Genomic DNA, 403,688 nt, shown 5'->3' on the forward strand with positions numbered 1-403,688 from the left:
AGGACCCCGACCTGTTCACCCCGCTTGGCTTCTACGACGCGCCGCCGGACCCCGACCCCGACCCCGACTCCGTACCCGACGTTTCGACCCTCCGCAGCGTCTGCGGCAGCTACGACTTCACCGTCCGCGTGCGCGGCGAGTGGCGGTCGATGCCCGGCGTCTCCGCCGTCGCCTCCCCGCCGGAGGGGCGCCGACAGGGAACCGTCGGCGCCATGCTCGATGCCCTCCTGACCCGCTACCGGGAGGAAGGGGCGGCGTTCTCGACGCTGTGGCCGTTCGAGTATCCGTTCTACCGCCGACTGGGCTGGGCGACCTGCTGTAACCACGCGGAGGCGACGCTCCCGCCCGGGCAACTCGCCGACGTCGTCCCCGACCCGCGCGGGGAGTTCCGTCGGCTGACCCTCGACGAGGACCTTTCGGCGGTGCGCGCGGTTCACGAGGCGTGGGCGACGGAGTCGCTGGCGGTCCGCCGGACCGAGGGCTGGTGGCGCGAGCGCGTTTTCCGCGGGTGGCAAACGGACCCCTACGTCTTCGGCTGGTTCGACGGGGAGGAGTCGCTCCGGGGCTATCTCGTCTACACCATCGACGAGGACGACGGCGACGGGCGGACGATGCGCGTGTGGGAACGCGCCGCCGCCGACGACGAGGCGCGCGGCCACCTGCTGCGGTTCTGCCGCGACCACGACTCGCAGGTCGAATCGGTGACGTTCCGCACCCTCCCCGAGTGGGCGCGCCCCATCGACGAACTGCCCGACCCGCGGGCGGCGACGCTGGAGGTGAAACCCGGACCGATGGTCCGCGTCGTTGACGTTGCGGAGGCGCTCTCGACGCTGTCGTACGACGCGCGCGAGTCCGTCGTCCTCGACGTCGACGACGACCGCTGCGCGTGGAACGACGGGACGTTCGAACTCCGCGTGGACGCCGCGGGCGCGCACGTGCGTCGCCTCGACGGCGGCGCGGCCGAGGCGCCGGACGCCGAACTCGACATCGGCGCGCTCTCGCAGTTGACTGTCGGGGCGCGCGACGCCGCCGAACTCGAACGGGCCGGTGACCTGACCGTCGCGGACGCGTCGGTTCGGGCGACGCTGGACGCGTTGTTCCCGCGCGAACGGGCGTTCCTCAGAGAAGGGTTCTGAACGATGGCGGTCACGACGTTCACGTTGGCGCTGTACCTCGGGGCCGCCGTCGTCGGCGCGGGACTCGCGTTCCGGGGCGGCGAACTGCTGGTCGAGGCGGCCGACAGCCTCGGCGCGTACTACCGGCTTCCGCCCGTCGTGCAGGGGGCCGTCGTCGCGGCCGTCGGGTCGAGTTTCCCCGAACTGTCGAGCACGGTCATCGCCGCCGCGCGGTACGGCGCGTTCGACATCGGCGTCGGCGCAGTCGTCGGGTCGGCGGTGTTCAACATCCTCGTCATCCCGGCCGTCTCCGCGCTGGCGGGCGAGGGGTCGCTCGCGTCGAACCGCGACCTGGTGTTCAAGGAGGCGCAGTTCTACCTGCTCTCCGTCGCGGTGGTGTTTCTGGTGTTCACGCTGGCGGTCCTCTACGACGGGACGCCCGACGGCGACCCGTTCACCGGGACGATGACGCCCGCCCTCGGCGCCGTCCCCCTCGTTCTGTACGGCCTCTATCTCTTCATCCAGTACACCGACACCGTCGAACACCGACTGGACTCGCCGTTCAACGTCGACCCGGACGCCGTGAACGTCGGACGCGAGTGGATGCGATTGCTCGCCTCCCTCGCGGTCATCGTCGTCTCCGCGGAGTTGCTCGTCCGCGCCGCCATCGGCTTCGGGAACGCCTTTGGCACGTCGACGTTCCTGTGGGGACTCACCGTCGTCGCCGCCGGGACGAGCCTTCCCGACACGTTCGTCAGCGTCGTCGCCGCGCGCCGCGGCAACGCCGACGTGAGCCTCGCGAACGTCCTCGGCAGCAACATCTTCGCGCTGTTGGTCGTCCTCCCCGCCGGCGTCTTCGCCGCCGGGCGGGCGACGGTGTCGCTCTCGGAGGTGGTGCCCATGATGGGCTTTCTCGTCGCCGCGTCGGTGGCGTTCTTCGCCGTCCTCCGGACGGACATGCGTCTCTCCCACCGCGAGGCGTACCTCCTCGTCGGCCTCTACGGCGTGTTCCTCGTCTGGTTGGTCGCCGAGAGCCTCGGCGTCACCTCGTTCATCGGATAAGGGAGGCAGAATCGAAAAAACAGCTCGAACGTCCGTCGGCATCGGTCGCCGCGGACCGCTCTAGGTCTGCACGTCGTAGCCCATCTCGCGGAGGATGTCGCCGATACGGCCGGTGTGGTCGCCCTGCAACTCGACCGAGTCGTCCTCGACGGTTCCGCCGCACGCGAGTTTGCTCTTCAACCGCGAGGCCACGTCCCGCAGGTCTTCCTTCGAGAGGTCGAAGCCGCTGACGACGGTGACGGCTTTCCCGTAGCGGCGGGTGTCGACGTGGACCGAGAGCTGCTGTTGGGATTTCGAGAGGTCCTGGTCGATACCGAGCTCCTCGGGGAGTCCGGCGATGGATGACAGGTCGTCGTTGTTTGCCACGCTCTCCCTACGCGCCGCGCGGATATACCCGTTCGCCCGCCGTGCGCGCGACGCGAACGACCGCGGTCGGGTCGTTTCAGTCGCCCGGGTGGTTGCCGCGGCCGTACCGCGCGACCATCTTCCACATCGCCTTGTCGAGGTCGCCGCCCTCCGCCTCGGAGACGGAGACGAGCTGTCTGTACAGGCTGTCTGAGACGCGTATCTCGGGCATCGACCCGTGTACGACGTTCTCACACATAATACTACTGTGATACGGAACAGAGTAAATAACGAGGTTCGGTCGGCTGCGTCCGAGTCGTTCGCGCGTGGAACCGACAGACGGAGCCGAGGTACGGACGGTCGGCGAACGAGTGGATGCCTCCGGGAAGCCCCGGATGGAGCATTCGGCTTATCAAGAGGCGGTTCTGTTTCACGAGACCCCCCCCCTCAAATGACAAATTTTACCCCTCCTAATCGGCGTTATCATAGTTAGAATAATACGGTCAAACCCTCTGAACATTGTATAGTGAACTACAGAAGTGTGGCCGAGTTGAACAGAGGGGCGCGCCGACTCTCGCACGGGGTTCCGCGTGGGGTGGACCTCGTCGTCGGCATTCCGCGGAGCGGTCTGCTCGCCGCGAACCTGCTCTGTTTGAATCTCGACGTGCCGATGACCGACGTAGAGGGGTTGTGCGAGGAGCGTGTACTCCAGACCGGCCACCGACACGAGGGCGAGGTGTCGTTCGACGACGTAGAGCGGGTGCTCGTCGTCGACGACTCGGTGGACTCGGGGCGGCAGATGCGGGAGACGAAGGCGCAGTTGGCCGAGAAGAACCTCGACTTCGACATCGAGTACGCCGCGGTGTACATCTCCTCGAAGGGACACCAGTTCGTCGACTACTGGGTCGAGGTGGTCGACAAGCCGCGCGTGTTCGAGTGGAACGTGATGCATCACCCCGACCTGAAACACTCCTGCGTCGACATCGACGGGATTCTCTGCCGCGACCCGACGCGCGAGGAGAACGACGACGGGTCGCGCTACCGCGAGTTCCTGCGGACCGTCGAACCGCGCGTCGTTCCCACAGAGACCATCGGGTGGCTGGTGACGTGCCGGTTGGAGAAGTACCGCGAGGAGACGGAGGCGTGGCTGAACGAACACGGCGTCGAGTACGAGAACCTGGTGATGATGGATCACCCCTCGAAGGAGGCCCGACAGCGGGCGGGGAACCACGCCGAGTACAAGGCGGACGTCTACCGGAACACGGATACGAAGCTGTTCATCGAGAGTTCGCCGAGACAGGCGGGCGTCATCTGCGAGCGCTCGAAACAGCCCGTGCTCTGCTACGAGACGAACGAACTGATGAAACCGGGCTGCGTCGACCGCATTCAGAACAAGAGCACCGACTACGTCACGCAGTTCAGCGAGGACCCGGTCGCCTTCTCGCTGAAAGCGAGTAAGTATGTGCTCTCGGAGAGCTACTACACGGCGAGTCGGATGATGCAGACGCACCTGCGGAAGTAGTCGCGGCTTCGGGGCGGCCGGCGCTCTCCGCGGACCGTCCCGGCGTGGGGAACCCACACACTTCTGCGCGCGTCTCTCGACGTTCCGCTACCCGAAGGGACGCCGTGTCGCCGGAGCGTCGCGTCGAGGCACGATGAGAGAGACGCGAGCGTGTTCACTCCTCACCAGTTCGCATCGGCGCCGGGCCTCTCTCCTCGTCCGGCACCTCGAACGGGAGCGTCGACGCGAGTCGCGCCGCGACGTCGGAACTGAGAACGCCGGCCATCTGCATCGCCTCGTCCTCGTAGTCGTCCAGTTCGAGGACGCTCCGAAAGAACCACGAGAGCGTCACGTACGTCTCGTGGAGATCCGCCGCAACGTCCCGACCGCGCCCCGTGAGTTCGACTCCCTCGTACGGTTCGTAGTCGACCAGCCCCTCCTCGTCGAAGCGGTGGAACGCCTCGATGGCCGTCGCCGACGTGCGGCCGACGAGTTCGGCGACCCGACCGGGGGCGACGGGCGGTCGTCGCCGGTGTTCGACGATATATAGCGCGAGGAGGTACTGCGAGCGTTCGCTCATCCGCGACCCGTCAGCACCTCCCGATCCGCGCTCGCTCTCGCCATACGTTTAGGGATACCTAAAACATAATAGATGCTTCGGTTTTTAGGTACACCGAAATCAGCCGCTACATCGCGGTCGAGAGGTCGGTACACCGCTTTTGCGGGTCAGAGCAGTTCGAAGAGTAGAGTACGGCGGCGTCGCTCGCTGTTACGGAACCGCTATCCGAAGAAGAGACTGGTATCTCGTCGGTGTGAGTACAACGAAGTTAGGTGGCTGGGGAGTTCTCAGCCCCTAACGCGGGACGGCCAAAGACCGTCCGCGCAGTGGATGGGCCAACGCGGATTTGAACCGCGGACCTCCCGGTTATCAGCCGAGCGCTCAACCTGACTGAGCTATTGGCCCAGGTGAGCGCATTCAGTCGTTGTTCGAGGATTCGTTTAAGAGTTTCTTTTCGAGACGGCTCCGTCGAGTGATAGACACCGGCAAATCGCCGCGGGAAGCCGCGGACGCCGTCGATGTGTGGATTCCGTCGGAGAGCAGAATGTGGAGGAGCCGGTAGAACAGTTTTCGGCTCGTGCAGTACTATTTGAGTGTATCTCGGGCATATACGAGGTCAGTACAGAGGATAAAGACCTATAAGTAGGGTAAATAGTTTTGGAACAATTTAAATAATACCATAGTAGATATAGTATATCTACTCACCATTCTTTTCGAGATATACTCGTCAAACTAGGGTGAGAAGCCTCGTACATAGATGCGCTTCCCGACGTCGCCTCGAGAGCGCGCCGGTCGCGACGCCGTTACTAGTCATATAATAAGATAGTATGCCCATAGATACTCTCCATACTTATTTGTCGTACAGCGGAGAATGGACCACCGATGACAGACGACGTGTTCGAGTTGACGGGCTTTCAGCGAGACGTCCTCACCGTAATCGCGGGACTGGAGAAACCATCCGGCCAGACCGTCAAAGAGGAGATCGAAAAGGAGATCGACGAGGTGAACCACGGCCGTCTCTATCCGAACCTCGACGCACTCGTCGAGAACGGACTGGTGGAGAAGGGACAACTCGACCGGCGGACCAACTACTACGCGCTCTCGGAAACCGGTCGTGAGGCCCTCGAAAACCGCCGCCAGTGGGAGAACGAAACCGTCCCCGGTCTCACCGAGGACTGAGAAGGCTTCGGCCACCGACCGGTCCCCGGTGGCGCACTTCGTTCTCACGAACACTACATTCTTTCAACTAGAATATTAGTCGGATATATATGTTCGTCGCGAGAAGAGATGCTCGATGACGAACGAGATGTTCGAGTTGACCGGGTTCCAGCGGGACCTGCTGACGGTAATCGCGGGACTGGAGAAGCCGTCGGGCCAGACCGTCAAAGAGGAGATCGAAAAGGAGATCGACGAGGTGAACCACGGCCGTCTCTATCCAAACCTCGACGTGGTCGTCGAGAACGGACTGGTGGAGAAGGGACAACTCGACCGGCGGACCAACTACTACGCGCTCTCGGAAACCGGTCGTGAGGCCCTCGAAAACCGCCGTCGGTGGGAGAACGAAACCGTCCCGACGCTCGCCGACCAGTAGGTCACGCCGCGTCCGGTGGGACCGGCGTGCAATGAGACTCTATACGTCGTCGAACGGTCTCGGCCGGTACCTGTGAGGGGCCCAGTCACTCGTGAGCGACCCAGTTACAGACATATATCCGTAATGGGAACGGTTGGCACGCCGTCGAGGATCGTCGCGCCGGACGAACGCACATCGCGTTCGACCGAGAGAATATCCGATATCAGACCACTCTGTCTCTCGACGTCGTTCGATTACCGCTGTTCGATCTCATCGGTGAGGCCCCGTCACTCTATACGAAGAGATACCGTCAATCTAGCAAAATATGTAGATTTTATTGGCTGTTATACGCGTTAGAATTGCGGAGGGTAGATTCGAATCTTCTAATACACTCGTGAGAGGCTCACCTGAATGTTCAAGCCGCTCGAAATAGAACCATCTGCGGAGAGAACGGAAACGAAATTACGTCGAGCGTCAGGAGTTGTCGTCGTCCGGCCGGCCGTAGTTCTCGGGGTCGAGGTTGACGACGTCGTCGTCGGGGAACCCGCCGACCCAGACGTCGCCCGAGAAGAACCCCCCGGTCTGTTTTTCGAGGTACGGACGGACGACGAAGCGTTTCAGCGCCTCGCGGAGCGGGTAGCGCGTCACCGGGAGCGCTAAGACGAACCCGAGGAGGTCGGTGACCACGCCGGGCGTGAGGAGAAACGCACCCGCGGCGATGAGCAGGCCGCCGTCCAGCAGTTCGTTCGTCGGTAACGCGCCCGTCGCGACCTTCTGCTGGAGTTTCGAGAGGGTGTGACGGCCCTCGGCGCGAACGAGGAGCATCCCGACGAGACCGGTCAGAACGACCAGAAGCACCGTCGATGTGAACCCGATGAACCCGGACAGCGGAATCAACAGCAGCGTGTCCAAGAGCGGAATCGCGAGGAGTGCCGCGATGACCCAGCGCGTCTGCATACCCTCCTCTTTTCGGTCGTCGTTCATAGCCCTTGTGTCCTGCGAGGGTCGTCAGCCCCGGGAGTCCGGCGTCCCGCGCCGCCCGTTTCGGTGGCGCGGTCAGTCGAAGTCTTCGGGGCGAGCTAACTCGAGATACGGGAGGAAGCGACCGACCGCGTCGGTCGCCGTTATCTCTCGCGCCTCGCGGTCGTACGAGAGGATGCCGCTGTCTTCGAGTCGTGGGAGGTGCGCGTGGTCGAGCGAGACGGTGACCCGTGCGATTTCGTCGCTCGGAACGTCGCCGATGTCCTCGTCTCGCTCCCACGTCGCGATGCGCCTCGCTAACTCCTCGCGCCCGACGGGGTCGTCCACCTCCACGAGGAAGTAGAGGACGAAGCGGCGACGGCGGTTACTGAGTATCTGAAAGACGGTGTCGAGCGAGGGCTCGCCGCCGTCCGTCTGGACGTGGTTCGGATTCCGGATTCGAGTCTCTCTGTAGAGTTCTGGTCTCATGTTCGAAAGGGCAACGGGACACCCGACTACCCGGACGTAGCACGGGGTGCCTAAAACATCTTCTGACGGGCGACCCGTCGTTCTGCCGAGAGGACGCTCCTCCGCGGCGGTGAAAGCGACGGCGACGGCGGCCGGCCGGTCAGGACGACCGGCGCTCGAACGTCACCTCTCCGGCGACGACGGTCACTCGACAGCCGCCGAGCGGAAACGTCAACGGCCCGGCCGAGACGTCCTCGCTGACGCTCGCGCGCACCAGCGTCTCGAAGGCGTCCCCGTCGATAGTCCGGTAGGCCGGGTCGATGCCGTCGGTCGTCGCGCCCTCGATATCCGCGACGGCGAGGACGATGTCCACGAGGAGTTCGTGCGCGGACTCGGCGTCGTATCTCGCTCGGTGCATCCCCATCTGCTCGTCGTATCGGAAGTCGTCGATCGTTCTGAACGGAATCGACGACCCGTTTCCATCCCCAGTGTCGGCTGACATGCTTCTTCGTGCGTCGTAATGGACGAACACACAAATATACGTCGGGACACCGGACAAAATTTGCACGTTTGTTCAGTTCAGAAAAAGATTCGACCGGTGAGAGCCATTTCATAGCTGTGAATAGTGACCGGGCTGGTCACGACCTGCCGCACGGAACGACCGTCAGAAGACGGTGGCGAACTCCGCGTCGGATTTGTACCGCTCGAACAGGTCTTCGGCCCACTCGTAGAGGTCGGGGTTCGACGACTCGACGAACGGCGTCCGCTCGCCGCCGGCACCGTGTGCGGTCATCGCTACGCAGTCGTCGAAGACGAACAGTTCGAACGGGCAGTCGTCACAGATGAGCACCTCCAAGTCGCCGTTCCGTATCGCCTCGCGCGCTTCCGAACCGTAGTCGTCGAACAGGATGTCGACGACGCGCCTGTCGAAGACCGCTTCGACGCTCGCGCCCCGCCGCGCCTGCCGACAGCAGATATCGACGTACACCGGGGAGACGACGGCCGAGAAGGTGCGGAGCGACTCGGATTCTCTCATCAGGTCGGAGACGCGCTTGACGGCGAAATGCGTCTGTCCGCGGTTCGGCGAAGTGACTGCGGCGTCCGAGAGGGCGCCGATGGGAAACGCCACGTCGGCCGCATCGGAGTCGACGGCGTTGAGAAACGGCGAGAGGCGGTCGGCGATGTCGAGGTCGCGTCGGCACTCGGACAGACAGCGGACCGCGACGCGGCCGAACGAGGTCAGCTCGAACTCGCCGGCGCGCTTGCGGATCATCCCCAGCGACGCGAGGGCGTTCGTGGCCCGGTGGACGGTGGACCGCGAGAAGGAGAGCCGTTCCTCCAGACTCCCCGCGCTCTGTGACCCGTCTCGGAGGGCTTCGAGGATGGGGAGGCGCTTGACTACCTCGACGAAGTCGTCGTCGTCCATGTGGGAGGTGTGGGTTCGGAGTCGCGGTCGGACACGCGGCGCACCGAGAGCGCGCGCATCAGACGTGTTCGATCTCCGCTTCGATAGTATCGCCGTCGAGAGAGATGTCGTGCGTGAACCGCGCATGTTCTTGGACCAGGTGGACGACCTCCTCGTCGCTGTCGGCGCGGATCATGAAGCTACACCCGTCTTGGAAGCACTCGAACTGAGAGGGCATGTTCGCCGTACAGTATCACTCGCCTTGTCTTAAAACACACCGCAACGGGAACTAACGCTCCGGCGCGACTGTTCCGTTTCGGACTGTATCTCCGTCGCGGAGCGACCCTGCGGCCTCGCATCGCGTACCGCGCGGTATTGTGCTCCGAACCGAGTGACACCTCGAAGGGCTTACCCCCGGCCGCCGCCCACGTGGAGACATGACGGACGACGAGACGCGCGTCGAGTGGCGCGAGTGGGGCCCGGAGGCGTTCGAGGAGGCCGAGGCGGCCGAAAAGCCGCTGTTGCTCTCGCTCACGGCGACGTGGTGTGACGGCTGTCACGAGATGGACGTCGAAACGTACGGCGAACCGCGCATCGCCGCGAACGTGAACGACGACTTCGTCCCCGTCCGCGTCGACGTGGACCGCCACCCGCGCGTCCGGGAGCGCTACAACATGGGCGGGTTCCCCTCGACGGTGTTCTGCACGCCCGCGGGCGAACTCATCACCGGCGCGATGTACCTCGGTCCCGACGGGATGCGGCAGGTGCTGAACCGCGTGCGGCAGACGTGGACCGAGAAGGGCGTCGAGGCGGGACGTATCCCCCGCGCCCTCGCCGGCGACCCGACTCCCTCGGGACCGGTCGACACCCACATCGAAGAGCACCTCGCGGGCCAACTCGACGAGAAGTACGACGACCGGTTCGCCGGGTGGGGCGACGGGGCGAAGTTCCCGATGCCGCGGACGATAGAGTTCGCCCTCAAGCGCTCGAACCGGCAGGCCGTCGAGACGCTCCGGACGATAGGTGAGACGCTGTTCGACGACGTGGCCGGCGGGTTCTTCCGCTACGCCGACGGCCGCGACTGGTCGGAGCCTCACCGCGAGAAACTGCTCGACGCGAACGCCGCCCTCGTCCGCGCGTTCGCCAACGGCTACCTCTACACCGGCGACGACGCCCTCCTCGACCCGGCGGAGCGAACCCGCGGGTTCCTCGTGGACCGACTCTGGAACGGCGCCGCGTTCGGCGGGAGCGTCGGCCCCGGCGACGACGACTACCACGACGGCGACGCCGCCGAACGCGCCGAAGAGGCCGGCCCGCGCCGCGACCTGACCGCCTACGCGGGCGCGAACGCCCTCGCCGCCGACGCGCTCCTGACGCTCACGGCGTACACCGACGACGAGGACGCCCGCGACTACGCGGCGCGGACGCTGGATTACCTCGCGGACCGCCTCGTCGACGACGGCGTCGTGACGCACTTCGAGGCGAGCGAGGAGTCGGGCGAAACGCTCCTCTTAGAGGACCACGCGCGGGCCGTCGCCGCGTTCGTCCGCGCCCGACAGGTGCTCGGCGACGAACGGTACCTCGACCGGGCGCGCGACGTCGCGGACGCGGCCGTCGACGAACTGCGGTCGGACGACGGCGCGTTCCGCGACGGCCCGGCGTCCGGACTCGGCCTCCTCGACCGGCCGCTCCGCCCCCTCGACGCGAACGTCGAGATGGCGGACGCCTTAGTCGACCTCTCGGCGGCCACCGGCGAAGGGGGGTACGAGGAGGCGGCCCGCGGGGCTATCGGCGCCTTCGCGGGCGCGTGGGACCGCATCGGCGTGCAAATCGCCGGTTACGGGTCGGTCGCCGCTCGGTTGACGCGCCCGACGCTGACCCTCGCCGTCGGCGCGCCCGCGGGGTCGGACCTCCACCGCGCCGCCCTCCGGGTCGCCGACCACGAAAAGGTCGTCCTCCCCGGCGCCGACGGCGTCTCGCCCGACGAGGCCGTCGTCCGCGTCGGAGAGCGAGAACGGGCGGCGACCACGCCGGAGCAGTTGATGGCTGCCGTCTCCGACCTCACCGACGACGTCTGAACCGTCGGAAGCGCGGACTGCGGGTGAACTACGGACCGGTGTAAACCTCCGATTTGTTTTTACCGGTGGAGAGTGTGTGAGGGGTATGGCCAGCCTCCGGGACCTCGGATTGTCGGAGTACGAGGCGCGCGCGTATCGCTCGCTGCTGCGGACGGGTGCGACAACGGCAAAAGAGTTGTCGCGCGCTAGCGACGTGCCGATGGGCCGCATCTACGACGTCCTGAACAGCCTCGAACAGCACAGCCTCGTGCGAAGTCAGGCCGCCAGTCGGCCCAAGAAGTACGTCGCCGTCGAACCGGACACGGCGTTGGACCGCCTGCTGGAAACGAAGCGGCGGGAGTTGGCCGAGAAGGCCGAACAGTACGAGTCGGTCGTCGACGACCTGACGAACGAACTGGAAACCGCAGAGCCGGTTCAGGGGCAGTTTTGGACCGCCGCGGTCGGCATGGACGAGTCGGTGGACCTGCTCCTCGAACGCCTCTCGGCGGCCGACGAGTCGCTCGTCATCGTCGCCGGGGCGCTCTCGCCGCAGTTCGACCTCGGACGCGTCGGCGAACTCGTCACCGGCGAGTTGGAGGCCGCCTTGGACCGCGGCGTCGAGGTGTCGGTGCTGATGTCGCCCGAGATGGTCTCCTCGCTCCCGCGGAGCGTCGGCCAGCGCTACGTGGAACGACTCGAAGACCACCCCCGGTTCGAGGTACGGACGACCGAACAGCTTCCGGGGACGTTCAACCTCATCGACGACGTGGAGGTGTGCATCGAGGTTCCCAACCCGCTGGACCCCGGCGAGGCATTCGCGATGATCGACCTGAAGGACGCCGACTTCGCCACCGACATCCGGGAGATGTTCGACCCGCGCTGGGCGGACGCCGACGTGCTGTCGCTCTCGACGGTCGACGCCGACGACTGACGCCGATGCTGGGGACTTAACGAACTGCTAAGCGGACCCTATCGGCGGCTAAATCGCCCGTCCTCGGTCCGCTCGCTCCCGTACTTCGAGTCTCAGAATCAATAGTTTCGACCTCGTGTGCTACTCCGTCACACTACAACGTTTAGATGAAGATATTTTGATATAGTCAGTCCATGACAATATGGGCGGGTGTCGTGGGAATCAAACACATACTATCTATGAGTTCAAACTTGGGAGTGGGCAACGGGGAATCGTCCGTCCCGCGGGCGATGATTCACAAGAAGATCCTGGACGCCGCCGAGTCGCAACCGAGCGCGTCGGTCGAGCAGGTCGCCGCCGCCGTCAACGGAGCGTCCGCCGACCTCGTCGAACGCGTCTTCGAGGAGTACGGCGATCCCGCCGAGAGCGAGGGGACGACCGGCGGTTCGGATCACGACGCGACCGAGGAGCGAGCGCAGATGGACCGCGCAGAAACGAACGGGGACGCGAGCGAAGTCGACAGACAGGGCGCCGACGAACCGAACGACCCGCCGACGCTGACGATGAAGCAACGGGAGGCGCTCCGAGCGATCCGAGTCTCGCCCGAGGCGACGCAGAGCGAACTCGCCGAGCAGTTCGGGGTGACCCAGTCTACGATCAACAACCGCCTCAACACCATCGAGGGGTTCGACTGGAAGCGCCGACGAGCGTTCGCGGAGGCCGCACTCGGCGACGAGACGGGACCCGAGGGCGAGGCGGCGCGCGAACGGACCGACGGCGCGGGCGCCGGAAGCGGAAACGGAGTCGGAGACGAAGGCGGAAACGCGGAGAGAACCGACGGGGACGTCGCGATGGACCCGAGCGTCGATGGGACCGGAGCGACGGAGACGGAGGCGAGGGGTGCGGAGAGAGAACCCGACGACGGGGTCGAATCGGATGCGGGGTCGGAGGCCGTCGACGACCTCGACCCGAGACGGGAGGTGCTGACCCGCCTCGACGACCTCGCCGCGCAGGTGGCTGCCCTGGAGCGGCGACTCGACGACGCCCCGTCCGCGGGCGGTCGCGACGGCGAATCGTCGGTGTTCGACGAACCGGACCTCGCCTGTAAGGTCGTCCGCGCCTGCTTCGACGCGCCGGACATCACGGAGACCGAAGAGGATAGAATACTGCGGGCGGTCATCGCGTCCGGCGGGCGGGCGTAGCGGGACGGCCCGCCGGCGCGGAGCGAAACTACGAGCGGTCGGCGGTCGCTACTTCGTCGCGGAGTTCGCCGAGGGGGGTAACGCGCTCCGCGTGGGCGTTGTGCTGGTGGATGGACTCGTCGTTCGACTGCTTCATGTGAACCACGGCGTCGTCGGCGAGGTGGTCGAACTCCTCGACGACCTGTTCGGCCATCGAGCGAACGCAGTCCTCGACGAACTTCGCGTCGGCGTGGGCGTGGTAGGTCATGTGGTCTTCGTCGGGGCGCTTGGCGAGGTTGTAGATGCGCGCGGACATCGAATCGCGGGCGACGTCGACGAGGTCGATGAGGTCGACGTCGGGCGACCCGTTGGTCTCGATGGTTAGCGTCGCGTGTCCCCGCTGTGAGTGTCCCGGTTGCGGAACCTGTTCTAAGAACTCCTCGACGGTGTCGTCGTCGACGTCCAGGTCGCGGAGCACGTCGCGGGCGCGGGAGGCGGACATCCCCTGCGAGCACGGACAGACCGTCATGCCGACGACTTCCGCGCCGATCTCCTCGCGGGTGCCCTCGTCGGTGGCGACGGCGCTGGCGATGATGTTTGTCGTGCTCTGCGTCGGGAGATTCGACGCCGGCGTCTCCTCTTTGAGGACGAGTTCGGCGGTCATCCGCACCTCGGCCTTCGAGGTGTAGTCGTGTTTGGCGAGGAGTCGTTCGGCCGCGTCGCCGCACATGTCCTCGACGCGGTAGGTCGGTTCGGCGACGGCCGCTTCGAGCACCTCGTCGATGACCTGCATGTTGCGGCTCATGTCGATTCCCTTCCGACCGCTCGGCAGGTCGACGAACACCTCGAACTCCGCCATCAGAATCAGCGGTCGCTTCCCGTCGCGGGCGATTTTGACGAGTTTGTCGACGCCCGTCACTCCCACCTGACTCAGTCCGACGGTGACGTCGGGTTGGCTTGCCTGAACGTCAGGCAACTGGTGACTCATCGTACCAACGGTAGGTACCGCCTCGATTAACGCTTTCGCTACGGGAACTCCTCTCACACGAGAATTCGACCGATAGGAGGCGTCTCCGCGGCGTCGGGTTCAGGGCCAGTCGTCCCGCGTCTCCGACTCGAAGGGGTCGTCTTCCTCCTCGTCGCCGGCCAGCGCCCAGTCGGCCGCCTCGGAAGCCTGTTCGAGCGGAAGGTACTCCCACTCCATCTCCTCGGCCAGCGCGCGGTCCTCCTCGGAGGTACCGACGAACACGTGCCGGTCGGTGTCGAACTGGCGCTTCACGTTCTCCAGGCTCTCCTTGACGCCGCGAGGCCCCGAGAAGAAGTCCTGACGGACGCGGTGTTTCCGGGTGAAGTTCGTGACGACGTAGGTGGGCTTCTCGCTCACCACGCCGACGTACTCCGTCCACTGTCGTGCGTCGTTGAATACGGCGGTCGGGTCGGCGAGCGCCTTCAGCGCCTCCAACTCGAACGCCAGCGTCATGTCTGTCGAGCCGCCTCCGTCCATGGAGGAACGTGGTCGCGTGGGACGCAAAACCGCTTCGATTCCGCCCACGCCGTCGAACGATCCGCGAGGAATCCGAGTCGGGGGGTAGTCGACCGTGTCCGTGCGAGCGACGAACCGCGAGAACGGAGAGAGTCGGTCGGCGTCAGCGGACGACGTAGTAGTCGGTGAAGCGGACGACGTCGCCGGGCGCGAGGTCGGGCACCCGAACGGTGGAATCCAGTCCGGCGGCGGCCTCGGCGACGGCCCGTCGCCCGCGTTCCGAGAGTTGGTCGTAGTGTCGGACCGTCGCGTCCGCGTCGATGTCCGCGGGATTCGTTCGGACGACGTTCACGCCGTCGGTTGACGCCTCCCCCTGCGCGCCGCGTGCGGTTCGTGACATGGGGTAACAAACAACACGATGTCTGATAAAGATTGGGGAACCAGCGAGAGACTCAGGTCGGGGCTGAACGGAAACGGGGCGTTCAGGCGTGCTCTCCGTCGAGCGCGACGAACGGTCGAGAAAGCGGGGACGGGGCCGTACCGCCGGGTCGGGACGAGTCCGACCGAATCGAACCGCGAGGGGGGGTCGGCGTTACTCGGCGGTCGCCTCTTCGAGGTCGAGGTCCTCGATGTCGAACTCCTCCTGCATCAGCACGTCCTTCTGGTCGGCGACGACGCGCTCTTCGCGCATGAGCTTCTTGTACTTCGACTGCGGCGCGAGGTCCCCGATGAGGACGCCGCCGCATATCTTCCCGTCCTTGAACGCGAGGCGCCGCCACTCGGTGTCGGAGTGTTTCGCCTCCGCCTCGTCGTCGCCCAGCGTCGGATGGCCGAACGAGAGGAACGGGAAGTCGAAGTGCGTGATGGAGTACGAGGAGACCCAGCGGAACTCCTCGGACTCGTAGTCGACCATGTTCTTCGCGGCGATGGTGCCCTGTTCCTTCGCGGAGCCCCACGCGCCGTTCTGCGCGCGTTCGCCGAGGATGACGTCGTGGAACTGCGTGATGTCGCCGGCGGCGAACACGTCGTCGTGGTTCGTCCGCATGTACTCGTCGACGACGATGCCGTCGTCGACTTCGATGTCGGTACCCTGCAGAATCTCGGTGTTGAAGTCGAGGCCGATGGCGATGCCGACGAAGTCGGCGTCGTACTCGTCGCCGTTCGGGTCGACGGCCGTCGTCACGTTGTTGTCTTCGTCCACCTCGAAGTGGTCGACGCCGGAGTCGAAGACGGGTTCGACGTTACGCTCCCGGAGCGCGTCGTGGATTATCTCACCGCCCTCCCGCGAGAGCGCGTAGCGCCACCAGCAGTTCCCGCGCATGAGGTACTTGCCCTCGACGTCCTGCGCGGCGGTGATGGCCGCGAGGTCGATGCCGAGTAGCCCGGCGCCGACGATGACGGAACTATCGGCTTCCTCCATGTGCGAGCGGATCTTGCGGGCGTCCTGGAACGTCCAGAAGTGGTGGACGCCCTCGGCGTCCGAGTTGTCGACGGGCAACTGCGTCGGCGTGCCCCCCACGGAGACGAGCAGTTTGTCCCACGAGAGCGTCTCGCCTTCGTGCGTCTCGATGGTGTGGCCCTCGGGGTCCACGTCGGTGACGAGCGTGTTCATCTTCAGTTCGATGTCGCGTTCGTCGTACCACTCGGGGTCGTGGATGGAGATGGGCGCCTCGGGGAGTTTGCCCTTGGCGAACTCCTTGATGAGGATGCGGTTGTACAGGGCCTCGCCCTCGTCGGTCACGACGGTGATGTCGGCGTCTGGTTCCTCCTCGCGGAGGGTTTCGGCGGCGGAACTCCCCGCGATACCGTCGCCGATGATGACGTACGACTGAGTCATACGCGGAAGCTTCGACGCCGGGGTTAATGTGAATTGCTATCCACATCATCCATCGTGTGCCTTGGGGGAGGGACAATTCACGTTCGCGCGCGCCCGTCGGGTTCGCGTTCGTCCACCGTCCGCTTCGCTCGCCGTTCGAGGAACCGCAGCGTCGGTCGGACCGAGCGAGGTTGTACGCGCCGGCCGCCTCCGGTACGCGCACCCTTGAAGTCCGTCCGGTCCCAATCGACGGACAGATGAAGCTCAGACAGAACATCCGTCACTTCGCCGCGAAGAAGGCGCTGACGATGCCCGTCGTCGGCGACATCGCCACGGAGAAACTGGTCGACCTGCACGTGCGGGTGTTCGGCGAGAAGGCGGACCCCGCACACCGCGAGGAGCGCGAACCGCACCTGGAGGCGTTCTTCGACTGCACGTTCGACACCTACGTCGCCGCCCTCGAGGAGGGATACACCGAGGCGGAGGCGCGGGAGATAACCCACGTGCAGGCCAACTTCGACTTCTACAACCACGGCTGGACGGAGATGATGGAGTTCCCGGCCGACGAACTCGAAGCCCACTACGAGCGCTACGAGAAGTTCTTCCGCCGCTACGGTATCGACATCGCGAACCCGCTCGGCGACTTCCGCACGCGCGAGGTGCCGGAGGCACCGTCGACGCCCGAGCGACTGGAGGACCCCGAACACCCCCACGCGGAGGGCGGGTTCGCCGACGACGTGTACGTCGAGGACGAGGACGGCGAGGTGCGCGTCGGCGGGCAGGAGGAACCCCGCGACGTGGACGTGAACGCCGCGCCGGGAATGCGCGACGCCGACGCCGACGCGGACGAGAGCGAAGCGTAGAGGCGGCCGGGAGTCGCCGAACGGTCCAACGAAATCGAGTCGGACGGGGAGCGCTCAGCCGAGCGTCCACGGGAGAAACAGACCGACGACGGCCGCAGTCCCCGCCGAGAGGAGGAACTGTCGGTCTGCGCGAACGCGACCAATCCGACGAAGGCGACGACTCCCAGTATCGACACCCATCCGAGAGCCGAGGGGTCGTGTCTCGTCTCCGGGTCGTCTTCCGGAATCTCGGGTTCCGTCATCGTCTGAGCGCGTACCTCGTCCCCACGGCGTCTTTACTGTTGTGTGACTGTCAGAAAATCGCTCCGGGAACGGAGGGGGACGAACGACGCGAAGTCGACCCCCGGCGACCCGCCGGCGTCAGTCGCCCGTCGCAGGTGCCGCACGCGTCCGGTCGACGACGCCCTCTTGCCACGTCCCGCGCGTGAACCAGAGGCCGGCGAGGACGGTGCCGGCGACGGTGAAGCCGCCGCCGATGGATATCGTCGAGAAGACGATGGGAACGGAGAGCACGAGGAGGGTTTCAACATCCCGCCCTCGGTGAGGGTCACGTCGCGCGAACTCACTCCGTTTCGCCCCCCTCGTCCGACTCCGTCGACTCGTCCGCCCTGGCGAGCAGCGACGAGAGCACGAACTCGTCCAGCGCGGCCGCCACCTCCGCGGGCGCCTCGTCGGCGCCGACGGTCACGCGTTCGCTCCGCGCGCCGTCGAGGGCGTCGAAGATCAGTCGCGCGGTTCGGTCGGGGTCCACCTCGCGGAAGACCCCTTCCTCGATGCCGTCCCGGACGACGTCCGCGAGACGGGAACGGATGACCGCCTCGTTCGTCCGCAACTGCTCGCGGTAGGCGTCCTCGTACGGCGCCTGCATTCGGAGTTCCATGATGGCGAGGCCGAACCGGTCGTAGTCGTCCTCGCCGTCCTCGTCCGGCACCATCCGCGAGACGAAATCGCGAAGTCGCTCTTCGGGGTCCTTGTTCTCGGTGTCCTCGAAGCGCTCTTCGAACCGCGCGATGAGGTAGCGGAGGAACGCGACCAAGAGGTCTTGCTTCGTGTCGTAGTGGTAGTGCAGGAGCGACGTGCTCTTGTCCGCCTCATCGGCGATATCCTGCATCGTCAGCGAGGCGAAACCGTTGGCGCAGAGCGCCCGGTAGGTCGCTTCCATCATCGTCTCGTGTACGTCGGCGGGCACCGACGATTCGACTCGTTCGCTCACTAACTGATTGGTCAGTCAGTATCGGTGAAAGGGGTTTCGGTTCCCACAGATGACGAGGCTCTCGTGAAAGAGCCGAGAGGTGAGCCTCCGTCGTCAGTCGTCGGCGACGGCCGAGGGAGCGTCCGCGTCCGTGCGGTCGGCGATGCGGTCGGCACACTCGTAGCCGGCGACGATGCCGCCGTTGAGCGAGCGTTCGGGGTACTGCGACGCGGAGGCCATGCCCGCGTAGTAGACGCCGTCGGCCACGTCTTCGGCGAGGTCGTACGGGACGACCATGTCGAGGTAGCCGCGTTCGTAGATGGGGCCGGCGCGCGGGTTGCGCGAGATGCGGAACTGCTCGACGGCCGAGTCGGCGTCGAATCCGGGAAACATCGACTCTATCTCGTCGAACCAGAGCTCTTCGACCTCCTCGTCGCTCATCTGCCAGAGCTCCTCTTCCGGCCCTTGGACGTAGCTCGCGACGTACATGAGGTGTTGCCCACCGTAGCGCTCCTTCGGGACGAAGTTCGTGTGCTCGATGAGAGAGCCAAAGGGGGCGTCGTGGGCGACGTTGAGCCAGTAGGTGTCCATCACCGACTCGTTCATCGTGGCGAGGCCGCACACCGCGCCCTGGAACTCGATGTCGCACTCGTAGCCGGTAAGGTCCTCCAGCACGTTCGGCATCGCCGCGACGACCACCGAGTCGACGTCGTGCTGTTCGGTCCCCGACTCGGTCTCGACGGTCATCGACCCGACGGACTCCCCGTCGGTCTCCAGTTCGGTGACGCGCGCGCCCGTCGTGATGTTCTCGCGGCCCACCGCGTCGACGAGGGCGTCGAGGAGGGGGCGGAACCCGCCGTCGAAGTAGCCCAGAATCTCGCCGCGCAGCAGGTCGCGTTCGCCGCGGAAGCGGACGCGTCCGAGGAACCACGCCGCGGAGACGTCGTGCTTTCGCTCGCCGAATTTGCCATCCAGAAGGGGGTCGACGAAGTTCTCGTAGACGCCCTTCGTCGTGTGCTCGACGACGAAATCGCGGATGGAGACGTTCTCGTACTCCGAGAGGTCGTCGTAGGCGTCGAAGTCGGGAACGCCGCCGCGCACGTCGATACCCTGGGTGAGCATCCCGAGGCGGAACTTGTCGTAGACGCTCATGTGCGGGTAGGCGGCTATCTGCCACGCCGTGTCGAGGGGGTGCACGACCCCGTTCACGTAGTAGGCGTTCTTGCCGACGCGCCACTGCAGTTTGTCGCCGAGGCCGAGTTCCTCGGCGAGTTCGACGATGGTCTCCTCGGACTTCGAGAGGTGGTGGTAGAACTTCTCGATGTCGTCGCCGGCCGTCTCGTAGACGGCGGCGAGGCCGCCCACGTCCTCGGTGGCCTCGAACACCTGTACGTCGTAGCCGCGCTGTCGCAACCGATACGCTGCGGCGAGTCCCGCGATTCCGCCGCCGACGACACCTATCATGCACTCGGCTACGCGACCCCGCGGAAAATCCCTTCCGTTCGGCCGCGCCCCGTCGCGTCGGTCGCGGGCGAACCGCTCGCAGAACGCGTATTTCCCCGCTTCGCTACCTTTTTACCCGCAGTTGGGAAAGAAACGGTCCATGCGAACGGTCCGGGCACCGGCGACGAGTGCGAACCTCGGGAGCGGCTTCGACGTCTTCGGCGTCGCCCTCGACCGACCTGCGGACGTGATTCGGGTCGAACGCGCCCCGCACACGACTATCGACGTGACCGGCGTCGGCAGTCAGTACATCCCGACCGACCCCGAGAAGAACGTCGTCGGCGCCGTCGCCGACGCCCTCAACGCCCCCGCGCACATCGAGATAGACAAGGGCGTCAGACCCTCCTCGGGGCTCGGGTCGTCGGCCGCCAGCGCCGCCGGCGCCGCCCTCGCGCTGAACGCCCTCTACGAACGGGGCCACTCGCGCGAGGAACTCGTCCCCGTCGCCGCCGAGGGCGAGGCCGTCGTCTCCGGGGAGGCGCACGTCGACAACGTCGCCCCCGCCCTCCTCGGCGGGTTCACCGTCGCCCGCGAGGACGAGGTGACCACCGTGGAGACGGACATCTCTCTGGTCGCCTGCCTCCCCGAGATAGCCGTCTCCACGCGCGACGCCCGCCGCGTCGTCCCCGACCGGGCGGATATGAAAGACGTGGTCCACACCATCGGGTCGGCGGCGACGCTGACCGTCGGGATGTGCCGGTCGGACCCCGAACTCGTCGGCACGGGGATGGACGAGCGACTCGTCACCCCCGCGCGCTCGGAACTCATCACCGGCTACGCCGGCGTCCGGGAGGCGGCGCTGGACACGGGCGCGACGGGCGTCACCGTCTCGGGCGCGGGCCCGTCCGTGCTCGCCGTCTGCGACTCCGAGAAACGGGGGCGCGTCGCGGCCGCGATGCTCGACGGTTTCGAGGACGCCGGCGTCGAGGCGCGGGCGTACAAGACGCGCGTCGGCGGCGGCGCGGACCTGTTCTGACCGGTCTCCCGACCCCGCACGCACCGCCGAGTGTCGCGTCGGTCAGCCGCCGTGTTCACCGCTCCCGTGCGCTCCGGCAACACGTATTCGAGTAGGTATTTCACGACGTCCGACGTACGTTCGGGTATGAACCACGCACTCGTCGTCGTGACGCCCGGCGAACGCGGCCGCCGCCTCCTCCGCGAGGCAGGCGCGTACGCCGCCGGCACCGGCGCGGAACTCGTTCTCCTGACCGTCGTCCCCGAACGGGAGTTCGAGGAGAAGCGCCGCGCCGTCGCCGATATCGGCTCCGCGGACGCCGTCTACACCCTCGAACAGGCCGAGGAGTCGGCCGAACGCGGCGCGATGACGCTGGCCGACGAGGAACTGGCGGGCGTCGACGTCGCCTACCGACCCGTGGGGACCGTCGGCCGCGAGGCGGACGCCATCCTCGACGTGGCCCGCACGGAGGGCGTCGACCACGTCTTCCTCGGCGGACGGAAACGCTCGCCGACGGGGAAGGCCCTGTTCGGCGACGTGGCGCAGACGGTGCTGCTCAGCTTCGACGGCCCCGTCACCGTCGTGATTGGCGAGGACGCGGTGGAATCCGGCGCCTCGGACGCGAACTCCGTCGCGTAGGCGCCGCTGGACGGTCGGCGACGAACCGAAAGAGAGACTGAAAGCTGATTTCGACGCTTAGACGCCGCGGCCCTGGAGTTTCTCCTCGTCGGGGAGCGTGGCGTTCGCCTCGCCCTTCATGCCCGACCCGATGTTCGAGGAGATGTCGGCGAGTCGCTCGGGGTCGTCCCAGTTGTTGACCGCCTCGACGACGGCCTGCCCCATCGATTCGGGGTCCTCGGCGCCGAAGATACCGGAACCGACGAAGATGCCGTCGCAGCCGTGATGCATCATCAGGGCGGCGTCGGCGGGCGTGGCGATGCCGCCGGCGGCGAAGTTGACGACCGGGAGCCGACCCATCTCGGCCGTCTCGTGGACGAGTTCGGCGGGCGCCTCGTGCTCGCGGGCCCACTTCTCGCGCTCCTCGTGCGTCTGGCCTTCGAGTTCGCGGATGGCCCCCTTGATGTTGCGCTGGTGGTGGACGGCCTGGTTCACGTCGCCCGTGCCGGCCTCGCCCTTCGTGCGAATCATCGCCGCGCCCTCGTCGATGCGGCGGAGCGCCTCCCCGAGGTTGCGCGCGCCGCAGACGAACGGCGCGGTGAAGTCGCGCTTGTCGATGTGGTACCGGTCGTCGGCGGGCGTCAGCACCTCGCTCTCGTCGACCATGTCCACCCCGATGGACTCCAGAATCTGCGCCTCCTTCGTGTGGCCGATTCGGGACTTGCCCATCACGGGGATGGAGACGGAGTCAATTATCTCCTTCACGTCGGCGGGGTCGGCCATGCGGGCCACGCCGCCGCGCTTACGGATGTCGGCGGGGACCGCTTCGAGCGCCATGACCGCCACCGCGCCCGCTTCTTCTGCGATCCGCGCCTGTTCGGCGTCGACGACGTCCATGATGACGCCGCCCTTCTGCATCTGCGCGAAGCCGCGCTTGACGAGTTCCGTCCCGCGACGGAGCTCTTCCAAATCGGTCTCTTCGGGCATACTCGGAGGTTACGGGTCGACCTACTTAAGACCAACCAGTGCGGCCGACGGCGGGGGAGACGGGGGTGGCGCGCGGGACGGCGTCGGACCCGTCCGACCCGGCGGACCGAGTCGGGCGGTGGACCGCGAATCGCCGAACGGCGACTCGCCGAACCGCCATCGCTTTGTAGCGTTCGTCCCTGCCCGACGTATGGCCGCGTCCACCGGGCTCCGTCGCCTGTTCGACGGCGACGGACTCCCGCCCGCCGACCGACTCCCGCGGTGGCTCGCACCCCTGCCCGAACGGGTGGAGAACGCGGGGCTCTCTCTCGTCTGGGTCGTCGTCGCCACGAACCTCCTCGGCACCGCGTTCGGCTTCTGGTACTACGGCTTCCACCCCCTCCCGCTGTCGGACCCGCTCATCACGTGGCAGTTGGCGAACGAACCGGTCGTGATGTGGCCGTTCGTCCCGGACAGTCCGGTCGGAACGCTGTTCGTCGCGGGCGCGTTCGCCCTCTGGAAACTCGGCCGCACGAACGAGTACCTGAACGCTCTCGCCTTCTTCGGCTGTCTGAAACTGGGTCTGTGGACGCCGTTCGTCCTCCTGACGTTCTCCGAGGCGTTCCTCGCGGGAACGGTGCTCCCGATGTACCTCTTTCTCGTGTTCAGCCACCTCGCGATGGCCGTCGAGGCGTTCGTCCTGCACCGCATCTCCGACTTTCCGGTCCGCGCCGTCGCCGTCGCCGTCGTCTGGTACGGCCTCAACGACGTGGTCGATTACTTCGTCCCCGTCGTCGGCGACCCGCACCACACGTCGCTGCCGCTGGCCGACGCCGCCCCGTTCGCGGGGACGACCGTTCTTCAGGTCGCCGCCGCCGGGGCGGTCACGCTGACGCTGGCCGCGACGTTCCTCACGCTCTCGACGCGCATCAAGAAGTTGGAGCTTCGGTCGGGTCGAGCCTGAAGCGACCGGAACCGACGCCGGACGCGGACGCGACGGCGACCGTCACCCGCGGGTCGGGACTCAACGGTCGTTCCCGACCCGCGACAGCAGCGCCCGACGGAGGACGGCGTCGGCCGCCCGCCGGACCCGTTCGGAGGCCGCCTGCTGGCTGATTCCGAGTCGGTCGGCCACCTCCGACAGCGTCACTTGCCGCGGCACCTCGAAATACCCCGACTCGACCGCCAGCGAGAGCGCCTCCGACTGCTTGGGCGTGAGGTCGAACCCGTACTCGGAGGCGCACTCGGCGTCGAGCGTGGCGACCCGTTCGACGCGCAGGTCGACGCCGCGCGCCCGGCAGTCCTCGTGGAACGCCGCGAGTCCGTGGTGGTCCGGAAAGCGGACGCGGAACGACCACGTCCGACCGCCGGCGGCTTCGAGGACGGTGGCGTCGCGCGCGGCGATGGCCGCCGTCAGACTCGGCGTCGTCTCCATCCAGCGGACGCGGTAGAGCGCCCGGCCGTCGACGTGCGCGAGCGCTCGTAGCTCCTCGACCCCGTCGCTCCGCCGCACCGAGCGCTCGAACGCTTCGAACTCCGTCCCGAACGCCCAGAAGAACGGCATCGCGCGTCCGGTCGTCGGAACGACGCGTTCGAGTTCGACGTGCATCTCGGGGCCGCCCTGCGTCACCCGCCCGAGGACGAAGTCGCCGGCGTCGACGAGGAAGTGGACGATGACTACCATCGACCCGAAAACACCCCGGATGTACTTGAATAGCATGACTGCACAAGCACCGGTCTGAAAGTAGTAAGAATAGATGATTGTAACGATAGACGGACGGTATGCGGGGGTGCCGCCGTCTCGGCTCCGAACGGGGTGAGAGCACGAATGTCGGGAGCAGACGACGAGAAACCGGAACGCGACTCCGAGCGAGTCGACGAGCGATTCGAGGCGTTGTCGAACGCCTCGCGGAGACGAATCCTCCTCGAACTCCTCGACCGGGAGTCGCTCGGAATCGACGCGGACCTCATCGACGACGACGACCCGGCGGGTCGTCCGACGGAGTTGTACCACGTCCACCTGCCGAAACTCCACGCGGCGGCGTTCGTCGAGTGGGACAGGGAGGCGGGCGTCCTCCGACGCGGCGCGCGCTTCGATGACCTCGTTCCCGTGTTGCGGTTCATCCGCGAGGACGCGGACGACCGCTCGGGGCAGTGACGGAACGTCGCGGAGACGACCCGCCGGGACCTCGCGGGCGCGTAATATACAAGGCGAAAAGTGAATACATGAACCTCCCTCTACGAGGGTAGATTGTCTCTTTTGAACTACGGGAGAGCGGCCGACGGCGTCTCTGCGGAGTTCTCTGCCGGGCGGCAGCGACGAGGACGACGGCGAGAAGCACGGGACACCGACGGCGCGCGGGGGGACGCGAACGAGGACCGATGAGCGACCTCTACGAGGCCGTCTCCGGACTGCCACTGCGCATCGTCGACACGGCGCGGACGCGACGCGGACGCGACACGTCGAGCGGGTTCCGCCGCGCGACGACGACGTTTCACCTGCGTGGCGATGGCGTCTCCGGCCGCGGCGAGGACGTCACGTACGACACCGAGGACCACAAGGCGTTGGAGAGCGCCCCGGCGTTCGACCTTCGGGGACGCTATGCGTCGTTCGCCGCCTTCTCGGAGTACCTCGACGACGTCGACCTGTTCCCGCGCGCGCGGCCGACGCAAGAGGCGGCCCGTCACTACCGTCGGTGGGCGCTCGAATCCGCGGCGCTGGACCTCGCATTAAAACAGAACGACCGCTCGCTCGGGGAGGCCGTCGGGCGGACGCCGAGTCCGCTCCGGTTCGTCGTCTCGACCCGACTGGGCGACCCACCGACGACCGACCGGGTGGAGGAACTGCTCGGCGCCGACCCCGGCGCGGAGTTCAAACTCGACCCGACGACCGACTGGACCGACGAACTCGTCGACTCGCTCGCCGGGACGGACGCCGTCCGCATCGTCGACCTGAAGGGCCACTACGAGGGCACCGACGTGGACCAGGCGCCCGACCCCGACCTGTACGAGCGAGTACTGCGGGGCTTTCCGGACGCGGTGGTCGAGGACCCGGCGCTCACCGAGACGACGCGCCCCCTGTTCGACGGCGAGGAGGCGCGCGTCTCGTGGGACGCGCCCGTCACCGGGGTGGACTCGGTGCGGGAACTCCCCTTCGAGCCCTCGTGGCTGAACGTCAAACCCTCGCGGTTCGGGACGGTGGAGTCGCTGTTCGAGACCATCGAGTACGCCGAATCGCGCGGCATCTCGCTGTACGGCGGCGGCCAGTTCGAACTCGACGTGGGGCGCGACCACATCCAACTGCTCGCGTCGCTGTTCTATCCGGAGGGGCCGAACGACGTGGCGCCGGGCGCGTACAACGACCCGACGCTGTCCGACGGCCTCCCGACGAGTCCGCTCGACGCCCCGACGAACCCGGCGGGTCTCGACTGGGATTAAAACTCCCCGCCGGTCCGGGAGAGTTCGTCGGCGTCGGCGCCGGCGTGCGACCGGACCCACAACTCGCCGATGCGCGAGAGGCGTGTACGGTAGGACTTCCCGTGCTCCTCCTGTTCGATGTAGCCCTTCCCGCCGGGACCGAGTCGGTCGACGTTGTAGATGACCTTCGAGCGGAAGGAGTCGGTGTACTCCTCATTCATGTCGCGAGCGAGCGTCTCCGCCAACTCGGAGACGGACTCGAACTCGCCGTACTCGCCCAACTCGAACAGGATAATCTCCTCGAAGGGCTTGACGTTCGAGAAGGAGGCGACGGGCAACTCGACGATGTGCTCCTCGCCGATGCGCTTGGCGCCGATGGTCGTCCCGCGTTCGTCGAACTCCTCTAAGAGGTCCGAAGCCGTCTCGAACCGCTCGCGGACCCGGTCGTCGTCCAACTCCTCGCCGTCCAACAGGTCGCCGAGCAGGTCCCGCGCCTCGCGGACCTCTTCGGCGAGTTCGGTCTCCAGATACTTCTCGGGGGCCGTGTAGTACGTGTGGATGCGCTCTCTGTCCTCCTGTCGCTCGACCATCACCGAGTGGGCCGCGGTGGCGAACGCGAAGGAGACGGGCCGCGGCATCGACGAGACGTTCACCCACACCTCGGCGTCCTCTCCCCTATCGAGTTCGGTGTTGATGAGATCGTACGCCTGCTCGAAGGCCGTGTCGTAGTCGTAGACGTCGTCGATGACGACGCGTTCGGTGTCGGCGCCGAGGAGATTCCGGAAGTCCTGCTCCAACTTCTGTGAGAGGTTCTGGGAGTACTCCACGTTTGCCTCGCTCCCCACCGCCCCCTCCAAGAGGATGACGCGGTCGACGTCCAACTGGTCGCGTATCAGAGGCGCGATGAGTCGGTCGTAGTCGAACCCGACCGGGACGATGTGCGTCTGCATGAGTGGAAGGTCGCCCTCGCGGCTATAAAAGACACCAGATGGCGTCTCGGGGGACGAAACGGCGAGGCGTTGGGTCGTCGGGTCGTCGGGTCGTCAGGGAATCGCGTTCCCGCCCACCGTCACGTTCAGTTTCTCGACGGTCGAAGAGTTGACCGAGTCGCTGGCGACGACCGTCGCGTTCGACTGCGCCGGGAGGGAGACGACGACTCTCGTCTGCCCCGGGTGGACGGTCGTCGTGAGGAACGTCCGACCGGACTCGTCGACGACGGAGATAGTCGTCACGTCCTCGACGGCCGGGGTCGACTTCAGGGTGATAGCCGTCCGGACGCCCGTCCCGGACCACGACTCGGTGGCCGAGACGCGGTCGAAGACGGCCGACCCGCCCGTGTCCGCCTCGACGGTCGGACCGACGGTGAGACACCCGCCGAACGCGAGCGTCGACACCACGAGCAACGCGACGAGCGAGCGGCGGATGCGGGTCACACGGACCACCTCGTCGGCGACGGGAAAAAGCGTTCTCGCCGGACGCCGCGGGACCGGCGCGAGCGAGAAGTGCGGCGGGTGCCCACGGGGTTAACTGACCGCGGTGGGTGAACTTCGGGTATGGCGACCGACCAACCGTCCGAGTGGGAGTACAGGGCCATCGAACCGCCGAAGGGACTGACCAAACGGGAGTCCGTCAACCCGACCGCGCGACTCAACGAACTCGGGTCGGAGGGCTGGGAGTTCACGGGCACCATCGAGTACGACAAGGGCGGGACGAAGTTCATCGTGTTCAAGCGCCCGGTCCGCGATGAGTGACGACGGCGACGACCTCTCGACGGAGAACACGCTCCGCGAGCGGACCGGCGTGAACGAGTATCTGTTCTGGGTGCTCCTCGGCGTGGACCGCCGGGTCATCGTCGGCGCGTTGGCCCTCGTCGTCTTCGTCGCGTTCGTGGGGTCGGGGGTCCTCAAACCGGTGTCGCTGCGGGTGACGATGGAACGGAGCGACATGGTCGAGACGCTGTTCTCGGGACTCGTCGGTGCGATAATCACCAGCACGACGCTCGTCGTCTCGATCAACCAACTCGTGCTCTCCCAAGAGATCGGGTCGCTCGGCACCCAGCGCAACCGGATGGACGTGACGATGGACTTCTACCAGAACACGGACGACCTGCTCGGGAAGACGACGCCGTCGGACCCGGCGGTGCTCTTGGCGGAGGTCATCGAGGTGTGCGTGGGCCGGGCGCGTGCGCTCCGCGACGCCGTCGCCGGCAACGACAGCGACGAACTCCGCGGGAAGGTCGAGACGTACGTCGAGGACCTCGAAGAGAACGCCGACACGGCGATGTCCGAACTCGAAGACTCGGATTTCGGGACGTTCAACGTCGTCTCGCCCGCTCTCGATTTCAACTACGCCCGCAAGATGTACGACGCGCGGCGTCTCGGCGAGCAGTACGAGGGAGAGATAGGCGACGACGAGCGGAGCGCGCTCAGAGATGTGCTGGAGGCGGTCACGATGTACGGTCCCATCCGGGAGTACGTGAAGGTGCTGTACCTCCAGTGGGCGCTGGTGAAGCTCTCGCGGGCGATTCTGTACGCCTCCGTTCCGGCCTTGGTCGTCGCCGGCGCCATCGTCGTCTTCGTCGACCCGAACACGTTCACCGGGACGATACTGGGACTGGAGACGATTCTCTGGGTCGTCAGCGTCGGGTTCACGATATCGGTGCTGCCGTTCTTGGTGTTCATCGCCTACGTGCTCCGGTTGGCGACGCTGGCGAAGCAGACGCTCACGGTCGGGTCGCTCATCCTGAGTTAGAGCGACTCGGTCTCGCCTTCGACGGTCTCGGTCACTCGAAGACGCTCACGTCGAGATGCGTCCCGCCGCGGAGGTAGTCCGCGCCGATGAACAGCAGCGGAAGCCCCGCGAGACCGGTGGCGACCGCCAAAAACAGGTCCTCCCCGGTCCCCCCGGCGGCCATCCGCGCCGCGTTCACGAGCATCGAGGCGGCGAGCGCGACGTCCGCGACGCCCGCGAAGACATACCACGGGAGCGCCCGACCGCCGAGCGACAGCGACGGGACGAGTCCGGCGACGGCGAAGCCGCACCCCGCGACGAACAGACAGCCGACGACGAGGGCGACCAGAAGCGTGTGCGGCGGCGCGACGGCGACGAACAGGAGCGACCCGGGGAGAAAGAGGAGCGCGGGGAGGAGGAACAGGCGACGGCGCTTCGTACCGGTCGGTCGGTTGAGAGGAACCTAAACGCACCGACCTCGCGGAAACGCCGCGATATCGGCGCCGGTTACAACCCCGACAGCACTTCGTCGGTCGTCCGCACGTCCGCGAACTCCCGGTAGAGGTGCGCAAGCGCGGTCCGGTGCATCTCTTCGGCGCCGTAGCGTTCACCGTCCGGTCCCTCGCGTTCGTGCGCCGCGGTGGCGTCGGAGACGACGGTGGCGTCGAACCCCAGGTTCTCCGCCATTCTCGTGGTAGTGGAGACGCAGTGGTCGGTGGTGAGGCCGACGACGACCACCGACTCGTGACCCCCCTCACGCAGCCACGACTCCAACTCGGTGCCGACGAACGCCGAGTTGACCTCCTTCGTGAACACCGGTTCCCCCTCCCGCGGTTCGGTCTCCGGTTTCCACGCGAATCCCGGCCGCTCCGGGCGGAGCGGGGAGTCCGGTTCGGTCGAACCGTGCCGGACGTGGACGAGGGGGAGGCCGTTCTCGCGCCACGCCGAGAGCAGGCGGGCGGCGTTCGCCTCGGCGTCCGGGGTGCTGCGCTCGCCGTGCACCGGGTCGTCGAGACCCGTCTGGAGGTCGACGAGGAGGAGGACGGGGGGAGCGTCGGCCTCAGTCATCGGCGGCCCCGGCGTTCGGCGCGGGAGTCAGGTTCGGCGGCGCGGCCTTCGGGTGCTCTCTGGTGACGACGATGGGACAGTCGTCCGGCGACTCGGCGGCGTCCTCGCGGAAGAGGTACTGCGGCCACTCCCGGTCGCCGTCGACGCCCCAGTCGCCGAGGTCGGCGTGCGGGCAGACGCCGTCGTACTCCTCCATGCGGGACTGGATGGTCTCGCGTGCCTGCCGTCCGGCCTCGGTGTCGGCCGTGATACCGTCGAACAGCGACCGGGGCTGGAACGTGATTTCGAGGCCGACCGGACAGTACCGGCTCCGTCGCTCCTCGTAGAACGGCGCGCGGCAGGTGGGGAACATCGGTTCGCCGCCGAAGCAGAACTCCCACTCGGGGTCGTCGGGGTCGGTTGGGATGTCCGCGGGCCACGGTTCGGGGTCGTGGACGTGGAGGAACTGCAGCAGATGCCACAGCGCCTCGTGGTAGTCGCCCTCCGAGAACTCCCGGTCCGGCGGGCGGAAGAACGTCACGAACGACGTCTGCCCCGGCAGGTCGCGGTAGACGTCCAGATACTCCAGCAGGGCGTCGCGGAAGGCGAGGAGCGCCTCTTTCTCCGTCAGCGAGGGGACGGCGGTGTACAGCGGTTCGCCGTCGCGGACGGAGTTCGCGCCGAAGTAGCAGGGGAAGGGCGTTCCCTCGTGGTCGCCGAGGAGGGCGTCGGTGAACGTCTCGAAGTGCCGGACGGCCCAGTCGGGTAGCTCCCCCGCCTCGACGCGGGCGGCCATCGTCTCCTGGTCGACGAGTGCTTGTACGCCCGGTTCGTTCATGGTCGAGGGTTCGTCCGGACGAACATGAGCGCTTCGGAAGTGAGAGAATCGGTACGCGACGGTGCGCGCGCCGACCGAACGGAAATTGTGAGCGGCGGTCGGTGCGGGTTTCGGAAGATTGGATGTTCAGTCGGCGCGGCTGCCGACAGCGAACGTCCCGGCGTCCTCCTCGGCCGTCGCGGGCGTCAGGAGCGAGACGCTGACGGTGAGAGCGAAGGAGAGCGCCATCCCCCAGAGCGCGAAGTCCCACCCGAGGTAGGTCGGGGCGAACAGCGTCGCGCCGCCGACGGTCACGGGCGGGAGGAAGACGTGCAGGAGGTAGAACACCTGCGCTCCGACGATGCCGGCGTACATCCCGCGCTTCGTCGTCCGGGGCCAGTACAGCGCCACCATCACCGGCAGCGCCAACTGCGCGAATCCGCCGAAGGCGGTGTCGCCAACCTCGACGAGCGTCCCCGGTCGGAACAGACTGGCGACGAACGTGAGGACGGCGAACGCCGCGACGCCGACGCGGGCGACCCACCCCTCGCGTTCGTCGGACGCCGCCGGGTTGACGAACGGTCGGTACAGGTCGCGGGTGAGGTACGACGACCCCGACAGCAGCATCGAGTCCGAGGAGGACATCATCGCGGCCATCGCGCCGGCGACGACGAGAGCGGCGAACCAGACGGGCGTGTACTCGTTCAAGAGAGCGGGGATGACGTTCGACCCCTCGGCCACCTCGACGCCCAGTCCGGCCGCCCACGCCCCGAGGAGGAACGCGGGGACGAACAGGAGGACGACGAGGACGGGCCAGAGCGCGAACGACCGCTTCAGCACGCGCGCGTCCTTCGCCATGAAGAATCGCTGGTTTATCTGCGGGAACATCACGACGCCGAAGGCGATGGTGACCGCCGTCGAGATGACGTACTGGGGCGTGTAGAGGCCGCCGCCGAGGGCGAGCGCTTCGGGGGTGTTCTCGGCCATGCCCGCGGAGATGGTCGAGAGGCCGCCGGCCGCGGAGACGACCCACGCGACGGCCACCCAGACGATAGAGAGCATGAACAACCCCTGTATCGTGTCGGTCCACGCGACGCCGCGGAGGCCCGCGAGGCCGACGTACAGTATCATGAACAGGGTGATGAGGGCCGCGCCCGCCCAGTAGGGCACGGCACCCTCGGTGAGGCCGACGATGGCCTCGCCGGCGCCCATCTGTTGGAGCATCACGTAGGGGAACAGCCAGAAGAGGCTGAAGACGGCGACGAGGGCGCGGAGACGTTTCGACCCGAAGCGGTCCCCGAGCATCTCGCCGAGCGTGACGTACCCCCGTGCGCGCCCGATGAGCCACTGGCGGTAGCCGACGACGTACCACAGGAGGGCGAAGAGGATGCCGTCCATCAGACCCATCACGAGAATCCACTCGGGGCCGGCCGAGTAGGCGACGTTGGGGCCGCCGAAGAACGTGAACGCCGACAGCAGCGTCGCGAACGTCGTGAACAGGAGGACGACGGTGCCCAGCGACCGACTGGCGAGGTAGTAGTCCTCGGCGTCCCGACTCGTCAGGCGGTAGGCGACGAAGCCGACGAGAAGCGAGACGACGAGGTAGGCGCCGACGACGCCCATCTGGACGAGGAGGTCGGAGGCGACCATCTTACGCCTCCCTCCCGACGTCCATGCCGCGGTCCCACGCGCCGCGCGTGAACAGGTAGAACGCGCCGGAGGCGAGCGCCATCCACCCGACGTGCCACCACAGCCACACGGGCAGTCCGACCCACGTCGTCGCGTCGCGCCACAGGAACCACGGGACGGCGAAGGTCACCAAGACGGCGAACACGCCGACCCACAGATAATCCGTCTTCGGTCGCGTCATCGGTGTAAGATAGTCAGTCATCTTACGTAAGTATTGTTGTTTCCGATTCGTTTCCCGGCTCCGAAGAGAAATTTCCTTCATAGCTGCGGAGCGGCGGCGGGGGAGAATCGAGGGTCGAACCGAACGCCGAGGGGGAGTCGCGAGCGTCGTCGTCGCGGCGGCGAGGACGCCGGTGACGACGACGAACGTCGAACCGGACGACCGGTACGATAGTTATTTGCCCGTAGCGACCCTTATATAAGGCCGTCACCGAGTCGGTCGTGACACCATCACCGTCATCATCTCAGCACCCAGGAGGGGTGTCTCATCATGGACGATACAGCAAAATACCTCATTCACGCCGCGATTACCACGGACGGCGTCGTCGAACGCTCCGACGTTGTCGGCGCCATCTTCGGGCAGACGGAAGGTCTGCTCGGGGAGGAGTTGGATCTCCGCGACCTCCAACAATCGTCGAAAGTCGGCCGCATAGACGTACAGATAGAGAGCGAGAACGGGCAGTCGTTCGGGTCGGTCACCATCGCCAGCAGTCTGGACAAGGTGAAGACGGCCATCCTCGCCGCCTCGCTCGAAACCATCACCCGCGTGGGGCCGTGTCAGTCCGACGTTCGCGTCACCGACATCGAGGACGTGCGCGAGGCCAAGCGCCGCGAAGTCGTCGACCGGGCGAAAGAACTGCTCTCCACATCGTTCGACGACAGCGTCATGACCTCCACGGAGATTCTCGACGAAGTCAAAGAGAGCGTCCGCGTCGAGGACATCACCGAGTTCGAGGGCCTCCCCGCGGGGCCGCGCGTCCTCGACTCCGACGCCATCGTCGTCGTCGAGGGGCGGGCGGACGTGCTGACGCTCCTCCGGTACGGCGTGAAGAACGCCGTCGGCGTCGAGGGGACGAACGTCCCCGAGGCCGTCGCGGAGTTGACATACGACCGCACGGTCACGGCCTTCCTGGACGGCGACCGGGGCGGCGAACTCATCCTGCGCGAACTCTCGCAGGTGGGCGACGTGGACTACGTGGCGTTCGCCCCCGACGGGCAGTCCGTCGAGGACCTCCAGCGCCACGAAGTGATGTCGGCCCTCCGCAACAAGGTCGCCTTCGAGATGCTGCCCGCCGAGGGCGACGTCCGGGAGGCGGCGACCGACGGTCCGGTTTCCGAGGGGGACGCCGCGGACCCTCCTCGGGAGTCGCAGACGACTGAGTCTGCGGCTCCGACCTCCGAGACGGGGTCCGAGGACGCGTCCGCCGACGGGCAGGCGGGCGTCACCGTCGAACGACTCGACGAGGAAACGCCCGGCGAATCGACGTCGGCGGACGCTCCGTCCGCCTCGGACGCGCAACCGACGTCTCGGGACGCCGCGTCCGCCAACGGCGCGACCAGCGTGGTCGCCGAGGCGTCCGAGAGCGACGCCGATGCCGACGTCGAATCCGAAGCTGAAACGGCCGTGACGGCCGCAGAGAGCGACGCTGCAACGAACGGGACGGCCGAGGAGACGGCGTCCGAGGCGACGTCCGCGGACGCCGCCGAGTCGGATTCCCGCCCGCAGTCGCTCCGCGAGCACGTTCGGGAAGTCGTCGAGGCGGGGTCGGGGACCGTTCGCTTTCTCGACGAGGACCTCGCGACCGTCGACGAACACGACGCCGCGGACGCGTTCGACGCCATCCGCGACGCGTCGACGACGCCGCACACGGTCGTCCTCGACGGCGTGTTCGACCAACGCCTCGCCGACGTGTCGGCCCAACGCGGCGTCGAACACGCCGTCGCGGCCGCGACCGGCGAGTTCGTGAAGAAACCGGTGAGCGTCCGCGTCCTCACCGCCGAGCAGTTGCTCGACGGCGGCGAGTAGACGGGACCCGTCGACGCTCGCGGCTCAGACCGTCAGTTCGTACGCCACCGCGTCACCAGATTCGAAGTAGTCCGGGGAGCGGCCCGCCTCCTCGAAGCCGACCGACTCGTAGAGCGACCGCGCCGCGTCGTTCCCGGCAGCGACGGTAACCGTGACGACGGACCCGGCGGGGCGCGCCTCGACCGCCGCGGTCAGCAGGTCGCGGGCGCGACCCTCGCGCCGGCGGTCGGGGGCGACGACCAGTTCGGCGACGTGGCAGGCCTCCCTGTCCTCGACGGCGAGGAGGTAGCCCGTCGGCCGGTCGTCGGCGTCGACGGAGACGAGAACGGTGCCGACGACGTCGGCGGCCGCGAGCAGTTCGGGCGACGGCTCCGCGAGGTGCGACTGGAGGCGCGAGAGCGTCGGACGGTCGTCGGGACGGGCGCGGCGGACGGGCGGACGCACGTCAGAGAACGAGGAAAGCGACGCCCGTGCTGACGACGGCGCCGACGAGCGTCGCCGTGAAGTTGACCGCCTCGTTGCCGATTCGCGCCCCCTCGACGGTGGCGCCGAGGACGCTGTCGGCGGTCATCCCCGCGAGGCCGCCGAGGAGAACTATCGTGCCGCCGACGGGCGCGGTGACGGCCGAGAGGAGGAGCGCCGCGACGACGGCGACGATGGTCGCGCCGAGGAGCCCAGACAGTTCCCCTTGCCACGTCACGCCGCCGTCGGTGCCGGGGTCGACCCGTTCGAGCGTCGTGATGAGCCGGGTGTTATCGTAGAGGCCGCCGACCTCCGAGGAGAGGGTGTCGCTCAACGCGGCGGCCATCGACCCCGCGAAGGCGAACTGGAAGAGCGTCCCGTCGACCGGAACCCGCGCGCTGGCGGCGAACCCGACGACTGCGACGAGGGCGACGGCGGCGTTACCGAGGACGTTACCGGTGCCGCGGGCGCCGTCGTTCTCCTCGGCGACCCCCCGGTCGCGCTTCTCCTCGTAGCGGAACTTCGTCGACAGCGCGCCGATGGCGAAGAAGGCCATCAGGACGGCGAACCAGCCGAAGCCGCCGAAGACGATGACGAGCAGGCTGAACAGGACGCCCGAGAGCATCCCGGCGACGGAGGCGGCTTCGAGCGCGTAGGAGACGTACCCGAGCGCGATGGTGAGAGCGAGGGCGCCGACGATTTCGACGGCGCCGACCGGCCCCGCGAGCGCGTCGAACAGCCACAGCAGGAGCCCCGTCGACAGCATCACCAGCGGGTCGTCGCGTTCGAACAGCATCTCGCGGAAGAGCGCGGCGACTATCGCCGCCGCCGAGGCGAGGAAGACGAACAGCGGAAGCGACGGCCACAGCGAGACGAGCGGCGGAGCGCTCTCCCGGACGAGGCGGCCGCCGAACTGCCCGGCGAGTCCGCCGAGAAAGCCCCCGACGACGAACCCGGAGGTGCCGAGGAAGGGGTCGTCGGAGACGGCCGCGACCGCCTGCTTGCCGAGGTTGCCGTAGGAGATGACCAAGACGGTGGCGACGAACAGCGCGACGGGCATGTCCATCGCCGCGACGAGGATGGCGAGGCCGGCGGCGGCGAGCGCGAACCCCGCGAGGCCGTTCAGGCGACCGTCTTGGTGGTCGCCCGGCCGGGCGAACACCTCGAACAGGGGGCCGTCGTCCACGACGAACGCCGCGAGGAGGGCGACGGCCGCGAACGGGGCGAACGCCGCCGCCTCCAGCACCGGTGCGGCGAGCGCTAGCGTCCCCACAGCGGCGAAGCCGCCCGCCCGCCGGAGCGTCGATTGCACATAGTCGGGTATCTCCGACGCGCACTTAACCCTCCCGACATGGCCCATCCGGCCGCGAGGGCGTGCGACGACCTGCCGGCGGCGCTCCGAGGCGGAACGCCCGAACCGGTGGGATTTAGCGACGGGAGAACGCATCGGTTGTCGTGGGACTGTACGACGGTTACCTCGCCTACCGACTCCGGCGGCACGACGCCGACCCCCCGTCGCACGTCGCCGTCGTCATCACCGAACGCGACCTGCTCGAACAGGGGGCCTACGAGACGCTGTCACAGTTCCTCGAATGGGCGTTCGACTTCGGCGCCGAACGCGTCACCGTCTCGGTGAGCGTCCTCGACGAGGCCGTCGTCGAGACGCTGGAACGCGAACTCCGCGAGGTGGAGTCCCCCCGCCCGGTCGCCGTCCGCGGTCCGGGCGACAGGGAACGCGCCGAGGAACCCGTGCAGGTGAGCATCGGCCTCGGCGGCAAGCGCGAGTTCGCCGACGCGGTGCGCGACATCGCCGAGGACGTCGAGGCCGGCGACATCTCGCCGGAGGACGTCGGCGCCGACCACGTCGAGGAGCGACTCGTGTTCCCGGACGAACCCGACCTGCTCATCAAGACGGGCGCCGAACGCCTCTCGGATTTCATGATCTGGCAGTCCGTCTACTCAGAACTGTACTTCACCGACGTGAACTGGCGGGACTTCAGAAAACGCGACTATCTGCGGGCCGTCTTGGACTATCAGAACCGACAGCGGCGATTTGGCCGGTAGGCCAAATCTCGTCAGATTGCTCCGACGGCGGTTCGGCCGGTAGGCCGAACGTCGTCGCGAACGAAGTGAGCGGCGGAAATTTGGCCGATAGGCCGAACACCGTCACGAGCGGGTTCCCTCCCGACGGAGCCGAGCGGTCAGTCTCCGCCTTCGCCGAACAGGCTACTGAGGGTCCGCACGAGGTCGAGGACCGCTTCGAGGAACCGGTCGAGACCCCGGACGAGTTCCGTCAGCCGGTCGAGTACTCCGAGAGGTTGGAGGGGGACCGGCGAACCGAGCGTCGTGAGAGCGCTCGCGTCGCCGACGGCGACGAGGAGGACCAAGGCGATACCCGCTGCGAACGCTCCGAAACGTATTCTCATCGATACCTCGCCGTAGCGCGGCCAGCCGTTTGTATCGTCCGGCAGGCGGACCCGAACGAGGGGGCGCAGAGGGAAGACTCGTAGACGCTACTCGCGGGCGACTCGGTCGGAGAGCCTCCTAGAGACCGCGGCGCGGAGTCCGTCGACGGTTCAGTCCGCGAACTCGACCGTCTCGCTCGTGCGCTCCACGTCGCTTCCGTCGTCCTGTCGCTCCAACTCGGCGAGGACTTTCTCGGCGCCCGCGGACGGGAGTTGTTCGCGCAGGCGGCCGGCGACGGTTTTCGCCTCCGCCAACTCGGTTTCGGCCGCCGAGCGGACGAGGGCGACGGCCCGTTCGGTCCGCGTGCGCTGCCAGGACTTCTCGCGGGACTCGTACGTCCGGAGGCCGCGGAGGAAGTCCACCTTCGAGAACTCCGGCCAGTAGGGCGCACAGAAGTAGACGGCCGCCTCGTTGCCGTTGGCGTGCCACGGCAGGAAGTTCGAGGTTCGCTCGTCGCCGCCCGTCCGGATGATGAGGTCCACGTCGCGGGCGGGGCGGCGGCAGAGCCGTTCGTCCACCGCGTCGAGGGAGACGTCCGACGCCGAGAGGTCGCCCGTCTGCACGTCGCGGGCCACGTCGCGGGCGGCGCCGAGTAGTTCGGCCCGACCGCCGTAGGCGAGGGCGATGTTGAGGCGGAAGCCGTCGTAGTGACCGGTCTCCCCCTCGGCGTAGTCGATGGCCTCGCGGAGGCGGTCCGGGAGGCGTTCGGTCTGGCCGATGGCGCAGATGCGTACCTCGGAATCGTGGACGCGGTCGGCGTCGGCGAACTCGTAGAGCTTCGATTCGATGAGGTCGAACAGCGGTTCGAGTTCGTCGTCGGGGCGGTCGAAGTTCTCCGTCGAGAAGGCGTACAGCGTCAGTTCCTCGACCCCGGCCTCGTCGCACCAATCGAGGACACGCTCGGTCGTCTTCGCGCCCGCCTTGTGCCCGTCGGGCGCGTCGTCGCCGTGGCTCCGGGCGTACCGGCGGTTGCCGTCCTGGATGATGGCGACGTGCGCGGGGCCGTTTCCGAGTTCACGGCTGAGGGTCCGCTCGTAGGCGCCGTTGAACTGTCGACGAAGCCACTGTCTCATTGGAGGGGAAACCCTTCCGAGACGTATGTTTCTTTTCGTTCTCCCGCCACGTTCAGTTTATACCTACTATACTACTATCTGATAACTGTTGTGGGCGTTCGGCGGTCCCCTTCGGGATTCCGACGTTCGGTAGGTACCGCATCCGGCGCGCCGCGGACGAACCGCCACCCGTTTATCCCCCGTCGCCTATCCTCTCGTATGAGCGAAACCGTCGACGACGACCTCTACAAACGCACGCTGGCGCTCTTGGAACCCGGCGACATCGAACTCCTCGGCGCCGTCGTCCACACCGACCTCGAGAGCGACGAGGACCTGGAAATGCAGGAACTCACCGTCGACATCAACGAAGTCATCGCGGGACGCGCCGAGAAGGGCGAGACGTACATCTACGCCGGCAACGACGACACCGACTTCTCCTCGAACCAGTTTCAGGGGCTCACCCTCGACGACGAGGAGTTCGTCTGGGAGTGCCAGCAACTCCTCCGCGACGGCACCTTCGACCTCGTGTTCTACTACGAGGCGAACGTCGACCAGGACGGACTCGTCTCGGACCTCGAATCCCTCGACCGCGTCGACCGCGTGACGCCGGTCCCCTGACGAGGCGACGCCGACGACGGGAGACGAGTCGAGAGCGGCGCCGGGTTCGTCCATAGCTAACCGCGGCTTTTCGGTGCCGAATCCCCTGAGAGGAGGTAGTGAACCGACCACGCCGGGCGGACGGACGGTCCGTCCCGAGACGCTTATCCTCGCGGACTTCCGAGGGTCGACCATGAGCAGGGCCGACGTCGACAGAGCCGAGTTGACGGACCTCGACCGCGCCGTCGTCAACGCCTTCCAGGGAGGGTTTCCCGTAGTCGAGCGCCCGTTCGAACCGGCGGCGGCGGCGCTCCGGGAACGCGGCGTCGACGTGAGCGCCGAGGAACTCCTCGACCGCGTCCGCGCCCTCGACGAGGCGGGCGTGCTGACGCGCTTCGGCGCCCTCGTCAACGCCGAGGAGATCGGCGGCACGGCGACGCTGGTCGCCATGCACGCCCCCGAGGAGCGTTTCGAGGAGGTAGCGGAACTGGTGAACGCCCACCGCGAAGTCGCGCACAACTACGAGCGCGAACACCCGCACCTCAACATGTGGTTCGTCGTGAGCGTCGCCGAGGAGGACCGCGTCGCGGAAGTCCTCGCCGAGATAGAGGAGGAGACGGGGCAGCGAACGTACAACCTCCCGAAAGAGGACGAGTTCCGCGTCGAGGCGAAGTTCATGCTCGACGGGCCGATTTCGGCGGGCGACGTGGACCTCTCGCATCTCGGCCCCGAGGTCGAACCGGAGGACCGCCGGACGCTGACGCCGGCCGAACGCGACCTCGTGTTGGAGATTCAGGGCGGACTCCCCGTGACCGAGACGCCGTACGCCGACGTGGCGGCCGCCCTCGGTGCGGAAACCGACTGGGTCGTCCGGACGATAAAGCGGTTCGAACTCGAAGGGAAGGTCCGGCGTGTGGGCGTCATCCCGAACCACTACGCTCTCGGCTACACGGAGAACGGGATGACCGTCTGGGACGTGCCCGACGACGTGGTCGACGACGTCGGCCCCGCCGTCGCTTCCCTCGATTTCGTGACGCACTGCTACCGTCGGCCCCGCCACGAGGGCGTCTGGCCGTACAACTTCTTCGCGATGACGCACGGACGTTCCGAGGCGGAGAGCGAGGAGCGCATCGAACGGGTCCGCGAGGTGATGGCCGAGCACTGGGACGTGGGGCCGCGAACCACGGACGAAGAGCAGGGCGACTGGGACACGCTGTTCTCGACGCGCATCCTCAAGAAGACGGGAATCAGGATGGACGAACGGGCGGACGCGAACACGGAATAACCATCAGTGATACCGCTGTACCACGACTTCACGGAGGAATCGGTGCTCGTCTTCGGCGGCGGCGCCGTCGGCGCGCGGAAAGCGCGGCGCTTCGCCGAGGAGGCGGACGTGACCGTCGTCGCGCCGTCGTTCGAGTGCGAAGCGGACGACTACGGCGGCGCCGAACTGGTCGAGGCAGCGCCAGCGCCCGCGTCGGTGGCCGACTGGGTCGCCCGGTACGACCCCGCGTTGGTCGTCGCCGCGACGGACGACGAAGCGGTGAACGACGCCGCCGAACGCGCCGCCCGAGAGGCCGGCGCCATGGTGAACCGCGCGGACGCGAGCGGCGACGAGGAACGGGACGCGCGGAGCGTCGTCGTCCCCGCCACCGTCGAGGACGGCGACGTCCGGGTCGCGATTTCGACCGGCGGGGCGAGTCCCGCCCTCGCGAAGCACCTTCGCGAGCGCATCGAAACCGAAATCGAGGGCGCCGGCGCGATGGCCGACCTGACGGGACGGCTTCGCACGGAACTACGAGAGAGCGACCGAACCCCCCGCGAACGGCGGGACGCGGTGCGCGCCGTCGTGCGGTCGGAACCGGTTTGGAAGGCTTTACGTACGGGGAAATCAAAGGCCCGCCAAGAGGCAGACCGCGTGATACGTAACACTAGAGGGGGTGAGCGATGAGGAGCGCAGGAGTCATCTCCGGCGTTCGCGTCTCCCACGAACGGGCGACCGTCGACGAGATAGAGTCCGCGTCCAGCGAGGACGTGCGCTCCGCCGTCGACGCCCTCCTCACACACGAGGACGTCTCCGAGGCGTTCGCTCTGCAGACGTGCAACCGAGCCGAAGCATACGTCGTCACGGACGCGCAGGCCGACGGCCGCCGCGCGCTCTCCGAGTTCGCTCCCGACGTGCGCGACGGCGTCGTCGTCCAGATGGGCCACGAAGAGAGCCTCCGCCACCTGATGCGGGTCGCGGCGGGGCTCGAATCGCTCGTCTTGGGCGAGGACCAGATACTCGGCCAACTCAAGCGCGCCTTCGAGGACGCCCGCGGCGCGGGCGGTATCGGTCGGGTGCTCGACGACGCGGTGACGAAAGCCGTCCACGTCGGCGAACGCGCCCGGACGGAGACCGAGATTAACGAGGGCGCCGTCTCCCTCGGGTCGGCGGCGGTCCGCCTGGCCGAGTCGGAGACGGGGCTGGCCGGGTCGACGGCGCTGGTCGTCGGCGCGGGCGAGATGGGCACGCTGGCGGCGAAGTCGCTGGCCGACGCCGGCGTCGACGAACTGATCGTCGCCAACCGCACCGTCCCGCACGCCGAGCACGTGGCCGCCGAGGTGGACGTACCGGGGCGGGCGATTCCGCTCGCGGCCGTCGACGAGGCGATTGCCACCGCCGACGTGGTCATCTCGGCCACGGGAAGCCCCGACTACGTTCTCTCGCATGCCCACGTCGAGACGGGCGGTGAGACGACGCTCATCGACATCGCCCAACCGCGCGACGTCGACCCCGACGTCGGCGGGGTGACGGGCGTGGTCGTCCACGACATCGACGGGCTGGAGGCGGTCACCGACGAGACGCGCGAGCGCCGCCGCGAGGCCGCGGAACGCGTCGAGTCGATGATCGACGAGGAGTTCGACCGACTGCTCGAATCCTTCAAACGCAAGCGTGCCGACCAGGCCATCAGCGGGATGTACGAGGCCGCAGAGCGGGTGAAGGGCCGCGAACTGGAGACCGCGCTGTCGAAACTGGAGGCGCAGGGCGAGTTGACCGACGAGCAGCGCGAGACGGTGTCGGCGCTCGCGGACGCCCTCGTCGGCCAACTGCTGTCGGCGCCGACGAAGAGCCTCCGCGAGGCCGCCGTCGAGGACGACTGGGACACCATCCAGACGGCGATGACGCTGTTCGACCCCGATTTCGGCGGCGAGGAGCCGTCGTTCGGCGGTCCCTCGGGACCGCGAGGGGGACTCGCGGAGAGCGCCCCCGAGGACGTCCCCGACGACGCCGATATCCCGCCACACGTCTTAGAGAGCCTCTCTGACGACTGACCGAGGAGGCCCCGACGAAACGGGGAGAAACGTTATTCGGCCGGCGTCCGACGCACCACCATGGCCGAACTACTCGAAGACGACGAGATACAGAACCGCCTGCCCGACGGCTGGGAACGCGACGGCGACGAGATAACGAAGACCTACGAGTTCGACGACTATCTGAAAGGTATCGAGTTCACTACGCAGGTGGGCGAAGTGGCCGAAGAGGAGGTCCACCACCCGGAGATAATCGTCCGCTACGAAGAGGTCGAAGTCCGCCTCACGAGCCACGAGGAGGGCGGCATCACGGAGAAGGACATCCGACTCGCGGACCTCTTCGACGACGAGCGATAGCGCCGTGGACGCCGCGTACGTCTTCCGGGTACGGTTCCGCCTCGACGCCGAGACGGGCGTCCGCACCGACCCGCGAACGTTCGAGACGGTGGTCGAGGTGACCGCCGACGACCCGGGCGAGGGCGAGTGGCTGTTCTTCCGCGACGCCCTCTGGCGGGGCGAAGTGAACGACGAACGCTACGCCCGCGAACTCGCGGAGGAGTGGCTGTCGGTGCCCGTCGACGCGGTGACGTTCCGGGAACTGCGCGCCGACGAGGCGTACATGGACGCCCTACGGACCGAAATCGAGGCGGACCCAACGCCGTTCAACGCGGATTCGGCGCGCGAGACGCTGCACAAGTACCTCGGGTCGAGTATCCGGGTCACCAACGACTAACCGGTCGGGTAGGACGACAGTAACGGCGAAAAGCATAAAGCGAGAGAATGCCTACCACAGTCTCCTGATGGTTTCCGACGCATACGACTTCTGGCTGTTCGACCTCGACGGAACGCTCGTCGACGCGGACTGGTCGTACACCCGCGAGGTGTTCGACCGGGTCGGCGAGAGTCTCGGCCGGGAGTTCACCGACCGCGAGGCAGAGGTCATCTGGCACGGCCTCGGCGGCGCCCGCGACCCGCAACTGCGCGCGTGGGACATCGACCCCGCCGAGTTCTGGCCGGCGTTCCACGCCGTCGAGGACCCGCAGGCCCGCGCGGAGGCGACGTACCTCCACGAGGACGCCGCCCGCCTCCTCCGCGACGTCGTCGAAACCCGACCGGTCGGCGTCGTCACGCACTGCCAGCAGTTCCTCGCCGACCCGGTCATCGACCACCTGGACCTGCGCGACTGGTTCGATACGGTGGTCTGCTGCACCGAGGAACTGGGCTGGAAACCCGACCCCGCACCGGTTCGTCACGCGATTCGCGCGATGGGCGTCGACCCGGCGGAGGGGCGCGGCGTCCTGGCCGGCGACGGGTCCAGTGACATCGGCGCCGCCTGGAACGCCGGCCTCGACGGTCTGCACGTCGAGCGTCACCCGCCCGAGCGCCGCGGTCGCTGCGTCCTCGCGGACGTCCGAGTGGATTCGTTCGACGACCTGCGGAACCGTCGCGTCGCCACGGACGGCGGGTTCGCCCCCGAGTAACTACTCGTAGCCCGTCTCCGGGAGTTCGCGGACGGCGACGAACCCCTCGCTGGAGACGGACACCTCGTACCGCCCGTACGGGAACCGGACGTAGATGTCGTAGCGGGGCACTCCGTCGCTCCGCGGTTCGAGCATCGACTGCAGTGCCTCGGTGTCGAGCGAGGAGAACAGGGGTTCCGATTCGAGGGCGTCGACGCCGGTGTGCGCTTCGAGCACCTGCGCGATGGTCGTCCCGAGTTCGTCGTCGACGTCCCAGTCGTGCACGCCGATGATCGTCCACGGACCGCCCTGGATTTCTGCCGGGAACGTCCCGACGGCCTCCTCGATGGACTCGCACGGTCGCCCCTCGAACAGTTGCGCCTCGGTCACGGTCGGAACGCGGCTCTCGTCGGCGAGCGTGCGGGCGCGTTCGACGACGGCGCCGATGCCGTCGGCGTCCGCCTTCCTGACGTACTCGGAGACGTCCGCCTCCAGGGCGTCGAGGGCGACGTCGTCCCACTCCTTGGCCGTGTAGAAGATGATGGGGACGTCGTCGCGCCGCCGCCGCGCGGCGACGATGAAGGCGGTGTCGTCGGCGAGACACAGCGAGTCGCTGATGATACAGTCGACGGCGTGGGAGTCGAGGAGGGAGAGGCCCTCCTCGGCGTCGGCCGCCGTCAGCATTTCGACCTCGTCGCCGTGGGCACGACGGAACGAGAGCGCGGAGAGTTCGAGCATGTCGGGGTCGTCGTCGACGTGCAGGACGGTCGGTGCGGAGGACATACCCCGTCGATTAGTCTCATGCCACAAAAAGACTCTTGCTGAGTGACTTATTTGCGGAGACGGAATCAATTAGTTTCGTAGCCGCCGAGTCGGTCGAACAGGTCGTCGGCCGAGTCGAGCACCGACGCGAACGCCTCGACGCTCGGCTTCTTCGTGCGGTCGGGGTTGGCGAGCACGCGCACGGGTTCGCGGCCGACGGGGACGAAGCCCATTCCGAGGCGTTCGGCGGTGACCCGGAGGCCGAGGCCGGCGTCGGCCTTTCCGCGCAGGACGGTCCGCGCGGGGCTCTCCGCGGCCTTCGTCGTCAGTTCGTAGCCCGAAATCGCGTCCGCGAGGTCCCGGCGCTCGGTCCCCCGTTCCTCGGCGAGGTCCGCGAGGGCGGATTCGAGCGAGGAGCGAAGCCCCGAGTCCGTCCCGCGGTTGACGAAGCGTAAGTCGCCGTCGAGGAGGTCCGCGAGGCCGGTCACGTTCTGTGGATTATCGGCGGGGACGACGAGTCCCCACTCGCGGGTCCACCGACCCAGTTCGGCGCCGTCGACGTCCCGGTCGAGGGGGCCGGCGGCGACGGCCACGTCCGGCACGCCGCCCCGGAGGCGGCGGAGGCCCTCGCGGGTGCCGACCGGAAGGAAGCGCGGCGCGTCGAGGCGGTCAAGGAGGCGCGAGAGCGCCGGGTCGTCCTCGCCGGCGGCGAGGAGCGTCGGGGCGCGCACGTCCGGCGAGAACAGGCGCACGTCGACGGACTCCCCCTCGGCGAGGTACTCGGTGTCCGGGTGAATCTCCACCACGCCGTCGGCTTCGACCAAGGAGGTGGTCGCGCCGCTCCCCTTGTCGACGGGGTAGACGAGCGTCTCGCCGTCCTCGTCCTCGATGAGGCCGACGGGCATGAGGCGCATCCGACCCTCGCCGTAGCGCTCGCGGACCGCCATCGACCCCGAGACGGTCGCCGTCCGCGGTTCGGGTAGGCCGGCGGCGCGGCGAATCGCGGGCGCGACGAACGTCCGGAAGATGGTCAGCGCCGAGACGGGGTAGCCCGGCAGGCCGACGTAGGCGGAGGGCGACTCGCCCTCCCCGAGCGTTCCGACGAGCATCGGCTTGCCCGGCTTGACCGAGACGCCGTGCAGGAGTAGGTCGCCGCGTTCCTCGATGACGCGGTAGATGACGTCGACGGCGGAGGCCGAGGTGGACCCCGAGGAGAGCACGAGGTCGCACTCCTCGGCCGCCTCCACGAGGAGGCGCTCCATCTCCGCGAAGTCGTCGCCGGCGTGGGGGTAGGTCCGAACCTCGCCGCCGGCCTCCTCGACGCCGGTGGCGACGGTGTAGCTGTTCACGTCGTATATCTGCCCGGCGTCGCTGTTCAGCGATTCCCCGGGCCGGACGAGTTCGTCGCCGGTGGAGATGATGCCCACGGTGGGCTTCCCGCGGACGGGCACCTCGTCGACGCCGAGCGCCGAGAGGAGTCCGATTTCGCGCGGCGTGAGGAGCGTCCCCGGGCCGAGTGCGCGCGCGCCGGCGGCGACGTCCGCGCCCGCGAGCATCACGCTGTCGCCGGGCGCGACGGCGTCGCGGACGACCACGTTCCCGCCGCGCTCCTCGGTTCGCTCCACGATGACGACGGCGTCGGCGCCGTCGGGCATCACCGCTCCCGTCGAGATTTCGGCCGCCTCGCCGTCCCCGACGGTCACGTCGGGTTCGACGCCGGCGTGCACCTCCCCGACGAGTTCGAGTTCGACGGGAGAGCCCTCGCCGGCCCCGAAGGTGTCCTCGGCGCGGACGGCGTAGCCGTCCATGCTCGCCCGGTCGAACCCGGGCACGTCCATCTCGGCGTCGATTCGCTCCGCGAGGACGCGGCCTCTGGACTCTCGAAGCGGGACCGTCTCCGCTCCGGGGGCCAAATCGAGGCCCGCGATGGCCTCGTGGGCCTCGACGGGGTCCGCGAGGTCGCGGAACTCCTTTCGGCTCACGCGAACCTCCTCGCGGTGAGGGTGAGGTCGTCGGTCGCACGTTCGGCCGCGACGCGGCCGAGAAGCCGTCCGACGGAAGTCACGCGGACCACTCCCAGCCCTCGACGGTCACCGTCTCGCCCTCGGCGTAGCCCTCTCGCTCCTCCGGGACGGCGACCCACCCGTCCGCGAGGGCAACCGAGGAGAGCACCCCCGACCCGTTCGCGCGCGTCGGTTCGGCGGTCCGTTCGGCGCCGGTGCCGTCGCCGTCGGTGTCGACGGGTCCGCCGTCGTCGCCTCCGCCGCTCCCTCCGTCGTCGAGTCGCACGCGGGCGAACGTCCGAATCCCGGGTTCGCTCGGAATCTTCCGCCGCAGGCGGGCCTCGACCGTCGGAAACGGGCGCTCGGGGAGGTGCCCGACGCGCTTGAGGAGGGGCCGGAGGAACTGGACGGCGTTGACGATGCAGGCGACCGGGTAACCCGGCAGCATCACGACGGGCGTGTCCTCGACGACTCCGAGGGCGACGGGGTGGCCCGGTTTGAGGGCGACGCCGTGGACGAGCACCTCGCCGAGTTCGGAGACCACTTCCGGGATGAGGTCGCGTTCGCCCACCGAGGACCCGCCCGTCGTCACGACGACGTCCTTCGTCAGGTCGCGTTGGACGGCGGCGCGGAGGGCCGCCTCGTCGTCGGTCACGACGTTCCGGTACGTCGCCACGCCGCCCCAGCGTTCGACCAGGCGCGAGACGGTGAGGCCGTTCGTCTCGATTATCTCGCCGGGGTCGGGGTCTCGCTGGACGAGTTCCTCGCCGGTCGGAATCACGCCGACCGTCGGGTAGTCGTACACCGACACCTCGTCCAACCCGACCGACTTCAGGAGGCCGAGGTCGGAGGGGCGCAGTTGGTGGCCGGGGTCGAACAGTCGCTGCCCGTCGGCCACGTCCTCGCCCGTCTTGCCGACGTTCTCCCCGGCGGTGACGGCGTCGAACACCTCCAACTCCCCGCCGACGGCGTCGGCGCGTTCGACCATCACCACGGCGTCCGCGCCCGCCGGGAGTTCGCTGCCCGTGTGGACGCGGACGGCCGACTCGGGGTCGACCGCGGCGTCCGCCGCCTCGACGTCGCCGTCGGCGAGGCGGAGCACCGCGGGGGACCGACCGGACGCGCCGAACGTATCCTCGGCGCGGACGGCCCACCCGTCCATCGCCGCGCGGTCGTAGTTCGGCACCGGGTTCGGCGCCGTCACCGCCTCCGCGATGGGCCGCCCGTCGGTCCGTTCGAGGGGAAGCGTCTCGGTCCGTTCGTGGGGCGTCGCGGCCGACAGGAGCGCCTCGCGCGCCTCGGCGACCCGCGTGCGCTCTTTGAACCCGGCTGTCTGCCGGTCGTGCGCGTTCGTCATACCGGGTCGTTGCGGGCCGACGGTAAAAGGCTCCGCGGGGCGGCGGGGCGGGAAGGGACGACGCCCCGACGCTTCGACCCGCCAGCCAACGCTTATTGTACCGCAACTTTCATTCGAGATATGGCGAGACTGACCGACGGCGACCGGGAACGACTCCGAGCGGCGTTCGACCGTCAGTTGGACGTCGGACTGCACCACGGCGGGCAGTTGGCCGTCTACGTCGACGGGGAACTCGCGGCGGACTTCGCGGGCGGGACGACCGGTCCGGGCGGCGGGGAGACCACCCCGGAGACGCGGCACCTGCTGTTCTCGTGTACGAAACCGTACGCGGGCGTCGGACTTCACCAACTCGTCGAACGCGGGGCGGCCGACTACGACGACGCCGTCGTCGACCACTGGCCCGAGTTCGCCGACGAGGGGTCGACGAAGGCCGAGATAACGCTCCGGCAGGTGCTCAGTCACACCGCCGGCGTGCCGTACGGCGAGTTCGACGACGCGGCCGAGGAGTGGGGCGACTGGGACGCCGTCGTGCGGGCGATGGAGGAGATAGAACCGGTGTTCGACCCCGGCGAGACGCCCGCGTACCACACCTTCAACTACGGGTGGCTGGTCGGCGAACTCGTCCGCCGCCTCTCCGGTCAGCGCGTCGACGAGTTCGTCGCCGAGAACGTGTTCGAACCGCTGGGGATGGAGGACACCAGCATCGGTCTGGGTCCCGACGAGGAGGACGATGTGGCAACCCTCGCGGGGTTCGAGGCGTACGACCGGTGCCGCGACCCCGGCGAGGGACTCGGTATCCCGGCGTCCGAGTCGGCCGAGGCGTTCAACGCCGAGGCCGTCCGGCGGGCGGTGATTCCGGCGGCGAACGGCGTCGGAACGGCCGCCGACATGGCTCGCTTCTACGCTTGTATGGCGAACGGCGGCCAACTCGACGGGACCCGCCTGCTCAACTCGGAGACGGTGGCGGAGGCGACGCGCACCCACGCCGAGACGGACTCCGACGGTACGCTCTCGCGGCCCGCGCGGTACGGTCTCGGCTTCTGGACCGGCGGCCTCGCGAACGACATGTTCGGGTCGTTCAGCCGCGAGCGGATGTTCGGCCACGCCGGACTCGGGAGCGTCTTCGGCTGGGGCGACCCCGAACTGAACGTCGGGTTCGCCTACGTCACCAACGGCATCCGCGAGGAGTCCTGGGAGCACGCCGCCCGAGTCGCCGGACTGTCCGACGCCGTCAGACTTGCGCTCGCGGAGTGAGCGCCGTCGCGGTGGCCGCCGAGTCGAAATCGCTCCATCGCTCCCGACGGGGGCCACAACACTTAGCAGCGTCGAACTCCCCGACCGCGGGCTTTTTCGACCCGGACTCCTTAGCACAGAGTATGTCTGCACTGCGGGACGCGCTGCAGGAACTGCCGGACGCCGTGTTCGCCGACCTCCTGGAGTCCGACGACGCGTACCTCATCGTCTTGGACCTCCCCGGCGTGACGCCCGACACCGCGGAACTCCGCGTCGACAAGGGCCGCCTCATCATTGAGGCGCGCCGCGATAAGGAGCTTCCGCGCGAGTTCCGCTACGTCCGCGAGGACCGCTCGTTGTTCCTCGACGCCGAACTCCCCCTCCCCCCGGATGCGGCCGGCGCCGGCGCCGACGGCGAGATGGACCGCGGCGTCCTCACCATCCGCCTGCCGAAGCGCGAGTCCGCTCCGGAACGGACCATCCCCATCGCCGGCGCCGACGACGCGGATGCGTGACCGCGCGGTGAGGTGGTGACGCTGGTCAATCTCCGCTCGTACTGGCGGTTCCTCGTCGTCGTCTACCAGTTCTCCCCGCTGATAGTCGCGTACGCGAGGGACCGCCGGAGGTTCGTGCTCTTCGGCGGGTCGCGGAGCGTCACGACCGAGATGCAGGAGCGACGGGCGACGATTCTGCTCGACTCCCTCTTGACGCTCGGCCCAACGTTCATCAAACTCGGACAGTTGCTGTCGACACGACCGGACATCCTCCCGCCCGCGTACATCGAGGTGCTGTCGAGCCTCCAGGACGACGTGCCGCCCGCGCCGTGGGCGGAGTCGAAGGAGGTGCTCGAAGCCGAACTCGGACCGGTCGGGGAGGCGTTCGAGTCGTTCGACGAGGACCCGATAAGCGGCGCCAGCCTCGGGCAGGTGTACACCGCGCGCCACGACGGCGAGGACGTCGCGGTGAAGGTCCGCCGCCCCGGTATCGAGTCGCTCGTCGAGGCCGACCTGCGGGTCGTCAAGTGGTCGCTCCCCCTCCTGATGCGCTTCATCGGGGAGGGGCGGGCGTTCTCGCTCGAAAACCTCGCCGACGAGTTCGCCAAGACCATCAGACAGGAGATGGACTACAGCCGCGAACGCCGCATCCTCGACCAGATACAGTCGAACTTCGAGGGCGACGAGGACATCCGTATCCCCGAACCCGTCGAGGAGCGTTCGGGACCGCGCGTGCTGACGATGGAGTATCTCCCCGGGACGAAAATAAACGACATCGAGACGCTGGACGCGATGGGCGTCGACCGGACGGAGTTGGCGACGCGCCTCCAGCGCATCTACCTGCAGATGATAATCGACGACGGCGTCTTCCACGCCGACCCCCACCCCGGCAACCTCGCCGTCGACGAGGACGGCGCCATCATCTTCTACGACTTCGGGATGTCCGGGCGGGTGGACCCGTTCGTCCAGGACAAAATCGTCGACTTCTACGTCGCCGTCGCCAACCAGGACATCGACGGTATCCTCGACGCCCTCATCGAGATGGGGACGCTCTCCCCCGAAGCGGACCGGCGGGTGATGGGCGACGTGATGGAACTCGCCATCGCCGACGCCCGCGGCGAGGACATCGAGCAGTACCGCGTCCAGCAGATCATCGAGCAGGTGGAGTCGACCATCTACGAGTTCCCGCTCCGTCTCCCCCGAAATCTCGCGTTGGTGCTCCGCGTGGCGACGGTGGTGGAGGGCGTCTGTGTCACCCTCGACCCCGAGTTCGACTTCATCTCGGTCGCCACCGACTACCTCCGGGACGAGGGGTACTACGAGGAGACGGCGAAGGAACTCGTCCGCGACGCGGGCCAGCAGATGCAGCGGACGACGGAGGCGCTGTTCACCGTGCCGCCGAAACTCGACCGGGTGCTCGACACCGTCGAACGGGAGGACCTCACCGTCAACGTCCAGTTGGAGGACAAGGAGGGCGTGCTGGACAAACTCGCGCGGCGCATCGTCTACGGCATCCTGCTCGCGGTCGGCGCCCTCTCGACGGCCGTCCTCTACGCGTTCGACCAGACGAGCGTCCTCCCCGCCGCCGTCGCCGCGGCGCTGACGCTGCCCATCATCGTCCAACTCTACCGCTCGTTCCGCTCGAAGCGCGGAATTCGGGCGAAACCCCAGTTCACGCGGCAGAGCATGCGACAGCGACGCGGCGAGGAGTGATACGTTATCAAACGTGAGTTTCGGAGGCGGACGTTTATCTGGAGGGACGACCGACCCTACCGGCAATGACTCGGTGGCGGGCCGTCGTCGCTGGATTCGCCCTCGCGGCGTGCAGCGAGGCGCTCGTCTTCTTTCTCACGGGGCGGGTGACGCTCGTCGGCGGCCTCGCCGGGAGCGCCGTCGCGGGCTACCTCGTCGGTCCGGACCCGGCCGACGGCGCGTGGCACGGCCTGCTGTCGGCGCTGTCGTGGGGCATCGTCCTCATCCCCGGACTGGTCGCGCTGGCCGTCGTCGGCGACGGTCCGCTCCCCTTTCCCTTCGAGTACCTCCTCCCGCTGTTCGACACGCCCGGGGAGGCGACGACGAGCATCCTCGTCGCCGTCACGCTTCCGAACGCGGCGGCGGGCGCGCTCGGAAGCCTCTCGCGCAGACGCGACGAGGAGCGCGACGCCCGACTCGGTACGGACCTCGACGAGGTCTGAGCGCGCCGGTCGACGAACCGGAAACGCCCGCCGCGACGTTCGTGAGTCCATCACGCGGGCGAACACCGTCGCCCGTTTCCAAACCGTTTATACGGACCTGACGATAACGCGGAGATATGCCCAGAGAACAGAAGCAGGTCCGCGAACTTCAGGAAGGCAGCTACGTGATGATGGAAGAGTCCCCGTGTAAGATCAACGCTTACAGCACCGCCAAACCGGGCAAGCACGGCAGTGCAAAGGCGCGCATCGAGGGCAAGGGCGTCTTCGACAGCAAGAAGCGCTCGCTCAGCCAACCCGTCGACGCGAAGGTGTGGGTGCCCATCATCGAGCGAAAGCAGGGTCAGGTCGTCTCCGTGACGGGCGAGGACGCGCAGATCATGGACCTTGACACCTACGAGACGTTCACGATGCGCATCCCCGACGACGAGGACCTCAACCCCGACGACGACATCGAGTACCTCGAGTACGAGGGCCAGCGGAAGATCGTCTGATCGGGATGTTTCCCGGGGCAACCGCGTCGCGAGACGACGCCGCGTACGTCGTCGTGGGCGCCCCGCTGGATATCTCGACCACGTTCCGACCCGGGACCCGGTTCGGTCCCGAGAGAATCCGGCGGTTCGCCCGGACGTTCGACGACTACGACCGGCGGACCGACCTGCGCTTTTCCGACTGTCTCGTCCACGACGAGGGCGACGTCCGCCCGTGGGACGACGCCGCCGAGTACGTCGAGTGGGTCGCGGGGACGCTCCGCGACGCCGTCGACGACGGCGCCGTCCCCCTCCTCCTCGGCGGCGAGCACACCGTCACCCGCGCGGGCGTCGACGCCGTCGAACCGGACGTGTTCGTCTGTCTCGACGCCCACCTCGATTTGAGAGACGAGTACGACGGCAACCCGTGGAGCCACGCCACCGTCACCCGCCGCGTCCTCGACTCGCTGGGCGCCGAGGAGGCGATTATCCTCGGCGCGCGCACGGGGTCGCCCGAGGAGTGGAAGCGGGCCGACGAGGACGACGTGACCGTCGTCCCGCCCGAGGATGTGGGGGAGTTCGCGTTCGGCGACCGATTCGACGACCGGTCGGTCTACCTCAGCGTGGACGTCGACGGCGCCGACCCCGGGTTCGCTCCGGGGACGGGGACGCCCGAACCGTTCGGACTGGCCCCGAGGGAGATGCGCGACGTCGTCCGCGCCGTCGCCCCGCACGCCGACGGCTTCGACACCGTCGAGGTGAACGACCGGGACGACGGGCAGGCCGCGTCGCTGGCGGGGAAACTGCTCAGGGAGTTCGTGTTCTCGCACGCCGCGGCGACCGGGAACGGAAACGGGAGCGGCGACGGCGGCGCCGGCGCTGACGGCGGATAAGTTCTCGAAAAGAACGAACGGGCGTGTTACCGCTTTCCGCTTCGGAACAGTCGTCGCACCTTGCTCGTGATACTCCGCTTCGTTCCGCGCGGGAGACGTCGCCACGCGCGCATTGCTTTCTTGAATTTGCCCATGGCAATCACTCGCGGCAGAGCCGCGTCGTTCGCTTTCCCGTCGTCGGACGACGGGTACTCACGCTTGCGGTCGGCAGTACAAAGGTATCGTGGCCGCCGGCTGATTCGAAGACAGCGGACCGGTTCGACCCACCGGCGACCAACGGGATACAAACGGCCGGCGGCCGTCCGTCGAGTCATGAGCATGAACCGCGCGGAAGTGGTCGCACGGTACGACGAGGAACTGGACACCGAGGCGTACGCGGACGTGGACGCCAGCGCCAACGGTCTGCAGGTCGGCTCCGAGGAGGGGGAGGTAGAACACGTCGCCTTCGCCGTCGACGCCGCCGAGGCGACCATCGAGGCGGCGGCCGACGCGAACGCCGACCTCCTCGTCGTCCATCACGGTCTCGTGTGGGGCGGGCTGGACCGCGTGACCGGTCGCGCGTACGACCGCATCGCGCCACTCGTCGAGAACGACATCGGCCTCTACGTCTCGCATCTCCCCCTCGACGGCCACCAGTCGCGCGGCAACGCCGCGGGCGTCGCCGACCGCCTCGAACTCGAATCGCGCGAACCGTTCGGCGAACTCGGCCCCGTCCACATCGGCCAGCGCGGCCGGGCCTCCCGGACGTACACCGTCGAAGAACTCCGCGAGGCGCTGGCGGAGTTGGACAACGGCGGGGAGTCGGTGCAGGTGCTCGACTTCGGACCCGACGAGATATCGCAGATAGCCGTCGTCACCGGGTCCGGCGCGGACTGGCTCTCGGAGGCCGAAGCCGTCGGCGCGGACGCCCTCGTCACGGGAGAAGGGAAACAGCAGGTCTACCACGAGGCGCGCGAGGCGGGGCTGAACGTCTTCCTGGCCGGACACTACGCGACGGAGACGTTCGGCGTGCGCAACCTCGCCGCCCTCGCGCAGGGGTGGGGACTGGAGGCGACGTACCTCGACTTCCCGACGGGGCTGTGAGTCGGGTCGGACCGCGACCACTAAACCGACCGGCCCCACACCGGGAGGTATGAGCGACGACGGTCACGAGCACGACGGCAGCGAGGACGGCGACAGCGGAGACGGCGACGGGTATCATCCGCCGCACCGCGAGGAGTTCCGCGAGAATCCCATCGGACACGCGCGGGTCCGCGGCGGGATGACCGTCGGCGAACTCACCGGCGAGTACGGCAAGGCCGGCATCGGCGCGGCGAAACTACAGCGCGCGGTCGACGTGTACGCCGAGATGATCGGCAGAGACGACGTGACGAACCTGTTCGGCCTCGCCGGCGCGATGGTTCCCGCGGGGATGCGTCAGATCGTCGTCGACCTCATCGAGGAGGGCCACATCGACGCCCTCGTCACGACGGGCGCGAACCTGACGCACGACGCCATCGAGGCCATCGGCGGCAAACACCACCACGGGCGGGCGGAACCGCACGACCCGCACCCCTCCGACGAGGAGGCGCGGCCGACGGGCGAGACGATGCGCGACCACGACGAGCACCTGCGCGACGAGCAGGTCGACCGCATCTACAACGTTTATCTGCCCCAGGAGCACTTCGCGCTGTTCGAGGGACACCTCCGCGAGAACGTCTTTCCCGAGGTCGAGCGCACGGTGTCGATTCAGGAGTTCACCGCCGAACTCGGGCGGGCGAACCTCGAACGGAATCGCGAGGAGGGAATCGAGGAGGACGCCGGCGTCGCCGCCGCGGCGTACGACAACGACGTGCCGATATACTGCCCGGCGATTCAGGACTCGGTACTGGGGATTCAGGCGTGGATATACTCGCAGACCTCCGAGTTCTCGCTCGACGCGCTGAAGGACATGACGCACCTCTCGGACCTCGCGTTCGAGGCCGAGAAGGCGGGGGCGATGGTCGTCGGCGGCGGCGTGCCGAAGAACTACGTCCTCCAGACGATGCTCACCATCCCCGACGCGTACGACTACGCCGTCCAGTTGACGATGGACCCCGACCACACGGGCGGCCTCTCGGGGGCGACGCTGGACGAGGCCCGGTCGTGGGGGAAATTAGAGAAGTCCGCGAAGAACGCCACCGTCGTCGGCGACGCCACCATCACGCTGCCGTTCGTCGCCGCCGCGGCGCGCGAACGCGCCGACGAGCGGTTCTGATTCGGACCGGGGAGGTCGGCGTGAGCGGACGCGACGCTGCCCGGGCCGACGCGGTGACCCATTACGTCACCTCGCGTCCGACAGACATATGCGGGCTCCGGCATCGACTGCACGACGATGGGCCTCCGCGACCGAACCGCTTCGATATCGTTCCTCCTGCTGTTGGCCTCGGGGACCGTCTCGCTCGTCCTCGCCGGATACGCGGCGCTCGTCCTGTGGGGCGGGCTGGTGGAGGGAGCGCTCGTCGACGCGATACTTCGGCTCGCGTTCCCCGTGCTCCCGTTGTTCGTCCTCTCGGCCGTCGTCGCCGTCCTCTCGACCGTCGGCGTCGTCTACGGGCTCGCGCGGAAGGCGAGGCTCCCGCGCGGCGGACGGGCCGAGTCCGTCGCGCGGCGGGCGGAGAAGGAGTACCCCGCCCTCCGGACGCTGGGCGTCGCGGACGCCCTCTCCGAACCGGAGCCGACGCCCGAGGAGCGCCGCGCGGACGCCCTCGACGAACTGAAGCGGCGGTACGTCGCCGGCGACGTCGGCGAGGCGGAGTTCGAGCGGAAACTCGACCGACTCGTGGCGAACGACACCGTCGACGACGCCCGCGCCGAACGCGAGCGTCGGGCCGTCGTCGAGGACGAGGGTCGAAGCCGGTACTGAGGGACCGCGCGCCGGACGCCGCGGACCGAGCGGGCGCGGACCGGGACGGAACCGGAGATTTTGGACTATCGAACGTACACTTTTCTCGCGACTGCGCGAAGGCGACGTATGGAGTACACCACATTCGGGTCGACGGGCGTCACCGTCTCGGAACTCTGTCTTGGCTGTATGAGTTTCGGGACGGACTGGGACGGTTGGACCCTCGACAGAGAGGAGAGCCGCGAACTCATCGAGCGCGCAATCGACCTCGGAATCAACTTCTTCGACACGGCGAACGTCTACTCCTACGGGGAGAGCGAGGAGATTCTCGGGGACGTGCTGGCGGAGTACGACCGCGACGAGTTCGTCGTCGCCACGAAGGTGTACGGCCAGATGGACGAGGAGGACCCGAACTCCGGCGGACTCTCGCGGAAGACCATCGAGCAGGAGTTGGACAACTCGCTGGACCGACTCGGCATGGATACCGTCGACCTCTATCAGATTCACCGCTGGGACTACGACACGCCCATCGAGGGGACGATGCGAGCGCTGGACGACGCCGTGCGGCGGGGCAAGGTGCGCTCGCTCGGCGCGAGTTCGATGTGGGCCCACCAGTTCGCCGAGGCGTTACACACCGCCGACCGACTGGGGCTGGACCGCTTCGTCTCGATGCAGAACCTCTACAACCTCGCCTATCGGGAAGAAGAGCGAGAGATGTTGCCGCTCTGCGAGAAGGAAGATATCGCCGTCATGCCGTGGTCGCCGCTGGGCGCCGGCTTCCTCACCCGGCCGCACGAGGAGTTCGACGCGACGACGCGCGGCGAACACGAATCGGAGCACGACCGCGGGTACACGCGGGGCGGCGGCCCGGAGATAAACGAGCGCGTGGAGGAACTCGCGACGGAGAAGGGCGTGAAGATGGCGCAGATTGCGATGGCGTGGCAGTTCGAGAAGTTGTGGGTGACGACGCCCATCCTCGGCACCTCCAGCGTCGAACACCTCGAAGACGCCGTCGAAGCGCTGGACATCGACCTCTCGGACTCGGACGTGGAGTACCTCGAAGAGCCGTACGAACCCGTCCCCGTGAGCGGCCACGAGTAGGGCGGCGAACGGGTTCGTCCCGTCCGTGCATCTCCTGAGAGCCGGTCCACCACGGGACACGGAACGGCTTTAGGTCCGGGTCCACTCCGACCGGTATGGACTACGCAGATTCTCTCGACAGAGCGTTCGACACGCTTCCGGAGCGGAACTACGAGGAGTCGCGTCTCAACGTCCCCGACCCGGAGGGCGAGACGGACGGCGCGTTCACCCGACTGACCAACCTCGGGAACATCGCCGACGCCCTCGGGCGTGAGGCCCAGCACCTCCACCGAAACATCCAGCGCGAACTGGGGACGAACGGCCAGTTCGACGGCGACCGCGCGCGCTACAACGGGTCGTTCACCGTCGCCGACTTCGAGGCGGCCATCGACGAGTACGTCGCCGAGTACGTCACCTGTACGGAGTGCGGTCTGCCCGACACGCGCCTCGTCACCGAGGACGGCGTGGACATGCTCCGCTGTGAGGCCTGCGGTGCGTTCCGCCCCGTCCAGAAACGCGCGGCGCAGACGCAGACGAACACGGGCCCCGCCATCGAGGAGGGCGGGACGTACGAACTCGAAATCACCGGCACCGGTCGCAAGGGCGACGGCGTCGCCGAGAAGGGCAAGTACACCATCTTCGTCACCGGCGCGCGCGAGGGCGATACCGTCCGCGCGCTCATCGAACGGACCAGCGGCACGCTGGCGTTCGCCCGGAAGGTCTGAGCGGCGACGAAGCCGGTCGCCCGAACGTCGACGCGAACGCCGAGTCCGTCGAGAGCGACTCTTCGGTCGAATCTGCGGACGCACAGCTTTTTGCGCGCTCACGACCCTCTCTTCGGGTATGACGGGTCGAGTATGACGAACGAGGAGGCAGGGGTGAGAGTACGTCTGGACATCTGGCACCCCGACTGCTGGACGCTGGAGGTGACCGAAAAGGCGAACGGCGGCCTCCTCGGCCACGGCGTCCACGAGATAGACGGGTTGGCGAACGGGCGGTTCACCGCCTACGCCGATTCGACCGAGGAACTCGACGAACTGGTCGACGCCGTCCGCAGTTCCCCGCTGACCGAGTCGGTGTGGGAGACGGGCGAGTTCGACGACGAGGCGGTGCCGGGAAGCGCGACGCGCGGCATCGTCGTCCGGTACGACCTGAACAACTCCATCAACGACGCCCTCGTCTCTCGGGGGTTCATCCCCGACGAACCGGTGCGGATGCAGGACGGCCGCGAGCAGTGGACGGTGCTCGTCCACGAGTCGCGCAACACGGTCCACGAGCGGTTGGAGGCGATTCGAGCCGAGAAGGGCGCCGACGTCCGCGTCGAACTCATCACCGCGCCGAAGGGCGGTACCGGGCTGTTCCGGACGGACGCCCTCTCCGAGCGCCAACGCGAGGTGTACGAGTTGGCCCGCCGGCGGGGCTACTACGCGTGGCCCAGAGAGACCAGCGCGGCCGAACTCGCCGCGGAGGTCGGCGTCTCGAAGGCGACGCTGCTCGAACACCTGCGGAAGGCCGAGTCGAAACTGCTCGGCGGCGACTGACTCGGGTCGCGGAGGGACCCTCTCATGAGAGGGAGGGGGCATTTACCGGGTGAGAGTCCCATGCGAACATATGTCATCGGTGGACGTAAACGACGGGCGGAGCCTCTCGCGCGACATCGGTCTGTTGGGGGCCGTGAGCACGGTCGTCGCGGGAACGCTCGGCGCGGGACTGTTCGTCACGCTGGGGACGGCGAGTTCGACGACGGGGCCGAGTGTCATCCTCGTCGTCGTCGCCTCCGGCCTGCTCGCGATGTGCATCGCGCTGAACTACGGCTGGATGGCGACGATATTCCCGGCGGCCGCCGGGTCGTACGCCTACGTCTCGCGAACGTTCGACAGCCGCCTCCCCGGCTTTCTCGTCACGTGGTCGAAGTGGCTGGGGTACATGGCCGCCGACGCCGTGTTGGCGCTCGGGTTCGGGAGCTACTTGCAGGTGTTCTACCCCTCCGTCGACCCAGCCCTCGCCGGATTCGGGCTGCTGACGGTGCTCTTTCTCGTGAACCTCGTCGGCTCGAAGGGGTACAGCGTCTCGCAGAACATCATCTTCGGGTTCCTCATCCTCTCCATCCTCGTCCTCGTCGTCCCCGGACTGGCGAACGTCGATACGGCCAACTACCGGCCGTTCTTCACCGGGGGCTTCGACGGCTTCATCGCCGCGGCGGTACCCCTGTTCTACGCCTACATCGGCATCGCCGTCGCCGGGCAGATGGGCGCGGAGGTGAAGAACCCCTCGCGCAACCTCCCCCTCGCGATGGCCGGCGGGACGGCCATCCTCATCGTCCTGTACGTGCTGACCTCGGTGGTCATCTACGGCGTCGTCTCCGACTACACCGTGCTCGCGGACTCGGCCCGCCCCCTCGCCACTGCGGCGGAGGCGTTCCTCGGCGACACCGGCACGACCATCGTCGCTATCGGTGGTCTGCTGGCCACCGCCTCCTCCGTCCACGCGGTGATGGCGGCTGGCATCAAGATGCCCTACTCGTGGGCGTGGGACGAGGTGTTCCCCAAGAAGTTCTCGGAGGTGTCCGACCGCTTCGGCACGCCCCACTGGTCGCTTCTCACCCTCTACCTCGTCGCCTCCGGGCTGACGTTCTGGAGTACCGGTCTGAGTCAAGCCATCGGTATCGCCACGTTCAGCTACCTCATCGCCTATGCCGCCGTCTCGGTGACGGTGCTGTACGTCCTCTTCACGGGGTCGTCGCTCGCGGACGAGGCGGGGTTCACCCGCCCCGTCCTCCTCGGCGCCACGGGCCTCGTCGGCGCCCTCGGCGCGGGCGGCCTCCTCACGCAGGCGTATCAGGGGTCGCTGTCCATCTACGTCCCCTGGATTCTGGTCGGCATCGTCATCTTCGCCGTCTACTGGTACCGCGGACAGCAAAAGGAGGTGGACGTGGAGGCCATCCTCGCGACGCTTCCGGGCGTGCCGTCCGACGAGTACGACCCGGCGATTCGGAGGACCGGCGATGACTGACTCGAACGCCGGGAACGACCCCGCGCCGACGGTCGACCCCGACGAGACAATCGACCTGCTACAGGAACTCGTGCGCATCCCGAGCCCCTACTTCGAGGAGGCCGAGATAACGGAGTTCGTCTACGACTGGTTGGCCGAACGCGGCCACGGCCCCGAGTACCACCACGTCTCCGAACCGGACATCACCGAGTACGAGGGCGACAACGTCCTCGCGCGTCTGGAGGGGTCGGACCCGGAGGCGCCGACGCTCCTCCTCAACGCTCACGTGGACACGGTGAAACTCGTCGAAGACTGGGAGGAGGACCCCTGCTCGGGGCGCGTCGAGGATGGCAAACTGTACGGGCAGGGCGCCTGCGACATGAAGGGCGGCCTCGCGGCGGTGATGACGGCGTTCGACGCCCTCTCCAAACGCGAACTCGCGGGCGACGTGCTCCTCACCGCCGTCGTCGACGAGGAGGGGCCGTACGGCCTCGGCACGGACAGACTGATTCGGGACGGCTACACCGACGACTGCGACGCCGCCGTCGTCACCGAACCCGGCCCCATCCTCGCGCAGTCGGAGATAGAGAACCCCGCGCTCCTCCTCGGCGCGCGCGGGCGGGTGTTCTACGACATCGAGGTTCGCGGGAAAGCGGCCCACGGCTCTCAACCCGAGAAGGGCGTCAACGCCGTCGTCGACGCCGGGCGACTCGCCGCCGCCTTAGACGACTTGGAGACGGGCGACCACCCGAAACTCGGGTCGGGGTCGGTCTGTCCGCTGAAAATCGAGGGCGGGAGCCAGACGCTGTCGGTGCCCGAGCGCGCCCGCCTGATGGTCGACCGACACGTCGTCGTCGGGGAGACGAAGGAGACGGCCCGCGCGGACGCCGAACGCGTCGTCGACGAACTGGAGTTAGAGAGCGAGGTGGGTATCGGATTCAGAGAGGCGCCCGACCCGGGTATCGTCTACGGGCCGTACGTCACCGACGAGGACCACCCGCTGGTGACCTCGCTGTCGGAGGCGGCGCGGTCCGTCTGCGGCGTCGACCCCGCCTACGGCTACTTCTCCAGCGTCGGCGACTTCAACTACCTCGGGGACCGCGCGGACCTGCCGACCGTCATTCTCGGCCCCGACGGCGAGAACATCCACGGGGCGGGCGAGTTCGTCTACACCGACGAGGTGGTCGAAGTGGCCGACATCGTGGCCGATGCGGCGGTTCGGTTCTGCGGCTGAACGGTCGGAGGCGGCCGCTCAGTCCTCGTCCTCGTTCAGCGGGTCCGCTAACGCTTCTTCGATGTCGACGTCGCCGGAGAGCATCTCGAAGGTGACGCCGTGGGTGGCCTCCTCTTCGAGGGCGGCGAGGAGCGTCCGCGCCACGTCGACGCGGGGCACGTCGCCGTCCCGCCGGTCGATGCTCTCGCCCGTCCGAATCCGGCCGGTTCCCTCCTCGTTGGTCAGGGCGCCCGGCCGGACGATGGTATACGTCAGGTCGCTCTCGCGGAGGCGTTCGTCCGCCTCGGCCTTCGCCCGCAGGTACTCTCTGAGCGCCTCCGGGGAGTCCTCGGGCGCGTCGGCGTTCATCGCGCTGAGCATGACGAACCGGTCGACGCCGGCCGACTCGCACGCCTCCATCAGGTTCACCGCGCCGTCGCGGTCGACGCCCCACACGTCGTCGCCGCCGGACCCCGCAGCGAAGATAACGGCGTCGACGCCTTCGACGGCGCGGGAGACGTCTTCGGGGTCGGTGAGGTCCGCGTGGGCCGCTTCGATACCGAGGTCCTCGATGTCGGACATCTGGTCCTCCGCGCGAACCATCCCGACGCCGTTGTGGTCGCTCTCGCCGAGGAGTTCCGAGGCGTGCTGTCCGACCTGCCCGTGAGCACCGGCTAGGAGTACGTGCATCGTGTTCGGCCACGTTCGGTCGGCGCGGGCAAGACGCTGTCGCCCCCGAAAGCGCGGGACCGCCCGCCGGGGGACCAGTACCGTTCGCTGAAAAACATCTATTTGGTGTGACGCGAAACATCCGAGTGCCATGTCAACAAGAAACGCACTAAGGGCGGAGGTGCTGGGCAGAGACGTGTCGTTCGACTACTCCGAGGGATGGGTCGCCTACTCCATCCTCACGCTTCGGTTGGCGATGGGGTGGGTGCTGTTCCAGGGCGGTATCGTGAAGGTGCTCGACCCCTCGTGGACCGCCGCCGGATTCCTGTTGAACGGCGTCCCCGAGGGGAACCCGCTCGGCGGGTTCTGGGCGATGTTGGCGAACCAGTACATCGGCGTCATCGACCCGCTGAACGCGTGGGGACTGACGCTGACGGGACTGGCGCTGATGCTGGGCGCCGCCGTCAGGTGGTCGGCGTTCTGGGGCGCGGTGATGATGCTGTTCTACTGGGCCGCCGCGCTGACCGGCGGGCCGATGCAGGGACTGCCCGTCGCACACGGGTGGGTCGTCGACGACCACCTCGTCTACGCCCTCCTGTTGTTCGGCCTCGGCGCGTGGGGTGCGGGTCGCATCCTCGGCGTCGACGCCTTCCTCGAACGGACCGAGTTCGTGCAGAACAACCGCTGGCTCAGGTACGTTCTCGGGTGAGGGCGCCGGGGGCGACCGAAACTATACGTTCCCGGTCGTTCGCTGAACGCGTATGCGAGTAGCGCGCATCCGAACGGCCGACGGGAGCATCGAGACGGGCGAGTACGAGGACGGCGTCGTCACCGTCGACGGCGACACGTATTCCGTCGACTACGAGGCGAACGGAGACCGCGAGAGAACGGGAGAGACCGCTGCCGAGGCGACGCTGCTCGCGCCCTGCGAGCCGTCGGCGTTCTACTGCGTCGGCCGGAACTACGCGGCGACGGTCGACCAGATGAACTACGAGGTGCCCGACGAACCCGACTGGTTCATCAAACCGCCGACATCGCTTCTCGACCCCGGCGCCGACGTCGTCTACCCCTCGTGGTGCGACCGACTGACGTACGCCGGCGAGTTGGCCGCCGTCGTGGACGAGACGTGTCACGACCTGTCGGTCGGGGAGGTAGACGAGGCGGTCCGCGGCTACACGATACTGAACGACCTCGACGCCATCGACCAACCGAAGCGGACGGCCAGAAAGGCGTTCGACGGGTCCGCACCGCTCGGGCCGTGGATAGAGACGGACGTCGACCCGACCGACCTCGACATGACGACGCACGTCGGCGGGGAACTGCGGCAGGAGGCGAACACGGGCGAGATGCTGTTCGGCCCGCGCGAAATCGTCTCGTTTCTCTCCGAGCGGTACACGTTCCGCCCGGGCGACGTGATAGCCTTCGGGAGTCCGGCGAACCCCGGCGACGTGGAACCCGGCGACGACGTAGAGATGTGGTACGAGGGAATCGGGACGCTCCGAAACCGGGTGGTCACACCGGAGTGAACGTCCCGCGCAGCGGAACCGCGCGAACGTACTTCACGAACTTTTATTATCTATCCCGAAGAGATGAGAGGTAACTCATGTCGGTCGTACCCGTACGCGCGTAACTCTCCTCGAAGGGCGAACAGACGGACGACCGACCCGCGACACCTCCCGAACACGTGAGCACGAACACCCGCACGACGACCGAATCGCAGACGACCGCCACCCGACCGACGCCGACGGACGCCCGTTCGGCCGACCCCGCGTCCGCCGACGCGACGCCGGAGACGACCGACGACGCCGCCTCGTGGGTCGCCCGCTGTCAACGGCAGTTCGACGGGAGCGACAGGGACCGCCTCCGCAACCTCGCGGACGCGGAGAACGAGGCGATGCCGTAGCCGTCTGGTTCCCCACGCACCGACGGCCTCTCGGAACGCTCTTGCCGGTGGGTCCGATATCGCCGCACGGCCGATGACGAGGCCACCGTTCCGAGTCGGGGTGGCACCCGACGGTGACGAACCCTATGAGTGCCGAGGCCGACTTTCCGTGCGGAGGCCCTTGTTGAATCCTCTGCTGGTCACAGTTTGTCAAGAGCGTGCTGAATACAGAGCGCGAGTCGGCCTGGACGCGAGTCCATCTGACGAGTTCCGTGGCTCACCCGTGAATCTCGATGACTCGTCGACCGTGAGCCACCGCTGTAGGAGACGACCTGTTCTGGAGACATAACGTCCGATACCGCGCCACAGAACGCACAGGAACTCGTCTCCAGACCAGTCGAACGTTCGGACGACAATCTTCATACTGTCTGCTACCTTTTAAATCGATTATGGAAATAGACGACTTCGTTGGCCTTACCCGGCGGTGGCCGGTTCTCGACGGGTTGCGAGACGGCCCACTCGACAGGCGAGAGCTTCAGGAAGCAGTCGGCGTTTCGCGGCCAACGATCCACCGCCAGCTTCGAGCACTCAGGGACAGTGGGCTGGTGGCGAAACAGAACGGAACCTTCAGCCTCACGCCAGTCGGTGAGCTCGCAGCTGCCGAGTTCGCCCGGACGTTCGATGCTATGGATACGGTCTCGGCACTGAGCCACGTCACCCCGTGGCTTCCACTCGCGGAGTTCGGCTTCGAGTTCGACAGGCTCGGAGACGCAGAAATAGCGCTACCACGTCCGAACGACCCGTTCGCGCCGACCAGACGGATGTTACAGACCATCCACGGGGCCGACCACATCCGTATGCTCACGTACACGTTCCTGCCCGAGGGCGACCCGGCTGCCAGACAGTGCTTCGTTGACGAGGGACAGCACTTCGAGGGAGTCTTGGATTCGACACTCGTCCGCTCGCTCCTCAACGACCCGGCATCGAGGACTCACCTTCGAGACCTCCTCACCCGAGGGGCCCGCATCGCCATTGCCTCCCAACCCGTACCCCTCATCTTGACCATCGCCGACGAGTGGGTCATCATCGGAGCCGTCGACGAGAGTGGGAGTCCCCGGGGGCTGATTGTGACCGACAACGACGTGGTTCGGACGTGGGCCGAAGAGACAGTCACCGCCTACCACGCCGGAGCCGAGCAGCTCACACCGAGCGCTATCGACATCGGAACGGTGGCGACCGATGGTGGTGAGTGACCAGCGAACCACCCGAACTCATGCCACCCGCTCGGGAAGTGGACCCAGAAACTCGAAGCCGTATCGCTCGCCGATAGCGAACACCGACTGGAGTATCTCCTCTGTGGGCTCGACGGGTTCGGGGAGCGACCGGTCCTCGGTCGGTTGCCCGACCTCCCTGAAGAAGTCCTCTGCACCGCCGGGTGTCATGACGGCGATGACACGACAGACTTCGTCGCCCTCGTTGGCGAAGCCGTGGACCTCGCCGCCGGGGACGTAGCCGGACGCTCCCGGGCCGAGCATCCGGTCGCGCCCATCGACGTGGAGTCGCGCCTCGCCCTCGATGACGTGGAAGACTTCGCTCGGTTCGTGGGTGTGAAGCCCGTTCTCGAACATCGGCGGGACCAGCATGTCGAGCACGAGGTACTCACCGTTCGTTGTCTCGGCGTCCGCGGTGATGGACAGGGTCGCACCGAGGACGTGGTAGTGTTCTGATTCGGTTCGGCTATCGGGTTCGGGAGTGTAGTTCGACATCGTATTCTCTGACGAGGGGGAACGCAGGGGCCGCGTTAGGACGGTGTACCCGCCCGCTTCGTCGACTGTACCGAGACTCCGAGGTGAATTGTAGTTACCCGCTGAGACTCTCTCACCCGACGAGACACAGCCTTCCTATCGACGCAAAGTTACTCCCACGAGCGGTAACCTGTAATGAGCAGCGCAGTCACGTTCGGTCCAGAAGCGAGCCGATACCGCTGTGTCCGTCTGCTGAATACACGCTCTGTACTCAGCACGCGTTTCTGTCACGACTCAAGGATTTCGACAGAGCTTGTGCGGACGTACTCGCGACCGGACCGAGACCCCGAAATCGACTCCGACGGTCAGTCGTCGGTCGTCGCCGGCGACTGACGACCGGACCCGGCCGTCCCCTCGTTCCGCCCGCCGAGGAGCGTCGTCGCGAACAGGACGAGCGGCGAGAGGAACGCGAAGAAGTAGTACGGGGCGTACGCGAGCGTTCCCACGCCGAAGACGGCGGACATGTAGACGGCGCCGGCGTGCCACGGGAAGAGCGCGCCCGTCGGGGTGCCCGCGGACTCGATGGCCCGCGAGAGGTCCTCGCCCGCCAGTCCGTACTCGTCGTAGAGGTTCCGGAGGGTGAGTCCGGGAACGACGATGCTCATGTACTGCTGGGCGGAGAACGCGTTGACGAGGATGGCCGAGGCGCCGGTCCCGATGACCAGACTGCGCGGACCGCGGACGGCCGACGCGAACGAGTGAGCGAGCACCGCGAGGACGCCGGTCCGTTCGAGGAGTCCGCCGAGCGCAAGCGCCGCGACGACAATGGAGATGGTCCAGGCCGACCCGGAGAGACCGCCGCTGGCCAGCAGGTCGTTCACGAGCGTCACGCCCGTTTCGGGGGCCGTCCCGTCAAGGAAGACCCCCCAGGCGGCGGTGAACGAGCGACCCTGGACGAGAATCGTCGCGAAGGTGCCGGCGAAGACGCCGGCGACGAGCGTCGGGAGCGCGGAGACGCCGTAGAGCGCCAGTCCGAAGGTGACGACGAGCGGAAGGAGGACCAGCGCAGAGAGGTCGTAGGTGCCGGCCAGCGCGCCCTGAATCTCGGCGACGCGGCCGGCGGGAATCGCGCCGCCGGAGCGCAGCCCCAGAACCGCGTAGAGCAGGACCGAGAGGCCGAAGGCCAGAACCGTCCCGTTGCGCATCGCGCGGATGTGGTCGTAGAGGTCGACGTTCGTCACGGCTGCCGCGAGGTTCGTCGTGTCCGACAGCGGCGACTGCTTGTCGCCCGCGTAGGCGCCCGAGAGGACGGCGCCGGCGGTCATCGGTTCGGGGACGCCGAGACCCGCGCCGATGCCGATGAACGCGACGCCGAGCGTTCCGGCCGTCGTCCACGACGACCCGATGGCGAAAGCCACGGCCATCGCGAGCAGCGCCGTCGCCGGCAGGAAGACGTCCGGCGTCAACACCGCGAGCCCGTAGTACATGAGTCCGGGAATCGTCCCGGCGCTAATCCAGGTGGCGATGAGCGCGTAGATGACGAACAGGATGAGGATGGCCTGCAAGCCCATCAACAGGCTGTCCGCGAGGCCCTCGTAGAGGTCGTCCCACGAGTAGCCGAGCCAGTACGTCCCCACCGCACCGGTCAAAACGATACTCCAGAGCAGCGGGCCGTGCGGGGCCAACTTCAGGTATCCGGACCCGACGCCGAGGAACAGAACGATTCCGAGGACGGGAACCAGCGCCTGCAGGAGGCTCGGCCGCCGGTCCGCCGGGATGTCCTCGTACGTCAGCGGTTCGAGGTTCAAGGAAGGCACGTGTGCCCCACGGTAATAACTGCGGAGTATTAAGTTAGGCTATTTTATTCCCGTAGGGTATCAGAATTGGTACCGTTACTCGCGGTAACAATAAACGGAGACCGTTTCGGCGAGGTCCGTTCGGACGAGAGCGAGTCGCGAGCGCCGCAGTCAGAACCGAGTACGAACGCAATCGGAACGGCCTACTCGTCGTCGGTCTTGCCGGGCCACGTCACCGACCCCAGGAACGAGACGCCGGTCCGCTCCGCCGCCCGGGAGATCATGTGTGCGCCGGTCGGCACCGTCAGGAACAGGAAGACGATACCGACCAGCGACGAGAGGCCGGCGCCCCCGGGACCGAAGTACGCGAACCCGGCCAGAAAGATCGCGACCGTTCCGATAGTCGCTGGCTTGCTCGTCGCGTGCATCCGATTGTACACGTTCGGAAGCCGCAGCAGGCCGATCGTTCCGACCGTGAGGAAGAACGACCCGACGACGACCAAAGCGACGACCGCCCACATCTGTACCGTCTCCAGTGCGACCATCAGCGGTCACCTCCGGCGACCTGCTGGCTCGTCGGGACGATTCCGTCGGGTCGATGTCGGTGAGTCATGTCGTGTTCACTCCTGTGTGACGATGATGTCGCCTTCGGTGACGAACTTCGCGACCGCGACCGTCGAGAGGAACGCGATGATGGCGAGGACGAGGCTGACGGTCACGAAGAGACCCCGTCCGGTCTTGATGGCGAACAGGACGGCGATGGCGACGATGTTCGTCGCGATGGCGTCCAGCGCGACCACGCGGTCGGGGACCGTCGGCCCCCGGACCGCGCGGTAGCCGCAGAACAGGTTCAAAAGCGACACGAGGACGATGGCGGCGTCGACGACCGGCACGATCGCTCCCTCAGCGGTCATCGTTCTCACCTCCCGCGTCTCCCTCGGTCGACGGGTCGGGTTCCGCCTCGACCCCCTCGTGGGCCTCGGAGACGGCCTGTTCGAGCACGGGGTGCGTCTGGTCGGGCGGGTAGACGGCGAAGTCCGGTGCGGGGTCGCCCGCCGAGAGCTCCTCGTCGAAGATGGAGAGCGCGTAGTCCTCCCAGTCGCGGATCGGTTCGACGATCTCTTCGGGAGACCGCCCGTCGATGACGTGGATGTACAGCGCGTTCTCCGTCGAATCGTAGTCGAGCGTGAGCGAGCCGGGTGTCATCGTGATGCTGTTCGCGATCGTGGTCACGCCGAGTTCGGTCTGGACTCGCAGCGGGATGAGAATCACTTCCGGTTCGATGGGGTTGGAGGGGGCGAGCACGCGGTACGTGACGTCGAGGCTGGCGACGACCGCCTCCCTGATGAACGCCAGAAGGTACAGCACCGCGTACGGGACGCCGCGAGCCGACCGACGGAGGTCGACCGTGTCCGCGTACAGGCGCCGGAAGACGTAGGCCATGGGAAGTCCGACGGCGAGGCCGACCAGCAGCGCTCCGAGGAGGGGGGCGGGGGCGATCGGCGGCCCCTGGACGAACACCCACAGGACGCCGAAGAAGGTGCCGATGACCGGCCAACTGCGGGTCATTCGCCGCCACCCCCGCCGAGACCCACGGCGTCGACGTAGGCCTCGCTGTCGACGGCGGCGTTCGCCGCCGTCTCGGCGAACCGGTACACCGGGTCGAACCCCACGCCGACGAGGACGACGACCGCCGCGAGTGCGACGACGATCGCGATCTGTCCCGAGTCGGCGGCGGCGACCTCGACGGCCGGCGTCTTGGGGCCCCAGAAGCCGCCGACCCACACCCGCGTCGTGTATAGGATGGTGAGCACGGCGCCGACGAGCGACGCGACCAACGCGAGCGCGGACAGCGCGCCGGGACCGAAGCCGAGCCCCCGAACCGCCGCGTCGAAGGTGAGGAACTTTCCGAAGAATCCGATCAGCGGCGGGATGCCGACCAACGAGAGGAGGCCGACGAGGACGGCCCCCGCGAGCATCGGCGAACGACTCGCGAGGCCGCCGAGGTTTCGCAGGTCGTCCGTTCCGACCGCGTCCTTGACCACGGCCGCCGAGAGGAAGAGGAGCCCCTTCGTGAGCGCGTGGTGGAACGCGTACACCAACGCGGCCGCGATGGCGACCCGGCGGAGCGTCCCCGTGGGGCCGGCGGCCGCGGCGACGGCGATGGGGAGGGCGATGAAGCCGACCTGACCGATGCTCGAGTACGCGAACACGCCCTCCAGTCGGTTCTGACCGACGGCGCCGAACGCGCCGACGGCGATGCTCGCTATCGCCATCGCCCCCAGCACCGGCGCGAGGAAGGCGAGCGGCGACGCGCCGGGGATACCGGGCACGTCGGCCGAGACGGAGCCGGCGGCGAAGACGGTGAAGTACAGTCGGAGCACCGCGTACATGCCCACCTTCTTCGTGACCCCGGCGAACATCGCCGTGATGGGCGGCGGGGCGGTGGTGTACGCGGCCGGCACCCAGAACTGGAAGGGGACGAGCCCCGCCTTCAGCGCGAACACCGCGAGCAGCAGGGCCGACAGGCCGACGACCGGCGCGGGGTCGACGCCGTACGCGGCGGGGTCGGCCAGCCGCCGGGCCATATCGGCCATGTTGAGCGTCCCCGTCGCGGCGTACAGGCCGCCGACGGCCACGAGCATGAGCGCGCTTCCGAAGACGTTCATCGTCAGGTAGCGGAACGACGCCGCGGTGGCGAGTTCGGTGCCGTAGAAGGCGACGAACACGTAGCTGACGATCAGCATCACCTCGAACCAGACGAACAGGTTGAACAGGTCGCCCGTGAGGAACGCGCCGGACACCCCCACCAAGAGCAGGTGGAAGAGGGGGTGGTAGTAGACGCGCTGGTTCTCGGCGATCATGTACCGAATCGAGAACAGCATCGACACGAGTCCGAGGCTCGCGGCGATAATCAGCATGAACGCCGAGAGCCCGTCGAGGACGAGCGTGATTCCGAACGGCGCGGGCCAGTTGCCCACCTGATAGACCGCGACGCCGGGGGCCGCCGGTCCGAGGACGACCGTCCAGACGGAGCCGGCGACCGCCGCGACGTACCCGACGACGCCGGCGACGCTCGCCGCGACCTGAACCCGGGGCCACGCGCGGAGCACGAGCGTGAGCACGGTGGTCACGAGCGCGGCCAACAGCGGCGCGATGACGTGCCAACTCATCCTGTCCACTCCGTGACGTCCATGGTTTCGTTCTCCTCGTAGGCGCGGTACGACAGGACGAGCGCCAGCGCGGTCGTCCCGAAGCTGATGACGATGGCGGTCAGGACGAGCGCCTGCACCACCGGGTCCGCGACCTCGGGGACCTCTCCGCCGTGGTGGCCGAGAACCGGCACGAGGTCGCCGGTCCCCTCCTCGACGCCCCCCATCGCGATCAGGTAGACGAACGTGCCCTGAGAGAGGGCGGCGATTCCCAGAACGACCCGTATCAGGTCCCGCCGCAACAGCAGGAACGTCCCGACGGCGAACAACCCGCCGACCACGACGGCCAAGGCGACGCTCATCGGTCGTCACCCCCGCGTCGGACGCGGACGGACGGCGCCCCGCTTGTCCGAATCATTCGGCGCTCACCACCGAGACGACCGTCAGGACGCTGCCGACGACGACGAGGTACACGCCTAAGTCGAACACGAGTGCGCTGGCGAGTTCGATGTCGTGATAGATGGGGATGCCGCCGAGGTGGACGTACGTCTGCGTCAGGAACGGGTCGCCGACGACGATTCCGGCGACGCCGCTCCCGAGGACGACCGCCAGACCCAGGATCAACGCGCGGCGGTAGGCGGTGACCGTGCGGTGGTCGTACACGCTGGCTCCGGGGTCGACCTCCCTGTCGAGCACCTCCGACTCCAGGTACTCGAGGTCGTAGGCGACGTAGATGAGCACGAACGCCGTCGTGGTGAGGACGCCGCCGATGAACCCACCGCCGGGGAGGTTGTGGCCCTGGAGGAACAGCCATATCGAGAGGACGAGCACGATGGGGACGGTCACGCGGGCCGTCGTCTGCATGATTCTCGTCGTCACGACGAATCGTCCCCCTCGAAGACCGGGTCGGCGTCGCGGTCGGCCACGGACTCCCCGCGCGCTCGCATCATCACGAGCACGAGGATGGCGATGGCGGCGGTCGCGACGACCATCAGTTCGCCCAGCGTGTCGAACGCCCGGAAGTCCACGAGAATGACGTTGACGATGTTCGCGCCGCCGCCGCCCGGCACCGCCTGTTCCGTGTAGTACGTGGCGAGGTCCGTCGGGTCGGCGCCGGGGGCGGGGGCGGTCAGGAGGACGGACGCGAACGCCATCGCCCCCACTAGAACTGACACGCCCGCGTCGCGGGCGAGTACGAACCGGCGGACGTCCGAGTAGAAGGACGGCAACCGCTGGAGGACGAGCAGGAATATCAGGAGTACGAGCGTCTCGACGACCAGTTGCGTGAGCGCGAGGTCCGGCGCGCTCGCGAGGATGAAGAAAATCGAAATCATGAATCCGAGGATGGACAGCGTGAGAACGCCGACGAGGTGGGAGGGGGCGGCAGGAACCGCCAGGGCGGCGAGGAGGGCCGTCACCAACACGACGGCGACCGCCGTCGGCACGCCGAGCCCGTCGATTCCGAGCGCCGCTCCGGTCGTGGCGAAGCCGGCCAGCGCGAGCAGACTCCCGGTCGCCGCCACCCACGTCAGGTACGTCCGCAGGACGCCCGTGTGGACGAGCGGACCGAACCGGGCGCTCGTCGCCTCCGCCGTCGAGACGGCCCAGTCGTACCAGCCGCGGGGGCGCACGGGGACCGGAGCGTCGACACCGCGTTCGATGACCGCTCCGAGGCGCCCCTCGAACGGGTACGCGGCGGCCCCGCCCAGGATGGCGACGGCGGACATCGCGACCGGGGGCGTGAGATGGGTCGGCAGCCCGATTTTGAGGTCCGCCTCGCCGACCGCGGTGGCGTCGATGGCTCCTTGGACGATGACGTCGACCGCCAACTGCGGCGAGACGCTGACGACGGCCGCTGCGGCGGCCAACACGGCGGGCGGCGCCACCAGCGCGACGGGGGGCCGGTGAATCTCCGCCTTCGGTGCCCGGCGCTCGCCAACGAACATCGCGAGGAACTTCAGCGAGTAGACGACGGTGAACACGCTCGCGACCGTCGCCACGGCGGGGTACAGCCAGGCGAGACCCCCGGCTTCGTGGGCCACTTCGTACGCCGCCTCGAACAGCAGCTCCTTCGAGTAGAATCCGTTGAACGGGGGGATTCCGGCCATACTTAGCGCGGCGATTCCGGCGACGACGGCCGTCACCGGGAGGTCCCGCCAGAGTCCCCCGAGGTCGTCAAGGTCGCGGCTGCCGGCCTCGTGGGCGACGATGCCCGCGACGAGGAACAGCGGCGCCTTGAACAGCGCGTGGTTGAGCAGGTGGAACGCGCCCGCCTCGCCGCCGTAGACGACGTCGAACCCGAAGCCGGCGACCATCAGCCCCAGGTGGCTCGCCGTCGAGTAGGCGAGAAGCTCCTTGATGTCGGTCGAGATTACCGCCAACAGCGCCCCGACCGTCATCGTCAGAAGCCCGAGCGTCGCGACGAGAAGCACCCACTCGGGGCTCATCAGTAGGGGGCGCAGGCGGCCGACGAAGTAGACGCCCACCTTGACCATCGTCGCCGAGTGGAGGAAGGCCGAAACGGGCGTCGGCGCGACCATCGCGTTCGGGAGCCAGAAGTGCAGCGGAACCTGCGCGGACTTGGCGGCCGCGGCGACGACGACGAGGACGAGCGCCGGAACGAACAGCCCCGACTCGCGCAGGGCGGCGCGCATCGCCTCCTCGTTCGCGAGCATCGCGGTCAGGTCGAAGGTCACGCCGCCGAGTGCGCCCCGCGCCGCCACCGAAAGCGCGAGCAGACCGGCGAGCAGACACAGGCCGCCGCCGACGGTCACGAGCATGGCCATCCGCGCCGAGTACCGCGACTCGGCGTCGTCGGTGTGGTGACCGATGAGCAGGAACGAGCAGACGCTCGTCAGCTCCCAGAACAGGAATATCAACACGAGGTCGGATGCGAGCGCGACGCCGAGTATCGACCCCATGAACGCGAGCAGGGCCGCGTAGTAGCGCGCCAGACCCTCCTCGCCGCGCATGTACCGCGCCGAGTAGACGAACACGAGAACGCCGATACCGCTGGCCAGGAGCGCGAACAGCAATCCCCAGCCGTCGACGGTGAACTGGATACCCACGTCGAGGGCGGGAATCCACGACGCCCTGACGGTGCCGTAGCTGTCGGCCTGCGTCAGCAGAAGCCCGAAACTCGCCGCCGCGACGAGGGCTCCCGCGTAGCCGGTCCGTTCACCGAGGGCGCGGTGGAGAAGCGGTGAGAGGACCGCGGCGACGAAGGGAAGCGTGACGATAGCCGTAACGACTGTGAGATCTGGTGCCATCGATGTTCGTCGGTATCGGCCGAAACTCGACTTGCGGCACGCCTCAGTGTCGGCCTCTACGAGACCATCGAATCCTGTTGCAAAGTACCTGTTGACCGTCGCCGAGTTCGGAGGCCCGTCACGAGTTACCGTCCCGCAGTCACGCCATCTGTCCGAACGCGGAACCGTGTCCGGGGGACCGGTTCGCTCCGCGGCGCCGCGCGCGGAGACCGTCCGCGGCCGTCGGCGCTCACTGCACCGTGTCGGGAATCTTCTCGATGATGTCCGTCGTCACGATGCCGTTCCCGCGTTCGACCGTCGCGAGTTCGCCCGCCTTGCCGACGATCCACGCCCCGAGTTCGGCGGCGTCGCGCCGGTCGAGCCCCTGTACCGACAGCGCGGCGATGACGCCCGCCATCGTGTCGCCCGTCCCGACGACGGTCATCACCGGCGACCCGGTGTCGTTCGTCGTCCGTTCGCCGTCGGCGACGATGACGTCCACGTCGCTCTTGGCGACGGCTACGGCGCCCGTGGCGGCGGTGAACTCCTCTAAGGACTCGTGTTCCTCCTCGATTCGGTCGACCTCGTTGTCGTCGGGTGTGACGACGGCCCCCGAGAGGTCGGCGTGCAGCAGGGGGTCGATGGCGTCGGCGTCGACGACGACGGGGACGTCCGCCTCGTCGACCGTCCGTCTGATGGCGTCGGGGTCGGCGTCGACGAGACCCGGCCCGACGACGAGCGACTCGACCCACTCGGCGAGTTCGAGGGCGGACTCGACCGCCCGGTCGTCGTACCGCTCGCCCGGATAGCGGTCGACGACGAGGTCCGGCGAGTGACTCGCGACGACCGAGTATATCTCCTCGGAGACGAGCGCCTTCGAGACGTCGCTCCCCGCGCGGAGGGCGGCGAGCGCCGTCAGCGACGGCTGACCGGGGAACCCGACGCTGCCGCCGATGACGCCGACGCGTCCGGAGTCGCCGACGGTTCCGCCGCGCGCGTCCGGAAGCGACTGGAGCAGTTGACTCATGTCCTCTCCCCTTCGTCGGTCCGCGGTTTACGTACTGGGGCCGGATTCGGAACCCGAGGAGACGCCGTCGGGCGGTGCGGTCGCGGGCCTCGGCGCCGGCGAGAGCGGACGGGGCGCGGGCGCCGGCAGGCCTTAGTGCCGGGCGGCCGACCACCGACCGTGACAGTAACCTTCACCGACGACGACGAGGGCAAGGAAGTCGTCGACGCCAGCGGCAACACGCTCGGTCTCGTCACGGAGATAGACGGCGACACGGCGTACGTCGACCCCGAACCGAGCCTCGCGGACACCGTCAAGGCCGACATGGGGTGGGGCGACGCCGACACCGACGACTACACCGTCGACAACACCGCGGTCGAGACGAAAGGCTCGGAGAAACTCCACCTGCGCGGCAACCTGTAGACCGAACGCCGACGGTCCGCGCCGTCCGTCCCGCCCCGCCGGACCGAAACCCCCATCGCTCTCTGCGGAGTGACGGACCTATGGCCGGCGACTTCCCGCCGACGGCGGGACACACCGACGACCACGGAACGCTTCTCTCGGAACTCGACTCCCACGACCTCGCGTTCGACGCGCGCGTCGACGAGGCGGCCGGCGACGACCCCTTCGCGTTCGACCCCGACGCCGACCCGGACGGGACGTTCCCGCAGTCCGTCGCCAGCGGCGGCCCGACGCCGGAGGGCGTCGTCCTCTGGACGCGCGTCGCCCCCGACGCCTACGACCCGGACTCCCCCCTCGCGGTTCGCGTCGCGGCCGACGAGGCGTTCGACGAGGTGGTCTTCCAGGGCATCGTGACCGACGAGACGCCGGTCCGCGCGCACGACCACACGGTGCGAATCGACCTCGACGGCGAACTCGAACCGGACTCGACGTACCACTACCGCTTCGTCCACCGGGACGCCTCCTCGCGCGTCGGTCGGTGCCGAACCCTGCCTGCCCCCGACGCCTCGCCCGACTCCGTCCGGTTCGCGGTGCTGGCGTGTCAGGACTACCAGAACGGCTACTACCCCGCCTACCACCGCGTCGCCGAGGCGGATGTGGACTTTCTCGTCCACGTCGGCGACTTCGTCTACGAATCCAGCGCCGGCGATTTCAAAGGGTTCGGGTCGTACGAGTATGAGGGCCGTGAACTCTCCTTTCCGAGCGGCCACGACCGCGTGCAGTCGCTGGCGGACTACCGCCACCTCTACCGGACGTATCGGAAGGACCGGTTCCTCCAGGAGGCGCTGGAGTCGCACACGCTCGTCGTCGGCTGGGACGACCACGAACTCGTCAACGACGTCTACTGGGACCGGCGGACGGGCGCGCCGTCGGGCGACCACCCGCGCGCCGACGACCCGGAGTTCATGACCGAGTTGGTGGCCGACGCGATGCACGCGTGGTGGGAGTACCTGCCCGCCCGGGTGTCCTACGACCCCGAGGGGGAGTCGCTGCAGGAGCGGTTTCGGCTGTGGCGCTCCTTCGAGTTCGGCGAGTTGGTCACGCTGGCGATGACCGACGAGCGACTGTACCGCGACCCGCCGCGGGAGGCCATCCCGACGCCGGACAACGTCGGCCCACAGTACGAACCGCCGGGGCGGACGATGCTGGGCGAAGAACAGCGGGACTGGCTGATAGACACCGTCTCCGATTCCGAATCGACGTGGACCGTCTGGGCCGACGAGGTGCTCACGGTGCCGTTCCGCCTCGGGTCGGGACCGCTCTCCGTGTTCCCGGTGCAGGGGGGCTGGGACGGCTACACGCGCGAACGGCAGCGCATCACGGAGTCCATCGGCGCGGCCGGCGTCGACAACTTCGTGACGCTCACCGGCGACATGCACTGCTACGTCGCCGCCTACCAGCAGACCTCCTACCCCGGGCGCGTCTCCGGCGGCGAGGGCGTCGCGCAGGGCGAGCGCATCGGCGTGGAGTTCATGACGCCCGCGATAACGTCGGTGAACGTCGCCGAGGCGCTCCACCTCACCCGCGGTCTGCGCGGCCGCCTCACCGAACCGCTGCTCACGACGCTCGTCACGGCGATGAACCCCCACATCGAGTTCTTCGACAGCCACAACTGGGGCTACTCGGTCGTCGAGTTCACGCCCGAGGCGTGCACTTACGTCGGGTACGCCGTCGACAAGACGGAGAACTCCCCGGACGCCGACCGGCACGTCGTCGCCGCCTACCGCGTTCCCGAGGGCGAGGTCGAACTGGAGGACGTGACCGACGAGTTCGTGGGATGAGCGCCGTTCGGCGCGACCGCCACCTGAAAAACCCATCTACCGTGGGTTCCAACGTCCGACGATGACCGACCACGCGGCGCGGGTGCCGGAGGGGTTTCGAGAGCGGGTGCGCTTCTACCTGCTCGACCACCGGACGCCGGCGGGCAGGACCATCGACGTCGCGCTGTTGGCGCTGAACGTGGTGTTCGTCGGCGTCTTCGTCGCGCAGACGTACTCCCTCTCGGCGACGGCCCGGTCGCTGCTCTGGGACGCGGAGGTCGTCATCGCGGCCGTGTTCCTCGTCGAGTACGTCCTCAGACTGTACGGCGCCCGCGACCGCTTCGGAGAGTTCACCGATCCGTACGCGGCGGTCGACCTCCTGTCGATACTCCCCACGCTGGCGGTTCTCCTCCTCCCCATCCCGGCCATCGTCACGGTCACGGGCTTTCTCCGGGCCGTCCGCATCGTCCGCGTGCTGCGGTTCTACCGGTTCACGCAGGACGAGGAGTTCTTCTTCGGCACCGTCTCCGTCCAGTCGCTCCGGGTGACGAAACTCCTCCTGACCGTCTTGGTTCTGTTCTTCGTCTCGGCGGGACTGTTCTACGGCGTCGAGGTCCGGACGAACCCGGATATCGAGAACTTCGGCGACGCGTTCTACTACGTCGTCATCGCTCTCACGACCGTCGGCTTCGGCGACATCACTCCGGTCACGCGGGCGGGACGGTGGGTCACCGTCGCCGCCGTCCTCACCGCCATCATCCTCGTTCCGTGGCAGGCGAGCAAAATCGTCCGCGAGTGGACGCGCAGGGAGACGGTCGACGTGACCTGCCCCGACTGCGGCCTCACCGGCCACGACCCCGACGCTTCCCACTGCAAGGCCTGCGGCCACGTCATCTATCAGGAGTTCGACTCGCACGAGCAGTAGTCCGTCGTCAAGGGGACCCGCGCGCCGCGAGCGGGGCGCTCTCGCGTTCGAGACGTGTTTCAGGGCGACGGCCGGGGAATCCCGCCCGGCGCGCGCTTCGAGTTCTCCGGCGTCGAAGTCGCCGACGTCGGCGCCGAGGCGACTGTCGCCTGAGCGGTCGTTCGGTGCGAGCGAAACCGAAGGGGGGACTGCGTGTCAGCGGCCGACGTCAAGTTCGCGCCGGATTCCGTCCGCGAGGGCGGCGACGCCGACGAGGACGAGTCCGACGCCCGCCGCCCACGCGAGCGACTGGGTCTCGGAGAGCGTGACCGTCCAGAGTCCCGCGACCAGCACCGCGCCGCCGACGACGACGTACCGGACGAACCGTTCCATGGACGTTCGTCGCGCCGGCGACAGGAAGGTCCACCGCTCCGCGGGAGGGGCGTCCGTTACGCGCCGGGAGATACAGACGTTTCCCTCTGCGGCCCCAACTCCCGCGCGTGACACGACCGACCCTCGTCTACGACGACGACTGCGGCTTCTGTACGTGGTGCGCCGAGTGGCTCGACGACAACGCGAACGTGCGCATCGTCGGCTTCTCCGAACTCGACGACTCGCTGCGCGAGCGACTGCCGCCGTCGTACGAGAACTGCGCGCACCTCCTCGTCGGCGAGGAGCGATACTCCTGCGGCGCCTCGATAGAGGAGTCGCTGCTCCGGACCGAGTACGGGCGGTTCGCGCGTCCCCTCGTCTCGAAGCTCCGGGAGTACGGCGCCTACCGGAACGCCCGCGAGTGGGCGTACCGCCGCGGCGCGGACAACCGCGACGTCCTCGGCAAGTTCCTCTCGAAGCCGACGCGGGCGTAGCTTCGACTTCGACCCCGGCCAGAGCGACTCACTGAACCGCCCTCGACCCCCGAATGGCCCGTCTCTCCTCGCGCTCGAACGCCTCACCGGAGACGGGGGCGACGTAGGTGCCGAGGCGTTCGCGGCGCCACCACTCGCCCGTCTCGGCGCGCTCCTCGGGCGTGGTGAACCGATAGCGGTAGCGGAGCACGCGAACCCGCTCGGGCGGGTCGCCGTCGAACGGATTCTCCCCCACGAGCGACAGCGTCGCCTCGTCGCCGTTGAGAAGGCCGGCGAGGAACGGGGCGACCCAGCGCTGGCGAGGGCCGGGACGGGGGCGCATCGCGGCGAACCAGAGCTGCCAGTCCAGTCGGAGGTGGTACGGCGCCCACTGCGGCGGTCGCTCGTCCGTCCGCACGGGCTGTCCCGCGAACTCGTAGGCGGTCCAGTCGCCCTCCGCCGGGTCCGCGGCGTTCGTTCCCTCGACGACGAGTTGGTAGCGCTCCCTGGTGACCGAGCCGAACGCGCCGTAGGTGTTGACGAGGCTGAGCGGGTCGAACGACGTGTTCATCGCCTGCGACTCCGAGAGGAGGTTCTTCACCGGCTTGACGCTCAGTGCGAGGACGACGAGGGCGACGAGCCACGCCGCGATTCGGAGGGGAAGCGGGGCGGGCGCGACCGTCGGCGCCGCGAGGGAGACGCCGGGGAGGAGCGAGGCGGCACCCGTCAGCACGCCGTCGCTGAACGTCGCTATCGCCTGCACCGCCGAGAGCGCGTTCAGCCACGAGAAGTTGCCCGAGACCATCAGCCACAGTTGAAAGGCGATGGTGGCGACGCCGCCTATCGCCGCGTAGGGTTGCGGCGCGAAGAAGAGAAACGGGACGGCGAGTTCGACGACGTGGTTGCCGAGCGCTTCGAGGCGGTGGAACCGCTCGGGGAGGTGGTGGACGTACCAGCTTCCGGGGTTCGGCATCGGCTGGGTCTCGTAGTGGTAGTCGAGGCAGGTCAACTCGCGCCAGCAGTTGTCGCCGCGTATCTTGATGAGTCCCGCGCCGAACATGTTGCGGAACAGCACCCACTTCAGAAGCCACATCACGACGACGGGCGGACCGCTCGGCCCCGCGCCGAGGAAGACGGCGAGAAAGCCCGTCTCCAACAGCATCGACTCCCAGCCGTAGCCGTAGAACACCCGGCCGGCGTTGACAAAGGAGAGGTACAGCGCCCACATCGCACCCCAAAGCAGCATCGACGCGGGGACGGCGTACGGGTCGGGGAGCCAGTAGGGGACGCCGAGGAGGGCGCAGACGGCGAGGGCGACGCCCGTCCACGCCGCCGCGCCGACGACCCGGTCGTCGGGAAAAAGATGAAAGAGACTCGGTCGCTCGCGGAACGCCGTTCGGTCGACGTACTCGTCGAGGGGGAGCAGGCCCTCCTCGCCCGCCAGCGCCCGGAACTGCCGCGCCGCGACGAGGAAGGCGACGACGTAGACGACGGCGAGCGCTCGCTGGAAGACGAGGCGCACCAGCCAGTAGCTCTCGGTCCACGCGAACGCGTCCGGCACGTCGGGGCGTGCGCGGGGCGGCGGCTAATGGTTGGCGGCGGACGGGAAAGGGCGCGGGGCGACGACCGGTCCGACGGTCTCGCCGCGGCCCGTTCACTTTACCCGCGGGCGGCCGTCCGTCCCCCCATGAGCGAACGCGAGGAACCCATGGAGTTCGAGGAGGTCAAAGAACAGGCGGCCGCGGCCGTCCGCGACAGCGACGCCGAGTCGGTGTACGTCGGCCTCGTCGGCGACGACGTGGACGACGAGTACTACTTCGCCAACGACGTGGACGAAGACGAGTTACAGGAGATGGCCACCCGCCAACTCGGTATGCTGGCGCGCGTGCTCTCCGAGCAGTCGGGCGCGAGCATCGACCAGGTGGCGCAGCACGCCGCCGAGACGGCGAAGAAGATGAACCTGCGGTAGCGCGACGCGACTGGAGGACGAGCGGAGACTACCGGGCGAACCCGCCGCCGACCGTCGCCGCTTCGCGCGCGGCGGGCGTCCACGGCGTCTCCGCGGACGCCGTCGGACCGAGCGACCGCGCGGCGAGGGACTCGCGGTCGGCCGCCGTCCCGGTCGTCGCGTTTCCGGCGTCAGAGGAGTTCGACGCGTTCGACTCCTGCAGGACGTAGCGCTGGCCGACCATCGGGTCGAGCAGGCTATCGACGGGCGCCCTGTCGTCGCGGAGGAGGGGTACGTCGTCGGTCGGCGGCGCCTCGCGGTAGTTCCGTATCTCGCTCGATAGGTCGATTCCTATCTCGCGCTCCGCGTTCCGCGCGAGCAGTTCCTCCTCGGTCAGTCGGGCGTCGTTTTTCGTCGCCACGACTTCGATGTTCTGCACGACGGTGCCGCCGGCCGTCGGGAAACTGTACACCCGCGGGAACGCCCGCGATATCGTCTTGTACTCCGCTCGGTAGAACTGCGAGGCCGGCCCGGAGGGCGCCGAGATGAGGTTCGCGAAGAGCACGCCGTCCTCGTCGAGTCTGCTGTTCGTCAGTTCCATGAACTCCACCGTCGTCAACTCGAACGGCACCTTGTCCTTCTGGTAGGCGTCGAGGACGATGAGGTCGTACGTCCGGTTCGTCTCCCGAAGGTACTGTCTGCCGCCCTGCGTGTAGATGTTCAGCCGCTCGGACTCCTCGACCGAGAAGTACCGCTTGGCCGTCGAGACGACCTCCGGGTCTATCTCGACCACGTCGACGGTGACGTTCGGATAGTCGTGGACGAACCGCTTCGGGCCGGTGAACCCGCCGCCGCCGACGAACAGCACGCGGTCCACGTCGTCGGTCATCAGGAGGGGGAGGTGGAAGTAGCGCGTGTAGTCGAAGACGTGGCGGTAGGGTTCTTCGAGGTCCATCGCGCTGTGCCGCTGACCGTCGAGGTAGAGCGTTCGCACCTCGCCGCTGTCGACCACCCGAAGCTCCTGATACGGCGTCTGCGTTTCGTAGACGACCTGTCCCTCGGCGGTGAGGCCGGCCGCGCCGCTTCCGGCGGCCGCGAGGAGCATCAGGGCCACGAGCGCGCTAGCGACGGCGTGGTCGCCGTCGGCGCTCGGACGGACGAGGACGAGCGCCGTCCCCACCGACAGCAGGCCGAACACGAGCGCTATCTGGTTTATCCCCAGCGACGGGACGAGAAAGTACGTCGTCGCGAACGCGCCGACGATGCTCCCGACGGTGCCGAGGGCGTACACGTGTCCCGACGCCTCCCCGAGACCCTCCTTCGCGGACAACTGCGCGGCGTAGGGGCTGACGTAGCCGAGGAGGAAGGTGGGCGGACCGAACAGCAGCGTGATGGCCGGCAGCGAGGCGAACCGACTCGGGAGCGGGAAGCCGGCCGCCGACCGGAGGAGGAGGTCGCCGAGGAAGATGAGACCGGCGACGTACGCCCCCGTCAGGAGGAACACGCGAGCCATCCGAGCGTTCGTCGCCCGTTCGGCCGCGAGTTTGCCGCCGCGGTGGTAGCCGTAACTCAGCGCCGCGAGGAAGACGCCGATGATGCTGCCCCACGTGTAGATACTGCTGCCGAACTGCGGGGCGATCATCCGACCGGCGAGAATCTCCAGCCCCATGCTGGCGACGCCGGAGACGAACACCGCGAGTTCCGGCTTCGTCAGTCGGAGGGCGTCGAGAGAGCGGATCGCACTCATTGGGGGGTTCGAAGGGCCGCAGGGGGTTAACTGTTGGACGCCGTCGGCGCGCGAACACTTTTTCGTCCGTCGCGCGCAGGGAGACCATGAGCACCGAGTACGCCGTCGGCGTGCAGACCGTCGTCTTCCAACACCGGACGCTCGACGAACTCCTGTCGGACCTCGCGGAGACGGGCATCGACACCGTCGACCTCTGGGACGGCCACCTCTCGGTCGACGACGACGAGGCGACGGTCGCGGCCGCAGAGGACGCCCTCGAATCGGCCGGCGTCTCCGTCTGCGGGTACGGCGTCGTCGACGTCGAGGACCCCGAGTCGGTCCGCGACCACGTCGCGTTCGCGGACCGACTCGGCGCGTCGTACCTCGCGGTCAACTACCCGCCGGACCGCGACGACGTGACGGAGGCGCTCGTCGAGGCGGCCGAGGAGTTCGGCGTCGACGTGGCCATCCACAACTACTCGTCGGTCCACCACGACGACCTCTCGACGGTCTTCTCCTCCATCGACGACGTGCGGGCGGTGTTGGACCGCTACGACGACCCGCGACTCGGCGTCTGCGTCGACACCGGCCACTTCCTCGTCGAGGACGTCGACCCCGAGAGCGTGATTCGAGAACTCGGCGACCGCATCGTCGCGGTCCACCTGAAGGACACCACCGAGGCGGAGATAGAAGACGTACCGGGGGCGGGACGGTTGGACCTCCCCTCGCTCGTCGCGCTACTGGACGAGCACGCCGACCTGACCGCGCCGCTCGTCATCGAGTACGAACTGCCCGAAGACCGGGCGGTTGCGGCGCTCCGGGAGGCCGAGGCGAACGTCAGAGCGGCGATGCGGTGAGAGGGCCGGGGCGGCGGACGGTGCGAGAGAGACGCACGGAAGCGCACCCGCGCGCAGGTACGAGCGTTTAATACAGACAGTCGACATATACCCGTCCGAAATGGGGACACAGCGGGGACGGTACAACGGGAGTCTTGACGTGTTGCACGGGCGCGCGGTGGTGACGCCGCTCCCGGACGAGGACGCCGAGCGGGAGTTCCACCGAAACATGATGCGAATCGCGGACGCCCAAGAGCGGAAGGCCGCGATGCTCGCCGACCCGGACGTACCGCTCTTGGTGGCGTACGAACGCGAGATGGAGGGCATCGCCGACACCTATCGGAATCGGCTGCGGAGCGTCGTCGGCGACGACTACGAGTCGGTCGCCTTCGCCTACGCGCGCGGCGAACGCGACGACGCCGTCGCGGCCATCGCGGCCTACTACACCGAAGCCATCTGGCGGATGCAACAGCGGATCACCGTCTCGGACGCGCTGTTCTTTCCGATCATCCTCCGCTACCCGGACTGTTTCACGGTCAACGTTCGGTTCGCCAGCGACCACCGGACGACGCGTTCGGTGCTGTACGAGTCCCCCGAGCATCTGACCGAGGGGTTGGAGGCGAAACACGCCGCGACGTACGTCGAGGAGAGCCTGCACACCCAGCGCGAGGCCGCGAAACTCATCGAGGAGACGGCCGACATCATCCGCGAGGAGTTCCCCGACCCCGACGAAGTGCCGTTCGAGGAGCGGAAGTACGGCGGCATCGTCTCCGCCGGCGGGCGAAAGGGGACGGTGTTCTCCTCGATGCTCGAACGGGTCGAACCCAACCCGGACCGCTTCCCGACGGCGCCGACCGAACCCGGTCTCGTCGAGGCGGGGCCGGAGGCCGCGCGGACCGAACGGGAGTTGCTCCCCGAGGACGCGTTCGTCCTCTGAGGGGTCGAGCGGTCGCTCGCCGGACGAGCGCTCACTCGCCGCCGTCGCTCTCCAGCGCCGCCCGCCGCGCGACGGCCGCCTCGAAGAACGACTCGGGCAGCGAGTCGATGTCGCCGGCCTGCACGCGCCAGAGGTTGGCGTAGAGGCCGTCCTCGGCGAGCAGTTCCCCGTGGGTTCCGCGCTCGACGATTCGCCCGGCTTCGAGGACGAGAATCTCGTCGGCGTCCTTCACCGTCGAGAGGCGGTGCGCGATGGCGACGGTGGTCCGGTCGGCCCCGAACTTGTCGAGACTGCGGCGGATGAGCGCCTCCGTCTCGGTGTCGACGTGGCTCGTCGCCTCGTCCAACACGAGGATAGCGGGCTCTTTCAGGAACGTCCGCGCGAGGGCGATTCGCTGGCGCTGGCCGCCCGAGAGCTTCACGCCCCGTTCGCCGACCAGCGTGTCGTAACCGTCGGGCAGGTTCTCGACGAACTCGCGGGCCGCCGCTCGGTCGGCCGCCCGGGCGACGTCTTCGTCGGTGGCGTCGAACGTCCCGTAGGCGATGTTCTCGCGGACGGTGCCGTAGAACAGGAACGGCTCCTGGGAGACGTAGCCGACCGCCCGGCGCAGACTCGACAGCGTCGCGTCGCGCACGTCCCGGCCGTCGACCCGGACGACGCCCTCGTCGGGGTCGTACAGGCGGACGAGCAGTTTCACGAGCGTCGATTTCCCGCTACCCGTCGGGCCGACGACGCCGACGGTGTGGCCCGGTTCGACCGAGAAGGAGACGTCGCGGAGGACCGGCGCCGGGGGGTTCGGATTCGAGTCCGGCGTCGCGTCCGCGTCCCCCGCGTTCTCCGCGTCCGCTGCGGCCACCGCCTCCTCGTCGTACCCCGTCTCGTAGCCGAACGTCACGCCCTCGTAGTCGATGCGGCCCGCGATGCCGTCAAAGACGACGGCGTCCGGTCGCTCCGTCACCGCACGCTCGGCGTGGAGCAGGCCGTACACGCGGTCGCTCGACGCCTTCGCGCGCTGGTAGTTGTTGACTATCTGCCCGAACTGCGCGAGCGGCCAGATGAACTGCTGGGTGTACAGCATGAACGTGACGAACTCGCCGGGCGAGAGGGTGCCCGAGAGGAACGCCGGCGGCCCGTTGAGCACCCACAGCGCGCCGACGGCGAAGGTCAGCGCGAAACTCAGCCCCGAGACGACCGTGAGGCCGGGGAAGAACGTGATGCGCGTCTTGATGGCGTCCCAGTTGGCGTCGTAGTACGAACGGGACGCCTCGCGGACGCGGTCGAGTTCGTACCCCTCGGTGTGCTCGGTCTTTATCACCTCGATACCGCCGACGTTGTTCTCCAGTCGGGCGTTCAACTCGCCCACGCTCCGCCGCATCCGGGCGTACTTCGGCTGAACTCGCCGGACGAACAGGAGCGTGAAGACGGCCAGGAGCGGCACCGCAGCCATCGACACCAGCGCCAGCCACGGGTTCAGGGCGGCCAACACGAGGCCGACGCCGACGACGAGGGCGACGAGTCGGAGCGCCGAACTCACGCCGTCGGTCAGAAACGACTCCAGTTGGTTCACGTCGTTGTTCAGCACCGACAGCAGTTCGCCGGTCCGCGAGTGGTCGAAGAACGCGCGGTCCTGCAGTTGCAGTCGCTCGTAGGCGTCGACGCGGAGGGCGTGCTGGATGTTCTGCGCGAACCGGTTCCAGCCGTAGTTCTGGAGCCACGACGCCGCGCCGCCGAGGAGCGTCGCCGCCAGGAGCACGCCGACGGTGAACCACACCTGTCCGTCGGGCACCGTCGGGAGCCGCGAGTCGGGGACCAGGGGGAACCCGAACGGGCGCGTCCCCAGCAGGATGGCGTCGATAGCCAGCCCCAAGACGAGCGGCGGGACGAGCCCCGTCGCTCGGGCGAACAGCGTCATCACCGCGCCGATGACCGCGTTTTCGACGTTGTCGCGGCCGTACTCGGCGTACAACCGCCACATCGACCCGCCGTCGAGGGCGGGTGCGGAGGGAGCGGCGTCCGCCTCGTCCGTCACGTCAGTCCTCACCGCCTGCGCCGCGCGTCGGTCTCACGTTCGAACCGAGTCGCCCGAGCTATATAGCGCGCTCGTCGGTGCCGCGCTCGGCCGACCCGGCGACGCCCGCGGACCGGGGCAAACGGTTTGTCCGCGGTGTGCGAGGAGCCAACGATGTCGCTCACCGGCGCGCCCGCCGTCAGACGCAACGCCGCGGCGGGGGCGGTCTGTGCGACCCTTCTCGTCGCCGTCGCCGAGTTCCTCGTTCCCCTCGTCTTCGACGGCGCGGCGGACGCGACGGCCCGGTACGCGCTGGCCCTGCTGGCGTTCGCGTTGTGGATGACGTGGTTCGTCCTCACCGGCGTCGCGGTGCTGGCCGACGACGAGTCGGCGGAGTAGCCGGGTGACCGAAGATCCTCAGACCGGTCCCGTCCGCTCGACGGCCGCCTCGAACGCGTCGAGGAACGTCGGGTCGTACGACTCCTCGACGTGCTCGACGTTCCAGAGCCCCGAGGTGCGAATCTTCGCGCTCCGCGCGTAGTCGCCGAGCCAGTCGCTCCGCCGCGGGTCGATTGGGGAACGGTCGTATAGTGGCGTTCGCAACCGATTACTCACCCGACCGCACGACGTCGTGCGGTCGGTGAGCGAAGACTTGCGAACGCTACTATAGTTGCTCAGCAGCGCAATGAGGTTCCGTTCGAGATACGCCCGGTCGCTGTCGGGTCCCGGTTCGTCGTCCACGTCGACCCAGAGAAACGGCTGGTCGCGGAGGAACGCGCTGACCCGCCGTTCCAGCGGGTACTCCTCGTCGCGCACGTCGCTCCGCTCGCGCCCCTCGGGAATTCGTGGGGTTCCCCAGTCGGGATACCTGTCGTGGAGGGCGTACCGCTCGACGAACGCCTCGCCGACGCGGCGGCGGTAGACGGACCCGCGGTGGTTGCCGCCGTGCGGGTGTGCCGAACTGCGCGCGCCGGTGCCGTAGTGCTGTTTCACCCGGTCCCACATCGTCGTCGAACTCCCCGCGGAGACGGCGTGCGTGCCGACCCGCGTCACGCGGCGCGCGCCGCTTCCCGCCCGCGTCTCGCCCGGCGCGAGGAAGAGGTACACCCCGCGAGCGGGCCAGTCCATCCGGCCCGTGCAGTCGCCGAGGCGACGCGCGCCGCCGACCCGTTCGTCGAGTCGAGCGAGGAGGGCGTACAACCGGTCGAGGTCCGCGCGCCTGTCCTTCGTCACGAGCGGATCTATTCACCGCATCTGATAAAAACGTTCGTCGGAGCACCCGCCCAGTCGCTCAGTCGTACGTGCTGTGCGTCGCGGTTCCGACGTCGACGCGGACGAGGACGTTCTCCGACCACGCGTCCTCCTCGGCGCCGTACTTCCGATTTATCTCCCGCGTCGCCGTTCGCGTCTCGGCCTCGTCCTCGACTATCTCGGCGGTCCCGAGGAGCGTCACCGCCCACCGGGCGCGTCCGCCCTCGTCCTTCTGTACCGACAGGGAGACGCGAGGATTCTCACGAAGGTTCCGCAGTTTCGTCCCCGTGGTGACGAGTTCCACGACGCCGTCCTCGTAGCGGAACCAAACGGGCGCGACGTGGGGTCGGCCGTCGCGGCACGTCGCCAGGTGCGCCATCAGGGGTTCGCTCGTCAGCAGTTCCTCCACCTCGTCGGGCACGTCGTCGGTCATACCCCGTGTAGACGGACGCGGACGGGAAAGCCCTCCCGCCGCAGGGCGTTTACCGGTCGGCGTCCTATCCACGTCCGATATGGGAGACGACGAGGAGGCCGAATCCGGGATGTACGCCGTCACGAGGTCCGGTCTGACGGTCGGCTGTGAGAACTTCAAAGCGATAGACGGAGGCGTCCTCCTCTTCGCGGACGTCAAGCGAAAGCGCGTCTCGGGGTTCGTCCCGCGCGAGGAACTGAAGTACGTCCTCTCCGCCGACGCGACGACGCGGACGGGCGAGAGCGTCTGGGACGCCGGAGGTCGGGAGGACTCGGAGGTGCGGTCGGTGTCGCCGTCGTCCGCAGAGTCGGGGTCGGCCGACGAGGACGAGAGCGGGGACGAGGACGGCTTCCGGAGCGAACTGACCGTGCTCGGCGGTCTCGGAGATACGTACGCCGAGCGACTCCACGGAGGGGGTATCGACTCGCTGTCGGCGATGCGCGGCGCCGACGCCGCGCGCGTGGCGGCCGCGGCGGGCGTCTCCGAGAGCAGGGCGAACCGATGGATAGACGCCGCGAACGAACGGGACGAGGGGGCGAGTTCGGAGCGACAGGCCAACGCGGAGACGTCGGCGGAGGACGAGGCCGACACCGCCTGAACCCGAATCAGGCCCGTTCGGCGTCGAACGCCGCGACGAACTCGTCGGTCGACTCGCGCCACGCCGTCGCGAGTCGGTCCTCGAACTCCCGTTCTCCGAGGGCGTCGACCTCGTCGCGTTCGTCCAACCACTCGACCGTCCGCTTCGCGCCCGTTCGGAAATCGACGGTGTACTCGAATTCGAGGTCGCGTTTCGCCTTCGCGTTGTCGAAGACGGTGCTGTAGCGGAAGTGGTCGCGGAGCATCTCGGTGCGGTCGGGCGCGACGACCCGGAGCACGTTCGTCGGGACGTGGACGAGGTCCGGGTCGGGCGCGTCGAGGGCCTCGGCCACGCGCCGGTGGTACTGGTTCCACGTCATCGTCTCCTCGCTGGTGACGTTGTACGCCTCGCCGGCCACCGTCCCGGCGTCGGCCTCGACGGCCCCGACGAACGCGCGGGCCACGTCGTCGCGGTGGCACATCCCCCACAGCGAGGTGCCGTCGCCGTGGACGACGATGGGTCGCCCCTCGCGGATTCTGGAGACGTACGAGGAGTCGGTCCCGAACGTGTGCAGGAGCGTCCCGCCCTCGCCGTAGGTGCTCCACGGTCGGAGAACCGTCGCGTCGAAGGCGTCGCCGTCGGCCGCGAAGAACACGTCCTCGGCGGCTATCTTTTCGGCGGCGTAGTCGCTGACGGGCGGGTTCCGCGGCGCCGTCTCGTCGACGGGGTTCGACGGCGGCGGCCGGTGGTAGACGTCGATGGTCGAACAGAAGACGAAGCGGTCGACCCGCCCCTCGAACGCGCGGACGGCGCTCTCGGCGTCGGCCTCCGAGAAGCAGACCATGTCGATGACCGCGTCGGGCGCGGGGTCGAGGTCGCGCATCCGGCGCTCGAACGCCTCGTAGTCCGTTCGGTCCGCGTGAATCTCCCGGACCTCGTCCGGAATCTCGGCGTCCGTCTCGCCGCGGGTAACCGTCGTCACGTCGTGACCCGACGCGACGAGTTGTCGCGTGATTCCCGTGCTGATGAGACCGGTGCCGCCGACGAGAAGTACGTCCATACCGCGAGTGCTCGCGGCGGGGACAAAAGTGGGTCGTCCGTTGGGGTCAGGACCGGCCGCGCGCGAGAACGAGTATCTCGCCGAGGAACACCCACGTCAACCCGACCAAGACGAGTCCGGCGCCGACGACGACGGGCCGCCCGTCGAACGTCGGCCCCGAGGAGACGAGCGCCCACGCCGTTGTCTCCGAGAGGAGCGCCTCGGCGGGGTAGAGCACGCCGGCCGTGACGACGAGGAACCCGAAGAACACGAGTCCGTACGCCGAGAGGGAGAGCGCCCGTCCGGGGGTGCCGGGAGTCATTGGGAACCTACTCGCCGGGGGAGTATTCAGTACGAACTCGGTAGCCCGGTCGAATCGAGTCGTTACGGCGCGTTACGAGCGCTGTAACGCGGACGCTCCGGATGAGGTCGGGACGACAGTTCGGTCGCCGGACGGAAGCGAGCGTCCGGGGCGCGGCTTAACGACCGGTTCGGAGCGTCACTCCTCGGGGTCGAAGTCGAGGGCGACGGAGTTGATGCAGTAGCGCTTGCCGGTCGGGTCGGGGCCGTCGTCGAAGACGTGGCCGAGGTGGCCGTCGCAGTTCTTGCAGGTGACCTCGATGCGGCGCATCCCGTGACGGGTGTCCGTCTCCGTCTCGACGGCGTCGTCGTTCGCGGCGAAGAAGGCGGGCCACCCGCACCCGGAGTCGTACTTCGTCTCGGCCTCGAACAGTTCGGCGCCGCACCCCGCACAGCGGTAGACGCCGTCCTCGTCGCGGTCGAGGTGCTCGCCGCTGAATTTGGGTTCCGTCCCGCGTTCGCGGAGAATCTCGTACTCCTCGTCGGTGAGTCGCTCGCGCCACTCGTCGTCGCTCGTCGGAGCGTCCGAACCCTGGTGAGACATACTCGACCGTAGGCGTCCGACACCGAAGAATCCACGGTTCGGTCGGGTTCGCGCACCGACGCCGGTCCGCGCTCAGTCCTCGCGTCGGAGGAACTTCGGCAGTCTGAGCCGTTCGAGGTCGTCGACGTCGAGTTCGAGCATCGACGCCCGGCCGATGGCGTTCGGGAGGCGCCGCCCGGGGTCGTCGACGTCGGTATCCTCGTCCTCGGGGTCGACCGCGATGCCTTTCGCCTCGATGAGCGCCTCCCACGTCTCCGCGTCGGAGTCGTACTCCTCGCGGTGGTCTCGGACGGCGTTGCGCCCCTCCGCGTACGCCAGGTCGAGCACGCTCCGCTGGTACGCCGTGGCGGCTATCCGAAGGATGCGCGCGCGTTCGGTCTCGTGCTCGTGGCCCAACTCCGCGGCGGTCCCCAACGCGTACATCCGGCGGAGGGCCTCCTCGGCGTCGAGCGAGTCCCACTCCAGGTCGAAGGCGCGTTCGTACATGGCTCAGAAGTCCACGTGGTCCATCGGGTCCACGCTCAACCCCTCGTCCGTGAACGTCAGCGACCGGATGTCGCAGTCGATGTTGGTTCCGCGCATCTTCACCACCTGAATCCCCCGCGTCATCCCCGTCGCTTCGAGGTAGTTGTGGAAGAAGATGACGCCGTGCGCGAGGAAGTGCTCGTCGGAGTAGGAACTCGGGTCGGTCATCTCGGAGATGAGAAGCGTCGTCGCGTCCCCCTGTTTCAGCGCGGTCAGAAACCGCGTCATCTCCTGGTCGTCCCCGGTGAACAGCAGTTGGAGCAACATCGTCGAGTCGATGACGAGGCGGTCGACCTTCCGCGAGTTCACGAACGCGACGATTTTGTCCGTCAGGCTCTGCACGCCCGAGGTATTCCCGCTCCCGGAGAACTGATTCAGGATGTGCTTTCCCTTCTGACTGGCGAGATTGATGAACCGGAACTGGTCCGACGAGGTGAGCGTCTCGAAGCCGAAGTCGTAGCTCGACATGTCGCTGACGAGTTCCTCGCGCGTCTCGTGCATCGTGATATACATACAGTTCTCTCCATTACGTAGCCCCTCGGCGACGAACTGGGCCGTGAACGTCGTCTTCCCACTTCCCGGAGGACCCGACAGCACGTAGAGTCGACCGGGGAGGAACCCCCCCTGGATGAGGTGATCGAAACCGCTGACCCCACTCGGAATCCGCATACCTTATTCACTATATTATGACTTATAACCGTTCCGGGGAATACGGTGTCACTCCGGAAACAGCTCTCGCTCGCGGTCGATACCGTCGATTCGGACCACGTCTTCGTCGTCGAGTTCGAGCGTCGTCGCCGCCGCGAGGTTGGCGCGGAGGTGCGACTCCGAACTCGCCTTCGGGACGACGGCGCACCCCTTCGCACGCGCCCACGCCAACGAGACGGCGTGGGGCGTGGTGTCGTGTTTTTCGGCGACCGCGACCACCTCCTCCACCTCCGAGACGAGACCGCCGGCCAGCGGCGAGTAGGCGACGACCGCTTCGCCGTGGTCTCGCGCGTCGTCGAGCAGTTCCGGTCGGGCGAACAGCGGGTGATACTCCGTCTGGTGGGCGGCTATCGGCGCGTCGAGGTGGTCGCGCGCCGTCGCGAGTTCCTCGACGGTGAAGTTGCTCACGCCGACGTTGCGAATCAGTCCCTCCTCGCGCAGGCGGTCGAACGCCGCGAGCGTCGTCTCGGGGTCGTAGGCGTCGATGGGGCGGTGGACGTACAGCAGGTCGACGTACTCCGTGCCCAGTCGCTCCAGACTCTCCCGCGCGCTGGAGAGCACGTCGTCGTGCGCGAGTTCGTCGGCCCACACCTTCGTCGCGAGGAAGACGTCCTCGCGCGGTACGTCCCCGGCGGCCACGGCGTCGCCGACGACCGCTTCGTTCCCGTATATCTGCGCGGTGTCGACGTGGCGGTAGCCCATCTCCAGCGCCGTCGTGACCGCGCGGGCCTCCGCGGCGGTGTCGAGACCCATCGTCCCGAGTCCGACGGCGGGGACGGCGGCGTCCCCCACTCTGTCGACGTCGTCGACCGTTCGGCGTTCGTCCATACGCGGGTCCGCGTCGGCACGGGTAATAGCCCTGTCCGATTCGCGCGAAACGCGGGGGAGGCCTACGGGCGCTACTATAAAGCGGGGAGGGTCCTAAGCCGCGTTCGTGTGCGACAGGACGACACCGGACGACGGCGAGGCGAAGCGATGACCACCCGCGTCGGCATCGTCGGCGCGGGCGCCGCGGGCGCCGGGGCGGCGTACGCCCTCCGCGGGGCGGACGCCGAAGTGACGATACTGGAGAAGAGCCGCGGCGTCGGCGGGCGCGCGGCGACGCGGAGAAAGAACGACTGCCGCTACGACCACGGCGCCAACTACGTCAAAGACGGCGACGAGCGAACCGACTCGCTGCTCCGCGAACTCGGCGACGAGGGGTTAGTCGACGTCGAAAAGCCGGTCTGGATATTCGAGGGCGACGGCGAGATACGCGAGGGCGACGACGACGAGGCCCACAAGTGGACGTGGACCGAGGGAATCACCCAGTTGGCCAAGCGCCTCCTCGCCCGGACGGACGCCGAGGTGCGAAAGGGGACGCGCGTCGAGCGAATCGCCCGCGAGGGAGCGGGAGACGGGACTGACTCGGAGACGTGGACCGTCACCGACACCGACGGGGAGACGCACGGCCCGTTCGACGTCCTCCTCCTGACGCCGCCCGCGCCGCAGACGACCGCCCTCCTGGAGGCGACAGAGTGGGACGACGAGCGACTCGGGACGCTGACCGACGCCGTCGCCGAGGTGGAGTACCGCACCATCCGCACGTTCGTGCTGGACTACGACTTCCGCGAGTCGTACCCGTGGTACGGCGCCGTCAACGTCGACGACGACCACGAGGTGGGGTGGCTCTCCCGCGAGGAGTGCAAGGACGGACACGTCCCCGACGGGGAGAGCCTGCTGGTCGCACAGATGGCGCCCGACTGGTCGGCCGAGCGCTACGACGACCCCCTCGACGAGGCGGGCGCGGACGCCGCGGAACTGGTCGCGGACCTCCTGGGCGACGAACGGTACGCCGACCCCGAGTGGGTCGACGACCAGGGCTGGCGCTACGCCCTCCCGGAGGGCGGCGTCGACGATGACGCGGTCCGGAGCGCCGAGGGCGCCGGCCTCTTCTTCGCCGGCGACTGGACAGTCGGCGAGGGCCGCGTCCACCGGGCGCTCTGGAACAGTCACGACGTCGGCGAGCGAATCGGGGAGGGCGCCGGCGGCGCGGACGAGAACTGACTACTCGGTCTCCCCGCCACCCCCGCCGTCGACGTGGAGTTTCTCGCCACGCTGTAATCGCGCGGCGATAGTGAACGTCTGCTCGCGTTCCCGGCGCGTCGGGAAGTGCGCGCCGAGGTAGCGCGCGACGGCGACGAGGAGCGTTCTGACCTGTTCGGGGTCCTCCCGGAGGTCCGCCTGGGCGAATCCGGCTTCGAGCGCCTGGTAGGTGTGGAAGTCGGCGTCCTCCCGGAGCAGCGCCTCACCGAGTCGCTCGCGGAGGACGGCGACGTCGCCGCCGCAGTCGAGGAAGTGCGCGGCGCGTGCGCCGGCCTCGTTCACCTCGCCTTCCGCGTCGAACGTCCCGAGGAGTGCGTCGAGGTGGGTCTCGGGGTCGGCGTCCCGGTCGGACGCCGGGTCGGGGAGCGGCGCGGGCGGCGTGTTGAGGAAGCGGTCGAGGTAGACGTTGACGGCGGCGTCGAACACCCCGCGGTAGAGGTCGGTCGACCCCGTTCTTCGAGCTAGCTGGTGGACGGCGTTCGCGTAGGTGAACGTGTGGTGGACCGTGTTCCAGTCGGAGAACTCGTTGACGGTGGCGAACCGCGCGACGCGCGTCGCCGCCGCGAACGCGACTTCCGACGCCAGTTCCTCGACGGACGCCCCGGCGCGAATCGCGTCTTCGAGCGCCGAGATGACGACGTCGGGGTCCTCGGAGAGCAGCGTCTCGGTGAAGTCGTCGGGGGGTGACCAGTGCGACTCCGAACCCTCCGCGACCAGCGAGTCGAGGTCCGCGAACGTCTCCTCCAGCGTCGCCGCGAGGTCGACCGGTTGCCGCCACGAGGACGTCTCCTCGGCGCGCGTCGCCGTCGCCAGTCCGTCGACCAGACTCGGCAGGACCGCCTCGGCGTGCTCCCAGCCGATGCGGTCCAGCGCCTCGCACGCTTTGTTCACGAAGTCGAGCGTGTGCCCCGTGTCGAGATAGCGGTGGTCCGTCGCGGCCGCGGCCAGCATCTCCGCGAGGCGGGCGTCGTCGGCGCCGTTCTCGATTGCCGTTCGGAGCACCCGCTCCGCGCCGTCCGAGTCGCGCACCTCGACGTTCTCGCGGAACCATCCCTTCAGGCGGGCGAACGGAACGTCGTCGGTGTCGAACGGTTCCTGGTCGAACCGCGGCGGTTCGCCCGCGCAGTCGTCGCCGACGTGGACGAGCCCCTGATACAGCGCCCGCTTGCAGTCCTCGTCTCCCAAGTCGGGGAGGACGTTCCGCATCGCCGCGAGGATGGTGAGCCCCGGTCCCCACCCGCTCTCGCGGTAGCGCGCGCCGAAGCGCACCCCCTGCTCCGTTATCTCGTCGGCGGAGACGCCGGCGTCGACGAGGCCGATGGCGGACTTGGCGACGACGAGGCGGAGGTTCTGCTCCATCCCGTCCTCCAGTCGCGCGGCCCAGTGCTCGGCGGGCGGGTCGTCCGGTTCGGGGTGGGGGTCGACGTAGACGCTCCCGTCGCGCACCTCGACTGGGAACGTCCGCACGTCGTCTGCCCACGGGTCGAACGTATCGCCGCACGACAGTTCGAAGCGGGCGTGGTGCCAGTGGCAGGTGAGGACGCCGTCCTCGACGCTCCCCTCCGACAGCGGGAATCCCATGTGGGGACAGCGGTTGTCGACGACGCGCACCTCCCCCTCGTGGTGGAAGAGGGCGAGCGAACGGCCGTCCACGGTGGTCTGTACCCGTCCCTCGCGTTCGAGTTCGGCTACGGGGACGACTTCGCGGAATCGGTCTGTCGAACTCATGGGAGGAGGTAGCACGCACCTCGGGGTAAACGTTCGCTGAAGACCGTTATAGTAATTAATCTGATACTGAGGAACTTGAATGAACTAGTTGCCCCTCGTGGAGAACCGTCTTATCGACAGTCTGACGCGTTCTCCCGCCTCTCTGACTCGTGCTACCGTACGCTCCGACGGGTTTTTGTCCGAGAACACGAATGTTCTCGTGTGTCCCTCACCGTCCGTATCGACCCCCACGTCCACTCGGAAGCGTCGTACGACGCGGACGACCCCGTGGAGCTGATACTGGAGCAGGCCGCCGAAATCGGCCTCGACGCCGTGGTCATCACCGACCACGACGTCGTCCACGAGTCGGTCCGCGCGGCCGAGTTGGCCCCCATGTACGGCCTCGTCGGCATCCCCGGCGTCGAAGTCTCCACCGCGGACGGCCACCTTCTCTGTCTCGGCGTCCGGGAGATGCCGCCGCGGCGCGCGCCGATGAAGGAGACGGTCGAGTGGGTGCGCGACCGCGGCGGCGTCGCCATCGTCCCGCACCCGTTCCAGCGGAGTCGCCACGGTGTTCGGAAGAAGCACCTGCGCGGCGTCGACCCCGACGCCATCGAGGTGTACAACTCGTGGCTGTTCACGGGGTGGAAGAACCGCCGCGCGCGCCGGTTCGCGAAGGGTCGCGGCTACCCCGGCGTCGCCGGGAGCGACGCGCACAAGGTGGGGTACGTCGGGCGCGCCTACACCGAGATAGACATCCCGGACGCCACCCGCACCGGTCTCTCCGAGGACGTCATCCTCGACGCCATCCGCGGCGGGTCCACCCGCGTCGAGGGACGTCGGACGCCCATCCCGACCAGCGCGCGCCACTACGCCGGTGCGGGCGTCCGTAAGAGCGGCTACTTCGCCAAGCGGGGCGCGCTCAAGAGCGGGTCGCTCGCGAAGACGGGCGCCGCGCAGATGGCGCGGACGCTCTACCGCGTCTCGCCGTTCACCCGGTAGTCCGACCGCCGCTCGCCGACGCTGCCGAAGCTACTTGTTCTGTTAGTCTGTAGACAGAATCGGTGCCCTCCAATACGACGAGCGGAAGCCGGGACTTCAGCCCGGAGAACCGCCCGGTGTTCAACCTCCTGATGGCGGGACTCGTCACGGTGAGTATCGGAACGGGCCTGTACGGGACGGGCGACGCCTCCCCCGCGCTGGCCGTCGCCGGATTCGCGGCGACGGGCGTCGGCCTCGGACCGGTTTCGTCGAGTGCGTTCGGACGGCGAGTCGGGGAGTGGTTCGAGGCCATCGGTGGCGCGGCCCGCGTCGGAGTCATGCTCGTGGTCGCGACGGGCGTCGTCACCGCCACTCTCGCTCTCGACGTGCCCGTCGTGTGGACGCAGAGCGCTCTCTTCGGGTCGATGCTCGCGCTGAACTGCTACGTCGTCTACAGAATCGCCAGTCACCGTCTGCAGCGGTGAGCGTCGGTCGGACCGCGGAACGGAGAGCGGAAGCGAACGAGCGAAGCCGCGCGCTACTTCCCGTTCCCGACCAGTTTCTCGTACTGCGCGCCCGTCTGCTTCAGCGTCTCCGTCGAGTACAGGCGCTCGTGGTCGAACGGGAGATACTCCGAGGCGAGTTCGTCTATCTTCTCGTCCACCGCCTCCGCCTCGCGGCCGTGAATCATCGTGAAGAGGCTGTACGGCCAGTTCTGCTCGGGGCGGCGCGGCCGGTGATAGCAGAGCGTGACGTACGGGAGTCGGCCCACCGCTTCTCCTCTCCCGTCGAGTTCGTCGTCGGGCACGTCCCAGACGACCATGCAGTTGGCGTCGAAGCCGGTGACGACGTGGTTGACGACGCAGCCGACGCGCTTGATACAGCCGTCGTCGAGCAGTCGCCGGACGGCGGCGAGCACGTCCTCCACGCTCGCGTCGACGCCGGCGGAGGCGAGCCGTTCGGCGACGTCCCGGTACGGCGTCGCCGTCAGCGGGAACCCGTCCTGAATCTCGACCAAGAGGGCGGCGTCGAGGGCCGAGAGGTCCCCCGCCGCCTCCTCGGAGATGCGGGTGGCGTTCACCGCCGTCGCCGCGAGGCTCTCGCGGGCGAAGCGGTCGTCGTTGACGACCGGAAATTCGAGGTCGATGTAGTAGTCGGTCAGCATCGGGAGGTTCAGAACCTCCAAGCCGGTTCGCTCCTCGATGTCGGCCAGGATTTCGTCGCGCTCCTCTCGGGAGGCGGCGGTGACGACGAACCACATGTTCCACTCGTGGTCTCGCCGGTAGTTGTGGTTCACCTGCCGGTGGTCGTTGATTATCGCCGCCACCTCGGCGAAGCGGTCCTCGGGCGCCGAGACGGCCGCCAGCGTCGAACTACCGATGACGGGGGGGTTCAACACCGCGCCGAACCGCCGGAAGATACCCCGTTCGGAGAGGGTTCGGACGCGCGCGAGCGCCTCGTCCTCGGAGACGCCGAGTTCCTCGCCGACGGCGCGAAACGGACGTTCGACGACCGGGAAGTCGCTCTGGTACTCGTCGACGAGGCGCGCGTCGACGGCGTCGAGGTCCGAGCGCCAGTCGTCGGTCAGTGCGCTCATCGTCGACTATGAGGACTCGGTGAACGTACCTATTTCGGGTTCGAGCGGCGATTCAGCTCACGCTAACGTACGACTTTTCACGCGCGCTGTCCAACGTCAGACCATGTCACAGGTACCGGAGCGACGGGAGTTCGGGGAGTGGCCGCTGAAGCGACTCATGACCGAAGTAGTCGGAACGGGGACGAAGTCCGCCGAGGACATGAACCGCGAGCAGGCGACCGAGGCGATGCGGCGCATCCTCGCCGACGAACCGGACCACACGACGCTGGGGGCGTTCTGGCTGGCGAACCGCTGGAAGCACAACGTCGCGGAGGAACTCGCCGCCTACGCGGACGTGATGTGCGAACACGTCGAGTACGCCGAACCCGACGCCGACCCGGTCGACTGCGGCGCGAACTACGACGGGAAGGGTGATACCGCCATCCTCGGCGCCGCCGCGGGCATCGTCGCCGCCGCCGCCGGGACGCCCGTCGTCGCCCACTCCGGGGACCGAGTGCCGACGCAGAAGCAGGACGCCTACAAGCACGTCCTCGACGAACTCGGGATTCGGACGGAACTCTCCCCCGAAGAGAGCGCCGACCAGGTGGACGAAACGGGGTTCGGCTTCTACTACCAACCGGCGTTCAACCCCGCGATTCACGACTTGTTCGACCGCCGCGACCAGATGGGCGTGCGCACGTTCGTCAACACCGTCGAGACCATCGCCAACCCGGCGAACGCCGACGTCCACCTCGGAAGCTTCTACCACCTCTCGTTCGCCAAGAAAATCGTCGACACGTTCGAACGGTCCGAGAACCTCGGCCCGCGCCGCGTCGTCATGTTCCAGGGCATGGAGGGGTACGACGACATCCGACCGGGCTACACGAAGGTCGGCGAATCCACCGACGGCGTGTTCACCGACTTCGAGATAGAGACCGCGGAGTACGGGATGGACTTCGAGACGGAGGACCTCGAAGTCGACCCCGACGACGTGGCGGGCGACTCCGCCGAGATTACGGAGTCGGTGATAGCGGGCGACCGAACCGACCACTTCGCCGACGCCGTCGAACTCAACGCGGCGTTCCGCATCTACGCCCGCGAGGACGCCGAGTCGCTGTCCGAGGGGCTGGAGATGGCCCGCGAGAGCCTCGACTCCGGCGCCGCAGAGGCCGTCCTCGAAGACCTGCGGGCGTTCTGAGATTCCGGGGTCCGACCCGTCTTCACCGCTTTCCGCGCGTTTTTTTGTCCGGACGGCGAGCGACGGGTATGACCTCGTTCGCCGACCTGACGCTCCGGGAGATCCGCCGCGACCTCCACCGCCACCCCGAGGCGGGGTGGAAGGAGTTCCGAACGACCGCGCTCGTCGCCGAGGAACTGGACGCCCTCGGCTTCGACCTCTCGCTCGGCCCCGATGCCGTGAACGTCGCCGAACGACTCGGCGTTCCCGACGACGACGACATCGCCGCCGCCCGCGAACGCGCGAAGCGCGAGGGCGCCCCGGAGGAGTACTTGGAGTACATGGACGACGTGACCGGTCTCGTCGCCGAGAAGCGCTACGGCGACGGGCCGACGGTGGGGGTTCGCGTCGACATCGACGCGCTCGAACGGTCGGAGGCGATGGACGACGACCACCGCCCCGCCCGCGAGGGGTTCGCCAGCACGCACCCCGGTGAGATGCACGCCTGCGGTCACGACGGCCACACCGCCATCGGCGTCGGCGTCGCCCGCGCGTTCGACGAGGAGGGCTTCGACGGCACGCTGAAACTGTTCTTCCAACCCGCCGAAGAGGGCGGCCGCGGCGGCAAGCCGATGAGCGAGACCGACCACCTGGACGACGTGGACGCCCTGTTCGCCCTCCACCTCGGCCTCGACGAGGAGACGGGCACTATCGTCGGCGGTTACGACCGCCCGCTGTCGAACGCGAAGATAGACGTGACGTTCGAGGGCGAACCCGCCCACGCCGGCGGCGCGCCGCAAGAGGGGAGAAACGCCCTGCAGGCGATGAGCACGGCGATACAAAACCTCTACGCCATCCCGCGGCACGCCGACGGGATGACTCGAATCAACGTGGGCCGGGTCAGCGCCGACAACGCCCAGAACGTTATCTGCGAGGAGGCGCGGATGCGCGTGGAGGTACGCGGCGGCGACGCCGACCTGAACGACTACATGATGGCGAAGGCCGAACGCGTGCTGAAGCACGCCGCCGACATGCACGAGGTGGACTACGAGACGAGTCTGTACGGCATGACGACGACGTTCGAGAACGACCAGTCGATGGTGGACGCGGTGATGGCCGCCGCCGAAGAGGTCGACGACGTGAATCAGGTCTGCGGCCGAAGCCCGTTCGGCGGGAGCGAGGACGCCTCGTTCTTGATTCGGAAAGTCCAGGAGAACGGCGGTGTGGCATCGTACATCGGCGTCGGAGCGAGCAATCCCGCCGGCCACCACACGGCGTACTTCGACGTCGAGGAGGAGTCGCTCGACATCGCCGTCGACGTGGTGACCGAGTCGATTCGGCGGGTGGCGGGCGACCTGCGCTGACTTATTCCGAGTCCGGCACCAGCACCGACCGGAACCGAACTTCGTTCTCCATCATCGCCGCGTAGGCCTCCTCCGCCTCGTCCAAGGAGAACGTCTCGACTTTCGGCGTCACGTCGCGCAGGGCGCTGAAGTCGAGGGTGTCCTCCGAGGCGTGCGGCGTGCCCGAGGGCCACCCGCCGACGCTCCGCCGCCCGGTGACGAGGGGTTGCACGTCGACCGAGAGCGGTTCGCCCGGCACGGCGATGGTGAGGAGTTTGCCGTCGACGCCGACGCCGTCGGCGATGGAGGACATCGCGTCGGCGCTGGGCGCGGTGGCGAGAACGACCTTCGCGCCGCCCATCGACTGGAGTTCCTCGCCGGCGTCGGCCTCGCTGGCGTCGATGAAGTGGTCGGCGCCGAGTTCGTACGCGAGGTCCTCCTTCTCGGGCGACGTGGAGACGGCGACCGTTTCGAACCCGGCCTCGTAGGCGTACTGGATGCCGAGGTGGCCGAGGCCGCCGACGCCCTGGACGGCCACGAGGTCACCCGGCCGGGCGTCGGAGTTTCTGAGGGAGTTGAACGTCGTGATGCCGGCGCACAGGAGGGGCGCGGCGTCGACGGCGTCCAGTTCGTCGGGGACCTTCGCCAGCGCCTCGCGCGGGGCGGTCAGGTACTCGGCGTAGCCGCCGTCGTAGTCGAAGCCGGTCACCTGCGCGTTCTCGCAGGCGATGAAGTCGCCGCGGCGGCAGGCCTCGCAGGTGAAACAGTGGCCGCCGTGCCACCCGACGCCGACTCGCTCCCCCTCCTCCCACTCGGTTACGTCCTCGCCGACCGCATCCACGCGGCCGGCCACCTCGTGGCCGGGGACGCGCGGGTACTCCACGCCGGGCCACTGGCCCTCCTTGACGAACGCGTCGCTGTGGCAGATGCCGCAGGCCTCGACGGCGACTCTGACTTCGTTCGCTTCGGGTTCTGGCACGTCTCGGTCGACGACTTCGAACTCCGCTCCGGGTTCCGGAATCTGGACAGCTTTCATCGAGTCGAAGTAGGGAAGGAACGACCGTAGGCGGTTTGGGCGGTTCGCTTACCAGTTCGATACCGTAGGGGTTCGCTACGCCCCGTCCAGCGGCATCGCCACGCCGACGAGCGTCTGGCCGGCCGTCACCGTCGCCTCGCGGCAGACGGAGTAGACGACGCCGGCGCGGTCGGCCGTCGCCTCCTGTAGCACCTCGTACGTCGTCGGGTCGTAAACACGCCCGAGGTGGTCGCCCTCCGCCACCTCGCGGCCGAGTTCGGCGTCCGGAGCGGCGTGGAAGAGTCCGGAGTCGGCGGCGGTGACGCGCCCGAGGTGGTTCCGGGCCGTCGTCTGCTCGGCCGGGAGTTCGGGGTCGCTCGGAAGCATATCGAGTTCGCGCAGGACGTTGAACACGCCGCGGACGCCCGTCTCGATGGCGGGTTCGACCAACTGCTTGTTGTGCGCGAGTTCGGGCGTGATGGAAGGGATGCCCCGGCGCGTGGCGGCGACGCGGAGTTTCCCGCCGAAGTTGCGCTCGGACCACTCCACGTCGGCGTCGTCACCAGAGCCCGGCGAGTTCTGGTTGGCTCGCAAATCGTCCGATTTGCGATCGTCGCCCGCCGCCTCCGCGAGGAGGAGGTCGGTTCCGAACGCCTCCGCGAGGCGACGGCTCTCGGTATCGCCCTGCAGGTACACCGTGTGGGTCAGCATCTCGGGGCTACCGGTGTGCAGGTCGACGATGTAGTCGACCTCGCCCGCGTACTCCCACAGTGCCGCGGCCATGCGCTCGTGCAACGACCCCTCGGCGTCGCCGGGCCAGACGCGGTTCATGTTCGAGTGGACCGAGTCGAGCGACTCGGGCGTCGTGTAGGAACTGCGGTCGAACGTCAGCGGGTCCGCGACGGGGACGGCGACGAGTGTGCCCGATAGCTCCTCAGAATCGAGTCGCTCGTGGACGCGGCGGAGCGTCTCGGTGCCGTTTATCTCGCGGCCGTGCTGGGCCGCTTGGACGTAGACGGTGGGGCCGTCGTCGTCGCCCGAGCCGTAGGTGTGAACCGTCGTCTCCACGTCGATTCCCGAGGGGAGGCGCGCGAGGGTGACCGTCTCGGCGGTGTGCATGTCCGGTGGTTCGCGAGGCGGGGCTTTGTAGCTACGGAAAGCGGGGCGGTCGGCGCTCGCGCTAACGCTGACTGTCGCGGAGGACGAACGGGCCGATAGAGAGCGTCCGCTTGGCGACGGTGGCGATGCGGAGCACGTACGACAGGAGGAGGAGGAACGGGAGAATCGAGACGGAGAAGGCGAACATCGTCACCCAGACGATGTTGTCGACGGCGAGGAACGACCCCGTGAACGTCGTGTAGTCGACGAACGCCAGCATGCCGACGGAGACGAGCAGCGCCGGGATGGCGGCGTAGGCGACGAGTTGGGAGAGGCTGGTCAGCGCCCACTGGAAGTACAGCGTCTTCACGTGCTCGCGGGCGGGGCCGAACATGACGAGCGCATCCCGCAGGTCGTTCAGCGCCGTCCGCGTCCGCTCGTCGATAGCGTCGTTGTGCCGGGCGAGGAGTCGGTCCACCTCGAACACCTTCCGACCGTAGTTGAAATCCAGCGCCGCCGAGAGGAGGTCGAACGTTCCGAACGTCGCGCCGTGCAGTCTGTCGAGCACCACGTCGGCGTTCTCGGAGGTGCTGTCGCAGAACTCGGCCAGTTCGTCGGTGGCGTCCTCGTCGTCGATTCGCTCCGTCGCGTCCTTCACGTTCGTAGCCTGAACTTGCGCCGCCGCGACGAGCGCCGAGAGGAGCGCCGAGGGGTCCGCCGGTGCGGAGTTCAAACCGGTGAGTTCGCGGATGTACTCGCGGGTGTCCATCGCGCCGCTCATCCGCGAGCGCTGGTCGCCGAACGGGCCGAGTTCCTGGGAGATGACCACCTGCGTGATGGTGACGACGAGGGTGACGCCGGTGATGGTGGCGCTGGCCATCGTCGCGAAGATGGAGTCCAGCACGTCGCCGGACCTGACGGTCGTCAGGAACGGCGGGTCGAGCGAGATGCCGCCGATGACGAGGAGAACGAAGAAGACGGTTGCGAGCACCCCCGTGGCGACGAGGCGGTTGGCTTCGAGGAGGATCCACAGTTTCAGTCGGGACTCGCCGGCCCGTTCCCGCATCGTGTTCGCCGACCCGACCGTCGCGTCGTCGTCCTCGCTCGGGTCGTACGTCCGGTCGAGGATTTCCGAGCGTTCGGTGCCGTCAGTCATGACGTTCCGCATCGTCGTCCGCTTTCGGCCGTTTGAGGACGAGGTACTTCGTTCCCCCCTCCACGTAGTCGACGCCGCAGACCAGTTCCCAGCCGTCGTCGCCGAGGTCGTTCAGTTCCTCGACGGGGTCTGACGCCTCCGCTCTCGCCGACCCGCGGGGCGGCCGGAGGGTGTGGTACTCCCAGCGCGTCGTCTCTTCGGACATACTGTGTACACCGGGATGCAACTGGTATGGCGTTACCGGCCGACGGAGCAACTCACCAACGTTTTCACCCCGCACCGCGTCCGGAGTGACATGAGCAACCCGACTGCGACGCTCCACACGACCCGAGGCGACATCGTCGTCGAACTGTTCGAAGAGCGCGCGCCGCGGACGGTGGAGAACTTCATCGGTCTCGCGACGGGCGAGAAGGAGTGGAAGGACCCCGAGACCGGCGAGGAGCGGACGGACTCGCTGTACGAGGGAACCGTCTTCCACCGCGTCATCAGCGACTTCATGATTCAGGGCGGGGACCCCGAGGGGACCGGCCGCGGCGGCCCCGGCTACCAGTTCGACGACGAGTTCCACGACGAACTGCGCCACGACGGGGCGGGTAAACTGTCGATGGCCAACAGCGGTCCGAACACGAACGGCTCGCAGTTCTTCATCACCCTCGACGCCCAACCGCACCTCGACGACCGCCACGCCGTCTTCGGCGAGGTCATCGAGGGGATGGACGTGGTCGAGGAGATCGGCTCGCTCCCGACGGATCGCAACGACAAGCCGATGAAGGACGTCGAAATCGAGTCCGTCGACGTCGACCGGTAGCTCTCTTCCCGTCTTCTCGATTCGGCACGCGGCGTGCGACAACCGGGCACCGGCACCCGACAACCGACAGCGCAAAGTCCGCCTCCCCGCTAGGTGCCTCCATGAGCGACTCCGAGGACGCCGACGGGCCACTCCGCCCGAGCGACGTGGGCGACGAGGCGAACGCGCCGCCGATAGACGAGAAGCCCTACAAGATAATCTTCGAGGCGAACAAATGCTTCGGGGCGGGCCGGTGCGCCGAAGTCGCCGACAACTGGGAGATGGACATGGCGTCGGGGCTCGCGCGGCCGAAGTCCTACTTTATCGGCGAAGAGGAGTTAGAGGAGAACGTCCGCGCCGCCGAGGTGTGCCCGGCGAAGAAGGACCGCGGCGTCATCCACGTCATCGACCGACGGACGGACGAGGAGATAGCCCCGGACCCGAACGGCGACGGGTCGCTGAGCGTCGACTGGTAACCGCTACTCGTCCAGCGTAACCGTCCCGAGGGGGCCGGCCATGCGCGGGTTGATGCCGGAGATGGTGTGCGGGCGGAAGCCCTGCACCTCGCTCCGGACGCCGAAGCTGTTCTTGAGGTTGTACGCCGGGAGGTGCGGGCGGTCCTCCAGAATCGTCGTGATGGCGTCGGTGTACAACTGTTTGCGCTCCTCGCGGTTCGGGGACTCGCGGGCCTGGTCGAGTTGCGTCATCACCTCGTCGTTCTCGTAGTAACAGCCGTTGGTCGACCCCGCCTCGGACTCGTGGAACATGTAGTAGAGGTAGCCGTCCGGGTCGACTTCGTCCACCCAGCCGAGGGTGTACATGTTGTAGTCGTCCTCGTTGCCCGTCGCGTACTTGTCGAGGAACGCCCCCCAGTCGAGACGCTGGACGGAGGCGTTCGAGAAGCCCATGCTGTTGAGGGCGTTCGAGACGGTGATACCGATCTGTTCGCGCTTGTCGTCCGGCGGGACGATGATGGTCCAGTCGTAGTCCTTGTCGACGCCGGCCTCCTCCATCAACTGCTCGGCCTTGGTCTGGTCCTTCTCGTGGGGTATCTGCTGCCACTCCTCGATGGGGAAGTCCCACGACTCGATGAGGCTCTGCGGCAGGGGACTGGTCATGCGGACCCCCGCGGGTTCGACGTAGTTCGAGACGGCCTCGTCCATCGAGATGGCGTAGTCGATGGCCTCGCGCACCTTCTTGTCGGCCGTCGGCCCCTCGTTGCAGTTGAAGGAGAGGTAGTAGTAGCCGAGGCCGCCGCGTTCGGCGACGTCGGCCTCCTGAATCCCGTTCACCGTGGAGTACAGTTTCGGCGGCACCGTCTGGATGATGTGGTTCTCGCCGTTGCGGAGCGTCGTGACTCGCGTCGTCGGTTCCGAAATCGGTCTGAACTCCAGTGACGCTATCTCCGGCATGGGTTCGCCCCAGTAGTCGTCGTATCGCTGCATGCGGACGTAGCTGCCTTCCTGCCACTCGACGAACTCGTAGGGGCCGCTGCCGACGGGGTCAGAGGTGTTGAACGCCTGCTTGTTCTCCTCTCGGACGGACTTCGGCACAGGGTACCACGAGAGTTTGTGCCGGAACGGCCCGAACGGGTACTTCAGGTCGAACTGCACCGTCGCCTCGTCGACGGTGGTGATGGAGTCTATCATCGTGAACTCCGACCCGTTCTCCGTCTCCTCGCGACCCGGCGCGAGGAACGAGTACTTCACGTCCTCGGCGGTGATGGGGTCGCCGTTGTGGAACGTGATTCCGTCCTTCAGCGAGACGACGTACCGCGTTCCCTCCCTGCTCACCTCGGGTTCGCCGTCCGCGAGTTGCGGGGTCAGCGTCGTCCCCTCCTCGTAGGTGTACAGTCCGTCGAAGACCTGCTCGACCACCTGCAGCGACGGGATGTCGTTGGCCTTCATCGGGTCGAGGTCCAGCGGCGACTTCGTCTGCGCGAAGTTGAGCGTCGGGCCGTCCCCGCCCGCCGACGTCGCCGTCTCCTCCGTCCCGGTGGCTCCGGCGCCTTCCGTCGACGTCGCGGTGCCCGCCCCGGTCCCCTCGCTCTCGCCGCCGTCGCCGCCCGCACAGCCGGCGAGACCGGTGATTCCGGCCGCACCGATTCCTTGCAGCACTCTCCGCCTCGAACGATTTTCGCTCTCCTCGGTCATTCTCTCGCGGATTAACGGATGCTGGGTAAAAAACTTGGTGCAGGACGCGTCGGTTTCCGCCATCTCGGTCGGCGACGGCGCGGAAAGTAGACGAACGTCGCGGCGAGGCGGAAGAAGACGGACGACCCGACGGCGCCGAACCGCCCGACGCCGCCCGTTCGCGGCGGCGAAGCGAAACCATATTGGTGACGGCAGGAAAGCCAAGAAACGAGCGGGGGTGGCTGAGCTAGGCCAAAGGCGGCGGACTTAAGATCCGCTCTCGTAGGAGTTCATGGGTTCGAATCCCATCCCCCGCATAGTCGTCTGCGAGCGAAGCGAGCGGAGCGACCGTGTCGATGGTTGAGCCTCGTACGCTCCCGTCAGTCGGTACTCGCCGACGCGGTTATCTCCTCTTCGACCCAACCTATAGGAATGACTACCAGTAACGACCGGCCGCACCGGTACTCCGACGGACAGGGGTTCGGCGACCCCTACGAGGGGTTCGACCTCGGCGCCGACGGCCCGGTGGCCGACGTCGACCCGGCGGACGACTACGTCCTCGCGGACGTCGTCGAGGAGTCGCAGGTGCACCCCGACGGCGTGGACGTCTCGACGCTGATAGACGTCGGACTGGAGTACCTCGCCATCGAACAGTACGAACAAGCCATCGACTCGTTTACGCGGGCGGCGTTCTACGCGCCCGAGGAGTCGGCGGCGGCGGCCGAAGCGTGGGTGAACAAGGGCATCGCGCACGGCGAGTTGGACGAGTGGGACGAGGCGGCGAGTTCGCACCGCGAGGCGATGCGAATCGACGCCGACGACGCCCTCTCGGCCGCGGCGGAGACGAACTTCGCGGCGGCGCTGTGGGAGTCCGGCGAGAGCACGGCGCCGTTGGAACACGCCGAGGCGGCCGTCGAACGCGACCCGCGGTTGGCCGAGGCGTGGTACAACCGGGGCTACCTCCTGAACGAACGCGGCCAGTACGAAGAGGCGCTCCGGTGTCTCGACGCGGCCGCCTCGCTCGGCCTGCGGACGGCGTGGGTCGCCGACGAGCGACGCCGGGCGCTGGAGGCCCTGGGCGAGTACGACCGCGCCGCCGAAATCGAAGAACGGGCGCGGAGCGGTCTGGAGACGCGCTCGTTGAACCGTCTCCGCGAGGAGTGACCCGCGCCGCAACTTATTCCCCGCTGGCCCTAATTATATCTCATTACACCATGTCGGTGATGCCCGCCAACGAGCCCACGCGATTCGACTACCTCCTCGCGGTGATGGGAGTCAGTCTCGCCTGCGCCGCCGTGCTGGGCGTCCTCTCGTCGATTCCCGTCTACCTCGCGGCCAGCGCCGGGTCCATCCTCGCCGCGGGCGTCCTCGTCGGCGGCACCCTCGGAGAGTATCTGTAGTCCGGGAGCTCTCCGCTCGACGTCGTTTCTCGACCGTCCGCAGAAGACTTTCGCGAGCGCCGTCGCTGTGAATTTCGCGTATCGCGTCCGACGGACGGCACGCTCAGAATGTGAGTATCGTGGGAAAAGGTAGCGCCCGTTCGGGAACAGCCCGAACGGACGCTGCCGCCCTGAATTGGTCCCCGCTGACGCTTCGGCCCTCCAAAGCGAAGCGTCACTTACGTCCAAGCCGGGGAACCACTTAAGCGTGCCGCACGCTCGCAAACTCTCCGGTTGTGTGCCCGCTGTCGGGAATGAGGGGGGCCGAACGCGAGGGGCTTTTGTCCCGCGAACGCCTCTCCCGTCCTATGAGCGAACTACCCGACAGGGCGCGGCGCGCCCTCAGCGACCACGACTCCTTCGAGAAGCGAGACGGGTCCACGTACGAGTGGACCGCGACGGCGTTCGACGGCCGGGTCGACGTCGGCGAAAACGAGGGAGAGATCACGTTCGACGTGACCGTCCGCGTGCCGATGCTCGACGACGTCACGGAGGACGAGGTGGCGCCCGTCGTCGAGGACGGTTGGTACGAGACGTTCGCGTTGCGCGTCGAGGACGTGGGCGGCGTGACGAAGAAGGAACGCGACCTCGACGTGGACGTGACCCGCGAGGTGACGTCGGCCGTCGTCAGGACGTCGTTCTCGGACATCAACGAACGGCGGGGCGTCGAGGACGCCGGTGCCGTCGTCGACTACGTGGAGGGAACGTACGTGCAGGGAGTCATCCCCGGCTACGAGTACACCGACCCCGTCGCGGGCCTCATCAACCGCGCGACCGACGCGGCGAACAGCGAAGGAACGCCGCTCTGACCCGGGCACCCCCGATTCAGTCCATCGCGATGTACGTCTGGGTGTCCTCGATGCCGGACATCTCGTGGATGGACGCGGCTATCTCTTTGACCTGCGCGGTGTCGTCCACGCTCGTTTTGACGATGAAGTCCACGTCGCCGGCGACGATGCTGACGCTCTCGACGCCGTCGTGGAGGTCCAGCATGGAGCGTTTCAGTCCGTCGACGTCGCCCGTCGACGCCTTCACCATCACGTAGGCGGTCACCATCTCAGGCACCCCCCGCGGCGGCGGCGACGCCGCTTTCGCCGACGATCAACTGTCTGACCTCCCCGAGTACCTCGAAGTCGGCGAGGATGGCCAACCGGTCGCCCGTCTCCAAGGAGTCGTCGGTCATCGGAATGCCCATCGGCTGGTCGGCCTTGCCGAACGCGATAACGCGCGCGTGCGCCGGGAGCGCCACCTCCTCGATGGAGTACCCGTGCATCGGGGAGTCGTCGCTGACGGTCATGAGGACGACCTGGAGGTTCTGTGCGATGTCCGCGATGGCCCGGACCGAGCCGCCGAGTAGGGCGTTCTTCGCGCCGATGGCGCCCAGTCGCTCCGGGTAGACCACCTGGTCGACCTGGTCGGCGTACTTCTGGTACACCTCCTCGCGATAGTCCTCGTCGACCCGGAGCACCGTCCGGAGCCCGTGGTGTTTGGCGATGGAGCAGGCCGCGAAGTTGACGTTCAAGTCGCTCGTGAGCGCTCCGAGAGCGTCGGCGTCGCCGACGCCCGCACGTTCGAGCACGTCCTCGCGGGAGCCGTCGCCTTCGACTATCTCGAAGCCCGCTTCGCGAGCGCGTTCGGCTCTGTCGTCGTCGATTTCGACGAGCGTCACCTCGTGGCCTTCGTCTCTGAGAACACGGGCCGTTCGAAGCCCCACACGTCCTGACCCAATGATAACGAATCGCATGGGAAAGCAGTACGCTGTCTGAGATGAATAAGCTTCCCCCGTTGGACCGGTCGGCGCAAACGCTATGTCGCGTGCCGTGCACCACCATACCATGGTACACGCCTACATCATGGTGAAGACGGGGGCGGGCGTCTCCGAGACGCTCCTCGCGCCGATTCGGGAGTTAGAGACGGTGACGGAGGCGCACGTCGTCGCGGGCGCGTACGACATCATCGCGGAGGTGACGTCCGACGAGGTGTATCAGGTCCTTCAGACGGCCTCCAGCGGGATTCAGGGGCTCGACGGCGTCACCGATACGAAGACGTACATCTCGATGGAAGACTGAGTCGGTCGGTCGGCGCACGACGGTCAGGGGTCGGCGGTCCGCGCGTCCGCGACCTCAGCGCTCCAGTTCGTTCGGGTCGTGCCGGGTCAGGAACTCGCGCATCCCCTCTCGCTGCGCCCGTAGGTCCGGCGGCAGCGACTCGTAGGCGTGTTCGAACACGTCGTCGGGGTCGGGTTCCGGCAGGTCCTCCACCGCCTCGACGGCCTCGCGGAGTTCCTCGTCGGCCGCTTCGTACGTCGACTCCACGAACTCGTCGTCTATCGCTCCCTCCCCGCGCAGGAACTCCTCGGTCCGTTCGAGGGGGTCGCGGACGCGCCACTCGGGGAGGTCCGGGTTGTCGTCGCGGTAGGCGCTCGGGTCGTCGGCCGTCGTGTGCGGCCCTCGCCGGTACGTGAGGCTCTCGACGAGGACGGGGCTGCCGTCGCGCGCGTCCGCCAGCGCCTCCGTGACCGTCTCGCGGACGGCGAACGGGTCGTTGCCGTCCACCTGCACGCCCTCGAAACCGTACGCCTCGGCCTTGACGGCGATGGAGTCGCTGGCGGTCTGGCGCTCCCGCGGCAGCGAGATGGCCCAGTCGTTGTTCTCACAGAAGAAGACGACGGGGGCGTCGAACACGCCCGCGAAGTTCAGCCCCTCGTGGAAGTCGCCCTCCGAGGTGGCGCCGTCGCCGAAGCAGACGAGTATCGCGTGCGACTGTTCGAGGTACGTCGCCGCCATCCCCGCGCCCGTCGCCAGCGGAATCTGCGTGGCGATGGGGACGGCTTGCGGGAAGACGGGCACGTCGTGGCCCGAGGTGAACTCCGGGTGGCCGCGGCGGAAGGCGAACACGTCGCTCATCGGCACGCCGCGGGCTATCTGGAGGGCGTTCGAGCGGTACGTCGGAAAGAGCACGTCGTCCTCGCGCATCGCGTGCGCGGCGCCCACCTGCGAGGCCTCCTGCCCGTGGAACGGCGGATAGCCGCTCATCCACCCGCGCCGCTGAAGCGCGAGCGCGCGTTCGTCGAAGCGCCGCGTCCGGACCATATCGCGGAACGCGGCGCGCGCGTCCCCCTCGTCGAGCCACGAGTCGGCGAGCGAACGCTCGCCGATGAGTCGATGCATGTCGGCCATCTCGCCGGGGTCCGTGATAAACGCCCGCGATTCGCGCCCCCGACCGGCCGCTCCGACCCGAGGGTGTAAAGTTCGCAGGCCCCCTACCTCGGGTATGGTCTCGGTCCTCAACCTCGTGCTGTTCGGTGTGGTGCTGGCCGGCCACACCCTCCTCGCGGCGGTGATGACGCGGTTCTTCCGCATCCGACTGAACACGCAGTGGGGATACGTCGTCTACTCGTTGACGCTCATCCCCGTCGCCCTGTTCGTCACGACGCTCGTGTTCACGGGCGTCCTCGGCATCGGGCCGAACCTGGGGAGTCCAGTGGCGGCGCTGGCCGTGATGGTCGGGATGCCGCTGGCGCTCGGATTCACCGTCGACACGCTGTACGTCCCGCCGCCGGAGGAGTACGACCTGCCGGAGACGGGAAACTGAGGGTTAGCCCCGACGCCCGTCGTCACCGTCCTCGCGGACGAGTCGCTCGACGCTCCGCTCGACCATCTCGACCACGTCTTCGGGAGACTGCGTCGCGTCGACGCGGACGAAGCGGTGCGGTTCGGCGTCGATGAGTCGCTCGTAGTTCTCTCGTACCCGCGCCAAGTAGGAGGCGCGCTCGAACTTGTTCGTCGCGCCGGCGCGGGCGGCGGCCGTCTCGGGGTCGACGTCGAGGTAGATTGTCGCGTCGGGGGGTCGGGAGAATGCCGCGTGGATGCCCCGGATGAACTCTAGCGGGCGGCGCAGGTCCGAGTCTTCGAGCGACGCCGCTTGGTACGCGAAGCGCGAGTCCGAGTACCGGTCGGAGATGACGAGGTCGTCCTCCGCGAGAGCGGGGCGAATCACCCGCGAGAGGTGGTCGGCGTGGTCCGCCGTGAAGAGGAACAGTTCCGCGAGGGAGTCGGCGTCCTCGTCGGCCATCGAGCGGTAGACGGCGTCGCCGTACCACGACTCGGTGGGCTCGCGGGTGAACACTGCGTCGGGGTAGACGTCCCGTAGCGCCTCCCAGACGGTGGTCTTCCCGCTCCCGTCCAACCCCTCCAGCGTGATGAGCATGCTTCGGGGTGGACGGCGGGGCGATTAAAACCGCACGAGTCGCGGCGGCGGACTCGGTGGACGCGTCGAGTCGGCCGCGAAACCGAGGGACGACGGGGCCGACGGGGGTACATTTACGTCGCTTCCGCGACAACTATAGGCGATGAAAGTTCTCGTCGTCGGCGGCAGCGGCTTCATCGGGACGAACCTGTGTCGCGAACTCAAATCGCGGGGTCACGAGGTGACGGCCCTCTCGCGGAGTCCGAGCAGCGAGGACCTCCCGGCGGGTGTGAACAAGGCGATGGGGAACGTCACGGCGTACGACTCCATCAAGGAGGCGTTCGAGGGGATGGACGCCGTCTACAACCTCGTCGCGCTCTCGCCGCTGTTCAAGCCCAGCGGGGGCAACGAGATGCACGACAAGATTCACCGCCAGGGGACGGAGAACGTCGTGCGCGCCGCCGAGAAGCACGAGGTGGACCACCTCGTCCACATGAGCGCGCTGGGCGCCGACCCGGACGGTCCGACCGCCTACATCCGGGCGAAGGGACGAGCCGAGGAGATCGTCACCGAGTCCGTCCTTGATTGGACCGTGTTCCGGCCCTCAGTGGTGTTCGGCGACGGCGGCGAGTTCGTCTCGTTCACGAAGATGCTCGCGCCCCCGTACGTGAGCATGCTCCCCGGCGGCGGGAAGACGCGCTTCCAACCCATCTGGGTGGGGGACCTCGTGCCGATGATGAGCGACGCCCTCGAGGACGAGAAGCACGTCGGGCAGGTGTACGAGGTCGGCGGTCCGGACAAGATGACGCTGGCCGAGATAGCGAAACTAATCCACGAGTCGGACGGCCGGTCGACGACGGTCGTCTCCGTCCCGATGGGACTGGCGAAGATAGGACTCACCGTCGCCGGGTCGGTCCCGGGGTTCCCCATGGGCGCCGACCAGTACCGCTCGCTCAAGTTCGACAACGTCACCGACGACAACGACATCGGCGCCTTCGACTACTCCACCGGCGAACTGACGACGCTCAAAGCGTACCTCAACGACCGCCGCGAACGGTAGCGTCGGTCGCCGCGCGCGACCGGAAAACCGGTCCGTTGGGGGCGTTAACGACACCGAAATGTCGAGCTGGCGGCAGACGTGCTCGCCCGTTAAGCTAGCTTGTTTGGGAGAGATACCGTGTGTCGTAGCGGTCCTGTCCGTCGTTTCCGGAGTTATTGTAACATTTTCCAGACATTAATGCAGCGCAAGGTTTATGTTCGTGTTCGTATACCTGACAGTCAATGGTGAGGGGAACGAAGAAACGATGAAGCTCGCAATGATCGGATTCGGGCAGGCCGGGGGAAAGATCGTCGACAAGTTCGTCGAGTACGACAAGCGGCACGGGTCCGGTATCGTCCGGGCGGCCGTCGCCGTCAACTCGGCGAAAGCCGACCTGATGGGTCTCGAACACATCCCGCAGGACCAGCGCGTACTGATCGGGCAGTCCCGCGTGAAGGGCCACGGCGTCGGCGCCGACAACGAACTCGGCGCGGAAATCGCCGAGGAGGATATCGACGAGGTGCAGGGTGCCGTCGACAGCATCCCCGTCCACGAGGTGGACGCCTTCCTCGTCGTCTCCGGTCTCGGCGGCGGCACCGGAAGCGGCGGCGCGCCGGTGCTGGCGAAACACCTGAAGCGCATCTACACGGAACCCGTCTACGGAATCGGCGTCCTGCCGGGCGGGGACGAGGGCGGTATCTACACTCTCAACGCCGCGCGGTCGTTCCAGACGTTCGTCCGCGAGGTGGACAACCTGATGGTGTTCGACAACGACTCCTGGCGGAAGACCGGAGAGTCGGTTCAGGGCGGGTACGACGAGATCAACGAGGAGATAGTGACGCGCTTCGGCGTGCTCTTCGGAGCCGGCGAGGTCGAACAGGGGGGCGAGGTCGCAGAGAGCGTTGTCGACTCCTCGGAGATTATCAACACCCTCGCGGGCGGCGGCGTCTCCACGGTCGGGTACGCCTCCGAGACCGTCGAGGAGAAGAGTTCGGGCGGCGGCCTCCTCTCGCGCATCACGGGCGGGGGCGAGGACGAGCAGATAGACACCGCTCACACGACCAACCGCATCACGTCGCTGGTCCGCAAGGCCGCGCTCGGTCGCCTCACGCTCCCCTGCGAGATAGAGGGCACAGAGCGCGCGCTGTTAGTGATGGCCGGCCCGCCGGAGCACCTCAATCGGAAAGGCATAGAGCGCGGTCGGAAGTGGATCGAAGAGCAGACCGGCAGCATGGAGGTTCGCGGCGGGGACTACCCCATCCGCAACTCCGGCAAAGTCGCGTCGGTCATCCTGCTGTCGGGCGTCACGAACGTGCCCCGCATCAAGGAACTCCAGCAGGTCGCCATCGAGGCGCAGGAGAACATCGACGATATCAGACAGGAGAGCGATCAAAACTTGGAGAATTTAGTCAACGATGGCGAAGACGAGTTGGAGTCGCTGTTCTAAACTCGTCCTCGCGGCGCTCGTCGTCCTCGTGACCGCGGCGGCCCCGGCGGCCGCCGTCTCGGTCGGCGGAGACGACGTGCCCGAGGAGGCGCAGGTGGACTCGAAAGTCACCGCGTCGGTAACGCTCGACGAACTGTACAAGAACCCGCAGTTGGAGTCGTGGACGCTCGCCGGGTCGACCGAGTTGGAGGACGTGACGTGGACCGTCACCTACTACGACCAGACCGGCGCGAAGGTCGGACAGGAGTCCTTCGACGGGCAGAACTTCAGCGGCGCGAGCGTCGTCGCCGACGACGGCACGAGCGAGGTCGAAGTGAGCGTCTCGGGCACCGCGCCCGAGGTGGAGTCGTACGTCTACGACCCCGCCCAGTCGTTCACCGTGCTGAGCCTCGAACAGACCCGCGCAGGCGGGTCGACGAACGATATCGACTCGTGGTCGGCGCACCACTTCACCGAGGAGAGCGGCGACGCGCGGGGCGCACTCGACGAGGCGCGGGCCGCCGTCGACGCGTCCGGGTCGGACGAAGCGCAGAGCACGTTCGAGAAGGCCGTCTCGGCGTTCGAGAGCGGCAACAGCTTCGACCTCGCGACCGAACTGGCGTCCGACGCCGAGTCGCAGGCCCAGCAGGCCGAGCAGTCGAGTCAGACGAGACAGATGGCCATCTACGCCGGCGGCGGACTTCTCGCCCTCGGCGCCGTGGTCGGCGGTGTCTTCTACTGGCGCTCCCAGCAGACCGGCTACGACAAACTGGGCTGACTCGCGACTCGCGAACGGACCGTTCTGTTCTTTATTCCGGACGACGCGGATGCATCTATGCAGGTCGTCGTCCCGTACGCGGCGCGTGACCCGAAGAGCCGCCTCGCCGACGTTCTCGACGCCGACGAGCGGCGGGCGTTCGCCCGAGCGATGCGCGCGGACGTAGTCGACGCCGTCCGCGCCGCCGGCGGGACGCCGACCCTCCTGACGACCGCCCCGCCGGAGTCGAGCGAGGACCCCGCGCTCGACGGCGTCGCCGTCGCCGTCGACGACAGACCGCTCACGGACGCCGTCGACGACGCGCTTCCGGAGGGGCCGGGCGAGACGGTGGCCGTCGTCATGGCCGACCTCGCGCTGGCGACGCCCGAGTCGCTGACCAGACTGTTCGAGACGACCGGCGACGTGGCGATAGCGCCGGGTCGCGGCGGCGGGACGAACGCGCTGGTCGTCCGCCACCCCGACTTCCGGGTCGACTACCACGGCGCGTCGTACCGCGACCACCGCCGAATCGCGGCCGACGCCAGCCTCTCGGTGGGCGTCGTCGACTCGATGCGACTGGCGACGGACGTCGACGAACCCGTCGACTTTGCGGAGGTCCTCCTCCACGGCGAGAGGCGGGCGCGCGACTGGCTTGCGGACGCCGGCTTCGAGGTGGTCGTCCGGGAGGGGCGCGTCGGCGTCCGCCGGTCGGAGTAGCGACGGAACCGGGCGACGGGCGCGACGACGCCGAGGCGGCGCGCCTGCCCGGAAGTGAACCCTTTTGTCCGTTCGCTGCGCACGCGGAGTCGTGTTCCCCGCGGCCGAGACGTACGGCATCGAACTCGAACCCGACGACGCCGACGTCGAACGACTGCTCGCCGTGACGCCCGCGGACGCCTCCCCGGCGTCCGAACTCACGTTCTCGCGGAACGTCTTCCTCCCGCTGACGACGGCCTGTCGGTACACCTGCACCTACTGCACCTACTACGACGTGCCCGGCGAGGCGGCGCTCATGTCCCCCGAGGACGTGCGCGAGACGCTTCGACTCGGCGCCGACGCCGGATGCACGGAGGCGCTGTTCACGTTCGGCGACGAACCCGACGAGCGCTACACGGCGGTTCACGACCAGTTGGCCGAGTGGGGGTACGAGGACATGCTCGACTACCTCCGCGACTGCTGCGAGATGGCGATGGAGGAGGGTCTGCTGGCGCACTCGAACCCCGGCGACCTCTCCGAGGAACAGTTCGAACGCCTCGCGCCCATCAACGCGAGCATGGGCGTCATGCTGGAGACGACGGCCGACGTGAAAGCCCACTCGGGCGGCCGGCGGAAGACGCCCGGCCAACGTCTTAACACCCTCCGCGCGGCGGGGAGAGTCGGCGTTCCGTTCACGACCGGCCTTTTAATTGGAATTGGCGAGACGTGGCGCGACCGCGCGGAGAGCCTCCTCGCGATACGTGAACTGCACGAGCGCTACGACCACGTCCAAGAGGTCATCGTCCAGAACGTCGTGCCGAACGAGCGCTCGGACTTCGAACGGCCCTCGCTGGAGACCATGCGCCGCGTCGTCGCCATGGCGCGGGTCGCCCTCCCGGAGGAGGTATCCGTGCAGGTTCCGCCGAACCTCTCGCCGACGCGCGACCTCTTGGACTGCGGCGTCGACGACCTGGGCGGCGTCTCTCCGGTCACCGACGACTACGTCAACCCGGACTACGCCTGGCCCGCGCTGGACGAACTCCGCGATATCGCCGACGGCGCCGACGTTCCGCTGTACGAGCGACTACCCGTCTACGAGCGGTACCTCCCGGAACGCCACCGTCGTCCCGGCTTCGACGGCGTCGAGACGGACCGCTCGTGGCTCTCCGACCGGGTCGCGCGCGCGATGGACGCCGACGACGTGCACGGCGAACGCTACCGCGGCGTCGCCCGCCGGGACGGACCGCTGGCGGTCGGGTCGGCCGACTGAGCCGAAGGCGTAACCGTTCAGTGACCGCTCAGTGACCGCTCAGATGCCGAGAATGTCGGGGACGCGTCGACGGAAGAGCGTGTACGCCGCAGCGACGAGGAGTCCCGCCCCGACGACGATGCGGACGGGACCGTCGAAGAGGTACGCGACCGGTAGCGAGAAGACGAGCGTGAGCAGGAAATCCTCCGGCGCGCCGTCGTACCGGACGACGTGACGGGGTTCTAACCAGCGTTTCGCCGGGTGGAGATACACCGCGCGGAGGGACGTACGCTCCCACGGCCGGAGTTCGTCACTGGCGCCGAACCAGTCGGAGGCGGCGTGCAGGCCCGCACCGAGGAGGAACGTCGCCGCGGCGACGGTCAGGGGGGAGGGTGCGAAAGCGGCGACGACGGCGGCTCCCAGTCCCGCGAGCGAGGCGTAGACGGGGAAGTGCAGCGTCTTGCGGTGCGTCCCGACGAACAGGTCGATGTCGGGCGCGATGCCGCCGAGAAGCGCCCCGGCGAGGGCCGGCAGGGCGAACTGCGGCGCGAGGAGGGACGCGGGCGCGCCGAAGAAGAGGAGCGCGGCGGCCGCGTGAGTCGTCACCATCATGGGGAGAGAGGAGGGGCGGCGCGTACTTCAGACTGCGCCCGCCGGCGCCGCTCGCCGGTGTGCGAGCGAGTCAGTCGTCCGCGGGAGCGGGAGCGCCGTCGTCCCCGTCTCCGGAACCGGAGTCGGAGTCGGCGTCCGAGAGCATGGGCGTCCCGTCCGCGCGCGGGCCGAGCGTCGGGCCGTGCGGGCCGTCGTCGGGGTCGAGCGGACGCGTCTGTCGGTAGTCCGTCGAGCGTTCCACCGGCGGGCGGCCGATGGCCGACACCATGTCGACGTAGTCGTCGAACGAGCGGTACTCGCCGTAGCCGCCGCCCGCGCGCTTCGTTATCTCCTCGGAGAGGATGGTGCCCATGAAGTCGTTGGCGCCGCAGTTGAGCAGTTTCAGCCCCTTCGCGTTGCCGTACTTCACCCACGAGGACTGCACGTTGTCCACGTTGTCGAGAAAGAGGCGCGCGACGGCGACCATCAGTTCGTCCTCTGCGTCGGAGGCCCCCTCCGTGACGAGTCCCCGGTCGTACAGCGGCGTGTTCTGGTGGACGAAGGAGAGGGGGACGAACTCCGTGATGCCGCCGGTGCGGTCCTGCAGGTCTCGGATGACCTTCAGGTGCATCACGCGGTGGGCGGCGTTCTCGACGTGCCCGTACATGATGGTCGCCGTCACGTCGAGACCGGCGGCCATCGCGCCCTCCATCCCTTCGACCCACTCCTCGGTCGAAATCTTCCCCGGGCAGATGACTTCGCGCACCTCGGGGACGAGAATCTCCGCGGCGGTACCCGGTGCGGACGAGAGACCCGCGGCCTTCAGTTCTCGGTACACCTTCTCGTAGGACCAGTCGGTGCCGCGGCGGGCGTGGTAGGCCTCCTCGGGCGTCATCGAGTGGAGGTGGGCGCCGCCGACGGACATCGCGCGCATCTGGTCGACGTAGGTCCCGGGGTCTTTGTCGTACGCCGCCGGCGGCTTGTAGTCCACCTCGGCGTAGGGGTTCTCGTAGCCCGCCAGAATCTCGCGGTGCTCCTCGTTCAGGACGAACGCGGGGTGGAGGCCCGAGACGGAGGTCACCTCGTAGATGCCGGTATCGAGGGCGTCCTCGACGATTTCGCGCGACTCCGCGGGCGTCTTCGTGAACCCGGTGTGTTCGCCCTCGTGGTCGGACTCGAACTGGTGGGCGGTGTTCTTGAAGTTACAGAACAGACAGCCGGTGTTGCAGGCCGTCGTGACGTTGTTGTTCAGGTTCGCCACGAAGGTGACGTCGTCGCCGACCACCTCGGCGCGGCGGCGGTCCGCGGCCTCCAGCACCTGCTCTTTGCGTCGGAGGTCGATCCCCGACCGGTCCGTCCCCGTCGTCATCAGTTCGATGCCGTCGGCGACGGCGAGTCGGTCGCCGGCGCGCGCCTTCGCGAGGGCGTTCTCGAACGACTGGTCGGTGTCGGGCACGTGGTCGAACTCGACCTCCTCCTCGCTCGGTACCGGCGCGTCGGTCATACGCACGACCACCGCGCCGGCGCACAAAAGTGAGGCGGTCGCGGTCACCCGCGGAACTCGGAAAACCCCAGCGGAATCGGTCCCTCGCCGTCACCGCCGGTCCGCCGACGGGTGCTGTCACCCCTCGCTCGCGGTTTATCTCCTCGGCGCGCGTCTAGAGGAGCATGTACGATGAGTCAGTCGTCGGTGCGGAACGGGACGGAACGGGCTTTTGGGTCAGCGCCCTCCTCGGCGCGGTGGTGAGCGTGGTCACCTCCTTCGTTCCCTTCTCCCCCGTCATCGGGGGCGGAGTGGCGGGATACCTCCACGCCGGGTCGCGCGAGGACGGCCTCCGCGTCGGTGCCGCCTCGGGCGCCATCGCCGCGATTCCCGTCGTCCTCCTCGTCGCCCTCGTCTTCGGCGGCTTCGGGTTCTTCACCATCGTGGAGAACGCGTTCGGCGCGACGGCGTTCTTCGCCGGCCTCCTGCTGGTCGTCGCGCTGCTCGTCGTGACGCTCTCGGCCGGGTTGTCCGCCGTGGGCGGTTACCTCGGCGTCTACGTCCGCGAAGAGACCCGGAACGGGGACGGCGCCCGCCGCCGCGGCGAGAGCGTCGACGTCGACGCCGACTCCTCCCTCTGAACGCGTGACCGTCGCGTCCGAGTCGACCCGTCCGGTTTCGTTCGTTCTTACGTTTCGTCGTTCTTACCTGACCCGCCTTCCCTCCCGCGTGGGATGTGCCTCCTCCATCCCGGTCATCCGCGACTGTACCGCCTCGACGAGGGCCGGGAGCGTCTCCGCGGCGTCGCCGCGAACGACGTAGTCCGCGAGGCCGTCGTTGACCGTCTCGGCGGCGTCGAAGACGGCGAGTTCCCCGCGCTCGGCCGCCTCGACGGGAAGCGACGCCGCGGGTTCGACCGTCATCGACGACCCGACGACGAGGAACACGTCGCTCTCCCAGGCGAGTCGGCGCGCCGACCCGTAAGCCGCCTCCGAGAGGTCCTCGCCGTAGAGGACCACGTCGGGTCTGAGGTGACCCTCGCAGCCGAACTCGGGGCACGAGGGCGGGGCGTCGCCGGCGCGGACCTCGTCCAGCGACGTTTCGGTCGGTACGGACTCCCCGCACGCCGCACAGACCGACCGCGACGCGTCGCCGTGCAGTTCGACGAGTCGCTGCGTCCCCGCGTCGCGGTGGAGTCCGTCGGTGTTCTGCGTCACGACGGCGTCGACGACGCCCAGTTCCTCCAGCCACACGAGCGCGCGGTGGGCCTCGTTCGGTCCGGAGGCGTCCCCGAACAGTCGGTCGTGCAGTTCGAGGCGGTCCTCCCAGAACCCCCGCGGGTCGCGTTCGAATCGTTCGAGCGTGAACTTCTCGACGTCGAACTCGGTTCCCCAGATTCCCCCGTCGCCGCGGAACGTCGGTACGCCGGACGCGGCGCTCGCGCCCGCACCGGTCAGCACGGTTACCCCGTCGGCCGCGACCAGCGTCTCCGCCAGGTCGGCCACCTGTTCATCCATGAACATTCATCGTAGCCGAAGTGTAAAAGCTTCACGCTAGACATTAATTCGTCTCTAGAACACTTTAACGATACAGGTTCGTGAGTATATCCGGCAATGAGTCGCCGAGAGTAGGCACGGGAGTGGAAGGATTCTTGTGAGAGGCCGACCCCACCTCTCGCATGACCAGCGTGAAGGAGTTCCGCGTGGAGGCGGAGCCGACGGCGACGGAACCGGGCCGCGGCCGGTTCGTGTTCACCGACCAGTACTCGGTGTTCGATTGGGGGGAGATGCCCGACCACGTCCCGGGGAAGGGGGCGTCGCTCTGCACGATGGGAGCGTTCAACTTCGAGCTTCTGGACCTCAACCACATCCCGACGCACTACGTCGGCGTGAGCGAGGGCGGCGAGGTGAAAGACCTCGGCGACTGCGAGTCGCCGCCGACGGAGATGGTCATCGAACTCACGCAGGTGCCGGACCTGCCGTATCTCTCCGAGGAGAACGCCTACGACTACGACGCCTACCACGCCGAGGCCGGCGAGAACTACCTGATTCCGCTCGAAATCGTCTTCCGAAACACCGTCCCCGTCGGCTCCAGCCTCCGCGGTCGGGGGTCCCCGCGCGACTACGGACTGGACGCCGACGTGTGGCCCGAGGGCGTCGTCGACCTGCCGGAACCGGTCGTCGAGTTCTCCACGAAGTACGAGGAACAGGACCGTTACCTCGACCGCGCCGAGGCCGAATCGATAGCCGGGGCCGCCGAGTTAGATCAATTAGAGGAACTCGCCCTCGCGGTCAATCACATCCTGAACGAACGTGCCGAGCGCGCCGGGTTCGCTCACGAGGACGGGAAGATAGAGTGTCTGTACCACGACGGCGCGATAAAAGTCGCGGACGTGGTGGGGACGTTCGACGAGAACCGATTCTCCTACGACGGCCAGGAGGTCTCCAAGGAGGTCGTCCGCCAGTACTACAAGAAGACCGACCCCGAGTGGGTGGCCGCCGTCGCCGACGCGAAGGAACGGGCCGTCGAGGAGGGCGTCGCGGACTGGCGCTCGCTCTGCGAGGCGTCGCCGGACCCCCTCCCGGCCGCCGTCGTCACCGCCGTCTCGGAACTGTACGCCGCGGGGACGAACGCCTACACCGGGTCGGAGTGGTTCGACGCGCCGCCGGTCGCGGACGCGGTCGACCGCGTACGAAACCTGTAGCGTCGCCGTATCTCTCCGACTGCGAGAGCGACATAAGGAGAGAGCGGCCGCGCTAGTCGTCGGACGGGCCGGGCGTCGTCTCGGCTTCGTCCTCGGCGTCGACGTCTTCGGCTTCGTCTACACCGCCGAGCGCGCTCGTCAGTCCGTCTATCGGCCGGTCCGGGTTCGCCTCGACGGCCTCGTCGGTCGCACCGAGTTGATACTTCGAGGCGTCGGCGTCCTCGCGGAGACTGGTTCGGCCGCGGTGGACGCTCACCGCGTTGTCGAGATGGAGGTTGACCGCCTCGACCAGGGCGTCGGCCTCGAGCGGTTGGCCGAGCGACTTTATTTCCTCGATGGAGGCGTCGTCGGGCACGTCGAACGCCCGTTGGGTGATGATGGGCCCTTGGTCGAGGTCCGTCGTCACGTAGTGTGCGGTGACGCCGGCGATGCGGACGCCCTCCTCCTTCGCCTGTCGATAGGCGGCCGCGCCGGGGAACGCCGGGAGCAGCGACGGATGGATGTTGATGATGCGGTCCTCGTAGCGGAAGACCACGTTCGGCCCGAGGATGCGCATGTAGCGCGCGAGGACGACGAGGTCCGCGTCGTACTCGTCCAAGCGCTCTAAGAGTTCGTCCTCGTCGGGCGACCCCTTCTCGTCGCCGACGTCGTGGAACGGCACGTCGTAGTGTTCGGCGAGGGGCCGTAGGTCGTCGCGGTTGGCGATGACGACAGAGATGTCCGCGCCGAGGTCGTCGTTCGCCCACGCCTCGAACAGCGCTTCGAGGCAGTGGCTCTCGCGGGTGGCGAGAACGGCGATCTGTTTGGTCCCCCGATCGGCGGGAAAGCGGACCTGTACGTCGACTCCGAGGTCCTCCCCGAGGTCCTGGAGGGCCTCCCGGAGGGTATCCTCCGTGCAGACCATCTCGGAGGTGTCCGCGTTCAGCGTCATCCGGAAGACGCCATCGCGGACGGCCTGGTCGAGGTCCTCGACGTTGATTCCGCGCTCGAACAGCAGGGTGGTGAAGTTGGCGATGAGTCCGGTTTCGTCCCCCCCGATGACCGTAATCTCGGTGAGTTCTGTCATCGGTCCCACCTCCGACTGCCGTACTGCGGAGTCATCGGCGGAAGAAGACGGTGAGCGGTGAAAAGCATGCCCATCCGCACAGCGGGCCTCCGTCCGTACTGCGGAACCGACTCCGGCCGGGTCAGTTGCACGTTCGTGTACACCAAACGCAGTCCAAAACTGCTTTTACGCACGACCGCGCACCACGAACCGATGACGACCTACACCGCCACGGTGACGGTCCGCCTGAAGCGGGGAGTCCTCGACCCGGAAGCCGAGACGACCAAGCGCGCGCTCGAACGCCTCGGGTTCGAGTTGGAGGCGCTCCGCTCGGCCGACCAGTTCGAGGTCGACGTGGACGCGGCGTCGGCGTCGGACGCCGAGGACCGGGCCGACGAGATGGCCCAGCGCCTCCTCGCCAATCCGACGATTCACGACTACGACGTCGACGTGACGGAGGCGTAGATGGCCGTCGCACCTGCGACGACTTCCGTCGAGGCTCCGCACGGAGGTGCGTCCCGATGACAGTCGCCGTCTTCACCCCGCCCGTCGAGACTGCACACGGAGGTGCAGTCTGATGACGGTCGCGGTGATCCAGTTCGGCGGGTCGAACTGCGACCGCGACGCCGTCCGTGCCCTCGACCACCTCGGTATCGACGCCGAACGCGTCTGGCACGAGGACGGTCTGCCCGAGGGCGTCACCGGCATCATGCTCCCCGGCGGCTTCTCCTACGGCGACTACCTGCGCGCGGGCGCGATGGCCGCGCGGTCGCCGGTCATGCGCGAAGTCCGTGACGCGGCGAGCGAGGGGACGCCCGTCCTCGGCGTCTGCAACGGCGCGCAGGTCGGCTGCGAGTCCGGTCTCACCGAGGGCGCCTTCACCACGAACGAGAGCGCCCGCTTCCAGTGCGAGCGCGTCCATCTGCGCGTGGAGAACGCCGAGACGCCGTGGACGGCGGCCTACGAGGAGGGTGAGGTCATCGAACTCCCCATCGCGCACGGCGAAGGACGCTTCGAGGTGAGCGAGGACCGGTACGAGACGCTGGTCGAGGAGGACCGCGTCCTCTTTCGCTACTGCGACGCCGAGGGGAACGTCACGTCCGAGGCGAACCCGAACGGGTCGCGCGGCAACGTGGCGGGCATCCGCGGGGAGGCCGAGAACGTCGGCGTGCTGATGCCGCACCCCGAGCGCGCGTCGCTTCCGGACCTGAACGGCAGCACCGACGGCGCGGGCGTGCTCCGCGGGTTCGAGAGCGTCTGAAGCGGTCGCTCGGCGAGTAGCTTCCCGAAAATCGAGGCGCCGCGACGACGCATCGCGTCACCGTCGAACCCGCGGTCCGCGGACCCGTCTCCGACCCCATGAGCGAAACAAACCGTTCTATCGGCGTGAATCAGGTCGGTTACCGGTCGACCGCGCACGGGTCGCTCGTGGCTATCCACCCGTCAGGGTTGTCTCCCTCGCGGATTTCGAGCCACCCGTCGGCGTAGTACACCGTCTTGTACGTTGTTGTCATAGTGAGGTACGACGCCGCTCGGGCGCGCGGGAACGCTTCCGATGCGTGCGCCGCACCTACTTCTCCGAAGGGCGGACACCACCCTTACTACCCGCAGCCTTCGCGGGGCGTAACCGGCGGTTAGGAACGGTATGGTGCCGTATAGAACGGGTTGTCGGCAACCTAACGAAGGGGAAAGAGCGCTCTCAGCGAGCCAGCGGCATCGAGTAGGACGTCTCCTCGTCCATCACGACGTCCCACGTCCCTTCGCACTCGCAGGACACCTGCGAGAACACGGAGGGGTCCTGCCGCAGGTCGAAGTCCTTGATGGCCTTCTGCACCAAGTCGTCGCAGTCGCCGCAGTTGTGCGCGCCGCGGTCGGAGCCGTGACCGACGGGGTCGGAGACGACGATGGCGTCGACGTCGGCGGTCGATTCGAGCACCTCGGCGACCGACCAGAGCCACGGCGGGCGGTAGCCGCCCTGGAAGTAGAGTTCGTCCACCATCGTGTACCGCTGGACGTTCGTTGGGTTCATCGAGACGGTGTGGCAGTAGTCGACCTCGGCGCACCGACGGATGGAGGACTTCATGTCCTCGACGGCTTCGGACTCCGAGAGGAACGGCGGCTTCATCAGGAGGTACGCCTTCACGCCCGCGTCGACGGCGCCCGCCTCCGCGCAGGCGTCCTCAAAGTCCGAGAAGTCGAAGTACTTGTTCACGCAGTCGTGTCGGACGCGGTCGGTCGCCGTTTCCAACCCCACCGCGACGTCGGTTTCGAGTCCCTGCGAGGTGAAGTCCTTCAGTTTCTCGCGTTCGACGAAGTCGGGGAGCGACTCGACGACGATTCGCTCGCGGTCGCCGAACGTCTCGGCGATGGCGCGGCGCGTCTCCGCGCCGACCTCTCGCTCGTCGAGGAAGCTCCCGGAGGTGTATATCTTGATGAGTTCGGCCTCTTCGTCCGAGTTCTCCTCCTCGTGGTCCAGGCACACCTGAATCTGGTCCATCAGCGCCTCGTGGGCGACGCTGCCGCCCTCGACGGACTCGGCGACGTAGCCGCACATCGTACATCCGCCGGCGCGCGCCCACCGACAGCCGCCGGTGTTGAGGATGATGGTGAGCGACTGCTTCACGCCGTCCGGCGTGTTGTCCTCGTCCATCCAGACGCGCGTCGGTTCGTGGGGGTCGTACGTGCGGTCCTTGCGCGAGCGAATCTCGCGCATCACTTCGTTGTGGGCGTCCATGCCCTTCCCCCGTTCGTACACTTCGGGACTCGGCTGACTCATTACCGGTGGTATCCGACGTGCGCGTAAATCCGCTTCGCCTGCCGGCGCGAGAAAGCGTCTTGTCGCTCCGTTCCGAACCCCTCGTATGCCAACTCGTCGCAGGATTCTCGCCGCACTCGCCGCCGTCGGGAGCGCCGGCGTCGCCGGATGTGACGGCCTCGGAGACGGCCGAGCGACGACGCGACGGACGACGGCCGAACCGGGCGACGGAGGCGTCGAAACCGGACCGGAAACCGGCGGGCCGTCGGTCGACGCGGTCCCCGACGAGGAGTCGTCGCTCCCCTACCGCGCGGGCGACGACGGCGAGAACGTCGAGCGACCCCTCGGCCTCGTCGTGCGGAACGTCGGGTCCGAAACGCGGTTCGCCACCGTCGTCGTGAGTCGGGGCGAGGAGACGCTGTTCGTCGACAGCGCCGAGTACGCCCCCGAGGGAACTGACCGCACGCGGCGCTACCCGAGTTTGGTCGCCCGGCGCGGCGTCTACGACGTGTTCGCCGAGACGGACGACGGCGCGACGGGAAGTGGGACGCTCCGCGTCGACGGCGTGCACGCCGACGCGACGGTGGAACTCGACGGCGACGTGCGCGTCCGGCAGGCCGTCCGCTGCGCCCCCGACTGCGGACCGGTCTCCGTCGGCGGCGACGCCCGCCCGTTCGGCAACCCGCGGTGGCCGGAGGTCGACGCGTGGGCGGGGTACGGCGTCACCGTCGCCAACGCGGGCGCCGACCGCCGCGAGGTCCGGGTCGAGTTCGAGATAGACGACCGGACGGCATTGGACTACCGTTACCGCCCGCCGCCCGGCAGCGTCCTCACCTTCCCCACGGTGCCGCCGCTCAGACGCCTCCGCGTGACCGTCGAGACGGCGGGCGACCGGTGGAGCGGGCGGTTGGACGAGGACCGAAGCGTCGCCCTCCCCCTCGCCGTCGACGCCGACGGCGTGCGCATCGACGCGTGGCCCGACGCCGGCGCTGACCTCCGCTTTCGGAACGAGGGCGAACGGCGGGTCGCCGGCATCGTTCTCCGGAGGGACGGCGAACGCGCGGCCGCCTGGTCGTCGGAACTGTCGCCCGGAGAGACGGCGACGGTGGCGGAGTTCGTCCCCGGACCCGGTCTCTACCGCGCCGAGATGTCGGTCAGCGGGGACGGGGAGACGCTGGCGAAGACGCGGACGCTCGTCGTCACCCGGCGAAATACCCTGCTGGTGCGCGCCCGCGAGGGCGTCGACGCCTTCCTCGTGCGGTAGCGCGTCGACGGGTTCTCCGCCTCCGTCCGCGATGCGCTTTTCTCCGTACCGCCGAACTCCCGGATATGCGCACGCCCACCAGACGCGCCCTCGTCGGGACGCTCGCGACGCTCGGAGCGGCGGGGTTGGCGGGGTGCAACGCGCTGTTCGACGACGAGAACGAGGGCGCGGGCGACGAGACGCGGCGCGGGGACGGGAGGTGGAACGGGCGCGGCGGGACCGAAAGCCGGGCGACGGAAGCGTCCGAGGGGACGACGACCGCGCCGGCGTTCGAGCAGACCGTCTCGGTCGGCAACCCGAACGCGACGGCGGGGTACGTCACCGTCGTCGTCGAGTCTCCCGACGGGGAGACGGCGTTCGTCGAGAGCCTCGAACTGACGTCGGGCGAACGCCGCCCCGTCGTCGCGCGACTGCCCGGACCGGGGACGTACCGCGTCGTCGCGGAGGCCGTCGACGGGGGACGGGGCGCGTTCGAGTGGGTCGCAGACGACCGACTCGACGGGTTCTCGCTGACGCTGCTGAGAGAAAAATTCGAGTTCTGGCGGACCGCCGTCTGCCGCGACGCCTGCCGCCTCGTCTCGGAGGGAGAGAACGGCTCGCCGCTGACGGGAAACGGGGTCGGGCGGTGGTACGCGCCGGCCGGCGTCGTTCTCCGGAACCCCGCGTCGTCAGCGCGGACGGCCCACGTCGACGTCGAACTCGACGACCGCACGGTCCTCGCGGCGGCCTACGACGCGCCGGCGCGGACGCAAGTGGAGATTCCCGTCACCTACCGGACCGGAGAGTACCGGGTCCGCGTCCGCGTCGGGTCCGGCGACGAGGCGGTGACGGCGGCGTGGTCCGTTCCGGACCAACCGAGCCTGTTCGTCGACCTCGAAGAGCGGACGACCGGGTGCGGCCTCGCGAACTCCGAACTCGGCGTCCTGAACGCCGACGACGAACCTCACGCGGTGAGCGTCGCCGTCGAGTCCGACGGCGAGGAGGTGTTCGCGCGGCGGTGGAACCTCGCTCCCGACGAACGGGTCGACGTCGTCCCCGTCGACGCCTCCGGCCGGTACGGCCTGCGCGTGCGCGTGGACGACCGCGACCCCCTCTACTCGTCGTGGTGGTCGTGCCCGCCGCGCGGTCCGGCCGCAGTCGTCGTCGACGCCACGGGGGACGCGTCGGTGAGTCAGTCGCGGCTGTAAGTAGCTACCGGCAGAACCCACAACCGCGTCGGCGCTCGAACTGACCGTATGAGCTATCGCACGACCCTCGGTTGGTCACTCATCACGTCCGGTATCGTCACCCTCCTTCTCGCGGTGCTCCCGGGGAGTTCGCTCTTCTGGGGCATCCTGCTCTTAGTCGTCGGCATCGCCGTGTTCTTCGTCCGCCGGTAAGCGCGGGTTGCCGCTACCGGCCACCTTCGGGTCAGACGACGAAGCGGAGAAACCACAGCGTCAGCATGCCGGCGGCGATGGTGGCGAAGACGTCCTCCGTGACCCACGCGGCGCCCGCCGCGACGAGGCCCGCGAGGAGCCGTTCGTTACCGACCGCGACGGAGACTCCCTCCGAGGCGGAGGCGGAGACGGCGACCGGAACGAGGTCGGCCGACCCGTCGACCACGACCAGCGAGGGGACGACGAGCGCGGCGAACACCGCGGGCGGGACGAACCGAAGCGCGCGCGTCACCCGCGGCGGCACCGTCTCGATGCGGCCGAACAGGTAGACGAACGACCCGCGGACCGCGAACGTGGCGAGGCCGACGACGGCGGCGACGCCCCAGATGGCGACCGGCCCGTAGTCGGTGGGCATCAGTCGCTCACCCCCTCGGGCGTCCCCGGTTCCCCGTCGTCGCCCTCCGTCCCGTCGCTCGACGCGGAGACGGCGACGCCGGCGAGGATGCCGGCGACGGCGCCGACGACGAGCGAGAGGTTGTACGGGAGGCCGGTGCTGCCGCCCACCACGACCACGTCGCCCGCGACGGCCACGCCGCCGCCGACGACGGCCGCCGCGAGGGTCGGTCGGGTCGAGACGGCCGGAACGAGGAGACCCAAGAACACGAGTGGGACGGCGAACTCCAGGCCCCACGACGCCGGCACGTTTGCGCCCGCGACTACCCCGGCGACCAGCGACGCCTGCCAGACCACCCACAGCGACCCCCCGGCGGCGACGAAGTACCGGAATCGCGCCGTCGAGTCGGGGTCAGCCTCGCGGTACCACGAGACGGCGAGCGCGTAGGCCTGGTCGGTGAGGAGGTACGAGGAGAGCGTCTTCCGGCGCGAGCCGAACGGTCGGAAGTACGGCGCGATGGACGCCGAGAACATCAGGAGTCGGAGGTTGATGACGACGCCCGTGAGAACGGCCACGGCGAGCGCCGCGTTCCGACCCAGGAGGTCGACGACGGCCAACTGCGAGGCGCCCGCGAAGGCGAGAACGGAGAACCCGACCGCCTGCGCCGGCGAGAGCCCCGCTTCCACGGAGGCGACGCCCGTGACCAGTCCGAACGGAACGATACCGACTGCGACGGGCGTCGCGTCGCGGACGCCGCGTCGAACCGCGGGCGGGACGTGAGAGACGGGCACGGCTACCCCTCGTCGCCGTCCGACCAAACCGCTACCGCTTCCGGCACGGCCGGCGCTCGGAGCGCGGGTCCCTTCGGCGACGGGGGTTGCCGCGCGCAACAGCGTTCTACGCCTCACGAGGGACGAGTCGGTCGACTGTGACGTTCGCTCGCTCTTCGGCCAGAATGAGCACGTCGCCGTCCGAGGGGAGGGACTCTATCATCGCTGTCGGGCGTCCCGCGCCTCTCCCCGCGCGCTAATCGGACCGAGCCGTCTCCAGTTGGGTCGCCACCAGCGCGTCGAAATCCACGTCGTCGGTTCGGTACTGGTCGCGTTGTGAAAGGACGACGCGCCCCTTCTCGGTGATGGCGTACAGCCCGGAGTTCCGTGCGGGACCGATGCGCTCGACGAGGCCGTAGTCGGCCAGCACCGGCAGTCGGGTGTTGATGTACGAGCGGTCCCGGTCGAGGATGTGAGAGAGGTTCACCGCCGTGTTTCGCTTTCCGTCGGAGAGGGCTCGCAGGATGTCGAAATCTGTGGGGACTGCCAGTTTCATGCCTCAGTTTCGTGTTCGGTTACGGAGGTGAATACTAACTGCCTCTCAGCCACTGGACCGCTCATATCTCCCGTTTTAGACCCGATACTACCATAAAAGACGGTGCTCGTATATTCATGTCTTCGGCAATCGGCTGAGATTACGGAACGGAAACGTCCCCGAGACGGCGAAAGGACTCAACAGGCCTCGGGCGCTACGCACACCCAATGACTGGTCGCCAAGACGACGGATTCGTCGCGTTCTTCCGGCGGTACACGAAGACGTCGCTGCACACCGTCTCGACGGCGGCGCTCACCGCGTTCGGGACGCTGACGTTCGTCAACCGCGCGTTCGCCGCCGTCGCCATCGCGGCGTACGTCCTCCCGCCGGTCGTCCAGTACCTCAGGGACCCGACGTGGCCGCACGACGAGGCCGACGGGGACGGAGAGGCGGACGCCGCGGACGAAGAGACGGTGAGCGGCGAGACGGCGAGCGATAGGGAGGCCGCCGGAGGCGCGGGAGCCGAATCTGCGGAATCTACCGAATCTACCGAACCTGCCGAATCCGCCGAACCGTCCGGTGCGGCCGCCGCCGCCTCTTCCGGTACCGGGTCGGAGAGCGAGAGGGTCGACTCCGAGGACGGAACGAGGGGCGCGCGGAGCGACGAGGACGGAGACGAGACGAGCGAGTCCGGCGACCCGTCCGAGGAAGACCCGACGGAGGAGTCTCCGGAACCCGAGTGGGTCGTCGCGGACGCGCCGACGGACGGAGAGTTGTTCGACGCCGCCGTGACGGAGACGGGGGCGTACGCCGTCGGAGAGGACGGCGTCGTCGTCGCCGAGGGCGAATCCGAGTGGACCGTCGTCCTCTCGGACGGCCCCGGCGCGGCCGCAAACGACCTCACCGGCGTCGACGCCGTCGCGGGCGGCGGCGTCTGGGTCGCCGGCGAGAGCGGCGCAGTCGGTCGAATCGATCCGGAGTCGGGGCGGCACGCCGACTTCTCCGCGCCCGACGACGATACGAACGACGTCGCGGCCGTCGCCGCGGCCGGGTCCGGCGGGACGGAGACGGTGCTCCTCGCGGACGGGTCCGGACAGGTCCGCCGCGGCCGGTACCGCGACGGCGACGTAGCGTGGGAGGAGGCGGTGAAGCCGGGAAGCGGGTCGAGCATCGTCGGCGTCGAACTCCGCGGCGACGAGGGGTACGTCTGCGACAGCAACGACGCCGTGTTCCGGACGACGGACGCCGGGCGGACGTTCGAGTCGCTCGACTTCGAGGGGGCGAACGGCACGCTGACGGACGTGACCGCCGGCGGCGAGGCCCCCCTCCTCAGCGACGACGACGGCGCCCTCCACCGGTACGACGGGTCGCGGTGGACGCCCGAACGCCTTTCGGAGGACCCGGTGCTGGCGGTGGCCGCCGCGGACGCGGACGGCGTCGCCGTCGGCGAAGACGCGGTGTACGAACGGTTCGGCGCCGGATGGGAACGGGCGTCGCCGCCCGCCGTCGAGTCGCTGTCCGGCGTCGCGTTCGACGGGGCGACGGCCGTCGCCGTCGGCGAGGCGGGGACGGTGCTCGAACGGCGGACGGGCGCGGGCGAGTAGCGGGCGGGTCGCGAACCGGTCGGCTACTTCTCTTCGACGTGACGCACCTCGACGGCCACACCGCGGGTGCTCTCGGCCATTTCGGCGCCGAACATCTCCGCGCGGCCGACGGCGAACGCCTTCGGCCCCTCGACGACGACTTCGTCGCCGACGCGGATGTCGTCGTCCGCGTCCACGACGCCCGGCGCGAGGACGCTACCGTGCGGCGCGAAGTTGTCGATTTCGACGCGCTTGGTGGGCGCGTCCGACTCGCTCCAGACGCGCGCACCTTCGAGCGTGAAGGAGAGGACGCCGTACTGCGGCACCATCGTCGCCAACTGTTCGCCCCCTTCGTTCCAGACCTGCAGTTTGGGGTAGCGGCTGTTCATCTCTATGTCCGCGTCGGCGAACAGGTCGTCGCCCGCCCCGTCGCCGAACTGGAAGTCGGCGATGGCGCTCACGGTGTTGTGCTCTCGCTCCCGCTTCGAGTACTTCAGTTCGCCCTGGAGGGTGGACATGAGGTTCGCCAAGGAATCGGTCGTCGTCGGGTGGTCCTCGACGGTGTACTCGAACGGCACGCCCACCTGTTCTTCGACTCGCTCGCAGATATCCCGGTAGCCGTCTCCGGGGACGTGCGCGATGACGCGGGGGTAGTCGTTGCGTTCGAGATACCGTCGAAGAACGGTGGCGACGAAGCCCTTCTCGTCCTCGGACCACCGGCCCGTCACCACCGAGTCGTAGTGCTGGGCGGGGTAGGTGAGTTCGAGTTCCGAGGGAACGACGCCGATGGGCGAGGTCATGGAGGCGACGTGCGCGCGGAACTGGACGGCGTCGTGGAACTGCGAGTGACTCTGGGACTCGCTGTACGGTTTCGTCGCCGAACAGGGGACGAGGACGAGGGGGTTGTCGAAGCGGTTTCGATAGCGCGTCGTCACGCGTTCGGCGAAGCGCTGAATCTCGGCGCGGCGAATCGTGTCCGAGGAGGCCGCCGATATCTCGGCGTTGCGGACCACGGGCGTCCGTGCTTCGAGGTAGCCGTACTGCTGGTCGAACTCCCGGAAGGCGGCCGTGAGCCACTGGTCGTGGCGGGCCTGCCCCTCGATGTAGTCTCGCAGGCGGCCGTCCCGAATCCGCCGGCGAACGGTGGCGAGTTCCGCTTCGAGGACGTTCGCGTTGTGGGCCGCGCAGTCCTCGCGTGCGAACTCCTCGCGGGGGACGCGGCACGCCTCGCAGGCGCAGGGCAGTTCCTCCAAGTCCTCGAGGAAGTACTCGCTCTCGGTGGTGAGATACATCCCCTGCCGGCCCTTCACGCGGGCGAGTTTGGCGTCCACGAGGTCCACGCCGGCGTACGCCAGCGTCGAGACGTTACGCGGGGTGGCGACGCCCGAGAGGTAGAGTGCGGTGTCGGCCGGGAGCGCCCCCTTGGCCTCGATAATCGCCTCGCGGAACGCCGCGCCGTGGCCGACGAACCCGCCCGCGTCCGACAGAATGTAGGCGTCCGCGCCGGTGTCGGCGGCCGTCTCCGAGGAGACGACCGACGCGCTCGGATACTCGACGTCCGGCGGGTCGACGGCGAACGACTCCTGGACGCGTTCGTCGGTACCGGCGGGGAACGACCGGTGCGGCAACACCGTGAGCACGTCCTCGGACCCCTCGGGGAGGGTTCGCTCGGCGGTCCAGAGACTGCCCGCGTCCGCGGTCACCTCGTCGGCGAGGGCGGGCGTCGTCACGGACTCCGCGAGGCGGAGTTCGCCGAGTCGGGCGGCCCCGTCGCGCCCGTGAATCTCGAAGTAGTCGGTCATACCTCGCGTTCGGCAACGGAGGGTGAACTATCTTCCCTTCTCCGAACGGGAACCGTGGCCGCCCTCGTTTCGGCGCGGCGCGTTCCCGGGTTCGGGCGTCCGACGCTCGTTCGGTGCTACCGTGCGCCGAACTAGCATTTGTTACCCGCACGTGCGTGTACGATTCCGTTCATCGCTCGCCACGCATGAGCGTCCGAGGTCGCGTCTGTTCATCACGATTCCGCACCGAGGCGCCGCGCCGACCCCCTCCCTTTTGCGAGTTCCGGACGAATCGGTTCCCATGAGACGCACCGGTCCGTGGTCGGCCGACGAGGCGGCGACGTTTCTCGAATCCGCGACCGTCCCGATTCGACTGGCGTGTCGGACGCCGGACGGCGGCCTGTGGATGCTGTCGCTGTGGTACGTGTGGGTCGGGGGCGAGGAACCGGAACTGTGCTGCGCGACGGGCGCGGACGCCGACGTGGTCCGCTACCTCCGCGCGAACGACGAGGTGGCCTTCGAGGTGTCGACGAACGACCCGCCGTACCGCGGCGTCCGCGGGCGCGGGACGGCGACCGTCGAACCCGACGAGGGGAAGGCGCTGCTTCGGAGCCTCTTAGAGCGATACCTCGGCGGCGCCGACAACGAACTCGGCGCGTTCCTGTTGGACGAGGGGAGAGAGGAGGTGCGAATCCGAATCTCGCCCGAGCGCCTGCACTCGTGGGACTTCACCGACCGAATGCGGGACGTGACCGCCGAGGCGGACGCGCCGACGCCGAGTCGACTGCGCGGCCCGGACTGACGGCGAAGTCGGGACCGAGTCCGCGGCGCGGAGGAACGCGGCCCCGAGAGCGGCGTCGCCGCTCGGCGGGTGACGGTCAAAAAATCGGAGGTCGGAGTCTCGCGTCGCACTCAGTCGCGCCGGACCGCGAGGAGGGCCGCCGCGAGGAGGGCGACGACGGCGACGGCGACGCCGAACCCGGGCGTGCTGCCGTCGGTGCTCGTCGCCTCGCCGCCGTTCGTCTCGGTGGCCGCCTCCATGCCCATCTCCTGCTCCGTCTCGGTCATCTCGGACATCTCGGTGCCCGTGCCCATCTCCGTCCCGGTTTCGGTCGTCTCGCCGGAGAGGGAGACCTCCGCCGTGGCGACGACCGGACCGCCGCGGGCGACGTACGGCCCGTCGGCCTCGCCCTCGCTGGTGACGAAGTCGTAGGCCTCGTTGCCGTTCGTGTCCATGTGCGCCATCGGGACGATGGTCGTCGTCTCGTTCAGGGGCGCGGAGAGTTCGACGGTGACGTTCTCGTGGGTGCCGGGCGCGAGGTACTCGGAGGTGCCGCGGACGCTGTCGAAGACGGCGCCTTCGGTGACGCTCGCGTCGTGCACCGTCACGAATCCGCCGTCCGCCAGCGTCACGGAGTCTATCGTCACGCTCCGCCCGTCGGTCGTCTGGTTCGAGACGGCGACGACGGCGTTCACGGAGACGCGCGCGGTGTCGACGACGGCCTCACCGTCGGCCGTGTACGGGCCGTCGGCCTCGGGGAACGTGTACTCCTCGTCGCCGTCGGTGTCCATGTGCGCCATCGGAACCAGCGTCTGCGAGGCGCGGATTGGTTCCTCGAACGTTACGGTGACGTTCTCGTGGACGCCGGGGGCGAGGTACTCCGAGGTGCCGAGTATGCTGCCCTCGACCTCGCCGGCGAACAGCGAGGCGTCGTGGACGGTGACGAACCCGCCCTCCGAGAGTTCGACGCGGTCCACGACGACGCCGTGCCCGTCGGAGGCCTGCGACATCATGTGGACGTCGGCGGAGACGTTCACCGCGGCCTGCGCAACGACGGGTTCACCGTCGGCCGTGTACGGACCGTCCGCCTCACCCTCGCTCTCAGGGAAGGTGTACTCCATGTCGCCGTCGGAGTCCACGTGCGCCATCGGAACCAGCGTCGTCGACTCGTTCACGGGCGCGTCCAAGGAGACGCGGACGTCCCGGTGCAGACCGGGCGCGAGGTACGCGGAGGTGCCGCGGATGCTCTCGAAGACGGCTCCCTCCGTCACGCTCGCGTCGTGAACCGTTACGAACCCGCCCTCGGGCAGGAAGGCGCTATCGACGACGACGGACCGCCCGCCGGTCGACTGCGCGGTAAACGTCACGTTCGCCGTCTCCGAGAGCGTCACCTCGGCGGTGTCGACGACGGGGTTACCGTCGACCGTGTACGGACCGTCCGTCTGGCCTTCGCTCTCGGGGAAGGTGTACTCCTCGTCGCCGTCCGAGTCCACGTGCGCCATCGGAACCAGCGTCGTCGACTCGTTCACGGGCGCGTCCAGCGCGATACGGACGTTCTCGTGGACGCCGGGAGCGAGATACTCGGAGGTGCCGCGGATGCTCTCGAAGACGGCGCCTTCCGTGACCGAGGCGTCGTGAACCGTCACGAACCCGCCCTCGGAGAGTTCCACGCGGTCCACGACGACCGAGGCGCCGTCGGTGGGTTGCTCGCTCATCGATACCGTCGCGGCGACGGTGACGTTCGCCTGCGAGACGACGGCCGACCCGTCGGCGGTGTACGGACCGTCCGTCTCGCCGTTGTCGGCGACGAAGTCGTAGACGCGGTCGCCGTCGGTGTCGAGGTGCGGCATGGCGACGAACGCGCCCGACTCGGTCGGGGGTTCGTCGAGGTGGACGGTGACGTTCTCGTGCGTCCCCGCCTCGAGGTACGCGGAGGTGCCGACGACGCTCCCGAGGACGTTCCCTTCGGTGACGCTCGCGTCGTGAATCGTCACGAACCCGCCCTCCGAGAGTTCGACGCTCTCGACGACGACGGTGTGTCCGCCCGAGGGTTGGGCGGCGAACGATACTGTCGCCTCCGGCGACGACTGTTGTGCGGCCGCACCCGCCGGGATGCCCCCGACGAGAACGACCAGCGCTGCGAACACTGTTAGTGCGCGTTGCATACCTCAACCGGCGGACGATATTTAAAAGAAGATTTTCCGGACTGCGACCCAAATCTCTCCCCCTTCCGACCGTTTTCCGGCGTCTGAAGGACCGATGGAGCGTCTCCGCGGTCGAGAATCGTCGAGAGGAACGCGGCGCTCGGCGGACAGAGAGAGCGGAGGAACGGGGAGACGGAAGAAGCGAAAGGAGCGCGTCAGTCGAACGTGATCCAGGCGAGGAAGGCGAGTCCGGCCGTCTCGAAGACGTGCAGGAGCATCATCAGCCGCCAGACGATGACGGGGACGGCGGTGTTGAACCACCCCGACAGCGTCGGGTCGACGAGGTACATGTACAGCGCCAGGGCGTTCTGCGCGATGAGGAACGAGGCGAAGATGAGCAGACCCAGCGGGTGCTTAGACCGGAATTGGAGGTAGTTGCGGCCCCAGACGGACGCGAGCGCCAGCAGTAGCAGGATGTTGACTGCTGAGGCGACCCGCGCGACGTCAACCCAGATACTCATTCGTTCTCCCTAGCCGGTTGCCGTTTAAATACACTTTCCCAAATCTGACCATGTTCACTCCATCCCCTCTAGAATCTCCTCTATCGTCTCCCAGTTCGACTGCGCTCGCGGGGAGGGCAGATAGACAGCGCCGTAGTCGTCGCCGCTCCGCTGAACGACGTCGTTGTCCATCAGCACGTCGAGGTGATGTCTGACCGTCTTGTAGTCCAACTCTAACTCCTCGGCGAGTTGGTTCGCGTTGCGAGGCCGCTCATCGAGCGTCCGAAGGATACGCGCGCGGTTCGCTCCGCCGCGCGTTCCGGTCAGCACGTACCACAGGACGGCCTCCATTGTCCCTCATAACTCGCGCACACCACCTAAGCCCACCGAAGATGTCGGAGAGTGAGATTCTCTCTCCCAAAACGAGGATTCAGACCGTCTCGTCGGCGTCGTCGGGCGATACGCCGTCCGGAGACACTCCGTCGAGCGGTTCCAGTTCGACGCCGTCGGGGACGCGGGCGAGGGCCGTCTCGGGCCACCCGTCGTGCGCGAGAACGAACGACGCGTCCGGGTTCGACTCGACCAGTCGCGCGACGCCCGCCGCGGCCGCCTCGGAGGCGGCGCGGTCGGTCCGGTCGGGGACCTGCGCGGTGAGCGGGTACGTCTCCGAGAGGGCGCGCGGGAACGGTCCGAACGGCGGGAGGACGCGCCACGCCGCGTCGAAGCGGTCACCCGTCGGTGTCCCGGCCTGCGTGAGCAGCACCGTCCCGGAAACGTCCAACCGGTCGAGTCTGTCGTGGTGACGGCGCACCTCCGGCCGGCGGGCGCTCTCCGCGGAGACGGAGAAGAACGACCCCTTCGAGACGGGGTCCTCGCGTTCGAGTTGGTCGGCGTGGTCGAGGAGGGTGCGGTAGCCGTCGAGCATCGCGGGGTGCGACCGGGCGCGCTCTTCGACCAGTTCGAGGAGGTTGCCCGACCGAATCGCCTGCTTCACGCGTCGGAGTTCCTCGAAGGAGACGTGGAGGTTGTGCTCGGCGAGGAGTCGCTCCTGTTCTTCGCCCTCCGCCGCGCGCAAGTCGTCCGGGGAGTGCTCGGCGCAGATGGGACACGAACAGGGCAGGTAGTCGAGGTCCTCGAGGTGTTCGGTGCCGCGGACGGTGAGGTAGCGTCCGTCGCGGGCGTACAGGGCGTAGGCGGCCGAGTCGAACAGGTCACAACCCATCGCTACCGCGAGGGCGAACATCATCGGGTGGCCGGCGCCGAACAGGTGGACGGGCGCGTCGCGGCCGAGTCCGCGTTTGGCGCCCGCCACCGCGTCGACCATGTCGTCGTAGCGGTAGGCGTTCATCAGGGGGACGACGGCGCCGACGGGGAACACGTCCAACTCCGTCGCGTACGCCGCCCGGCCCGCCTCCTCGCGCAGGTCGGGGTACGTCGACCCCTGCACGGGCGCGTTGACGAGCATCTCGCCGGTATCGACGTCCTCGGCGTCGCGCAGAGCCTTCGCGGTGACCGCGAGTTCCTCTTCGGCCTGCTCCCGGGGGACGTCCGGCGGCGTCGGGATGTCGACGGGCGTGCCGATATCGGTCCCAACGTCGTACTGGAACTCCAGAATCTCGCGGGTCGTCACGGATATCTCGCCGTACTCGGCGAGTTGGAACGACCCCGAGTCGGTCACGATGGCGCCGTCGAAGCCGAGCATCTCGTGGAGGCCCGATTCTAAGGCCTCCTCGCGCAGGTCGTCGTTCTTGTGGATGATGTAGGAGTTCGTGATGAGTATCTGGGCCCCGAACTCGCGTTCGAGGCGCGCGGGCGACACCGTGATGATGTTGGGGTTGACGACCGGCATCAGGGCCGGCGTCTCCACCGTCACGCCCGCGCGGGGGACGTCGAGTTCGCCGATTCTGCCGGCGGCGTCCCCGTCGCGTATCTCGAAGTGGTCGCGCATGGTCGGGGTTTCCCGCCGGCGTTGCTAAGGGTTGCGTTCGGCCGGCAGTTCCGCCGGGCGAAGGGTTGCGTTCGGCCGGCCGTCACCGCCGGGCGCTTCGACCTCCGATAGTCGCGGTCTCGAACCGACGCTCGGGTCGGACCGGTGTCGAGGTCGACTAGGGGAGGAAGGCGGGTTGCTGCATCTGTCCGCCGTACTTCACGAAGAGGTAGAGCCCCGAGAACAGCGTCGCGTTGTACGCGCCGTGGGTCAGCGCGGGGACGACGATGTTGTCCGAGAGTTCGTAGACGGCGCCGAAGACGAGCGTCGGGAGCACGAGCACCGCGATGCTGATGAGGCGCGCGGAGGGGGCGCCCGACAGCGAGAAGTAGTGGATAGACGCGAAGATGAGGCTCGCGACGGGAATCGCCACCACGGCCGGGAACCGCTCGCGGATGCGGTTCTGGACGACGCCGCGGTAGAGCAGTTCCTCGCCGGGACCGATGAGCAGGATGGACGCCGGGATGAGCAGCAACAGCACCTCGGGGTTCTCCATGCCGATCTGCGCGGCGTTGTTCGTCCCGCCCTCGGCGCCGACCGAGGAGATGACGACCGCCGCCGAGAACGCCAATCCGAGCGCGAGGACGTAGCCGCCGACCACGTAGGCGAACTCGCGGAGCGACGGCACGCGGACGCCGACGTAGGAGATGTCGAAGTCGCGGTACCAGAGGTAGAGAACGGCGACGCCGCCGAACCCGACGCCGGTCGCCAGCGCCAAGGAGATGACGATGCTCAGGACGGGCGTTATCGGCACGCCGGCGAGGCTCAGGGCGACGCCGGCGGCGAGTACGAGGACCGAACCGACGGCGATACCCAGACCGGCCAACAGGACGGCGACGAGGAGCGCCCGGAGGCGGGCGCGAAGCGAGCGTGCGTCCGAGTCCGGCGAGACCGAAGACCCGGACGAGGACGTTCGTGGGTCAGTAGACACACCGGGCGTAGGGTTCCCGCCGTCAAAACGATTCGTGCTCCGGTGACGGTCTCACGACTCAGTCAGCGCCAGCGCTCGGCGAGTTCGTATCTGAGGACGCCGACGAGCGTGCGTCCGTCGCGCAGGTCGCCGTCCAGCGCCGCCGCGAGCAGGTCGTCGTACGCCTCGACGGCGACTCGGATACTCTCGTTGAAATCGAGGTTCCGCTCGCCCGTCGGTTCGCAGTCGCGCGCGACGAAGTGGTGGTGGACGGAGTTCAGGAGGCCGTTGGAGGGTTCGACCGCGCCGAGAGACTCCATCTCCCCGGCCTCGTACCCCGTCTCCTCTTCGAGTTCGCGACGCGCGGCCGTCTCGACGTCGTCGTCGTCGGATTCGAGCGACCCCGCGGGCAGGCCGCGGTTCACCCGACCGACCGCCTGTCGCCACTCCTCGACGAGCACCACGTCGCCGTCGGGCGTAAAGGGGAGAATCACGGCCGCAGCCGGTTCGTCCACGTAGTGAAAGTCCGTCTCGGTGCCGTCGGGAAGCGTCACCTCGTCCCGCCGGACGTCGAACCCCGGGCAGGAGTAGTCGATGTCGGTGCCGGTCGTCGCCCACGTCAGGTCCTCGTCGGCGTCCGCGTCGCGTGCCATACGCCGAGTCCGACCGGGCGCCGCAAAAAGCCGCGGGACGCGGGGGAAGGGGAGAAGAGAAGCGAAGACGGCGACCCGCTACCGGTCTCTGACGATCAGGACTGCGCCGGCCAGCACTAACACGACGGAGACGAGCGTGATAGCGACGTGGAGTTCGGTGAACCAGAACGGGGTCTGGAGTCCGGTCTGGAACACCACGAGGAGCAGCGAGAGGACGGGGACGTCCCCGTTCGCGCCGTCGCTCGCCGCGCGGTCGAAGGCGTACCGCTGCCCGCCGACCGTCTCGCCTTCGGGGAGTCGTTCGGCCTCGTAGGGGACCTCCGGCGTCCCGTAGCTCCACACCGTCTCGCCGGACTCGTTCACCTCGACGATGCGCTGGTTCAGCGAGTCGGTGACGAGGGTGTTGCCGTTCTCCAGCCGGTCGGCGTCGCGAGGCCAACTGAACTCGACGCCCTCGGCCTCGTAGAGGGTCCACGCCGGCTCCCATCGGCCCGTCGACTCGTTGCGGTGGAGTTCGACGACGCGGTCGTTGTGGCTGTCGGCGACGAGGACCGACCCGTTGCCCAGCCACTGGGGGTTGTGCTGCTGGCGGAGCAGTTGCGGGTCGCCGAAGCCGTCGCCGTCCTCGTCCTCGTTGATGACCTCGACGACGCCCTCGCCGCGTTCGACGATGACGAGTTGGTGGGCGTTCCGCACGGAGACAAGGTAGCGGTCCTCGCCGATGACGTCCACGTCGTTGATGTGGAGCCAGTCGGTCCGCGTGGGGTCGTCGGGCGCGTCGTACATCGAACTCGCGTTCCACTGCCAGGTCACCTCGCCGTTCTTCACGGTGAACACGCGCTCGTACTCCATGTCCGTCATGAGGTACTCGCCGGAGTCGAGTTTCTCCACGTCGTGCACCTCGCTGTTCGCTCGCGTCCGAACGGGGAAGGAGTACTCGTAGACGATGTCGGCCCCGCCCCCGTCGTTCGGGTCAAGAATGCGGAAGCCGGTGTGCGTGCACGGCGAGTCGTACGGGCCGCACTCCTGATAGCCGGAGTCCATGAAGCCCGCCATGACGCTCCCGTTGTCGAGCATCGTCACGTCGAAGTAGCTGTCCGTCTCCGCGGCCCGCCACTGCATCTCGCGGCCGTCGAGGAGGTACACCGACCCGCGTTCGTGGAGGCCGGGGCCGCCGCCTTGCGACCCCACGAGCGTCTGTCGGGTGCCGTCGCCGGCGCCGTCGCCGGCGGCGCCGACGTTCGGTGCGAGGGCCGCGCTGACGACCAGCGAGGAGACGAGGAGAGCGACGCCGAGGACGACGAGCGCCGTCCCGGTTCGTCGCGACGTATCCGGGCGTAGTCCGGTCATCGGTTACCGGTGACTGGACCCACGGCGACGAAAAGCGTTCGGTCCGTCGGCCGCCTCCGAGGAACGGTCAGTCGCGTGTCGCTTTCAGTTCGAGCGTGTAGCCGAACGGGTCTGTGACGTAGACGGCGGGGGCGACGCCCGTCGCGCCGAGCGGTTCGAGTTCGCGGTCGAGTTCGACGCCCGCCTCGTCCAACTCGGCTTTCAGGTCCTCAATGTCGGCGTCGACGCGGAAGGCGAGGTGGTCGAACCCGTCCCCCGACGGCGTCCGGAACTCCTCGTCGGGTTGCAGGTGGAGGACGGCGCCCGGCGCGAGGCGCACGGAGAAGAAGGGTTTCTCGCCCGCCTCGTACAACTCGCGGTTCTCTATCTGCAGCCCCAATCGGTCGCGGTAGAACGCGACGGCGCTCTCGACGCCGTCCGCCGGGATGTGGAGGTTCGCGTGGTCTATCTCGGTGACGTCCATGCGGAGGTGAACGGGCCCGACCGACGTAGATTCCGGGGGCGCGGCTGCCGCCGAGGAGAAAAGATTATGCTCCGTTCGTCAGTTTACTCACGATAACCGATATGTATCGACTCGCCCGCGCTCACGCTCACGAACGGTCCGCGTCGACGCCGCGGGCGACGGTGTAGATGTTCGTCGGACACGAGTTCTTCGCGTTCGCCCTCGCCGGCGTCGGCGTCCGTCTGGCCGGTGGAGACGCGCGTACCGCCCTCACCGCAGGGTTCGTCGCCGCCCTCTGCGCGCTCCTTCCGGACCTCGACATCGCCTACGGGTTCGCGACGTACCTCCTCGCCGTCGGCCGCGGCGCGCCCCTCTCCTGGGAGGCGTTCTGGGTCGTCGCCAACGGCGTCCACCGCGTCGTCACGCACCCCCTCCCCGTCGGCGTCGCCGCGACGTGTTGGTTCGCGGCCGCCGCCGCGGTCGGACGCGTCCGCGACGCCCGGGCGGACGTCCGCGCCGTTTCAGTGACCGCGGCCGGCGCTCTCGCCGTCGTCGCTCTCCTCGCCGCCGGGGCCGTCGTCCCGGCGATGGGCCGCGTCGCGGGCGACGCGTCGGCCGTCGTCGCCGCCGTCTACCTCGGCACCGTCTGCGTCGCCGGCCTCGCCGTCGCCCGACGGACCGACGCACCGGTGGGCGTCCTCGTCGTCGCCGCCGGCGTCGGCTTCCTCTCGCACCCCTTCGGCGACGTGTTCATGGCCGCGCCGCCGCCGCTGTTCTCGCCGTTCGCCGCCGCACCGCCGACCGGTCGGGTGGCGTTCGCGGCCGACCAGACGCTGAACCTCCTCGGCGTCCTCTTCGTCGAGGTGGCGGCGGTGTGGGCGGGCTTTCTCGTCTGCCTCCGCCTGACCGGCCGCCGCCTGCGCGAGGCGTTCGCGGGCCGGGCCGTCGTCGGCGTCGGCTACGCGCCCGCGGCGTTCCTGCTCCCCCAACCGACGATGGTTGACGCGCACGTCCTCGGGTTCACCGTCGTCCCCCTCGCCGTCGTCGTCGGCGCGACGGCCGCCGGGTGGGGGACCGGAACGCGGGCCGACCGCGCGGTGCGCGGCCTCGCGACCGGACTCGCGACGCTGACGGTGGCCGGAGGGGCGTACCTGCTGGTGTACCTGCTGGCGTGAAACCTCAGAGGGAGACGCCGTCGAGGTCGGATTCCAACCCGTCGACGTGGTCGTTGTACGACTCGACGAACCCGGCGAAGTCGCCGACGAGGCGGCGCACGTCCGGCGCGGCGGGCGGTTCGTACTGCGAGAGGAGGTAGATGCCGCCCTCGCCGCCGACCCGGAGGTACGACGCCCGGTCGACGTCGCGCTTCAGTTCCCAGCGGGTGCCGGAGACGGTGGTCGCGAAGGTGCCGTAGTCGGTGCCGTCGTAGCGGTGCAACTGGACGGCAATCTCGTCGCACACCTCCCGAATCCGGCCGACGACCCGGTCGCGTTCCGAGACGACGGCGTCCGTCCCGCGGGGGTCCGGGAAGTCGGTGGAGACGTCGTCGAGGACGCCCGAGAGCGAGGCGACGTGGTCGTTGTACGACTCGACGAACGCCTCGTAGTCGGCCATCGCCGTCGCCAGTTCCTCCGGGTCCGGCGGGCGCTTCGTCGAGACGACGTACGTGGCGGACCCGCCTCGTCCCTCGAACCGGAGGTACTGGAGCGCACCACCCTCGTACTTCAGCGTCCACGTTCCCCGGTCGGTCTTGAACGACCGCTGGCCGTAGTCGCCGCCCTGGAGGAGAGCGAGTTCGCGCGCGATGCGGCCGGCGTGGGACTCGACGGCGGCGACCACCTCGTCGCGTCGCTCGGCGACGGCGGCGGCGTCCGCGACGTCGAAGTCTATCCCCTCTGTCATTCGTGTCGCGGAAGGGGAGCGACGGGGATAACGCCTCTGAACGCGCGGGGTCGGCGGGGCGGCGGGCGCCGAAACGGGGCAGGGCGAGGGGGCCGGTACGAGCATCAGCGGGGTGAGAGGGCGTCGGCGGCGAAAAGCGGGGACCGAAAAGAAGCGGAATCGAGATGTTCGTGGGGAGAGAGTCTCAGTCGACGATGAACTGGGTGGCCACCTCCAGCACTTCCGCCCGGCCCTTGGCCTCGTCGACGACGTTCGGGAACGGGGTCGCGCCGTTCAGCGCGTTGAGGAACGCGGCGTGACGGGCCTCGACGCTGTGGATGCCGAGCGCGGCCGACAGGAGGTCGTCGCTGCCGATGTACGGCGCGGCGCCCGCGTAGGCGGCGACGCCCGTGTTCTCGAGCGCCATTCCCGTCTCGAGGAACGCCGTGGGGTCGTCCGTGACCATCGTGCCGAACTCGTACTCGGCCTTCTCGACGGGCGTGCCGCCGAGGTCCGTGATGACCTGTTCGAGCGTCTCCACGTGGGCGGCCTCGTGCTCGCCGATGGTGGTGAGGTGCTCGTAGACGGCCTCCTGGGCGGCGGAGGGGAGGTGGGAGATCATCCCGGAGCCGGTGATCGTCTCGTAGCTGTAGAACCCGCCGAGCGACTTCAGGTTGTGCTGGTAGAACGCGTCTTCGAGATGTTCGAGGGTGAGCGCGTAGTTCAGCACGTCGACGTCCCAGATGCCGGAGCCGGCTATCTCGGTCGCGCCCTCGGAGTTCTCGGAGCCTTCGCCCGACCCCTTGCCGTTCCCGTTCCCGTTGCCCTGATGGTTGTCGGCCGCCACACCCGACGTCCCGAACGCCAACGCACCGAGTCCCGCCGCAGTCGAACCCGCGAGGAACCCGCGCCGCGAGGTGACCGCTTCTTGAACCGACTCTACGCCCGCGCCGAACGGCGACCCGTTCGTTCCGTCTTCCGTGTTATCTTCGTTCGTCATCAGTAATCACGCGCCGAAGCGCACCTACAACTGCGTCTGTCGGTTAAATGAGGGTTTTCCGAACTCCCACCCAAATTCGTACTTAGTCACCATTAGTGAAATAAAATAGGGAGTGTATCTCTCACCGAAGAGGGTGACGCGGCGGGAGCGGCGTCGGCTCATTCGCGGGGGCGGTCGGTCCGCCCAATTCATAGGCGTCCGCCTCGAATCGACGGACAGGTATGGGTGGTGATTCGCGGTCCGACGCGTCCGGACCGAGACGGCGGTTCCTCCGGCGGGTCGGCGCGGGGACGGCGTCGGCGCTCGCCGGCCTGAGCGGATGCGGTCGGCCCGACTCCGACTCGGAACCCTCGACGACGAACGCGGAGACGCCCGTCCCCGACACCGCCACCCCGACGGCGACACCGGAACCCGAGTCGTCGTCCCTCATCGACGTCCGCGGCGCGGTGTACTTCCCCTCCCGGACGTTCAACCAGTACCAGGCGTGGGAACTGTACGACCCGGAGGAAGCGGCCCGCGACCTGTCGTACGCGCGGTCGGTCAACGTGAACGCCCTCCGAACGCTCGTCAGCTACGAGTACTGGCGCGACAACCCCGCCGAGTCCCGGCAGAAACTCGACCACTTCTTCGGGGCGGCCGCCGAACGCGGCGTCGGGGTGTTGCCGGTGCTGTTCGAGAGCATCGGCGAGGAACCCACGGCGGAGAACCTCTACGACCGGGACGTTCTGCGCAACGGCGCGATTCGGTCGCCGTCCCACGAGGTCATCAGGAACGAAAGCGAGTGGGCCGGCCCGCACCAGTTCGTCCGGTGGTTCGTCGAGCGGTACGGCGGCCACGAGGGATTCCTCGCCGTCGAGGTGATGAACGAACCCGGGGAGTGGGACGACCGGGTCCGGTTCTGTCGGGCGATGCTGCAGGCGGCCCGCGGCGCCGACCCGGACGCGCCGCTCACGATGGGGTGTATCGGTCTGTCGAACAACCTCCTGTACGACGACCCGCCGCTCGACGTGTTCCAGTTCCACTACAACCTCCCGCCGACGGCGGCGCACATGGAGTCGGCGCTGACGGAGGCCGCCCGGTTCTCGCGGGAGACGGAAACGCCGGTGTGGCTGACCGAGTGGCAGCGCACCCGCGAGGAACCGCCGGACGTGCTCGTCCCCAACTACTCCTCGCTGGCGACGACGGTGCGCGGCGGCGACATCGCCGGCGACTTCTTCTGGCAACTGATGCTCAAGCCGGCGTACGGTGCCGTCCAGCGGGCGAAGGGACGCCTCAACGGACTGTTCTACGAGGACGGCTGGGTGTACTCCGCGGACGACGCGCGGGCCATCGCGGGGGAGGACGGCGACTGGAACAGCCGTCAGACGTGGCCCGAGTGGGCGAAGGAACTCCGTCGGAGCGATAACGACGACGACGGTTAGTAACGCGAAACGCTTCGCGTCGCTCACGCCGTTCGCGGCGACGGCGCAGATTCGAACCACGGTCGCTCGCTTCGCTCGCTCCCTGATTCGAATCTGCTTGGGTACGTTTCACACCCACTACGGACTCCTCACTATCGCTCGTCGTTGCGAAGTGGGGTGAAAATGGGCCGGCGCAGATTCGAACTGCGGTTACGGCCACCCGAAGGCCGAAGGATACCAAGCTACCCCACCGGCCCGCACCTCGAACTGAGTCCTGCGGCGCGTTTAACAGTTGTGATTCGCGGTGTCGTCAGTACGTCGCGAATCCCTCGGTATCGAGGTAGTTGTGGACGACGGTGACGGCGTGGTCGGCGTGCAGCACTTCCGGCCCGAGGCGGACCCGTTCGTCGGCGGCGTCGGCGAGGAGGGCGGCCTCCTCGTCGGTGAAGTCACGGTGGTCCGAGAGGACGAACACCGGATTCTCGGGGGGTTCCACGTCGACCACCGGGTCGCCCGCCTCGTGGAGTTCGACGACGGTGCCCTCGTCGGCGACGGCGTCGAGCGTCGACTCGAACCCCATCCGGCGGAGGGTCACGCCGGGACTGGCGTCCGCGGGCATGTGTCCGATGGCCTCCTCTCGGACCTCCAACGCGCCGCGTATCAGCGCCGCGGTACTCCGTTCGTCGGGGTTGAGGCGTCGGAGTTCCGCCCCCTCGAACCGGACCGTGTACTCGTCTCCGAGGACCAGGTGGACGCGGACCGAGTCTCGAATCGCGTGCGAGAGGAAGAACGCGGAGTTGACGCACCGACACAGGACGTCGAGGCGCCCCGCCGCCCCGGCCAAATCGTCCAACGAGAACTCGGCGGTCGTCGGCGCATCGTGACCGATGATGACGAACTGTCGCATGTGCGGTCCTCCCGCCGGACGCCTAAGGCTCTATCCTCTCGCCGACCGGCGGGTTTACCGAGGGTGATGACAGTCGGACTAAGCATAACGAACTATCAGGCGGGTTTGAATCGGACGAACGCGCATCTATCTACTCAGAGAAGATACAAGCGAGTCACGTATCTGACTTAAGGCGACGAATCGTGGTAAAACAACGAACCGGGCATCAGTTCACCGACATACATTTAACCACCAATGTTTTACAAGAAAAAAGCTGCTCCCGGCCGTTTCACCCGGGTTAGGACAAGATTTGCCTGTACCGGAGGACATTCGTTAGGTATTTATTCGGCCAGTTGGTGATTCTGGATATCCCTCGGCACAAGGTGTACTAACCTATGTCAGACAAACACAAAACCTATCACAGCAAACTGAACCGTCGCCGCGTTCTGCAGGGACTCGGTGGCGTGGGTATCGCGGGTCTCGCCGGCTGCGCCGGCGGCTCCGGGAACGAGACGGAGGGCCAGAGCGGAACGGGCACCGGCGGCGGGAGCGCCACGGAGGGCGAGAGCACGGACGGCGGAAGCTCCGGTTCCGGCGGCAGCCTCCGGATGGCGCTGGTCAAGAGCCCCATCGAGTTCGACCCCATCGTCCTCAACGACGTGCCGTCCTCGCAGGTCGTCGACCGGGTCGTCGAAGGGCTCTACACGTACGACGAGAGCACGGGCGTCGTGCCGCTCCTCGCCGACGGAGAACCGACCGTCGAGAACTCGGGACAGCGCTACACCGTGACGATTCAGGACGGGGCGACGTTCTCGAACGGCAACCCCGTCACTGCCAGCGACGTGAAGTACTCCTTCGAGGCGCCGGTCGAAGAGGAGACCGAGAACGCCTCGGAGGTGAACATGATCGACTCCATCACCGCGGTGGACGAGAAGACGGTGCAGTTCGACCTGCAGTACCCCTACGCGCCGTTCAAGAACACGCTCACCTGGTACGTCGTCCCGCAGTCCGTCCGCGAGGAGGACAAGCAGGCGTTCAACACGGGCAGCGCGCTCACCGGGTCGGGTCCGTTCGTCTTCGAGGAGTGGCAGGAGGGTAACTTCGCCCGCCTGTCCGCCAACGAGGACTACTGGGGCGACCCGAAGCCGAATCTCTCCGAGATAGAGTTCGTCCCCGTCGAGGAGGCGACCACCCGCGTCACGACCCTCAAGAACGGCGAGAACGACGTGGTCGAAGAGATTCCGCCGAAGCAGTACGCGACGGTCAAGAGCATCTCCGACGCCAGCATCAGCGAGGTGCCCGGAATCGGCTACTTCTACGCGGCGTTCAACTGCAAGGAGGGGCCGACGGCTGACCCCAAGGTCCGCGAGGGCATTGACTACGCCTTCGACATGGATTCGGCCGTCTCCAACTACGTCGAACCGACGGGCGTGCGCCAGTACAGCCCGTACCCCCTCTCCATCGCGGAGGACTGGGGCTTCCCCATCGAGGAGTGGAAGCAGATTCCGCACTCGAAGAACGTCGACCAGACGAAGACGCTGTTCGACGAGGCCGGCGTGCCGGACGACTACTCGTTCAAGGTCATCGTTCCGCCGGACGACAAGCGCGAACAGATCGGCATCACCATCTCGAACGGCATCAAGGAGGCCGGATGGGACGCGACCGTGCAGCGTCTCGACTGGGGCGCGTTCCTCAACAAGTACGTCTCCGGGAAGGAGGCCGACTACAACATCTACACGCTCGGCTGGTCCGGCACCCCCGACCCCGACGCGTTCGCGTACTACCTGTTCGGTCGGACCGACGACACGCTCGGCGTGACGAACGGGACGTACTACGGCAACAACAGCGAGAGCGGAAAGCGGGTCGCCGAGAAGTTCCTCGAAGCCCGCCGCACGCCGGAACAGGAGGCGCGCAAGCAGCTCTACGTGGAGGCGACGACGACGCTCCTCAACGACCGCGCGCACCTGCCGGCGTACAACCTCAAGAACAGCTTCGGCGTGAAGAACTACGTGAACGACTGGCACGCACACCCCGTGAGCAGCTTCACGCTAGCGACCGACTACAACAACGTCTCCGTCAGCGAGCAGTAGAACGACACGACGGAGGCCGCGATGCCACATTTATGTACGCACCAACCACAACCCGACGTTTAGAGACATACGTGACCGGAACGCGGGGAAGAAACTGACGATGGGACGCCTCCGTTACACCATCAGCCGACTGCTCCAAGCGGTGCCGGTGATAGTCGGCGTGATCACCATCACGTTCTTCCTCACCGACGCGATTCCGGGCGACCCCGTACAGATCATGCTCGGCCCCTCGCCGAGCGCACAGCAGGCCGCCGCCATCCGCGCGAAGTACGGGCTGGACCGACCGCTCTACGTCCGGTACTTCAGCTACCTGTTCGACGTCATCCGACTCGACCTCGGAACGAGTATCTACTACCAGGTGCCGGTCACGCAGAAAATCATGGAGCGCCTGCCGGTGACGCTGTACCTCCTGCTCGCCAGCTTCACGTTCGCGCTCGTGACCGCCGTTCCGCTCGGTATCATCTCGGCGAAGCGCCGCAACCAGCCGACGGACCACGTCTCTCGAGTCGTAGCGCTGTTCGGCGTCAGCACGCCCTCTTTCTGGATCGGGCTGATGCTCATCATCATCTTCTCGTTCTGGCTGGGGTGGCTGCCGTCGACGAACATCATCCTCCCGTGGACCGGACCCGCGAACGTGGACGGCGCGAGCAACCAACTCGACGTGATAATCAAATCGCTCCAGCATCTCGTCATGCCGATGATCACGCTCGGGACGCTCCAGATGGCGGCGTTCACCCGCATCGAGCGCTCCTCGATGCTCGAAGTGCTCGGCGAGGAGTACGTGAAGCTCGCGCGCGCCTACGGCGTCAGCGAGAGCAAAATCGTCCGCAAGCACGCCTTCCGGAACGCGCAACTGCCGCTCATCACGCTCGTCGGCCTCCAACTGACGAGCGCGCTCGGCGGGGCGGTGCTGACGGAGACGGTCTTCTCCATCAACGGGATGGGCCGGCTCATCATCACGGCCGTACAGAATCAGGACTACCAACTCATCATGGGGACGACGCTCGTGTTCGGTCTCGTGTTCGTCATCGGCGTCATCATCACGGACCTCTCGTACGCCTACGTCGACCCCCGAGTCTCCTTCGACGGGAGCGAGTAACTCATGGCGACACAGACAGGAACCTCTCTCGACGCGGACGAAAGCGGCCCCGAACAGCCCGAGGCCCGAGTCGGATTGCGCTACACCCTCTCGCAGGTCAAGCGCGACCCGACGGCGCTCGTCGGGCTCGGAATCATCGTCTTCATGTGCGGCGTCGCGTTCATCGGATTCGTTGACGGCGTCCTCTTCGACTTCCTCGGCGACTTCGACGCCTTCGCCAACATGGGCGTCCACCAGTACGTGCTGGCGGAGACGTTCTGGGTCAACCCGGCGAACGACCCGAACAGCGCGCAGATACTCCGTCCGCCCGTCTACCTGACGAACCAGCTCTACCCGAACGAACCCGGCACGTGGGCGCACCCGCTCGGCACCGACCACCGCGGGCGCGACATCCTCGTCCGCCTGTTCTACGGCACGCGCATCGCCATCACCGTCGGCATCGTCTCGACGGGCATCGCGCTGGTGCTCGGAACGCTCGTCGGCGCCGTCGCCGGATACTACGGCGGCTGGATCGACGACGCCCTCATGCGCGGCTCCGAGACGCTGTACGCCATCCCGTTTCTCATCCTCGTCATCGCGTTCATGACCGCGTTCGGGCAGAAACTGTCGTACGCGATGATCGGCGTCGGTATCGCCACCATCCCGACGTTCGCCCGCCTCATCCGCTCGCGCGTGCTCTCGGTGCGCGAGGAAGACTTCATCGAGGCCGCGCGCGCGGCCGGCGTCCGCGACCGCGACATCATCCTGCGGCACGTCGTCCCGAACAGCTTCGCGCCCGTGCTCGTGCAGGCGACGCTGCAGATCGGGGTCAACATCCTCATCATCGCCGGGCTGTCGTTCCTCGGCTACGGCGCGCAGCCGCCGACGCCCTCGTGGGGACAGATGCTCTCGAACTCCCGACAGTACATGCTGCCGAACGCGTGGTTCAGCATCTGGCCGGGCATCGCTATCCTGATCACCGTCGTCGGCTTCAACCTCATCGGCGACGGCCTGCGCGACGCACTCGACCCGCGGATAAACAACTGATGAGCGAACCAATACTCAAAGTCGAAAATCTGAAGACGCAGTTCTTCACCGAGGAAGGGACCGTCCGCGCGGTGGACGGCATCTCCTTCGAGGTGAACGAAGGCGAACTCGTCGGCCTCGTGGGCGAGTCCGGCGCGGGCAAGTCCGTGGCGACGAGTTCGATCATGCGGCTCGTGGAGGACCCCGGCGAAATCGTCGGCGGCACGGTGACGTACAAAGGTAAGAAACTCGTCGACTTCGAGGAGGGACCGGACGGCGAACTCCGACGCTCCTCGGAGATGCTGTCGAACGAGCAGATGCGCAAGCAGATCCGCGGCAAGGAAATCGCCATCATCTTCCAAGACCCGATGGAGGCGCTGAACCCCGTGTTCAAGGTCGGCGCGCAGCTTCGCGAGTTCATCGAGATAAACCGCGGCATGAGCGGGAAGGAGGCCAAGCGAATCGCCGTCGACATGCTCCGGGAGGTCGGCATCCCCGAACCCGAGAAGCGCTACGAGAGCTATCCGCACCAGTTCTCCGGCGGGATGCGCCAGCGCGTCATCATCGCGATGGCGCTGGCGTGCGAACCCGACCTCATCATCGCCGACGAACCGACGACGGCGCTGGACGTGACCGTCGAGGGACAGATTCTGGACCTCGTCGAGGACCTCCGGCAGAAGTACGACACCTCCTTCGTCTGGGTCACGCACGACCTCGGCGTCGTCGCGGAGATATGCGACCGCGTGAACGTGATGTACCTCGGCGAGATAATCGAGCAGGCGGACGTGGACGACCTGTTCCACAAGACGCGGCACCCGTACACCGAGGCGCTGTTGAACTCCATCCCGCGACCCGACCAGTCGGTCGACGAACTGAACCCCATCAAGGGCGTGATGCCCGAGGCTATCAACCCGCCGTCGGGGTGTCGGTTCCACACTCGCTGTCCGGACGCGCGGACCGTCTGCAAGGAGGTCCATCCCGCCTATCAGGACGTCAGCGACCCGGACGAGGCGAGACACATGGTCTCCTGCGTGAAGTACGAGAACGTCGGCTACGACGACGCCGAACCTCTCGAAACGGAGGCGACCGGCGCGTTCGGCAGCGGCCTCGTCGAGGCTCGGGGTGAGAGCCAATGAGTCAGGGAATGGTCACCGGAAGCGACGACGATATCGACTTCGGCGAGACGCTCCTCCGCGTGGAGGGACTCACCAAGTACTTCAGTCAGGGCAGCGGCCTCATCGCCAGCCTGTTCAACGACGAGGAGGTGAAAGCGGTCGACGACGTCTCCTTCGACATCGCGAAGGGCGAGACGCTGGGACTCGTCGGCGAGTCCGGGTGCGGGAAGTCGACGCTCGCGCGGACGGTGCTTCGCCTGCTCGAACCGACCGACGGCGCGGTGTGGTTCAAGGGAGACAACCTCGCGGAGATGAGCGGCGAGGAACTCCGCTCGATGCGCGAGAACATCCAGATGATCTTCCAGGACCCCCAGTCCTCCTTGGACCCGCGGATGAAAGTCGGCCCCATCGTCGAGGAACCGATGAAGGCGCACGGACTGTACGGGGGCGAACGCGAGCAACGGGCGCGGATGCTGTTGGAGAAGGTCGGCCTCGACCCCCAGCACTACAACCGCTACCCCCACCAGTTCTCCGGCGGGCAGCGACAGCGGGTCAACCTCGCCCGCGCGCTGGCGGTCAACCCCGACTTCATCGTCTGCGACGAACCCACTTCGGCGCTCGACGCCTCCATCCAGGCGCAGGTGCTGAACACGATGCGGGACCTACAGGATGAGTTCGGGCTGACCTACCTGTTCATCAGCCACGACCTGAGCGTCATCCGCCACATCTCCGACCGCGTGGCCGTGATGTACCTCGGACAGTTGGTCGAACTGGCGGAGACCGAGGAACTGTTCGAGCGCCCGCAACACCCCTACACGGAGGCGCTCTTGCAGTCGATTCCGGTGCCCGACCCGCGGGCGAGCGGTCAACGGGGCGTGCTCGAAGGCGACGTCCCCTCGCCCATCGACCCGCCCTCGGGCTGTCGGTTCCGAACGCGCTGTCCGCGACTCATCGCTCCCGAGGAGTACGACTTCTCGGCGACGGAGTGGGAACGCGTGCGGGCGTTCATGCGCGAGACCCAGCGCCGCACGTTCGAGGCCGACGGCGAGGCGTCGCTCCGCAACGAGTTCTTCCCGGACGGAACGCCCGAAGGCGAGGCCGGGTCGCTCGTGGAGCAGAGCATCGACGAGGTGCTGAACGACGACTGGGACGCCGCCGAGGAGCGACTCACGGGGGCGTTCGCCGAAGAGAGCATCTGCGCGCAGGAGATTCCCTCCTACGAGGTCGAACCGGTCCACGGCGACGGCGTCCACTTCGCCGCCTGCCACCTCCACAACGACGACGTGCGGGGCAGCGTCGACGCCGACTGACCCGTCTCTCGTTCTCTCCGGATATCCGTTTCGAGCCCCGAACGCGCGAGCGGCGGCGTCAGCGCTCGATTCGAATCGTCGTCGCGTCGGCGGGGCGGTTCCCCGCGAGGGCGAGGTGGGCGCCCACCTCGTGGACGCCGGGGTCGGGTTCGACCCACCGGGTCGCCGCGCCGTCGCCGCCGACGCGCTTGAACAGGCCGTTCCACGTCCGCGTGACCACCTTCCGCTCGCCGCCGCGGAACGTGAGTTTCGAGGGCGACTCCGAGACGTAGACGCGTTCGTCGCTGGCCTCCAACTCGCCGTCGACGGTCCACCCCCACAGGCGGCGCGTGGGCGTCGTCACGCTCACGGGGAGGGGGAGGCGGTTCTCGATGACGACGGTGAGTTCCACCGGGTCGCCGACGGCGTACGTCTCGCGGTCGGTCCGGACGGTGACGGAGAGCCCCCGTCTGACGATGGCCTGCGGGACGAACTTTCCGAGGGCGGCGGCGACCGGGCTCTTCGTCTCGTCGAATCCGTAGCGGTCCCCGCGTCTTCCGTCGCGTCCGTCGGTCGGCATCCGTCGCCCTGGGTTGTCGCGCGCGGCGTTTACCTCCGTCGGTCGTCCGGTCGTCCGGTCGTCCGGCCGTCCGGCGCGAGGGGTTATGCCCTCCCGCCCCCGACCGTCCGCATGGACCGACGCGAACTCCTCGCGTTCGCCGGCCTCTGCGGTCTCGGGGCGACGAGCGGGTGTCTCGGATACACCGTCGTCGAACGGGACGCCGTGACCGACCGCCGCGTCCGCATCGCCGAGTTGGAGGCGAAACTGCGGGCGCGGGAGGAAGAGATGGCGTCGCTGCGCGCCGAACTCGACGCGCTCCGGGACCGAATAGCGGGGCCGGAGGTGAACCTCGTCCGGGCCGTCGAATCGTGGTCGCGCGCCGGGGACGTGGTGACGGAACAGACCGACCGCGTGGCGGGCGAGACGCTCACCGCGGCGGTGAGCTACGACTACCCGGTTCACCCGGCCGCCGGCGGGACGGGTCGCGCCGACGCGACCGTGCGGGTCGAACTGCGGCGCGGCGACGACGTCGTCCGCGAGGCGGAGACGCGGGTCCGCATCACCCTCGACCGGGACCAGACGCTCGCGGAGAGTCCGCTCGAACTGGCCGTCTCGGACCTCGACGCCGGGGAGTACGCGCTGGCGGCGCGCGTCGTCGACAACGTGAGCGGCCTGACGTCGCCGACGGCCGAGACGACGGTCGAACTCGGCTGAGCGGCGGGAAACAGCCCCGCCTCCGAGCCGTTCCGTTCACTCGCGGCGTCGGCGGAGCGCGTACGCCGAGAGGGCCGCGCCGCCGGCGGCGCCGGCGAGAAGGTTGGGTACGTCGACGGCTCGACGGACGCGCGACGGCGAGAGCGTCGCGCGTTCGCGAAGCGCCCCCTCCTCCTCGGCACTCTCGGGGACGGAGGCGACGTACTCGCGCACCTCGCCGGGAGCGATGTGGGCGGTCACGGCGTCGTCCAGGAGCGACCCGTCGAGTCCGGCGGCCTCGGCGGTCAACTCGTACGTCGCCGCCCGCTTGCCGACGACGGAGACGCGGTAGTCGCCGGCGGGCGCGTCGTAGCGGTAGCGCGTGCCGTACACGTCCCCCCGACTCCGGTCCATCATCTCGGCGCGGTTGCGCCCCACGGCCGTCCCGTCGGGAGCGACGACGGAGAGGCCGACGTTCGGCGAGGAGACGGTGAAGCGGACGGCGCGTTCGAGCAGGTGCGAGAAGTCCCCGTCGTCGGTCCGTCGAGGGGCGGTCACGTCGGCGTCGGCGCGGATGGCCCGGTCCCAACGGTTGAACACGAGGCTGTCGAACTCGGCGTGGTTCGCGAGCGGTCTGTCCGCGTTCGGAACCACCTTCAGCCGTCGGCGGTACCGCGGGCGGTAGGACTTCGCCGGGACGTTCGGGTTGTAGACGTCGAGCAGCGTCGCGTCCCCCCGTTCGGCGTAATCGTAGACGAGCACTTGGTGGGACAGGCGCGTGGCGGTGTCGACGAGCGTCACGCCCGCCGTCCCGAAGGCGTCCACCGTCGCGGTCAGCGCCGCGAGTTCGGCGGCGTGGTCTATCTTCTGCGGGCGGAGCATCCGACGCCGACCCAACCACGAGTGCACGTCGAGCAACTGCGTCGACTGGTACTCGTCGATGCGGGTACCGACGGTGCCGCCCTCCCCGCGGGGCACCTCCGGCGTCCGGAGTTCGGCGGCGTGCTCGACCGAATCGGGGAGCGCGTTCGGGTCCTCGAAGAACTCCTGCGCGGCGAACGTCATGCCGTAGCAGTGGCCATCCGTCGAAGACAACTGCGCGGCGGCGACGCGAATCTGCGAGGCGACGAGGCCGACGAGGGCGTCCGGCAGGCGGGCGACGGGCGTGCCGAACAGGTCGGCGAACGGCCCCTGCCAGTCGAGGCGGACGCACTCTCGGACCTCCTCGTCGGCCAGTCTGCGGTGGTCGTGGCCGGGGTAGGCCCGTTCGCTCCCCCGCCAGTTTCGGAACCCGAACCCGTGGACGGAGGGGTCGAACCCCTCCCGGGGGTCGGCGGCCGCGACGCCGGGCGCCGCGGCGAGACCGACCGCCCCCGCGCCGACGGACGCGAGGAACCGCCGCCGTCCCATCTTCGTCATCGCCCCCTAGTGTAGGCGGAGCGGACTTGACTGTTTCCCGGAGCGTCGTTTCCGGCGCAAAATATCGGTCGGTCGACAGTGGTCGGCGCTCCGAGGTTCGCCCGGCGAGGGGCAACGCGGAACCCGCGCGCGTCGTGACGCGATTCAGACGTCGATGGTCGGGACGCCGCCGCCGTCCACGCGGTAGGTCGACCCGGAGACGTACGAGGCGAGGTCGGAGACGAGAAAGGCGACGACGGGCGCAACCTCCTCGGGTTCGGCCACTCGGTCGAACTGGAGAGCGGGCTTTTCCTCCTCCAAGAACGCCCGTTCGGCCTCCTCGACGGAAATGTCCCGTTCGTCGGCTATCTCCTCGAACATCGCCTGCACGAGGGGCGTCCGCGTCGTCGGCGGCGCGACGGCGTTCACGCGGATGCCCTCCCCCAGATACGCCTTCGAGAGGTTCTGTGTCAGGTTGATTATCGCGGCCTTCGAGGCGTTGTACTGCGGCATCTTGTCGTGCGGCATCAGTCCGGCGTCCGAGGCGACGTTGACGACGCTGCCGCCGTCGCCCTCTTTCAGGTAGGGGAGCGCCGCCTTCGTGACCCGCATCGTCCCGAAGAGGTTCGTGTCGATGACCGTCCGCCACTCCTCCTCGGGGACCGAATCGAGCGTCTCGAAACTGCCGGTCGTGCCGGCGTTGTTCACGAGGACGTCGACGCCGCCGAACTCCGCGACCGTCTCCTCGACCAGTTTCTCCACGTCGTCGGGGTCGGTCACGTCCACCTGCACCGTGAGGACGTCGCCGTCCATCTCGGCCGCCGCGTCCGCCAGTTCCTCCTCGCCGCGGGCGCAGATACAGACGTCCGCGCCTTCCGCGGCGAGGGTCTCTGCGATAGCCTTCCCGATACCCTTGCTGCCGCCGGTGACGACGGCGACTCGGTCGTCGAGAGCGAGGTCCACGTGCGCGCTTCGGGCGTGAGCGGAAAGAGGGTTGTCGCCGCGGAAGGCGCGTTCGCGTCCGGGTTCAAGTTCGGGTTCGGTTCGCGTCCCGTGCCCGCGCGAGTCGACTCGCGGGGCGACGGGGTTAGCGGGAACGGCGGGAACGTGGGAGCGGCGAATCCGGTTCAGTCGGTCAGCCCGTAACCGCGCTTGAAGAGGGCGACGTTCAGCGCCGTCACGCCGGCGGTGAGGGCGACGAGGACGGCCAGGGAGGCGTTCGGGTCCACCTCGCTGACGCCGAGGAAGCCGTAGCGGACGCCGTTGACCATGTATATCATCGGATTCAGCAGCGACACCTGCTGGACCGTCGCCGGCAGTTCTCCCAGCGAGTAGAACACGCCGCCGAAGAACACCAGCGGTCGCAGGATGAACTGGTTCATCATCGTCAGGTCGTCGAAGTCGTCGGCCCACAGGCCGCCGACGACGCCGAACCCGGCGAACAGCAGGGTGATGACGAGCATGAACGCGACGAGGTAGAAGGGGTTTTCGACGCCAACGGTGGTGAAAAAGGCGCCGATGACGGCGACGAGGGCGCCGACGACGACGCCGCGGGCCGCAGACGAGAGGACGAACGCGCCGACCATCGACCGGTACGACAGGGGGGAGGTGAGCACCTCCTCGATGTAACGGTTCCACCGGCCGTGGAAGATGGAGAAGGAGGCGTTCTCGAAGGCGTTCGACACCGCGCCGAGGACGATGAGACCGGGGAGGATGAAGAGGATGTACGGGACGCCCGCTATCTCGTTGATGCGTTCGCCGAGGATGACGCCGAACACCGAGAAGTACAGTACGTTCGTGATAAAGGGCGGGACGAACGTGTTGCGCGGGCGGCGGATAAATCGGAGGACCTCGCGCTTGAGGAGGGCGTAGAAGCCCGTTCGTTCGACGTTCATTGCTTCGCCTCCGCCGTCGCGCGGTCCTCGTCGGTTCTCGTCATCTCGACGAACACCTCTTCGAGCGAGGTGCGCGAGATTTCGAGGTCGACTATCTCGTGGCCCGCGCTATCGAGGCGGCGGACGAGTTCGGGGGCGACGAGGCCGCCCTCGTGGGCGGTGACGACGAGGCGCGCCCCGTCGAGTTCGACCGCTTCGACCCGGTCGTTCTCGGCGGCGAAGTCGGGGACTGCGGTGGGCGCGTTCCGCAGGGTGACGACCACGTCGTCGGTGCCGCGGTTCATCAGGTCCTCGGGACTCGCCACCTCAACCACCCGGCCGGAGTCGAGGATGGCCACCTCGTCGCAAAGGCGTTCGGCCTCCTCGATGTAGTGGGTCGTCAGGAGGATGGTCGTCCCCGAGTCGTTCAGTTCGGTGATGGTCTCCCACAGTTCGCGGCGGAGTTGCACGTCGACGCCGGCGGTGGGTTCGTCGAGGATGAGGAGGTCCGGGTCCGTGATGAGGGCGCGCGCGAGGACGAACCGGCGTTTCATCCCGCCGGAGAGCCAGTCGAACCGGGTGTCGCGCTTGTCGTAGATGCCGACGCGCTTGAGCACCTCGTCGGCGCGTTCGGCGGCCTCTTCCTCCGAGACGCCGTGGTAGCCCGCCTTGTGCTGAAGCACCTCGCGGATGGGGAAGAAGCGGTCGACGTTGAACTCCTGGGGCGCGAGGCCGATGCTGTCTCTGGCCTCGCGGTAGTCGTCCTCCACGTCGTAGCCGAACACCTCCGCGCGGCCGCCCGACTTTCGAACAAGGCCGACGAGGACGTTGATGAACGTCGTCTTTCCCGCGCCGTTCGGGCCGAGGAGGCCGAAGAACGACCCCTCGGGGACGTCGAGGTCGACGCCGTCGAGTGCCTGCACGTCGCCGTAGGACTTCCGTAAGTCGCGTATCGTGATCGCAGAAGACATCGGATACCGAAGGTCGGCGACTGCGCGGATTAAGCGCACCGACCGCGGAACCGGGTGAGAGACGCTGGCACGGACGACGAACGGCGACGCGACTATCGATAGAATCCTAGAAAGAGTATTAGACACATACTCATCTGTATTAGGTGCTAATTTACACTAAAGAATATTAACACTATCAATCATTATGTTTATTTAGGAGACTGAAGACGGAGCAGACGAGGTGACACAGGATGGCAGTACCCGGCGCAGTACGCGCCCACCGCCCCGCGTTCCGTCAGCAGAACCGCTCGACGAACAGCCCCGACCCACCGATACGAGATAGATGACGACACCCACGACCCGACGCACGACCCGAACGATGACCCGAGACTACCCGAACAACGAGGAGAACATGGACGCCCCGCTGGTCCCCTTCATCGCCGACCCGACCGGCCGGACGGAATCGACGGAACCGACGGAACCGACGACGTCGACGCCGACGGGGACGGAAACGTCCGGGAGAACCGACGAGGACGACATCGGCGGTCTGCGCCGCGATATCGCCGCCCTGCGCGACCAACTGGAGCGACTGGAGACGCGGATGGAGACGGAGGAGCGACGATGAGTTCCGACCCCTACGAGCGCACGACGGGCGCCGACGTGTTCACCCGCGACGTCGACAACGAGTCCGCCCGGGAGTTCCGCCGGATGCTCGACGAGCAGAACTTCGTCTTCGCGCCGGGCATCTACCACGCCCTCGACGCCCGACTGGCCGAACTCGCCGGCCTCGACGCGGCGTACATGAGCGGCTACTCGACGGTTCTCGGCCAGTTCGGGTTCCCGGACCTGGAGATGGTGACGATGACCGAGATGGTCGAGAACGCGAAGCGCATCGTCGAGGCGACGGACCTGCCCGTCGTCGCCGACTGCGACACCGGCTACGGCGGCGTCCACAACGTCCGCCGCGCCGTCCGCGAGTACGAGAAGGCGGGCGTCGCCGCGATTCACATCGAGGACCAGACGACGCCGAAGCGCTGCGGCCACATCGCCGGCAAGGAGATCGTCTCGCGCGACAAGGCCCGCGCGCGCTTCGAGGCGGCCGTTGACGCCAAGCAGTCCGAGGACACGTTCATCATCGCCCGGACGGACGCCTACGGCTCCTCGAACGGCGACTGGGAGGAGCACTTAGAGCGCGGACGCATCTACGCCGACGCCGGCGTCGACATGGTCTGGCCGGAGATGCCCGACCCCTCGCGCGAGGACGCCGTCGAGTACGCCGAGACCATCCACGAGACGCATCCCGACCTGAAGTTGGCGTTCAACTACTCCTCGTCGTTCGCGTGGTCCGAGGAGGAGGACCCGCTCACGTTCGAGGAACTCGGCGACCTCGGATACGAGTACATCTTCATCACGCTGTTCGGCCTGCACTCGGGCGCCCACAGCGTCTACGAGGACTTCAGCAACCTCGCGGAGAACGACGAGGTCGGACAGATGGACCTCGAAGAGCGCTACATCGGTCACCCGACCGAATCGCACCACGAACTCGCGTTCGTCTCCGACTACCAGGAGACGGAGATGGAGTTCGACCGCGAGGCGCGCGAGCGAATCGAGAGCTCCGAGGGCTTCTCGGAGGAACAGAGCGACCCCATAGAGAGCGACGACTGACGATGAGCGAGCAATCATCCCAGACGGTCGACCGGACGGAAACGGAAGCGGTCCAGCCGACGATGCGGCGGAGCCAACTGGCGACGCCCGGCAGCGACGAGACGATGGTGCAGAAAGCCCCCCAATCGGGTGCCGACGAGGCGTTCTTGGACCTCGAAGACGCCGTCGCGCCCGGCGAGAAGGTGGACGCCCGCGAGACGGTCATCGAAGGCCTACGGGACGGTGAGTGGACGGAGACGCGGGCGTGCTTCCGGATGAACGGCGTCGACACCGAGTGGTGGTACGACGACGTCATCCAGGTGGTCGGCGCCGCGGGCGAGTCCGTCGACACCATCATGGTGCCGATGTGCCACGACGCCTCGACGGTGCAGACGGTCGACAACCTCCTCACGCAGGTGGAGGCCAACGAGGGCCTACCCGAGGGGGAGATAGGCCTCCAGTGTCAGATCGAGTCCGCGTCGGGCATGACGAACGTCGCGGAGATAGCCCGCGCCTCGGACCGAATGGAGTCGCTCGTGTTCGGACCGGGCGACTACACCGCCAGCGTCGGCGCGGCGGGTCTGACCATCGGGTCCGGCGGCGACTACCCCGGCCACTACTGGCACTACCAACTGGCCCGCATCGCCCACGCCGCGAAGGCCGAGGGGTTGCAGGTTATCGACGGGCCGTACGCCGAAATCGAGGACCCCGAGGGGTTCCGCGAGTCGTGCCGAAACGCGAGCCTCCTCGGCTGTGACGGCAAGTGGGCCGTCCACCCGAGTCAGATCGAAATCGCGAACGAGACGTTCGCCCCCGACCGCGAGGAGGCCGAACGGGCCCGGCGCATCGTCGAGGCCTACGCCGAGGCGACGGCGCAGGGGAAGGGCGCCGTTTCCGTCGACGGGGAGATGGTCGACGAGGCGACGAACAAGATGGCGCGTCGACTCGTCGCCCGCGCGGAGGCCGCCGGGGTGCTCTGAGACGAGGTAGCTCGTATCACACCTGAAAAAATATTAAGTAGAACTACCCCGTCTGCCGAATCGAGTCCCGCGACCCGCGGGCAGAGGAACCGATGCTCCGTCACACCGCCACTCGTCGTCCGACTCCGACGGTAGCCGCGCGTGCGGCCGCCGTGGTCGGCGACGAGGGTAAGTGGAGCATCGGAATCGACGCGGAGTTCTCCGGCGACGGTTCCGAGAATTCCCCCCTCTGCGTCCGGTCCGCGCTCGGCGCGTAACGTCGCGCCGCGCGGGCGGGGTCCGGGAACCCGGCTTCGTCTCCGTGTGACTCACGCTCGACCGAGACGACGCCGGCCTCGCACCTTTCTCGCGCGGCCGACCACGCTCCGAGTGCCCACCGTCGCGTCCGCGACTCCGCCCTGACGCGACGCGACCGGACCGCTCCCGTGTCGGCACTCGACGCCTCGTCCCGACGGACGCGGCGGGAGGCGCGTTCGACTCGCGCCGGGAGTTTATGGCAATCAGTCATGCCGGTCCGGAGGCACAGCAAGCGAACGAAAAAGAACGCGTCGTCCGCACGTCGTTGACGGTTCTCGTCACGCGGAACGCGGACGGGAACTTAGAAGAGGGCGTCCGCGCCCGCCTCGCCGCCGTCGACTGCGTCGTCGGCGTGGACCGCGCCGACGTGAGCGGGTTACGACCCGCACTGAACGACGTGCGCGTGCAGGTCGACGTCACCCTGCGTGTCAGCGGTCCGCCCGACGAGGCGAGCGTCGCCACCGCCCTCGAATCGGGCTTCGGCGTCAAGGAGGTGCGGGAGGTGGAGGTGGCGTAGGTTCCGCCCCCGCTTCGGCCCTCCCCCACGCGCGCCGCGGCGAACGCTCAAGTCCGTCCGTCGCCACGTAGAGTCGTGAGTTCCGCAGACCCCTCCAACGCCGACGCCGCCCCGTTCGTCGTCCACGGACCGGTGACGGACGCCGCCGACCCCGAAGCCGAGGCCCTCGCGCGTCTCCGGCGGGTGAGCTACTACATGGACAGCGCGATAGAGATTCCGGGGACGAACCTGCGAATCGGGCTGGACCCGATTCTGGGACTGCTCCCCGTCGCGGGCGACTTGCCCGCCGCGGCCGTCTCAGCCTATATCGTCGCGGAGGCCGCGGCCCTCGGCGCGCCGCGGGAGACGGTGGCGCGGATGGTCGGCAACCTCGCTGTCGACGCCGTCGTCGGGTCGATTCCCCTCGTCGGCGATGTCTTCGACGCCGCGTGGAAGGCGAATCAGCGAAACGTCCGCCTGTTCGAGGCGCGGCGCGCCGACCCCTCGGGCGCCGAACGCGACGGGCGGGTGCTCGCCGTCGCCGGCGTCCTCCTGTTCTGCCTCGTCGTCGTCCTCGGCGCCGGCGTCGCCCTCGCCTCGTGGTGGCTCCTGTCGCAACTCGTCTGAAAGGGGAAGACAGAAACGCGGTCCACGTCATCGTCCGGTATGAGTATCTTGGAGGACGCGCGCGAGGTGGCCGCGCAGAGTCCCGTCTGCGACCCGTGTCTGGGCCGCGTCTTCGCGGACCGGAGTTTCGGGCTGACGAACGCCGAACGGGGCCGAAGCCTCCGCGTCGCCGCCGCCCTCGAAGACGACGAGGAACCCGAGGACGTCTCGCGGGAGGACTGCTGGGTGTGCGAGGGCGAGTGCGCCCGGTTCGACGAGTGGGCCGAACGCTGCGCCGACGCCGTCGAGGGTATCGAGTTCGACACGTACCAAGTCGGGACGCGCGCGCCGCCGCTTGTCGAGGAGAACGAGGTGCTCCTCCGCGAGGGCGCCGGACTCGCCGAGGACGCGGGCGAACTCTTCAAGTCGGAGTTCAACCGCGAGGTGGGCAAGCGGTTCGGCCGACTCACGGAGACGGAAGTCGAGTTCGGCCGCCCGGACGTGCAGTTCCTCCTCGACATCGACGCCGACGCCGTGGAAGTCGAACTCAACTCCACGTTCGTCTACGGGCGCTACCGCAAACTCGAACGGGACATCCCGCAGACCGAGTGGCCGTGTAACAAGTGTCACGGGACGGGCTACCTCGGGAAACAGCCCTGCGACAAGTGCGACGGGACGGGCTACATGTACCAAGAGAGCGTCGAGGGTCTGACCGCCCCCGTCGTGATGGACGTGATGGACGGCACGGACGCGAAGTTCCACGGCGCCGGCCGGGAGGACGTCGACGCCCTGATGCTCGGGACGGGCCGGCCGTTCGTCGTCGAAATCATGGAACCGCGCCGCCGTCACGTCGACGTCGAGCGTCTGGAGGGGGACATCAACGCCTTCGCGGAGGGGAAAGTCGAAGTCGAGGGCCTCCGCCTCGCCGCCTACGACATGGTCGAACGCGTGAAGGAGTTGAACGCCTCGAAGCGCTACCGCGCCGAGGTGGAGTTCGGCGACGACGTCTCCGAGGACGAACTCGCCGACGCCCTCGCCGAACTCGACGGGGCGACCATCGAACAGTACACGCCGAACCGCGTCGACCACCGACGGGCGGCGCTCACCCGGACCCGCGAGGTGTTCGAGGCGACGGGCGAATGGAAAGACGAGCGACACGCCACCGTCGAGGTGCACGGCGCCGGCGGCCTCTACATCAAGGAACTCGTCTCCGGCGACGAGGGACGCACGGAACCGAGTCTGGCGGGCCTCCTCGACGTCGACGCCGCCGTGACGGCGCTGGATGTGACGGGCGTCTACGGCGTCGACGAGAAGTTCGAGAACGAGTCGTTCTTCCGCGACGAACCGCGGTAACGGGGTCCCCTCCCCGATCCGTTGCCGGAGTGACCAACACAACGTTTAGGAACTTCCGGCCGCGCCTACGAGTGAGAGCAGATACCATGTGTCACCACTACGAGTCGAATCCGGAGTGGGAAGCGCTCGTCGAGAAGCAACTTCGCGCCGAGTTCGAGGAGGACGACGGACTGGAGGAATCACCGGACCGGGCCGACCCGCCCCTCGCCGACGACTGAGCGCCGCCCGCTCTCCGCTCTTTTCTCGACGCCGACCGCAACCGCTTAGTCGTCGCTGTCCGCCGGAGGAGGTATGACAGACGGGTCGCCCGTCCTCGTCGGCAGCGACGAGGCGGGGAAGGGGCCGGTGCTCGGACCGATGGTCGCCGCGGCGGTGCGCGCCGAGGCCGACGCACTCCCGGCGGATATAGACGACTCCAAGCGCCTCTCGCCGTCTCGCCGCGAGGAGATAGCGGCGACGCTCCGCGAGAGCGACGGCGTCGAAATAGGCGTCGTGTTCGTCGACCCCGAGCGCATCGACCGCCCGGACACCGACATGAACGCGCTGACCGTCGCCGCGCACGTCGAGGCCCTCGCCGGCGTCGCGCGCGAGGGCGACGAGGTGGTGACCGACGCGGGCGACGTGGACGCCTCGCGGTTCGGGAGACGCGTCCGGGCGGGCGTCGAAGAGGCCGGCGTCGCCGTCTCCGTCACGGCCGAACACCGCGCCGACGAGACGTACCCGCACGTCGGCGCGGCGAGCGTCGTCGCGAAAGTCGAACGCGACGCTCGGATGGCGGCGGTCGGCGAGGCGTTCGCGGCGTACGGTCCCGTCGGAAGCGGCTATCCGAGTGACTCGACGACCCGCGAGTTCCTCAAAACGTACGTCGAGGAGACGGGAGAGCTACCGGACTGCGCGCGGGCGTCGTGGTCGACGTGCGACGACGTGTTGGCGGCGGCGGCGCAGTCGTCGCTGGGCGAGTTTTAGTCGGCGGGCGAGGAGAAACGATTGGGGTGGGGAGAGGGAGGACGGAACGGCCGTCAGCGCATCTCGGCCAGCGAGACGTACGACTCCCGCTTGGCGGAGACCCACGTCGTGACGCGTTCCTCGTCGTCGGCGTGAAGTGGGTAGATTGTACACTCGTCGGACTCGTCGTCGTACTCGACGACGGTCGAGACCAGCGTCTCCGAAGCGGTTGCGACGTGCGGGGCATCTGCGTTGTCCGTCAGGGTGGCGTCGGTTGACATAGTGTACGTACTCCGTTGTCTACGTCGTCTCCCGCGCGAGCGGGCAACTACGTCTGCGTCGCGGTACAGTTTACAGTACATTCTCCTACGCAGTTAAACGATAGCCTATACGATTAGGGCGTCGCCGCCATGAAAATAGACGGACGGTAGCGGGGTGGTCGGAGACCGCCGTGAACCGTAGAGTGGGGCGCCCTGCGATGCGTACCGGCGGTCCTCAGCGGTCGATAGTCATCAGCGCCCGAAGGATGTCACCGTACGCCGGGCGGGTGATGAGGACGCCGACGAGAACGCCGAGGATGGTGAAGATGGCGAAGCCCTGAAGGTCGCCGAGCGACAGCACCGCCAGCGGCGACATCGCCACGATAGTCGTCGCAGCGGCGGCGCCGATGACCCAGAACGCCTTGCGGAAACGCGACTGGAAGATGCGCCGCGAGGAGACGTCGCCCTCGGCCATCACCTCGTCGGCGATGATGATGAGGTCGTCCACCCCGGTCCCGATGACGGCGATGAAGCCGGCGATGACCGAGAGGTCGAGCGGATAACCGATGGCCGCCGCGGCCCCGAGGAGGATGACCACCTCCGAGAGCGCGGTGACGATCATCGGCGCGGCCACCTTCACGTCGCTGTAGCGGACGAAAACGACGCCGCTGACCGCCAGCACCGCGATGATACCGGTGATGAGCGAGTCGATTTTGAAGCTCTCACCCTGACTGGGCGAGACGTAGGAGGTGGTTCCCCCGTCCTGACCGGAGAGGTCGAGTTCCGCCGGGAGCGCCCCCGCGCGGAGGTTGATTGCGACCTGCTGGGCCTCGGAGGTGTTCCGGGCGGTCAGGACGAACTCCGGGCTGTTCGCCCACTCGCCGCTCCGCATGCTGCTCGCGAGGCCGCCGTCCATCCCGAACGCGTTGACGACTTCGCCGTCGACGACCAACAGGAGACACGGTTGGGTGCTGTTGGGGTTCTGGTCGTACGTGCAGGAGGTGCCGCCGGGTTGTGCGATACCGGTCCGGACCAGCGACTGCTGGAGTTCGGGGGCGACCGAGGACTTGATGGTGACCGGCACGGACGGGCCGGTGCCCTGTTCCTGCACGGAGCCGATGGTCTGGAAGTCGTTCTGCTGGAGGACGACCTCCGAGCGGTAGGTCGTCGAGCCGTTCTCCTCAACCGGGTAGTACGCCTGGACGACGACGGTCCCGCGTTCGGAGACGAGTTGGCGGACCTCGCTCGTGTCGCGGTTCGGCACCTCCACGCGGATGAAGTGCTGGCCCGTCGCCGTCGTCACCTGCTGGACGGACCCGCCGGAGAGGCCGGCCTGGTTGATCTTGTCGGTGAGGATGCGGACGACCTCCTCGCGCGTCGCGGCGGTGACGCCGTCGCGAACCGTCTCGAACCCGTAGCCGGACGATTGGAGCGCGTTCCGGAACTCGTCTTGGGTGACGTTCTCGGCGGTCACTTCGACCGTCGTGGCGTTGGCCGACTGGCGGGCGATGACGTCGGTCACCGTGGCCTCTTCGAGGTTCGAGGCGACGGTCTGTTCGACCACGCGCGGTTGGTCGCCGCCGAACTGGACGCCCTCGGCGGTCACGCCGACGAGGGGGGCGCGGATGCGCGTCCCGCCGGAGAGTTCGAGGCCGAACTGCAGGTTCGTCGGCCCGGTGTCGGTGGCGTTGCCGACGCCGCCGGACCCGGAGTCCGCCCCGAGCGTCGGCGAGAACAGCGCGAACGTGGAGGCGAGGAGGAAGACGACGAGGAGGATGACCCGCCAGTTGTCTCGGAGACCCGCCATCACCGACGCACCCCCTCGAACTTGTACCAGCGAAGCAGGCTGAGGTTGAGCATGTAGGTGTTCATCAGGTCGGCGGCGAGACCGAACACGAGGACGGTCCCGATGGCCGCGAGCAGTTGGATGCCGAACAGCGTCGCCGTGATGGTCATGACGACCATCGCGGCGATTGAGGTGAGCGTCATCGTCACCCCGGTCCGCATCGCGCGGTACGTCGACTCGTAGAAGTCGCCGGAGCGCCGGAGGATGTGGTTGTTCAGGAGGATGTCCGAGTCCACCGAGTACCCGATGAGCATCAGGAGGGCGGCGACGGTCCCCAAGGAGAGTTTGATGCCGAGGAGGTTCATCAGGGCGACGGGGATGACGATGTCGGAGAACGCCGAGATGACGACGGCGACGGAGGGGACGAACGTGCGGAACATGGCGAAGACGAGGATACTCATCCCGAGGAAGGCGGCGGCGACCCCGCCGAGGGCGAGCCACTGGGTGTCACCGCCGAAACTGGCCGACACCGAGGAGATGGAACGGACCTCGAAGCCGGCCCGTTCGGCCTGTTGGGCCAGACTGTTCGCGTCCGTTCCCGACTGGAACGTCACGATGTACAGTCCGCTCTCCGCCGGAACGGACTGGACGGAGGCGGGTTCGGCGTCGAACGCCTGCTGGATCTGTTCTCGGGCGTCGCCGGAGCCGTCGACGACGACCTGAATCTCCGTCCCGCCGGTGAAGGCGATACCCTGGTTGACGGGGACACCCGTCATGACGTACCACCCTGCGATGACGAGGAGCGCGACCGCCAGCACCGCCAGGGGGACCGCGGCGAGTTGGCGGTTCGTGTACCGGGTGTAATCTACCTCCGGTACCGTGAAGTCGACCATGCGTGGCGTTCGTCACGGTCCCCGAATAAGCCTTCTTATACGCCCCCACGCGTCGACTGCCGATACGGCGGTGCGTACGACCGTGAGACGTTTTGGCGCCGGGGACCTATCGGGTGTATGGGCGACGGCAACGCGGACGCGACGGCGGCACCGAGAGAGCACGACGAGGCGCGCCGGGTGGTCATCTCCTACCCCGACGACCTCAGCGCGTGGGCGCGCGACCAACTGGAGACCGACCGGTTTCGGCTCTACCTCCGGCGGGTGCTGGAGGACCTGACGCCGGGCGACACGTGGGAGGAGTTCGTCGACGTGGGCTGTTGCGGGAACTCTCTGGACGTTCCCCTGCGCATCGAGTCCGTCGACGGCGTCGAGACGATGGGTCCCGACACCGAAATCGAGTACGCGACGCGCGAGAGCGAACCCGGCGAGGTGGCCGGCGGCTGGCAGGTCCAGAGCGCCGACGGGCCGACGCCGACGAGCGGCAAGGACCGCGAGAGCCGCGAAGAGCGGTCCTGAACGGCCTCAGGCGAGCGCGCCGTTCGTCAGGTCGAGGACGATACCCACGATACCGAGGACGAACAGGACGACGAGCGACCAGAACCACAGGTCGCTGTCGGCGATACGCTGAATTCCGTCGTCGGTCGTCCCCCGGGAAGCGCTCCGAGCCAGCGTCGCCAGCACGAACAAGCCGAACGCTGCGAATACGACCCCAAACAGGGTGATACCCTCGGTGAAAAACTCGACGAGGCTGTCGACGACGAGCGCGAGCGCGTACAATCCCATGCAGACGACCACGACGCGTTCTCTGTCCATACCGGGCCTCATCGCCGGACGACGATAGCTCTTGGGCGACGACGAGCGATCAGAGAAAACGGAAGACGGCGCCGACGGCGAGGAGGACGACGGCGATGGTCTGCGGCCAGAAGAACCAGTCCCGTCGGGCGAACTGCCCGAAGCCGTACTCGTCGTCCTCGTGGCGCAGGTTCCAGAGACCGGACCCGACGAGCAGCAGTCCGCCGAACGCGGACAGCGCGCCGCCGAGAGAGAACCCCCGCGTCGCCATTATCCACGCGCCGGCGACGAGGTAGAGAGCGCCGACGCACGCGTACTGGATCACCAACGCTCGGACTCGGTCCATGTGGGGACAGTTCGAGCGGCCGGTATAACAGCCCACCGTCCTACGGTCCGGTTCGATTCGGAGGAAGGGCCGAGTGCGCCGCGGCGTCTCCCCGGGGAACGGTCAGGGCATGTACCGGACGACGACGACGCCGGGGGCGGTCCGAATCTCGACGCGGTTCACGCCGAGTCGGGCCGCCCGGGACAGCGTGTTCTCCGCGTCGTCGGCCACGTCGGTGGCGGCCTGCTCGGTCTCTTCCTCGGGCACGGTGATGACGTGAATCTCGCCCGTCCCGGCGCGCTCCTTTTGGGTGAGTTCGCCCGTCGGTTGCGACGCGGCGACGTCTCGGGAGTCCGCCGTCGGCGACTCGTCGGACAGTTCGATGGTGAGCCCCCACCGCGACTCAATATCGACGAGTTGGTACGACACGTTCATCGGCGGGTCCGGGGCGACGACGCCCGTGACGGCGTCATGGCGTTCGACGCCGGGGTTCGACGACAGCGTGTGCACCTGCCCGGTGTCGACGTTCTTCAGCACCGCCGAGTCCTTGTCGGCGGCGGTCACGAGGAACGTCCCCTCGACTCGCTCGTCGTCACCGTCGCTCGGCCCCGCGTCGCCGAACGGTTCGTCTCGGCCGACTCCGTCGTCCTCGGTCATCGCCCGCGAGTAGGCGCGGCGGCCACTTCCGGGTTTCGTCACGCTCTCGGCGTCGCTCCGTCCCGAGAAAGTCAGCCGAACAGTTTGTGCGCGGCGGCGACCAGCAGGGCGCCGCAGAGCGGGACGACCCACGACAGCGCCTGCGGAACCGCGTAGAGAAGCGCGACGAGCGGCGCGAACGCACCCGACGGCGGGGGGCGCGTCACCGTCTCGCCGTCCAACACGAACGTCTCGGGCATCGACGCGACGACGCCCAAGTAGAGGGAGAACAAGAATAGGTAGCCGGCGACGGCGAGCGCCACCTCGTACCGCGGCGTCGACTCGATGTCTCGTCGATACCGACGGGCGACGGCGAGCGTCGGCGCGACGGCCGGGAGGACGACGAGAAGACCGATGACGATGAAGAACGCCCGCGAGAGCGTCAACGACCCGCCCTGCACCGCCGCCGTCCGGCCGAGGAGGACGACGATGGCGGCGACGACGAACAGCGAGACGAGGGCGACGGCGAACGCGCTGAACACCACGTAGGATTTGAACAGCAGCGACCGACTGCGCCGGAACGCGTAGGGAAAGGCCCCGAATACGCCGTTGTAACCCGTTGCCATCGCCGGAGGTTAGGGGCGGCGGCTCTTGAGCGAACCGGTCTCGTTCGTTGTAGCCGGTTTGGACGGCTGCGGCCGTCACGGTTCGGTAGTCGGCGTCAGCGATGGATATACTTCCGACAACACCCTGAAAGTCCCGACGCGCTGGACTCGGGAGCCTCGCTGCGCTCCTCATCGCTCACTTCGTTCGCTCCTGCGGTGCTTGCGTCGGCTGCCTTCGTCTAGCGCGCCGCCCCTTTCAATCCCACCCGCGTGGCCCGCTTGGCCGCCGTCGGGGGCGTTCGTGGTCTTCTCGTCTCCGACAGCGACTCCGGAGGAGCGGAGAGGAATACTTCGAACAATACCCACCTTTTTGCTCGCCCCCGTCGGGCGTTCAGGTATGCGAGTAGACCTCGGCAACGCGCTCTCGACGACGCCCGGTGTCTCGGAGTCGTCGCTCGAACGATTGGACGAACAGGTCGCCGCCGCCCACGAGACCATCGAGTCCGGACGGGCGGACGCCGAGCACGGCTACGCCGCTTTGAACCTCCCCGATACCGCGGACCCCGACGCGATTCGGTCGGCCGTCGAACCGTTCGACTCGCCCGACGCCGTCGTCACCGTCGGCATCGGCGGGAGCGCCCTCGGCGCGGCGACGCTCTCCTCGGCGCTGTCGGAGCCGTCGGACCCCGACGCCTACTACCTCGACAACGTCGACCCCGAGCGCGTGACGTGCCTGCTGTCGACGCTCGACCTCTCGGAGACGGTGGTCAACGTCGTCTCCCGGTCGGGGACGACGGCCGAGACGCTGTCGAACTTCCTCGTCGTCCGCGAGGCGATGGACGACGCCGGCGTCGACTGGACCGACCGGACGTTCGTGACGACCGGCGAGGAGGGCAATCTCAGAAATCTGGCCGAGAAACACGACCTCCCGTCGCTGCCGGTTCCGGACGGCGTGCCGGGTCGGTTCTCCGCGCTCTCGACGGTCGGACTGGCGGTGTCGGCGATTCAGGGTCACGACCTGGAGGCTCTCCTCGCCGGCGCGCGCGCGGAGTCCGAGCGGCTCTCGGGGTCGCTGTTCGAGTCGCCGGCCTACGCCTACGGGGCGGCGTCGTACGCCCTCGCGAACCGGGGCGCGCTGACGAACGCGATGATGCCCTACAGCGAGGACCTGGAGTACTTCGCGGAGTGGTTCGCGCAACTGTGGGCCGAAAGCTTGGGGAAGGACGGACTGGGCCAGACGCCTGCGCGCGCCCTCGGCGCGACGGACCAGCACTCCCAACTGCAACTGTACCGCGCCGGCCCCCGCGACAAACTCGTGACGCTCGTCCGACCGACCGAACGCGAGGACCGGGCCATCCCGGAGACGGACCTGGAAGGACTCTCCTACCTCGGCGGCTCTTCGCTCGGCGAACTCTTAGATGCCGAGTTCGAGGCGACGGAGGCGAGCCTCGCGGCCGCGGGCGTCCCGAGTGTGCGCATCGAGATAGACGCGGTGGACGAACGCGGACTGGGAGAACTGCTCTACGGGATGGAGGCGGCGTGCGTGCTGTACGGCGAACTCGCGGGCGTCTCGACGTTCACCCAACCGGCCGTCGAGTGGGGCAAGCGCGCCGCGCGCGGACTGCTCGGCGGCGGCGACTTCGAGGAGGCCGAGGCGGTGTCCGAGAAGACGCACCTCATCGTGGAGTAACCGCCGGACCGGCACCTCTATCCGCCGCCGCACCGTACCGCCGGCAACGAATGGCATCCGACGTGTCCTCCTCGTCCCGGTCGGACCTCCAGACCGCCCTCCGTGCGTTCGGCGGCGTCGTCGTCGTCGTCCTTCTCGTCCTCGTCTGCGCCACGATATTCGTCTCGCTCGGGACGGCTCTCCTGCGGGCCGTCGGTATCGACCCGACCGGCGCGCTCGGAACGGCGCTGGTCAGCGCCTCCCAGTTCGTCGGCTTCGGCGTCGCCGCCGGGGGATATCTGACCGTCACCGACCAGTGGGAGCTGATCCACCGACGGCTCCCGACCGGACGCGACCTGAAGTGGGCCGCCGTCGGCTTCGGCGTCCTCCTCGTCCTCTATCTCGTCATCAGCTTCGGCTTCACGCAGTTGGGAATCGACAGCGGCGACAGCGCCGTCGCGGCGACGGCCGAAGGCCAACCGGTGCTGTTCCTCTACTACATCCCCGTCACCCTCCTCCTCGTCGCGCCGACGGAGGAACTCGTCTTCCGCGGCGTCGTGCAGGGGCAGTTCCGCCGCGAGTACGGCGTCACCTTCGCCGTCGCGGCGTCGAGCGCGGTGTTCGCGGCCATCCACTTCACCTCCTTCACGGGCGAGGGGGCGCTGGTCACGTTGGGCGTCGTCCTCGTCCTCGGTGCCGTGCTCGGCGCAATTTACGAGAAGAGCGAGAGCCTGCTCGTGCCCGTCGTCGCCCACGGACTCTACAACACCGTCCAGTTCGCCGCCAGTTACGCGCTGGCGGTGGGGCTGGTTTCGGGGTAGTCGGAGAAGTCAGAGAAGTCGGAGAGAGAGAGCCGCGCCGCTCGGGGGCGTGAAAAACGGAGAATCGAACCGCGCGGCGGCCGCGGCTACGCGGGGTTCTTTCGCGCGAGGTCGCTGCCGCAGATGGGACAACGCTCCTTCTGTTCGTCGAACTCGCGCCCGCAGCCCTGACACTGGAACCGCCAGTCGCGTTGCTCCTCGATACCGTCCTGCGCGATGGCGTTCACCGCCACGTTGACCCGTTCGGCGACGTTCTGCATCGCGTAGTCGTCGGTGACGAGGGTGGCGTCGAGTTCGAAGGCGGCGGCCAGAAGGCGGATGTCGGTGTCCGAGAGCGTCTCCCGGTCGCCCGTCTCGCCGGCGGCGCGGCGAATCTTCTCGACGGTACCCGACGCGGGGATGTGGATGTGCATCCCCGCCCCTTCCATCGCGTCGAAGCGGAAGGAGGCCTCGCCCTCCAGTTCCTCTGCGACGAGGGGAATCGAGGCCGTCTGGTCGTCGGTGTGATACTCGTGGATGAACGCGGAAGAGTCGAGAACCTGCATCTGCTGGTGTCTGTGTTGCTCCTTAACGCTGGACGACGATGTAGTCTTTTACGGCTTGAACGCTGGAGACGGGAACGCGGAAGCGCCCGTCCTCGTCCCGGTCGAAGGGAATCTTCTCCGAGCGGACCTCCTCGTGCGGCGAGACGAGCAGGTCGTGCAGCGTCCCGGTCTTCAGATTCATCGTGATGTTGTACAGCATCCCGAGTTCCGTCCCGTCGGCCCCCATGACGGCCTTCCCGGAGAGGTTCTCGGCGAGTACGTCGGCCATGACCGGAGATATTCGACCACGGTTACATAAGTGCCACGGGGTTCGTCCGACGACCGTCCGACGCCGCGACCGGCCGGCGGCGCGAGCGCCGGAACGCGATTCGGCCGAAATCGGCGGACTCCCCGTGTCTCGCGTTCACGCGCGTCCGGGCGTGACGATGGACTTAACTTCGGCGCCGCCCGCCTATCCGTACGAACTTCTCGGAGTGACTCTTCATGTCTGACACCGACGCCGACGCTGACGCCCCTCCCGCAACCGAATCGAACGCACTCCGGACACCCATCGTCGCCGTTCTCGGGCACGTCGACCACGGCAAGACGACGCTGCTCGACAAGATACGCGGCTCGGCGGTCTCGGAGGGCGAAGCGGGCGCCATCACCCAGCACATCGGCGCCACGGCGGTCCCGCTCGAAACCGTCTCGCAGATGGCCGGGAGCCTCGTCAAACCGGAGGACTTCGACCTGCCGGGACTCCTGTTCATCGACACGCCGGGGCACCACTCCTTTTCGACGCTCCGGTCGCGCGGCGGCGCCCTCGCCGACATCGCCATCGTCGTCGTCGACGTGAACGACGGCTTCCAACCGCAGACGCTCGAAGCCCTCGACATCCTCAAGCGCACGGGCACGCCGTTCGTCGTCGCCGCGAACAAGATAGACACGACGCCGGGGTGGAACCCCCAGGACGGGTCGCCCATCCAAGGGAGCTACGAGGGCCAATCCGAGAGCGCCCGCGGGCGACTCGACGAGAACCTCTACGAGATAATCGGGAACCTCTCGGACGAGGGGTTCTCCGCCGACCTCTACTGGCGCGTCCAGAACTTCCAGAAGAACGTCGGCGTCGTCCCCCTCTCGGCGATGACTGGCGAGGGCATCCCGGACCTCCTGGCCGTTCTGATGGGCCTCTCCCAACGCTACATGAAAGAGGAGATGGAGATAGACGTCTCCGGTCCCGGCGCGGGGACGGTCCTCGAAGTGAAAGAGGAGCGCGGGTTCGGCGCGACGGTCGACGTGGTGCTGTACGACGGGAGCGTCCGCGAGGACGACGTCATCGTCGTCGGCGGCGTCAACGGCCCCATCGTCACCGAGGTGCGCGCCCTCCTGCAACCCCGTCCGAACGCCGAAATCCGAACCGAAAAGCGGTTCGACAAAGTCGACGAGGTGCGCGCGGCGGCCGGGATAAAGATAGCCGCGCCGGACCTCGACGACGCGATGGCGGGCGCGCCCATCCGCGTCGTCCGCGACCGGAGCGAGGAGGAGGTCATCGACGACGTCACCTCCGAACTGGCCGAGATAGAGGTCGACACGGCCGACGAGGGCGTCGTCGTCAAGGCCGACACGCTCGGTAGTCTGGAGGCGATGGCGAACGCCTTGAAGGAGGCCGAGGTGCCCATCCTCCGCGCCGAGGTGGGCGACGTCGCGCCGCGCGACGTGGCCGTCGCGTCGACGGCCCGCGAGGACGAACACAAGGTCATCCTCGGGTTCAACGTCGACGTCCTGCCGAACGCCGAGGACGAACTCGACGGCGCCGAGGTGCGCCTGTTCAGCGACGACGTGATATATCAGCTCGTCGAAGAGTACGAGGAGTTCGTCGAGGAACGCCAGCGGGCACAGCAGGAGACGGTGCTGGACAAGATCATCCGCCCCTGCCGGTTCCGCATCCTCGAAGACCACGTCTTCCGGCAGTCCGGCCCTGCCGTCGTCGGCGTCGAGGTGCTCTCGGGCACGCTGAAGAACAACACGAACGTCGCCAAGTGGGAGGGGAGCAAGCCCACCCGCGTCGGCCAACTCTCGGGTATCCAAGAGCAGGGCGAGGACGTCTCGGAGGTCCGCGCCGGCAACCGCGTCTCCATCGCCATCGACGGCCCCACCGTCGGTCGGCAGATAGAGGAGGGCGACGAACTGTGGACCGAGTTGCCCGAGAAGCACGCGAAGATACTCGAACAGGAACTCTCCGACGAGATTCCGGCCGACGAACTCGAAGCGCTGACCGGCTATCTGGACAAGCACCGCCAGCGCGACCCCTTCTGGGGGAAGTAGCGGCTCCGACGACCGAGTCGGATTCGGGACGCTCGGCTGAGAGTAACGTTTAGTACGAATCCGCCGGTAGTGATTCGCGGAGGGAGTACGATGCGCGTCAGGAAAACTCCTACTGGCGAGGCGGTCGGACCGGTTCTGCAATCGCGTTACGACTGGCTCTTGGTTACGCTACCGCTCCCGATGCTCCTCGGCGTCGCCGTCGCGGCGGCCGCCGACGTCCCCGCCGCGTTCGGCGTCAGCGCCGGCGGACTCCCCTCGGCGGCGATGCTACTCTACGCGCTGTTCGTGGACCCGCCGCTCTCGGACTGAAAAGCGAGTCCCAGCGAGACGAAAGCGGGTCGGACGGGCGGCGCGGAGCCGAGAGAAACGTCTTATCGGGCAGTTGGCGTCAGGTCGTCGCCGACGGCGCTCATCACCTGGAACGCGGCGGAGGCGGCGAGGCCTCGGGCCACTTCGTCGCGGTCGTCGTCGGTGAGGCCCGACTCCAAGTCCTCCTCGTCCGGGGTGAACCCGGCGCTGATGGGTCGACCGATCGGCGGGTGGACGGCGACGGTGGCCTGCGGCCCGTTCGACCCGTAGGAGAGTTCCGAGCCCACGGCGTAGCCCTCGGGGAGGTACGTCTGCGTGCGCGAGACGATTCCGGCGACGGCCTCGCGGAGGTGCCGTACCTCCGACGTCGAGAGTTCCGATTCCTCGGGACGACCCGCGTCCACCACACCGGGCGCGCCCGCGTAAGGGTTGTTTCCGTTCATGAGGATGAGTCGTGGTGCCTACGTGAACGCCGCAGATAAAGCCGTCGGAGGGACCGAGAACCGCCGTCGTCGGAACTCGGACTAAAGGATGGACTCGCTCCGTCCGTAGGCGGCGAGTGCGACGGCGGTGGTGTAGCCCTCGCCGTCGTTCTCGGCGGTCGCCAACGAGACGCGTTCGTCCTCGAACGTCCACTCGCGGAGGCCGCGACCCGCGTCGAGACCCTCCTCGACGGCGCGGCGGACCGCGTCGGGGTTCTCGCCGGACGCCTCGTAGAACAGGCCCGGACCGGGACCGGTCGTCCACCCGAGACCCGCCGAAACGGTGCCCACGCCGCCGGTGGTCGCCCGCGCCTGGACGACGGTGAGTCGGTTGCCCGCCGGTCCGAGGTCCGGGGCGGCGTCGACCGCTTCGACCGTCGCCTCCGCGGGGATGACCGAGGAGACGGCGACGAGGTTGTAGTTGTGGACGTTGGCCGCCGCGAGGGCGGCGTCGTAGGACGCCATCTTCGTGGGGGCGGTACCCACGCCGCGGACGACGTAGATGGTGCTCATCGTCGGAGAACGTCGCCGCGGAGAATAAGGGGTTACGGAACGCCGGTCGACGCGGGCCGCGCGCGGCGCGGCCGCGAAGTGCCCCTCGGGCGTCTCGCGTCGGCGTCAGTACTGGTAGTCGGTGAGACCGGGAATCGAGGTCGACTCCTCGGAGTCGCGCAGTTTCTCGAGGGCGTCGTCGAAGTCCTCGCGGCGGACCTCGGTGCGTTCGTCGCGGATGGCGTACATGCCCGCTTCCGTCGTCAGCGAGGCGATGTCGGCGCCGGAGTAGCCGTCGAGTTCCTCGGCGAGTTCCTCGAAGTCCACGCCGTCGGCGACGTTCATCTCCTTGGTGTGAATCTCCAGAATCTTCACGCGACCCTCGGGGCCGGGGTTCGGCACCTCGATGAGGCGGTCGAAGCGGCCCGGCCGGAGGATGGCCTCGTCCAGCATGTCGAAGCGGTTCGTCGCCGCGATGATGCGAATCTCGCCGCGGTCGTCGAAGCCGTCCATCTCGGACAGCAGTTGCATCATCGTGCGCTGGACCTCGGCGTCGCCGGACGTCTTCGAGTCCGTGCGCTTCGAGGCGACGGCGTCTATCTCGTCGATGAAGATGACGGCGGGTTCGCGGTCGGCCGCGAGTTCGAAGAGGTCGCGGACGAGGCGCGAGCCCTCGCCGATGAACTTCCGGACGAGTTCGGAGCCGGCCATCTTGATGAACGTCGCGTCCGTCTCGTTCGCGACGGCCTTCGCCAGCATCGTCTTCCCGGTACCTGGCGGGCCGTGCAGGAGGACGCCGGACGGCGGTTCGACGCCGACCTTCTCGAACATCTCGGGGTTCGTGAGGGGGTCCTCGACGGCCTCGCGGACCTCGCGGACCTGCTCGTCGATGCCGCCGATGTCGTCGTACGTCACGTCGGGGGAGGCGTCCACCTCCATCGCCTGCGCGCGCGAGTCCGTCTCGTCGTCGAGGACGGACTGGATGGCGAACGAGTCGTTGATGGCCACCCGGTCGCCCGCCTCAACCTGCGATTCGAGGTGCGGGGAGGTGTCGGTGAGAACCTCCTGGTTGTTGCCGTGTTGCTTGATGACGACGCCGTCGTCGGTGACCTCCTCGACCGTCGCGATGTACAGCGAGGAGGTCTTCAGCGTCTCGTTGCGACGCTTCAGTTGGTCGACCTCGTCTTGTAGGTCGTCCCGACGGTCTGTCGCCTCCGAGAGGCGGTCGTCGAGTTCTCGGTTGACCTCGGTGAGACGCTCGAAATGCTGCCGGAGCGCAGACAGCCGTTCGGCGTCCGACATCTCGGGGTCGAGGTCGAGCCGAGGACGTTCGGGAAGCGAGGGGCTTCTAGACATCTGCTATCGAGGCTTGGAGGTGCGCATAAATGTGCCTTTGGGTACCCCGGAGGTTTTGTGACCGCCCGTCTCCGGGAGCGAACGGCCGAAACCCACAAGTGGTGTCTCAGTCTCCGGCGGGGGAGTCGGTCCGCCGGAACCGAAGTTCGAAGGCGCTGCCCGTCGGGTCGCGCGGCCGATAGCGCACTGACCCGCCGTAGAACGCCAGCAGTCGGTCGACGAAAAAGAGGCTGAGTCCCTGTCCGTGCCTGAGTTGGGACTCTTCGGTGCGGCCGAACAGATACTCCGAGCGGTCGGCGTCGATACCCAGTCCGTCGTCCTCGACGGTCAGCGTCACCGCCGCGTCCGTCGCCGTCGCCGACAGCCACACCGTCGCTTCCTCGGCGTCGTTGTACTCGACGGCGTTCTCGACGACGGCGCCGACAGCGCGGGGAAGCGCCTCGTCCGCGAGCACCCAGAGAGGGGAGTCGGGGAGGTCGAGGTGGAAGGTGGCCTCGTCGGCGCGCACCGCGTGCGTCGCCTGCCCCCCGCCCCCGACGTCGTCGACGACCGCCTCCACCGTCGCAGTGAGGTCGACCGGAACGAGCGCCGACGAGGAGCGTTCGAGGAGTTCGTGCAGGTCGCGGGCCGTCTCGGCGCGTTCGAGCAGTCGGTCGACGCGGCGTATCGCCTGGTCGACGAGTTCGCGCTCCTCGGCCGGGACGGCGTCCCGCACCGTCGAGAGCACGCCGCCGACGACGTTCGCGTCGTTCCGGACGTTGTGTCTGAGCACCCGGTTCAGCACGCTGACCGTCTGCTCGCTCCGGCGCCGCGCCGAGAGGTCGATGAAGATGCCCGTGTAGCCGACCAGTTCGCCGTCGTCGACGAGCGGAAACGTCGTCCCGCGGCCGTAGGCGCGTTCGCCGGACTTCGTGACCGCCTCCAGCTCCCCCTCCCACGGTTCGCCGACAGCGAGGCGGGCGGTCATCGCCTCGTACGTCTGGGGGTCGTTCACGAGAAACAGCGGGAGGGTCCCGAGCATCTCCTCGCGGGAGTAGCCGGTGAACTCCAAGCAGGCCTGATTCACGTCGACGATGGCGAACGACTCGTCGGTCACCACCGTCGGGTTCGGCGTCTCGTGGAGTATCAGCGGGTAGACTTCGGGCGGGAGCGAATTCATATCACGGTTCGTACCTATCGGGGAACGAACGTACCGAGGAGGCAGACCCGAATCTATCTTTCGGTGGAACCGACGCGTTCGCCCTGGTAGCTTCCGTCGTACACGCCGTCGTGATTCGCCCGCGCGAGGACCAGTTGAGCGACGCGCGCGCCGGGTTCGAGTTCGACGTCGTAGTGGACCTGCAACAGACCCTCCCCCCGCCCCTCGTATCCGGCGTCCCAGACGGCCGTGTTGAGCATGCAGGAGTTGCGCATGAGCGACGACCGGGGGTAGAGAAACCCGACGTGCCCCTCGGGGATGGCTATCGTCTCGGCGTACTGGAGGACGTACCCGCCCGGCGGGAGGACGTAGACGCCGTCGTCGAGGGAGACGGACTCGCGGTCCCCGATTCGCTTCCCGTCGACGCCCAGTCGCCCCGGCGAGACCTGTTCGAGCACCGACTCCAGCGTCAGGTCGACGCCGTTCGGTTGGACCTGCGAGTCGGCCGTCGGTTCGACGTGGTCGGCGACGAACGCGCCTGAACGGAACATACCGGGGAGCGTTCGAGGAGACGCAAAGCGCTGTCGTTCCGCGCCGGGCGGGGACGTGGTGCGACCGGTCCGTAGCCGTCGAATCGCGAGCGGAGATTCCGGGTGTTCTCCCCCCGCGGAACGGTGACAACGTACGGACAGTTTGGCCGCGGTAGCGCCGACGATGCTGATTTCGGGGGCGAGAAACGTTCGCGCCAGCGAGTCAGTATCGCCCGTCAACGCGTACGTTCATCATTATCTAAGGCGGATTGAATATGCGTATAAGGGACATACCTCCGACCTCAAACACGCGGGATTTATAATCGTAGACGGTCGAAATTAGGACGATATGGGACAGACGCTTACGGAGAAAATTCTCGACGATCACCTCGTCGAAGGGGAACTCGAACCCGGAGAGGAGATCGGAATCGAGATCGATCAGGTCCTGACACAGGACACGACTGGGACGATGGTCTGGCTTCAGTTCGAGGCGCTCGAACTCGACGAAATCCAGACGGAACTGGCGGCGCAGTACTGCGACCACCAGACCTACCAGTTCGACTTCAAGAACACCGACGACCACCGCTTCCTCCGTTCGGCGGCGGGCACGTACGGCGCGCACTTCTCGCGCCCCGGCAACGGTATCTGCCACAACGTCCACAAGGAGAACTTCGCCGCGCCCGGCAAGACGCTCCTCGGGTCGGACTCGCACACGCCGACGCCCGGCGGTCTCGGCGAACTCGCCATCGGCGCCGGCGGTCTCGACATCTCCGTCGCCATGGGCGGCGGCGCCTACTACGTCGAGATGCCGGAGGTCGTCAACATCCGCCTCGAAGGTGAACTCCCCGAGTGGGCCACCGCGAAGGACGTTATCCTCCACCTGCTCCGCGAGCTCTCCGTGAAGGGCGGCGTCGGCAAGGTGTTCGAGTACACCGGTCCCGGCGCGGACTCGCTGACCGTCCCCGAGCGGACGACCATCACCAACATGGGTACGGAACTCGGCGCGACGTCCTCCATCTTCGGCACGGACGAGAAGACGAAGGACTACCTCGCCCGGCAGGACCGCGAGGACGAGTACGTCGAGCTCTCGCCCGACGAGGACGCCGAGTACGCCGACCAGATCACGGTCGACCTCTCGGACCTCGAACCCCTCATCGCCAAGCCGTCGATGCCCGACAACGTCGTGCCCGTCAGCGAAGTCGCGGGCGAGTCGGTCGACCAGGTCATCGTCGGTTCCTGTACGAACGGCGGCTACGAGGACATCCTCCCGGCCGCGAAGATGCTCGAGGACCGCGAGGTCAACAAGAAGACCGAGATGATCGTCGCGCCCGGTTCGAAGCAGGCCTCCGAGATTCTCGCGCGACAGGGTTGGACCGCCGAGATGATGGCCGCCGGGGTCAACTTCTCCGAGGCGACGTGCGGTGCCTGCATCGGCATCGGTCACGTTCCGGCCTCCGACTCCGTCTCGCTGCGGACGTTCAACCGGAACTTCGAGGGTCGCTCCGGCATCGAGGACGACTCCGTCTACCTCTGCTCGCCGGAAGTCGCCGCCGCCGCGGCGCTGAAGGGCGAAATCGTCGACCCGCGCGACCTCGCCGACGAACTCGGTGACATGGAAGCGCCCGGCATCGAACTGCCCGACAAGTACGACGGCTCGAAGGCCGACCTCATCTCGCCCGACGAGGCCGTCGACGACGAACTCATCAAGGGTCCGAACATCGGTAACGCGCCCATCGGCGAGCCGCTTGAGGCCGACATCCGCGGTGAGGCCCTCCTGAAGATGGAGGACAACATCACCACGGACCACATCATCCCGGCCACCTCGGACATCCTCAAGTTCCGCTCGAACATCGAGAAGCTCTCGGAGTTCACGCTCTCGCGCGTCGACGACACGTTCGCGCAGCGAGCGATGGACTCGGACGGCGGCGTCCTCGTCGCCGGCGAGAACTACGGTCAGGGCTCCTCGCGCGAGCACGCCGCCATGTGCCCGCAGTTCCTCGGCATCGAGGCCGTGCTGGCGCAGTCGTTCGCCCGCATCCACAAGGCGAACCTGTTCAACTTCGGCATCCTGCCGCTCGCCATCGACGAAGAGACCTACGAGAAGATAGAGCAGGGCGACGACATCGAAGTCGTCACCGACGTCGCAGAGGCCGTCAACGCCGGCGAGGACGAGTTCACCGTCCGCGTGAACGACGACTGGGAGGCCACCGCGACGCTCAACGCCTCCGAACGCGAGCGCCGTATCCTCGCGGCCGGCGGTAAGCTCCGCCTCACGAAGGAGCAGTACGCCGAAGAGGACGGTAGCGGCGCGACGCCCGCCGACGACTGAGGACTGATCGGTCCGGTACGCCGACACGCCGTTCTTTTTTGACCCCCGCGACCGAGAGCGGCGACGCCGGCCGTCGCGGGAGTTCCCCGGCCGCGACGCATCGCGAACGCGTTCGGTGCGACCGACCAGCGCATTTTTGCGCGAGCCCGTTCTATCCACAGGGAGTGAGCGAGGGAACCCCCGAACCGAACGGCGGGACGGCCGACGGCGCGACGGACGCCGACGCGACGGCGAACGGCCCGCTGGCGGACGTGACGGTCCGCGGGGCGGAGCGCGCGGACCTGCTGGACGTGCTTCGCATCGAGAAGCGCTGTTTCACGGAGCCGTGGCCGTACACGGCGTTCGAGTCGTTCCTCGAGGAACCTGGCTTTCTCGTCGCCGAACGGGAAGGGAGCGTCGTCGGCTACGTCGTCGCCGACGTGATGCCGAACCACGGCCGCGACATCGGCCACGTCAAGGACATCGCCGTCGCCCCCGAGGCGCGCGGCCTCGGCCTCGGGCGGTGCCTCCTCCGGCGCGGACTCCTCTCGCTGTCGTTCTCGGGGGCCGCCGTCGTCAAACTCGAAGTTCGCGTCGGGAACGACCCGGCGTTGTCGCTGTACCGGGACGTCGGGTTCGACCCCGCTCAGCGGGTCCCCTCGTACTACGCCGACGGCGAGGACGCCTACCTCATGATGCTCGACCTGAGCGAGTGGCACGGCTGAGGCGCGGTCGTTCGGACCGCCGTCCCGGTTCTCCCCCCTCCGCCTCCGCTCTCCTCTCCACCGCCTCCGCTCTCTTCCCCACCGCCGCGTTCGACGACCGTCCCGTCCTGCGACAGGGTGATACTTCTCGGTCACGAGTACCCGCCAGTGAGCGATTCGTACACCGTCTGCGTCGTCGGCGCCCTCCCCGAGGCGTTCGACATCGACGGCTTCGAGTCGGCGTTCGACGCCGTGACGCTGGAGTACGGTCTCGACCCGGCCGCCGCCTCGTTCGACGACACGGTCGACTGCGTGCTCGCGTCGCGAGGCGCGGTCACGGCGACGTTCGACCCGGCGTCCGTCGCGGCGCCCGTCCTACTCATCGACGAGGACGACGACGGACTCGCCGAGATAGCCCTCTCGGCCGGCGTCGCGGACTACCTCGCCGTCTGCGGGACGGAGGCGGAGGCGAAGTGGCTGGCGTACCGGGTGCGCACCGCCGCCGACTCCTACCGCACCGACCGGAAGCGCGCGCGACTGGACAGACAGCAGCAGGCGCTGTCGGACCTCGGAGCGTTCGCCCTCTCCGGACCGGCGCGCGAGGAGGTGTTCGAGGAGACGATTCGCTGCGTTTCCGACGCTCTCGGCGTCGATAGGGTGGCGCTCTTCCGCTCGCGTCTCGAACGCGACGACCTCTCGGTCGTCGCCGCCGAGGGGTGGCCGCGGGCGTACGTCGGCGGCGTCGCCGTCGGTCTCGACTCCGGGCCGGGACGGGCCCTCTCGGAGCGCCGGTCCGTCGTGGAGAACGACCTGACGGGCGGCGAGACGGCGCTGACCGCGAACTTCGACGCGCGGAGCGAACTGAACGTCGTCGTCGGCGGCGCCAACGACCCGTGGGGCGTGCTCTCGGTCCACAGTCCGTCGCCCGGCGCGTTCGACGGGACGGACGTCCGCTTCGTTGAGAACGTCGCCGCGCTCATCGCCGCGGTGCTCGAACGGGAGACGCTGCGGACGACGCTGGAGGAGACGTTCGTACGGATGGACCAGGGACTGCTCGGCGTCGACGAGGAGTGGCGCGTCACCTACGCGAACCCGGAGGCGGAGCGACTGCTGGACGCGCCGCGCGACGAACTCGTCGACCGGCAGTTCTGGGACGCGTTCGGCGAGGAGTCCGAACCGTTCCGCGACCAGTTCGAGGAGGCGCTGAAGACGGGCGAGACGGTGTCGTTCGAGTCGTACTACCCCCCGCACGACCGGTGGTACGAGGTGGAAGCGTACCCCTCCTCGGCCGGTCTCTCGGTCTACTTCGCCGACGTGACCGACCGGGCCGAACGAGAGATGGAACTGCTGCGGTACGAGCGGATGGTCGAAGCGGCCACCGACGGCGTGTACGCCCTCGACGCCGACCAGAACGTCGTGCAGGCCAACGCCGCGTTCGCGGAGATGTTCGGCTGGGACCCCGAGGAACTCATCGGGACGCACGCCTCCGAGTTCATCGGCGAGGAGGCACTCGAAGCCGGAGCGGAGAGGAGACAGCGAGCCGCGGAGACGGGCGAGGCTCAGCGAATGGAGTTCAAGGTCGAACTCGACGGCGGCGGGGAGATGTGGGTCGAATCGAACTTCTCGGCCATCGTCGAGGAGGACACCGGCCAGTTCGTCGGCACGGTGGGCGTCGTCCGCGACGTGACCGACAGACAGCACCGCGAGCGCTCGCTCACGACGCTGCACGAGTGGACGCGCGAAATCGCGCAGGCCGACGGCGTCGGCGACGTCATCGGACGCGTGCTCGAAGCCAGTCACGAACTGTTCGGGCCGTGCCGCGCGGCGTTCTTCGACTACGAGGCCGCGACGCGGCGACTCGTCCGCCGGGAGGGCTCCGACCGCCTGCACCGCGGGTCGGTCGACCCCGGCGAGGACCCCTGTTGGGTCGCCTTCACCGAGGAGCGGACGGCGCGGACGGAGGCGGACGGTGACGTCGTCGAGTTCGCCCCGGTCGGCCAGTACGGCGTCCTCGCCGTCGAGCGCACCGCCGAGTCGACGCGGTGGGAGACCGACCGGGAGGTGCTCAGACTGCTGGCGGCGACGACGAGCGAACTGCTCGGGAGCGTCGAGGCGAAGGAGGCGCTCCGTGACAGGGACCAGCGCCTCGGCCAGCAGAACGAGCGGCTGACGCAACTGAACCGCATCAACCGAACGGTCCGGGGGGTGACCCGCTCGGTCGTCCACGCGGCGACGATGGAGGAGGCGACGGCGCGGGCGTGCGAACGACTCGTCGAGGCCGAACCGTACCAGTTCGCGTGGCTCTGCGAGTACCGCGAGTCGGGCGCCGGGGACGAGCCCTCGATAACGCCCGTGACGACGGCGGGCGTCGAGGACGGCTACGCGGCGCGCCTCCCAGAAATCGCGCGGACGACGCCGTTCCCCGAGTTGCTCTCGCAGGTCGCCTCGACCGGCCGCCGCGCCGTCGTCGACGACGTGCTCGACGACCCCGCGTGGGAACCACACCGGCGCGATGCGCTCTCGCGGGGGTTCCGGTCGCTCGCCGTCGTTCCCGCCGGCGAGGACAGACTCCTCGTGGTCCACGGCACGCGTCCGGAGACGTTCGTCGGCGAGGACGGCGACGTGCTCGTCGAGTTGGGCGAGACGCTCGGCGCCGTCATCGACCAACTGGGTCGGTCCCAGCCTATCCTCGGCAACCAGCAGACGGAGGTCGAGTTGGAGATACGCGACGACCGACACTTCCTCATTCGCCTCTCGGAGGCGACGGGGCACCCGGCGACGGTGACGGGCGTCGTCCCGACGACGGAAGGCGAGTACCGTGCGTTCGTCCGAACCGTCGCTCCCCGGGAGGCGGCGGCGGAGGCGCTCCCGGCGGGAACCGTCGTCCGCGAACTGACCGACGAGGACGACGAGGAGCACCTCTACGAGATTCGACCGACGGACACGACGCCGTTCGAGACGCTGTATACGAAGCGGGGGCGACTCCACGAGATGCGGGCCGACGGTAACGTCTGCACGGTGACGCTGACGATACCCTCCGACGTGAGCGTCAGGTCGGTCGTCGAGACGTTCGACGCCGCCCACCCGGGGACGTCGCTCGCCGCCCGACGAACCGTGACTCAAGCGCCGGAGACGAGACAGGGCTTCCGCGCCCGCCTCGAGGAGGTGTGGACCGAGCGTCAGCGCGAGGCTATCTCGGCCGCCCTCCACGGCGGTCTCTACCAGTGGCCCCGGAAAACGTCCGTCTCGACGCTCGCGGAGGCGTTCGAGATCTCCTCGCCCACCTTCCAGTACCACCTGCGAACGGCCGAACGGAAACTGCTCGAACTCGTGTTAGAGTGAGCGTCGAAGGAGGGATACTATTCGAATAGGGTCATCACTGACGAGTACTGTACTATAGTAGTAGGGAAGACTATTACCCGAGACCCTAACAGTAAGATGTCGGCGTGGGGGCCGACGAGAGAACCATGGATGACGCAATGACGCACGAGGCGGAACCGAGACTGAACGAAACGTCCAAGATAGTCGTCGAGCACGACTGGGACGGCGGAGACTGCCTCGCAGTCACAATCGCCCGCGCCGCCGCCGAGGCGTGGACCGGAAATCCGGACGATGCCATGACGCTCCCGCCGGTCGGGAGCGTCGTCGACCCCGACGCACTGGAGTCGCTGTTCGCGCCGACGCGCAACCGCGGTCGCCCCGCGACCGACGGCGGTCACCCGACCGCCGACGAGGGCGCGTCGCCGTCCCGCGTGCGCTTCACGTACGTGGGCTACAACGTCACGATATCCGAGGACGGCGTCGTCGTCGTCGAGGACCCGACCTCGGCGAGCGAAGCCTGAACCGGATTCGCATTCGCGTCCCCACCCGCTGACGCTCCGGGGGGAGCACGGGGGAAGAAGGGAAAGGGGAGAACACGATTCACCGGGCACCGACCGCGCGACCGAACAATCGACCGCACGACCCTTGTACTGCGACGCCCAACCGACGAGCATGGGCTACGCGTGTCCCGTCTGCGACGTACCGCAACAGGACGGAGAGCACTTAGCTGACCATATGGCGTTCACCGCGATGACCCACGCCGACGAGCACGAGTCGTGGCTGGACGAACACGTGCCCGAGTGGTCGGCGGCGGGGACCGCGGAACTCGCCCCGCGGGTGACCGAACTCGCCGAAGAGGCACCCTACGAAACGGTGTTCGAAGACACCGTCCACGACCACGCCGGACACGCGCACGACGGCGACTCGCTGTTCGAAGAGGAGAGCGCGAGCACCGGCGCGAACGAGCGCGTCGACGCCGCGAGCGCCCGAGAGCGCGGCGCCGGAGCGCTCGACGCCGAGGCGCAGGCGGTCCTCGACGAGGCGCGGGAGATGACCCGCGAGATGCTCGGCGAGGGTGACGCCGACGGAGAGGGAGACGGAGCGGCCGATTCGGACGCAGACGCGGATGCGGGCGGCGACGGCGACGGCGACGAGTCGGCGTGACGCGACCGACCGAACCCGAACCTGACGCGCCGGCGACCGAAAGCGGTTCCACTTCTCGGCGGGATTCGACGACCATGGAGACAGAGGGTTCGTTCGCCCCCGAGAGCGAGGAGGAGGCGCGCGAAGCGTTCGAGTCGGCCGGACCGACCGCCCAGCAGGTCGTCCGCGAGGCGGCCAAAGCGATGTCGTTCGACCGCGAGGAGTACCGAGAGCGGGTCACGGGCGACGTGGTGGAGACGGCGCGGAACGTCCTGTTCGCCGACCGACTGCGCGTTCGAATCGGCACGCGCGAGGAGTTCGAGGCGTGGACCGACGAACACCCCGAGTACGAGGTGACGGAGGTGGGCAGTCCGAACGTCGACCGCGTCGTCTGGCACGCCGCCCCCTTCGCGAAGGAAGCCGTCGCCGCGACGTACCAGAACGAGAGGGAGGCGGCCGTCGGAACCCTTCGACGGCAGGCGTTCTCGCGGCTCTACCGGCCTCGGTTCGAGGACGGGGGAGGGGAAGAAGACGGAGAGGCCGCGGGAGAAGGTGTCGAGAGCGGGGAGGAGTAAGGAAGCGAACGGTCCGGAGAGTTAAGCCGCGAGCGACCGCACCGTCGCACGATGAACGGAGACGGACGCCGACACGAGGAGTTGCCCGACCCGGAGTGGCCCGTCCTGGAGACCGAAGTCGAGTACGAGACGGGGTGGTTCACCGGCGGGTACGACCTCGTCGAGCAACCGAACGGGAGCACGAAGCGCTACTACTGGGCGGAACTCGCCTCGGCCGTCGTCGTCGTCGCCGTGCAGGACGACCAGATGGTGTTCGTCGAACAGTACCGCCCGACGGTCCGGGAGACGCAGTTGGAACTGCCCGCCGGTATCGTCGAGGGCGGGGAGTCGTACACGCAGGCGGCCGAGCGCGAACTCCGCGAGGAGACGGGGTTCGAGGCGTCGAGCAGTTCGCTCGTCGAGGACTTCTGGTGTTCGACGGGCCTGCTCCGGCACCGCCGCGCGTTCGTGTTCTGCGAGGGCCTCTCGCCCGTCGGCCGGGAGTTGGACGATAACGAGTTCCTGTCGGTCCGGTCGGTGCCCGTCGCGGACGCTCTGGAGGTGGCGCGGGCGGACCCGACGAACGACGCGACGATAGAGGGCGTCCTCCTCGCACACGAGGACGGATTACTTTAGCCGACGCCCGCGCCCCACCCGCACGCTTATCTCTCGGCGTCCGCTCTGCCCCGACGTGGACGACGAGATAGACCCCGCGGAAGTCGAATCGCTGCTCGACGGCGCGGACGCCCCGCGCGTCGTGGACATCCGGTCGCCGGACGCGTTCGCCCGCGGCCACATCCCCGACAGCGAAAACGTGCCGTTCGCGGAGTTACCCGACCGGGTCGCCGACTTCGAGGGCGAAGAGCGCATCGTCACCGTCTGCCCGCACGGGAAGGCGAGCGTGCAGGCCGCCCGTCTCATCGGGTCGTACGAGGGAACCGCCGACGCCCGCGTCGAGAGCATGCGCGGTGGCCTCGAAGCGTGGGAGGGTCCGCTCGACGCCTCCGAGTCCGACAGCGCCTCGGCCGACGAGGGGCCGGATGCGCCGTTCTAGGTTCTAGTTACCGACCCGTCCGACCGAGGCCGTCGCTCGCGGCGGCGAAATACGGAGAATCGAATCGCACGGAGTCCGAGAGGGTAACGGTCAGGCGACGTTGAAGCCCTTGTTGCGGAGGAAATCCTCCACGCGGCCGGTGTGGTTGCCTTGGAGTTCGATAGAACCGTCCTCCACCGTCCCGCCGCAGGCGAACTTCGACTTCAGGTCGGAGGACAGGCTGTCCATATCGACGTCTCGCGGGTCGAACCCTTCGATGACCGTTACCTCTTTTCCGTAGCGGCGCTCGTCGATGCGGATGGTGATCTCCTGGGACTCTTTGGCGACGTCTTCGCAGACGCAGAGTTCCTCAGGGAGCCCGCACGTCGAGCAGACTTCCGACATTACAGGCTGAACGTACAAGATGGGGATATTAAACAGTATCGGGAGTTCGCTCGGCGCGCACGGCCGTCCCCGCCTGCGAATTCGGCGGGTCGAGCGAACGACGGGACGGCGGCCGGAGCGGAGAACGGCCCGAACCGCTCTCACCTCCGCTCAGCGGAACAGTCGGCCGACGACCGGCGTGGACTCGCGCACCAGACGGTCCACGACGGCGACGGCCTCGTCGGCCTCCGCGCGCGAGACGCCGTCGCCGTAGCGGGCGCGCTCGTACGCCTCGCCGACCCGGACCGCCTCGTCGTCGAGGCCGACCCGAGAGAGCGAGCGGAGGTACGTCCGCGGCGTCTCGCCCGTCCGTCGCGGCCGGTGCTCCCGTTCGAGCAGGTACTCCAGCCGTCGGTACGCCCGAACCGCGTCGTCGTCGGGGGTCTGCCCGCCGCCCCCGTAGCGGAGCCACAGCGCCCGGTACGCGCGGGCGGTGAGACCCGCCCGCCGCGCGCCGGCGACGAGGCCGACGGCGGCGACGAGTCCGACGAGGAACGTCCGCCGCGGCGGCAGGTCGGGAATCGGCGACCCGCCGCCGTCGGCGGTGGTCGTCGCGCCGACGCCGGGAATCGACCCGTCGCCCGGCGTCGTGACGACGCCGGGGGCGACGGCGCTCGAATCGGCCGGCGTGCTGTTTCCGTCGGCGCCGCCGTCGCTCGTTTCGGCCGTCGGCGTCGGGGTGGGCGTCGGCGTCGCCGTCTCCTCTGAGGACTCCACGTCGACGCCGGTCTGGCCGTTCTGTCTGGCCTCCGCGAGGCGGGCGTTCTCGGCCGTCTCACGGGGACCGCCCGGCGTCGGGTCGAACCGAACCCAGCCCACGTCCTCGAAGTACACCTGCACCCACGCGTGGGCGTCGAGGCCGCGGACGACGTACTCGTCCTCCGCGACCTGTTGACCCGTCGTGTAACCCGTGACGAGTCGCGCGGGCACGTCCTGCGCTCTGAGCATTGCGACCATCGTCGTCGCGTAGTAGGTGCAGTAGCCCGCGTCCATCTCGAACAGGAACGAGTCGGCGATGTCGCCCGACGGCTCCGGCACCGACAGCGAGTAGCGCTTCTCGGACTCCAGATACTCCTCGACGGCGGCGGCCTTGTCGTAGGGGTTGTCCTCGCCGCCGGCGACCTGCGCGGCCCGCTCTCGCACCCGGTCGGAGGTGCTGTCGGGGAGTTGGAGGTAGCGCTCCTCTATCTCGTCGGGGTAGTCGGTGCCGGAGCGGCGCAGTTGCTCGGTCGTGTGGAGGGGTACCTCGCTGGTGACGCGGTAGGACTCCCCCGGCCGCAGCGACACCGTCGGGCGGAGGTTGCCCTGCGTCGTCACCTCGGCGTTCTCGGCGGCGGGGCCCTGGAGACCGACGGGTTTCCACGCCGCTGGAACGATAGACAGCGAGCCCTCGGCGGTGACCTGCTGTTGGACGGTCCGGGAGGCGCCGGGAGGCCCGCGTAACTGGCCCTCGTAGGGGTTCGCGTTGCCCGTCCTGACCCAGCCGTCGCCGGTGTAGCGGTCGTAGGCGGCCGTCTGCCAGTAGGAGGGTTCCGGGCTGTCGACCGTGAATCGAACCTGCGGGGAGAGCCTGATGCTGCCGACGACGTTCAGTCGGTCCTGCGCGTCGACGAGGCTCCCCTCGACGGTCGGCGACCCGCGGTTCGGGAGTAGGGGCGCGGCGCCCGCGCCGGGGACGACGGACACCGTCGCCGAGAGCACGATCATCGCCGCCAGCACCATCGTCAGCACGTCCAACTGGGCGACGCCCGCGCCGTAGCGGTCCAGCGTCGCCGCCGCGACGGTCACCGCGCCGCCAGTGACGCCGACGAGCGTGGCCACCTGCCCGGCGTCGCCCGTGAGGACGAACAGACCGAGGGCGACGCCGCCGACGGCGACGGCGCCGACGTAGCGGCGGCGAACGGCGAGATACCACGAGAGGAACACCGGCCCCGGCGCGACGGCCATCGCCCAGACGCCCGCGCCGGTGAGACGCAGGATGGAGAGTCCGGTGAGCAGCGCGACGGTGTCCGAGAGGAGGCGGTCGGGGGTCAGCAGTTGCAGTTGGCTCTGCGGCAGCGCCAACACGTAGACGGCGAACCCGCCCGCGAGGAGGGCGCCGGTGACGGCGACGGCGGTTCTGAGACCCACGAACGAGCCCACGACGGTGGCGAGGAGCAGCGACCCGACGACGACGGCGATGAGCCGCGAACGGCCGCCCACCACGTCCGTGACGTAGAACAGGACGCTCACGTACGACCACGTGAGGACGAGAACGCCGAGCAGGGCGACGGCTCGGGAGGTGCGTTCCGAGTTGAGGAGTCCGTCGAACCGGCTTGCGGCCCCCGTCTCGGGGGCGGTCTCGGCGTCGGCGCTCACGCGAGTGCCCCCTCCGTTCGCTCGTCGGCCGACTCCGCGGCGGGGGGCGTCCGTCGCTCGCCGGGGTCGACCGAGCGGGTCGACTCCGCGACGACGAGGCGGTCGAACGTCGTCTCGGTGTCGCCGAAGCGGACGCGGGTGGCCGACTCGTCCGCCCGGACGACCACGTCCGCCCCCTCGTCGGGGACGGGACCGGCCCCGGCGCGGGCGAGGTGTTCTAAGAGCGGCGCGTCGTCGCCCGCGGCCGCCTCGACGACACCGTTCGGCGTCGATAGCGTGACGGGGACGCCCAACCGGACGAAGGCTAAACAGAGCGTCGCCGCGGCCTCGGCCATCTCGTCGGCGGCGTCGCGCGCGCCGCCGGCGGCGACGCGGACCGCGGAGGCGTCCGCTTCGGCGACGAACTCCTTGACGATGAGGTCGCCGCGCTTCGCCGAGGACTTCCAGTGCACGTCGCGCAGGGAGTCCCCGCGGACGTACTCGCGGAGTCGGTCGAACTCCTCGCGGCGCGAGGAGAACTCGGCGTCGCGCAGCGCTCGGAGGTCGTTCCGGGCCCCGGTCGAGAGGTGACGGACGCGGGGGAACACCAACACGGCGTCGGTGCCCGAGACGACGAGTTCCCGTTCGGCCAACCCGAGCACGTCGGTGGCGACGACGGCGACGGGGCCGAGTCGGTGCTCGCCGCGCGAGCGGTAGGTCACCTCGTAGGAGACGGGGTCGCCGCCGACGAGCGTCTCCACCTCGGCGTCGCCGTCGACGCCGGGCGGGAGCGAGTCGACGACGCGCGCCGGGTACGGGCGGTTGACGTCGAACGAGAGCGTGACCTCGCCGGTCTCGTCGGGGAAGCCGTCGGCGGGGAGCGTCCGCTCGACGGTCGGCGTCGCGGCGAGGCGGACCTGCAGGAGTGCGGCCGCGAGGGCGACGCCGGTCGGAAGGACGAAGGCGTTGAGCGCGCGCGGGCCGAAGCGGAGGCCGAGGGCGAAGCCGACGGCGACCACGGCGCAGACCGCGTACCCGCGTCGAGTCAGCCGCATGGCGCTACTCGACCGCCACCGCGTCGAGGGCGCGGTCGACGACCGAAGCGCCGGTGTCGTCCCCGTCGGTTCGGACGCGGTGCGCCCAGACGCTCGGCGCCTCGGTCTGCACGTCGTCGGGGACGACGTAGTCGCGGCCCTCGAAGACGGCGCGGGCCTGGGCGGCGCGGACGAGGGCGATTGCGCCGCGCGGACTCGCGCCGAGTTGGGCGTGCTGGCGCGTGTAGCCCGCGAGGCGGGAGACGTAGGCGCGGACGGGTTCGCGAACCGTCACCTGCGAGACGGTCCGGCGGGCCTGCAGCACGTCGTCGACGGTGGCGACGGGGTCCAGCGAGTCGATGGGGTGGTCGCCGGTGACGCGGCCGAGCAGTTCCGTCTCGTCGGCCTCGGAGGGGTAGCCCAGTCGTATCTTCTTCATGAATCGGTCTATCTCGGCGATGGGCAGTTCGTACGTCCGACCGGGTTCGACGTCGTTCTGGGTGGCGATGACCGTGAACGGGTTCGGCACCTTCCGGGTCGTCCCGTCGACGGTCACCTGCTCTTCTTCCATCACTTCGAGGAGGGAGGCCTGCGTCTTCGGCGGCGCGCGGTTTATCTCGTCGCCGAGGACGACGTTGGCGAAGACGGGACCCTGCTGAAACTCGAACTCGCGGGTCTGCTGGTTGAACACGTTCACCCCGGTCACGTCGGAGGGGAGGAGGTCCGGCGTGAACTGCACGCGTTTGAACGACCCGCCGAGCGACACCGCGACGGACCGCGCGAGCATCGTCTTCCCCACGCCGGGCACGTCCTCTAAGAGCAGATGACCCCGGGCGAGGACGGCGATGAGAATGTTCTCGATGGCGTCCCGTTGGCCGACGATGACGCGTTCGACGTTCTCCGTGATCCGGGTCGCGAGGTCGGCGGCCTCCTCGACCGGGAGCGGAGAGGCGGCTGTTGCCTCCGGTTTCGAGTCAGGTACTGCGTCTGCGTCGGTCATGTATCAAGGGTTGAGAAGGCGGTCGAACCGGCAGCGGAACTCTCGCATCCCCGTGAGAGTCCCCGACACCGATTCGCACGCACACGGACACGGGTAGGGACCGGGCGCACGTAACTTTGCTGGGTGTGACCGGTTCGCCCGCCGGTCGCGGCGGTTTCCCGTCCGCTTTTGTCCGTCGGTCGCCCTCTACGGTACATGGAACACGCGGACGGGACGGAGACGTCGGACCCCGAGGCGTCGGACGGGAGCGACCCCGACCCCGACGCGGCGGACGGCCGGGACGACGCCCCGCGACCGGAGGGACCGCCGCGCACGATGCTCGACGTCCGGGAGGAACTCACGCCGATGCTGTCGCAGTATCTCGACCTCTGTGTGGCCCACCCCGACGCAGTCGTCCTGTTTCAGGTGGGAGACTTCTACGAGGCGTTCTGCGAGGCCGCAGAGGAGGTGGCTCGCGTCTGCGAGGTGACGCTGACCAAGCGCGAGGACTCGACGGGGACGTACCCGATGGCGGGGATTCCCATCGACAACGCCGCGTCGTACCTCGAAGCCCTCCTCGAAGCGGACTACCGCGTCGCCATCGCCGACCAAATCGAAGAGGCGTCCGAGGCGTCGGGACTGGTGGACCGGGCGGTGACGCAGGTCATCACCCCCGGTACCGTCGTCGACGACGAACTGCTGTCGGACGCGACGGCGACGTACCTCGGCGCGGTGGCCGGGTCCGGCGACGAGACGGCCCTGGCCACCGTCGACGTGTCGACGGGCGAGTGTCAGGTGACGAGCGGCGCGGAAGAGCGGATGAGCGAGGAACTGGACCGCCTCGCGCCCGCGGAACTGCTCCGCGCGCCCGACGCGCCCGACTTCGACCTCGGCTTCGAGACGATGGTGACCGACGCCGACCCCGGGACGTTCGAGGCCGACGCCGCCCGAGAAACGCTCTCGGCGTACGTCGCCGCGCCCGACTCGGTCGTCGGGAGCGAGGCGGAACGCCGCGCCGTCGGCGGCCTCCTCGACTACGCGGAGTACACGCAGGGCGGCGACGGCCCACTCGAATACGTCTCCCGCGTCCGCCGGTACGACCCCGAGCGGTCGCTGCAACTGGACGCGACGGCCATCCGAAGCCTCGAACTGTTCGAGTCGCGAAGTCCGCGGTCCGGAGACACCCTTCTGGAGGTGATGGACGAGACGGCCTGCGCCCTCGGCCGTCGTCGACTCGTCTCGTGGCTCCGCCGCCCGTCGGTCGGCGAACGGGAGATTCGGCGGCGACACGACGCCGTCGCGGAACTCTTAGACCGGCCGATGGCCCGCGAGACGGTGCGGGAGCATCTCTCGGAGGTGTACGACCTCGAACGCCTCGTCTCGCGCGTCTCGCGCGAGCGAGCGGACGCCCGCGACCTGCGCGCCCTGAAGAACACGCTCGACGCCGTTCCGGAGGTGAAGGCGGCGCTCTCGGAGGTGGAGAGCGACCCCCTCCGGGACCTGCGGGACTCGCTGGACGAACTCGCCGACGTGCGCGAACTGGTGGGCGAGGCGATTCGGGCCGACCCGCCGCAGGAGATTACCGAGGGGGGCGTAATCTGCGAGGGGTTCGACGCCGAACTCGACGAGGTGCGCGCCGCCGAACGCGAGGGGCGCGAGTGGGTGTCGAACCTCGAAGAACGGGAGCGAGAGCGGACCGGCATCGACTCGCTGGACGTGGGCTACACGCAGGTCCACGGCTACTACATCGAGGTGACGAACCCGAACCTCGACCGGGTACCGGACGACTACACGCGCCGGCAGACGCTGAAGAACTCCGAGCGCTTCTACACGCCCGAGTTGAAGCGCCGCGAGGACGAGATTCTCTCGGCGTCGGAGCGAGCCGATGCCTTAGAGTACGAGGTTTTCGCCGAGGTCCGCGCCGACGTGGCCGAGGAGGGAGAGCGCCTCCAAACGCTGGCGGACTCGCTCGCGACGCTGGACGTGCTGGCATCGTTCGCCGCCGTCGCCGCGGCCAACGACTACGTGCGCCCCGAGATGGGCGCCGACGCGGTGGAAATCGAGGCCGGGCGGCACCCGGTCGTCGAGCGCACGGGTGGGGAGTTCGTCCCGAACCCGGCGGACTTCTCCCGCGGGTCGGTGGCGGTCATCACCGGCCCGAACATGAGCGGGAAGTCGACGTACATGCGGCAGGTGGCGCTGATAGCCGTCCTCGCGCAGGCCGGAAGCTTCGTCCCGGCGCGGGAGGCCCGACTCCCCATTCTCGACAGAATCTTCACCCGCGTCGGCGCCTCCGACGACATCGCGGGCGGGCAGTCGACGTTCATGCGCGAGATGGCCGAGTTGACCGACATCCTCCACGACGCCACCGAGGAGTCGCTGGTTCTCCTCGACGAGGTGGGGCGGGGGACGTCGACGACGGACGGTCTCGCCATCGCCCGCGCGACGACGGAGTTCATCCACGACGAGGTGGGCGCGACGACGCTCTTCGCCACCCACTACCACGACCTCACGGAACTGGTCGAGGACCTCCCGAACGCGTTCAACCTCCACTTCACCGTCGAGAAGACCGAGGGGAGCGACGGGAATCCGGACGTGACGTTCCTGCACCGCGTCGCCGACGGCGCCTCCTCCTCCTCGTACGGCGTCGAAGTGGCCGAACTGGCGGGCGTACCGCCGGCGGTGGTCGAACGCGCCCGCGAGTACGTCCGCGAGGGCGAGGACGCGACGCCGGCCGACGCGGACGGCGACGGAGGGTCCGACGGGGACGAGGCGCGGGGGTCTCCGGACGACGACGCCTCGACCGGCGAAAGCGCTACCCCCGCCGACGCCCAAGCGTCGGCGAACGGCCGGGCCTCCGAGGGAACCCTCGCCGCCTACGTCGACGGCATCGAGTCCGACGACGCGGCGGACGGACCGTCGACGACCGACGCGGCGGCCGACGTGCTCGCGGACCTCCGCGCGCTGAACGTCGCCAAGACGACGCCGCTGGAGGCTCTGAACGCCCTCGACGAACTGAAACAGAGACTTGACGAGAGAGACCGAAACCGAGACTGAAACCGAAGCCGAACGCGTCCGCGCGTTGGACGAGGAGACGGTGGCGAGCATCGCCGCCGGCGAAGTCGTCACGCGCCCCGAGGACGCGGTGGTGGAACTCGTGGAGAACGCCCTCGACGCCGGTGCCTCGCGGATAGAAGTGACCGTCGTCGGCGACGGCACGCCCCTGCTCCGGGTCCGCGACGACGGCCGGGGGATGAGCGAGGCGAACGCCGCCCGCGCCGTCGACCGGCACACGACGAGCAAACTCGGCGACGCCGCCGACCTGCAGAGGGTGTCGACGCTCGGCTTTCGGGGCGAGGCGCTCCCGAGCATCGCCGCGGCCGGAACGCTCGAACTCGTGACGAACGACGGCGGCGCGCGCGGGACGCGCGTCGTCGTCGACGGCGAGAAGCGCGTCGAACCCGCGGGGCGGGCGCGCGGGGCGACCGTCGAGGTCCGAGACCTGTTCGCAGAGATGCCCGCCCGCAGACGGTCGCTCGCCTCCTCGCGCGCCGAGTTCGCCCGGGTCTCCGACGCCGTCTCCCGCTACGCCCTCGCGCGCCCGGACGTGGCGTTCTCGTTGGTCCACGAAGCGGCAGGGGAGTCGGAGTCGCCCGACGGCCGGCGCGGCCGCGAGGTGTTCTCCACGTCGGGCAGCGGTGACTACGCCGACGCCGTCCTCGGCGTCTACGACCGCGACGTGGCCGGGCGGAGCACGACGTTCGAGTCCGAGCGGACGGTCGAGGACGACGGCGAGGAGGTTACGGTCCGAATCGAGGGACTGCTCGCGCATCCGTCGGTCACCCGCGCCCGTCGAGACCACGTCTACACCGCGGTGAACGGCCGCGCGTTCCCCTCGGAGGCGCTCCGCCGCGCCGTCGTCGCGGGCTACGGCGACTTGTTGCCCGACGACCGCGCGCCCGTCGCCGTCGTCTCCGTCTCACTGCCGGCACACTGGTGCGACCACAACGTCCACCCGGCCAAGCGCGAAGTGCGCCTCCGCGCGCACCGGGCGGTCGAAGACGCCGTCCGAGAGTCGGTGCGCGACGCCCTCTCGACGGCCGATTTGCGCCGGAGCGAGGAGGTGGCGATGGACCTCGATTCGACCTTGGAACCGGCCGACGGCGAGGAGTCCAGATTCGACGGCGTGCGCGTCATCGGGCAGTTCCGCGAACTCTACCTGCTCTGCGAGGCCGACGACGACCTCCTTGTGATAGACCAGCACGCGGCGCACGAGCGAGTGAACTATGAACGCCTGCGGGCCGCCAAAGACGGCGGCGGCGGAGCGGAGACGGACACCCCCGTCGAGTCGGCGGACGTGGACCCGCCGGCGACCGTCTCGCTGTCGCCCGCGCAGGCCGCCGCGGCCGACGAGTGGCGCGAGGAACTCACTAAACTGGGATTCGCCGTCGACCCGTTCGGCGGCGGCACCGTCCGGGTGAGCGCCGTACCCGCGCCGATGGGCCGGGCCGCCGCGCCGGCGAGCGTCCGCGACGCCCTCGACGCGCTCAGGGGCGGAGAGGCGCCCGCGGACGCCACCGACCGCCTCCTGAAGGACCTCGCCTGCCACCCGTCGCTGAAGGCCGGCGACGAACTCAGTTCGGAGGAGGCGACGCGACTCGTCGAACGATTAGGTACCTGCGAGGCGCCGTACGCCTGCCCGCACGGCCGGCCGACGGTGCTCTCGATAGAAGAGGAGACGTTCGTCCGCGGGTTCGAGCGGCGGGCGACGCGGATGGACTGAACTTCGAGAAGTCAGCGACCCGGCGTCTCTTCGAGGTGAACCACCCGAACTCGCGGCGGAGACGCCCCCAGCCGTCCCGCCAGACGAGCCAATACCCGAGAACGCCGCCCGCCGCGAGGGAGAGAAGATAGCGGAGGGGTCGAACGGATAGTCAACCGAGAGCCACGGGATGCCGAACAGGGCCGCCGAGAGTCGGAACGGGACGGCCGCCGATTTCGCTCCGGTAGAGGAGGTACCCGAAGACCAGCGGTTGGACGACGACGGACCCAAGTGCCCACAACGGCGCCGCGTCGCTCCCGCGCGCGTCGGCGTCGAGGGAGGCCCAGTAGCCGAGTAGCGCCAGCATCAGAAGATGCGCGGCGGCGAACGGCGAGGAGAGGACATCAGTGAGCATCCATCTCGACAGTCGTGTCGACCGTCTAAGGCGTCAACGTTCCTTCCATCGGGGCCGACCCCGACTCACCACTCCTTACAGTCGGCGCACACCTGTTCGCCGTCGTCGAACCAGAGTCGAGGAACCGTCTCTCCGCAGGCGGCGCAGACGACGCCGTCGGGGTGCCAGCGGTAGGTTCCGACCGCGGGGTCGACGTCCTCGGTGGTTGGCGAAGTCCGCTCCGAGTCGGCGACGGCACCTGACTCGGCTTCTTCGGCGGTCACGTCGTCGTTCTCGTCGTCGGCATTCTCGTCGCCGTCACTGCCGGCGTCCTCGCGCTCCTCGTCCTCGCCGCCGCCCACGAAGTCGTCCAGCGAGCGGTCTCGTGTCACGTCCCGAAGGAGCGGACGCCCGGCCTTAGCCGTACCGACCCCGCGCGGGACGGACGGGTTCGGGCGGCGACGCACGCGAATCCTCAACACACAAGTACGGGGGCTCCAAACGAGGCGTATGGTCACAGTCATCGACTTCGTCGTCGAGTTGCTCCTCAGCGTCCTCGATCTCATCACGACGTTCGTCTTCGACATCTTCCTCGCTGGCGACGTGATCAGCGCCGTCATCTTCCTGATGGGGGCCGCGCTGGTCGGCGTCTCGAGCCTCGTCTTCGGCTACCTCGTCCTCGGCGCGGCGGTGAACGCGCTCACCGGGATGGGGTCGAGCGCTACCGACGACGCGAAGCCGAAGCAGCGAGTCTGATCGCCTCGTCGGGGTCCGGTCCGAGCGGCGACCCGACGACCACGCCGTCGACGTGTTCGAACACCGCCTCCATCCGGTCCGCGACCGCTTCTTCGGTGCCGGCCATCGCGAAAGCGTCTATCATCGCGGGCGTCACGAGGCCGAACGCCTCGGAGAACTCGCCCGCCGAAATCTTCTCGCCGATGTCTCCCGCGAGCGAGTCGTCTATCCCGTGTCTGTCGAGCACCGGCGGCGCCGCCCCGGCGGTGATGAAGGCCACCGGCGGGCGGGCCGCCTCTCTCGCCGCCTCGCGGTCGGTTCCGACGCTCACGCTGGCGTACGCGAGGAGTTCGAACTCGCCCCGGGAGTCGGGACGGTCCTCGATTCCCTCCTCGACCCGGTCTCTGGCCCACGCCACGTCGTCGGGGTGCGAGCCGTTGAACAGCAAGCCGTCGGCGTGCTTGCCCGCCATCCGGCACATGTGCGGCCCCTCGCCGCCGACGTAGACGGGTATCTCGCCGGGTACCTCGAAGTTCACGCCCGCGTCGTTCGCCTCGAACGCCCCGTCGTGGCTGACGCGCTCGCCGTCCCAGATGCGCTGTGCGATTTTGAACGCCTCCAAGACGGAGCGCAGACCGCGCTCGTCGTCGATACCGAGGTTTCGGAGGGTGGATTTGTCCCCCGGCCCGATGCCGAAGGCGGCGCGGCCCTCGGAGAGTTCCGCGACGGTGGCCGTCTTCGTCGCCAGCGTGACGGGGTGCATCTCGTAGGGGTTGGCGACGCCGGGACCGAGCCGAATCGACTCCGTCTCGCCCGCGAGGCGCGCGAGGACGGCGAACGGGTCGCGGTTGTTGTAGTGACAGGAGACGAACGCCGCGTCGTAGCCCGCCTCCTCGGCGAGGACGCCGCGTCGAACGACTTCGGGGACGGGGTGCTCGGGCGTCAGTTCGACGCCGAGGGTGGGAGCGCCGGCGTCCCCGTCGCCGTCGCCATCGGTATCTTCACGCATCGTCGTGCTCCCAGGCGCGCACGGCCTGCCGGACGAAGTCTCCCTCTATCTCCCGGTAGAGGTTGTCGCTGCCGTCGTGGTCGCCCCACTCGAAGTCCCGAACGACGACGACGGGCGTGCCGCCGTCGCCCTCGCCGACGAGGAGGTTCGCGGCCGCGGCGAGTTCGTCCACGACGCTCTCGACGGTCACGCCGAGTTCGCGGCCGTCGCGGTCGGACTCCCCGCGCCAGTCTCTGGACGCGGACATTCCGGCCCACCCGAGGGCGACGCCGCGTTGCCCGTGGCGGAACGGCCGCCCGCAGGTGTCGGTAACGATGACCCTGTCCGCGGGCAGGTCCGCGCGGAGTCGCGCGGCGCTCTCGGACGGTCGCTCCGGCAGGAGCAGCAGGTCGTTGTCGGCGACGTTCGAGCGGTCGATGCCGGCGTTGACGCCGACGTGGCCGAAGCGCGTCTCGGTGAGGAGAAAGGGCGACTCCATCAGCAGGTCGACGCTCTCTTCGAGGACGGCCTGCGCGAAGCGCGGGTCCTTCTCCTCGCCGGTCGCTTCCTCTAAGTCGGCGGCTATCTCGCGGGCGCGCGGTCCCGCCGGGAAGTCATCCAAGTCGAACAGTCTGCCCTCGGCCTTCGAGACGACCGTCGAGGCGACGCAGACCACGTCCTCCTCCCGCAGGTCGACCCGGTCGCGAATCGTCGCCGCGAGGTCGTCGCCCGGCCGGACCTCCGGCACGTCGGGGACGGCGAACAGTTCCATGCTCGTCGGTCGGCGCGGGGACGTAAAAAGCGGACAGATGTTGGTGAGTGCAGCCGGTTCCTTGGAGTCGCCAGCGCCGTTGAAGTCCGCGCGTCCTGACAGAATGCGCGTGCCGAATACAACCTCTGTATTCAGCAGATAAGACGGTCGGTGTTGACCAGTTCGGCGACCGGATCAGGCAGTCGGCGCGACGTTCTGATTCCGGTGGAACAGGTTGTCCGGGTCGTACTTCCGCTTCAGTTCCACGAGCCGGTCGTAATTCTCGCGGTAGGCGGCGCGCTCCTCGCCCGCCTCCTCGGGAATGAAATTGACGTAGACGCCGCCGGTGGCGTGAGGGGCCATCGCTTCGTGAAGCTCACGGGTCCAGGCGATGCACTCGTCGTCTTGGGCCGGGTCGGTCCAGCGCGTGTGGAGGTTCATGAGGAACTCCGCGTTCCGGTGGGGGTACGCCGTCGCGCCCACGGGTACGTCGTTGATCGCACCGCCGAGTTGGGCGATGGCAATCTCACTCTCCGGCGTGGGCAGCGACTCGCCGTACGTCACGAAGGTGTCGATCATCCCGTCGGTGAACTCGACGAAGTTGTGGGACTTCCAGTAGTTCCGCGCTCCGGGGGTGAGCAGGCCGTCGAACCCCTGCTGCCAGCCAGCGTACGAGTGAGGTCCGATGACGTCGGCGATGGGATCGCCGATATCCCGCAGCGGTTGCAGGGCTGTTTCGCCGTCGGCCAGGGTGCCGTCGTAGTAGACTCCGACTACGAGCACCATCTTACCGTGCCACTCCTCCGGGATGAACGGGAGTGGTGGCGCGTGCCTGATGACCATCCAGGCGGTGACCTCGTCGGGGGCGTCGGCGACGAACTCGCGGTAGGCCGCCATCACCTCGGCCGTGTCGTCGAACGGATGGACGATCAGCCCCGAGAGCACCTCGGGACCGACCTCGTGGAGGTCGAACTCGAAGGACGTGACGACACCGAAGTTGCCGCCACCGCCCCGGAGCCCCCAGAAGAGGTCGGAGTTCTCGTCCTCGCTGGCGTGGACGAGACGACCGTCGGCCGTGACCACGTCCGCTCCGCGGAGGTTGTCGGCGGTCAGACCGTACCGACGGGAGAGCCATCCGAAACCCCCGCCGAGCGTCAAGCCGGAGATGCCCGTCGTCGAATTGTATCCGACGGGCGTGGCGAGACCGAACGCCTGCGCCTCGTGGTCGAACTCCGCGAGTATCACGCCCGGTTCGACCCGTGCGGTATTCGCCTCCGGGTCGATGCGGATAGACTTCATGGGCGAGAGGTCGATCACGAGACCGTCGTCGACGATGGCGTTCCCGGCGATGTTGTGACCCGCGCCCTTCACCGCGATGGGCACACCCTGCTCGCGGGCGAAGTTCACCGCCGCGATGACGTCGGCGACGCCCGCACACTGGGCGATCAGCGCGGGCCGCCGGTCGATCATGGCGTTCCAGACCGTCCGGGCTTCTTCGTACTCCTCAGTCTCCGATGTGAGGAGTCTGCCGCGGAAGCCCGTCTCTAGTTCTGCTACTATACTATCGTCTAACGGACTGGCGTGAATTGCCACGACAAATTCTCCGAGGTGACATACGTGACGTGAGTATAAGTAGTTCATCACGATTATTGAGTATAGTCTTTATATCCTCTATCTCGATTCTCCGGGTGAAATCTTCCGAGTCACGAGAGATACCCGCTCTGCACCGAGTCATTCCGTCACTGTGGGCGTTGAGACCGTGACCGACTCTTCTCTTCTATTCAGCAGGTCTCGCCGAATTATCAGTGGCCGGTTATTTAAACAGAACTGAATCGAGCGAACCGCGGAACTCGCGGGCGTCTCGTCGGACGGGTCCCGCCTGCCGAGTTTACTCGTGGTGCAGCGTCACGGACACGTCCGACCCGTCGACGGTGAGCCGGTACATCGTCGTCTCGGCGGCCGGTTCGGCCCCCGTCGCGCTCCCGGGATTGAGCAGGCGGACGCCGTCGACGAACTCGTCCATCACGTCGTGGGTGTGCCCGCAGATGCCGACGGCGTCCGGTCCGCCTTCCTCGCGGACCGCGTCGGCGACGCGTTCGCGGTAGCCCTCCAGCGACCCGGACCCGTGAGTGACGACGAAGCGCACGTCCTCCACGTCGAGCGTCGCCGTCTCGGGGAGGTCGAACCCCCGCGGGTCGATGTTGCCGACGACGGCCGTGAGGTTGGCCTCGCCGCCGGCGAGTTCGACCACCCGCTCGTACGCCTCCGCGGAGTCGAAATCGCCCGCGTGGACGACGTGGTCGGCCGCGCTGATGCGCCCTTCGACCCACTCCGGGATGCGCTCCTCGCGCGAGGGGACGTGCGTGTCGCTGACGACGGCGAGGTCCACGGACATACGAGGAGGTACGCCCGTCGACCCAAAAACCGTTGTCCCGAGGGATGTAGGGTGTGGCATGGACCACGTCGTCACCTGCTTCGTCCGCAACCGCGGCGAGGTACTGCTCACCCGCCGCAGCGAGCGAGCGGGCACCTACACCGGCCGCTGGGCGGGCGTCTCGGGCTACGTCGAGGAGGAAAACGAGAAGGCCGAGTTCGACGCCCGGCGGGAACTGCGCGAGGAGATTGGACTCGGCGGCGCGAGCCTCCGCCTCGTCAGAATCGGCGAGACGCTCGCCGTCGACGACGAGGAAGGGTCGTTCGTCGTCCACCCGTTCCTGTTCGAGTCGACGACGCGGGAGGTGCGACCGAACGAGGAACTCGCCGCGGTGGAGTGGGCCGACCCGACGGCGATTCGCGACCGGGAGACCGTTCCGCGCCTCTGGGAGACGTGGCGACGCGTCGCACCGGGCGTCGAGGACGTGCGCGAGGACCGAACGAACGGGTCGGCGTGGATTTCGGCGCGCGCGCTGGAGGTGCTCCGCGACGCCGCCGTCGACGCCGACGACTGGGAGTCGGTCGCCGAGGTGGGCCGCGAACTCCGCGACGCGCGCCCGAGCATGGCCGCCGTCGCGAACCGCGTGAACCGCGTGCTCGCGACGGCCGAGCGTCGTCCGGAGGCCGTCGCGGCCGCGGCGGTCCGCGCGCTCTCGTCGGCGCACGCCGCGAGCGAGGCGTCCTCCGCGACGCTGGTCGACCGCCTCCGCGACGCCGAGGTGACGGGCGTGGCGACGCTCTCGCGGTCGGGGACCGTCTCCGAGTGCCTCCGCGCGTTCGACCCTGACTCGGTCCTCGTCGCGGAGTCTCGCCCCGAACGCGAGGGCGTCGACGTCGCGGAGACGGCCGCCGAGGAGACGGCGGCGGCGGTGACGCTGACCACCGAGGCGGCGCTGCCGGCGGCGTTGGCGGACGGCGACGTCGCTCCGGACGCCGTCGTCGTCGGCGCGGACGCGGTGCTGCCGGACGGGAGCGTCGTCAACAAGACGGGGACGACGGGACTCGCGTTGGCCGCGCGGGAGGCGGGCGTCCCCGTCTACGTCGTCGCCGCGCGCGACAAGATTCGACCGACGGGTGACGACCGGGTGGCCGACGAGGCGTCGCCCGCGGAGTCGGTGTACGACGGCGAGGAGTCGGTCGACGTGTTCGCGCCGACGTTCGAGCGGGTACCCGGTCGACTCGTCGACGGCCTCGCCACCGAGGACGGACTGCTCGACGGCGACGACGCGCGGCGGGTCGCCGCCGAACACGCCGAGCACGCGGCGTGGGACGGACGGGACGACGAGGACTGACGCCGGGCGGCGGACGGTGGGCGACGAAGGACGCCGGCCGCGGGAGCGGCGATGGCAAGCGTGAAATGCGACGGTCCGCTACCGAGGGACGGGCGACAGTGACGAGGGTTACCCCCACCGAGCCCCGTGTGACGAGGCAGTTAACGCCCGAGTCGCCCTTCCGAGACGGACCGTCCTCCTTCGACCCGACGACCGCGAGCGTCCGCGACGACCGAGGCGTCTGTTCAAGCGTTCGATAGTTTTCGCGCCGAGAGCCGCTCGTTAACGGCGACGTAACGCGAAACAGTGCGAAACGCAACCGTTTTTGAGAAATGGTCGCCGCGATTTAAGTCGCTCGCGGTTCGCCGGGGAAGCGTGAGCGAGCACGACCCGAGTGCGGACGAGGGCGTAGGGATACTGCTCGTCGACGACGACCCGGCGTTCGTGGAGGCGGCGGCGACGTTCGTTGGCCGCCACCTCTCGGGGACGAGGACGTACACCGCCGGGTCGCCGGCCGACGCGCGCGAGTTCATGGCGTCGCGCGGCGACGACGTCGACTGCGTCGTCAGCGACTACGACATGCGGCACGAGAGCGGCGTCGACTTCCTGCGCGACCTCCGGGAGGCGTTCCCGAACCTCCCGTTCATCCTCTTCACCGGGAAGAGCGCCGACGAGGTGGCGGGCGAAGCGTTCCGGGCGGGCGCGACGGACTACCTGAAAAAGGAGATGGGCACCGAGCAGTTCGAGGTGCTCGCCCGACGCATCGACCTGTCCGTCACCGCCGCGCGTGTCGCGTGCGAGGCGGCGCGGAACCGAAGGCTGCTCGACGCCGCGTTCGACGCCGTCGGCGACCCGTTCTACGCGTTCGACACCGAGGGGCGGTTCCTGCGCTGGAACGACGCGCTGGTGGCGCAGACCGGGTACTCCGACGAGGAGGTGGCCGAGATGCACCCGACGGAGTTCTTCGAGGGGGCGGATAGAGAGCGGGTCGCGGCGGCCATCGACGCCGTCGTCGACGACGGGGAGGCGACCGTCGAGGCGTCGGTCCGAACGAAGAGGGGCGACCGCCGCCCGTACAAGTTCACCGGGTCGCTCGTCGTCGACGAGGCGGGCGACCCGTTCGCCGTCTGCGGCGTCGGCCGCGACCGCTCGGACCGCGACTGAACCGGGAACTCGAAGCGCTCCTCGACCGCCTCGGCGTCGGGCCGAACGCCGGGCGCCTCAGCTGACGAACTTCAGGAGGTCGTCGCGCTTCTGCTCGTGGAAGTGAGTGCGCAAGGCCTCTTCGAGCGTGTCGAGGCTCCCGCGCTTGGCGCTGATGGGCGCGACGACGTCGGACCACTGCTTCCACGGCGGCATCAGTCCGAGTCGGTCGCAGAGGTCGTTCAGGCGTTCGTCCCGGTCGTCGACTTTGTCCATCTTGTTCACCGCGACGACGACGGGAATCCCGAGTTCGCGCAGGAAGTGGAACATCTCCACGTCGTGCGGTATCTCGTCGGGGCCGGAGTGGCGGTCGATGATGTCGACGGCGCTCTTGCCGTCGACGACGAGGACGCCCGCGAGGATGTCGTCGGCGTTCGACTCGATGTACCGGACGATGTCGGTCTTTATCTCCTCGCGGCGGTCCTCCTCGACGCCGGACATGAACCCGAACCCCGGCAGGTCGGTGAACATGAAGTCGTCGCCGGCCCAGTCGAAGTGATTCGGCTGCCGGGTCACGCCGGGTTTCTTCCCCGTCGTGAACTTCGAGTGGCCCGTCAACTCCCGCATGATGGTCGACTTGCCGACGTTGGAACGCCCGACGAGGACGACCTCCTGTCGGTCCGGGCGGTCTTCGAACATGTGCGAGGAGACGCCGTCGCCGCGGTTAACGCTGGCGTTGCGGTCCGTCGCAGTCGCCGAACGAACTCGTCGGCGGCACCGAAGCGGCCCGTCACTCCGACTCCGACTCCGGCTTCGACCGCGGCCGCCGCACCACGAGCACCGGCCCGACCGACTCCGCCGCGACGCGTTCGGTCACCTCCCCGAACAGGAACGACTGGAGCGAGGGGGCCTGTTCGCCCATCACGATGGCGTCGTGGTCGGGGACCGCGTCGAGAAGCGCCTCCAAGGGGGCCGCGCCCTCGGCAATCCTCGTCGTCGCGGCGATGCCGGCGGCGTCGAGTCGCTCGGCCGCCGCTTCCATCGATACCGCGCCGTCGTCGCCGGCGACCCGGAGAAGCGTCACGTCGATGGCGCGGTCGCCGACGAGTTCGGTCACGAACGCGAGGATGCGGTCGGCCGCGACGTCGCCCGAGAGCGACACCAGTATCCGGTCGACCGCTCCCGTCGCCCCCGAGATGGCGTACGCCCGTGCACCAACCTCGTCGGCGACCCGGTCGACGGTCTTCTGCCGGTCGGCGGTGAAGACGAGCCGGTAGTCGGCGCTCCCGCCGGCGTCGCGGAACTCCTCGGCGATATCCGCGAGCGCCGCGTTCGCGCGCTCCTCGTACTGGAGGCGTGCCTGATCGGGCGGCGTCTGCTCGGGGAGCACGTGGTAGCCGAGAACCGTCACGTCCATCGTGCCGAGGAGGTTCATCAGTCCGAGCGGGACGGCCTCGTTTTCGAGCACCGCGACGGGCACGAGGACGCGCGACATCAGAGCGCCCCCCTGAGGTTCACGTCGCGAGCGTAGTAGAAGTACCATCCCGCGGCCGCGAGCATGAGGCCGAGCCCGATGACCTGAGACGCCGTCTGCATGAATCCGATGAGAGCGAAGCTCGCAACCGCGCCGAGCGCCGGCACGACGGGGTAGCCGGGCGTCCGGAAGTCCGGGTCGTACCACTCGGGTTCGTCGCGGCGGAGGACGACGAGGGCGACGCAGATGAGTCCGTACAGGACGAGGTGGAGGAACGAGGCGACCTCCGCGAGCACTTCGACCCGCCCGGTCGCCACCAGGACGAGGATGGGGCCCCCGGCCATCCCGAGTGCGACGTGCGGCGTGCCGTACTTCAGATTGATACGGCAGGCCCACCGCGGCAAGAGCGCGTCCTTCGAGACGGCGTAGATGGCCCGAGACGTGCTCAGAATCGAGGCGTTCGCGCTCGACATCGTCGCCAACAGTCCGCCGAAGACGATGGCCAGCGCCCCCGCAGACCCGAGGTAGTGCCGCCCGACGTCGACCATCGCCGTCTCGCCGAGGCTCGCGAGGCGCTCGCTCCCGAACGCGCTCGTCGCGACGAATATCGTCGTAACGTACAGCACGGTCACGACGAGCACGGACCCGACCATCGCCAAGGGGAGGTTCCGACCCGGCCGTTTCATCTCGCCGGCCACCGTCGCGACCTGTGCGAACCCGAGATAGGAAGTGAACACGAGGGCGGCGGTCGTCAGAACCGGGAACGGACCGAACGGCATGAACCGCTCGGGCGTGCTCGGTCGGCCGATGAGTCCGAGGGCGTCGAGCGTTCCCCACAGGAGCACGACGGCGAGGATGGAGAGGAGGAGGGCGACGACGCCGTTCTGGAGCTTCGCCGCGTTCTCGGTTCCGGTGACGTTGAGGAGCGTGAAGCCGACGCCGAAGACCAAGGCGATGGGGATGACCAACTCGGGTCCGAGCACGATACCGAGTTCCGCGAGCGTGTCGACGGCGTAGAAGCCGAATCCCACGAGGTAGAAGGCCGCGGCGAAGACGAGACCGAACCACAGCGAGAGTCCGACGACGGCGCCGGCGAGCGTTCCGAGGCCCCGCGAGATGAAGTAGTAGCCGCCGCCGCTCTTCGGCATCGCCGTCGCCAGTTCGGAGGCCGGCAGTGCGACGAGAAGTGCGACGACGCCGCCGAGTGCGAACGACCCCGCGGCGGCGGGTCCCGCCCGACCGGCCGCCAGCCCCGGAAAGACGAAGATACCGGCACCGATCATCGTTCCCACGCCGATGGCGAGGCCGCCCGTGAGTCCGATAGTCCGCTCTAACTCCGAGTCGTCGGTGTAGGTCGCCTCGTCGGTCTCGACGCTCCGCTCGACGTCCGGCGCTTCCCCTTCGAGGTTCGCCCCGACGTCGGTCGGCTCTTCGGAGACCATGTGCCGTGTTCGCAACAAACAGTTGTAAGGCTACTCCCCGTTCGAGAGGAGACGCGGGTGCGGTCGCCCGACGTTCGTCCCCGCTCGGGTGACGAGGTACTAGTACGCGGCCTCGCAAGTGGTGGCATGGAGAAACAGAAGCTCCGAGAGCGTATCTGGGACGAATTAGAGGAGAGCGGAGAAGCCAGATTTCCATATCCTCCCCATGACAGAATTCCCAATTTCAACGGGGCGGACGAGGCGGCAAATCGACTATCGGAGAACGAGGCGTGGCAGGAGGCGGACGTGATTAAGTCCAATCCCGACTCTCCGCAACTTCCCGTCCGGCGGGCGGCGCTGCGGCAGGGGAAGACGGTCTACATGGCCGTCCCACGACTTCGGGACGAGAACTGTTTCCTTCGGTTGGACCCCGCCGAGATAGACGATATCGACCACGCGACGACCATCGGCGGGTCGTCGGAGGTCGGCGTACAGGTCGGACCCGACGAGATGGAACCGGTCGACCTGATCGTCTCGGGGAGCGTCGCGGTGAACGGCGACGGTGCGCGCGTCGGGAAAGGCGAGGGATACAGCGACCTGGAGTTCGCTATTCTTCGGGAGTTCGGACTGGTCGACGACGACACGACAACGGTGACGACGCTCCACGAGACGCAGTTCGTCGACAGGGAGATTCCGACGACGCCACAGGACGTACCGATCGAGTGGGTGTTCACGCCCGAACGGTCGATTCGGACGGAGGCATCCGCGCGGAAACCCTCGGGAGTCGCGTGGGAGGAGGTGACCGACGAACGAATCGAGGCGATACCGGTTCTGGAGCGACTGAAGGGCGAGTAGACCGCTCTCGACGAAACGCGTCTCGCGGTTCCCGGGCCGCTCCGCGAAGGAATAGATTCTCCTCCTGACATGACCGAACCCGTGAAAAACACTTATCCGACTCTCCGATGACAGAATGGCATGCGTTCGCACGCCACAGTGTACGGTGGGTCGAACCACGTTCGAACACCGCGTCGTCGCTCGGGGCCGGGGGTTGAGACGGTATGAGTGACGCCGGGAAGGGGCGAATCGAGGAGTTCCGAGAGGAGATCGACCCCACCGTCTTCCTGTTCGGTGCGCTGCTGACAGTGGGTGTCATCGTCGCGTTCTTCGTCAGTCCGAACGCGGTCGAGAACGGCATCTCGTCGCTGAACGACACGCTGCTCGGGATGTTCAACTGGGCGCTCCTGCTGATCGTGTTCCTCGTGGTCGTCTTCCTGCTGTTTCTCATCGTCGGTCCGTGGGGTTCGATCAAACTCGGCGACGTGTCTCCCGAGTACAGTTTCTTTTCGTTCTTCTCGATGATCTACTCGGCGGGATTCGCCGCCGGCGTGGTGTTCTGGGGTCCGACCGAGGCGCTTTTCTACTACGCGAGTCCCTCGCCGCTGTTTGGGGGCGTAGAGGGGGGTTCGGCGGAGGCGATGACCATCGCCGTCCAACAGACCATGTTCCACTGGGCGCTCCCCCAACTGGCCGTGTTCACCATCATGGGAATCGCCATCGGGTACTTCGCGTACAACTACGAGAACGTCCCGCTTCGCGTCTCCTCGGCGCTGACGCCCATCATCGGCGCGGACAACCTCGACGGTCCGGCGGCGAAAGTCGTCGACATCCTCGCCGTCTTCGCGACCATCGGCGGGGTGGCGACGTCTTTGGGCTTCATCGGCAGCCAGTTCGTCACCGGGTTGGACTACCAGTGGGGAATTAGCATGGGGAACCTCGGCATCCTTCTCGTGGTGACGTTCATGACGCTGCTGTTCACGACGTCGATGGTGCTCGGCGTCGACAAGGGCATCCGCCGGCTCTCGAACTTCAACATGATTCTCTTCGTCGTCCTCATGGTGTCGACGTTCCTCGTCGGCCCGACGCTGTTCTTGCTGCTGCTCGGCACGCAGGCGTTCGGCGGGATGCTCTCGGACTTCGTCTCGATGAGCCTCTTCACCGGGGCGGGACCGATGGGCGCCGGGAACCCGGAGGCCACGAACTGGATGAACGCGTGGACGGTGTTCTACTGGGCGTGGGCACTCTCGTGGTCCCCGTTCGCGGGCCTGTTCATCGCCCGTATCTCCAAGGGCCGCACCGTCCGCGAAGTCGCGTTCACCGGCATCGTCGCGACGTCGGCGGCGACGATTCCGTGGTTCACGTTCGTCGGCGGCACCGCGGTCTGGGCCCAACACAACGGCATCGCGGACTTCGGCGCCGTCATCTCCGGCGAGGCGGGCGCGGAGGTGTCCGGCTTCATCCTCTTCGAGGCGTTGCAGTTCACGCTGAACATCGGCGGCGCTTCGATGACGCTCCCGGTGGGCACGCTCCTGATGTACATGTTCCTCATCCTCGTGACGACGTTCTTCGTCACCTCGGCCGACTCCTCGACGCTGGCCGTCTCGATGATGACGACCGGGGGCAAGGCGCGACCGTCGACCATCAACCGCATCTTCTGGGGCGTCGTCCTCGGACTGACCGCGGCGATACTGATGATTCTCGGCGGCACGGGAAGCGCGAACACGCTTCAGCAGGCGGCAATTATCACCGGCACGCCGTTCGCCTTCGTCTGTCTGCTCGCGTTGCTCTCGCTGATACGGGACTTCGGGTCGAACTACGGCCGCGTGCTCCTGCAGGAGGAGACGGTCCTCACGGGGTCGAGTCGAAAGCGAAAGTCGGACGCTCCCGGGGCCGGCGACCCGGCCGAATCGGACGACGACTGAAGCGACGCCGGCGAAGCGAGCGGACCCTATTTTATCTCCTCGGCGTTTCGGGACGGAAACGACTCGCACCCGAGGTGTTCCCGCCGGCGCGCGGAACCGGCGCGGTCCGCGAGGGCGTTCCCGACCGCACCCGCGGCCACCCGTCGCGCCAGTCCAGTCGGTCGAGCATGGGGACGCGTCGGGGGACGTCGCCGTTCCCCGTCCACGGGTTCGAGCGCTCGTAGGCGTGATAGAGGAGCCAATCGTCGCCGGCGTGGTCGCGCACGACGGCGTTGTGTCCGGGGCCGGCGAACGCGTCGTCGCCGCGGAGGATAGTCGTCCCTGACGCCTCCGTCAGCGGCGTCCCCTCCCGGTTCCGATACGGCCCACGGAGCGACTCGGACCGCCCGACGACGACGTGGTAGGTGCTGTCCGCGCCGGCGCAGCAGGTGCCGCGCGACCCGAAGAAGTAGTAGCGGCCGTTCCGTTTCACGAGGAACGGCGCTTCGACGCCGTCGCCGGCTACCTGAAACGGGTCGTCCGCGACCGAGAGACCGTCCGGCGCGAGGCGGACGCCGTAGATACCCCGCTTGCTCCCCCAGAACAGGAACGGCGTTCCGCCCTCGCGGACCAGGCAGGGGTCGATGGAGTTCGGCACGCCGATTCCGTCGCTCCTGAGCAGTTCGCCGCGGTCCTCGAACGGTCCCGCCGGCGACGGCGAGACGGCGACGCCGATGCCGGGGTTGGGGTCGCCGAACCGCGCGTACGAGTAGTAGAGGACGTACCGTCCGCCGAAACGAGCGGCGTCGGGCGCCCACAGCCCCAACCCGTCGGCGTCCCGCCAGTCGGGCATCGACGCGAACGCCGCGCCGGCGTCCGACCAGTTCACGAGGTCGGTCGACCGGGCGACGGGAATCAGCCGCGAGGACTCGCGCGCGCCGCCCCACGGATGGTACGTCGCGTAGGCGTAGAAGGCGTCGTCGGCCTCGACGACGGTGGGGTCCGCGAACACCTCCTCGAACACCGGGTTCCGGTACGTCGCGTTCGGGCCCTCCCGCGCGTCCTCACCGTCCTCGCTCGTACCCGTTCCCGAGCGTGCGGACGTCGCATCAGAGTGTTCGGGCGTAGCGCCGTCGAGACAACCGCCGCTCACGGCGGCGACAGCGGCGAGGAACGCCCTGCGGTCGACGGTGCGGTGCACGAATCCGCGTAGCGGCGCGTCGGCAATGAACCCGGCGCGGACCGTCGAGACCGTCCGTCGCAGGCCGACGGGGTTTTTGCACGCCGCTCGGAACGTTCGTGCGTGCGACTCGTACAGGTGATGGTGCCGACCGGCAAGCGCGACACGATTCTGCAGACGTTGGACGAGGAGGGCATCGACTACGCCGTCTCCGACGAGACGAGCGGACGCGGCTACACGGCGCTCGTCTCGTTTCCCCTCCCGGCGCAGGCCGTCGAACCCGTGTTGGCGGAGCTTCGCGACGTAGGTATCGAGCGCGACGCCTACACCGTGGTCGTGGACGCCGAGACGGTCGTCTCCAAGCGGTTCCAGGACCTCGAAGAGAAGTACGAAGAGGAGAACGAGGACTCGGACCGAATCGCCCGCGAGGAACTCGCCGCCAACGCCAACGAGTTGGCGCCGCCGTTCCCCTCGTTCCTCCTGATGACTATCGTGAGCGCCGTGGTCGCCACCGCGGGCGTCCTCCTCGACTCGCCCGCCGTCGTCGTCGGGTCGATGGTCATCGCCCCGCTCGTCGGTCCCGCGATGTCGGCCAGCGTCGGCACGGTCATCGACGACCGCGAGATGGCGCTCCGCGGCATCAAACTACAGGCCATCGGCGTCGCCGTCGCCATCGCGGCGGCGGCCATCTTCGCCGTGCTGTTGCGTGCGCTCGGCATCGTCCCGATGACGGCCGAGGAGGTGTTCGCGCTCGGAGAGGTGCACGAGCGACTCGCGCCCGACGTCCTGTCGCTCGTCATCGCCCTCGGCGCGGGCGCGGCGGGCGCCGCTGCCATCTCCTCGGGCGTCTCGGCCGCCCTCGTCGGCGTTATGATCGCCGCGGCGTTGGTACCGCCCATCGCCGTCGTCGGCGTCGCCCTCGCGTGGGGCCACCCCGTCGCGATGCTGGGACCGCTCGTTTTGGTCCTCGTGAACATCCTCTCCATCAACTTCGTCGCCCTGATGGTGCTGTGGCAGATGGGCTACCGCCCGCAACTGTGGTTTCGCGAGGACGAGGCGCGGTCGGCGACGGTGTCGCGGGTGGCGACCATCGGCGCCATCCTCCTCATTCTGTCGACGGTGCTCTTCGGCGTCACCTACGGCACCTACCGGACGTCGACGTTCGAGCAGGAGACGCAGAGCGCCATCGTGAGCGACCTCCCGGAGGACGCCTCGCTCGTGTCGATGAACGTCGAGTACGAGGGCTTCCCGTTCCAGACGCCGAGTCGCGTCGTCGTCACCGTCGGCTACCCGCCGGGCGGTAACCCGCCGATGCTCGGCGACGATATCCGCCCGCTCATCGACGAACTCGCCCCCGAACCGCTTGGACCGCTCGGGAGCCGCGACGTGACCGTCGAAGTGCGCTACATCGCGGTCGACGACCCCTGAACGCGACCCTCCCCGGAGACTGAAAGAGTTCTTTGCGGTTACGTCGGCTTGATATCCTGAGCCGACGTGTAAGAGGTATGCAACGTAGCTTCAGAACGTTCGTTCTCCCGTTCGCCGTCGCCGCACTCGTCCTGATGGCCGGCTGTCTCGCCCCCTTACAAGTCGACGGCGGGACCGGCCCCGCAAACCAAGTCTCCGACGCCGAGTCGGGGCGCAGCATCAGCGTCTCGGGGAACGGTGAGGTGACCGCCGACGCCGACCTCGCCGTCGTCACCGTCGCCGTGACCGCCACCGCGTCCTCGGCCGACGAGGCCCGCGGGCAGGTGGCCGCCGACTCCGAGCGGATGCGCCAAGCCCTCCGCGACGCCGGCGTCGCCGACGACGCGGTGTCGACCGCCTACTTCCGCGTCGGTCCGCAGTACGACTACAGCGGGCAGGAGCGCAACATGACCGGCTACCAGGCCGTCCACGCCTACACCGTCGAAGTCGCCCCCGACGAGGCGGGCGAGGTGATAGACGTCGCCGTCGGCAACGGCGCCAGCGAGGTCCAGCAGGTCACCTTCACGCTCACCGACGAGACCCGCGCCGACCTGCGCGCGGAAGCCCTGAACGCCGCCATGGACGCGGCCCGCACCGACGCCGACACGCTGGCCGAGGCGGCCGACCTCTCCATCACGGGCGTCCGCTCCGTCTCCACGACGGGCGGCTACCAACCCGTCGACACCCGCGTCGCCTACGAGAGCGCCGACTCGGCCGGCGGGAGCACCTCCTTCGAACCCGGCCCGGTGACGGTGACCGCGACGGTCAGCGTGACTTACGACGCCGAGTAGTTCGACGTATCGACGTCAACCCGCCTCACTCCGTCACCAGGTTTTCTCCTCGAAGAACCGCCGCCGACGCGGACGTGACGAGCAGAACGAGCAGGGCGACGTCCCGGAGCGACCGGAGCGTCACGCCCTCCGCGGGCAGGGTGAACAACGTCTCCCAGTGGATGAGGACGGCCCATAGAAGGCAGAGGCCCGAGAGAACGACGACCTCACCCCACGTTCTCCGTCGCTCGGAAAGCGACATAATCTGGCGGCTCTTCATACTCGACGAACCCGCTCTGGGAGCGACAGCCGTTTCCGCGACGGTCGGGCCGGCACGACGCTCACTCCTGCCGCGACGGCGGGATGTCGGGCGTCCAGTCGACGGCGGCGACGGCCGCATCCAACACGTCCTCAACGCCCTCGTCCGTCTCAATGCTCATGAAGTAGTCCGCCTCCGCGTCCGTCGAGCGGTCGCTCTTGTTGCAGACGGTGAGAACGGGCACGTCTCGCTCGGCGAACCGCGCCTCGACGGCGTCTCGAAGTTCCTCCTGCGCGTCGAGCGGGTAGCCGCAGGCGCCGCTGGCGTCGACGACGAACAGGACGGCGTCCGCGAGGTGTTCGAGGGCGCTGACGGCCTGCTTCTCGATGTCGTTCCGGTCCTCCTCGGGCCGGTCGAGGAGACCGGGCGTGTCGATAATCTGGTAGCGAACCCGGTCGTGCTCGAAGTGACCGATTTGAACTCCTTTCGTCGTGAACGGGTAGCGCGCGATTTCGTTCGAGGCGCGGGTGACGCGGTTGACGAACGACGATTTGCCGACGTTCGGGTAGCCGGCGACGACGATGGCTGGTTCGTCCGGGCGGATGTCGGGCAGTCCCTTCAGCGAGTCGCGCGCCTCGCCGATGCGGAGCAGGTCGTCCTCGACTTCCTCGACGATGTCCGCCATGCGAGCGAACGCCTGCTTGCGGTGTTTCCGCGCCGTGTCGGGGTTGGACTTCCGCATCTTCGATTGGTACTCGCGGCGAATCTCGGCGACTTGACGGCTCGCCCACGTCACCTCCGAGAGACTCTTGCGGACTTCGTCCACGTCGACGATGGCGTCGGCGAGTTCGTAGTAGAACGGGTCGACGGTGCCGAAGTCGGGCCACTGGGTGACGACGTTCTCAAGGTTGTCCGAGAGGATGGAGGAGGCCGTCTGGAGCATCGACTCCTGGGCTTCCAACCCGGACTTCGCCCGACCGGACCGGGCCGCGCGCGAGAACGCCTTGTCGATAAGTTCCTCCGACCGCGGCGTCGTCGGAAGGGACTCGAAAATCATGCTTCGTCCTATTCGGCCGAACGGTAAAAGCGCGTCCGTTCGGCGCTCGCGCGTCGTCGTGGCGACGAGTCGACGCCGAGTCCGCGGGTCGCCGGCCGTCCCGGACGGAGAGCGGGTGCCCGATACCGGTCGGCGGACGCGGGACTTTTGCCCGCGAGGAGTCTACCCGAAGACATGAACACGGACTGGCGCGCCGTCGGCGTCGGCTTCCTCCTGATACTGGTCGTCGGCGCCGTCGGCCTCACGGTACCGGTGCTCGGACAGATAGGCGCGGGTCTCATCGGCGGGTTCGCCGCGGGCTACCTCGCCGGCGGGGGCCTCGGCGACGGCGCGTGGAACGGCCTCCTCGCGGGGTCCGTCTCCGGAATCGTCCTCACCCTCCTCCTGAGCGTCCTCGGCGGCGCCCTCGGACTCGCCGGCGGCCCCCTCGGGGCGTTCCTCGGCGGCGCGGGCGTCCTCCTCGTTGGCCTGTTCGCCACCCTCCTGTTCGCCGTCGACAGCGCGATAGCGGGCGCCGTCGGCGCGTGGGTGAAGGGGCGCTGAGACGGCGACTACTCGGACTCCCCGCGGTCCAGATACTCCTGTTGAATCTCGACTATCTCCGTCGAGTTCGCGCAGTCTGCGTACCGCCGGAGGGGTTCCTCGTTCAGTTCCAAGAAGGTGTGGCCCCACGTGAACTTCGAGAGCAGGGCCTCGGCGCGGTCCGCGCGGCCGAAGATGCACAGCGCCGCGGCGAGCGCTTCCACCGTGGTTAGCTGCATCGGCCGCCCGAAGTTGACCGGGTTGGCCGCGACGAGGTAGGGGAGCGCACGGTGCTCGCCCGGCAGGGAGAACATCGCCTCGCCCGCCGACTCCCACGAGCAGTCGAGGGCGACGACGTTCTTCGCGTCGGAGTCGGCCGGCGAGAGCGCACGCTCGGCGTGCGGGTTGAGCACGACCCCGTAGGGCGTCGCCCGGTCCGAGCGGTGCAGTTCCGCGAGGTCGAACGACGCGAGTTTCCGGGCGGTGCACTTCGCTGGGTCGTCGTCGCCCTCGTAGCGGACGTGCACGCCGTACTCTGCCGACTCTCTCTCGGTCGTGTCCGCGGTCACGTCCGCCGGGAGGGGTCGCGCCGACAAAAGCGGTTCGTCGCGCCCGTCGGTCGGGCGGGACGGAACCGGACCGCCTTCCCCCGCGCCGCGACCGAAGGAGGCAGGGGCCTCGGGGGCGGAGACGGGGTATGGACGCGCAGGACTCCGCGGAAGTCGGAGACGAGGCGAACGAAGCGCGGACGGACGGCGAGGCGGTCGTCCGAGGCTACTACGAGGCTGTCGACGCCGGGGAGTACGACAAACTCGCGGCGCTGCTCGTCCCCGAGTTCGTCCACGACCGGCCCGACCGGACGCTGTCGGACCGCGAGACGTTCGTCTCGTTCATGCGCGAGGACCGTCCCGAGAAGGACACGAGACACGACGTGACGGCGGTGTACCGCGCCGTCGGCGGCGACGGAGACAGGGACGAGGATGGGGACGTCCCGGCGGAGGGCTGGGTCGCCCGCGGCCGACTCGTCGGCGCGGACGGGCGCGTCCGCTTCGAGTTCGCGGACGCCTTCTCCCTGAGCGCCGACGGCGTGACGCGCATCGAGACGTTCGTCCGCGAGGGGTGAGTCGACTCGGTCGCCGAATCAGTCGCGCTTGCCCGCGCCGACCGCCGACTCGCCGACCGGGTCGTGCCCTTCCATGGTTTCCAGACCGCCCATGTAGGACTGAAGCGCCTCGGGGACGGTGACGGTGCCGTCGTCGTTCTGGTAGTACTCCAGGATGGCGACGACGACCCGCGGGATGGCGAGGCCCGACCCGTTCAGGGTGTGCAGGTACTCCGCCGACTCGTGTCGCTCCGGGCGGTAACGCAGACCCGCGCGGCGCGCCTGGAAGTCCTCGAAGTTCGACACCGACGACACCTCCAGCCACCGGCCGCCCTCCTCGGGGCCGTCGTCCATGTCGTCGCCGGGCGCCCACACCTCGATGTCGTACTTCTTCGCCTGGGTGAACCCGAGGTCGCCCGTGCACATCTCTAGGATGCGGTACGGGAGTCCGAGACGGCGGAGCACCTCCTCGGCGTCGTCCAGCAGTTCGTCGAACCGCTCGTAGGACTCCTCGGGGCGGACGAAGTTGACCATCTCTACCTTGTTGAACTGGTGGACGCGGACGATTCCTCTGGTCTCGGTCCCGTGCTCGCCCGCCTCGCGCCGGAAGTTGGGCGTGTACGCCTGGTGTTTCACCGGCAAGTCGTCGTTCAAGAGAATCTCGTCGCGGTACATGTTCGTGACCGGCACCTCCGCGGTGGGGAGCAACCACAGGTCCTCGTCGTCCCACTCCTCCTCGTTGGACTCGCCGATGCGGTAGGCGTCGTCGGTGAACTTCGGGAACTGGCCGGTGCCGACCATCGACCGCGAGTTGACCGGAATCGGCGGGAAGACGTCGACGTAGCCCTGTTCGCGGTGGACGTCCATCATGAACTGGATGAGGGCGTGTTCGAGGCGCGCGCCGTCGCCCTTCGCGAAGTAGAAGCCGCCGCCGGTGACCTTCGCGCCGCGTTCGAAGTCGAGGATGTCGAGGTCCTCGCCGATGTCGTAGTGCGGAATCACCTCGTCGGGCAACGCGCGCAGGTCGTCGAACCCCTCGCGGCGACGTTCGACGTTGTCCGACTCGTCGTCGCCGACGGGCACGTCCTCGTGCGGAATCTGCGGGAGTTCGAGCAGTTTCTCCTCCAACTCGGCTTCGAGTTCGTCCGCGCGCGACTCCACCTCGCCCAACTCCGATTTCAGCTCTTGGGAGCGCTCGATGGCTTCCTGCGCCTCTTCGTCCTTCCCCTCGGCCTTCAGGTCGCCTATCTTCGAGGACGTCTCGTTGCGCTCGTGCCGCAAGTCGTCGCCCTCCTTCTTCAGCGACCGCCACTCCTCGTCCACTTCGAGGACGCGCTCTAAGTCCACGTCCTCGATGCCCTTGTTCCGGAGCGCCTCCCGAACCGTCTCCGGGTTCTCGCGGAGGAACTGCCTGCTTATCATTGCGCAGTGCTACTGAAGGGGGCGCAAAAACCGTGTCGCATCCGTGTCAGGCCAGGACGTGGGGGAGTGGCGGCGGAGTGTCGCTTCGTGCGAGTTCGGACGGCGGGGGCTTTCGAGGTGTTCTCGTCTGCTTCGCCGTTCACGCCGGAGCGTGATGATAGCCAGGAGCCGAACGCTTTTCATCGCGCGCGTCGGCCATCCGCCATGACACGCGGCGACGTTTCGGCGGTGCCCGGCGCGAAGGACGTCCACTACGTCGACACCGGGATGTACGACACCGACCAGTACGGGTCGGTGTACATCCTCGACGCCGAGCGACCGGCGTTCGTCGACACCGGCATCGGGACGAATCACGAGTACCTCCTCGACGCCCTCGACGAACTCGACATCGCCCGCGAGGACGTGGCGTACGTCCTGCCGACGCACGTCCACCTCGACCACGCGGGTGGCGCCGGATTCCTCGCCGAGGCGTGCCCGAACGCGACGGTGCTGACCCACGAAATCGGCGTTCCGCACCTCGTCGACCCCGAGCGACTCGTCGAGGGAACGAAGGCTGCCGTCGGCCGGCAGTGGGAGTACTACGTCGAACCCGAACCGGTGCCCGAGGACCGCATCGAACCGCTGAGCGACGGCGACGAAATCGACCTGGGCGACCGGACGCTGTCGGTGATAGAAGCGCCGGGGCACGCCCCCCACCAGACGATGTTCCTCGATTCGGCCGACGACGTGCTGTTCGCCGGCGACGCGGCGGGCATCTACGTCCCGCAGAAAGAGGAAGTCAGACAGACGTCGCCGCCCTCGCAGTTCGACTTAGAGCAGTGCCTGACGGACGTGCGGACCATCGAGGAGATGGAACCCGACGTCCTCTGCTTCGGCCACTTCGGCCCCGTCGAGTACGACGAGGCGCTGATGGAGTCGTACAAACGGACGCTCGTGGAGTGGGTGGAAGCGGTTCGGCAGAAGCGGGCGGAACTCGGCGACGACGAGGCCGTGGTCGAGCACTTCGCGGAACACACGCAGATGGCCGAAGTGTGGGGCGAACGCAAGGCCGGCGAGGAGGAGAAACTGAACGCGCGCGGCGTCCTCGGCTATCTGGACTATCAGGCGAAACAGGAGTAGAGCATCCGCCGCCGAGCGCTCGGCGACACCCGTCCCCGAACGTACATTCTTTTAAATTGTGAACGAATATACTGTTGTATGAACTGGCGGGACTCCGAAGCGACCTTCGAGGACGAGGTCGTCGGCGACGGGACGCTGGCGCGGATGTTCGAGGACAGCGCGGCCCGGAACGCCGGCGAACCCGCCCAGCGGTACAAGGGCGGCATCTACGACCGCTCGCTCGCGACCGCCGGCGTCGTCTCGGCGGCGCCGGACGGCGACTTCGCGACGCTGACGTACGGCGAGATGCGCGGAATCGTCCGGAACCTCGCCGCCGGCTTCCGCGAACTCGGCGTCGAAGAGGGGTCGCGCGTCGGGATGCTCTCGCACACGCGGATGGAGTGGGCGCAGTGCGACTTCGCGCTCCTCGCGGCCGGCGGCGTCGTCACCACCGTCTACACCTCCTCCTCCGAGCGACAGGTGGAGTACCTGCTGTCGGACCCCGAGGCGTCGGGCGTCGTCGTCGAGAACGCCGACCTCCTCCGGCGCGTCTTCGCCGTCGAGGACGAACTCGACTTGGAGTTCATCGTCCTCCTCGACGACCCCGCGGACGGGAGCGGGATGGGCGGCGCCGTCCGCGACCGCTCGGACGTCTACACGCTCGGCGAGGTGCACGAGACGGGCGCGGCGTCGTTCGACGCGGACGCCTACGAATCGTGGGTCGACGGACGCGACCCCGCGGACCTCGCCTCGCTCATCTACACCTCGGGGACGACGGGACGACCGAAGGGCGTGAAACTCACCCACCGCAACTTCCGCGCGAACGTGAACCAGTGTTACAAACGGTTCGGCCCTCGCCCGGACAAGGACGACGACGTGCCCGTCATCTCGACGGGGTCGACCACGCTGTCGTTCCTTCCGCTGGCGCACGTCTTCGAGCGTCTCGCCGGACACTTTCTGATGTTCGCGGCGGGCGCCTGCGTCGCCTACGCCGAGAGCCCCGACACCCTCCGCGAGGACTTCCAACTCGTCGAACCGACGACGGGGACGAGCGTCCCGCGCGTCTACGAGAAGCTGTACGACGCGATTCGGACGCAGGCCAGCGAGTCCGGCGCGAAGCGGCGCATCTTCGAGTGGGCCGTCGACGTCGGCCGGGAGTACCACGAGGCGGACGCCCCCGGCGTTCTCCTGACGGCGAAACACCGAGTGGCGGACCGACTCGTCTTCGAGCAGGTCCGCGAGGCGCTCGGGGGCCATATCGACTTCTTCATCAGCGGCGGCGGGAGCCTCTCGCCGGACCTGTGCGCGCTGTATCACGGGATGGGCCTTCCCATCTTGGAGGGGTACGGCCTCACCGAGACGTCGCCCGTCATCGCGGTCAACCCGCCCGAGGAACCGAAGATAGGCACCATCGGCCCGCCCGTCACCGACGTGGAGGTGAAACTGGACGACACCGTCGTCGGCGAGGTGACGGGCGATGCCGGCGGCGAGGTAGGTGAACTGCTGGTGAAGGGACCGAACGTCACGGAGGGCTACTGGAACCGGCCGGAGGAGACCGAGGCCGCGTTCACAGAGGAGGGATGGTTTCGAACGGGCGACGTGGTCGAACTGCGGCCCGACGGCTACGTCGCCTTCCGCGAACGCGCCAAGCAGATTCTCGTGCTCTCGACGGGCAAGAACGTCGCCCCCGGCCCCATCGAGGACGCCTTCGCCTCCAGCGACGTGGTCGAGCAGTGCATGGTGCTCGGCGACGGTCGCAAGTTCGTCTCGGCGTTGGTCGTGCCGAACGTCGAGGGCATCCGCGAGTGGGCCGACCGCGAGGGGTACGACCTCCCGGACGACCTCCGTTCGCTGTGCCGCGACGACCGGGTCGACGACCGGATTCAATCGGAGGTCGACGCGGTGAACGAGCGCTTCGAACCGTACGAGCAGATCAAGCAGTTCCGGCTGGTTCCCGAGGAGTTCACCGAGCACAACGACCTGATGACGCCGACGATGAAGAAGAAACGCCGCAACATCCTCGACCGCTACGCCGACCAGGTCGACATGCTGTACGATGCGGACGCCGCCGCGGCGAGGAACGGCTGACACCCTCTTCGGCGCTCCTTCTCTTCCCGAGATTTCCCGCACGTTCGTCGGCGTTCACGCGGAAGAGAGCGCCGTGAATGTGTGCTTTTATGCGCATCCGTAACCTCGACGTGCACACATGGAGGAGTCATAGTGGCCGCGGGTTCTAACCTCATCTACATCGTCGCGGCCATCATCGGTATCGGCGTCGTCTCGCAGGTGCTCTCCGACCGGTTCCAGGTTCCGAGCGTCCTCTTTCTCATCGCCTCGGGCATCGTGCTCGGGCCGGAGGTGCTCGGCGTCGTCAACCCCGACTCCTTCGGCGGCGGCCTCTCGGCCATCGTCGGCCTCTCGGTCGCCATCATCGTCTTCGAAGGGGCGTTCCACCTGCGAATCCAGAAGCTCAGGGAGGCGCCCGCGGCGACGATTCGCGTCGTCACCGTCGGCGCGCTCATCGCGCTCATCGGAACGGCCGCGGCGATACACTTCCTCTTGGGGTCGCCGTGGACCGTGTCGTTCCTCATCGGCGCACTGCTCGTCGCCACGGGACCGACGGTCATCGCCCCTATCCTCGAAGTCGTCCCGGCGCGGGACCGCGTTGAGGCGCTGTTGGAGACGGAGGGCATCGTCAACGACGTGACGGCGGCCATCCTCGCCGTCGTCATCTTCGAGGCCATCGTCGCGGACGTCACCGAACCGGGGGCGGTCCTCACGCTGTTCGCCGAACGCCTCGGCGTCGGCGTCGTCGTCGGCGCTCTCGTCGCCGCGGCGATGGTCTACGGACTCCGGTACGTGGACCTCTCGCCGGGCAACGCGCCGCAGAACGCGCGTCTGCTCGTCCTCGCCGGAGCGCTCGTCGCCTACGGCGCGGCGGACTTCATCGCCACCGAGGCGGGCATCGCCGCCGTCGCCACGGCCGGCATCCTCCTCGGCAACGCCGACATCCCCTACGAGGAGGACATCTCGGCGTTCAAAGGCGACATCACGCTCATCGTCCTCTCGTTCGTCTTCATCGCGTTGGCGGCGCTGTTGGACTTCGGGACGCTCATCCGCCTCGGTCTCGGCGGCCTCGGCGTCGTCGTCGTCGTCGCCCTCGTGCTCCGACCCCTCCTCATGTTCCTGTCGACGCGGGGCGACCGGTTCACGACGGGCGAGAAGTGGTTCATGAGCCTCGTCGGCCCGCGGGGTATCATCCCCGCGTCCGTGGCGACGCTGTTCGCCATTCAACTGCGAGCGGAAGGACTGACCCAGGCGGCCGACACCCTCGTCGGCACCGTCTTCCTCGTCATCCTCGTGACGGTCGTCTTCGAGGGCGGCCTCGCGCGACAGATAGCCGAATACCTCGACGTCATCCCAATGCGTGTACTCATCGTCGGAGGCGGCAAGGTGGGCCGAACGCTCGCCGAACGCCTCGAAGACCGCGGAGAAAACGTAGTGCTCATCGAACATGACCCGGATATAATCCAGATCGCCCGCAACGCGGGCCACACCGTCCACCAAGGTGACGGCACCGACACCGACGTGTTGCGGTCGGCGGGGGCAGGCAACGCGAAAATCGTCGTCGCCGCCACCGGCGACGACGACGTGAACCTGCTGGTCGCCCAACTGGCGAACTCGAAGTTCGACCCCGAAACCATCATCGCCCGGGCGAACAACCCGAACAACGTCGACGCCTTCGAGGAACTCGGTGTACGCACCATCTCGTCGGTGCTGGCGACGGCGCAGGCCATCGACAACTACATCGAACGGCCCGCGATGATGAACTGGATGGGCGAGATCGGTCACTCGGGCGACGTCCAAGAGGTGGAGGTCACCTCCGAGGAGATCGTCGGGCGGACCGTCCGCGACATCGGTCCGGAACTCCCCGAGGGCTGTCTCATCGCGCTGGTCGCCCGCGACGGGCAGACCAGCGTTCCGAGCGCCGACTACACCATCCAGCACGGCGACCGAATAACCGTCATCGGCGGTCACGACGCCGTCCGCGAGGCGATGGCGTTCGTCAACCCCGACAGCTAAAAGAAGAGAACTGCGCTCTCAGTCGTTCGAGCGAGCGGCGGCCGCGCCCGCCGCGCCCAGACCGAGGGCGCCGGCGAGGAACCCGAACCCGGGAATCGCCGACCCGGACCCCGAACCCGACCCGCCCCCGGCCGAACCGGGCGTCTCGATGCTGCTGCTCCCCACTTCTTCGAGCCGCAGGTTGACGTATCCGCCGCCGCCGCACTGGGTCTGGCTGTTCACCACGAACAGCTTTCCGGGTTGGATGGGGTTCTGCGTCACCGCGAACAGGACGATGGACTCTGACTGGTGGTTGTCGTTGTAGGTGTCGATTATCTCGGCGTCGTAGCCCGTCACGCTGTCCTCGCTGTCGACGAACCCGCAACTACCGACGCCCTGGTTGTCGGCGTCCCGGTTGTAGCCCGACACCTGGACGAACAGGCCGGTGTAATCGGAGTTGCCGAACGTCGGCGCCGTGTTCTGCACCGCCGCGGACGGCGTCGCGGCCTCCTCGTCGTCGCCCGACTGGGCGGCCGCCGAGTCGGCGAACGCTGGCGTCAGCGCCGCCGTCCCGGCCGCCGCGGTGCCGGCGAGGAGGCGGCGACGGCTGAGCGTTCGGTCGCTGTCGGCGTCGCGTGAACGGTCGTTGTCCATGAACATCTGATACGTTGGACGGACGCTCAAAAAACGTCGTGGCCGTCGGAACGTCGGGACGCCCGAGCGACGCGTGCGACGCGTTCGGGAGAGTGTGAGACCGGTACGGGGGAGTCCGAACTACCGGCTGAACTCTATCGCGGCGCCCTGTCCGAACCCGACGCACAGCGTCGCCAGTCCGCGCTCCTCGTCGCGCTTTATCATCTCGTGGATGAGCGTCACCGGCAGTCGGGCGCCCGAGGCGCCGAGGGGGTGACCGAGGGCGATTGCGCCGCCGTTGACGTTGTACCGCTCGGGGTCGACGCCGAGTTCGTCGCGCGCGTAGAGACACTGGCTGGCGAACGCCTCGTTCAGTTCGACGAGGCCGTAGTCGGAGACGTCCCGACCGTTGCGTTCGAGGAGGTTCCGCGTCGCCGGGACGGGGCCGATGCCCATCACCGTCGGGTCGACGCCGGCAACGGCGTTCGCGCCCGTCTCGGCGAGGACGTCGAGGCCGTGTTCGTCGGCGAACTCGCGGGAGGTGACGAGGAGGGCGGCCGCGCCGTCGGTTATCTGCGAGGAGTTGCCGGCCGTGACCGTCCCGTCGCCGGTGAACGCGGGGTCGAGACCCGCCAGCGCCTCCGCGGAGGTGTCCCGGCGGATGCCCTCGTCCTCGGTGACGACGCCGTCGTCCGTCTCGATGGGGACGATTTCGTCGTCGAAGCGGCCCGAATCGGTCGCCTCGGCGGCGCGTTCGTGGCTCTGCGCGGCGTACTCGTCCTGCTGTTCGCGGGAGACGCCGTACTCCTCGGCCACCTTCTCCGCGGTCATCCCCATCTGGAGTTGGAAGACGTTGTACGTCTCGGATAGTTCGGGGTGGAGGTGCTCGTAGGAGTCGCCGTCCATCGGCACGCGACTCATGCTCTCGACGCCGCCCGCGAGGACGCAGTCGCGGTTGCCCGCGGCGACGGCGTCGGACGCGGAGATGACGGCCTGCATCGAGGAGGCGCACCAGCGGTTGATGCTCGTCGCGGGCGTCCCCTCCCCGAGTTCGGAGAGGAGGGCGATGACGCGGGCGACGTTGTTGTCCTGCTCGCCGCGTTGCTGGGCGACGCCCCACATCAGGTCGTCCACGTCCTCGCCGTCGAGGTCGGTCTCCTCCAGGATGTGGTCGATGAGCGCCACGGAGAGGTCCTCGCTCCGGACGTCCTCGAAGACGCCGCCGGCCTTGCCGAACGGGGTGCGGTACGCGGCCGCGATGACTGGCTGAGGCATGGTCGTTTCTCGGTCGTCCGTGGTGATAAATGGGGCAGAACTCGGAGACACGGGCGCGGAGTTTCACTCCCGGCGGGGCGTTCGGGTCAGGGGTCGACGCCGGAGGGGTCGGGTCGGCGGGCGGCCTCGGGGAGGTCCGCCCGGACGTCGACGTCGCGGAGGATGCCGGGCGCGCCGTGGGCGCGGGCGACCCGTTCGTCGACGACGACCGGACCGAGCGAGGAGCGGAAGGCGCCGAAGCCCCGACGGCCCGTCCGGAGCAGTTCCGAACAGGAGACGAGGCCGGAGTCGACGTGTATCGCCGCCGGGAACGGTCGGACGCACCGCTCCCACTCCAACACCGCCCCCGTCGCCCCGACTGCCTGCGAGAGCAGGTGTTCGAGCAGGGGGGTCGACAGCCACGGCATATCGCAGGGAGCGGCGAGCGCGTACGCACCGGTGGCGTGTCTGAGCGCGGTCCGGAGACCGAACAGCGGTCCGCGGTCGCGGATGGGGTCGAACGCGAGGACGAGCGGAACCGAGAGGTCGCCGACGGCCGCGGTCAGGTCGTCGGCCTGTTCGGGTCGGCAGTTGACGACCAGTTCGTCCACCACGGGGGCGAACGCGGACGCGACGTGGCGCACGAGCGGTTCGCCGTCGAGCGGTGCGAGCGCCTTGTCGCCGCCCTCGAACCGAGTCGAGCGCCCGCCGGCGAGGACGACCCCCGTCCGGCGGACGTCAGCCGTCATCCGTCGGTCGCCGAGACGGTCCGCGGAGGGCCATCAGTCGCTCGCCTCCGCGACGGGGGAGGGTTCGGGGCGGGGGGTCGAGGGGTGGCGCAGGCGAACCGCGCACTGCTTGACGTTCGCCTCCTTCGAGTGCGGGTCGACGGCGTCGACAGTGAGGCGGTTCGTCTCGGGGTGGTGGATGGAACACCACAGCAGACCGGCGGGGACCGTCTCGTCGGCTTCGACGACGGCCGGCACGGTGCCGCGGCGGGTGTCCAGCAGGGTGTGTCGCTCGGACTCCTCGCCGTCCGCGTCGACGGCGGCGTCTCCGGTCTCGTCCGCGTCGACGGCGAGGGCGTCCGCGTGCGCCTCCAGCGTTTCCGGGGCGGCCCGGACGACGAGCGGTTCCGGTTCGGACTCCCCGCGGGAGCGGACGCCGGTGTTGTAGCCGTCCGACTCGCGGCCGGTGGTGAGCGTCAGGTCGTACGTGTCGTCCGGTTCCTCGGGGAGCGCCGGGGCGTCGAACGCGGGCGTCGAGACGCGCGCCAGTCCCGAGGGCGTCTCGAAGGACCACGAACCGTCGTCGGTCAGGTAGCGGTAGACGGTGCTGTCGGTCGGCCCCTTCGCGGGCCAGCGGACGGCGTACTCCGCATCGAGGCGGTCGTAGGTGATGCCCGCGCAGTCGGCCTTCGTGCCGGCGGTGAGCCGCCGGAACTCGTCGAATATCTTCGACGGGTCCGCGGGCGGCGACGGAAGGAGGCCGGGGACGACGCGGCGCGCCACGTCGCAGATGATGTCGAGGTCGGTATGGACGCCCGTCGGCGGGTCGGTGGCCGCGCGGACGCGCGAGACGGTCCGCTCCATGTTTATCGCCGTCCCCTCCGTCTCGCCCCACGTCGCCGCCGGCAGCACCACGTCGGCGTACTCGGCCGTCTTGGTGCGGAAGGCGTCCTGCACGACGAGGAACGTCTCCTCCAAGGCGTCGCGGACGGCCCCCCCGTTCGGATAGCCCGCGGCGGGGTTCGTCGCTATCGTCCACAGCACCGTCGGGTCCGAGCGGAGTACGTCGACGGGACCGGGGCCGGGGTCGTCCGGCAGTCGTTCGACCGGCACGTCCCACTCGTCGGCGACGCGGGCGCGCTCTTCGGGGTCGTCGAAGGCGCGGTGACCGGGCCAAGAGCCCTTCGAGGAGCAGACGCGGGTGCCCATCGAGTTCGCCTGTCCGGTCAGGGAGAACGGGCCGGACCCGGGGCCGAGGTTGCCCGAGGCGAGACAGAGGTCGACCAGCGCGCCGGCGGTGGCGCTCCCGCGAACGCTCTGGTTGACGCCCATGCCCCAGTAGACGAGCGTCTTCGACTCGAACGCCGTCGCCAGTCGCTCCACGGTGTCGACCGAGATGCCCGCGGCCTCGGCGGCGTCCGCGACGGTCGGAAGCGACCGGCGGAGCGAGTCGAAGCCGACGACGTTCTCCGAGAGGAACGTCTCGTCCACCCGGTCGGTGTCGACGAGGCGACGGAGCACCGCCTGCGCGAGGGCGAGGTCGCCGCCGGGGTCGAGGGCGACGTGTTCGTCGGCCAGCGCCACCGACTCCGTCTCGACGGGGTCGACGACGATGAGGTCGCCGTCCTGCGCGCTGTCGGTTATCCAGCGGAACATCACGGGATGAGCGACGGCGGGGTTCGCCCCCCAGACGACGTGTGACTCCGCCTCCGGGATGTCGTCGTAGGAGGGCGGCGGGGCGTCGCTCCCGAACGCGCGGTAGTAGGCGGTGACGGCCGACGCCATGCACAGCGTCGTGTTCGCGTCGTACAGCCGAGTTCCGAGTCCGCCGCGAGCGAGTTTCCCGAGGGCGTACGCCGCCTCGTTCGTCTGCTGGCCGCTTCCCAGTATGGCCACCTCGTCGGGGTCCGCGGCCGCGGCGTCGGAGACGGCACTCGCGACCAGACACATCGCGTTCTCCCACGTCGTCGGCACGAGTTCGTCGTCGCGTCGGACGAGCGGTCGCGTGAGCCACTCCCCCTCCGGTTCCGCTGACTCGCGGATGCCTCGACCGCACGCGAGACCTTGCGAGACGGGGTGGGCGGGGTCGCCGGTGACGCGTTCGATGCCCGCGCCCGATTCGACCTCGCGGTGGACGTGCCCGCATCCGACCGCACACCGCATGCACGTCGTCGAGACCTGTCTAGCCACGGACGCCACCTCCCCCGCCGAGAGTAGACGATTCGCCACCGGAAGAGCGGATTCGCCGACCGCTCGAAATCTGAATCACGATACTTTGTGAAATACCACGGCACTTAGAGCTAATCGTTGAACAGATAAGCCTAGAATTGACACCACGGGTGAGCATCAAATACCTAATACAATAATAGGTGTGCGTTCGTCTACTCGGCGTTCGGTTCGGGCGCTCCCGGCGCGCCGTCGGCGGTATTCGACGGTCTTATGCCATCCGGAGGGTAACGTTGTTGGGATGAGTGACCCGGCTCTCGAGGTGGTCGAGTTCCTCCTCACGGCGAATCTGTACACCGAAAACCGTGAGTTAGATGAGAACGACCTCCCGCCGCGGTATCGCCGCGTCTTTTGGACGGACCCGCCGGACGACGACGACGAGGACGACAGCGACGAGACGGCCCCAATCGGCATCGAACGCCCCCTGGTGGTGACCGACAGCATCGCCCGTAAAGCGACCGGCGTCGAACGCCCCTGGGAAGCGGTCTCGGACCTCATGTTCACCCAGCGCGAGGACTTCTCCGGCCGCATCTCGCTCACGCAACCGGACATGGCCATCGACTGGTTCCTCGACCGGGCCGACCACGAGCGGTTGTCGACGAACCCCACCGTCGCCGCCGCCGTCGAGGACCGCGAGGAGGTCGACGTGACCCACGCGGAGGCGCGCGAGCAAACCCGTTCTATCCAGGCCGACCGCGTCTGGATCGACAGCCTGCTCGACCAGTACTTCGACGAGGAGGAGGACGCCGAGATGCTGGACCTCGTGCAGGTCCGCGCGCCCGAGGAGATAGAGATGACCCTGACGGATCTCGTGTTGACGCAGGACCAGGAGGGGGAAATCCAGAAACTGATGAAGGCCATCGAACACCGCGAGTACCTCGCGGACATCGGCCTCCGCGAGATAGGCAAGATACTGTTCGTCGGCCCGCCGGGCACCGGGAAGACGACCGTCTCGCGAGCGCTCGCACACGAACTCGGCCTCCCGTTCGTCGAGGTGAAACTCTCGATGATAACGAGCCAGTACCTCGGCGAGACCGCCAAGAACGTCGAGAAGACATTCGAGGTGGCCAAACGGCTCTCCCCCTGCATCCTCTTCATCGACGAGTTCGACTCGGTGGCGAAGACCCGCCGGTCGGACGAGCACGCCGCCCTCAAACGCGCCGTCAACACGCTATTGAAGAGCATCGACGACATCTCGCTCATCCGCGACGAGGTCATCCTCATCGGCGCGACGAACCACCCTGACCAACTCGACGCGGCGGCGTGGCGGCGCTTCGACGAAATCGTCAACTTCCCCAAGCCGGACCAGCAGATGCGCGCCGACATCCTCCGCATCATCACGAAACGGATGGACGTCGCGGAGTTCGACCCCGACTCCGTCGCGGAGCGAACCGAGGGACTCACCGGCTCTGACCTCCGCATGGTCCTCCGCGAGGCGGTCCTCGAAGCCCTCACCGAAGAGCGGATGTCGCTCACGCAGGAGGACATCCTCGACGCCGTGGAGGACTTCGAGGAGCGGGACAACCTGAAGAACATGGACATGATGTCCGACGGCGAGCAGTTGGTGGCGGGCGACGGCGGCGGAAGCGGCGACGAACACTCGCACGACCACGGCCACGACGACTGAGGGCGCGGCCTCTCGTCTCTTTTCTTTCGCCTTCGACTACGCTTATCACCCCGCCGTCCCCTACACCCGACGATGCGCGTCACCCTCCTCGGAACGGGCGACACCACGGGCACGCCGACCGTCGGGTGCGACTGCGACACCTGCCGCGAGGCGCGCGCCCGGGGCGTCGAGCGGTCGCGCTTTTCGGTCCACATCGAGAACACGCGGACCGGCGAGTCGCTGCTCGTCGACTTCAGCCCCGACTTCCGCCAGCAGTTTCTGACGCACGACGTCCCCCTCCCCGACGCGGGCCTCGTCAGCCACATCCACTTCGACCACGTCGACGGCCTCGGGAACGCCTACCGGGTGTTCGACGACCTGCCGGTCCACGCGGCCGACGAGGTGGACCCGAAGACGGGGCGGAGCGTCGCGGGCACCGTCTCGCAGAAGTACGACTACCTCGACCGAATCACGGTGCGCGAGCAGACTCCCTTCGAGACGTTCCGGACGTGCGGTCTCGACGTGACGCTCGTCCCCGTCGACCACCCGCCGCTGGTCTGCTACGGGCTGACGGTCGAAGACCCCGAGACGGGCGCGAAGCTCTCGCTATCGGGCGATACGAGCTACGGCGTCCCCGAGGAGTCGCGGGAGGCGCTCGCGAACCCCGACCTCTTCTTGGCCGACGCCATCGTCCCGGCGTCGCTCTGCGAGCACCACCCGCTCGGCGGCAAGCACCACGACGCCGACGGCGTCCCGCGGACGTTCGGCACGAAGCACATGACGCGGGAGGGGGCACTGGACCTCGCCGCGGACGTGAACGCCGAACGGACCCGACTCGTCCACACGGCGCATTTCTATCCGGTCGAAGAGGCGTTCGAGGAACCGCTGGCGCTCGACGGCGAACAGTACGAGCTCTGAACCCCGTGGAAACACCACCCGGACTCCCGTACGCCGTCGGCAGTGCCCTCGCCGGCGGCGGCGTCTACGCGGCCGTTTCGGTTGCGCTGACGGGGCGTGTCGACTTTCTCGGCGGCGCCGTCTTCGTCGTGGTGCTCGGCGTCGTCGTGACCATCGGTCTCGTCCACGCCGACCGGGGGGAGCGCGGAGACGGGAACGGAGACGAGAAGTGAGCGCGAGCCGCGGTCACAGAAACCGGTCTAGCCCGCTCTGTCGGCGTGCGACGCCCGCGGGGTCCACGACCCACGGCGTCCGGTCGTCTCGGAGCGTCGCGGCGTCGACGGCGGGCGACTCCCCCGCTTCGAACGCCGGGCAGTCGTCGCCGCAGTCGCGGCCGGGGTCGACGACGCGGCCGAAGTGAGCGCAGTAGGGGCGGCCGTCGTCGGTGGCCCGTGCGCTGGCGCACGGGGGGAACTCGTACGTCCGCCAGCCCTTGCCGTAGGTCCGCTCTGCGACGCGGAGTCGCGCGAGTCGCTTCTCTTCCGCGGAGACGACCGTCACGTCGGTTCGGAGGGGGTGCTCGGCGGCGAGTTCGACGCCCGGACCGGCCGCGTCGAGCGGCGTCGGGTCGCGGACGACGGTCCGTTCGCCCGTCGCCGGGTCGAACCGCCAGACGCCGACCGCCTCGGGGATGCGGTTGAGGTGCGCGCGGGTGACGTGGCTCTCCGTGGCCAACACCACCTCGTCGAACAGGCCGAGAGAGACGTCCGTCCGGAGTTGACGCTCCAAGTCGCCGGGGGCGTCTAGGTCGGGTTTGTTCTCGACGCCGACGAGCGACGCGAACCACTCCTCCGGGTAGCGCGTCGTCCGCCGGACGTACTCGCGGCCGCCGCGGACCTCCGAGTCGAAGAAGCCCGCCTCGACGGCGGCGTCGACCGTCTCCCGCGCCGTCTCGCGGTGGCAGTCGAACGCGTCGCGCCAGAACACCGCCTCGCCGACGCCGACGTCGCTCGTCACTGCGCGGACCGGAATCGTCCGCTCGGAGATTGCCGCGCGGTCGTCGAACGCCGGGCCGGGGACGAGGCCGCAGACGTCGACGACGCGGCGGGCGGGCGCGGCGACGGCGGCGCCGAGTTGGCGGCCGAGCACCCAGTCGGTCGCCTCTTCGAGGTGCGAGCAGAGGGCGAGTTCGAAGGCGAACTCTCGGGGGCCGTCGGCGTCGGCGTGCACGTACCGGACCGTGGGTGCGGGGCGGGCAAAAGCGACTCGCACTCGTATATCAAATCAGATAATTCATGGAAAAAGTACTTTATCGCTCGGGGACGAGATTCGCCATGGAAGGGAACACGGAATCGGGCACCGAAGCGAACGAACCGAACCGACGGGCGCGCGACCGGGCGGGAACGACCCACCGCCGCGCGTTCCTCGGCCTCGCGGCCGCGGCGGGGACCGCGGCCCTCGCCGGATGTAGCGGCGCGTCGGGGGCCGTCAGCGCGGCGCGCCGGCCGCCGGCCGTGCCGGAGGGACGCCTCTCGGAGGGCGGGTGGGAGCGCATGGACGACGTGACGCAGGACCCGGCGTTCGAGCAGGACGCCGGACCGGTGACGGTGACGGCGTCGACGCGGACGCTGCTGTACGAGGACGCCGGCCTGCGCACCGAAATCGAGGAGAAGACGCTCGGGCAGGCGTCCGGACAGTTCGCCACGTTCTTCGCCTCGCGGGTGACGTTCGACCCCGACCTGACGAGTCTGCCCGCCGGCGCGGGTCGAAAAGAACTGCTCGAACAGGTGGAGTCGCAGTCACGGGCGCAGTTCGAGGCGCGACTGAAAGAGGCCGGCCTCGCGCCGGTCGAACAAGTCGGAACGGGGTCGTTCGACGTGGCCTCGGGCGCGTCGGCCCGCCTGACCGAGTACGAGGCGACGTACGCCTTCGAGGGGTTCAGCGTCAACGTGGGCGCCGAACCCATCACCATCGAGGGCGGCGAGATACCCGTCGCGGGCCACCTCGCGGCGTGGATTGCGAGCGACTCGGTGCTCGTCGCCGGCGGCGCCTACCCGGCGGCGAACTTCGCGCGCGAGGTGACGGAGTCGCCCTCGGCGGCCATCGACCTCAGCGTGGACATCGACCTCGGGTTGACGCCCGAGGCGTACCGAGAGGAACTGTTCGGCCTGATGCGCCGCGTCGAGTAGCGACGGGACGGACCCGGACGAGCCGAATCAGGCGTCAGTGCGTGTCTCGGTGGCACGCGGCGCGCGTCGAGCGCCGCGAGAACAGCAACTTTATCAGTCGTTCGGGGCGAAACTTCCCCAAGATTACTCTCAGGAGGTCAATGGTGACACAAAATCCACAGCAACCGGAGGTGAACATCGGACTCGTCGGTCACGTCGACCACGGAAAGACGACGCTCGTGCAGGCGTTGTCGGGGTCGTGGACCGACCAGCATTCCGAGGAGATGAAACGCGGCATCTCCATCCGCCTCGGTTACGCAGACGCGACGTTCCGACAGATTCCCGGCATCGACGCGCCGGAGTGCTACACCGTCGAGGAGACGGACGAAGACGGCAACGAGACCGACGTGCTCAGAACCGTGTCGTTCGTCGACGCGCCCGGCCACGAGACGCTCATGGCGACGATGCTCTCGGGCGCGGCTATCATGGACGGTGCCGTTCTGGTCGTGAGCGCGACCGAGGACGTCCCGCAGGCGCAGACCGAAGAGCACCTGATGGCGCTCGACATCATCGGTATCGACAACATCGTGGTCGCACAGAACAAGGTCGACCTCGTCGACCGCGACCGCGCGGTCGAGAACTACGAGCAGATACAGGAGTTCGTGAAGGGCACCGTCGCGGAGGACGCCCCCATCGTCCCCATCAGCGCCCAACAGGAGGTCAACATCGACCTCCTCATCGACGCCATCGAGCGCGAGATTCCGACGCCCGAGCGCGACGAGTCGGAGGCCGCGCGGATGTTCACGGCGCGGTCGTTCGACATCAACCGGCCCGGCACGACGTGGGAGGACCTCTCCGGCGGCGTCATCGGCGGGTCCGTCGTCGAGGGGAAACTCTCGGAAGGCGAGGAACTCGAACTCCGTCCCGGCCGCGAGGTCGACGAGGGCGGACAGACCGAGTGGCGGCCCATCACGACCGACATCCGCTCGCTGCAGGCCGGCGGAGAAATGACCGACGAGGTGCGGCCCGGCGGCCTCTGCGGCGTCGGGACCGGTCTCGACCCCAGCCTCACGAAGGGTGACGCCCTCGCCGGACAGGTCGCGGGCGAACCCGGGACGCTGCCGCCGACGCGCGAGGAGTTCACGATGGACGTCGACCTCCTCGAACGCGTCGTCGGCGAGGACGAAGAGGAGATAGAGGAGATTTCGACGGGCGAGCCGCTGATGCTCACCGTCGGCACGGCGACCACCGTCGGCGCGGTGACGAGCGCGCGGTCGGGCGAGGCCGAAGTCTCGCTGAAGCGCCCCGTCTGTGCCGCCGAGGGTGCGAAGATAGCCATCAACCGCCGCGTCGGCGCGCGGTGGCGCCTCATCGGTATCGGGACCCTCAAGTGACGACGGAGACACGACACCGGACGGACGCGAACGCGGACGTCGACGCCGGGAGCGCACCGACCACGGTGCTGCTCGACACGAACGCGCTGATGATGCCCGTGGAACTCGACGTCCGTGTGTTCGAGGAACTCGACCGACTGCTGGCCGCAGACGCCGACCTCGTGGTCCCCGAACCCGTCGCGCGGGAGTTGGAGAAACTCTCCGACGGGAGCGGGGCCGAGGCCGTCGCGGCGAGCGTCGGGTCGGACCTCGCCGCCGACCGGTGCCGTGTCGTCGACGCCGAGGAGACGTACGCTGACGACGCCGTGGTGGAACTCGCAGCACGCGGGGCCGACTACGTCGTCACGAACGACAGACCCCTTCGCGACCGACTGCTCGAACGCAGCGTACGGGTAATCGGTATAAGGGGGCGCGACAAACTGGACATAACAGAGCCTTAGCACTACGATGTACAAACGGGTACGACTCACAGACACAGTGGAGGTTCCGCCGGAGCATCTCGCTGACGTGACCCCCTTGCGGGTCAAGCGACTCCTGCAGGACAAGTTGGAAGGACGGATGGACGAAGACGTCGGGAGCGTCGTGAGCGTCGTCGACGTACACGACATCGGCGAAGGGACGGTGCTGCCGGGACGGGCGGGCGTCTACTACGAAGCGGAGTTCGACGCCCTCACCTTCGACCCCGACATGCAGGAGGTCATCGACGGGCAGGTCGTCGAGGTGGTGGAGTTCGGCGCCTTCGTCGGCATCGGCCCCGTCGACGGCCTGCTGCACGTCTCGCAGATATCCGACGAATACCTCGCCTACGACGGCGAGAATCAACAGCTCGCCTCGACGGAGTCGAACCGCACGCTCGGCGTCGGCGACTCCGTGCGGGTGCGCGTCGTCACGAAGAGCATCGACGAGCGCAACCCGCGCGACTCGAAGATTGGGCTCACGGCGAAACAGCCCGGACTCGGCAAGCACGGGTGGCTCGAATCCGACCGTCAGGTCACCGAGGCGACGACGGAAGCGGAGGGCCAGTAGATGGCCAAGCCGCGTCTCGCCTGCCGCGAGTGCCACTACATCAACATGCCCGACTCGCAAGCGTGCGAGAGCTGCGGTTCGTCGAGCCTCACGGAGGACTGGGCGGGCTACGTCGTCATCACGCACCCCGAGACGAGCGAGATAGCGACCGAGATGAACGTGGACGAGGCCGGCGGCTACGCGCTGAAGGTCCGCTGACCGGCGATGCTGGAACTGCCGGCCGACCTCAGAGGCGAGTTCAAAGAGCCGTTCGGCCCCCTCCACACCGACGTCGAGCGACTGCTCGCCGCGGCGGACGCCGAGGCGCCCCTCGTCGCCGTCGGCGACGTGGTCACCTACCACCTCCGCGAGTTCGGCCGCCCGCCGGACGTGGCCGTCATCGACGGCCTGACCAAGCGGAGCGCCGTCGACGAGGAAATACGACGCGCGCTGTCGGACCCCGAGTCGCGCCGCGACGTGACGAACCCGGCCGGCGAGATAACCGAGGCGCTGGTCGTCGCCGTCCGGGATGCGCTCGGCGAAGAAGGCCCCGTCACCGTCATCGTCGACGGCGAGGAGGACCTGGCGACGCTGCCGGCGGTGCTCTCGGCGCCCGTCGGCGCGAGCGTCGTCTACGGCCAACCCGACGAGGGCATGGTGTTGGTCGAGGTGACCGAGGAGTCGAAAGCCGAGATGCGGTCGCTGCTGCGGCGGATGGAGGGCGACGCGGACGCGCTCATCGCGCTTGCGGAGGAGTGAGTCGCTGGCGCTCCGAGAGCGGTGCAGACGCCCCCGTATCGGCGTCTCGGCCCCTTCGAAATCCTTTTACTCCTTTCGGGAGGATTCTAACCCAACTGACTATGGAAATCGAAGTCATCTCCGAAGACGAGAATCCGATGCTGCACCGGACGGACGTCCGGTTCGAGGTCACCCACGAGGACGCCACCCCCTCCCGACTGTCGGTCCGCGACAGCCTCGCGGCGAAACTGAACAAGGACTCCGACGAAGTCGTCATCCACGCGCTGAACACGAAGTTCGGCATGCGGAAGACGGCCGGTTACGCGAAGGTGTACACCTCGCCGGAGTTCGCCCGCGACGTCGAGCAGGACTACATGCTCGACCGGAACAAGATCGAGGCCGACGAGGGCGACGCCGAAGCGGAAGCCGAAGAGGCCTGATTCGGCCGCCCCCGAACGCGACTCCCGTTCTCAATGCGCATCGTAGCTATCGAAGGCACCGCCTGGGCCGCCAGCGCCGCGCTCTTCGATTCCGAGACAGGGGAGGTGTTCATCGAGTCCGACCCGTACGAACCCGACAGCGGCGGCATCCACCCGCGCGAGGCGGCCGAGCACATGGGCGACGCGATTCCGGACGTCGTCTCGGCGGTGCTGGACCGCGCCGCGGAGACGGGCGACAACGGCGCCGGTGCGGAGATAGACGGCGTCGCGTTCTCGCGCGGCCCCGGTCTCGGCCCCTGCCTCCGCATCGTCGGCACCGCCGCGCGCGCTCTCGCGCAGACGCTCGACGTCCCCCTCGTCGGCGTCAACCACATGGTCGCGCACCTCGAAATCGGTCGGTACGGCTCGGGGTTCGACTCGCCGGTCTGTCTGAATGCCTCCGGCGCGAACGCGCACCTCCTCGGCTACCACAACGGTCGCTACCGCGTCCTCGGCGAGACGATGGACACCGGCGTCGGCAACGCCCTCGACAAGTTCACCCGCCACGTCGGGTGGACCCACCCCGGCGGTCCGAAAGTGGAGGAGGCGGCCGCCGAGGGCGAGTACCACGACCTGCCGTACGTCGTGAAGGGGATGGACTTCTCCTTCTCGGGCATCATGTCCGCCGCGAAGGACGCGTACGACGACGGCGTCCCCGTCGAGGACGTCTGCCGCGGCCTGCAGGAGACGGTGTTCGCCATGCTGACCGAAGTCGCCGAACGAGCGCTGTCGCTGACCGGCACGGACGAACTCGTCCTCGGAGGAGGCGTCGGGCAGAACCGGAGACTGAGGTCGATGCTCGAAGAGATGTGCGAACAGCGCGGCGCCGAGTTCTACGCCCCCGAACCGCGCTTCCTCCGCGACAACGCGGGAATGATAGCCGTCCTCGGCGCGCGGATGCTGGAGGCGGGCGATACCGTCCCGGTTCCGGACTCGTCCGTCGACCCGAACTTCCGGCCGGACCAGGTGCCGGTGACGTGGCGCGACGGCGAGGAATCGGTCGCCCGCGACCCGGCAGTCGCGGCGGGTCCGCCGGCGGACTCGGCGGCCTCGCCCCCCGACGAGGTTCGCGGCGCCGAGGCGACGGTGACGTTCGAGGGCGACAGCGTCGTGAAGCGCCGCGTCCCGAAGACGTACCGACACCCCGAACTGGACGAACGGCTCCGGACAGAGCGGACCCGCGCGGAGGCGCGTCTGACGAGTCTCGCGCGGCGGGCGGGCGTCCCCACGCCCGTCGTCCGCGACGTGGACCCGACGGAGGGCACAATCGTGTTCCAGCACGTCGGCGAGTCGGACCTCGCGGGGGCGCTGACGACCGGGCGCTGCCGGACGGTGGGAGAACACCTCGCGGCCGTCCACGGCGCGGGGTTCGTCCACGGCGACCCGACGACGCGGAACGTCCGCGTCGGCGGCGACCGGGTGTACCTCCTCGACTTCGGACTCGGCTACCACACCGACCACGTCGAGGACCGCGCGATGGACCTGCACGTCTTCGAGCAGAGCGTCGAGGGAACCGCCGCGGACCCCGAACCGCTCCTGCAAGCGTTCGAGGCGGGCTACGCCGCCGCGGCGCGCGGCGGGTCGGACCCGACGGACGACGAGGACGCCCTCGCGCGCCTCCGACAGGTCGAGGGGCGCGGCCGGTACCAGTAGCGGACGGCCCGTCAGTTCGCCGCTCGCTCGGTCTCCGCGTCGGTCGGTCGGCGGCGAATCACCGAGTCCTCGTCGACGAGGTACGTGAACGACTGCGTGAACCAGTCGGCGTGCACGCGGACGGGCGTCCCCGTGGCGTTCCCCTCCCCGCCCGGCCGCGTCTCGTACTCGGCGTAGGCGGTGCAGGCGACGACGGCGACGTGGGCCGCGTCGCGTTCGTCCAGCCACCGGACCTCGCAGTTCGAGACGTGCGCCTCGTAGCTCCGGTTCGGCCCCGGGTACATCGCGTTGTACACCCAGCGGCGCTCGTAGGTCGTCAGGAACTCGCGGAGCGACTCCTCGGTGAGGGCGGCGGGTCGCTCCGGCGGCGACTTCGGCCCGTCGGGGAACGGCGTCGACCGGGCCGGGAGCGGCGTGTACGTCTGGGCGGTGGCGGCCTCGCCGGTGGTTTCGGCAGAGTCGGACGGGCGCTCTGCGGTCGGTGCCTCGGTTCCGAACGCGCCGCTCCCGCCGAGACAGCCCACGAGGACGGCGAGACCCGCGACGAACAGGGTCGCGGCGGCGCGGCGTGCGGAGGGCGCTGACATCGCCCGAGGGATGTTCGAGCGGGGGTAAGTGCTTTCTGCGGGCGAGACGCCGGGCCTGAAGGTGACGGCCGCGAACACACCAAAACGATTTATCCGGCGCGGCTGTATCGAGCGCACATGGCAGACAAGCCGCAAAAAGGCGAGATTCTGGGCGTGCCGTACAACTTCGAGCGTCCGTCGCTCGGGCGGATGCTGTCGTCGTACTGGAAGCCCGGGCAGAAGATGCTCGTGAAGAAGCCGTTCGGCGTCGGCTACACGCTGAACCTCGCGAACTGGCGGTCGTGGGTCGTCGTCGCCGTCGTCGCCGTCCTCCTCTGGCAGGAGCGGAGTTCCTCCGCGTCCGACCCGGACTTCGAGGACGACGACGACGAGGACGACGGACCCGTCGAGGTCATCGTCGACTGAACGCGGCCCGCGTCGCGTCCGACCCGGACTCCGAGGACGACGGAATCGACGCTGACCGACACCGACGCATCTTTCTCCGGACCGCCGCGACTCCCGATAGATGCTTCGATACGTCACGACGAACCCGGGGAAGGTGCGGGAGGCGTTGCAGTATCTCGACGGCGTCGCCGAGCAACGCTCGGCGGCAGACCGGACGCAGTCCGGTATCGTCGAGCAGTTGGACTACGACTACACCGAGGTGCAGGCGGCGGAACTCGGCCCCATCGCGGCCCACGGCGCGCGCGAGGCGTACCGCCACGCCGGCGAACCGGTGCTCGTGGACGACGCCGGTCTGTTCGTCGACGGGTTCGACGGATTTCCCGGCCCGTACTCCTCCTACGCCGAGGACACCCTCGGCGTCGAGGCGGTGTACCGACTCGCGGAACGCGAACTCGACGACCCGCGCCGCGCGGCGTTCCGGTGCGTCCTCGCGTACTGCGACGGCGAGGGGTTCGCGGCGAGTCCGGACCCGGTGGACCGCGACGACCGGACTGCCGCCGCCGCCCGCGGGGCCGAGCAGAGCGACGAGGAGACGGAGGGACTGCCGGTGAAACTGTTCGAGGGCGTCGTCAAAGGCCGTATCGTCCCGCCGCGCGGCGACGGCGGGTTCGGCTACGACCCCATCTTCGAGCACGACGGGACGACGTTCGCGGAGATGAGTAGTGAGGAGAAGAACGCGGTGTCGCATCGTGGGCGGGCGCTGGCGAAGTTCGGGGAGTGGTTCGCCGAGCGAACGGAGTTCCCGTGAGCGAGGCGAACGGGAGCACGGAAGAACGGAGTTCGTCCGGAGTGAGCGAGGCGAATCTCGATAGACGAGCGACGCGAGTCTATCGGAGGTCCGAACGAGAGCGTAGCGAGCGTTTGGAGTCAGTCGAACGCTTCGCGTTCGAGGGTGGTCCCGTGAGCGAGCAAAGCGAGTGAACGCGGCGGGTCCAACGGTGGTTCACCGGGCGAAGCGAAGGGCGAACGGCCTCCTCGCGGAGTGTTCAACCGGCGAGATGCGAAGCGGGTCTGAACACCGAGCGACGCTACGCCCGCGGGTCGCGGTCCGGTCCCTCGTACTCGCCGCCGACGACTTCCTCGTAGAGGCTCGCGGCGTCGAACAGCGATGCGAACGCCCGCGGGTCGCGGACGCTGACCGGAAAGCGGGTGCCGAGCGCCGCCGCCGCGCGGGCGGAGGTGAGGCGGTCGTCGAACGAGAGCACGTGCATCGCGCCGCCGCGGTAGGCGGAGGCGAGAGCGGGGTGGTCGCCGTCCGGGTGGTCGACCGGTTCGCGCCACGCGTCCACGCGTTCCCGCCAGTCGGTCGCGAGGTCGGCGTCCGCGCAGTCGGCGACGACGGCCTCGGCGTCGTCTAAGAGCGCATCGCTCGCGACCAGCGTCGTCCACGAGTGCTCTCTGAGGCGGTCGAGCGCCGCGCGGGCGTCGCCGCCGACGAGGAGGTCCGCGGCGAGTACGTCCGCGTCGGCGACGACGCGGGCCGGCGACGGGTCTGGGTCGGAGTCGGGGTCGGTCCCCGGTTCGGAGTCGGACCCGGGGGCCGCGTCAGTCATCGCCCTCGCGCCGCGACTCCAGCGTCTCCCGTATCGCCGCCTCGTCGACGCCGTACGGCGCCGCGCGGTCGAACAGCGCGTCCCACGTCTCCATGGGTTGCAGTTGCGGCGACGCGCACAGAAGTGTGACGGTCGCCGCGAACCGTCGCGGGCGACGGTCGGCGGTCCACGGAACGCAAACGGGTTTCTCGGCGTCGGCGCGGCGTCTCCCGTCCGTCTGACGCGGATTTAAGTCCCGTGACGGGTACTCTTCCGGCGGGCGCGCCATCCAGCGTCCGCACGTCTTCGCTCGCCCGACAGCGCGGTATCGCGCGACCGGACGAGAATCAGGTGCGGGCGCCGACGACTGACGGCCTCAGTTCCACCGTTCCATCCCCCCACTCGGGCGCGCCCGGCACATTCGACCGCCGGTCGGCACTCCCGGCGGCGGGCGCGGCGTCGCTCCCCCGTGGCGCCGCGCCGTTACGCGTTCCCCTTTGTCTCTTCGCCAAGGAGCACCCGTCGGACGTCGTCGAACCGGTCGCGGTCCGCGACGAGTGCGAGTCTGTCGCCCGCCTCGACGGTCGTTCCGGGCAGCGGGATAGTCATGGGTTCTCTGGACCCGCCGTGCGCGTAGATGCGGCCGTCGGGGCCGAGGTCCACGTTCGCTACCTTCTGCCCGACCACGGGCGCTCCCTCGGGGACGACGAGCATCGAGAGACGCAACTGCTCGGTCAACTCGCCGACGGCGTTGAAGTCACCGCCGAGCAGCGCCGTCTTCGCGCCGGCCGCGCCGAGGCGTTCGGGATATATCACGTCGTCCACGTCGTCGGCGTAGCGTTCGTAAATCTCCTGGCGGTAGTCCTCGCTGACGCGCATGACCGCCCGGCAGCCGAACTCCTTGCCGATCATGCAGGCCGCGAAGTTGACGTTCGGGTCGCCAGTCAGTCCGCCGACGGCGTCGGCCCCCTCCACGCCCGCGCGGCGGAGGACGGCCTCGCTGCTGCCGTCGCCCTCGAACACCTCGAACCCGGCCTCCTCGGCCCGTTCGACCTTCCGCTCGTCGTTGTCGACGACCGTCACGTCGTGACCCTCTTCCCGCAGTACGAGCGCGGTTCGCGCGCCGACACGACCGTACCCCACGATAACAACCTTCATACACGTACCTGACGGCGGCGGAGGATAAAAGCGTAGACCCGAATGCGGGGTGAGACGGGGAGAGCGTGCGAGAAAAGCGGCGGAAGAAGACGGCGCGGGCGGAAGCGGCGTCGGAGGCGCTACTGCGGGCGTTGGGTTCGAGCGTCCTCCAAGCGCTGGTGGAAGGCGTCGACGACGCCGGAGAGCGTCTCCGTGCCGAATAGGGCGACGATGACGGCGCCGACGGTGTCGAACACCAAGTCGACGATGGTGTCCGAGAGACCGTACTGGACGAGGACGGCCTCCACGCCGAAGAACTCCGCCGCGAGGCGGGTGAAGAACTCGAGCACCTCCCAGAGCACGCCGACGGCGAGCGTGAACGTGAGGATGAACACGAACAGGAACCGATGCGGGAGGTACACCGCGTCGCTGTACTCGTCGACGGCGCGGGTCGCCGCGTAGCCCACGGCGGCGACGAGCATCGCCGAGAGGGTGTGCGTGAGGTGGTCGTACCACCACAGGTCGTCGTACAGACCCAGCATGCCGAGGGCGTGGAGCAGGACGGCGGTCGTCACCCACAGCGTCAGCGACGGCGAGAGCCGGATGCCCCAGTCCCGACTCAGGAACGCCGGAAGGTAGGTGATAGCCAGCGCACCCGCGGCGTTGACGACGATACTGGCGTTCAGCGTGGCGATACCGACGCCGAGGATACCCGCGATGGCCAGTCGCATCCCTCCGGCGGCCAGCGAACCGACGTTCGGGGGAAGTCGCCGCCTCATCGTCCCATCCTACGCGAGGGAGACCGATAAAGCCCGCTTCACGCCGACGCGTTCGTCTCGACGTGCTAACACGAGACGCGAAACTGTTTTTCCGTCCTTCGACATAGGTCAGTCCGATGATGGCTACCACGCACGCCCTCGCAGGGGTCGTGCTCGCGGTCGTCGTCGCCGTGGTGTTCCCCGAGAGCGCCGCCGGCGCGACGCCGCTACCCGTGCTCGCGGCCGCTCTCGGCGGCCTCTTCCCCGACTTCGACCTCTACGCGGGGCACCGCAAGACGCTGCACTTCCCGGTGTACTTCAGCGCCCTCGCCGCGCTTGCGATTCCGGTCGCGGCGTTCGCGCCGACGACGCTGACGCTGTCGGTGGCGCTGTTCTTCGCCGCCGCGGCGCTGCACTCGGTGATGGACGCCTTCGGCGGCGGCCTCGAACTCAAGCCGTGGCTGGGCACCTCCGAGCGGGCCGTCTACAGCCACTACCACAAGCGCTGGATTCCGCCGCGCCGCTGGATTCGGTACGACGGCGCGCCCGAGGACCTGCTGGCGGCGACGCTGTTCGCCCTGCCGGCGATATACGCCTTCGACGGCCTCCTCCAGACGGGCGTGTTCGTCGCCCTCGGCGTCTCGGCGGTGTACGTGCTGCTGAGAAAGCCGATGGTCGTGGCCGCGCAGACGGCGGTGGACGCGATGCCCGAGGACGTGGTCGAACGGATGCCCGAGCGGTTCGTGGAAGACTTTCGGTAGCGCCTATTTCTCTTCGGTAGATGCCGACGCCTCGAACCGGTAGGTGTCCCCGCGGTCCACGTACGCGACCCGGTCTTCGAGGCCCGCCGCCTCGACGGCCTCTTTGAAGTCCGACAGCGGCGACTGAAACACCTCGTAGTCGTCGTAGTGAATCGGGATGTTCTCGTCCGCGTCGAACAGTTCGACGGCCTCGACGCCCTGTTCGGCGTCCATCGTCAGGAGAACGCCCAGAATCTCGGTCCCGCCCAGATGGAGGAGGGCGAGGTCGATGTCAGGGAAGCGCTCGGGAATCTCCTCCAACTCGTCGTACATCACCGTGTCGCCCGAGACGAACAGGCGGAAGGAGGTTCCCTCGCCCGCCCCCGCCGGACGGAATTCGAGCACGCTGCCCATGACGGGCGGGAGCGCCTTCTCGACCACCGGCGGGCCGTGTCGGCCCGGCGTCGAGGTGATGTCGAGTTCCGCCTCGCCCTTCCGGACGGTCACCTCCTCCCAGGTGTCCATCGCGTACGTCTCGCGGAACCCTTTCTCTTCGAGTTCCTCGGCGGCGTGTTCGGTGGTCACGATTGGGAGATTCTTATCCAGTTTCTCCTCGACGATTCGGTCGAAGTGGTCGCCGTGGTAGTGCGACAGCAGGACGAAATCGAGGTCCTCCGGCAGGTCCTCGATGTCGATTGCGGGGTCGGTCTTCCGTTCCGAGCGAATGCCGTAGCCGAGGTGGACGTGGTCGCCGCTGTGCAGGAAGTTCGGGTCCGTGAGGATTGTGAATCCGGCGTAGCGGACGATGACGGTGGCCGTCCCGACAAAGAAGATGGAACCGTTTTCGGTCTCTTGTGGTTCCGATTCGGATTCGGGGAGTTCGAGGGTCTGGCTCACTTCTCGTGGTTGCGTTCGAGGAAGGTTAGTGGTGGTACTTGCTTATTCAACGGAAAGCCAAAAACGGAGAAAAGGGAATACGGCCGGGATTTGAACTTCACTCGCTAACGCTCGTGCGTTCAAATCCGCGGGTCCGCCTTTTACCTCACCACCTGTCGCGGCGCGACGAGACGCGCCGCTCGGAGAGTGAGTTCGTTAAAAGCCTAGGCCGGGATTTGAACCCGGGCTCTCGTCCTTACCAAGGACGCGCTTTACCGCTAAGCTACCCAGGCACGCATACAGTCGTTGTCCGGATTCGTCTTTAGGCGTTTCGATTCGGCCCGCCTACGTCACGGAGTTCCACGCGACCGGGAGTCCTACCGGTCCGCCGACGACGGCACTCGGTCGTCCGTCGTGCTGGTCACCGACAGCGACGCGATGCGTTCTGTCGTGGCGTCCGAGAAGGCCGTCGTCGCCGGCGGGAGGTCCTCCTCGGCGTCGCACTCGCGGGCCAGTTCGGCGGCGTATTCGAGGAGGGCGGGCGGGGCGTCACCGCCGACGGCCGTCGTCCCGGCGACGACGGCGAGGGTGAAGATGTCCGCTTCGAGGTTCCGGTCGACGGCGTCGGCGGCGTCCTGTTTCCGGCGGAGCGTCTGGTCGCGGCCGAACGCGCGGACCACCTCGACGGCCCGGTCGGCGGCGTCGGTCCGAGCGAGCACGTAGAACCCGCGGGAGACGAGCACGTCGGCGGCGATGACGTCCAGGTCGCCGGAGATATCCTCGTCGTCGCCGCTGAGCCACGGTTCCTCGTGCGCCAGGGTCCGCGTGAGTCGGAGCCCCTCGTAGATGAGTTGGACGCCCGCGGCGCGTTCGGCGAGTCCGTCGGTGTCGGCGTCCGCGCCGGGTTCGAGCGCGCGGGCGCTCAGGAGCGTCAGCGCACCCGGCGTCATCGAAGCGTCGTCGAGGCGGCCGAACAACACCGCACGGAGGCGGTCCGGCTCGATATCGTCGAGCGCCTCGCGCGCGGCGTCACGGGCCCGCACGGCGTCGTCCATTAGCCGAAAGTTACGGCGGGAAGGGCAAAGACCTTTGGAAAACGCGCAGGAGGGACGCGCATGATTCGAACGACGGCGGACGGAGCGGTCCGGGTCGTGACCCTCGACCGACCCGACCGACGGAACGCGCTCCGGCCCGCGGACCTCGACGAACTCGCGGCCGCCGTGGCTGGCGCGGACCCCGAAACGACGCCAGTCGTTTACCTCCGCGGGGCGGGCGGACACTTCTCGGCGGGCGCGGACCTCGATAGCGTGGCGGCGCTCGACGACCCCGAGGCGTTCGCCCGCCGCGGTCAACGAGTCGCGAACGCCATCGCCGACGCACCCGTCACCGTCGTCGCCGGAATCGACGGCGCGGCCCGCGGCGGGGGCGTGGAACTCGCTCTCGCCTGCGACGTGCGCGTCGCCACCCCGCACGCGACGTTCGCGGAACCGGGCGTCCGCTTCGGCCTGTTCGGCGCGTGGGGCGGCACCGTCCGCCTCCCGCGAATCGTCGGCGAGGGCGAGGCGCTGGACTTCGCGCTCTCGGGCCGAGTCGTGGACGCGGCGGAGGCCCGCCGGATGGGACTCGTCTCCCGCGTCGTCGACGACCCGCGGTCCGTCGCGGACGAGATAGCGGCGAACCGGCCCGACGCCCTCCGCGCGGTGAAAGCGCGCCTCCGCGACGACGCGGACGACGAGACGAGAGAGCGGGCCGAAGCGGAGGCGTTCGCCCGGCTACACGGGCGGTACGCCGACGAGATTCGGGAAGTGAGAGACGGCCGAGGCGGATGAGGAGAGGGCCGGTTCGAGGGGTGCCGCCGCTCTCAGATATCGAGCGGTTCCGGCGCGGGCGGCATGTGTCGCTTGTGCTCGCTGCGTTCGACCAGTTCGACCACTCGGTCGACCTGCGCGTCGGTCACGCCGAGGTGGTCGACGGTAGCCGACTTCGAGAGCGGTCCGTCGACGTGCATCGCGAGGATGGCGTCGAGGGTGTCGTAGTCGAGTCCCATCTCGTCCTCGTCGCTGTGGCCCTCCCACATCTCCGCGGAGGGAGTCTTCATGACGAGGTCCTCCTCGACGCCCATCTTCGCGGCGAGTTGCCGCACCTGCTGTTTGTACAGGTTTCCGATGGGGTTGCAGTCGACCGCCTGGTCGCCGTACTTCGTGAAGTAGCCCGTCATCGCCTCCGAGCGGTTGCCCGTCCCGAGGACGAGTTTGTTCTCGGCGTTGGCGACGAAGTAGTTCAACACGCCGCGGGTCCGAACGTAGACGTTGCCGGCGGCCACCTGGTCGTCGGCCGCCTCGGGGAACGCGTCGAAGAATGTCTCGGCGATGGGCTGAATCTCGATCACGTCGTACTCGATGTCCAACTCCCGGGCGATGCGTTCGGCGTCGCTCATGTTCCGGTCGGTGTTCACCTCGCTCGGCATCACCACGCCGTGGACGTTCTCCTCTCCGAGGGCTTCGACGGCGAGGTGGGCGACGGTCGTGCTGTCGATGCCGCCGGAGAGGCCGAGGACGGCCCCCTCGGCGCCGGCGTTCTCCACGACGCTCCGGACGAACTCGACGATGTGGTCGTGTGTAGCGTCCAGTTCGTCGGGCGAGAGGCGGAGGTCCAACGGAGCAGTGTCGCTCAGCACGGTGGCTTCCATAATCACGCGAGAGTACCACCTCGGAGAACTAATAAACACCCATCGCCGGCGTTCCGTGGACGGACGGTCAGTTTCCCGGCCGCGCGGCGGGAGGGAGGTCAGCGAAACGCTACGTTCAAGTGCGACCGGGCGGTTAGCACGATGTGAGCGCCGATGGTCAATCGAGCGAAGCGAGATTGACCCCGGAGCGCGAGTGAACGAAGCGCGCCGATGTGTCACCGAACGCGGTGAGGTGACGCGCGGGGCGAACAAAGTGAGCGCCGATGGTCCAATGGTAGGACATTAGCTTCCCAAGCTAATAGTCCGGGTTCAATTCCCGGTCGGCGCACTCCCTACGGTTGCTTGCCGACCGACCGTCGCAGACCTGCGGTCTGCTCAGTCCCGGTCGGCGCGTTTTCCGAACGAATCAGACGGTCCGAATCGCTACTCGGCAGCCGTCTCCGTCCCCCTTCCGCACACCGGCGGTCGCTGTTCGGTCCACAGACCCAGTCCGTCGTCCTCGATTCGTACCTCTAGCCCGTAGCAGTCGGCGTCGGTGCTCTCGGTATCGAACGTCGTCCACGTCTCGTCGTCGTCGAGGCGGAAGTACAGTAGGTACGTTCCGCCGTCGTCGACCCACGGACCCTTCACCGGAAGCGGCGACGAGACGCTGTTGGCCCCGCCGAGGTCGTACGACGACCAGAACGCCACCTCGTCCTCCCGTTCGGCCATGACGTGAACCGTGTGGTCCGTCGCGTCCTCGTTCACGACGCGGACGTACCCCAGATTTCTCCGGGCCGCAGCCCGTTCGTTTCGCGCACTCGTCCCCCCGCATCCCGCGATGGCCGCCGCGCCCGCCGCACTCGCGGCGAGGAGACGACGGCGCGAGAGCGGGGACTCCCATCCATCCATACTCCGAGTTCCCGCCGGAGGGCAAAAACATTCGCTTCGAAGACTGTTCCGATATCACATCAGTCGAGGTACGGGTCGAACTCCCGCGACTCGACGAGTTCGAGGAGCGTCGCCGTCGCGTCGGCGTCGAAACGGAGAACGCGCCGCCACCACGGCCCCTTCCCGGAGTCGTTCGAGAGGTCAGTGACGATGCGGTTCGCGTCGGCGCCCGCCGCGGGCGAGGAGAGGGGAACGACCCGGTCGAACAGCCCCGAGCGGTCGGTGCCCGCGACCAGCACCGCCGCGTCGAACGTCTCCCGCTTGACGTGGGCGTTGTTGGCGAAGCGGGCGCGTTCGGATTCGGGGAGCGACTCGTACTCCTCGGGAGTGAGCGCGACGTCCACCTCGAAGCCGCCGATGAGGTACGCGCCCCATTCAGGCGCGAGGTAGTCCGCGGCCCCGGTGTCGGCGTCGGCGTCGGACGGACTTTCGTGGCGGTCCAAGGTGGCGTAGAAGAACAGCCAATCGCCCGGGTCGAGTCGGGAGAGCGGACCGGCTTTCACCCCGTGTTCGTCGCCGTACGTGTGGCGTTCGCAGTGCGGGTAGCCCGCGAACTCCGGGTCGAGGTGGACGCGCGCGTCGCGGACCGATTCGGGGAGTTCGACCGGCGGGTCGAGGTCCGCGTACGTCGGCACCGACACGTCCGGACGCGTCGGTTCGCGTTCGGGGATGGGGACGTAGGCGAACGTCCCGTCGGGGTAGACGGGGCCACGGACGCCCGGAAGCGAGGAGTTCGCGGCGACGTTGATGGCGATGGCTCTGGTCACGAGCGTCACGGCGCGCCGCGGACGGATAAGCGCGCCCGGTTCGCCGTCGGCGCGGGGCGGCGGGTCGACGAGTCGACCGAAGCGCCCCCGGTCAGGCGAGTCGGTTCGCGCAGTTCCAACAGCGGTCGAACGTCGGGTCGGGTTCGTTCATCGTCTCGCACCGGGGGCAGTACCGACCCCGGCTATCGGCGTCTTCGCGAGGGCGTTCGACGCGGCCGGACGCCGCGGCGAGGCCGGTCGGACGGGCCGAACCCCCGTGGTCGCTCCCCGAGGTGGCGGAGTCGGGACGGTCGTCCCTGTCGCCGAACACTCGGTCGTACCCCACCTCGTCGTCGCCGTTGAGCAGGTAGCGATACACCAGCAGCTGGAGTGCCGCGAGGCCGACGGCGTACACCGCGATCCATCCCCACGGGTCCATACCGTGCTATTCGTTGGCAAAGCACTTTAGATTTCGGGGAAGCGGACGGGAGAGTCGGCGGACGAACTCAGCCGTTCGAGTCGGGTTCCGGCGCGTCGGGGGCGTCCGGCGGCGTCAGCGTCCGGCCGAATTCGTCGAACGCGTCGAGGTCGTCGGGAAGGTCGTACTCGAGTTCCCGTTCGTCCTGTCGGTTGACGAGACTGTCTTCGAGCGGGTCGGCGACGGACTCCCAACCGGGCTTGACGCGGATGCTCTTGGCCGGCGTACCGGCGACGATGTGGTGGGCGGGCACGTCGCCCTGCACGACCGACCGCGCGCCGACGACGCTGTTGGTTCCGACGCGGATGCCCGCGCGGACCATCGCGTCGTAGGTGACGCGCGCGTCGTCTTCGACGACGGTGTGGAAGTTCCGTATCTCGGTCTGGTCGACCACGTCGTGGTCGTGGCTGTACAGGTGGACGCCGTCGGAGATGGAGACGCGGTCCCCGATGGTGAGTTTCCCCCGGTCGTCGAGGTGGACGTCGTCGTGGATGACGGTGTTGTCCCCGACGGAGATGTTGTGTCCGTAGGTGAACGTGATTCCCTTGAAAAACCGGCAGTTCGTTCCGCAGTCGGCGAAGAGGTGGTCGGCGAGCATCTCCCGGAACCGAAGGGCGAAGTGGATGTTGTCGGCCATCGGCGTCGCGTCGAACTGCCGCCAGAGCCACTGGAGGTACTTCGACTCCGTGTAGCGCTCCTCGTCCTTCTCGGCGTAGTACTCCGACTCCAGCGTCGCGTTGCAGGGGTCGTACCCCTGCAGGCGGACCCGTTCGGCCGCCGAGAGGTCCTTTCCGGCCTGCCAGCGTTCGTACGCCGCCCGGTCGCCGTGGAGGTCCACGAGCGTCTCGGTGACGACTTCGCACGTGTCCTCCGTCGAGGAGAGTCGTTCGTCCACCTCGTCGATGAACGCCTGGACGTTCCGTTCCGCCTCCGCGGGGAGAGAGACGTGGACTTTCGTCATGGGACGTCGGTTCGTCCCGGTCGAACTAATCCGTTCGGTTGTGTGCGCTCGTCGGCGAAGCGCAGTAGAGCGACGAGACGCCGGCCGAACGAATCACCACGAGCGTAGTAAACGAATCGAGACCGACGGGCACTTTACGGAGTTGCGGGTAGCTAGCGGTATGAGCGGCGACGACGGTCCGAACGCGCCCGACGGTCGGTCGGCGTGGACGCGCGACCACGCGGCGGAGTTGCGACGCGACGAGACGAACGTGGCACCGATAATCTACCCACCAGCAGATGGTCTGGACGAGGACCTGCACGTCTGGGACACCTGGTGGCTCCGCGACCGAGACGGGTCGCCCGCGGAGGTGGACGGCTACCGGGTGATACTCGCGCTGACGTCCTCCTCGGATCTCCTGCCGGGGAAACGACACGACGTGGCGACGCTGCGGTACTTCTATTCGACCGACGGGAAGTTCTGGGAGACGGGCGGGCGCGTGTTCGAGACGGGGATGCTCGGCTCCCGGCAGTGGGCCGGGTCGGCCCTCCACGACGACGGGGACGTGTACGTCTACTACACGGCCGCCGGCGAGGCCGACGAGGCGGACCTATCGTACTCCCAGCGCATCGCTCTCGCGGAGGGCGGGACGATTTCGCCCGGCGACGACGGCGACGGCGTCGAACTCGACGGTCCGTGGGAGCACTCGGTGCTCCTCGAACCCGACGGCGAGTGGTACGAACGGGAGGCGCAGAGCCGCGGGATGACGTACACGTTCCGCGACCCGTGGTTCTTCGAGGACGAGGACGGGGAGACGTACCTGCTGTTCGAGGCGAACACGCCCGTCCCCGAAGGGTCGGACGCCTGCGGCGGCGACGCGGCGCAACAGGAGTTCAACGGCAGCGTCGGCCTCGCGCACTCGCCGACGGGCGACCCGACGGACTTCGAGCTTCGACCCCCGCTCCTCGACGCCGTCTGCGTCAACCAGGAACTCGAACGGCCCCATCTGGTCGTCCGCGAGGGAACGTACTACCTGTTCGTCTCCAGTCACCACCACACGTTCGCACCCGGAGTCGAGGGGTACGACGCGCTGTACGGGTTCGCGGCCGACGGTCTGCGGGGCGAGTACGAACCGCTGAACGGGCACGGGATGGTGCTGACGAACCCCGCGAACGCGCCGTTCCAAGCGTACTCGTGGCTCGCGTACGACCACGGCGACGAACTGCTCGTCACCTCCTTTTTCAACTACTTCGACTACGACCGCCCGTCGATGGACGACGTGGCGCTCCTCCTGGAGGACGAGCAGATGCGTCGCTTCGGCGGCACGCTGGCGCCGACGGTGCGCGTCGGACTCGACGGGCGGGAAACGAGAATCCTCGGCACCCTCGGCCACGGACACCTCCCCCTCGCGCGGGAGGCGCTCCCGGCCGACCCGTTCGCGGGCGCCGACGGCGCGGGCGACGGGCCGCGGTACTACTGAGACTGAGTCACTCGCGCGAGCGCGCCGGGAACGCGGCGTCGAGTTCCCACGCGCTCGCGGCGGCGAGTTCGACGCCCTCGCCGACGGCCCGCAGCGAGACGCCCTCGGCGTCCGCGCGGGTGGGGTAGACGCGACTCGTCAGACAGCGGCGCTCGTTCGCGTACAGTTCGACGACGGAGCCGTCGACGAACGCCCGCAGCGACAGCGAGTCGCCGTCGACGGGCATCGACTGCTCGTCCGCGTCCGGCACGCCGTCGAGGGCACCGTTCGTCCGGTCCACCGTCACCGTCTCGCCGTCGTAGCGCACGACCGTTCGCTCGTTGCCCGCGGGCGATTCGAACAGACCGAGTTCGAGCGCTCCGCTCTCCTCCACGCGCGCGTCGAACGCGAGTTCGTAGGCGTTGCCCGTCAGGTCGAGTACGCGCGAGTCGCCGGCGGCGAGGGAGACGTCCTCTTCCGCGAGAGCGTCGCGCCCGCGGAGCGATTCGAGTTCCCGTGCGGGTCGCTGCCGGAGTTCGCCGTCCTCGACGGATAGCTCTCGGGGTATCGTCAGCGTGCCGGACCACCCGGCGTGCCACTGCGCCTCCGCGTCGCGCGCCTCGGGCGCCCACCCCCACGTCAGGACGCGGCCGTCCTCCGCCCGCGTCGACTGCGGCGCGTAGTAGTCCCCGTAGTCGAGTCGCTCGCGGTGTTCCACGTCGAAACTCGGGTCGTCCAGATTCGCCTCCCCGAGGAAGTACTCGACGTGGCTGTAGTTCGAGACGTGCAGCACCTGTTTCTCGTCGAAATCGAGGAGTTCGGGGCACTCCCAGACGACGCCGTGGCCCTCCCAGTCGCCGACGAGGAGGGGGCCGACGTACTCCCACTCGCGAAGGCTCTCACCTCGGTAGAGGAGGGCGGCGCCGCCGGTGTCGGCGACGCCCGCGCCGACGAGGTGGTACCACGTCTCCCCCTCGCGCCAGACGTTGTGGTCGCGGAACTCCGCGCGCCAGTCCTCGGTCTCCAGAAGGTCGAGGTCGACGTGGTCTTCGGGCGTCGAGATGACGGGGTTGTCGCCGTGTTTCTCCCACGTGTCGAGCGACGGGTCGTCCGTCGTCGCCAGACAGGGCAGTTGGTCGCGGCCGCGGCCGCCGGTGTAGACGAGCGTCGGCGTTCCGTCCCCATCGAGGACGGCGCACCCCGACCAGACGCCGTCGCGGTCCGGGCCGTCCGGGTCCGGCGCGAGGGCGACGGGGCGGTCCTCCCAGTGCACGAGGTCCTCGCTCGCGGCGTGGCCCCAGTGGATGGTGCCGTGGAACGGCCCCCCGGGGTTGTACTGGTAGAAGACGTGGTAGGTGCCCTCGTGTTCGATGATCCCGTTCGGGTCGTTCAGCCACCCGGCGGGGGCGGCGAGGTGGTAGCGCGGCCGGCGGTGGTCGTCGGCCACCTCCTCGCGCATCGCGGCGAACCCGGCCGCGTCGTCGGGCCGGTCGGTGAACCGCGGTCGTCGCCGCGGGTCGCCGCCGAGGAGGGCGAGGGCGTTGCGGACGATTCGGCGCTGGGCTTCCGCCGCCGCGAAATCCGAGGCGGGGAGGAACGCGACTTCGGAACCGATCCCATACGCATCCCCCGCGCCGACGCGCCACGCGAGCACAGCCTTCTGCGCGACGTGGAAGTCGTCGCCGCGAATCGTCGAGGCGACGACGTCGCCCGACGCCGGGAGCGACGACTCGTACCGGGCGTACGGCCGCGTCGCCTCGGCCGGTTGCGTGTGGAGTTCGCGGAGCGGAAAGCCCTCGAACAGGGGGTGGTCGTCGTAGACGCGCTTCTTTATCAGACCGCTCGGTTCCGCGGGCGTCTCGACGCCGACGGCGTCCGGGGCGACCGAGTCGATACCGAACGGCGCGACGGCCGGGAGGGCGCGGAGCGTGAGGAACAGGCCGTTCCCGGCTTCGAGGAACGTCGAAACGGCGTCGGCGCAGGCGGCGGCCGTCGCGCGGGCGTCGTCGCCGAACGGGTCGTCCCGGTGCCACCACGCCGCGTCGTAGTCGTCGAGCGAGGCGGTGCCGTCGGCGACGTCGTGGAGGGAGACGTCGGTCACGTCCGCGACGCCGCCGCACCACTCGCGGGCGGCGCGTTGTTCGTCCGTCAACTCGGTCGCCGAGAGGAATGCGACGCTGACCGGCAGGTGGTCCATTGGTATCGCCGTTCGGAGGGGTGAAATATTAACTCGTGGTTTCGTATCCCGAGAGAACCGTCGCCAGACGGAGAGAACCCGCGCTCCACTCGCGGATGTCGGATACGTGCGCTCGTTGGGCCGGTATTCGAGCGGTCGCGTGCGGGAAGCGGCACCGCTCAGTGCCGTGACGAGCGAAGCGAGTCGCGGAACTTTTTGGTCCAGCTTTTTCGAGGAGAGGTGCGCGAAGCGCACCCGGCGAAGAAAAAGGTGGGGCTAAGTGTACGGATACCCAACGCCGAAACATGCACTATCGGACGCTGGGCGACTCCGACGTCGAAGTGAGCGAAGTCGGGTTCGGCGCGTGGGTCGTCGGGACCGACTGGTGGGGCGACCGGACGAAGCAGGACTCCATCGACCTCATCCACCACGCCATCGAGGAGGGAATCACCTACTTCGACACCGGCGACGTGTACGGCCACGGCGAGAGCGAGAAGATGGTCGGCGAGGCCGTCTCGGAGTACCGCGACGAGGTGACGCTGGCGACGAAGGTGGGCTACGACTTCTACAACCACCCGCAGGCGGGCCACGGCGAACTCCCGAAGGAGATGACGGGCGAGTGGGTCCGCTCGGCGACGGAGAAGAGCATCGACCGTCTCGGCGTCGACCACGTCGAGTTGCTCCAACTCCACAACGCGAACGTCGACGAAGTGGACGCGGACGTGTTGGAGGCGCTCGACGAATTGAAGGAAGAGGGCCTCGTCGACGCCGTGGGCTGGGCGCTCGGCCCCTCCATCGGCTGGTTGGCCGAGGGCGACATGGCCATCGAGGAGGAGTTCGACTCGCTGCAACTCGTCTGGAACGCCTTCGAACAGGAGGTCGGCGAGCACTTCCTCGACACCATCGAGCGAACCGGCTCTTCGACCAGTCTCATCCCGCGCGTACCCCACTCCTCGGGCCTGTTGAACGAGCAGGTGACGCCCGAGACGGGACACGACCTGGACGACCACCGCGGCTTCCGGCCCGACGCGTGGTATGAGACGGGGTGGGAGAAACTGGAGACCCTGCGCTTCTTAGAACGCAAGGACGAGGGAACCTCGTCCGGCTCCCGGACGCAGTCCGGGAATGACGGCGAGCGCACGATGGGACAGGCCGCCATCGCGTTCCTCCTGAGCCACGACGCCGTCGCGAGCGTCACGCCGACGTTCCACACGCGCGAGGACATCACCGAGTGGGCCGCTGCCTCCGACGTGCCGAAACTGAGTGACGAAGAGCTGACCCGCGTAAAGAACCTGTACGCCGACAACTTCGGCATCGACCGCGACGACGGGATGGACTCGCTCCGTTCCTCCGTGGACGGCGACGACATCGCCGCCGCCGGCATCGACAAACAGCCCTCGGCCGGCCCGCGCAACTCGGCGGACTGACGCCGTGACCGCACGCCGAGCGACGAAGGCGTTCGTCGGCCTGACCGCCCTCGTCCACGTCGCCCTCGCGGCGTGGGTTCGACGCGACGCCGACGAACGCGGCGTCGACGCCGCCCCGTGGGACCGCCTGACGCTCCTGACGGGGCTGTTCGGCGTCGTCGGCTACCTGCTGTCGCGGCGCGCCGCGGCATAGAGGCTCAGAACGCCGCCGACTGCGGCACCCTTACGACGTTCCCGTTCGATTCCGACGCCATGCCGACAGCGTACGCGCCGGGAAGCGTCACCACCGTCTTCGCCCCGCGCGAGGACGGCGAAGGCTCCTACGGCGTCAGTTTCGCCGTGGCGGACGGCGTCCGCGCGACGGTCGACCCGGCCGACGAGACGACCGTCCGCCTCGACGGGGAACCGACCGACTTCGAACCGGTCGCGGGCGTCCTCGACTCGCTGGACGTCGCGGCGACGGTGGACCTCGACGCGGAGATTCCCGTCGGGCGGGGGTTCGGCGCCAGTGGCGCCGCCACGCTTGCGACGGTGCTCGCCGCGGACGCCGCCTTCGAGTTGGACCTCTCGCGCGAGGCGGCCGTCGACGCCGCCCACCGCGCGGAAGTCGCCGCCGGCACCGGTCTCGGCGACGTGTTCGTGCAGGACCGGGCGGGCCTCGCGTGGAACGCCGGCGACGGGGGCGGACGGAACCGCATCGAACGGGACGACCGAATCGAGTACGTCTCGACGGGCGGTATCGCCACCGAGTCCGTCCTCGGCGACGAGGCGTCGATGGCCCGCGTCGCCGACGCCGGGACCGACGCGCTCAGGTCGTTCGACCCCGAGGACTCCTTAGAGGAATGGTTCGAGACGGCGTGGACGTTCGCCCGGCGGACGGGCCTGCCGACGCCCGCCGTCAGGGAGACGGTCGAACGGGTCACCGAGGCGGGCGGCGCCGCGACGATGGCGATGGTCGGCGAGACGGTGCTCGCGGCGGGCGTCGAGGGCGTCCTTCCCGAGGAGACGCGTATCACGAACGAGGGAGCGCACCTCGTCGACCGGGCGTAATCGGTCGTTACGGTGGTTAATGGACCCATTCAGGCCGTCGTATTCGCCCCTTAGCTAAGTCGGAAGGGCGCCTCGTACCGAGTACGCCTCCCGGCCCTTCGGGGACCGGGGGCGCGAGCGACCAAGCGGTAGGCGCCGCCCGCGGTAGGCATGGGTCGGGCGGTAGGCATCGTCTCGGTGGTAGGCACCGGTCGGACGGTAGGCACGTTCCGTGCGGTCGGCTCGAACCTCGAACATCTCCAGTGTTCCCCCCCGCGGCGGCCACCCGCCGCATCCCCCCTTCTATTCGAACTCACGTCGTCGAGCGAGAGCGGTTCCGGCGCTCTCGGACGAGAGCGAGTCGAAAACGAGTGAAAACCGATTGCGAGCGCCGAGTCGACGCCGACTACGCGAGGAAGACGTGTCGCGGTCGGTCGGCGAGGACGTCGCGGCCCCACTGGACCGTGTCGCGGAAGGCGTCCGACCGGAAGAACCCCATCGCGTCCTCTCGGGAGGTCCACTGACTGGCGATGAACATGTCGTTCTCGTCCTCGACGTTCACCATCAGGTCGGTGTCCTGATGGCCTTCCGTGTCGGCGAGGACGCCCCCGACGGTGTCGAACTTCTCGACGAAGTCGTCCCTGTAGTCGGGTTTGACGGTGTAGAACATCCCCATCGTCCCGAATCCGGACTCCTCGCCCGCGCGGGAGACGATGCCGGGGAGTTCCGAGAGGAACCCGGCGGCCGTCTCGGCGGCCGACTGCGTCTCCCAGATGGAGACGACGGCCGTCCGGCCGCCGTCGCGGGCCTCGTACAGCGCCGTCTTGACGTGCGTGCCGTAGTGGTCGAAGTTGCCGCGCAGACCGTCCACCTCGTCGAACAGGTCGTCGGTGTCCGCCTCGGAGTACAGCACCGTCGCGTACACGTCCTCGCCGTGCGGCTTGCCGGCGTAGATGTTCAGGTCCTCGAGTTCGCCGCGGATGCCGTCGTTGACGGCGTCGGCGTCGGTGTCGGAACTGACGTCCTCGCCGGCCGACTCGCCGTGGGGCGCGTCGCCGTGCACGCCGCCGCCGCCTCCGCCGCCGTGGGCGCCGCCGTGACCGCCGTCGTGCGGGCCGTCGCCGTGCGCGTGCCCGTGGGCCGACCCGTGACCGTGGCCGGGTTCGCCCTCCGCGTGGGCGCCTTCACCGTGCGGGTCGCCTTCCTCGGCCGTCGGGACGGACTCGCCTTCGAGGTACGCGCCGAGGTCGGCGGGCGGGAATCGGCGGCCGACGTAGAACTGGCCGAACTCGCCGTACTTCGAGGACGCCTCGTCGAAGCGCATCTCGTAGACGATGTTCTTTATCTCGGCGGGGTCCTCGGCGAACAGCGTCACGCCCCACTCGTAGTCGTCGAAGCCGACGGAGGAGGCGATGACCTGCTTGATCTTCCCGGCGTACTCCTTCCCGGTGTCGCCGTGTTCGGACATCATCTCCGCGCGCTTCTCGAAGGCGAGGTCGTACCAGTTGTGCGTCTCGCCGCGGCGCTTCGACATCGGGTAGAACGAGACGTACTGGTCCTCGGGAATCTCGGGCGTGAGTTTCCCCTCGATGTAGCGGCGCAGGCCCTCGTCGATGTCGGCCTCTTCCTCCTCGAAGTACTCCCGCGAGACGTACCCCGACACCTCGGTGACGGAGACGTAGGAGGCGGCCTGTTCGGTGTACGACGCCAGCGCGGTTCGCTCGAACTGTCGCTCGGCCCGCGAGAGGTCGTCCAGCGTCGGCCGGAAGTGGACGACGAGGAGGTCCGCCTTGTGGCCGAGGACCGAGAAGACGGCCGAGTCGCCCTCGGCGGCGTCCTCGACGGCCTCGTGCGTGCGGAGGTACTCGACGCCCTCGCCCACGGCGCGGTCCCGTTCTCGTCCGGGCGCGTCCCGCCACGCGTCCCAATCCACGGTTCGGAAGTCGTGCAGGGCGTACCAACCCTCGTCCGTCGGTGGGGCCTCTGGCATGCGTTAGGCTAGGAGTTTCTCCCGTATGGGAGTTGCGAGTCCGCCCGACGTGCGAGGCGCGCACCCGTCCGAAACCTGACACCGATTCGGAAATTTCACTCGTGACCGAAACCCTTTCACAGAGCGACTCGGAACTGACACCTAATGCGGAAGAGTGGCCCTCCGAAGGGACTTATCTCGTACCTCGTGCTCGAACTCCTCGCGGAGAAGCCGCGGTACGGCTACGAGATACTGAAGGAGATAAACGACATCAGCGGCGGCCACTGGGAGCCCTCCTACGGTTCGGTGTACCCCATCCTCTACAAGTTCGAGGACGAGGGGTGGGCCGCCAGAATCGAACGCGAGGAGGAGTCCGACCGGAAGTACTTCGAGCTCACCGACGCCGGCCGTGAGGAACTCGAAGAGAAGCGCCGGGAGTCGGGCGAGAAGGCCGGCGAGTTCGTCGACATCATCCTCGGGTTCTACCACGTCTACGTCGCCTTCGCCACCGACGACCGCTTCGATGTGGCGGCGCCCGAGGGGGCGTGGCGCTTCGACGAGACGGTTAGTTCGTGGGTCATCGAACAACTCATCCGCCACCACGAACGCGATTTCGGGACGTTCGAGCGAATCGAGGCGACGCCCGAAGAGTTCTACGCGGAGCAGGGAATCGAGTTCGAGGAGTGAACCGAGGGGCCCGCGCGAACCTCGCCCGTCGCCCGCCCGACGCGGTCAGTTCAGCATCGTCGGCCCGAACACGAGGAGCACGAGCGACAGCAGCATCGTGACGCCGACGCCGGTGGTGATGGTTCTGACGACGGTGTACGGTTCGGAGACGGGCAGGCGCGAGACGACGGCCTCCGCACTGGTTCTGAGGATGCGTCCGCCGTCCAGCGGGTAGCCGGGGATGCAGTTGAATATCCCGAGTTGGAGGTTGATCCACGCCATCCAGAAGCAGACGTTGGCGAGGAGGAACACGTTCGACCCGAGGAAGCCGAGCGGTCCGGTCACCGAGTAGAAGTTGGTGACGCTGGCCGTGAATCCCGGGAAGTTAGGGATGCCGAGGACGAGCGAGGCCAGCGGCAGGATGAGCGCCACGTACACCGCGCTGAGCGGCGACTCCGCGAGAGCGCCGGAGACGCTCCCGGCGCCGGGGCCGCCGTCGCCGCCGAGGAGGGCGACGTACGTGCCCGCGGGGTACGACTGCGCGCCGAAGTCGGTGAGGAGCAGACCGCTCGTCCCCGGGAAGAGACCGACGCCGAGGAACCCGCCGCCGTCGTTGGGGTTCTCCCCGAGCGTCACCTGATACGTCGACAGTTCGCCGCCGTCGTAGAGTTCGACGGGCACCGTCTCGCCGGGTCGCGTCCCGTCCAAGACGGTGTCCAAGTCGGACGAAGAGGTCACGCGCTCGCCGTCGATGGCGGTGACGATGACGCTCCCGTCCGTCGGTGCGCCGGCGTTCGCCAGCGGTCCGTCCCCGGACACCCGCGTGACGTACGCGCCGACGGGGATGGTGACCGTGCCACGCGAGGTGGTGAGGCTGGCGAACTTGCTCTCGCCGACGGCCTCCGAGAAGCCCGACTGCGTGTGGACGGGCGTGCCGTTCACCTGCGAGACGGTTATCGGCTCCCCGCCGACCGAGAGGTTCGCCGGATTGTCCGCGACGGAACCGGCGACGATGAGCGACCGTTCGACCGACACCGTCCGCATCTCGCGGTCGGCGGCGCTGTCGCCGCCGTTCAGTTCGACCTGCAGGGTGCGCTCGTCCGTCGAGACGAGCGCCGCGTCCAGCGTCGACTCGTTGCTCACGGGCGTCCCGCCGACGCTCGTGATGCGGTCACCCTGTTCGATGCCGGCCGCGGCGGCGGGCGACCCGTCGTAGGAGCCCTGCACCGCCATCCCGGGCGCGACGGCGATGGAGCCGATGACCGGTCCGAACAGGAGGGCGAACGCGACGATGGTAACGGCGAAGTTGTTCGTCACGCCCGCGGCGAACATCCGCGTCTTGCCGCCGCGGTCGGCGTTCCGCTGGCTCTCCTCGTCGGGTTGGACGAACGCGCCGAGGGGGAGCAGCGTGAACAGGAAGAGGCCCATCGACTCGATGTCGATGCCCTCGACGCGGCAGAGGATGCCGTGTCCCCCCTCGTGGACGACGAGTCCGACGAGGAGACCGAGGACGATTTCGGGGGCGACCGAGAGGGGGAGGAAGTCGTTGACGCCGGGGATGACGAGGAAGTTCTGCGGCTGGTTGACCGCCGACGGTTCGGGCGGGTTCTGCAGGATAAACAGCCCCTGCAGGAGCAAGAAGAGGAACATCCCGACCATGATAATGAGGGTGACGCCCAAGCCGAAGTTCGTCCACGCCCGCCAGAAGCGCTTGGGCGTGGCGACCCAGTCGATGAAGTCGCGTCCGCGCTTCGTGTGCACGGTCGTGAACGGGCCTTGGACGCTGACCGAGGAGGGAAGCAGACCGTACCGACGCAGGAGGAGGGCGGCGGCGGAGTACGCCAGGATACCGAGGAGAACCCACACTAGGGTGTTCATCGTCGGAAGAAGGGGGTCAGCGCTGAAAGACGTTCGGGTTGCCCGTCACTCCTCGCTGGATTCGACCGCCTCCGCCGCCTCGTCGTCGAATTCGATCTTCGCGAAGTCCGAGTCGTCTCGCGCCGCGCGGCGACGGCGGTACGCCGCGTAACCGACGCCGGCGACGACTGCGACGACGACGGCCCCGCCGAGCAGTCGGCGTCCGGTCGACGACGACGCTTCGTCCTCGTCGAGTCGCGCGTCGGCGGCGTCTCCGCCCTCTTCGTCGCCCTGTCCGTGCCCCATGTTGAGTTCGATAAGTGCCATGTGTTCGTCCTCCGCGCCGGCGCGGACGGAGAGCCGGAATCGCCCGCTCCCGTCCGAACGCCCGGCACAGGTCAAACCGTACGCGAGAGAGCGTCATAAATCTGCCCGCGTTCGCGTCCGTATCTGCGTCCCCGGTCGCGCCCCCGAAACACTATCCCGCAGAGCGGCGAATCTCCTTCAACAGATGTTCGACGGCGACCACTACGAGGTGCGGCAAAAGATTCGGCTCGGAAACAAGTACCGTATCTACGAGGGCGAGGAGGCGATTCTGGAGTCCGCCCAGAAGAAGTTCCGGCTGAAGGAGGACTTCCGCTTTACCGACCCCGACACGGGCGAGGAGCGGTTCCGCGTGAAGGCCGGGAGCATCCTCGACATCGCGTCGGCGTACGACGTCGTCGACTCGGAGACGGACGAACGAATCGGCTCGGTCAGGCGGAGCGTGATGTCCTTCTTCAAACACGAGTACGAACTGCTCGGTCCGGACGGGGACGTCGTCGCGACGGTGACGGAGGACAGCGCGCTGATGGCGCTGGCGCGTCGACACGTCACGACGCTCATCCCGTTCAACTACGACATCGTCTCGCCCTCCGGCGAGAAACTGGGCGACGTGAGCGAGTCGTTCTCCGTCCGGGACACGTACTCGATAGACGTCACGGGCGACCTCGACCCGCGACTCGCCGTCGTCGGGATGGTCGTCATCGACGCCATCGAGGAGAACTGAGGGGGCTCGGACCTTCGGCTCGGCTACTCCTCGCGCCGGAGTCGCTGCACGACGAACGTGCGGTCGAGGTCGCCGAGGAACTCGCCGAGGCGCGGCCCCTGCGGTTGGTCGAAGAACAGGCGGTAGCCCGCGCCGAACAGGTCGCCCACCTCTAGGTCGTGCCGCTTGGCCGTCTCGTATATCTCCCCCTGAATCTCGTCGCCGCCGTGGCCGGCGTCGACGAAGTCGGCGAGTTCGTCCAGCGCCGCCTCCACGTCCGATTCGAGGTGGACGTCCGGCATCTCGACCTGCAGGCGGTAGTTGTACGCGTTGTCCATCCGCTCGGCCCACGCGCGGGCCTTCTCGACGCGTTCGAGCGCCTCCTCTATCGCCCACTCGGGCGTGTCCTCGGCGAAGTGGCCCTCGTTGCGCGCCATCTCGACGCGCACTTCGCGGTCGTCGGTCATGCCGAGGACGGCCGCGAACGTGTACGGGAGGCGAACGCGCTCCTCGCGCACCTCCTCGACCACGAACGGATAGGCCCGTTCGGCGAACGCGGTGAGGTTCTCGTCGTCGACGTCGCCGAAGTACGCGCGCTCGAAGCGGTCGAAGTCGTCGACGAGTTGGTCTAACCGAGAGAGGTCGAGGTTGCGCGCCTTCCGCGGGTCCAAGGCGAAGAAGTACCGCAGGACTTCGGGTTCCAAGAGCTCCAGAATCTCGGGGACGGTGACGATGTTGCCCGCGGAGGAGGACAGCGCCTCGCCGTTCAGCGTGAACCACTCGTAGGTCATCGGGACGGGCGGGTCGATACCGAGGACGTTACGCGCGATGTCCTCGCCCGAGGGCCACGAGCCCTCGGCGTGGTCCTTGCCGAACGGTTCGAAGTCGACGCCGAGCACCTGCCACTGGCCGGGCCACTCGAAGCGCCACGGGAGCTTCCCCTCTCTGAACGAAGCCGTTCCCTCGTGACCGCACCCGTCGATGGTCTCGTCGCCGACGGTGAGGTCCGTGCAGACGTACTCCACGGTCCGCGAGTCGAGATCTATCTCCGTGACCGTCTCCGTGACCTTCCCGCACTCCTCGCAGACGGGGTTGAACGGGACGTAGTCCTCGTCGACCTTCCGCTGGTACTCGCTCAACACCTCGCGGGCGTTCTCGACGTCCGAGAGCACGCGTTCGACGACGGGGTCGAACGTCCCGTCGGCGTACAGTTCGGTGTTCGATATCATCTCGACGGGGACGCCCAGTCGGTCGGCGTCGGCCTTGAGCAGGTTCGCGAAGTGGGTGGCGTAGGAGTCGGCCTCGCCGAAGGGGTCCGGGATGGCGGTGTAAGGCTTGCCGAGATTGCGCCCAAGGGCACCGGCGTCGACGTCGCCGAGGCCGACGATGTTGCCCTCCGCGTCCGCGAGTTTGCGTGGGAGCTTTCGGAGCGGGTCCTTGTCGTCGCTCGTGAACACCTGTCGGACCTCGTGACCGCGTTCGCGGAGCACCTCGGCGACGAAGTAGCCGCGCATAATCTCGTTGAAGTTGCCGAGGTGGGCGACGCCGGAGGGGGAGACGCCCCCCTTGATGACGATTGGCTCGCCCGGGTCGCGCGCCGCTATCTCGTCGGCGACGCTGTCGGCCCAGAACGCGCGGTGTTCGTCGGTGTCGGTGCCGTCCGCCGCCGCGTCGGGGACGCCGGAGTCGTCCGGCGTGGCGTCGTGGTGCGTGGAGTCGTCGCTCATCGGTTTATCGTTGCGCCCAGTAACTCGGTTCGTCGTCGGTGCCGTCGGGGATGATGTCGGTGCCGGAGTGCTCTCCGCGCATCACCGCGCGTTCGATTCGTTCGGGGTCCGTGCCGTCGAGGACGATAGTGCGCATCCGCGAGCGCTCGATGAGTTTGGCGGCGAGGAGGTCGACCGGGGCGGAGGCGCCGGCGTCGCGGCTCAGCGGCGCGATGACGTCGACGAGTTCGGAGGCCGAGAGTTCGTCGTAGCGCGTCGCGCTCTCGTCGGTACTCGGGTCGGCGTCGAACACGCCGTCCGCGCTGGTCGCGTAGACGAGCAGGTCGGCGTCGACGTACTCCGCGAGGGCGGCGGCGACGGCGTCGGTCGTCTGACCGGGCATGATGCCGCCCATCACGGAGATGTCGCCGCGGCGGATGGCGTCGCCGGCTTCCTCGTAGTCGTGCGCCACCTTCGGGTCCACTTTCGGCCCGAGGGCGGCGATGAGGAGGCGCGCGTTGATGCGCGTCACGTCGATACCGATCTGGTCCAGTTGGACCTCGTTGGCGCCGAGGTTCCGCGCCGCGGTGATGTAGTCGCGGGCGACGCCGCCGCCGCCGACGACGGCTCCCAGTTCGACCCCCTCTCGGGCGAGTCTCTCGATGACCTCGGCGTGACCCTCGACGCGCCGAGCGTCCAAGTCCGGCGCGAGCACGCTACCTCCGATAGAAACGACGACTCTCATTGGACCGTCGTTGCCGCGAATCGGGCTTAAGGGTTGTCAACCGGGACGGTCGGCGGGTCGGACGGGTGTTCGACGAGTGGTAAGTCCTCGGAGGCGACGGGAGCGGAGCCGACAGTGTAAAGCACGTCGCTCACCCCGCTTCGGATATGCACGTACTGGGAGCCGTCGGACCGGAGGCGACGTCGCTCCTCGAACGGGTCGCCCCCCGCCTCGACGGCCGCGTGGCGACGGTCGAATCGGTCGACGAGACCGAGGTGTCGTCCCGTCCGGACGGCGTCGACGACGCTTACGCGCTGGGCGAGGATTCGTGGCGCGCCGCGGGCGCGGACGCTGACCTCGAAGGACTGCTGGACGACCTGTCGGCGCGGCACGATTACGCGCTGCTCTCGGGGTTTCCCGAGGCCGCCGTCCCCACCGTCTCCCTCGGCGGCGCGGACGCGGCGGACGTCGTCCTCGAAGCGTCCGACGCGGACGGGGTCGACGTCGACGCCGTCGTTGACGCCGCGGAGGCGGGCGAACCGCACGTTACACTCTCGACGCTGGTCGAACGGGTCAAGCGGTCGCCGCGCGCGGACCGCGCCGGCGCCATCGCGACGTTCACCGGGCGCGTGCGCGCGAAAGACGCCGAGGACGACGCGCGGACGACCGAGTTGACGTTCGAGAAGTACGAGGGCGTCGCCGAGGAACGGATGCGCGCCATCGAGTCCGAACTCGCCGAACGCGACGGCGTCTACGAGGTGACGATGTTTCACCGCACCGGCGTCGTCGGAGACGGGGAGGACATCGTCTTCGTCGTCGTCCTCGCGGGCCACCGCGGCGAATCGTTCCGCACCGTCGAGGACGGCATCGACCGACTGAAAGACGAGGTGCCCATCTTCAAGAAGGAGACCACCGTCGAGGAGGACTTCTGGGTCCACGACCGGTGACGAAGACCGCGGGCGCGTCTGACTGACGGCGGACGCGCGTCACCCACCGCCCCCCGCCGCATCCGGAAACAAACAATTGTTGCCGGTAGAAAGAGGGTCAGACCGGGCGGCGCCAAAAAATCCGCCCTATTTTGATTCCCATTGTCTTCGTGCGTGATAAAAGGTTAGAGAGGTTCGTAAACCTTCTCGGCTGATTTCGTCACGTTGCGAAACAAACCGTCTACGACGATTTACGGTTGAAATCGGCCGAATTACCCCTAGCGTTCACCGCTTTATATTCTCTCCCGGCGGATTGGAGAAAGTGAGGTGACATAGAGATGAGCGCAACCGCAAACCCCTCCCACGACGCCGCGAACGAACTCTCGAAGGAAGACCGTCTGAAGCAGTATCTCCAAGAGAAGGCACAGGACGGCGAGATGTACTTCAAATCCAAGTTCATCGCGGACGAGGTCGGCCTCTCTCCGAAGGAAATCGGCGCGCTGATGGTGAAACTCACCGACTCCGCGACCGAACTCACCATCGAGAAGTGGTCGTACACGAGTGCGACCACGTGGCGTGTCGCCCCCGCGTCGTAGACGTAGACCCACCGCTCCGCGGACCCGGATAGCAACTGTCGTTCGGTCGACGCTCCATTCGACCCGAACCCGGACCCCGAATCGGCGCTCGAACGCGGCGCCGGCGGCCGCTCCCGTCGCCGACGTCCGACGGTCCCCGACCGTCACCCATTTCCTCCGCATTCCTCCCACGAGGTTTATACGAGAGAGCGACGTACCCCGTTTCGATGGATTCTGGCGATTCGGAGGAACTCCCGCCGGTCGAGGCCCTCCGGTCGGTCTTCGCTCTCCGCGAGACCCGTCGCGACGGGGACCACGTCCTCTTCTACGGCGAGTCGCTGGTGCCCGAACGCATGCTCGTCCGAGAGGTGTGGCCGGCGTTCCGGAACGCGGGGTACGAGGTGCACGTCACCAGCGCGCCGTCGGGTCGCGAGGACGTCGTCGTCGCTCGACCCGTTACGCCCGGCGTCGACGGCGTTCCGTGGAAGAACGTCGCGCTGTTTCTCGCCACCGTCGTCTCGACGATGGTCGTGGGCGCACTCATGTGGTACCATATTCCGCTCTCCGAACTGTGGGCGAACCCCCTCGCCGTCCTCCGGGCGTGGCCGTTCACCGCCGCAGTCCTCGGGGTGCTGACGACGCACGAACTCGGCCACTACGTCGCCAGCCGTTACCACGGCGTCGACGTCTCGCTTCCCTACCTCGTCCCGTTCGTCTTCCCGTTCGGGACGATGGGCGCGATTATCCAGATGCGCGGGCAGATGCCCGACCGAAAGGCGCTGTTCGACATCGGCGTCGCCGGCCCCCTCGCCGGTCTGGTCGCCACAGTCGTCGTCACCGCCGTCGGCCTCTCCCTAGCGCCAATGAGCGTCCCCGAGTCGCTGGTGCGCGAGGGGGGGCGTGTCATCGTCTTCAACAACCCGCCGCTGTTGGACCTCATCGCCGCGGCGCTGAATCGGCCGACCGAGTACACCGACCCAACGGTGGCCGTCCACCCCGTGGTCATCGGCGGGTGGGTCGGGATGTTCTTCACCGTCTTGAACCTCCTACCGGTGGGCCAACTCGACGGCGGACACATCGTCCGCGCGATGTTCGGCGAGGCCCAAGAGCGAATCGCGGCCGTCGTTCCCCTCGTCCTGTTCGGACTCGCCGCCTACCTCCACTACGTCCGCGAGTACACCCTCAACGAGTCGGTCGGTCTGTGGGCGTTCTGGGGACTCCTCTCGGTCGCCATCGCCTACCGCGGCCCGGCGAATCCCGTCGACGACTCGCCCATCGGTCCCCTTCGAATGGCGCTGGGCGTTCTCACGTTCGCGCTCGGCGCGCTCTGCTTTCTGCTCGTTCCCATCGAGATAACGACGCTGTGAGGGAGGGTGGCTCAGTCGTCCGCGTGCGTGTACCCCTCGTCGGGGAGGGGGTCGCCGTCGGCGACGACGCCGTCGTCGGTGACGTCGCCGATAACCGTCAGCGGCACCGAGAGCGCGTCTCTCGCGGCGTCGGCGGCGTCCGCGGGGAGCGTGAACACGAGTTCGAAGTCCTCGCCGAAGTGGGCGGCCATCTCCCGTTCGTCGGCGGCGTCCGCCCCGTACTCGGTCACCGCGTCGTGGACCGGAAGCCGGTCCCACTCGATATCGAACCCGCAGTCGGACGCCTCCGCGAGTTGGTGGAGCGACCGGGCGAGGCCGTCCGAGGAGTCCATCATCGCCGTCGCGTGCGGGCGCAGGGCGACGCCGGCGCCGACGCGCGGGTCGAACCGGAAGAGGTCGTTCGCCCGTTCGTCGTCACCCGCCTCGAAGGCGCGGAGGGCGGCCGCACTTCGACCGAGGGCGCCCGTGACGCAGACGGTCTCGCCCGGCGATGCCCCGGATCGACGGAGGGGGGCGTTCGTCTCGCCGAGGGCGGTGGTGGCGACGGTGAACTCGTCGTGGGTGTCCAAGTCACCGCCGACGTACGCGGCGCCCACGGACTCGCAGACGTCGCGGGCGCCGCCGACGAAGTCGCGCAGTTCGGTCTCGTCGAGCGACGGCGCACCGTAGGCGGCGACGGCAGCCGTCGCGTCGGCGCCCATCGCGGCCACGTCCGACAGCGAGGCGGCGACGGCGCGCCACCCCGCGGTGTAGCGCGTCGTCCCCGCGGGGAAGTCCGTCGACTCGTGGAGCATGTCGGTGGTTACCACCAGTCCGTCCACGACGGCGGCGTCGTCGCCCGCGTCGGGGAGGTCCGCCGCGAGGAGGCGGAGCGCCGAGCGTTCGTCCATGTGCGGTCCTCCGGGCCGACGGACAAAAACGTCGCCGTCGGCGGTAAGTGAGTCAGTGACTCGCACGATAGCGTGCGGTTTCGATGGGTTGATTGCGGCCACCCCCGAGGTTCGGGACATGGCTCGCGAGAACCTCCGCGCCACGATTCTGGGCTTTCTCGGTGCGTTCGCGGTGTTCGCGCTGCTGTTCTACTTCGCGGGCGTCGACGAGTTGGTCGACACCTTACAGATGACCGACTACTCCCTCGTCGCTCTCGTCGTCGTCGCCACGCTGGCGTGGCTGATGGCGTGGAGCCTCGCGCTTCGAACGGTCCTCGACGTCCTCGGCGTCGAACTCTCCCTGCCGAGGTCCTTCTTCGTCTTCTCGGGGGCGATGTTCTCCAACAACATCACCCCGTTCGGGCAGGCCGGCGGAGAACCGGTGACCGCCTACCTCATCTCACGGTCGGCCGACGCCGAGTACGAGACGAGCCTCGCGGCCATCGCCAGCGTGGACACGCTGAACTTCGTCCCCTCCATCACCATCGCCCTCGTCGGCGCGGCCTACTACGCCAGCGAGATAACGCTCGGAACGAACCGGAATCTGCTGCTCGCCCTCGTCGTCGTCGTCGCTCTCGCGGTGGCGGTGCCGGCCGTCGTTTACGCCGCGTGGCAGCGGCGGTACAGGCTCGAATCCCGCGCCGTCTCGGCGTTCACCCCGGCCGTCCGGACGGTGTCGAAGTACGTACCACGGGTCCCAGTGCCGACCGAGGAGGGTATCGAGCGCCGCATTAACGGTTTCTTCCGCGCTATCGAGCGCGTGGCGACGAACCCGCGGGGCCTCGCGTTGGCGCTCGGCGCCTCGACGTTCGGGTGGTTCTGTCAGATGGTCGGTCTGTGGCTCGCCTTCCGCGCCGTCGGAACACCCATCCCGCTGTCCGTCGCGATGCTCGTCGTCCCCATCGGCGCCATCGCGGGCGTGACACCCCTCCCCGGCGGGGCCGGCGGCATCGAAACCGTCCTCGTCGCCCTGCTGCTCGCCGCGCCGCTGCCGGCCGTCACCACGTCCATCGCCGCGGCCGCCGTCGTCGTCTTCCGCGGGGCGGTGTACTGGGTGCCGACGCTGCTCGGCGGCGGCGTGATGGGGTGGGTCAGTTTCCGAGGCTCCTCGTAGCCGCCTCCGACGTGAGACGGTGCCACACCCGCCGTAGCGGCGATACGATGGCTTTAAACGACGCCATCCAGAATATCGACGCAAGATGGTAACCCTCTACGACGTTCCGGCCGACGCTCTCATCGAGGACGTCGCCGAGCGCCTCGAAGACCGCATCGAAGAAGCCGACTGGATGGCCTACGCGAAGGCGGGCCAGACCAAGGAGCTCCCGCCCCAGCAGGAGGACTTCTGGTACGTCCGCGCGGCGTCGCTGCTCCGAAAGGTGGCCATGAACGGACCCGTCGGCGTCGACCGCCTCTCGACGGAGTACGGCGGCCGCAAGCGCGGCTCGAATCGCTACGTCGTCTCGGGCAAGCACGCCGACACCGGCAGCAAGAACATCATCCGCACCATCCTCCAGCAGCTCGAAGAAGAGGGTCTCATCCGCACGGCGCAGGGCGAGGGTCGCCTCGTTACCGACGAGGGCCGCAGCTTCCTCGACAACGCCGCCGCCGACGTGTTCGAGTCGCTCGACCGGCCGGAACTCGAACGCTACGCGTAGAGCTCCGAACGTCGCAGCGCCCGTTTTCCGAATCGCAACGGTCGAGAGCGACGGCGTCATCGCGCCTCGTCCGTAATCGTTTTCAGAAACGCGAGCGAATCTGTACGTATGAGCGGGAATCCCGACGACGAACGGCTGGAGAAGCTCCGAGAAGAGAAGATGCAGGAACTGCAGGAGCAGGCCGAAGGGCAGGGCGGTCAGGGCAACGAGGCCGCCCAGAACGCCGCCCGCGAGCAGGCGGAAGCCCAGCAGGACGCCCTGCTGAAACAGTATCTCACTGACGACGCCCGTCAGCGGCTGAACGCGGTGGAGATGTCGAAACCCGACTTCGCCGAGAAGGTGAAACAGCAGCTCACCGCCCTCGCGCAGAGCGGCCGCATCCAGGACCGCATCGACGAAGAGCAGATGAAGGGGCTGCTGAAAGAGCTCCAGCCGGACTCGAAGAGTTTCAACATCCGGCGGCGATAGGCGGCGTGGACCTCGCGCTCCTCTACAGCGGCGGAAAAGATTCGACGCTGGCCGCCCTCCTGCTCGATTCGTTCTACGACGTGACGCTCGTCACCGCCCGGTTCGGCGTCACGGAAGACTGGATGCACGCGCGGGACGCCGCGGACCGACTCGGTTACGAGTTCGACAGCGTCGAACTGGACCGCGAGGTGGCCGGAGAGGCCGTCGCGCGGATGGTGGAGGACGGCTACCCCCGCAACGGCATCCAGCGCGTCCACGAACACGCCCTCGAACGCGTCGCGGAGTTGGACGTCGTCGCCGTCGCGGACGGAACGCGCCGCGACGACCGGGTGCCGACCGTCTCGCGGGCGCAGGCCCAGAGTCTCGAAGACAGACACGACGTCGACTACCTCGCCCCACTCTCGGGGTTCGGCCGCCGCGCCGTCGATAGACTCGTCGACGCCACCCTCGAAGTGGAAAGCGGCCCCTCCGAGGAGATATCGAAGGGCGACTACGAGGGCGAACTGCGAGCGCTCATCGCCGAGAAACACGGGTGGGAGACCGTCTCAAACGTTTTTCCCGACCACGACCAGACGTACGTCCGCGGGCTGAAGTGAGCCGTCGAAGCGGAAGCCGAACGACTCTTGCACCGGGCGGGGTACCGGCTTCGTAATGGTCGTTCTCGAACCGGGTATCGTCTACTCCGTGGTCGCCGCCTTCGTCTGGGGCGTATACATCTTTCTTCTCAAACGGTACTTCGGCGGCTACCCCGGCCCCGTCGTCACCGTCGTCGTCAACGCGTTCGCCATCCTGTGGTATCTGCCCGTTACCGCGACGCAGACGGACGCCGGGTCGGTGCCGACGCTCGGCGAACTGGGCCTCTTCGGCGTTGGCGTCGTCCTCGGAACGGGGGCGCTCGTCGGCCTCGCGTTCGTCCTGTTCTTGGACGCGTTGGCGGAGGGGGACGTCTCCTACGTCGCCCCCATCAACAAACTCGTCCCCGTCTTCGTCCTCCCCATCGAAATCGTCCTCCTGAACCAGTTTCTCGGACCGCTCCAGATCGCGGGCGTCCTCGTGGCGACGCTGGCGGTCTACGTCGCCAACTACCGGGGCGGGTCGCTCGCGGACCCGCTCAGACGGGCCGCCCACTCCCGCCCCGCGCAACTCGCCCTCGCCAGCGCCGCGCTGTACGCCGCCAGCGACGTCGGAAAGCGGGTCGCGCTCCAGGAACTCGCCATCCCGACGACCGTCTGGGTGCCCGTCCTCTTCGTCACCGCCGGGATAGCCGTCCTCCCGGTGGCCCTCCGGCGGTGGACGAGCGTTCGCGGCGCGCTTCCGCGGTTCGCCGCCGCGGGCGGCGTCGTCGCCCTCGGCGAACACGTCACCTCGACGGCGTTCGCGCTCGTCCCCGCGAGCGTCGCCTCGCCCATCGTCAACACGCAGGCCATCGTCGCCGTGATTCTCGGGGGCGTGCTCCTGCGCGAACGCGACTTCGGCATCCGGCTCGTCGCGGCGGTGCTGGCCGTCGCGGGCGTCTCGCTCATCGCCGTCGGCGGCGACGTCCGCTCCCTCGCCGACGTCGCGGCCGCGCTGCCGTTCTGACGGTCGTCCCGCGGCCGGACGGCGGGCGCCGCATCTGCGCCCGCGTTCAACAGTTTCAAGCGCGAGAGCACCGAATCGCCGCCCATGTACGACCGACTCAAGGGATTTCGCGACTTCTACTCCGAGGAGATGTCCGCTCGACGTGAGGCGTTCGACGCCGTCGAGGACGCCGCGGCGCGCTACGGCTTCCGCGAAATCGGGACGCCGGCGCTCGAACGGACGCAGATGTACGTCGACAAGAGCGGCGAGGAAATCGTCGAGGAACTGTACGCCTTCGAGGACAAAGGTGGAAGAGAAGTGTCGCTGACGCCCGAGTTGACGCCGACGGTGGCCCGGATGGTCGTCGCCAAACAGCAGGAACTCTCGAAGCCCATCAAGTGGGTCTCCACGCGGCCGTTCTGGCGGTTCGAGCAGGTCCAGCAGGGGCGCTTCCGCGAGTTCTACCAGACCAACATCGACGTGTTCGGCTCCTCGGAACCCGAGGCCGACGCCGAGGTGCTTGCCGTCGCCGCCGACGCCCTCACCTCGCTGGGCCTCACGAGCGAGGACTTCGAGTTCCGCGTCTCCCACCGCGACATCCTCGGCGGCCTCCTCGATTCGTTCGACAGCGAGGTCGATTCGAGGGACGCCATCCGCGCCGTCGACAAGCGCGCGAAGGTCGAAGACGAGGAGTACCTCGGTCTGCTCTCGGACGCCGGCCTCTCGTACGACCAGGCGCGGGAGTTCGACGACCTCATCGCCGCGGGCGACCTCGACGAGATAGCCGAGTTCGGCGGCGACGACGTGGCCGACGCCGTCGAGAACCTGCGCGAGGTGCTCGCCGCCGCCGAGGACTTCGGCGCGGGCGAGTTCTGCGAGGTGTCCCTGACGACCGCCCGCGGACTGGACTACTACACGGGCGTCGTCTTCGAGTGCTTCGACTCCACGGGCGACGTCTCGCGCGCGGCGTTCGGCGGCGGCCGCTACGACGACCTCATCGAGGACTTCGGCGGCCAACCGACGCCCGCCGTCGGCGTCGCCCTCGGCGACGCGACACTCCAACTGCTCTGCGAACGCGCGGGCGTCTGGCCCGACGAGGAACTGCGAACCGACTACTACGTGCTCACCGTCGGCGACACGCGTGGCGTCGCCTCCCGCGTCGCCGGCGACCTGCGCGACGGCGGCAACGTCGTCGAGACGGACGTCGCGGGCCGCAGTTTCGGCGCGCAGATGGGCTACGCCGACTCCGTGAACGCCGAGACGGTCGTCATCGTCGGCGAACAGGACTTGGAGAACGACGAGGTGACGGTAAAGGACATGGAGTCGGGCGAGCAGACCACCGCGCCCGTGGACGAGTTCCCCGGCGACCGCGAGCGACCGACGTACGACGACTTCGCCTAAGCGGTCGAGTCGGGGCAGGGGGTGGGCGGCGATAGCCGGATGACCGCCGCGGGCGGGACTGAGAGGGGCGACGGGGCTTTCGAGATGTTCTCGGCAGCTTTCACAGAGACGTCCGTTAGAACCCTCAGTATCCCATAAAGTCGCGTGCGGACTACAGAGAATGCATACGGCAGAGCAGGTGGCTCCTATCGACCGAAGCGAGAACGCAACAACTCAACTCCACCTCGAAAGACGAGCGCATAGCTGACGAGGATACCGAGGAGGTACGAGAAGAGCAGGTACGAATTGGCACCGAGACCGACAGACTCTGAGAACCGAAACAACGCCGGTATCGCGGAGTCTCGGAAGACGAAGAGCGTCGCGAACAGGTAGAAGAGCGTACTCGAAAAGAGAGATGCACTAACGACGAACAGCCCTGTTCGGAGGGAGACTTTGCCGATTCTCCTGATTTCACTCACTGCTCGTGTGAATCCACCACACGCATTTCAGCGTTCTGTCGTGACCGACTTACGACCTCTATTCAGCACCGCAACCAAACCACCAGCAACGAAGCGTTTCAACGGAGCTAAAGAGACCTAGTCAACGATAGCAGCGAGCAACCGGCCGTCAGACATACCACGGACCGGGGATTCGTCACCGAGTATGACCGACACGCGCCCCAACGTGTTGTTCCTCCTCACGGACCAAGAGCGCGCGGACCTCCTCGCCCCGGAGGGCCTCCCCGTCGAGACGCCGAACCTCGACCGACTCCGCGACGAGGGAACGTGGTTCGACCGGGCGTACACGCCGGTGGGCATCTGTACCAGCGCGCGGGCGTCGCTCCTGACCGGACTGTACCCGCACGCGCACGGGATGCTGAACAACAGCCACGAAGCGGACGCGATTCGGACGGACCTGCCCGAAGGGATGCCCACGTTCGGCGAGCGACTCGCCGAGGCGGGCTACGAGAACACGTACGCGGGCAAGTGGCACGTCGGGCAGACGCGCGGTCCGGAGTCGTTCGGGTTCGAGTACTTCGGCGGGAGCGACGACCACCACGACGACTTGGACGTGCGCTACAAGCGCTACAAGGAGTCGCTCGACGTCGAGGAGGAGACGGTCGAAGACGCCGTGTACGCCGACGACGGCGAGGGCGGGATGCTCGTCTCGGGCACCTCGTCGCTCCCGCCGGAGGCGACGCGGACGTACTTCCTCGCGGAGTTGACGATAGAGGCCATCGAGCGGCGGGCTGAGGGGGAGGAGGGCGAGGACGCGGACGCCCCGTTCTTCCACCGAACGGACTTCCTCGGACCGCACCACCCCTACGTCGTCCCCGAGCCGTACGCCTCGATGTACGACCCCGAGGAAATCGAGCCGTGGCCCTCCTACGCCGAGACGTTCGAGGGGAAACCACGGGTGCACGAGCAGTACACCCGCTACCGCGGCGTCGACGACTTCGACTGGGAGACGTGGTCGGAACTGGTGGCCAACTACTTCGGCTTCGTGACGTTCATCGACGACCAAGTGGGACGGATACTCGACGCCCTCGCGGAGTACGAACTCGACGAGGAGACAGTCGTCGTCCACGCCGCCGACCACGGCGACTTCACCGGGTCGCACCGCCAGTTCAACAAGGGACCGCTGATGTACGAGCAGACCTACCGGATTCCGCTCGTCGTTCGCGACCCGACGCGCGAGACGGTCGACGAGAGCGACGCGTTCGTCCGCCTGCACGACCTGATGCCGACGTTCCTCGACTGGGGGGACGCCGAGGTGCCCGACGGACTCCACGCCCGAAGTCTGCTCCCCCTCCTCGTCGGCGACGACACCGACGACTGGCCCGACGCCGTCTACGCGCAGTACCACGGCGACGAGTTCGGACTCTACTCCCAGCGGATGCTTCGAACGGAGCGCTACAAGTTTGTCTACAACGGCCCGGACACGAACGAACTGTACGACCTGCGCGAGGACCCGCACGAACTCCGGAACCTCGCGGACCACCCGCACTACGAGGACGCGAAAGCGGAGTTACAGGAGGCGCTGGTCGAACGGATGAACGAGGTGGACGACCCGCTTCGAAAGTGGGTGCCGAAGTCGTTCCGCTGAGCGGCGGAAAGGAAAGCGAAGCGGAGAGCGTTACATGTAGCCGAGGTCCGAGAGTCGCTCGCGCGTCGAGTCGTTCATCGACACCTCGCCGCTCTTCTCGGCGTGGTCGAACGAGTCGTGCCACTGGTCGAGACGGTCCGAGAGCAGTCGGGTCCGCTCCTCGTTGCCCGACACGCGGTTCCACGTCTCGTCGGGGTCGCGGTCGACGCGGTAGAACCACTCGTCGCCGTCGGAGGCGCGCACGTATTTCTCCTCGTCCGTCCGAACCGAGCGGAGCGACCGGTCGAACTCGCGGACGCGATCAGGCACCTCGCCGAACCGCGCTTCGAGTTGCTCCGGGGACGGTTGCGGGGCGACGTACTCCGCGAAGACGGCGTCCCGCGGGTCCGAGTCGGCGTCCGGATGGAGCGACCGGGCGTGCATCTGCCGGCGGAACTCGGGAGCATCCACGTCCGCGGCGTCGAGGAGTGTCGGCGCGGCGTCGAGCGTCTGGACGAGGCCGTCGCGTCGCCCCTCCTCGAACGGCCCGCCGTGGAACACCATCGGGACGTGCAGGAGCGAGTCGTACAGATTGTACTGGTGGCCGAAGAAGCCGTGATGGCCGACGTTCTCGCCGTGGTCGCTGAGCACGACGAGTATCGTGTCCTCCCACTCGCCGGCGGAGGTGAGAGCGTCGCGCACCCGGGCGAGGTGGTCGTCGGTGTACGCGAGGGCGCCGCGATAGAGCGCGTGGAGTATCTCGAACTCGCGGTCGTTGAGTCGGTACTCGCCCACGTCGTACGCGCGCGGGTCCTGCCGGAGCGTCATCGCCTCGTCGTACGAGACGTCCGGCGGGAGGTACTGCTCGGCGTACTCGCGCGGCGGGCGGTACTCGACGTGCGGTTCGACGTAGTTCAAAAAGAGGAAGAACGGCGACTCCGCGTCCCGGTCGCCGAGCCACGATTCGACCCACGAAGTGGCGCGTTCGGCGCCGTCGCCGTCGGCCAACTCGTCGTAGACGAGATTCGCCGCGTTGACCAGCGGGTTGCCGTCGAACAGGCGGTCGCTCGCGGCGCGGAGTTTCGCCATCGGGTGCTCCGCGCGGGTGACCGTTCCGAGGTCGGTGTCCGACTGGACGTACTGCCAGCCCTTCCGGAGGGTGTCGAATCCGCGGTGGAAGCCGAACTCCTCGGTGACCCAGGTGTTGTTCGAGACGCCGACCGTCTCGTAGCCGTCGTCGGAGAACACTTCCGCCAGCGTGCGCAGGTCGTCGTCGAGGTAGGTGTGGTCGCCGTGCGCGCCGTGCTGAGAGGGGTAGGTGCCGGTGAACAGCGAGGCGTGCGACGGGAGGGTCCACGGCGCCGCGGAGAAGGCGTTCGTGAACTCCGTCCCGGACGCCGCGATGTCCCCGAGCGTCGACATCGGCGAGGAGGACGCAGGCACCGTGTCGCGACCGCGGACGGTGTCGACGACGGTGACGACGACGTTGGGGCGGGTCATCCGCCGCGCCGCTCCCCTCGACCCCTCGACCCGGTCGACGGGGCGCGGCCGAGATGTAACTTTCGCGTTGTCATGATAGGAAAATTACCTCAAACGGGTTTCGTTCTTCGGGCTGTATATACAGCGACGGCGTCGAAATCGTGGCCGATAAGGCCGGAGGCCACCCAGATGCGTCCGTGCGCGCCTTCCGCATCGCCTACGACGGCCGACCGTTCTACGGTTTCCAGCGTCAGCCGTCGGTGCCGACGGTGGAGAACGCGCTGTTCGACGCCCTCGACCGACTGGGCGCGTTCGACGCGGCGGCGGACCGGAGACCGCCCGGCTACGCCGCTGCCGGCCGGACGGACGCCGGAGTCTCCGCCCTCGGCCAGACCGTCGGGTTCGACTGCCCGGAGTGGTGCACGCCGCGCGCGCTGAACGCCGAACTGCCCGCCGACGTCCGCGCGTGGGCGGCCGGCGACGCCCCCGAGGGGTTCCACGCGACGCACGACGCCGTCCGCCGCGAGTACGTCTACGACCGGTACGCGCCGGACGCCGACCCCGAACTCGCCCGCGCGGCGGCCGACGCCCTCTCGGGCGAACACGATTTCCACAACCTCACCGGCGACGACGTCGGAACGGTCAGGGAGACGTCGGTGCGCGTCGAACCCGACGGGGAGTTCCTCGTCGTGCGCGTCGCCGCCGACGGCTTTCCGTACCAACTCGTCCGCCGCCTCGTCAGCCTCCTCCACGGCGTCGCCGCGGGCGAGCGGTCGCCGGACGCCGTCGAGGACGTCCTCGGACCCGAACCGCTGACCGGACCCGAGGGCATCCCCACCGCGCCGCCGGAACCGCTTCTGCTCGAACGGGTGACGTATCCGAACGTGACGTTCGAGCGCGACCCGCAGGCCGCCGAGAGCGCCGCGGAGATATTCGAGTCGCGACGGCGGGACGGCCTCGTCCGCGCCCGCGTCGCCGGGCGGATTCGCGCGGGCGTGGCGGACGGGGATGGGGACGAAGACGGGAACGGCGAACTATAGAGTCTCGGTAGCCGAACGAAGCCGAACGGGGGCCTCATAGCAACCTCTTGGTGAATCGGCCTCCGACCCGCGCGTATGTGCTACGACGCGGTCATCTTCGACATCGACGGCGTCCTGACGACGCCGACGGCGATGGACGTCCGGCGGACGGCCGTGCGCGCGGCGTTCGAGGAGTTCGGGGCGGACCCGACAGCCGAGGAAGTGGACGGCGTCGTCCACGGCGGCCTGACGCGCGTTCGTCGCGTCTGCGAGGTGCACGGCGTCGACTGGGAGACGTTCTGGCCGCGCCGCGAGGCGCGGGCGGCGGCCGCTCACCGGGCGGCGATGGAACGCGATGAGAAGCGCCCGTACCCCGACGTGTCGGCGCTCTCGGAGTTCGACCGAACCCTCGCCGTCGTGAGCGACGACCAGCGCGAGACGGTGGAGGCGACGCTCGACCGATTCGACCTCGCGGACCTGTTCGACGCCGTCTACGGTCGCGAACCGACCGTCGAGGGCTACCGAAACCGCAAGCCCTCGCCGCACTACCTCGAACGCGCCGCCGAGGAACTCGGGGCCGACAGCGTCCTCTGCGTCGGCGACAGCAACGTCGACGTGCTCGCGGCGAACCGCGCGGGCGCGGACTCGGCGTTCGTCCGCCGACCGCACCGCGACGGCTACCGACTCGCCGCGGACCCGACCTACGAGGTGGAATCGCTGGAGGAAGTCGCGGCGCTCTGTTGACCGGCGGAACGTCCGCCGTCGACCCGTCTACTCCCAGTCGGCCGGCCAGAGTCCCGCGGCGCGCATCCCCGTCTCGAAGTCGGCCGCGCGGAAGGCGTCGGCGAGTTCGTCGGCGTCGAGTCGCGGCAGCGCCGAAACGTCCCGCCCGGCCAGTTCCTCGACCAAGAGCGCCGCGAGCATCCCGTGCTCTCTGATGTTTCTGTCGTCTACTTTGTCGCGCGTGTCGGCGTGCGTGTGACCCCACCCGCGGCCGCGTTCGCCGCTATCGCTGTGGAGTTGGAGGGCGGGGACGCCGGCGCGGACGAACGGCCACTGGTCGCTGAACGGGTGGGGTTCGGACTCTACCTGAATCGGGTGGCGGGTCTCGTCGGCCACTGTCCGGGCGACGTCCGCCGTCGCCTCCGAAGTGTGCGTCATCGCCACTAAGTCTCGAAAGCGCCCCGCACCGTCGACGTTCACCACGGTCTTGATACGGTCGTGGTCGAGTTCCGCCGCGAGGTGTTCCGCGCCGGTCAGCCCCGTTTCCTCGCACCCGACGCCCGCAACGCGGACGCCGACCGGGAGGTCGAGGTCGGCGAGGATTCGCGCCGCGGTGACGACGGTGGCGATGCCGCACCCATTGTCGAGGGCGCCCTCGGCGATGTCGTGGGCGTCGTAGTGCGCCAAGAGGACGATTTCTTCGTCGGTGTCGGGACCGAGGCGGCCGACGACGTTTCGGCTCTCGCCGCCGCCCGTCTCCGCCTCGACGGTCAGTCGCGCCTCGGCACCATCCTCGGCGTAGTCGGTCAGCCACCCTCCGGACTCCTTGCTGACGCCGACGGCCGGGGCGGCCGCCTCCTCGTCGAACTGTAGCGACCCGGTCGGCGGGAGTTGCCCCGGGACGTGGTTGACGAAGACGAACGCCTCCGCCCCGCGCTCGACGGCGTAGCTGAACTTCTCCATGCGGTGGACGAACCGGCCGCCCGGCGGCGTCGTCGTGGAGGCGACGGCTATCTTTCCCGCCACGTCCCGGTCGTCCACCTCGTCCGGCGTGCCGTGCCCGACGTCGACGAGTTCGCCCGTCACGTCGCCCGGCGGCGAGTACGGGAGGGCGACCGTCTCGAACTCCCGACCCCCGTCTGCCAGCGCGAGCGTCGACGACCCGCGGGTCCACGCCCGCATCTCGAACGGTTCCTCGCGCACGTCGCGGACGCCGGCGTCGAGGAGGGCGTTCGCGACGAGTCCGGCCGCGCGGCGTTCGCCGCCGCTGCCGCCCATCCGGTTCCCCAGGCGAGTCAGATTCGTCAAGAACTCCCACGGTTCGTCGTCGGTCCACGCCCGTCCGAGGGCGGCGTCTCTCTCGGTGCCGTCGCGGCGGTCCATACCACGCTGTCACCGGAGCGGCCGAAAGAGGTTGTGGAGACGGCCGGACGGGCCGGAGACGACCCCCGTCGACGACTCCGAGAACCACAGCTCATACGGGGAATGGCCCTAAATTTTATCCACAATTACCGCTAAAAACAGGTCGATGCCGAAGTGTGATAACTGCGGTTCGTTCGTGACGACGGAGTACGTCCGCGTGTTCGCTCCCGAAGATATGAAGAATCCGCGGGTGTGCCCGAGTTGCGAGGACAAGGTCAGAGACGGTGGCGACGTGCGGGACGCCCGCGCGACCCGCCACTGAGCACTGTCCGGTATCGAAACGACCGTTCGGTCGGCTTTTCGACGGCGGGCGCCGTGGTAGGCGTCCGTCAACCCCACTCTTTCGCCGCCGAGTGACTGCTCTCTCGGGGGCGAACGTCCCGCGACCCAAACCACTTAGGCGACACCCATACACCCTTCCCGGCTGTACGTGTAGGTACGGCACGGGCGTGACGGCGTTCGTGCCACGAGACGTCCGACGTTCGTCGGAACGTTGCGAGCCGGTCTCCCCGACTCGGTTCGCGGGTAGGCACCCCGATCCCACCCCACCCTCAACCCCCCACCCCACCCCCCACCCCTTCCCTGAATCCCCGCCTGCACGCGGCCCGCGGCGCCGTCCCCCCCACCTCGGCGCCCCGGTCGCCCGCGGTCCCTCCGTTCCCACCCCACCCCCACTCCCTTTCGCGCGACGCTACTCCTGGAGCCACGCGTTCGACCGCCGAGAGCGCGACGAACCGGCAGGCCCGCCGGTAATCGACAAAGCTTACCACGATACCGCCGCTCTCGGGAGGTATGAGTTCGGTTCCCGAGCGGAGCGACATCGACGCCGAGTACAAGTGGGACTTAGAGAGCATCTACGCGAGCGACGAGGACTGGGAGGCGGCGTTCGAGGACGTGCAGGGTCGGATTCCGGACCTCGCCGACTACGAGGGACGCGTGACCGAGAGCCCCGAGACGCTTCTGGAACTGCTCGAACTGGAGGAGGAACTGATGCGCGACGTCTCGAAGGTGGTGAGTTACAGCAGCCTTCGGAGCGCCGAGGACACGCGAAACCAGGAATATCAGGCGCTGCAGGCGAAAGCCGAGTCGCTGGCGTCGGAGGCGCGGTCGACGGCGAGTTTCGTCGAACCCGAGCTACAGGAACTGAGCGAGGAGGAACTGTCGGGGTTCCTCGAATCGGAACCGGAACTGCGGGAGTACGAGCACTACTTCGACGACGTGCTCCGGACGAAGCCGCACACCCGCTCGGCCGAAGTCGAGGAACTGCTGGCCGAGTTGGGCGAAGTGGCCAGCGCCCCGAGCGACATCTACGGGATGCTGTCGAACGCGGACATGACGTTTCCGACGGTGGAGAACCCCGAGGGCGAGGACGTCGAGATATCGCAGGGGAACTTCACGAAACTGCTGAAACACCCCGACCGGGAGTTCCGCCGGACGGTCCACGAGGAGTTCTACGACGAGTGGGCCGACGTCCGCAACTCCGTCGGCACCGCGCTGAAAAACAGCGTGAAGAAGGACGTCAAGTACGCGAACGCGCGCCGCTACGACACGGCGCGGGAAGCGGCTCTCGACGGCCCGAACGTCCCCGTCGAGGTGTACGACAACCTCGTGGGGACGGTCCGGGACAACCTCGACTACCTCCATCGCCACGCCGAACTGAAGCGGCGGGCGCTCGGGGTCGACCAGTTGGAGGTGTGGGACCTCTACATGTCGCTGACGGGCGACGAGGGGCCGGAGGTCAGCTACGAGGAGGCCAAGGAGTACATCGTCGAGGCCGTCGCCCCCCTCGGAGAGGCGTACCAATCGCGGGTCGCGGAGGGCCTGGAGGACCGCTGGGTCGACGTCTACGAGAACCGGGGCAAGCGCTCGGGGGCGTTCTCCTCGGGCACCTACGACACCCAGCCGTTCATCATGATGAACTACCAGGACGACATCGCCTCGATGTATACTCTTGCGCACGAGTTGGGGCACTCGCTGCACTCCGAACTCGCCAAGGACGAACAGCCCTGGCAGTACGCCGACTACACCATCTTCGTCGCGGAGGTGGCCTCGACAGTGAACGAGACGCTCCTCACCCACTACCTCCTGGAGAACGTCGAGGACGACGAGTTCCGCACGCACGTCCTCGACGAGTACCTCGAACGCTTCCGCTCGACGCTGTACCGCCAGACGATGTTCGCCGACTTCGAACACCAGATTCACTCGATTTCGGAGGAGGGCGGTGCGCTGACGCCCGACCGATTCGACGAACTGTACGGCGACCTGAAAGGGGAGTTCTACGCGAACGCGAACGTCGACGACAGAATCGCCCGCGAGTGGATGCGTATCCCGCACTTCTATTATAATTATTATGTGTATCAGTACTCGACGGGCATCTCCGCCGCCGTCGCTATCGTCGAACGCATCCTGAACGGCGACGAGGAGGCCGCGGCCGACTACCGGAAGGCCCTGGCGCTCGGCGGGTCGAAGTATCCCATCGAGGTACTGGAGACGGCCGGCGTCGACATGGCCTCGCCCGAACCCATCGAGTCCGCGCTGTCGGTGTACGGCGACTACCTCGACGAGGCGGCCGACCTGCTGGACCTCGAAGACGAGTAGGAGAGACGGAGGCCGGGACCGCTCACCGCTTGCCGCGCGCCGTGGAGAACCGCCCCGACTTCCCCATGTCCGACCGCGAGGAGGGAACCGTCGAGAGGCGGCCGCGGGACCCGGACGTCGACCGCGTCCGGTCGTCGTCCGCGCGTTCTTTTTCCGCGTCGTCTTCGGCTTCTTCGACCGCGTCCGCCTCGGCGGCCTCCTCGTCGACGTCGGCCGCCTCCGCATCGGCGTCCGCGTCCGCTTCGGCCGCCGCCTCGTCGTCGCCGACGAGTTGCCGCAGGCGGTCGACGTGGTCCTCCAGTTCGAAGAGTTCGTCGTCTCCGTCGGCGTCGGGTTCGCCGTCGGTATCGGAGTCAGAGTCGGGGTCGGGGTCGGAATCGGCATCCGAATCATCGCCGTCGTCGTTCACCGCCTCCGCGGCGGCGTCGACGACGGTTTCGGCGGCACCCTTCTCCGCGTCCTCGCTCTCGCCGCCGTCGTCGGCTGACTCCTCGTCCTCGTCGCCGGCCATCGCGTCCGCGGCCGCGCCGACGACGGCTTCGACGGCGTCCTCCGCCGCGCTGTCGTCTTCGGCGTTCGGGTCTTCGTCTTCGGCATCCGTCGCGTCGGCGGCCTCGGAGTCGGGCGTCTGGCCGTCCGCGTCCGATTCCGTCGATTCGTCGCCGCCGCTCGCCTCGTCGCCGCCGAGGATGTGCCCGAGTCGGTCGATGTACTCTTCGAGGGCGACGCCGCCGTCGTCGGCCGTCTGCGCGTCGCCGACGACGCGGTCCACGCGCACCGCTCGCTCCTCGGCAGACAAGTCGGACCACGACTCGCCGAGGTCGGCGAGTTGGAGCAGCGTCCGGAGTTCGACGATGGCGTCCGGGTCGGCGTCGCGGATGACCGCCGGGAGGTCGACCGGCGAGACGTCGTCGGGGGCGTCCTCGAATCCGGTGACGGCCAGCAGTTCGGAGAGGGACGCTTCGGAGAGGGCGTCGGCGAGTCGCTCGGCCGGGTCGCGAAGCGTCTCCGCTCGCTCCCCGTCGAGTTCGTCGTCGCCCTCGGCGTGTACCTCCTCGGCCGTCGTCGCTGCGTCCTCGAACGCGACGGCGAGTTCGGAATCTGACTCTGAGTCGGTCATGCTCTCTCCTCGTCGCTACGACGATTCGTCGTCGTCGCTCTCGTCGCTTTCGGTCGACTCCTCGGTCTCCTCGCCGTCGTCAGCCTCCTCCGCGTCCGAGTCGGCGTCGCCGTCGGCCTCCCCCTCGGAGGCGTCGGCATCCTCGTCGAAGTTGTCGACGATGTCGTCGATCATCTCGTCCCGCGAGAGGTTCGCCTTCACGCCGGATTCCTTGGCGATGGACTGTATCTTCGAGTACTCCATCATCTCCAGCAGTTCGCGGTACGTCTCCTTGCGGAGTTCGTCCATGTCGCCGGCGGCGAGTTTCTCGGCCGCGTTCTCGGCTTCCTCCGCGGCGGCGTCGGCGGCTTCTTCGGCCGTGTCCCCCGCGCTCTCGGCGGCGTCCTCGGCCTGCTCCGCCGCGTCGCCGGCGGCGTCCGCCGCCGTCTCGCCGCGCGCTTCGAGGGAATCGACGAACCCGCGGAGCGCGTCCCCGATGGGCTCTTTGAACTCGGGCTTTTTGAGCGTCCGCCCGACGGCGAGGAGGAGCGACCGGCCGAAGCGGGCCGACAACGAGGGGTCGTCGTCGCTCCAGAACGCCAGCTTCGAGAGCACCCAGTTCACGACGCCGCGACCGAGGAGGCGACCGACCGTCTCCCCGAGCGTCTCGCCGATGGACCGGCCGAGCGACTCGCCGTCCAGGTCCTCGGTCACGTCGCCGCCGGTGAGCGCCGACCCGACGTCTACCTCGTCGACCACGTCTCTTGCCACGTCGTTAGCGAGGTTGGAGGCGTCCGTCACGACTCTTCACTCTCCTCGTCGCTGTTAGCCCCGCTCTCGCTCTCCACTGCGTCTTCGCTCCCGTCCGACTCGTCGCCATTGGTTTCGGCTTCGGATTCGGTGTCGGCGTCCGTCTCGTCGTCCGCCGACTCGGGGTCGGACTCGGATTCCGAGGACTCACCCGACAGCGCCGCGTCGAGTACGCTCGCGCCGACGACGCCGCCCAACCACGCGCCGAGGTGACGGCCGAGGAACGCGCCGATGGTCTCGCCGACCGGCGCGTCCTCGTCTTCGAACTCCTCGGCCAGCGGCGTGTCCGCGAACACCTCCGCGAAGTCGACGTTGTCGAAGGCGTTACGAAGGGTCGACTCCTCGCTCATGCTTCCGACCCGGAACCGGACTCCTCGTCGTCGTCGGAGTCCGAGAACATCTGCGTGATCAGTTCTTTCAGCACCGAGGTCAGAATCTCCTGCAGGGGGACGTCCTCGAAGGCGTCGCCCATCGACTCCTTCGCGGAGGAGAACGCCGAGGAGACTCGGCTCTCGGAGTCCTCGCCCTCCTCACCTTCTTCGCCCTCCTCGTCGCCGCCCATCAGGTCGTCCATCATGCTGTCGCCGTCCTCGTCGCCCATCAGACCCTCGAAGAGGCTCCCGCCCATGAGGTTCGACAGCAGACCGCTTCCGCCGTCGCCGAGGAGTCCCGACACGGCGTCAAGGAGGTTGCCCAGGAGGTTTCCGGGACCGCTGACCGCCGACACGTCGAGTTCGACCTCTTCGAGGTCGACTTCGAGGCCGAGGAGGTCGAGGAACAGTCCTTCGAGGTCCAGATAGAGGATGCTCGTCCCTTCGTCTTCTTCCTCTTCCTCTTCTTCCTCTTCTTCCTCCTCCGCTTCCTCTTCTTCCTCGGCTTCGTCGGCGTCCTCCTCTTCTTCGGACTCCTCGTCGCCTTCTTCGGACTCCTCCTCGTCCGAGTCGTCTTCCTCTTCCTCCGTCCCGTCCTCCGACTCCGTCTCGGCCTCGGTCTCCTCTTCGGTTTCAGCGTCGTCCTCCGAGGCTTCGTCCTCGCTCTCGTCCTCCCCGCCGTCGGTCATGAGTCGACCGTCGTTCGGGGACTGCATCGTCCGCAGGGCGTCCGGCGTCTCGTCGGATTCGACCGTCTCGTCGCGTCGGCTAGGAGCGTCTGTCATGTACTCGAATAACTTCTCTCGGCCCGCACAAATCCATTGTGGCAGATACCCTCCGAGAGTTACGAATTTGCGTGCTTCAGGCTTCGTATGACAGCGAGACCGAGATAATTTTTGGAGAGGAAGTGTGCGAATAGTAAGGACGGAAACCGAGCGTGAGAGTCAGACGCTCGCTCCGCAGGACGACACCGCTCGCTGACGCTCGCGGGTCTTAGAACGGGCCGGGAGGGACTTGAACCCCCGACCGTCTGGTTAAAAGCCAGACGCTCTGCCAAACTGAGCTACCGGCCCTCAAACGCTCCTAACTGGCGGGCGGTGATAAGCGTTTACAAATACGTGGAAAACGGGCGACTTCACGGCGAACCGGTCTCCGTCGCGTAGGCTCTTGTACCGTGACATCGTGGGTCGAACCACCATGGATGAACATCCCGCCGACACCCCGATGGGGGCATTCGTCGGCCGACTGCTCCGCTTTCAGACCACCGACGGCGCGGAGGCCGAAGCGCAGACGTGGCTCCGCGAGAAGTTCGAGGAGTTCGACTTCGACGTCTACGAGTGGACCGCCGACGCGGAGACGCTCGCCTCGCACTCGTCGTTCCCGGACGACCCCGACGAGATAGACGTGAGCGACCGACCGAGCGTGGCCGGCGTCGCGGAGTTCGGCGACCCCGACGCGGGGCCGACGCTGGTGCTGAACGGGCACACCGACGTGGTTCCCGCGGACACGGAGAACTGGTCGTCGGACCCCTACGAACCGGTCTGGACCGACGGGGAGCACGGCGTCGAACTCACCGCCCGCGGCGCGGCGGACATGAAATCCGGTTTGGGCGCCTGCGTCTTCGCGGCGCGCGACCTGCTCGAACGCGCCGAGAGCGGCGAGTTGGCGGGCGTGAACGGGCGCGTCGTCGTGGAAGCCGTCGTCGGGGAGGAGGAGGGCGGTATCGGGGCGGCCGCGGGGGCGCTGGATAACCCCTACCCGTTCGACCGCGACGCGGCCATCGTCGCCGAACCGACGGAACTGCGCTGCGTCACGGCGACAGAGGGGACCGTGATGAAGCGCCTGCGAATTCGCGGGCGGGCGGCCCACGCGGCGACGCGGTGGAAGGGCGAGGACGTGCTTCCGCACTTCGAGCGCATCCGGCAGGCGTTCTTCGAGTTGGAGTCCGAACGCGGCGAGTCGGTGTCGCATCCGCTGTACGACGATTACCCCATCCCGTGGCCCGTCGTCGTCGGCATCGTGCGCGCGGGGTCGTGGTCGTCGTCGGTGGCCGGGACGCTCACCGCCGAGTGGCGCTTCGGCGTCGCGCCCGGCGAAACGGTCGACGAGGTGGAGGCGCAGTACGAGGAGCGGTTGGCCGACGTCGTCGCCGACAGCGAGTGGCTCTCGGAGCACCCGCCGTCGTTCGAGCGGTTCACCATCCAGTTCGAACCGGCCGAGATAGACGCCGGCGAACCGGTCGTCGAGTCGCTCCGCGCGGCGATGACCGATACGGGGCACGCCGACACCGACCCGACGGGGGCGACGTACGGCGCGGACTCCCGGCACTACGTGGCCGCGGGGATTCCGACCGTCGTCTACGGGCCGGGTACGGTCGAACAGGCGCACTTCCCCGACGAGACGATTCCGTGGGGGGAGGTGGAGACGGCGAGGAAGACGTTCGTCGAGGCCGCGGCGCGGTATCTTCGCACCGTCGGTCGTACGGGCGAGTAGTCTGCTGTCGGAGCCTTCGTTTCGCCAGCGCGAGCACCGATGCCCGTCGTACCTCCGTCGGTGGATTACGGCCGACGGTATCAGTCGAAGTAGCTGTCGAGGGCGTCGTCGACGATGTCGCCCGGCGGCCGGTTTTCGAGGGAGGCCCGGCGCCGGAGTTCGCGGTACTGGTCGGGCGAGAGGCGGAGTTCGACGCGGCCGAAGCGCACGCCGCGTTCGGCCAACGCCTCCCCGACCGGGCGGCCGTCGTTCACCTCGCTGGCGACGCGGCGGACCTCTCTGACGGTGAGGTCGCCGTCGAGGACGGCCCAGGCGAGGTCGAAGCGGTCGGGGCCGGCGACGCGAGCGATGTGCTTCGCGGCCGTCGGCGCGATGCGCCCGCGGGCGACGTACCTGCGGACGGCCTGCGGCAGGTCGTGGACGCGCGCCCACTTGCGGATGAACGCGACGGAGACGTCGCCGCCGGCGCGTTCGGCGGCCGCCTTGTACGACCCGACGCCGCGGACGAGGGCCGCGCAGGCCGCCGCGCCGCGGAGCATGTATACGTTGTCCTCGTCGCCGACGGTGTTCTCGGAGAAGGCGCGGACCGTGTCGGCGGCCTCCGCGACGCTGTCGGGGTCCTCGGGGTCGAAGCCGACGGCCTCGTCCGCGCGGTCACCCGTGACCGCGGGGTCCGCACGGACGACGGGGCGACCGACCGGTTCCTCGCGGTCCGCCGGGAGCGGTCGTCGCCCTCCGTCGGTCGCGGGCGAGTCGCTCGTCGCTCGGCCGTCCTCGGCAGGGCCGTCGTCGCCGACCGGACGCTCGTCGTCCGTCATTCGTTGCTTCGACTAACGGTCCAGCCGACAAAAGCGTCTCCCTGCCCGGCAACGTCTGCGGCCGGCGACGGGAGGGTCCGGGGAGGCGCCGCGGCCCGCGTGACGGACGGAGCGTCCGTCACCGGGTCACTCGTCGCGGCCCTCGGAGAGGTGCTCCCAGATTTCGGTGCAGCCGGCGCCGTCGTCGAGCGACTGCAGGTGCTCGTAATCGTCGTCGGTCTCCTCGTCCCCGTCGGACGACTCGGGCAGTTCCTCGTCGGGCGTCGGTTCGGTGTCGGATTCGAGGTCAGGACTCATTCGTGGAGTAGAGAGGTGCGGGCGTACAGTTCGGGCGCGACGTCAGCCGAGACGTGCTGTCTTCGACCAGATGGTCGGTCTATCGTGTCGGTCATCGAATAGTCGAAGGGACGGCACGCGGATAAGCACCCCTTCGGGAGTAATCCGTACCTTTACTCCGGGAAAGGGGAATCGATTGCTGGTAACTCGGACGCGAAATAAAGGCCGAAACCGGCCGCAGTCTGCTGATTCGGTCGCCGAACTACCGTCACCGACGGAGTCGTCGTTTGCTCGCGCCGTCAGAGTGGCGTGGCGCGCCCCCGTACCATCGACGATGGTAGTCGCCCTTCGCATCCTCGACGACGGCGCGTGGGTGTCGGTCAACGACGACCGGAAGGTGAGCGTGAGCGAACTCTGGCGCTTTCCGGGCCGAGAATTCTGCGGGTGCGACCTGACCGACATGGTCGTCGAGGGCTTCGTTGATGTCGGCGTCGACGGCCGGACCGTCGAGGCTCGGACGTACGGTCAGTGCATCGCCTGCGGGGAGTCCGCGACGACAGAGTGGATGCCGGTGGGACGCATCGTCGACGGCGAGTTCCGCCACATCGACCGCGAGGGCGTCCTCCGCCCGGTAGTCCGCGAGTAACCGGAGAAAATTTCCCCTATGTCAAAGCACCGGGAAGGGTTGACGTGAGGAAGCGTTCTTTGGGGACGCCGGACTAGGGGTGAGATAAGACCATGCCAACGGATGTAGAGCGGTGGAAATCTGAGGTGTACGGCAACGAGATACGAGAGCATCTGTACGAGTTCGCCGAGGAAGGCTGGGAGAGCATCCCCGAGGACGAACACGACGCCTGGTTCGAGCGCTTCAAGTGGTGGGGACTGTACCACCAGCGGAACGGCCAAGAGTCGTACTTCATGATGCGCATCGGGACGCCCAACGGCGTTCTCGAACCCGGCCAACTGCGCGTCGTCGGCGAGATAGCCGACGAGTACGCCCGCGGACCGGGGACGAACCCCATCTTCGGCGACGCCTACGCGGACTGGACGACGCGGCAGTCCATCCAACTGCACTGGATCCGCATCGAGGACGTGCCCGAGATATTCGAGAAACTGGAGGAGAACGGCATGTCCACCCAACAGGCCTGCGGTGACTCCTGGCGGAACATCGTCGGCAACCCCGTCGCCGGCAAGGACGCCGAGGAAGTCATCGACGCGTGGCCCGTCATCCACGACCTCAACGAGGAGTTCAAGGGCAACGAGGACCACTCGAACCTCCCGCGCAAGTGGAAGGTGTCCGTGACCGGGTCACCCGACGGGTCCGGACAGGGCGACATCAACGACCTCGCCTTCGAACCGGCCTACAAGGAGACCGACGGCGAGGAGGAAGTCGGCTTCAACGTCCGCGTCGGCGGCGGCCTCGCCCGCAACGAGGAGCGCTTCGCCCGCGACATCGACGTGTGGGTGCCGTCCGAGAAGGTTTCGGACGTCGCCGGTGGTCTCTCGGCGCTGTTCCGCGACAAGGGCGACCGCGAGAACCGCTACAACGCCCGCATCAAGTTCCTCGTCGACGAGTGGGGGCCGGAGAAGGTCCGGGACACCCTCCAGGAGGAGTACGTCGACTTCGAACTCGAAACCGCCGGACGCGACGTCCGCGAGGAGTACACGTACAACGCCGGGAACGGCGGCCGCAACGACCTCATCGGCGTCCACGAGCAGAAAGACGGAAACTACTTCGTCGGTCTGAACGTCCTCGTCGGTCGGATGGGCGCCGACGACGTCCTCGAACTCGCCGACGTCGCCGACGAGTACGGCTCCGGCGAGGTGCGCCTCTCGCAGCGTCAGAACGTCATCATCACGGACGTTCCCGAGGAGGACCTCGACGCCCTCCTCGAAGAGGACCTCCTCGACGACTACTCGCCCGACCCCTCGCCGTTCATGCGCGGGTCGGTCGCCTGCACGGGGACCGAGTACTGCTCGCTCTCCATCGTGGAGACGAAGAACAGACAGGTCCGCTACGCGCGGTGGCTCAAGGAGAACGTCGACCTTCCCGACGACGTCGACGAGTTCCACATCCATCTCTCGGGCTGTACGGCCTCCTGCGCCCAGCCGCAGATAGCCGACGTCAGCCTCCGCGGCATGAAGACGCGCAAGGACGGCGAACCCGTCGAAGCGCTTGACATCGGCCTCGGCGGCGGCCTCGGCGAGGAACCGAAGTTCGCCCGCTGGGTCACCCAGCGCGTCCCCGTCGACGAGGTGCCCGGCGCCATCTCGAACCTCATCGAGCGGTTCGCCGAAGAGCGCGAGGACGGCGAGAACTTCCGCGAGTTCGTCGGCCGCCACGACGACGAGGAACTCGACGAGTACGTCGAACCCGAGGAGACGGACTACGAGGACCCGATGATGCACAACACGAAGATGACGTGGTACCCCTACGCGGACGACGACGACATGGGCTCCAGTCCGGCCCCGGCGTACCCCGACGACACGCCGATGTCGGCCGACGACTGAATCGGGTCGACCGCGGCGAATCCGACTTCTCCGTTTTTCGCGCCTCGCCAGCGCCGCCTCCCGGAGGCGTCACGCACATGCCCGCCCGCCGATAACGGGGAGTATGCCCAACAGACTGCTGCGCGTAAACGCGTACACGACGTTCGACATGTTAGACGCCGAGGCCGTCAGCCACGAGTTCACCGAGGAGGCGTTCGCCGTCCTCAACGTCACCGCGCCGCGGAAGAACCCCGACCACGTCCGCCTCGAACTCGAACTCGACAACAGCCAACTCGACCATCTGCCGGCGCACGCCGAGAAGGTGACGCTCACGGCCGAACAGGCCCGGACGCTGGCCGGCGAACTCGAGGAGTACGCGGGACGAGTGGAGGCGGCGCAGGCCGAGGACGATGGAGACGACAGAGGCGACGGCGAGGACGGAAACGGCGAGGAGTAGTTCGGAAGCGGACCCGCCGCTCGGCGGGCGAGTTCTCGAAAGGTGTCGCGTCGAAATCGCGACGGAATGGGGGGGTGGGTGGGGAGTTCCGGGGGGAGATGGAACACCGTCGCGTATGGTGGGTGCCAGTTCGACGCGCGCCCTTTTCTAGGGCCTCGACATACATATAACCAACAGTTTTCTATCCTGTACCTAGACAGTTCCGAAGTGAAGAACGAAAGCGGCTGCGGCGTCGACGGGCGGCCGTCGGCGCGCCTCGGACGGCGCGGTGGTGCGGTTACAGCGTCGTCCGGCGGACACCTGGCCGACTCAGGCCGAAGCGTCGTACCCGGCGTCTTCGACGGCCGCGACTAAGTCGTCCGCGTCCGCGTCGCCTTCGACAGTCGCGGAGGCGGCCTCTCGGTCCGCGGAGGCCGACTCGACGCCGTCGACACCCGACAGCGCTTCCTCGACGGTCTGTTCGCAGTGCTCACAGCTCATGCCTTCGACGGTGAGTGTCCGAGTCATCGCACCTCCGACTTACCGCCTGCGGCTTATCTCCCTTTCTCTTGGGAAACCATCGCTCGGGCGCTGCTCTATCGAAGAAACGAAAGTCGGGGACCGCGACGTTCGCGGCGTTACTCGGTGTCGAACTGCGCGTTGTAGCGGCGTTCGATGTCGAGTCGCTGTTCGCGCGTCAGTCCGTCGAGCGGGTCGTCGTAGCTGGTGTCGTAGATGCGGTAAGCCAACTGCCCGCGGGTGGGCATGTGCTTGTTGTCCTCGTTGACCCACGGCTGGCGGTCGTACAGTTCGACGATCTGACCGGCGGAGTCGACGCTCACGTTCCGGAAGTCGTGACCCCACTTCGCCTGCGATATCTCGTCCTTCGAGAGCGCACCGCCCGTGTCGCCGAACTGGGCGTCGAAGCTCTCTTGGACGTCCACGCGGGCGTCGAAGCCGAGGTTCTCGAAGGAGTCGCCGTACTTCTCCTGGGCGAGTTCCTCGCGGGTCTGCACGGAGGCGGGGTCCCAGTCGCCGTCGGGTTGGCGCAGGTAGAGTTCGTACACCGTCGCGGCGTCCTCGGTGCTCAGTTCGTCGAAGTCCGACCCGAAGGTGGCCTGCGCGATGGTGTCGTTGCTCGCCTTCGCGGAGGTGTCGTCGGCGTCCGAGTCGCCGTCGTCAACGGTCGAGTCGCCGTCGTCAACGGTCGAGTCGTCGCTCGTCTCCGAGTCGTCCTCGGCGGTCTGGCCGCCGTCCGAGTCAGCGTCGTCGACGTCGGTCTGGTTGCCGTCCTCGGAGGCGTTCGTCGGCTCCTCCTTGTCGTCGTCTCTCGACTCAGTGACGGTGACGACGACCGTATCCGTCGCGGAGGCTCCGTCGGCGTCGGTGACGGTGACCTCGAAGGTAAGCTGGGTGTTCAGTTTCGACTCGGGGGGGAAGAACTTGGGCGTCGCCGTGTCGGCGCCGCGGAGTTCCACCTCTTCGCCGGCGACTTGGGTCCACTCGTACGTGAGGTTCGCGTCGTCGCCGTCGGAGTCGGTCGACCCGGTTGCGTCGAGGGTGGTGAGCGTCCACTCGCGGGCGGTCACGTCCTCTCCGGCGTCGGCCGTCGGGGGTTCGTTCGCGCGCGCGACGGACTCATCGTCCGCGTCGCCGGCGTCGGTCGTATCGGACTCGGTCGTGGTGTCCGTCGGCGTCGGTTGTTCGGTCGGTTCGTTCGATTGAGACGTCGGAGTCGACTGCTCGACGGCCGCGGCCGCATCGTTCGCGGCGGGGGCGACGTCCGCTCCACCGCTCTGACCGGTGAAGAGGAAGGCTCCGCCCGCGAGCGCGACGATGCCGACGACGGCGACGAGTACGACTGTCAGTTGACGATTCATTGTTGTTTCCGTGACCTCTACGAATACGTGTACTATCCATCGGTTTCGTTATAGAGCACCGAAGACGGGAGGTAGCGCCCGTGTAACGCCGGATGTTCGAGTTCGGAGAAACGGGACGACGAGAGCCGAACGCTGGTGAACCGATTCGGGCACCTTCGAAAGCAAGGTTTCGAGCGGTATCGGGCGTATAACTCGCGGCTAGGGGGTGCAAAACGCTATGTGCTCCGAAGGCCGACTGGGGGTATGCGCGAGTTGGACGACACCGACCTCCGGATACTCGAACTCCTGACCGAAGACGCGAGACGCCCGTTCAGCGACATCGCCGAGCGGGTCGACCTCTCGCCGCCCGCAGTGTCCGACCGAGTGGACAAGCTTCGAGACTCGGGCGTCATCAAGCGATTCACCGCCGACATCGACCGTTCACAGCTTCGGTCGGGGGTCCCGGTATTGGTCCGTCTCGAACTTTCCTCGACGGATATATCCGCCGTCAGGGACTCGCTACGCGCCTCCGAAGCGGTCGAACACGTGTTCGTCACCGTCGAAGACGAACTCCTGTTCTCCGCGCGGTTCCCCGCGGACCGGGTTCGCGAGGGCCTCGACGAGACGGTGGACCTCGCGCGCGTCGCGGACTACGAAGTGACCGTCGTCGCGGACACCGAGTGGACGCCGAGCGTCGGCGGAACCGAGTTCGCACTCACCTGCGCGGAGTGCGGCAACACGGTGACGAGCGAGGGGGAGACCGAACGCTTCGGCGGCGAGCGCTACCATTTCTGCTGTTCGTCCTGCACGGCCCGCTTCCGCGAGCAGTACGAGCGTCTCAGCGCCGGCGCCGAGTAACGCCGCGAATCGTCTCAGAGGGGAACGTACGTCTCGTTACCGGCGTAGTCGGGGACGCGAAGGTGCGTAACGGAGGTACTGCCGCCCGAGACGGTCGTTTCCACGATGACCTCGTCGCCCCGTTCGAGTGTCGCCGACTCCCCGCCTTCTATCTGCGAGGCGTTGAGGTAGAAAACGAACTCCTCGCCGGTTTCGAGCATCAGATCGCCGTCGCCGAGGCTCTGACTGGCGTTGAACGCCTCGTGGGCGTCCCCCGTCGACGGCGCGGCGGCGCCGGAACCGTTGAACGTGAGCGTCTCCGCGGCGTGCGGCCCGACCCACTTGATAGTGAGATCGGAGACGTTCACGTCACCCGCGGCGGCGCGGGGGCGTACCCAGAGGCGGACGGTGTCGATAGTGCGATTCGGCACGCCGTCGTCGACCTGTCCGGTGACGTGACCGGTGGCGCTGACGACTTCAACGCCGTTGACCACGCGGTCGACGCTCTGCCGCCCCACGTCCTCGGCCGTCGCCTGTAGCGACGCGGCAGTGTTTATCAGTACGCCGGCCGCGACGGCGGCGACGAGGACCATGGCGATGAAGACGACGAGCGTCCCGATTCCGACCTGTCCCCGATCCCTCGATTCAACGGCCGACGACCGCTGGCGCACTCGGTTCATATCGTCTACCGACACAGTCTCGAAGTATTACTCTAGGGCTCTCAATATCAATAACGATATTAAAGAGAGGAGACAGCGGGAACAATACAGAGATTGGATGAATCGTAGTATCGAAACGTACTCTGAGTCCGAGCGACGATTTCGAAAACGGTCGCTCCGATTCGATTCGAATGGAGGGACGGCGGTCGACGCCCGACGAGTCATCGGTGTATTCTCTACCTACACCTCCAATCGCCCAATGAAAAACGGCGGCGGACGTCCGCGACCGCCGCAGTATCCCCGGAGCGCACTCCGTAATCGCTCCGTCGTCAGTGTCCGATCGAAGTCACCGAAAGGTGATTTCGGGTCTGTAACCGTTTCAGGGTAAGTGAGAGTCAATCTCTGCGAACCGTGGGAGATGCTGACGCAGAAGAAAAGGTTTATCATGAACATATGAGATTCTTATGCAGAGAGCGGCACCGCGAGTAAAATTCGTGCCGCGACCGAACAATGACAGAAGACACCTACGTCGGTGCGATCGATCAAGGCACCACCGGAACCCGTTTCATGGTCTTCGACCACGACGGGCGAGTCGTCGCGAACGCATACAAGAAACACGAGCAGATCTACCCCGAACCCGGCTGGGTCGAACACGACCCCGAGGAGATTTGGGAGAACACCGAGGCGGTCATCCACGACGCACTCGACGACGGGAACCTCGACGCCTCGCAGTTGGAGGCCATCGGCATCACCAACCAGCGCGAAACCACCCTCGTGTGGGACCGCGAGAGCGGCCGTCCCATCGCCAACGCCATCGTCTGGCAGGACCGACGCACCACCGACCGCGTCGAAGCCCTCCAGGACGAGGGCAAAGAAGAGTGGGTTCGCGAGAAAACGGGCTTAGAGCCGGACGCGTACTTCTCGGCCACCAAAGCCGAGTGGCTCCTCGACAACACCGACCAGATTAAACTCGCCCGCATGCGCCCCGACGACGTCCGCGATAGGGCCGAAGCTGGCGAGTTGATGCTCGGCACCATCGACTCCTGGCTCATCTACAACCTCACCGGCGAGCACATCACCGACGTCACCAACGCCTCCCGGACCATGCTGTTCAACATCCACGACATGGACTGGGACGAAGAGCTCTTAGAGGAGTTCAACGTTCCCGCCGAGATGCTCCCCGAAGTTCGTCCCTCTTCGGACGAGGCGACGTACGGGTCGACGGACGCCGACGGATTCTTGGGAGCCGAGATTCCGGTCGCGGGGGCGCTCGGCGACCAGCAGGCCGCCCTGTTCGGCCAGACCTGCTACGACGCCGGCGACGCCAAAAACACCTACGGCACCGGCTCGTTCATGCTCATGAACACCGGCGAGGAAGCCGTCAGCAGCGAAAACGGCCTGCTCACCACTGTGGGCTTCCAGCGCTCGGGCGAACCCGTTCAGTACGCCCTCGAAGGCTCCATCTTCATCACGGGCGCCGCAATCGAGTGGCTCGAAGACATGACGCTCATCGAGGACGCCGCCGAAACCGAGGAACTCGCCCGCTCGGTGGACTCGACGGACGGGGTGTACTTCGTCCCCGCGTTCACGGGCCTCGGCGCGCCCCACTGGGACCAGCGCGCACGCGGCACCATCGTCGGGATGACCCGCGGCACCCGCCGCGAGCACGTCGTTCGCGCCACTTTGGAATCCATCGCCTTCCAAACCCGCGACGTCGCCGAAGCCATGGAGTCCGACAGCGGTATCGACCTCTCCTCGCTCCGCGTCGACGGCGGCGCGGTCAAGAACAACTACCTCTGTCAACTCCAAGCGAACATCGTCGGCTCCGAAATCGTCCGGCCGCAGGTCGACGAGACGACGGCGCTGGGGTCGGCGTACGCGGCGGGGCTGGCGGTCGGCTACTGGAGCGACCTCGACGAACTCCGCGATAACTGGCAGGTCGACCGCGAGTTCTCCCCCGATGAGGGCGCCGAGAACGTCGACGAGCGGTACGGACGCTGGACCGACGCCGTCGAACGCTCTCGCGACTGGGCGCGGGAGAACTGACCATGAGCGGACTCGCGCTACAGATTCCGCTCATCGGGATGGGGACCGAGGAGTTTCTCATCCTGCTCATCACGGCCCTCGCCGGCGGCGCGTTCGGGGCCGCCCTCGGGGCGCTCCCCTCGTTCATCTTCACGGGGTTCGTCGTCTTCCTCGGCGAGGGGCTGGCGATACTCGAAGGAAACCTCGGCGGGGTCGGCGGGATTCCCGCCGGCGAAATCGCGACCGGAGTCACGGGCGTCATCGGGTTCGGCGCCATCACCGGCCCGCACATCGCGTTCGCAGGGGGCGTCGCCGCCTCCGCCTACGCGGGCAAGAAGTACCCCGAAATGGGCCCCACCGAGGGCTACCACTTCGGGAAAGAGATCACCTACGCCTTCGGGACGAAGCCCGATATCCTCGCGGTGGGCGCCGTGTTCGGCGTCGTCGGTGTCATCATCAACCAACTCGCGGCGGGTATCGGCCTCCCGGTTGACACCATCGCGCTGACGGTGTTCCTCTCGGCGGTGCTCGTCCGCGTCGCCTTCGGCTACCCGCTGGTCGGCAAACCGGCCGGAGACGGCTACCTCGACATGTCGCCCTTCGAACGCGGCGAGGAGCGGACGATGACCGACGGCGGCGTCGAGCGCGTTCGGCCGGCGACCGAACCGTGGCTCCCCCACCAGTACGAGTGGTCGGGCGTCACGGTCATCGGTCTCGTCGGCGGGATACTCGGCGCCTACATCTGGTTGGAGACGGGGAGCTTCTTCCTCGGCTACGGTATCTCCGCGGCGTCGCTGCTGTTCCTCAACCTCGGCGTCGAGAAGATTCCCGTCACGCACCACATCACGCTGCTGGGCTCCAGTGGCGCCGCCATCGGGGCCGCCGCCGTCGGCAGTCCGCTCGTGGCGTTGCTCGTCGGCGGCGTCTTCGGCGCGCTCAGCGGCCTCCTGGGTGAGGTGACCCAGCGCGTCTTCTACGCGCACTCGGGGACGCACGTCGACCCGCCGGCGATGGCTATCACCATCATGACGGTGGTCATCGGCGTCCTCTACCTGGTCGGTCTCCTCCCCAGTTCGGCCTACCTCGGCCTCTGAACCGTCCGCGAGCGGTACCCGCTCCGCCGAACGCCCTCTCACTCGCCCGACTCGGGCGGTGTTCCGGATGAACCTCGAAGAACGAATCCTTCAACGTAAGCGTCGCCGCGACAGGCGGCAGTTGCTGCTCGAAGAGGCATCGCTGAGTCCGGTCTGGCACCCCGAGGAACCGGTCGGTCGCGGCCCGACCGTCGAGCGACTCCTCGACCGACTGGAACCAGTGTTCGACCACCGCGCGCCGGAGAACGTCTACGTCCGGGGACCGGCGGGGTCGGGGAAGTCGGCCGTCGTGACGGCGCTGTTCGCCCACCTCGCCCGACTACTCTCCTCGCCGGAGGACTCCATCGTGACGACGACGCGCGGAGGGAGCGCCGAGAACCGCTCGTTCGCGTACGTCGACCTCCGCGAAACGACGAGCGAGTCCGAGTTCTACCACGCCGTCCTCGACGCGACGACGAGCGAGTCCGTCCCGCGGCGCGGTCTCTCCACGTCGGACCTCCGCGGACGCGTCGACGGCCACCTCCGCGGCGGCCGCGTCCTCGTCGTCGCCCTCGACCACGTTGACGAGGACGGAACCGACCGACTGGCATCGTTCACCGGCGAACTCGCGAGCCTCGGCCACCGCACCTCGTGGGTCGCCGTCGGCCGCGGAGCGCCCGAGGACGTCCTCCCCGACCCGCGGGCGACGGGCGAGGTCACGGTGGAACCGTATCACCGCGCGGAACTGGCCGACGTGCTGACCGCGCGCCTGTCGACGGGAGTGACGCGGGACGCGACGACGCACCAGCAGGTTCGTCGCCTCGCGGCGTGGGCCGAAGGGGACGCGCACGACGCCCTCGCGGCCATCCTCGGTGCGGTGGACGCCGCACTCGAAGCGGACAGCGACGTGATAGAGGACGAGCACTTCGACGCCGGGATGGGCTCGGTCCCGCGACCGTGCGTCTCTCTCGGCCGCGTGTTGGCGCTCTCCGCGAACCGGCGGGCCGTCCTCAGACACCTCGTTCGGCTCCCGCCCGAGGACCGCGCCTCCGTCGGCCGCGCCGCCGCGGCCGTCGCGTCCTCGGCGTCGCTCTCGGAGAGCACCATCACCCGGTACCTCTACGAGTTCGCCGAGGCCGGTATCGTCGAACGCGTCCCCGTCGAAGGCGCGCACGGGGCGGGTCGGCCGCCGAGTCGCGTCGAGACGCGCGTGCCGACGCGGGCGTTCCTGCGACTCACGCGCGGCGACGACTGAGGCGTCGGTCGGCCGCGTCGTCGGGGCGCGCGCCGGTCGGCCGTTCGGCCGTTCGACCGTCGAATCTCGACCGCCGCCGTTCGACAGCCTCTTACGCCGGCGGAGCGCATCTTCGAACGGAGCGGGCGGTCTGCGACGTAGGATACCGGAGACCTCCCCCGTTCCTTCTGAAAGAAAACGTCGACCGCGGAGCGCGCCGACCCGGGAGCGCTGGACCGGTGGGCCGCGCGCTCAGAAGTTTCCGTTGACGATGTCGGAGACGCGCTGGCGGTCGAACAACTGTCCTTCGGCGCCGTACAGGTCCTTCGCCGCGCGTTCGGTGACGACGAGGTTCGTGATCGGACCCTGGTACAGCGGACCGCCGCGGTAGACGTCACCGCTCTGCACGGCGCTGAGTTGGCTCGCGACGCTCTGGTTCTTCATGTATTCGACGACCGTGTTCTGGAACTCTTCGGCGGTCTTGCTCTCGTTGCCGCGCAGCAGGAGGACGTCGGGGTCGACTTCGAGGAGCGTCTCGTAGTCTATCTCGCCGCGGGACTCGTGGAAGTCCTTCACGTCCGTCTCCGCGAGGGCGTCGCGGACCTGCAGGTCGCGCCACTGCTTGAAGCTCGTCCCCTCGCCGATGAGGTACGGCGAGAACGTCTCGGGGTTGTCGACCGGTTGGGGCCAGAGGATGGCGACGGCGGGCCGTTCGGACTCCGAAGAGGGAACGACGTTCGAGACGTTCGACTGGAACTGCTCGTGCAGCGACGCGAACGCCTCGTAGCGCTCCTGCTCTTGGAACACCTGCGAGAGCTTCTCGAACGCCTCGTACAGCGAGAGGTACGGGTAGCTCTCGTGCCACCCGTAGCCCGTCGAGAAGATGCTGTTGCCGAAGAACGGGGCGACCTGATTCGATATCTCGTCGACGTCGGCCTGCTCCCATCCCTTGAACCGGTTCAACAGGAAGTTGGGGTCGATGACGTGCACGTCGCCGTCGAGTTCGTAGAACACCTCCTTGCTCACGCCGTCGGAGTAGAGGGCCGTCATCCCGCTCTTGTCGACGGAGACGTCCGGAATACCGTCGTAGTAGCGGGTGTGGTAGCGAGAGGGAAGCCAGACCCCCTTCGGGGGGTCCTGTCCGAGTGCGACGCCCATGTCGGCCCAACTGCCGTTGTTGGCAACCCACGTTTCGGGGACGCCGTCGAACTCGATGGTGCCGACGGGCGGCATCGTAACCGAGTAGGACTCGCCGGACGCCGCTTCCTCCGTTCCCTCCTCGGTCTCCGATGCGGATTCGGTCGCCGACGCGGCGGCCGCCTCCGTATCCGTCGCCGATTCGGTCGCGCCCGCGCCGGTCGTTCCCTCGCCGGAACCGCCGGAGCAGCCCGCCAACAATCCCGTCGCCGCCAGTACGCCGCTCGCCTTCAGTACGTCCCGCCGAGTGCGGGACCGCGAACCGTCATCTGTCATCGGTTTTTAGGCTCGCCTAAACAATCAAAGGTGTTTCGAAGTCCGGCGCTCAGAGGGAGTGTTTGGGGACGATTTCGGGGTCGGGCGTGTAGTTGACGGCCGCCTCGACCCGAAACACGTCCGCGAGGAGGTCCTCGGTGACGACTTCGCGCGGCGGACCCCAGTCGTACACTTCGCCGTCCTTCAGCGCGATGAGGTAGTCGGCGAACCGCGCGGCCTGCGCGATGTCGTGGAGGACGACGGCGACGGTGACGTCCCGTTGCTCGTTCAATTGTCTGACCGTCTCCATCACGCGGAGTTGGTGGTGGAGGTCGAGGAACGTCGTCGGTTCGTCGAGGAGGAGCACGTCGGTGTCCTGTGCGAGCACCATCGCGATCCAGGCGAGTTGTTTCTGCCCGCCCGAGAGGTTGCCGAGCGTCTTCTCGCGGAGGTGGTCGACGCCCGCGAGGTCGATGGCGCGTTCGACCGCCTCGTGGTCTTCCTCGCCGGTCTGCTCGAAGAAGCCGCGGTGCGGGTAGCGTCCGTGGTACACCAACTCCTCGACGGTGAGCGACCCCGGCGACTCGTTCTCCTGGGAGAGCAGACCGAGTTCGCGGGCGAACTCCTTGTCGTCGTACTCCTGGATGGTCTTGCCGTCGAGGAGCACCGACCCCGCGTCGGGAGTCAACTGCTTGGCGAGCGACTTCAACAGCGTGCTCTTCCCGCTCCCGTTCGGCCCGACGAGCGCGGTTATCTCCCCGCGCGGGATATCGATTCGGTCGCACTCGACGACCGGCCGTTCGCTCGTGGGGTACGACAGCGTGAGGTCGTCGCCGACAAGCGCGCCGTCCCGCTCTTCGTTCTGTGCGCCGTCCGTCGTCGTGCTCGTGTGCTCGTGCTCGTGTTCGCTCTTGGCCATTCAGACATCACCCAGGTTCTGCTGTTTCCGCATCAGATAGAGGAAGTAGGGACCGCCGATGAGGCCCGTGACGATGCCGACGGGCATCTGCACGGGGTTCAACGCGAGTCGGGCGCCCACGTCGGCCACGACCATCAGCGCGGGGCCGACGAACAGACACCCCACGGTCAACCGCTTGTAGTCGCTCCCGACGAGGTTCCGGACCACGTGCGGGACGATGAGGCCGACGAAGCCGACGATGCCCGCGACGGCGATGGCGGCGCTGGCCGCGAGGATGGCGACGCCCGAGAGCATGAACCGAGTCCGCTCGACGGACATCCCGAGCGACCGGGCCGTCTGCTCGCCGAGGAGCAGGACATTCAACTGCCTCGCGCCGAGCACCGCCAGCACGACGGCCAGCGTCGTCGACGGCAGCGCGAGTCGGACCTGCTCCCAGTCGACGCCCGTCAGCGAACCCGTGGTCCACGCGATGGCGCTCTGGACGACCGCGAGGTCCTCGGCGAAGAAGAACAGACCCGTCTGCAGCGACTGAAACACCGTCGAGACGATGACGCCCGCGAGGACGAGTCTCACCGGGGAGGTGCCGTTCTGCCACGCGATGACGTAGACGAGGAAGAAAGCGAGTGCGCCGCCGAAGGCGGCGATGAGCGGCAGGAACGGCGCGAGTCCGGAGAAGACGACCAGCGTGAGGAGGATGGCGAGACCGGCGCCGGAACTCACGCCGAGGATGTAGGGGCTGGCGAGTTCGTTCCGCGTGACCGCCTGGAAGATGGCGCCCGAGACGGCGAGATTCGCGCCGACGAGGACGCCGACGAGGACCCGCGGCAGGCGGATGTTCCAGACGATGAGCGTCGCGGTCGGGAGTTCCGGTAGTTCGCCCCGGAACCCGGTGACCGCCCGCATCAGGTTCTCGCCGAGCAGGAAGTTGAGCATCCAGTGGGGGTCGAACAGGACGGCCGTATCGAGGACGGCGCGCCACGCCTGCCCGAGCGTCATGGAGTAGGAACCGAAACTCACCTGCACCAGTCCGCCGAGCACCACGATGAGAACGCTGCTCAGACAGACCGACACGAGCGTCGCGTCGACCCACCCGAGCAATCGCTCGCCGCCAGCGAACCGACCGGTTCCCGCGTCTCCAGACATCTTCGCTTTAGGTATACCTAAACAGTAGGTAAATCACTTACGACATCGACAGGGTTACGCGGGCGACTTCGAGACGGGGTTTCGACGGAACGAGCGGACGATATCCGGGGGGCCGGCGACCGTCGCAGCGGGGAAGGGGTTTTGCCCCCGTCTCCCTAAGAGACGACGATGCAGTTCGGCTTCACTTCGACGATCGACCGCTCTCGGGCCATGTGGTGGTTGCTCGGACTCGCCATCTTCCTCGTCCTCGCGTTCGTCGCCGAGGCGTACTTGGGAACGTTCATGCTGGGCCTGTTTCTGTACTACGCGACGCGGCCCGTCTACAACCGTATCCGGCACCGCGTCGGCCAAGAGAGCCTCGGCGCCGCCGCGGCGCTGCTCGTGCTATCGCTCCCCATCGTCATCCTCGTGGGCTACACCGCGCTGGTCGCCTTCCAGGAACTGAGCGCGTTCGTCGGGCAGAACCAAGACGGTCTGTGGGCGACGCTGGAACCGTACCTCGGTTCGTTCGACGCGGTCAGAAACCCCAACGAACTGCTCGGGACGCTCCTCGAAGACCCGCGCGCGCTGTTCGGCGTGACCGACACGGCGACCGTCGGCACGCTCCTCGCCTCGCTCGCCGGGACGGCGTCGTTCGTCCTCGGCGCGGCCCTGCAACTGTTCATCGCCTTCGCCTTCGCGTTCTACCTGTTGCGCGACGACCGGCGTCTCGCCTCGTGGACGCGCGAGAACCTCTCGGGCGAGGGCGGCGTCGTCAACGCCTACATGGCCGCCGTCGACCGCGACCTGAAGACCATCTACTTCGGCAACATCCTCAACGCGTTCGCCATCGCCGTCATCGCCGCTGTCTCCTACAACGTCATCAACCTGTTCGCGCCCGCCTCGATGTCCATCCCGTCGCCGACGCTTCTGGGCGCACTGACGGGCGCGGGCAGCCTCATCCCCGTCGTCGGGATGAAAATCGTGTACGTGCCGGTGACGATTCTTCTGGCCGTCGAGGCCGCCCTGACCGACCCCGCGACGCTGTGGGTCGCGCTAGTGTACGGCGGCGTCTCGCTCGTCATCGTCGACACCATCCCCGACTTCCTGCTCCGCCCGTACGTCTCCGGGCGCAACCTCCACACCGGGACGGTGATGTTCGCCTACATCATCGGCCCCGCGCTGTTCGGCTGGTACGGCCTGTTCTTGGGTCCCCTGCTCCTCGTCGTCGGCGTCCACTTCTTCCGCATCGTCCTCCCCGAGTTGGTCACCGGGGAACCGCTGGACCCCGACGCGCGCGGCGACAATCCGCTCCGAAGCGACGACGACCAGCGGACCATCGCCGAGTTCGGACCGACGGCCTCGGACGACGACTGACGAGGGAACGGACCCTCCGTCTCTCGGGTCGACGGCCTTGACGTCGTCCTCGCGGCGCCCGTCACCGTCGCGAGAACTGTCTCCGGCACCACTATATTGGACCCATCGACGACAGTCAATGAAAGCCTACTTTCTCTGAGAGCTGTCGTTCTCGCCCCGAGAACCGGCAAGGACGGCGTTCGATGCCGCCGCATCCATGGTGGATGACTCCGTAGACCGGGTGATGAAGTTTCAGGGCGGGGAGACGACGGCGGTAGTCCGAACGGTCGCCTCGCGCGTCCGCGAACAGAATCTGACGTTCCTCGCCGGCAGCCTCGCCTACAACGCGTTCGTCTCGCTCATCCCCCTGTTGCTCCTCGTCGTCCTCCTCGTGAGCACCGTCGGCAGCGAGGTGTTCGCCACCACCGTCGCGGACCTCACGGAGTCGTACCTCACGCCCGGCGCGCAGACGGAGATTCACGCCGCCATCGACAACGCCGGGGGAGAGGTCGGGTTGTCGGTGACGGGGACGCTCATCCTCCTGTGGGGGGCGCTGAAGCTGTTCCGCGGGCTCGACACCGCCTTCGCGGAGGTGTACGGAACGACGGACGACGGCGGCATCGTCAAGCAACTGCGCGACGGACTCGTCGCCTTCGTCGCCATTATCCTCTCGGTGGCCGCCCTCGCGCTGGCCGGCAGCGCGTTCGCGTACTTTCAACTCCCGCTGCTCCACGTGCTGAACCCGCTCTTTCTCCTGTTCGGTCTCAGCGTCGCGTTCCTCCCGATGTACTACGTCTTTCCCGACGTCGAGATGACCGTCCGCGAGGCGGCGCCGGGCGCCGTCGTCGCCGCCGGCGGGTGGGCGGTGCTCGAAGTCGGGTTTCAGGTGTACGCCGCCAACGCCTCCCAGTACGAGGCGTACGGCGTCATCGGTGGTATCCTCCTGGTCCTAACGTGGCTGTACTTCAGCGGCTTCATCCTCCTCGTCGGCGCGACGGTCAACGCGGTCATCCGCGAGCGAAAACTCGAGCATCGGAGCGCGTCGGAGGCCGACGACCCGTTCGCGTCGGACGAGGGGGCGGCCGAGGCCGTCGACGGGGGGGAGACCCCGCCGCTCGGGACCGACCCGAGGAACGCGACGACGCCGACCGAACCGAACGGACGAGGCGAGTCCGGCGAGGCGAGGGCGGGGACGGGGCCGGTCGGCGGACCGAGGGGGTCGGTCGAGTCGGAACGCCCCATCGCGATGTCGGCCGATGCCGATGCCGACGAAGACGGCGAGGAAGCCGTCCGGGCGCCCGGCCGGCGCGACACCGAGCGCCGCACCTCGGGCGACGACGGCGGGTCGTTCCGGAACGTCGGCGCGGCGTTCCTCGCGGGCGTCGTCGTCGGCCTCGTGGCCGTGACCGCCGCCGCGGTCCGCCTCGCCGCCGACCCCTGAGAGCGGGGATAGGCGGAGCGGGCCGGATTTCGGCGGGGCGTCCCCGCCTCAGACCTCGACCGTGTCGCCGAGTCCGGGCGCGCGGGCGTCGAAGCCGTCCGCTCGAAGGGTCTCGGCGAACCCGGCGCAGTCGTCGCCGTGGTTGACCAACACCTCGCTTCCCTCGTACTCGCTCAGAAACGCGCGGAGACCCTCGCGGTCGGCGTGCGCGGAGAAGTCGTACATCTCCGCGCGGGCGGCGACGGGCATCGTCCGGCCGTCTATCTCCGCGCGGCCGCGCTCTATCAGGTCGCGGCCGGGCGTCCCCTCCACCTGGTAGCCGGTGAGCGTTATCTTGTTCGTCGGGTCGCCGCTGATTTCCGGCACGTACGTCATCGCCGGGCCGCCCGAGAGCATCCCGCTGGTCGTCACGATGGCGGTGTTCTGCGAGGCGATGCGTCGCCGTTGTCCGTTCCGCCCGGTCACGAACCGCGCGTGCGACTTCGCCCGCCGGAGCGCGTCGCCGTCGCGGACGAACTCGGGGTGTCGAAGCAGCATCTTCGTTACCCCCTTGCCCATCCCGTCGACGTAGCACTCCACGTCGTGGGCGTCGAGGACGAGCAGCATCTCCTGGGTGCGGCCGATGGCGAACGCCGGCACGACGACGGTGCCGCCCTCCCAGATGGTCCCGCGGACCGACTCGACGAACCGCTCTTCGACCGCCGCCCTGTCCTCGTGAGTCACGTCGGCATAGGTGGACTCGCAGACGACGACGTCCGCGTCCGGGCGGTCGGTGCTGGCTCCGACGATTCGCTGATTGTCGGTGTGGAAGTCGGCCGTGTACAGCAATCGCGTCTCGCCGTCGTCGACGAGAACGTGCGCGCTGCCGGGGATGTGCCCGGCGTCGTACAGCGTCACCTCGTAGCCCGCCGCCTCGAACGTCTCGCCGTAGCCGTGCGGTTCCGACACCTGCGTCATCCGCCGGACGTGCGTCTCGGTGAACGGGCAATCGTACCTGCCCCCTTGGAGTTTCAGCGTGTCGCGCGCCAGCGTCCCCGCGAGTTCGGCCGTCGGCGGCGTCCAGTGAATCGGCGGTCGCCGGTCGCCGGCGAGGAGGGCGGGGACCATCCCGACGTGGTCGAGGTGGCCGTGCGAGACGACGACGGCGTCGGGTTCGGGCGTCGAAACGGGGAACTGCGGGGGGTTGCCCGTCAGCATCCCGTAGTCCAGCAGCAGCGAGTCGTCCACGAGAATCGCCGAGCGCCCCACCTCGCCGACGCCCCCGAGGAACTGGAGTTTCATGGGGCCCCTACCGGCCCGAGACGCTTTTCGTCGTCGGTTCGGGGCGGCGTCGAGGGGCGGGAGTTGCCCGTCCGTCCGATTCGCCGTTTCCATCGCCTTCATGTCACGAGGGACGCTCTCGGAACCAATGAGTCACGCCGACGAGAGCGCCTTCGACCGCTACCGCGCCGACGTGACGCGGCCGCTCGCCCGCCTCTTCCGCGAGTACGGGACGTCGCGCGCGCGGTGGCTGGTCATCGGCCTCCTCGCCAACGTCGTCGCGCAGGCCGCCTCGCTGCTCCCGCCCGTCGTCCTCGGAACGGCCATCGACGCGATGTTCCGCGAGGGTGGGTCGGGGTACCAACTCCCGTTCGTCCCCGCCGCCTGGGTTCCGGCGACCCCGGAGGGGCAGTTCTGGTTTTCCGTCTCCCTCATCGCCGGGTCGTTCGTCGTCACCGGCGTGTTCACGTGGGTGTACGGCGTCTCAGCGAACCTCTTCGCCCACGATGTGATGCACGCGGTGCGCACGGACAGTTTCACGAAACTGATGCGCCTCGACATGACGTTCTTCGACGACAAGCAGACGGGCGAGGTGATGGCCATCCTCAACAACGACGCCGGGAACTTGGAGATGTTCCTCGACAACGCCCTGATGAACTCTCTGCGACTGCTCATCATGGTCGGCGGCATCGCGTTCGTCCTCTTCGCTTTGAACTGGCAGTTGGCGCTCGTCACTCTCGTCGCCGTCCCCGTCATCGTCGTCTTCACGTGGTGGTTCATGCGCGTCGTCGCGCCGCGCTACCGCGCGCGCCAGTCGGCCGTCGCCGGCTTCAACACCCGCATCGAGAACGGCATCGGCGGCATCGAACTCGTGAAGACGACCAACAGCGAGCGGTACGAACGGGGGCGCGTCCGCGACGCGTCGCGTGACCTCTTCGAGACGACGATGTCCGTGCTGCGGCTCAGCTACTTCTACCGCCCCGGCATGGAACTGCTCGCCGGCCTCTCGTTCACCGCGACGTTTCTCGTCGGCGGCTACTGGCTGTTCACGGGCACCGCGCCCGGTCCGCTCACCGGCACGCTCGAAGTCGGCACGTTCGTCACGTTCATCTTCATGACCCAGCGGTTCGTCGCCCCCCTCGCGGAGGTGTCGAACATCGTCGACCAGTTCCAGAACGCCCGCGCGTCCGCCGAACGCGTGTTCGGCCTCTCGGACATCCCCGTCAACATCGAGGACGACGCGGACGCCGTCGTCCTCGAAGACCCCGAGGGCGTCGTCTCCTACGACGGCGTCTCCTTCGCCTACCGCGACGTGTTCGGCGAGGTGGCGAGCGAGCCGATTCTGAACGACGTCTCCTTCGCCGCCGAACCCGGCGAGACGGTGGCCGTCGTCGGCGAGACGGGCGCCGGCAAGTCCACCCTGCTGAAACTCCTGCTCCGCCTGTACGAGCCGACCGGGGGGACGGTGTCGCTCGACGGCCACGACGTGGAGGACCTCACGCTGGGGAGCCTCCGCGACGCCGTCGGCTACGTCTCGCAGGACACCCACCTCTTCGACGGCACCATCGCCGAGAACGTCCGCTACGGGCGGTTCGACGCGGACGACGAGACGGTCCGGCGGGCCGCGCGGGCCGCCGAAGCCCACGGGTTCATCACGGACCTGACGAACGGCTACGAGACGCGCGTCGGCGAACGCGGCGTGAAACTCTCGGGCGGGCAGCGTCAGCGCGTCGCCCTCGCCCGCGCCGTCCTCCGGGACCCACCGGTGCTGGTCCTCGACGAGGCCACCTCCGCCGTCGACACGGAGACCGAACGCGCCATCCAACGCTCCTTGGACCGACTCTCGGAGGACCGGACGACGCTCGTCGTCGCCCACCGCCTCTCCACCGTCGTCGACGCCGACGAGATTCTCGTGTTGGACGACGGCGACGTCGTCGAACAGGGCAGCCACGACGAACTTCTCGACGCCGACGGCGCGTACGCGGCGCTGTGGCGGGCGCAGACCGGCGAGGAGACGGGCTGGGGTGAGGATGATGACTGACGGGAACGAGAGCGGGAGCGGCGGAGACGAAGTGGACGGGGAGACGCGGGAGCGACTCCGTTCGCTGCACGAGCACCTCGCGGCAACGGCCGAACGACCGGTCGAGCGGACCGCGAGCGCGCATCTCGGTGAGGCGGAGGCAGTCGCGGGCGACGTGGCCCGAGACCCCGACGTCTCGCCGTCGGTCGTCCGGTCGCGCGTCGAGACGGTGGCGGACCTGCTCTCGCACGTCGACGGCACCGGCGACGACGAGGCCGACGACCACGTCGAACGGGCGCGGGACCTCGCCGCGGAGATACTGGCTTAATCCCGGTCGCCGGTCGGGATGCGCGTCACCTGGAAGTCGCGGTAGCCGCCGTGGGCCGCTTCGAGCGCCCCGAGCCACCAGTTCCAGCGCTCGGCGAGGGTCGACCCGTCCGGCGCGTCGCGCAGTTGCCGCACCACCTCCGCCTCGGTGAGCGGTTCGCCGCGGTCGCGCCGGGGTTTGCCGGAGTCGGCGAGGTCGCGGGCCTGCCGGGCGACCACGCGCCGTTCCGCTTCCTTCCCGCCGAACTCCTGTCTCAGGGACGCCATCAGCACCTCGGGGTCGAACGACGGGGCGGCACTGTTCATGCCCGTCGTTCGCGCTCGAACCGCAAGAAGGCGCCGGCAGACGCCTGTCTCACACCACCCACGCCAGCGCGACGAACAGGAGGCCGAAACAAGCTATCAGCGCCGCCGGCATCAGTGCGCGCGGCGTCTCACCCGCCGCCGTCGCGAGACCGGCGGCGAGGGCGACGAACAGGAGACCGAAACCGACGAGGAACGCCTTCGCCGCGCGGGACGTCTCTCGGGCCTCGACGTCGTAGTCGCGAGACTCGATTTCGGAGAGCGCCGAATCGACCGCCGGATAGTCGGTCTCGGGCACGAGGAGCAGCGTCGGGCGCGAGAGCACCACTGACCCGTCGTACCGGAGGCGAACGAGGCGGTAGTCGCCGAGACGCCACGCCGAGTGCGCGCGGAGTTGCCGCACGTCTCTCGGTCCGAAATCGGCGACGGTCGCGGTGCCGTAGTCCCGCCGAATCGTCCCCGCCTCGGCGTCGATTTCGCCCGCGGAGTCGCGGGCGGCGACGGCCGACCAGACGAGGGGCGCGCCGAGGAGGTAGACGTACGCGAGGGGCGGGAACAGCCCCACCGTGAAGAGGAGGAGGAGGGCCGCGGGGACCGAGCAGAGGACGTACCACGGGTTCAGGTTCAGTTCGTACGGGAGCATCCCGGAGAAAGACACCCGCTCGCGAACCGCCACGAGGTAGAACAGTGCGAACGGCCCGCCGAAGAGTAGCGACACCGCGAGGAGAACCGCGGCGCTCCCGTCTCCGGCGGCGAGGCTCCGGTAGGCCGTGAGTCCGACGAGAGCGACCAGGGCGACGCCGACGACGACGAACGCGCCGGTGACGAGGTGGCGGAAGGCGGTTCGGAGGCGCGGGTCTGCCTCGCCCTCCCAGCGGACGACCGCAGCGTCGGGGGCGCGGTCGCCGGTTGCGGACATCATAGGTTCGCGTACGCTCGCCGACAATATCAACGTCAGTCCGCGATGGTCGCGACGGTCCTCAGTCGTTCTCATCCCCGTCGCCGGCCGCCCACCACTCGCTCCGGCGGTCGCGGTAGGAGGCGTCGCGGAACGGTTCGGGCATCTCCGCGGGGTCCTCCGCGCCGAGGGCGAACGCCAGCCAGTAGCCGACGTGCCAACCGACCGCGTCCGTGTCGAGGTCCACGAGGACGATTTCGAGGTCCGAGTACGTCTCGACGGCGCCGTCACCGTCGGGGTCCCACCCGCGCGTCGCGCCGCAGGAGGCGGCGTTCGGCGAACACGGCGGGTCGTCGGCGAACTCGACGACCACGTCGGCGTCCGCGGGGTCGTCGACGAACGCGAAGGTGAGGTTGTCGGGCATCCCCGGCGCACCGCGTTCGTAGTAGTCGAGGGCGTGTCGAACCTGTTCGCGGGCCCCCTCGGGGTCGGAGGCGTTCGCCGCGTCGACGTACACCGAGAACTCGGCGCTGTTCCACGGGAAGTCGCGGTCGGTGGCGTTCGTGCGCGCCGTCGTGTAGAGGACGGACTCGCTGGCCATTACCTCGCGGGGGGCGTTCGCGTGGTCGAGGCCGAGCGTGTGCCCAAGTTCGTGTGCGACGACGAGTACGGTGGACTCGTCGGAGAAGGCGGTGCGGACGTACACGGTCTCGGGGCGGTCGATCTGCCGCCGGTCGGTGATGAGCGGCGCGCACCCCGCGGCGTCGTCGGCGCCGTCGCACGCGGGGACCGTCTGGACGAACTCGACCACGAGGTCCGGGTCCGTCGCGTTCGGCCGCACCTCGTAGTCGACGTCGTACCCCGCGTAGCGCTCGGCGTTCTCCTCCCAGTAGGCGGTCGCCTCGCGGACGATGGGCGTCCAGTCGCGGTCGGTGTTCGCGGCGTCCTCGACGGCGACGACTACGGGGTCGGAACCCCACGGGTTCTCCCCGTCGGCGGCGACCACGCCGGTGCCGGTCACCCGTTCGACCCGCTCTCGCTGGGCGGCGTTCGCCGTCGGCGCGTCCCCGTCGGTCGGTGCGGGCGCGGGGTCCGACAGCGGGGCGACACAGCCGGCGAGCACGAGGATGAGGGCGAACGCGAGCGCAACCGCCGGAGACCTGCGAGACGGCATCGGTTCGGCTGACGCCCCCCGGGGGAAAGAACGTTTGCCCCCGAGGGGGATCAGGCCGCCGCGTCTCGGGGTTCGTCGCCGTCCCAGCCGTCGGAGGCGGCCGCGTCGGGTTCGACGCCCGCGAGGCGGAGGGCGTTCGAGGTGACGCCGAGGCTCATCCCCATATCGCCGACGACGATGGCGGTGGCGACGGTGATGAGACCGAGGGGCGCGGCGACGGTCAGGACGCCTTTCACGGCGAGCGACGCCCAGATGTTCTGCCGGATGACGCCGGCGGTCTTCGAGGAGAGGTCGACGAGGTACGGCAGGCGCGTCAGGTCGTCCGAGAGCAGGGCCACGTCGGCCGTCTCAAGCGCCGTGTCCGTGCCCGCCGCGCCCATGGCGATGCCGACCGTCGCGGCGGCGAGGGCGGGGGCGTCGTTGACGCCGTCGCCGACCATCGCCACCGACTCGTGCTCGTCGGTGAGTTCGCGGACGGCGTCGACCTTCTCCTCGGGGAGGAGGTCCGCGCGCACCTCGTCGACGCCGACGCGCTTGCCGATGACGTTCGCCGTGCGCTCGTTGTCGCCGGTGAGCATCACGACGCGGGAAACGCCGAGTTCGCGCAGGCGCGAGACGGTCCACGCGGCCTCCGGGCGGACGGTGTCCGCGACGGCGACGACGCCCTCTATCTCGTCTTCGGTGCCGACGAGGACGACGGACTTGCCCTCCGACTGGAGGCGCGGGATGACCTCGTTCGTCAGGTCGAGATAGCTCCCGTGGTCGCAGTCGCGGGCGTCCCTGACCAGCGTTCCCCCGTCGGTTCGCTCGCCTCCGTCCGTCGCCACGTGCGCGTGTTCGAGGTCGAAGCCGAGGTCGGCGAACAGGCCGGGCTTGCCCGCGTAGTGCGTCTCGCCGTCGAGGACGGCTTTTACCCCTTTGCCGGTGATGGACTCGAAGTCCCGAATTTCGCGGTCGGGGACGTCGCGGTCGGCGGCGTGGGCCGTGATGGCCTGCGCGATGGGGTGCTCGCTGCGCGACTCGATGGCCGCGGCGCACCCGAGCACCTCCGTCGAGTCGTTGCCGTTGAGGGCGACGACGTCGGTGACGCCGAGTTCGCCCGTCGTGAGCGTCCCCGTCTTGTCGACGGCGACTACCTCGACGTCGCTCATCGCTTCGAGGTGCTGGCCGCCCTTCACGAGGACGCCGTTGCGCGCCGCCGACGTGATTCCCGAGACGACGGAGACGGGCGTCGAGATGACGAACGCGCAGGGGCAGGCGACCACGAGGAGCGTCAGACCGCGGACGAACCACACTCTGAAGGGGTCGCCGAACAGGAGGGGCGGCACCGCGACGGTGAGCACCGCGCCGACGACGATGACCGGCGTGTAGTAGCGCGCGAAGCGGTCGATGAACCGCTCGGCTTCGGTCTTTTCGCGGTTGGCGTCCTCGACCATCTCCACGACTCTGGAGAGGGTCGACTCGCTCGCGGGCGACGTCGCCTCCACTTCGAGGTAGCCCTCCTCGACGATGCTGCCGGCGAACACCTCCTCGCCGGGCGATTTGTCGACGGGGACGGACTCGCCGGTGATGGGCGACTCGTCCACCGCCGACGTCCCCTCGGTCACGACGCCGTCGAGCGGAATCCGGTCGCCGGGTCGGACGAGCACCGTCTCGCCGACGGCCACGTCCTCGGCGGGGACGACCGTCTCTTCGCCGTCCCTGCGGACCGTCGCCGTGTCGGGGGAGAGTTCCATCAACTCGCGCATCGAGTTGCGCGCGCGGTCCATGGAGAACCGCTCCAGCAGTTCGGCGACGCTGAACAGCACCGCGAGCGTCGCCGCCTCGAACGGCATGTTCACCGCCATCGCGCCGACGATGCCGGCGGACATCAGCAGGTCGATGTCGAGACTCAGGTTCTTCGCGGAGTAGTAGCCGTTCCGCAGGACGGGAATCCCCGCGAGGAGGACGGCGAGCACGTAGAGAACCCACGCGACGCTGATTTCGTAGCCGGCTGGCGCCGCGAGGAGGGCGTCCAGACCGGGCAGGAGGAACTCCAGGGCGAGGCCGATAGCGAGGAAGACGGCACCGGCCCCCGTCTTCAGCGCGCGCGGACTGCGCCACACGTCGCGCGGGGAGTCGCCGCCGTCGTCGTCCTCGACGGCGTAGCCCGCGCCCTCGATGGCGGCGACCAACGCGCCGCGCGAGGCCGCGTCGGGGTCGAACGTGACGGTCACTGTCCCCGTCGTCGGTTGCGTCTCGCGTTCGAGGACGCCGGCCACGCCGTCCAGCGACTTTTCCACCTTGCCGGCGCAGGAGGCGCAGTCCATCTCGGGGACGGAGAACGTCGCCGTCTCGGCGTCGGCGACGGCGTAGCCCGCCGACTCGACGCGCGACCGGACGGCGTCGCCGTCCGTCTCGCCCTCGTCGAAACTGACGTACAGCGTTCCCGTGGTCGGTTGCGCGTCCACGTCGCGGACGCCCGCGTCGCCGCGGACGCTCTTGGTCACCTTCTCCGCGCAGGAGGCGCAGTCCATCTCCGGCACCGAGAGCCTGAGGGTTCGTTCGTCGTCGCTCCCGTCGGACGACGCCGACGGGGCGTCGGCGGCGGAGGCGGTGGAAACGTCGGAGGTGTCAGCGTCACACGCGTCGTCACATCCGCAGGCGTCGATGTCGTCGCGGCCGTTACCCCCCTTGTCGTGGGAGTGGCCACTCGCGCGGTCGTGGTCGTCATCGCTCCCGCGACTCGCGTCGTCGTGGTCGTGGCCGTCCCGGTTCATACGAGACCGTAGTCGGTTCGGAGTTATTAATCCACCTGCGAATTTCGGCCGGTTTAGTGCAAGAGATTATTAACTAATTGGGTCTGGGATAATATCTCTGCGCACGAAGCGGCTGAGAGGAGTAAGCCCCCTTCTGTTTCGACCCGGCATTCGGCTGAGCGTCCACGTCCTCCCCTCTCGGGGGCGCGCCGGGCGAACCCGAACGCGCTGTCCGAACTACCTTAGCGGCGCGGACTTGCACCGGTGAGGTTTCGCCGTTCCACCCGTTCTCGGCCGTCGTCCGCGCGGCGGAACCCGCGCGGAAAGAGACGGCTGCCGCCGTCTCGCGGCCGCAAAGCGGCCGCACTACCCTCGACGGGTCAACTCCCTTCCCTTACGGGTCGGTTCGCGCGCGAACGGGTGGCCCCGTTCGCGCCGCCGGTGGACGAACGTCCACCCGCGCGTCTCATCGGTCGGGCCGAGGGGTCTCGTTTCTGTTCCAGAGCCAGTCGTCTCCGACTCCGGGCTTGCGCCCGGTCACCCGTTCGGACGGTGGGGGGACTTTCCTCATGTCCGCGGCCGGTAGGACCGGCGGGACACGGGAACCGGGCTCTCTCTGCCGGATTCGTCTAGTTCGGACGGTCGCATAAGGAGTTCGATTTGGTCGATTCGCGGGGGAATCCGACCCGATTCACCGCCGGAAGGCGTAAATCAAAGACTAATCAGGGCGGTGATAAGGGAAGCGTTCAAGTTTAGCCAGTGCCTGGAGAGTACTATGTCCGAGGCGCAGACCGTTCGACTCTCGTACGACGACGGGTCACGGGCGGTCGAACTCGCGCGTGAATCGGTCGAATCGTACGTTCTTCACGGCCAACGAGAACAGCCCGGAAGCATGCGGGACGCGTTCTACGCTCGCACCGGGGCGTTCGTCCGAATACAATCGACACGGGGCCGCGGCCGCCTGCGGGGGTGCGCCGGGGCCTATCGAGGGAAAGACCAACTCGGCCACGCCATCGTCGACGCGGCGATTCAGGCCGCGTCCGGCGATTCCTGTGGCTCCGAAATCGAACCGCCCGAACTCCCGAATCTCAACATCTCGGTCTGCATCGTCTGCAACCACGTTCTCACCAACGACCCCGTCGCCGACCTCGAACTCGGCACCCACGGCGTCGCGATAGACAAAGACGGCAGCCACGGCTGGCTCTACCCGACGATTCCCGTCGAGAACGGCTGGTCCGAAGAACAGTTCCTCACGCACGCCTGCCGGAAGGCCGGCCTGTCGCCCCTGGCGTGGCAGGACGAAGACGCGATGGTGACGCTGTTCGAAGGACAGGTGTTTCGGGAGCGGTCCGACGGCGGCAGCGTCGAAGAACTGTAGGACGACCGACCGCACGCACCCCGACCCGAACGGCCTCACGCACCGACCGCGAATCGGACTTCTGCGCCTCTCCTCACCGAACAGCGACGTCGCTCTCGGTTACGTCTCGTCCGCGCCGTAGCCGCAGGCCTCGGCGTCGTCGGCCGCCCGCGCCGCCGCCGCGTCGATGTCGAAGTCGTCGGCGACCACCTCGCCGTCGCGAATCAGCGGTTCGAGCAACCGTTCGGCGTCGGCCGGGGCGTCGGTCCCCTTCAGGGCGACGTAGTGGCCGCCGTCGGCGGTCCGGTAGACCTCCTTCACGCCGGCGAGTTTCCCCCGCTTGGCCGCCGGTTCGCCCTCGATTTCGACGATATCGAGGGCGAAGTCGACCGGGTCGGCGTTCGAGACGTAGCCGCCGACGCCGAACCCGTCGGCCGCGTCGCGGAGGTGCCGCAGGTCCGCGGGGCCGAGGCCGCCGGAGACGAACACGTCCACGTCCTCGTGCCCCTCGGCCGCGAGCGTCCACTGCACCTCGCGGACGATGTGCCGGAAGTCGCCGCGCCGCGAGGAGGTGGTGTCGAGGCGGACGCTGTCGAGGTCGTCGCCGAGGGTCTCGACGGCCCGGAGCACCTCGTCGGTCTCGTCGCTGTAGGTGTCGCAGAGGGCGACGCGCGGGACGGACTCGTCGACCGCGTCGTCGAAGGCCGTCCACGCCTCCTCTTGGTTGCCGCGGCCGAAGCAGATCATGAGGGCGTGCGGCATCGTCCCGGACGCCTCCCGCCCGATGACCTCGCCGGCGGCGACGTGCGAGATACCGTCGAGGCCGCCGACGAGGGCGCTTCGCTCGACCATCGCCGCGATGGAGGGATGGACGTGGCGCGCGCCGAACGACAACACCTGCGCCTCGGGCGCGGCGCGGCGGACGTCGAGGGCGGCGGTGGCGGCGCCGGAGGCGTGCGAGAGAAAGCCCAAGAGCGCGGTCTCGAAGCGGGCGAAATCGAGGTAGGACCCTTCGATGCGCATCACGGGGCCGCCGTCGAACAGGCGCCCCTCGGGAATCGCGTCTACGTCGACGTCGCGTCCTTCGAGGAGGGCGGCGGCGTCTTTCACCCCTGCGAGCAGTTCGTACTCGCCGTCGGGGAACTGGTCGGCCGTCACCTCGGCGACCACGCGCGGGTTCTTACCGGCGTGTCGGAGCGTCGTCTCCGTCCGCTCGAAGTAGGCGTCGGTGGCCGACCCCTCGCGGATGGCGTCGACGCCGACGATGTCGAAGTCCATGACCGGCCGTTTCGGCGGCGTCGTGAAAAACGCGTTCGTTCAGGCGGGGCGGCCGGAGAGAATTCCTCTTCGAAAGGGGCGGCGACGAGTCAGCAGACGGCGACGACCGCTCGGTAGACGGTGCCCTCGTACCGGACGTACGGGCGGTCCACCCAGAACGAGTAGGCCTCGCCGCCGTCGTCGATTTCGACGTCGCCCTCCGACAGCGCCGCGTCGAACTCGCTTCGCCGCTCCTCGGAGAGGTTCTCGTACGGAATCACCGTCGCGTCGTCGGGCACCTCGTCGACGGGGTCCACGGAGACGTACGCGGGGCAGTTCGCGGTCGAGGGCGGTCGTTCGCTCGGCGTCGGAGTCGGCGTACCGGGCATCACCGTCGCCGTGGGCGAGGCGGTCGGTGTCGGCGTCTGCGTCGGTGTCGCTGTCGTCGTCGCGGACGGGTCGGGTGTCGGCTTCGTTCCCGGCCCGCCGAGGCAACCGGCGGCGACGACGAGGACGAGGAGAGCGGAGAGGGCGACTCTTCGCGGGTCCATACGCGTCGATTCCGTCGGGAGGGTAAGTGCTTTGTCACGAAGCGGCGTGAATCCCGTCCAACCGCTCGGCGGCCGGCGCGTTGACGATGGTAACGCGCGTGCCGGAGCGCCGAACGCGGAAGGCGTCGGCGAACGGCCCGTCCTCGACGACGTAGACGTTCGGTCCGACGCGCGTGGCGTTCAGGCTCCCGACCAGCAGCGACTCCGTGTATCCGGTCGCGAACTCGCGCGCGTCGCGTTCGGTGTCCCACTCGGTCGCCCAAACGTAGCCGAACTCGCCGTCGCCGCTCCGGTACGGGACAAGTTCGTCGCCGCCCCACCCGGCCGTCGCCTCGGCCGTGTAGTTGTACCGCGAGTACTGGCCGACCTGCCGCCGGAGCGACGCTCTGTCTATCGCCCCGGTGTCCCAGAAGGCGGTGTAGAGGAACACCTCGCCGAGTCGGTCGGTCGGCCGGTCGCGGTCGAACCGCGACCACGCCGCCGCGGAGCGGTCCCGGACGGTCACGTCCGCCGGTCCCTCGTCGGGGTACGCCTCGGGATGGAGAATCTGCTCCGAGGTGACCGGCGCGTCCTCGTACGCGGCGTTCACGGCGTCCCACCCGCCGCGTTCTCGGAGGGTGCGGACGAACTCCGGTCCCTCGCTGTACGGCGCGTAGACGGTGAGGTAGACGCCGAAGTCGAAGTCGGACCCGCCGCCGGCCTCGGTGTCGGGCGTCGCAACGCACTCCCACTCGGCCGAACAGCGCTCGGCGTACAGCGCCTCGACGTAGTTGGCGTCCCCCTCCGAGAGGCCGTTCTCCGCGATGCGGCCGTCGTGCGTCGGCGGCGTCGACGCGAAGCCGAAGTGCTGGTCCTGCAGGGCGTGGACGAGTTCGTGCGCCAGCGTCGCCCGACTCATCGTCGGCGTGTCGCCGTCGCTGACGACGACGATGCGGTCGTCGCTCGGGGTGTAGTAGCCCGCGATGGCCCCGCCGTACAGTTGGTTGAGCACGTCGCTGACCGACTCGTCCTCGCCGACGAGGAACGCCGCCTCGTACACCTGCTCGCGCCACGGGTCGGGAGAACTCTGAAAGACGCCCGACTCGCTGCGATACTGTTCTCGGCTCATGACTTCGACGGGCACCGACTCCCGGAACTCCAACCCGCGGATGTGTTCGACGCGGGCCATCGTCCGCGCGACGAACGCCTCGCGTTCGCTCTCGTTCAACCCGTCGGACTGGTCGACGTCGATGGACTCGTTGTACCAGTAGCCCGCCTCCCAGCCGATGCGGTCGGTCGGCGGGTCGTCGGGCCACGACCACGACGCCGGCATCGCCGAGGGGTCGGCGACGGGCGCCGCACACCCAGAGACGACGAGGAGAACCGCGAGGGCGACCGGGAGGAGCGCGGACTGCGAATCGTTCACACGGGAGAGTGGGAACGGTCGTAGAAAAGCGTTCCCGGCCGCCGACGAACCGACTCGCGGTTCGCGCCTCAGTTCCGCGGTCGGATGTCGTTCACGGCGTCGACGGTCGGTCCGTTGACGACGACGACGCGGGTGCCGTCCATCCGGACGCGGAAGGCGTCCGCGAACGGTCCGTCCTCGACGACCCACGTGTTTTCACCCCGCTCGGCCGCGCCGTGGGCGGCGAGGATGTTCAGGTACGCGTCGCGGAACTCCTGGGCGTCGCCCTCGGTGTCCCACTCGGTCACCCAGACGTAGCCGTACTCCTCGCCGCTCCCGGTCGATTTCTCGTACGGGAACAGGCGGTCGTTCGCCCACCCGTTCGACGGCACGGCGTCGTAGTTGTACGTGTCGTACCGGCTCTCCGTCTCGGCGATGCCCCGCACCGGAACGGTGTCGGCGTTCGCGGTGCGCGCTTGGTACCAGAACATCGTGAATATCGACGCCTCGCCGACCGTGTCGGAACCGCCCTGCCCCTGCTCGGAGAACGTCGACCAGCCGTTCGTCGCCCTGCTCCGATAGTCGATGGGAACCGGCTCCTCGTCGGTGGAGTGGATGGTCTGTTCGGTCGAGACGGGCGGGTTCCGCAGCATCTCGTCGAGGGCGTCCCAGCCGCCGCGTTCGATGACGTCGTGGACGTACACCGGGCCGTCTGAGTACGGCTGGAAGATGGTCAGGAAGATGCCGTAGTTGATCGAACCGCCCGACCCACCCGACCCGCCCGCCGCCGGGGTGGAGACGCACGTCCACTCGCCGCCGCACATGCTCGCGTAGCGGAGTTCGACGTACTTCGCGTCGCCCTCGATGGCGCCGTCGACGGCCAACTCGCCGTCCTGCGTCTCGGCGCTGTACTTCTCGCTCGTCAGGTCGTAGTGTTGGTCCTGAAGCGCGTGGGTGAGTTCGTGGACTAAGGTTGCGTTGTCGATGGTCGGCGACTCCGGCGAGTTCGTGATGACCGTGATGGCGTCGTCGCGCGGCGAGTAGAAGCCGGCGACCGAACTCCCCTGCGTTCCGCTGATGGCCTCCTGGCTGTCGTTGGATTCGCCGACGACGAACAGCGCCTCCCACACTTGATTGTTCCACTCGTCGAACGCCTCGGCGTTTGCGGACTGGTTCGCCGACCGGTTCGCCGACCGCTGGCGGTACTCGGCGCGAGTCAGCACGTCGACGGAGACGTTCTCGGTGAACTCCTCGTGGCGGAGGTACTCGACGCGCGCCATCGACCGCGCGATGTACCGGTCGAGTTCGGCGTCCGAGAGACCGTCGGACTGGTCGACGTCGATGGACTCGTTGTACCAGTAGCCCGCCTCCCACCCGAGGGGGTCGCCGTCGGGGTCCGAGAAGTTCGCGTCCGGCGAGGCGATATCCGAGGTGTCAGAGACGGCGCCCGCTCCATCGGCGAGGGAGGGTTCGTCCATCGGCGCCGCACAACCCGCGAGGACCAAGAGCAAAGAGAGGGAGACGGCGGCGATTCCGTGTCGCGGTAACATGGTATACCGTCCGGTCGGACCGCGTGCGGAAGTAGTTTTTTCCGGCCGAGGGGTCCGCGAACGCGCCGACGGGACCCGGCCGAGGTAGCGTTTTGGTGTCGGCGCCGGCTCGAACGGACATGAGCGAGAGCGAGTACGCCTTCGACCCCGACCGCACCGCCGTCGTCGTCGTCGACCTCCAGAACGGGTTCTGCGACCCGGAGGGAAGCCTGTACGCGCCGTCGAGCGAGGCCGTCGTCGACGACGCGGCCGCGCTGGTCGAAGACGCGCGCGAGGCGGGCGCCTCGATAGTGTACACGCGCGACGTCCACCCGCCCGAGCAGTTCGACGGCGCGCACTACTACGACGAGTTCGAGCGCTGGGGCGAACACGTCATCGAGGGGTCGTGGGAGGCTGAACTCGCCGACGGTCTGGACGTGCGCGCGGAGGACCACGTCGTCGCCAAGCACACCTACGACGCCTTCTACGAGACGGAACTGAACGGGTGGCTCCGCGCCCACGGAATAGACGACCTGCTGTTCTGCGGGACGCTGGCGAACGTCTGCGTCCTCCACACCGCCGGGAGCGCCGGTCTCAGGGATTACCGACCGGTGCTCGTCGAGGACGCCATCGGCGCCCTCGAGGACGACCACAAGGAGTACGCGCTGGACCACGCGGGATGGCTGTTCGGCGAGGTGACGACGCGCGAGACGGTTCGGTTCGAGTAGTTCGCTCAGTCGCGGAAGAGGCGGAACGCCCCCTGTCCGGTGGCGACGGCCTCCTCCTCGGTCGTCCCCTGCCAGCGCTCGAACGCCTCGTCGTCCTCCCGCACCCGGTCGGGTATCTGGCTGACCACGGTGACGGTGCTGACGCCGATGGTGCCGCCCGACCGGACCACCTCGGCCGTCGCCCGCAGGTCGCCCGCGGCGCGCCGGAGGTAGTTCACGTTCAGGTTCACCGTCGCCACGCCGCCGGTCAGCGGGTCGTCGAGCATCGTCCGCTGGGCGATGCCGCCCGCGGTGTCGAGGAGCGTCGCCGCGATGCCGCCGTGGACCGTCGGTGGGTCCGTCGTGTTCGTCAGTTTCTCGTCGTACGGCACGGTCATCACCGCCCGCCCCGGTTCGAGTTCGTTCACCTCGGTTCCTAACCACGAGAGGTAGCCGTGCTCCTCTTCGATGTACCGCTGGACGAACGAGACGGCGTCGTCCGGAAGCCCCTCGGCGTCGTCGCTCATGTACTTCTCCGCGACGCCGGAACGTATGTAGCCACCGGTGAGGAGTTTACAGTTTTTTCGCGCGGTGGAGCGTCGGAGGGTTCGTTCTCGGAGGGGTTCCGACGGCCGTCAGAGGCAACCGCGACCGGTCCGCAGCGAACGCATGAGCGACGAGGGCGGGGATGCCGACGGACCCGAGTACGACATCGACTTCCGCGAACACCCCGAGAAGTACGACATCGGCCGCGGCGAAGAGGGCGTGTTCAAAGTCGAACCGTACAAGTCCGAACTCCTCCCGCACTGGTCGTACGCCGACGAGGCGTCCGCCGAGGAGTCGGCCCGGGAGATATACAAGCGGTACGAAGACTACCGGGAGAACGGGGAGTTCGTCGGGATGGACATGGCGCGGAAGTACCTCCAGATGGGCTACACGCGGTCGATGCGCTACGCGAGGTATCCCGGCGGGCAGAAGTACGAAGAAGGGGAGGAGCGCGACCCCGAGGAGTGGGCCGACGAGGAGAAACGCGCCGCCGCGGTCGTCTTCGAGGAGTACCTCGAACGCGTTCGCGAGGACGAGCGGTATCAGAAGATGAAAGAGGAACACCGCGAGCGGCGGGGGTAGGCGACCGGCGCCGCGGCTACCCCAGTCGAACCGGGTCGTCGGTGTCGCGCACCGAGACGCGCACCTCCTCGCCGACGGCGAACTCGCGACCGGGACAGACGAGTTTCGCGCCGAACTCGGGGTCGACGGCGGCGAACAGCGAGAGGCCGGTGATTCGTTCGCCGTTCGCCAGCACTTCGACGTCGCGCCAGGCCACGTCCCGCCCCGTCGCCTCGCCGACGGGGTGTCCGAGAAAGGAGACGGAGTCGGGGTCGTCGGACCCCTCCGGCCCCGTTGCGCCGGCGTCCTCGTCCCCGCGGGTGAGAACGCCGCCGCCCGCGTAGTGGGCGAACCCGCCGTCGAGAACGCGGCCGTCGTCGGTCGCGATGCCCGCGAACGTCCTGCCCGGCGCGGGGTGCGCGGGCGCGTCGAGTAGCGCGTACGTCTCGGCCGTCTCGACGACGGTGCCGACGCCGTCCCACGCCAGCGGTTCGACGGAGACGTCGGCGACGACGGGGAGCGACCCGGAGGCGCGCCGGAGGTTCTGGTCGTGCCGTCGGAAGCCGACGTGGACGTGGTTGGCGACCCACGGCGCGAAGAAGCCCGAACGAATCATCGGTCCGAGCGAGTCGCCGACCTCGACGCGGTCGCCCGCCTCGACGGTCGGGTCGACGTGGAGGATTCGGGCGACGTACTCGCCGGAGTCGACCAGAATCAGGTACTCCGACTGGTGTGCGTACGGTTTCGGCGGCGCGCGGACGGTTCGCGTCTCCAACACCTCGCCGGCGACGGGCGAGAGTCCCTCGTTCGTCGCCGGATAGAGGTCGACGGCGCGCCCGCGGTCGTGCGCCGGGTACGGCGAGTTGTATAGCGAGAACCGGCGGTACCGGCGAAGCGTCGACTCGGGGAGCGTCACCGCCTCGGCCGCGTCGGTCGGCGGCGCGTCGGTCCGTCGCTCGCCGTCCCCGTTCATACCCGAACCGGGGGACCGAGAGGGCTTAGGCGCGTCGGGTCCTGTCTCGACCATGAGCGGCACAGACGCCGGTGCGACCGTCCGCGTCGTCCGCGGGCGCGCGACGACTCGGGAGGCCGACCGGACGGTGACGGAGCGTCTGCGCGAGGCGACCGGCGAGACGGGCGAACCGGGGTTCCGCGCGTGGACGCCGCACCGGCAGGTGGCGTTCGGTCGTCGCGACGCGCGCGCCGAAGGATACGACCGGGCCCGCGAGGCGGCCGAATCTCGCGGCTACCCGACCGTCGAGCGGAGCGTCGGCGGGCGCGCCGTCGCCTACACCGGCCGGACCGTGGCGTTCGCTTCCGCGGTCCCCGTCGGCGAGGGGCGAAACGGACTCGACGACCGCTACGAGACGGCGACGACGGCCGTCGTCCGCGCCCTCCGCGGCCTCGGCGTGGCCGCGCGACGAGGGGAACCCCCCGACTCGTTCTGCCCGGGCGCACACTCCGTGCAGGCGCACGGGAAGCTATGCGGCATCGCTCAGCGCGTCCGCCGCGACGCCGCCCTCGTCTCCGGCGTCGTCGTCGTCGCCGACCGCGAGGAGGTGGCGGCCGTCCTCGAACCCGTCTACGAGGCGCTGGGCGTGCCGTTCGACCCCGGTTCGGTCGGCAGCGTCGCGGGCGGCGGCGGTCCGGCCGACGCGGAGCGGGTCTGTCGCGCCCTCGAAGACGCCTTCGTCGGCGACGCGGGGCGACGGGTCGAGGCAGCGGACGAGGTCGGAGCGTAGCGACCGGACTCCGACGGCAACCGCGGGGCTTACCGTCCCCCGCGCGGGACGAACGGGTATGTCACTGCTCGTCACCGACGCGACGCTGGCCGACGGCCGCGTGCGCGACGTCCGAGTCGAAGGCGAGACCGTCGCCGCCGTCGAGGAGTCGCTCGACCCGCGCGAGAGCGACCGCGTCCTGAACGCCTCGGGGAAGATGCTGTTCCCGGGCGCCGTCGACCCGCACGTCCACTTCCGCGAACCCGGCTTCTCGCACAAGGAGACGTGGGCGTCCGGGTCCCGGAGCGCCGCCGCGGGCGGCGTCACCGTCGTCGCAGACCAACCGAACACGACGCCGCCGACCGTCTCGGGCGAGGCGTTCGACGGCAAGGAGGCGCTGGCGGCCGAGTCGGTCGTCGACTTCGGAATCAGCGGCGGCGTCACGCCCGAGTGGGACCCCGATTCGCTGTTCGACCGCCCGCTGTTCGCGCTGGGAGAGGTCTTCTTGGCCGACTCGACCGGCGATATGGGTATCGAGGCGGACCTGTTCGCCGACGCGGCCGAACGGGCCGCCGAGGCGGGCGTGACCGTGACCGTCCACGCCGAGGACGCAGACCTGTTCGACGAGTCGGCGCGGGACAGAGACGCCGGCGGGATGGGCCGAGCGGCCGACGCCGACGTGTGGAGCCAGTACCGCGCCGCGGAGGCGGAGGCGGCGGCCGTCGAACGCGCCGCCGAGGTGGGCGCCGAATCGGGCGCGGACGTCCACATCGCCCACACCAGCACGCCCGAGGGCGTCGACGCCGCGACGGCCGGCGGCGCGACGTGCGAGGTGACGCCGCACCACCTCTTTCTCTCGCGGGAGGACGCGACCGAACTGGGAACGTACGGCCGGATGAACCCCCCGCTCAGGAGCGAAGAGCGGCGCGTCGCGATGTGGAAGCGCCTCGTCGACGGCGAGATAGACGCCGTCGCCACCGACCACGCGCCGCACACGCGCGCCGAGAAGGACGTCGGCCTCTGGGACGCCCCGAGCGGCGTCCCCGGCGTGGAGACGATGCTACCGCTCCTGTTGGAACGGGCGCGGAGAGGCGAGATATCCTACGAACGCGTCCGCGACGTGACCGCCGCGAACGCCGCCGAGATATTCGACCTGCCGTCGAAAGGTCGAATCGAGGTCGGCGCCGACGCGGACCTCGTGCTGTTCGACCCCGAGAAGAGCCGAGAGATTCGCGGCGAAAACCTGCACTCGAACTGCGGGTGGACGCCGTTCGAGGGGATGCGCGGCGTCTTCCCCGAGACGACGGTCGTCCGCGGGCGTATCGTCTACGAGAAAGGGTCGTTCGAGGACGTGAACGGCGAGAACGTCCGCGACTGAGCGCGGCGAGGCGGGTGGGCGAACTGCCGGCGACTGCGAGTCCCGAGTCGGGTGCCGGACTGCCGCGGACGACTCGGGGCCGAAGCTATAGTAGCGTCTGCAACTGATTACTCATCCGACCGCACGACGGCTTGCGGTCGAGTGAGTGAAGACTTGCAGCCGCTACTATACGTCACGACGGGGGGTGGCCCCGTCCTCCCTTATGAACTTACGCGAGAAGCACACCGAGCGTCGCCGCCGCGGCCATCACGCCCGCGCCGAACCCGCCGACGCGGGCCATCGCCCGACGGAAGTTCGCTCCGGTCCGAGCTAATCCGGCGTCGGGACGTCGACGCCCCGACCCGACTCCCCGGGCGGCGAATACCGCCCCCGACCAGCCGAGGAATCCGACGCCGAAGAACAGGGCGCCGAACAGGATTGCCGTGTCCGCGCCGTCGGCGACGCCGGAGAACGCGGCGGCGACGACGAGGGCCGCGACGCCGGCGAGGAGGCCGACGAGGAACGCCCCGCCGGCGACGCGCGCGCTACGAGGGAACGGTACCATGGTTTGAACTCCCCATCCTCGCGTCCAAATACGTTCCCACTTCGTCCGGAGCGGGAACGTTTTCGTCTCCCGCGGGCCGAAACGAGAGCGTGGACGAACCGAACCGGAGACCCGACCGCGGGCGAAGTTCGTCCGAGTCGCACCCGCGTTCCGACGCGCGGGCGTTCTGGGACGCCGTCGTCGACGAGATGGAGGTGACGGCGGCAGCGTACCGCGACGCCGGGTGGGCCGTCACCGAACTCCACCCCGGCGAGGTGCGGCCGGTGCCGGCGTACCTCGACACCGGCGGGACGGACCGCACCGGACTCGACGTGCTGGTCCCCGCCGAGGAGTTCGAAACGGTCCAGCGCCTGGTGGAGGCGAGAAGCTTCGACGCCCACGACGCGTCTCGCGTCGCGGACGGAGAGACGGTGTTCGCCGTGGTCGTGATGCGGGACGGGTCGGCCGCCGAGGCCGTCGCGGTTCCGGTGTACTACGCGTCGGCGGCCGCGGCACCGATGCTCGAACGGGTCGACGCGCACGGCGAACTGCATCTGTCCGTGCGGTCGCCGTCGGCCGACGGGCGGGTCGAGTTCGCGCTGGAGAACCTAGAGTCACCGCTGTTCGACGGGGAGTGACCGGAGGAGGAGTCTCGCTCAGTCGGCGCCGTCGGCGCCGGCGTCCGCGCCCTCGGACTCGGACTCGGACTGCGCCGTCTCCTCGCGCCGCAGGTCGGCGCTGGCGTCGCGCACCTCGCGCATGACGCTGGAGATGCGCTCTTCGGCTTCGAGTTCGTCCTCCACCGAGAGGTCGACGCCCTCGACTTCGAGGAGGAACTTCGCCACCTCGGTCACCTCGTACATCAACTCGTCCAGTTCCTCCGCCGTGAAGAAGCCCGACATCGCGCCGTAGAGGAACGTCGCGCCCGCCTTCTGCACCTTCCCTTCGAACGACGAACGGGCCTGATTGACCGCCTGCGGCGAGTAGGTGTCCGTCATGAACGGGACGAGTTCGGGAAGGTTCTCGCCGATTTTCGTCATTTCGACGCCCGTCTCCGTCCGAAAGTCAGAGCAGAGGCGCGCGATAGCCCACTCGCGGGCGGTGATGTACGTCCGGTCGCGCAGGAACTCGTTGACCCGGTCGTACTGCGCGCCGTCCATCTTCTTGAAGCGCGCGTACTTCTGCACGTCGCGCGGAATCTCGGGGTCGGCCGCCCCCTCGGAGGCGGACCCCTCGGCGGGGTCGCCGCCGGCGTCCGCCGTCGCCTCCGCCCGCTCAGTCGCTCCGGTCGTCGATTCCGACTCCGATTTCGACTCCGACTCCGACTCGGACGCTGCGTCGCTCCCCGTCTCCTCCGTCCCCCCCGCCTCGGCGCCGGGCCGGTCCTCGCGGTCCGCCGCCGTCGGGTCGTCCTCGGTCATACCGCGGGGTATCCTTGCGCGGCGGAAAAGCGTTCCGTCGGCGACGCCGGGCGGTCGGTCGCCCCGAACGCCGCCGCGGACGGGGAACTGTTTTTTACCGCGGCCGCGACACCACGTCCCATGAAGGTGCTCTTGGGCGTCGGCGGGAGCGAGGACTCGATACGGGCCGTCGAGCAGACCGTCTCGCGGGCGGCCGCGGCGGGCGACGAGTTGACCGTCGCCGTCGTCGAGAACGACGACTCCGACCGGACGCGCGAAGAAATCGAGGCGCGAGTCGAGGAGATTCTCGCCGACGCGGGCGTCGAAGCCGAGATACGTCACTTGGAGGGCGACCCCGGCAGCAGACTGGTCGACACCGCAGAGGAGGAGGACTTCGAACAGATCGTCATCGGAGGCGGGCAGACGAGTCCGATGGGGAAGATAAACCTCGGGAGCATCGCGGAGTTCGTCCTCCTGAACTCCCACGTGACGGTGTCTCTGGTCCGATGAGCGAGTCACGCCGCTACCCCGACGAGGTCGCCGGCCCGTTCCAGGCCCCGCCGTTCACGTTCGAGGACCGCGAGGGGCGCGACATCGAGATTCGACCCCACGACGGGAGCGACGAGGAGTTCGAGGCGTTGGTGGAGATGTACACCGCGTTCGACCCGGCCGACCGCGCGCAGGGCATCCCGCCGGGCCAGGAGCGCCGCATCCGCGATTGGCTGGACAACATCCTCGGAGAGGGCTGTCTGAACGTCGTCGCGTGGGACGGCGAGGACGCCGCCGGGCACGCGACGCTCGTCCCCGACGGCGACGCCTCCGAACTCGCCATCTTCGTGCTGCAGGCGTACCAGGAGGCCGGAATCGGGACGTACCTCATGGAGGTGCTGTTGGGCCACGGCGCGGAGAACGGCGTGGAGAAAGTGTGGCTGACCGTCGAGCGGTGGAACCGCGCGGCCGTCAGCCTCTACAAGAAGATGGGGTTCGAGACGAGCGATTCGGAGAGCTTCGAGTTGGAGATGACGCTCCGCCTCGCCGAGGCCGAGTAGCGGAGAGAGCGCGACGCCTACACCGACAGCACGGGTTGGCTAGCGTACAGGAGGACGTACTCGGCGGCCTTCGCCAGCACTTCTCCGGGGTCGCCCGACATCGGTTCGCGCGGGACGACGATGAAGTCCGCACTCAGCGCCTCGGCCGTGTCGAGGATGACGCTGCCCGGGTGGCGGAGTTTCGACTGCGTGGAGAAGCCGTAGGCGACCGAGGTGGCGACGTCGACGCCGTAGCGCGCGGCGAAGTCGTCGGCGGTCCGTTCGATGGCCGCGCTGTCGGCCGCGACGTCCTCTTCGTCCACGGCGCCGTTCTCGATGGCGCGGACCACGTCCTCGCCGAGGACGTGGACGGCGTGGACCGTCGCGTCGTACTTGGCGGCGACGGCGGTGGCGTGTTCGACGGCGCTCGTGGACTCCTCGCTCCGGTCGACCGGGACGAGGACGAGATTCACGTCCAACGGACGGCGGTCAGTCATACGGGAGGATGAGACGGCCGCCGTCAAAAAGACCTACCCCGCGGGCTGGCGGTTCGGACGCGCGGTCAAGCGAGGACCCGCGGACGCGACTATGGTTTTAAGCCGCCCACCGCCGTAGCGCCGCGCATGTTCGACACCATCGTCATCGCGACGGACGGGTCCGAGAGCGTCCGCCGGGCCGTCGGCGTCGCACTCGACCTCGCCGACCGGTTCGACGCGTCGGTCCACGCGCTGTACGTCGTCGACGCAGGCGAGGTGGACTCCTCGCCGGACCGACTCCGCGAGGAGATGCGCGAGGCCCTGACCGAACGCGGCGAACGCGCCCTCTCGGAGGTCGAAACCGAGACCGACCGGCCGGTGACGACGGCCGTTCGGGAGGGGCGCCCGGCCACCGTCGTCGGCGACTACGCCCGCGAGGTGGACGCCGACGCGGTGGCGATGGGGACGCGCGGCCGACACGGCGAGAACCGCTTTCTCATCGGCTCCGTCGCCGAACGCGTTGTCCGCACCTGTCCGGTCCCGGTGCTGACCGTCCGGCAGTTGGCGAAGGACGAAGAGGGGCCGACCGGGACGCCCGAGTCTGTCTGAGCAAGCGCACGCGGGGAACCGTCCGTCACTCCGGGGACACGTCGCCATCGGCGGCCGACTCGTTCGGGAGACACAGCGACCGCGCGACGACGTGCAGCAGTCCGCACCCGACGCCGACGAGCGCGAGCGACCGGAGGAGACGGATTTCGCCGCCGTACCGGGCGTGCGCGTAACCGGCGAGGACCGCTACGGCCGCGAGGGCGAGGAGCGCCCGCGTCGCGCCGAGCGTGAACCGGTCGACGCTCGGTATCGACAGGGCGCGGTAGCGGGCGAGTTTCCCGACGGTGTCGAGTCCGAACGCCCCGGCGATGATGAGGACGCCGCCCCAGACGACGGCGCCGATGTCGACGGCCGCGCCGAGGGCGAGCCAGCACGCCCCGCCGGACAGGACGAGGCGACCACGCCCCTCGACGAAGCGCGGGTCGATTCGAGCCGCCGGGTCGTCGTCGGTCGTCCGGGCCGCGTCTGTCTCGGTCATGGTGTGGGACGGCGCTCGGGGACGCGGGGAGTCCGAGGCGGCGTCGGCGGTCCGTCTCGGAGCGGTCGCGTCCGTCGTCTCGACACGCGGCGGCGCGGGGGATGAACGCTGCTATGAGCGGTACGGAGCGGTACGTACGGCTCACCAGTCGCCGCTCGTCGCTCGTCACCGGAGACACCCAGTAGCGGAGACCACCGACTCTTTCACCCCCGCTCCCCTCGCCCCGGTATGGAAGACGAACTCATCGACAGTTCCCGCCTGTCGCTCTCGCGGAAGTCGCAGTTGCCCGGTGCGGGCTTTTTCTACCCGGACTCGCTGGACGAGGACCGCGCCGAAGAGCGGGTCGCGGAGGCCGTCGAGGACGCCGAGGCCGTCGTTATCGCCGACACCGACGCCGACGGACTCGGCTGCGTCGCGCTGATTCGGGAGATGTACGGCGCCGCCCTCGACGCGGCGACGTTCGAGGACGAGGTGGCCCGCCGCGTCGAGCGCTGGGAGTCGGAGGGGCCGATGGACGACGAGGAGGAGGCCGAGGCGGAGGAGGTCGACGAGGACCCGCCGAAGTCGACCGTCGCGCTGGTCGGCGCGGGACCGTACTCGCTGGACGAGGCGCTCGAACGGGTCGCCGAGTACGCCCCCGAGGATATCGACGCCTACGTCTGCGACCTCTGTCCGGACGAGTACGAGTGGGTCGAAGACGAGTTGGACGCCCTGCTGGACCGCGCGTCGTCGGTGTCGTGGTACGACCACCACCAGTGGGACGAAGAGGCCGCCGCGGCCGTCCGCGAAGCGGGCGTCGACCTGGTGGTCGGCGAGTCCGACGAGGAGTGCTCGACGGACGTGACGCTGCGCTCGTTGGACTACGAGTTCGGCGAGCGGTGGGCCGAACTCGCGGAAGTGACCCGCGACCACGACCTGTGGCTGAAGGAGGACGAGCGGAGCGACGACCTCTCGGATTACGCCTACTGGGTCAGCCCCGAGGAGTACGTCACCGTCGTCGGCGCCTACGGCGTCGACCTGCCCGGGATAGTCGAGCAGTTCGTCGAACTCCGGCGCGTGGAGAAAGAGGAACTCATCGACGCCGCCCTCGACCGCGCGGAGATGAAGCGCGTCGGTCCGTGGACGGTCGGCGTCACCTACGGCCGGTGCTCGCAGAACGAGGTGGCCGAGGGCCTGCGCGAACGCGGGGCCGACGCCTCAGTCGTCGTCAAACCGGCCGGCAGCGCCAGCATCCGCGGCTCCGACGACTTCGAGCGCGCCCACGAGGTAGCCCGACAGGTGAACGGCGGCGGCCACCCGAAGGCCGCGGGCTGTAAACCGGACATCTACGACGACATGCTCGACTACGCGCACCACTGGACGACGAACGGCGCGGCGACGAAGCGCGTCATCCTCGCGGCGTTCGAGCGGGTGGCCGAAGCGGTCGAGGAAGAGGCGGACGAGGACGAGGGCGTCGACACGGAGCGGTAAACGTCGAACCGGCTCCCTCGACGCCTTATCGCTGCGAGTCGCGGAGGATGAACGGGCCGATGGCGAGGGTCCGCTTCGCGATGGTCGCGATACGCGCGATGTAGGAGATGAGGAGCAGGAAGGGAAGCGACGTGATGGCGAACGCCGCGGAGGTCACCCAGATGAGGTTCGGGACGCCGAGCACCGTTCCCGAGAGCGCGCTCCCGCCGAGGTACGTCGTCACGAACCCGGCGGTGATGAGCGCGGGTACGGAGAGATAGAGGATGTTCTGCGAGAGGCTGATGAGTTCCCACTCGAAGTACAGCGTCTTGATGTGCTCGCGGGCGGGGCCGAACATCGAGAGCACGGTCTTCAGGTCGTCGAGTACCATCTCCGTCTCCTGACTGATGGCGTCCCTGTGTTCGTTCGCGATGCGTTCGATCTGGAACACCTTCCAGCCGTAGTTGTAGTCGAGGGCCGCGGAGACGACGGTGTAGGAACCGAACTTCCGCCCTTCGAGTTTGTCTTCGGCGGCGTCGGCGTTCTCCACGAGGCTGTTCGTGAACTCGTCGACCTCGCCGCGGAGGTCCTCGCTGTCGCTGTCGGCGACCGATTCGCGGAGGTCCTTCGCGTAGTCCCTGCTCTCTAAGATGATCGCCCGGAGGAACGCCGAGGGGTCGGCGGGCGTCGGCGACCCGATCATCTCCTGGGTGTACTCCCGGAAGTCCATCGTGTTGCTCATCCGCTCGCGCTGGTCGCCGAGCGGACCGTTCTCCTGGGAGATGATTATCTGCGAGATGGTCAGCGTGAGCGTGACGCCGGTGATGATGGCGCTGATCATCGTCGAGAACACCGTCTCGACGGTGTCGGCGGTCAGGGCGTCCGTGAGGTAGTACTGGTAGTAGAACGTCCCCCCGAAGACGAAGACGCCGAAGATGAGGAGCGCAAGCATCGTCGTGATGAGGAGTCGACTGCCGTCGAGCACCAGCCACGTCTTGACGCGCGTCTCGCCGCTGCGTTCGCGCATCGTGTTCGCGGTTCCGATGTCGTCGACGCTCGACTGGTTGAGATTCGGGTCCTCCGCGCGAGTGTCGATGGTGTCCGAGGAGTCGTCACTCATCGCGGCATCGCCTCGCAGCGCTCTCGTCTGTGTTCGTCCATGGCGATAGAAGTCAGTAGAGTTCTCACCGGTGAGCGGCTTTACCGTTGTCGCTCAGGCACCGTTCGCCGGTTCTTTTCGAATATAATCGGAGTCTCATATTACGGTCGAAGGAGTGATATAAGCGTCCCGTGAAAGGGAGAGGGAATGAATTCGAATCGGCGACTGTGCGCCGTTGCTGCCGTCGCGTTGCTGGTCGTCACCGCGGGATGTCTCACGGTGAGTCCGTCGATCAGTTCGGCCGACGACTCGGCGGTGTTCGAGCGGGTCTCGACGGTCAGCGAGTGGGGGACCGCGTCGGTACAGGGGTCGGTGACGCTCACTCCCACGGCGACGACCGAGATGGGCGTCACGCGCCTCAACGTCATCACGTCGGGCGGGAAGTCCTTCTACACGACGACGGTGGACGCCGGCCAGACGTCCGTCTCCCTCCCGATACCGACCGAGACGCGGTCGCAGATCGTGGCGGTGAACACCGTCAACGGAACCGTCGTGGAGACGTACAACGTGACCGTCGACGGGACCAGATATCCGTAGGCGCAGAGGCGTCCGGTCGGAGTAGCTATCCGCCTCCGGCCGCACGTTCGGACGTGAACCGACGGAGAGACGACCGCTGGGAGTACGAGACGCTTCGGGTGCCGCGCGAGGCGCTAAAAAAGGAGTCCGCGAACCCGAAAGACGAAATAAACGAGTTGGCCGCCGAGGGCTGGCGACTCGTCGAGACGATAGACTACACCGGCGGCGGAACCAAGTTTCTGATCTTCGAGCGCCCCGCCCGCGACTCGTCCGATCCCGATTCCGAGTGAGACGTCGGGGTCGCCGCTACTCGTCCGCGTGGACGGGTTCGGTGCCGCCGGGTTGCACGCCCGTCTCCTCCTCCTCGTCGACGACCCACTTGTCCGAGTAGTTCGCGCCGCAGGCGCAGTGGGCGTAGGCGTGGATTACCTCGCCGCGGGCGTAGAGGCCGCCGACCTCCTCGTTCTCCGCCTCTGAGAAGGCGAAGATGAACTCGGTGCGGTGGTCCTCACCGTCGTCGCCTTCGCCCTCCTCCCCCGCCTCCGGGCACTCGCCGCCGCCGAGGTCGCGGTGGACGTGACCGTCCCGTTCCATCGCCGTGCGCGAGAACTCCATGGCGTCCATCCCGGTGCCGGCGGAGAACGCGCTCCGACCGTCGTCGCCGTCGACGACGAGCACGTAGCCGTCCTCGACTTCCTCGCCCAGACGGCGAAGCTTCCCGTCGCTGTCGAGGTACTCGTCGGTCAGAAACAGCGCCACGTCCTCGTGGCGGTCGCCCGCGAGGAACTCGTCGAGTTTGCTCATAGGGGGAGAATGCCGACGGAGCGATAAAAGTCGCCTGCACTCCGTTTCGTCCCCGTCCGTTCGCGCCGCACCGCCCGACCTCTCGGGCCGCCTCACCTCACTCGTCGCGTCCGAGCGACTCGGCGATGTCCGCCAGCGACTCGTTCGGCCGGTCGGGGACGGTGTAGACGACGCGCTTGCCGGGTTCGCGCACGCCGTAGCAGTAGCCCGCGTCGAGTTCGTCGACTTCGACGGCCGACCCGGGGCCGCGGCCCGTCTTCTCGCACCACTCGACGAGGCGATTCTCGCCGTCGCCGGGCGTCCGCGCGAGGCGCTTGTTGTCGTAGGCGCCGCGGAGGAGACGGCCGGAACTGTCGGCGACGACGCGGGCGTGGTATAGGTCGCCGCCGAGGGAGAGGCGGATCAGGTCGCCGTCCGCGACGGCCGCCTCGTCCGGGAGGCGGAGGCAGGGACGGCGAGTGCCGCCGCTACGCGCGATTTTCGCGCGGTGCGACGACACCGAGTCGTGGTCGCTGGGGACGCGTTCCGACACGGTGGGGGGCGGTTACTCTTCGTCGTCTTCGGCGTCCTCGTCCGCGTCGCCCTCGCCGAGAGCGTCGGCCACGTCGCCGCCGTCAGTGACCTTGACGTTGACCTGCGCCGTCTCGTCGGAGACCTGCCGACCGCGGACGGTGACGCGCTTTCGCTCGCCGTCGCGAGAGGGCTTGTACCCGACGCCGCCCTCGAGGAGGAGTTCCTTGAGGTCGGAACCGGCGACGTTCGCGCGCATCGGACGGCCCGCCTCGTCGGACCCGCCCGTGATTTCGAGCGTGAAGCCGTCGAGGCCGACGGCGCCGCCGTCGACTTCGTCGCCGATGTCTCGGCCGAGGAATCGGTTCGCGTCCTGTCCGTCGACCTCGAACTGGTGGGTGTCACCCGCGTCGGGGTCGGAGACGACAACCTGGAATTCTGCCATGGGTGGATTCAAACGACAGCCGGTAAAAAGTACGTCGAAAGATCCTGCGCCGTCTCAGACGCGGTTCGTGCGTCGAGTGAACGTGTAATGTGGGAATAGATAACATTGAACACGAAGAGGCGCGTATACTCCGTATGGGCGAACCGTTCGATAGGTCTCGGTGGTACGAGTGTACGAGTTGCAACTTCCGGTCCGAACCGGGCGACCCGACGACGATGTGCCCGCGGTGCGGCAGACAGATGCACAACGTGTCTCGCGCGCAGGAGTGAGATACGGTCCGCCGCGCGGGGGTCCGTCGGGTGGTCACCGGCCCGAACTCAGCGCTCGAACCCCTGCTCCCAGCGGAAGACGCCGTCTCGCTGAACGACCTCTCCGTCGACTTCGATGCGCGAGTCCTCGCTCACGTCCGTAATCATGTCGACGTGGACGGCCGAGTCGTTACCCGCCTCGCCCTCGGGGAGGCAGGCGTCGTAGGCGCGGCCGACCGCGAGGTGGACGGTATCGCCCATCTTCTCGTCGAAGAGGATACTGTCGGTGAAGCGGTCGATGCCGCGGTTCATCCCGATGCCGAGTTCGCCGAGACGGCGCGCCCCCTCGTCGGTGTCGAGGACGTCGCCGAGGGCCGCCTCGCCCGACTCGGCCGCGAAGTCGGTCACCTCACCGTCCTCGAACGTCAGGCGGACGTCCCGAACGCGCGTGCCGTTGATGGTCATCGGCACGTCGAAGAACGCCTCGCCCTCGGGGTCGTACGGCGCGGTGAACACCTCTCCGGAGGGCAGATTGTGCGAGTCGTAGGCGACGGAGGCGGCGGAGTTGACCGCGGTGCGGCCCTCGATGGACATCGTGAGGTCGGTGGTGCGAGACGGTCCAGTACTACCGTCTCGTTCGGTGGTCTCCTCTTTCACGAGTCTGACCTCGGACCCCTCGTCGAGCACTTCTTTCATCTCCGCCATCTCCTCGGCCAGCGCCTCCCAGTCGCGGAGGACGGCGTCGTAGACGAACTCGCGGTACTCCTCGTACGACATCCCGGCCTGCTGGGCGAGCGACCGGGTCGGGTGGACCGTCGACACCCAGTCGGTGTTCATGCGCGCCTCGCGGACCGATTCGGCGGCGCGAGCGGCGGCCTGCCGCGTCTCGCCGGGGACGTCGGCGGTGGCGAACGTGTTGCGGCCGCCGCCGAGGAAGAGGACCGAATCGGCGTTCTCGTAGAGGGCGAGTTCGTGTCCGGCCGTCTCGAACTCCCCGTCGTGCGCGCGGAGGTAGGCGCGAGAGACTTCGTCGGAGGCGTACGTGGTGACGACGTTCGCGCCGCGGTCGCCCAGTTTCTCGGCGACGGCGACGGCGAGTTCGTGCGCGCCCTCCGCGACGCTCACGACCACGTCGTCGCCGGCGTCGATGCGGGCGCTCCAGTCGACGAGCACCTCGGCGTGCTCTCGGATTTTCGGGTCCATGGCGGCGGTTCGGCGGGGAGGCAAAAAACGGTCGCGTCTGCGGGAGAGGGGTGTGACCGCGGCCTCACTCCAACAGGTCGAGGAGGGCGTCGAACTCGCGGGCGTAGGCGGCCAGCACGTGCTCGAAGGTGACGATGCCGACGTACTGGTCGTCGTCGTCGACGACGACGGCCTCTCGGACGCCCTCCCGACCGAAGACGGCGACGAGGTCCGCGCGCGTCGCGGCGCGCCGAATCGTCACCGGGTCGTTTTCCAGAAGGTCGCCGACGAACTCCTCGCGTAAGTCGTCGCCGGCGACGACGGCCCGACCGAGCGTCGCCGGGGTGACGACGCCGAGCGGACGGTCCTCGTCGAGGACGACGACGGCGTCGTCGCCACCTCGACGCATCGCCGCCGCGACGTCCGCGACGGGCGTGTCCGGTGCAGCGGTCGGTGCGTCGGTTCTGAGGAGTTCGTCGAGCATCGTTCGTGAGATACAGTGGCACGGTACATAGGCGCGTCGGGGGGTGTCGGGGGCGAGACAGAAACGAACCGACGGAGACGGGCGGCGGAGGCCGGGAGGAGAGCGCGTCCGTCGAATCGGAACCACTACCTCCCCCGCGGATGGACGCCAACGCATGCAGATAGGTGTCGTCGGACTCGGGCGGATGGGACAGATAGTCGTGAACCGCGTGCTCGACGCCGGACACGACGTGGTGGCGTTCGACCTCTCGGAGGAGGCGACGGCCGCCGCGGCCGGGGCGGGAGCGACGGCCGCCGACAGCCTCGAAGACCTCGCGGACCGACTCGGCGAGGAGAAGCGAATCTGGCTCATGGTGCCGGCGGGCGACGCGGTGGACGCGACGCTCGACGAACTCGGACCGCACCTCGGCGCCGACGACGTCGTCGTCGACGGCGGCAACTCTCACTTCGAGGCGTCGGTCCGCCGCGCGGAAACGGTCGAAGCGGCCTACCTCGACTGCGGCACCTCCGGCGGGCCGGCGGGCGCCGAACTCGGCTTCTCGCTCATGGTCGGCGGCCCCGAGTGGGCCTACGAGGCGATGACGCCCGTCTTCGACGCCGTGGCGACCGGGCCGGACGGGCACGACCGGATGGGGGCGGTCGGGTCGGGTCACTACGTGAAGATGGTCCACAACGGCGTCGAGTACGCCCTCATGCAGGCGTACGGCGAGGGCTTCGAGTTGCTGGCGAACGGCCGCTACGACCTCAACCTCGAATCCGTCGCGAAGACGTGGAACAACGGCGCGGTCATCCGCTCGTGGCTGCTGGAACTCTGCGAGGAGGCCTTCCGGGAGGAGGGGGCGGACCTCGGAACCGTCGCCGACCACGTCTCGGGCGGGTCGACGGGCACGTGGACGGTGCAGGAGGCGCTCGAACAGGAGGTGCCGGTGCCGCTCATCTACCAGGCACTCGCCGAGCGCTTCGGAAGCCGCGACGACGCGCGATTCTCGCGCCGGTTGGCGAACCGCCTGCGCTACGGGTTCGGCCGGCACGAAATCGTCCGGGAGGAGTGAGTCGGGGACCCCGGCGGCGACGCCCCGCTACGCCCCGCCGCGCTTTTCCACCCGAAACACGCGCGTCTCGGGGATGTAAATTGAGACGGGCGTCTCGCCCTGCTGTCGAATCACCCACGCGCGGCGGGTTTTGTCGTACTCGACGGTCTCCGCCTCGTACTCGACCACGCCCGACCCGTCGTCGTACACGATTTTCGCCATGACGGGGAGACGACGAGCGACGAGAAAACCGTTCGGTCGGGGACGCCCCGCCCGGCGCCGCGAATCAGGAAGGCTTTCCGCCGGACGCGTCTGAAACGAGACGTGCTCTTCGGTCTCGCCGCGTCCACGATGGTTCTGTTCGCCGTCGTCGGGTTCCTCGCCGGCGTCGGCATCACGGCCATCGGTCCGGGCGGCGTCTTCATCACCATCGCGCTCGCGCTGACGGCCGCGTCGCCCGCGGTCGTTGCGGGGACGGCCGGGGCGACGAACATCGCGGCGGGGCTGCTCGGCACCGCGGTGTACGTCCGCTCGGGCGAACTCCGAACCGCGGCGGGAACGCGGATGGCCGTCGCGCTCAGCGTTCCGGGCGGAATCGGCGCCCTCGTCGGCAAGCGAATCAACGCGCTCGTCTCCGCCGCGGAGTTCTCCGTCCTGCTCGGCGCGTTCGTCGTCTTCGCCGGCCTGCTGACGTGGTATCGGGAGCGCTACGGCGCCGGTCGGGCGTCCGTCGACCCCACTACCCGGTCGGGAGCGCTGGCCGTCGGCGTCGTCGGGTTCGCCGTCGGCGTCCCCGGCGGCCTGCTCGGCGTGGGCGGTCCGGTGCTGGCCGTGCCGCTGCTGATAGCGCTCGGCGTTCCCCTGCTGCCGGCGGTGGCGGCCGCGCAGGTGCAGTCGGTGTTCGTCGCCGCCCCGGCGACGGCCGCCTACCTCCTCGACGGTGCGGTGTCGGTGCCGCTGGTCGCGCTCATCGCCGTGCCCGAACTCGCGGGCATCGTCGTTGGATGGGGCGTGGCGCGACGGATCGAACCCCGGATACTGAAAATCGCGCTCGGCGGCGTGCTCGTGGCGCTCGGAGTGTACCTGATGGTCTGACGCCGCCCGCGGCGTCCCCGCGCCGCCCCTTTTACTCCTCGTCGGCGTCGTCCCCCATCGAAAGTCCACTCACGGTGGCGTCGGACCCGTCGTACGGCTTCGGCGGGAGGCCGGTCCGCGAGAGTCGACGGGGAGAGTCGGCGGTTCGCGCCCGCAGGCGCGTTCGCACGTGTCGGCCGAGCGCGGAACGCGCGCTCCGGACGGACTGTATGCACGAGGCGAGTTGCATCGTTCGTCCGAACCTCGCTGCGGTCCCTACGAGAATCTGTCGGACGAACGCGCCGCGACGCCGCGTCGACATGGGCGACGCTCCGTCGACGGGTCCGCCGACGGCCGACGGCCCGATGCTCACCCGAAGAGCACGTACGCCCCGGACAGGACGAGGGCGACCGAGAGCGCCAGCGAGAGCGGGCGCTCCGGGAGGACGTGGGCGACCCGCCAGCCGAGGGCCGCGCCCGCGAGTTCCGGGAGGCCGACGGCGAGGACGAGGGCGGGTTCGACGGCGCCGCGGAGCGCGAACCCCGCGGCGCCGACAAAGGAGAGCAGCCCCGAGACGACCTGTCCGACGCCGATGGCGACGAGCAGCGGAACCCCCAACAGCACGAGGGCGGGCACGACGGCGGCGAGGCCGCCGATGCCGAGCAGGCCGCTAACGAGGCCGACGACGGCGCCGATGGCGACGAACGACGCCCGTCCGGTCGCCGTCTCCGGGTCCACCTCGACGACCGACGGGAGACCCACCAGTTCGCGGTAGGCGACGACGCCCCCGACGACCGCGACCGCCGCGCCGAACAGCGTCTCGACGGTGGCGGTGGGGAGCCAATCGTTGAGGAGGACCCCGCCGAGGACGCCGACGCCGCTGCCGACGCCGAGGAGCGCCGCGAGCCGACGGCCCCCACCCCGCAGTTCGCCCGAACGAACGTAGGAGTAGCTTCCGAGCGCGCCGGTCGCCGCGAACGTCGCGAGCGCGGTGCCGGCGACGGCCTCCGAGGGGAGGTCCGTGAACGCGTAGAGCGCGGCGGTGACGAAGACGCCGCCGACGCCGATACCGGTGTTCCCGACGCCCGCGAGGAAGGCGACGACGACGAGCGACGCGAGAACCGGGGGAGAAAGCGAGGCGACCATCGGGAGGAGTTGCGGCGTGCGCCGGGAAAATCCGACGGCGGGTGGCCGTCGAATCGACTGAGAGCGGCTGAGAGTCACTCGCACGTCCGTCAGCCCACGGATTTAACCGTATCAAGCGAGATTATATTTTGTAGTGATTTCGCGGGAATATATGCGATTCGTGAGTCGTAGCGCCGAGCGTCTGCGCCGTCGACCCTCGCTCCACCGATGGTCGCCGCGTGGCGGACGCCAAATCAAACGCCGTCGGGGGACGGCGCGGAAACAGCGGGGGAGCTGAGATGGGGGCGACTTCGCAGGGCAGACTGCGAGACACCGTGAGCGGCTTCTTCCAAGAGTACGGGCTCGCGTTCGTCATGGTGGCGAGCTACTTCGGCTCCGGGTCCGTCTTCATCGCCTCCTCGGCCGGCGTCCGGTACGGCTACACCCTCGCGTGGGCCGTCGTCGGCGCCGCGCTGCTGGGCTTCATGGGACAGGACATGAGCGCCCGACTGGGTATCTTCGGCGAGTCGCTGATGTCGTTCATCCGGTCGAAACTCGGACAGACCGGCGCGCTCGTCGTCGCGGTGCTGCTCTCCGTCGGCTGTGTGGCGTGGGCGCTCGAACTCACAGCCGCCGTCGGCAAGGGCATCTCCATCCTCATGGGCGGCGCCGTCGGCTGGATGCCGCTGGCCGTCCTCACCGGTCTGGCCGCCATCGTCACGGGCGTTCTCAACTACGAGGGCATCGAGCGCGTCATGACGGCGATGATGCTCGGTCTCCTCGTCATCTACCTCGTCGTCGCCGGCGCGAGCCAACCCGACGTCGGCGCGCTGGCGTCCGGGTTCGTCCCCGCGCTCGGTACGTTCGGAGAGGCGGCCGTGCTCACGTCCGCCGCCGGCATCGTCGGCACGACGGCGCTGTGGCCGAACTTCTTCCTCGAATCCAACCTCGTCTCCGAGAAGGGATGGACGGAGAAGGCCGACGTCTCGACGATGCGACGCGACCTCGGAATCGGCTACACGGTCGGCGGCGTCACGACCATCGCCATCCTCGTCGCCGCCGCGGCGGTGCTCCGGCCGGCCGGCTACACGTCCTTGGAGACGTTCATCACCCCCGGTCGCGCGCTCGCCGACGTGCTCGGCCAGTGGGCGATGACGCTGTTCCTGCTCGGCGCCGTCGCGGCCGCGTTCAACAGCATCATCCCCATCATGTGGGCGCCCGCGTACATGATCCAGAACGCCCGCGGGAAGGACGTCGACAGCGCGAGCCGGGACTTCAAGATCATCTACGCCATCGGAACGGGAATCGGCTGTCTGTCGCCGCTGGTCACGATATTCTTCGGGCTGAGCGTCGTCGACATGATCCTCCTGTTCCCGGCGTACAACGGTATCGTCGGGCTTCCGGTGACGGTCATCTTCCTCTTCTGGGCGCTCAACGACTCGGAGACGATGGGCGAAGAGACGAACAGTCTCGCGCTGACGGCCGCGAACCTGGTCCTCGTGGTGTTGGCCATCTTCCTCTCGGCCACCTCCGCGCCCGGGTTCTTCGAGACGCTCACCACCGGCGGGTTCTGACCCGTCGGCGCGAACCGCGGTCCGTCGTCCCCGCCCGTTCGGGACGACAGCGAACGGCCACAGACCGCCCGTCCGGGTGAGGACAATCAAAATTCCCTTAACCCATGACTCCGTAGCCGCCGACATGGTCGAAATCAGTCTCTTGGGGCTGGGGCTCGGCGTGACCCTGACGCTCCTCGCCGCCGCTCTGCACTTCTCGCGCGGGACGGCGTGGACGCCCACCGCGGACATCTCACAGGACGTCCTCGAACGCCGGGCGAGCACCGTCCCCGAGACGGACTTCCCCGAACCGATGAACCGCTCTATCGGCGGCGGCGGCGTCGCCGCGGGCGCCGTCGGCGACGGCGAAGAGGGCGGGGAACTCGAAGGCGAGGCCGAAGAGGAGTCGACGAGTCCCGCCGACATCCCCGAGGACGAAGTGGAGTACTTCGAGGTGGAGTTCGCAAAGCAGGGCAGCACCATCGAAGTCGCCAACAACCAGACGCTCTTGGAGGCCGGCGAGGACGAGGGCTGGGACATGCCGTACGCCTGCCGACAGGGTCAGTGCGTCTCCTGCGCCGGGCAGGTCACCTCCGGCGGCAACTCCGAGGACTACGTCACCCACGACGGCCAGCAGATGCTCGACGACGGCGAACTCGACGAGGGGTACACGCTCACCTGCGTCGCCTACCCGAAGGCGGACCTCACGCTCGAAACCGGCGAAGCGCCCTGAAACCGTTTCCGACCGCTCTCGCCCCGATACGACGCGTTCTCCGGTCGAACTCCGACGCTGCGTCTTCGCGTTCTGGCCACGTTCGTACCGGCCCATCCACCATACAGTCTCTTTTCGAATAATATCATAAAAAGTCAAAGTCCAGTAGAAGAGTTATTTTCGTCGTGGAGACAAACCCTTCTCGTCTCGACGACGAGGTGTACGAGTACATCGAGGCGCAGAGTCGGCCCACGGAGACGTTCGCGGACACCGTCTCCGACTCGCCCGTCTCTGCTCGGACGCCGAACTCGCCGAACTGCTCGATTCGGCGGACGTGGAGGCGATTCGCGAAGTCGTCGGCGGAGCGAACGCCCCCGACGACGGAAGCACGAAGAGCGCCTGAGACGCCGCGGGAGGCGGAAGTTCCGTTCGGGAACGGAGCGGTCACGGAGCGAAGCGTCGAAGTGAACCGGTCGTGTTTCGATTCGAAACATCCGGCCGTCCGTTCCCGTTTCGACGGGTTAACAAGAAGTTACGTTGTCCTACACGTTCAGTGCCTCCAACATCGCCCGACGGTGCGTCGCTCACCGAGGGCGACCTGAAGCGACCGATGTTCGCGCTCGCGTGGCCCATCATCGTCACCGAGTTACTGCAGGTCGCCTACAACCTCGCCGACACCATCTGGCTCGGTCGCCTCTCGACGGACGCGGTCGCCGCCATCAGCCTCGCGTTTCCCCTCATCTTCCTGCTCATCTCTATCGGCGGCGGCTTCACCGTCGCGGGCACCATCCTCGTCGCGCAGTACACCGGCGCAAAGCGGGAGGGTTCCGCCGGCACCGTCGCCGGACAGACGTTCTCGTTCATCATCGCCATCGCCGTCGCCGTCGGCCTCCTCGGGTTCTTCGCGACGGACCTGATGCTCGGCGTCCTCCCGAGTTCCGCCGCGACTGCCGGGCAGGTCATCCCGCTGGCCGGCGACTACATGCGGGTGTTCTTCCTCGGCCTCCCCTTCCTGTTCGGCTTCTTCGTGTTCTCCTCGCTCATGCGCGGATACGGCAACACGCGCGCGCCGATGGTCGTGATGTTCATCAGCGTCGCCATCAACGTCCTCGTCGACCCCATCTTCATCTTCGGCTTCCAGAGCAATCCCCTGTTCGGGATGCTCGGCGTCCCCGGTCTCGAAGCCTCGCTGTTCGCCGCCACCGGCTTCGAGGGCTACGGGGTGACGGGCGCCGCCGTGGCGACGGTGCTCTCGCGTCTGGTGGCGACCGCCATCGGTCTCTACATCATCTTCTGGACCGACGCCGGTCCGGACATCTCGATGGGCGATTTCGTCCCCCAGCGCGAGTACATCGAGAAAATCGTCCGCCTCGGCGTCCCCAGCGCCCTCGAACAGTCCGCCAGCGCCCTCGGGTTCATCACCCTGACCGCGATGGTCGTCACGTTCGCTCCCGAGGTGGTCGCCGCCTACGGCCTCGGCAACCGCCTCACCACGCTCGTCTTCCTCCCCGCTCTCGGGTTGGGCCGCGCGACGGACACCATCGTGGGGCAGAACCTCGGCGCGGCCAAACCCGACCGGGCCGAACGGGCCGTCTGGTTGGCCGCGAAGGTCGGGGCCGCCGTCATGCTCGTCATCGGCGTCGTCGCCTACATTTTCGCCGAACCCATCGTCGGCGTCTTCATCGGCACCGGCACCGAATCGGCGGCGAGAACCATCGAACTCGGCGCGGAGTACGTCCGCATCCGCGCCTTCGAGTTCGGCTTCATCGGCGTCCTCCAGACCGTCCTCGGCGCCTACCGCGGCGCGGGCAACACGAAGACCGCGCTGGCGTTCTCGCTGTTCGCCCTCTGGGTCGGCCGCGTCCCCATCGTCTACTACCTCGCCTTCGTCCGGGACTTCGGCGAGACGGGCATCTGGATCGGGATGGCCGTCGGGCAGATGCTCGGCGCCGTCGCGGCCACCGCGTGGTTCACCCGCGGGACGTGGAAGCAGTCCGTCATCGACCGCGGCGACGCCGCCTCGGAGTGAGCGTTCTTCTCCCGTTTCGGCCGGTCACGGACGCTGGTACGCGACGGTCAGTTTCGGCGGCGTCGACCCCTCCGAGGAGTAGAAGTCCCACCCGTTGCTGCCCGAAGGGGCGAGCACCCACCCGAGGTTCGCCGCCCCGGCGACCCACGCGGCGACGCTCTTGGTCACGTCGACGGTTGTCGTGCCGGCGGTCGTCGTCCCCGTCTTCGCGTCGGCGGTCGAGGCGGCCTCCACGTCGTTGGTCTGCACGCCGCTTCCGAGCGACGACCACGTGTCCGACTCGGTCCACTTCGTCCGCATGCGGTGGAGCGACGCCCCGTTACCCGGGTCGACGGTCTGGAGCGACAGTTTCGCGGAGGTGACCGCCGACCCGGCCGGAATCTGTCCCGACCCGGTGCCGACGATGCCGTCGAAGCGGAGCAGGCCGTGCGTCTTGCGCCCCGACTTCGACGGTTCGTCGGTGTCGACCACGAGCGTCGTCGCGGAGCCGTACCCGGTGGTCGGCGAGTACTCCCGGAGGTAGGTGTCCTGCGTCCCCGCGTAGCCGCCGGACCCCTGCTGGAACGTCGCGGTGCCGGTGGTCCCGCCCGAGGACCCCGAATCGCCGCCCGTCCCGGAAGAGGGCTGGCCGAACCGGCTGGCGAAGTCGAAATCGAAGGAGAACTGGCTCCGCCCGTCGGTCCTGTACTGTTTCCGACTCGGCGAGTACGTCCGCACCGAGACGCGGTCGAGCGACCCCGACCCGCCGTCCGGGACGAATTTGATCAGCCGCATCCAGCCGTCGCCGCCGCTGGCGTAGTGCTGGTAGTCGGCCAGCATCTCATATACCGCCGTCCCGGCGGCGTTCGTCGAGGTTTGTTTCCACTGCCCGTCGGTGTAGTGGAAGTGCCCGCCGAGCACCATGAACACCTGCGGGTGCCGCCGAACGAGGTTTCGATAGATGTCCAAGCCGGAGTTGGCTCCGCTCCGCTGTCCGCCGTGCCCCTCGACGCCCGACTTGTCCCAGAGATACGAGTGCGTGGTGACGATGGTCGGCGTGTTCGCGTACTTCGAGAGCAGGTCGTCGGCCCACCCCATCAGCGTTCCCGAGTCCGAGACGGTGCCGGGGACGCCCCACTCCAAGTTCACGTGCAGGAAGGTGTACCCGCCCGCGGAGAACCGCTGATAGTGCGCTCGGTCGCCCGGTCCGGCGCCGAGATACCAGCTTTTCCCCGAGTAGCGCGCCTTCCCGAAGTACTTGCTGTAGTTCGCGAGACTCGACGAGCGGTTGCTGGTGGTCGCGTAGTCGTGGTTTCCGATGGTCGTCCCGTACGGCACCACCCCGTCAAGTTTGTCCATCACGGCGTCCATCCGCTGCCACTCGGTGGTGCTGCTGCCGTGTTCGACCAAGTCGCCCTCGTGGCTGACGAAGGCGATGTTCTCGGCGCTCCTGTTGGCCCGAATCCAGTCGGTCTGGGCGTGCGCCCGGGAGATGAGCGACGAACTCTCCGCGTACTTCTGCGTGTCCGGGATGGCGACGACCGTCCACGGACTCGCCGCGGCCGCCCCGGCGCTGCCGGCGCGGAGTCCGAGTCCCGCGGCGCCGACGGCTCCCACCGCACGGAGGTAGTTCCGTCTAGAGACCGGATGCGAATCGTCCCCGCGAGAATGTTGTCCCATATGCGTACTCCATCCAGACGACTCCGCTCCGGGGAAAAACTCTTTTTCAGAGGTATGGGACGGTCAGATATGTCAGGGATTCTCAACCATTATATGCGCGCACGGAGTCCACTACCGGGATGAGCGGAGACCCACGCCGACGAGTCGGACGCCAGCCGGGTCGGTCGGAACGGCCGAACGGCACCCCGAACGCGGCACAGGAGCCACAGTGGACCTCGTAGACCTCGGAACGCTCGAGGGCGGGGAGATCAGCGACGCGGCCGACCTGAACGAACGCGGAACCGTCGTCGGGTCGAGCGAGGGTCGGGTCGAGGGGGCGGTCTTCACGCGGGCGGTCCGCTGGGCGGCCGAAGCGGACCGGGACCCGGACGAGACGCCCGCGCCCGCGCCCACGCCCCTGCCGACGCTCCGTTCCGACGGGCGGGGCAACAGCGAGGCGACCGCCGTCGACGCTCGCGGCACCGCCGTCGGGAGCGCGCAGGACGACGACTGGGAGTGGCGGGCGGTGCGCTGGGTCGACGACGAGACGGTCGAACCCCTCGGGTCGCTCGGGGACGGACCGACGAGCAGCCGCGCGCACGGGGTCGACAACCGCGGGACTGTCGTCGGACACGCCGCCGCCGACGGCGGTGATATCGTCCGCGCGTTCCGCTGGACGGAGGCCGAGGGAATGCACGGACTCGGGACGCTCCGCTCGGACGACGAGGGTCGGAGCGCCGCTACGGCGGCGGCCGACGACGGGAGCGTCGTCGGGTACAGCGAGACGGACGACGGCCCCGTCCACGCCTTCCGGTGGACAGAGCGAGGAGGGATGACCGACCTCGGAGCGCTCGACGGCGACGACGCGAGCGCAGCGTTCGGCGCCACCCCGACAGCGGTCGTGGGGCGAAGCCTGCGGTCGGCGGAGTTCGCCTCGCGGACGGCGACGATGTGGACCGACGGCGAACCCGTCGAGCTCGGGACGTTCCGCGCCGACAACTCGGGCTACAGCGACGCGTACGACGTCGCCTGCGACGTGGTCGTCGGCGAGAGCCAGGTCGACGCGGGCGTCGGGCACGCGTTCTACTGGGACGGTCGATTGAGCGACCTCGGGACGCTCCGGGCGAACGGAATCGGTCGGAGTCGGGCCTCGGCCGTGAACGCCAGCGGCGTCGTCGTCGGACAGAGCGGGACCGACGACGACGAACGGCACGCCGTGCAGTGGACGCTCTAAGGGGAGACTGCCACGACGCGTCGAGAACGTCCGAACGGTTCACAATCGTTATACGCCGGCGGCCGGTACCTCACTTCGAGGGCCCGTAGCTCAGTGGACAGAGTGCTTGGTTCCGGACCAAGATGTCGCGGGTTCAAATCCCGTCGGGTCCGCTATTCTATCGCGAACGAAGTGAGCGTAGAATAGCGACAGCCGCGGGATTTGAATCAGGGAGCGAGCGAAGCGAGCGACCGGGGTTCAAATCCCGTCGAGTCCGTTCGGCCTTCGGCCTCACTCCCCCGACGTAGTCACGCTCACTTCGCTCGCGTGACTCCCGTCGGGTCCGTTTTGTGGAGGTTCACGTTGAACCGGGTTCGTCTCACTTCGCACCGACTCTCCGCCGGGTCCGTGCTCCCGTCCCCGTTCGTATCCCCGAGAGCGGAGACGCCACCCGACGAGGCCCAAACGCACTTCCTCGGGCGAACACAACTGGGAGTGTCATGAGTCTGAAAGCGTTCTTCCGCGGCGAGGAGACCGGAGCGGGGACCGACGAACAGTCGGCCCCGACGACGAACGCGCAGTCCGTCGGGTCGGACGAATCGTCCAAGTGCGGTCTCGCGCGCACGGCCCTCCTCGTCGGAGGGGGCGTCGCGCTGGCGTACTTCGCCACTCGCTCCGCGGGGTCCGGGGCGTCGATTCCGGCCGTCGACGGGGCGGACGACCGAGAAGAGGAGACGGAGGTCGAAACCGAGGTAGAGGTCGAAACGGGCGAGGGCGTAGAAGTGGAAGTCGAAGCGGAGACCGAACTGGAGCGAACCGGAGAGAACGAACTCGAAGTCGAATCCGAGGTCGAAGTGGAGGCCAGACGAACGGACGAGAACGAGGACGACGAGGAAGGCGAAGAAGCGGCCGACGAGGAGAACGACCAAGTCGTACCCGAGTCGTCGGAGGCGGACGAGCGAAGCGACGAGGACGACGACGAAGACGAAGAGGACGAGGACGAGGAATAGTCGGCGGACCCGCGCGTCTCCGGGCAGGCGTTGGTCGCGAGGACGGCGGATATTCGGCCCCGCGTCCGCGGTCGGTCCCCGCCGTTCGAGCGCGGGAGAACCCGAGACCGGCCTGTTCGCCGTCGGTCGCAGTGGTCACACCTTTTGAGAACCGGCGCACAACGGTCAGAGGATGTCGCTCAATCGACTCGTTCGTGGCCGACAGACCAACGCCGCAATCGGATGGGTAGCGACGGGAGCCGTCGCGTTGGGTGGCGTCGAGAACCTCGTCGCCGGCGCGACACTCTGGGGTGTCTTCTTGCTGGTCGTCGCGGCCGCTCTCGCCGTTCCGGCGCTCGCGACCCGCGAGTGGACGGCGATGGTCTCGTGGCCGCTTCCGGTGGTCGCCGCCGCCGCGGTGGTCGCCAGAGAGACGGGATTTCAGAGCGAAATCGCAGGCCACCTCGCCCTCGCGACGCTCGCACTGGTCCTCGTCGTCGAACTCGACGTGTTCACCTCGGTCGAACTGAGTCGCCGGTTCGCCGTCGTCTTCGGCGTCCTGACCACGATGGCGCTGCAGGCGGTGTGGGTCGTCGCCCAGTTCTACTCCGACCGGTGGCTCGGGAGCGAGTTCCTGAGCACGCAGACCGAACTCCAGCGAGATATCGTCGCCGTCACGGCCGTCGGGGCCGTTCTGGGCGCTCTCTGCGAGGTGTACTTCGCGCGGTACGAACCGGTCGGTGCCGTCGGCGAGTCGACGGACCGGAGGGAGACGTCGTGACTCTCGGCGGCGCGCTGGGACTGTCCGAATCCCACGAGCGCGCCCTCGTGCGAGTCCTTCAGGCAGTCCTCGTGGGACTGTTCGGCTACGGTCTCGCGACCGTGCGAGCGCCACTCGTCGCGTCGGGGGCCGTCGGACTCGCGGTGACGTTCCTGCCGGCGTTGCTCCGTCGCGAGTACGGCTACCGGATGGACGCCGGTCTCGTCGTCTGGATCACGCTCTCGATGCTCCTCCACGTCGTCGGCTTCCTCGGATTCTACGACAGGTACCAGTGGTACGACGAGATAACGCACACGCTCTCGGCGACGGTCGTCGCCGGACTCGGCTACGCGGCGTTCCGGGCGTTGGAACTCCACTCCGACGACATCGAGGTCCCCTCCGAGTTCAGAGCGGTGTTCATCGTCGTGTTCGTCCTCGCGGCGGGGGTCTTCTGGGAAGTACTGGAGTTCGCTCTCGGCGGTCTCGTCACCGTCTACGGCATCGACGACATCGTCACCGACATGGTGTTCAACGGCGTCGGCGCGATACTCGTCGCGCTCTGGGGAACCGGCCACGTCGACGGACTGGTCGGCTTCTTCGGCAACCGTCTCCGGGACGGCGACGACGGGTGAGACGACGCGAACGACGGGGTCACTCCTCGCTTTCGTAGTGTTCGCCGACGGACGACGGCATTCGCGTCGACCCCCAGACGGTGAGGACGACGACGACGGCCACGTACGGGAACAGATTGACGAGTCGGTTCGGAAGCTCGATTCCCGCCGTCTGGAACTGAATCTGAAGCATGTCGAGGCCGCCGAACAGGAGCGCCGCGAGCGCCGCGCCGATGGGGTTGTAGTTCCCGAACAGGTAGGCCACGATGGCGATCCACCCGCGACCGTTGACCATCGTGTCGCCGGTTCCGGTGAACGACCCGGCGTGCGCCATCAGCACGGCTCCGCCGAGTCCGGCCATCAGACCTGAGAAGATGACGGCCGCGTAGCGGATACGGGTGACGTCGATGCCGGCCGTATCGAGGGCCTCCGGGTTCTCGCCCGCGGCTTGGACCCAGTAGCCGTACTTCGTGCGGAAGAGGACGACCCACGCGGCGACGGCGAGGACGCCGGCGAGCCACACCAGCGGCGACGTGTCGAACAGGACGCTGCCGAGAACCGGGATTTCGGACAGCCCCGGGACGGTCACGCTGTTCATGCTCGCCAGCCCGGGACTGTTGCGGTTGCCCCACAGCAAGACGGCGGTGAACGGCCCGAAGCCGAGACCGATGAACCAGACGGCGAGGCCCGCGACGATTTGGTTCGCCTGATAGCGAACGAGCAACACGGCGAACGCGACCGAGAGCAGGCCACAGACGAGCGTCGCTCCGAGGATGCCGAGCCAGAGGGTGGTCTGACTCGGTGCGTCCCCGCCGAGGAGGAAGGTGAACGTCGCGGCGGCGACCGCGCCGAATATCATGAACCCCTCCAGTCCGATGTTGAACACGCCGCTTTTCTCGGCGTAGAGTCCGCCGATGGCCGCGAGAGCGATCGGCGAGGCCGCTTGCAGCGCTCGCTCGACGAACCCGACCGTGAGGATAGCCGCGACGGGCAGGTCGAATATCGTCGTGGAGACGACCGCCAGTGCCACGACGACGAGGACGGTTCCGAGGAGGAGTCGGGACCGGTCGTCGGTGCCGAGCGTCGCACCGCTCATCGGTCCGCACCCCCGAGACCGGTTCGTTTGGCGGCCATCCGGAACAGTTCCGGTGCGGCGACGAACAGCACGACGAGACCGACGATACCGTCGATCAACTGGACGGGAACGTCGCTGTTGATGCTGATGTACGACGCCGCGGAGTCGAGACCGCCGAACAGCAGACTCGCGGGAACGACCCCCAGGGGGTTGTTCGCGGCGAGCAGACTCACCGCGATTGCGTCGAAGCCGTACGTCCCGACGCCGGCGGGGTCGCTGTAGTAGCCCTGAATCATGATGGCGAACACCGCGCCCGCGACGCCCGCGACCATTCCCGAGAACGTCATCGTCGTGACGATGGTTCGCTCGGCGTCGACCCCGGAGAACGTCGCGGCGGCCTGTTGGTAGCCGCTCGTCACCATGTCGTAGCCGACGGTGGTCCGAGCCATGACGACGGCCACGAGGGCGACGACGAGAAGCGCCACCGCGAACCCGAGAATCGAGAAGTCGGGGTTGTCGTAGACGATTCGCGGGAGCGAGACGTACTCGGGCAGTCGTTCGGTGTTGGGGGCTCGGTTGCCTTCGCCGCGAAAGGCCCCCTCGACGAGGTAGCCGACGACGCCGACGGCGACGAAGTTCAGCATGATGGTCGTGATGATCTCGTTGGCGTCGGCGTACGCTTTCAGTATCCCCGGAAGCGCGCCGTAGGCGCCGGCCGCGACGACGGCCGCGAGCGTCCCGAAAACCATCAGGAGAACGCCGCCGACCGTCCCCGTCGGGAACACCGGTGCGAGCCACAGGATGGTGACGACGGTGGTGAATCCGCCGACGACGAACTGACCCTGTACCCCGATGTTGAACACGCCGGCGCGGAAGGCGATGGCGACGGCGACCCCCGTCAGCGTGAGAATCGTCGTGAACTTGAGCGTCCGCGCCGTCGCGCCGGCGTCGCCGAACGACCCCACGAACACGAATCGGAGGAACTGCGCCGGGTCGTAGCCCGCCGCCGCGACGACGACGAGACCGATGAGAAGTGCCAGCACCGTCGACGCCGCGGCTATTGCGAGTCGTTCGAGGACCGTCAGGTCGAGCACGCGGTCGGCCGCCCGGTCGAGCAGGTCGCGCGCGGGACTCGAATCGGCGTCGCTCACGACGCGACGCCTCCGCTCTCGACCGCGTCGTCGTCCGACTGGTCCGACCGCTCGGAGTCGGGCGCGTCCCCCTCGGCGGCACGTCCACCGCCGAGGCGACGACCCGCCATCAGCAGGCCGAGGTCCTCGTCGGTCACGTCGTCGGGGTCGACCACGTCGATGAACTCGCCTTCGTACATGACGGCGATTCGGTCCGACAGCGCCCGAATCTCTTCGAGTTTCGAGGAGACGAGCAGGACGGCCAAGCCCGTCTCGCGGAGGGCGACCAGTCGGTCGTGGATGAACTCGATGGAGCCGATGTCGACCCCGCGAGTCGGGTGGGCGGCCACCATGACGGCTGGGTCGTGTTCGATTTCGCGACCGACGATGAACTTCTGCTGGTTGCCCCCCGAGAGTGACCCCGCGCGCGCCTCCGCGTTCGGCGGTTGAACGTCGTACTCGGCGACGATGTCCGCGGCGTGTTCGCGGACCGCCGCCCAGTCGACGAATTTCCGAGAGACGAACCGGCCGACGGTCTGATTTCCCAGCAGCGCGTTCCGGACGAGGTCGTACGCTTGGACCAGTCCCTCCGTTTGGCGGTCTTCGGGGATGTAGGCGATACCGCCCCGGATGCGCTGGCGACGGCTCGTGTCGGTGACGTCGTCGCCGTCGAACGTGACGCGTCCCGACGACACCGACCGCAGACCGGTGACGGCCTCGACGAGTTCGGTCTGGCCGTTGCCCTGGACTCCGGCGATGCCGAGGATTTCACCCTCGTGGACCGTGAGGTCGACGTCGGATACCCGCTCTCGGCCGCGGTCGCCCTCCACGGACAGTCCTTCGACTTCGAGTTTCGGCGGGCCGGTCTCGCGTTCGCGAGGGCGTCTCTCGGTGAGGACGTCGCGGCCGACCATCATCCGCGCGAGTTCCTGCTCGGTCGTGTCGGCGGCGGCGACGGTGCCGACCGCCTCGCCGTCTCGGAGCACGGTCACCTCGTCGGCGACCGTCAACGCCTCGTCGAGTTTGTGCGTGATGAAGACGAGCGAGCGACCCGAATCCGTGAGTTCGACCATCACGTCCGCGAGGCGGTCGACCTCTTGGGGCGTGAGAACGGCCGTCGGTTCGTCGAACACGAGGATGTCCGCACCTCGATAGAGGCTCTTGACGATTTCGACGCGTTGGCGGGCGCCGAGGTCGAGGTCGCGGACCGGCGTGTCGAGGTGCCGGTCGACGTCGAACTCGTAGCGGCGGCAGATGTCCGTCACTCGCTCGCGGGCGACCGACTCGTCGACGAGGCCGTTCTCGGTCGGTTCGTGACCCAAGATGATGTTCTGGAGGACGGTCATCGGCTCGACGAGTTGGAAGTGCTGGTGAATCATCCCGACGCCGGCGTCCATCGCATCCCGGGGCGAGTCGAACTCGCGGTGTTCGCCGTCGATGACGATGTCCCCCGCGTCCTTCTCGTAGAGTCCGTAGAGGATGCTCATCAACGTCGTCTTACCCGAGCCGTTCTCGCCGAGCAGGGCGTGAACCGTCCCGCGTTCCAGCGTGAAATCGACGCTGTCGTTGGCGACCACGTCGCCGAAGCGCTTGGTAATACCTTCGAGTCGGACGGCCGGATGCTGTGCGTTATCTGGCATGGGGAGTGGTGCGGGTATCCATCGAAACGAGGAGACGGATGGTCAGTTACAGCCAGCGGCGGTGCAGGGAACGGTGATGTCGCCGTTCAGGATGCCCTGCTTGGCCTCGTCGAGGTTCTGCTGGACGGCGTCGGGAAGTTGACCCTCGTAGGCCTGCCCGATGACGCAGTCGACCGCCTCGTCCGCCAACCCGAGCGTGTTCGACCCGGCGACGCTCTGGAAATCGTCCTCCGCGACGGCGACGGCGACTTCGCGGGTTCCCTCGTTGATGTATTTCACCGCCGAGCCGATGATGACGTCCTGGAAGTCGGGGAGCGTCGCCGACTGGTCGGCGTCGACGCCGATTGCGAGGCGTTCGTTCTCCTGTGCGGCCTCGAAGACGCCGCGACCCGCCGCGGCGGCGGCGTGGTAGACGATGTCCGCACCGTCGTCGTACTGCGAACTCGCGATGTCCGCGGCCGTGCTCGTGTCGGTGTAGTTGCCGATGTAGCCGACGTTGACCTGCACGTCCGAGTTGACCCACTCCGCCCCGGCGACGTACGAGCGCTCGAACGCGTTGATGAGCGAACCGTCCACGCCCCCGACGAACCCGATTTGAGCGGTGTCGGGGTTCGTGGAACCGCCGCCGCCGGTCAGTTCTTCGGTCGTCATCGTCCCGCCGAGGACGCCCGCGAGGTACGACATCTGGTGGTTCGCCCACGTGTAGCCGGCGACGTTCGGCTGGTCGACGTAGTCGTTGATGAGCATCCAGTTCTGGTCGGGGTAGTCGGCGGCGTTCTGGGTCAACGCCTCGGTGTGATTGTACGAGACCAGCACGATGAGGCCGTAGTCGCCGCTTTGAGCGAGGTTGGCCTGCGTCGATTGGTACTGTGCCTGTTCGGTCTCTTCGACCTGATTGATCTCGATGTCGTACTCCTCGCTCGCGGTCTGCAGGCCTTCCAACGCGAGGTCGTTGAACGCGTTGTCGTCGAAACCGGCGGGGCTGGAGACGATTGCGACGTTCGTCGTCTCGGTACCGCCGCCGTCCCCGCCCCCACCGTCCGTCTCGCCGGTGCCGCCGCCGGTGGTGGTCGCGTCGCCGCCACCGCCGCCGAGACACCCGGCGAGTGCCGCCGTGCCAGCGAGCGCCGTGCCGGACGCGAGAAACCGTCGTCGACAGATCGTCCGCTCGGTAGCGCCGTCCTTCGATTCGTCGTACATGTTCGAGGGTACTGACATCTTCCTGTCTTATGTTGACATGCACACAGGAAAATCATTCCGTTTGAGTTACAATTATGCGTCTCGGTCGCGTGGCGCGCGGGAATCGGGCGTAGCCGGACAGCTGTGCTCGGTGGAAACGAGACGGACGGACGAGCGGTTCGTCGGGCGAAACAGCCCCCGAATCACGGATGGAACGCCGGCGAGACGGTCGCGGTTCGGCACCCGAAGGAGAGACGCGAGAAGTAGCTCCGCGGTCTGAAGCCGCCCACCGGTTCGCTCGCGGCGCTCGAAGAATCCCGGCGGAAGCGTCGTCCCCTCCGCCGATACCGATAATTCGGTGGTGCGCGGTTCCCGTGGAGAACGTCGCCACGAAACCCGACCGACGGCGACCGACGCGACGTCGGGGCGTACGGCCGGGTCGGAATCCGCGCGTTCGCCGGGTCGCCGGGGGAGCGCTTAGTCGGCGCTTACTCGAGGTCGAAGCGGTCGTGGGTCATGACCTTGTGCCACGCGTCCGCGAAGTCGCGCACGAACTTCTCCTCGCCGTCGTCGGCTCCGTACACCTGCGCGACGGTTCTGAGTCGGGCGTTCGACCCGAAGACGAGGTCGAAGCGGGTCGCCTCCCACTCGACGTCGCCCGTGTTGCGGTCGCGCAGTTCGAACGCGTACTCGTCGTCCGTGAGGGGTTCCCACTCGTAGTCCATGTCGAGCAGGTTGTCGAAGAAGTCGGTGGTCAGCGTCCCCGGTCGGTCGGTGAGGACGCCGCGGTCGGAGCCGTCGTAGTTCGCGTCCAGCGCTCGCATGCCGCCGACCAGCGCCGTCATCTCGGGGACCGTCAGGTTCAGGAGGTCCGACTTGTCGACCAGCATCTCTTCGGCCCGTTCGTCGGCCTCCTCGGAGCGGTAGTTCCGGAAGCCGTCGGCCTCCGGTTCGAGCACCTCGAACGACTCGACGTCGGTCTGCTCCTGCGAGGCGTCGGTTCGGCCGGGCTCGAACGGAATCTCCAGGTCGTGGCCGGCGTCCGCCGCCGCCTGTTCGACGGCCGCGTTACCGCCGAGGACGATGAGGTCCGCCAGCGAGACTTCCGTCCCGTCGGACTGCGAGTCGTTGAACTCCGAGCGAATCTCCTCGAGCGTGTCGAGCACCGTCGAGAGCTCCTCGGGGTTGTTGACCTCCCAGTCGCGCTGGGGGCGGAGCCGAATCCGGGCGCCGTTCGCGCCGCCGCGCTTGTCGCTGTCGCGGTACGTGGACGCCGACGCCCACGCGGTCCGGACGAGCTGCGGAACGGTCAGTTCGGAGTCGAGGATCTCCTCTTTGAGCTCCTCTGCGTCCTCGTCGTCGATGAGGTCGTAGTCGGCGTCCGGGATGGGGTCCTGCCACAGCATCTCCTCGTCGGGCACCTCTTCGCCGACGAGTCGGGTCGGCGGGCCCATGTCGCGGTGGATGAGCTTGTACCACGCCTTCGCGAACGACTCCTGGAACTTCCCGGGGTTCTCTTGGAACGTCTCGAGAACCTCGCGGTAGTCCTCGTCGTGCTTCAGCGCGACGTCCGTCGTCAGCATCATGGGGTCGACCTTCTTCGAGTCGTCGTGGGCGTCGGGGACGGACTCCTCGAGTTCGTCGCCCACCGGCCGCCACTGCCACGCGCCGCCGGGGCCCTTGTGCGGCTCCCACTCGTGGTCGAGCAGGTTGTCGATGTAGCCCATGTCCCACATGGTCGGCGCGCTGTTCCACGGACCCTCGATGCCGCCGGTGATGGTGTCCTGCCCGCGGCCGGACCCGAAGTCGCTCGACCAGCCGAGACCCTGCTCCTCCATGGGGGCCGCCTCGGGTTCGGGGCCGAGATGTTCGGGGTCGTCGGCGCCGTGGACCTTCCCGAACGTGTGCCCGCCGGCGATGAGCGCGACCGTCTCCTCGTCGTTCATCGCCATGTGGCTGAACGTCTCGCGGATGTTGTGCGCCGAGCCCTCCAAGTCGGGTTCGCCGTACGGACCCTCGGGGTTCACGTAGATGAGCCCCATGACGGAGTTGCCGAGGGGGTTCTTGAGGCTACCCTCCTCGTCGAAGCGCTCGGGGGAGGTCTTCTCCATCTCGTCCTCGGGGCCCCAGTCGACGGACTCGTCGGGCATGTAGGCGTCCTCGCGGCCGCCGCCGAAACCGAACGTCTCGAAGCCCATCGACTCGAGAGCGACGTTCCCGGTCAGAACGATGAGGTCGGCCCACGAGAGACTCTTGCCGTACTTCTGCTTGACCGGCCAGAGCAGGCGTCGCGCCTTGTCGAGGTTCGCGTTGTCGGGCCAACTGTTGAGGGGCGCGAAGCGCTGGCCGGCGCGGTTGGCGCCGCCGCGACCGTCGGCGACGCGGTACGTCCCGGCGCTGTGCCACGCCATCCGAATCATCAGCGGTCCGTAGTGACCGTAGTCGGCGGGCCACCACTCCTGCGACGTCGTCAGCGCGTCTTCGATGTCGGCCTTCACCTCTTGGAGGTCGAGCTTCGCGAACTCCTCGGCGTAGTCGAAATCCTCGTCCATCGGGTTCGCCGGATCGGCGTTGTTGTCGAGGATCTCTAACCTCAGCTGCTCGGGCCACCACTCGCGATTGGTTTTCGACATTACCAGCCGCTTGGTCCGTTCGCGTGTTAAGATTGTCTAATTCGGAATTGAAGTTCCAGTTTGGGAATGAAGTCTCTGCTCCACGCAAAGGAATTATCCTCTCGCGAAATGTCTATCGGTAATACGACGTGCGCCGCGGTCGCCGGTCCCGCGTAGAGAGACGCGGCGTCGGGCGGAAAAGCGTTCGTCCGGAACGACCGCCGTGAACGCTCCGAGACCGGCCGTCCCGAACCGTCCGGCGCTCGTCTCCGGCGGGACCCTCGGGACACCGCTCTTAACACCGAACGAACCCTTATCGAACCCGTGTTCGGAGGTTCGACTCGGAAACTCGCGCTCGGTCTCGGCGGCGTCGGACTGGCGGTCTGCGGTGTGCTCGCCGGCGCCCGCCGCGCCGCCCGCGACGTTCCGCTCTCCCCGCTTCACGGCGACGGCTACGTCGGCGCGACGTGGCCGGCGCGCAGGGGCCTCCGCGGCGGCCGCGTCTCCGGGGAGATGGACTCGCTCGCCGACTACGCCCGCCCCGGGTTCGACCCCGACGCGGTCCATCCGGACGTTCGGGCGCTCTACGAGCGGACCGACTCGTTCGGGATGACGGTCGACGCGGCGTGGCACCGACCGTACGCGCTCGGCGCGCGGGCCGCGAGTCGGTGGACGAGCCGAATCGAACAGCTGAATCTTCCCGGCCCCGGGGACGACCCGAAGCGCGTCTCCAGCGACCTGTTCGCGCTGTCCGACGCGGCGGCCGCTGAGGACCCCCGAGACGACCCGCGGCTGTGGGTCCGGACCGACGACGAGACGGGCGAGGCGGTGTTCGTCGCCGTCTACGCGAGCTACGTTGACGGCGGCGAGCGGTTCGTCGACATCGCGGTGCCGCTCCCCGGCGCGAACCTCTCGACGGTCCTCCGAATAGAACACGACGGGGCAGCGGGGGGCGTCGCCCTCACGACCAACTGCCCGAACGGCGGACTGTATCTGCACACCCGCGCGGGGGCGGTTCGCCTCCCGGCCGCTCAGCGGTTCCGCGTTCGGCCGGCGAGCGACCCCGACGCGCCGTTCTCCGACTCCGGAGACTTCGAAGGCCTCGGCGACGGCGCCGACGTGCTGGCCGAACAGCGTATCGCGCTGTGCGGACTGCCGCTGGTGACGGTGCGCTACGCCGCCGCGCGGGCGTCCGAGTCCGGGAAGTGAGTGAAAGTGGGCATCGTGCGCCGAAGTCGGGTCGACCGTTACGACTCCGCAATCGACGCCGTTTCGTCCCGGTACCGGAGCAGCGCGCGCTCCTTCTCCTTGGCTTCGAGCATCACGTCAGCGCCGTCGAGAAGCCAGTCGGGGACCGACGCGACGTAGTCGGCGTGCGCCTGCGGCCGCGCGTCTCCCCCGTACAGCCGCGCGGGTTCGGAGTAGTGCGCGACCGGCCGCACGTCGCCCCACGTCCGCGCGGCCGTCTCGAACGCCTCCCGGTACGTGAGCCCTCGGCTCGCGAACTGGTGGTGGTGGTAGTCGAAGACCACGGGTACGCCGAGCGGTTCGGCGACGGCGTCGACCAGTTCGGGGACGCTCCAGAGTCCCTCCTTGTCGTCGTTCTCGACGGTCAGGCGCTCGCGGGCGGCGGGCGACAGGCGGTTCACGGCGTCTCGGAAGCGTTCGGCGGTCGCCGCCTTGTCGTCGTAGTGGGCGCCGATGTGGACGTTGATACCGTAGTACGGCGTCCGAGGGAGGCCGAACAGGTCGAGCCACGAGCCGTGGATTTCGAGGTCCCGGATGGAGTTCTCGACGGTGTCCGTCGACTCGCTGGCGAGTTTGCACCAGTGGCTCGGATGGAAGGTGAACCGCATCTCGTTCTCTAGGATGAACCGGCCGCAGTCGGCGGCGATTCGGGCGATTTCCTCGTAGTCCGGGAGTTCGGTCAACTCGAACTGGGAGTTCCACGGAACCAGATCCGACGTGCAGCGGTAGAAGTAGATGCCGCGGTCGACGTTCCAGCGCAGAATCTCCGACAGGTCGGAGACGTTCTGGAGGGCGAGTTCGGAGGCGTACTCCACGCCGCGCGACTCCCACGTCTTCCGCTGCATTCCTCGGTTGCACCGCAGCGGCGGGTCGCGCTCTCGCAGCGTGCGGTTCATACAGGCGTAACCCAGCATCGACGTGTGACGCTGAGTACCCGACGCGGATAACCACACGGATGGCGGACCCTCTTCCCCTCGGATGCGACTCGACCGCCCGAGAGACCTTACCCTCACCCGACGTACCGACCGGCATGGCTCCGAGACGGGTACCGGAGGACGGGCGAATTACGGAACCGGGCGAGTACGCGCTGACGGGGAACAGAACCGTCCGCGGCGCCTCGCCGCCGTCAGAAGCGATGATTCGAATCGCCGCCGACGGCGTCACGCTCGACGGCCGAGGGCACGCCCTCGTCGGCGGCGGCGTCTCGGACACGACGGCGATAGCGGCGGACGGCGAGTCGGGAGTCTCCGAGGTGGTCGTCGAGAACGTCGCCGTCGAGGCGTGGGAAGTCGGTCTCTCCTTCCGGAATCTGGGTCGCGCGACGGTGCGCGGCGTCGAGGCGACGGGAAACAGCTACGGACTCCTCCTCGAAGGGGTGGCGGCCCTGCGCCTCGCGGACTGCGAGGTTCGGGAGAACCTCGTCGGTGTCTCCGCCGACGCGGCGTCGGCCCCGGTGGCGCCGGCGCTCGACTTCGGGAGCGGAACCGACGTTTCGGCGAACCGACTCGCGGACGTCCGCCGCGGGGACGACTGCTGAATCAGCGGCAGGCGAACTCTTTGACGCCTGCCGCCCACTCCGGCCACTCCGGTCGCTCTTCGAGGCCGTCGACGGAGGGGTCGCCGGACATCGCCTTGATGGCGCGGGCGTCCTCCAGACTCCAGACGGCGCCGTCCTCGTGAAACAGACCGTTCAGGACGCCGTTGCCGCGCATCGGCGGGAGGTAAGCGGGTTTCACCATCAGCGACCAGAAGAAGTTCCCGAACCCCGAGTCGTGAATCGCCGGCGCGAGCGAGGCGTAGTTCGGGTAGGTGTGGTCGTCGCGCGGCGGGCAGGGACCGAACGGCGGCGACCGGACGCGTTGCCACTCGCTCAGCCATGTCGGGCCGTCGAACTCGTCGGCGAGGACGCGCATCCGGTCGAGAAAGCGCCGGTAGCGCTCCTCGGAGCGCGGAAAGTTGTAGTGGAACTGGAGGGCGTCGACGCCCCAATCGAGGTACGTCGCGTTGTTCACCATGCTCGTCGACCCGACGGTGAGCGGGACGGAGCCGCGGTTCCGAGCGAGCGCCTCGAACATCGACCGCGCGAACGGCTTGGCCCGCGCGTCCCAGTGCGGTTCGTTCATCACCTCAAGTGCGAGCAGTCGGTCGTCGTCGCCGTACCGTCTGGCGAACCACTCGACGAACCGTTCGGCCTCGCTCCACCGCGACCGGTCGGCGAGGAGGGCGTTCCCCGGCGACCGGACGCCGACGCCGGTGAACGGGTTGTCGTTGGTGAGGTTCTCATCGGTCGGCCAGACGCCGTTCCCCTCGAAGAGGCTGAACAGCACCGAAATGCCTCGCTCGGACGCCGCCCGGAGGAAGTGGTCGATTCGGCGTTCGTGCGCCTTCGGGTTCCGCTTCCAGAACTCGTAGCTCGTCCACGTCCGGACGGCGTTGAGGTTCACCGACGCGGCGTAGCCGAGGTCGCGTTCGACGACCGCCTCGTCGTAGCCCGCCCACATCTGATAGAACGTGAGCGCGCGGGCGGGCAGGTACATCGCCCCGCGGACGTCGATGGGTTCGGCGCTTTCGGTCGGCGCGTCGTCCTCGCAGTCGGACGCGTCCGACCCGTTCGGCGGGGGAGCCGCCCCTCCGGTACCGCCGGGTCGGCCGGGGATTCGGTCGCCGGCCGCGCGTCCGCCGACCGACGCGAGACCGGCCGCTGCCACCGAGGTCCTGAGAAACTCTCGTCGTCCACGCTCCGAGCCCATGCCGTTTCCTACCGCGGACCAGCCAATAAGCGCCGGGGCCGCCGCGGTTCCTCGTCGGATTCGTCGTCCTCCTCGCCGACCGCACCGAGACCGAGGCGGAGTAGCACCGACGCACTCCGGCAAGCACGCGCGCCACCGAGTCACACCGGCGTTATCGCCGGCCGTCGAGCGGCGGAAGCGCCCGCGTGTCGGGCCGAGGTCGGACCCGAGCGGGTAAGACGCTCGGCGTCGAACCGTCGGGCGACGTGATACTGGTAGTGGACAACGCGGTGGCGGGCGGACACATGGCCGGCGAAGTCGCTCGCCTGCTTCCGACCGAGGACGCGGAACTGCACGGCTACCCGAACGCTCCGACCGACCCGTCGCTCGACGGCGTCGACGGCGTCGTCCTCGGCGGGAGCGGGTGCGGCGTCTACGACGAACCCGACCAGCCGTGGATCGGGAGACAACAGCGGTTTGTGGAGACGGTGATGGAGGAGGAAATCCCGCTCCTCGGCGTCTGCTTCGGACACCAACTCGTAAACGCGGCCCTCGGCGGGACCGTCGTGGACAGCAAGGTGTCGCGGAATCGACTCGTGAAGGCGTCGCTCGCCGAGGTTCCGCTGTTCGAGGGGGTCGAACCCGTGGTTCCGGTCCTCCACTCGGACCTCGTGACCGACCCCGGCGAGGGGATGGACGTCGTCGGCACGACGGACTACAACGAGTACTTCGCCACGCGCCACCGCGAACGCCCGGTCTGGACCGTCCAGTACCACCCCGAGTTCACGCCCACCATCCGGCCCGAATACGACGCCGTCTGGGAGGGAGGCGAGCGCACCTTCGCCGAGTCGACGGCGACGCGGACGCTGGAGAACTTCGCTCGGTTCTGTCGAGAAGAAAAGACGGCGTGAGCGAACCTTCGACCATCGCGGGCATCGCCTCCTCGTCTCGGTGAATCGCCCGGCCGTCGGCGCGTGTGACGTCGGGGTTACCTGGTGAACCCGGCGTTCGCTGAGGTATATACCCGAGAGCGACGAACGGACGACCGAGAACCGCGAATGACACGAAGTCCCCTCGTTCCCGACGCCGCGCGAATCGGCCGAACAGCGCTGACCGTGGCCGACCTCGACGCGACGACGGCGTTCTACCGCGACGTGGTCGGCCTGTCGGTGCTGTCAGAGACGGAGACGATGGCAACCCTCGGCGTCGACGGAACGCCGCTGCTCGTCCTGCGGCGGGACGAGGACGCTCCGCCTCGAACCGACGACCGAGCGGGACTGTTCCACAATGCGTTCAGGGTCCCCTCCCGCGCCGCGTTGGGTGCTGCGCTCGAACGGATTCGCGACCGGTCGGAACTGACCGGAGCCTCCGACCACGACGTGAGCGAGGCACTCTACCTCGTCGACCCGGAGGGAAACGGCGTCGAAATCTACGCTGACCGACCGCAGGAAGAGTGGCCCCGGGCCGTGGACGGGACGATAAGCATGGGGACGGCCCCGTTGGACCTCGACGACCTCCTCTCGGCGTCGGACGGCGCCGCGGCCGCCCCGCCCGGAACGACCGTCGGACACGTCCACCTGGAAGCGACGTCGCTGCCGGCGTCGCGGGCGTTCTACGCGGATACGCTCGGTCTGCGGGTGCAGTCGGAGTCGTCCTCGGCGCTGTTCCTCGCGGCGGGCGACTACCACCACCACCTCGGCGTGAACGTCTGGAACGGGCGGGCGCGGCCGGCGGGCGGTCGCGGGGTGGCGTGGGTCGAGTTCCTCCTGCCCGACGCGGAGTCGCTGGCGGCGGTTCGACGGGGACTCGCGGCGGCGGACGTCTCGGTCACTGACCGCGACGAGGGATTCGAGGTGTCCGACCCGAGCGGAGTCGCCGTTCGGTTCCGCCTCGCGTAATCGAACCGACATCGGAGACGACCGTTCGTTATCAGAGCCGATTTTTAGCGGCTAACGCATATATACTGAAACGATTACTCCGATATGTCCAGTTCAACAGCGGGAGCGCGGCTTCCGTCGCTGGGGAAGGTAGGGAGGAGGGGGAGAGACGTCGTCAGGTATATTCCGAACGGAGACTCCATTCCGGAGAAATCCTGGCGCGCGCGCCATCGAGCTATCGTGCTGTTGCTGGCGGCGCACGCGCCGTTGCTCTTCGCGCTGGGGAGTTTCACCGGGACGGAACCGTACGTCACGGGCGCGACGTTCACGGCCGTCCCGGAGACGCACCTCTTCGCGGGCGTCGGCGCCATCGTCGCGCTGACACTCCTGTCGGCGGTGCGCCATCGAACGGGTGGCCGAGCGCTCCCGAATCATCGCCGAGCGGAGCGAGTCGCTCGCGGACCGCGCCGAGAGCGGCGTGGCGACCATCTCGCAGGTTCGGTCGCGGCTCGACGGTCTCACCGAACAGACGGCGGACCTGAAGTGTCGGCTCGACGCGTTCACCTGCGAGGCCGAGACGGAGATGGAGACCGGGACCGAGTCGGGGGCCGAGTCCGGGGCGGCCGGGACGGGACGAACGGCGACTCCGAGCGGGTCGCCCTGATTCTCCGGGCGCCGCGCGATTCCTTTCGGTCGTTCAGAGCACGCGGAACACGCGAACCGTGTCGCGCTTGCCCGGTTCCGAGAGGAGTTGGGCGAGGCCGAGGTCGGAGAACACCCGCTTCCAGTTTCTGTGATAGAGCGGGAAGTCGTCGTTGACGTAGCTCACTTCGGCGCCGTCGCGACCGCGTTGCGGGCTATTCCCCTCGTTCTCCGCGGTTATCAGGAGGTCCGACGTGACTCGAATCAGCTCCTCGAACACCCACGTCTCGTCGGGGTGGACGTGTTGGAGCGTCTCGACGGAGTACACTACGTCGAAGGCGTCGTCGTCGAACTCGGCGACCACGTCCTCGATGGCGCCGACGTGAAACGTCCCCGTCTGCGCGAGTTCGGGGAAGTGCTTGTCCATCACGTCGAAGGCGTCCTCGTTGATGTCGACGCCGGTGAGGTTCTCGTACCCCGCCTCAAGCAGGTGCGCGAGGTGGCGGCCGGAGCTACAGCCGACCTCCAGTATCGCGGCGTCCTCGTCGACGTAGTGTTCGAAGACGGTGGCGAGCGTCTCGCTCACCTCGTTCGGCCCGATTTCGGCGTAGTAGCCCGGCGAGAAGTCCCCCGAGCGCTCGGCCCAACCGCGGCGGTTGTCGTCCGGTTGCACGGGCGGGGGGACGGCGCCGAGGAGTAAAGCCTCCCCGGAATCCGCCGCGTCGGCCGCGCGGCGCGAGCGCTACCGTGAGGTCGTGTCCGGTCGTCGCGGACGCGTGCCCAGCGTGAACTCCACGCGCTGTCGCCGACCGTCGCGGAGCACCGCGACGCGAATCGAGTCGCCGGGCGACGCCCGCAGGGCGAGGTAGGAGGCGAGTTGCTGTCGGCTGTCGACCCGTTCGCCGCCGACGCTGACGACGACGTCGCCCGCCTGCAGGGCGTCGTCGGACGGTCCGTCGTCGAGCACGTCGGTGACGAGGACCCCCCGAGGGTTCGAGAGCCCGAGCTGTTCTGCGACGTTCGGCGTCACCGTCCGGAGCGCGGCCCCCATGTACGCGTGGCGGTACTCGCCGTCTTCGATGAGTGCGGGCACGACCCGCTTCACCAGCGCCGCCGAGATGGCGAACGCGAGGTTCTCCCCGCCGCCGGAGTTGATGACGCCGACCACCTCGCCGTCGAGGGTGACGAGCGGTCCCCCCGAGTTCCCGGGATTGACCGGCGCGCCGGTCTGGATGGCGTCGGGGATGCGGTAGCCGTTCGGCGCGGGGATGAGACGGTTGACGCCGCTGACGAGGCCGGAGGTGACCGACCCTTCGAGACCGTACGGGTTGCCGATGGCGACCACCTCCGTCCCGATGGCCGGTTGCTCGTCGACCATCGGGAGCGGTTCCGCGTCGTCGGGGCGGTTCTCCACTCGCACCACCGCGAGGTCGGCGGAGGGGTCGACGCCGACGACGGACGCCGAGCGCCACTCGCCGTCGGTGAAGCGCACCTGCACCTCGGAGGCGTCACCGACGACGTGGGCGTTGGTGACGACGAAGTTATCCCGGTAGACGAACCCCGACCCCTGCCCGCCGGAGGACACCTGTATCAGGACGACCGAGTCGATGACGTTCCGGTAGACCTCGGTGTACTCGCCCGCGGCCTCGGTTCCAGTCCCGGCTTCGGCGGCCGTCTCCGCCGCGGTCGATTCGGCCGTCGATGCGGACGACGTCGACGCCGAAGTCGACGAAGCGGTCGGCGAAGACGAAGATTCGTTCCCGTTACAGCCGGCGAGAGCGGCCGCGAAAGCGACGCCCGCACCTCGGAGAACGCGCCGACGACTCGGTGAGTCAGGCATGACGACGTCACGTACCTGGCAGTGACACATAGTGACAACGGCCGCCCGAATTCGCGAGCCACCGCGTCGGCACGTCCCCGGCTACCCCGCCGCGGCCGGCGCCGCCTTCGGCGACTCCGACTCCGGGCGAACCGCCAGCGAAGGGGATCGAAAAGCGGAGAAAGTCGCCGGACGACGGCGGGGCTTGTGCATGAAGGCAGAGCCCCTAACTACGTCTCGCCGCTCGGTTAGGACGGATTATCTCATGCCTATCAACGCTACAATTTACCGCGGTCCACACGAGATGTCGGTCGAAGAGATAGACGACCCCGAACTGGAGGGGCCGAACGACGCCGTCGTCGACATCACGACGACGGCCATCTGCGGGTCGGACCTCCACATGTACGAGGGTCGGACGACCATCGACGAGGGCCGCGCGTTCGGCCACGAAATCATGGGCGTCATCGACGAAGTCGGCGAGGGCGTCGAGAGCTTCGAACCCGGCGACCGGGTCGTCCTGCCGTTCAACGTCGCCTGCGGCCACTGTCGCAACTGCGTCGACGACTACACCGCCTTCTGCGAGAACGTCGACTCCGACACGCCCGGCGGCGTCTACGGCTACGCGATGATGGGCTCGTATCAAGGCGGGCAGGCCGAGAAGGTGCGCGTCCCGCACGCCGACTTCAACGCCCTGCCCCTCCCCGACGGCGACGAACACGAGGAGGACTTCATCATGCTCGCCGACGTGTTCCCGACGGGGTGGCACGGTTGCGAACTCGCCGACCTGCGCTCCGGGGAGTCCGTCGTCGTCTTCGGCGGCGGTCCGGTCGGTCTGATGGCCGCCTACAGCGCGAAACTGAAGGGCGCCTCCGAGATATACCTCGTCGACCGGGTGGAGAGCCGCCTCGAACTCGCCGAGGAGCACTGCGACGCGACGACGGTGAACTTCGAGGAGGAGGACCCCACCGAGGTCATCCCCGAGATGCACGGCGGGAAAGTCGACAAGGGCGTCGACGCCGTCGGCTACCAAGCCATCGACGGCGGCCGGCACAGTCACGGCGAGAGCGCCTACGAGAAATCCCGCGAGAACCCCTCGCAGGTCATCAACGACCTCATCGGCACCGTCCGCCCGACGGGGAAAGTCGGCGTCGTCGGCGTCTACTTCTCCGCGGACCCGAACCCGCCCGAACACGTGCAGGAACCGGGCGAACTCAGCATCGACTTCGGGAAACTGTTCGAGAGCGGACTCCGCGTCGGCACCGGCCAGTGCGACGTGAAGCGCTACGACCGCCGCCTGCGAAACATGATAGAGCAGGGCCGCGCGGAACCCGGCTTCATCGTCTCGCACGTGGAACCGCTGGAGAAGGCGCCGGAGATGTACGAGCGGTTCGACGAGCGCGAAGAGGGCGTCACCAAGGTCCTGCTGAAACCGTAGCGGGACGCAGCGAGTCCGAGTTTCGAGTTTCGAGTTACCGCCGTCCGGGGTCCGGTCGCTCCGCCTTCGGGCCGGGCTTCCACGTGTTACCTTCGAGCGTGACGAGGTCGTAGCGTTTGAGCACCTGCAGCAGGTCGACGACGGCCTCGGCGTCGTAGTCGACGGTCATCTCCTCGGGCAGTCTGTCGGCGATGGCCGACCGCGTTCCCTCCTCCATCCGGTCGAGCGTGTCGAGGAGGATGTCGACGTCCTCCATCAGCGGTTCGAGGCCCGGCCGACCCTCTTCTTCGGCGTGAAGCTTCGACAGCACCTCGTCGTACGACCCCGTAATCTCCATCGTCACCGAGACGTCGTCCTCATCTGAATCCATGCTACCGGTATATGCGAGCAAAACACCATAAGCGTTCCCAACTGTCGGAGATGCGGAACGGTATCCCCGGATTCGCGTCCAGGCGAGCGCCGGCCGCGGTCGCGGTCGGCGGGTGTCGGCGCTCCGCGGTCCGGGCGGTCGGAGACGCCGCTGCTCGGCGGAATCGCTCTCCGCGGTCGACCCCGGTCGAAGGGAGAAAAAGTGGCCCGTGCGGCGCCGCTACGCTTGTTCGGCGGGCGGCGCCTCGCCGTCGACGGCGCGCAGTCCCGGATTCGGTCCCGGCGTCGCAGTGCCGTTTTCGGACCCGTTCGTGACGGAGTCGAGCGGGTTCGCGTCGTCGCTCGTCTCGGTGGTGGCGTTTCCGAGCAGGTTGGTGTCGTCGCCCGACGCCGCCCCGTCCTTCGCGTCGGCCACCGCCGACGCGGTGGCGTTGCCGCTTCGCTGCTCCCGTATCCACGTTCGGTACTCCTCGTTTGAGACGACCACGACGTCGCCGCCCATCCGGGCGTGACCGGACCCGCAGAACTCGGCGCAGTAGAAGGGGTAGACCCCCTCCTCCGTCGCTTTCGTCCGGATGGTGGCGTACGTGCCCGGCATGGCGTCCTGTTTCAGTCCGAGTTTCGGTGAGTAGAAGGCGTGTATCACGTCTTTAGAACTGACGTGGAGGTAGACGTCTCGGTCTTTCGGAATGACCAGTTTCTTCTTCGTCGTCACGTTCTCCTCGCCCACGTACCGGAACTCCCAGCCCCATTGGTAGGCGAGCGCTTCGATTTCGACGGCGTTCGGGTCGTCGGGTTGAACCGCGCCTTGGAGGTACTGGTTCGTCCCGCCATCCTGCGGCCCGTTGTCGGCGGCGACGACCGGGGAGATGTAGGGGTTCGCCAACACGACCATCGAGGCGATGCCGACGAACGCGAGGATGAGAGCGGTGACGACGGTCCAGGTGATTTCGAGTCGGCGGTTCTCCTCGGTCGGCGCCGGGTCGTCGTTGTCGCGGTAGCGGTAGATGGTGTAGAAGATGATGAACTCGACGGACATCATCAGCGGCAACGCGACGTACAGCAGTTTCCGGTTGAGGTTGTTGATGAGCGCCTTGTTGACCGATTGGGCCGCCGCGGGCGCCGTCGCGAGGGCGAGAAAGGCGACGGCGACGGCGAGGAACCCGCCGAGGCGCGCAGGCGTCCGGTCCATTGTGCGCATCTCCGAACGAAACGAACTAAACTCTGACGGGCCATCCGGCGCGACGGCGGACTGTCGCGCTCGGAAGCGCGTCTGAGCGGTCCGAGGATTGAATTTTCCAGCTTCTTGGGGAATAGATTTAATCGAGGGAGGTTCTTTCTCGAAGACGAGATGAACTACGCAGTCGAACCGGTCGCGCTCCGGAGTTCCCCATGAGCGTCGTCCCGTACGTGCTGGTGGCGTGTCTCGTCGCCGGGGTCGTCCTCCGCGCGCGGTACGGGTCGTTCCGGAACCTCTCGCGGACCATCCTTGCCGACGGCGGACACGTCCGAGGCGACGAGGCGGAGGAACGCGAGAAGAAGGCGAACCTCCTCCGGTGGGTGACGACGGTCGACCACAAGGACATCGGCCTCCTCTATCTCGTTTTCGGCACCGTGGCGGCCCTGTGGGGCGGCGTCGACTCGATGATGATTCGGACCGAACTGCTGACGCCGGCCGTCGACGTGTGGTCCGAGGAGACGTACAACGCCCTGTTCACGACGCACGGGCTGACGATGCTGTTCTTCTTCGTCACCCCGGTGTTCTTCGGCATGGCGAACTACTTCCTTCCCCTGTTCGTCGGCGCCGACGACTTAGCGTTCCCGCGCATCAACGCCATCGCCTTCTGGCTCCTGCCGCCGTCGCTGCTGCTCGTCCGCGGCGGCCTCATCACGGAGGTCATCGCGCGCGTTCTCGGTCTCGGACTCCCGCGGTCGATGCTGGAGATACTCTACATCTTGGCTCCGCCGGCGACGGGGTGGACGCTGTACACCCCGCTGTCGACGCAGTTGGCGAATCCCCAGATAGATTTCATGTTGCTGGGTTTGCACTTGAGCGGAATCTCGACGACGATGGGGGCGATTAACTTCATCGTCACCATATTCATGAAGCGCGGACCGGACGTCGACATCGGCGACTTCGACATCTTCACGTGGTCGATGCTGACGACGAGCGGTATCATCCTCTTCGCGTTCCCGCTTCTCGGCAGCGCCATCCTCATGCTGCTTCTCGACCGCAACTTCGGCACCTCTTTCTACGCCGTCGAGGCGGGCGGCTCCATCCTCTATCAGAACCTCTTCTGGTTCTTCGGCCACCCGGAGGTGTACATCATCTTCCTCCCCGCGACGGGGTTGATGAGCACCATCCTCCCGAAGTTCTCGGGGCGGAAGCTGTTCGGGTTCAAGTTCGTCGTCTACTCGACGCTCGCCATCGGCGTGATGTCGTTCGGCGTCTGGGCGCACCACATGTTCACGACGGGGATGGACCCGCGGCTTCTCACCTCCTTCATGATCGTCTCCATCGCCATCGCCGTCCCGAGCGCAATCAAGGTGTTCAACTGGCTGACGACGATGTGGAAGGGGAACATCAGGCTGACCGCGCCGATGCTGTTCTCGGCCGGCGGCCTCGGTCTGTTCGTCATCGGGGGCATCACGGGCGTCTTCCTCGCCTCCATCCCCATCGACGTGATGTACCAGGACACCTACTACGTCGTGGGTCACTTCCACATGATCCTGATGGCGATCATCCCGTTCCAGATGTTCGCCGCCTCCTACTACTGGTTCCCCATCATCACCGAGCGGATGTACAACCAACGTCTGGCGCGCTTGCAGGCGGTGCTCACCTCGTTCGGCGTGTTCGTCACCTTCATGGCGTTTCTAATCATGGGCGCCCTCGGGATGCCGCGCCGGTTCGCCTCCTACCCCCCGAAGTTCCAGTTGTTCCACGACGTCGCCTCCGTGGGCGCATACGTCATCGGCTTCAGCGTCCTCCTGTGGCTGTACAACATGCTGCACTCGCTATGGTTCGGCGACCTCGTCCGCGACGCCGACGTCTGGGATCTGAAGAAGACCCAGCAGTTCACCCGCGAGTGGCAGGCGTTCGAGGCGCGCCTCGCGGAGAAGTACGGCGTCACCAGCCCCCCGCCCGAGGAGACGCGGGCCGCCGCGGAGAGCCAACTCGTCGGCGACCAGGAGGACGAGACGGACGCGGGCAGTCCGAAGGCGTTCGAGGACCTCTCGGGCATCGGCACCGACGTGGTCGTCGGCGCCGCCGCCGGCTTCGTCGGCATGATGCTCATGTCGGCCGTCCTCTACGTCGGCTCCCTCCTCGGCGTGTTCCAACCGGGGGCGTTCGCCGAACTCGCCGAACTCGTCGGGGTCGAGGGCAGTCCGCTCGTCGGCTACCTCATCTTCCTCGGCGGCGGCATGACGACGTGGGCGCTCCTGTTCGTCACGTTCGCGGACTTCCTGCCGGGGGAACCCCTCGTCAGGACGGGCCTCGTGTTCGCCGTGGTGATGCTGCCGGGCTTCTTCGTGGCGTTCTACAGCGGGCAGTCCGGCTGGGAACTCGTCGGCTACGTGCTGGTGGCGTTCGTCGCCCACCTCGCCTACGGGACGGGGTTGGCGACCGTGTTCAAGATGCTGAGCGGCCGTCTGCAAACGTCGCTCGTCCACGTCTCGGAATGACGGCGACGACTCACACCCGGACGGGGGCGAGAACGAGAATCCGGGCGCGCGGAGGTGACGCGCGGTGAACTGGAGCGACGCCGCGACGTACGTCCTCCCGTTCCTCGGCGCCCTCGTGTTCTCCGCCGGCGTCGGCGGCGCCGTCCTCGGCGGGTACGCGGCCGTACAGGAGGACCTCGGCCTCTGCGGCGCGCCTGCCATCTCGGTGACGCCGCCGGAGGATATCGACCACAACGCGCCGGAGGGGATGGCCGACCCCTCGTGGGCGCGACTCGATTACGAGGAACTGAGCGAGGCCGAGAAGGAGGCGTTCGAGTCGGCCGTCGGGACGGTGAGCGGGACCGGCGAAGTCGACGGCGAACTCGAACACGAGGCGGCGTTCAGCGGCGGCGCCCTCGTCGCCTACGAGGGCGAGGAGTACTACGTCGCCGTCGAGACGATGAACGAGTGCGTCGCCGTGAGCGGGTACGTCCTGCCGGCCGGCGTCGTCGGCGTCGTCGTCGGACTCGGACTGTTCTACTCCCCGCGACTCGCCCGGACGCTGGCCCGCCGGTCCGACCGCTGAGCGGATTGAGGTCGAGTCGGAACCGGAGAATCGAAGGATTCGACGGCCTCGCGTCCGCCGCGGCGTCCTCTCATCCCAGCGCCGGGACGACCGGCAACAGGAGCGCACCGCCCCCGTCCAACCGGTCGATGGGGGGGATGAAGCCGAGGAACGACGCGAGGAGGAGGGCTCCGAGGAACGCCGCGAACAGCACCGTCAGCGCGAGGAGCCAGTCGTACACGCCCTGCGTCGTCGTGAGTTCGGGGAGCGTCGCCATGGATGACACAGGGGCGGAATCGAGGGTAAATCTACTGGCGCTGAGTGCCGCCTACCGAACGTTCGACCGGCCTCAAGCGCCGTACACCGCCCCGAGATACAGCGATACGACGATGACGAGCCAGACGGCGTCGACGAAGTGCCAGTACATCGAGACGGTCCTGACGGCGGTGTCGCGGCCGGCGCCGAACTGCCCCATCAGCCCCCGGACGAGCAGGATACCCATGAGGACGACGCCGGTGACGACGTGGAGGCCGTGCAGCCCCGTCAGCCCGAAGAACGCGGGACCGAACAGCCCCGAGGAGAGGGTGAACCCCTCTTTGATTATCAGTTCGTAGTACTCGTACACCTGTCCGCCGACGAACGCCAGCCCGAACGCCAGCGTCACTCCGAGCCACGCGAGGAACCGTCTGTGGTCCCCCCCGGAGAGCTTCTTGTGCGCGTACTCGAACGTGAAACTGGATCCGACGAGCAGAACGGTGTTTATCGCCAGCACCGGCGTGAGCAGGTGCGGAAGCTCCTCGGGCGGCCACGCGCTGAGGCGGAGGAAGTAGTAGTAGGTGAACCCGGCGGCGAACGTCGCGACGTCCGTCAGGACGAACAGCAGCATCCCGAGTCGGTGGACGCCGGAGTCGAGGACGCTCTCGTCTCTCTCCCAGTACGGTTCAACGAACGCCTGGTGGAGCCACCCGAAGATGCCGACGAGAAGCAAGAACGCGCCGCCGCCGAAGACCAACGGTCCGAGGAACTTCGGGACGAGCGAGTAGTCCGTCCACCCGATGATGAACAGACCCGCGCCGAGATAGAGGGTCGCCGCGCCGACGGCGCCGACGAACGGCCACCACGACGACTCGTCGAGTCCGCGAGGAAAGTCCCACCCCGTCGGGGGGCCGAGTTCGCCCTCCTCGTCCTCGGAATCGGTTGCCGTACCCATACGTTCAGCGTCGAACGGGAGCGTAAAATAGGCGGCGGGCGATTCCGAGTGCGGCGTTCGGAGCGGTGCATTCCGCCGGAGACGGCCGCTCCGCCCGCCGCGTCGGTGCGGCCGCCGAGCCTTTACTCCTCGCCGCCGCAGGTATCACCGACATGGCACACATCGCTATCACCGGCGCCGACGGCAACGTCGGGAGCGTCGCCGTCGAGGCGTTCGACCACGAGAGACACAAGGTCACGCCGATAACCCACTCGGAGACCGAAGAGATGGAGAGCGTCGTCGCGGACGTCGCCGACCGCGAGGAGTTCGTCGAGAAACTACCCGCGGACGCGGACGTCTTGGTCCACCTCGCGGCGAACCCCTCGCCGTACGCCGAGTGGGACGAGGTGAAGGAGGTCAACGTCGACGGCGCGTTCAACGCCTACTACGCGGCCGACGAGAACGACGTGGGCCGAGTGGTGTACGCCTCCTCGAACCACGCGACGAACGGGCACATCGTGGCCGACCCGGACGAACCCGAGACGATGCGGGCGGACGCCGACGTCATCGACCCGGACGACGAGACGGCGCCGGACTCCTTCTACGGCGTCACGAAGGTGGCCGGCGAGGCGATGGGGAACTACTTCGCGCACCGCGAGGGCGTCGAGACGGTGAACCTCCGAATCGGGTGGTTGCTCTCCGAGGAGGACCTCAAAGACGAGGTGACCGACCCCGTCTCCGAGGAGTACGCGGAGGAGGCCGCCCGGTTCGCCCGCGCGATGTGGCTGAGCCCCCGCGACTGCAAGGACGCCGTGCGAGCGGCGAGTCTCGCGGACCTGCCCGAGGGCGAAAACTCGGTCACGGTCAACGGTATCTCGGCGAACGACGAGCGCTGTCTGTCGCTGACGCACGGCCTCCGAACCATCGGCTACCGGCCGCGGGACAACGCCGCCGAGGTCGTCGAATCGAACTGAGTCGGCGCCTCTGACCGGCCGGTCGTTCGGCGTCCGCTTCGCGACCGGAAGGAGCCGAACCCCTCGGCCGTCACGATTTTACTCGTCGCGGGCACTCGTTGACACGTATTGCGGACGAGGAGGCGCCTCGAGCCCCCTCGCCTCGTGTTCGCAGTGAATCACGGAGACGCGCGTGCGGTTCCGCCGCACGCGCGGACGGCGATGCACGACGACAGAGACACATACATGTCTGAGCAAGAACTCACGCTCGGTATCGTCGGATTGGGAAAGATCGGCGGCAACCTCGCGCGGCAGGCCGTCGGAAAAGACATCCGCGTCGTCGGCCTCGACGCCGAGGACAGGCCCGAACTGGAGGAGATGGGCATCGAAGTACACGACGCCGGCGAGTACGAGACGCTGGCGGAGAAACTCGACCCGCCGCGGGTCGTCTACCTGTCGCTCCCGTCGGGCGAACTGATAGACGACCAACTCGACCAACTCGTCGACGAGCTCAACGAGGGCGACGTCGTGATGGACGGCGGCAACTCCTTCTGGCGGGACTCCATCCGCCGCGAGGAGCGCTGCTGGGACGAGGGCGTCTACTTCCTCGACACCGGCACCAGCGGCGGGCCGCCGCGCGCGAAGGAGGGCGCCTGCTTCATGGTCGGCGGCAAGGAGGAGGGCTTCGAGATAGCCGAACCCTACCTCGACACCCTCTCCGTCGAGGGCGGTCTCATCCACGTCGGCGAACCCGGCAGCGGCCACTTCGTCAAACTCGTCCACAACGGCATCGAGTTCGGGATGCTGCAGTCCATCGCGGAGGGCGTCGAACTCTTAGAGGCCGGGCAGTTCGACCTCGACGGCGAGATGGGCGACCTCTTCGAGACGTGGAACAACGGCGCGGTCATCGAAAGCTGGCTCGTCGAGTTGATGTCGAAAGGGCTGAAGAACGAAGACCAGTTCTCCGACGCCCCCGAGAACTTCGAGGACGTGCCGAACTTCGTCGAGGACACCGGCGAGGTGAACTGGCTGGTGCAGGAGGCGTTCAAGGGCGAAACGCCGGTGCCCGTCATCACCCAGTCGGTCATCGAACTGTTCAAATCGCGCGGGAACCAGAAGCACGCCCCCCGCGCCGTCGCCCTGATGCGTCACGGCTTCGGCCTCCACCCGTTCGGCGAGGAGGAGAGCCTCATGGACGAACGCGTCACCGGCCGCGTCGACAACGACGCGCGCAGCGACATCCGGCAGGAGGAGGGCGACGAGGACACCCTGCGACCCGAGAAGCGCGAATCGTACGACGGCGACCCCAATTAGGAGGAGACACCAATGGCAAAACAGTTCGTCTACGACGAGAACGGCGAAGAGATCAGCGCGTGGGCCGAGTCGACCGATGAGGTGGTCGAGGAGGCTCGCAGCGAGCTAAGCGAAAAGGGAATCGACCTCGAGGAAGAGGAGATACGCGAGCGAGTCCGCGTCATCCCCTCGCCGACGCGCATCAAGAGCAGCCCCGAGGACGTGCTGATGGACAAGCGCCGCCGCGGCGGCATCGAGGCGGCCGAAGTCGTCGAGTCCGGGATGGACGTCGGCCTCGGCACCGGCAGCACGACGGCGTGGGCCATCGCGGCCATCGGGTGGAAACTGGAATCGGGCGAACTCGAAGACATCCGCGGCGTCGCCACCTCCCTGCAGAGCCACGACTTAGCGCGCGAACTCGACATCCCCCTCACCGACGTGGACGAGTTCGAGTCGCTGGACGTGGCCATCGACGGCGCCGACCAGTGGGACCCCGAGAACCCCCACGTCGTGAAGGGCGGCGGCGCCTCGCACGCCCGCGAGAAACTCATCGACGAGATGGCCGACCGCCTCGTCGTCGCCACCGACGACGAGAAGCAGTCGACGCCGCTGTCGCACCCGGTACCGCTGTCGGTACTCCCCGAGTCGCGCAACGTGGCGCAGTCGTGGGTGAAAGAGCAGGGCGGCGACCCGCAACTGCGCTACGCCGAGAAGAAGGACGGACCGCTGTTCACGGCGAACGGGAACCTCATCGTCGACTGCGACTTCGGCGAGATAGACGACATCGAGGGCCGCGCGACCGACCTCGCTCGGATTCCCGGCGCCCAAGAGCACGGCCTGTTCGTGGACGTGGTCGACGACGTGATATACGGCGCCGACGACGGCGTCGAACACGTCGAGTTCTGAGCGGCGCGAAGCGACGGGACTCGAAAGCCGAAGAAAACGCGACGACGCTCTTCTACTGCCTGTCCGCGTCCGACCGTCGCTCGCCGGCCTCCTCGGCGGCGGCGAACACGTCCGCCATCCACGCGTCGAGGTTCTCCTCGTGGACGTTCTCGCGGAGCGCCGACATCCGCTCGCGGCGTTCCGCCTCGTCCATCGTCATCGCATCCTCGATGGCGCGGGCGAACCCCTCGGTGTCGTGGGGGTTGACGACCAGCGAGTGCTCGCCGAGTTGCTCGTAGGCGCCCGTCTGGTCCGAGAGGACGAGGACGCCGTCGTCGTCCACCTGCGAGGCGACGTACTCCTTGGCGACGAGGTTCATCCCGTCGCGCAGGGCGCTGACGAGCATCACGTCGCTGTAGCGGTACAGGGCGTTGAGTTCGTCGCTGTCGAGCCAATCGTCGATGTAGATGACGGGCGTCCACTCGTCGGTGCCGAAGCGCTCGTTGATGCGCTCGACCGCCTCCTGAACGTTCGTCTGGAGGTTCTGGTACTCGGGGATGAGCGACCGCGACTCGTCGGCCTTCTGGACGTACGTGAGTTCGCCCTGTCGCTCGGGGCGCCCCTTCCAGAACTCTTCGAGCGCCTTCAGTCGCTCGACGATGCCCTTCGTGTAGTCGAGGCGGTCGACGCCGAGGGCCACTTTCGAGTCCTCGGGGATGCCGCGGTCCTGTTTGAACGCCCGCCAGGACTCCTCGTCGGCCGAGGCGGCCGACTCCGCGATGCCGTCGGCGTCGACGCCGAGGGGGAACGCCTGAACGTAGGTGGTGTGGCCGTCGTACTGGACGCGGTTGTCCTCGTAGTCGACGAAGGCGTCCTCGAACGCCTGGTCGACGCAGTCGAGGAAGTTCTGACAGTAGCGCTCGACGTGGAAGCCGAGCACGTCGTTCGCCAGCAGGCCGTCGAGAAGGTCGTCAGCCTGCGGGCAGGCGCGGAAGGTGTCCCATCCGGGCCAGGTGATGTGCCAGAAATGCGTCAGGAGGGCGTCGGGGGCCTCCTCGCGGACCATCCGGGGCGCCAAGGCGAAGTGGTAGTCCTGGAACCAGACCACCGAGTCCTCGTCGATGGCGTCAACGACGGCGTCGGCGAAGCGGCCGTTCACCTGCTGGTAGCGCCGCCAGTGGCGGTTGGCGTACTCCGTCTTCCAGATGCCGCCGTGGCTCAGCGGCCACAGCACGCGGTTGCTGTAGCCGTAGTAGTACGCCTCCACTTCGTCGTCGGAGAGCCAGATTCGCTTGAGGTCGTAGGCCTCCTCGTCGGGCGGCATCCGGACGACGTCGTCGTCGCCGGTCGCCTCGCGGTCGGCCTCGCCGTCGCCCCATGCGATCCACGTCCCGTGGACACGTTGCATGACGGGGTCGAGACCGGCCGTGAGACCGCCCGCGGGTTCGTCGACGACGACGTTCCCCTCGTCGTCGTACTCGTGGGAGTAGGGCTGGCGGTTCGAGACCACGACGAGGTCGCCGGGAACCGAGGGGGCGTCGGCGTCGTTGCTGTCGCCGTCGTCGGTCCGGCCGTCGGTCGACTCCTCGGCGCCTGTCATCGGGTCACCCCGCGAGCGTCGTCCGCCGTCATACGGTCGTCACCGTGTTCGTCAGCGTACCGACGTTCTCGATGGTTATCTCGACGCGGTCGCCCTCCCGGAGGGTGAACTCCGCGGGCGGGACGATGGAGGTTCCCGTGAGAAGCACCGAGAGTTCGGGCGTCTCGTCGTGGCGGGTGCGGTAAGAGACGAGTTCCTCGCAGGTTCGCGCCATCAGGGAGGTGTCTGTCTCCCCCTCGAACGCCGTTTCGCCGTCGCGTTCGATCGTCATCGACATCTCCAGGTCGTGCGGGTCCGCGACCGTCTCGGGCGAGGCGACGCAGGGGCCGACCGCGCAGCACCGCTCGAACACCTTCGCCTGCGGAAGGTACAGCGGGTTCTGTCCTTCGAGGTCCCGACTGCTCACGTCGTCGCCGACGGTGTAGCCGACGACGTCGCCCTCGTAGAGGACGATGCCGAGTTCGGGTTCGGGGACGTCCCACTCGGAGTCCTCGCGGACGCCGATTTCGTCGTCGGGGCCGACGGTTCGGGAGGGCGTCGCCTTGAAGAACAGTTCGGGCCGGTCGTTCTCGAACACCTGCTGGTACATCTCCGGGCGGCCGCTCTCATCTTCGCGGGCGTCGCCGCTGGCCTCGTAGGTGACGCCGGCGGCCCACACCTCGTCCGGGACGACCGGACGGACCGCCCCCGACTCGACGTCGTCTTCGCCGACGACGGGCGCGTCGTCGAGGAGGGCCTCGGCCACGTCGTCGACGCCGCGGTCCGTCGTCGAGGCGACCATCGCGAGGTCGCGGAACGACGAGAGGGCCGGGCGCGCCGACGAGAGATCGTAGGCTGTCCGGCCGTCGCGGGCGACGAGGCGCGGATCCTCGGAGTCGATCCGAACGCGGAAATATCGCATCAACTCCCGATACACGACGACGCCACTAATTTCTCGTGGCGGTCGGGGTGGAATTTCCGGGACGTGCCGCCGCGGCCGTAAGAGGCGTAAGTCGAGGCTTCGAACGTCGACGCGTGACGGAGACGTACCAGAACTACATCGACGGCGAGTGGCGAGACTCAGAGACCGGCGAGACGTTCGACGTCAAGAATCCGGCCGACACCTCGGAGGTCGTCGGGTCGTTCCAGCGGTCCAGCGAGGCGGACACGAACGGCGCCATCGACGCCGCCGCGTCCGCCGAGGACGAGTGGGCCGACACGCCCGCCGCGACGCGGGGAGAGTTCCTCCGCGAGACGGCAAAGCGCATGGACGACCGTGAGGAGGAACTCACCGAGACGCTCGTCCGCGAGGAGGGGAAACTCCGCGGCGAGGCCAACGGCGAGGTCAACCGCGCGATAGATATCTTCTACTACTACGCCGAACGCGCCCTCGACTACGCCGGCGAGCGAAAGAAGGGAGCGGCGGACCAGAACCTGTACTACGTGCGCGAACCGATGGGCGTCGCGGGCCTCATCGTCCCGTGGAACTACCCCATCGCCATCCCCTGCTGGAAGATGGCCCCCGCGCTGGCGACCGGTAACACGCTCGTCATCAAGCCCTCGAAAGAGGCGCCGAACGTCCTGCGCGCGGTGTTCGAGTGCATGGACGAGGCCGCCGACGAAGTCGGCGTCCCCGACGGGGTCTTCAACTTCGTCAGCGGCGGCGGCGAGGAGGTCGGACAGGCCATCCTGGACCACGAGGAGGTCGACACCGTCTCGTTCACCGGTAGCCGCCAGGTCGGCGAGATGATCTACGATCAGGCGACGGACGACCACAAGCGCGTCCAGACCGAACTCGGCAGCAAGAACCCCACCGTCGTCTCTCCGAGCGCCGACGTGCAGGAGGCCGCCGAGACGGTCGCGTCCGGCGCGTTCGGCGTCACCGGGCAGGCCTGCACCGCGACGGAACGCGCCATCGTCCACGACTCCCAGTACGAGGAGTTCGTCGAGGCCCTCGTCGAAGAGGCCGAGAGCGTCGAACCCGGCTTCGGTCTCGACGAGGACTCGACGATGGGTCCGCACGTCAGCGAGAGCGAACTGGAGAGCACGCTGGAGTACGTCGAGAAAGGCAAAGAGGAGGGCGCGACGCTCGAATACGGCGGCGAACGCCTCGAAGGCGACGAGTACGACGACGGCTACTTCGTCCAGCCGACCGTCTTCACCGACGTCGACAACGACATGGACATCATGCAGGAGGAGGTGTTCGGCCCGTTCGTCGGCGTCACCACCTACAGCGACTTCGAGGAGGCCGTCGAACTCGTCAACGACGTCGAGTTCGGCCTCTCGGCCGGCATCGTCACCGACGACCACACCGAGGCCAACCGCTTCGTCGACGAGGTGGACTTCGGCGTCGTCAAGGTGAACGAGGCGACCACCGGCCTCGAACTGCACGTCCCGTTCGGCGGGATGAACGCCTCCTCCTCGGAGACCTACCGCGAACAGGGCGAGGAGGGGATGGACTTCTTCACCATCATCAAGACCGTCTACGAGGACTACTGAACGCGTAACTCCCTTGATTCGCTCTTTTTTTCACCCGGCTCAGAGGGCCGAGACTCGGATACACGACGACCAGAGCAACCGTCACGGGCGGGACTGAAAGGGGCCGGTCGCGTTCGAGGTGGTGTTAGTATCGAACGCAGCGCACTCAGTCAACAAGCGAAAAGGGCTCGTATCGGTGTGCCGTCCGCTAAATCGCCGTCCAGCCGCCGTCGACATATACTAAGTCGCCCGTAATGTAAGAGGCGTCCTCGCTGGCGAGAAACAGCGTCGCGCCCGCGCAGTCCTCCGGGTGGCCGGCGCGTTGGAGGGGGATGGGCTTGATGAACTCGCCTTCCTCGTCGCCCGCGGCGTCCTGTGCCTGCTGGCTCCAGCCCTCGGTGAACTCGGTGGCTATCTGTCCCGGCGCGATGGCGTTGACGCGGATGTCGTAATCCGACAGTTCCAGCGCCGTCCCGCGGGTTATCATCTTTATCGCGCCCTTCGTCGCGTCGTACTGCACCTGGCCGTACTGTGCGACTTCCGAACTGATGGAGGCCGTGTTGACGATGCAACCGGGGTCGTCGCGGTCTATCATGTCCTTGGCGGCCGCCTGCGTGCCGAAGTAGTAGCCCCGAACGTTCGTGTCCTGCAGTTTGTCGAAGTCCTCCTGTTCGACGTCGAGGAAGGGTTCGCTGTGCTGGCGGGCGGCGTTGTTCACCATCACGTCGACGCCGCCGTACTCGCGGGCCGCCTCGACGACCGATTCGAGTTGGGCGGGGTCCGAAACGTCGGTTTCGGCGTACTCGGCGGTGCCGCCCGACTCCTCGATTTTGTCGTGGGTCGGCGCGTCCTCGCCTTCCTGTTTCGGGTCCTCTTGGATGTCGGCGTTGATGACCGTCGCGCCCGCCTCGCCGAACCGGAGCGCGATGGCCCGGCCGATGCCGGCGGAGGCGCCGGTGACGATGACCGTCTCGTCGCTAAAGTCGAAACTGGCGCGTCCCATGGATTCGTGTGCGCTCGTTTTCGTGTTAAGTCTACTCGCCGATCGTTCGAATCGAGAGATTTCACCGAGAAGTGTGCTGTTGTCAGCGATAACCCGAAAGCCCCCGTGGCCCCTTTCAAACCCGCCCAGGGGTGGTTTCTCGGTGGTCGCCACGCGTCCGAGCGCGGTTGTCGTCGCCCGACCGGGCGAGGCCGTCGTCCGCATGCGGTTCCGCGCTATTCCCCCTCGCGGATGTCCTTCGGGCGAATCACGCCGGATTCGCCGACTTCGATGCGGTCGCCGACGCGGATTATCTCCAAGGTGCGCGGGTACTCGTAGGAGGCGAGATGTTCGTGCAGCGACTTCGGGTCGTGGCCGACGCCGCGCCAGAGGTCCCAGTGGGTGGGGAGGAGTCTATCGAGTTCGAGTTGGTTCGCCGCCTCGGCCATCTGCTCGCCGTCGTTGTACCACTCCGTCGGATAGGTCGCCGCGGGGTCGTCCTCGGTGTGGTGGATGTTGCCGACGGTACCGTAGGCGAACACGCCCGCGTCGATGTCGAACTCCTGGGAAATATCCTCAAAGACGTCCGCGGGCCGGGAGTCGCCGGCGGCGAAGAACGTCTCGTCCCCCGACTCGACCACCATCGTCACCGGTTCCTCGGCGTCGGGGTCGTTCGCGCCTCGAACGTGAACGTCAATGTCGCCGAACGCGAGGTCGTCGCCGGGTTCGATGACGTTCTTTCGCTCCTCGGGGACGCGCAGGTCTCCCTCGTAGGCGGGGTTCTCGTAGGACGCCTCGGGGGCGTACACGTCCGCAGCGAGGTTCTCCACGAGGGGCGCGTACGACGGCGGATGCATGTGGTCGATGTGCTCGTGGGTGACGAGGACGGCGTCGCACATCTCGGCCGCCTCGGGGTCCACCGGCACCGGCACCATCCGAATCGTCCGCGGCGGCGACCCGTCGCCGAAGTACGGGTCGAGATAGAGCGTCGTCTCCTGTGTTCGAAAGACGAAGCCGTTGCCGCCGAGGTACCACGCCGAGAGGCCCTCGGGGTCGACCGCCTCAATCTCGTCGTTCACGAACCAATCGCCCCACATCGAGTGCACCATGCGCGGTCGTTCGTGAGGGTTCGGGAAAAAAGAACTCGCCGAACGGAACTGCGGGAGCTACAGTCCCGTGTACGTCCGTCCGCCGTTGGCGTTCGCCTCGATGTAGTCCCAGTCGTACTCGACGCCGAGACCCGGACCGTCCGGGACGCCGACGGTTCCATCCTCGTCGATTGAGTCGAGTTCGTCCTCGTAGTCGCCGCCGTAGACGGGCGCGCCGGTGTTGTCGCAGTCGGGGTGGACAAGCGCCATCTCGTAGTAGTTCGCGTTACGCATCGCGGCGATGCAGTGGCGCTGGGCGGGGCCGGGCGAGTGAACTTCCACGTCGAGACCGTGTCCCTCGGCGATGTGCGCTATCTTCATCGCGCCGGTGATGCCCGCGTCGTACTCGGGGTCCGCGCGAACGAAGTCGGTGGCGTCGTTGTCGATGAAGTCGGTGTGCGCCTCGATGCCCCGGACGTGTTCGGTCTGAAGCAGGGGCGTCTGCAGTTTCTCGCGGAGTTTCCGGTGGGCGTGCTGGGAGACGCCGCCGTCGCGGTAGGGGTCCTCGTACCAGTAGAAGTTCTGCTCGTCGCAGGCGCGGCCGACGCGGACGGCGTCGGCGAACGTTTCGTACTCGCAGGCGGGGTCGATCATCAGGTCCATCTCCTCGCCGACGCGTTCGCCGACGGCGTGGACGGTGTCCACCTCGCGCTTGATGTCCCGTTGGTCGTCGCTACCGCCCCAGCCGTGAATCTTGAACCCCTCGTAGCCCATCTCCAGACACTCCTCGGCGAAGTCCGCGTACGCCTCCGGGGAGTCGAGGCCGCCGTTGTCGTCGGCGTGGTACGTCGAGGCGTAGGTCGGCAGACGGGTCCGGTAGGTGCCCAGCAGTTCGTGAATCGGAGCGTCGTAGTGCTTACCGGCGAGGTCCCACAGGGCGATGTCGAGGGGGCCGATGCCCATGCGGTCGTACTTCCGGAGGGCGCGTTTCATCTCGCTCCAGTGTCGCTCCCGGCGGAGGGCGTTCTCGCCGACGAGGTGGTCGGCCACCTCGTGGACCTGCGCGAACGCGGGGGAGTTGCCGCCGACGAACTCGCCGGTGACGCCCTCGTCGGTCAGAATCTTGATGGCGAACAGCCGTCGTTCGGTCGTCGTTCCGGGTTCGTAGGCGAGGTTGTACCCCTCGTCCATCCCCACGTCCTCCAGCGGATAGCTGAACTCCGTCGTCTCGATTCGCGTTATCTCCGGTGCCATGCGTCGGTGTTCAGCGCCGTCCGTGAAAACACGGACGGTCGGCGAAGACGCCGCGGTGCGACGGTCGCCGCGCGACGAGCGAAACCGAAAGACCCCCCGCCATGGCGCTTAAGCCCGTGACGCGAGAGCACCCGGACGAGCGAAGCCATGACACGAGTTGTTGTGCTCGGGTCTGGGTACGCCGGGAGCGCGGCGGTGCGGAGTCTGCAGGAGGAACTGGACGAGGACGCCGACCTCGTCTGGGTGTCGGAGAATCCGTACCACCTGGTACTCCACGAAGTCCACCGCTGCATCCGGAAGCCCTCGGTCCGAGACCACGTGACCGTTCCCGTCGAGGAGATAGCCGACGAGGACACCGAGTTCGTGCAGGGCCGCGTCGTCGACGTCGACGTCGAGGACCGGACGGTCGCACTCGACGACGAGACGACCCTCGACTACGACTACTGCGTGGTCTGTCTGGGAAGTCAGACCGCCTTCTACGGTATCGACGGCCTCGAAGAACACGCCCTGACGCTCAAGAGCCTCGGCGACGCCATGAGCATCCACGAGCGGATAAAACAGGCCGCCGTCGCCGCCGACCGCACCGACCCGGCCACAGTCGTCGTCGGCGGCGGGGGTCTGACGGGCATCCAGACGGCCGGCGAGGTGGCCGCACTCCGCGACTGGACCGACTCCCACATCGACGTCCACCTCGTCGAACGCAGCGGCGAGATATTCCCCGGCCACGACCACGAGTTCCAAGGGGCCATCCAGAACAAACTCGAACGTCACGACGTCGAGGTGGACACCGGGAAGGCGATGACGTCGGTGAGCGAGGACGAAATCGAGTTCGACGACGGCGACTCGATGGCGTACGACGTCCTCGTGTGGGCCGGCGGCGTCACCGGGCAGGACTCGATGGGGAACGTCGACGTCGACAAGGACCACAACCGGGCGTACGCTGACTCGACGTTCAAGACGAGCGACGACCGCGTGTTCGCCATCGGCGACGCCGCCCTCGTGAACCAGGACGTCGAGGGCGGCCCGCACACCGAACACGACCTGTGGGAGCAGGTGGTTCACCCCGATGCCGACGCGTCGCCGCCGCCGACGGCCGAGGCGGCCATGGAGGAGGGAAAGCACCTCGGACAGAACGTCGCCCGCGAGATGGACGGCCGCGAACTCGTCCACTGGTCGTACATCAACAAGGGAACGCTCGTCTCCGTCGGCGACGACGCCGTCGCGCACGGCGTTCTCGGGTCGCCGGTGAACACGTTCAGTGGGCGGCCCGCCGAGGTGCTCAAGAAGTTCATCTCCGCGCGGTGGCTGACGAAGGTCGGCGGCGTGCGGCGCGCCGTCGACGCCTGGGACGACATGTAGCGCGGGAGCGCGCCGGCGTCGACGCCAAAACCGACGTCGGTACCGGCGCCACCGCCCGCCGGCCGAAAGGAACGTAGTCGGGGCGGACAATTACTTCGGCGTACTCATGGACGGGCTTCATCCCCCGAGTGACAAAGACGGGTTGCTCAGTTCGCCCCGCGAGGACGGCGGGTACGTGCTGACGACCGTGAATCAGTACCCATCGAACGCCGTCGACGAGGACTGGCGCGGCGCGCTCATCGAGGACACGTCCGCGTTCCGCGCCGACGTCGAGCAGTTCGGCGACTTCCACACGCTCCTGTGGGACGCCGACAGAGAGCAGACCCTCGACGTGCGCGAGGACGCCGTCGACAGCGACGTCGCCTACGAGTCGCCGCGCGTCCCCGAGGCGCACCTGACCAACGAGTTCGCCTTCGAGGACGGGGCGGAGGCGTCGCTCTCGCAGGACGTTCTCGTCTCGGTCGACCGGCCCGCGCTCCTCGTCCGAAACAGCGTCTCCTTCTCCGAGGCCGGCGAGCGAACCATATTCTCCGTACTGAACTCCTCGATTCAGGACGGCGGCGAGGAGTCGGAGGGCGACGAGGCGTACGCGACGACGGCCGAGGGCGAGGCCGGCGAGTACGAGTGCGTCGTCTCCCACGACGGCGAGCGCTACTTCGCCGTCGCCCTCCGCCGGGCGGAGACGGGACAGCGCTCCTTCGACGGCCGTCGCATGGGACTGCTCGGCGAGACCGAGAGCGAGACCAAGAGCGCGTGGCACGACATCTACCGGGAGAACGACGGCTACATCGACTCGAACGACGAGATGGGAGGGTCTCTCGATATCGGGTTCGGCCTCTACGTCGACGACGACGAGGCGGCGACGTGGACGACGGCCGTCGGCTTCGGTCACAGCGAGGACGACGCTCTCGACGCCGTCACGTCGGCGCTGGACCGCGGCTACGAGGCCGAACGGGAGGCGTTCGCCGACGCGTGGGAGACGTGGCACGAGGGCGTCTCCGACGGCCCGACGGACGACGACGGCGCGAACGCGATGTACGAGCGGTCGCTCACGAGCCTCAAGTGCGCCCAAGACCCGAGCGGCGGCACCATCGCCGGCGCGTTCGAACCCGAGGACCAGGGGTATCGCTTCGTCTGGCCGCGCGACCAGGTGTTCATCGTCGCCGCGATGCTCGCCGGCGACGCCGTCGATGAGGCGCGGCGGGCGCTCTCGTGGCTCGACGACAAGCAGATTACCGAGGGCGTCGTCGACGACAGGGACATCCCCCGCGAGGGGACGTGGTGGCAGAACTACCGCTCGGACGGCGAACCGAACTGGACGGCGCTCCAACTCGACCAGGTCGGCGGACCCATCTACGCCCACTGGTTGGTCTGGGAGGAGGCGGACGAAGACGAGGACGTCCTCGACGAGCACTACGAGATGAGCAGGGCGGCCGCGGAGTTCCTCCTCGACTACGACAACGGCGATGGCTTCCCCGGCAAGTCCCAAGACCCCTGGGAGGAGGTGTGGGGTCACTCGACGGAAGGGAGCGCCGCGTCCATCGCCGGTCTGCGCGCCATGGCCGAACTGGCCGAGGCGCGCGGCGACGACGAGTTCGCCGACGACTGCCGCGAGACGGCGGCGACGTGGGCCGGGAACTTCGACGGCTACTGCTTCCGCGAGGACGCCTACCTCGGCGACCACTACGTCACCGCCGACAGCCCCGAACGCGACGACGACGATGTGGCGCCGGACGAACGGCCGGACGCGGCGGCGTTCATGGCGACGTGGCCGTGGAACGTCGTCGACGCCGACAGCGAGACGATGCGCTCGACGGTCGAACTGGCGACGGACCCGGCGTGGTGCGCCGACGACGCCGCCTGCGTCGGCCGCTACCCCGAGGACGACTTCACCCCGTCGGGGAGCGTCGAGGACGGCGGGTGGCCCCTCTGCGAGGCGTTCGCCGACGTGGTTCGGTGGCTCGACGGTGACGGCGACGGCGACGAAGCGGCCCTCCGCGAGTACGTCTTCGAGGACGCGCCGACGTGGACGTCCGCGACCGGTCTCCTGCCCGAACAGGTCCGCGGCGACGGCGCCGTGCGCTGGAACTGTAACCTCCAGTGGAGCCAAGCGATGTACGTCCTCCTCGCGGAGAGCCACGTCCGGGGCGGACCGTACGGGATGGCGCCGGGCGGAGACGCCGCGTGAGTCCGGCGACCGGACGCCCGTGACCGTCTCGGCGGCCGGCGCCGTCGCGCGGAGTCGCGAACGCGGTGCGGGCGGAGACCCGCCGACCGCAGAAGCTTCCTATCGGGGCGGTCGATAGAGTCACTATGCCGGATTCCCGCTCTCGGGACCGACGACGCGGGTGGACCACGCTCGGACTCGGTCTCTCCGTCGCCTTCGCCGTCGCCGCGTTCGCCTACTTCGCGCTTGCGGGGACGCCCCTGCGAGGCGCCGTCCTCGCCGTCCTCGTCCTCGCGGCCGGCGTCTGGGAGTACCGACGGAAGATGCACGACACCGTCGTCGCAGAATCCTACGAGGCGGAGGCGGAGGAGCAACGGGAGCGACGCGAGCGACGGCGGTAGCGCCCACGACGACCCGCGCGAATCGGACGCCCGACCCGACGTCTCCGCGGGGCCGCCCGTCTCCGGGAGTTTCATACCGCGCGGTTCGGTAGCTTTCCGCATGCACGAGAGCGGAGACCGCGTCGCGGCGTCGAGAGTCGCATGAAGGTCGGAACGGCGGAGTCCGAACCCGGAGAAATATCGAGAGGACACCTGTCCGTCGCCGAGTTACCGACGGGCGGGGACGAACGGCTTCCCGTCGTCGTCGTCGAGGGGGAGGAACCGGGGCCGACCGCGTGGGCGACCGGGGCCATCCACGGCGACGAACCGACGGGGACGGCCGCGATACACGAGTTTCTGGACCGCGTCCGCGACCGAGCGAAACCGCTCCGCGGAACCCTCGTCTGCGTCCCCGTCACGAACCCCGCCGGCGTCCGGACGAACAGTCGAACATCCTACTACCACGGCGACGACCCGAACCGCCTGTTCGGAGTCGGCCGCGAAGGAGAGAGCGAAGGTGGGAGCGGCGGAGGCGACGGTGGGACGCCGCCGCGCGTCCAGCAGGTCATCTGCGAGCGTCTGTACGAGGAGATACGGGCCGACGCCGACGTCGTCGTCTCGCTGCACACCTCCTGGGTCGCCACGCACCCCTACACGATTCGACCGCGCGTCGGGTACGGCGCGCACCGCGAGGAGGCGGCGGCGGCGTCGCTCCGCGACCGCGTGGTCGAACTCGCCGACGCGTTCGGCCTCCCCGTCGTCAACCAGTTCGGCCGCGCGGAGACGGAGCGTCGAGCGCTCGCGCACACCCTCACCGGCGCGGCCGTCGCGGACGGCATCCCCGCGTTCACCCCGGAACTCGGCGGGCGGTTCGTCGTCGAACGGGACGCCCGCGAGGCCGCCGTCGCCGGTCTGTTCGGCGTCTGCTCGACGCTCGGGATGCTCGACGACGTCCCCGAGGACCGGTCCCCGGCGTTCAAGTTGTCCGCCGAGGGCGACCTGAAACGACTCGTTCACCCCCACGCGGACGCCGCCGGCCTCGTCCGCTACCGAGTGCGCGAGGGCGAGTGGGTCGACTCGGGGGACGTCGTCGCGGACGTCCGCACGCCGCACGGGGAGAGGAAATCGACCGTGGCCACCGAACGCTCGGGGTACGTTCTCAGTCTGCACGAGGGCGCCGCCGTCTACGAGAACGACCCGCTCCTCGATTTGGCGGTGCCCGACGGCGAACCGTTGCTGTACGAGCGGTCCGGGTGATCGGACGGCGGTCCGAGCGCGACGGTCGACGACGGTCGAGCGAACGACGACGATAGCCGGCGGCGATTGCCCGCGGCGGGACACCCGCCTCTCGGGGATTCATGTGGGGTGCTTTCCTACCACGCATCGATGACGGACGAGCGCGAAGACGCGTTGGACGCAATGGACTGGCTGTTGTCGCGGTTCGAAGAGGACGAGGCGGTCGCCTACGCCGAAGTCGGCGGCGTCTACGCGGAGAAGACGGACGCGGTGGTGACCCACGAGGGCCCCCGCGAGCGCGTCTCCTTCGTCGAGAGCGGGGTGTGGCTCCGCACGTTCGCCGACGGCGCCGCGGACTACCGCTACACGACCAGCCTCGACGAGGAGAGCCTCGAAGACGAGGCCGAACGCGCGGTCCGGGGCGGGCAGATGCTCGCGCAGTCCGACCCCGCGAGGTTCGACGCGCACACCACCCACCGGGCGGTGCACGACGGGTGGGCCGACGAGTCCATCGGGGCCGTCGACGTCGACGAGAAGGTCGCCGCCGTGGAGGACGGCCTCGCGGCGGCCGACGACTTGGACCTCCGGCGCGTCTGGGTCAACTACGCCGACGCGCACGTCGAGGAGACGGTGGGGAACACCACCGGAAGCACGGTGCGGACGACGCTCGACCGCGCGCAGGTGACGTGCAGCCTCCACCTCGAAGACGGGCCGAAGGTGCGCCGCCACGCCGGGTCGACGGAGGGCGCGGCGTTCCTCGACGAACTCCCCGACGTGTTCGAGTCGGCCGCCGCGGACGCGCGGGCGCTCTCGACGGCGAGCGTCGCCGACGCGCCGACCGGCGAGACGAGCGTCGCGCTGAGTCCGCGGGCCGCCGGGCAACTGTTTCACTTCGTCTCGCACTACCTCGAAGCCGACACCGGCTACATGGGGATGAGTCCCTACGCCGTCGGCGACCGAATCGCCCCCGACGGGCTAGATATCGAGGACGGCGTCCGCGCCGGGTCGTGGGCCGCGCGCGCCTACGATTCGGAGGTCCGGCCGACCACGCCGGTGCGACTCGTCTCCGACGGCGAGGTGGAGCGACTCCTCCACAACACGGCGAGCGCCGCCGAGGAGGGGGCACACCCGGCGGGCAGCGCCGTCCCCAGCCTCGGGTACGGTCAACCGCCGCGCATCCACGCGCGGCACCTCGACGTCGCCGCCGGGGAGGCGGACGAGGAGACCCTCCGCGCGGACGCCGACGTCTACGTCGAACGGTTCGGGGAGCCGTGGTTCCGCGACGAGTTCGAACGGGTCCAGCGCGCCGGCGTCTTCCCGGCGAGCGTGCTGTACGCGAAGGACATCGACCGCAAGACGGAGGAGCGCCCCGACTGCGGGTCGGCGGAGTTCCCCGTCGCGGAGGGCTACCGCCTCGAAGACGGCGAACGCGCCGGCCGCGTCGAAGGCCTCTCGCTCGACTACGACCCCGGCGTGCTCCGCACGCTCTCGGCGTTCGGCGCCGCCCGCGAGACGGTCACGGGCGTCTGCGAGAAGCACAAATCGCACCTGCCGTTCGCGGTGACGGCGCCGGGCGTTCAGCTCGAAGCGACGCTGAAAACGGAGGCGTAGCGGTCGTCCGCGACGGGGATATCTGACCGGCGCGTCACGGTCGCCGCCGGGACCGTGTCGAGGAGCGAGTTCATCGTCCGTCCCGACGTACGAGCGGGTATGCAGTTGTCCGTGGACACGCGGGTCGTCGTCGTCACCGGTGCGAACGAGGGAATCGGCTACCACATCCTCGCCGCTCTCGTCGAGGAGGGCTACCGCGTCGCCGGGTTCGATATTCAGGGGGACGCCATCGAGTCGCTCCACGAGGCGCATCCCGCGAACGTGCGGTACTACGAGTGCGACGTGACGGTCGACGAGGACGTCGAGGCGGCGGTCGCCGGCGTCGTCGACGAGTGGGGGCGAATCGACATCCTCGTGAACAACGCCGCGGTGCTGAACTTCGGGTTCTTCGAGGACCAGACGCTCGCGGATGCGAGGCGCGCGTTCGAGGTCAACTACTTCGGGTACCTGCGGACGGTTCGCGCCGTCCTCCCGCACATGCGGGCGCGGGGCGGCGGCGTCGTCCACAACGTGAGTTCCGGCGTCGGCCGGGTGGGCAACCCCGGTCTCTCGGCGTACGCCTCGACCAAAGGCGCCGTCGAATCGTTCACTCGCTCACTGCGGCTCGAACTGCGGAACGAGAGCGTGTCGTGTACGATTATGCACCCCCGGCTGGCGTCGACGCGGTCGGCGAAAGCGCTGGGGTATCCGGAATCGCAGATGAGCGACCCCGCGTACGTGGGACGGAGACTGGCCGATCAGATCGAATCGACTCGCCCCGTCATCTACACCGATTGGGTGACGAGGGCCGGGTTGGCCCTCGCTCAGCGGTTCCCCGTCCTCGTCGAACGGGGGACCGAGCGGTTCCTCGTCGAACGCGGGACGGTGGGAGAAACGGAGAGCTGAGAGTGCTCGCGGTCGGAAAGCGGTCGGGAAGCGGTCGAGCGACCCGGCGACGACGCCTCGCCTCAGTCGTCCGCCGGGGCCGAGGCGTCGCCGCCGGCGGAGTCGTCGCTCGGGGACTCGGTCAGTTCGGCGTACGGGTCGTACCCCTCGGCGCTCTCGTAGAGGTGGCAGGCGATATCCTGGTCGACGCCGGCGTCCGTCTTCTGTTCTAACGGCGGGACGACCTGGTCGCAGACGTCGCCGATGTAGTCCGGACACCGCGATTTGAACCGACAGCCGCTCGGAATCTCGATCACGTCGCCCACCTCGCCCCGCAGTTCGACGCGTTCGCGGCCCACCTCCGGGTCGGGGACGGGAACGGCGTTGATGAGCGCCTGCGTGTAGGGGTGTTGGGGGTTCTCGATTATCTGGTCGGTCGGCCCCTTCTCGACGATTTTCCCCATGTACATGATTGCGAGGCGGTCGCACATGTGTCTGAGGAGCGAGAGGTCGTGGCTGATGTAGACGACCGACAGGCCGAACTCGTCGGTCATGCGGTCGAGCAGCGACAGCACGCCCGCCCGGAGACTCACGTCGAGCATCGAGACGGGTTCGTCCGCGACGATGAAATCAGGGTCGAGGACGAGTGCGCGCGCGATGGCGACCCGTTGGCGCTGTCCGCCCGAGAGTTCGTGCGGGTACTGGTCGAAGTACTGCTCGGCGGGGAGGAGTTCGGCGAACTCCAGGGCGCGCTGGACCCGCGCCGTCTCGTTGCGGATGTTGTGGATGCGGAGCGGTTCGGCGACGGTGTCGTACACCGTCATCCGCGGGTTGAGACTCTCGAAGGGGTCCTGGAAGATCATCTGGGCGTTCTGCCGGAACTCCTTGAGTTCGGCCTCGCTGGCCTCCGAAAGCCGTTTGTCGTTGTAGACGATGTCGCCGCTGGTCGGGTCGTGCAGTTTCACGAGCGACATCCCCGTGGTGGTCTTCCCGCACCCGGACTCACCCGCCAGACCGAGCGTCTCGCCCTCGCGGAGTTCGAAGGAGACGCCGTCGACGGCGTGGACGTAGTCGGGGTCGTCGCCGGAGACCGACTGCATCAGGCTGGCGATCCAGCCCTGGTTCACCTTGAAGTGCTTCTTCAGGTTCTCGACTTCGAGGAGCGCTCTGTCGCTCATCTCAGTCACCCCCGACGTCGCCCGTCTCGGCCTTGCGGGCCGCGGCGGTCTGACTCCACGTCTCCGGGTTGTCGGCGTACGGCCGCAGTTCGGTGTCGATGTCCTCGGCGTAGTGGCAGTACGACCGGAGGTTGTTCATCTGGTGGGCCTCGGGTTCCTCCTCGCGGCAGCGGTCGGTCGCCATCGGGCACCGTTCGGCGAACCGACAGCCCGTGGGCGGGTCGATGAGTTCAGGCGGGTAGCCCTTGATGGAGAGGAGGTCCTGCGTGGGCTTGCGGATGTTCGGGAACGCGCGCTTCAGCCCGATGGTGTAGGGGTGGTAGGGCTGACCGAATATCTCCTCGACCGGCCCCTCCTCTGCGACCTTGCCCGCGTACATCACGAGGACGCGGTCGCACGTCTCGGCGACGACGCTCACGTCGTGGGTGATGACCAGCATCGAGGAGTTGACCTCGTCCTGAATCTTCCCCATGCGCTTGAGAATCTGGTCCTGCATGATGACATCCAGCGCCGTCGTCGGTTCGTCCGCGAGGATGAGCGACGGTTCCAGCGCCAGCGCCATCGCTATCATCGCGCGCTGACGCATCCCGCCGGAGAACTGGTGGGGGTAGTCGTCGGCGCGGTCGGGGTCCAACCCGACGAGTTCGAACATTTCAGTGACGATTTCGGTCGACTCCGTCCGACCGGTACCCGGTCGGTGGGTCTCGATGGCTTCGACGATCTGCTCGCGGATGGTGTAGACGGGGTCCAGCGAGTTCATCGCCGACTGGGCGACCATGGATATCTCCTCCCACTTCATGCGGCGGCGCTGTTTGCCGGTCATTCCGGTGAGGTCGTCACCCTTGAACCGAATCTCGCCGCCGTTGACGTAGCCGGCGTCGGGGAGGATGCCGATGATGGACTTCGCGAGCGTCGTCTTCCCGCACCCGGACTCGCCCACGATGCCGAGGTTCTCGCCTTCCTCCAGTTCGAAGGAGACGCCGTCGACGGCCTGCGCCGGTCCGTCTTCGGTCTCGTAGTACACTTCGAGGTCTTCGACTTCGAGTAGACTCATTGTAGCTTGGGGTTCGTGATTTCTTCGTAGCCGCGGCCGATGAGGAAGCCGCTGATGACCAGCAGGCCGATGCAGATGCCCGGCGGGACGAACCACCACCACGCCCCGAACTGGAGCGCGGAGTACGCCCGCGAGGCCTGCAGCATCGTGCCCCACGAGACGGTGTTCGGGTCGCCGAGTCCGATGAACGAGACGCCGGCCTCCGCGAGGATGGCCCACGCGATACCGAACGACCCGTACAGGAACGTCATCGGGAGGACGTTCGGCGCGAGGTGGCGGCTGATGATGTGCCAGTCGCCCGCGCCGGCCACCTCCGCGGCCTTCACGAACGGTCGCTCGCGGAGCGACAGCGCCTGCGACCGGATGACGCGGGCCGTCGAGCGCCACTGGAGGATGATGAGCGCGAGGATGATGTTCCAGAGGTTCGGTCCCAACACCGCCACGAGGACGATGACCGTCGGCAACAGCGGCATCCCGTACAGGAAGTCGACGAGGCGCATCAGCGCGTCGTCCACTTTCCCGCCGTAGTAGCCGGCGACGAGGCCGACGAGCGTCCCGATACCGGCGGTGAACACCGCCGCGATGAGGCCGACCATCAGCGCCGCGCGCGTTCCGTAGACGAGTTGGCTGAAGATGTCGAAGCCCTCGGCCGTCGTTCCGAGGAGGTAGCCGCTGTCGCCGCCGAGCAGCGACGGCTCCGCCCACTTCTCGATGAGTATCCCGTCGTCGCCCTGGTACTGCCGTTGGAGCGGCGGGTACGGGGCGATAAAGGGGGCGAAGATGGCGATGAGGACGAACGCGGCCACGACGAACAACGAAAGCTTGACCGAGAGTTCGTCCGTCAGCATCTTCCACTGCTCTATCAGCGTCTCCTTCCAGAGGCGGGCCGTCCGCTGCCACTTGTCGACCTGCTCGCTGGACGAACTGTCGTCGAGGTCGGTGAATATCGACCGACCGGTTTGTTCTTCTTGTGCCATTGGTCTAGTCGTACGTGACCCGCGGGTCGAGGTAGCCGTACGCGAGGTCCGCGACGAAGTTCAGGATGATGATGGTCGCGGCGAGGACGATGAACGTCCCCTGCGCGACGGGGAAGTCTCGCCGGAGAACCGCTCGCACCATCTCCCGACCGATACCGGGCCACGCGAACACCGTCTCGATGAGGACGCTGCCGCCGACGGCGTAGCCGAGGGCGATGGCCGCCGCCGTGACGACCGGAAGCATCGCGTTCCGCGCGGCGTGTTTGAACATGATCGTCCGCTCGGTGAGTCCCTTCGCGCGGCAGACGTCGATGAAGTCCTCCGAGAGCACCTCAAGCATGCTGGAGCGCATGATGAGCAGCGGATAGCCCATGAAGTAGAAGCCGAGCACCAAGGCCGGAGCGAGCAGGTGGTGCAGGAAGTCGACCGAGAACACCATCGCCCAGAACCCGGCGTTCTGCGTGCCGAGGCTGGTCATACCGCTCATCGGGATGACGCCCAGTTCGGCGCCGAATATCCACAGCACGATGAGTCCGACGTAGAACGTCGGGACGCTCCGGGCGGTCAGCGCGGTGATGACGGTGCTTCGCTCGAAGCGCGACCCGCGATACCACCCCGAGAGCACGCCGAGGGTGATGCCGATGGCGTAGGCCGCGACGAACGCCGTCAGCATGAGCACCAGCGTGTTCGGCAGGTAGGTGGCGATGACCTCCGTGACCGGTTGGTTCGAGTGGAACGACTGCCCGAAGTTCAGCACGACCAGGTTCTCGAGGAATTTGATGTACTGGATGTGCAGCGGTTCGTTGAGCCCGTAGCTCGCGATGATCTGTCGCCGCGCCTCCTGGGTCATCTGCGAGGAGACGACGTAGGAGGTGGGGTCACCGGGCATGAGTCGGAAGAGTCCGAACAGCACCGTTCCGACGGCCCAGAGGGTCACGACGAGTTGGAGCGTGCGCCTGACAACAAAGCTCGCTTTTCCCATGATTGTGTATTGATATGTTTCCGTTGGTTACGTGAAATCCGCGCCGGGGTCGGTTCGCCGGCGCTCGGCGTGTGGGTTAGTTACCGCTCGGTGCTTGGAGCATGTCGTCGTCGTTCCACGTGTAACCGGCCTCTTCGAGGCGACTCCGCGCGGCTTCCGGACTCTGCTCGTAGGTGGTCACGTCCTCGGTGTGGAGCGGACCGAACGCCGAGGAGACGATGTTGTACCCCTCCTCGGGGAAGCCGAACAGAATCTGCTCGACGATGGGGGTCCGCGGGAGCGTCTCGACCAGCGCCTTCCGCATCTGCACGTCGTCGAGACCCTGTTGTCGCTCGTTCGGCGTGAACATCCAGAACGTGGGCGCCGTCTGGAACCGCGTGCCGATGCTCTCGTTGTCCTGGTTCCGGTCGAGCGAGCGGTCGATGCGACCGAACGGCTCGTAGTTCAGGTCGCCGTTGATGAGGTTCTCCCACACCGTCGACGCCTCGGGGATGATGCGCCAGAAGCGCCGCTCGAAGCTGACGGGCGCGAAGTGCTCGTCGAACTTCGTCATCCCGAACTCGCTGCCCTGCTCCCAGTAGTCGAACATCATGGGACCGCTGCCGACCGGTTCCTGGATGTTCGCCTGCGCGGGGTTGCTCCGTCCCTCCCACTTGTGCTGGGGGATAATGGGGACGAGGTTCGCCACCGCGAGGTTGAACGGCCCCAGCGGCTGGGACATGTTGATACGGACCGTCTGCTCGTCGACGACTTCCGCGTTCTCGATGTACTGCGCCTGCGTGGAGTACAGCGGCACCTCGTTCTCGGTGACGTAGTTGTACGTGAACGCCACGTCCTCCGCGGTGAGGTCCTCGCCGTCGTGCCAGGAGTGGTCCGTCCGGATGGTGTACTCCATGGTCGTCTCGTCGACGCGGTTCCAGTCGGTGGCGAGGCTGACCTCCGGGTCCGGTTCGGCGTTGTCGTTGAGTTGGACCAGGAAGTCGTACAGCATGTTGAACTGGTAGACGTGCTTGGATTCGTCGTTGTGCCCCAGCACGTTCATCGTCGAGAGCGTCTCGGGCCAGTAGCCTTTCAGTTCGGTGTTGTCGCCGACCATCTCTAGGTTGATCATCGTCCAGTAGGAGTTGAACCCGTTCGCGAGGTCCGCCTGCCAGTTCGACACCTGGTTGCTGTTGAAGATGGCCGCCTGCGGCATCTGCGTGATGGGCATCGTCGGCACGTCGTCCATCAGCGTCTTCTGTATCTCGTGGGCCTGGTTGATACGGGTCTCCGTATCGGGTTCGGCCAGGTAGTTACCCATCATCTCGTCGAGTTCGGGGTTCTCGTACCCCGAGTAGTTCCCCTGTCCCGGGTCGGTGTTGTTGGAGTTGAACAGGTTGTTCAGCTCCGTCACCGGTTCGGAGACGAAGAACGTGTGCCACGTCGCGAAACTGTAGTCGTACTCCTGGGAGACCCGACTGAACAGCGTCCCCCATTCGAGCACGTCGACCTCCATGTCGAGGCCGAGGTCGCCGAACTGGCTCGCGATGAGGTTGATGGCGTCGTGTCTCGGCGGGTTGTAACTCTGGGAGTTGTTGACGTACGTGTACGTCGGGAGGCTCTCACCGGACCCGCTCGAGTCGGACCCCGTGTCGGACCCCTCCGTCTCGCCCCCGCCACCGCCGCCGGATCCGCCTTCGCCCTCGCTCGTCCCGCCGCCGGTTTGGTCCGAACAACCGGCGAGCGCCGTCATGCCAGCCAGTCCACCGGCCGTCGCCGCTTTGAGGAAGCTCCGCCGCCTCACCCGATCGCTATCTTCAGCCATGTCATTGGCTATCATCAATGGCAGTATAAAGTTCTTTCCAACGCTGGTTGAATATGTCGGTGCGGTGTGGCATTTTTCGATAAAACCACGCCGGAATGCGTACCTTTACTCAACATGAGTCTGATTATACCGACGCCAGATGACAGAACCGACAACTGTATCGGAAGATTATTGAAAATAGATGTTGCACCCCAAACGATGACACGGTTACCGGACGCAGTCGTGGGCGACACCTACCGAAGCACGGTCGGATGGGACCTCATCGCCGACCTCGAAGACCTGAACGACCGGATGCCCGGACACGAGGGCGAACGAACCGGCGCGGACCTCGTGGCCGAGGCGTTCGAAGACGTCGGCCTCGACGACGTGACGTTCGCGGAGTTCCCGATTCCCGTGTGGCGGCGCGGCGAGGCCGCTCTCACCGTCACCCACGGCGACCGGGAGACCACGTTCGCGCGGTCGCACGAACTGGTGGAGTTGCCGGGGACGCCGTCGGGAGACGTGACGGGTGAACTCGTCGACGTGGGGTACGGCCTCCCGGAGGACTTCGAGGACGTCGACCTCACCGGCGACATCGCCATGGCCTCCAGCGTCACGCCCGACGACTACGGCCGGTGGGTCCACCGCTCGGAGAAGTACCGCTACGCCGCCGAGTCCGGTGCCGCCGGGTTCGTCTTCTACAACCACATCGACGGGTCGCTGCCGCCGACGGGGAGCATCGGGGACCTGAACGGCCCCGGACCGATTCCCGCCGTCGGTATGAGCAAGGAGGCCGGAGCGAGACTCCAGCGCTACTGCGAGGACGGCGCCGTCGAGGCCGACCTGACCGTCGACTGCGAGACGGGCCGCGGCACCTCCCGGAACGTCGAGGCGACGGTCGGCCCCGACACGGACGAAACGGTGCTGTTCACCGCCCACGTCGACGGCCACGACGTCGGGACCGCCGCGAACGACAACGGGTTCGGCACCGCCATGGTCGTCGAAGTCGGGAAGATGCTCGCGCGCGTCGCCGACGAGTTGGAGACGAAGGTTCGACTCGTCGTCTTCGGCGCCGAGGAGACCGGTCTGTACGGGTCGTACTACTGGAGTCACACCCACGACTTAGACGAGGTGAAGTGCGTCCTCAACGTCGACGGCGCGGGCTACTCCCGGCAGTTAGAGATTCACGACCACGGTTTCGAGGAGATATCCGAGGCGTTCGACGCCGTCAGCGACGAGTACGAGATTCCCGTCCGTACGGAGTCGCAACTCCGGCCGCACAGCGACCACTGGCCGTTCGTCCAACGGGGCGTCGCGGGCGCGCAGGGCCGTTCCTCCTCGGACGGAAACGACCGCGGGTGGGGTCACACGCACAGCGACACCATGGACAAACTCGACGTGCGCGACCTGCGCGACATGTCTATCCTCTGCGCCGCGGGCGTCGCCCGACTCGCGCGCGAGGACGTGACGGTGGACCACGTCGACGACGCGGAGATACGGGCCGCCTGCATCGACGACGACTTCGACGTCGGGATGAAAGCGACCGGGACGTGGCCCTGGGGCGCCGAGAAGGACTGGCCCTGGGCGGACGAACTGTAGTCGGCCCGTCGGTTCCGCGCCGGCGTCGGCGTCGTCCCCGCGGGACGACGGGACTATACCCGCCCCCCGCGAACGGTCACGCAGTGGATTCTAACGACGTTCACCGACGGTGGACGGAGCGCTCCGGCGCGTACTCGCCGGAGTACTACGCCTACTACGGCCCCAACGAGACGAGCGAATTGCTCGCGGACGCCATCGACCGGTTCGCCGGGGCCGACCCTTCGATTCTGGAACTCGGCTGTAGTTCGGGCCGACACCTCGCGCACCTGTTCGAGGAGGGGTACGAGGACGTCGCGGGCGTCGAGATAAACGAGGAGGCGTTCGACGTGATGGCGGAGACGTACCCCGAACTCTCGGCGGCGGGGACGTTCTACCACGACGCCATCGAGTCTGTCGTCCGCGAGTTCGACGACGACGCCTTCGACGTCGTCTACTCGGTGGAGACGCTCCAACACCTCCACCCCGAGTCGGACTGGGCGTTCGCCGAACTCGCGCGCGTCGCCGGGTCGTTGCTCGTCACCGTGGAGAACGAGGGGGACGACGAACGTGCGGAGACTGCCGAGGAGGGACGCGCCGACGAACCGACGGTCAACTACGTCGACGGCGAGGTACCGCTCTACTACCGCGATTGGAACGACGTGTTCACCGGCGTCGGTCTCACGGAAGTCGAGGCGAAGTCGCTCGACCGCGACACGTTCCGCGCGTTCGTTCCGGAGTGAGGGCGCGGGCGTCCGCACGAGGGCGCCGCGGAAGGCCGTGCGGCGCGGAACCACGCATCACCAATGGCTTAAACCCGTGACGCTTCTATAGTACACACATGAGCGAAGAATCCAGCGGGCGCCGGAACCTCCGAATGCCCAACGACGACGAAGTGTTCGCGGTAGTCACACAGCACAACGGCGGAAACCACGTCACCGTGCGCTGTCAGGACGGCAAAGAGCGCATGGGCCGCATCCCCGGTCGGATGAAGTACCGCACGTGGATTCAGGAGGGCGACGTCGTCCTCGTCGAACCGTGGGACTGGCAGGACGAGAAGGGCAACATCGAGTGGCGCTACAGCGAGCAGGACGCAGAGCAGCTCCGCGCCGAAGGCCACATCGACTGAACTGACGTGTCTCCGTCTCCCCGCGCCGGGAGGCCGCGCGCGCGGCCCCGCCCGACTTTTTCTCTCTCTCCGAATAGCCGCCGGTCGACCCGCCGCTTCGCCGAGCGGCCAGCCTCGGCGTCGGCGTTCGCTCACTCCGGCGTCACGACGCTTGCGTCGTCCTCGTGTTCGATTTCGACCGCGTGGCGGGCGTGGCGCGCGTGGGTCTCGGCCCACCGGCGGGCCGGCCCCTCCGAGAGGAACCGCTCGCCTTCCGGACAGCGCCGACAGGCGACCATCCACGGTGAGACGCCGTCGGGGAAGTGTCCGGTGTGGCGCATGTGGTCGAGGGCGAACTGCTCGAACGACTGGTTTCCGACCTCCAAATCGTCGAGTTCGTACTCGAGGCTCCACTCGTGGTCGCACCGCGAACAGGAGACCGTCGGCGTGTCGTCGATGTCGTGCGGGCGCGCGTCGTCGTCGGTTCGGTCGGACACGCCGAACCGTACGCCCTCCGCCCTCTTCTATCTGTACCCGCCGGCGAACCCACGGGACGACGCCGCTCCCGAGGTCGTGCGGGCGCCGCGCACAACTCCGAAGCACTTGGCGTGGTTCGTCTCCTCGAACGAGATATATGACTGGCGAGGTACCCGACGGTCTCCAAGAGATGCCGCCGAGTTCGAAGCTCGTGTACAAGGTGCTGGAGCACGACGGTCCGCTGACGCAGCGACAGTTGGCCGACCACTCGCTCCTGCCGACGCGGACCGTCCGGTACGCGCTCGACCGACTCCGCGACGAAGACATCGTCGAAGAACGACTCTACCTGCAGGACGCGCGAAAGCGACTGTATCACCTCCCTGAGGACGGCGGGTCCGAGACGAACCCCGTTCCCGCGCCGAACTGACCACAGGCGACGCGAGGCGTCCGCGGAGTACCGAACCGAACCGACCGCAAAAAACGGGCGCCGACGTTCAGTACCGCGACGGCATGTACGCCATGCCGACGAGGAAGAAGGCGGTCAGGAACGAGAGGATGCTGATGCCCCACAGGCCGTTCTCGTGGGTGTGGAACGTCTCGATCTGCTCGCTCTGCGCGTTGTAGTTCTCGAAGTTGTTCGTGAGTTGCATCGTCTCGTTGTTCGGGAAGTAGGCGAGGTACGTCTGGTCGCCGAGCGTCACGTTCCCGCGGTCGCTCACCTCGATGGTGTTCGTCCGCGGAGCGGTCCAAGAGACTTCGACCGCGCCGCCGCCGACGGTGGTGACGGTCGTCTGGTTACCCTGGTAGTTGAGGGTCCCTCCCTGACTGTAGTTCTGCGAACGCGGGGCCGGGAAGTACTCGCTCGCCGGGACGAGACGCCGCGTGCCGTTCTCCTGGATGACGACCTGCTGGGTTCCGTTGACCGTCACCAACTCGTCCTCGGCGTTCTGGTCCTGCTGGAGCAACGCCGTCTCGTTGACGTCCTCGCGGAGGGTGAACTCGGTGGCGTTCTCGCCGTCGGGGGCCAAGACGATCCACGTCGTGTTGTCGATGGTCACCGTGGAGTTGTTCGCCCACGAGGCGGTGTAGTCGGCCGACTGGTTCGTGTACTCGATGGTGCCGGACCGAGCGAGCGACGCTGCGCTCCCGTGTCCGCCGCCCTCCATCTCTGCGGTTATCCCGGTCACGTTGTACGTCTGCGACCCGGCCTGGAACGTCTGACCGGACGTGAGTTCGTACTCGGGGTTCTGGAACTCTATCTCGGGCGTCTCCGCCGTCGCCAGAAGCGAGTAGGAAGCCGCACCGATGACTACGAAGAGTGCGACGTAGATAGCCGCGGCGCGTCGTTGCATGATTCGAGCAAGGGATAGATGGCGTATAACGGTTACCGTTTCGTCAGACCGATAGTGGTTCGCACGTCGAAGCAGCGTATCGGTTCCGTCGGGCGAGTGTGGCCGGGGTCGTGGCGCGAGGCAACGAAGAAACGCGTTGTAGGGAGAACGGAACGGCACCAGTCGCTCCGAGGCGGATCGGACTGCACGACCGAACGCGGGGTGAGAGAAACGCGGAACCGGGAGAAGCCAAGGGCCGGATTTGAACCGGCGGAGATTCGCTCTGCAGGCGAACGCGTTAGGCCGAACTCTGCCACCTTGGCGCGGTTTCGTGTAGTGATGTTGCGCGCTTAAGCCTAGCGGTCTGGAGTGTCGGAGGACGGACCACCCCGGTTGAGTCCCCGGATTCGGGGCGGGAGCGGTCGGACTCGACGACGGGTCGAGTCGTCGAACCGCTCTCCACGGCTATCGAGTCCACGACGGGCAGATGTATCTCGGGCGTGGCAGTCGCTCTTCGCTTTTCGAAATGAAACTCGCCCGCACGGGTCGGTCCCGCGCGGGCGAATGAATCCGCAGTTGAGTATCGTTCGCGTCTGCGTTTGAGTATGAGTGGGAGGCGGCGAGAACGTGTTCCCAGAGGTTCGCACACTCCAGTACTTGCGTTCACGCTGGCGAGCTTAA

General features: G+C 68.1%; 421 protein-coding genes, 8 tRNA genes and 1 other RNA gene (1 of these 430 running past the window's edge). 215 read left to right on the forward strand and 215 right to left on the reverse strand.

From position 1 onward, the window contains the following. Together NDI76_RS13100 and NDI76_RS13105 are read left to right on the forward strand one after the other, a co-directional pair. On the forward strand, nt 1-1,136 hold the 3' portion of the coding sequence (locus tag NDI76_RS13100; protein ID WP_310924531.1) for a GNAT family N-acetyltransferase. It extends 106 nt beyond the left edge of the window; the window shows 1,136 of its 1,242 coding nt (coding positions 107-1,242); the start codon falls outside the window, past its left edge; the stop codon is at nt 1,134-1,136. Between the two features lie 3 nt (nt 1,137-1,139). Next, entirely contained in the window at nt 1,140-2,177 is a 1,038-nt protein-coding gene (locus NDI76_RS13105; RefSeq protein ID WP_310924532.1) for a sodium:calcium antiporter, read from the forward strand. Nucleotides 2,178-2,237: 60 nt separating this feature from the next. Here the strand turns inward: NDI76_RS13105 and yciH (NDI76_RS13110) are convergent, their stop codons facing one another. Then, a complete protein-coding gene (yciH, locus tag NDI76_RS13110) occupies nt 2,238-2,543 on the reverse strand; it encodes a translation initiation factor (RefSeq protein WP_310924534.1) in 306 nt (101 codons plus the stop codon). A 76-nt stretch (nt 2,544-2,619) separates the two neighbouring features. Then, nucleotides 2,620-2,754, reverse strand: a complete 135-nt coding sequence (locus tag NDI76_RS13115) for a hypothetical protein (RefSeq protein WP_310924535.1) — start codon at nt 2,752-2,754, stop codon at nt 2,620-2,622. Nucleotides 2,755-3,048: 294 nt separating this feature from the next. Between NDI76_RS13115 and NDI76_RS13120 the strand changes: the two genes are divergently transcribed. After that, nucleotides 3,049-4,044, forward strand: coding sequence for a phosphoribosyltransferase family protein (locus NDI76_RS13120; protein WP_310924536.1), 996 nt, complete (start codon nt 3,049-3,051; stop codon nt 4,042-4,044). A gap of 154 nt (nt 4,045-4,198) precedes the next feature. Here the strand turns inward: NDI76_RS13120 and NDI76_RS13125 are convergent, their stop codons facing one another. Together NDI76_RS13125 and NDI76_RS13130 are read right to left on the reverse strand one after the other, a co-directional pair. Then, nucleotides 4,199-4,603, reverse strand: a complete 405-nt coding sequence (locus NDI76_RS13125) for a metal-dependent transcriptional regulator (protein WP_310924537.1) — start codon at nt 4,601-4,603, stop codon at nt 4,199-4,201. A 310-nt stretch (nt 4,604-4,913) separates the two neighbouring features. After that, nucleotides 4,914-4,987: transfer RNA gene (locus tag NDI76_RS13130), tRNA-Ile, on the reverse strand. Between the two features lie 489 nt (nt 4,988-5,476). Between NDI76_RS13130 and NDI76_RS13135 the strand changes: the two genes are divergently transcribed. Together NDI76_RS13135 and NDI76_RS13140 are read left to right on the forward strand one after the other, a co-directional pair. Further along, entirely contained in the window at nt 5,477-5,761 is a 285-nt protein-coding gene (locus NDI76_RS13135; protein ID WP_310924965.1) for a helix-turn-helix transcriptional regulator, read from the forward strand. A gap of 127 nt (nt 5,762-5,888) precedes the next feature. After that, a complete protein-coding gene (locus tag NDI76_RS13140; protein ID WP_310924966.1) occupies nt 5,889-6,173 on the forward strand; it encodes a helix-turn-helix transcriptional regulator in 285 nt (94 codons plus the stop codon). 453 nt (nt 6,174-6,626) lie between these two features. Here NDI76_RS13140 and NDI76_RS13145 read toward each other — a convergent pair whose 3' ends face one another. The 5 genes from NDI76_RS13145 to NDI76_RS13165 form a co-directional block, all read right to left on the reverse strand. Next, nucleotides 6,627-7,109, reverse strand: a complete 483-nt coding sequence (locus NDI76_RS13145; protein ID WP_310924538.1) for an FxsA family protein — start codon at nt 7,107-7,109, stop codon at nt 6,627-6,629. A gap of 99 nt (nt 7,110-7,208) precedes the next feature. Further along, on the reverse strand, nt 7,209-7,601 hold the full coding sequence (locus NDI76_RS13150) for a DUF7344 domain-containing protein (protein WP_310924539.1): 393 nt from the start codon (nt 7,599-7,601) through the stop codon (nt 7,209-7,211). 139 nt (nt 7,602-7,740) lie between these two features. Beyond that, on the reverse strand, nt 7,741-8,082 hold the full coding sequence (locus NDI76_RS13155; RefSeq protein WP_310924540.1) for a HalOD1 output domain-containing protein: 342 nt from the start codon (nt 8,080-8,082) through the stop codon (nt 7,741-7,743). Between the two features lie 162 nt (nt 8,083-8,244). After that, complete coding sequence (locus NDI76_RS13160; RefSeq protein WP_310924541.1) at nt 8,245-9,006, reverse strand: helix-turn-helix transcriptional regulator; 762 nt, start codon at nt 9,004-9,006, stop codon at nt 8,245-8,247. A 58-nt stretch (nt 9,007-9,064) separates the two neighbouring features. Then, complete coding sequence (locus tag NDI76_RS13165) at nt 9,065-9,223, reverse strand: DUF1059 domain-containing protein (protein WP_310924542.1); 159 nt, start codon at nt 9,221-9,223, stop codon at nt 9,065-9,067. A gap of 199 nt (nt 9,224-9,422) precedes the next feature. Here NDI76_RS13165 and NDI76_RS13170 point away from each other — a divergent pair, with 199 nt between their 5' ends. The 3 genes from NDI76_RS13170 to NDI76_RS13180 all read left to right on the forward strand — a co-directional run bounded on the left by NDI76_RS13170 (nt 9,423) and on the right by NDI76_RS13180 (nt 13,154). After that, nucleotides 9,423-11,063 (forward strand): DUF255 domain-containing protein, encoded by a 1,641-nt coding sequence (locus NDI76_RS13170; RefSeq protein WP_310924543.1) that lies wholly within the window; start codon nt 9,423-9,425, stop codon nt 11,061-11,063. A gap of 85 nt (nt 11,064-11,148) precedes the next feature. Further along, nucleotides 11,149-11,973 carry a TrmB family transcriptional regulator gene (locus NDI76_RS13175; protein ID WP_310924544.1) on the forward strand — a complete coding sequence of 275 codons (825 nt, stop codon included), beginning with the start codon at nt 11,149-11,151 and terminating at the stop codon, nt 11,971-11,973. Nucleotides 11,974-12,191: 218 nt separating this feature from the next. Continuing rightward, a complete protein-coding gene (locus tag NDI76_RS13180) occupies nt 12,192-13,154 on the forward strand; it encodes a winged helix-turn-helix transcriptional regulator (RefSeq protein WP_310924545.1) in 963 nt (320 codons plus the stop codon). A gap of 28 nt (nt 13,155-13,182) precedes the next feature. On the opposite strand, the gene mptA is transcribed toward NDI76_RS13180, so the two are convergent. From mptA to NDI76_RS13200, 4 genes are all read right to left on the reverse strand, one after another. After that, the gene (gene mptA / locus NDI76_RS13185) at nt 13,183-14,121 is read right to left on the reverse strand and encodes a GTP cyclohydrolase MptA (RefSeq protein ID WP_310924546.1); all 939 of its coding nucleotides are present in this window, start codon (nt 14,119-14,121) and stop codon (nt 13,183-13,185) included. Nucleotides 14,122-14,220: 99 nt separating this feature from the next. After that, complete coding sequence (locus NDI76_RS13190) at nt 14,221-14,637, reverse strand: DUF7124 domain-containing protein (RefSeq protein ID WP_310924547.1); 417 nt, start codon at nt 14,635-14,637, stop codon at nt 14,221-14,223. 142 nt (nt 14,638-14,779) lie between these two features. Beyond that, nucleotides 14,780-15,016, reverse strand: coding sequence for a DUF7979 domain-containing protein (locus tag NDI76_RS13195; RefSeq protein ID WP_310924548.1), 237 nt, complete (start codon nt 15,014-15,016; stop codon nt 14,780-14,782). Nucleotides 15,017-15,208: 192 nt separating this feature from the next. After that, on the reverse strand, nt 15,209-16,453 hold the full coding sequence (locus tag NDI76_RS13200; protein WP_310924549.1) for an NAD(P)/FAD-dependent oxidoreductase: 1,245 nt from the start codon (nt 16,451-16,453) through the stop codon (nt 15,209-15,211). Nucleotides 16,454-16,689: 236 nt separating this feature from the next. Between NDI76_RS13200 and NDI76_RS13205 the strand changes: the two genes are divergently transcribed. Further along, nucleotides 16,690-17,295, forward strand: a complete 606-nt coding sequence (locus NDI76_RS13205; protein ID WP_310924550.1) for a DUF6149 family protein — start codon at nt 16,690-16,692, stop codon at nt 17,293-17,295. A 360-nt stretch (nt 17,296-17,655) separates the two neighbouring features. Here the strand turns inward: NDI76_RS13205 and NDI76_RS13210 are convergent, their stop codons facing one another. The 3 genes from NDI76_RS13210 to NDI76_RS13220 form a co-directional block, all read right to left on the reverse strand. Further along, nucleotides 17,656-17,808: a hypothetical protein gene (locus tag NDI76_RS13210; RefSeq protein WP_310924551.1), complete on the reverse strand. Its 153-nt coding sequence runs from the start codon at nt 17,806-17,808 to the stop codon at nt 17,656-17,658. 49 nt (nt 17,809-17,857) lie between these two features. Next, nucleotides 17,858-18,460 carry a TetR/AcrR family transcriptional regulator gene (locus NDI76_RS13215; RefSeq protein ID WP_310924967.1) on the reverse strand — a complete coding sequence of 201 codons (603 nt, stop codon included), beginning with the start codon at nt 18,458-18,460 and terminating at the stop codon, nt 17,858-17,860. 141 nt (nt 18,461-18,601) lie between these two features. Next, nucleotides 18,602-19,951: an NAD(P)/FAD-dependent oxidoreductase gene (locus NDI76_RS13220; RefSeq protein ID WP_310924552.1), complete on the reverse strand. Its 1,350-nt coding sequence runs from the start codon at nt 19,949-19,951 to the stop codon at nt 18,602-18,604. A 139-nt stretch (nt 19,952-20,090) separates the two neighbouring features. Here NDI76_RS13220 and NDI76_RS13225 point away from each other — a divergent pair, with 139 nt between their 5' ends. Continuing rightward, nucleotides 20,091-20,966: a homoserine kinase gene (locus NDI76_RS13225; RefSeq protein WP_310924553.1), complete on the forward strand. Its 876-nt coding sequence runs from the start codon at nt 20,091-20,093 to the stop codon at nt 20,964-20,966. 126 nt (nt 20,967-21,092) lie between these two features. Next, the gene (locus tag NDI76_RS13230; RefSeq protein ID WP_310924554.1) at nt 21,093-21,584 is read left to right on the forward strand and encodes a universal stress protein; all 492 of its coding nucleotides are present in this window, start codon (nt 21,093-21,095) and stop codon (nt 21,582-21,584) included. Between the two features lie 57 nt (nt 21,585-21,641). Here NDI76_RS13230 and pdxS read toward each other — a convergent pair whose 3' ends face one another. Beyond that, complete coding sequence (gene pdxS, locus NDI76_RS13235) at nt 21,642-22,550, reverse strand: pyridoxal 5'-phosphate synthase lyase subunit PdxS (RefSeq protein WP_310924555.1); 909 nt, start codon at nt 22,548-22,550, stop codon at nt 21,642-21,644. Nucleotides 22,551-22,740: 190 nt separating this feature from the next. Between pdxS and NDI76_RS13240 the strand changes: the two genes are divergently transcribed. Next, nucleotides 22,741-23,493 carry a DUF1405 domain-containing protein gene (locus tag NDI76_RS13240; protein WP_310924556.1) on the forward strand — a complete coding sequence of 251 codons (753 nt, stop codon included), beginning with the start codon at nt 22,741-22,743 and terminating at the stop codon, nt 23,491-23,493. A gap of 60 nt (nt 23,494-23,553) precedes the next feature. On the opposite strand, the gene NDI76_RS13245 is transcribed toward NDI76_RS13240, so the two are convergent. Further along, on the reverse strand, nt 23,554-24,213 hold the full coding sequence (locus NDI76_RS13245; protein ID WP_310924557.1) for a helix-turn-helix domain-containing protein: 660 nt from the start codon (nt 24,211-24,213) through the stop codon (nt 23,554-23,556). Between the two features lie 144 nt (nt 24,214-24,357). Between NDI76_RS13245 and NDI76_RS13250 the strand changes: the two genes are divergently transcribed. Then, the gene (locus NDI76_RS13250) at nt 24,358-24,687 is read left to right on the forward strand and encodes a hypothetical protein (RefSeq protein WP_310924558.1); all 330 of its coding nucleotides are present in this window, start codon (nt 24,358-24,360) and stop codon (nt 24,685-24,687) included. Between the two features lie 224 nt (nt 24,688-24,911). Then, entirely contained in the window at nt 24,912-25,967 is a 1,056-nt protein-coding gene (locus NDI76_RS13255) for a hypothetical protein (protein WP_310924559.1), read from the forward strand. On the opposite strand, the gene NDI76_RS13260 is transcribed toward NDI76_RS13255, so the two are convergent. Both NDI76_RS13260 and NDI76_RS13265 read right to left on the reverse strand, forming a co-directional pair. Beyond that, nucleotides 25,964-26,896, reverse strand: coding sequence for an HFX_2341 family transcriptional regulator (locus NDI76_RS13260; RefSeq protein ID WP_310924560.1), 933 nt, complete (start codon nt 26,894-26,896; stop codon nt 25,964-25,966). The genes NDI76_RS13255 and NDI76_RS13260 overlap by 4 nt on opposite strands. Before the next feature lie 93 nt (nt 26,897-26,989). Further along, complete coding sequence (locus NDI76_RS13265; protein ID WP_310924561.1) at nt 26,990-27,379, reverse strand: hypothetical protein; 390 nt, start codon at nt 27,377-27,379, stop codon at nt 26,990-26,992. 120 nt (nt 27,380-27,499) lie between these two features. Here NDI76_RS13265 and NDI76_RS13270 point away from each other — a divergent pair, with 120 nt between their 5' ends. Then, nucleotides 27,500-27,697, forward strand: a complete 198-nt coding sequence (locus NDI76_RS13270; protein WP_310924562.1) for a DUF4177 domain-containing protein — start codon at nt 27,500-27,502, stop codon at nt 27,695-27,697. Continuing rightward, the gene (locus NDI76_RS13275; protein WP_310924563.1) at nt 27,690-28,697 is read left to right on the forward strand and encodes a DUF7972 family membrane protein; all 1,008 of its coding nucleotides are present in this window, start codon (nt 27,690-27,692) and stop codon (nt 28,695-28,697) included. Before NDI76_RS13270 ends, NDI76_RS13275 begins: the two co-directional genes overlap by 8 nt. Nucleotides 28,698-28,728: 31 nt before the next feature. Here the strand turns inward: NDI76_RS13275 and NDI76_RS22825 are convergent, their stop codons facing one another. The 5 genes from NDI76_RS22825 to NDI76_RS13300 all read right to left on the reverse strand — a co-directional run bounded on the left by NDI76_RS22825 (nt 28,729) and on the right by NDI76_RS13300 (nt 32,410). Next, on the reverse strand, nt 28,729-29,100 hold the full coding sequence (locus tag NDI76_RS22825) for a DUF7994 family protein (RefSeq protein ID WP_484494589.1): 372 nt from the start codon (nt 29,098-29,100) through the stop codon (nt 28,729-28,731). A gap of 83 nt (nt 29,101-29,183) precedes the next feature. Then, nucleotides 29,184-29,744, reverse strand: coding sequence for a cysteine hydrolase family protein (locus tag NDI76_RS13285; protein WP_310924566.1), 561 nt, complete (start codon nt 29,742-29,744; stop codon nt 29,184-29,186). Beyond that, nucleotides 29,737-30,561 carry a YqcI/YcgG family protein gene (locus tag NDI76_RS13290; RefSeq protein WP_310924567.1) on the reverse strand — a complete coding sequence of 275 codons (825 nt, stop codon included), beginning with the start codon at nt 30,559-30,561 and terminating at the stop codon, nt 29,737-29,739. The genes NDI76_RS13285 and NDI76_RS13290 overlap by 8 nt, the downstream gene beginning before the upstream one ends. A gap of 126 nt (nt 30,562-30,687) precedes the next feature. Then, the gene (locus tag NDI76_RS13295; protein WP_310924568.1) at nt 30,688-32,190 is read right to left on the reverse strand and encodes a sodium:solute symporter family protein; all 1,503 of its coding nucleotides are present in this window, start codon (nt 32,188-32,190) and stop codon (nt 30,688-30,690) included. A 1-nt stretch (nt 32,191) separates the two neighbouring features. Beyond that, the gene (locus tag NDI76_RS13300) at nt 32,192-32,410 is read right to left on the reverse strand and encodes a DUF3311 domain-containing protein (RefSeq protein ID WP_310924569.1); all 219 of its coding nucleotides are present in this window, start codon (nt 32,408-32,410) and stop codon (nt 32,192-32,194) included. Between the two features lie 309 nt (nt 32,411-32,719). On the opposite strand from NDI76_RS13300, the gene dnaG reads away from it, so the two are divergent. Beyond that, nucleotides 32,720-34,255, forward strand: coding sequence for a DNA primase DnaG (gene dnaG / locus NDI76_RS13305; protein ID WP_310924570.1), 1,536 nt, complete (start codon nt 32,720-32,722; stop codon nt 34,253-34,255). A gap of 24 nt (nt 34,256-34,279) precedes the next feature. Here the strand turns inward: dnaG and NDI76_RS13310 are convergent, their stop codons facing one another. After that, a complete protein-coding gene (locus tag NDI76_RS13310; RefSeq protein WP_310924571.1) occupies nt 34,280-34,699 on the reverse strand; it encodes a GNAT family N-acetyltransferase in 420 nt (139 codons plus the stop codon). Nucleotide 34,700: 1 nt separating this feature from the next. Continuing rightward, complete coding sequence (locus NDI76_RS13315) at nt 34,701-36,029, reverse strand: DUF92 domain-containing protein (protein WP_310924572.1); 1,329 nt, start codon at nt 36,027-36,029, stop codon at nt 34,701-34,703. Between the two features lie 143 nt (nt 36,030-36,172). Here NDI76_RS13315 and NDI76_RS13320 point away from each other — a divergent pair, with 143 nt between their 5' ends. Beyond that, nucleotides 36,173-36,781 carry an undecaprenyl diphosphate synthase family protein gene (locus tag NDI76_RS13320; RefSeq protein ID WP_310924573.1) on the forward strand — a complete coding sequence of 203 codons (609 nt, stop codon included), beginning with the start codon at nt 36,173-36,175 and terminating at the stop codon, nt 36,779-36,781. A gap of 137 nt (nt 36,782-36,918) precedes the next feature. Here NDI76_RS13320 and NDI76_RS13325 read toward each other — a convergent pair whose 3' ends face one another. Next, nucleotides 36,919-37,143: a hypothetical protein gene (locus NDI76_RS13325; protein ID WP_310924574.1), complete on the reverse strand. Its 225-nt coding sequence runs from the start codon at nt 37,141-37,143 to the stop codon at nt 36,919-36,921. Nucleotides 37,144-37,293: 150 nt separating this feature from the next. Further along, complete coding sequence (gene uppS / locus NDI76_RS13330; RefSeq protein WP_310924575.1) at nt 37,294-38,256, reverse strand: polyprenyl diphosphate synthase; 963 nt, start codon at nt 38,254-38,256, stop codon at nt 37,294-37,296. 198 nt (nt 38,257-38,454) lie between these two features. On the opposite strand from uppS, the gene NDI76_RS13335 reads away from it, so the two are divergent. From NDI76_RS13335 to NDI76_RS13365, 7 genes are all read left to right on the forward strand, one after another. Next, on the forward strand, nt 38,455-38,853 hold the full coding sequence (locus NDI76_RS13335; RefSeq protein ID WP_310924576.1) for a DUF5778 family protein: 399 nt from the start codon (nt 38,455-38,457) through the stop codon (nt 38,851-38,853). A gap of 172 nt (nt 38,854-39,025) precedes the next feature. Further along, nucleotides 39,026-40,117 carry a siroheme decarboxylase subunit beta gene (ahbB, locus tag NDI76_RS13340; RefSeq protein ID WP_310924577.1) on the forward strand — a complete coding sequence of 364 codons (1,092 nt, stop codon included), beginning with the start codon at nt 39,026-39,028 and terminating at the stop codon, nt 40,115-40,117. A 6-nt stretch (nt 40,118-40,123) separates the two neighbouring features. Beyond that, nucleotides 40,124-40,783, forward strand: a complete 660-nt coding sequence (locus NDI76_RS13345; RefSeq protein ID WP_310924578.1) for a precorrin-2 dehydrogenase/sirohydrochlorin ferrochelatase family protein — start codon at nt 40,124-40,126, stop codon at nt 40,781-40,783. Beyond that, nucleotides 40,780-42,147 carry a glutamyl-tRNA reductase gene (hemA, locus tag NDI76_RS13350; protein WP_310924579.1) on the forward strand — a complete coding sequence of 456 codons (1,368 nt, stop codon included), beginning with the start codon at nt 40,780-40,782 and terminating at the stop codon, nt 42,145-42,147. The genes NDI76_RS13345 and hemA overlap by 4 nt, the downstream gene beginning before the upstream one ends. 60 nt (nt 42,148-42,207) lie before the next feature. After that, entirely contained in the window at nt 42,208-42,483 is a 276-nt protein-coding gene (locus tag NDI76_RS13355; protein ID WP_310924580.1) for a 4a-hydroxytetrahydrobiopterin dehydratase, read from the forward strand. A 4-nt stretch (nt 42,484-42,487) separates the two neighbouring features. Further along, a complete protein-coding gene (gene lwrS / locus NDI76_RS13360; RefSeq protein ID WP_310924581.1) occupies nt 42,488-42,859 on the forward strand; it encodes an LWR-salt protein in 372 nt (123 codons plus the stop codon). A 67-nt stretch (nt 42,860-42,926) separates the two neighbouring features. Continuing rightward, complete coding sequence (locus NDI76_RS13365; RefSeq protein WP_310924582.1) at nt 42,927-43,607, forward strand: HAD family hydrolase; 681 nt, start codon at nt 42,927-42,929, stop codon at nt 43,605-43,607. On the opposite strand, the gene NDI76_RS13370 is transcribed toward NDI76_RS13365, so the two are convergent. The 3 genes from NDI76_RS13370 to NDI76_RS13380 all read right to left on the reverse strand — a co-directional run bounded on the left by NDI76_RS13370 (nt 43,608) and on the right by NDI76_RS13380 (nt 47,708). Then, the gene (locus NDI76_RS13370) at nt 43,608-44,369 is read right to left on the reverse strand and encodes a HalOD1 output domain-containing protein (RefSeq protein WP_310924583.1); all 762 of its coding nucleotides are present in this window, start codon (nt 44,367-44,369) and stop codon (nt 43,608-43,610) included. A gap of 65 nt (nt 44,370-44,434) precedes the next feature. Next, a complete protein-coding gene (locus tag NDI76_RS13375) occupies nt 44,435-46,330 on the reverse strand; it encodes a molybdopterin biosynthesis protein (protein WP_310924584.1) in 1,896 nt (631 codons plus the stop codon). 79 nt (nt 46,331-46,409) lie between these two features. Further along, entirely contained in the window at nt 46,410-47,708 is a 1,299-nt protein-coding gene (locus tag NDI76_RS13380) for a molybdopterin molybdotransferase MoeA (RefSeq protein ID WP_310924585.1), read from the reverse strand. Nucleotides 47,709-47,828: 120 nt separating this feature from the next. Between NDI76_RS13380 and NDI76_RS13385 the strand changes: the two genes are divergently transcribed. From NDI76_RS13385 to NDI76_RS13450, 14 genes are all read left to right on the forward strand, one after another. Beyond that, the gene (locus NDI76_RS13385; RefSeq protein ID WP_310924586.1) at nt 47,829-48,962 is read left to right on the forward strand and encodes a serine hydrolase domain-containing protein; all 1,134 of its coding nucleotides are present in this window, start codon (nt 47,829-47,831) and stop codon (nt 48,960-48,962) included. Between the two features lie 122 nt (nt 48,963-49,084). Next, entirely contained in the window at nt 49,085-49,456 is a 372-nt protein-coding gene (locus NDI76_RS13390; protein ID WP_310924587.1) for an Hsp20/alpha crystallin family protein, read from the forward strand. A gap of 12 nt (nt 49,457-49,468) precedes the next feature. Beyond that, a complete protein-coding gene (locus tag NDI76_RS13395; protein WP_310924588.1) occupies nt 49,469-51,148 on the forward strand; it encodes an ABC1 kinase family protein in 1,680 nt (559 codons plus the stop codon). A gap of 65 nt (nt 51,149-51,213) precedes the next feature. After that, nucleotides 51,214-51,630 (forward strand): DUF5518 domain-containing protein, encoded by a 417-nt coding sequence (locus NDI76_RS13400; RefSeq protein ID WP_310924589.1) that lies wholly within the window; start codon nt 51,214-51,216, stop codon nt 51,628-51,630. A 116-nt stretch (nt 51,631-51,746) separates the two neighbouring features. Next, the gene (locus NDI76_RS13405) at nt 51,747-52,121 is read left to right on the forward strand and encodes a translation initiation factor IF-5A (RefSeq protein WP_310924590.1); all 375 of its coding nucleotides are present in this window, start codon (nt 51,747-51,749) and stop codon (nt 52,119-52,121) included. A 5-nt stretch (nt 52,122-52,126) separates the two neighbouring features. After that, nucleotides 52,127-52,990, forward strand: coding sequence for an agmatinase (speB, locus tag NDI76_RS13410; protein ID WP_310924591.1), 864 nt, complete (start codon nt 52,127-52,129; stop codon nt 52,988-52,990). Nucleotides 52,991-53,308: 318 nt separating this feature from the next. Continuing rightward, on the forward strand, nt 53,309-54,073 hold the full coding sequence (locus NDI76_RS13415; protein ID WP_310924968.1) for a Nif3-like dinuclear metal center hexameric protein: 765 nt from the start codon (nt 53,309-53,311) through the stop codon (nt 54,071-54,073). Nucleotides 54,074-54,122: 49 nt separating this feature from the next. Next, nucleotides 54,123-55,226 (forward strand): deoxyhypusine synthase, encoded by a 1,104-nt coding sequence (locus NDI76_RS13420; RefSeq protein ID WP_310924592.1) that lies wholly within the window; start codon nt 54,123-54,125, stop codon nt 55,224-55,226. 117 nt (nt 55,227-55,343) lie between these two features. Beyond that, a complete protein-coding gene (locus NDI76_RS13425; RefSeq protein WP_310924593.1) occupies nt 55,344-55,874 on the forward strand; it encodes an SHOCT domain-containing protein in 531 nt (176 codons plus the stop codon). Between the two features lie 108 nt (nt 55,875-55,982). Continuing rightward, on the forward strand, nt 55,983-56,954 hold the full coding sequence (locus tag NDI76_RS13430; protein ID WP_310924594.1) for an aldo/keto reductase: 972 nt from the start codon (nt 55,983-55,985) through the stop codon (nt 56,952-56,954). Nucleotides 56,955-57,049: 95 nt separating this feature from the next. After that, nucleotides 57,050-57,658 carry a translation initiation factor IF-2 subunit beta gene (locus NDI76_RS13435; protein WP_310924595.1) on the forward strand — a complete coding sequence of 203 codons (609 nt, stop codon included), beginning with the start codon at nt 57,050-57,052 and terminating at the stop codon, nt 57,656-57,658. 132 nt (nt 57,659-57,790) lie between these two features. Continuing rightward, nucleotides 57,791-58,474, forward strand: a complete 684-nt coding sequence (locus tag NDI76_RS13440) for a helix-turn-helix domain-containing protein (protein ID WP_310924596.1) — start codon at nt 57,791-57,793, stop codon at nt 58,472-58,474. Nucleotides 58,475-58,544: 70 nt separating this feature from the next. After that, nucleotides 58,545-59,945, forward strand: coding sequence for an APC family permease (locus NDI76_RS13445; RefSeq protein WP_310924597.1), 1,401 nt, complete (start codon nt 58,545-58,547; stop codon nt 59,943-59,945). Beyond that, complete coding sequence (locus tag NDI76_RS13450) at nt 59,938-61,158, forward strand: M20 family metallopeptidase (RefSeq protein WP_310924598.1); 1,221 nt, start codon at nt 59,938-59,940, stop codon at nt 61,156-61,158. The genes NDI76_RS13445 and NDI76_RS13450 overlap by 8 nt, the downstream gene beginning before the upstream one ends. A gap of 18 nt (nt 61,159-61,176) precedes the next feature. On the opposite strand, the gene NDI76_RS13455 is transcribed toward NDI76_RS13450, so the two are convergent. Next, nucleotides 61,177-61,827: an SDR family oxidoreductase gene (locus NDI76_RS13455; protein WP_310924599.1), complete on the reverse strand. Its 651-nt coding sequence runs from the start codon at nt 61,825-61,827 to the stop codon at nt 61,177-61,179. A gap of 130 nt (nt 61,828-61,957) precedes the next feature. On the opposite strand from NDI76_RS13455, the gene NDI76_RS13460 reads away from it, so the two are divergent. The 4 genes from NDI76_RS13460 (at nt 61,958) to NDI76_RS13475 (ending at nt 64,941) form a co-directional block, all read left to right on the forward strand. Beyond that, the gene (locus NDI76_RS13460) at nt 61,958-62,515 is read left to right on the forward strand and encodes a DoxX family protein (protein ID WP_425498366.1); all 558 of its coding nucleotides are present in this window, start codon (nt 61,958-61,960) and stop codon (nt 62,513-62,515) included. 52 nt (nt 62,516-62,567) lie between these two features. Then, nucleotides 62,568-63,332, forward strand: a complete 765-nt coding sequence (locus NDI76_RS13465) for a fumarylacetoacetate hydrolase family protein (RefSeq protein WP_310924600.1) — start codon at nt 62,568-62,570, stop codon at nt 63,330-63,332. Between the two features lie 158 nt (nt 63,333-63,490). After that, on the forward strand, nt 63,491-63,709 hold the full coding sequence (locus NDI76_RS13470) for a hypothetical protein (RefSeq protein ID WP_310924601.1): 219 nt from the start codon (nt 63,491-63,493) through the stop codon (nt 63,707-63,709). 428 nt (nt 63,710-64,137) lie between these two features. After that, complete coding sequence (locus NDI76_RS13475; RefSeq protein ID WP_310924602.1) at nt 64,138-64,941, forward strand: helix-turn-helix transcriptional regulator; 804 nt, start codon at nt 64,138-64,140, stop codon at nt 64,939-64,941. 18 nt (nt 64,942-64,959) lie between these two features. Here NDI76_RS13475 and NDI76_RS13480 read toward each other — a convergent pair whose 3' ends face one another. From NDI76_RS13480 to NDI76_RS13525, 10 genes are all read right to left on the reverse strand, one after another. Beyond that, on the reverse strand, nt 64,960-65,454 hold the full coding sequence (locus NDI76_RS13480; RefSeq protein WP_310924603.1) for a cupin domain-containing protein: 495 nt from the start codon (nt 65,452-65,454) through the stop codon (nt 64,960-64,962). A 344-nt stretch (nt 65,455-65,798) separates the two neighbouring features. After that, complete coding sequence (arcD, locus tag NDI76_RS13485; protein WP_310924604.1) at nt 65,799-67,250, reverse strand: arginine/ornithine antiporter ArcD; 1,452 nt, start codon at nt 67,248-67,250, stop codon at nt 65,799-65,801. 182 nt (nt 67,251-67,432) lie between these two features. Continuing rightward, complete coding sequence (gene mnhG, locus NDI76_RS13490; protein WP_310924605.1) at nt 67,433-67,774, reverse strand: monovalent cation/H(+) antiporter subunit G; 342 nt, start codon at nt 67,772-67,774, stop codon at nt 67,433-67,435. A 75-nt stretch (nt 67,775-67,849) separates the two neighbouring features. After that, nucleotides 67,850-68,143 carry an MrpF/PhaF family protein gene (locus NDI76_RS13495; RefSeq protein WP_310924606.1) on the reverse strand — a complete coding sequence of 98 codons (294 nt, stop codon included), beginning with the start codon at nt 68,141-68,143 and terminating at the stop codon, nt 67,850-67,852. Beyond that, entirely contained in the window at nt 68,133-68,798 is a 666-nt protein-coding gene (locus NDI76_RS13500) for a Na+/H+ antiporter subunit E (protein WP_310924607.1), read from the reverse strand. The genes NDI76_RS13495 and NDI76_RS13500 overlap by 11 nt, the downstream gene beginning before the upstream one ends. Next, nucleotides 68,795-70,402: a complex I subunit 5 family protein gene (locus NDI76_RS13505; protein ID WP_310924608.1), complete on the reverse strand. Its 1,608-nt coding sequence runs from the start codon at nt 70,400-70,402 to the stop codon at nt 68,795-68,797. The genes NDI76_RS13500 and NDI76_RS13505 overlap by 4 nt, the downstream gene beginning before the upstream one ends. Further along, nucleotides 70,399-70,743 carry a sodium:proton antiporter gene (locus tag NDI76_RS13510; RefSeq protein WP_310924609.1) on the reverse strand — a complete coding sequence of 115 codons (345 nt, stop codon included), beginning with the start codon at nt 70,741-70,743 and terminating at the stop codon, nt 70,399-70,401. Before NDI76_RS13510 ends, NDI76_RS13505 begins: the two co-directional genes overlap by 4 nt. A gap of 52 nt (nt 70,744-70,795) precedes the next feature. Next, entirely contained in the window at nt 70,796-71,260 is a 465-nt protein-coding gene (locus tag NDI76_RS13515) for an MnhB domain-containing protein (protein WP_310924610.1), read from the reverse strand. After that, the gene (mbhE, locus tag NDI76_RS13520) at nt 71,257-73,650 is read right to left on the reverse strand and encodes a hydrogen gas-evolving membrane-bound hydrogenase subunit E (protein WP_310924611.1); all 2,394 of its coding nucleotides are present in this window, start codon (nt 73,648-73,650) and stop codon (nt 71,257-71,259) included. The genes NDI76_RS13515 and mbhE overlap by 4 nt, the downstream gene beginning before the upstream one ends. Before the next feature lie 229 nt (nt 73,651-73,879). Then, complete coding sequence (locus NDI76_RS13525; RefSeq protein ID WP_310924612.1) at nt 73,880-74,656, reverse strand: NAD(P)H-hydrate dehydratase; 777 nt, start codon at nt 74,654-74,656, stop codon at nt 73,880-73,882. Between the two features lie 159 nt (nt 74,657-74,815). Here NDI76_RS13525 and NDI76_RS13530 point away from each other — a divergent pair, with 159 nt between their 5' ends. The 3 genes from NDI76_RS13530 to NDI76_RS13540 all read left to right on the forward strand — a co-directional run bounded on the left by NDI76_RS13530 (nt 74,816) and on the right by NDI76_RS13540 (nt 77,782). Next, nucleotides 74,816-75,058 carry a hypothetical protein gene (locus tag NDI76_RS13530; RefSeq protein ID WP_310924613.1) on the forward strand — a complete coding sequence of 81 codons (243 nt, stop codon included), beginning with the start codon at nt 74,816-74,818 and terminating at the stop codon, nt 75,056-75,058. Between the two features lie 80 nt (nt 75,059-75,138). Beyond that, the gene (locus NDI76_RS13535) at nt 75,139-76,878 is read left to right on the forward strand and encodes an alkaline phosphatase D family protein (protein ID WP_310924614.1); all 1,740 of its coding nucleotides are present in this window, start codon (nt 75,139-75,141) and stop codon (nt 76,876-76,878) included. A 61-nt stretch (nt 76,879-76,939) separates the two neighbouring features. Next, nucleotides 76,940-77,782: an ion transporter gene (locus NDI76_RS13540; RefSeq protein WP_310924615.1), complete on the forward strand. Its 843-nt coding sequence runs from the start codon at nt 76,940-76,942 to the stop codon at nt 77,780-77,782. Nucleotides 77,783-77,977: 195 nt separating this feature from the next. On the opposite strand, the gene NDI76_RS13545 is transcribed toward NDI76_RS13540, so the two are convergent. Then, nucleotides 77,978-78,154, reverse strand: a complete 177-nt coding sequence (locus tag NDI76_RS13545) for a hypothetical protein (RefSeq protein ID WP_310924616.1) — start codon at nt 78,152-78,154, stop codon at nt 77,978-77,980. Between the two features lie 107 nt (nt 78,155-78,261). Between NDI76_RS13545 and NDI76_RS13550 the strand changes: the two genes are divergently transcribed. Then, a complete protein-coding gene (locus NDI76_RS13550) occupies nt 78,262-78,627 on the forward strand; it encodes a DCC1-like thiol-disulfide oxidoreductase family protein (RefSeq protein ID WP_310924617.1) in 366 nt (121 codons plus the stop codon). A gap of 28 nt (nt 78,628-78,655) precedes the next feature. On the opposite strand, the gene NDI76_RS13555 is transcribed toward NDI76_RS13550, so the two are convergent. Continuing rightward, nucleotides 78,656-80,167 (reverse strand): lipase maturation factor family protein, encoded by a 1,512-nt coding sequence (locus tag NDI76_RS13555; RefSeq protein WP_310924618.1) that lies wholly within the window; start codon nt 80,165-80,167, stop codon nt 78,656-78,658. 126 nt (nt 80,168-80,293) lie between these two features. Here NDI76_RS13555 and NDI76_RS13560 point away from each other — a divergent pair, with 126 nt between their 5' ends. After that, on the forward strand, nt 80,294-80,575 hold the full coding sequence (locus tag NDI76_RS13560; protein ID WP_310924619.1) for a DUF8113 family protein: 282 nt from the start codon (nt 80,294-80,296) through the stop codon (nt 80,573-80,575). 28 nt (nt 80,576-80,603) lie between these two features. On the opposite strand, the gene NDI76_RS13565 is transcribed toward NDI76_RS13560, so the two are convergent. Continuing rightward, nucleotides 80,604-82,301, reverse strand: a complete 1,698-nt coding sequence (locus tag NDI76_RS13565; RefSeq protein WP_310924620.1) for a spermidine synthase — start codon at nt 82,299-82,301, stop codon at nt 80,604-80,606. 86 nt (nt 82,302-82,387) lie between these two features. Here NDI76_RS13565 and NDI76_RS13570 point away from each other — a divergent pair, with 86 nt between their 5' ends. Both NDI76_RS13570 and NDI76_RS13575 read left to right on the forward strand, forming a co-directional pair. Continuing rightward, the gene (locus NDI76_RS13570) at nt 82,388-83,137 is read left to right on the forward strand and encodes a sugar phosphate isomerase/epimerase family protein (protein WP_310924621.1); all 750 of its coding nucleotides are present in this window, start codon (nt 82,388-82,390) and stop codon (nt 83,135-83,137) included. A 100-nt stretch (nt 83,138-83,237) separates the two neighbouring features. Continuing rightward, nucleotides 83,238-84,053, forward strand: coding sequence for a hypothetical protein (locus tag NDI76_RS13575; protein WP_310924622.1), 816 nt, complete (start codon nt 83,238-83,240; stop codon nt 84,051-84,053). 31 nt (nt 84,054-84,084) lie between these two features. Here the strand turns inward: NDI76_RS13575 and NDI76_RS13580 are convergent, their stop codons facing one another. After that, nucleotides 84,085-86,094 carry an ABC transporter ATP-binding protein gene (locus NDI76_RS13580; protein ID WP_425498367.1) on the reverse strand — a complete coding sequence of 670 codons (2,010 nt, stop codon included), beginning with the start codon at nt 86,092-86,094 and terminating at the stop codon, nt 84,085-84,087. Between the two features lie 141 nt (nt 86,095-86,235). Between NDI76_RS13580 and NDI76_RS13585 the strand changes: the two genes are divergently transcribed. Then, nucleotides 86,236-86,460, forward strand: a complete 225-nt coding sequence (locus tag NDI76_RS13585) for a hypothetical protein (RefSeq protein ID WP_310924623.1) — start codon at nt 86,236-86,238, stop codon at nt 86,458-86,460. 18 nt (nt 86,461-86,478) lie between these two features. Here NDI76_RS13585 and NDI76_RS13590 read toward each other — a convergent pair whose 3' ends face one another. Together NDI76_RS13590 and NDI76_RS13595 are read right to left on the reverse strand one after the other, a co-directional pair. Continuing rightward, nucleotides 86,479-87,294 carry a GIY-YIG domain-containing protein gene (locus tag NDI76_RS13590; RefSeq protein ID WP_310924624.1) on the reverse strand — a complete coding sequence of 272 codons (816 nt, stop codon included), beginning with the start codon at nt 87,292-87,294 and terminating at the stop codon, nt 86,479-86,481. A 58-nt stretch (nt 87,295-87,352) separates the two neighbouring features. Further along, nucleotides 87,353-87,745, reverse strand: coding sequence for a pyridoxamine 5'-phosphate oxidase family protein (locus NDI76_RS13595; protein ID WP_310924625.1), 393 nt, complete (start codon nt 87,743-87,745; stop codon nt 87,353-87,355). Between the two features lie 79 nt (nt 87,746-87,824). Here NDI76_RS13595 and NDI76_RS13600 point away from each other — a divergent pair, with 79 nt between their 5' ends. After that, a complete protein-coding gene (locus NDI76_RS13600) occupies nt 87,825-88,382 on the forward strand; it encodes a helix-hairpin-helix domain-containing protein (RefSeq protein WP_310924626.1) in 558 nt (185 codons plus the stop codon). A gap of 7 nt (nt 88,383-88,389) precedes the next feature. Here the strand turns inward: NDI76_RS13600 and NDI76_RS13605 are convergent, their stop codons facing one another. The 6 genes from NDI76_RS13605 to NDI76_RS13630 form a co-directional block, all read right to left on the reverse strand. After that, nucleotides 88,390-89,421, reverse strand: coding sequence for an NAD-dependent epimerase/dehydratase family protein (locus NDI76_RS13605; protein ID WP_310924627.1), 1,032 nt, complete (start codon nt 89,419-89,421; stop codon nt 88,390-88,392). A 46-nt stretch (nt 89,422-89,467) separates the two neighbouring features. Then, a complete protein-coding gene (locus tag NDI76_RS13610; protein ID WP_310924628.1) occupies nt 89,468-89,722 on the reverse strand; it encodes a hypothetical protein in 255 nt (84 codons plus the stop codon). A 177-nt stretch (nt 89,723-89,899) separates the two neighbouring features. Next, on the reverse strand, nt 89,900-90,304 hold the full coding sequence (msrB, locus tag NDI76_RS13615; protein ID WP_310924629.1) for a peptide-methionine (R)-S-oxide reductase MsrB: 405 nt from the start codon (nt 90,302-90,304) through the stop codon (nt 89,900-89,902). 72 nt (nt 90,305-90,376) lie between these two features. Beyond that, nucleotides 90,377-90,790: a DUF8057 family protein gene (locus NDI76_RS13620; protein WP_310924630.1), complete on the reverse strand. Its 414-nt coding sequence runs from the start codon at nt 90,788-90,790 to the stop codon at nt 90,377-90,379. Nucleotides 90,791-90,793: 3 nt separating this feature from the next. After that, nucleotides 90,794-91,498 (reverse strand): RAD55 family ATPase, encoded by a 705-nt coding sequence (locus tag NDI76_RS13625; protein ID WP_310924631.1) that lies wholly within the window; start codon nt 91,496-91,498, stop codon nt 90,794-90,796. A gap of 48 nt (nt 91,499-91,546) precedes the next feature. Next, the gene (locus NDI76_RS13630; RefSeq protein ID WP_310924632.1) at nt 91,547-92,365 is read right to left on the reverse strand and encodes an aldo/keto reductase; all 819 of its coding nucleotides are present in this window, start codon (nt 92,363-92,365) and stop codon (nt 91,547-91,549) included. A gap of 147 nt (nt 92,366-92,512) precedes the next feature. Between NDI76_RS13630 and NDI76_RS13635 the strand changes: the two genes are divergently transcribed. Continuing rightward, nucleotides 92,513-93,583 carry an NAD(P)/FAD-dependent oxidoreductase gene (locus NDI76_RS13635; protein ID WP_310924633.1) on the forward strand — a complete coding sequence of 357 codons (1,071 nt, stop codon included), beginning with the start codon at nt 92,513-92,515 and terminating at the stop codon, nt 93,581-93,583. On the opposite strand, the gene NDI76_RS13640 is transcribed toward NDI76_RS13635, so the two are convergent. Beyond that, complete coding sequence (locus tag NDI76_RS13640) at nt 93,584-95,350, reverse strand: Rieske (2Fe-2S) protein (protein WP_310924634.1); 1,767 nt, start codon at nt 95,348-95,350, stop codon at nt 93,584-93,586. Nucleotides 95,351-95,551: 201 nt separating this feature from the next. Here NDI76_RS13640 and NDI76_RS13645 point away from each other — a divergent pair, with 201 nt between their 5' ends. Beyond that, nucleotides 95,552-96,331, forward strand: coding sequence for a CehA/McbA family metallohydrolase (locus NDI76_RS13645; protein WP_310924635.1), 780 nt, complete (start codon nt 95,552-95,554; stop codon nt 96,329-96,331). 62 nt (nt 96,332-96,393) lie between these two features. Then, a complete protein-coding gene (locus NDI76_RS13650) occupies nt 96,394-96,795 on the forward strand; it encodes a hypothetical protein (protein WP_310924636.1) in 402 nt (133 codons plus the stop codon). A 53-nt stretch (nt 96,796-96,848) separates the two neighbouring features. Here the strand turns inward: NDI76_RS13650 and ahbB (NDI76_RS13655) are convergent, their stop codons facing one another. After that, nucleotides 96,849-97,907: a siroheme decarboxylase subunit beta gene (gene ahbB, locus NDI76_RS13655; RefSeq protein ID WP_310924637.1), complete on the reverse strand. Its 1,059-nt coding sequence runs from the start codon at nt 97,905-97,907 to the stop codon at nt 96,849-96,851. A gap of 103 nt (nt 97,908-98,010) precedes the next feature. On the opposite strand from ahbB (NDI76_RS13655), the gene NDI76_RS13660 reads away from it, so the two are divergent. Together NDI76_RS13660 and NDI76_RS13665 are read left to right on the forward strand one after the other, a co-directional pair. Further along, on the forward strand, nt 98,011-99,084 hold the full coding sequence (locus NDI76_RS13660; protein WP_310924638.1) for an anthranilate phosphoribosyltransferase: 1,074 nt from the start codon (nt 98,011-98,013) through the stop codon (nt 99,082-99,084). 68 nt (nt 99,085-99,152) lie between these two features. Continuing rightward, nucleotides 99,153-100,427, forward strand: a complete 1,275-nt coding sequence (locus NDI76_RS13665) for an amidohydrolase (protein ID WP_310924639.1) — start codon at nt 99,153-99,155, stop codon at nt 100,425-100,427. Between the two features lies 1 nt (nt 100,428). Here NDI76_RS13665 and NDI76_RS13670 read toward each other — a convergent pair whose 3' ends face one another. From NDI76_RS13670 to sp36, 4 genes are all read right to left on the reverse strand, one after another. Beyond that, nucleotides 100,429-101,442 (reverse strand): alcohol dehydrogenase, encoded by a 1,014-nt coding sequence (locus tag NDI76_RS13670; RefSeq protein ID WP_310924640.1) that lies wholly within the window; start codon nt 101,440-101,442, stop codon nt 100,429-100,431. Nucleotides 101,443-101,517: 75 nt separating this feature from the next. After that, complete coding sequence (locus NDI76_RS13675) at nt 101,518-102,540, reverse strand: succinylglutamate desuccinylase/aspartoacylase family protein (RefSeq protein ID WP_310924641.1); 1,023 nt, start codon at nt 102,538-102,540, stop codon at nt 101,518-101,520. A gap of 61 nt (nt 102,541-102,601) precedes the next feature. Continuing rightward, complete coding sequence (locus NDI76_RS13680) at nt 102,602-103,675, reverse strand: DUF7972 family membrane protein (protein ID WP_310924643.1); 1,074 nt, start codon at nt 103,673-103,675, stop codon at nt 102,602-102,604. Continuing rightward, nucleotides 103,668-103,880, reverse strand: coding sequence for a Sp36 family protein (gene sp36, locus NDI76_RS13685; protein ID WP_310924644.1), 213 nt, complete (start codon nt 103,878-103,880; stop codon nt 103,668-103,670). The genes NDI76_RS13680 and sp36 overlap by 8 nt, the downstream gene beginning before the upstream one ends. A gap of 90 nt (nt 103,881-103,970) precedes the next feature. Here sp36 and NDI76_RS13690 point away from each other — a divergent pair, with 90 nt between their 5' ends. Together NDI76_RS13690 and NDI76_RS13695 are read left to right on the forward strand one after the other, a co-directional pair. Next, complete coding sequence (locus tag NDI76_RS13690) at nt 103,971-104,483, forward strand: peptidylprolyl isomerase (protein WP_310924645.1); 513 nt, start codon at nt 103,971-103,973, stop codon at nt 104,481-104,483. Nucleotides 104,484-104,584: 101 nt separating this feature from the next. Next, entirely contained in the window at nt 104,585-104,938 is a 354-nt protein-coding gene (locus NDI76_RS13695) for a ferredoxin (protein WP_310924646.1), read from the forward strand. A gap of 3 nt (nt 104,939-104,941) precedes the next feature. Here NDI76_RS13695 and NDI76_RS13700 read toward each other — a convergent pair whose 3' ends face one another. Next, a complete protein-coding gene (locus tag NDI76_RS13700; RefSeq protein WP_310924647.1) occupies nt 104,942-106,615 on the reverse strand; it encodes an ABC transporter substrate-binding protein in 1,674 nt (557 codons plus the stop codon). 211 nt (nt 106,616-106,826) lie between these two features. Between NDI76_RS13700 and NDI76_RS13705 the strand changes: the two genes are divergently transcribed. From NDI76_RS13705 to NDI76_RS13720, 4 genes are all read left to right on the forward strand, one after another. After that, nucleotides 106,827-106,911, forward strand: a tRNA-Leu gene (locus NDI76_RS13705). Between the two features lie 115 nt (nt 106,912-107,026). Continuing rightward, entirely contained in the window at nt 107,027-107,758 is a 732-nt protein-coding gene (locus NDI76_RS13710; RefSeq protein ID WP_310924648.1) for a tetratricopeptide repeat protein, read from the forward strand. A 59-nt stretch (nt 107,759-107,817) separates the two neighbouring features. Beyond that, nucleotides 107,818-107,994, forward strand: coding sequence for a DUF8015 family protein (locus NDI76_RS13715; protein ID WP_310924649.1), 177 nt, complete (start codon nt 107,818-107,820; stop codon nt 107,992-107,994). A gap of 347 nt (nt 107,995-108,341) precedes the next feature. After that, complete coding sequence (locus NDI76_RS13720; RefSeq protein WP_310924650.1) at nt 108,342-108,842, forward strand: DUF5813 family protein; 501 nt, start codon at nt 108,342-108,344, stop codon at nt 108,840-108,842. Between the two features lie 16 nt (nt 108,843-108,858). On the opposite strand, the gene NDI76_RS13725 is transcribed toward NDI76_RS13720, so the two are convergent. Together NDI76_RS13725 and NDI76_RS13730 are read right to left on the reverse strand one after the other, a co-directional pair. Then, nucleotides 108,859-109,089, reverse strand: coding sequence for an Lrp/AsnC ligand binding domain-containing protein (locus tag NDI76_RS13725; RefSeq protein ID WP_310924651.1), 231 nt, complete (start codon nt 109,087-109,089; stop codon nt 108,859-108,861). A 1-nt stretch (nt 109,090) separates the two neighbouring features. After that, entirely contained in the window at nt 109,091-109,777 is a 687-nt protein-coding gene (locus NDI76_RS13730) for a potassium channel family protein (RefSeq protein WP_310924652.1), read from the reverse strand. Nucleotides 109,778-109,868: 91 nt separating this feature from the next. Here NDI76_RS13730 and NDI76_RS13735 point away from each other — a divergent pair, with 91 nt between their 5' ends. Continuing rightward, the gene (locus tag NDI76_RS13735) at nt 109,869-110,102 is read left to right on the forward strand and encodes an Lrp/AsnC ligand binding domain-containing protein (protein WP_310924653.1); all 234 of its coding nucleotides are present in this window, start codon (nt 109,869-109,871) and stop codon (nt 110,100-110,102) included. 54 nt (nt 110,103-110,156) lie between these two features. On the opposite strand, the gene NDI76_RS13740 is transcribed toward NDI76_RS13735, so the two are convergent. Beyond that, nucleotides 110,157-111,203: a thiamine pyrophosphate-dependent dehydrogenase E1 component subunit alpha gene (locus NDI76_RS13740; RefSeq protein ID WP_310924654.1), complete on the reverse strand. Its 1,047-nt coding sequence runs from the start codon at nt 111,201-111,203 to the stop codon at nt 110,157-110,159. Between the two features lie 103 nt (nt 111,204-111,306). On the opposite strand from NDI76_RS13740, the gene NDI76_RS13745 reads away from it, so the two are divergent. After that, on the forward strand, nt 111,307-111,627 hold the full coding sequence (locus NDI76_RS13745; protein WP_310924655.1) for a DUF7991 family protein: 321 nt from the start codon (nt 111,307-111,309) through the stop codon (nt 111,625-111,627). 3 nt (nt 111,628-111,630) lie between these two features. On the opposite strand, the gene tmk is transcribed toward NDI76_RS13745, so the two are convergent. Continuing rightward, complete coding sequence (tmk, locus tag NDI76_RS13750; protein ID WP_310924656.1) at nt 111,631-112,242, reverse strand: dTMP kinase; 612 nt, start codon at nt 112,240-112,242, stop codon at nt 111,631-111,633. 142 nt (nt 112,243-112,384) lie between these two features. On the opposite strand from tmk, the gene NDI76_RS13755 reads away from it, so the two are divergent. From NDI76_RS13755 to cofG, 5 genes are all read left to right on the forward strand, one after another. Further along, a complete protein-coding gene (locus tag NDI76_RS13755) occupies nt 112,385-113,281 on the forward strand; it encodes a complex I NDUFA9 subunit family protein (protein ID WP_310924657.1) in 897 nt (298 codons plus the stop codon). 244 nt (nt 113,282-113,525) lie between these two features. Then, nucleotides 113,526-114,707, forward strand: a complete 1,182-nt coding sequence (locus NDI76_RS13760) for a tubulin/FtsZ family protein (RefSeq protein ID WP_310924972.1) — start codon at nt 113,526-113,528, stop codon at nt 114,705-114,707. After that, nucleotides 114,676-115,464, forward strand: coding sequence for a hypothetical protein (locus tag NDI76_RS13765; RefSeq protein WP_310924658.1), 789 nt, complete (start codon nt 114,676-114,678; stop codon nt 115,462-115,464). Before NDI76_RS13760 ends, NDI76_RS13765 begins: the two co-directional genes overlap by 32 nt. Before the next feature lie 57 nt (nt 115,465-115,521). After that, the gene (gene cofC / locus NDI76_RS13770) at nt 115,522-116,160 is read left to right on the forward strand and encodes a 2-phospho-L-lactate guanylyltransferase (protein WP_310924659.1); all 639 of its coding nucleotides are present in this window, start codon (nt 115,522-115,524) and stop codon (nt 116,158-116,160) included. 91 nt (nt 116,161-116,251) lie between these two features. Beyond that, nucleotides 116,252-117,409 carry a 7,8-didemethyl-8-hydroxy-5-deazariboflavin synthase subunit CofG gene (gene cofG / locus NDI76_RS13775; protein ID WP_310924660.1) on the forward strand — a complete coding sequence of 386 codons (1,158 nt, stop codon included), beginning with the start codon at nt 116,252-116,254 and terminating at the stop codon, nt 117,407-117,409. A gap of 39 nt (nt 117,410-117,448) precedes the next feature. Here cofG and NDI76_RS13780 read toward each other — a convergent pair whose 3' ends face one another. Continuing rightward, nucleotides 117,449-118,000, reverse strand: a complete 552-nt coding sequence (locus tag NDI76_RS13780) for a metal-dependent hydrolase (RefSeq protein ID WP_310924661.1) — start codon at nt 117,998-118,000, stop codon at nt 117,449-117,451. Nucleotides 118,001-118,070: 70 nt separating this feature from the next. After that, nucleotides 118,071-119,483 carry a 7,8-didemethyl-8-hydroxy-5-deazariboflavin synthase subunit CofH gene (gene cofH, locus NDI76_RS13785; RefSeq protein ID WP_310924662.1) on the reverse strand — a complete coding sequence of 471 codons (1,413 nt, stop codon included), beginning with the start codon at nt 119,481-119,483 and terminating at the stop codon, nt 118,071-118,073. A gap of 164 nt (nt 119,484-119,647) precedes the next feature. On the opposite strand from cofH, the gene NDI76_RS13790 reads away from it, so the two are divergent. Then, entirely contained in the window at nt 119,648-120,103 is a 456-nt protein-coding gene (locus NDI76_RS13790) for a DUF5518 domain-containing protein (RefSeq protein ID WP_310924663.1), read from the forward strand. A 63-nt stretch (nt 120,104-120,166) separates the two neighbouring features. Here the strand turns inward: NDI76_RS13790 and NDI76_RS13795 are convergent, their stop codons facing one another. Beyond that, nucleotides 120,167-120,979, reverse strand: coding sequence for a Sir2 family NAD-dependent protein deacetylase (locus tag NDI76_RS13795; protein WP_310924664.1), 813 nt, complete (start codon nt 120,977-120,979; stop codon nt 120,167-120,169). A 161-nt stretch (nt 120,980-121,140) separates the two neighbouring features. On the opposite strand from NDI76_RS13795, the gene NDI76_RS13800 reads away from it, so the two are divergent. After that, entirely contained in the window at nt 121,141-122,166 is a 1,026-nt protein-coding gene (locus NDI76_RS13800) for a phosphoribosylaminoimidazolesuccinocarboxamide synthase (RefSeq protein ID WP_310924665.1), read from the forward strand. A 52-nt stretch (nt 122,167-122,218) separates the two neighbouring features. Here the strand turns inward: NDI76_RS13800 and NDI76_RS13805 are convergent, their stop codons facing one another. Then, nucleotides 122,219-123,232, reverse strand: a complete 1,014-nt coding sequence (locus NDI76_RS13805; RefSeq protein ID WP_310924666.1) for a formyltetrahydrofolate deformylase — start codon at nt 123,230-123,232, stop codon at nt 122,219-122,221. Nucleotides 123,233-123,424: 192 nt separating this feature from the next. Here NDI76_RS13805 and purS point away from each other — a divergent pair, with 192 nt between their 5' ends. Further along, a complete protein-coding gene (purS, locus tag NDI76_RS13810) occupies nt 123,425-123,676 on the forward strand; it encodes a phosphoribosylformylglycinamidine synthase subunit PurS (protein WP_310924667.1) in 252 nt (83 codons plus the stop codon). A 112-nt stretch (nt 123,677-123,788) separates the two neighbouring features. Beyond that, the gene (purQ, locus tag NDI76_RS13815) at nt 123,789-124,472 is read left to right on the forward strand and encodes a phosphoribosylformylglycinamidine synthase I (RefSeq protein ID WP_310924668.1); all 684 of its coding nucleotides are present in this window, start codon (nt 123,789-123,791) and stop codon (nt 124,470-124,472) included. Nucleotides 124,473-124,910: 438 nt separating this feature from the next. On the opposite strand, the gene NDI76_RS13820 is transcribed toward purQ, so the two are convergent. Then, nucleotides 124,911-125,987: an archaeosine biosynthesis radical SAM protein RaSEA gene (locus tag NDI76_RS13820; RefSeq protein ID WP_310924669.1), complete on the reverse strand. Its 1,077-nt coding sequence runs from the start codon at nt 125,985-125,987 to the stop codon at nt 124,911-124,913. Between the two features lie 85 nt (nt 125,988-126,072). Between NDI76_RS13820 and NDI76_RS13825 the strand changes: the two genes are divergently transcribed. The 3 genes from NDI76_RS13825 to NDI76_RS13835 all read left to right on the forward strand — a co-directional run bounded on the left by NDI76_RS13825 (nt 126,073) and on the right by NDI76_RS13835 (nt 128,609). Then, nucleotides 126,073-127,230: an Ig-like domain-containing protein gene (locus NDI76_RS13825; protein ID WP_310924670.1), complete on the forward strand. Its 1,158-nt coding sequence runs from the start codon at nt 126,073-126,075 to the stop codon at nt 127,228-127,230. Nucleotides 127,231-127,295: 65 nt separating this feature from the next. Then, entirely contained in the window at nt 127,296-128,417 is a 1,122-nt protein-coding gene (locus NDI76_RS13830; protein ID WP_310924671.1) for an Ig-like domain-containing protein, read from the forward strand. 48 nt (nt 128,418-128,465) lie between these two features. Then, nucleotides 128,466-128,609, forward strand: a complete 144-nt coding sequence (locus tag NDI76_RS13835) for a hypothetical protein (protein WP_310924672.1) — start codon at nt 128,466-128,468, stop codon at nt 128,607-128,609. Nucleotides 128,610-128,640: 31 nt separating this feature from the next. Here NDI76_RS13835 and NDI76_RS13840 read toward each other — a convergent pair whose 3' ends face one another. The 3 genes from NDI76_RS13840 to NDI76_RS13850 form a co-directional block, all read right to left on the reverse strand. Then, nucleotides 128,641-129,024, reverse strand: coding sequence for an AzlD domain-containing protein (locus NDI76_RS13840; RefSeq protein WP_310924673.1), 384 nt, complete (start codon nt 129,022-129,024; stop codon nt 128,641-128,643). Next, nucleotides 129,024-129,794 carry an AzlC family ABC transporter permease gene (locus NDI76_RS13845; RefSeq protein ID WP_310924674.1) on the reverse strand — a complete coding sequence of 257 codons (771 nt, stop codon included), beginning with the start codon at nt 129,792-129,794 and terminating at the stop codon, nt 129,024-129,026. Before NDI76_RS13845 ends, NDI76_RS13840 begins: the two co-directional genes overlap by 1 nt. A gap of 235 nt (nt 129,795-130,029) precedes the next feature. Continuing rightward, nucleotides 130,030-130,329, reverse strand: a complete 300-nt coding sequence (locus NDI76_RS13850) for an ArsR family transcriptional regulator (RefSeq protein ID WP_310924675.1) — start codon at nt 130,327-130,329, stop codon at nt 130,030-130,032. Nucleotides 130,330-130,535: 206 nt separating this feature from the next. On the opposite strand from NDI76_RS13850, the gene NDI76_RS13855 reads away from it, so the two are divergent. Further along, nucleotides 130,536-131,912: a hypothetical protein gene (locus NDI76_RS13855; protein WP_310924676.1), complete on the forward strand. Its 1,377-nt coding sequence runs from the start codon at nt 130,536-130,538 to the stop codon at nt 131,910-131,912. Between the two features lie 23 nt (nt 131,913-131,935). On the opposite strand, the gene arcS is transcribed toward NDI76_RS13855, so the two are convergent. Further along, nucleotides 131,936-133,693: an archaeosine synthase subunit alpha gene (arcS, locus tag NDI76_RS13860; RefSeq protein WP_310924677.1), complete on the reverse strand. Its 1,758-nt coding sequence runs from the start codon at nt 133,691-133,693 to the stop codon at nt 131,936-131,938. A gap of 280 nt (nt 133,694-133,973) precedes the next feature. Here arcS and NDI76_RS13865 point away from each other — a divergent pair, with 280 nt between their 5' ends. Continuing rightward, a complete protein-coding gene (locus NDI76_RS13865) occupies nt 133,974-134,474 on the forward strand; it encodes a pyridoxamine 5'-phosphate oxidase family protein (RefSeq protein ID WP_310924678.1) in 501 nt (166 codons plus the stop codon). Between the two features lie 110 nt (nt 134,475-134,584). On the opposite strand, the gene NDI76_RS13870 is transcribed toward NDI76_RS13865, so the two are convergent. The 8 genes from NDI76_RS13870 to NDI76_RS13905 form a co-directional block, all read right to left on the reverse strand. Next, nucleotides 134,585-136,618: a DUF7282 domain-containing protein gene (locus NDI76_RS13870; RefSeq protein WP_310924679.1), complete on the reverse strand. Its 2,034-nt coding sequence runs from the start codon at nt 136,616-136,618 to the stop codon at nt 134,585-134,587. A gap of 194 nt (nt 136,619-136,812) precedes the next feature. Then, a complete protein-coding gene (locus tag NDI76_RS13875) occupies nt 136,813-137,118 on the reverse strand; it encodes a DUF8036 family membrane protein (RefSeq protein ID WP_310924680.1) in 306 nt (101 codons plus the stop codon). 54 nt (nt 137,119-137,172) lie between these two features. Continuing rightward, complete coding sequence (locus tag NDI76_RS13880; RefSeq protein ID WP_310924681.1) at nt 137,173-137,448, reverse strand: ArsR/SmtB family transcription factor; 276 nt, start codon at nt 137,446-137,448, stop codon at nt 137,173-137,175. A 79-nt stretch (nt 137,449-137,527) separates the two neighbouring features. Further along, on the reverse strand, nt 137,528-139,045 hold the full coding sequence (tgtA, locus tag NDI76_RS13885; RefSeq protein ID WP_310924682.1) for a tRNA guanosine(15) transglycosylase TgtA: 1,518 nt from the start codon (nt 139,043-139,045) through the stop codon (nt 137,528-137,530). A gap of 157 nt (nt 139,046-139,202) precedes the next feature. Beyond that, a complete protein-coding gene (locus tag NDI76_RS13890; protein ID WP_310924683.1) occupies nt 139,203-140,015 on the reverse strand; it encodes a CPBP family intramembrane glutamic endopeptidase in 813 nt (270 codons plus the stop codon). 62 nt (nt 140,016-140,077) lie between these two features. Then, nucleotides 140,078-140,647, reverse strand: a complete 570-nt coding sequence (locus tag NDI76_RS13895; protein WP_310924684.1) for an NUDIX hydrolase — start codon at nt 140,645-140,647, stop codon at nt 140,078-140,080. A 78-nt stretch (nt 140,648-140,725) separates the two neighbouring features. After that, complete coding sequence (locus NDI76_RS13900; RefSeq protein WP_310924685.1) at nt 140,726-141,997, reverse strand: hypothetical protein; 1,272 nt, start codon at nt 141,995-141,997, stop codon at nt 140,726-140,728. A 67-nt stretch (nt 141,998-142,064) separates the two neighbouring features. Then, nucleotides 142,065-142,460 carry a VOC family protein gene (locus tag NDI76_RS13905; protein ID WP_310924686.1) on the reverse strand — a complete coding sequence of 132 codons (396 nt, stop codon included), beginning with the start codon at nt 142,458-142,460 and terminating at the stop codon, nt 142,065-142,067. A 167-nt stretch (nt 142,461-142,627) separates the two neighbouring features. Between NDI76_RS13905 and NDI76_RS13910 the strand changes: the two genes are divergently transcribed. After that, on the forward strand, nt 142,628-143,614 hold the full coding sequence (locus NDI76_RS13910; RefSeq protein WP_310924687.1) for a metal-dependent hydrolase: 987 nt from the start codon (nt 142,628-142,630) through the stop codon (nt 143,612-143,614). 4 nt (nt 143,615-143,618) lie between these two features. Here NDI76_RS13910 and NDI76_RS13915 read toward each other — a convergent pair whose 3' ends face one another. Further along, a complete protein-coding gene (locus NDI76_RS13915; RefSeq protein ID WP_310924688.1) occupies nt 143,619-144,341 on the reverse strand; it encodes a profilin-fold protein in 723 nt (240 codons plus the stop codon). A 184-nt stretch (nt 144,342-144,525) separates the two neighbouring features. Then, nucleotides 144,526-145,320: a ferritin-like domain-containing protein gene (locus NDI76_RS13920; protein ID WP_310924689.1), complete on the reverse strand. Its 795-nt coding sequence runs from the start codon at nt 145,318-145,320 to the stop codon at nt 144,526-144,528. 221 nt (nt 145,321-145,541) lie between these two features. Between NDI76_RS13920 and NDI76_RS13925 the strand changes: the two genes are divergently transcribed. After that, a complete protein-coding gene (locus tag NDI76_RS13925; protein WP_310924690.1) occupies nt 145,542-146,741 on the forward strand; it encodes a glycoside hydrolase 5 family protein in 1,200 nt (399 codons plus the stop codon). 163 nt (nt 146,742-146,904) lie between these two features. Here NDI76_RS13925 and NDI76_RS13930 read toward each other — a convergent pair. Both NDI76_RS13930 and trmY read right to left on the reverse strand, forming a co-directional pair. Beyond that, nucleotides 146,905-146,977, reverse strand: a tRNA-Pro gene (locus NDI76_RS13930). A gap of 53 nt (nt 146,978-147,030) precedes the next feature. After that, entirely contained in the window at nt 147,031-147,627 is a 597-nt protein-coding gene (trmY, locus tag NDI76_RS13935) for a tRNA (pseudouridine(54)-N(1))-methyltransferase TrmY (protein WP_310924691.1), read from the reverse strand. A 374-nt stretch (nt 147,628-148,001) separates the two neighbouring features. On the opposite strand from trmY, the gene NDI76_RS13940 reads away from it, so the two are divergent. The 5 genes from NDI76_RS13940 (at nt 148,002) to NDI76_RS13960 (ending at nt 154,225) form a co-directional block, all read left to right on the forward strand. Beyond that, on the forward strand, nt 148,002-149,696 hold the full coding sequence (locus tag NDI76_RS13940) for an ABC transporter substrate-binding protein (protein WP_310924692.1): 1,695 nt from the start codon (nt 148,002-148,004) through the stop codon (nt 149,694-149,696). 100 nt (nt 149,697-149,796) lie between these two features. Beyond that, nucleotides 149,797-150,795 (forward strand): ABC transporter permease, encoded by a 999-nt coding sequence (locus NDI76_RS13945; protein ID WP_310924693.1) that lies wholly within the window; start codon nt 149,797-149,799, stop codon nt 150,793-150,795. A gap of 3 nt (nt 150,796-150,798) precedes the next feature. After that, a complete protein-coding gene (locus tag NDI76_RS13950) occupies nt 150,799-151,821 on the forward strand; it encodes an ABC transporter permease (RefSeq protein ID WP_310924694.1) in 1,023 nt (340 codons plus the stop codon). Beyond that, complete coding sequence (locus tag NDI76_RS13955; protein ID WP_310924695.1) at nt 151,821-152,936, forward strand: ABC transporter ATP-binding protein; 1,116 nt, start codon at nt 151,821-151,823, stop codon at nt 152,934-152,936. The genes NDI76_RS13950 and NDI76_RS13955 overlap by 1 nt, the downstream gene beginning before the upstream one ends. Next, the gene (locus NDI76_RS13960; RefSeq protein ID WP_310924696.1) at nt 152,933-154,225 is read left to right on the forward strand and encodes an ABC transporter ATP-binding protein; all 1,293 of its coding nucleotides are present in this window, start codon (nt 152,933-152,935) and stop codon (nt 154,223-154,225) included. Before NDI76_RS13955 ends, NDI76_RS13960 begins: the two co-directional genes overlap by 4 nt. A 58-nt stretch (nt 154,226-154,283) precedes the next feature. Here NDI76_RS13960 and NDI76_RS13965 read toward each other — a convergent pair whose 3' ends face one another. Next, nucleotides 154,284-154,784: a DUF7974 family protein gene (locus NDI76_RS13965; protein ID WP_310924697.1), complete on the reverse strand. Its 501-nt coding sequence runs from the start codon at nt 154,782-154,784 to the stop codon at nt 154,284-154,286. Between the two features lie 111 nt (nt 154,785-154,895). On the opposite strand from NDI76_RS13965, the gene NDI76_RS13970 reads away from it, so the two are divergent. Next, nucleotides 154,896-155,480 (forward strand): hypothetical protein, encoded by a 585-nt coding sequence (locus NDI76_RS13970; RefSeq protein WP_310924698.1) that lies wholly within the window; start codon nt 154,896-154,898, stop codon nt 155,478-155,480. A 36-nt stretch (nt 155,481-155,516) separates the two neighbouring features. Here NDI76_RS13970 and NDI76_RS13975 read toward each other — a convergent pair whose 3' ends face one another. The 4 genes from NDI76_RS13975 to NDI76_RS13990 form a co-directional block, all read right to left on the reverse strand. Continuing rightward, complete coding sequence (locus NDI76_RS13975; protein WP_310924699.1) at nt 155,517-156,878, reverse strand: hypothetical protein; 1,362 nt, start codon at nt 156,876-156,878, stop codon at nt 155,517-155,519. A 144-nt stretch (nt 156,879-157,022) separates the two neighbouring features. Beyond that, on the reverse strand, nt 157,023-157,820 hold the full coding sequence (locus NDI76_RS13980) for an SDR family NAD(P)-dependent oxidoreductase (protein ID WP_310924700.1): 798 nt from the start codon (nt 157,818-157,820) through the stop codon (nt 157,023-157,025). 164 nt (nt 157,821-157,984) lie between these two features. Then, nucleotides 157,985-158,752: an ABC transporter permease gene (locus NDI76_RS13985; RefSeq protein ID WP_310924701.1), complete on the reverse strand. Its 768-nt coding sequence runs from the start codon at nt 158,750-158,752 to the stop codon at nt 157,985-157,987. Then, complete coding sequence (locus NDI76_RS13990; RefSeq protein ID WP_310924702.1) at nt 158,749-159,702, reverse strand: ABC transporter ATP-binding protein; 954 nt, start codon at nt 159,700-159,702, stop codon at nt 158,749-158,751. Before NDI76_RS13990 ends, NDI76_RS13985 begins: the two co-directional genes overlap by 4 nt. A 358-nt stretch (nt 159,703-160,060) precedes the next feature. Here NDI76_RS13990 and NDI76_RS13995 point away from each other — a divergent pair, with 358 nt between their 5' ends. The 8 genes from NDI76_RS13995 (at nt 160,061) to rnhB (ending at nt 166,023) form a co-directional block, all read left to right on the forward strand. Continuing rightward, complete coding sequence (locus tag NDI76_RS13995) at nt 160,061-160,306, forward strand: hypothetical protein (protein ID WP_310924703.1); 246 nt, start codon at nt 160,061-160,063, stop codon at nt 160,304-160,306. Beyond that, nucleotides 160,303-161,346: an isocitrate lyase gene (aceA, locus tag NDI76_RS14000; RefSeq protein WP_310924704.1), complete on the forward strand. Its 1,044-nt coding sequence runs from the start codon at nt 160,303-160,305 to the stop codon at nt 161,344-161,346. The genes NDI76_RS13995 and aceA overlap by 4 nt, the downstream gene beginning before the upstream one ends. 2 nt (nt 161,347-161,348) lie before the next feature. Beyond that, entirely contained in the window at nt 161,349-162,305 is a 957-nt protein-coding gene (locus NDI76_RS14005; RefSeq protein WP_310924705.1) for an HpcH/HpaI aldolase/citrate lyase family protein, read from the forward strand. A gap of 493 nt (nt 162,306-162,798) precedes the next feature. Beyond that, a complete protein-coding gene (locus NDI76_RS14010) occupies nt 162,799-163,119 on the forward strand; it encodes a hypothetical protein (RefSeq protein WP_310924706.1) in 321 nt (106 codons plus the stop codon). Between the two features lie 75 nt (nt 163,120-163,194). After that, nucleotides 163,195-163,725: a DUF4112 domain-containing protein gene (locus tag NDI76_RS14015; RefSeq protein WP_425498368.1), complete on the forward strand. Its 531-nt coding sequence runs from the start codon at nt 163,195-163,197 to the stop codon at nt 163,723-163,725. A 39-nt stretch (nt 163,726-163,764) separates the two neighbouring features. Next, the gene (locus NDI76_RS14020) at nt 163,765-165,057 is read left to right on the forward strand and encodes a tRNA pseudouridine(54/55) synthase Pus10 (RefSeq protein WP_310924707.1); all 1,293 of its coding nucleotides are present in this window, start codon (nt 163,765-163,767) and stop codon (nt 165,055-165,057) included. Between the two features lie 71 nt (nt 165,058-165,128). Beyond that, nucleotides 165,129-165,275 (forward strand): hypothetical protein, encoded by a 147-nt coding sequence (locus NDI76_RS14025; RefSeq protein ID WP_310924708.1) that lies wholly within the window; start codon nt 165,129-165,131, stop codon nt 165,273-165,275. Nucleotides 165,276-165,348: 73 nt separating this feature from the next. Then, nucleotides 165,349-166,023, forward strand: a complete 675-nt coding sequence (rnhB, locus tag NDI76_RS14030; RefSeq protein WP_310924709.1) for a ribonuclease HII — start codon at nt 165,349-165,351, stop codon at nt 166,021-166,023. Nucleotides 166,024-166,076: 53 nt separating this feature from the next. On the opposite strand, the gene NDI76_RS14035 is transcribed toward rnhB, so the two are convergent. The 3 genes from NDI76_RS14035 to secF all read right to left on the reverse strand — a co-directional run bounded on the left by NDI76_RS14035 (nt 166,077) and on the right by secF (nt 168,941). Then, entirely contained in the window at nt 166,077-166,283 is a 207-nt protein-coding gene (locus NDI76_RS14035; protein ID WP_310924711.1) for a DUF7511 domain-containing protein, read from the reverse strand. Between the two features lie 214 nt (nt 166,284-166,497). Continuing rightward, nucleotides 166,498-168,069, reverse strand: coding sequence for a preprotein translocase subunit SecD (locus tag NDI76_RS14040; protein WP_310924712.1), 1,572 nt, complete (start codon nt 168,067-168,069; stop codon nt 166,498-166,500). Then, nucleotides 168,069-168,941: a protein translocase subunit SecF gene (gene secF / locus NDI76_RS14045; RefSeq protein WP_310924713.1), complete on the reverse strand. Its 873-nt coding sequence runs from the start codon at nt 168,939-168,941 to the stop codon at nt 168,069-168,071. The genes NDI76_RS14040 and secF overlap by 1 nt, the downstream gene beginning before the upstream one ends. A 117-nt stretch (nt 168,942-169,058) precedes the next feature. Here secF and NDI76_RS14050 point away from each other — a divergent pair, with 117 nt between their 5' ends. After that, complete coding sequence (locus NDI76_RS14050) at nt 169,059-169,457, forward strand: DUF7968 family protein (RefSeq protein WP_310924714.1); 399 nt, start codon at nt 169,059-169,061, stop codon at nt 169,455-169,457. A gap of 6 nt (nt 169,458-169,463) precedes the next feature. On the opposite strand, the gene NDI76_RS14055 is transcribed toward NDI76_RS14050, so the two are convergent. From NDI76_RS14055 to NDI76_RS14070, 4 genes are all read right to left on the reverse strand, one after another. Beyond that, entirely contained in the window at nt 169,464-169,754 is a 291-nt protein-coding gene (locus tag NDI76_RS14055) for a hypothetical protein (RefSeq protein WP_310924715.1), read from the reverse strand. A 49-nt stretch (nt 169,755-169,803) separates the two neighbouring features. Beyond that, on the reverse strand, nt 169,804-170,079 hold the full coding sequence (locus NDI76_RS14060; RefSeq protein ID WP_310924716.1) for a hypothetical protein: 276 nt from the start codon (nt 170,077-170,079) through the stop codon (nt 169,804-169,806). A 102-nt stretch (nt 170,080-170,181) separates the two neighbouring features. Next, the gene (locus NDI76_RS14065; protein WP_310924974.1) at nt 170,182-170,715 is read right to left on the reverse strand and encodes a DUF5812 family protein; all 534 of its coding nucleotides are present in this window, start codon (nt 170,713-170,715) and stop codon (nt 170,182-170,184) included. 71 nt (nt 170,716-170,786) lie between these two features. Continuing rightward, entirely contained in the window at nt 170,787-171,320 is a 534-nt protein-coding gene (locus NDI76_RS14070) for a DUF8056 family protein (protein WP_310924717.1), read from the reverse strand. A 376-nt stretch (nt 171,321-171,696) separates the two neighbouring features. Between NDI76_RS14070 and NDI76_RS14075 the strand changes: the two genes are divergently transcribed. Then, on the forward strand, nt 171,697-172,989 hold the full coding sequence (locus NDI76_RS14075) for a glucose-6-phosphate isomerase (RefSeq protein ID WP_310924718.1): 1,293 nt from the start codon (nt 171,697-171,699) through the stop codon (nt 172,987-172,989). A gap of 50 nt (nt 172,990-173,039) precedes the next feature. After that, the gene (locus NDI76_RS14080; protein WP_310924719.1) at nt 173,040-173,789 is read left to right on the forward strand and encodes a CPBP family intramembrane glutamic endopeptidase; all 750 of its coding nucleotides are present in this window, start codon (nt 173,040-173,042) and stop codon (nt 173,787-173,789) included. A gap of 86 nt (nt 173,790-173,875) precedes the next feature. Here the strand turns inward: NDI76_RS14080 and NDI76_RS14085 are convergent, their stop codons facing one another. Both NDI76_RS14085 and NDI76_RS14090 read right to left on the reverse strand, forming a co-directional pair. After that, nucleotides 173,876-174,334: an NOB1 family endonuclease gene (locus tag NDI76_RS14085; protein WP_310924720.1), complete on the reverse strand. Its 459-nt coding sequence runs from the start codon at nt 174,332-174,334 to the stop codon at nt 173,876-173,878. A gap of 22 nt (nt 174,335-174,356) precedes the next feature. Then, nucleotides 174,357-174,602 (reverse strand): PRC-barrel domain-containing protein, encoded by a 246-nt coding sequence (locus tag NDI76_RS14090; RefSeq protein WP_310924721.1) that lies wholly within the window; start codon nt 174,600-174,602, stop codon nt 174,357-174,359. Between the two features lie 215 nt (nt 174,603-174,817). Here NDI76_RS14090 and infB point away from each other — a divergent pair, with 215 nt between their 5' ends. Beyond that, entirely contained in the window at nt 174,818-176,638 is a 1,821-nt protein-coding gene (gene infB / locus NDI76_RS14095; RefSeq protein WP_310924722.1) for a translation initiation factor IF-2, read from the forward strand. A 90-nt stretch (nt 176,639-176,728) separates the two neighbouring features. Further along, a complete protein-coding gene (locus NDI76_RS14100) occupies nt 176,729-176,947 on the forward strand; it encodes a DUF8015 family protein (RefSeq protein ID WP_310924723.1) in 219 nt (72 codons plus the stop codon). Nucleotides 176,948-177,009: 62 nt separating this feature from the next. Here the strand turns inward: NDI76_RS14100 and NDI76_RS14105 are convergent, their stop codons facing one another. The 5 genes from NDI76_RS14105 to NDI76_RS14125 form a co-directional block, all read right to left on the reverse strand. Beyond that, the gene (locus NDI76_RS14105) at nt 177,010-177,390 is read right to left on the reverse strand and encodes a DUF5811 family protein (protein ID WP_310924724.1); all 381 of its coding nucleotides are present in this window, start codon (nt 177,388-177,390) and stop codon (nt 177,010-177,012) included. A gap of 81 nt (nt 177,391-177,471) precedes the next feature. Then, the gene (locus tag NDI76_RS14110; RefSeq protein WP_310924725.1) at nt 177,472-177,942 is read right to left on the reverse strand and encodes a pyruvoyl-dependent arginine decarboxylase; all 471 of its coding nucleotides are present in this window, start codon (nt 177,940-177,942) and stop codon (nt 177,472-177,474) included. Between the two features lie 105 nt (nt 177,943-178,047). After that, nucleotides 178,048-179,277: a proteasome-activating nucleotidase Pan2 gene (pan2, locus tag NDI76_RS14115; protein WP_310924727.1), complete on the reverse strand. Its 1,230-nt coding sequence runs from the start codon at nt 179,275-179,277 to the stop codon at nt 178,048-178,050. Between the two features lie 106 nt (nt 179,278-179,383). Next, a complete protein-coding gene (locus NDI76_RS14120; RefSeq protein ID WP_310924728.1) occupies nt 179,384-180,436 on the reverse strand; it encodes a PAS domain-containing sensor histidine kinase in 1,053 nt (350 codons plus the stop codon). Nucleotides 180,437-180,489: 53 nt separating this feature from the next. Continuing rightward, nucleotides 180,490-181,185 (reverse strand): deoxyuridine 5'-triphosphate nucleotidohydrolase, encoded by a 696-nt coding sequence (locus tag NDI76_RS14125; protein WP_310924729.1) that lies wholly within the window; start codon nt 181,183-181,185, stop codon nt 180,490-180,492. A gap of 109 nt (nt 181,186-181,294) precedes the next feature. On the opposite strand from NDI76_RS14125, the gene NDI76_RS14130 reads away from it, so the two are divergent. From NDI76_RS14130 to NDI76_RS14165, 8 genes are all read left to right on the forward strand, one after another. Further along, nucleotides 181,295-183,274: an aconitate hydratase gene (locus tag NDI76_RS14130; RefSeq protein WP_310924730.1), complete on the forward strand. Its 1,980-nt coding sequence runs from the start codon at nt 181,295-181,297 to the stop codon at nt 183,272-183,274. Between the two features lie 242 nt (nt 183,275-183,516). After that, nucleotides 183,517-183,978, forward strand: a complete 462-nt coding sequence (gene rimI / locus NDI76_RS14135) for a ribosomal protein S18-alanine N-acetyltransferase (protein WP_310924975.1) — start codon at nt 183,517-183,519, stop codon at nt 183,976-183,978. A gap of 147 nt (nt 183,979-184,125) precedes the next feature. Then, nucleotides 184,126-187,299 carry a bacterio-opsin activator domain-containing protein gene (locus NDI76_RS14140; RefSeq protein ID WP_310924731.1) on the forward strand — a complete coding sequence of 1,058 codons (3,174 nt, stop codon included), beginning with the start codon at nt 184,126-184,128 and terminating at the stop codon, nt 187,297-187,299. A gap of 125 nt (nt 187,300-187,424) precedes the next feature. Next, entirely contained in the window at nt 187,425-187,799 is a 375-nt protein-coding gene (locus tag NDI76_RS14145) for a HalOD1 output domain-containing protein (RefSeq protein ID WP_310924732.1), read from the forward strand. A 151-nt stretch (nt 187,800-187,950) separates the two neighbouring features. Further along, nucleotides 187,951-188,442 carry a DUF5810 domain-containing protein gene (locus NDI76_RS14150; RefSeq protein WP_310924733.1) on the forward strand — a complete coding sequence of 164 codons (492 nt, stop codon included), beginning with the start codon at nt 187,951-187,953 and terminating at the stop codon, nt 188,440-188,442. A gap of 74 nt (nt 188,443-188,516) precedes the next feature. Next, nucleotides 188,517-188,996, forward strand: coding sequence for a DUF5809 family protein (locus tag NDI76_RS14155; RefSeq protein ID WP_310924734.1), 480 nt, complete (start codon nt 188,517-188,519; stop codon nt 188,994-188,996). 51 nt (nt 188,997-189,047) lie between these two features. Beyond that, the gene (locus NDI76_RS14160) at nt 189,048-189,611 is read left to right on the forward strand and encodes an NUDIX hydrolase (protein WP_310924735.1); all 564 of its coding nucleotides are present in this window, start codon (nt 189,048-189,050) and stop codon (nt 189,609-189,611) included. 55 nt (nt 189,612-189,666) lie between these two features. After that, nucleotides 189,667-190,029 (forward strand): rhodanese-like domain-containing protein, encoded by a 363-nt coding sequence (locus NDI76_RS14165; RefSeq protein ID WP_310924736.1) that lies wholly within the window; start codon nt 189,667-189,669, stop codon nt 190,027-190,029. Nucleotides 190,030-190,119: 90 nt separating this feature from the next. Here NDI76_RS14165 and yciH (NDI76_RS14170) read toward each other — a convergent pair whose 3' ends face one another. From yciH (NDI76_RS14170) to NDI76_RS14185, 4 genes are all read right to left on the reverse strand, one after another. Continuing rightward, nucleotides 190,120-190,413: a stress response translation initiation inhibitor YciH gene (gene yciH, locus NDI76_RS14170; protein WP_008384152.1), complete on the reverse strand. Its 294-nt coding sequence runs from the start codon at nt 190,411-190,413 to the stop codon at nt 190,120-190,122. Between the two features lie 150 nt (nt 190,414-190,563). Next, nucleotides 190,564-192,810, reverse strand: coding sequence for a transglutaminase TgpA family protein (locus tag NDI76_RS14175; RefSeq protein ID WP_310924737.1), 2,247 nt, complete (start codon nt 192,808-192,810; stop codon nt 190,564-190,566). Beyond that, entirely contained in the window at nt 192,807-193,844 is a 1,038-nt protein-coding gene (locus NDI76_RS14180) for a DUF58 domain-containing protein (RefSeq protein ID WP_310924738.1), read from the reverse strand. Before NDI76_RS14180 ends, NDI76_RS14175 begins: the two co-directional genes overlap by 4 nt. A 4-nt stretch (nt 193,845-193,848) precedes the next feature. Beyond that, nucleotides 193,849-194,823, reverse strand: a complete 975-nt coding sequence (locus tag NDI76_RS14185; protein ID WP_310924739.1) for an AAA family ATPase — start codon at nt 194,821-194,823, stop codon at nt 193,849-193,851. A gap of 195 nt (nt 194,824-195,018) precedes the next feature. On the opposite strand from NDI76_RS14185, the gene mutS reads away from it, so the two are divergent. Both mutS and mutL read left to right on the forward strand, forming a co-directional pair. Next, entirely contained in the window at nt 195,019-197,859 is a 2,841-nt protein-coding gene (mutS, locus tag NDI76_RS14190; RefSeq protein ID WP_425498369.1) for a DNA mismatch repair protein MutS, read from the forward strand. Then, nucleotides 197,831-199,585: a DNA mismatch repair endonuclease MutL gene (mutL, locus tag NDI76_RS14195; RefSeq protein ID WP_310924740.1), complete on the forward strand. Its 1,755-nt coding sequence runs from the start codon at nt 197,831-197,833 to the stop codon at nt 199,583-199,585. Before mutS ends, mutL begins: the two co-directional genes overlap by 29 nt. Nucleotides 199,586-199,736: 151 nt before the next feature. On the opposite strand, the gene NDI76_RS14200 is transcribed toward mutL, so the two are convergent. Both NDI76_RS14200 and NDI76_RS14205 read right to left on the reverse strand, forming a co-directional pair. Then, nucleotides 199,737-199,979: a hypothetical protein gene (locus NDI76_RS14200; protein ID WP_310924741.1), complete on the reverse strand. Its 243-nt coding sequence runs from the start codon at nt 199,977-199,979 to the stop codon at nt 199,737-199,739. A 65-nt stretch (nt 199,980-200,044) separates the two neighbouring features. Next, nucleotides 200,045-200,350 (reverse strand): DUF7573 domain-containing protein, encoded by a 306-nt coding sequence (locus NDI76_RS14205; RefSeq protein WP_310924742.1) that lies wholly within the window; start codon nt 200,348-200,350, stop codon nt 200,045-200,047. Nucleotides 200,351-200,468: 118 nt separating this feature from the next. On the opposite strand from NDI76_RS14205, the gene NDI76_RS14210 reads away from it, so the two are divergent. Further along, nucleotides 200,469-200,714 (forward strand): DUF8024 family protein, encoded by a 246-nt coding sequence (locus NDI76_RS14210; RefSeq protein ID WP_310924743.1) that lies wholly within the window; start codon nt 200,469-200,471, stop codon nt 200,712-200,714. Here the strand turns inward: NDI76_RS14210 and NDI76_RS14215 are convergent. The 4 genes from NDI76_RS14215 to NDI76_RS14230 form a co-directional block, all read right to left on the reverse strand. Continuing rightward, nucleotides 200,680-201,702, reverse strand: a complete 1,023-nt coding sequence (locus NDI76_RS14215; RefSeq protein WP_310924744.1) for a 5,10-methylenetetrahydromethanopterin reductase — start codon at nt 201,700-201,702, stop codon at nt 200,680-200,682. The two genes, NDI76_RS14210 and NDI76_RS14215, sit on opposite strands and share 35 nt — an antisense overlap. Beyond that, nucleotides 201,695-202,453: a coenzyme F420-0:L-glutamate ligase gene (locus NDI76_RS14220; RefSeq protein WP_310924745.1), complete on the reverse strand. Its 759-nt coding sequence runs from the start codon at nt 202,451-202,453 to the stop codon at nt 201,695-201,697. Before NDI76_RS14220 ends, NDI76_RS14215 begins: the two co-directional genes overlap by 8 nt. A gap of 174 nt (nt 202,454-202,627) precedes the next feature. After that, the gene (locus NDI76_RS14225) at nt 202,628-204,025 is read right to left on the reverse strand and encodes an FAD-binding oxidoreductase (protein WP_425498370.1); all 1,398 of its coding nucleotides are present in this window, start codon (nt 204,023-204,025) and stop codon (nt 202,628-202,630) included. Nucleotides 204,026-204,320: 295 nt separating this feature from the next. Beyond that, nucleotides 204,321-204,827 carry a metallophosphoesterase family protein gene (locus NDI76_RS14230; RefSeq protein WP_310924747.1) on the reverse strand — a complete coding sequence of 169 codons (507 nt, stop codon included), beginning with the start codon at nt 204,825-204,827 and terminating at the stop codon, nt 204,321-204,323. Nucleotides 204,828-204,885: 58 nt separating this feature from the next. On the opposite strand from NDI76_RS14230, the gene NDI76_RS14235 reads away from it, so the two are divergent. Beyond that, entirely contained in the window at nt 204,886-206,157 is a 1,272-nt protein-coding gene (locus tag NDI76_RS14235) for an eIF2B alpha/beta/delta subunit family protein (protein WP_310924748.1), read from the forward strand. 354 nt (nt 206,158-206,511) lie between these two features. Next, nucleotides 206,512-207,300: a PAS domain-containing response regulator gene (locus tag NDI76_RS14240; RefSeq protein WP_310924749.1), complete on the forward strand. Its 789-nt coding sequence runs from the start codon at nt 206,512-206,514 to the stop codon at nt 207,298-207,300. Nucleotides 207,301-207,357: 57 nt separating this feature from the next. Here NDI76_RS14240 and engB read toward each other — a convergent pair whose 3' ends face one another. From engB to NDI76_RS14255, 3 genes are all read right to left on the reverse strand, one after another. Continuing rightward, complete coding sequence (gene engB / locus NDI76_RS14245) at nt 207,358-207,978, reverse strand: GTP-binding protein EngB (RefSeq protein WP_310924750.1); 621 nt, start codon at nt 207,976-207,978, stop codon at nt 207,358-207,360. A gap of 91 nt (nt 207,979-208,069) precedes the next feature. Then, nucleotides 208,070-208,774, reverse strand: a complete 705-nt coding sequence (locus NDI76_RS14250; RefSeq protein WP_310924751.1) for a universal stress protein — start codon at nt 208,772-208,774, stop codon at nt 208,070-208,072. Next, the gene (locus NDI76_RS14255) at nt 208,774-210,195 is read right to left on the reverse strand and encodes an APC family permease (RefSeq protein WP_310924752.1); all 1,422 of its coding nucleotides are present in this window, start codon (nt 210,193-210,195) and stop codon (nt 208,774-208,776) included. Before NDI76_RS14255 ends, NDI76_RS14250 begins: the two co-directional genes overlap by 1 nt. Before the next feature lie 126 nt (nt 210,196-210,321). Here NDI76_RS14255 and NDI76_RS14260 point away from each other — a divergent pair, with 126 nt between their 5' ends. Beyond that, complete coding sequence (locus tag NDI76_RS14260) at nt 210,322-211,029, forward strand: 5-formyltetrahydrofolate cyclo-ligase (RefSeq protein ID WP_310924753.1); 708 nt, start codon at nt 210,322-210,324, stop codon at nt 211,027-211,029. A gap of 203 nt (nt 211,030-211,232) precedes the next feature. After that, nucleotides 211,233-212,933: a BCCT family transporter gene (locus NDI76_RS14265; RefSeq protein WP_310924754.1), complete on the forward strand. Its 1,701-nt coding sequence runs from the start codon at nt 211,233-211,235 to the stop codon at nt 212,931-212,933. Nucleotides 212,934-212,964: 31 nt separating this feature from the next. Here NDI76_RS14265 and NDI76_RS14270 read toward each other — a convergent pair whose 3' ends face one another. Further along, entirely contained in the window at nt 212,965-214,113 is a 1,149-nt protein-coding gene (locus NDI76_RS14270) for a family 43 glycosylhydrolase (protein WP_310924755.1), read from the reverse strand. A 102-nt stretch (nt 214,114-214,215) separates the two neighbouring features. On the opposite strand from NDI76_RS14270, the gene NDI76_RS14275 reads away from it, so the two are divergent. Next, the gene (locus NDI76_RS14275; protein ID WP_310924756.1) at nt 214,216-215,520 is read left to right on the forward strand and encodes a TIGR00341 family protein; all 1,305 of its coding nucleotides are present in this window, start codon (nt 214,216-214,218) and stop codon (nt 215,518-215,520) included. Between the two features lie 77 nt (nt 215,521-215,597). Further along, on the forward strand, nt 215,598-216,350 hold the full coding sequence (locus NDI76_RS14280) for an SIMPL domain-containing protein (RefSeq protein ID WP_310924757.1): 753 nt from the start codon (nt 215,598-215,600) through the stop codon (nt 216,348-216,350). A gap of 25 nt (nt 216,351-216,375) precedes the next feature. On the opposite strand, the gene NDI76_RS14285 is transcribed toward NDI76_RS14280, so the two are convergent. Together NDI76_RS14285 and NDI76_RS14290 are read right to left on the reverse strand one after the other, a co-directional pair. Beyond that, entirely contained in the window at nt 216,376-216,591 is a 216-nt protein-coding gene (locus tag NDI76_RS14285) for a hypothetical protein (protein WP_310924758.1), read from the reverse strand. Nucleotides 216,592-216,670: 79 nt separating this feature from the next. Further along, the gene (locus tag NDI76_RS14290; protein ID WP_310924759.1) at nt 216,671-217,645 is read right to left on the reverse strand and encodes an NOG1 family protein; all 975 of its coding nucleotides are present in this window, start codon (nt 217,643-217,645) and stop codon (nt 216,671-216,673) included. A gap of 174 nt (nt 217,646-217,819) precedes the next feature. On the opposite strand from NDI76_RS14290, the gene NDI76_RS14295 reads away from it, so the two are divergent. Then, nucleotides 217,820-218,188, forward strand: coding sequence for a DUF5518 domain-containing protein (locus tag NDI76_RS14295; protein WP_310924760.1), 369 nt, complete (start codon nt 217,820-217,822; stop codon nt 218,186-218,188). Nucleotides 218,189-218,196: 8 nt separating this feature from the next. On the opposite strand, the gene NDI76_RS14300 is transcribed toward NDI76_RS14295, so the two are convergent. After that, entirely contained in the window at nt 218,197-218,736 is a 540-nt protein-coding gene (locus tag NDI76_RS14300) for a DUF367 family protein (RefSeq protein WP_310924761.1), read from the reverse strand. A gap of 128 nt (nt 218,737-218,864) precedes the next feature. On the opposite strand from NDI76_RS14300, the gene NDI76_RS14305 reads away from it, so the two are divergent. Next, nucleotides 218,865-219,290, forward strand: a complete 426-nt coding sequence (locus NDI76_RS14305; RefSeq protein ID WP_310924762.1) for a nuclear transport factor 2 family protein — start codon at nt 218,865-218,867, stop codon at nt 219,288-219,290. Between the two features lie 18 nt (nt 219,291-219,308). On the opposite strand, the gene serS is transcribed toward NDI76_RS14305, so the two are convergent. Beyond that, nucleotides 219,309-220,691, reverse strand: a complete 1,383-nt coding sequence (gene serS / locus NDI76_RS14310) for a serine--tRNA ligase (protein ID WP_310924763.1) — start codon at nt 220,689-220,691, stop codon at nt 219,309-219,311. 204 nt (nt 220,692-220,895) lie between these two features. On the opposite strand from serS, the gene NDI76_RS14315 reads away from it, so the two are divergent. The 3 genes from NDI76_RS14315 to NDI76_RS14325 all read left to right on the forward strand — a co-directional run bounded on the left by NDI76_RS14315 (nt 220,896) and on the right by NDI76_RS14325 (nt 225,872). Beyond that, nucleotides 220,896-221,810, forward strand: a complete 915-nt coding sequence (locus NDI76_RS14315; protein ID WP_310924764.1) for an MBL fold metallo-hydrolase — start codon at nt 220,896-220,898, stop codon at nt 221,808-221,810. 78 nt (nt 221,811-221,888) lie between these two features. Next, nucleotides 221,889-223,877 (forward strand): AMP-dependent synthetase/ligase, encoded by a 1,989-nt coding sequence (locus NDI76_RS14320; RefSeq protein ID WP_310924765.1) that lies wholly within the window; start codon nt 221,889-221,891, stop codon nt 223,875-223,877. A 132-nt stretch (nt 223,878-224,009) separates the two neighbouring features. Then, nucleotides 224,010-225,872, forward strand: coding sequence for a cation:proton antiporter domain-containing protein (locus NDI76_RS14325; RefSeq protein ID WP_310924766.1), 1,863 nt, complete (start codon nt 224,010-224,012; stop codon nt 225,870-225,872). Nucleotides 225,873-225,890: 18 nt separating this feature from the next. Here the strand turns inward: NDI76_RS14325 and NDI76_RS14330 are convergent, their stop codons facing one another. The 4 genes from NDI76_RS14330 to nasA form a co-directional block, all read right to left on the reverse strand. Next, nucleotides 225,891-226,505 carry a hypothetical protein gene (locus tag NDI76_RS14330; RefSeq protein ID WP_310924767.1) on the reverse strand — a complete coding sequence of 205 codons (615 nt, stop codon included), beginning with the start codon at nt 226,503-226,505 and terminating at the stop codon, nt 225,891-225,893. 120 nt (nt 226,506-226,625) lie between these two features. Continuing rightward, entirely contained in the window at nt 226,626-227,759 is a 1,134-nt protein-coding gene (locus NDI76_RS14335) for a thiolase family protein (RefSeq protein ID WP_310924768.1), read from the reverse strand. Between the two features lie 86 nt (nt 227,760-227,845). Continuing rightward, nucleotides 227,846-228,487, reverse strand: a complete 642-nt coding sequence (locus tag NDI76_RS14340; protein ID WP_310924769.1) for a molybdenum cofactor guanylyltransferase — start codon at nt 228,485-228,487, stop codon at nt 227,846-227,848. 33 nt (nt 228,488-228,520) lie between these two features. After that, a complete protein-coding gene (gene nasA, locus NDI76_RS14345; RefSeq protein WP_310924770.1) occupies nt 228,521-230,656 on the reverse strand; it encodes an assimilatory nitrate reductase NasA in 2,136 nt (711 codons plus the stop codon). 277 nt (nt 230,657-230,933) lie between these two features. Between nasA and NDI76_RS14350 the strand changes: the two genes are divergently transcribed. The 3 genes from NDI76_RS14350 to NDI76_RS14360 all read left to right on the forward strand — a co-directional run bounded on the left by NDI76_RS14350 (nt 230,934) and on the right by NDI76_RS14360 (nt 233,428). After that, nucleotides 230,934-232,319, forward strand: coding sequence for an ATP-binding protein (locus tag NDI76_RS14350; RefSeq protein ID WP_310924771.1), 1,386 nt, complete (start codon nt 230,934-230,936; stop codon nt 232,317-232,319). Nucleotides 232,320-232,391: 72 nt separating this feature from the next. Next, the gene (locus NDI76_RS14355; RefSeq protein WP_310924772.1) at nt 232,392-233,216 is read left to right on the forward strand and encodes an MBL fold metallo-hydrolase; all 825 of its coding nucleotides are present in this window, start codon (nt 232,392-232,394) and stop codon (nt 233,214-233,216) included. Nucleotides 233,217-233,221: 5 nt separating this feature from the next. Continuing rightward, the gene (locus tag NDI76_RS14360) at nt 233,222-233,428 is read left to right on the forward strand and encodes a hypothetical protein (RefSeq protein WP_310924773.1); all 207 of its coding nucleotides are present in this window, start codon (nt 233,222-233,224) and stop codon (nt 233,426-233,428) included. Nucleotides 233,429-233,441: 13 nt separating this feature from the next. Here the strand turns inward: NDI76_RS14360 and NDI76_RS14365 are convergent, their stop codons facing one another. After that, a complete protein-coding gene (locus NDI76_RS14365) occupies nt 233,442-234,425 on the reverse strand; it encodes a DUF5787 family protein (RefSeq protein ID WP_310924977.1) in 984 nt (327 codons plus the stop codon). 104 nt (nt 234,426-234,529) lie between these two features. Here NDI76_RS14365 and NDI76_RS14370 point away from each other — a divergent pair, with 104 nt between their 5' ends. The 8 genes from NDI76_RS14370 to NDI76_RS14405 all read left to right on the forward strand — a co-directional run bounded on the left by NDI76_RS14370 (nt 234,530) and on the right by NDI76_RS14405 (nt 240,632). Continuing rightward, entirely contained in the window at nt 234,530-235,384 is an 855-nt protein-coding gene (locus tag NDI76_RS14370) for a DUF6517 family protein (RefSeq protein WP_310924774.1), read from the forward strand. 143 nt (nt 235,385-235,527) lie between these two features. Then, nucleotides 235,528-236,757 (forward strand): translation initiation factor IF-2 subunit gamma, encoded by a 1,230-nt coding sequence (locus NDI76_RS14375; protein WP_310924775.1) that lies wholly within the window; start codon nt 235,528-235,530, stop codon nt 236,755-236,757. 65 nt (nt 236,758-236,822) lie between these two features. Continuing rightward, the gene (locus NDI76_RS14380) at nt 236,823-237,197 is read left to right on the forward strand and encodes a type II toxin-antitoxin system VapC family toxin (RefSeq protein WP_310924978.1); all 375 of its coding nucleotides are present in this window, start codon (nt 236,823-236,825) and stop codon (nt 237,195-237,197) included. 7 nt (nt 237,198-237,204) lie between these two features. Continuing rightward, nucleotides 237,205-237,783 (forward strand): DNA-directed RNA polymerase, encoded by a 579-nt coding sequence (locus tag NDI76_RS14385; RefSeq protein WP_310924776.1) that lies wholly within the window; start codon nt 237,205-237,207, stop codon nt 237,781-237,783. Beyond that, a complete protein-coding gene (spt4, locus tag NDI76_RS14390) occupies nt 237,784-237,981 on the forward strand; it encodes a transcription elongation factor subunit Spt4 (protein ID WP_310924777.1) in 198 nt (65 codons plus the stop codon). A 6-nt stretch (nt 237,982-237,987) separates the two neighbouring features. Further along, nucleotides 237,988-238,521: a GTP-dependent dephospho-CoA kinase family protein gene (locus tag NDI76_RS14395; RefSeq protein ID WP_310924778.1), complete on the forward strand. Its 534-nt coding sequence runs from the start codon at nt 237,988-237,990 to the stop codon at nt 238,519-238,521. Between the two features lie 101 nt (nt 238,522-238,622). After that, a complete protein-coding gene (locus tag NDI76_RS14400) occupies nt 238,623-238,940 on the forward strand; it encodes a 30S ribosomal protein S24e (protein WP_310924779.1) in 318 nt (105 codons plus the stop codon). A 33-nt stretch (nt 238,941-238,973) separates the two neighbouring features. Next, nucleotides 238,974-240,632, forward strand: coding sequence for a bifunctional N(6)-L-threonylcarbamoyladenine synthase/serine/threonine protein kinase (locus NDI76_RS14405; RefSeq protein WP_310924780.1), 1,659 nt, complete (start codon nt 238,974-238,976; stop codon nt 240,630-240,632). Nucleotides 240,633-240,643: 11 nt separating this feature from the next. Here NDI76_RS14405 and NDI76_RS14410 read toward each other — a convergent pair whose 3' ends face one another. After that, on the reverse strand, nt 240,644-241,219 hold the full coding sequence (locus NDI76_RS14410; RefSeq protein ID WP_310924781.1) for a hypothetical protein: 576 nt from the start codon (nt 241,217-241,219) through the stop codon (nt 240,644-240,646). A gap of 117 nt (nt 241,220-241,336) precedes the next feature. Between NDI76_RS14410 and NDI76_RS14415 the strand changes: the two genes are divergently transcribed. After that, entirely contained in the window at nt 241,337-241,624 is a 288-nt protein-coding gene (locus NDI76_RS14415; RefSeq protein ID WP_310924782.1) for a DUF5808 domain-containing protein, read from the forward strand. A 100-nt stretch (nt 241,625-241,724) separates the two neighbouring features. Further along, a complete protein-coding gene (locus NDI76_RS14420; RefSeq protein WP_310924783.1) occupies nt 241,725-242,411 on the forward strand; it encodes a non-canonical purine NTP pyrophosphatase in 687 nt (228 codons plus the stop codon). Nucleotides 242,412-242,691: 280 nt separating this feature from the next. On the opposite strand, the gene NDI76_RS14425 is transcribed toward NDI76_RS14420, so the two are convergent. The 3 genes from NDI76_RS14425 to NDI76_RS14435 form a co-directional block, all read right to left on the reverse strand. After that, nucleotides 242,692-243,216, reverse strand: coding sequence for a DUF7384 family protein (locus tag NDI76_RS14425; RefSeq protein WP_310924784.1), 525 nt, complete (start codon nt 243,214-243,216; stop codon nt 242,692-242,694). Between the two features lie 462 nt (nt 243,217-243,678). Further along, the gene (locus NDI76_RS14430; protein ID WP_310924785.1) at nt 243,679-244,353 is read right to left on the reverse strand and encodes a potassium channel family protein; all 675 of its coding nucleotides are present in this window, start codon (nt 244,351-244,353) and stop codon (nt 243,679-243,681) included. A gap of 119 nt (nt 244,354-244,472) precedes the next feature. Continuing rightward, nucleotides 244,473-245,111 (reverse strand): DUF2238 domain-containing protein, encoded by a 639-nt coding sequence (locus NDI76_RS14435; protein ID WP_310924786.1) that lies wholly within the window; start codon nt 245,109-245,111, stop codon nt 244,473-244,475. 116 nt (nt 245,112-245,227) lie between these two features. On the opposite strand from NDI76_RS14435, the gene NDI76_RS14440 reads away from it, so the two are divergent. After that, a complete protein-coding gene (locus NDI76_RS14440) occupies nt 245,228-245,851 on the forward strand; it encodes a metal-dependent hydrolase (protein WP_310924787.1) in 624 nt (207 codons plus the stop codon). A gap of 3 nt (nt 245,852-245,854) precedes the next feature. Here NDI76_RS14440 and NDI76_RS14445 read toward each other — a convergent pair whose 3' ends face one another. The 3 genes from NDI76_RS14445 to NDI76_RS14455 form a co-directional block, all read right to left on the reverse strand. Then, nucleotides 245,855-246,727, reverse strand: coding sequence for an MBL fold metallo-hydrolase (locus NDI76_RS14445; RefSeq protein WP_310924788.1), 873 nt, complete (start codon nt 246,725-246,727; stop codon nt 245,855-245,857). Nucleotides 246,728-246,927: 200 nt separating this feature from the next. Then, nucleotides 246,928-246,999, reverse strand: a tRNA-Thr gene (locus NDI76_RS14450). 84 nt (nt 247,000-247,083) lie between these two features. Then, nucleotides 247,084-247,761: a DUF7114 family protein gene (locus NDI76_RS14455; RefSeq protein WP_310924789.1), complete on the reverse strand. Its 678-nt coding sequence runs from the start codon at nt 247,759-247,761 to the stop codon at nt 247,084-247,086. Nucleotides 247,762-247,821: 60 nt separating this feature from the next. On the opposite strand from NDI76_RS14455, the gene NDI76_RS14460 reads away from it, so the two are divergent. Continuing rightward, nucleotides 247,822-248,535, forward strand: a complete 714-nt coding sequence (locus NDI76_RS14460) for an enoyl-CoA hydratase/isomerase family protein (RefSeq protein WP_310924790.1) — start codon at nt 247,822-247,824, stop codon at nt 248,533-248,535. Between the two features lie 32 nt (nt 248,536-248,567). On the opposite strand, the gene NDI76_RS14465 is transcribed toward NDI76_RS14460, so the two are convergent. After that, nucleotides 248,568-249,395 (reverse strand): NAD+ synthase, encoded by an 828-nt coding sequence (locus tag NDI76_RS14465; RefSeq protein ID WP_310924979.1) that lies wholly within the window; start codon nt 249,393-249,395, stop codon nt 248,568-248,570. A gap of 257 nt (nt 249,396-249,652) precedes the next feature. On the opposite strand from NDI76_RS14465, the gene NDI76_RS14470 reads away from it, so the two are divergent. Further along, nucleotides 249,653-249,723 (forward strand) — tRNA-Gly (locus NDI76_RS14470). 95 nt (nt 249,724-249,818) lie between these two features. Here NDI76_RS14470 and NDI76_RS14475 read toward each other — a convergent pair. The 4 genes from NDI76_RS14475 to NDI76_RS14490 form a co-directional block, all read right to left on the reverse strand. Further along, the gene (locus NDI76_RS14475) at nt 249,819-250,286 is read right to left on the reverse strand and encodes a hypothetical protein (protein ID WP_310924791.1); all 468 of its coding nucleotides are present in this window, start codon (nt 250,284-250,286) and stop codon (nt 249,819-249,821) included. 59 nt (nt 250,287-250,345) lie between these two features. Further along, on the reverse strand, nt 250,346-251,092 hold the full coding sequence (locus tag NDI76_RS14480; protein WP_310924792.1) for an Nmad3 family putative nucleotide modification protein: 747 nt from the start codon (nt 251,090-251,092) through the stop codon (nt 250,346-250,348). A 91-nt stretch (nt 251,093-251,183) separates the two neighbouring features. Further along, nucleotides 251,184-251,510: a DUF7577 domain-containing protein gene (locus NDI76_RS14485; protein ID WP_310924793.1), complete on the reverse strand. Its 327-nt coding sequence runs from the start codon at nt 251,508-251,510 to the stop codon at nt 251,184-251,186. Between the two features lie 67 nt (nt 251,511-251,577). Then, nucleotides 251,578-252,510 carry an acyltransferase gene (locus tag NDI76_RS14490; protein ID WP_310924794.1) on the reverse strand — a complete coding sequence of 311 codons (933 nt, stop codon included), beginning with the start codon at nt 252,508-252,510 and terminating at the stop codon, nt 251,578-251,580. A gap of 160 nt (nt 252,511-252,670) precedes the next feature. Between NDI76_RS14490 and NDI76_RS14495 the strand changes: the two genes are divergently transcribed. Beyond that, nucleotides 252,671-253,969, forward strand: coding sequence for a glycoside hydrolase family 68 protein (locus NDI76_RS14495; RefSeq protein WP_310924795.1), 1,299 nt, complete (start codon nt 252,671-252,673; stop codon nt 253,967-253,969). Between the two features lie 7 nt (nt 253,970-253,976). On the opposite strand, the gene NDI76_RS14500 is transcribed toward NDI76_RS14495, so the two are convergent. Further along, nucleotides 253,977-256,145, reverse strand: a complete 2,169-nt coding sequence (locus NDI76_RS14500; RefSeq protein ID WP_310924796.1) for a GH32 C-terminal domain-containing protein — start codon at nt 256,143-256,145, stop codon at nt 253,977-253,979. 284 nt (nt 256,146-256,429) lie between these two features. Here NDI76_RS14500 and NDI76_RS14505 point away from each other — a divergent pair, with 284 nt between their 5' ends. The 3 genes from NDI76_RS14505 to NDI76_RS14515 are packed head-to-tail and all read left to right on the forward strand — an operon-like array spanning nt 256,430 to nt 258,601. Next, nucleotides 256,430-257,551, forward strand: coding sequence for an aldo/keto reductase (locus NDI76_RS14505; protein WP_310924797.1), 1,122 nt, complete (start codon nt 256,430-256,432; stop codon nt 257,549-257,551). Between the two features lie 4 nt (nt 257,552-257,555). Further along, complete coding sequence (locus NDI76_RS14510; protein WP_310924798.1) at nt 257,556-257,744, forward strand: hypothetical protein; 189 nt, start codon at nt 257,556-257,558, stop codon at nt 257,742-257,744. Between the two features lie 59 nt (nt 257,745-257,803). Further along, a complete protein-coding gene (locus NDI76_RS14515) occupies nt 257,804-258,601 on the forward strand; it encodes a GHMP family kinase ATP-binding protein (protein WP_310924799.1) in 798 nt (265 codons plus the stop codon). A 385-nt stretch (nt 258,602-258,986) separates the two neighbouring features. Here NDI76_RS14515 and NDI76_RS14520 read toward each other — a convergent pair whose 3' ends face one another. After that, on the reverse strand, nt 258,987-260,570 hold the full coding sequence (locus tag NDI76_RS14520; RefSeq protein ID WP_310924800.1) for a heme-binding protein: 1,584 nt from the start codon (nt 260,568-260,570) through the stop codon (nt 258,987-258,989). A 144-nt stretch (nt 260,571-260,714) separates the two neighbouring features. On the opposite strand from NDI76_RS14520, the gene NDI76_RS14525 reads away from it, so the two are divergent. Beyond that, the gene (locus NDI76_RS14525; protein ID WP_310924801.1) at nt 260,715-261,236 is read left to right on the forward strand and encodes a PadR family transcriptional regulator; all 522 of its coding nucleotides are present in this window, start codon (nt 260,715-260,717) and stop codon (nt 261,234-261,236) included. 45 nt (nt 261,237-261,281) lie between these two features. Here the strand turns inward: NDI76_RS14525 and NDI76_RS14530 are convergent, their stop codons facing one another. Continuing rightward, nucleotides 261,282-263,093, reverse strand: coding sequence for a site-2 protease family protein (locus NDI76_RS14530; RefSeq protein WP_310924802.1), 1,812 nt, complete (start codon nt 263,091-263,093; stop codon nt 261,282-261,284). A 45-nt stretch (nt 263,094-263,138) separates the two neighbouring features. Continuing rightward, nucleotides 263,139-263,399 (reverse strand): DLW-39 family protein, encoded by a 261-nt coding sequence (locus tag NDI76_RS14535; RefSeq protein ID WP_310924803.1) that lies wholly within the window; start codon nt 263,397-263,399, stop codon nt 263,139-263,141. A gap of 184 nt (nt 263,400-263,583) precedes the next feature. Between NDI76_RS14535 and NDI76_RS14540 the strand changes: the two genes are divergently transcribed. Beyond that, a complete protein-coding gene (locus NDI76_RS14540) occupies nt 263,584-264,120 on the forward strand; it encodes an LURP-one-related family protein (RefSeq protein ID WP_310924804.1) in 537 nt (178 codons plus the stop codon). Between the two features lie 23 nt (nt 264,121-264,143). On the opposite strand, the gene lysS is transcribed toward NDI76_RS14540, so the two are convergent. Then, on the reverse strand, nt 264,144-265,826 hold the full coding sequence (gene lysS / locus NDI76_RS14545) for a lysine--tRNA ligase (RefSeq protein ID WP_310924805.1): 1,683 nt from the start codon (nt 265,824-265,826) through the stop codon (nt 264,144-264,146). 4 nt (nt 265,827-265,830) lie between these two features. Then, nucleotides 265,831-266,550, reverse strand: coding sequence for a UMP kinase (gene pyrH / locus NDI76_RS14550; RefSeq protein WP_310924806.1), 720 nt, complete (start codon nt 266,548-266,550; stop codon nt 265,831-265,833). A 146-nt stretch (nt 266,551-266,696) separates the two neighbouring features. On the opposite strand from pyrH, the gene NDI76_RS14555 reads away from it, so the two are divergent. The 3 genes from NDI76_RS14555 to NDI76_RS14565 all read left to right on the forward strand — a co-directional run bounded on the left by NDI76_RS14555 (nt 266,697) and on the right by NDI76_RS14565 (nt 269,397). Then, the gene (locus NDI76_RS14555; RefSeq protein ID WP_310924807.1) at nt 266,697-267,476 is read left to right on the forward strand and encodes a molybdopterin synthase; all 780 of its coding nucleotides are present in this window, start codon (nt 266,697-266,699) and stop codon (nt 267,474-267,476) included. A 317-nt stretch (nt 267,477-267,793) separates the two neighbouring features. Continuing rightward, nucleotides 267,794-268,051 (forward strand): DUF7123 family protein, encoded by a 258-nt coding sequence (locus tag NDI76_RS14560; protein WP_310924808.1) that lies wholly within the window; start codon nt 267,794-267,796, stop codon nt 268,049-268,051. A 206-nt stretch (nt 268,052-268,257) separates the two neighbouring features. Further along, on the forward strand, nt 268,258-269,397 hold the full coding sequence (locus NDI76_RS14565) for a site-2 protease family protein (RefSeq protein WP_310924809.1): 1,140 nt from the start codon (nt 268,258-268,260) through the stop codon (nt 269,395-269,397). A gap of 11 nt (nt 269,398-269,408) precedes the next feature. Here NDI76_RS14565 and thiL read toward each other — a convergent pair whose 3' ends face one another. Then, a complete protein-coding gene (gene thiL / locus NDI76_RS14570; RefSeq protein WP_310924810.1) occupies nt 269,409-270,287 on the reverse strand; it encodes a thiamine-phosphate kinase in 879 nt (292 codons plus the stop codon). Between the two features lie 118 nt (nt 270,288-270,405). Here thiL and NDI76_RS14575 point away from each other — a divergent pair, with 118 nt between their 5' ends. The 7 genes from NDI76_RS14575 to NDI76_RS14605 all read left to right on the forward strand — a co-directional run bounded on the left by NDI76_RS14575 (nt 270,406) and on the right by NDI76_RS14605 (nt 277,495). After that, nucleotides 270,406-271,440, forward strand: coding sequence for a lysylphosphatidylglycerol synthase transmembrane domain-containing protein (locus tag NDI76_RS14575; protein WP_310924811.1), 1,035 nt, complete (start codon nt 270,406-270,408; stop codon nt 271,438-271,440). An 85-nt stretch (nt 271,441-271,525) separates the two neighbouring features. Continuing rightward, nucleotides 271,526-271,981 carry a 30S ribosomal protein S19e gene (locus NDI76_RS14580; protein WP_310924812.1) on the forward strand — a complete coding sequence of 152 codons (456 nt, stop codon included), beginning with the start codon at nt 271,526-271,528 and terminating at the stop codon, nt 271,979-271,981. A gap of 108 nt (nt 271,982-272,089) precedes the next feature. After that, complete coding sequence (locus tag NDI76_RS14585) at nt 272,090-272,449, forward strand: DNA-binding protein (protein WP_310924813.1); 360 nt, start codon at nt 272,090-272,092, stop codon at nt 272,447-272,449. Between the two features lie 5 nt (nt 272,450-272,454). Beyond that, complete coding sequence (locus NDI76_RS14590) at nt 272,455-273,045, forward strand: DUF7411 family protein (protein ID WP_310924814.1); 591 nt, start codon at nt 272,455-272,457, stop codon at nt 273,043-273,045. 55 nt (nt 273,046-273,100) lie between these two features. Next, nucleotides 273,101-274,030, forward strand: a complete 930-nt coding sequence (locus tag NDI76_RS14595; protein ID WP_310924815.1) for an EamA family transporter — start codon at nt 273,101-273,103, stop codon at nt 274,028-274,030. 84 nt (nt 274,031-274,114) lie between these two features. Then, nucleotides 274,115-275,410, forward strand: coding sequence for a histidine--tRNA ligase (gene hisS, locus NDI76_RS14600; RefSeq protein WP_310924816.1), 1,296 nt, complete (start codon nt 274,115-274,117; stop codon nt 275,408-275,410). A gap of 642 nt (nt 275,411-276,052) precedes the next feature. Further along, nucleotides 276,053-277,495: a sulfatase family protein gene (locus tag NDI76_RS14605; protein WP_310924817.1), complete on the forward strand. Its 1,443-nt coding sequence runs from the start codon at nt 276,053-276,055 to the stop codon at nt 277,493-277,495. Nucleotides 277,496-277,525: 30 nt separating this feature from the next. On the opposite strand, the gene NDI76_RS14610 is transcribed toward NDI76_RS14605, so the two are convergent. Then, nucleotides 277,526-278,974 carry a sulfatase gene (locus NDI76_RS14610; protein ID WP_310924818.1) on the reverse strand — a complete coding sequence of 483 codons (1,449 nt, stop codon included), beginning with the start codon at nt 278,972-278,974 and terminating at the stop codon, nt 277,526-277,528. A gap of 176 nt (nt 278,975-279,150) precedes the next feature. Here NDI76_RS14610 and truA point away from each other — a divergent pair, with 176 nt between their 5' ends. Together truA and NDI76_RS14620 are read left to right on the forward strand one after the other, a co-directional pair. Next, nucleotides 279,151-279,993 (forward strand): tRNA pseudouridine(38-40) synthase TruA, encoded by an 843-nt coding sequence (gene truA, locus NDI76_RS14615; protein WP_310924980.1) that lies wholly within the window; start codon nt 279,151-279,153, stop codon nt 279,991-279,993. Between the two features lie 75 nt (nt 279,994-280,068). Then, complete coding sequence (locus NDI76_RS14620) at nt 280,069-280,716, forward strand: HAD family hydrolase (RefSeq protein WP_310924819.1); 648 nt, start codon at nt 280,069-280,071, stop codon at nt 280,714-280,716. A 27-nt stretch (nt 280,717-280,743) separates the two neighbouring features. Here NDI76_RS14620 and NDI76_RS14625 read toward each other — a convergent pair whose 3' ends face one another. Beyond that, nucleotides 280,744-282,078 (reverse strand): M28 family metallopeptidase, encoded by a 1,335-nt coding sequence (locus NDI76_RS14625; protein ID WP_310924820.1) that lies wholly within the window; start codon nt 282,076-282,078, stop codon nt 280,744-280,746. Nucleotides 282,079-282,223: 145 nt separating this feature from the next. Between NDI76_RS14625 and NDI76_RS14630 the strand changes: the two genes are divergently transcribed. Then, complete coding sequence (locus NDI76_RS14630; protein ID WP_310924821.1) at nt 282,224-282,379, forward strand: DUF7563 family protein; 156 nt, start codon at nt 282,224-282,226, stop codon at nt 282,377-282,379. A gap of 530 nt (nt 282,380-282,909) precedes the next feature. Next, entirely contained in the window at nt 282,910-284,715 is a 1,806-nt protein-coding gene (pepF, locus tag NDI76_RS14635) for an oligoendopeptidase F (protein WP_310924822.1), read from the forward strand. A 22-nt stretch (nt 284,716-284,737) separates the two neighbouring features. Here pepF and NDI76_RS14640 read toward each other — a convergent pair whose 3' ends face one another. The 5 genes from NDI76_RS14640 to NDI76_RS14660 all read right to left on the reverse strand — a co-directional run bounded on the left by NDI76_RS14640 (nt 284,738) and on the right by NDI76_RS14660 (nt 288,068). Further along, a complete protein-coding gene (locus tag NDI76_RS14640; protein WP_310924823.1) occupies nt 284,738-285,835 on the reverse strand; it encodes a hypothetical protein in 1,098 nt (365 codons plus the stop codon). A gap of 15 nt (nt 285,836-285,850) precedes the next feature. Continuing rightward, complete coding sequence (locus NDI76_RS14645; RefSeq protein WP_310924824.1) at nt 285,851-286,615, reverse strand: hypothetical protein; 765 nt, start codon at nt 286,613-286,615, stop codon at nt 285,851-285,853. After that, nucleotides 286,612-286,974, reverse strand: a complete 363-nt coding sequence (locus NDI76_RS14650; protein WP_310924825.1) for a hypothetical protein — start codon at nt 286,972-286,974, stop codon at nt 286,612-286,614. The genes NDI76_RS14645 and NDI76_RS14650 overlap by 4 nt, the downstream gene beginning before the upstream one ends. Then, nucleotides 286,971-287,780: a hypothetical protein gene (locus tag NDI76_RS14655; protein WP_310924826.1), complete on the reverse strand. Its 810-nt coding sequence runs from the start codon at nt 287,778-287,780 to the stop codon at nt 286,971-286,973. The genes NDI76_RS14650 and NDI76_RS14655 overlap by 4 nt, the downstream gene beginning before the upstream one ends. Before the next feature lie 214 nt (nt 287,781-287,994). After that, nucleotides 287,995-288,068, reverse strand: a tRNA-Lys gene (locus NDI76_RS14660). Nucleotides 288,069-288,192: 124 nt separating this feature from the next. Between NDI76_RS14660 and NDI76_RS14665 the strand changes: the two genes are divergently transcribed. Further along, entirely contained in the window at nt 288,193-289,488 is a 1,296-nt protein-coding gene (locus NDI76_RS14665) for a M20/M25/M40 family metallo-hydrolase (protein ID WP_310924827.1), read from the forward strand. Between the two features lie 80 nt (nt 289,489-289,568). Here NDI76_RS14665 and NDI76_RS14670 read toward each other — a convergent pair whose 3' ends face one another. Further along, entirely contained in the window at nt 289,569-290,306 is a 738-nt protein-coding gene (locus NDI76_RS14670) for a DUF7119 family protein (protein WP_310924828.1), read from the reverse strand. A gap of 126 nt (nt 290,307-290,432) precedes the next feature. Further along, entirely contained in the window at nt 290,433-290,603 is a 171-nt protein-coding gene (locus NDI76_RS14675; protein WP_310924829.1) for a hypothetical protein, read from the reverse strand. 313 nt (nt 290,604-290,916) lie between these two features. Here NDI76_RS14675 and NDI76_RS14680 point away from each other — a divergent pair, with 313 nt between their 5' ends. The 3 genes from NDI76_RS14680 (at nt 290,917) to NDI76_RS14690 (ending at nt 293,529) form a co-directional block, all read left to right on the forward strand. Beyond that, nucleotides 290,917-291,228, forward strand: a complete 312-nt coding sequence (locus NDI76_RS14680; protein ID WP_310924830.1) for a DUF8134 family protein — start codon at nt 290,917-290,919, stop codon at nt 291,226-291,228. Nucleotides 291,229-291,320: 92 nt separating this feature from the next. Next, entirely contained in the window at nt 291,321-293,093 is a 1,773-nt protein-coding gene (locus NDI76_RS14685) for a nitrite/sulfite reductase (protein ID WP_310924831.1), read from the forward strand. Nucleotides 293,094-293,196: 103 nt separating this feature from the next. Then, nucleotides 293,197-293,529, forward strand: a complete 333-nt coding sequence (locus NDI76_RS14690; RefSeq protein WP_310924832.1) for a DUF6360 family protein — start codon at nt 293,197-293,199, stop codon at nt 293,527-293,529. A gap of 309 nt (nt 293,530-293,838) precedes the next feature. Here the strand turns inward: NDI76_RS14690 and NDI76_RS14695 are convergent, their stop codons facing one another. Both NDI76_RS14695 and NDI76_RS14700 read right to left on the reverse strand, forming a co-directional pair. After that, nucleotides 293,839-294,036, reverse strand: a complete 198-nt coding sequence (locus NDI76_RS14695; protein ID WP_310924833.1) for a heavy-metal-associated domain-containing protein — start codon at nt 294,034-294,036, stop codon at nt 293,839-293,841. A gap of 110 nt (nt 294,037-294,146) precedes the next feature. Next, entirely contained in the window at nt 294,147-295,388 is a 1,242-nt protein-coding gene (locus tag NDI76_RS14700; RefSeq protein ID WP_310924834.1) for a PKD domain-containing protein, read from the reverse strand. A gap of 243 nt (nt 295,389-295,631) precedes the next feature. On the opposite strand from NDI76_RS14700, the gene NDI76_RS14705 reads away from it, so the two are divergent. Next, nucleotides 295,632-296,225, forward strand: a complete 594-nt coding sequence (locus NDI76_RS14705) for a winged helix-turn-helix transcriptional regulator (RefSeq protein ID WP_310924835.1) — start codon at nt 295,632-295,634, stop codon at nt 296,223-296,225. A 14-nt stretch (nt 296,226-296,239) separates the two neighbouring features. Here NDI76_RS14705 and NDI76_RS14710 read toward each other — a convergent pair whose 3' ends face one another. Further along, complete coding sequence (locus tag NDI76_RS14710; RefSeq protein ID WP_310924836.1) at nt 296,240-296,884, reverse strand: archaellin/type IV pilin N-terminal domain-containing protein; 645 nt, start codon at nt 296,882-296,884, stop codon at nt 296,240-296,242. A 489-nt stretch (nt 296,885-297,373) separates the two neighbouring features. Between NDI76_RS14710 and glpK the strand changes: the two genes are divergently transcribed. From glpK to NDI76_RS14725, 3 genes are all read left to right on the forward strand, one after another. After that, nucleotides 297,374-298,909 (forward strand): glycerol kinase GlpK, encoded by a 1,536-nt coding sequence (glpK, locus tag NDI76_RS14715; RefSeq protein ID WP_310924837.1) that lies wholly within the window; start codon nt 297,374-297,376, stop codon nt 298,907-298,909. A gap of 2 nt (nt 298,910-298,911) precedes the next feature. After that, nucleotides 298,912-299,982 carry a DUF7973 family transport facilitator gene (locus NDI76_RS14720; protein WP_310924838.1) on the forward strand — a complete coding sequence of 357 codons (1,071 nt, stop codon included), beginning with the start codon at nt 298,912-298,914 and terminating at the stop codon, nt 299,980-299,982. 67 nt (nt 299,983-300,049) lie between these two features. Further along, nucleotides 300,050-301,216: a Cdc6/Cdc18 family protein gene (locus NDI76_RS14725; RefSeq protein WP_310924839.1), complete on the forward strand. Its 1,167-nt coding sequence runs from the start codon at nt 300,050-300,052 to the stop codon at nt 301,214-301,216. A 231-nt stretch (nt 301,217-301,447) separates the two neighbouring features. Here the strand turns inward: NDI76_RS14725 and NDI76_RS14730 are convergent, their stop codons facing one another. Genes NDI76_RS14730 through NDI76_RS14740 form a run of 3 tightly spaced genes read right to left on the reverse strand, consistent with a single transcriptional unit; the run spans nt 301,448 to nt 304,709 of the window. Next, entirely contained in the window at nt 301,448-302,668 is a 1,221-nt protein-coding gene (locus NDI76_RS14730; protein WP_310924840.1) for an ABC transporter substrate-binding protein, read from the reverse strand. Nucleotides 302,669-302,717: 49 nt separating this feature from the next. Continuing rightward, nucleotides 302,718-303,566 carry an ABC transporter ATP-binding protein gene (locus NDI76_RS14735; protein ID WP_310924841.1) on the reverse strand — a complete coding sequence of 283 codons (849 nt, stop codon included), beginning with the start codon at nt 303,564-303,566 and terminating at the stop codon, nt 302,718-302,720. After that, complete coding sequence (locus tag NDI76_RS14740; protein WP_310924842.1) at nt 303,567-304,709, reverse strand: FecCD family ABC transporter permease; 1,143 nt, start codon at nt 304,707-304,709, stop codon at nt 303,567-303,569. 168 nt (nt 304,710-304,877) lie between these two features. Between NDI76_RS14740 and NDI76_RS14745 the strand changes: the two genes are divergently transcribed. Both NDI76_RS14745 and NDI76_RS14750 read left to right on the forward strand, forming a co-directional pair. After that, nucleotides 304,878-306,065: an AI-2E family transporter gene (locus NDI76_RS14745; protein WP_310924843.1), complete on the forward strand. Its 1,188-nt coding sequence runs from the start codon at nt 304,878-304,880 to the stop codon at nt 306,063-306,065. A 196-nt stretch (nt 306,066-306,261) separates the two neighbouring features. Further along, entirely contained in the window at nt 306,262-307,485 is a 1,224-nt protein-coding gene (locus NDI76_RS14750; protein ID WP_310924844.1) for a YhjD/YihY/BrkB family envelope integrity protein, read from the forward strand. A gap of 48 nt (nt 307,486-307,533) precedes the next feature. Here NDI76_RS14750 and NDI76_RS14755 read toward each other — a convergent pair whose 3' ends face one another. Then, nucleotides 307,534-308,766: an MBL fold metallo-hydrolase gene (locus NDI76_RS14755; protein WP_310924845.1), complete on the reverse strand. Its 1,233-nt coding sequence runs from the start codon at nt 308,764-308,766 to the stop codon at nt 307,534-307,536. 127 nt (nt 308,767-308,893) lie between these two features. Between NDI76_RS14755 and NDI76_RS14760 the strand changes: the two genes are divergently transcribed. Together NDI76_RS14760 and NDI76_RS14765 are read left to right on the forward strand one after the other, a co-directional pair. Beyond that, nucleotides 308,894-310,786 (forward strand): ABC transporter ATP-binding protein, encoded by a 1,893-nt coding sequence (locus tag NDI76_RS14760; protein WP_310924846.1) that lies wholly within the window; start codon nt 308,894-308,896, stop codon nt 310,784-310,786. Beyond that, on the forward strand, nt 310,779-311,093 hold the full coding sequence (locus NDI76_RS14765; protein ID WP_310924847.1) for a DUF8152 family protein: 315 nt from the start codon (nt 310,779-310,781) through the stop codon (nt 311,091-311,093). The genes NDI76_RS14760 and NDI76_RS14765 overlap by 8 nt, the downstream gene beginning before the upstream one ends. Here NDI76_RS14765 and NDI76_RS14770 read toward each other — a convergent pair. From NDI76_RS14770 to rnpB, 5 genes are all read right to left on the reverse strand, one after another. Further along, entirely contained in the window at nt 311,090-311,398 is a 309-nt protein-coding gene (locus tag NDI76_RS14770) for a WNWW family protein (protein WP_310924848.1), read from the reverse strand. The two genes, NDI76_RS14765 and NDI76_RS14770, sit on opposite strands and share 4 nt — an antisense overlap. A gap of 49 nt (nt 311,399-311,447) precedes the next feature. Further along, on the reverse strand, nt 311,448-312,317 hold the full coding sequence (locus tag NDI76_RS14775; protein WP_310924849.1) for a hypothetical protein: 870 nt from the start codon (nt 312,315-312,317) through the stop codon (nt 311,448-311,450). A 58-nt stretch (nt 312,318-312,375) separates the two neighbouring features. Then, nucleotides 312,376-313,467: a matrixin family metalloprotease gene (locus NDI76_RS14780; protein ID WP_310924850.1), complete on the reverse strand. Its 1,092-nt coding sequence runs from the start codon at nt 313,465-313,467 to the stop codon at nt 312,376-312,378. Between the two features lie 50 nt (nt 313,468-313,517). Further along, nucleotides 313,518-316,226, reverse strand: coding sequence for a heavy metal translocating P-type ATPase (locus NDI76_RS14785; RefSeq protein ID WP_310924851.1), 2,709 nt, complete (start codon nt 316,224-316,226; stop codon nt 313,518-313,520). Nucleotides 316,227-316,336: 110 nt separating this feature from the next. Beyond that, an RNA gene (gene rnpB / locus NDI76_RS14790) (RNase P RNA component) lies at nt 316,337-316,826 on the reverse strand. A 154-nt stretch (nt 316,827-316,980) separates the two neighbouring features. On the opposite strand from rnpB, the gene NDI76_RS14795 reads away from it, so the two are divergent. Continuing rightward, a complete protein-coding gene (locus tag NDI76_RS14795) occupies nt 316,981-317,583 on the forward strand; it encodes a TIGR00296 family protein (RefSeq protein ID WP_310924852.1) in 603 nt (200 codons plus the stop codon). A gap of 99 nt (nt 317,584-317,682) precedes the next feature. On the opposite strand, the gene NDI76_RS14800 is transcribed toward NDI76_RS14795, so the two are convergent. The 4 genes from NDI76_RS14800 to NDI76_RS14815 all read right to left on the reverse strand — a co-directional run bounded on the left by NDI76_RS14800 (nt 317,683) and on the right by NDI76_RS14815 (nt 322,304). Then, nucleotides 317,683-318,840 carry a nicotinate phosphoribosyltransferase gene (locus NDI76_RS14800; protein ID WP_310924853.1) on the reverse strand — a complete coding sequence of 386 codons (1,158 nt, stop codon included), beginning with the start codon at nt 318,838-318,840 and terminating at the stop codon, nt 317,683-317,685. An 89-nt stretch (nt 318,841-318,929) separates the two neighbouring features. Further along, nucleotides 318,930-319,370: a DUF7979 domain-containing protein gene (locus NDI76_RS14805; protein WP_310924854.1), complete on the reverse strand. Its 441-nt coding sequence runs from the start codon at nt 319,368-319,370 to the stop codon at nt 318,930-318,932. A gap of 34 nt (nt 319,371-319,404) precedes the next feature. Continuing rightward, entirely contained in the window at nt 319,405-320,775 is a 1,371-nt protein-coding gene (locus tag NDI76_RS14810; protein WP_310924855.1) for an Hvo_1808 family surface protein, read from the reverse strand. A 68-nt stretch (nt 320,776-320,843) separates the two neighbouring features. Next, complete coding sequence (locus tag NDI76_RS14815; RefSeq protein ID WP_310924856.1) at nt 320,844-322,304, reverse strand: Hvo_1808 family surface protein; 1,461 nt, start codon at nt 322,302-322,304, stop codon at nt 320,844-320,846. 119 nt (nt 322,305-322,423) lie between these two features. Between NDI76_RS14815 and NDI76_RS14820 the strand changes: the two genes are divergently transcribed. After that, nucleotides 322,424-323,011, forward strand: coding sequence for a cysteine hydrolase family protein (locus NDI76_RS14820; RefSeq protein ID WP_310924857.1), 588 nt, complete (start codon nt 322,424-322,426; stop codon nt 323,009-323,011). Nucleotides 323,012-323,016: 5 nt separating this feature from the next. On the opposite strand, the gene NDI76_RS14825 is transcribed toward NDI76_RS14820, so the two are convergent. Beyond that, nucleotides 323,017-323,517: a PaaI family thioesterase gene (locus NDI76_RS14825; RefSeq protein ID WP_310924858.1), complete on the reverse strand. Its 501-nt coding sequence runs from the start codon at nt 323,515-323,517 to the stop codon at nt 323,017-323,019. Between the two features lie 142 nt (nt 323,518-323,659). On the opposite strand from NDI76_RS14825, the gene NDI76_RS14830 reads away from it, so the two are divergent. Further along, nucleotides 323,660-324,118: a DUF4385 domain-containing protein gene (locus NDI76_RS14830; protein ID WP_310924859.1), complete on the forward strand. Its 459-nt coding sequence runs from the start codon at nt 323,660-323,662 to the stop codon at nt 324,116-324,118. 16 nt (nt 324,119-324,134) lie between these two features. Here the strand turns inward: NDI76_RS14830 and NDI76_RS14835 are convergent, their stop codons facing one another. Continuing rightward, nucleotides 324,135-325,070, reverse strand: a complete 936-nt coding sequence (locus NDI76_RS14835) for a DUF8155 domain-containing protein (protein ID WP_310924860.1) — start codon at nt 325,068-325,070, stop codon at nt 324,135-324,137. Nucleotides 325,071-325,122: 52 nt separating this feature from the next. On the opposite strand from NDI76_RS14835, the gene NDI76_RS14840 reads away from it, so the two are divergent. Together NDI76_RS14840 and NDI76_RS14845 are read left to right on the forward strand one after the other, a co-directional pair. After that, nucleotides 325,123-325,839 (forward strand): lipoate--protein ligase family protein, encoded by a 717-nt coding sequence (locus tag NDI76_RS14840; protein WP_310924861.1) that lies wholly within the window; start codon nt 325,123-325,125, stop codon nt 325,837-325,839. 58 nt (nt 325,840-325,897) lie between these two features. Next, nucleotides 325,898-327,196 carry a dihydroorotase gene (locus tag NDI76_RS14845; RefSeq protein ID WP_425498371.1) on the forward strand — a complete coding sequence of 433 codons (1,299 nt, stop codon included), beginning with the start codon at nt 325,898-325,900 and terminating at the stop codon, nt 327,194-327,196. Nucleotides 327,197-327,404: 208 nt separating this feature from the next. On the opposite strand, the gene NDI76_RS14850 is transcribed toward NDI76_RS14845, so the two are convergent. Next, on the reverse strand, nt 327,405-327,740 hold the full coding sequence (locus NDI76_RS14850) for a DUF7268 family protein (RefSeq protein WP_310924862.1): 336 nt from the start codon (nt 327,738-327,740) through the stop codon (nt 327,405-327,407). An 89-nt stretch (nt 327,741-327,829) separates the two neighbouring features. Here NDI76_RS14850 and NDI76_RS14855 point away from each other — a divergent pair, with 89 nt between their 5' ends. Next, the gene (locus NDI76_RS14855) at nt 327,830-328,357 is read left to right on the forward strand and encodes a DUF7529 family protein (protein WP_310924863.1); all 528 of its coding nucleotides are present in this window, start codon (nt 327,830-327,832) and stop codon (nt 328,355-328,357) included. An 18-nt stretch (nt 328,358-328,375) separates the two neighbouring features. Here NDI76_RS14855 and NDI76_RS14860 read toward each other — a convergent pair whose 3' ends face one another. Beyond that, complete coding sequence (locus NDI76_RS14860) at nt 328,376-329,140, reverse strand: DUF5806 family protein (RefSeq protein ID WP_310924864.1); 765 nt, start codon at nt 329,138-329,140, stop codon at nt 328,376-328,378. Between the two features lie 120 nt (nt 329,141-329,260). Here NDI76_RS14860 and NDI76_RS14865 point away from each other — a divergent pair, with 120 nt between their 5' ends. Both NDI76_RS14865 and NDI76_RS14870 read left to right on the forward strand, forming a co-directional pair. After that, nucleotides 329,261-329,629, forward strand: a complete 369-nt coding sequence (locus tag NDI76_RS14865) for a universal stress protein (protein WP_310924865.1) — start codon at nt 329,261-329,263, stop codon at nt 329,627-329,629. Then, entirely contained in the window at nt 329,626-330,168 is a 543-nt protein-coding gene (locus NDI76_RS14870) for a GNAT family N-acetyltransferase (RefSeq protein WP_310924866.1), read from the forward strand. Before NDI76_RS14865 ends, NDI76_RS14870 begins: the two co-directional genes overlap by 4 nt. Nucleotides 330,169-330,185: 17 nt before the next feature. On the opposite strand, the gene NDI76_RS14875 is transcribed toward NDI76_RS14870, so the two are convergent. Beyond that, complete coding sequence (locus tag NDI76_RS14875) at nt 330,186-330,644, reverse strand: universal stress protein (RefSeq protein WP_310924867.1); 459 nt, start codon at nt 330,642-330,644, stop codon at nt 330,186-330,188. Between the two features lie 126 nt (nt 330,645-330,770). On the opposite strand from NDI76_RS14875, the gene NDI76_RS14880 reads away from it, so the two are divergent. Further along, nucleotides 330,771-331,232, forward strand: a complete 462-nt coding sequence (locus NDI76_RS14880) for a universal stress protein (RefSeq protein ID WP_310924868.1) — start codon at nt 330,771-330,773, stop codon at nt 331,230-331,232. Between the two features lie 25 nt (nt 331,233-331,257). Here NDI76_RS14880 and NDI76_RS14885 read toward each other — a convergent pair whose 3' ends face one another. Next, entirely contained in the window at nt 331,258-331,710 is a 453-nt protein-coding gene (locus tag NDI76_RS14885) for a hypothetical protein (RefSeq protein ID WP_310924869.1), read from the reverse strand. A gap of 228 nt (nt 331,711-331,938) precedes the next feature. Here NDI76_RS14885 and NDI76_RS14890 point away from each other — a divergent pair, with 228 nt between their 5' ends. Next, complete coding sequence (locus tag NDI76_RS14890) at nt 331,939-333,180, forward strand: DHH family phosphoesterase (protein WP_310924870.1); 1,242 nt, start codon at nt 331,939-331,941, stop codon at nt 333,178-333,180. A gap of 25 nt (nt 333,181-333,205) precedes the next feature. Here the strand turns inward: NDI76_RS14890 and NDI76_RS14895 are convergent, their stop codons facing one another. Further along, nucleotides 333,206-334,279: a DUF7972 family membrane protein gene (locus tag NDI76_RS14895; RefSeq protein ID WP_310924871.1), complete on the reverse strand. Its 1,074-nt coding sequence runs from the start codon at nt 334,277-334,279 to the stop codon at nt 333,206-333,208. A gap of 186 nt (nt 334,280-334,465) precedes the next feature. Between NDI76_RS14895 and NDI76_RS14900 the strand changes: the two genes are divergently transcribed. Beyond that, nucleotides 334,466-334,855, forward strand: coding sequence for a hypothetical protein (locus NDI76_RS14900; protein WP_310924872.1), 390 nt, complete (start codon nt 334,466-334,468; stop codon nt 334,853-334,855). A gap of 53 nt (nt 334,856-334,908) precedes the next feature. Next, on the forward strand, nt 334,909-335,124 hold the full coding sequence (locus NDI76_RS14905) for a DUF4177 domain-containing protein (RefSeq protein ID WP_310924873.1): 216 nt from the start codon (nt 334,909-334,911) through the stop codon (nt 335,122-335,124). A 16-nt stretch (nt 335,125-335,140) separates the two neighbouring features. Here the strand turns inward: NDI76_RS14905 and NDI76_RS14910 are convergent, their stop codons facing one another. The 3 genes from NDI76_RS14910 to NDI76_RS14920 form a co-directional block, all read right to left on the reverse strand. After that, a complete protein-coding gene (locus NDI76_RS14910) occupies nt 335,141-335,638 on the reverse strand; it encodes a DUF5807 family protein (RefSeq protein ID WP_310924874.1) in 498 nt (165 codons plus the stop codon). Nucleotides 335,639-335,735: 97 nt separating this feature from the next. Beyond that, a complete protein-coding gene (locus tag NDI76_RS14915; RefSeq protein WP_310924875.1) occupies nt 335,736-336,170 on the reverse strand; it encodes a DUF7112 family protein in 435 nt (144 codons plus the stop codon). A 12-nt stretch (nt 336,171-336,182) separates the two neighbouring features. Continuing rightward, nucleotides 336,183-336,593, reverse strand: a complete 411-nt coding sequence (locus NDI76_RS14920) for a 30S ribosomal protein S6e (protein ID WP_310924876.1) — start codon at nt 336,591-336,593, stop codon at nt 336,183-336,185. Nucleotides 336,594-336,727: 134 nt separating this feature from the next. Here NDI76_RS14920 and NDI76_RS22620 point away from each other — a divergent pair, with 134 nt between their 5' ends. Then, nucleotides 336,728-336,862, forward strand: coding sequence for a DUF7129 domain-containing putative zinc-binding protein (locus NDI76_RS22620; RefSeq protein ID WP_425498372.1), 135 nt, complete (start codon nt 336,728-336,730; stop codon nt 336,860-336,862). Between the two features lie 48 nt (nt 336,863-336,910). Here NDI76_RS22620 and NDI76_RS14925 read toward each other — a convergent pair whose 3' ends face one another. After that, entirely contained in the window at nt 336,911-338,044 is a 1,134-nt protein-coding gene (locus NDI76_RS14925; RefSeq protein WP_310924877.1) for an aminopeptidase, read from the reverse strand. Nucleotides 338,045-338,108: 64 nt separating this feature from the next. Next, entirely contained in the window at nt 338,109-338,507 is a 399-nt protein-coding gene (locus tag NDI76_RS14930; RefSeq protein ID WP_310924878.1) for a CBS domain-containing protein, read from the reverse strand. Nucleotides 338,508-338,661: 154 nt separating this feature from the next. Between NDI76_RS14930 and gnd the strand changes: the two genes are divergently transcribed. Continuing rightward, on the forward strand, nt 338,662-339,558 hold the full coding sequence (gnd, locus tag NDI76_RS14935) for a phosphogluconate dehydrogenase (NAD(+)-dependent, decarboxylating) (protein WP_310924879.1): 897 nt from the start codon (nt 338,662-338,664) through the stop codon (nt 339,556-339,558). Between the two features lie 27 nt (nt 339,559-339,585). On the opposite strand, the gene NDI76_RS14940 is transcribed toward gnd, so the two are convergent. Beyond that, a complete protein-coding gene (locus tag NDI76_RS14940; protein WP_310924880.1) occupies nt 339,586-339,759 on the reverse strand; it encodes a hypothetical protein in 174 nt (57 codons plus the stop codon). Between the two features lie 102 nt (nt 339,760-339,861). Between NDI76_RS14940 and NDI76_RS14945 the strand changes: the two genes are divergently transcribed. Continuing rightward, complete coding sequence (locus NDI76_RS14945) at nt 339,862-340,632, forward strand: sulfite exporter TauE/SafE family protein (protein ID WP_310924881.1); 771 nt, start codon at nt 339,862-339,864, stop codon at nt 340,630-340,632. A 31-nt stretch (nt 340,633-340,663) separates the two neighbouring features. Here NDI76_RS14945 and NDI76_RS14950 read toward each other — a convergent pair whose 3' ends face one another. Continuing rightward, complete coding sequence (locus NDI76_RS14950) at nt 340,664-340,861, reverse strand: hypothetical protein (RefSeq protein ID WP_310924882.1); 198 nt, start codon at nt 340,859-340,861, stop codon at nt 340,664-340,666. A gap of 119 nt (nt 340,862-340,980) precedes the next feature. After that, nucleotides 340,981-341,835: a sulfite exporter TauE/SafE family protein gene (locus NDI76_RS14955; RefSeq protein ID WP_310924883.1), complete on the reverse strand. Its 855-nt coding sequence runs from the start codon at nt 341,833-341,835 to the stop codon at nt 340,981-340,983. A 200-nt stretch (nt 341,836-342,035) separates the two neighbouring features. Here NDI76_RS14955 and NDI76_RS14960 point away from each other — a divergent pair, with 200 nt between their 5' ends. From NDI76_RS14960 to NDI76_RS14970, 3 genes are all read left to right on the forward strand, one after another. Next, complete coding sequence (locus NDI76_RS14960; protein WP_310924884.1) at nt 342,036-343,310, forward strand: Nramp family divalent metal transporter; 1,275 nt, start codon at nt 342,036-342,038, stop codon at nt 343,308-343,310. Between the two features lie 124 nt (nt 343,311-343,434). After that, the gene (locus NDI76_RS14965) at nt 343,435-344,022 is read left to right on the forward strand and encodes a 2Fe-2S iron-sulfur cluster-binding protein (RefSeq protein WP_310924885.1); all 588 of its coding nucleotides are present in this window, start codon (nt 343,435-343,437) and stop codon (nt 344,020-344,022) included. Between the two features lie 589 nt (nt 344,023-344,611). Beyond that, on the forward strand, nt 344,612-346,030 hold the full coding sequence (locus NDI76_RS14970; protein ID WP_310924982.1) for an MATE family efflux transporter: 1,419 nt from the start codon (nt 344,612-344,614) through the stop codon (nt 346,028-346,030). A gap of 24 nt (nt 346,031-346,054) precedes the next feature. On the opposite strand, the gene NDI76_RS14975 is transcribed toward NDI76_RS14970, so the two are convergent. Then, nucleotides 346,055-347,689, reverse strand: coding sequence for a DNRLRE domain-containing protein (locus tag NDI76_RS14975; RefSeq protein WP_310924886.1), 1,635 nt, complete (start codon nt 347,687-347,689; stop codon nt 346,055-346,057). Between the two features lie 208 nt (nt 347,690-347,897). Between NDI76_RS14975 and NDI76_RS14980 the strand changes: the two genes are divergently transcribed. The 5 genes from NDI76_RS14980 to NDI76_RS15000 all read left to right on the forward strand — a co-directional run bounded on the left by NDI76_RS14980 (nt 347,898) and on the right by NDI76_RS15000 (nt 351,262). Then, nucleotides 347,898-348,902, forward strand: a complete 1,005-nt coding sequence (locus NDI76_RS14980; protein ID WP_310924887.1) for a hypothetical protein — start codon at nt 347,898-347,900, stop codon at nt 348,900-348,902. Nucleotides 348,903-348,981: 79 nt separating this feature from the next. Next, a tRNA-Arg gene (locus tag NDI76_RS14985) sits at nt 348,982-349,054 on the forward strand. 327 nt (nt 349,055-349,381) lie between these two features. After that, complete coding sequence (locus tag NDI76_RS14990) at nt 349,382-349,891, forward strand: hypothetical protein (protein ID WP_310924888.1); 510 nt, start codon at nt 349,382-349,384, stop codon at nt 349,889-349,891. Nucleotides 349,892-350,063: 172 nt separating this feature from the next. Beyond that, nucleotides 350,064-350,651, forward strand: a complete 588-nt coding sequence (locus NDI76_RS14995) for a hypothetical protein (RefSeq protein ID WP_310924889.1) — start codon at nt 350,064-350,066, stop codon at nt 350,649-350,651. Then, nucleotides 350,648-351,262, forward strand: coding sequence for a DUF2238 domain-containing protein (locus NDI76_RS15000; protein ID WP_310924890.1), 615 nt, complete (start codon nt 350,648-350,650; stop codon nt 351,260-351,262). Before NDI76_RS14995 ends, NDI76_RS15000 begins: the two co-directional genes overlap by 4 nt. Before the next feature lie 19 nt (nt 351,263-351,281). Here NDI76_RS15000 and NDI76_RS15005 read toward each other — a convergent pair whose 3' ends face one another. The 5 genes from NDI76_RS15005 to katG form a co-directional block, all read right to left on the reverse strand. Further along, nucleotides 351,282-352,337 (reverse strand): ABC transporter permease, encoded by a 1,056-nt coding sequence (locus NDI76_RS15005; protein ID WP_310924891.1) that lies wholly within the window; start codon nt 352,335-352,337, stop codon nt 351,282-351,284. Continuing rightward, a complete protein-coding gene (locus tag NDI76_RS15010; protein WP_310924893.1) occupies nt 352,334-353,467 on the reverse strand; it encodes an ABC transporter permease in 1,134 nt (377 codons plus the stop codon). Before NDI76_RS15010 ends, NDI76_RS15005 begins: the two co-directional genes overlap by 4 nt. Next, complete coding sequence (locus NDI76_RS15015; protein WP_310924894.1) at nt 353,464-355,086, reverse strand: ABC transporter ATP-binding protein; 1,623 nt, start codon at nt 355,084-355,086, stop codon at nt 353,464-353,466. Before NDI76_RS15015 ends, NDI76_RS15010 begins: the two co-directional genes overlap by 4 nt. A 42-nt stretch (nt 355,087-355,128) precedes the next feature. Beyond that, nucleotides 355,129-356,304 carry a BMP family lipoprotein gene (locus NDI76_RS15020; protein WP_310924895.1) on the reverse strand — a complete coding sequence of 392 codons (1,176 nt, stop codon included), beginning with the start codon at nt 356,302-356,304 and terminating at the stop codon, nt 355,129-355,131. A gap of 449 nt (nt 356,305-356,753) precedes the next feature. Further along, nucleotides 356,754-358,898: a catalase/peroxidase HPI gene (gene katG / locus NDI76_RS15025; protein WP_310924896.1), complete on the reverse strand. Its 2,145-nt coding sequence runs from the start codon at nt 358,896-358,898 to the stop codon at nt 356,754-356,756. A gap of 303 nt (nt 358,899-359,201) precedes the next feature. On the opposite strand from katG, the gene NDI76_RS15030 reads away from it, so the two are divergent. Next, a complete protein-coding gene (locus NDI76_RS15030) occupies nt 359,202-360,086 on the forward strand; it encodes a hypothetical protein (protein WP_310924897.1) in 885 nt (294 codons plus the stop codon). A 38-nt stretch (nt 360,087-360,124) separates the two neighbouring features. Here NDI76_RS15030 and uvsE read toward each other — a convergent pair whose 3' ends face one another. Continuing rightward, nucleotides 360,125-361,039 carry a UV DNA damage repair endonuclease UvsE gene (gene uvsE / locus NDI76_RS15035; protein ID WP_310924898.1) on the reverse strand — a complete coding sequence of 305 codons (915 nt, stop codon included), beginning with the start codon at nt 361,037-361,039 and terminating at the stop codon, nt 360,125-360,127. Nucleotides 361,040-361,155: 116 nt separating this feature from the next. Here uvsE and NDI76_RS15040 point away from each other — a divergent pair, with 116 nt between their 5' ends. Continuing rightward, a complete protein-coding gene (locus tag NDI76_RS15040; protein WP_310924899.1) occupies nt 361,156-361,662 on the forward strand; it encodes a hypothetical protein in 507 nt (168 codons plus the stop codon). Between the two features lies 1 nt (nt 361,663). Here the strand turns inward: NDI76_RS15040 and NDI76_RS15045 are convergent, their stop codons facing one another. Continuing rightward, nucleotides 361,664-362,833: a glycoside hydrolase 5 family protein gene (locus NDI76_RS15045; protein ID WP_310924900.1), complete on the reverse strand. Its 1,170-nt coding sequence runs from the start codon at nt 362,831-362,833 to the stop codon at nt 361,664-361,666. A 287-nt stretch (nt 362,834-363,120) separates the two neighbouring features. Here NDI76_RS15045 and NDI76_RS15050 point away from each other — a divergent pair, with 287 nt between their 5' ends. The 3 genes from NDI76_RS15050 to NDI76_RS15060 all read left to right on the forward strand — a co-directional run bounded on the left by NDI76_RS15050 (nt 363,121) and on the right by NDI76_RS15060 (nt 365,395). Continuing rightward, nucleotides 363,121-363,765, forward strand: coding sequence for a type 1 glutamine amidotransferase (locus tag NDI76_RS15050; RefSeq protein ID WP_310924983.1), 645 nt, complete (start codon nt 363,121-363,123; stop codon nt 363,763-363,765). A 147-nt stretch (nt 363,766-363,912) separates the two neighbouring features. Further along, nucleotides 363,913-364,752: a VOC family protein gene (locus tag NDI76_RS15055; RefSeq protein ID WP_310924901.1), complete on the forward strand. Its 840-nt coding sequence runs from the start codon at nt 363,913-363,915 to the stop codon at nt 364,750-364,752. A gap of 391 nt (nt 364,753-365,143) precedes the next feature. Further along, the gene (locus tag NDI76_RS15060) at nt 365,144-365,395 is read left to right on the forward strand and encodes a hypothetical protein (RefSeq protein ID WP_310924902.1); all 252 of its coding nucleotides are present in this window, start codon (nt 365,144-365,146) and stop codon (nt 365,393-365,395) included. A 33-nt stretch (nt 365,396-365,428) separates the two neighbouring features. On the opposite strand, the gene NDI76_RS15065 is transcribed toward NDI76_RS15060, so the two are convergent. Together NDI76_RS15065 and NDI76_RS15070 are read right to left on the reverse strand one after the other, a co-directional pair. Further along, entirely contained in the window at nt 365,429-366,046 is a 618-nt protein-coding gene (locus tag NDI76_RS15065) for a class I SAM-dependent methyltransferase (protein ID WP_310924903.1), read from the reverse strand. Between the two features lie 69 nt (nt 366,047-366,115). Then, a complete protein-coding gene (locus NDI76_RS15070; RefSeq protein ID WP_310924905.1) occupies nt 366,116-367,213 on the reverse strand; it encodes a S1C family serine protease in 1,098 nt (365 codons plus the stop codon). 244 nt (nt 367,214-367,457) lie between these two features. Here NDI76_RS15070 and NDI76_RS15075 point away from each other — a divergent pair, with 244 nt between their 5' ends. Continuing rightward, nucleotides 367,458-368,627: a glutathione-independent formaldehyde dehydrogenase gene (locus NDI76_RS15075; RefSeq protein ID WP_425498373.1), complete on the forward strand. Its 1,170-nt coding sequence runs from the start codon at nt 367,458-367,460 to the stop codon at nt 368,625-368,627. A gap of 34 nt (nt 368,628-368,661) precedes the next feature. Here NDI76_RS15075 and NDI76_RS15080 read toward each other — a convergent pair whose 3' ends face one another. Beyond that, nucleotides 368,662-368,997, reverse strand: a complete 336-nt coding sequence (locus NDI76_RS15080; RefSeq protein WP_310924906.1) for a hypothetical protein — start codon at nt 368,995-368,997, stop codon at nt 368,662-368,664. A gap of 219 nt (nt 368,998-369,216) precedes the next feature. Further along, nucleotides 369,217-370,188, reverse strand: coding sequence for a cytochrome c oxidase subunit II (coxB, locus tag NDI76_RS15085; protein ID WP_310924908.1), 972 nt, complete (start codon nt 370,186-370,188; stop codon nt 369,217-369,219). Between the two features lie 200 nt (nt 370,189-370,388). Here coxB and NDI76_RS15090 point away from each other — a divergent pair, with 200 nt between their 5' ends. Continuing rightward, nucleotides 370,389-372,680: a DUF6789 family protein gene (locus NDI76_RS15090; RefSeq protein WP_310924909.1), complete on the forward strand. Its 2,292-nt coding sequence runs from the start codon at nt 370,389-370,391 to the stop codon at nt 372,678-372,680. Nucleotides 372,681-372,744: 64 nt separating this feature from the next. Further along, a complete protein-coding gene (locus NDI76_RS15095) occupies nt 372,745-373,245 on the forward strand; it encodes a DUF7979 domain-containing protein (protein WP_310924911.1) in 501 nt (166 codons plus the stop codon). Between the two features lie 70 nt (nt 373,246-373,315). On the opposite strand, the gene NDI76_RS15100 is transcribed toward NDI76_RS15095, so the two are convergent. Together NDI76_RS15100 and NDI76_RS15105 are read right to left on the reverse strand one after the other, a co-directional pair. After that, nucleotides 373,316-373,501 carry a hypothetical protein gene (locus NDI76_RS15100; protein WP_310924912.1) on the reverse strand — a complete coding sequence of 62 codons (186 nt, stop codon included), beginning with the start codon at nt 373,499-373,501 and terminating at the stop codon, nt 373,316-373,318. Between the two features lie 72 nt (nt 373,502-373,573). Beyond that, nucleotides 373,574-374,434 carry a cytochrome c oxidase subunit 3 gene (locus tag NDI76_RS15105; RefSeq protein WP_310924913.1) on the reverse strand — a complete coding sequence of 287 codons (861 nt, stop codon included), beginning with the start codon at nt 374,432-374,434 and terminating at the stop codon, nt 373,574-373,576. 152 nt (nt 374,435-374,586) lie between these two features. Between NDI76_RS15105 and NDI76_RS15110 the strand changes: the two genes are divergently transcribed. The 3 genes from NDI76_RS15110 (at nt 374,587) to rpiA (ending at nt 377,565) form a co-directional block, all read left to right on the forward strand. Beyond that, nucleotides 374,587-375,387 carry an NAD-dependent epimerase/dehydratase family protein gene (locus NDI76_RS15110; protein WP_310924914.1) on the forward strand — a complete coding sequence of 267 codons (801 nt, stop codon included), beginning with the start codon at nt 374,587-374,589 and terminating at the stop codon, nt 375,385-375,387. 225 nt (nt 375,388-375,612) lie between these two features. After that, a complete protein-coding gene (locus NDI76_RS15115) occupies nt 375,613-376,680 on the forward strand; it encodes an NADP-dependent phosphogluconate dehydrogenase (protein ID WP_310924915.1) in 1,068 nt (355 codons plus the stop codon). Between the two features lie 12 nt (nt 376,681-376,692). Then, nucleotides 376,693-377,565, forward strand: a complete 873-nt coding sequence (rpiA, locus tag NDI76_RS15120) for a ribose 5-phosphate isomerase A (protein ID WP_310924916.1) — start codon at nt 376,693-376,695, stop codon at nt 377,563-377,565. A 52-nt stretch (nt 377,566-377,617) separates the two neighbouring features. On the opposite strand, the gene NDI76_RS15125 is transcribed toward rpiA, so the two are convergent. Then, nucleotides 377,618-379,144, reverse strand: coding sequence for an alpha,alpha-trehalose-phosphate synthase (UDP-forming) (locus tag NDI76_RS15125; protein ID WP_310924917.1), 1,527 nt, complete (start codon nt 379,142-379,144; stop codon nt 377,618-377,620). 28 nt (nt 379,145-379,172) lie between these two features. Continuing rightward, nucleotides 379,173-380,045 (reverse strand): fumarylacetoacetate hydrolase family protein, encoded by an 873-nt coding sequence (locus NDI76_RS15130; protein WP_310924918.1) that lies wholly within the window; start codon nt 380,043-380,045, stop codon nt 379,173-379,175. Between the two features lie 113 nt (nt 380,046-380,158). Between NDI76_RS15130 and xacF the strand changes: the two genes are divergently transcribed. Next, nucleotides 380,159-381,622: a 2,5-dioxovalerate dehydrogenase gene (gene xacF / locus NDI76_RS15135; protein ID WP_310924919.1), complete on the forward strand. Its 1,464-nt coding sequence runs from the start codon at nt 380,159-380,161 to the stop codon at nt 381,620-381,622. Between the two features lie 187 nt (nt 381,623-381,809). On the opposite strand, the gene NDI76_RS15140 is transcribed toward xacF, so the two are convergent. The 3 genes from NDI76_RS15140 to NDI76_RS15150 all read right to left on the reverse strand — a co-directional run bounded on the left by NDI76_RS15140 (nt 381,810) and on the right by NDI76_RS15150 (nt 384,925). Beyond that, entirely contained in the window at nt 381,810-382,604 is a 795-nt protein-coding gene (locus NDI76_RS15140) for an SDR family NAD(P)-dependent oxidoreductase (RefSeq protein WP_310924920.1), read from the reverse strand. A 215-nt stretch (nt 382,605-382,819) separates the two neighbouring features. Then, nucleotides 382,820-383,692: an MBL fold metallo-hydrolase gene (locus tag NDI76_RS15145; protein ID WP_310924921.1), complete on the reverse strand. Its 873-nt coding sequence runs from the start codon at nt 383,690-383,692 to the stop codon at nt 382,820-382,822. Between the two features lie 57 nt (nt 383,693-383,749). Further along, nucleotides 383,750-384,925: an enolase C-terminal domain-like protein gene (locus NDI76_RS15150; RefSeq protein WP_310924922.1), complete on the reverse strand. Its 1,176-nt coding sequence runs from the start codon at nt 384,923-384,925 to the stop codon at nt 383,750-383,752. 147 nt (nt 384,926-385,072) lie between these two features. Between NDI76_RS15150 and NDI76_RS15155 the strand changes: the two genes are divergently transcribed. The 6 genes from NDI76_RS15155 (at nt 385,073) to NDI76_RS15180 (ending at nt 392,563) form a co-directional block, all read left to right on the forward strand. Further along, complete coding sequence (locus tag NDI76_RS15155) at nt 385,073-386,284, forward strand: NAD(P)/FAD-dependent oxidoreductase (protein WP_310924923.1); 1,212 nt, start codon at nt 385,073-385,075, stop codon at nt 386,282-386,284. A gap of 106 nt (nt 386,285-386,390) precedes the next feature. Further along, a complete protein-coding gene (locus NDI76_RS15160) occupies nt 386,391-388,472 on the forward strand; it encodes a glycoside hydrolase family 15 protein (protein WP_310924924.1) in 2,082 nt (693 codons plus the stop codon). A 125-nt stretch (nt 388,473-388,597) separates the two neighbouring features. Next, nucleotides 388,598-388,852 (forward strand): hypothetical protein, encoded by a 255-nt coding sequence (locus tag NDI76_RS15165; RefSeq protein ID WP_310924925.1) that lies wholly within the window; start codon nt 388,598-388,600, stop codon nt 388,850-388,852. 141 nt (nt 388,853-388,993) lie between these two features. Continuing rightward, nucleotides 388,994-390,088: a succinylglutamate desuccinylase/aspartoacylase family protein gene (locus tag NDI76_RS15170; RefSeq protein WP_310924926.1), complete on the forward strand. Its 1,095-nt coding sequence runs from the start codon at nt 388,994-388,996 to the stop codon at nt 390,086-390,088. Between the two features lie 129 nt (nt 390,089-390,217). Beyond that, nucleotides 390,218-391,678: a metallopeptidase TldD-related protein gene (locus tag NDI76_RS15175; protein ID WP_310924927.1), complete on the forward strand. Its 1,461-nt coding sequence runs from the start codon at nt 390,218-390,220 to the stop codon at nt 391,676-391,678. A 99-nt stretch (nt 391,679-391,777) separates the two neighbouring features. Further along, nucleotides 391,778-392,563 carry an SDR family NAD(P)-dependent oxidoreductase gene (locus NDI76_RS15180; RefSeq protein ID WP_310924928.1) on the forward strand — a complete coding sequence of 262 codons (786 nt, stop codon included), beginning with the start codon at nt 391,778-391,780 and terminating at the stop codon, nt 392,561-392,563. Nucleotides 392,564-392,625: 62 nt separating this feature from the next. Here NDI76_RS15180 and NDI76_RS15185 read toward each other — a convergent pair whose 3' ends face one another. The 5 genes from NDI76_RS15185 to NDI76_RS15205 all read right to left on the reverse strand — a co-directional run bounded on the left by NDI76_RS15185 (nt 392,626) and on the right by NDI76_RS15205 (nt 398,537). Further along, nucleotides 392,626-393,720, reverse strand: coding sequence for an ABC transporter ATP-binding protein (locus tag NDI76_RS15185; RefSeq protein ID WP_310924929.1), 1,095 nt, complete (start codon nt 393,718-393,720; stop codon nt 392,626-392,628). 1 nt (nt 393,721) lies between these two features. Then, entirely contained in the window at nt 393,722-394,774 is a 1,053-nt protein-coding gene (locus NDI76_RS15190; protein ID WP_310924930.1) for an ABC transporter ATP-binding protein, read from the reverse strand. Next, nucleotides 394,771-395,751, reverse strand: coding sequence for an ABC transporter permease (locus tag NDI76_RS15195; RefSeq protein WP_310924931.1), 981 nt, complete (start codon nt 395,749-395,751; stop codon nt 394,771-394,773). Before NDI76_RS15195 ends, NDI76_RS15190 begins: the two co-directional genes overlap by 4 nt. Before the next feature lie 4 nt (nt 395,752-395,755). After that, nucleotides 395,756-396,733 (reverse strand): ABC transporter permease, encoded by a 978-nt coding sequence (locus NDI76_RS15200; protein WP_310924932.1) that lies wholly within the window; start codon nt 396,731-396,733, stop codon nt 395,756-395,758. Nucleotides 396,734-396,809: 76 nt separating this feature from the next. Beyond that, nucleotides 396,810-398,537: an ABC transporter substrate-binding protein gene (locus tag NDI76_RS15205; RefSeq protein WP_310924933.1), complete on the reverse strand. Its 1,728-nt coding sequence runs from the start codon at nt 398,535-398,537 to the stop codon at nt 396,810-396,812. 198 nt (nt 398,538-398,735) lie between these two features. Here NDI76_RS15205 and NDI76_RS15210 point away from each other — a divergent pair, with 198 nt between their 5' ends. The 3 genes from NDI76_RS15210 (at nt 398,736) to eif1A (ending at nt 401,220) form a co-directional block, all read left to right on the forward strand. Beyond that, the gene (locus NDI76_RS15210; protein ID WP_310924934.1) at nt 398,736-400,115 is read left to right on the forward strand and encodes a M28 family peptidase; all 1,380 of its coding nucleotides are present in this window, start codon (nt 398,736-398,738) and stop codon (nt 400,113-400,115) included. 83 nt (nt 400,116-400,198) lie between these two features. Next, nucleotides 400,199-400,834 carry a class I SAM-dependent methyltransferase gene (locus tag NDI76_RS15215; protein WP_310924935.1) on the forward strand — a complete coding sequence of 212 codons (636 nt, stop codon included), beginning with the start codon at nt 400,199-400,201 and terminating at the stop codon, nt 400,832-400,834. Nucleotides 400,835-400,932: 98 nt separating this feature from the next. Further along, nucleotides 400,933-401,220 carry a translation initiation factor eIF-1A gene (eif1A, locus tag NDI76_RS15220; RefSeq protein ID WP_310924936.1) on the forward strand — a complete coding sequence of 96 codons (288 nt, stop codon included), beginning with the start codon at nt 400,933-400,935 and terminating at the stop codon, nt 401,218-401,220. Nucleotides 401,221-401,351: 131 nt separating this feature from the next. Here the strand turns inward: eif1A and NDI76_RS15225 are convergent, their stop codons facing one another. Beyond that, nucleotides 401,352-401,696, reverse strand: a complete 345-nt coding sequence (locus tag NDI76_RS15225) for a DUF8062 family protein (protein ID WP_310924937.1) — start codon at nt 401,694-401,696, stop codon at nt 401,352-401,354. A 137-nt stretch (nt 401,697-401,833) separates the two neighbouring features. Here NDI76_RS15225 and NDI76_RS15230 point away from each other — a divergent pair, with 137 nt between their 5' ends. Then, nucleotides 401,834-402,103, forward strand: coding sequence for a winged helix-turn-helix domain-containing protein (locus tag NDI76_RS15230; RefSeq protein ID WP_310924938.1), 270 nt, complete (start codon nt 401,834-401,836; stop codon nt 402,101-402,103). Between the two features lie 67 nt (nt 402,104-402,170). Here NDI76_RS15230 and NDI76_RS15235 read toward each other — a convergent pair whose 3' ends face one another. Continuing rightward, nucleotides 402,171-403,028, reverse strand: a complete 858-nt coding sequence (locus tag NDI76_RS15235) for a hypothetical protein (protein ID WP_310924939.1) — start codon at nt 403,026-403,028, stop codon at nt 402,171-402,173. Nucleotides 403,029-403,254: 226 nt separating this feature from the next. Next, nucleotides 403,255-403,330 (reverse strand) — tRNA-Cys (locus tag NDI76_RS15240). Between the last annotated feature and the right edge of the window lie 358 nt (nt 403,331-403,688).

The organism is Halogeometricum sp. S1BR25-6 (assembly GCF_031624495.1).
Lineage (GTDB): Archaea > Halobacteriota > Halobacteria > Halobacteriales > Haloferacaceae > Halogeometricum > Halogeometricum salsisoli.

What these genes read in the sequence shown, in the direction of transcription:
- NDI76_RS13105 (WP_310924532.1), top strand. Translation starts at nt 1,140, where the DNA reads ATGGCGGTCACGACGTTCACGTTGGCGCTGTACCTCGGGGCCGCCGTC.
- NDI76_RS13115 (WP_310924535.1), bottom strand. Translation starts at nt 2,754, where the DNA reads ATGCCCGAGATACGCGTCTCAGACAGCCTGTACAGACAGCTCGTCTCC.
- NDI76_RS13125 (WP_310924537.1), bottom strand. Translation starts at nt 4,603, where the DNA reads ATGAGCGAACGCTCGCAGTACCTCCTCGCGCTATATATCGTCGAACAC.
- NDI76_RS13140 (WP_310924966.1), top strand. Translation starts at nt 5,889, where the DNA reads ATGTTCGAGTTGACCGGGTTCCAGCGGGACCTGCTGACGGTAATCGCG.
- NDI76_RS13145 (WP_310924538.1), bottom strand. Translation starts at nt 7,109, where the DNA reads ATGCAGACGCGCTGGGTCATCGCGGCACTCCTCGCGATTCCGCTCTTG.
- NDI76_RS13150 (WP_310924539.1), bottom strand. Translation starts at nt 7,601, where the DNA reads ATGAGACCAGAACTCTACAGAGAGACTCGAATCCGGAATCCGAACCAC.
- NDI76_RS13155 (WP_310924540.1), bottom strand. Translation starts at nt 8,082, where the DNA reads ATGTCAGCCGACACTGGGGATGGAAACGGGTCGTCGATTCCGTTCAGA.
- NDI76_RS13160 (WP_310924541.1), bottom strand. Translation starts at nt 9,006, where the DNA reads ATGGACGACGACGACTTCGTCGAGGTAGTCAAGCGCCTCCCCATCCTC.
- NDI76_RS13165 (WP_310924542.1), bottom strand. Translation starts at nt 9,223, where the DNA reads ATGCCCTCTCAGTTCGAGTGCTTCCAAGACGGGTGTAGCTTCATGATC.
- NDI76_RS13170 (WP_310924543.1), top strand. Translation starts at nt 9,423, where the DNA reads ATGACGGACGACGAGACGCGCGTCGAGTGGCGCGAGTGGGGCCCGGAG.
- NDI76_RS13175 (WP_310924544.1), top strand. Translation starts at nt 11,149, where the DNA reads ATGGCCAGCCTCCGGGACCTCGGATTGTCGGAGTACGAGGCGCGCGCG.
- NDI76_RS13180 (WP_310924545.1), top strand. Translation starts at nt 12,192, where the DNA reads ATGAGTTCAAACTTGGGAGTGGGCAACGGGGAATCGTCCGTCCCGCGG.
- mptA (WP_310924546.1), bottom strand. Translation starts at nt 14,121, where the DNA reads ATGAGTCACCAGTTGCCTGACGTTCAGGCAAGCCAACCCGACGTCACC.
- NDI76_RS13190 (WP_310924547.1), bottom strand. Translation starts at nt 14,637, where the DNA reads ATGGACGGAGGCGGCTCGACAGACATGACGCTGGCGTTCGAGTTGGAG.
- NDI76_RS13195 (WP_310924548.1), bottom strand. Translation starts at nt 15,016, where the DNA reads ATGTCACGAACCGCACGCGGCGCGCAGGGGGAGGCGTCAACCGACGGC.
- NDI76_RS13200 (WP_310924549.1), bottom strand. Translation starts at nt 16,453, where the DNA reads ATGACTCAGTCGTACGTCATCATCGGCGACGGTATCGCGGGGAGTTCC.
- NDI76_RS13205 (WP_310924550.1), top strand. Translation starts at nt 16,690, where the DNA reads ATGAAGCTCAGACAGAACATCCGTCACTTCGCCGCGAAGAAGGCGCTG.
- NDI76_RS13215 (WP_310924967.1), bottom strand. Translation starts at nt 18,460, where the DNA reads ATGATGGAAGCGACCTACCGGGCGCTCTGCGCCAACGGTTTCGCCTCG.
- NDI76_RS13220 (WP_310924552.1), bottom strand. Translation starts at nt 19,951, where the DNA reads ATGATAGGTGTCGTCGGCGGCGGAATCGCGGGACTCGCCGCAGCGTAT.
- NDI76_RS13225 (WP_310924553.1), top strand. Translation starts at nt 20,091, where the DNA reads ATGCGAACGGTCCGGGCACCGGCGACGAGTGCGAACCTCGGGAGCGGC.
- NDI76_RS13230 (WP_310924554.1), top strand. Translation starts at nt 21,093, where the DNA reads ATGAACCACGCACTCGTCGTCGTGACGCCCGGCGAACGCGGCCGCCGC.
- pdxS (WP_310924555.1), bottom strand. Translation starts at nt 22,550, where the DNA reads ATGCCCGAAGAGACCGATTTGGAAGAGCTCCGTCGCGGGACGGAACTC.
- NDI76_RS13240 (WP_310924556.1), top strand. Translation starts at nt 22,741, where the DNA reads ATGGCCGCGTCCACCGGGCTCCGTCGCCTGTTCGACGGCGACGGACTC.
- NDI76_RS13245 (WP_310924557.1), bottom strand. Translation starts at nt 24,213, where the DNA reads ATGGTAGTCATCGTCCACTTCCTCGTCGACGCCGGCGACTTCGTCCTC.
- NDI76_RS13250 (WP_310924558.1), top strand. Translation starts at nt 24,358, where the DNA reads ATGTCGGGAGCAGACGACGAGAAACCGGAACGCGACTCCGAGCGAGTC.
- NDI76_RS13255 (WP_310924559.1), top strand. Translation starts at nt 24,912, where the DNA reads ATGAGCGACCTCTACGAGGCCGTCTCCGGACTGCCACTGCGCATCGTC.
- NDI76_RS13260 (WP_310924560.1), bottom strand. Translation starts at nt 26,896, where the DNA reads ATGCAGACGCACATCGTCCCGGTCGGGTTCGACTACGACCGACTCATC.
- NDI76_RS13270 (WP_310924562.1), top strand. Translation starts at nt 27,500, where the DNA reads ATGGCGACCGACCAACCGTCCGAGTGGGAGTACAGGGCCATCGAACCG.
- NDI76_RS13275 (WP_310924563.1), top strand. Translation starts at nt 27,690, where the DNA reads ATGAGTGACGACGGCGACGACCTCTCGACGGAGAACACGCTCCGCGAG.
- NDI76_RS13285 (WP_310924566.1), bottom strand. Translation starts at nt 29,744, where the DNA reads ATGACTGAGGCCGACGCTCCCCCCGTCCTCCTCCTCGTCGACCTCCAG.
- NDI76_RS13290 (WP_310924567.1), bottom strand. Translation starts at nt 30,561, where the DNA reads ATGAACGAACCGGGCGTACAAGCACTCGTCGACCAGGAGACGATGGCC.
- NDI76_RS13295 (WP_310924568.1), bottom strand. Translation starts at nt 32,190, where the DNA reads ATGGTCGCCTCCGACCTCCTCGTCCAGATGGGCGTCGTCGGCGCCTAC.
- NDI76_RS13300 (WP_310924569.1), bottom strand. Translation starts at nt 32,410, where the DNA reads ATGACGCGACCGAAGACGGATTATCTGTGGGTCGGCGTGTTCGCCGTC.
- dnaG (WP_310924570.1), top strand. Translation starts at nt 32,720, where the DNA reads ATGGACGATACAGCAAAATACCTCATTCACGCCGCGATTACCACGGAC.
- NDI76_RS13325 (WP_310924574.1), bottom strand. Translation starts at nt 37,143, where the DNA reads ATGAGAATACGTTTCGGAGCGTTCGCAGCGGGTATCGCCTTGGTCCTC.
- uppS (WP_310924575.1), bottom strand. Translation starts at nt 38,256, where the DNA reads ATGAGACAGTGGCTTCGTCGACAGTTCAACGGCGCCTACGAGCGGACC.
- NDI76_RS13335 (WP_310924576.1), top strand. Translation starts at nt 38,455, where the DNA reads ATGAGCGAAACCGTCGACGACGACCTCTACAAACGCACGCTGGCGCTC.
- ahbB (WP_310924577.1), top strand. Translation starts at nt 39,026, where the DNA reads ATGAGCAGGGCCGACGTCGACAGAGCCGAGTTGACGGACCTCGACCGC.
- hemA (WP_310924579.1), top strand. Translation starts at nt 40,780, where the DNA reads ATGAGGAGCGCAGGAGTCATCTCCGGCGTTCGCGTCTCCCACGAACGG.
- NDI76_RS13355 (WP_310924580.1), top strand. Translation starts at nt 42,208, where the DNA reads ATGGCCGAACTACTCGAAGACGACGAGATACAGAACCGCCTGCCCGAC.
- NDI76_RS13365 (WP_310924582.1), top strand. Translation starts at nt 42,927, where the DNA reads ATGGTTTCCGACGCATACGACTTCTGGCTGTTCGACCTCGACGGAACG.
- NDI76_RS13370 (WP_310924583.1), bottom strand. Translation starts at nt 44,369, where the DNA reads ATGTCCTCCGCACCGACCGTCCTGCACGTCGACGACGACCCCGACATG.
- NDI76_RS13380 (WP_310924585.1), bottom strand. Translation starts at nt 47,708, where the DNA reads ATGACGAACGCGCACGACCGGCAGACAGCCGGGTTCAAAGAGCGCACG.
- NDI76_RS13385 (WP_310924586.1), top strand. Translation starts at nt 47,829, where the DNA reads ATGGCGAGACTGACCGACGGCGACCGGGAACGACTCCGAGCGGCGTTC.
- NDI76_RS13390 (WP_310924587.1), top strand. Translation starts at nt 49,085, where the DNA reads ATGTCTGCACTGCGGGACGCGCTGCAGGAACTGCCGGACGCCGTGTTC.
- NDI76_RS13400 (WP_310924589.1), top strand. Translation starts at nt 51,214, where the DNA reads ATGACTCGGTGGCGGGCCGTCGTCGCTGGATTCGCCCTCGCGGCGTGC.
- NDI76_RS13405 (WP_310924590.1), top strand. Translation starts at nt 51,747, where the DNA reads ATGCCCAGAGAACAGAAGCAGGTCCGCGAACTTCAGGAAGGCAGCTAC.
- speB (WP_310924591.1), top strand. Translation starts at nt 52,127, where the DNA reads ATGTTTCCCGGGGCAACCGCGTCGCGAGACGACGCCGCGTACGTCGTC.
- NDI76_RS13415 (WP_310924968.1), top strand. Translation starts at nt 53,309, where the DNA reads ATGAACCGCGCGGAAGTGGTCGCACGGTACGACGAGGAACTGGACACC.
- NDI76_RS13420 (WP_310924592.1), top strand. Translation starts at nt 54,123, where the DNA reads ATGAGCGACGACGGTCACGAGCACGACGGCAGCGAGGACGGCGACAGC.
- NDI76_RS13425 (WP_310924593.1), top strand. Translation starts at nt 55,344, where the DNA reads ATGGGCCTCCGCGACCGAACCGCTTCGATATCGTTCCTCCTGCTGTTG.
- NDI76_RS13430 (WP_310924594.1), top strand. Translation starts at nt 55,983, where the DNA reads ATGGAGTACACCACATTCGGGTCGACGGGCGTCACCGTCTCGGAACTC.
- NDI76_RS13435 (WP_310924595.1), top strand. Translation starts at nt 57,050, where the DNA reads ATGGACTACGCAGATTCTCTCGACAGAGCGTTCGACACGCTTCCGGAG.
- NDI76_RS13440 (WP_310924596.1), top strand. Translation starts at nt 57,791, where the DNA reads ATGACGAACGAGGAGGCAGGGGTGAGAGTACGTCTGGACATCTGGCAC.
- NDI76_RS13445 (WP_310924597.1), top strand. Translation starts at nt 58,545, where the DNA reads ATGTCATCGGTGGACGTAAACGACGGGCGGAGCCTCTCGCGCGACATC.
- NDI76_RS13450 (WP_310924598.1), top strand. Translation starts at nt 59,938, where the DNA reads ATGACTGACTCGAACGCCGGGAACGACCCCGCGCCGACGGTCGACCCC.
- NDI76_RS13455 (WP_310924599.1), bottom strand. Translation starts at nt 61,827, where the DNA reads ATGCACGTACTCCTAGCCGGTGCTCACGGGCAGGTCGGACAGCACGCC.
- NDI76_RS13460 (WP_425498366.1), top strand. Translation starts at nt 61,958, where the DNA reads ATGTCAACAAGAAACGCACTAAGGGCGGAGGTGCTGGGCAGAGACGTG.
- NDI76_RS13465 (WP_310924600.1), top strand. Translation starts at nt 62,568, where the DNA reads ATGCGAGTAGCGCGCATCCGAACGGCCGACGGGAGCATCGAGACGGGC.
- NDI76_RS13475 (WP_310924602.1), top strand. Translation starts at nt 64,138, where the DNA reads ATGGAAATAGACGACTTCGTTGGCCTTACCCGGCGGTGGCCGGTTCTC.
- NDI76_RS13480 (WP_310924603.1), bottom strand. Translation starts at nt 65,454, where the DNA reads ATGTCGAACTACACTCCCGAACCCGATAGCCGAACCGAATCAGAACAC.
- mnhG (WP_310924605.1), bottom strand. Translation starts at nt 67,774, where the DNA reads ATGGTCGCACTGGAGACGGTACAGATGTGGGCGGTCGTCGCTTTGGTC.
- NDI76_RS13495 (WP_310924606.1), bottom strand. Translation starts at nt 68,143, where the DNA reads ATGACCGCTGAGGGAGCGATCGTGCCGGTCGTCGACGCCGCCATCGTC.
- NDI76_RS13500 (WP_310924607.1), bottom strand. Translation starts at nt 68,798, where the DNA reads ATGACCCGCAGTTGGCCGGTCATCGGCACCTTCTTCGGCGTCCTGTGG.
- NDI76_RS13505 (WP_310924608.1), bottom strand. Translation starts at nt 70,402, where the DNA reads ATGAGTTGGCACGTCATCGCGCCGCTGTTGGCCGCGCTCGTGACCACC.
- NDI76_RS13510 (WP_310924609.1), bottom strand. Translation starts at nt 70,743, where the DNA reads ATGAGCGTCGCCTTGGCCGTCGTGGTCGGCGGGTTGTTCGCCGTCGGG.
- mbhE (WP_310924611.1), bottom strand. Translation starts at nt 73,650, where the DNA reads ATGGCACCAGATCTCACAGTCGTTACGGCTATCGTCACGCTTCCCTTC.
- NDI76_RS13525 (WP_310924612.1), bottom strand. Translation starts at nt 74,656, where the DNA reads ATGAGTCAACTGCTCCAGTCGCTTCCGGACGCGCGCGGCGGAACCGTC.
- NDI76_RS13535 (WP_310924614.1), top strand. Translation starts at nt 75,139, where the DNA reads ATGGCCGGCGACTTCCCGCCGACGGCGGGACACACCGACGACCACGGA.
- NDI76_RS13540 (WP_310924615.1), top strand. Translation starts at nt 76,940, where the DNA reads ATGACCGACCACGCGGCGCGGGTGCCGGAGGGGTTTCGAGAGCGGGTG.
- NDI76_RS13545 (WP_310924616.1), bottom strand. Translation starts at nt 78,154, where the DNA reads ATGGAACGGTTCGTCCGGTACGTCGTCGTCGGCGGCGCGGTGCTGGTC.
- NDI76_RS13560 (WP_310924619.1), top strand. Translation starts at nt 80,294, where the DNA reads ATGAGCGAACGCGAGGAACCCATGGAGTTCGAGGAGGTCAAAGAACAG.
- NDI76_RS13565 (WP_310924620.1), bottom strand. Translation starts at nt 82,301, where the DNA reads ATGAGTGCGATCCGCTCTCTCGACGCCCTCCGACTGACGAAGCCGGAA.
- NDI76_RS13570 (WP_310924621.1), top strand. Translation starts at nt 82,388, where the DNA reads ATGAGCACCGAGTACGCCGTCGGCGTGCAGACCGTCGTCTTCCAACAC.
- NDI76_RS13575 (WP_310924622.1), top strand. Translation starts at nt 83,238, where the DNA reads ATGGGGACACAGCGGGGACGGTACAACGGGAGTCTTGACGTGTTGCAC.
- NDI76_RS13585 (WP_310924623.1), top strand. Translation starts at nt 86,236, where the DNA reads ATGTCGCTCACCGGCGCGCCCGCCGTCAGACGCAACGCCGCGGCGGGG.
- NDI76_RS13595 (WP_310924625.1), bottom strand. Translation starts at nt 87,745, where the DNA reads ATGACCGACGACGTGCCCGACGAGGTGGAGGAACTGCTGACGAGCGAA.
- NDI76_RS13600 (WP_310924626.1), top strand. Translation starts at nt 87,825, where the DNA reads ATGGGAGACGACGAGGAGGCCGAATCCGGGATGTACGCCGTCACGAGG.
- NDI76_RS13605 (WP_310924627.1), bottom strand. Translation starts at nt 89,421, where the DNA reads ATGGACGTACTTCTCGTCGGCGGCACCGGTCTCATCAGCACGGGAATC.
- NDI76_RS13610 (WP_310924628.1), bottom strand. Translation starts at nt 89,722, where the DNA reads ATGACTCCCGGCACCCCCGGACGGGCGCTCTCCCTCTCGGCGTACGGA.
- msrB (WP_310924629.1), bottom strand. Translation starts at nt 90,304, where the DNA reads ATGTCTCACCAGGGTTCGGACGCTCCGACGAGCGACGACGAGTGGCGC.
- NDI76_RS13620 (WP_310924630.1), bottom strand. Translation starts at nt 90,790, where the DNA reads ATGTACGAACGCGCCTTCGACCTGGAGTGGGACTCGCTCGACGCCGAG.
- NDI76_RS13625 (WP_310924631.1), bottom strand. Translation starts at nt 91,498, where the DNA reads ATGCGGATTCCGAGTGGGGTCAGCGGTTTCGATCACCTCATCCAGGGG.
- NDI76_RS13630 (WP_310924632.1), bottom strand. Translation starts at nt 92,365, where the DNA reads ATGGACGAACGCCGAACGGTCGACGACGTCGACAGAGTGGGGGACGCC.
- NDI76_RS13635 (WP_310924633.1), top strand. Translation starts at nt 92,513, where the DNA reads ATGACCACCCGCGTCGGCATCGTCGGCGCGGGCGCCGCGGGCGCCGGG.
- NDI76_RS13640 (WP_310924634.1), bottom strand. Translation starts at nt 95,350, where the DNA reads ATGAGTTCGACAGACCGATTCCGCGAAGTCGTCCCCGTAGCCGAACTC.
- ahbB (WP_310924637.1), bottom strand. Translation starts at nt 97,907, where the DNA reads ATGAGCGCACTGACCGACGACTGGCGCTCGGACCTCGACGCCGTCGAC.
- NDI76_RS13660 (WP_310924638.1), top strand. Translation starts at nt 98,011, where the DNA reads ATGTCACAGGTACCGGAGCGACGGGAGTTCGGGGAGTGGCCGCTGAAG.
- NDI76_RS13665 (WP_310924639.1), top strand. Translation starts at nt 99,153, where the DNA reads ATGACCTCGTTCGCCGACCTGACGCTCCGGGAGATCCGCCGCGACCTC.
- NDI76_RS13670 (WP_310924640.1), bottom strand. Translation starts at nt 101,442, where the DNA reads ATGAAAGCTGTCCAGATTCCGGAACCCGGAGCGGAGTTCGAAGTCGTC.
- NDI76_RS13675 (WP_310924641.1), bottom strand. Translation starts at nt 102,540, where the DNA reads ATGCACACCGCCGAGACGGTCACCCTCGCGCGCCTCCCCTCGGGAATC.
- NDI76_RS13680 (WP_310924643.1), bottom strand. Translation starts at nt 103,675, where the DNA reads ATGACTGACGGCACCGAACGCTCGGAAATCCTCGACCGGACGTACGAC.
- sp36 (WP_310924644.1), bottom strand. Translation starts at nt 103,880, where the DNA reads ATGTCCGAAGAGACGACGCGCTGGGAGTACCACACCCTCCGGCCGCCC.
- NDI76_RS13690 (WP_310924645.1), top strand. Translation starts at nt 103,971, where the DNA reads ATGAGCAACCCGACTGCGACGCTCCACACGACCCGAGGCGACATCGTC.
- NDI76_RS13695 (WP_310924646.1), top strand. Translation starts at nt 104,585, where the DNA reads ATGAGCGACTCCGAGGACGCCGACGGGCCACTCCGCCCGAGCGACGTG.
- NDI76_RS13700 (WP_310924647.1), bottom strand. Translation starts at nt 106,615, where the DNA reads ATGACCGAGGAGAGCGAAAATCGTTCGAGGCGGAGAGTGCTGCAAGGA.
- NDI76_RS13710 (WP_310924648.1), top strand. Translation starts at nt 107,027, where the DNA reads ATGACTACCAGTAACGACCGGCCGCACCGGTACTCCGACGGACAGGGG.
- NDI76_RS13715 (WP_310924649.1), top strand. Translation starts at nt 107,818, where the DNA reads ATGCCCGCCAACGAGCCCACGCGATTCGACTACCTCCTCGCGGTGATG.
- NDI76_RS13720 (WP_310924650.1), top strand. Translation starts at nt 108,342, where the DNA reads ATGAGCGAACTACCCGACAGGGCGCGGCGCGCCCTCAGCGACCACGAC.
- NDI76_RS13725 (WP_310924651.1), bottom strand. Translation starts at nt 109,089, where the DNA reads ATGGTGACCGCCTACGTGATGGTGAAGGCGTCGACGGGCGACGTCGAC.
- NDI76_RS13730 (WP_310924652.1), bottom strand. Translation starts at nt 109,777, where the DNA reads ATGCGATTCGTTATCATTGGGTCAGGACGTGTGGGGCTTCGAACGGCC.
- NDI76_RS13735 (WP_310924653.1), top strand. Translation starts at nt 109,869, where the DNA reads ATGGTACACGCCTACATCATGGTGAAGACGGGGGCGGGCGTCTCCGAG.
- NDI76_RS13740 (WP_310924654.1), bottom strand. Translation starts at nt 111,203, where the DNA reads ATGCATCGACTCATCGGCGAGCGTTCGCTCGCCGACTCGTGGCTCGAC.
- NDI76_RS13745 (WP_310924655.1), top strand. Translation starts at nt 111,307, where the DNA reads ATGGTCTCGGTCCTCAACCTCGTGCTGTTCGGTGTGGTGCTGGCCGGC.
- tmk (WP_310924656.1), bottom strand. Translation starts at nt 112,242, where the DNA reads ATGCTCATCACGCTGGAGGGGTTGGACGGGAGCGGGAAGACCACCGTC.
- NDI76_RS13755 (WP_310924657.1), top strand. Translation starts at nt 112,385, where the DNA reads ATGAAAGTTCTCGTCGTCGGCGGCAGCGGCTTCATCGGGACGAACCTG.
- NDI76_RS13760 (WP_310924972.1), top strand. Translation starts at nt 113,526, where the DNA reads ATGAAGCTCGCAATGATCGGATTCGGGCAGGCCGGGGGAAAGATCGTC.
- NDI76_RS13765 (WP_310924658.1), top strand. Translation starts at nt 114,676, where the DNA reads ATGGCGAAGACGAGTTGGAGTCGCTGTTCTAAACTCGTCCTCGCGGCG.
- cofC (WP_310924659.1), top strand. Translation starts at nt 115,522, where the DNA reads ATGCAGGTCGTCGTCCCGTACGCGGCGCGTGACCCGAAGAGCCGCCTC.
- NDI76_RS13780 (WP_310924661.1), bottom strand. Translation starts at nt 118,000, where the DNA reads ATGATGGTGACGACTCACGCGGCCGCCGCGCTCCTCTTCTTCGGCGCG.
- cofH (WP_310924662.1), bottom strand. Translation starts at nt 119,483, where the DNA reads ATGACCGACGCGCCGGTACCGAGCGAGGAGGAGGTCGAGTTCGACCAC.
- NDI76_RS13790 (WP_310924663.1), top strand. Translation starts at nt 119,648, where the DNA reads ATGTACGATGAGTCAGTCGTCGGTGCGGAACGGGACGGAACGGGCTTT.
- NDI76_RS13795 (WP_310924664.1), bottom strand. Translation starts at nt 120,979, where the DNA reads ATGGATGAACAGGTGGCCGACCTGGCGGAGACGCTGGTCGCGGCCGAC.
- NDI76_RS13800 (WP_310924665.1), top strand. Translation starts at nt 121,141, where the DNA reads ATGACCAGCGTGAAGGAGTTCCGCGTGGAGGCGGAGCCGACGGCGACG.
- NDI76_RS13805 (WP_310924666.1), bottom strand. Translation starts at nt 123,232, where the DNA reads ATGACAGAACTCACCGAGATTACGGTCATCGGGGGGGACGAAACCGGA.
- purS (WP_310924667.1), top strand. Translation starts at nt 123,425, where the DNA reads ATGACGACCTACACCGCCACGGTGACGGTCCGCCTGAAGCGGGGAGTC.
- purQ (WP_310924668.1), top strand. Translation starts at nt 123,789, where the DNA reads ATGACGGTCGCGGTGATCCAGTTCGGCGGGTCGAACTGCGACCGCGAC.
- NDI76_RS13820 (WP_310924669.1), bottom strand. Translation starts at nt 125,987, where the DNA reads ATGAGTCAGCCGAGTCCCGAAGTGTACGAACGGGGGAAGGGCATGGAC.
- NDI76_RS13825 (WP_310924670.1), top strand. Translation starts at nt 126,073, where the DNA reads ATGCCAACTCGTCGCAGGATTCTCGCCGCACTCGCCGCCGTCGGGAGC.
- NDI76_RS13830 (WP_310924671.1), top strand. Translation starts at nt 127,296, where the DNA reads ATGCGCACGCCCACCAGACGCGCCCTCGTCGGGACGCTCGCGACGCTC.
- NDI76_RS13835 (WP_310924672.1), top strand. Translation starts at nt 128,466, where the DNA reads ATGAGCTATCGCACGACCCTCGGTTGGTCACTCATCACGTCCGGTATC.
- NDI76_RS13840 (WP_310924673.1), bottom strand. Translation starts at nt 129,024, where the DNA reads ATGCCCACCGACTACGGGCCGGTCGCCATCTGGGGCGTCGCCGCCGTC.
- NDI76_RS13850 (WP_310924675.1), bottom strand. Translation starts at nt 130,329, where the DNA reads ATGAAACTGGCAGTCCCCACAGATTTCGACATCCTGCGAGCCCTCTCC.
- NDI76_RS13855 (WP_310924676.1), top strand. Translation starts at nt 130,536, where the DNA reads ATGACTGGTCGCCAAGACGACGGATTCGTCGCGTTCTTCCGGCGGTAC.
- arcS (WP_310924677.1), bottom strand. Translation starts at nt 133,693, where the DNA reads ATGACCGACTACTTCGAGATTCACGGGCGCGACGGGGCCGCCCGACTC.
- NDI76_RS13865 (WP_310924678.1), top strand. Translation starts at nt 133,974, where the DNA reads ATGAGACGCACCGGTCCGTGGTCGGCCGACGAGGCGGCGACGTTTCTC.
- NDI76_RS13870 (WP_310924679.1), bottom strand. Translation starts at nt 136,618, where the DNA reads ATGCAACGCGCACTAACAGTGTTCGCAGCGCTGGTCGTTCTCGTCGGG.
- NDI76_RS13875 (WP_310924680.1), bottom strand. Translation starts at nt 137,118, where the DNA reads ATGAGTATCTGGGTTGACGTCGCGCGGGTCGCCTCAGCAGTCAACATC.
- NDI76_RS13880 (WP_310924681.1), bottom strand. Translation starts at nt 137,448, where the DNA reads ATGGAGGCCGTCCTGTGGTACGTGCTGACCGGAACGCGCGGCGGAGCG.
- tgtA (WP_310924682.1), bottom strand. Translation starts at nt 139,045, where the DNA reads ATGCGCGACCACTTCGAGATACGCGACGGGGACGCCGCCGGCAGAATC.
- NDI76_RS13895 (WP_310924684.1), bottom strand. Translation starts at nt 140,647, where the DNA reads ATGGCACGCGACGCGGACGCCGACGAGGACCTGACGTGGGCGACGACC.
- NDI76_RS13900 (WP_310924685.1), bottom strand. Translation starts at nt 141,997, where the DNA reads ATGACCGGACTACGCCCGGATACGTCGCGACGAACCGGGACGGCGCTC.
- NDI76_RS13905 (WP_310924686.1), bottom strand. Translation starts at nt 142,460, where the DNA reads ATGGACGTCACCGAGATAGACCACGCGAACCTCCACATCCCGGCGGAC.
- NDI76_RS13910 (WP_310924687.1), top strand. Translation starts at nt 142,628, where the DNA reads ATGTTCGTCGGACACGAGTTCTTCGCGTTCGCCCTCGCCGGCGTCGGC.
- NDI76_RS13915 (WP_310924688.1), bottom strand. Translation starts at nt 144,341, where the DNA reads ATGACAGAGGGGATAGACTTCGACGTCGCGGACGCCGCCGCCGTCGCC.
- NDI76_RS13920 (WP_310924689.1), bottom strand. Translation starts at nt 145,320, where the DNA reads ATGACGAACGAAGATAACACGGAAGACGGAACGAACGGGTCGCCGTTC.
- NDI76_RS13925 (WP_310924690.1), top strand. Translation starts at nt 145,542, where the DNA reads ATGGGTGGTGATTCGCGGTCCGACGCGTCCGGACCGAGACGGCGGTTC.
- trmY (WP_310924691.1), bottom strand. Translation starts at nt 147,627, where the DNA reads ATGCGACAGTTCGTCATCATCGGTCACGATGCGCCGACGACCGCCGAG.
- NDI76_RS13940 (WP_310924692.1), top strand. Translation starts at nt 148,002, where the DNA reads ATGTCAGACAAACACAAAACCTATCACAGCAAACTGAACCGTCGCCGC.
- NDI76_RS13945 (WP_310924693.1), top strand. Translation starts at nt 149,797, where the DNA reads ATGGGACGCCTCCGTTACACCATCAGCCGACTGCTCCAAGCGGTGCCG.
- NDI76_RS13950 (WP_310924694.1), top strand. Translation starts at nt 150,799, where the DNA reads ATGGCGACACAGACAGGAACCTCTCTCGACGCGGACGAAAGCGGCCCC.
- NDI76_RS13955 (WP_310924695.1), top strand. Translation starts at nt 151,821, where the DNA reads ATGAGCGAACCAATACTCAAAGTCGAAAATCTGAAGACGCAGTTCTTC.
- NDI76_RS13960 (WP_310924696.1), top strand. Translation starts at nt 152,933, where the DNA reads ATGAGTCAGGGAATGGTCACCGGAAGCGACGACGATATCGACTTCGGC.
- NDI76_RS13965 (WP_310924697.1), bottom strand. Translation starts at nt 154,784, where the DNA reads ATGCCGACCGACGGACGCGACGGAAGACGCGGGGACCGCTACGGATTC.
- NDI76_RS13970 (WP_310924698.1), top strand. Translation starts at nt 154,896, where the DNA reads ATGGACCGACGCGAACTCCTCGCGTTCGCCGGCCTCTGCGGTCTCGGG.
- NDI76_RS13975 (WP_310924699.1), bottom strand. Translation starts at nt 156,878, where the DNA reads ATGACGAAGATGGGACGGCGGCGGTTCCTCGCGTCCGTCGGCGCGGGG.
- NDI76_RS13985 (WP_310924701.1), bottom strand. Translation starts at nt 158,752, where the DNA reads ATGAACGTCGAACGAACGGGCTTCTACGCCCTCCTCAAGCGCGAGGTC.
- NDI76_RS13990 (WP_310924702.1), bottom strand. Translation starts at nt 159,702, where the DNA reads ATGTCTTCTGCGATCACGATACGCGACTTACGGAAGTCCTACGGCGAC.
- NDI76_RS13995 (WP_310924703.1), top strand. Translation starts at nt 160,061, where the DNA reads ATGACCCGAGACTACCCGAACAACGAGGAGAACATGGACGCCCCGCTG.
- aceA (WP_310924704.1), top strand. Translation starts at nt 160,303, where the DNA reads ATGAGTTCCGACCCCTACGAGCGCACGACGGGCGCCGACGTGTTCACC.
- NDI76_RS14005 (WP_310924705.1), top strand. Translation starts at nt 161,349, where the DNA reads ATGAGCGAGCAATCATCCCAGACGGTCGACCGGACGGAAACGGAAGCG.
- NDI76_RS14010 (WP_310924706.1), top strand. Translation starts at nt 162,799, where the DNA reads ATGGCAATCAGTCATGCCGGTCCGGAGGCACAGCAAGCGAACGAAAAA.
- NDI76_RS14020 (WP_310924707.1), top strand. Translation starts at nt 163,765, where the DNA reads ATGAGTATCTTGGAGGACGCGCGCGAGGTGGCCGCGCAGAGTCCCGTC.
- rnhB (WP_310924709.1), top strand. Translation starts at nt 165,349, where the DNA reads ATGACAGACGGGTCGCCCGTCCTCGTCGGCAGCGACGAGGCGGGGAAG.
- NDI76_RS14035 (WP_310924711.1), bottom strand. Translation starts at nt 166,283, where the DNA reads ATGTCAACCGACGCCACCCTGACGGACAACGCAGATGCCCCGCACGTC.
- NDI76_RS14040 (WP_310924712.1), bottom strand. Translation starts at nt 168,069, where the DNA reads ATGGCGGGTCTCCGAGACAACTGGCGGGTCATCCTCCTCGTCGTCTTC.
- secF (WP_310924713.1), bottom strand. Translation starts at nt 168,941, where the DNA reads ATGGTCGACTTCACGGTACCGGAGGTAGATTACACCCGGTACACGAAC.
- NDI76_RS14050 (WP_310924714.1), top strand. Translation starts at nt 169,059, where the DNA reads ATGGGCGACGGCAACGCGGACGCGACGGCGGCACCGAGAGAGCACGAC.
- NDI76_RS14055 (WP_310924715.1), bottom strand. Translation starts at nt 169,754, where the DNA reads ATGGACAGAGAACGCGTCGTGGTCGTCTGCATGGGATTGTACGCGCTC.
- NDI76_RS14060 (WP_310924716.1), bottom strand. Translation starts at nt 170,079, where the DNA reads ATGGACCGAGTCCGAGCGTTGGTGATCCAGTACGCGTGCGTCGGCGCT.
- NDI76_RS14065 (WP_310924974.1), bottom strand. Translation starts at nt 170,715, where the DNA reads ATGACCGAGGACGACGGAGTCGGCCGAGACGAACCGTTCGGCGACGCG.
- NDI76_RS14070 (WP_310924717.1), bottom strand. Translation starts at nt 171,320, where the DNA reads ATGGCAACGGGTTACAACGGCGTATTCGGGGCCTTTCCCTACGCGTTC.
- NDI76_RS14075 (WP_310924718.1), top strand. Translation starts at nt 171,697, where the DNA reads ATGCGAGTAGACCTCGGCAACGCGCTCTCGACGACGCCCGGTGTCTCG.
- NDI76_RS14080 (WP_310924719.1), top strand. Translation starts at nt 173,040, where the DNA reads ATGGCATCCGACGTGTCCTCCTCGTCCCGGTCGGACCTCCAGACCGCC.
- NDI76_RS14085 (WP_310924720.1), bottom strand. Translation starts at nt 174,334, where the DNA reads ATGCAGGTTCTCGACTCTTCCGCGTTCATCCACGAGTATCACACCGAC.
- NDI76_RS14090 (WP_310924721.1), bottom strand. Translation starts at nt 174,602, where the DNA reads ATGGCCGACGTACTCGCCGAGAACCTCTCCGGGAAGGCCGTCATGGGG.
- infB (WP_310924722.1), top strand. Translation starts at nt 174,818, where the DNA reads ATGTCTGACACCGACGCCGACGCTGACGCCCCTCCCGCAACCGAATCG.
- NDI76_RS14100 (WP_310924723.1), top strand. Translation starts at nt 176,729, where the DNA reads ATGCGCGTCAGGAAAACTCCTACTGGCGAGGCGGTCGGACCGGTTCTG.
- NDI76_RS14105 (WP_310924724.1), bottom strand. Translation starts at nt 177,390, where the DNA reads ATGAACGGAAACAACCCTTACGCGGGCGCGCCCGGTGTGGTGGACGCG.
- NDI76_RS14110 (WP_310924725.1), bottom strand. Translation starts at nt 177,942, where the DNA reads ATGAGCACCATCTACGTCGTCCGCGGCGTGGGTACCGCCCCCACGAAG.
- pan2 (WP_310924727.1), bottom strand. Translation starts at nt 179,277, where the DNA reads ATGTCTAGAAGCCCCTCGCTTCCCGAACGTCCTCGGCTCGACCTCGAC.
- NDI76_RS14120 (WP_310924728.1), bottom strand. Translation starts at nt 180,436, where the DNA reads ATGAATTCGCTCCCGCCCGAAGTCTACCCGCTGATACTCCACGAGACG.
- NDI76_RS14130 (WP_310924730.1), top strand. Translation starts at nt 181,295, where the DNA reads ATGGGACAGACGCTTACGGAGAAAATTCTCGACGATCACCTCGTCGAA.
- NDI76_RS14145 (WP_310924732.1), top strand. Translation starts at nt 187,425, where the DNA reads ATGGATGACGCAATGACGCACGAGGCGGAACCGAGACTGAACGAAACG.
- NDI76_RS14150 (WP_310924733.1), top strand. Translation starts at nt 187,951, where the DNA reads ATGGGCTACGCGTGTCCCGTCTGCGACGTACCGCAACAGGACGGAGAG.
- NDI76_RS14155 (WP_310924734.1), top strand. Translation starts at nt 188,517, where the DNA reads ATGGAGACAGAGGGTTCGTTCGCCCCCGAGAGCGAGGAGGAGGCGCGC.
- NDI76_RS14160 (WP_310924735.1), top strand. Translation starts at nt 189,048, where the DNA reads ATGAACGGAGACGGACGCCGACACGAGGAGTTGCCCGACCCGGAGTGG.
- yciH (WP_008384152.1), bottom strand. Translation starts at nt 190,413, where the DNA reads ATGTCGGAAGTCTGCTCGACGTGCGGGCTCCCTGAGGAACTCTGCGTC.
- NDI76_RS14180 (WP_310924738.1), bottom strand. Translation starts at nt 193,844, where the DNA reads ATGCGGCTGACTCGACGCGGGTACGCGGTCTGCGCCGTGGTCGCCGTC.
- NDI76_RS14185 (WP_310924739.1), bottom strand. Translation starts at nt 194,823, where the DNA reads ATGACCGACGCAGACGCAGTACCTGACTCGAAACCGGAGGCAACAGCC.
- mutS (WP_425498369.1), top strand. Translation starts at nt 195,019, where the DNA reads ATGGAACACGCGGACGGGACGGAGACGTCGGACCCCGAGGCGTCGGAC.
- NDI76_RS14200 (WP_310924741.1), bottom strand. Translation starts at nt 199,979, where the DNA reads ATGCTCACTGATGTCCTCTCCTCGCCGTTCGCCGCCGCGCATCTTCTG.
- NDI76_RS14210 (WP_310924743.1), top strand. Translation starts at nt 200,469, where the DNA reads ATGGTCACAGTCATCGACTTCGTCGTCGAGTTGCTCCTCAGCGTCCTC.
- NDI76_RS14215 (WP_310924744.1), bottom strand. Translation starts at nt 201,702, where the DNA reads ATGCGTGAAGATACCGATGGCGACGGCGACGGGGACGCCGGCGCTCCC.
- NDI76_RS14220 (WP_310924745.1), bottom strand. Translation starts at nt 202,453, where the DNA reads ATGGAACTGTTCGCCGTCCCCGACGTGCCGGAGGTCCGGCCGGGCGAC.
- NDI76_RS14230 (WP_310924747.1), bottom strand. Translation starts at nt 204,827, where the DNA reads ATGTCCGTGGACCTCGCCGTCGTCAGCGACACGCACGTCCCCTCGCGC.
- NDI76_RS14235 (WP_310924748.1), top strand. Translation starts at nt 204,886, where the DNA reads ATGGACCACGTCGTCACCTGCTTCGTCCGCAACCGCGGCGAGGTACTG.
- engB (WP_310924750.1), bottom strand. Translation starts at nt 207,978, where the DNA reads ATGTTCGAAGACCGCCCGGACCGACAGGAGGTCGTCCTCGTCGGGCGT.
- NDI76_RS14250 (WP_310924751.1), bottom strand. Translation starts at nt 208,774, where the DNA reads ATGTCGCGCGTCCTCGTGCCCGTCGCGGTGCTCGAAAACGAGGCCGTC.
- NDI76_RS14255 (WP_310924752.1), bottom strand. Translation starts at nt 210,195, where the DNA reads ATGGTCTCCGAAGAGCCGACCGACGTCGGGGCGAACCTCGAAGGGGAA.
- NDI76_RS14260 (WP_310924753.1), top strand. Translation starts at nt 210,322, where the DNA reads ATGGAGAAACAGAAGCTCCGAGAGCGTATCTGGGACGAATTAGAGGAG.
- NDI76_RS14265 (WP_310924754.1), top strand. Translation starts at nt 211,233, where the DNA reads ATGAGTGACGCCGGGAAGGGGCGAATCGAGGAGTTCCGAGAGGAGATC.
- NDI76_RS14280 (WP_310924757.1), top strand. Translation starts at nt 215,598, where the DNA reads ATGCAACGTAGCTTCAGAACGTTCGTTCTCCCGTTCGCCGTCGCCGCA.
- NDI76_RS14285 (WP_310924758.1), bottom strand. Translation starts at nt 216,591, where the DNA reads ATGTCGCTTTCCGAGCGACGGAGAACGTGGGGTGAGGTCGTCGTTCTC.
- NDI76_RS14290 (WP_310924759.1), bottom strand. Translation starts at nt 217,645, where the DNA reads ATGATTTTCGAGTCCCTTCCGACGACGCCGCGGTCGGAGGAACTTATC.
- NDI76_RS14295 (WP_310924760.1), top strand. Translation starts at nt 217,820, where the DNA reads ATGAACACGGACTGGCGCGCCGTCGGCGTCGGCTTCCTCCTGATACTG.
- NDI76_RS14305 (WP_310924762.1), top strand. Translation starts at nt 218,865, where the DNA reads ATGGACGCGCAGGACTCCGCGGAAGTCGGAGACGAGGCGAACGAAGCG.
- serS (WP_310924763.1), bottom strand. Translation starts at nt 220,691, where the DNA reads ATGATAAGCAGGCAGTTCCTCCGCGAGAACCCGGAGACGGTTCGGGAG.
- NDI76_RS14315 (WP_310924764.1), top strand. Translation starts at nt 220,896, where the DNA reads ATGACACGCGGCGACGTTTCGGCGGTGCCCGGCGCGAAGGACGTCCAC.
- NDI76_RS14320 (WP_310924765.1), top strand. Translation starts at nt 221,889, where the DNA reads ATGAACTGGCGGGACTCCGAAGCGACCTTCGAGGACGAGGTCGTCGGC.
- NDI76_RS14330 (WP_310924767.1), bottom strand. Translation starts at nt 226,505, where the DNA reads ATGGACAACGACCGTTCACGCGACGCCGACAGCGACCGAACGCTCAGC.
- NDI76_RS14335 (WP_310924768.1), bottom strand. Translation starts at nt 227,759, where the DNA reads ATGCCTCAGCCAGTCATCGCGGCCGCGTACCGCACCCCGTTCGGCAAG.
- NDI76_RS14340 (WP_310924769.1), bottom strand. Translation starts at nt 228,487, where the DNA reads ATGACGGCTGACGTCCGCCGGACGGGGGTCGTCCTCGCCGGCGGGCGC.
- NDI76_RS14350 (WP_310924771.1), top strand. Translation starts at nt 230,934, where the DNA reads ATGAGTGACCCGGCTCTCGAGGTGGTCGAGTTCCTCCTCACGGCGAAT.
- NDI76_RS14355 (WP_310924772.1), top strand. Translation starts at nt 232,392, where the DNA reads ATGCGCGTCACCCTCCTCGGAACGGGCGACACCACGGGCACGCCGACC.
- NDI76_RS14370 (WP_310924774.1), top strand. Translation starts at nt 234,530, where the DNA reads ATGGAAGGGAACACGGAATCGGGCACCGAAGCGAACGAACCGAACCGA.
- NDI76_RS14385 (WP_310924776.1), top strand. Translation starts at nt 237,205, where the DNA reads ATGTACAAACGGGTACGACTCACAGACACAGTGGAGGTTCCGCCGGAG.
- spt4 (WP_310924777.1), top strand. Translation starts at nt 237,784, where the DNA reads ATGGCCAAGCCGCGTCTCGCCTGCCGCGAGTGCCACTACATCAACATG.
- NDI76_RS14395 (WP_310924778.1), top strand. Translation starts at nt 237,988, where the DNA reads ATGCTGGAACTGCCGGCCGACCTCAGAGGCGAGTTCAAAGAGCCGTTC.
- NDI76_RS14400 (WP_310924779.1), top strand. Translation starts at nt 238,623, where the DNA reads ATGGAAATCGAAGTCATCTCCGAAGACGAGAATCCGATGCTGCACCGG.
- NDI76_RS14405 (WP_310924780.1), top strand. Translation starts at nt 238,974, where the DNA reads ATGCGCATCGTAGCTATCGAAGGCACCGCCTGGGCCGCCAGCGCCGCG.
- NDI76_RS14410 (WP_310924781.1), bottom strand. Translation starts at nt 241,219, where the DNA reads ATGTCAGCGCCCTCCGCACGCCGCGCCGCCGCGACCCTGTTCGTCGCG.
- NDI76_RS14415 (WP_310924782.1), top strand. Translation starts at nt 241,337, where the DNA reads ATGGCAGACAAGCCGCAAAAAGGCGAGATTCTGGGCGTGCCGTACAAC.
- NDI76_RS14420 (WP_310924783.1), top strand. Translation starts at nt 241,725, where the DNA reads ATGCTTCGATACGTCACGACGAACCCGGGGAAGGTGCGGGAGGCGTTG.
- NDI76_RS14425 (WP_310924784.1), bottom strand. Translation starts at nt 243,216, where the DNA reads ATGACTGACGCGGCCCCCGGGTCCGACTCCGAACCGGGGACCGACCCC.
- NDI76_RS14430 (WP_310924785.1), bottom strand. Translation starts at nt 244,353, where the DNA reads ATGAAGGTTGTTATCGTGGGGTACGGTCGTGTCGGCGCGCGAACCGCG.
- NDI76_RS14435 (WP_310924786.1), bottom strand. Translation starts at nt 245,111, where the DNA reads ATGAGGCGGCGACTTCCCCCGAACGTCGGTTCGCTGGCCGCCGGAGGG.
- NDI76_RS14440 (WP_310924787.1), top strand. Translation starts at nt 245,228, where the DNA reads ATGATGGCTACCACGCACGCCCTCGCAGGGGTCGTGCTCGCGGTCGTC.
- NDI76_RS14455 (WP_310924789.1), bottom strand. Translation starts at nt 247,761, where the DNA reads ATGGACGACGCCGTGCGGGCCCGTGACGCCGCGCGCGAGGCGCTCGAC.
- NDI76_RS14460 (WP_310924790.1), top strand. Translation starts at nt 247,822, where the DNA reads ATGATTCGAACGACGGCGGACGGAGCGGTCCGGGTCGTGACCCTCGAC.
- NDI76_RS14465 (WP_310924979.1), bottom strand. Translation starts at nt 249,395, where the DNA reads ATGGAAGCCACCGTGCTGAGCGACACTGCTCCGTTGGACCTCCGCCTC.
- NDI76_RS14475 (WP_310924791.1), bottom strand. Translation starts at nt 250,286, where the DNA reads ATGGATGGATGGGAGTCCCCGCTCTCGCGCCGTCGTCTCCTCGCCGCG.
- NDI76_RS14485 (WP_310924793.1), bottom strand. Translation starts at nt 251,510, where the DNA reads ATGGACCCGTGGGGATGGATCGCGGTGTACGCCGTCGGCCTCGCGGCA.
- NDI76_RS14490 (WP_310924794.1), bottom strand. Translation starts at nt 252,510, where the DNA reads ATGACGAAAGTCCACGTCTCTCTCCCCGCGGAGGCGGAACGGAACGTC.
- NDI76_RS14495 (WP_310924795.1), top strand. Translation starts at nt 252,671, where the DNA reads ATGAGCGGCGACGACGGTCCGAACGCGCCCGACGGTCGGTCGGCGTGG.
- NDI76_RS14500 (WP_310924796.1), bottom strand. Translation starts at nt 256,145, where the DNA reads ATGGACCACCTGCCGGTCAGCGTCGCATTCCTCTCGGCGACCGAGTTG.
- NDI76_RS14505 (WP_310924797.1), top strand. Translation starts at nt 256,430, where the DNA reads ATGCACTATCGGACGCTGGGCGACTCCGACGTCGAAGTGAGCGAAGTC.
- NDI76_RS14515 (WP_310924799.1), top strand. Translation starts at nt 257,804, where the DNA reads ATGCCGACAGCGTACGCGCCGGGAAGCGTCACCACCGTCTTCGCCCCG.
- NDI76_RS14520 (WP_310924800.1), bottom strand. Translation starts at nt 260,570, where the DNA reads ATGCCAGAGGCCCCACCGACGGACGAGGGTTGGTACGCCCTGCACGAC.
- NDI76_RS14525 (WP_310924801.1), top strand. Translation starts at nt 260,715, where the DNA reads ATGCGGAAGAGTGGCCCTCCGAAGGGACTTATCTCGTACCTCGTGCTC.
- NDI76_RS14530 (WP_310924802.1), bottom strand. Translation starts at nt 263,093, where the DNA reads ATGAACACCCTAGTGTGGGTTCTCCTCGGTATCCTGGCGTACTCCGCC.
- NDI76_RS14535 (WP_310924803.1), bottom strand. Translation starts at nt 263,399, where the DNA reads ATGGCACTTATCGAACTCAACATGGGGCACGGACAGGGCGACGAAGAG.
- NDI76_RS14540 (WP_310924804.1), top strand. Translation starts at nt 263,584, where the DNA reads ATGTTCGACGGCGACCACTACGAGGTGCGGCAAAAGATTCGGCTCGGA.
- lysS (WP_310924805.1), bottom strand. Translation starts at nt 265,826, where the DNA reads ATGAGCGACGACTCCACGCACCACGACGCCACGCCGGACGACTCCGGC.
- pyrH (WP_310924806.1), bottom strand. Translation starts at nt 266,550, where the DNA reads ATGAGAGTCGTCGTTTCTATCGGAGGTAGCGTGCTCGCGCCGGACTTG.
- NDI76_RS14555 (WP_310924807.1), top strand. Translation starts at nt 266,697, where the DNA reads ATGCACGTACTGGGAGCCGTCGGACCGGAGGCGACGTCGCTCCTCGAA.
- NDI76_RS14560 (WP_310924808.1), top strand. Translation starts at nt 267,794, where the DNA reads ATGAGCGCAACCGCAAACCCCTCCCACGACGCCGCGAACGAACTCTCG.
- NDI76_RS14565 (WP_310924809.1), top strand. Translation starts at nt 268,258, where the DNA reads ATGGATTCTGGCGATTCGGAGGAACTCCCGCCGGTCGAGGCCCTCCGG.
- thiL (WP_310924810.1), bottom strand. Translation starts at nt 270,287, where the DNA reads ATGGACGAACGCTCGGCGCTCCGCCTCCTCGCGGCGGACCTCCCCGAC.
- NDI76_RS14575 (WP_310924811.1), top strand. Translation starts at nt 270,406, where the DNA reads ATGGCTCGCGAGAACCTCCGCGCCACGATTCTGGGCTTTCTCGGTGCG.
- NDI76_RS14580 (WP_310924812.1), top strand. Translation starts at nt 271,526, where the DNA reads ATGGTAACCCTCTACGACGTTCCGGCCGACGCTCTCATCGAGGACGTC.
- NDI76_RS14585 (WP_310924813.1), top strand. Translation starts at nt 272,090, where the DNA reads ATGAGCGGGAATCCCGACGACGAACGGCTGGAGAAGCTCCGAGAAGAG.
- NDI76_RS14595 (WP_310924815.1), top strand. Translation starts at nt 273,101, where the DNA reads ATGGTCGTTCTCGAACCGGGTATCGTCTACTCCGTGGTCGCCGCCTTC.
- hisS (WP_310924816.1), top strand. Translation starts at nt 274,115, where the DNA reads ATGTACGACCGACTCAAGGGATTTCGCGACTTCTACTCCGAGGAGATG.
- NDI76_RS14605 (WP_310924817.1), top strand. Translation starts at nt 276,053, where the DNA reads ATGACCGACACGCGCCCCAACGTGTTGTTCCTCCTCACGGACCAAGAG.
- NDI76_RS14610 (WP_310924818.1), bottom strand. Translation starts at nt 278,974, where the DNA reads ATGACCCGCCCCAACGTCGTCGTCACCGTCGTCGACACCGTCCGCGGT.
- NDI76_RS14620 (WP_310924819.1), top strand. Translation starts at nt 280,069, where the DNA reads ATGTGCTACGACGCGGTCATCTTCGACATCGACGGCGTCCTGACGACG.
- NDI76_RS14625 (WP_310924820.1), bottom strand. Translation starts at nt 282,078, where the DNA reads ATGGACCGCCGCGACGGCACCGAGAGAGACGCCGCCCTCGGACGGGCG.
- NDI76_RS14630 (WP_310924821.1), top strand. Translation starts at nt 282,224, where the DNA reads ATGCCGAAGTGTGATAACTGCGGTTCGTTCGTGACGACGGAGTACGTC.
- pepF (WP_310924822.1), top strand. Translation starts at nt 282,910, where the DNA reads ATGAGTTCGGTTCCCGAGCGGAGCGACATCGACGCCGAGTACAAGTGG.
- NDI76_RS14640 (WP_310924823.1), bottom strand. Translation starts at nt 285,835, where the DNA reads ATGACCGACTCAGAGTCAGATTCCGAACTCGCCGTCGCGTTCGAGGAC.
- NDI76_RS14650 (WP_310924825.1), bottom strand. Translation starts at nt 286,974, where the DNA reads ATGAGCGAGGAGTCGACCCTTCGTAACGCCTTCGACAACGTCGACTTC.
- NDI76_RS14655 (WP_310924826.1), bottom strand. Translation starts at nt 287,780, where the DNA reads ATGACAGACGCTCCTAGCCGACGCGACGAGACGGTCGAATCCGACGAG.
- NDI76_RS14665 (WP_310924827.1), top strand. Translation starts at nt 288,193, where the DNA reads ATGGATGAACATCCCGCCGACACCCCGATGGGGGCATTCGTCGGCCGA.
- NDI76_RS14670 (WP_310924828.1), bottom strand. Translation starts at nt 290,306, where the DNA reads ATGACGGACGACGAGCGTCCGGTCGGCGACGACGGCCCTGCCGAGGAC.
- NDI76_RS14675 (WP_310924829.1), bottom strand. Translation starts at nt 290,603, where the DNA reads ATGAGTCCTGACCTCGAATCCGACACCGAACCGACGCCCGACGAGGAA.
- NDI76_RS14680 (WP_310924830.1), top strand. Translation starts at nt 290,917, where the DNA reads ATGGTAGTCGCCCTTCGCATCCTCGACGACGGCGCGTGGGTGTCGGTC.
- NDI76_RS14685 (WP_310924831.1), top strand. Translation starts at nt 291,321, where the DNA reads ATGCCAACGGATGTAGAGCGGTGGAAATCTGAGGTGTACGGCAACGAG.
- NDI76_RS14690 (WP_310924832.1), top strand. Translation starts at nt 293,197, where the DNA reads ATGCCCAACAGACTGCTGCGCGTAAACGCGTACACGACGTTCGACATG.
- NDI76_RS14695 (WP_310924833.1), bottom strand. Translation starts at nt 294,036, where the DNA reads ATGACTCGGACACTCACCGTCGAAGGCATGAGCTGTGAGCACTGCGAA.
- NDI76_RS14700 (WP_310924834.1), bottom strand. Translation starts at nt 295,388, where the DNA reads ATGAATCGTCAACTGACAGTCGTACTCGTCGCCGTCGTCGGCATCGTC.
- NDI76_RS14705 (WP_310924835.1), top strand. Translation starts at nt 295,632, where the DNA reads ATGCGCGAGTTGGACGACACCGACCTCCGGATACTCGAACTCCTGACC.
- NDI76_RS14710 (WP_310924836.1), bottom strand. Translation starts at nt 296,884, where the DNA reads ATGAACCGAGTGCGCCAGCGGTCGTCGGCCGTTGAATCGAGGGATCGG.
- glpK (WP_310924837.1), top strand. Translation starts at nt 297,374, where the DNA reads ATGACAGAAGACACCTACGTCGGTGCGATCGATCAAGGCACCACCGGA.
- NDI76_RS14720 (WP_310924838.1), top strand. Translation starts at nt 298,912, where the DNA reads ATGAGCGGACTCGCGCTACAGATTCCGCTCATCGGGATGGGGACCGAG.
- NDI76_RS14725 (WP_310924839.1), top strand. Translation starts at nt 300,050, where the DNA reads ATGAACCTCGAAGAACGAATCCTTCAACGTAAGCGTCGCCGCGACAGG.
- NDI76_RS14730 (WP_310924840.1), bottom strand. Translation starts at nt 302,668, where the DNA reads ATGACAGATGACGGTTCGCGGTCCCGCACTCGGCGGGACGTACTGAAG.
- NDI76_RS14735 (WP_310924841.1), bottom strand. Translation starts at nt 303,566, where the DNA reads ATGGCCAAGAGCGAACACGAGCACGAGCACACGAGCACGACGACGGAC.
- NDI76_RS14740 (WP_310924842.1), bottom strand. Translation starts at nt 304,709, where the DNA reads ATGTCTGGAGACGCGGGAACCGGTCGGTTCGCTGGCGGCGAGCGATTG.
- NDI76_RS14745 (WP_310924843.1), top strand. Translation starts at nt 304,878, where the DNA reads ATGCAGTTCGGCTTCACTTCGACGATCGACCGCTCTCGGGCCATGTGG.
- NDI76_RS14750 (WP_310924844.1), top strand. Translation starts at nt 306,262, where the DNA reads ATGGTGGATGACTCCGTAGACCGGGTGATGAAGTTTCAGGGCGGGGAG.
- NDI76_RS14755 (WP_310924845.1), bottom strand. Translation starts at nt 308,766, where the DNA reads ATGAAACTCCAGTTCCTCGGGGGCGTCGGCGAGGTGGGGCGCTCGGCG.
- NDI76_RS14760 (WP_310924846.1), top strand. Translation starts at nt 308,894, where the DNA reads ATGAGTCACGCCGACGAGAGCGCCTTCGACCGCTACCGCGCCGACGTG.
- NDI76_RS14765 (WP_310924847.1), top strand. Translation starts at nt 310,779, where the DNA reads ATGACTGACGGGAACGAGAGCGGGAGCGGCGGAGACGAAGTGGACGGG.
- NDI76_RS14770 (WP_310924848.1), bottom strand. Translation starts at nt 311,398, where the DNA reads ATGAACAGTGCCGCCCCGTCGTTCGACCCCGAGGTGCTGATGGCGTCC.
- NDI76_RS14775 (WP_310924849.1), bottom strand. Translation starts at nt 312,317, where the DNA reads ATGATGTCCGCAACCGGCGACCGCGCCCCCGACGCTGCGGTCGTCCGC.
- NDI76_RS14780 (WP_310924850.1), bottom strand. Translation starts at nt 313,467, where the DNA reads ATGCCGTCTCGCAGGTCTCCGGCGGTTGCGCTCGCGTTCGCCCTCATC.
- NDI76_RS14785 (WP_310924851.1), bottom strand. Translation starts at nt 316,226, where the DNA reads ATGAACCGGGACGGCCACGACCACGACGACGCGAGTCGCGGGAGCGAT.
- NDI76_RS14795 (WP_310924852.1), top strand. Translation starts at nt 316,981, where the DNA reads ATGTCCGAGGCGCAGACCGTTCGACTCTCGTACGACGACGGGTCACGG.
- NDI76_RS14800 (WP_310924853.1), bottom strand. Translation starts at nt 318,840, where the DNA reads ATGGACTTCGACATCGTCGGCGTCGACGCCATCCGCGAGGGGTCGGCC.
- NDI76_RS14805 (WP_310924854.1), bottom strand. Translation starts at nt 319,370, where the DNA reads ATGGACCCGCGAAGAGTCGCCCTCTCCGCTCTCCTCGTCCTCGTCGTC.
- NDI76_RS14815 (WP_310924856.1), bottom strand. Translation starts at nt 322,304, where the DNA reads ATGTTACCGCGACACGGAATCGCCGCCGTCTCCCTCTCTTTGCTCTTG.
- NDI76_RS14820 (WP_310924857.1), top strand. Translation starts at nt 322,424, where the DNA reads ATGAGCGAGAGCGAGTACGCCTTCGACCCCGACCGCACCGCCGTCGTC.
- NDI76_RS14825 (WP_310924858.1), bottom strand. Translation starts at nt 323,517, where the DNA reads ATGAGCGACGACGCCGAGGGGCTTCCGGACGACGCCGTCTCGTTCGTC.
- NDI76_RS14830 (WP_310924859.1), top strand. Translation starts at nt 323,660, where the DNA reads ATGAGCGACGAGGGCGGGGATGCCGACGGACCCGAGTACGACATCGAC.
- NDI76_RS14835 (WP_310924860.1), bottom strand. Translation starts at nt 325,070, where the DNA reads ATGAACGGGGACGGCGAGCGACGGACCGACGCGCCGCCGACCGACGCG.
- NDI76_RS14840 (WP_310924861.1), top strand. Translation starts at nt 325,123, where the DNA reads ATGAGCGGCACAGACGCCGGTGCGACCGTCCGCGTCGTCCGCGGGCGC.
- NDI76_RS14845 (WP_425498371.1), top strand. Translation starts at nt 325,898, where the DNA reads ATGTCACTGCTCGTCACCGACGCGACGCTGGCCGACGGCCGCGTGCGC.
- NDI76_RS14850 (WP_310924862.1), bottom strand. Translation starts at nt 327,740, where the DNA reads ATGGTACCGTTCCCTCGTAGCGCGCGCGTCGCCGGCGGGGCGTTCCTC.
- NDI76_RS14860 (WP_310924864.1), bottom strand. Translation starts at nt 329,140, where the DNA reads ATGACCGAGGACGACCCGACGGCGGCGGACCGCGAGGACCGGCCCGGC.
- NDI76_RS14865 (WP_310924865.1), top strand. Translation starts at nt 329,261, where the DNA reads ATGAAGGTGCTCTTGGGCGTCGGCGGGAGCGAGGACTCGATACGGGCC.
- NDI76_RS14870 (WP_310924866.1), top strand. Translation starts at nt 329,626, where the DNA reads ATGAGCGAGTCACGCCGCTACCCCGACGAGGTCGCCGGCCCGTTCCAG.
- NDI76_RS14875 (WP_310924867.1), bottom strand. Translation starts at nt 330,644, where the DNA reads ATGACTGACCGCCGTCCGTTGGACGTGAATCTCGTCCTCGTCCCGGTC.
- NDI76_RS14880 (WP_310924868.1), top strand. Translation starts at nt 330,771, where the DNA reads ATGTTCGACACCATCGTCATCGCGACGGACGGGTCCGAGAGCGTCCGC.
- NDI76_RS14885 (WP_310924869.1), bottom strand. Translation starts at nt 331,710, where the DNA reads ATGACCGAGACAGACGCGGCCCGGACGACCGACGACGACCCGGCGGCT.
- NDI76_RS14890 (WP_310924870.1), top strand. Translation starts at nt 331,939, where the DNA reads ATGGAAGACGAACTCATCGACAGTTCCCGCCTGTCGCTCTCGCGGAAG.
- NDI76_RS14895 (WP_310924871.1), bottom strand. Translation starts at nt 334,279, where the DNA reads ATGAGTGACGACTCCTCGGACACCATCGACACTCGCGCGGAGGACCCG.
- NDI76_RS14900 (WP_310924872.1), top strand. Translation starts at nt 334,466, where the DNA reads ATGAATTCGAATCGGCGACTGTGCGCCGTTGCTGCCGTCGCGTTGCTG.
- NDI76_RS14910 (WP_310924874.1), bottom strand. Translation starts at nt 335,638, where the DNA reads ATGAGCAAACTCGACGAGTTCCTCGCGGGCGACCGCCACGAGGACGTG.
- NDI76_RS14920 (WP_310924876.1), bottom strand. Translation starts at nt 336,593, where the DNA reads ATGGCAGAATTCCAGGTTGTCGTCTCCGACCCCGACGCGGGTGACACC.
- NDI76_RS22620 (WP_425498372.1), top strand. Translation starts at nt 336,728, where the DNA reads ATGGGCGAACCGTTCGATAGGTCTCGGTGGTACGAGTGTACGAGTTGC.
- NDI76_RS14925 (WP_310924877.1), bottom strand. Translation starts at nt 338,044, where the DNA reads ATGGACCCGAAAATCCGAGAGCACGCCGAGGTGCTCGTCGACTGGAGC.
- NDI76_RS14930 (WP_310924878.1), bottom strand. Translation starts at nt 338,507, where the DNA reads ATGCTCGACGAACTCCTCAGAACCGACGCACCGACCGCTGCACCGGAC.
- gnd (WP_310924879.1), top strand. Translation starts at nt 338,662, where the DNA reads ATGCAGATAGGTGTCGTCGGACTCGGGCGGATGGGACAGATAGTCGTG.
- NDI76_RS14940 (WP_310924880.1), bottom strand. Translation starts at nt 339,759, where the DNA reads ATGGCGAAAATCGTGTACGACGACGGGTCGGGCGTGGTCGAGTACGAG.
- NDI76_RS14950 (WP_310924882.1), bottom strand. Translation starts at nt 340,861, where the DNA reads ATGCAACTCGCCTCGTGCATACAGTCCGTCCGGAGCGCGCGTTCCGCG.
- NDI76_RS14960 (WP_310924884.1), top strand. Translation starts at nt 342,036, where the DNA reads ATGGGGGCGACTTCGCAGGGCAGACTGCGAGACACCGTGAGCGGCTTC.
- NDI76_RS14965 (WP_310924885.1), top strand. Translation starts at nt 343,435, where the DNA reads ATGGTCGAAATCAGTCTCTTGGGGCTGGGGCTCGGCGTGACCCTGACG.
- NDI76_RS14970 (WP_310924982.1), top strand. Translation starts at nt 344,612, where the DNA reads ATGTTCGCGCTCGCGTGGCCCATCATCGTCACCGAGTTACTGCAGGTC.
- NDI76_RS14975 (WP_310924886.1), bottom strand. Translation starts at nt 347,689, where the DNA reads ATGGGACAACATTCTCGCGGGGACGATTCGCATCCGGTCTCTAGACGG.
- NDI76_RS14990 (WP_310924888.1), top strand. Translation starts at nt 349,382, where the DNA reads ATGAGTCTGAAAGCGTTCTTCCGCGGCGAGGAGACCGGAGCGGGGACC.
- NDI76_RS14995 (WP_310924889.1), top strand. Translation starts at nt 350,064, where the DNA reads ATGTCGCTCAATCGACTCGTTCGTGGCCGACAGACCAACGCCGCAATC.
- NDI76_RS15005 (WP_310924891.1), bottom strand. Translation starts at nt 352,337, where the DNA reads ATGAGCGGTGCGACGCTCGGCACCGACGACCGGTCCCGACTCCTCCTC.
- NDI76_RS15015 (WP_310924894.1), bottom strand. Translation starts at nt 355,086, where the DNA reads ATGCCAGATAACGCACAGCATCCGGCCGTCCGACTCGAAGGTATTACC.
- NDI76_RS15020 (WP_310924895.1), bottom strand. Translation starts at nt 356,304, where the DNA reads ATGTCAGTACCCTCGAACATGTACGACGAATCGAAGGACGGCGCTACC.
- katG (WP_310924896.1), bottom strand. Translation starts at nt 358,898, where the DNA reads ATGTCGAAAACCAATCGCGAGTGGTGGCCCGAGCAGCTGAGGTTAGAG.
- uvsE (WP_310924898.1), bottom strand. Translation starts at nt 361,039, where the DNA reads ATGCTGGGTTACGCCTGTATGAACCGCACGCTGCGAGAGCGCGACCCG.
- NDI76_RS15040 (WP_310924899.1), top strand. Translation starts at nt 361,156, where the DNA reads ATGGCTCCGAGACGGGTACCGGAGGACGGGCGAATTACGGAACCGGGC.
- NDI76_RS15055 (WP_310924901.1), top strand. Translation starts at nt 363,913, where the DNA reads ATGACACGAAGTCCCCTCGTTCCCGACGCCGCGCGAATCGGCCGAACA.
- NDI76_RS15070 (WP_310924905.1), bottom strand. Translation starts at nt 367,213, where the DNA reads ATGCCTGACTCACCGAGTCGTCGGCGCGTTCTCCGAGGTGCGGGCGTC.
- NDI76_RS15075 (WP_425498373.1), top strand. Translation starts at nt 367,458, where the DNA reads ATGCCTATCAACGCTACAATTTACCGCGGTCCACACGAGATGTCGGTC.
- NDI76_RS15080 (WP_310924906.1), bottom strand. Translation starts at nt 368,997, where the DNA reads ATGGATTCAGATGAGGACGACGTCTCGGTGACGATGGAGATTACGGGG.
- coxB (WP_310924908.1), bottom strand. Translation starts at nt 370,188, where the DNA reads ATGGACCGGACGCCTGCGCGCCTCGGCGGGTTCCTCGCCGTCGCCGTC.
- NDI76_RS15090 (WP_310924909.1), top strand. Translation starts at nt 370,389, where the DNA reads ATGAGCGTCGTCCCGTACGTGCTGGTGGCGTGTCTCGTCGCCGGGGTC.
- NDI76_RS15100 (WP_310924912.1), bottom strand. Translation starts at nt 373,501, where the DNA reads ATGGCGACGCTCCCCGAACTCACGACGACGCAGGGCGTGTACGACTGG.
- NDI76_RS15105 (WP_310924913.1), bottom strand. Translation starts at nt 374,434, where the DNA reads ATGGGTACGGCAACCGATTCCGAGGACGAGGAGGGCGAACTCGGCCCC.
- NDI76_RS15110 (WP_310924914.1), top strand. Translation starts at nt 374,587, where the DNA reads ATGGCACACATCGCTATCACCGGCGCCGACGGCAACGTCGGGAGCGTC.
- NDI76_RS15115 (WP_310924915.1), top strand. Translation starts at nt 375,613, where the DNA reads ATGTCTGAGCAAGAACTCACGCTCGGTATCGTCGGATTGGGAAAGATC.
- rpiA (WP_310924916.1), top strand. Translation starts at nt 376,693, where the DNA reads ATGGCAAAACAGTTCGTCTACGACGAGAACGGCGAAGAGATCAGCGCG.
- NDI76_RS15125 (WP_310924917.1), bottom strand. Translation starts at nt 379,144, where the DNA reads ATGACAGGCGCCGAGGAGTCGACCGACGGCCGGACCGACGACGGCGAC.
- NDI76_RS15130 (WP_310924918.1), bottom strand. Translation starts at nt 380,045, where the DNA reads ATGCGATATTTCCGCGTTCGGATCGACTCCGAGGATCCGCGCCTCGTC.
- NDI76_RS15140 (WP_310924920.1), bottom strand. Translation starts at nt 382,604, where the DNA reads ATGGGACGCGCCAGTTTCGACTTTAGCGACGAGACGGTCATCGTCACC.
- NDI76_RS15145 (WP_310924921.1), bottom strand. Translation starts at nt 383,692, where the DNA reads ATGGTGCACTCGATGTGGGGCGATTGGTTCGTGAACGACGAGATTGAG.
- NDI76_RS15150 (WP_310924922.1), bottom strand. Translation starts at nt 384,925, where the DNA reads ATGGCACCGGAGATAACGCGAATCGAGACGACGGAGTTCAGCTATCCG.
- NDI76_RS15155 (WP_310924923.1), top strand. Translation starts at nt 385,073, where the DNA reads ATGACACGAGTTGTTGTGCTCGGGTCTGGGTACGCCGGGAGCGCGGCG.
- NDI76_RS15160 (WP_310924924.1), top strand. Translation starts at nt 386,391, where the DNA reads ATGGACGGGCTTCATCCCCCGAGTGACAAAGACGGGTTGCTCAGTTCG.
- NDI76_RS15165 (WP_310924925.1), top strand. Translation starts at nt 388,598, where the DNA reads ATGCCGGATTCCCGCTCTCGGGACCGACGACGCGGGTGGACCACGCTC.
- NDI76_RS15170 (WP_310924926.1), top strand. Translation starts at nt 388,994, where the DNA reads ATGAAGGTCGGAACGGCGGAGTCCGAACCCGGAGAAATATCGAGAGGA.
- NDI76_RS15175 (WP_310924927.1), top strand. Translation starts at nt 390,218, where the DNA reads ATGACGGACGAGCGCGAAGACGCGTTGGACGCAATGGACTGGCTGTTG.
- NDI76_RS15180 (WP_310924928.1), top strand. Translation starts at nt 391,778, where the DNA reads ATGCAGTTGTCCGTGGACACGCGGGTCGTCGTCGTCACCGGTGCGAAC.
- NDI76_RS15185 (WP_310924929.1), bottom strand. Translation starts at nt 393,720, where the DNA reads ATGAGCGACAGAGCGCTCCTCGAAGTCGAGAACCTGAAGAAGCACTTC.
- NDI76_RS15190 (WP_310924930.1), bottom strand. Translation starts at nt 394,774, where the DNA reads ATGAGTCTACTCGAAGTCGAAGACCTCGAAGTGTACTACGAGACCGAA.
- NDI76_RS15195 (WP_310924931.1), bottom strand. Translation starts at nt 395,751, where the DNA reads ATGGCACAAGAAGAACAAACCGGTCGGTCGATATTCACCGACCTCGAC.
- NDI76_RS15200 (WP_310924932.1), bottom strand. Translation starts at nt 396,733, where the DNA reads ATGGGAAAAGCGAGCTTTGTTGTCAGGCGCACGCTCCAACTCGTCGTG.
- NDI76_RS15205 (WP_310924933.1), bottom strand. Translation starts at nt 398,537, where the DNA reads ATGGCTGAAGATAGCGATCGGGTGAGGCGGCGGAGCTTCCTCAAAGCG.
- NDI76_RS15210 (WP_310924934.1), top strand. Translation starts at nt 398,736, where the DNA reads ATGACACGGTTACCGGACGCAGTCGTGGGCGACACCTACCGAAGCACG.
- eif1A (WP_310924936.1), top strand. Translation starts at nt 400,933, where the DNA reads ATGAGCGAAGAATCCAGCGGGCGCCGGAACCTCCGAATGCCCAACGAC.
- NDI76_RS15230 (WP_310924938.1), top strand. Translation starts at nt 401,834, where the DNA reads ATGACTGGCGAGGTACCCGACGGTCTCCAAGAGATGCCGCCGAGTTCG.
- NDI76_RS15235 (WP_310924939.1), bottom strand. Translation starts at nt 403,028, where the DNA reads ATGCAACGACGCGCCGCGGCTATCTACGTCGCACTCTTCGTAGTCATC.